Below are 459273 nucleotides of genomic sequence, written 5' to 3' on the forward strand. Positions count from 1 at the left end.
GCCTTTGACCGCCTGGTTGAGGCCCCCCTTGACCAGTACCGGCAGCAGGGCGGGCACGCGGGTGTCCGGTTGCAGGGCGATGGAGGCAGTGATGGCGATGATCTGCCCATACCCTTGCCGGGTCATGATCCGCGCCGCTTCCTGGGCCGGGTAAAAGAAGCCCTTGAGGTTGGTGCCGACCAGGGCGTCGACATTGGCCTCGCTGTACTCGACAAACGGTTTGGCAATGAAGATGCCGGCGTTGTTGATCAGGATGTCGACACCGCCAAAGGTTTGCAGGGCGGTAGCGAACAGCCGCTGCGCCGTGTCGGCCTCGGCAATGTCGCCCGCCACGCCAATGAAGCGCGAGGCGTTGCCGAGGCGTGCGGCGGCCTGCTCCAGGCGCGCCTGGCTGCGGGCATTACCGATCACGTTGTCGCCGCGTTCGAGGAAGGCCTCGGCCAGGGCGAAACCCAGGCCGCTGGAAGCTCCAGTGATAATGACGGTGCTTGGCTTGTTCATGTGCGTGTTCTCCAGTGATGTGAGCCATGGGCTCGGTGTGGCGTCACTGTAGGCCGCTACCAGTGCTTGAAAAATGAGGCGCAAAGCATTTCAATCGATACATCATGTAATCAATAAGGCTGTTATGAGCCGCCATTTCGATGACCTGCAACTGGGCAGCCTGGAGCTGTTCTGCCTTGCCGCTGACAGCGGCAGCTTCACTGCAGCAGCCACAGAGGCCGGCGTGACCCCGGCGGCGGTCAGCCGCAGCGTGGCGCGTCTGGAGGAGCGCCTGGGGGTACGCCTGTTCGTCCGGACAACGCGGCAGATGCGCCTGTCGAGCGCAGGCCAGGCGTATTACCAGCAATGCCGACAGGCGCTTGGGCAACTGGTCGAGGCCGAGCGCCAGGTGACCGGCGGGCAGGTCGAGCCGAGCGGCCGCCTGCGCATCAGCGTGCCCACGCCCTATGCCCACCACCGGCTTTTGCCACTGCTGCCGAAATTTCGCCAACGTTACCCGAAGGTGCGGGTGGACGTGCATGTCAGCAACCGCAACGTAGACTTTGCCGAGGAACCGTTCGACCTGGCCGTCCGTGGCCGCGAACCGGCCGATTCACGTTTGGTGGCACGCCGCCTGGAGGATGCCGAACTGGTGGTAGTGGCCACGCCAGGCTATCTGGCCAGGGCAGGTGTGCCTCGGGTACCGGAAGATTTGCTGCGGCACGAATGCATCCAGTTTGAAATGCCCAGCAGTGGCCGCCGCCCGCCGTGGAGCTTTCGCCAGAATGGCCGCCAGTTGGAACTCGAAACCCAGGGCGCGTTCACCTGCCAGGGCGATTTTCTCGCCACTGCCACGCTGGTGCGCCATGGCGGTGGGCTGATGCAGGCCTACCGGTTTACCGTGCAGGATGCATTGGCCAAGGGTGAACTGGTGGAGGTGCTCACCGAGTTTGGCGGGACTTCGCGGCCGTTCTTGCTGATCTACCCACAGGCGCGGCACATGCCGCAACGGGTGCGGGTTTTCATCGATTTCCTGTTTGCCGAGACCGGGCGGCCGCTCCTATGAGGGGGCGGGGCAGGCAAGGGCCTACTATGCTTTTGGCTGCGTCGAGCCAACGCGCATCGACGAACCCTATGGTTTTCCAGGAGAACGCTCCATGAAATCCACGAAATGCATACCCTTGTTGGTGATTGCGTCCGTCCTCAGCTTTGCCGTACACGCAGACCCTGCGAGCAACTGTGAGGCCAAGATCAAGGAACTTGATGATTTCCACAAGGCCAGTGGCCAGGCGATGCATGGCGGCATGGCCCATGACTTCAAAGTCCACCTGCAAAATGCCAAGGATGCTCAGAGCAAGGGTGATTTTACCCAGTGCCAGTCCTCGGCGGACCAAGCCAAGACCATCTATAACAAGGCGCGTAGCAAGTAGGCCTTGGTCGGCCCCTTCGCGGCGCTACCCGCGAAGGGGCCGGTGCAGGATGGCCCCGCTGTCAGAACCAGCGATCGTTCTTCTTCCGCCCCCGGGTCAGCGCCGGCAAGATCAGCCCCGCCAGCAAGCCCGCGCCGGCAATGCTGCCGCCATACACCATGTAGCGCATCATCACCTGCTTGTTCTCGTCACCCAGGCGCGCCTGGGTATCGCGCAGGGTCGACTGGCTCTCGTCGAACTGTTCATTCAGCGCCTTGTTGCGCGCCTCCAGTTCGTCGATCAGTTTTTTCCGTGAGTCGAGGGTTTCTTGCATGCCCTGCACGCGGCTCTTCCAGCTGTCGTCGATGGTCTTCAACTGCCCGGTCAGCTCCGCAACCTGGGCGTCGAGCTGCGGCAGGCGCTCGTTCTGGCCCGGCACCGCCTGCAAGTCGTTGCTGAGTATCCACACCACATCGCCATTCTGCCCACGCACCTGGCTGTAATTACCCTGGGTGCCGAGCAGGGTCAGCTGTTGCCCGGACTTCAAGGTACCGACAATGCGGTGGCCGTCGGTGGGGCCGCTGCGCACATAGGTGCTCAGGCTGTCGCTGACCCAGCGTGCATCGCTGGCGGGCACTTCGGCGTGCACCGGCGCGGCAAGGGCCACCAAGGCGGCAATCAGGCCGCCGCGCAGGGCAGGGAGGACGGAAGCGGTTGGGCGGGATTCGGGCATGTTGGGTCTTCGCTGAAACAGGACAAAAGTAGGCCCGGTGACTGGGCCGGTGAACCGGTCGGTGAGTTGACCGTCAGCCAAAGACCTTTTTTTTGTCAGCAGGTTCACTACCTGATATCGGAAATGTCTGCAGGATATTGCAGAACTCGCCCCAGAGCGCTTCGCCGCCGATCATCCTGTGAATTCAACGGACAGCCGTTTTTCATGCGCAAGGGTGGGGCTAGACTCAAAGGTCCATACCCTTCATGGAGCAAGGCCATGACTGCCAAAAACACCATCTGCCTCTGGTACGACAACGATGCCGAAGAAGCCGCCAACTTCTACGCCAGCCTCTTCCCGGACAGCAAGGTGGTCGCACGGCACCAGGCGCCAGCTGACTACCCATCGGGCAAGGAGGGCGATGTGATCACCGTCGAATTCACTGTCATGGGCATACCCTGTGTGGGGCTCAATGGCGGCTCGACGTTCAAGCACTGTGAGGCGTTTTCGTTCCAGGTCAGTACCGAAGACCAGGCTGAAACCGACCGCTTGTGGGATGCGATCATCGCGAATGGCGGCCAGGCCAGCGTGTGTGGCTGGTGCAAGGACAAGTGGGGGATCTCCTGGCAGATCACCCCCCGTATCCTGATCGAGGCCATCGGCCACAGCGACCGCGCGGCGGCCAAGCGGGCGTTCGAGGCCATGATGCAGATGGACAAGATCGATGTCGCCAAGATAGCAGCGGCATTGAAGGGGTGATCCCCCAAGTGTTTCATGGGCTGCGGTTATCGATTTGCCCTGGAAAATCGCTTATCGAGGGGGGCGCTGTTCCTTAACTCAAGCGGCGCCCCCTAACCAGACGCTGTACCAGCCCGCGCCTGCAAGGGACCGGGCGGGGCTGGCGTGTCAGGTTTCGGACACTTCGCCCGCTGCTGCCGCAACCTTCACCGAAGCCTTCTTCTCCTGTACCACGATGTAGAACTCCTCACCATGCTTCACCGCCCCATACAACACGGCCTTTTCGATCAGTTCGTTGCCGCGCAGGTGGCGCAGCATCATCGGGTCTTTACGCAGGTCGCGGTACAGCGCCAGGCACAGCAGCACCATCACCACCACAAAGGGCAGGGCCACCACGATGGTCAGGTTCTGCAACCCGGTCAGCGCCTGGCCCGGGTCGCGCGGGTCGCCGATTGCCAGCATGATCGCCGCCACCGTCCCGGTGAGCGCCCCCCAGAAAATCACCGTGCGCCGCGAGGGTGCAGTGGTGCCGTGTTCAGACAGCGTGCCCATCACCAGTGACGCGGCATCGGCACCGGAGACGAAGAAGATGCCCACCAGGATCATCACCAGTACCGAGGACACCGATGCCAGCGGGTAGCTGTCCAGCAGCTGGTACAGCGCGTGGTTGCTGTTCACCGCACCGTTGGCCAGCTGGAAGGCGCCTTCGCGCAGGGCATCGATGGATGCACCGCCGAAAATGGTGAACCACACCAGGCTGACCAGGCTCGGCACCAGCAGCACGCCGGTAACAAACTGGCGGATGGTGCGGCCGCGGCTGATGCGGGCGATGAACATGCCCACGAACGGTGTCCAGGAAATCCACCAGGCCCAGTAGAACACGGTCCAGCCGGCCAGCCAGCTGTTCATTTGATCGCCGCCGCTGGCGTTGGTGCGGGCCATCATTTCCGGGAGCATCTTGATGTAGATACCGATTGAGGTCGGCAGCAGGTTGAGCATGAGCAGGGTAGGGCCGACCATGAACACGAACACCGCCAGCACCAGAGCCAGCACCATGTTGGTGTTGGACAGCCACTGGATGCCCTTACCGACGCCTGACACCGCCGAGGTGACGAAGGCAATGGTTAGCAGGGTGATGATGGAAATATAGAACAGCTTGCCGGGGCTTTCGATCCAGCCGTTGTACTCCAGCCCGCCGGCAATCTGCAGCGCCCCGAGGCCCAGCGAGGCCGCCGAGCCGAACAGCGTGGCGAAGATCGCCATCATGTCGATCAGGCGACCGAGCGGGCCGTTGGCGTGCTTGCCGATCAGCGGCCGGAAGGCGGCGGATATCAGTTGCGAGCGGCCACGGCGGAAGGTGCCGTAGGCAATCACCAGGCCAACGATGGCGTACATGGCCCATGGGTGCAGCGTCCAGTGGAACAGGGTGGTGGCCATGGCCACCTGCATGGCTTCGCTGGTCTGCCCTGTGGCCGAGCCGGGGGGCGGCGTCACATAGTGCGACAGCGGCTCGGCAACGCCGAAGAACATCAGGCCGATACCCATGCCGGCGCTGAACATCATTGCCACCCAGGACACCGTGCGGAATTCTGGCTGTTCGCCATCACGGCCCAGCGGTACCCGGCCATAACGGCTGGCGGCCAGCCACAGTACGAACACCACGAAAAGCGTGGAGGTGAGCACGAAGAACCAGCCAAAGTTGAGAATGACCCAGGATTGCGCACTGGAGGCGTTGCCGGCGAGGCTGGCCTGGTTGAGGAGGCCCCACAGGACGAACGCGATGGCCAGGAGGCTGGTGAAACCAAATACGATCCAGTCGAGCTTGCCCTCAAGACGCCGGTCCTGGCGGGCTTCTGCGGTTTTCGAGGGGTCCGTCACGCCAAGGTCGAGTGTTTCGGTGATGTGTTCCTTTGCCATGAATGAGAGGCCCTTGGTGGATTACCTGCACGCGCAGGCTTGTTGTTGTGTGGGCTACCGAGTTCGATGACGGCCTCGGCGGAGAGATTGCCGGGCGATTATCCTGTGCCCTAAACCGCTGATCCTGTCCCGTAAACGTCCTGGGGCGTCCATTGCGCGACCTGCCAAATACTTTTAGTTCTGGGGGCGATGGCCCTTTCTGTCTCGCGTTCTGGTACCCTGTTGGCATTACCCTGGCCTGCACATCCGAGCACCGTAGAAGCGCTGCTGCTTGCAGGCCAGGCCGCACCAGGAAACGGAGATTCGTCAATGGCCACTGACCGTGTGAGCCTGATTCATTTCGATAAATTGAGCATGAGCCCTGCCGCTGCCGACCGGTTCCAGAAAGCCCTCGACGCGCTGGCAGCGCTCAAGCTGCAGGACCGTTACGTGTACCTCATCGCTCCTTATCTGGGTGATATCGCTGACGCCTCCGACGCTGAGCAACTGGACACCGCCCTGGGCCAGTGCATTCGTGTGGTTGATGAACTGCTGGCGGCCAGGTCGGTCACCAAAGCCAAGTCCGAAGAAGTACGCCAGGTGTTCCAGAGCGCTGCCGAACGTGCACGGGCAGAAATGCCCGGCTGAGTGGTGGCATGGCCAAAGACATCGACAACCCCTGCGTCTCGTTATGCCAGCTCAACAGCGAGCTGTGCGTGAGCTGTGGCCGTACCCGTGACGAAATTCGCAAATGGCGGGGCATGAAGCGCCCGGAAAAGATGGCCACCGTGCAGCGCGCGGCAACGCGCATGAAAGCTATCGCCAAGAAGGCAGCCAAGCGGCAGAATGCTGACTGATCCTGCGTGCCCTGCACGCGGCCTAGCCTGATTTGCCTGACGAGCCTGAAATGGATTCTCACTCGCTGTTTGCGTTTACCCTTGTCGCCGCCATCGCGATCGCCAGCCCTGGCCCCGCCACCCTGATGGCCATCAACAACAGCCTGGCCCACGGCCAACGCAGCGCGGTCTGGTCGTCGCTGGGCAATGGCTCGGGCCTGTTCTGCCTGTCGGCTGCGGCCATGCTTGGGCTGGGCGCGTTGCTGGCCAGTTCCGAAGTACTGTTCAACGCCGTGAAGATCCTGGGGGCAGGCTATCTGTTCTACCTCGGTGCGCGGCAGTTGCTGAAAAAGAGCCCGATGCTGGAGCAGGGCGCTGCTGAGGGTACTGTCAAGGTACGGCCCACACCGCTGAAGTTGTACAAATCGGCTTTCCTCACAGCGGTGACCAACCCCAAGGCGACCATGTTTTTTACTGCGCTGTTCCCGCAGTTCATCGACCAAGGGGCGGCACTGTTGCCGCAATTCCTGACCCTGACCGGGATTTTCGTGGGCTTGTCGCTTGCTTCGCTGAGCTTGTATGCCGCACTGGCTGCGCGGGCCAAGGGTGTGTTGACCCGGCCGTCGATGTCACGCTGGGTGAGCCGCGTGGTGGGCACCACCTTTATCGGCTTTGGCGCGGCGATTCTGGCAATGCGTCGGCAGGGCGCCTGAGGCATTGCTCGCCCGTTTCGTTGCTGACCGATAAAAGGCCGCGCCTCCATGCGCTCATAGTCCAGACTGTCTACAGCACGCGCAGATGAATGCTGCGGTCGAGCACAGGATGTGGCAGCCTTTGGCCGCCACGCCGGGTCGCCGGATGTTACATGTGCCGAGGGTTGTAGATGATCGAGCGTTGCTTGCGCAAAGCCTTGCTGCTGTTGCCTTGCCTGTTGCTGCCCTTGGCAGGCGCAGCCGACGAGCCATGCCGACGGCTGACGGCTACCGGTAACCCTGAATACCCCCCTTACCTTTGGCGCGACCCGCAGAACCCTCAGCAACTGATCGGTGCCAACGCCGATCTGCTCAAGTACCTGGGCAAGCAACTGGGGCTGGACATCGACTTTGTTTACGTTGGGCCGTGGTCGCGTGCGCAGGAGGAAGTGCGCACCGGGCGGATTGACTTGATGGCCGGGTATTTTCTGACCGAGGCCCGCCGGCAGCAGATGGACTTTATCGCCCCGCCATTCCTGCACACCCCTAGCGTAGTATGGGTGCGCCGGGACAATGTCTTTGCCTACCGGCAATGGCCCGACCTCAAGGGCCGCAAGGGCGGCACCTTGGTCAGCAACAGCCATGGCCAGCAGTTCGATGAATACGCCGAGGCCAACCTCACCCTCGAAGCAGTGCCCAGCGCCCGGCAGGCGTTCGAGAAGCTGATGCACAAGCGCAGTGACTACGTGGTCTACGAGCAGTACCCCGGGATGGCGCTGGCGCGTACGTTGGGTATCACCGATACCCTGCAGGTGTTGGAACCGCCTGTGTCCAGTGAAGGGCTGTACCTGGCGATGTCACATGAATCGCCCTGCAACAAGCCGCAGTTGCGTGAGGCGCTGGCGCGGGAGATGGCGAAAATCGTTAGCGGGGTGTTGCCTGAGCAACTGCTGCAGCAGAACCTGGAGCGGTGGCAGTAACAGCCCTCGTACGCGGTCCCTTGTAGGAGCGGCCTTGTGTCGCGATGGGGCGCGCAGCGGCCTCTGGATCTTTGCCTGACTTCGAGATTGCCGGGGCTGCTGCGCAGCCCATCGCGACACAAGGCCGCTCCTACAGGGACCGTGCCAGTTGTTCGGCTTCCTTGGCCTGGGACACGTTGACCGCACGGGGCAGGGTGACGTCGTTTTTTGCGGCAAGGATCTCGGCCATGACACTGACGGCGATCTCGGCCGGCGTCTTGCTGCCAATGTAGATGCCAATCGGGCCATGCAGGCGCTGCAGCGAGGTCTCGCTTTCGCCGAAATGTTCGATGAGGCGCTCGCGGCGCAGCTGGCTGTTACGCCGTGAGCCGATGGCGCCGATGTAGAACGCAGGGCTGTGCAAGGCTTCGAGCAGGGCCAGGTCGTCCAGCTTGGGGTCATGGCTGACGGCGACGATGGCGCTGCGAACGTCAGCGGCGAAGGCGCGGACCACGTCGTCCGGCATGCCGGGCAGCAGGTTGACCCCGGCGATGTTCCAGCCTGCCGTGTACTCCGGGCGGGGGTCGCACACCGAAACGTTGAAACCGTTGAACAGCGCCATGGTAGCGAGGTACTCGGCCAAGGCGCCGGCACCGATCAGCAGCAGGCGGTAGCCGGGGCCGAGGGTGCTGAGCATGCGCTGGCCGTCGAAGCTGAACAGTTCGGGTGTCCCGGTGGCACAGAGGCTGGCTTCGCCGCTGCGCAGGTTCAGCTCACGGCGCACCAGGTTTCCGCGGTCGAGGCAGGCCAGCAGTTGGTCCAGGTGCGCCAGTGAGGGGGCAAATTCCAGCACAAGTTCCAGCGTGCCGCCGCAGGGCAGGCCAAAGCGGTGGGCCTCGTCGGCGCTGACGCCATAGCGCACCACCTGGGGCTGGCCGGTGGGCATGCCGGGGCCGCCGTAGGCGCTGGTGTAACGGTGGATGAGATCGTCTTCGATGCAGCCGCCAGAGACACTGCCCACCACGCGTCCGTCGCTGCGCAAGGCCATCATCGAGCCGACCGGGCGAGGGGAGGAGCCCCAGGTGCGAGCGACCGTGGCCAGCAGGGCGCGATGGCCAGCAGCGAGCCAGTCTCGGGTGGTGCGCAAAACCAACAGATCAATGCTTTCCATGGGGTTCCATTAAACCTGATGTTCAAGGGTGGCTATGATGGCCTCTTCGCGGGTAAACCCGCTCCCACAGGTACTGCACAAATTTCCTGAGCGGCGTGTTCCTGTGGGAGCGAGCGTGCCCGCGAAGAGGCCGGTGCATGAACCACGGCAAATCAGCGCATATGCAAGATGATCGGGCTGCTGCTGGCCGGGTCGGTATGACCACGCAACTCGCCTACCGCCTGCGCATCCACCGCACCACCCTGGTTGCCCCAGGCCGTACGCACAAAGCTCAGCACCTCGGCAATGTCCTGGTCACTCAACTGCGCGCGGAAAGCCGGCATGCGATAGGCATCCGGCACACCGGCAGCCACCACCCGCTGCGAACCATTGAGGGTGATATTGATCGCCGAGGCGTCCTCCCTGGCCAGTGCCGAGGTGGCGCCTGCCAATGGCGGCATCCATTCGGCCTGGCCTTTGCCGTCCAGACCGTGGCAAGACGCGCAATGGGTCACATAGGTGTGCGCCCCAGGGCTGTCGAGCCGTGCCGCTGCCGATTCGGCCTGGTACTGCCATGGCGCGCCGTCACGCTGTGGGTCGCCGGGCAGTGATTTCAGGTAGTGGGCAATGGCGGCCAGGTCATCGTCATGCATGAACTGCGTGGAGTTGTTGAACGCCTCGGTCATCGAGCCGAATACCACGGCATGCCGGTTGCGCCCGGTTTTCAGGAACTGCGCGATTTCTGCCTCGCTCCAGCGCCCCAGCCCGGTGTTGTGGTCGGCGCGAAGGCTCGGTGCGTACCAGCCGTCGAGCAGGGCGCCGGCCAGGAACGGTTTGCCGCCTTCATCCAGGGCTTTTTCGTTGAAAGCCAGGCCGCGTGGGGTGTGGCAGCTGCCGCAGTGGCCGGGGCCCTGGACGATGTAGGCGCCCCGGTTCCACTGCGCATCCTGCCCTGGTTTGTCGGCGTATGGCGTAGTGGCGGCGAACAGGCCATTCCACACGGCAATGGGCCAGCGCAGGTTCAGCGGCCAGGGGATGTCGCTGGCCAGGTTAGCCTGCCGGGCGGGTTGCACGCCGTGCATGAAGAACGCATACAACGCCCTTACATCATCATCGCTGAGCTTGGCGTAGGACGGGTAGGGCATGGCCGGGTACAGCCGCCGGCCACCGGGCGCGACACCCTGGCGTACGGCGCGGTCGAAATCGGCCAGGCTGTAGCTGCCGATACCGCTGTCGCGGTCCGGGGTGATGTTGGTGGCGTGGATGGCCCCGAGCGGGGTGGCCATTTCCAGCCCACCCGCGAACGGTTTGCCTTCTGGCAGGCTGTGGCACGCCACGCAGTCGCTGAGGCGGGCCACGTACTCGCCGCGGCTGATCAGTGCCGGGTCAGCGGCAGTGGCCTGTGCGTCGGCAAACGGCGAGGCCGGCTCGCGGGTGACATACCAGGCCAGCAGGCCTGCCGCGACCAGGCACGGCAGCGCCAGCCAACCAGCGGTCCTTGCGAAACGATGGGTCATGGGGCGTCCCTTGTGCAGTCAGCTGAAGGTATGGCGGCTCAGTGGCAAGCTGCGTACGCGCTGGCCGGTAAGCTGCGCGACCGCGTTGGCCACTGCCGGGGCTACGGCGGGTAGCGGTGGCTCACCGATACCGCCCATCTTCGCCCCGCTTTCGACAATGCGCACATGCACCCGCGCCATGCGCGAGGGCGGCAGGATCGGGTACAGGTCGTAGTTGCGTGCGCGCGGCATGCCATCCACGTATACGGCTTCTTCCACCAGCGTCTGCGACAGGCCAAGGGCAACCGCGCCATTGACCTGGTGTTCGATGATCGCCGGGTTGACGATGCTGCCCGGGTCGATGGCCTCCCAGATGTCGTGCACCTTGACCTGGCCGTTCTCGATCGATACCTCGGCGATGACTGCCGCCTCCGAGCCGAACGGTGAGGCCATGGCCACGCCGCGTGCCCGTTTGCTGCCATCCTCGGCTGTGAACGGCCCGCGTTTCCAGCCACCAGACAGCTCGGCGACCGCGTTCAGCAGGTTGGTCAGGCGCGGGTTGTCGCGCAGCAGGTGCAGGCGCAGTTCAAACGGGTCCTTGCCGCCTTTGTCAGCCAGTTCATCAAGGAATGATTCATAGAAGAAGTCGTTCAACGAGTTGCCCACCGAGCGCCAGTAGCCGAGCATGGCCGGGCCTTTGACGTAGATCTGGGCGATGCGCTTGTTGGCGATGGCGTATGACTTGCCTGACAGCCCCTCCAGCGCAGTCGGGTCGATCTTTTCCCCTTGTTTGCCAGCAAGGGCCTCGGTCGGGCCTTCGGTGGCGCTGACCGCTTCGAGGGCCACGGGCATGCCGTCGGCGTCCAGCCCGGCGCGGAACTTCACCACCGCAACCGGGCGCAGCACATCGCGCAGGAATTCCTCTTCGCGGCTCCAGATAAGCTTCACCGGCCGGCCGACCGCTTTGGCCAGGGCAATGGCCTGCGGGTAGGGGTTGGCCGAGTCGTACAGGAAGTGGCGGCCAAAAAAGCCGCCCAGCAGGGGCGAGTGCAGGTTTATTTGCGCAGGCTCCAGGCCGGTACGCTTGGCAATGTCATCACGGAACATGTCCGGGGCCTGGTTGGGCAGCCAGACGTCCAGGCTGCCGTCGGGGTTGAAGCGGGCGAGGGCGGACGGTGGCTCGAGCTGGGCATGGTTCAGGTACTGGTTGTGGTAGCTGGCCTCGACCTTGGTTTTGGCATTGCTCAGGGCGCCGGCGATATCGCCTTGGTTTTCTTCATCGCGGGCCGGGCCCTCGACCGTGGCGAGGTGTTCACGCCAGGCATCGCTGGAAAAGTCGGCCGGCATCGGCCGCACTTTGCTGTCGGCAGCCGGCTCTTTCCAGTCCACCTGAATCGCCTCCACCGCACGCTTTGCGTGCCACCAACGCTCAGCAACCACGGCCACGGCGCCCGGCAGTTGGTGCACTGAATGCACACCTTTCATGGCCTTGACCTGCTCTTCGTTGCGCAGGCTGCCCACGGTCATGCCCAGGCGTGGCGCGTGCTGCACGGCGGCGTGGAGCATGCCGTCGACCTTTATGTCGATGCAGTACTGGGCCTTGCCGGTGGACTTGTCGTAGGCATCCAGGCGGCGCACGGGCTTGCCGATCCAGCGGAACTGGCTGGGGTCACGCAGCTTGACGGTGGCCGGGTCGGGTACCGGCAGGTCCATGGCTCGCCCGGCAAGTTCACCGTAGGGTATCGAACGCCCTGTCGTGGTATGTACTACGTTGCCTGGTGTGGTCGAGAGTTCCTCGACCGGCACGCCCAGTTGTTGGGCGCCCGCCTGTAGCAGCATGGCCCGGGCAAGGGCACCCAGGCGGCGCATGGTCGGGTAGCTCATGCGTACCGACATGCTGCCGCCGGTGATGCGCATGCCGTTTTCCATCACCACGTAGGCTTCGCCCGGTGGTGCGCTATCGACCACGAAGTTGACGGGGTCGACATCCAGCTCTTCACCCACGATCTGTGCCATGGCGGTGAAGGGGCCTTGCCCGCCTTCCATGAAGGGGCTGAGCAGGCGAACCTTGCCATCTGGGCGAATCTCCAGAAAAGCGGGCACCTGCGTACCGCGTTGCGGGGTGGCGGCAACCGCTGCCTGCACGCGGCCCGCCCCCATTGGCAGGCCGAAACCCAGCACCAGGGCGCCGACTGCGGTGCCGGCAAGAAAGCGCCGGCGCGACAGGTTGACTGTCTCGCCCAGTTGCAGCCTGAGCAGTTCGGCAGGGGTATCTACGGGCGTGTTCATCAGGCCTGCTCCCCTTCGGCCAGGTCATGCATGGCAGCATGAATGGCGTTGTAGGTGCCGCAGCGGCACAGGTTGACCATGGCCGCGTCGATCTGCGCGTCGCTGGGCTTGGGGGTGTGCTTTAACAACGCCGTGGCGGCCATTACCTGGCCGGACTGACAGTAGCCGCACTGGGCCACCTGGTGCTCGACCCAGGCCGCGACCACCCGTTTGCCGACGGCATCGGTTTCGATTGCCTCGATGGTAGTGACTTCACGGCCGACCACGCCGGCCACCGGGGTAACGCAAGCGCGCACCACGTTGCCGTCCACCAGCACCGAACAGGCGCCGCACTGCGCCAGGCCGCAGCCATACTTGGTGCCGGTAAGCCCCAGGTCATCGCGGATCACCCACAGCAAGGGCGTGTCGGCGTCCGCCTCGACCTGGTAGGTCTGCTGGTTAATGCGTAGTTCCATGGTTCACCTGCCAGTCATCGGTTGCTGTCGCTGTGTTTTTCTGTGCGGGGAATACGTTGTTCCCCCAGAGAAGAAACGCTAGCACAGCGGGGTGCCCGCTGGTCTGGTGGCGGGGGCAGGTTCAGAGGATCAGGCAAGCAATCCGGGGGAATGCGCAAGCGACGAGGTAAACAGGACTTCCGGGGTGAAAACCCGGATAATGCCGGCCAATTTCGTTTTGCACGCTTAAATCACGGTAATCCCGCATGGAAATCAAGGTTAATTTTCTCGACAATCTCCGTCTCGAAGCCAAATTCGATGACTTCACGGTGATCGCCGACCAACCGATCCGCTACAAAGGCGATGGTTCGGCCCCAGGCCCGTTCGACTATTTCCTGGCGTCTTCGGCCTTGTGCGCGGCTTACTTCGTCAAGCTGTACTGCCAGGCCCGCGACATCCCAACCGAAAACATTCGCCTGTCGCAGAACAACATCGTCGACCCGGAAAACCGCTACAACCAGATCTTCAAGATCCAGGTCGAGCTGCCCGAGGACATTTCAGACAAGGACCGCCAGGGCATCCTGCGCTCCATCGACCGCTGCACGGTCAAGAAGGTTGTGCAGACCGGCCCTGAATTCGTGATCGAAGTGGTCGACAACCTCGATGCCGATGCCCAGGGCCTGCTCATGCCGGTGGCGGACACCAGCACCTACATCCCTGGCAAGGACCTGCCGCTGGAGCAGACCATCGCCAACATGTCGGGCATCCTCGCCGGGCTGGGGATGAAAATCGAGATCGCTTCGTGGCGCAACATCGTGCCCAATGTGTGGTCGCTGCACGTGCGCGACGCGCAGTCGCCGATGTGCTTCACCAACGGCAAGGGCGCGACCAAGGAAGCGGCGCTGGCCTCGGCGCTGGGCGAATTCATCGAGCGCCTGAACTGCAACTTCTTCTACAACGACCAGTTTTGGGGCGAAGACCTGGCCAACGCGCCGTTCGTGCACTACCCGAACGAGCAGTGGTTCAAGCCTGGCCCGCGTGACGCGCTGCCGGCCGAGATCCTCGACGAGCATTGCCTGGAAATCTACAACCCGGACGGTGAACTGCGTGGTTCGCACCTTTACGACACCAACTCTGGCAACACCGCCCGGGGCATCTGCTCGCTGCCGTTCGTGCGTCAGTCCGACGGGCAGGTGGTGTACTTCCCGTCCAACCTGATCGAAAACCTGTTCCTCAGCAACGGCATGAGCGCCGGCAACACCCTGGCCGAGGCGCAGGTGCAGTGCCTGTCGGAAATCTTCGAGCGCGCGGTGAAGCGCGAAATCCTCGAAGGCGAGCTGTGCCTGCCGGACGTGCCGCAGGAGGTGCTGGCCAAGTACCCGGCGATTGTCGCCGGCATCCAGGGCCTTGAAGAGCAGGGCTTCCCGGTGCTGGTCAAGGATGCCTCGCTGGGTGGCGAGTTCCCGGTCATGTGCGTGACCTTGATGAACCCGCGCACCGGTGGCGTGTTCGCCTCGTTCGGCGCCCACCCGAGCCTTGAAGTGGCGCTGGAGCGCAGCCTCACCGAACTGCTGCAGGGCCGCAGCTTCGAAGGCCTGAATGACCTGCCGCAACCGACCTTCGAAAGCCATGCGCTGACTGAGCCAAACAACTTCGTCGAGCACTTCATCGACTCCAGCGGCGTGGTGTCGTGGCGCTTCTTCAGCGCCAAGGCCGACTTCGAATTCGTCGAGTGGGACTTCTCCGGTCATGGCGAGGACTCCAACCAGCAGGAAGCCGCAACCCTGTTCGGCATTCTCGAAGACCTGGGCAAGGAAGTGTACATGGCGGTGTACGACAACCTTGGCGCCACTGCCTGCCGCATCCTGGTGCCGGGCTACTCGGAAATTTACCCGGTCGAGGACCTGATCTGGGACAACACCAACCGCGCCTTGTCGTTCCGTGCCGACATCCTCAACCTGCACCGCCTTGACAGCCGCTCGCTGAAGTTGTTGCTCAAGCGCCTGGACAACTGCGATGTGGATGACTACACCACCATCACCACGCTGATCGGCGTGGAGTTCGACGAGAACACGGTATGGGGCCAGTTGACCATTCTCGAGCTGAAGCTGCTGATCTGCCTGGCGGTGCAGCGCTTCGAGGATGCCAAGGAGCTGGTCGAGGCATTCCTGCAGTTCAACGACAACACCGTCGAACGCGGCCTGTTCTATCAGGCACTGAACGTGGTGCTGGAAGTGCAGCTGGATGACGAGCTGGCGTTGGATGACTACGAAGCCAACTTCCGCCGCATGTTTGGCAATGCGCGCATGGACGCAGTACTGGGTTCGGTGGACGGCAGCGTGCGCTTCCATGGCCTGACCCCGACCAGCATGAAGCTCGAAGGCCTCGACCGCCACCTGCGCCTGATCGAGAGCTACAAGAAGCTGCACGCAGCCCGGGCCAAATTCGCCTGATAGCTGCTGTCCCGCTCGTTATTGTGTGCTGGCTGTACCGGCCTCATCGCCGGCAAGCCAGCTCCCACAGGTATTGCACCGTTCTTGAGCGTTTTGCTGAACTTGAGGGAGCTGGCTTGCCGGCGATTGGGCCAGCAGCCCTCATATAGCACTTTGATCTTGGCGCTATGCCCAATGCGTCCTTCCGCTTCGCCTGGCAGGCGAGTAAATTTTTTCTCCCCCAATATATGGCGCGTTAACCGCCAGAAGGACCTCGGCCGCGCACGACAAGAAGGCGCAGACCATGAGCACCCCTTTGGATACCAATGCCCTTAAGACCCGTCAGCAGGCCGCTTGGGCCAGCGGTGACTACGCGGTAATCGGCACCACCCTGCAACTGGTTGGCGAACGCCTGGCCGAGGCCTGCGACTTGCGCTGGGACGAGCAGGTGCTGGACGTTGCTGCCGGCAACGGCAACGCCACCCTGGCCGCTGCCCGGCGCGGCTGTCGCGTCACCTCCACCGACTATGTGCCCGAACTGCTCAAGCGCGGCGAAGAGCGGGCGCGGGCCGAGCACTTGAATGTGCTGTTCCAGGCGGCCGATGCCGAAGCGTTGCCGTTTGCCGACGGTACCTTCGATGCCGTGCTTTCCACATTCGGCGTGATGTTCGCCCCTGATCAGGCGCAGGCCGCACGCGAGCTGGCCCGGGTGTGCCGGCCCGGTGGCCGCATCGGCCTGGCCAACTGGACCCCGCAAGGCTTTGTCGGGCAGATGTTCAAAATTCTAGGCCGACATGTGCCGCCACCCCTCGGTGCCTTGCCGCCTTCGCGCTGGGGCGATGAGGAGCAGTTGCGCGTGATGTTCGAAGGGGCGCTCGGCGAACTGAAAGTCAACCGGCAGCACTTCAACTTCCGCTATCGCTCGGCGGCGCATTTCATCGAGGTGTTCCGCACCTGGTATGGGCCGGTGCACAAGGCGTTTGCCTCATTGGAGCCGGAGGCGGCCAGTGCGCTGGAGCGGGATCTGACCCAGTTGCTGGAGGAGAACAACGTCGCTGGCCCTTCATCGTTGGTGGTGCCGAGTGAATACGTCGAGGTGGTGGTCATTCGGGGCTAGCAGGGGCTCCTTCCAATGCCTCCGCGGGTGGGGGGGCTGCACGGACATTGAAAAGCTTGCAGACGAAGTACCAAGCGATGGCGACCGTTAGGTTGTAGGGGAACAACACGGCCCAGAACGGCAGTTGCCAGTTCTTCTTGCCCTGCATTTCACCGGGCTCGCCGGTACGCCAGGGGGCATAGTGGCGCCAGGCTTCAGCCGGGGTCAGGCAGATGGCGTGGAGTGGCTTGTGCCACCAATTGGGCTCGCCGGGAGGCGGAAGCTTGTCCGGACCGTGGTTCATGAAATGGCGGAGGTACTCCCACACCTCGGCGACGTGTCTGACCCCGGGCTCGGTGGGTTCGTTGCTGTCGACCCAGAGGCAGTCTTTTTGGTGGAGGCTGCCATCCGCTCGGCGAGGGGCGAAGGCGAGGGCGTAGCTGGTGCTGAAGGATGAACCGCTGTACTCGGTGCGTTTGAAAACGCCTCCGCCAGTGTTACTCCACTCAAAGACGAATACCTTGCTCAAGCGTTGATAGTAAATCTTCTGAGTTGATCGGTTGAAACATATGCTCGATAAGCGCTTTATGAAGTATATTCGGTAAATTAGGAACGGGAGGAAGGTGAAGGGCGTGAGTGCGAAGCTGGTCATTAAAAGTGGGTTGGATTCAAAGTACTTCATGAACTCCCCGTCAAATAGATAAGGGTAGAAGCCGATCATTGAAATGGTTATTATTGCGCAGTACAGTTTTCCCATGAAGACCGAGTCTGTTACCCATGGGTTTCTCAAACATAAAAAATTTTCGGATAAGTTTAATAGCTGCCCAGTGATAGCGGGCTTGTGTCCTGAACCTGTCTTTGCATTGAATATCCAGAGGGTTGCCATGCTCAGGGCTCCAGTCGAAAAATTGACAGGATCTCATTGCCTTCGTCCAACCCATGATTGGCGCTGTAAGCGAGATGCAGTGAGACATGACTTTGGTTGGCCAGCGTGTTCTCGAAATGCAGAACTAAGCCAGCACCTACAGAGATGCGTGCGCTGCAGGCGGAGGTGGCACTGCTGATGGAGGCGTCAGTCATGCGCGCTTCCTTTTGCCCGAACGTGCCGGGCGCTCCTCAAACGCTTCAGGCGGTGGTGACGCGATGCGAACATTGAACAGGCGACAGATGCCGTACCAGCAGATGGCGACGGTGAGGTTGTAGGGGAACAGCACGGCCCAGAACGGCAGTTGCCAGTTCTTTTTGCCCTGCATTTCACCGAGCTCGCCGGTTCGCCAGGGCGCGTAGTGTTGCCAGGCTTCTGCCGGCGTCAGGCAGATGGCGTGGAGTGGCTTGTGCCACCAATTGGGCTCGCGGGGAGGCGGAAGCTTGTCCGGACCGTGGTTCATGAAATGGCGGAGGTACTCCCACACCTCGGCGACGTGTCTGACCCCGGGCTCGGTGGGTTCGTTGCTGTCGACCCAGAGGCAGTCTTTTTGGTGGAGGCTGCCATCCGCACGGCGAGGGGCGAAGGCGAGGGCGTAGCTGGTGCTGAAGGATGACCCGCCAAACTCAACACGCTTGAAAATACCCCCGCCCAAATTATCCCAATCAAAAACCAACACCCTGTTCAGTCGTTGATAGTAAATCTTTCGTGTGGATCGGTTGAGGTAGACGTTAGATAAGCCCTTTATTAGAAATATCCGGTAGATGAGGAAGGGGAGGAATATGAAAGGGGTGAGTGCGAATCCGATAGTAAGTATTGGGTCAAATGTGTGCGGATTCCAGGCGTCACTTGAAAAGAAAGAGGAAGGATAGATGCCGATCATTACTATCAGGATCGATGCGCAGTACAATTTCCCCATGAAAACAGAATCTGTTACCCACGGGTTTCTTAAGCATAGGTTGTTTTTACATGCTTTTAATAGTTGTCCGCCAATAGCGGCTTTGTGCCCTGTATCTGACGTTGAATTGAATAACCAGATGGTTGTCATGATCAGCGTTCCAAACGAAAAACCGACAGGGTCTCATTGTCTTCGTCCAACCCCTGATTGGCGCTGTAGGCGAGATGCAGTGAGACATGATTTTGGTTGGTTAGCGTGTTCTCAAAATGTAGAACCAAACCAGCACCTACGATGTGGCCGGTTGGGGCGATTGGGAAAACGTCCATTCCTTGGCCGTCACGGAAGGCGCTCAAGCTCCCTGACCATTCGCTCACGCCTAGCCAAAAGCCAGGCAGTAGTACTGTGAACGCGACACTTGGTTGAGGTGTGGCTACTTCGTTATGTGTGATAGCGGTCCAGTTTGGCGGAGACCAGTGATGATTTTGATGCCATCGGGTATCGACTTTAGTTATACCGAGTGACAGGGCCTGCTCGGCGGAGAGTAGCTTCGGCCCGTAGTGTTCGTTGTACCAAGCTTTGATTTCGGTTTTTAGCGAAGCAAAAACAGGAAGTCTATTTTCGTAGTCCAAGTTAATTTCAGGGTGCATCTCTCCATCGTTGATGCGATTGCCGAACACGCAACGTGCTGCCCAAAGCTCGATCGGGCTGTGCTGCCGCTCATGTGCCTTGGCGTGAAGGTACAGCCCTCCTGCAATGATGGCTACTCCCACCAGGACAAGTGCAGCCGCGGCCCATCCGGCGAACGGTACAAACGAAGTAACACCTGCAATTGACAGTCCGGCTTCAAGTACGACGATTGAGCCAGCGGCCATAGTTACTCCGCCAGCCATTGTGTATCGGGCTGCAATTTGGTCGCCATTAGTGCGCTGCCGCTGCGACTTGAATATGTCAGAAGTTAATCCGCTAATTATTGCGGGGTATCCCACTAAGCGTGCGTAGAGATTACTGCTTAAAAACTTCATGATCCCATTTCCGAAGGCCATGCCTGGTGCGGTCGGACTCAATCTCAATATCACGGCCTTCTGCGTTGCTCGCACGCTGACCATCGTCGCCGCCGCTGCACCGATCACACCGAAAATCGATGAAGCAAACCCCAAGGTGTATTCCGGTGCATCGCTCTTCTGCAGGCTGTTATAGGCCGTCTTCAGCGATAAGATATTGAACCACAGCATCCCCGCGTTCAAACCTCCCCCACCGCCCGAGGTGAGCAACCCGAGAAAGTTGGGCTTCACTCGCGCAGTGGTGGTCAGTTCTATCGATATTGTCCGGCTACCCGAGATGCGCAGTTGTTTCATTTCCTCAACCTGCGCCATGCCGCTTTTCAAATACTTCTGTACCTCCTGGCTAAATGGATTGTCCGTGATGGCCTGTTCGGTGATTCGATAGCGCGCTGCCAACAGCCCCAACGCCTTCTCGGCATTCGCCTCACGCGCCGCCAACAGCACCTGCTGACGCAGGCCATGACTGGCATCCCACCGTGTCTGGCCACGCAGGCGCTTGAGCACTACGGTATTGACCGCCTGGGCGGTAAGGTCGGTGATGTCGGCCATGGCCGGGAAGCGACCCACCAATCCTTCGATCACGTTGTCGCTGGCACCGAATAAAGAGCCGGTCGAATCCGCCTTGTCCTTGAACGGATTGAACGGCGCCAAGGCGGTGTAAAGCGGGCTGTCGTGCTGGTCCAACCATTGCTCCAGGCGTTTGAAGCGTCGGTCATGATTTTCGGTGCCGGGTGTCGGCTGGCCCATCGGGTGAATCAGCAAAGCCAGCGAGATTTCCAGACCGCGGGCGGAGGTGCGTTCGTCGCGGTCGTAACACGCCAGGGCGGCCGCGAGGCTGTAGGGGTTGTCGATATGTTGCGATTCGGCAGTGGCCAGCCAGGTGTCATGATCGTTGCTGGCTTGCAAGGCCAGGTTGCGCAGGGCTGCAATACGCCGTTCCAGTTCATCGCGCTCGGCGAGGAAATGCCGGTATTTGGCGATATCGATGCGCTTTGCCAGGCGCGCGCCGTTGGGGGAGTAATCCTCATGGGTGAGGGCCTGGAAATGTGACTCGGCCGCAGACAGCGCAGGCCCACGCCGCTCCGTGCCAAGCCTGAGCGCAGCCAGTTCCGGTGAGGGCGCATCGGCCGGGTACATGCTTTCCAGCGTCTTGTTCAGCAGCATGCCCACCAGGTTGCGATGGTGAAAATCGCGGCTTTGCACGCTCAGCTGCTCGGCATCCAGGCGGTAGCACGCCGGCACGCGTTCTTGCTCGGGAGGTTGCGCGGGTTTTGTATGTGCCAGTTGCTCGGCGGGCATCAGGTCGCGCATTTGATGCTGGTAGGCCGAGACCGACAGGCTCAGGTCCAGAGCCATGCCTTCGGCGTCGGCGAGTGCTACCACCACCGGTACTTTCGGTTGGGTCCAGGGGTAGTGACGCGCAACGGCGACCAGGTTGCCGATAGGCAAGGTTTCGGTGACCGGGTCGCTGCTCCAGGTCAACGGCATGCGCCGCTCTGTGGGCTTGAAGTCTTCGACCCAGGTTTGCAGGGCACTGACCGGCAACACATGGGGCTGGGTGGACGGCGCCTGGTTGCCGGCGATCAGTTCGGCCATGTCCAGCTGGCGCATGTGCCGTTTGCGCAAGGCTGATGAACCGGTGATGCGGGCGGTCACGGCGTTGGTCCACAGGTGGGGGCTGTAAGCGATCCACACTTCCTTGGCGATATTGGGGCAGGTATCGGCCCACACCCAGCCCATGCTCCGGCTGGAGAGATAGCGATCACGCAGGTGGTAGTTCTCCAGCCCTTTGTAACGCAGTTCCTTGTAAAGACCCGCGCCAATGTACTCATGGATGACCAGCTTTTCGCCCTTCGGGCCTTTCATGAACACGTAGATATAACCCGGGCGCAAGGCGCGGAGGGTGTAGGCAGAGTGTTGCAGCGGGGCGAAGCCTTGTTCCAGGTTGAAACCGGCATTGGCATAGCGGCAGGCGGGGGATTCGCCGGTGCGTGGCACGATGGCATAGCGCACCGGCAGGATGGGGATGCGTGCGCTGCAGGCAGGGCCGGAGGTGGCGCTGCTAACGGAAGCATTGCTCATGCGAGTTCCTTGCTCAGCGAGCAGTCTTTTCAGACCAAACGCGTAGAACGGCCTGTTCCAGTGCAAATAAAGACTGGAAGGGGGTTGGCTGATGCTTATGCTGTAGGAAATATCTTTCTTGTTTTGGAGGGTGAAAAAAAGATTGGCTTGTTAAGGCTCAGGCGAAAGACAATGCCTCGATTTCTCCTTCTTGGTCGAGGCTGAAAGTGTAATATTTTATTTGAATATTTTTTGTGTTTAGTGAGTGTGGTTTTGTAAGTGGAAAGTTTGATCTTTTCTGTAGGAATTGTCTTACTTATTAAGCGGTCGATAAACTTTCAGTTCTTGCACTTGGCCATCACTACTTGGCAAGTTCGGGGTGTGCCTCCAGAGCGGCCGGCATAGCGTATGCAATTGTTCATGGATTTTTGCCGCGCAATGCTCAGGGTATTGCCCCAGGCCAGGCCGCCTTCGCCGGTCGTGGGTACGGCTTTGGCGAAGCAGTTGGAGCCGACTGCAGGCGTGGCGTAGCGCGCCTTGCTGCCTTTGCTGGAGCAACCAGCAGTGAGCGCCAGGCTGAGGGCGAGCAGAGTGGTGAGGGCCCAGGACGGGTTTGGTCTGCTCATGTGTTCCCCTTCTACGCTTGGCAGCAAATGCCTTGCAGGATATTTCATTCTAGCGAAGCGGTGAACTATCGCGTCGTGAAGGGGCTCCTTTGCTTAGCGCACCCTGCGCTCACCTGATGGCGCAAGCCCATCAGTCTCTTGGGTCACTGAATGAAAAGGAGGCACTGTGACCGCAACTGACCAAACCCTCTACCGCTGTAAGCCCAGCCCGCTGCACGCCCTGCTGCTGGCAGGCAGTGTCCCATTGTTCCTTGGCGCGCTGCTGAGCGACATCGCCTACTTCAACAGCTACCAGATCCAGTGGAACAACTTTGCCGCCTGGCTGATCGCCGGCGCCTTGGTGTTCTGCGGGCTGGCACTGCTGTTTGCGCTGGCCAACCTGGTCCGCGCCGAGCGCAAGGGTGGGCGCGCTACGCTGTACTTCGTGCTGCTGCTGGTGACCTGGGTGCTCGGGTTGATCAATGCGTTCGAGCACGCCAAGGACGCCTGGGCGGTGATGCCGTCGGGGCTGGTGTTGTCGGTGATCGTGACCGTGCTCTCGGTAGTGGCTGCGTGGACCGGCTTGAGCAACCTGCGTTCGGGAGGTGCAGCATGAAGCCTTTGCATGCATTGAGCTTGTTGAGCATGGCGGTGTTGCTGAGCGCCTGTGGTGGTGACGGCGAGCCCACCCAGGCCCATGGGCCGGACCCGAAGCTGCCCGATCCGCAGCGCGGGTTGTTGCCGAGCATGAAGATCGCGCAGCCGGTTGCCTGGGGCGAGCAGAAACCGACCGTGCCGGAGGGTTTCAGCGTCACGGCCATTGCCACTGACCTGAAAATCCCGCGGCAGAGCCTGGTGCTGCCCAATGGCGATATTCTGGTGGCCGAGGGCAGGGGTGGCAGCGCGGCCAAGCTCAAGCCCAAGGATGTGATCGCAAGCCAGATCAAGGCCAAGGGCAATACGCAGGTCAAGGGTGGCAACCGCCTGACCCTGTTGCGTGATGCCGACGGCGACGGCACCTATGAGGTGCAGACCATTTTCGCCGAAAACCTCAACGCGCCGTACGGCCTGGCCTTTGCAAACGGCAAGCTGTATGTGGCCAACCAGGATGCGCTGGTGCGCTTTGACTACAAGGAAGGCCAGACCCAAGCCGACGGCCCGCCGTCCAAGGTCACCGACCTGCCGGCCGAAATCAACCACCACTGGACCAAGGCGCTGACAATCAGCCCCGATGGCCGCTATCTGTATGTGGGCATCGGCTCGAACAGCAACATCACCGAGCGCGGCCTGGAGGTGGAGATCGATCGGGCGATGGTCTGGCAGGTCGATGCCGAAACCGGCGCGCACCGGCCCTACGCCACTGGCTTGCGCAACCCGACGGCATTGACCATTCAGCCGCAGACAGGGCAGCTGTGGACTGTGGTCAACGAGCGGGATGAGCTGGGCCCCGACCTGGTGCCGGACTACCTCACTTCGGTACGTGAGGGCGGCTTCTATGGTTGGCCTTACAGCTACTGGGGGCAGAACGTGGATGAGCGGGTGCGGCCGCAAAACCCGGACAAGGTGGCTGCCGCGATCAAGCCAGACTACAGCCTGGGTTCGCATGTGGCAGCATTGGGTGTCGACTTCTCGATCCCGGCCATGGGTGAGCGCTTTGCCGACGGTGTGTTCGTCGGCGAGCACGGCAGCTGGAACCGGCCCGACCCGGTGGGCTACAAGGTGATTTTCGTACCGTTCAGCAATGGCAGGCCGGCAGGGGAGCCAATCGACTTCGCTACAGGCTTTCGCGGCGAGGATGGCAAGACGCGTGGGCGGCCAGTGGGGGTGACGGTGGACCCGCGTGGGGCGTTGATCATTGCCGATGACCTGGCCAATACGGTATGGCGGGTGACGCGTAACCGTTGAATATTGGTGTAGCCCAAATCCACCGCCCTGTGGAGGTGGGTTCATCCGCGAAAAAGTCGGCGAGGTGATGGCTCCGGCAGGGTGGCGGGCAACGTCTATGCTTGTTGGCGCGTGAACCATTCGCGCCCTTTTTTTGGTTGATCACATGGAAGCAGGTCTATGAACCCGATTCGCTCTCTCGCTCGTGCTGTTGCCCTGGCCACGCTGGCATCCGCTGCCAGCTTCACGGTGCACGCTGCCGATATTCCGATTGCCAGCGAGGCACTGGAAAGCCATGTCACCACGCAGGTCACAGCCATCGACCTGGCCAACCGCCAGGTCACGGTAAAAGGCCCTGATAACAAGAAAGATGTGACGTTCCAGCTTACGGAAAACGCGAAGGCTCTGCCTAACCTCAAGGTTGGGGACCAGGTCGATATCTTCGTTACCCGCGCCGTGGCTTATGTGCTCAACACCGATGTGGGTGGGGCGCCGAAGGCTAGCGAGGAATCCGGTACCATTCGCGCCACTGCGCAAAACCCCAATCCGGGCGGCGAAGCATTCCGCCAGGTCCGGGTCACCTCGCAGATCAAGAAGATCGACCTCAAGACGCATGAAGTGAGCCTGCTGCCACCCGAGGGCAAGTTGCAGGTGGTCAAGGTCGAAAACCCGGAATTGCAGGCGCGCATGAACAATCTCAAGGTTGGCCAGACGGTCGATGCGATCTTTACCGAAGTGCTGCGCGTCGAAACTTCGCGCTGAACATTTACCGAGAAAGGCTACGGGGTGCCCGGAAATGAATCCGTCGTGATGCCGTGCATGACGGCGGATGCTGTACGCCAACCGAGCACGCAAAATGCTCATCGCGGGCAAACCGCAACCACTGCGAATATGCGCTTGACGAATACTGTACGTGCATACTTTCGATTTCCATCAATGGCGAGAATTTTCGATCATTGCCTGAATCTTTTTCAGCAATGAGGGCTGCCATGTCCAGTAAAACCCTGTGCCTTCTGGTGCTTCCCTTTGCCTTGGCGTTGCTTGCCGGGGCGGTATTGCCGTTCCAGGCCGCAGGTAACGCCGCCGTGGGTCGTGCCCTGGGGCATTGGTTGTGGGGGGCATTCACTTCGTTGACGGTGAGTTCGCTGGTGGTAATTGCCGCACTGTTAATGTTCAGGGTGCCCGTACCAGACCTGGGCAAGGCCCTGCAGGGCCCATGGTGGCTGTGGATTGGCGGTGTGCTGGGGGCGATGTATGTAGCGGGTGCTGCAGCGCTTACGCCCAAACTGGGCGCGGCAGGGTTCCTGGTGCTGGTAGTGGCAGGGCAGATCATCACCGCGGTACTTGCCGACCACTTCGGGGTGATGGGGCTGGGCGGCAAGCCGCTGAGCCTGGCCAGGGTGGCAGGCGTAGTGCTGATCCTGTGTGGCGTACTGTTAGTGCAAGGCACCTGGGCGACGGCGCCAGCGACCAGTGCAATCACCGCAGTGAAGCAGCCAGAAGGCTGATCAGCGCCCCGGCTGGCTGCAGGTCCACACGGTTTCGCGCAGCCAGCGGTGCCCGGGGTCGCTGTCCTTGCGGCTGTGCCAGGCCTGCTGGTAGTCGAACGAGGGAATGGCCAGTGGCGGGGTGAACTGGCGCAGTGTCTTGTGCTGGCGCAGCGATCCTACTGCGCGGCTGGCCACTGTCAGGATCAGGTCGGTGCCGGCCAGCACCTCTACTGCCGCGCTCCAGTGTGGCAAGGCCAAGGCAATACGGCGGCGCAGGCCCTGGGCGGCCAAGGCACGCTCGATCTCGTCGAAGGCATCCGGACGCATCGCCATCAGCACATGCGGGCGTGCCAACCAGTCTTCCAGGGTAAGGCCGCCGCTAGCAGGCAACACCTGGCGATCGGCAACGCTGATGAAATGGTCGGCAAACAGGGGCTGGGCGGTGATGTCCTGAGGCAACTCGGGGAACAGGCCCAGTGCCAGGTCCAGTTCCCCATCGAGCAGTTGCGCCAGCATGGTTTCGCGGCTGGCCTGGCTGATGGCCAGGTCCACCCCGGGTGCGGCCTGGCGCAGGTGGCGCAGCAGGGGTGGCAGGATGATGCGTGAGGAGTAGTCGGACAGCGACAGCCGGAAACGGCGCTGGGCTTTGGCTGGCTCGAACTGCGGGGTGGCCAGCAGGCCGTTGAGATTGCTCAGGGCATCCTGCAGCGGTTTTACCAGCGACTGGGCAAGGGCGGTGAGGGCCATGCCGCCGCCTTGGCGTACCAACAAGGGGTCGTCGAAGTGTTTACGCAGCTGCGCCAATGCGTGGCTGACCGCCGGTTGGCTGCGGTGCAGGCGCAGGGCGGCACGGGTCACGTGCTTTTCGCTGAGCAGGGCATGCAGGGCGAGTAGCAGGTTGAGGTCGATCTTGCGCAGTTCATCCATGGGGTGAATGGCCTTGGTAAATGCTGGCGACTCACATCAGCTTAACAAATGTGTGGGCCTTGCACGGTCGTTGAGCGGCCTTGTGTCGCGAAGGGCCGCAACGCGGCCCCCGACAATATTTGCTGCGGAGCCGAAGATCTGGGGCCGCTTTGCGGCTCTTCGCGACACAAGGCCGCTCCTACAGGGACCGCGTCAGTTGCCGGGGGTATACTCTTCGTCCGTTCTACTGTTATCCGAGTACTCCGATGGGTCTTTCCGCAACTGCCACACCCGAACCGCGTCGCCTGGGCGCCCCTTTGATCGCCATGGCCTTACTGCTGGCTGGCGCCTGGTTCCTCAATCTGAATGCCGGCTTCAAGCAGGTGTTGCTGCTGTTGGTGGGCGCGGCGCTGGGCCTGACCCTGTACCACGCCGCCTTCGGCTTCACCTCGGCTTGGCGGGTGTTCATCAACGAGCGCCGCGGCGCAGGCCTGCGGGCGCAGATGGTCATGCTGGCCCTGGCGGTGCTGCTGTTCTTCCCGGCATTGTCAGCTGGCAGCCTGTTCGGTAACCCGGTCACTGGCCTGGTGGCCCCGGCGGGTGTTTCGGTCGTGTTCGGTGCGTTCATCTTCGGCATCGGCATGCAATTGGGCGGCGGTTGCGCTTCGGGCACGCTGTTCACTGTGGGCGGTGGCAATGCGCGCATGCTGGTGACCCTGCTGTTCTTCATCATCGGTTCTGTAACCGCCACCCATCACGCTGACTGGTGGTTTGCCTTGCCGTCGTTCCCGGCAACCTCGATCGTGCAAGCCTGGGGTGTGGGGCCGGCCCTGCTGGTGAGCCTGGCAGTGTTCGGGCTGGTCGCCTGGGCTACCGTGCTGCTGGAAAAGCGCCGACACGGCACGCTGGAAGCGCCAGTTGCCAGCGAACACCAGGGCCTGCGGCGCTTCCTGCGTGGCCCATGGCCGCTGTTGTGGGGCGCCATTGCGCTGGCACTGCTCAACTACGCGACCCTGGCGCTGGCGGGGCGGCCATGGGGTATTACTTCGGCCTTCGCCCTATGGGGTGCCAAAACCCTCAACGGCCTGGGCGTGGATGTCGGCAGCTGGGTGTTCTGGCAGGCGCCGGCCAATGCCAAGGCGTTGGCCTCGCCGCTGTGGCAGGACATCACCACGGTGATGGACCTGGGCATCGTGCTGGGGGCGCTGCTGGCTGCTGGCCTGGCCGGGCGCTTTGCGCCAAGCCTGAAAATCCCGCTGCCGTCGCTGGTTGCCGCAGTCATCGGTGGCCTGCTGTTGGGCTACGGTTCGCGCCTGGCCTATGGCTGCAATATTGGCGCGTACTTCAGTGGCATTGCCTCGGGCAGCGTGCATGGCTGGCTGTGGCTGGTGGCGGCTTATGCGGGCAACCTGATCGGCGTTCGCCTTCGCCCGTTGTTTTTCGCCGGTGAGCGGCGCCCAGCGGTGCTGACGGGCTGCTGAGGCAGTGCGTAGATTGCTGCAAGAGGTGCAGAAATCATCTGCACCTCGCCTGATTGTTCAACTTTTACTGCCCCATTAGCCTGACCCGAACACCCTCCAACAGGATTCGATCATGGCTACCCGTATCACGCTCAATGGCACCGGCAGCGCCGATGTGATGCAACCTGAACACGTACAGGCACAATCCCCAGGGCCCGGCCAGGTCTGGCTGGAGCAGACAGCCATGGGTGTGAACCCCCTCGACCTGTTGCAGCGCAAAGGCGCTGCGCCCCTGGCTTTGCCCTCCGGCCTGGGGCTGGAAGGCGCAGGCAGGGTCACTGCCGTCGGGGATGGGGTGTACAACGTGCAGGTGGGGGACCGCGTCGCTTATGCCATGGGGCCGGTCGGGGCCTATGCCAGCGGCCGGTTGTTCCCGGCTGAGCGGCTGGTCCAGCTGCCGTCGCAGCTGGATGACGAGGCCGCCGCAGCGGTGCTGTTCAAAGGCATCACGGCGCAGTACTTGCTGAAAACCACCTACGCTGTGGGCCCGGGTACCCAAGTGCTGTTGTACGGCGCCGCCGGTGCCTTGGGCCAACTGATGGCGCCTTGGGCGCGGCATCTCGGGGCGACCGTGATTGGCGTGGTATCACGCCCGCAAAGTGTGCCCAGGGCGCAGGCGGCGGGCTGCCACCATGTGCTGGTTTTCGACGCGGCAACGCTGGCCAGCGAAGTGCGCAAGCTGACCCAGGGGCAGGGCGTGGATGTAGCCTATGACTGTGTCGGCAAGGTGTCGCTGGAAGCTTCGCTGGACAGCCTGCGGGTGCGCGGCCTGCTGGTGTCGTTCGGGGGCACTTCCGGTGCGCCGGTGGCGATCGAGGTGGCCACGCTCAATGCCAAGGGCTCGCTGTACCTGACCCGGCCGTCACTGGCGGCACATACACGCACGGTCGAGGAGTACCAGCAACGCGCAACCGATGTGCTGGCAGCCGTCGCCGAGGGTATCATCCAGCCTCGGGTCTGGCGTCGCTACCCGCTGGCCGAAGTGGCCAGGGCCCACGGGGACCTGGAGCAAGGGCTGTCGGAGGGCGCGCTGGTCCTTACTGCCTGATGCCCGAACCTGCCACCGAGCCTAGCCATGGATGCCTTCGCCAGTCGCCGCGCCGATGAACTTGCCACCTTGCTGGCCCTGCACGAGCAGGGCTCGTTTGCCGCTGCCGGGCGGCAGCTGGAGCGCCACCCCACGGTGCTGTCGAAGCGCCTGAGTGCGCTGGAGGCGCGGCTGGGCATTCGCCTCGTGGAGCGCAGCACGCGGCAGCTGCGTTTTACCGATGAAGGCGAGCGGCTGGTGGCCAAGGTACGCGAGGCCAACCGGCTGATCGCCGAGGCGGAACAGGAAGCTGCCGAGGGTGCGGCAACGGTACGCGGGCGCTTGCGCCTGGCATTGCCGGCGGCCATGGGGCGGCGCTGGTTGAGTGGGATGCTAGCGGACTTCGTGCTGGCCTATCCGCAGGTGACGGTGGAGGCAGAGTATGCCGACCGTTTCGTCGACCTGATCGGCGAGGGCTTCGATGCCGCCATCCGCATTGGCGAACTGGCGGACAATCGCCTGGTGGCCAGGCGATTGTGCGATCACGTGCGCATCCTCTGCGCATCGCCTGATTACCTTGGTCGGCATGGCACGCCTGCACAACCGGAACAATTATCTGAGCATAATTGTTTATGTTTCAGTGGCTTGCGTTCATTTCCTGAATGGCGATTGATGAGTGGTGAGCGGCAGGTGAGCGTGAAGGTGGCCGGCAGCCTGCGCAGCAATGACAATGAAGCGTTGCTGGAGGCAGCGCGGCGTGGCGTGGGCATTCTTGCCGGGGGTGACTGGCTGATGGGTGAGGACCTGGCAAGCGGCCGCCTGGTACGGGTGCTGCCGCAATGGCAGCTGGACGTGGCAGCGGGCATTTACCTGGTACGCCCGACCGCGCGGCTGAACACTGCGGCCCTCGGCGCCTTCAAGGCCTGGCTGGAAGAGCGCTTCAGGGCCGGGGCACCCTGGCGCTCTTGATACTCTTTTGCAGATTAAACGCATAACCTTCTGATAAATAATAGATTATCGCTTGGCTATCGCATGCTGAACACACTGCTCATAGTAAGTCTGCTTGATCGCTGCAGGCTTGAGCCGCGAGCGGCTGTTGTAAGTCTGCTCGGTAATGCCGAAGGCGGTCATGCGCATCCAGGGTTTGGGGAATTTGCGTACCTGCAGCTTCTTGCGCGTGGCATACAGGGTCACCCCGGAAAGCTTGGCCTGCTGGGCCTCGGCGGCTATCTGCGCACCCCAGCCGCAGGTGTGGCGATCGTTCTGGCTCAGCGCCCGGGCCTGGGCGCCGAACGCCAGCGTGGCCAGCAGGCAACCGGCCATCGTTGCTAGAATTACTCGCATGTTGCTGTCCTAAGCATCTGAAGGAGAACGGAGTTTGCCTTCGCTTTCCGATGCCGGGGGCCAGCAATTTGCCGTCAGATCACCGCCATGCGCAGCGGGCTGGCCGCTGGCGTGCGCAGGCTTGCCCAGGCCAAGCTGGCGACCCAGATCACTGACACACCATAGTTCAGGCGTTGATACAGGCCGAACAGCTGGCCGTCTTGCGCTGCCTGGCCCATCAGTGCGGCGGTAATGATCGCCAGCACTACGCAGGCCAGGGAGAACAGCGCCAGGGCCCGCGAGCCGGCAATGCGATTGCCTAGCCACGCCCACAGGGCACTGGCCAGGGTCAGCGAGAGGAACATCAGCAGGCCGGACAGGTTATGCAGTTGCTGTGAGGTGGACGGCTGCGCTGGTGCACAACCTTGGTCACAGGGGAACCAGCCGGTGCCGAGGCTACCTACACCATGCAGCAACACCAGGGCCGAACTCAGCATTGCCAGTTTCGACCCACGCCAGCGCCGCGCCAGGCCCCAGGCAAACAGGGCGAACAGGGCGGCCAATGGAAAGTTGTTGGCCAGTGGCGACCAGCTGTGGGTCGGCGCGCCCACGGCCCCGAGCTGGCTCATGGCTTGTTGCAGGTGGTCATAGCCGGGGTAAGCCTGGGCGGTGAGCCAAACACCTGCCAGCAACCAGAGGGGTATCAGCAGGCCGCTGGCGAGCAATAGGCGGTCGAGGGGTTTCATGCGGCATTTTCCTTCCATGGATGAGTGAGCGCAAAGGCGCACAGTACAGGCTTGCGCGGCCTCTGGGCCAGCACTTGCGCCGGCTTTTTCATAGGCGTGGGTTGCGAGGGAGAGCAAGAAATACCGCACCGGGTGTATGTGATCGTACAACTGCTTGCGCTATGATGAGCGCTGTCTTTCTAGGTGAAATACAGGGCAATGACAGAGCAACAGGTACAGGCAAGGACCCGGCGCAAGCCGCGTAGTCTGGCCCAGGAACTGGTCACAGTGCTGACCGAACGCATTCGCAGTGGCCAGCTCAAGCGTGGCGACAAGCTGCCGACCGAATCGCAGATCATGGTCGAAGAGGGCGTGAGCCGCACCGTGGTGCGTGAGGCGATCTCGCGGCTGCAGGCGGCCGGGCAGGTCGAGACCCGCCATGGCATCGGCACGTTCGTGCTGGACGCGCCAGCTTCGGGGGGCTTTCGCATCGACCCGGCAACTGTGGTCACCCTGCGCGAAGTGCTGGCGGTGCTGGAGTTGCGTATTGCCCTGGAGATCGAGTCGGCGGGCCTGGCGGCGCAGCGGCGCAGTGACGAAGAGCTGGCGGGCATGCGTGCGGCGCTGGACGAACTCAACGAAGGGGCGGCGCATGCCAATGATGCGGTGTCGGCGGACTTCCAGTTCCACCTGCGCATTGCCCAGGCCAGCGGCAACCACTACTTTGCCGATATCATCAACCACCTGGGGACCAGCATCATTCCGCGCACCCGGGTGAACTCGGCGCGGTTGGCCCATGATGACCAGGCGCATTACATGAGCCGGCTGATGCATGAGCACGAGGCGATCTATGAAGCAATCGCCCGGCGTGACAGCGAAGGGGCAAAGATGGCCATGCGCATGCACCTGAGCAATAGCCGGGAGCGCTTGCGTCAGGTACATGAAGAGGCTGAGGCGCAAGGAGTCTAAGGCCCTTGTGACCTATACCGGCCTCTTCGCGGGCACGCCCGCTCCCACAGAATCACCACAATGCCTGAAAATTGTGCAAACCCTGTGGGAGCGGGTTTACCCGCGAAGAGGCCGGCACAGCCAAAAGAAAAGCCCCGCAATGTGCGGGGCTTTCTTATTTCAGGCGCTCGATCAGATCGCCTGGTCACTCCATTGCCCGTTCACCAGTCGGCGCAGCCCCAGCGGGTTGCCATCGCGCAGCGCCTCAGGCAGCAGGGCCTGCGGGTAGTTCTGGTAGCACACCGGGCGCAGGAAGCGGTCGATGGCCAAGGTGCCCACCGAGGTGCCGCGGGCATCCGAGGTCGCAGGGTAAGGCCCGCCGTGGACCATGGCATCACAGACTTCGACACCGGTCGGGTAGCCATTGATCAGGATGCGCCCGACCTTCTCCTCCAGCAGCGGCACCAGCCAGGCGTAGGCCTCGAAATCTTCCGCTTCGCCGATCAGGGTAGCGGTCAGTTGGCCACGCAGGCCCAACAGGGCGGCGCGCAGTTGTTGGTCGTCCCGCACTTCTACGGCGACGGTGGTAGGGCCGAACACTTCTTCCTGCAACAGCGGGTCAGACTCGACCAGCAGGCGGGCATCGGCCTTGAACAGTTGGGCGCGGGCCTGGCTGCCTTCCTGCGCCTGGCCGGCCAGGTGCTCGATACCGGTATGGGCCTGCAGGTGCTCAAGGCCGCCAACGTAGCTGCGCAGGCCACCCGCGTTGAGCATGGTTTGCCCGGCCTGCTGGTCCAGGTGCTGGCCAAGGTCGGCCAGTAGCTGGCTGTACTGTGGCGATTGCAGGCCGATCACCAACCCCGGGTTGGTGCAGAACTGCCCGGCGCCCATGCACACCGAGCCGGCCAATTCGCGGGCGATAGCCTCGCCACGTTTGGCCAAGGCGGCTGGCAGGATGATGACCGGGTTGATGCTGGACATCTCGGCGAACACTGGGATTGGCTGTGGGCGCTCGGCGGCCATGCGGCACAGGGCGTCGCCGCCCTTGAGCGAGCCGGTGAAGCCGACGGCCTGGATGGCCGGGTGCTTGACCAGCCACTCGCCGACACCACCACCGAACACCATGTTGAACACGCCCTTGGGCATGCCGGTGCGCTCGGCGGCGCGCACGATGGCGCATCCCACCAGGTCGGCGGTGGCCATGTGGCCGCTGTGCGCCTTGAACACCACCGGGCAGCCAGCGGCCAGTGCAGCAGCGGTGTCGCCACCGGCGGTGGAGAAGGCCAGCGGGAAGTTACTGGCGCCGAACACGGCGACCGGGCCGACGCCAATGCGCATCTGACGCAGGTCCACGCGTGGCAGCGGCTGGCGCTCTGGCAAGGCCAGGTCGATACGGGCACCGAGGAAATCGCCACGGCGCAGTACTTGAGCGAACAGGCGCATCTGGCCGCTGGTGCGGCCACGCTCGCCTTGAATACGGGCGGCGGGCAGGGCGGTCTCGCGGCAGACGATGGCGACGAAGGCATCGTCCAGTTCGTCCAGTTCGGCGGCGATGGCGTCGAGGAATTCGGCGCGGCGGGCCGGGGCCAGTTGGCGGAACTCAGCGAAGGCCGCAGCGGCGGCCTTGGCGGCCTGGTCTACTTCGGCTTCGCTGGCTTGAGCAAAGCTGTAGGGCAGGGCTTCGCCAGTGCTGGCGTCCAGGCTCTGCAGGCGCTGTGGGCCAGCGGCGCTGCGCTGGCCGGCGATGAAGTTGTGGCCGAGGATTTCAGGCATTGGGGTGCTCCTGTTGGCTGAAAAAAATCTGGGGGGGTGTCGCATGACCTGTGGGTGCGGGCGTGCCCGCGAAGCAGGCAACCCGGTGTATGGCACCGGCTTTGCCGGTGTTCGCGGGCATGCCCGCTCCCACAGGGAAGTGGGGGGGTCGATGATCCAGCAAGCCCTGCGGCATCAGGTAATCGGTGCCGGGTTGAACAGGGTGATGTCGTTGTGCAGGCGGTGCTGCTCGGCCCAGGTCTGCTTGCGGCCGCTGGCCACGTCCAGGTAGTAATGGAACAGTTCCCAGCCCAGCTCTTCGATGCTCGAACGGCCTGTGGCGATGCGCCCGGCGTCGATGTCGATCAGGTCGGGCCAACGCTGGGCCAGTTCGCTGCGCGTGCACACCTTGACCACTGGCGCCATGGCCAGCCCGTAGGGGGTTCCTCGGCCAGTGGTGAACACATGCAGGTTCATGCCGGCGGCCAGTTGCAGGGTGCCGCAGACAAAGTCGCTGGCCGGGGTGGCGCAGAAGATCAGGCCCTTGCGCGTTACCCGCTCGCCTGGGCCGAGCACCCCCTGGATAGCGCCGCTGCCGGACTTGACGATCGACCCCAGCGACTTCTCGACGATATTGGACAGGCCGCCTTTCTTGTTGCCTGGCGTCGTGTTGGCGCTGCGGTCTGCAGCGCCTTGCTGCAGGTAGCGGTCGTACCAGTCCATTTCGCGTATCAAGGCACCGGCCACCTCCTGGTTTTCGGCGCGCGAGGTCAGCATGTAGATGGCGTCGCGCACCTCGGTCACTTCCGAGAACAGCACGGTAGCGCCGGCGCGTACCAGCAAGTCGGCGGCGTAGCCCAGCGCCGGGTTGGCGGTGATGCCCGAGAAGGCGTCGCTGCCACCGCACTGCATGCCAAGGATCAACTCGCTGGCCGGTACGGTTTCACGGCGGCGCTGGTCGAGCTTCTTCAAGCGGGTTTCGGCCAGTTCCATGATCTGCTCGATCATTTCCACAAAGCCCAGGCTGGCGTCCTGCAGGCGGTACAGCCATGGGTCGCTGAGGTCTACCGAAGGGTCGTTGTCGTGCATCACCTGGCCGGCTTGCAGCTTTTCACAGCCGAGGCTGATGACCAGCGCCTCGCCACCCAGGTTGGGGTTGCGCGCCAGGTTGCGCACGGTGCGGATCGGGATGTAGGCGTCGCGCGCGTTGATGGCCACGCCGCAGCCATAGCTGTGGGTGATGGCCACCACGTCATCGACGTTGGGGTACTTGGGCAGCAGTTCGCTGCGGATGCGCTTGACCGCATGCTCCAGCACGCCGGTCACGCACTGCACGGTGGTGGTGATACCGAGAATGTTGCGGGTGCCGACGGTGCCGTCGGCGTTGCGGTAGCCTTCGAACGTGAAGCCTTCGAGCGGCGGCAGCGGGTGTGGGACGGCATCGCAGCGCGGCAGGCTGTCCAGCTCCGGGGCGGCCGGCATGGCCAGCTGGCTTTCCTGCACCCAACTGCCCTGGTGCAGGTCTTCCAGCGCGTAGCCGATGATTTGCCCATAGCGGCGCACGGGCTCGCCTTTGGCGATGGCCACGGTGGCGACCTTGTGGCTTTGTGGCACGCCTTCGACCAGGGTCAGGCCGTCGGCAAAGCGGGCGCCTTCGCCCAGGCCGCCGTCGTTGACCACTACCACGACGTTATCGTCGTCGTGCAGGCGGACGTAGCGGGGCGAGTCGGAATGTTCGATCAACTGCATGTTTGGGCCCTACTTGTCAGGTTCTCAGGCTTTTTTGTACATCCGCCCGCACCGGTTGCCCCGGTGCGGGCGTGTTCACTCAGTGACGCGAGCTGGCCAGTTCGCCGTTGGCGGCAGGCTCAGCCTGTGGCTTTGGGTCATCATCGCGCAGCTCGATCCGCTTGATCGGGCCCACGATCACCAGGTAGCTGAACACCGCTACCAGGGCGTTGGCGCCCACGTACACCAGTGCCCACTTGAACGAGCCGGTGGCGCTGATGATGTAGCCGATCACGATAGGCGTGGTGATCGAGGCGATGTTGCCGAAGGTGTTGAACAGGCCACCGGACAGCCCGGCGATCTGCTTCGGCGAGGTGTCTGCCACCACCGCCCAGCCCAGCGCGCCAATGCCTTTACCGAAGAATGCCAGGGTCATGAAGCCAACCACCATCCACTCGGCATCGACATAGTTGCAGAACACCATGGTGGTCGACAGCAGCAGGCCGCACACGATCGGCAGTTTGCGCGAGAACGTCAGCGAGTTGCCCCGGCGCAGCAGCCAGTCGGAGATCACGCCACCCAGCACGCCACCAATGAAACCGCAGACCGCCGGCAGCGAAGCGATGAAGCCGGCCTTGAGGATGGTCATGCCACGTTCCTGCACCAGGTACACAGGGAACCAAGTGAGGAAGAAGTAGGTGATGGCGTTGATGCAGTACTGGCCCAGGTACACGCCCAGCAGCATACGGCTGGTCAGCAGTTGCTTGATGTAGCCCCATTTTGGGCCGGTGTTGCCGCGCTTCTGGTCCATGTCCACCAGGCCGCCGTTCTGCTCGATGTGTTCGAGCTCGCTTGGGCTGATGCGTGGGTGTTGGCGCGGGTTGTAAATGGTTTTCAGCCACACCATCGAGAAGATGATGCCCAGTACACCCATGACCACGAACACGTGCTCCCAGCCGAAGCTGAACACGATCCAGCCCATGATCGGGGCGAACAGTGCAGTGGCGAAGTACTGCGCCGAGTTGAAGATGGCTGAGGCAGTGCCGCGCTCCTGAGTCGGGAACCAGGCGGCGACGATACGTGCGTTGCCCGGGAACGACGGGGCTTCGGCGAAACCGACCAGAAAGCGCAGGGTGAAGAGGGTGACCACGGCCCAGGCAACCGGCAGGCCACCGACAAACCCCTGCAGCAGGGTGAACAGCGACCAGGTGAAGATGCTGAAGGCGTAGACGTTTTTTGAACCGAAGCGATCGAGCAGCCAGCCACCAGGAATCTGGCCAGCCACGTAAGCCCATCCAAAGGCGGAAAAGATATAACCGAGGGTTACGGCGTCAATGCCGAGGTCTTTCTGCAGGCTGGAGCCTGCGATAGCAATGGTAGCGCGGTCGGCATAGTTGATCGTGGTCACCAGGAACAGCATGAACAGGATCAGGTAGCGCACATGCGTCTTCTTTGTCGCTTGCATGCTGGCAATACTCCCACTAGTTATTTTTGTGCGGGCTCACGAATTGTAACCGGAGTGGGGCTGGCCCACTCCGGGCGCGGCATGTGGCAGGCCGCGGGCGACGCTTACTGCGGGCCCATCTTGTCCATCAGCGCGGCGAGCATCTCGTACTCTTCTGCGGTGAGGTCGGTCAGCGGGGTGCGCACCGGGCCTGCGTCGTAACCGGCGATCTTGGCGCCCGCCTTGACGATGCTCACGGCGTAGCCAGCCTTACGGTTGCGGATGTCCAGGTACGGCAGGAAGAAATCGTCGATCAGCTTGGCCACGGCGGCGTGATCGTCGCGGGCGATGGCGTGGTAGAAGTCCATGGCGGTCTTCGGCACGAAGTTGAACACGGCGGAGGAGTACACCGGCACGCCCAGGGCCTTGTAGGCGGCAGCATACACTTCGGCGGTCGGCAGGCCACCCAGGTAGCTGAAACGATCGCCCAGGCGGCGACGGATCGACACCATCAGCTCGATATCACCCAGGCCATCTTTGTAGCCGATCAGGTTCGGGCAACGCTCGGCCAGTTTTTCCAGCAGGTCGGCATTCAGGCGGCAGACGTTGCGGTTGTACACCACCACGCCAATCTTCACCGATTTGCAGACTGCTTCGACGTGGGCGGCGACGCCGTCCTGGCTGGCTTCGGTCAGGTAATGCGGCAGCAGCAGCAGGCCCTTGGCACCCAGGCGCTCGGCTTCCTGTGCGTATTCGATGGCCTGGCGGGTGGAGCCACCCACGCCAGCGAGGATAGGTACCGAGGTAGCGCAGGTGTCGACGGCAGTCTTGATCACCTGGCTGTATTCGCTGGCGGCCAGGGAGAAGAACTCACCGGTGCCACCGGCGGCGAACAGTGCGCTGGCGCCATACGGGGCCAACCATTCCAGGCGTTTGATGTAGCCAGCCTGGTGGAAATCGCCCTGGGCATTGAAGTCGGTGACCGGGAATGACAGCAGGCCGTGAGAGAGGATGGATTTAAGTTCTTGTGGATTCATTGTTGTAGGCATCCTGTGGCGCTTGGGTGAAGGGTGTTGTTTTGCGTTGGAGGTAAGTTATCGTACAACTTGTACGATGACTAGTCCTTTTTGCGAGATTTTTTGCAGTGGGCAGGGAGGAGGATCTGTTTCCTGTGCTGGCCTCTTCGCGGGTGAACCCGCTCCCACAGGCACGGCTCAGCGGTCCAGAGAGCTATGCAGATCAGTGTGGGAGCGGGTTTACCCGCGAAGAGGCCGGTGCAGGCGAAACATAACGGAAGGAAAAGACACCGATGTCAGACTAACCGCAATCAGTCATCGTATCTCTTGGCGGGGAAGGAAAAAAACGATCGCGGAGACAGGCACTAGGCCGCCGCCCGATTCCACGGGAAGTGTTCTGGGACCAGCAGAGGGTGACCGGGGAAACGGGGGCGGCCTTGCGCCGCCCCGCGATCAAAGCAGAGGAAACTGAAGGTCAGGCAGCGTGCTGGCGCTTGATCTGCGCCTTGCGTACCTGGGCACGGCAAGCATCGCCGAAGGCCTGGAACATCTTGATCGAATCCGGGTTTTTCGCAGCTTGCCACTCTGGGTGCCACTGCACCGCGAACAGGAACGGCGAAATGCTCGGGGCGTGAATGGCTTCGACCAGGCCGTCTTCGGCCAAGGCGATGGCTTCGATGCCGGCGCCGAGCGTGCGCAGGCCTTGGCCATGCAGCGAGTTGACGCGAATTTCGTCGGTACCCAGGGTGTCACGCAGCCAGCTGCCCGGCTTGATCTTTACCCCATGTACCTGGGCGTACTGCACGTCAACGGGGTCTTCCGGGTTTTCCCGGTGGTCGTTGAAGCCAGGCTCGGCGTACACCTTCTGGTAGATGTCGCCACCCAAGGCCACGTTGATTTCCTGCATGCCACGGCAGATACCGAAGATCGGCAGGCCACGCTTGATCGCCGCCTTGACCAGCGGGATGTCGAACAGGTCGCGGTTCTGGTCCTGGCCCTTGCCTGGGGTTTCATTTTCCTGGCCGTACAGGGCCGGGTCGATGTTGCTGCCAGCGCCGGTCAGGTAAACGCCGTCGGCCATGTCCAGATAGGTGTCGAGGTCTTCAGTGCCGCAGCAGGTGGGCACCAGTACCGGGACGCAATCGGAGAACTCGACCAGCGGGGTGATGTATTTGTGGGTCATGACCTGATAGTCATGGCCTTTGCGCTCTTGGCTGCCCATGGTCATCAGGACGACGGGTTTGCGCAGGGAAGGTTGCTTGTTGCCAATGTTGCTGTTGGACATATGTCACCTTGGGACAGGTTCAGCCTGTCGTTGTTGTGCAGGTGCACGGCGCGGGGCCCTGAGTGCAGCCTGAAGCTCCGAGCACTGCCGGCTCGTCAGAGGCGACGATTCCGGTCGGGGCTTGTAGATAGCTTGCCAGAGCCGTTCGATATGTCAAACGACGGAAGAGGGCTTTAACGCGGGGAATGCACCGGTTTTTGGGGGCTGAAACCGATGCGGGCCTGTGGCGGCGTGGGTTTGGCGGGGGTGTTGGTCAATAATATTTAACGACGCAGTTGGGTCTTTGCAGCGGTGCAATGAAGGGGGCTGGAGTTTGTGCTACTGGCCCTATCGCCGGCAAGCCAGCTCCCACAGGTACTGCATCGGCCCTAAAAGCTGCAGATATCCTGTGGGAGCTGGCTTGCCGGCGATAGGGGCAGCACAGGCATCAAACATTTTGCTCAGTGCAGTATCTGCGCAAGAAACGCCTTGGCGCGCTCGGTACGCGGCTGGTTGAAGAACAGCTGCGGCGGGCTGTCTTCGATGATCTGCCCACCCTCAAGGAACAGCACCCGCTCGGCTACCTGCCTGGCAAAGCCCATTTCATGGGTGACGCAGAGCATGGTCATGCCAGTGCCGGCCAGTTGCACCAGCACATCCAGCACTTCGGCGACCATTTCCGGGTCCAGTGCCGACGTAGGCTCGTCAAACAGCATGATCCGAGGCTTCATGCACAGGGCCCGGGCAATCGCCACGCGCTGCTGCTGGCCGCCCGACAGCTGGCTGGGGTATTTGTGCGCCTGACTTTCGATACCCACCTTGCTCAGGTACATGCGCGCCCGCTCTTCGGCGTCCTTGCGCGACAGCCCCCGCACGCTGGTGGGGGCCAGCAGGCAGTTGTCGAGCACGCTCATGTGCGGGAACAAGTTGAAGTGCTGGAACACCATGCCGATGTCGCTGCGCACCTGCGCCGCTTCACGGGTGGTGGCTGCCAGGTCGATGCCGTCCACCTGGATGTTGCCCTGTTGGGCCACTTCCAGGCGGTTGATGCAGCGGATCAGGGTCGACTTGCCCGAGCCGGACGGCCCGCACAGCACAATGCGTTCGCCTTCGCGCACCTGCAGGTTGATGTTGTGCAGCACGTGGAACGCGCCGTAGTGCTTGTTCAGGCCTTCGATGCGGATCAGCACCGGGCGTGGGTCGGGCTCGGGGGCAAGGCTTGCAAGGCTCAGTGGTGCGGTCATGTTGTTGTTCTCCCGCGTGGGTTCAGTCGAAACGGGTCGCGCTGTAGGGCGCGGGGTCGGTGAAAGGGTGCTCGCCGGTGATCAGCTCGGCCACCAGCCGGCCGCTGACCGGGCCCAGGGTGAGGCCGTGGTGGGCGTGGCCAAAGTTGAACCACAGCCCCGGGTGGCGCGCTGCAGGGCCGATGACCGGGCGCATGTCGGGCAGGCACGGGCGGCGGCCCAGCCAAGGGGTGTCGTCCAGGCGCTCACCCAAGGCCGGGAACAGCTTGCGCGCCAGGGCCTCGCAGCGGCCCAGCTGGATCTGGTTGCCTGGCGCGCTGCTGGCGTCGAACTCGATGCCGGTGGTCAGGCGCACGCCGCGCGCCATCGGCGCCAGCACGTAGCCGCCCTGGGTGTCGCAGATCGAATGCTCAAGCGTCGCGCCGTCACGGGTGCTGTAGTGCATGTGATAGCCGCGCTTGATCGCCAGCGGAATCTGGTAGCCCAGGCCGCTGAACAGGTCGGCCGACTGCGGGCCGAGGCAGGCCACCACCTCGTCGGCGGTAATCGGGCCACGGCGGCTCTCTACCCGCCATTGGCCGTTGGCCTGGCGCAAGCTGCGCGCATCACCATGCAGGAACTGCCCACCGCGCTGCAGAAACAGCGCCGCATAGCCGCGGGTGAGGGCGCCGGGGTTGTTCACGGTCTTGGGGTCAAGCCAGTGGATGCCGCCTACAACGGTGGCGTCCAGCTGATGCTCGCGGGCCTGCAACTGCCCGCATTCCAGGATTTCAAATTGCAGGCCATAGCGGCTCAGGCCTTTGGCGTCGGCCTTGGCCTGCTCGAACAGGGCCGGGTCGCGGAACACTTCGATCCAGCCTTTGGCCTGCACCAGCCCTTCAAGGCCGGCGGCTTTGATCAGCGCGTCGTGTTCTTCGACGCAGCGCTGTACCAGCGGCAGCATGTCGGCGGCAGCCCCGGCCAGGCGCCCGGGGGCCGACTGGCGCCAGTAGCGCCACAGCCACGGCGCGGCCTTGGGCAGGTGCGCCAGGCTGTAGCGTACGTCGGGCTGGCGGTTCAGGCCGTAGCGCAACAATGCGCCGAACTGCCGGGGGAAGGCGTAGGGGATGACGCTGGAGCGCTCGATCAGCCCGGCGTTGCCGTGGCTGGTACCGCTGCCGGGCTCATCGCGGTCGATCAGGACAACCTGACGTCCGCGGGCCTGCAAGTGCAGGGCGGTGCTGACGCCGACGATGCCGGCGCCGAGGACAAGGGTCTGGCAATGCATGGAACGTATCCTTCGGTCAGTTCAGGTGGCGGCCCAGTCGGCCTTCCAGGTGTTTCAGCAGGCGCCGCACCAGTTCGACGATTACCAGGTAGAGCACGGCGGCCCACAGGTAGATCTGGAAGTCGAAACTGCGCGAGAAGGCCAGTTTGGTCACGCCCATCAGGTCGTAGATGGTCACCAGCGAGGCAATGGCGCTGGCCTTGATCATCAGGATCAGTTCGTTGCCCAGCGGGCCGATGGCCACCAGCAACGACTGCGGCAGAATCACCTTGAAAAAGGTGGTCGAGCGCTTCAGGTTCAGCGCCCGCGCCGCTTCATGCTGCCCCGGCGCAACGGCCATCAGGCTGCCGCGGAAGATCTCCGCCTGGTAGGCAGCGGTGTTCAGGGTGAAGGCCAGCAAGGTGCAGAACCACGCCTCGCGGAAAAACCACCACAGGCCGACGTCCTGCCAGAAGCCCTTGAGCGAACCCAGGCCGTAGTACAGCAGGAACAGCTGGGCCAGCAGGGGCGAGCCGCGGAAGAAGTAAACGTAGCCGGCGGCCATGCGTTGCAGCAGCAGGCTGCGCGACATGCGTGCCAAGGCCAGTAACAGCCCAAGTACGGCGCCCAGGCTGAAGGAAATGGCCACCAGTTTGGCGGTTACCAGCAGGCCATCCAGAAAGCGTGGCCCGTAGCGGTCCAGCAGGTCGGGGTCTAGCACCAGTGCCAGCAGTTGTTCCAGGCTCATGCCCGTGCTCCTTGCAGGTGGCGGTTACTGCGCCGTTCGATAAAGGCGAACACACGCCCGGAAAGCGCTGCAAACATCAGGTAACCCAGGCAGGCGACGCCATAGAAGAACATTGGCTCCTTGGTCACGCTGACGGCCAGGTTGGTCTGGCGCATCAGGTCGACCAGCGAGATGGTCGACACCAGCGACGTGTCCTTGAGCAGCGACAGCCAGTTGTTCGACAAACCGGGCAGTGCGATGCGGGTAAGTTGTGGCAGCAGCACCTTGAAGAAGGCAGTGCGCTTGCTCAGGCCCAGGGCCGAGCAGGCCTCCAGCTGGCCCTTGGGCAGGGTCTTGAAGGCGGCCAGCCAGATCTCGCTGGAGAACGCGGCGAACACCAGGCTGAAGGCGATCATCGCGGCGAGGAAGGTGTTGATCAAAAACTCCCCCTGGTAGCCCATGGCCGCGAGGATTTTTTGCGCGGCGATCTGGCAGCCGTAATAGATGATCAGCAGTGTCAGCAGCTCGGGCAGGCCGCGGAACACCGTGGAGAAGGTGGTGGCCCAGGCCCGTGGCAGGCGCTTGCGCGAACGCGCCGCCAGCGCTACCACCAGGCCCAGTGGCAGGCCGATGGGCAGGCAGGCCAGTGCCAGTGAAACAGTCACCAGGGCGCCGGCCAGCAGCGCCTGGCCCCAGCCTCCGCTGGCGAAGGACAGCAACGACAATTGATCGAGCATGACGAACCCCTAAGGTGGGCAACGCGGTCTCTGTGTAGGAGCGGCCTTGTGTCGCGAAAGGGCTGCGGAGCAGACCCGGGATGTGTGCCACGGCAGAGATTGCTGGGGCCGCTTTGCGGCCCATCGCGACACAAGGCCGCTCCTACAGCGATTGCGCAGATTCCAGAAGGTCAGTTGTAGATATCGAAAGCAAAGTACTTGCTGGCGATCTTCTGGTACGTGCCGTTGGCCACGATCTGTTGCAGCGCGGTGTTCAGGCGCTGGCGCAGGGCTTCGTCGTCCTTGCGCACGGCGATGGCGGCATCGGCCTTGGTGTCGGCCACGTCGCCGAGGATCTTGCAGCAGTCCCCGCCGTTTTTGGTCATCCATTCGTGCAGCGGGAATTTATCGGCAATTACCCCGTCCAGGCGCCCGGCGGCCAGGTCGGCGTTGGCTTCATCCATGGTCGGGTACAGCTTCACATCGGCCCCGGCTTTGCCATACACGTCTTCGGCGTAGATAGCCTGGGTGGACGACGACTGGGCACCGACGGTGTAGCCGACGAAGTCGGTCTGGGCGCTGTCGATCTTGCTGTCCTTGGCGACTGCGACGGTCAGCGGGGTGCGGTAGTAGTGGTCGGTGAAGGCGATTTTCTTGCGCCGCTCTTCGGTATTGATCATCGACGCGACGATGGCGTCGTACTTGCGCGCCATCAGGGCGGGGATGATGCCTTCCCAGTCCTGGGCCACCAGCGTGCACTCGACTTTCATATGTTCGCACAGGGCATGGGTGATGTCGATATCGAAGCCGTGCAGCTTGTTATCGGCGTCTACATAGTTGAAGGGCGGGTAGGCGCCCTCGGTGGCGAAGCGCAGGGTTTCGGCACTGGCGGCGCCCGTCAGCAGCAGGGCACACGCACCCACCAAGGCCATGGTCTTGTTCATCTCGCACCTCATTGCACTCTTGCTATTGTTGTTTGCCCGTCGGCCACGAGGTGTAGCCGACGAACTCGTTATGTAGAGCGGCAGTCGCTTCCAAGCGTTTTTCCACATCAGGCCCGAGTTTTTTGCAAACCTCGTTGACCATCAGGTGCACCCACGACAGCATCGTCGAGGTGGATTCCCAGAACAGATTGAACTCGGTGGGTATGCGGAACACCTCGTCGGCGTTGGCATCGGCCCAGTCGCAAAAGGTGTCGGTCACCAGGGTGACCGCAATGCCTGCCTCACGTGCCTTCTGGCACAGCAGCAGGGCGTGACGCGAATAACGGCGCGCCTCGAACACCACCAGGGCGCTGTCTTCGGCGCGGCCCAGCAGCACGTCACCGAAGTGCCCGGCACTGATATCGACCAGTTGCACGCCATCGCGCAGGTACTGCAGCAGGTGGCTCATGCACATGGCGATGCCGCGCTCGGTCTGGAAACCGGCGATGAATACCCGCGGCTTGCTCGCCAGGCGTTGCGCTACGCTGTGCCAGATTGGGCTTTGGCGGTATTCGTGGACGCGCATCAAGGCCGCGATTTCCAGCTCCAGGCTGCCGGCGTTGTCACTGGCGTCCTGGTTCTGGCGGTAATCCTGCAATCGGTCGCCCACCAGCCACGGGCCGTCGCCCAGGTCGTTCTGCAGGTCTTGCTTAAGCGCCTTGAGGTGGGCATAACCCAGTGAGCGGCAGAAGCGCCCGACGCTGGATTCGCTGACGTCCAGCTTGGCGGCGATGCTGGCCGAGGTCTGGAACGGCAGTTCGTGCAGGTTGGCGAGCATGTAGGTGGCGATCTTGCGGCCCGAGGCAGCGGCCCCTTCGAGGCTGTTTTCCAGGCGTTGCTTGATCGGTTGGCTCATGCTGCGGCTCCAAGGGTAAGGCTTGGGAAGAAAATGAATGTTTTCTGTCATCAAGTCAATATTTGACAGATTGCTGTCACATGCAGGAAAGTTTTTGTCGTTGCAACGCTGTAGCCATTCCAATTCCAACAAGGAGCTTCAGATGTCCGCACCCTCCACCAGCACCGTCGTGCGTATGCCTTTTACCGAGCTGCAGGGTCTGTTGCAGGCCATTTTTCAGCGCCATGACTGCAGCGAGAGCGTGGCCCGGGTGCTGGCTTACAACTGCGCCAGTGCCCAGCGCGATGGTGCTCACAGTCACGGCGTATTCCGTATGCCTGGCTACGTCTCGACGTTGGCCAGCGGTTGGGTCGATGGCCAGGCCACGCCGAAGGTCAGCGACGTAGCGGCCGGTTATGTACGTGTCGATGCAGCGGGCGGCTTTGCCCAGCCGGCGTTGGCAGCGGCCCGTGAGCTGTTGGTAGCCAAAGCGCGCAACGCGGGTATTGCCGTGCTGGCGATCCATAACTCGCACCACTTCGCCGCGCTGTGGCCGGATGTCGAACCGTTCGCGGAAGAGGGCCTGGTGGCCCTGAGCGTGGTCAACAGCATGACCTGCGTGGTGCCGCATGGCGCACGCAAGCCCCTGTTCGGTACCAACCCCATCGCTTTTGCGGCGCCATGTGCCGAACACGATCCGATCGTCTTCGACATGGCCACCAGCGCCATGGCCCACGGTGACGTGCAGATTGCCGCGCGTGCCGGCCAGCAACTGCCGGAAGGCATGGGCGTGGACGCCAATGGCGCACCGACCACCGACCCCTTGGCCATTCTCGAAGGCGGCGCCTTGCTGCCGTTTGGCGGGCACAAGGGTTCGGCGTTGTCGATGATGGTCGAATTGCTGGCGGCGGCGCTGACCGGGGGTAATTTCTCCTGGGAATTCGACTGGTCGGGCCACCCGGGGGCGAAGACACCCTGGACCGGGCAGCTGATTATCGTCATCGACCCCGGCAAGGCAGAAGGCGAGCAATTTGCCCAGCGCAGCCGCGAACTGGTGGAGCAGATGCAAGCGGTGGGTCTGACGCGCATGCCGGGTGAGCGGCGCTATCGTGAGCGCGAGGTGGCCGAGGAGGAGGGCGTGGCATTGACCGAGCAGGAGTTGCAGGGCTTGAAAGCGCTGCTTGCCTGACCCGGCCTATCGCCGGCAAGCCAGCTCCCACAGGTACATCACCAACCTCAAGGCCTGTGGTGTACCTGTGGGAGCTGGCTTGCCGGCGATGAGGGCATCGCTGTCAGCACCAATCTCCAGCCATGCAATGTTGCATAGACAACCTTGCACAATAGTGGATGTTCCTGAGCCCACACACCGGGTATGCTCAGGTCTGCCTTTTCGAACTGTCCTGATCCAAGGAGCTGCACGCTGTGTTCAAACATGTCGATGCCTATGCCGGCGACCCGATCCTCTCGCTGATGGAAACCTTCAAGGCCGACCCGCGCGCCGACAAGGTCAACCTGAGTATCGGCCTGTATTACGATGAGGCTGGTGTAGTGCCGCAACTGGCGGCTGTGGATGCGGTGGAAAAACGCATGGCCGGCCAGGACCACGAGGCGTCTCTTTACCTGCCGATGGAAGGCCTGGCCAGCTACCGCCAGGCCATCCAGGCGCTGCTGTTCGGTGCCGATCACCCGGCCGTGACCGGCGGTCGCGTGGCCACTGTGCAGACCGTGGGTGGCTCCGGCGCCCTGAAAGTCGGTGCCGACTTCCTCAAGCGCTACTTCCCGCAGTCCGAAGTCTGGGTGAGCAACCCGACCTGGGACAACCACCGCGCCATCTTCGAAGGTGCCGGCTTCAAGGTAAACACCTACCCGTACTTCGACCAGGCCTCCCGTGGCGTGGACTTTGACGGCATGCTGGCCACCTTGCAGACCCTGCCGGCCAACAGCGTGGTACTGCTGCACCCTTGCTGCCACAACCCCACCGGTGCCGACCTTACGCAAAACCAGTGGCAACAAGTGGTCGAAGTGGTCAAGGCACGCCAGCTGATCCCGTTCCTCGACATCGCCTACCAAGGCTTCGCCGAAGGCCTGGTGGAAGACGCCTACGCCATCCGCGAAATGGCCCGCGCCGGCGTGCCGTGCCTGGTCAGCAACTCGTTCTCGAAAATCTTCTCGCTGTACGGCGAGCGGGTAGGCGGCCTGTCGGTGGTCTGCGACGACCAAGCCACTGCCCAGAGCGTGCTTGGCCAGCTGAAGGCTACCGTGCGCCGCAACTACTCCAGCCCGCCCAACTTCGGCGCCCAGCTGGTGGCAGGCGTGCTGAGCGATGCGGCCCTCAATGCCCAGTGGGCCGAAGAAGTTGAAGTGATGCGCAAGCGTATCCTCGACATGCGCCAGGCGCTGGTCGATTCCTTGGCCGTGCTGCTGCCAGGCCAGGACTTCCAGTTCTTCCTGCGCCAGCGTGGCATGTTCAGCTACACCGGCTTCAGCGTCGAGCAAGTGCGCCGCCTGCGTGACGAGTTCGGCGTGTACCTGATCGACAGTGGCCGCGTGTGCATGTCCGGCCTGCGCCCGGCCAACCTGCAACGGGTTGCCGAAGCGTTCGCTGCTGTTCAGAAATAACGCAAGATACGGGCCGTATTGCGGCCCATCCGAGGGGCGCATTGCGCCCCTTTCTCTACATGAATTGCTCCCGCCCCCCTTTGCACCTCCCCGTATAGGTAAATATCGCCGCCCTCGAACAGGTTTGCCTGATCAAGAACACCTGATATTTCTGCCAGTTGTGCCCTGAGGCTGATCTGCCAATACTGGCGCAGTGGTAAATGAATTCAGGCGCGAGGGCGAAGGGTGAAACTATTTTATTGCGCAGAAAAAGTTCACACCCTAAAGTCGGAAGGTAGTGTTCGGCAGGTCATTCGACACGATAGGGATGTGCTTATAGAACGGGGTGCTGTTACCCACATGGCGTGGGGGGATAAGCAGGCTTCAGTACTTGGGGCGATGGGGCCGGTAGGGGTTCATGGAAAAAGCTACGGCGTCTACGGCGTACATGAGGAATCTGCTGAATTGGCAAGTGTGATCGGCTTTTCAGGGTATTACTTCGATGCACTGTCTACATACTATCTGCTCGGTAACGGTTATCGTAGCTACAGCCCCGGTATGATGCGTTTTTTGTCACCCGATAGTCTTAGCCCCTTTAGCCGAGGTGGCCTGAATGCGTATGGGTACTGTGCCGGAGACCCGTTAAACCGAGTTGATCCGGATGGGAGATTCTGGGAATCGGCGTTGACGCTCAAGCGAGTAAAAATCAAGGTTAAAGATAGTTCTCCTGGTGTGCGGAGATTTATGAAAGCCAGGACAGGTAAGGAGAGGCCGAATATACAAATTGCAGATTTTACTGCAGCGTTCAAGGATACATTTGATGCTACGCTTTCACGTGAACTAGATTTTGACGAAATGACTCGCGTTGGGGGCATTCCGGAAGTTAAGCCGATGGTTTTGTATCGGTCTATGAAAAACGCTAAGCGCGCCTATATGGCGCTTGCTGTGAATGAAATGGAGATTGATTCGAGAGGGATGTTTCCGCAGCATGAAAGCCAAGTTATACGGATGGTGGAGAGGTTACGTGATGTCCGAGACGTTAGCATTTCATTCCAGGAGCATGATCGAGGATTTCAGCGCGCTCACGCAAAAAATATGACGGAAATTGATGGTTGGCTGGAGGGTATGAGAAAGGAGCGAGATGCGAGCGCCATTCAGTTAGCTGAGCGGCTTAGGCGTCAGGAGTAACTTTTAAACGTTATGAGCGCCACTGCAAATGGGACAGGCATTTCGTCCCGATGGCTCGTCGGTGCCACCCTTGTCATGACAAGTGCAACCGCCCCTCGGAAAAGGGCTTCGCAAGTGCAACCTTTCGGTGCACAATCGCGCCCCTCTTTTCCGGTTGAGTTGGGCGAAGGCACTGTTTCGCCATTCTCAGCCTGTTGCAGTCTTGCGAGTGGAGCTTCACCCGGAATGAATGAGCAGGCCCCAAGCGTTGAACAACGCTTTGCAGAATCGACCCCCGCCACCCTCGGCAGCTGGGCGCGTCACGACACCACCTGGATGCTGGGCCTGTTCGGCACAGCCATTGGCGCCGGAACCCTGTTCCTGCCGATCAACGCCGGCCTTGGCGGTTTCTGGCCGCTGCTGATCCTGGCTGTACTGGCCTTCCCAATGACCTACTTCGCCCACCGCGGGTTGACCCGCTTCGTGCTCTCCGGGCGCAATGGTGGCGACATCACCGAAGTGGTCAAAGAGCACTTCGGCAGCAACGCCGGTGCCGCGATCACCGTGCTGTACTTCTTCGCGATCTTCCCCATCCTGCTTATCTATAGCGTGGCGCTGACCAACACCGTGTCCAGCTTCATGGAGCACCAGCTGCACATGGCGCCGCCACCGCGGGCCATCCTGTCGTTTGTGCTGATCCTCGGCCTGCTGGCCATCGTGCGCTGCGGCGAGCAGGCCACGGTCAAGGTCATGAGCCTGCTGGTGTACCCGTTCATCGTCGCCCTGGCGCTGCTGGGCCTGTACCTGGTGCCACACTGGACCGGTGGCATCCTCGACAGCGCCACACAGGTGCCGCCGGCCTCGGCCTTCCTGCATACCCTGTGGCTGGCTATTCCGGTGATGGTGTTCTCGTTCAACCACTCGCCGATCATTTCGGCCTTCGCCGTCGACCAGAAGCGCCGCTACGGCGAGCATGCTGACGAGCGCAGCGGCCAGATCCTGCGCCGCGCCCACCTGCTGATGGTGGTGATGGTGCTGTTCTTCGTGTTCAGTTGCGTGCTCACCCTGAGCAGCGCCCAACTGGCCGAAGCCAAGGCACAGAACCTGTCGATCCTGTCGTACCTGGCCAACCACTTCAGCAACCCGACCATCGCGTTCGCTGCGCCGCTGATCGCCTTCGTGGCCATCGCCAAGTCGTTCCTGGGCCATTACATCGGTGCTAGCGAAGGCCTGAAAGGTATTATCGCCAAGACCGGTGCACGACCGGGTGCCAAGACCCTGGACCGCGTTGTAGCCGCGTTGATGCTGGTGGTGTGCTGGATCGTTGCCACCCTCAACCCGAGCATCCTCGGCATGATCGAATCGCTTGGCGGCCCGATCCTTGCGGTGCTGCTGTTCCTGATGCCGATGTACGCCATCCACCGTGTACCGTCGATGCGCAAGTACAGCGGTGCAGCCTCCAACGTGTTCGTTGTAGTGGTCGGCCTGGTTGCGTTGACCTCGGTGGTGTACGGCCTGCTGGGCTGATTCGCTGCCTGAAATAAAGAATGCCCGGGTCGCTTGTCGCAACCTGGGCATTTTTTTGTCCACAAAAATTGTCCGGCAATAGAACAATTTCACCTGCCCCCATAGGCACCCGGCCGCCTTCATGCTTAACTCAGTGTCCTTTTCAAACCCAGCATAAGGATTTCGTCATGGCTCAAGTGACTCTCAAAGGCGGCCCGGTTCAGGTCAACGGCGAACTGCCGAAAATCGGCGCCCAGGCTCCGGCATTCTCCCTGGTCGGTGAAGGCCTGGCTGACAAGTCGCTGAAGGACTACGCCGGCAAGCGCAAGGTGCTGAACATCTTCCCAAGCGTTGACACCCCAACCTGCGCCACCTCCGTGCGCAAGTTCAACGCCCAGGCCAACGATGTGGCCAACACCGTGGTGCTGTGCATCTCCGCCGACCTGCCGTTTGCCCAAGCACGCTTCTGCGGTGCCGAAGGCCTGGAAAACGTGAAGAACCTGTCGACCCTGCGTGGCCGCGAGTTCCTCGAAAACTACGGCGTCGCCATCGCCGACGGCCCGCTGGCCGGCCTGGCTGCCCGCGCCGTGGTGGTGCTGGATGAAAACGACAACGTGCTGCACAGCGAGCTGGTTGGCGAAATCGCTGACGAGCCGAACTACGATGCAGCGCTGGCAGTACTGAAGTAAGGGTTGTGGGGCAGGGCGGCTGAGTCCTGTGTTGGCCTCTTCGCGGGTGAACCCGCTCCCACAGGTAAAGCACAGCTTTTGAAATCTGTGCGGTACCTGTGGGAGCGGGTTCACCCGCGAAAGGGCCAGCTCAAGCAACCGAAACCTTTCAGCCCGCCACCGCTCCAAGCAACACCCTGTAACGGCCCGGAACGCTTTCCGGGCCGTTTTCATTTAAAGTTCAGCGTCTTGGCAACGTCAGCCAAAGGTAAACCTCTGGTAAAGGCCCTTTGCTAAAACGATGCCATTGCTTATCGTTCACCCTCCCCAAGCCGCCATTCCGAACAAGGTTCGTTCAACCCATGCAAGTGTCCAATTCCCGTTCCCCCCGTCGCTGGCTCGTCGGCCTGCTGATCCTGCTGCTGGTGGCTGCACTGGCCTGGTGGCTGTGGCCTGCAGCAACGCCTGCGCATAAAGAAGCCGGCGGCGGGCGCGGCGGCAAGGGCATGGGCATGATGGGCGGCCGCCCGGGCTTCGGCGGCTCCAGCGAAGCGGTGCCGGTGCGCGTCGAACCGGTACGCGTGGGCGACTTCCCCCTGTATTACAAGGCCCTGGGCACGGTCACCGCCACCAACACGGTCAATGTTCGCAGCCGCGTCGCTGGCGAACTGGTAAAGATTCACTTCAAGGAAGGCCAGCAGGTCAAGGCCGGCGACCTGCTCGCCGAAATCGACCCACGCTCGTACCGTATCGCCTTGCAGCAGGCTGAAGGTACGCTGGCGCAAAACCAGGCGCAGCTGAAAAACGCCCAGGTGGATGTAGCCCGCTATAAAGGGCTCTACGCCGAAGACAGTATTGCCAAGCAAACCCTCGATACCGCCGAAGCGCAGGTGGCGCAGTTCCAGGGTCTGGTCAAGACCAACCAGGCACAGGTCAACGACGCCCGCCTGAACCTCGACTTCACCCAGATCCGTGCGCCGATCAACGGCCGCGTGGGCCTGCGCCAGCTCGACCTGGGCAACCTCGTTGCCGCCAACGACACCACGGCACTGGTGGTGATTACCCAGACCGAGCCGATCAACGTCGCCTTCACCCTGCCGGAGACCGAACTGAGCACCGTGCTGGAACGCTACCGCAGCGGCGCCAGCCTGCCGGTCGAGGCATGGGACCGCAGTGACAGCAAGCTGCAGTCCACCGGCGTGCTGGGCAGTATCGACAACCAGATCGACACCACCACCGGTACGCTCAAGTTCAAGGGCCGCTTCGAGAACAAGGACCTGGCCCTGTTCCCCAACCAGTTTGTCAACGTGCGCCTGCTGGCCGATACCCTCAAGCAGGTGGTCATGGCCCCGGCAGCGGCCATCCAGTTTGGCAATGACGGTACCTTTGCCTATGTGGTTAACGCCGAAAACACGGTGAACGTTCGCAAGCTCAAGGTTGGCGCCAGCGATGGCGAGAACAGCGTCATCCTCGAAGGCCTGAAGGCCGGGGACCGCCTGGTGCTGGAAGGCACCGACCGCCTGCGCGAAGGCACCAAGGTGGAAGTGGTCGAAGACAGCTCGCAAGTGCCGACCACGCCTGGCCAGCACCTGCAAGGGCAGGACGCCAAGGGGGCGGCGCACACCGGTGAAGCACAACCTGGCAACGCAGCGGGCAAGGCGGGCGCATGAACCTCTCGCGCCTGTTCATCCTGCGGCCGGTCGCTACCACGCTGAGCATGCTGGCCATCGTCCTGGCCGGCCTGATCGCTTACAAGCTGCTGCCGGTCTCCGCTCTACCGCAGGTAGATTACCCAACCATCCGCGTCATGACCCTGTACCCCGGCGCTAGCCCGGAGGTCATGACCAGCGCTGTCACCGCACCCCTGGAGCGCCAGTTCGGCCAGATGCCCGGCCTGGAGCAAATGGCTTCGACCAGTTCCGGTGGTGCCTCGGTGCTGACCCTGCGCTTCAACCTCGACATGAACATGGACGTTGCCGAGCAGCAGGTGCAGGCTGCGATCAACGCTGCCAGCAACTTGCTGCCCAGCGACCTGCCTGCGCCGCCGGTGTACAACAAGGTCAACCCGGCCGACACCCCGGTGCTGACCCTGGCCATTTCGTCCAAGACCATGCCGTTGCCCAAGCTCAACGACCTGGTCGATACGCGCGTGGCGCAAAAGCTTGCACAGATTAGCGGCGTGGGCATGGTCAGCATTGCCGGCGGCCAGCGCCAGGCGGTACGCATCAAGGTCAACGTCGACGCCCTGGCGGCCAACGGCCTGAACCTGGATGACGTGCGCACGCTGATCGGCGCCTCGAACGTGAACCAGCCCAAGGGCAACTTCGATGGCCCCACCCGGGTTTCGATGCTCGATGCCAATGACCAGCTGCGTTCCCCCGAGGAATACGCCAACCTGATCCTGGCCTACAACAACGGTGCACCGCTGCGCCTGAAAGATGTGGCCGAAATCGTCGATGGCGCAGAAAACGAGCGCCTGGCCGCCTGGGCCAACGAAAACCACGCGGTGCTGCTGAACATCCAGCGCCAGCCTGGCGCCAACGTCATCGAAGTGGTCGACCGCATCAAGGAGCTGTTGCCGTCGATCACCGACAACCTGCCGGCCGGCCTCGATGTGTCGGTGCTGACCGACCGCACCCAAACCATTCGCGCCGCAGTCAAGGACGTACAGCATGAACTGCTGATCGCCATCGTCCTGGTGGTAATGGTTACCTTCGTCTTCCTGCGCCGTTTCAGCGCCACCCTCATTCCGTCGATTGCCGTGCCACTGTCACTGATCGGCACCTTCGGCGTGATGTACCTGGCCGGTTTCTCGGTGAACAACCTGACGTTGATGGCGCTGACCATTGCCACTGGTTTTGTGGTCGACGACGCCATTGTCATGCTGGAGAACATCTCCCGGCACATCGAAGAGGGCGAGACGCCCATGCAGGCGGCGCTCAAGGGCGCCCGGCAGATCGGCTTCACCCTGATTTCGCTGACCTTCTCGCTGATTGCGGTATTGATCCCGCTGCTGTTCATGGCTGACGTGGTCGGCCGCCTGTTCCGCGAGTTCGCCATCACCCTGGCGGTGGCCATCCTGATTTCCCTGGTGGTGTCGCTGACCCTGACGCCGATGATGTGTGCCCGCTTGCTCAAGCGCGAGCCCAAGGAAGAAGACCAAGGCCGCTTCTACCGCGCCAGCGGCGCCTGGATCGACTGGTTGATCAAACACTACGGCAACGCCCTGCAGTGGGTACTCAAGCACCAGCCGCTGACCCTGTTGGTGGCGGTGGCCAGCCTGGTGCTGACCGTGTTCCTGTACATGGTGGTGCCCAAGGGCTTTTTCCCGGTGCAGGACACCGGGGTTATCCAGGGCATTTCCGAAGCACCGCAGTCCACCTCGTTCGCCGCCATGAGCGAGCGTCAGCAGGCCCTTAGCAAGGTGATCCTGCAGGACCCTGCCGTGCAAAGCCTGTCGTCCTACATCGGCGTCGATGGCGACAACGCCACGCTCAACAGCGGCCGCTTGTTGATCAACCTCAAGCCTCACGGCGAGCGCGATGTCACTGCCAGCGAAGTCATCAGCCGCCTGCAGCCACAACTGGACCGGCTGGTGGGCATCCGCCTGTTCATGCAACCGGTGCAGGACCTGAGCATCGAGGACCGGGTCAGCCGTACCCAGTACCAGTTCAGCCTGTCATCGCCGGACGCCGACCTGCTGGCGCAGTGGAGCGGCAAGCTGGTGCAGGCGCTGCAGCAACGCGCAGAACTGGCTGATGTGGCCAGCGACCTCCAGGACAAGGGCCTGCAGGTGTACCTGGTGATCGACCGTGACATGGCCAGCCGCTTGGGCATCAGCGTGTCGCAAATCACCAACGCCCTGTACGACGCCTTCGGCCAGCGGCAGATTTCCACCATCTACACCCAGGCCAGCCAGTACCGCGTGGTGCTGCAGTCGAAGGACGCTTCAGTGATCGGCCCGCAGGCGCTGGAGTCGATCCACGTCAAGGCCACCGATGGCGGCCAGGTGCGGCTGTCGGCGCTGGCGCGCATCGAGCAGCGCCAGGCCCAGCTGGCCATTTCCCACATCGGCCAGTTCCCGGCGGTGACCCTGTCGTTCAACCTGGCCCATGGCGCGTCGTTGGGCGAAGCCGTGCAGGTGATCGAGCAGGTGCAGCAGGACATCGGCATGCCGCTGGGGGTACAAACCCGCTTCCAGGGCGCCGCGCAGGCCTTCCAGGCGTCGCTGTCCAGCACCTTGCTGCTGATTCTGGCAGCGGTGGTGACCATGTACATCGTGCTGGGCGTGCTGTACGAAAGCTACATCCACCCGGTGACCATCCTCTCGACCCTGCCATCGGCGGCGGTGGGTGCCTTGCTGGCCTTGCTCATCAGCGGCAACGACCTGGGCATGATCGCCATCATCGGCATCATCCTGCTGATCGGCATCGTCAAGAAGAACGCGATCATGATGATCGACTTTGCCCTTGAGGCCGAGCGCCACCAGGGCATGAGCCCGCGCGATGCGATTTACCAGGCGGCGCTGCTGCGCTTTCGGCCGATCCTGATGACCACCCTGGCCGCGCTGTTTGGTGCCGTGCCGCTGATGCTCGCCACCGGCTCCGGCGCCGAGCTGCGCCAGCCGCTGGGCCTGGTGATGGTCGGCGGGTTGCTGGTCAGCCAGGTGCTGACGCTGTTCACCACCCCGGTCATCTACCTGTATTTCGACCGCCTGGCCCGCCGCTGGCGCCCGGCCACTGACGTGAAGCAGGCCGAGGCATGAACCTGTCCGGTCCTTTCATCCGTCGCCCGGTAGCGACCATGCTGCTGAGCCTGGCGATCATGCTGCTGGGCGGCGTCAGCTTCGGCCTGTTGCCCGTGGCACCGCTGCCACAGATGGACTTCCCGGTAATCGTGGTGTCGGCCAACTTGTCCGGCGCCAGCCCGGAGGTCATGGCCTCCACCGTGGCCACGCCACTGGAGCGCAAGCTGGGCAGCATCGCTGGCGTGACCACGCTGACCAGCAGCTCCAACCAGGGCTCCACGCGGGTCATCATCGGCTTCGAAATGGGCCGCGACATCGACGGCGCGGCGCGCGAGGTGCAGGCAGCGATCAACGCCACCCGCAACCTGCTGCCCAGCGGCATGCGCAGCATGCCCACCTACAAGAAGATCAACCCGTCGCAAGCACCGATCATGGTGCTGTCGCTGACGTCGGACGTGCTGCAGAAAGGCCAGCTGTACGACTTGGCCGACACCATCCTGTCGCAGAGCCTGGCCCAGGTGTCGGGGGTAGGGGAGGTGCAGATCGGCGGCAGTTCGCTGCCGGCGGTGCGCATTGCCGTCGAGCCGCAATTGCTCAACCAGTACGGCGTGTCGCTGGATGATGTGCGGACGGCCGTGTCTAACGCCAACCAGCGCCGGCCCATGGGCTTTGTCGAGGATGCCGAGCGTAACTGGCAGGTGAGGGCCAACGACCAGCTGGAAAGCGCCAAGGATTACGAGCCGGTGGTGATTCGCCAGCAGAACGGCACCATCCTGCGCCTGTCCGACGTGGCTACCATTACCGATGGCGTGGAGAACCGCTACAACAGCGGTTTCTTCAATGACCAGAGCGCGGTGCTGCTGGTGGTCAACCGCCAGACCGGTGCCAACATCATCGAAACGGTCGACCAGATCAAGGCGCAGTTGCCAGCCCTGCAGTCGTTGCTGCCGGCCAGTGTGCAGCTGAACGTGGCGATGGACCGCTCGCCGGTGATCAAGGCCACCCTGAAGGAGGCCGAACACACCCTGCTGATCGCTGTGGTGCTGGTTATCCTGGTGGTGTACCTGTTCCTGGGCAGCCTGCGCGCCTCTCTGATCCCCAGCCTGGCAGTGCCAGTCTCGCTGGTGGGTACTTTTGCGGTCATGTACCTGTGCGGCTTCTCGCTCAACAACCTGTCGCTGATGGCGTTGATCCTCGCCACTGGCCTGGTGGTGGACGACGCCATCGTTGTGCTGGAGAACATCTCGCGGCACATCGAGGGCGGCCAGCCGCCGATGAAGGCGGCCTTCCTGGGGGCCAGGGAGGTGGGCTTCACCTTGCTGTCGATGAACGTGTCGCTGGTGGCGGTGTTCGTCTCCATCCTGTTCATGGGCGGCATCGTGCGCAACCTGTTCCAGGAGTTCTCGATCACACTGGCGGCGGCGATCATCGTGTCGCTGGTGGTATCGCTGACCCTCACGCCGATGCTGTGCGCCCGCTGGCTCAAACCACACCAGGCCGAGCAGACCCGCGTGCAGCGCTGGAGCGACAAGGTGCACCAGCGCATGGTCAACGCCTATGACCGCAGCCTGGGCTGGGTCTTGCGCCACAAGCGCCTGACCCTGCTCAGCCTGCTGGCGACCATCGGGATCAACATCGCCCTGTACGTGGTGGTGCCCAAGACGCTGATGCCCCAACAGGACACCGGCCAGCTGATGGGCTTTATCCGCGGTGACGACGGCCTGTCGTTCACCGTGATGCAACCGAAAATGGAAATCTACCGCCGCGCCTTGCTCGCGGACCCGGCCGTGCAGAGTGTTGCCGGTTTCATCGGTGGCAACAGCGGCACCAACAATGCCATGGTGCTGGTGCGCCTCAAGCCGATCAACGAGCGCAAGATCGATGCGCAGAAGGTGATCGAGCGCCTGCGCAAGGAAATGCCCAAAGTGCCAGGCGGCCGGCTGTTCCTGATGGCCGACCAGGACTTGCAACTGGGTGGTGGGGGGCGCGACCAGTCCTCGTCGCAGTACCTGTATACCCTGCAGAGCGGCGACCTGGCGGCATTGCGCCAGTGGTTCCCCAAGGTGGTCGCGGCGCTGCGTGCATTGCCGGAGTTGACCGCCATCGACGCCCGCGACGGTTCCGGTACCCAGCAGGTGACGCTGGTGGTCGACCGTGACCAGGCCAAGCGCCTGGGCATCGACATGGACATGGTGACCACGGTACTGAACAACGCCTACAGCCAGCGGCAGATCTCCACCATCTACGACAGCCTCAACCAGTACCAGGTGGAGCTGGAAATCAACCCGAAATACGCCTGGGACCCGAGCACCCTTGAGCAAGTACAGGTAATCACCGCTGACGGCGCCCGCGTGCCGCTGTCGACCATTGCCCGCTACGAGAACAGCCTGGCCAACGACCGGGTCAGCCACGAAGGCCAGTTCGCCTCGGAAGACATCGCCTTCGACGTCGCCGAAGGCTACAGCCCCGACCAGGCCATGGCGGCGGTGGAGCGCGCGGTGGCCAAGCTGGGCTTGCCCGAGGAGGTGATTGCCAAGCTCGGCGGTACTGCCGATGCCTTTGCCAAGACCCAGCAGGGCCAGCCATTCATGATCCTCGGCGCGCTGCTGCTGGTGTACCTGGTGCTGGGCATTCTTTATGAAAGCTACATCCACCCGCTGACCATTCTGTCGACACTGCCTTCGGCAGGCGTCGGTGCCTTGCTGACGTTGTACGTCACCGGTGGCGAATTCAGCCTGATCTCGCTGCTGGGGCTGTTCCTGCTGATCGGTGTGGTGAAGAAGAACGCCATCTTGATGATCGACCTGGCCTTGCAGCTGGAGCGTCACCAGGGCCTGTCGCCGGAAGAGTCGATCCGCCGGGCCTGCCTGCTGCGGCTGCGACCGATCCTGATGACCACCATTGCAGCCATCCTTGGCGCCTTGCCGCTGCTGCTAAGCCACGCCGAAGGCGCGGAAATGCGCCAGCCACTGGGCCTGACCATCATTGGTGGCCTGGTGTTCAGCCAGGTGCTCACCCTTTATACGACGCCGGTTGTCTACCTGTACCTGGACCGCCTGCGCCACCGTTTCAACCGTTGGCGCGGCGTGCGCACCGACGTCGCCCTGGAAACCCCGCTATGACTTTTGCCCAGACCCCACTTCACCGTGCGCTGCAAGCGTTGACCCGAGGGCGTGGCTCGCGCCTGCTCGGCGCCGGGTTGTGCGTGGCCTTGCTCAGTGCCTGTACCTTGAGCCCGGACTACCACCGCCCCGAGCTGAACAGCACGGCGGCGCAGTTCAAACACGCTGAAGGCTGGACCCAGGCCACGCCGTCCGATGCCATCGCCCGCGGCGACTGGTGGGAAATCTACGGCGATGCAGGGCTCAATGCGCTGGTCGAGGAGCTTAATCGCAGCAACCAGACCGTGGCGCAATCAGAAGCGCAGTACCGCCAGGCTCAGGCGCTGGTGCGCAGCAGCCGTGCGGCGCTGTTTCCCAGCCTGGACCTGAGCGCTGGCAAGAACCGCTCGGCGCAGGGTACCGGCAGCTCCAGTTCCAGCCTGTCCAACAACAGCAGTGGTATTCGCAACACCTACACCGCGCAGTTGGGCGTGAGTTGGGAAATCGACCTGTGGGGCAAGCTGCGCGAAACCATGAATGCCAACGAGGCCAGCGCTGAAGCCAGCTTCGCCGACCTTGCTTCGATCCGCTTGAGCCAGCAATCGGAGCTGGTGCAGAACTACCTGCAATTGCGTGTTATCGATGAGCAGAAACGTTTGCTGGAAGCCACCGTGGCGGCCTATGAGCGCTCGCTGCGAATGACCGAAAACCAGTACCGCGCCGGTGTCTCCGGGCCGGATGCCGTGGCCCAGGCACGCACCCAGCTCAAAAGCACCCAGGCTGACCTGATCGACCTGATCTGGCAGCGTGCGCAGTTCGAGAACGCCATCGCTGTGCTGCTGGGCAAGACCCCGGCCGACTTTGCCCTGGCTGACAGCAAGGCTATCCCGGCATTACCGGTAATTCCGGTGTCGCTGCCTTCGCAACTGCTGGAACGTCGCCCGGACATTGCTGCTGCCGAACGCAACGTGATGGCGGCCAACGCCAATATTGGCGTGTCGCGGGCTGCGTACTTCCCCGACCTCAGCCTGAGCATGAGTGGCGGTTATTCCAGCAGCAGCTTCAGCAACTGGATCGAGCTGCCCAACCGCTACTGGTCGGTAGGCCCGCAGCTGGCGCTGACCCTGTTCGACGCCGGCAAGCGCAGCGCCGAGGTGGACCGCACGGTGGCGGTGTATGACCAGACCGTGGCGCAGTATCGTCAGACTGTGCTGGACGGCTTCAAGGAAGTGGAAAACCTGCTGGTGCAGTTGAAGGTGTACGGCGATGAAGCGGTGGTGCGCCAGGAGGCGCTGGACGCCGCACGCGAGTCGCTGCGCCTGACCGAGAACCAGTACCGCGCCGGGTTGATCGGCTACCTGGACGTAGTCAACGTGCAGACCACGGCACTGAGCAACGAGCGCAGCGTGCTGAACCTGTTGCAAGGGCGCTTGGTGGCCAGTGTGCAGTTGGTGGCCGCATTGGGCGGCGGCTGGGATGCAGAACAAGCCTTTGCCGAGCAGGACTGACCTTACCCATAAACGTGTACCCCTGTAGGAGCGGCCTTGTGTCGCGATCGGGCCGCAAAGCGGCCCCAATTTTGTGTGAAAACATAGATTGCTGGGGCCGCTCTGCGGCCCGATCGCGACACAAGGCCGCTCCTACAGAGATCGCGTGCAGGTTGGGGCGTGGCGTCTATTGGATCCATTCCCATTCGCAAAAACCCCGTGCGTTTCGCCTAAGCTTGAGTACAATCGTCAGCTTTTGCCGGGCCCCCCGTCCCGTCGCTGGAACTCCCAATGCTGACCGGTAGCTACTCCTCTTCGCTGGTGTTGATTTCGCTGTGCGTGGCGATCCTGGCGTCCTACACCGCCCTTGACCTGACTGGCCGCATCGCCACGGCCAAGGGCCGCGCTGCCTACTTGTGGATGGGAGGCGGCGCGCTGGCCATGGGCATCGGCGTGTGGTCGATGCACTTCATCGGCATGCTCGCGTTCAGCCTGCCCATCGACCTGGGCTATGACCTGGCCCTTACCGCGTTCTCGCTGCTGATCGCCGTCCTGTCCTCGGGTTTTGCCCTGTGGCTGGTGAGCCAGCCGAGCTTGCCGTGCCTGCAACTGGGTTTTGGCGCGCTGATCATGGGCGCCGGCATTGCCTGCATGCACTACACCGGCATGGCCGCAATGCGCATGCTGCCGGGCATCGATTACGACCCGACGTTGTTCGGTGCCTCGCTGCTGATTGCCGTGGGCGCCTCGGCGGCGGCGTTGTGGATTGCCTTCCGCCTGCGCCGGCACACCCCGTATGTGCGGCAGATCCGTGGTCTGGCCGCGGTGGTCATGGGCATTGCCATCGTTGGCATGCATTACACCGGCATGGCGGCGGCGAATTTCCCCGCAGGCAGCTTCTGTGGTGCGCTGGGCGACGGGCTGCAGGGCGACGGCCTGGTGTATCTGGTGCTGATCACCACCCTGGCGGTGCTGGCGGTGGCCTTGCTAACCTCGGTGCTGGACGCCCGCCTGGAGGCACGCACCGCCGAGCTGGCCCGTTCGCTGACACTGGCCAACCAGGAACTGACCCAGCTGGCCCTGCACGACACCCTTACCGATCTGCCCAACCGTACCCTGCTGGCCGACCGCATCGAGCAGGCCATCGCCAAGGTGGCGGAGCAGGGCGGCTGTTTTGCCCTGATGTTCATCGATCTGGACGGCTTCAAGCCGGTCAACGATGCCTTTGGTCACCATATTGGTGATCTGCTGCTCAAGGCCGTGGCGGCGCGCCTGCGCGGCCACCTGCACAGCCAGGACACCCTGGCGCGCATCGGCGGCGACGAATTCGTGCTACTGGTAGAGCTGCAGGAACCTGATGATGCCATGGACGTGGCGGTCAAGCAGGTGAACCTGGTGTCGCGGCCATTCCGCGTGGCCGAGCACGACCTGCAGCTGTCGGCGAGCCTGGGCATCGTCCTGTACCCCGGCAACGGCCAGGACCAGCACGAGTTGTTGCGCAATGCCGATGCTGCCATGTACCACGCCAAGAGCGCGGGCAAGAACGGCTACAGCTTCTTTGATGTGTCGATGAACAGCAACGCACGTCAGCAACTGCAACTGCTGCAGGACCTGCGCCAGGCCCTGGAGCAAGGCCAGTTCCGCTTGCATTACCAGCCCAAGTTCGACGCCCAGGCCTGCCTGCCGATTGGTGCCGAGGCTTTGTTGCGCTGGGAGCACCCGCAGCACGGCCTGTTGCTGCCCGACCGCTTCATAGGCCTGGCGGAAAAGACCGGCCTGATCATACCGATCGGTGAGTGGGTACTTGACGAAGCCTGCCGGCAGATGCGGCATTGGCTGGATGAGGGGCACGAGGGCTGGCGCATGGCGGTGAACCTGTCGGCCATCCAGTTCTGTCATGCAGGGCTGGTCGAAAGTGTGGCCCGGGCCCTGCAGGAGAACGGGCTGCCGGCCAATTGCCTGACCCTGGAAATTACCGAAACCACCGCCATGCACGACGCCGATGCCAGCCTGACCGTGCTGCAACGCCTGTCCGACATGGGCGTGGACCTGTCCATCGATGATTTTGGCACCGGCTACTCCAGCCTGATGTACCTCAAGCGCCTGCCGGCCAACGAGCTGAAGATCGACCGTGGCTTCGTGCGAGACCTGGAGCAGGACAGTGACGATGCAGCGATTGTCTCGGCAATCGTCGCATTGGGCCAGGCACTGGGCCTGCGCATCGTTGCCGAAGGTGTGGAAACCGACAAGCAGCAGGACTTCCTGACCCGACTGGGCTGTGATTCGCTGCAAGGATACCTGCTGGGGCAGCCGGTACCGGCCGAGCAGTTCATGGGCAAGTTGCAGGCCTTGCGCCAGGACAAGAGCGTTGCAGGCTAAACAGCGCGGCGCAAGGAGAGGGCGGGTGTGAACGCGTCCATTTCCGCTTCGACGGCTTCGATGATGCGCTCCACATCGGCTGCGGCCATGATTGCTGAACACGGGATGCCGGCGATGGCCATGAGGGTTTCGCCGGTGGCGCGGTCGAACAGCCGCGCGACCATGCTGCGCGGCGCATCCATGTTGGCTTCGAAGCCCAATGGATGAAAGTGCCAGCGCATCACCTGGCAGGCGTTGGGGAACGTCATCTTGTTCATGCCAGCCTCCTTGTCCGTGCCTGGACGTGGTGAGCGGGTGGCTACATCGATGCAGCCGCCGGGAAGGTAAACATAGCACCTGACACGGGCGATTCTCGGCTGCAAACATGACAAATGTAGCAATCCATGACTTGGGTCACATCCGTCTGATCATGCCCATAAGCCGGCTGCCTTCAGGCAAACGTTTACCTTACGCGATAGCGCCGGTTTTCCGCTTCAATCCGAGCGTTTTAACGGGTTATCGGCGAAACATTTTTCGGACGAGCGGCAGGCTCACCCCAGCAGCCCGGCCGCGATGTTGATGGTGAACCCCAGGATTGCAGTATTGAACACGAAACCCACCAACGAATGTGCCAGCACTACCCGCCGCAGTTGCTTGCCGGCAACGCCTACGTCGGAGGTTTGCACGGCCACGCTGATGGTGAACGAGAAGTAGTGAAAGTCCCAATAGTCCGGGTTGCGCTCGCCGTCGGCGAAACGTAACGGTGGTTCATGGTTGCGTCCGGTATAGAACAGGCGGGCGTAATGCAGGCTGAAGATGCAACCGATCAGCAGCCAGGAGCCGGCCACTGTCAGGCCGGTGTAGAGATAATGCAGCGCCAGTGCCGTGCCCTGCAGGCCTTTGCTGGACACCAGTTGCAGGGTGACTGCAGCGAGGCTGGCGATGGCCGCGATGCACACGGTGAGCAGGACCATGCCGGCGTTTTCGTCTTCGACGCGGGCAACCTTGCGGACCTTTTCGGGGCTGGCGCCCCAGGTGAGGTGCAGCACCAGCAGCAGGTACAGCCATACGCCAAGGTTCCAGCCGGCGAGGATGTGCTGCATGGTGTCACTGGCGGGGATCAGCCAGGCGCCGACAAGGCCGACTGCGGCGGAGAGGCTCAGGCGGGGGTGGGTTCGGGTCAGGCGGTGGAAAGCCATGGGGCCTCATTTACTGGGGTTTGGCTACTACTCTAGACGGTTGCGGCAGGGGTACTGGTTTACACGGTCTTTGTGGGGCGCGTCGGCTGCTGTTTTCTTTGATGTCGCCCATCGCACGGCATTGCAACTCTCAGTACACTGCATGCTCAAACACCAACATCCGTTGAACTCGAGGTTTTTGCATGACGCTCAGTCCTTTGGCAGGCAAGCCGGCTCCGGCCAGCGTGCTGGTCGATATTCCCCGACTGCTCACCGCCTACTACACCGGCCGCCCCGACGCTGCCGTGGCGGCCCAGCGGGTGGCCTTCGGCACCTCGGGGCACCGGGGCACTTCGCTTGAATTGAGTTTCAACGAATACCACGTGCTGGCCATCACCCAGGCCATCTGCCTGTACCGCCAGGAAAAGGGCATCGATGGCCCGCTGTTCATCGGCGCCGATACCCACGCGCTGTCGGCACCGGCCACTGCCAGCGCGCTGGAAGTGCTGGCTGCCAATGGCGTGCAGGTGATGCTGTCCAAGGACGACGAATACACGCCCACGCCGGCCGTGTCCCACGCCATCCTCTGCCATAACCGTGGCCGCCAGCAGGGCCTGGCCGACGGCATCGTCATTACCCCTTCACACAACCCGCCGCAAAGCGGTGGCTTCAAGTACAACCCGCCCAATGGCGGCCCAGCCGACAGCGACGTGACCAAATGGGTCGAGGCCAAGGCCAACGAGTTGCTGGCAGCGAACCTGGCGGGCGTCAAGCGCATGGACCATGCCCAGGCGCTGAAGGCCCCGACCACCCAGCGCCACGACTACGTGAGCAGCTACGTGGCGGACCTGGAAAACGTCATCGACTTCGACGTGATCCGCAGCGCCAAGCTGCGCCTGGGCGTCGACCCGTTGGGCGGGGCAGGGGTGCGCTACTGGTCGGCCATTGCCGAACACTACAAGCTGGACCTGGAAGTAGTGAACACCGAGGTGGACCCGACCTTCCGCTTCATGACCGTCGACTGGGACGGCCAGATCCGCATGGACCCTTCCTCGCCATACGCCATGCAGGGCCTGATCGGCCTGCGCGATCGCTTCGACGTGGCCTTTGCCTGCGACCCGGACCACGACCGCCACGGCATCGTCACCTCGGACGGCCTGCTGGCGCCGAACAACTACCTGGCCGTCGCCATCGACTACCTGTTCCGCCACCGCCCGCAATGGCGCACCGACGCCGCCGTGGGCAAGACCGTGGTGTCCAGCGGCCTGATCGACCGCGTCACCCAGCGCCTGGGCCGTGAGCTGTACGAAGTGCCGGTGGGCTTCAAGTACTTTGCCCAGGGGTTGTTCGACGGCTCGCTTGGCTTTGGCGGCGAAGAGAGTGCCGGTGCGTCGTTCCTGCGCCGTGATGGTTCGGTCTGGGCGACCGACAAGGACGGGCTGATCCCGGCCTTGCTGGCCGCCGAAATGACCGCCCGCACCGGTCGCAACCCGAGCCAGGCCTATGCCGACCTGACTGACGCGCTGGGCAAGCCGTTCGCCACCCGCGTCGAGGCCAAGGCCGATGCGCGGCAGAAGGCGTTGCTGAGCAAGCTGGCGCCGGAGCAGGTCAAGTCGACCGAACTGGCCGGCGAGCCGATTGTGCAGATCCTCAGCCACGCACCAGGCAATGGCCAGGCGATTGGCGGGCTGAAGGTGATGACTGCCAACGGCTGGTTCGCCGCGCGGCCGTCGGGCACCGAGGACATCTACAAGATCTACGCCGAAAGCTTCATCGACGAGGCGCACTTGCAGCGCCTGGTACAGGAAGCGCAGGTGCTGGTGGATGCGGCGATTGCCTGACCGGTAACAAACCGCTTGGTGCTGCGGCGTAACGTAAATTAGAATTAATCCTATTTACGCCGCCGCAGGGCCATCCCCATGATCGACGTCGCGCCGCCACCGGAGCCTAGCCTGCCTGCCCTGTACCGGGCGCATCGCAGCTGGCTTGAAACCTGGTTACGTCGGCGCCTGGGCAATGCCTGGGATGCCGCTGACCTTAGCCAGGAAACCTTTCTGCGGGTGCTGGCCAGTGCCCAGCCGTTGGCAGACATTCGTGAGCCACGCGCCTACCTGCTGACGGTGGGCAAGCGGCTGTTGAGCAACTTCCACCAGCGGCGCAGCCTGGAACAGGCCTACCTTGATGCCTTGGCGCATTTGCCCGAGCAGCACGTACCCTCGCCAGAGCAGCGCTGGCTGTTACTGGAAACCCTGCAAGCCCTGGACGAGCTGCTCGATGGCCTCAAGGCACCGGTGCGCAAGGCCTTTCTCTGGAGCCAGCTCGAAGGTCTGGGTTATGCCGAAATAGGCAAGCGGCTGGGCGTTTGCGAGCGCTCCGTCAAGCGCTACATGGCGCAGGCTTACGAACATTGCCTGCTGGCCGAGTTGCAATGACCACGCACTCCCCCGAAGTCCGCGAAGCGGTGCGTGCTGCCGCCCGCTGGCTGGCGTTGCTGGATTCTGGCAACGCCAGCGAGGCCGACTTGCTGCGCCTGGCACAGTGGCGGGCGAGTAGCAGCCTGCATGAAGACGCCTGGCAGAAGGCATCGTTGCTGCGCGAGCGATTTTCCGGGTTGCCCGGGGCGTTGGCCATGGCCACCCTGGACCGCCCGGACGCCGGCCGCCGCGCGCTGCTCAAGCAAGCCCTGGGTGTAGCGGCGCTGCTACCGGCCGCCTGGCTGGCAAGCCGGGAGCTGCCGCTGGAGGCCTGGACGGCCGACATGCGCACAGGGATAGGGGAGCGCCGGCAGGTGCTGCTGAGCGATGGCACCTTTGTACAGCTGAACACCGACAGTGCGGTGGATATCGACCTGCGCGCGCGCCGCCTGACGCTGTTGCGCGGCGAAGTGGCGCTCAGGGTACCCGATAGCCTGAGCCTGGCCGTGCAGGTGCCTTACGGGCAGGTTGCACTCAGCGCGGGCGACTTCAATGCAGGTGAAGTGTGCTTGCGCCTGGTCGATGAGGCCTGCCGGGTTTCAGTGGTCAAGGGGCTGGCCAGCCTGCAGCCACTGCGTGGCGCGGCCCAGGTGCTGCAGGCCGGTCAGCAGGCCAGCTTGCAGGTGGCTGGCGTCGGCCCGGTTACGGCCCTGGACGAATGGCTGCTGGGCTGGCGCGAAGGCGTGCTGCGCCTGGATGACCGCCCCTTGGGCGAGCTGTTGCATGAACTGCGACGGTACCGCCCCGGCGTGCTGCACTGGTCCCAGGAACTGGAACAGCTCAGGGTCACCGGCACTTTCCGCCTTGACGATACTGATCGGGTGCTGGCCTTGCTTGCCGCCAGCCTGCCTTTGCAGGTGCAGGCACGCACGCGTTACTGGGTGAGCCTGGCTGCGCGAGAAAATCGTGCATGAGGCTGTCCCCTTTTTTTCACTCGCCGGTCATTACCGGTAGAAGAAACCAAAGGGGAGCCTTGTTCAATGCCTGCAGTAATGTCTTGCCGCTTGCGCCCACTGGTGCGCGCAGTGCGGCCGTTGTTCGCCATGAGCCTGTTGTTGTCTGCACCCGCCTGGGCCGATGAGGCGGCGCGGCGTGCCTATCAGGTGCCGGCCGCCAGCCTTGGCGCCGCACTCACCCGGTTTGCCGACCAGGCCGGCGTCAGCCTTTCGCTGGACCCGGCATTGGTCCGGGGCCGGCAGAGCAATGGCCTGTCGGGTAGCTACAGTGTCGAAGAAGGTTTCTTGCAGCTGCTGAGTGGTAGCGGCCTGCAATTGCTGCCCGTGGGTGAGGGCGCTTTCACTCTGGTGCCGGCGCCCCAGGCGGGTGGGGCGCTGGAAATTGCCCCCACTAGCATTGTCGGCGGCCTGGCGGCGGGCGGTGAAGCACAGCCTTATGCCGGTGGGCAGGTTTCGCGCCAAGGTGCACAGGGCCTGCTTGGCGCACGCGATTTCATGGAAACCCCGTTCAGCATAACCAGCTACACCAGCGAGCTGGTGAAGAACCAGCAAGCGCGAACCTTGGGCGAGCTTATCGCCACCGACCCCTCGGTGCGCGCCACCAACCCGGCGGGTGGGCGTTTCGAGCAGTTCACCATTCGCGGCTTCAGCCTGTTCAACAGTGACGTTGCGTACAACGGCCTGTACGGCATCTTGCCGACCTACTCGATCGACATGGAAATGGCCGATCGGGTCGATATCATCAAAGGCCCCAGCCAGTTGATCAACGGCATTTCGCCGCGAGGCAGCGTGGGCGGCGGCATCAATGTGCAGCCCAAGCGGGCCGGCGACAAGCCGATCACCGAGTTTACCGGCAGCTATGCGTCGGCTGGCCAGGCAGGCGGCGCGGTGGACGTGGGCCGGCGCTTTGGTGAAGGCCAGCAGTTTGGCGTGCGCTTCAACGGTGTGAAGCAGGCGGGCGATACCGAGTGGGACCACCAGCGCGTCGAGCGCGAAATGGCGGTGCTGGGCCTGGATTTTCGTGGCGAGCGCCTGCGCTTGTCGGCAGACCTCGGCCACACCGAGCGTGACACCGATGCGCCGCAAGAGCGTGTGCTGGTAGGTGCCAACGCCAAAGTGCCGGACGCCAACGATGTACGCCACAACTATGCCCAGGCCTGGAGCAAGGCGCGCACCAACGACACCTTTGGCGCACTGCATGCCGAGTACGACGTCAGCGAGTCGCTGCTGGCCTATGGCGCGGTCGGCGCGCGCAAAAGCAACCACGACTTCTTGCGGCACAACGTGTCCATCACCAACGATGCCGGTGATTTCACCGTGCAGCCGCGCGACTTTACCCGCGATGAAACGGTGCGCACCGCCATGGCGGGTGTGCGCAACTGGTTCCACACCGGGCCAGTCAGCCACGAGCTGAACCTGGCCGCCACCTACTTCTACATGGACTTCACCAACGGCGGCGCGCGCTATGCTTCGGCGCCCAGTAACCTCTACAACCCGGTAGCGACGCCTACGCCTGATACCCCTACCCGCATCGATCCAGAGGTCTACACCGAAAACCGCTTCTCTGGCGTGGCCCTGGCCGACACCCTCGGGTTTTTCGATGACCGTCTGCTGCTGACCCTGGGGGCGCGCTGGCAGCGGGTGCAGGTGGATGACTGGAGCGACGGCGTCAAAGGCGACACCGCCTACGACGAAGAAAAAGTCTCGCCTTCTGGCGGCGTGTTGCTCAAGGTTACCGACCAGCTGTCGTTGTACGCCAACTACATGGAAGGCCTGAGCCAGGGCAAGATCGCACCTTCGACCTCGGTCAACGAAGACCAGATCTTCCCGCCGTTCACCAGCCGCCAGGTTGAGGTGGGGGCCAAGTACGACCTGGGCCAGGTGGCCTTTACCGCCAGTGCCTTCCGTATTCGCCAGCCGGCCTACGAGACCAACGCCACTTCGCGGGTGTTCGGCCCCAATGGCAAACGCGACAACCGCGGTATCGAGCTGAGCGTGTTCGGTGAACCCGTCCAAGGGGTGCGGGTGCTGGGTGGGGTGATGTATATCGATAGCGAGCTGACCGATACCGTGGGTGGCGCCGTTGATGGCAACCGTGCGCCGGCCACGCCCGAGTACAACGTCAACCTCGGCGCCGAATGGGACGTGCCGGGGGTGAATGGCCTGACCCTGACGGCGCGCGGCATTCACTCCAGCTCGCAATACCTGGACCAGAACAACAGCAAGCAGATCGATGGCTGGGAGCGCTACGACCTGGGGGCGCGCTATGCCTTCAAGGTGGACGCTACCCAGGTTACCTTGCGCGCCAGTGTCGAGAACGTGCTGGATGATCGCTACTGGAGCTCGGCCGGTGCCTCGGATGACAGTGAGCCGGGGCTGACCCTTTCCACGCCGCGTACCTACCTGCTATCGGCAACCGTTGGTTTCTAGCTCAAACAGCCGGGGCCACTTTGCGGCCCATCGCCGGCAAGCCAGCTCCCACACTGTTCGCGCCAGCCGGGAACAATGCCATCCCTGTGGGAGCTGGCTTGCCGGCGATGGGCTGCGGCGCAGCCCCAAGGGCCTCATTAGCCTACAATCGCCCGCCCAAGCTTCTGCGCCTGGCCCTGCAGCACCCGCATCAAATGCATCGCCGCATGGGACGGCGGCTCGAAGCGCGAATAGACAAAGCTGATGTCGAAGTGAATTTCGTCTGCCAGCGGCACCACCGCCAGGCCGCTGTCCTGGGCCACGAACTCGTCTATCACGCTGATGCCCATGCCTTGCTTGACCAGCGCCACAGCCTCGTTGGCATTGGTGAACGACAACAGTGACGGCAACTGCGCGCCGTGGCGCTCGATGTGCTCGGCAAGCAGTTTGCCAAACGGCATGTCGGGCCTGAACAGCAGCAGCGGATGGCCTTCCAGCTGCTGCAAGGTCAGCGAGGTATGCCCGGCCAACGTGTGATCGGGTGGCATCACCACCACCATGCGCCCGCGCATGAAGGGCTGCGAATGCAGGTGATCGTGTACCACGGGCAGGGCGGCAATCGACAGGTCGACCTTTTTCGACAGGATCTGGTTGGGCATTTCGCCCATCAGCGAGGTTTGCCACTCGATGTTCAGCGAAGGCGCCTCACGCTTGAGCTGGGCCAGGGCAATCGGGATGACCACCGTTGACAGCGAAGCGCTGCACGAGATGCGCAGCTTGCGGTGGCCGCCAGCGCCCAGTGACAGGGCGCATTCGTTGACCTCCAGCGCTGCCTGATACACCCGCTCGACTTCGCGGAACAGCACCTGCGCCTCGGCCGTGGGGACCAGGCGGTTGTTGATGCGCTCGAACAGGCGGTAGCTCAAACGCCCTTCGATGTACTGGATCAGCTTGCTGACAGCCGGCTGCGACACGTACAGCAGCTTGGCCGCCGCGCTGATCGAGCCGGTCAGCATCACCGCACGGAACACTTCCATGTGCCGCAGCTTGAACACCATGGGGCTTGCGTCTGCGCCTTCGTTGCCAAGCAGCATATCTATTACCTTCGGTTATGGTCTTTGCCATCTGGGTATGAGCGCCAAACCCGGCCACGCAGTATCTTGAACCCAGCCAAATTGCCCTTGCGGCGCACAATAACAAGATCTGAAGGCATGCGCAGTGGCGCTGCCGGGAGTGCTGCGTGAACATCTTTGACGAACCGAAGATCGATTGCCATAACCATTTGTTTGATCCCGCCCGTTTCCCGTACCACCCCGACGCACCCTATGCGCCCTCCGGCCAGGAAGTCGCCACCCAGGAACAGTTCACCCGGGTGATGGACACCTATGGTGTGCAACATGCCTTGCTGGTGGGCCCCAACAGCGGGTACCACACCGACAACCGCTGCCTGCTGCATGCCTTGGCCACCGGGCAGGGGCGGTTCAAGGGCGTGGCGGTGGTCGAGGCGGATATCCACCTCGATGCGCTGGCTGCGCTGCAGGCGCAAGGGGTGGTGGGTGTCGCCTTCAATCCCGCGCTGTACGGGGTAGCGAGCCTCAAGGACGTTGACGGCCTGTTGGGCAAGCTTGCCGAGCTCGACCTGTTCGCCCAGGTGCAGGTCTGCGAAGACCAACTGCTTGAACTGCGTAGCCTGCTTCAGGGCTCGCGTGCACGCTTGCTGATCGACCATTGCGGCCGGCCGGACGTGGCGGCTGGCGTGCAGCAACCGGGCTTCCAGGCCTTGCTGCAACTGGCTGACAGTGGCCGCGCCAGCGTCAAGCTGTCAGGCATGCAGAAGTTCGCGGCGGCCGATGCGTTGCTGGAGCAAAGCCGTGCCTACGTGCACGCCCTGCTCGAAGCGTTCGGTGCGGATGCCTGCGTGTGGGGCTCGGACTGGCCGTTCATTCGCCAGCGCTCGCGGGTGGACTACGGCCCGCTGCTGAAACTGGCCGAGCGCCTGATGCCGGATGCCCGGCTGCGCCAGGCAGTGATGTGGGACACCCCACGACGTCTGTTCGGGTTCGCCTAGAACCTCGCTTTTGCCACTCCAATAACAAGAGAGCAACCGTCATGAACACTGAACAGAACGCCAGCCTCGGGGTGTTTGACACCCCGGCACGCGCGCAGCAACGCACCCGCACCCGCTTCATGATCCTCGCGCTGATTTCGGGCGGCACCATGATCAACTACCTCGACCGCAGCGTGATGGGCATTGCCGCGCCCAGCATCAGTGCCGACCTGGGCCTGAACGCGGCGATGATGGGGGTGATCTTTTCTGCCTTCTCGTGGACCTACGCTGCCGCGCAGATCCCCGGTGGCATCCTCATCGACCGGCTGGGCACCAAGCTCACCTACTGGCTGGCACTGACGTTGTGGTCGCTGTTCACCGGCCTGCAAGGGCTGGCGCAGGGCTTTTTGTCGTTGCTGGGCATGCGCTTTCTGGTGGGCATGACCGAAGCACCGTGCTTCCCTACCAACAGCCGGGTAGTGGCTACCTGGTTCCCGCAGAGTGAGCGGGCCAGGGCGACCGGCATCTACACATTTGCCGAATACACCGGGCTGGCGTTCCTGACGCCATTGCTGTTCTGGGTGCTGCATGCCTATGGCTGGCGGTTTCTGCTGCTGGCTGTGGGCCTGATGGGCATCCTCTATGGCCTGGTGTGGTGGCGCAAGTACCACGAGCCGCACGAGTCGACCACCGCCAACCAGGCCGAACTCGACTACATCGCCGCCGGTGGCGGGGTGGTCGATGGCGGGCAGAAAGCCACCCAGTTCCGTTGGTCGCAGATCCCGGCGCTGCTCAAGCACCGCAACATGCTGGGCATCTGCCTGGGGCAGTTCGCCTGCAACTCCACCAACGTGTTCTTCCTGACCTGGTTCCCCACTTACCTGGTCACCGAGCGGCATATGCCCTGGCTCAAGGTCGGTTGGGTGGCGGTGCTGCCGTTCATTGCCGCTTCGCTGGGCACCCTGGTCGGCGGCTGGCTGTCTGACGCCTTGCTGCGCCGTGGCTACTCGCTGAACGTGGCGCGCAAGCTGCCGGTAATCGCCGGGCTGCTGACCGCTTCGGTGATCGTGCTGGCCAACTACGTCGAGTCCGACGCGCTGGTCATCACCATCCTGTGCATCGCCTATTTCGCCCAGGGCATGTCGGCGCTGGCCTGGATGATCGTGTCCGATATCGCACCCAAAGGTTTGCTGGGCCTCAGTGGTGGCCTGTTCAACCTGTTTGCCAACGCGGCGGGCATCGTTACACCCCTGACCATCGGCATCATCGTTTCGCTGACCGGCTCGTTCGTCTGGGCCCTGGCGTTCGTGTCGTCGATCACCGTACTGGGGGCGCTGTGCTACCTGTTCATGGTCAGCGACCTGCGTCGCTTGCCCGAAATTCCTTCTGAAGAAAATGGAGCTAAACAATGAGCCAGTACCTGCAAGGCCAGACCGCAATCGTGACCGGTGGCATGCGTGGCATCGGCCTGGCGATCGCCCAGCGCCTGCATGCTGCCGGCGCCCAGGTGGTGATCTGGGACCTCGCTGTCGACGGCTGGGACAGCGTAGAAAACGGCTTTGAGCCGGTGCTGCGCCAGGCGGTCGATGTGTCGTCGCTGGCCTCGGTCGAGGCGGCTTTTGCCGAGACGCTGGCGCGCTTGGGCCAAGTCCAGATCCTGGTCAACAATGCCGGCATCAACGGCCCGGTGGTGGCGTCGTGGGAGTACCCGGCAGAGGCCTGGGACAAGGTCATCGCCATCGACCTGAACGGTGTGTTCTATTGCTGCCGCACCGCCATCCCGCACATGCGTGAACGTGGCTATGGGCGCATCGTCAATATCGCCTCCATGGCCGGCAAGGATGGCGTGCAGTACATCTCGGGCTATTCGGCCGCCAAGGCCGGGGTCATCGCCTTCACCAAGGCAGCGGCCAAGGAGCTGGCCCAGGACGGTGTGCTGCTCAACTGCGTGGCACCGGCCATGGTCGAGACGCCGCTGATGGCCGAGATGACAGCGGAGCATATTGCCGCGAGCAAGGCCAAGATCCCCATGGGGCGCTTTCTCAAGGCCGAGGAGATCGCCAATATGGTCAGCTGGATTGCCGGGCCCGAGTGCAGCTTTACCACCGGCTTTGTATTCGACCTCAGTGGTGGGAGGGCGACTTATTGACTGGCCTGGGCGTGGCGCACCTGACGGCGCTGCAACTGGCGCCGGCGAGGCTGGTACGCGAGGCGCGCCACGCCGGCTTCAGTGCGGTGGGGCTGCGCCTGCACCCGGTGATGGCGGGTGCACTGGCCTACCCGGTTGCGGCCGGTAGCCAGGCAATGCGTGAGCTGCGGGCGGTGCTGGCTGGGGAAGGCGTGCGGGTGACGGACATCGAGTTCGTGTCGCTGACGGCGCAAACCCGGGTGGCTGATTACCAGGCGCTGTTGGCTGCAGGTGCCGAGCTGGGCGCGTTGAGCCTGACAGTGTCCGGCGACGATGAGGATGTTGCACGGCTGACCGGCAACTTTGCAGCGCTGTGTGAAATGGCGCGTGGCCATGGCCTACGTGTGGACCTGGAATTCATGCGCTGGCGGCCGGTGGCGACTTTGCAACAGGCTTGCGCGGTGGTGACGGGCGCGGGGCAGGCCAACAGTGGCGTGCTGGTCGATGCCTTGCACCTGTTCCGCTCCGGTGGCCAGGTGGCCGACATCGGCGCAGTCGACCCGGGTTTGCTGCGTGCGGTGCAACTGTGTGATGCACCGATGCTGGCGCCCGTAGATGAGCTGATCATCAGGGAGGCGCGCGAAGGCCGATTGCTGCCGGGGCAAGGGCAACTGCCGCTGGCAGCGTTGCTGGCGGCGTTGCCGGGGGACGTGGACATCAGTGTGGAGGTGCCGTGCGCTGGCTTACCCGCCGAGCAGCGGCTGCAAGCGGCGGCACAGGTAACCCACGCCTGGCTGCACGGCAGGCGACCTATGTCACCCGCTGTGCAGGTTGCCGGTCACTGCTGATCCGGTACCACGGCAATCACGTCGATCTCCATCAGCCACTCGGCCTGGGCCAACCCGGCGACTACCAGCCCGGTGGAGATCGGGAACACGCCCTTCAGCCACTTGCCTACTTCCTTGTACACCGGCTCGCGGAAGCGCGGGTCGGTGATATAGGTGGTGGTCTTGACGATGTGCGACAGGTCGGAGCCCGCTTCTTCAAGCAGTTGCTTGACGTTCTTCATGGCCTGTTCGGCCTGCGCCTGGGGGTTACCCAGGCCCACCAGCTTGCCTTCGAAGTCGGTACCGACCTGGCCACGCACATAGATGGTGTTGCCGGCCCGCACGGCCTGGCACAGGTCGTTGTCCAGGGTCTGGTTGGGGTAGGTTTCCTTGGTGTTGAACATGCGGATGCGAGTATGGGTAGGCATCAGTGGGCTCCGAGGGTGCTGACGTTGCTGATCGTGTTGGCTTGCTGCTCATCCGCCTCGCGCTGTTCGCGGTCGCGGTAGGCCAGGTAGGTGCGTTGCGTGGCAATGTGGCCGGCGACGTGCTTGGCGTCGTGCCACACGCCCCAGATGAACGACGAACCACGGCGCGACAACCACGGCAGGCCAAGGAAGTACACGCCAGGTTCGCGGGCTACGCCGCGCTGGTGCTGGGGCTTGCCGTTGGCATCGAAGGTGTCCACCTGCAGCCAGCTGAAGTCCACGCCGTAACCGGTGGCCCAGATGATGCTGGTAACGCCGGCCTTGGCCAGGTCCAGTTCGCGCAGCGGGTTGCTCATGCAGGCCGGGTCGGCCAGGCGCGTGCGGGCTTCGGGTTCTTCCGGGAGGTCCAGGCCGTTGCTTTCGATGTAGGCATCGGCAGCATCCAGCAGGGCCAGGTAGTTTTCATCGCCGCGGTTGATGTTCTCGACCAGGTTGTCCTGGAAGCGCGCCACGCCGTGCTCGAACGACTGGGTAAGGCCGACCAGGGTCATGCCTTGATGGGCGAGGGCGCGGAAGTCCACGGTGTGGCCGCCACGGGCGCCGCTGACGGCGATGGTCACGTGCTCGCGACCGGGCTTGGCGATTTCTGCGTCCCACTCACCCAGCACACCCAGCCACCAGCAGAAGTCGCGGTTGCGGTAGGCCCGTGGCGGGCGGTCGTGGGCACCGACCGACAGGTACACCTGGCGGCCTGCGCGCATCAGTTCTTCGGCAATCTGCACGCCGGAGGAGCCTGCGCCCACCACCAGCACTGCGCCCTCAGGCAACTGCTCGGGGTTGAAGTAGGCGGCGGAGTGGATCTGGTGCAGGTTGCTGTCTTTCGGCGCGATGGCCGGGATCACCGGCTTCTGGAACGGGCCGGTGGCGGCGACCACACGGTTGGCGCGAATCACCCCTTCATTGGTTTCGATGGTGAAGCCTGGGCGGTCGCTGTTGCGCACCACGCGCTTCACTTCGATGCCGGTGCGCACTGGCAGGTTGTACTTGCGTACGTACTGCTCGAAGTAGTCGGCCACTTGGTCCTTGCCCGCGAAGGCATCGGCGTCGAGGTTGAATTCCAGGCCCGGGAAGCGGTCGTGCCAGACCGGGCCGTTGGCCACCAGCGAGTCCCAGCGGCCGGTGCGCCAGGCCTCGGCGATGCGGTTGCGCTCAAGCACCAGGTGCGGCACGCCAAGCTTGCTCAGGTGTTCGCTCATGGCCACGCCGGCCTGGCCGGCGCCGACGACGAGTGTGTCGATTTCGAGGTTGTTCAGTGTCATGTCCGAGCCCTTGTTCAGGCGGTTTTTGTAAGGTCGGTTTGGAGGACCGCCGTTGCCTGGAGCCAGACTAGGGATGCTGCACGAATGGCGAAAATAGTATTTAGCTGGAGCTTGCCGATAAAACGGCGAAGGCCTTGGATTTTGTAGCGTGTAGTGTGTGTTGGCCCAGTGCATGTCTTGGTTTATGGGGTGGTGCATAAATCGAGCGCCGCCCGCGCGGCGCTCGATCTCTGCCAGAACATATTTTTTTCCTGCCTAACCCCTCGGAAAATGTTGGTTTCGTGGGGTAGAAGGTTGCGCCCAGAATGCCCTGCATCGCACAGGACAACAGGAGCTTTACCATGACCTTCTCCATCATCGGCCGCTGCCAGGAAACCGGCCAGGTCGGCATCGCCATCAGTTCGTCGAGCATCGCCGTGGGCGCCCGTTGCCCTTGGGTACGTGCGGGTGTTGGCGCTGTTTCCACCCAGAACATCACCTTGCCGGCGCTGGGCCCGCAGATTCTCGATGCCCTGGAGCAGGGCCAGTTGCCGCCTGCGGCTGCGCTGGACCGGGTACTGAGCGCCAATGGCTGGAGCGAGTACCGCCAGGTCACAGTGATCGACAGCCAAGGCCAGGTGGCACTGTTCACCGGTCGCGAGGCATTGGGCACGCACAATGCGGTGGCCGGTGAACAATGCGCGGCGGCGGGTAACCTGTTGTCCTCGACCCAGGTGGTCGAAGCGATGGTCCTGGCCTTTGAACAGGCCGGCGGGCACCTGGCCGACCGCTTGCTGGCTGCCATGCATGCGGCGATGGCCGCAGGTGGCGAGGCCGGGCCGGTGCACTCGGCGGCGTTGAAGATCGCTGGCGAGCTGACCTGGCCATTGGTGGACCTGCGCGTGGACTGGGCCGATACCGACCCGATCGGTGTGCTCGCTGGCCTGTGGCAGGCGTACCGCCCGCAGATGCAGGATTACGTTACCCGCGCCCTGAACCCGACGGCTGCACCGAGCTACGGGGTGCCGGGCGATGAGTGATTTTGCCAGCCGCGCGCTGCTGGCCCGGCTGGTCGGCTTTGCCACGGTCAGCCGGGACTCCAACCTTGAGCTGATCGGCTTTATCCGTGATTACCTCGCCGAGCTGGGGGTGGAAAGCGAACTGTTCCATAACCCGGAGCGCACCAAAGCCAACCTGTTCGCCACCATCGGCCCCCGGGGCGTTGGCGGCGTGGTGCTGTCGGGGCACACCGATGTAGTGCCGGTGGACGGCCAGGCCTGGACCGTCGAGCCGTTTGCCCTGAGCGAACGTGACGGGCGCCTGTATGGCCGCGGCACGGCTGACATGAAAGGCTTCATCGCGTCGGTGCTGGCCGCCGTGCCCGCGTTCCTTGCCCAGCCGTTGCACCTGCCGGTGCACCTGGCATTTTCCTACGACGAGGAAGTGGGTTGCCTGGGTGTGCGCTCGATGCTGGCCGCGCTCGAACAGCGCCCGCACAAGCCACGCCTGTGCCTGATTGGCGAACCCACCGAGCTGAAGCCGGTGCTGGGGCACAAAGGCAAGCTGGCGATGCGTTGCCACGTGCATGGCGCGGCCTGTCACTCGGCGTATGCGCCGTATGGGGTGAATGCCATCGAGTATGCGGCGAAGCTGATCGGCAAGTTGGGTGACATCGGTGACGCGCTGGCATTGCCGGCGCATCACGACGTGCGCTTCGACCCACCGTTCTCCACGGTGCAGACCGGCGTGATAAAAGGGGGCAGGGCGCTGAATATCGTGCCGGCAGAGTGTGAGTTCGATTTCGAAGTGCGCGCGCTGCCAGGGTTCGAAGCGCAGGCAGTGGCCGACCAGTTGCAGACCTATGCAGAGGCCGAGCTGCTGCCGCGCATGCGCAAGGTCAATGCCGCCAGTGATATTCGCCTGCAACCGTTGAGTGCGTACCCTGGGCTGGCGACATCGGCAGACAGCGAGGCGGCGCGGCTGGTGGCGCTGCTCAGTGGCACGGATGAATTCGGTACGGTGGCGTTTGGCACCGAAGGCGGCTTGTTCGACCAGGCAGGGATCCCGACCGTGGTGTGCGGGCCTGGCAGCATGGACCAGGGGCACAAGCCGGATGAATTTGTCAGTGTCGAGCAGTTACGGGGATGTGATGCCATGCTGCTGAGGTTGGTGGATTACCTGCGGCAGGCTCCCGTCTGACAGGGTAAAGCACGTATGTAGGAGCGGCCTTGTGTCGCGATGGGCCGCGCAGCGGCCCCAAGAAATCAGCTTAAACACGGAAATTTTGGGGCCGCTGCGCGGCCCATCGCGACGCAAGGCCGCTCCTACAAGGGTCGGTGTCTGCTTCAGGTTAGAAGCTGGCCTTGACCTGCAGGCCAACCACCAACGCGTTGTCGATCTTCTTCCCCGAGAAAGCTCCCGGCTCGATGATGTACTGCACATCCGGACGCAAGTTCAGCCACGGGGTCGCCTGGTAGCCATAGCTCAGTTCGATCAACTGTTCGGCGCTGTCGATGTCGGGGAACTGCTGGCCTGCGTTGAAAGCGGCATCTTCCAGCACGTCGCGGCTACGCGGGTTGGGCACGGCACGGCCGTAACCCAGCGCCACGGTATCCTTAGGGCGGCCTTCGAACGGCTTGTACAGCACCACGCCGGCGCCATACCACTTGGTGAACGGCGAGGCGGCCTTGCTGGATGCCGAGTACTGGCCGAAGGCGTGCAGGCTGCGGCCTGGCGAGCCTTGGTCGTTCCATACGGCCTGGTCGATCAGCAGGTAGTGGCCGCCACGGCCGGATACTTCGTCATCGCTGCCGATGCGTTTCACGTCGGAGCTGTCGTAGTAGTAGCCCAGCTTGTACTCGCCGGGCAGTTCACCCTGCAGCTTGTACACCAGTTCCACCGGTACCACGGTGCCGGTGGTGTGCTTGGGCCCCAGGTGCCAGGCGCGGCTGGAGTTGCCATTGCTCTCGGGGTCGACGTTGAACGCCGCCACGCGCAATTGCCAGGCAGGCGACAGGTCGTACTTCACCCGCACGCCCAGGTGAGCGTTGGGGTAGTTGGTCCAGCCGCTGCCACCGGACATGTTCAGCGGGTGGCCGCAGAAGCCGGCGTTCATGAAGTTGCACAGGATGCCGCTGTCCAGGCCGCCCAGGTCGTTACCCATGGCCATGTAGCCCAGCTTGACGTTGAGTGCCGGGGTGAACAGGGTGCGCTCGTAGCTCAGCTCGGTCAGGCGGGTGTACAGGCCACCGAAGTTTTCCTGGATCGGCAGGCGGTTGCCTACCAGGTCTTCCGAGGCACTGTTGCCGCGGCGGTCGTTGATGGTCAGCTGGACCTTGCCGCCGTTGTCCAGGCCATACAGTTTCGACAGGTCGAACTGCACGCCCAGCTTCAGGTTCTGCGAATAGCGCGCCGAGCGGTGCAGCCCGCCGTGGGCGTTGTAGGCGGTTTCGCCGCTGTAGTCGCCGGTGAACTTGACGCCGTCGTCTTCAAGCTGGTGACGCAGGCCGCCCCAGTCACCGGTCAGGGTGCTGCGGGTCATCAGGTCGCCGTCGGCCAGGGCGGTGCTGCTGGCCAGGGCCAGCAGCAGGGTAGGGGTAATGCGAATTGCGGATGGCATTGCTGTGTCTCGGGTTGTTATTCAGGGCCATTCACGGATGAACCCGCGCCCGCATGGCCAGTGCTGACCTTGTGGGAGCGGGTTCACCCGCGAAGGGGGCGACGCGTTCTTACGGCAAGGCGTAAGAAATCACGTAGTCGCCGCGGTCAGTCGACTGGCGGGCGCCGCCAGCAGTGATGACCACGTACTGCTTGCCGGTCTTCGGCGAAACATAGGTCATCGGGCCGCCCTGGCTGCCCACTGGCAGGCGAGCCTTCCAGATTTCGTTACCGTTGCTGCTGTCGTAGGCGCGCAGGTAGAAGTCCTGGGTGCCGGCGATAAACACCAGGCCGCCTTGGGTCGACAGGGTGCCGCCCAGGGTTGGCAGGCCAATCTTGATCGGGAGGTGCATGCGGATACCGAGCGGGCCGGTGTCTTCAACGGTGCCCACCGGTACTTGCCAGGCCACCTGGCGGGTCTTCATGTCGATAGCGGTCAGGGTGCCGAACGGTGGTGCCTGGCACGGGATGCCGGCTACCGACAGGAAGCGGTTCTTGTTCACCGCATACGGGGTGCCCTTGAGCGGTACTGCGCCCATGCCGGTGTTCAGCGCTTCGCCACCGGAAGCCGCACCGCCTTTGTTCTGCGACGGAATCATCTGGATCCACAGGCCCAGACGCATGTCGTTGACGAAGATGAAGCCATGTACCGGGTCGGTAGAAATGCTGCCCCAGTTCATGCCACCCAGTGAACCCGGGAAGCTCAGCGACAGGTCGGTGCCCGGCGCGGTGTACAGGCCGTCGTAGCGCATTTTCTTGAAGTCGATGCGGCACAGCAGCTGGTCATACGGGGTGGCGCCCCACATGTCCGACTCGGTCAGGGTTTGCGCGCCGATCTGCGGCATGCCCACCGACTTCGGCTGGGTTGGGGAGTACGGCTCGTTCGGGATGTTGCTTGGCTTGACCGGTACTTCGTCGACCTGGGTCAGCGGCTTGCCGGTGGCACGGTCGAGCACGTAGATCTGCCCGGCCTTGGTGCCGATCACCACCGCAGGAACCGACTGGCCGTCGTCCTTGGTGAAGTCGATCAGGCTCGGCTGCATCGGCAGGTCGAAGTCCCAGAGGTCGTTGTGCACGGTCTGGAACACCCACTTCTGGTTGCCGGTGGTGGCATCCAGGGCCAGCACCGAAGCGCCGTAGGTGTGGTCCAGCTTGCTGCGCTCTACACCGTAGATGTCGGTGGACGACGAACCCATTGGCAGGAACACGGTGTTCATCGCCGGGTCGTAGGACATCGGTGCCCAGCTGTTCGGGGTGCTGCGCACATAGGTGCTGTCGCCCTGCGGTGCCTGGCGGTCTTCCGGGTTGCCCGGGTCGAAGGCCCAGCGCATTTCGCCGGTGATCACGTCAAAACCACGGATCACGCCGCCTGGCATGTCGGTCTGGACGTTGTCGGCAATACGGCCGCCGACCACCACGGTGGTACCGGCCATCAGCGGTGCGGAGGAGAGCTGGTAATAGGAGTCCGGTACATTGCCCAGGCCGGTCATCAGGTTGACCTGGCCGTTGTTGCCGAAGCCCTGGCAGAACTCGCCATTGTCGGCGTCGACGGCAATCAGGCGGCCATCGATGGTGTTGGTCAGCAGACGACGCTGGCAGTTGGCACCGGCCGGCACGCTACCGCCGGCGACCGGCGAGCTGTTCGGCTGGGTCGGCTGGGCGATGGCTGCAGTGGCGTCAAAGTAGGCCATGCCGCGGCAACGCTGCCAGACCTTGGACTGGGCGTTGATCTCGTTCTTCCACAGCTCTTTGCCGGTGTCGGCATCAAGGGCGATAAGGTTGTTGTGCGGGGTGCAGATGAACACCTTGTTGCCGATCTGCAACGGGGTCAACTGGTCCTCGGCACCGTTGCCGTCGCTGATGGCCACGTCACCGGTGTGGTAGGTCCAGGCCACCTTCAGCTTGTTCACGTTGTCGCGGTTGATCTGGTCCAGCGCGGCGAAGCGGCTGCCACCTTCAGTGTTGCCGTAGTGGGCCCAGTCCTTCTGCTCTTTGCCAGCTTCGACCGGGGTCATGCCCGGCCCTTTGCCGGTGGGGGCGACGCTCGGGTGGGCAACGAACATGTTGCCGGCGGCAATCACCAGTGCAACGGCCATCACCCCGGCAACGCCGTAGGCACCACGGCCGGCACTGGCGCCGTTGGCACGGGCCAGCAGCGGGTAGACCAGTGCCACCACCATGCCGATCGCGGCAAACATGAACAGGCGCGAGAACAGCGGCCAGAACACCAGGCCAGTATCGATCAGCGCCCAGATCGCGGTACCGATCAGAAACGCTGCGTACAGCCAGGCACCGGCCTTCTTGCGGCAGGCGACAAGGACACCGGCGATGGCCATGGCCAGGCCGCCGATCAGGAAGTACAAGGAGCCGCCCAGGCCGGCCAGCTTGATGCCGCCAGCAGCCAGGAGGAGGCCGAGCAGGGCGATGATCACGCCCAGGCCGATCAGGATGATGTTTGTGGCGCGGGAAGCGCGCGGTGTTTCGTTCATGCCAGGGATCTCAGCAGGTGGAATGCGCGCAGTCTAAGCCCTTAGCTTGCTAATTAACAAGTTGGTACATAATTTAATGAGGCTGATTGTCGCAGGGCTGAACGTACGATGGTGTGGCTAAAAGTGTAGATCAGGTGCTGAAAAATGCATTAAACGAGGTGTTCATGCGCGTTATGTAATATGCATTCATACTTTGGTCGAGTACAAAAGTGGCCAGGTATCACGCTGGCCACGGGGTGGAGCTGGTGTAGAACACTGCCAGCCAGATGGTGGCTGTGCCGGGGGCGGTCCACTCCACGCGGTGGCGGTAGTGGGGCGGGATGTCCAGGCAATCGCCCGGCGCCAGCAAACGGGTGTGCTGCTCGTGCTCGAAACGCAGGCCGGCGGCACCGCTGAGCAGCACGATCCACTCGCCTTCGGCCTGGTCGTACCAGAAACCGGGCGGGCTGGCCTGGCCGCTGGAGACAATACGCTCCACACGCACGCCAGGGCGGCTGAGCAGCTCGTCGACACGTTCGGCACGGGTGGGGTCGCAGGGTGGCAGGGCAGTCAGCAGGTTATTCGGTGTCATGGAAAGCCTCGCTTTGAAGGTGTGTTGCCACTATGGACGCAAATACCCTGCAGCGCGCTTCTTGACCCGCCCGGCTGTTTGTAAGACCTTTCCGAGATTTGGATGACGGGCAGCACATGGACAAACTCCTGGCGATGAAGATGTTCGTGGCCACTGTCGATGCCCAAGGTTTTTCTGCCGCTGCGCGCAGGCTTGGGCTGGCGACTTCGTCGGTAACGCGCCTGGTTGATGCGCTGGAAACGGCGCTGGGCACCACGTTGCTCAACCGCTCGACTCGCCAGGTGAGCCTGACCGAAGCCGGCGCCCGTTACTACGAGCGTGCGCGGGGCATTTTCGAGGCGCTGGATGAGGCCGATGCCAGTGTTGCCGACCGTGGCGAGGAGCCTGTCGGCGTGTTGCGTCTGTGCCTGCCGGTGGAGTTCGGCAGGCGGGTCATCGCCCCGCACCTGGGGCCGTTTCTGGCGCGGCACCCGGCGCTGGAGCTGGACATCGACCTCAGCGACCGCCTGGATGACCTGCTGGACGGGCGCTATGACCTGTCGATTCGCCTGGGCGACCCGTCGGCCAATGACGAATTGGTATGTCGCCAGCTCGGCCGCTTCGAGCGTTGGCTGGTGGCCAGCCCGGCTTACCTGGCCGGGCGAGATACGCTGCAGCACCCCCGGCAGTTGCTGGAGCACGCCTGCCTGCGCTTTCGCTACGGGCAAAAAGCGCGGCCCTGGCGCCTGGTGCGTGGCCAGGACAGCCTGGAACTGGACGTTAGCGGACCGTTGCGCAGCGCCAATGCCGATATGTTGCGCGAAACCGCACTGGCCGGCAGTGGCATCGCGCTGCTGGCGGACTGGCTGGTGCGCGAGGATGTGCTGGCCGGGCGCCTGCTGCGGGTGTTCCCTGACTGGCGGGCCAGCCCTGGCACGGCCAACGACAGCATCAACGCCCTGTACCTGCCCAACCACCGCGGTTCGCGGCGTGTGAATGCGTTTATCGATTTTTGCGAAGGTTTGTTAGGTCGGCACGGCTAGCGTTGCGCTGTGCGCAAAAGCGCGTTGCGCCAGGGCTGGATTCTCGGCATTGACGCGTCTGGTTAAGGTAGGCGGCATATTCCACCCCTTGTCGAGGAACCTCGCATGAATCCCTCCCTTGCCGCCGCGCAGCCCGCAGCCACGGGCCTGAGCCGGGCCCTGGTCGTGCTACTGGCGTTCTGCTGCGGCGCGATCGTCGCCAACATCTACTACGCCCAGCCCATCGTCGGTTTGATCGCACCGGACCTGGGGCTGTCCACCGAGCACGCCAGCCTGATCGTTTCACTCACCCAGCTGGGTTATGCCCTGGGCCTGCTGTTGCTGGTCCCGCTCGCAGACCTTTTGGAAAACCGCCGCTTGATGGTCGCCACTGCTGTGCTGGCCTGTGTCAGCCTGCTGCTGGCGGGGACCAGCAGCAGCGGCCAGGGCCAGCTGTTCCTGGGCTATGCGCTGTTGATCGGGTTCAGCTCGGTGGCGGTGCAGATGCTCATTCCGCTGGCGGCGCACCTGGCGCCTGAGCAGCAGCGTGGCCGGGTGGTCGGTAACATCATGGGCGGGTTGTTGCTGGGTATCCTGCTGGCGCGGCCGTTGTCCAGCCTGGTGGCCGACCACTTCGGCTGGCGGGCGGTGTTCATTGGCGCTGCCGGGGTGATGCTGGCGATCATCATGCTGCTGGCCCTGACCCTGCCGCAGCGGCGGCCCGAGCATAAGGCCAGCTATGCCGGCTTGATGCTTTCGTTGCTTACACTGTTGCGCCGCTATCCGCTGCTGCGCCAGCGTTCGTTGTACCAGGCACTGATGTTTGCAGCCTTCAGCCTTTACTGGACTGCGGTGCCGATGGCGTTGGCGGGTGAGCATGGCCTGTCGCAGACCCAGATCGCCGTGTTTGCCCTGGTGGGCGCGGTGGGGGCCGTTGCCGCCCCCTTGGCTGGCCGCCTGGCAGATGCGGGGCATGCGCGGGCCGGTTCGCTGCTGGCGCTGCTGCTGGCGCCAGCGGCCTTGTTGCTGGGTTTGACGGTGCCGGGCTACAGCGTGATCGGCCTGGGCCTGACCGGCGTGCTGCTGGACTTTGCGGTGCAGATGAACATGGTCATCGGCCAGCGCGAAGTGTATGCACTGGACCCGGCCAGCCGCGGGCGGCTGAACGCGGTGTACATGACCAGCATCTTCCTGGGTGGGGCGCTGGGGTCGGCAGTGGCCAGTGCGCTGTTCAGCCAGTTTGGCTGGCAAGGCGTGGCGCTGGTGGGGGCAGGGCTGCCTGGCCTGGCATTGATCGCTTTTATGGTCAAAGCTCCCCGATCCTGAACGGTATGCGGTCCCTGTAGGCGCGGCGTTGCGTCGCGATAGGGCCGCAACGCGGCCCCGGCGATTGTGCATGGTTCCGAGAATTTTGGGGGCGCTTCGCACCCCTATCGCGACGCAAGGCCGCTCAAAGACCGTGCATATCTGTCCAGGTGCTATCGGCCCAGCGGCAGCGCCACGCCAATCAGGGCAAACAGGCTGCCGCAGCAGCGGTTGAACCCTTTGCCACCCTTGGCCAGCCACGGCCGGATGCGAAACGCCAGGCGGGCCAACAGGTACTCGACCAGAAACTCGACGCTGGCAAAGGTCGCCGCCATCACCACGAACTGCAGCATCAGCCCGCGCTGCGGGTCGATGAACTGCGGCAGGAAGGCGCCATAGAACAGCAGCACCTTGGGGTTGGCCATGGCCGACAACAAGCCTTGGCGGAACAAACCTGCATTACCAAGCCGTGCGCTGCGCTCGGTCAATTCCAGGTGCAGGCCCGGGCTGCGCCACAGCTGGATACCCAGCCAGACCAGGTAGGCGCCGCCCACCCACTTGAGCACGCTTAACACCGAGGCCGAAGTTTGCAGCAACGCGCTGAGGCCAAACATGGCCAGGGCGATAAGCGCGCTGAAGCCGAACACGCCGCCAACAATGGTGAATAACGTGCGGCGGGCGCCATACAGGGCGCCATGGGTGAGGGCCAGCAGGCTGTTTGGGCCCGGTGTCAGTGACAGGCCGATGCTGGCCAGCAGGTAGATAAGCCAGGTGTCGAGTGCCATGGTGGTTGAAGCCTTGGTGATTTGGAGGGTGCCAGTGTATGGCGCGCGACCCAGTCAGGAAGGGTATGATCTGGACATTAAATAGTCTTTTCTGGACGCAATGACATGCTGCCTGATATCCGCCTGCTGATTCTGCCGTTACCGGATTTTGCCTTGCTGCCATTTGGCGGTTTCCTCGAAAAATTGCGTTTCAGCGCCGACGACGAGGACTACAGCCAGCAGCGTTATTGCAGCTGGACCGTGGCAGGGCTCACCCTCGACCCGGTACCTTCGAGCAGCGGTGCGGTGGTGCAAGTCGAGGCTGTGGCCGGCGAGCTCGAGTTGGCCGGTTTCGACTACCTGGTGGTGTTCGGCGGGCGCAACGCCATGGCTACAGCTGCGTTGGCGCCGCGCTACCAACCCTTGCTCAGACAGGCCGGCAAAGCCGGAGTCAAGCTGGTAGGGGTCGACAATGGCGCCTTCCTGTTGGCGGCGTGTGAGTTGTTACGGGGGCACAAGGTGGTGGTGCACTGGCGTCACGAAGCCGAGTTTCGTGCAGCGTTCCCACAGTTGCAGGTGCTGCGCGATCAACTGTATTGCATCGACGCAAACCGTATCACCTGTGCTGGCGGCACGGCGGCCATCGACCTGGCAGTGGCGCTGTTGTCACAAGCCTGTGGGCGAACCCGGGCGCTCAAAGGGCTGGCCGACATGCTGGTGGACGAAACCCGCGACAGCCGCCATGCCTTGCGCTCGCTGGAGCTGGGCGTGGGCCAGGGGCGCCAGGTGCAGCGGGCACAGGCCCTGATGCGTCACCACTTGGGCACCCCGCTGGCGGTAGAGCAACTGGCCGCTGAACTGGGCATCAGCCGGCGCCAGTTGGACCGGCAGTTCCAGGCCAGCCACGGCATGAGTGCCAAGGCCTGGTGGCTGGAAATGCGCCTGCAGCAGGCGCGCTGGCGCTTGCTCAACTCCAGCCACAGCTTGGCGCAGATTGCCGATGAAGTGGGTCTGGGCGATGCCAGTTACCTGGGTAAATGTGTACGGCGGCGGTTTGGCTGCACGGCCCTGGCACTGCGGGCAGCCAATCACCCAAGCTGAAACTTGGCGCAGACCCTTGTGGGAGCGCTTACTGCGGTGTGCCGAACAAGCCGGTCCAGTAGATCCCGGCATCGCTTTTCGGGTCCACGGCATAGGCGGCACCCAGTTCGCGGAAGTCCGGGTTCATCAGCGTGGCACAATGCCCCGGGCTCTCCAGCCAGCCATCAACTACCTTGTGCGCGGTGTCACGCCCGGCGGCGATATTTTCGCCGACTTGCTGGTACAGGTAGCCGGCCAGCTCCGCCCGGTCACCGGGGGTGCGGCCATCCTTGTCGATGTGGTCGAAGAAGTTCTGGTTGGCCATGGCCCGCGTGTGGTTGGCGGCGACCCCGGCCAGTACCGTGCTCCAGCTCAGTGCGGGGGCTGCGGCGAACGGCTGGCCGCCGCACTGGCGCGGCACCTTGCGCGCAGCGTTGATCTCTTGCAATACCTTCTGCCCCTCGGCCTGCCAATCGCCCAGGCGACCGCTGAGCAGCGGTCGGGCCAGCACGATGCGCCAGTCGCGGCCCTCCTGGCTTACGCCGATATCGACAAACTGCGGGTCGAGCACCACTTGGCAGAAGCTTTCTTCGATGGCATGCATGGCCGCGCGCGCATCGCGTGGCCCCGACAGGCTGATGGCCTGGACGTTGACCATGGGGTAGGCAGCGCGGGTCATGGCCTGCTGCAGGTCACGGGTGCCCTCTGGCGACAGCGCCAGGCGGGTGTCGCTGTTGAGCGGCGGCAGCTCCAGCGACGCCTCGCCACCGCAGGGCTGGGCCTTGCTGCGGTAGACATTGATCGAGTCGATCAGTTGCGCCTCTTCGCCGGTGACAGCCAGTGCCCCGGTCGAGACAACCAGGCCCAGCGAGAAGGCGGCAACGGATGGCAGGACGCGCATGTTGATCTCCCTATGACTGGCAGCGTCGTGGTATGCGCTGCTCATCCTACACAAGCCCGGGGCTTTTGGCCCTAGCTGGTGCAAAGCAATGAAAACGCCGGCAATGGTTGCGGGCGGCAAAAGAGGGAGTAGACCAGTGGTCGCCGGAAAAGTGCGATGGGTTGCTAATCATTCGTATCAAGCTAAAGCTTTCAACGTTTTGGCATCAACGGGCCAACGCCTGGTTGGGCTTGTAAAACAGGAAGTGCGTGGTCTGCGCAGTCTTGCGGTAGGCCTTTGCCCAATCGGGGTGCACCGTGCGGTCGTGGAAGTACAGTGCACCGCCGGTGGGGTCTTTCAATTGCTGGTTGAGCGCCTTGCGTGCAATTTCCTTGGCCACATCGTAGCGTTGCGCTTCCTCGACCTGGTCCGGGCGCCCGTCGCACCACCAGGAAAACTGGCAAGCCTTGGTCTCCACGCCCTGCTTGACCACGCCGCAGATGGTATCGGGGAAACCATCATGGCCCAGGCGGTTGAGGACCACGCTGGCTACGGCTGACATATCTTCGGCATCGGCGCCCTTGGCTTCCCAATAGATGGTGCGGGCCAGGCAGGTAATGCTGTCGTCCAGTGGCGCCTGGCCGGCCGGGTCGACTGCCTGGGCTTCGCTTGAGGTCAGTTTTTCTGTTTTTTTCGGCGGTGGGGCATCGTGGGCCACCTTTTCTTCCAGTACTTCGGCCTTGTCTTCAGCCGCCGCGGCCTTGGCCGTACCGGCAGCATGCAAGGGGCCTGCAAGCAGGGCCGAGGTCAAGCCAATCACTATCCAGGCAGCGCGCATGGCAAAGCTTCCGAATGGGGGCTAATTGCCAGTCTAGCCAAGCGTAAGCATTAATACCAAAGGCAGGGTGGCAGCGGCGGCTACGGTCTGCAGGGCAATGATGGTGGCCATCAGGGGGGCATTGCCACCCATTTGCCTGGCCATCACATAGGAGGACGAAGCGGTGGGCAGGGCCTGGAACAGCACTGCCACCACAGCTGCCTGGCCACTCAGGCCCAGCACGCGGCACAGGCCCCAGGTGGTCAAGGGCATGACCAGGAACTTGAACGCCGACGCCGCCATCAGCGGGCGCACCTGCTGGCCCAGGCTGGCCCCACCCAGCGCTGCGCCCACACACAGCAGGCCCAGCGGCAGGGCGGCCTGGCCTAGCGCCTTGACCGTGGGTTCGATGCCCGGCGGCAAGCCCAGCCCCGTCACCCGCAGCAGCAGGCCACCAGCACAGCCGACGATCAACGGGTTGGCGAAGATTGCCCGCAGCACCGTGGCCGGTGAGCTGTGGCGGGCGCTGAAACGGGCGAACACCAGTACGCAGAGCAGGTTGACCAAGGGCACAATGGCGGCATTGGCCACTGCTGCAAGGGCAATGCCGGCGCTGCCGTAGATGCCGGCGGCCAGGGTGGCGCCGATGTAGTTGTTGAAGCGGATGCCGCCTTGAAAGACCGAGGTGAAGTCAGCGCCGTCGTGGTTGATCGCGCCTTGGTACGTCAGCAGCAGCACGGCGCCGGCCAGGGTCGAGAGCATCAGTACCCCGACCATGCCCATCACCGGTACGCCATCGAGGTTGGCGGTGGCCAGGCCATGCAGGAACAGCGAAGGTAGCAGTACGTAGTAGCTCAGGCGCTCGGCACCGGGCCAGAAACTCTCGGCCAGAAAGCCGCGCAGGCGCAGGAAAGTACCCAGGGTAATCAGCAGGATGATCGGTAGCAGGGTGGTTAGCAGCAAGTGGAGCATGGTCGACGTTCCGTGGTCGGGTACGGGCACAGACTACGGGTGCGCAATGGTTTGTAAAAACGTTGTTTTCTGCACTGACTGTTGAGAAAAAATGCATGGTTTAGGCATTACACGGCCTCTGTGGGAGCGGGCGTGCCCGCGAAGAATCCAATGCGATGGATGGCACCGGCTGCGCCGGTGTTCGCGGGCGCGCCCGCTCCCACAGAGACCCCGCTAGGACAGTCAGTAATTGCAACTACGCTTCAAGCGCAGTCTTCAACACCGCACTCAAATGCCGCCGTTGGCTTTTCTCATGCTCCAGCAACACCACACGCCGGGTCAGTTGCGGTTCGCCAAACGGCAGGCAGGTGGCCGGCGCCAGGCGTTTCAGGTCGTCGTCTGCCATTGGGATGATCGCCACACCCAGGCCCATGACGGCCATGCTTGCCAAGGCTTCCTGGCTGTCCAGCTCCATCTGCTCGCTCACCTGCAAATGCTGGCGGCGCAGTTCCTGCTCGATCTGCCGCCCGGCCCAGGCGCGCTTGTCGAAACGCAAGAACGGTTGACTGGCGAGCAGCTCCGGTACCGTGTGCCCGGCCAGTTCGGGGCTGGCGATGGCCCAGAAGCGGTCCTCGAACAGCGGCGTGAAATCCAGACTCTGTGGGTACGGGCTGACCGGCTCAGTGGTGATCGCCGCGTCCAGCTCACCGTCTTCCACCCGGCGGGCCAGCTCCGCCGACATGCCCGAGGCTACGCTGATGTGCAACTGCGGGTAGTGGGCCTTGATCCACACCAGCGCCTTGGGCAGGCGCCGCGCCAGTACGGTATGGATCGCCCCCAGGCGCAGGCGGCCGCGCAGGCTAGGGCCGCTGGCCACAGCGTCGGCCAGTTCGTCGTAGGCAGCCAGGATGCTCTCCGCGCGGGCCACCGCCAACTGGCCTGCTTCGGTCAGCACCACCTGCCTGCGGCTGCGGTCGAACAGGGGTGCCTGCAACTCGTCTTCAAGGGTCTTGATGTGCAGGCTCACCGCCGAAGGGGTGAGGCTGAGCAGATCGGCGGCGCGGGCAAAGGTGCCGTGGCGGGCGATGGTTACCAGGGTGCGCAAGGCTTTGAGAGACATGCGGAGGAGGTCCGGTTACAAGCTGACAGGGCAGTATTGTCAGGCCCGGCCCTATCGCCGGCAAGCCAGCTCCCACAGGTACTCCACAGGCAGCGGCCATTGTGCTGACCCTGTGGGAGCTGGCTTGCCGGCGATAGGGCCGGTACAGGCAACACTGTTCACCGCTCAACACGCCCATACGCCTGGCTGATCCGGTCGATCACCATGGCCAGGGCGACGATCGCCAGGCCGGCCTCCACACCCTGGCCTACGTTCAGGGTCTGGATGCCCGCCAGCACATCCTCACCTAACCCGCGGGCGCCGATCATCGACGCCACCACCACCATCGACAAGGCCATCATTACCGACTGGTTGAGCCCGGCCATGATGCTTGGCAGCGCCAGCGGCAGGGCAATGCGCCGCAATCGCTGCCAGCGGCTGGCCCCGAGGCCGTGTGCGGCCTGCAGCAGCGAAGGGTCGATCTGGCTCAGGCCCAGTTCGGTCAACCGCACCAGTGGCGGCAGGGCGTAGATCAGCGTGGCGAAAACGGCGGGGACCTTGCCCAGGCCGAACAGCATCAGCACCGGGATCAGGTAAACGAAGGCCGGCAGCGTCTGCATCACATCCAGTACCGGTAACAGTAGCCGTCTGGCCAGTGGCCGGGAAGCGAGCAGTATGCCCAGCGGCACGCCCACCAGCACGCACAAACCGGTACTCACCAGTACCAGGGCCAGGGTTTGCAGCAGCTTGTCCCACAGCCCGAGCATCCCGATCAAGGCAAGCAGCGCCACCAGCACCGCGCTGCGCAGCAGGCTGCGGCTGGCGTGCCAGGCAAGCAGGCCAACCAGTAGCAACAGCAACCACCAGGGCAGCAGGCGCAGCAGGTTCTCCAGGCCGACCAGCAGTTGCAGCAGCTGGTCAGAGACCGCGCGCAAGTGATCGCCGTAATTCAGCACCAGCCAGTCGACCAGACTGTTTACGCTGTCAGCGAAAGAAAACTGCAGGGCTTGGGGAAAGCCGTTGCTCACAGGCTGCCCTCGACCTTGGTGGCAACCTCGGCAGGCAGCCAGGCTTTCCACACCTCTGGGTTGTCACGCAGGAAGGTGAGGGCGGCCTCGCGCGGTGGCGTGCGCTTTTGGCTCATGACGGCCAGCGCCTTGTTGAGCCGATCGATCGGCAGGTCGACCTGCTCGAATACCGCCACCAGGTCCGGGTAGCCATCACGGAACGCCTTGGATACACCGATCGAAAGCTTCGCCGGCAGTGAGCGGCTGCCCTTCGGGCTGGGGTTGCCGGCATCCGTCAGGGTGGCCCATGCCTGGGCATCGAACGGTGGCTCTTGCAGGCGGATGAGTTTGTATCGCCCCATCAGCGGGGTCGGGTTCCAGTAGTAGAACAGCACTGGCTGGCCACGGCGGATAGCCGAGCCGATTTCGGCATCCATCGCCGCACCGGAGCCGCTGCGGAAGTTGGTATACAGCTCATCCAGGCCATACGCCTTGAGTTTCTGGCTGTTCACCGTTTCCGATGTCCAGCCGCTGGGGCTGTTCAGAAAACGGCCCTTGTCGGGTGACTCGGGGTCACGAAAGACCTGCGGGTAGCGCTTGAGGTCGTCGACGCTGCGCAGTTCGGGCGCCAAAGGCTTCAACTTGCGAGCAGCGTCGCCTTCGATCACGTACGCGGGTACCCACCAGCCTTCTTCTGCGTGCTTGACGGTGTCGCCCAGTGCGAACACCTGGCCTGCCTGCTCGGCCTTGACCCACGCTGGGCTGCGCCCAGCCCACTCTTCGGCGATCACCTGGAGGTCGTTGCGGGCCAGGGCCACTTCCATGCTGACGGTGCTGCCGGGGAGGGTATCGGTGGAGTAGCCATACCCGCGCTCCACGATCAGCCGCAGGATTTCGGTGGTGAGGGCACCGCTTTCCCAGCCGATGGCACCGAAGTGGATCGGTGGGCGTTGCTCTGCCGATACAGCGTTGTCGGTGCTGGCCAGGCCTAAGGCAAGCAGGAGGCCGGCCAGCAGCGTTGAAAATGTGTTCATCCAGACCTCGTCGTTTGCCGTGCCTTGGGGGTGGGGCAAGTGTAGACGACGAGGTGGTGGCGGGGCTCGGGGCCGCGCGGGGCGGCCCCGTTTGCCTCAGACGCGGAACTGGTCCATCAGCGCCTGCTGCTGGTTGGCCAGGCTGTTCAAGGACTGGCTGACACGCGCCGACTCGTTGGCCTGCCCCGACAGCGATTCGGTGACGTCGCGGATGGTTGCCACGTTGCTGTTGATCTCTTCGGCCACAGCGCTTTGCTCTTCGGCGGCCGAGGCGATCTGCAGGTTCATGTCGGTGATTACCGTCACTGCCTGGCCGATACGCTGCAGCGCAGTCACGGCCTGGCCAACCTGTTCGACACCGCCCTGGGCCTGACGGTGGCTGTTGTCCATGGCGCCGACCACTTCCCGGGTGCCGTCCTGCAAGGCCTCGATCACCTGGCGGGTTTCTTCCACCGACTCCTGGGTGCGTCGGGCCAGGTTGCGTACTTCATCGGCAACCACGGCAAAGCCACGGCCGGCTTCACCCGCGCGGGCTGCCTCGATGGCCGCGTTGAGCGCCAGCAGGTTGGTCTGCTCGGCAATCGAGCGGATCACTTCCAGCACCGAACCGATCTTTTCGCTGTTCTGCGCCAGGCCTTCGACTTCGGCCATGGCGTTGCTCATGTCGGCGGCCAGGGCATCGATGCTTTGGGTGGTGCGGTCGATGACTGCCAGGCCTTCGCGGGTGGCCTGGTCGGCATCACGAGCGGCCTGGGCAGCCTGCGAAGCACTGCGCGCCACGTCCTGGGCCGTAGCGCTCATTTCGTGCGAGGCCGTGGCCACCTGGTCGACCTGGCGGTATTGCTGCTCCATGCCGGCGCTGGTTTGCGTAGCAATTGCCGAAGACTGGTCGGCGGTGCCCCGGGCAGCCTGTACCGAGCGTTTGACCTCGGCGATGGTCGGCTGCAACTTGTCGAGGAAGCGGTTGAACCAGCCGGCCAGTTCACCCAGCTCGTCCTGCTTCTGGTAGGTCAGGCGGCGGGTCAGGTCGCCTTCGCCGCTGGCAATGTCCTTGAGCATGGCGGCCACGCCGAGGATCGGCCGGGTAACGCCGCGGGCCATCAGCCACACCATCAGCAGGCCGGCAATGGCGGCCGCCAGGCCCAGGCCCAGTTCCAGCAGGGTACCGCTGGTGTTCAACGCGTCCAGTTCCTGCTTGAGTTTTTCGGCAGGCCCGGTCAGGGCATTTTCCGGCACATCCAGCAGCACGCCCCAGGGTTGTGCGTCGGGGATTGGCCGGAACGCGGCCAGCACCTTCAGGCGCTGCTGGTCGTGCAGGATGGTCAGCTTGCCATCAGCCAGCTTGCGTACCAGTTCTGCGCCCTTGGCCGTGTCAACCTGGTCGAAGCGCTGGGCCAGCTTGCTGGCATCGGCGCTATAGCCGGCCAGCAGGCCGACCGGGCTGAGGATACCGACCGTGGTGCGGCCCTCGTACAGGCTGCGGCTGGCCTCTTGGCTCAGGGCCTGCAAGCTGTTGAGGTTGATGTCGATGGACAGCGTTGCAATGGTCTTGCCGTTGACGGCCAGCGGGAAAACGATGCTGGTCATCAGTACCTGCTGGCCATCGATATCATAGAAGTAGGGTTCTACCACGCACACCTTGCCGGTGGTACGCGGGCACACCCACCAAGTGTTGGCCGGCTGGCCGCTGGGGCCGATTTCGGTGTTGGCCATGTCGTGTTCAGGCAGCGCCATGGCGGTGAGTTGGCCGGCACGCGGCTGCGACCAGTACAGGGCAAAGCGCCCGGTTTCATTGCTGCCCAGCTCCGGCTTGCCGGCGAACAGGCTGTCCTTGTTGTCCAGCGCGTTGGGCTCGAACACCAGCGACAGGCCGAGCAGGTCGGGGTTGGCCTGCAGGGCGGTGCGCACCTGGCGGGTCATGTCCTCACGCAGGTCAAACGCGTCGAGGTAGCGCTTTTCTGCCTGTTCGCGCAGGAACAGCACCTGGCGGGCGAAGCCGGCGCCGTACTGGTAGGCGTCCATGAACTGACGACGGATGTTCAGCGCCTGCACTTCACCCTGCGACTCGATGCGCGATTGCGCCGCCTCGGTCAGCATCTGCATGCTGCTGGCCTTGACCAGGTCCGAGCTGTGGTCCATGCGGTACAACGACAGGCCGACGAGCAAGGTGACGATGCCGGCCAGGCAGAGGCCGGCGAGCAGGGTGATCTTCCACTGGATGGAAAGTTGGCGCAAAGGCATGGGGGCGGATCCCTTTTTTTGGGCACTAAGGGTTATGGCTTTGGGGCTGGGTGGGGCGGGGAGCCCAACACCTTATCGGCCCTTTCATTTTTTTCTTTATTCAAACATTCAATTTAAATCCGACCTTCTGTGAAATCCGCCGCAACATGGCGCTTTTGACATCTGCCGCCCACTGCTTCAGAGTGCGCGCTTTTTTCTGTCGTAATGAGGTAAGCCAACCATGAATGCAGTGATCGCCGCGGTCGGCATCATGCTGATACTCAGCCTGTCCCGCGTGCACGTGGTCATCGCCCTGATCATCGGGGCGCTGGTCGGTGGGCTGGTGGGTGGCCTGGGCATCGAAGGCACGCTAAAGGCCTTCAATGGCGGCCTGGGCGGTGGCGCCACGGTTGCCTTGTCCTACGCACTGCTGGGCGCTTTTGCCGTGGCCATCGCCAAGTCAGGTCTGGCCCATGCCTTGGCTGACCGGGCACTGGCCATGATCGATCGCCAGGGCCACGCCAATGGCGGCAAGGTCAAATGGCTGATGATCGGCCTGATGCTGGTGGTGGCTGTGTCGTCGCAGAACATCCTGCCGATCCACATTGCCTTCATTCCGCTTCTGGTTCCGCCGTTGCTGTATGTACTGACCCGCCTGCGCATCGACCGCCGGCTGATCGCCTGCGTGATCACCTTCGGCCTGATCACCCCGTACATGTTCCTGCCGGTGGGCTTCGGCAATATATTCCTCAACGAAATCCTGCTGGCCAACGTCGCCCGTGCCGGTGTGGACGTGAGCGGTGTCAACGTCACCCACGCCATGGCCATCCCGGCAGCAGGTATGTTGGCTGGCCTGCTGCTGGCGGTGTTCATCAGCTACCGCAAGAAGCGTGACTACGACCTGGCGCGCATCGAGCAGGTGGAGCAGGTGAGCGTGCAGTACAACCCGCTGACGCTGTTGGTGGCTGGGCTGGCAATTGCCGCAGCGTTCATCGTCCAGTTGTTGCTGGATTCGATGATCATCGGTGCCATGGTCGGTTTCCTGATTTTCTCGCTGTCAGGCATCGTCAAGTGGAAGGACACCGACGATCTGTTCACCGAAGGCATGAAGATGATGGCCATGATCGGCTTCATCATGATTGCCGCCTCGGGTTTTGCCGACGTGATGAAGGCCACCGGTGAGGTGAAAAGCCTGGTGGAAACCTCGGCGCAGTGGATCGACCACAGCAAGGGGATCGGTGCCTTGCTGATGCTGTTGGTGGGGCTGCTGGTGACCATGGGCATCGGCTCGTCGTTCTCCACCGTGCCGATCCTGGCCGCGATCTTTGTGCCATTGTGCGTGCAGCTGGGCTTCGACCCGCTGGCCACAGTGTGCATCGTCGGTACTGCCGGTGCATTGGGTGACGCAGGCTCGCCGGCCTCTGACTCGACCTTGGGCCCGACCTCGGGCCTGAACGTGGATGGCCAGCACCACCATATCTGGGACACTGTGGTACCGACCTTCATCCACTACAACCTGCCATTGCTGGCGTTTGGGTGGGTGGCGGCGATGACGTTGTAAGGGGCGAGGGCGTCAGCCCTTGTCGGGCGGCGGCGAGATGCTGTTGAGCACGGTGCTGCCGTCCTTGCTACGGGTCAGGTAGATGGGCAGCACCTTGGGCAAGTTGTTGACCAGGCGTGCTACCTCACGGGTGTTGTAGATACCGCTGATGCGGATGCGGCCGGTGCTGGCATCGGCCAGTTGCAGCGGCGCGTCGAGGTAGCGGTTGATCACTGGCAGCGCCTGCTCCAGGCTCAGGTTGTCGAGCACCAGCTTGCCACTGCGCCAGGCCAGGCTGTTGCCGTAGTCATTGCTCTGCTCCAGCTGCGGCTCGAAATCGCCCTTGTGATAGCTGGCCTGCATCCCCGGGCCCAGGCGATAGCCACCGGCGCTGCCGTCGCTGGATACCAGTACCGAGCCTTCCACCAAGGTGACCTTGACTTGGTCCTGGTACTTCCACACGTTGAACTGGGTGCCGGTGACGCGGGTCTGGCCATGGCCTGCATGCACGATGAACGGGTGGCTGCTGTCGTGCTGTACCTTGAAGAACGCCTCGCCGCGCTTGAGCGTGACCTGGCGCTGGTCCTTGAAGTTGAGGTAGGTCAGCTCGGTGTGGAGGTTGAGCTGTACCGTGCTGCCGTCGTCCAACTCCACGGTCTGCATGCGGTCGGCGGCTTCGAAGTGCTGGTAGTGGTTGGGCAGCAAGCCCTGTTCCCACCCCACCCAGCCGGCCAGCGGCAGCACGGCCAAGGCGATAGCGGCGGCAGATGCTAGCGGACGCCAGTTGCGCGGGCGTGCAGGTTGACGGGTGGGCGTGTTGAAGTCGACGACGGTGGCGTTGTGTGGCAACAGGTCGGCGGTTTGCCAGATTTCCAGCATTGCCTGGTATTCCTCGGCATGCCGCGGGTCCGCCGCCAGCCAGCGGGCGAACGCCTCGCGCTCGGACGCCGTGCAATCATCGGCGTGCAGGCGCATGCACCAATGCGCGGCGGCGTCGGTGATGGCATCGTCAGGGCTGGGGTTGAGGCGGTCGTGATTCATTGCGGCTCCGGGTTTTGCGTATTCTACCCTTGCTAGAGGGCTCCCGAGAACCAACGTAATGGCGAATGACTATCAGTTGTGACGGTTTTTCGTCGGATTTGCAACGGTTTTTCAGCGTCTGAGAACCCTTCGCGTAAAGGTAGGCAGGCTGAAAACCTGCGGCTGATTTGCAGCCCATCGCGACACAAGGCCGCTCCCGCAGGGGATCGCGTACCTCTTGTGGGGCAGCTGCCTTGTACAAAATCACAAAGCTTGCGCGATCACAGTGGGAGCGGGCTTGCCCCGCGAACACGGGCGAAGCCCGTGCCACCCACCGCGTGGTCTGCTTCGCGGGCTTGCCCGCCCCCACACGTAATGCGCAGGCTTCAGAACTGCGCCGCCTCCAGCCCATAAAGGCTGCCGCTGCCCGCCCTGATACTGGCTTCCAGCCCCAGGCCACGCGGCAGCACTCGCTGGAAGAAGAACGCCGCACACGCAAGCTTGGCCCCGTGAAACGCTTCATCTTCATCACGCCTGGCCAAGGCCACCGCCGCCATCCGCGCCCACATGTAGGCATACGCCGTCAGCCCGAACAGTTGCAGGTATTCCACCGCTACCGCACTGACCAGGTTTGCATCCTCGCCTGCCCGTACACGCAGCCAGGCGCTGGTGGCCTCCAGCCGCGCCAGGCTCGCTTGCAAGGCCTCACGGTGCAGCGGTGCATCAACGCTGAAGGCACGTACTTCGGCGGCAAAGCTGGCCAGCGCCTGGCCGCCGTCGCCCAGCACCTTGCGGCCCAGCAGGTCGAGCGCCTGGATACCGTTGGTACCTTCATAGATCTGTGCGATGCGCACATCACGCACCCGCTGCTCCTGCCCCCATTCGCGGATGTAGCCATGACCACCATATACCTGTTGGCCGAGTACGCAGCTTTCCAGGCCGTTGTCGGTAAAGAAGGCCTTGGCCACGGGCGTCAACAGCGCCACCAGGCGCTGGGCGTGCTCACGTTCACCGGCGTCTTCGGCGTAACGCGCCAGGTCCAGTTGCTGGCCGACGTAGGTCGCAAACGCCCGGCCACCTTCGGTGAGGGTGCGCATGGTCAACAACATGCGCCGTACATCGGCGTGGTGGATGATCGGGTCGGCAGCCTTGTCCTGCGCCTGAGGGCCGGTGGCGGCACGGCTTTGCAGGCGCTCGTTGGCATAACGCGCGGCGCTCTGGTAGGACGCTTCGGCACAACCGATGCCCTGGATGCCGATGGACAGGCGCTCGTAGTTCATCATGGTGAACATCGCCGCCAGGCCCTTGTTCGGCTCGCCCACCAGGTAACCCTGGGCATCATCGAAGTTCATCACGCAGGTGGCCGAAGCCTTGATGCCCATCTTGTGTTCGATCGAGCCGCAGTGGGCGGCGTTGCGCGCGCCCAGGCGGCCATCGGCCTCGACCAGGTATTTGGGCACAAGGAACAGCGAGATGCCTTTGGCGCCGGCGGGCGCATCCGGCAGCTTGGCCAGTACCAGGTGGATGATGTTCTCGGTCAAGTCCTGCTCGCCGCCGGTGATGAAAATCTTGCTGCCGCTGATGCGATAGCTACCGTCGGCCTGGGGTTCGGCCCGGCTGCGGATCAGGCCCAGGTCGGTGCCGGCGTGGGGCTCTGTCAGGCACATGGTGCCGGCCCAGCGGCCTTCGTAAAGTGGCGGCAGGTAAGTCGCCTTGAGCGTCTCGCTGGCGTGGGCATCGATTGCCAGGCAGCTACCGGCGCTCAACGCCGAATACAGGCTGAAGCTGCAATCGGCGGCGTAGAGCATTTCTTCGAACAGTACCCCGAGCATTTTCGGCATGCCCATGCCGCCAAATGCCGGGTTGCCGCCCAGGCCGACCCAGCCGCCTTCGCGGTAGGTTTGCCAGGCTTCGCGAAAACCGTCTGGCGTGGTGACCTGGCCGGCGTCGAAGCGCACACCTTGCTCGTCGCCGTTACGGCTGAGCGGGGCGATAAGCTGGCCAGTGACTTTGGCTGCTTCTTCCAGGATGGCGTCGGCGGTGTCGGCGTCGATGCGTTCGGCCAGGGCGGGCAGGCGGGCCCAAAGGGCCGGGGCATTGAACACGTCATGCAGGACGAAGCGCATGTCGCGCAGGGGGGCGGTATAGGTTGTCATCGTGTGCTCTTGGAAGAGTGAGAGTGGCTGGGCGGGCCTCATCGCCGGCAAGCCAGCTCCCACAGGTACTTCACAGGGCTTGAGGCTTGCTGGGTCCCTGTGGGAGCTGGCTTGCCGGCGATGAGGCCGTTACGGCTTCAGAGGGCTTTGGCCCGGTCGCGCAGGACGTACTTCTGGATCTTGCCGGTGGAGGTCTTGGGCAACTCGCCAAACACCACGGTCTTCGGCACCTTGAAACCGGCCAGATGCTCGCGGCACCAGCCGGTGATGTCGGCTTCGCGGGTGTCCTCCCGGCCTGGCTTCAGGGCAATGAACGCGCAGGGGGTTTCTCCCCATTTTTCATCCGGGCGTGCCACCACGGCGGCTTCAAGCACTGCCGGGTGTTTGTACAGGGCGTCCTCGACTTCAATGGTGGAGATGTTCTCGCCACCGGAAATGATGATGTCCTTGAGCCGGTCCTTGATCTCGACATAGCCGTCGGCGTGCCACACGGCCAGGTCACCGGTGTGGAACCAGCCGCCACGGAAGGCTTCGGCAGTGGCCTCGGGGTTTTTCAGGTAGCCCTTCATCACGGTGTTGCCGCGCATGAATATCTCGCCCAGCGTGTTGCCATCGCGTGCCACTGGCTCAAGTGTTTGCGGGTCGGCCACCATCAGCCCGTCCAGGGTCGGGTAGCGCACGCCCTGGCGTGACTTGATCCGCGCACGTTCCTCCAGCGAAAGTTCGTCCCATTCGTCATGCCAGGCGCACACGGTGACTGGGCCGTACACTTCGGTCAGGCCATAAGTATGGGTGACGTGGATGCCCATCTCTTCCACGGCGCCAATGACCTTGGCCGGTGGCGCGGCGCCGGCGACCATGGCCTGCACCGGGTGCTCGATGGCTGCCTTGGCCGCCTCAGGCATGTTGACCAGGGCGTTGAGCACAATCGGGGCGCCGCACAGGTGGGTGACCCGGTGTTCGCGGATCAGGTTCAGGATCTTTTGCGGGTCGACCCGGCGCAGGAACACGTGGGTGCCGGCCAGGGCGGTGATGGTCCAGGGGTAGCACCAGCCGTTGCAGTGGAACATGGGCAAGGTCCACAGGTACACCGGGCGGTGGCCCATGGCCCAGGTCATCTGGTTGCCCAGGGCGTTCAGGTAGGCGCCGCGGTGGTGATAGACCACGCCCTTGGGGTTACCGGTGGTGCCAGAGGTGTAGTTGAGCGAAATGGCCTGCCACTCGTCATCCGGCCATTCCCAGGCAAATTCCGGGTCGCCTTCGGCCAGCAGGGCTTCATAGTCCAGCTCGCTCACCGCACGGCCTTCGCCGTACTCCGGGTCATCCACATCTACCACCAGGGGCGGGTGCTCCAGCAGTGCCAGGGCGGCTTCGATCACGGCATGGAACTCGCGGTCTGTAATCAGCACCTTGGCTTCGCCGTGCCGCAGCATGAAGGCGATGGCCTCGGCGTCCAGGCGCACGTTCAGGGTATTGAGCACGGCACCGGTCATGGGCACGCCGAAGTGCGCTTCGAGCATCGCCGGGGTGTTGGGCAGCATCACAGCCACCGTGTCGCCACGGCCTATGCCACGGCCTGCAAGGGCGCTGGCCAGGCGTCGGCAGCGTTGATAGGTTTCTTGCCAGTTGCGGCGGATGGCGCCGTGGATCACCGCCGGGTAGTTGCCGTACACGGCAGCGGTGCGTTCGATGAAACTCAGCGGGGTGAGGGCGACATGATTGACGGCAGCGGGCATCAGGCCCTGGGCATAGATCGACATGCGGTAATCCTGTAAGGAGGCAAGCGCAGCTTGTACGCTTGGCCCCCGATGGCTGATTGTTAGCTCTGTTCAGGGTGCAGGGAAGCGGACGGTGGGCCGCTCCCTCTGTCGCAGTTTTACGCGAGCCGCTATGGTAGTAGGAATATCGACTATAGCAATATAGTAAAACTACTATAACAACGAGCCGCCTACCGTGGACCAGACTGCTTACCCCTTGCTTGCCAAGGATCCACAACCCAGCCTTTTGCTGGCAGCCGACGCCAAGCCACTGGCGATCAACCCGGCGTTTCAAGCGTGGGTTGATGAAGGCCCGGCGCTGAGCCGCTGGCTGCCGGCCAATTGCGCCGCCCTGGTGCGTGCGTGCCTGCGCCAGCATCGAGCGATTGCCGATGTCGAGGTGCAGGTAGGGGAGCGCACCGTGCTGTGGTCTTTCATTCCCGACGACCAGGGCCAGCAGGTGCTCGGGCGCTGTCGCGACGCCAGCGAAGAGCGCCATGGCGCACGCGAGGCCAGCCGCGCCCGGCGCCTGTACCGGCTGATCATTGAAAACACCACCGACCTGATCTCCCGGCACAGCCCGGATGGCCGTTTCCTGGATGCTTCGCCGGCAGCGTTTCGTCTGCTCGGCCTGTGGCCCGAGCAACTGCGTGGCATGGCCGTGTACGCCTTGCTGCACCCGCGTGAGCGCCGCCAGGTGCTGCGTCAGGCGGCCGCTGCCTTGGACCAGGATGGCTATCACACCATGACCTGCCGGGTACGCCAGGCCTCTGGCAGCTACCGCTGGTTCGAAATCGCCAGCCGGGCTATCCGCGAAACCTACACCGGCGCGGTGGTGGAGGTGGTCAGCGTGTCACGCGATATCACCTTGCGCATCGAAGCCCAGGAAAGCCTGGCGCACAGTGCCCGGTTGGCCACCTTGGGTGAGCTGGCTTCGGGCATTGCCCACGAAATCAATCAACCGCTGGCTGCGGTGGTCAACTACGCCAACGCCAGTCAGCGTTACCTGCAGGGCCTGGAGCGTGATCCACAGGCCCGCGAGCGGGTAGGGCAGGGCCTGCAGCGCATCAGTGAGCAGGCCACCCATGCCGCCGAAGTGATTCGCCGCCTGCGCGCGTTCCTGCGCAAAGGGCCACGGCGCCTGCAGGCGCTGGACGTGGCCGAAGTGGCCGGTGAAGCCATGCGACTGTGCGCTTGGGAGGCCGCGCGCGACCAGGTGCTGGTGGAACTGCGCATGAGCGCGCAACTGCCCTCGGTGTATGCCGACCGGGTGTTGCTGGAGCAAGTGCTGCTCAACCTGTTGCGCAATGCCATCGATGCCAACCGCGAGCTGCACGGGGAACAGCCATCACGTATTCTGCTCGGCGCCGCGCGGGACGGCGATGGTGTACTGGTCGAGGTAGCCGACCAGGGCGCGGGTGTAGCGCCCGAGCGCCTGGATGAAATCTTCACGCCGTTCATCACCAGCAAGGCCGATGGCCTGGGCTTGGGCTTGAGCATGAGCCGCAGCCTGATCGAAGGCTTTGGTGGCAGCCTGTGGGCTCGGGCGGGTGATAACGGCGGTCTGGTACTGTGCTGCCGGCTGGCAGTCAGCAGGGGGTGAAGGGGGCAATGGTGCAAGCGAAAGTGTATGTGGTCGATGACGACCAAGGTATGCGCGACTCGACGGTCTGGCTGCTGCAGTCGGTGGGCCTGCAAGCCCTGCCGTTCGCCAGCGGGCAAGCGTTTCTCGACGCCTGCGTGGACGATGGGCCTGCCTGCGTGCTGCTGGATGTGCGTATGCCGGGGTTGGGCGGTTTGGCGGTGCAGCAGGCGATGCGCGAGCGCGGCCTGGCGTTGCCGGTGATCTTCGTCAGCGGCCATGCCGATGTGCCGATCGTGGTGCGGGCATTCAAGGCCGGTGCCTGTGATTTCATCGAAAAACCTTACAACGACCAGTTGCTGCTCGACAGCGTGCAGGCTGCGCTGGAGCACGCCGGGCGGGCGCGGCAGGGCAACCAGGCACTGGCCATGGTGCAGGCGCGCATCGACGGCCTCACGCCGCGAGAGCGTGACGTTTTCGTGCCGTTGGCCCAAGGGTTGAGCAATCGTGAGATTGCCGAGCGGCTGGGGGTGAGCGTGAAGACCGTGGATTTGTACCGGGGGCGGGTGATGAAGCGGTTGCAAGCAGCCAGCCTGGCGGAGTTGGTGGGCATGGCAGTTGCCTGCGGCGCGGTGGAGGCGCTGGGCCTGCGGGCGCGCTAACCGCCTTTACGCAGACCCTTGTAGGAGCGGCCTTGTGTCGCGATGGGCCGCAAAGCGGCCCCAAAATGTCTGCCCTGTCACAAAACTGGGGGCCGCTTCGCGCCCCATCGCGACACAAGGCCGCTCCTACAAAGGGCCGCATTTCAGGCAGAAAGTATGAAATTTTCCATAGCTAGCTAATCAAAGCTTTGACATTCACTGCCTAGGCAGTAATATTTTCACACAATTGCCCGAGCAGTTTCCGATGGCCCACTTCTCCCCCGAAAACTTCCAGACCTGCGCCATCGGCATGCTCCTTGGCCGTGCGGCGATCCTGAAGGACCGCATTCTCGACTGGCACCTTGAGTCAGAGGGCGTCACTGCCGCGCAGTTCAAGGTGCTGATCATCGTCACCCAGTACCAGGTAGATACCCCGGCCGAGCTGTGCCGCTACCTGGGCCTGGACAGTGGTTCGATGACCCGCATGCTCGACCGGCTCGAGCAGAAGGAGCTGATTGTGCGCAACCGCTGCGCCGACGACCGCCGCCTGGTGCGCCTGGCGCTCACCGCCGATGGCCAGCGGCTGGCCGATCGCCTCCCGGAAATTGGCGCTGCCGCCATGAACGAGTTGTGCGGCGTGCTGGCACCCGAAGAGCTCAAGGCCCTGGAAGGCTTGCTGGCCAAAGTGCTGCTCGGTGCCGGCGACCCGTTGACGGTACGCCGCTTTGGCGACCGTTGAACCCTGTCACGAATTATCCAAGGTATTGTCATGGCCACTCCCGCAGATACCCCGACTCCCTCCGCCGCGCCCGAGCCGTCGCGCAAGCGCAAGGCCTGGCTGCTTGGCCTGCTGCTGTTGCTGATACTTGCCGGTGCATGCACCTGGGCCTGGTACAGCCTGGTCGGCCGCTGGCACGAAAGCACCGACGATGCCTACGTCAACGGCAACGTGGTGGAGATCACTCCGCTGGTCACCGGCACCGTCACCAGCATCGGTGCCGATGACGGCGACCTGGTTCATGCCGGCCAGGTATTGCTGCAATTCGACCCGGCCGACAGCGAGGTGGCCCTGCAGTCTGCCGAAGCCAAGCTGGCACGCAGCGTGCGGCAGGTGCGTGGGCTGTACAGCAATGTCGACTCGCTCAAGGCCCAGCTGGAAACCCGCCAGGCGGAACTGCGCAAAGCCCAGCAGGACTTCAACCGGCGCAAGGTGCTGGCCGATAGCGGTGCCATTGCTGCGGAAGAACTGTCCCACGCCCGCGATGACCTCAGTGTGGCGCTGGCCGCTGTAAACAGTGCACGTCAGCAGCTCAGCACCAGCAGCGCGCTGGTCGACGACACCGTGGTTTCCTCGCACCCCGAGGTAATGGCCGCCGCTGCCGACCTGCGCCAGGCCTACCTCGACCACGCCCGCACCACACTGGTGGCACCGGTTACCGGTTACGTTGCCAAGCGCACCGTGCAGCTGGGCCAGCGCCTGCAGCCGGGCACCGCGACCATGGCGGTGATCCCGCTGGACCAGGTATGGATCGACGCCAACTTCAAGGAAACCCAACTGCGTGAGATGCGCATCGGCCAGCCGGTGCAGATCAGCGCCGACCTGTACGGCAGCGAGGTCAAGTACAGCGGCACGGTCGACAGCCTTGGCGCCGGTACGGGCAGTGCCTTCGCCCTGCTGCCGGCACAGAACGCCACCGGCAACTGGATCAAGATCGTCCAGCGCGTTCCCGTGCGTATTCACCTGAGCCCCGATCAGCTCAAGGACCACCCACTGCGTATCGGCCTGTCCACCGTGGTGGAAGTCGACCTGCATGACCAGAGCGGCCCGGCCCTGGCCCAGCAGCCCCCGCAGCAGGCCAGCTACACCACCCAGGTGTATGACCGTCAGCTGGTCGAAGCCGACAACCTGATCGCCCGGTTGATCCACGAAAACAGCGCACCCGGCAAGACGGCCCAGCGATGAGCAACAACGCCGCTGCCCAGTTCACGCCGCCCAGCCTGCTGCTGACCACCATCGGGCTGTCGCTGGCGACGTTCATGCAGGTGCTCGACACCACCATTGCCAACGTGGCGTTGCCGACCATTTCCGGCAACCTGGGGGTGAGTTACGAGCAGGGCACCTGGGTCATTACCTCGTTCGCGGTGAGTAACGCCATCGCCTTGCCATTGACGGGCTGGCTCAGCCGGCGGTTTGGCGAAGTAAAACTGTTCATCTGGGCCACGCTGTTGTTCGTGCTGGCCTCGTTCCTGTGCGGTATCGCCCAGTCGATGCCGGAGCTGGTCGGTTTCCGCATATTGCAGGGCGTGGTCGCCGGGCCGTTATACCCGATGACCCAGACCTTGCTGATTGCCGTCTACCCCCCCGCAAAACGGGGCATGGCCCTGGCGCTGCTGGCGATGGTCACGGTGGTGGCGCCGATTGCCGGGCCAATCCTGGGGGGCTGGATTACCGACAGTTACAGCTGGCCGTGGATCTTCTTCATCAACGTGCCCATTGGCCTGTTCGCCGCCGCCGTGGTGCGCCAGCAGATGCGCGCCCGGCCAGTGGTCACTAGCCGACAGCCCATGGACTATATCGGCTTGCTGACGCTGATCATCGGCGTCGGGGCGCTGCAAGTGGTGCTCGACAAAGGCAACGATCTGGACTGGTTCGAATCGTCGTTCATCATTATCGGCAGCTTGATTTCGGTGGTGTTCCTGGCGGTTTTCGTGATCTGGGAACTGACCGACCGCCACCCGGTGGTCAACCTGCGCCTGTTCGTGCACCGCAACTTCCGCGTCGGCACCATTGTGCTGGTCGGGGGCTATGCAGGGTTCTTCGGTATCAACCTGATCCTGCCGCAGTGGTTGCAGACGCAGATGGGCTACACCGCCACCTGGGCGGGCCTGGCGGTGGCACCGATCGGCTTGCTGCCGGTGATCATGTCGCCGTTCGTGGGCAAATACGCGCACCGGTTCGACCTGCGTCTGCTGGCGGGGCTGGCGTTTCTGGCGATTGGTACCAGTTGCTACATGCGTGCCGGGTTCACCAGTGAGGTGGACTTCCAGCATGTGGCCTTGGTGCAGCTGTTCATGGGCATTGGCGTGGCGTTGTTCTTCATGCCGACCTTGAGCATTCTGCTGTCTGACCTGCCCCCGCACCAGATTGCCGATGGTTCGGGCCTGGCGACCTTCCTGCGAACCTTGGGCGGGAGTTTTGCCGCGTCGTTGACAACCTGGATCTGGATTCGCCGGGCGGACCAGCATCATGCCTACCTTAGCGAGAACATCAGCCAGTTCGACCCGGCGACGCGGCATACGCTGGAGCAGTTGGGCGGGGCCAGCCCGCAGAGTTATGCGCAGCTGGAGCAGATACTCAATGGGCAGGCTTACATGATGTCCACAGTGGACTACTTCACCTTGATGACCTGGGTGTTTGCCGGGTTGATCCTGCTGGTGTGGTTCGCCAAGCCACCGTTCACTGCCAAAGCCGGACCGGCGTCGGCGGGGCATTGAGCTAAACCATACGACCAGGTTTCTGCATTGTTGCTCCTGCTCCTGCTCCTGCTCCTGCTCTTGCTCCTGCACTTGTTGTTGCTTCTAAGCGCGCGATAGTTCAGGCGACGCAGATTGCGACTTCAGGAGGCCGAGCGCAGGGCTTGCGGAGGGAGGTGACGGGCATGGATGCCCGTCAAGCGCTGGGCCCCAGGATGGGGCCTGCAGCGCGGTCCTCCCGGGAGCAAGCCCGGAGCGAGGGGACCCCGGAGCGCAGCGTAGGGGCCGGATGATGGGAGCGGACGGCTTTGGTTACTTTGGCCAAGACCAAAGTAACCCGCCGGAAGGGCGGAAGGTGACTTGGCGCCACCTGCGCGAACGAATGTCTACACGGTGTTGAGGCCCACATCGCAAGCAGCGAAAAGCGTATCTGGCTGTTTTGGTTCAGCGAACAGTCCGTTTGCGATGGCATCCATGCCCGTCACCTCCCTCCGCAAGCCCTGCGTTCGGCCTCCTGAAGTCGCGAAGATCAAGAGCAAGAGCAACAGAGGGTAGGCCCACGGTTGTGTGAGCTGACCTCGGTCATTCCCATCTGTAGCCTTTTCGCCTATTGTCGATCCTCCCTTCCCCAAGCGATTGGCAAATTCATGGAGAACGTCATCGTCATCACCGGCGGCAGCCGCGGTATCGGCGCCGCCACAGCACTGCTTGCCGCCCGCCACGGCTACCGCATCTGCATCAACTACCACGCCGACGACCAGGCCGCCGAAACCACCCTCAGCCAGGTCCGCGCCCTGGGCGCCGAGGCCATCGCCGTGCGCGCCGACGTCAGCGTCGAGGATGAGATCATCCAGCTGTTCCAGCGCGTCGACGAAGCGCTCGGCCCGGTCACCGCGCTGGTGAACAACGCCGGCACCATCGGTCAGCAGAGTGGCGTTGAGGACATGTCCGAATTCCGCCTGCTGAAGATCATGAAAACCAACGTCGTCGGCCCCATGCTCTGTGCCAAGCACGCCTTGCTGCGCATGGCGCACCGGCATGGAGGGCAGGGCGGGGCCATTGTCAACGTGTCATCGATGGCTGCGCGCCTGGGCTCGCCCAACGAATACGTCGACTATGCCGCCTCCAAGGGCGCGCTCGACACCTTTACCATCGGTCTGGCCAAAGAAGTGGCAGGCGAGGGCGTGCGGGTCAACGGCGTACGCCCAGGCTACATCCACACAGGGTTCCATGCCCTGTCCGGCGACCCCGACCGGGTCAGCAAGCTTGAGCCCGGTTTGCCCATGGGCCGCGGCGGGCGCCCCGAGGAAGTGGCCGAAGCCATCCTCTGGTTGCTCTCGGACAAAGCGTCCTACTCCACCGGCAGTTTCATCGACCTGAGCGGCGGGCGCTGAGCGCGCTCGTCAATCTCCCAGCAGCTCGCGTACCCGCTCGGCGAGTGCTTCCAGCTCAAACGGCTTGGTCAGCACCGAGGTACCCTGCAACAGCTGGCCGTCGCTGAGCGCCGCGCTCTCATCGTAACCGGTGATGAACAGCACCTTGAGGTCTGGGTAGCGCACTCGGCAGCGCTCGGCCACCTGGCGGCCATTAAGGCCACCCGGCAGCCCGATATCGCTCAGCAGCAGGTCTGGCCGTTCGCCGCTTTGCAGGTGGGCGAGGGCGGTCGGGCCATTCTCGAAGGCGTCCACCCGATAGCCCAGCTCTTCCAGCACTTCGCCCACTACCAGGCGCAAGGCGGTCTGGTCCTCGATCAACAGAATGCGCTTCGCAGCCGCGCTGCTTCTTTGCAAAGGCGTGCGCTGCGGTTTGCCGGCAGGAACCCTGGGCTGCTCGTCGTGGCGGGGTAGCAGCAGCTCGATGCGGGTACCTTCGCCAAGCACCGACAGCACGCGTAATTGCCCACCCGACTGACGCACGAAGCCGTAGGTCATGGACAGACCCAGCCCGGTCCCCTGGCCCATCGGTTTGGTGGTGAAGAACGGGTCGACTGCACGCTCCGCCACTTCAGCCGACATGCCCTTGCCGTTGTCGACGATACTCAGCCGCACATACTCGCCGCCTGGCAGCTCCACTGCCAGGGCCTGCTCGTCGTCAAGCATCAGGTTATCGCCAATGATCTCGATCACACCACCCGCAGGCATGGCATCGCGGGCGTTGATGCAGATGTTGAGCAGGGCGCTTTCCAGTTGAGGCGGGTCGATGAAGGTCGGCCACAGCTGGCTGGCGAAGCGGCTGCTCAGGCTAATGGCCGGGCCGATGGTGCGCCGCAGAAGGTCCTCCATGCCGGCCACCAGCGTGGCCACTTGTGTGGAGCAGGGTTGCAGGGTCTGCTGGCGAGAGAATGCCAGCAGCCGGTGCACCAGCGAAGAGGCCCGCTGCGCCGAGCCGCTGGACAGCTCCAGCAAGGGTTCCAGGGCGTCGAAGCGTGACTGGTCCAGGCGTTGACGCATCAGTTCCTGGGCGCCAAGAATGCCGCCCAGCAGATTGTTGAAGTCGTGGGCAATGCCGCCACTGAGCTGGCCTACGGCCTCCATCTTCTGTGCCTGACGCAGCGCTTCTTCGGCCTTGGCCAGGCGTTCCTGCTCTTGCACCCGTTCACTGATGTCATAAGCGAACAGAAACGCGCCTTGTATCTCGCCTTTTGGGTCGCGCAAGGCGTTGAAGCGCAATTCGTAATGGCGCAGCATGGGAGGCTTGCCGAAGGTGCCAATTTCGATGAACTGCTCGCCTGCCAGGGCGCGCTGCCACAGTGGCAAGACAGGCGTCTGGCCAGCGCCTCCATCTTCGAACAGCCCGGGCAGGTATTCGCCGATTTCCGGGGTCCTTCCGTACAGCTGGTGGAAGTCATGCTTGGCCTGGCGGTTGACAGCCAGCCAGCGCAAGCCCTTGTCCACCACATGCACATTGACCACGCTGTGATCCACCAATTCGGCAAACAAGCGTCGCTCCGCCAGTGCGGCATTCACCCGTTGTTCCAGTTCTTCGTTGAGGCGCTGCAGGGCCTGCTCTGCACGCCGGCGTTCGGTGACATCCTTGAACAGCACGGCTACCTGACGTTTCTCTGCAGGTTCTACGCGAAAAGTGGTCACCGACAGTACATGGCCGGTGGCGACCAGCTCCTGCTCGAAGTGCAGCGGTTCCCCTGTGCGAAGCACAGCGCCATAGCGGGCCACCCAGTCATCGGCCTCATCAGGCACCATCTCGCGCAGTTTCTGCCCGACCACGTCGGGGATGCCGGCGTGTTTGGCGTAGGCCGCATTGGCCAGCACATGCACATAGTCACTCAGCGGGCCATGTGGGCCGTCAAAGAACTCGATGATGCAAAAGCCTTCGTCCATGGTGTCGAACAACGACCGGTAAAAGTCCTGATCCTGGTCTTTAAAGCTGGCGAGCTGTGCTTCCAACAGCGCGTTGCGCCGTTGCAGGGCTTCGACTTGTTGACGCAGTGTGAGCAGGTCGCGGGATGGCATGCCGACGTCCGACGAAAAAGGATGCGCAGACTTTAACGTGTTCACCCGCAGGCGGATAGGCGGTCAACGTTGCGGCGGGGCAATCCCCAGCAAGCGGTCAATTCGCTGGCCAAGGCTCTGCAGGTTGAACGGTTTGCACAGCACCTCGGTGCGCCTGCCCGGGCGGCTACTGATCGGGATGTCGGCAGTGTCATAGCCGGTAATCAGCAATACGGGGGCTTTGGCCACAAGCGTTTGAAACGCCTCTGCCAGCTGATAACCGTCGACTCCACCGGGCAGGCCGACATCAGTGATCAGCAAGTCCGGTGGAACACCCGCATGCATAGCCTCAAGCGCCGGGCGGCCACGGTCGAAAGCCTGCACTTCATGGCCCAGTTCAGTCAGTACTTCGACAAGTATCAGGCGCATGGCTGGCTGGTCTTCCACCAGCATGATTCGCTGCACACGGGGGGCAGAACGCTCGACGCAGGTGGTGACTGGCACAGGCTGGCTGCAGGCAGCGATGCTTTCCTCCAGGGGAAAGTACAGGTGAACGCAGGTGCCTTGCCCGGCCACGCTTTCGATCTGCAACTGCCCGCCGGACTGGCGGACAAAGCCATAGACCATGGACAACCCCAACCCGGTACCTTGACCGAGTGGCTTGGTGGTGAAGAAAGGGTCCAGGGCGCGCTGGCGCACCGTGCTGGACATACCCATGCCGGTATCGGCAACGCGAATGTGCAAGTACCGCCCCGCAGGCAGGTCCAGCTGACTGCCCTCAGCCACCGCGAGGTCGCTGTTTGCACAAGCGATGCTGAGCGTACCGCCCAGGGGCATGGCATCGCGGGCATTGATGCACAGGTTCAGCAGGGCATTTTCCAGCTGCTGCGGGTCGATGTGAATTGACCATTGCCCGGCCAGTGTCTGGTCGTGAAAATCAATGTGCTGGCCAATAGAGCTGACGATCAGGTCTTGCATGCCCGCTACCAGGCACTGCACATCAACCGGTCGCGGCACCAGCGTCTGCTGGCGCGAGAAGGCCAGCAGGCGCTTTACCAGCGCAGCGGCGCGCAAGGTAGTACTGCGGCAGAGTTCGAGCATGCGGGCGGTGTCGGCATGGCGTTGTTGGCCCAGGCGCTGTTCGGCCATTTCCACTGCGCCGAGCAGGCTGCCCAGCAGGTTGTTGAAGTCGTGAGCGATGCCGCCGGTCAACTGACCCACCGCTTCCATTTTCTGCGACTGGCGCAGAGCCTCCTCGGCCTGGTGCAGGCGTTGCTGTTCGGCGATGCGTTCGGTGATGTCATAGGCAAACATGTATCCGCCCTGGATCCGCTGCTGCGCGTCACGCAACGGGTGGTAGCGGATTTCGTAATGGCGCGGCGCATCAGGCGGACCGAAGGTGACGGTATCGACGAACGCTTCGCCGGCCAGCACACGCGGCCAAACCGGGCCCAACCGGTTCATGATGTCGGGCTGATTGGCCAGGAACTGCGGCACGTAATCGCCGATCTGCGGCACGAAGCCGCGGTAGCGTTCGAAGGTTTCGCGAGCCATTCGGTTGATGGCTACCAGACGCATCTTGCGGTCGGCGGCAAACACGTTGGCCAGGTTGTTGTCGAGCAGTTCACCGAGCAGCTTGTTGTGTGACAGGGCGCTGTCTTCGCGTTCTGCCAGGCATGCTTCCAGTTCTGCGACACGCGCCTGCAGCTGGGTGATCGATGGAAGCGAATCTGGCTGCATGACCCAACGCCCGATGAACGGATCGGGCAACTATAGTCGCCCTTCAGGCTTGTAGCTATCAGAACGAGCGAATGATCCGCCCGAGCGTCTCCATGGCCCGTTCGGCGCCATCATGCCAGGGGCTGCCGTAGTTGAGGCGGATGCAGTTGCCAAAGCGGCGGGTAGGCGAAAATATCGGCCCAGGGGCGATGCTGATGCCTTGCGCCAGGGCCATGTGGAACAGCTTGAGGGCGTCCATCTGCTCGGGCAGTTCCAGCCACAGGAAGTAGCCACCCGAGGGCTGGCTGACCCGCGTCTGCGCCGGGAAGTGCCGGGCGATGGCCGCCAGCATGTTGGCCTGCTGGCCTTCCAGGGCGTAGCGTAGTTTGCGCAGGTGGCGGTCGTAGCCACCGTGCTGCAGGTAGTCTGCTATCGCTGCCTGGGCCGGCATCGAAGCACACAGCGAAGTCATCAGTTTCAGCCGCTCGATCTTTTGCGCAAAGCGCCCGGCCGCTACCCAGCCGATACGGTAACCGGGCGCCAGGCTTTTGGCGAACGAGCCGCAGTGCATGACCAGGCCTTGGGTATCGAAGGCCTTGGCCGGCTTGGGCGCCTGCGTCGAGTAGTACAGCTCGGCGTACACGTCGTCTTCGATCAATGGCACCTGATGACGCGCCAGCAGTTCCACCAGCGCCTGCTTCTTCGCCTCCGGCATGCTGGCGCCTACCGGGTTCTGGAAGTTGGTCATGCACCACACGGCCTTTACCGGGTGCTTTTCCAGCGTCTGTGCCAGTACCCCCAGGTCCATGCCTTCGCGCGGGTGCACGGGGATTTCCACAGCCTTGAGTTTGAGCCGCTCCAGCACTTGCAGGCAGGCATAAAAGGCGGGGGCCTCGATGGCCACCAGGTCGCCCGGCTGGGTAACCGCCTGCAGGCACAGGTTCAAGGCTTCCAGTGCACCGTTTGTAATCAGTAGCTCTTCCATCGGCAGCATCAGCCCACCGACCATGTAGCGCAGGGCAATCTGCCGGCGCAACTGCGGGTTGCCGGGCGACAGGTCGGTGACCACCATGCGCGGGTCCATGCTGCGGCTGGCGCTGGCCAGCGAGCGCGACAGGCGCTGCAGCGGGAACAGTTCGGGGCTGGGGAAGGCTGAACCGAACGGTATGGTGTTGGGGTCCTTGATTGAGTCGAGGATCGAGAACACCAATGCGCTGACGTCCACGTCGGTGGACTCGCTGACCGGCTGCAACGCCTGCGGCTCGCTGAACTGGCGCGGGGCGTGGGCGTTGACGAAATAACCCGAGCGCGGCCGGGCACGGATCAGCCCGCGCCGCTCCAGCAGGTAATAGGCCTGGAACACGGTGGAAGGGCTGACCCCGTGGGTCTGGCTGGCGTAGCGTACCGAAGGCACCCGTTGGCCGGGGCCCAATACCCCGGAGCGGATCAGTTCGGCAATGTCGTCGGCGAAGCGTTCGTAGCGTTTCATTCGGGCCTTCTGTCGAAGCCTGGCAGGCAAGGTGGCGTCAGTGTAAGGGATCAGCGGTTCATCGGTGCGACGAAGCGGCTTTGGGCCACGCTGCGAATGGCGGGGTCGTCGCGCTCGCTGATTTCAAAGCTCAGTGTTTGCGAGCTGCTGGTCGGGCGCTCGGCCAGCATCGCCACGGACACCGGCAGTTCGCTCATTTCGCCGGCCGGGATCACCAATACGGTATTGCCCTGCAAGGTGAAACCGTCGGCGTCCAGCAGGCGCAGTGCATAGTGCTGGGTGCGCTCGGTCTTGTTGATGACCTTGAGCAGGTAGATGTTCTCGATCTGGCCCTGGGCATTTTCACGGAACAGGCCGCGGTCCTTGATGACGTCCAGCGAAACCATCGGGCGCATCTGCAAGGCCACCACCAGCGCTGCAATCATCACCCCGAGTGCAGCGACGTAGCCCAGCAGGCGCGGGCGCAGCCAATGGGTGGTGCCGCCCTGCAAACTGTGTTCGGACTTGTAACCGATCAACCCGCGGGCGTAACCCATCTTGTCCATCACCCCGTCACAGGCGTCGATGCACGCCGCGCACCCGATGCAGGCCATTTGCAAACCATCGCGAATATCGATGCCGGTGGGGCACACTTGCACGCACAGCGTGCAGTCGATGCAGTCGCCCAGGCCTTGGGCGCCTACGTCACTGCCTTTCTTGCGCGGGCCACGAGTTTCGCCACGGCGTGGGTCGTAGGCAACCGCCAGGGTGTCCTTGTCGAACATCACAGCCTGGAAGCGCGCATACGGGCACATGTGCAGGCATACCGCTTCGCGCAGCAGGCCTGCGTTGATGTAGGTGGCAGCGGTAAAGAACAGCACCCAGAACAGCGCCACTCCGCCCAGTTGCAAAGTGAACAGTTCTGCGGCCAGTGGGCGGATTGGCGTGAAATAGCCGACGAAGGTCAGCCCGGTGACCACACCAATGGCCAGCCACAGGCTGTGCTTCAACGTGCGGCGCGCCAGTTTGTTCAGGCTCCAGGGCGCGGTGGCAAGCTTGATGCGCTGGTTGCGGTCACCCTCGGTGACCTTTTCGCACCACATGAACAGCCAGGTCCAGGTGCTCTGCGGACAGCTGTAGCCGCACCACACGCGACCGGCGTACACGGTGATGGCGAACAGGCCGAAGGCGCAGATGATCAGCAGCGCTGACAGCAGGATAAAGTCCTGTGGCCAGAAGGTGGCGCCAAAGATGTGGAATTTGCTCTCGCTCAAGTCCCACAGCACCGCTTGGCGGCCGTTCCAGTTGAGCCAGGCAGTGCCAAAGAACAGCACAAAAAGGGCACCTGCAAAGCCGATGCGCAGGTTGCGGTACAGCCCGGTAAAGCTGCGGGTGTGGATACCGCTGTCGGCGTGTCGCGGTCGGGAAGTGGCTGGGGCGGTGGCGATCTCTGTAAAAGGGATTCTATTGTTCATGGCTCGGTGCTCATCAGGCCTCGATCAGGCATGAGCACTATGGCCCCGAGGCTGTTATCAGCACAGGCTCAGGTTTTGCGATAAAAACCGTATCAGATTGCCCCTTGGCCCCGCCAGGCCTTAGATCACCGAGCCTGGTACGCTGGTCTTCAGATGCCTGCGGCTATCCACCGCACCCGCCACGGTCAGCGCATCGGCCTCGGATTCGGTGATGGGCACCCGTTGGCCTGCGAGCAAGGCCACTGACATGCGCAGTTGTTCGTCGGTGATGATTTCGACATCAGGGCCATCACCCTCGATGCGCAGGTCTTCGCCGATCAAGGTGCAGCGTTGGGTGGTTTCGTCAATTTCAATGGGCATGGTGTGGTGCTCCTGCTGGTGGTTACAGGGTGGACCACAGTGGGGGGCTGGTTGCTGCATCAACAGGCTGAGCGGCACTTTCCCCGGTGTACAGAGGTCAACCCTTGCATAGTGCAGGCCGGCCTATTCGCGGGCATGCCCGCGAGTAGGCCGGCGATGGCCACACAATGCTCAGCATGGGGACAACTGTGATGGACGTCATCTGGCAAGCAATCCAGGCCGAGTTCGCCGATGTCACCGATGAGCGTGAGGTGACGCGCATTCTCGTGCGCCTGCTGATGGCAGCAGTGCTTGGCGCTGTGTTGGGCTTTGAACGTGAACACAAAGGCAAGTCTGCCGGGGTGCGCACCCACATGCTGGTCTCGCTGGGTGCGGCCCTGTTCGTGTTGGCGCCTAGCACGGCCGGGGCTGACGAACAGGCGCTAAGCAGGGTAATTCAGGGTATCGTCGCCGGTATTGGCTTTCTGGGTGCGGGTACCATCCTTAAAGGTAACGGGAAGGACCCCAGCCATGTGAAAGGGCTGACTACCGCTGCAGGGCTGTGGATGACTGCTGCTATTGGTACGGCTGCCGGCATGGGTCGCGAAGCCACGGCGTTGATCAGCACGGTACTGGCCCTGCTGGTACTGGCGACAATGCCGTTGTTGGTAGAGAAGGTCGAAGGGCAGAATGAGGAAAAGCAGGAAGAGGAGGAGGGCAGGAAGCACTAAGGGGAGCCGAAGCTCCCCCCAAAGCGTTGCTGCTTGCTCTTTTTTTATTATTGAGGCTGGCTTTTTGTTGTTTTTGTAAGCCTGCCTTGGTGTTGCGTGCGACCCCCATGCGGGGTCAAGAGCAAACGTATTTTTTTGAGCGCTGACCTGCTTTCATCATGGCTGATCCGAACCTGACTGTAGCTACCTTGAGGTAGTTTTATTGTTCTGTGCCAGACCGCGGGGCGTACCCCTGAAAAGCGTGTCGACTCCAAAAAGATCTGCTTGCTACGCCTCTGCCGTATTGTTCTTGTTATGTCAGAGCCGTTACCTGTTGTTTTTATTGGGTGTCACATTTTTTTTGTTCTTGTACGAAAGATATAGCAGGGTGCGTGCCAACTTTTTAAAATCCTTTAAAAACAGTGACTTAACGATTTTTGTCCAACCCGGCCAGCCTGAAATTTTGTCGATTTGTTTCCCTGTTACCCGATTTTTTGCTGTGAAGCGTGGGGCCGGTAACACTTCACCCACACGTATGTGACACCCGTATGACTTACTGCGCGTTGCGCGCCCGCGCTACCCGCGACCCATTGCCGCGGCCGAGCACGCTGCTGATGCGTTGCCCGGCGGCAATCAGCCGGTCCAGGTCGATACCGGTAGCAATGCCCAGCCCCTGTAGCAGGTACACCACGTCTTCCGTGGCGATGTTGCCGGTAGCGCCTTTGGCGTAAGGGCAGCCACCCAGCCCGGCCACCGAGCTGTCGAATACGCTGATACCTTCGAGCAGGCTGGCATAGACGTTGGCCAATGCCTGGCCATAGGTATCATGGAAGTGCCCGGCCAGTTGCTCGCGCGGTACCTGGGCCGATACCACCTCGAACAGGCGCCGGGTATCGCCGGCGGTTCCTGTGCCAATGGTGTCGCCCAGCGACACCTCGTAACAGCCCATGTCATGCAGGGCACGGGCCACCGGCGCCACTTGTTCGGCACTGACCTTGCCTTCATAGGGGCAACCGAGTACGCACGACACATAGCCGCGCACGCGCACACCGTGGCTGCGCGCAGCTTCCATGATCGGTTCGAAGCGCTTGAGGCTTTCGCTGATCGAGCAGTTGATGTTGCGCTGCGAGAACGCTTCGGAGGCGGCTGCGAACACCGCCACTTCTTTCACCCCAGCAGCCAGCGCGTCCTCGAAGCCGCGCAGGTTTGGCGCCAACGCCGCATAGGTAACGCCGGGGCGCTGCTGGATACCGGCGAACACCTCGGCGGAACCGGCCATCTGTGGCACCCACTTGGGCGAGACGAAGCTGCCCACCTCGATATAGGCCAGGCCCGCCTCGGTGAGGTCGTCCACCAGGCGCACCTTGTCGGCAACGCTGATGGGCTGGGCTTCGTTCTGCAAACCGTCGCGGGGGCCTACTTCGACCAGACGGACTTCTTTTGGCAAGGGCATGGCGGGTTTCCTGTGGCGTTCAGCGGTTGTCTTTGTTGTTCAGGGTGGCGGCCAGGGCTTGTTCACAGCGCTCCTGGGCGGTGTCCAGCTCCAGTTGCATCTGGTGGATGTCGAGCATCTGCTGTTCCAGCTGGGCGCGCCGTTCGGCGATTTTCGCCAGCATGCTGTTGAGCTGCTTGAGGTTGCCGCTGGTGGGGTCGTACAGCTCGATCAGCTCGCGGCACTCGGCCAGCGAAAAGCCGATGCGCTTGCCGCGCAGGATGAGCTTCAGGCTGACCTTGTCGCGCGCCGTGTAGATGCGCTCCAGGCCTCGGCGTTCGGGGCTCAGCAGGCCCTGCTCCTCGTAGAAACGGATGGCGCGGGTGGTGATGTCCAGCTCGCGGGACAGGTCGGAGATGCTGTAGGTCTGGGTGCTCATGCTGGGGCTCGGCGTGGGGTATGCGGTTATCCTGACTGCAGGTTGACGTATACGTCAAGCAGGGCTGAAGATGCGTGTTGTCTGCACCGGCCTCTTCGCGGCCTTCCCCGCTCCCACAGGTATTGCGTCAGGCCCGCAAGCGGCGCACTTCTGTGGGAGCGGGCAAGCCCGCGAAGAGGCCGGTACAGACAACCACAATTCATTCTGGCTGCACCGACCGGCGATACCCATTGGGCGTCTGCCCACTCAAGCGCTTGAACCATCGGGCAAAGTACGTCGGGTCCGTGAACCCCAGGCTATCTGATAGCTGCCCGATACTCATCCGCGTGTAAATCAGGTTACGCCGCGCCTCCAGCAACAAACGCTGGTGCAGCACCTGCAGCGCAGTCTGCCCACTCAGCGCCCGGCACAACTGGTTCAGTTGCAGGCTCGGAACATTCAGTCGCGCGGCGAAGTCCTCCATCGACAGGTGCTCGCGGTAATGCGCTTCGACCAGTCGCAGGTACTGCCCCAACAACTGGCGGTCACGCTCATCCCGATTTCGCGGCGCTTGCCCCAACTGCTGGCGGCGGCTGATCCACACCATCAACGCGGTCACCAGCGCTTCGAGCATGGCCGCCCGCGCGGGGGCATTGCCCTGGTATTCCTGCTGCAAGGTGCTTATCAGGCTGCGCAGGTGCACGCGGTCCTGCCCCAGCGGGTAACACGCCGATTTCGCAAGCACCGTCAGCGGCGCGCCCAGGCGCTGTTCCAGGTTCGCCACCAGCGCGGTACCAAAGGTCAGCACATACCCCTGGATATCGGCACTGAAGCGAAAGCCATGCACGGTCATCGGCGGCACCACCTGGATCGCCGCCTCGCCGATGGCACTGCGCACGCCTTCGACCTCAACCTGGGCCTGGCCGCGCTGTACGTAAAGGAGCTGGAACAGTTCGGCATGCTGATGCAGCTTGATTTCCCAGTGGTGCAAACGGCTACGCGCCGGGATGGACTCGCAGTGCAGCAGGTCGGTGCCGGGCCAGGCCGTGTTTTCGCCATACAGCTTGAACAACGGGACGCCGGGGAGGGTGGATTTCATGCGGGCAGGCCTGTCCGTTAATCGAACGATTTTTGTAAAAGTGCAGGTTATTCATGGAATAGCACACCTAATGGGCATTTTTTGCCAGTAAAAATGCAAGGGCAAACCCTAACAGCAGATGCCGCCCCACTGCCAGTCCAGGGCCGGCATCGTCCGAACAGAGACAACAACAATGAAAACTCAGGTTGCAATTATTGGTGCAGGCCCGTCTGGCCTGCTGCTGGGCCAACTGCTGCACAAGGCCGGTATCGATAACGTTATCGTAGAGCGCCAGACGCCCGAATATGTGCTTGGCCGCATCCGCGCCGGCGTGCTGGAGCAAGGCACAGTCGACCTGCTGCGCGAAGCCGGCGTAGCCGAGCGCATGGACCGTGAAGGCCTGGTGCACGAAGGTGTCGAACTGCTGGTTGCTGGGCGCCGTCAACGCCTGGATCTGAAGGCCCTGACCGGTGGCAAAACAGTGATGGTATACGGTCAGACCGAAGTGACCCGTGACCTGATGCAGGCCCGTGAAGCCAGTGGCGCGCCGATCATCTATTCAGCCAGCAATGTCCAGCCGCATGAACTGAAGGGCGAGAAGCCGTACCTGACGTACGAAAAAGATGGCCGCGTGTACCGGGTGGACTGCGACTATATCGCCGGCTGTGACGGCTTCCATGGTGTTTCGCGGCAAAGCATCCCTGAGGGTGTGTTGAAGCAGTACGAGCGGGTTTACCCGTTTGGCTGGCTGGGCCTGCTGTCGGACACACCGCCGGTCAATCACGAGCTGATCTACGCCCACCACGAACGTGGCTTCGCATTGTGCAGCCAACGCTCGCAGACACGCAGCCGCTACTACCTGCAGGTTCCTTTGCAGGACCGGGTCGAGGAGTGGTCTGACGAGCGTTTCTGGGACGAACTCAAAGCCCGTTTGCCCGCTGACGTAGCGGCTGATCTGGTGACTGGCCCAGCCTTGGAAAAAAGCATCGCGCCGCTGCGCAGCCTGGTGGTCGAACCCATGCAGTACGGCCACCTGTTCCTGGTGGGTGACGCTGCGCACATCGTCCCACCCACCGGCGCCAAAGGCCTGAACCTGGCAGCTTCGGACGTCAACTACCTCTACCGTATTCTGGTCAAGGTGTACCGCGAAGGGCGTATTGACCTGCTTCAGCAGTATTCGCCGCTGGCCCTGCGCCGGGTATGGAAAGGTGAGCGTTTCAGCTGGTTCATGACCCAGTTGCTGCATGACTTCGGCAGCCACAAGGATGCCTGGGACCAGAAGATGCAGGAGGCCGACCGCGAGTACTTCCTGACCTCGCCGGCGGGGCTGATGAACATTGCCGAGAACTATGTGGGGCTGCCGTACGAAGAAGTTGTCTGAGGTTCTGTGCTGCCTGTCCTGGCCTCATCGCCGGCAAGCCAGCTCCCACAGGTACTGCGCATGACGTGAATACGATGCGGTCCACGTGGGAGCTGGCTTGCCGGCGATCACGGGAGAAGCCCGTGCCATGCAAACCTTCTACTGGGCGAGCAGCGCCTCCATCTCCCGATACCCTCGCTGGCGCGCATGCTCCAGCGCAGTGACCCTATCGTTGTATGTGGGGCTGCCGTACGAAGAAGTTATCTGAGGTTCTGTGCTGCCTGTCCTGGCCTCATCGCCGGCAAGCCAGCTCCCACAGGTACTGCGCATGACGTGAATACGATGCGGTCCACGTGGGAGCTGGCTTGCCGGCGATCACGGGCAAAGCCCGTGCCATGCAAACCTTCTACTGGGCGAGCAGCGCCTCCATCTCCCGATACCCCCGCTGGCGCGCATGTTCCAGCGCGGTGACCCTATCGTTGTATGTGGGGCTGCCGTACGAAGAAGTTATCTGAGGTTCTGTGCTGCCTGTCCTGGCCTCATCGCCGGCAAGCCAGCTCCCCCAGGTACTGCGCATGACGTGAATACGATGCGGTCCACGTGGGAGCTGGCTTGCCGGCGATCACGGGCAAAGCCCGTGCCATGCAAACCTTCTACTGGGCGAGCAGCGCCTCCATCTCCCGATACCCCCGCTGGCGCGCATGTTCCAGCGCGGTGACCCCATCCTTGTCGGCAATCTGCCGGTCCGCCCCCGCCGCCAGCAGCTGGCGCACAATCTCCACATGCCGCGGCCCGCCATCCCCCAGAATCACTGCTTCCATAAGCGCGGTCCAGTGCAGCCGGTTCAGGTGGTTCACGTCCACCCCGGCATCGATCAGCATCTGCACGGTCTCGACATGCCCACGCTCGGCCGCCGGGATCAACGCAGTTCCCCCGTATCGGTTGGTGCTCTTGAGGTCGGCACCGTGGCTTAGCGTCAGCCGCAGGATGTCGTTCAGGCCGCGGGCACCGGCGTACAAATAAGGGCTGTCAGCAATATTGTCCTTGGCGTTCACATCGGCACCGGCCTCGATCAGCGCTTGCGCCGCCGCCACGTGGTTGCCGTGGGTGGCCACCAGCAGTGCAGTGCGCCCTTGCTCATCACGGTTTTCCAGTTGGGCACTTTGAGTCAACAACTGTTGCAAGGTGCGCACGTCGTCGTGGCGGGCGGCGTTGTGCAGGCGGTTGTCCATGGTGGTGTTCTCGGCGTGGGCAGCAAGGCTGGTGAACAGGGCGAACAGCATGGCTGCGACGGGTGTACGCATAGGGTGGGCTCCTGAATGACCTGCCTGCATCCTGGAAAAATCCACATCAGGTCTTGAACTCAAGTTTACGCATGACTGACAGTGGCGTGCTGAACAGACAAGGCAGGAAACAAAACGATGAATTTCTCCACACCGCTGATGAGCGCGCTATGCCTGGCGATTGCCAGTGGGTGGGCCTGCGCCGACCAGCTATTGCCCGCGCCACCCGAACTGGCCTCCGGCTACCGCACCGGCCTGCAGCCGGTGCACGCCAACCGGCATATGGCCGCCGCCGCCAACCCGCTGGCCAGCGAAGCGGGGCGGACGATGCTGCGTGCCGGTGGCAGCGCCATTGATGCGGCCATCGCCATGCAGATGGTGCTGACCTTGGTGGAGCCGCAATCCAGTGGCATTGGCGGTGGGGCCTTTATCCTCTATTGGGACGGCAAACGCGTGCAGGCTTTTGACGGCCGCGAGGCAGCCCCGTCGCAAGTCACGGAAAAGCTGTTCTTGCAAGCCGATGGTTCGCCGATGCCGTTCAGGTTGGCACAGATCGGCGGGCGTTCAGTGGGTGTGCCCGGGGTTCTGCGCGCGCTGAAGCTGGTTCACGAGCAGCACGGCAAGCTGCCTTGGCAGCAACTCTTTGCTCCGGCCATTGCATTGGCACGTAACGGTTTCCCGGTTTCAGCACGCCTTCACACCCTGGTGGCGGGCGACCCGTATATTGCCCGTTCACCGGCCATGGCTCGCTACTTCCTGGATAAAAACGGCAAGCCGCTGGCGGTGGGCACGACGTTGCGCAACCCCGCACTTGCGCAAACGTTCGAGCAGATTGCCGCGCACGGTCCGCAGGCGTTCTACACGGGTGAGATCGCCCAGGCCATCGTGGCCAAGGTGCGCAGCCATGCCAATGCCGGTTACCTGTCGCTGCAGGACCTTGAGCAGTACACCGCCAAGGAGCGCGAGCCGGTGTGCGGCCCCTACAAGGCCTGGCGCATCTGTGGCATGCCGCCGCCATCATCGGGTGGGGTGACGGTGTTGCAGACGCTGGGTGTGCTTGAAGCCGTGCAGCGCGCCATGCCAGAACGCGATCTGGCGGATTTGCGGCCGCGGGCGAACACGTCCCCGGCAGGCCTGGAGGCACCGCCGCTGGCCGTGCACCTGATCGCCGAGGCCGAGCGCCTGGCCTACGCCGACCGCGCTCAGTACCTGGCCGACAGTGATTACGTGCCGGTCCCGGTCAAGGCCCTGACCGACGCCACCTACCTGGCCAGCCGAGCAGCGCAGATCGGCGAGCACAGCATGAAGCGCGCCCGGCCGGGCCAGCCGCCAGGCGCCGACCTGGCCCTGGCACCTGATCGCTCGCCTTTGCGCATTTCCACTTCGCACCTCAGCGCAGTGGATGACAGCGGCCAGGCGCTGGCCATGACCACCTCGGTGGAGGCCGCGTTCGGCTCGCACCTGATGGTCAAGGGCTTCCTGCTCAACAACCATCTGACGGACTTCTCGTTCATCCCCCGGGAGCACGGCAAGCCCGTGGCCAATCGGGTGCAGCCGGGCAAGCGGCCACTGTCGGCGATGGCACCGACGTTGGTGTTTTCGCGGGCCTCTGGCGAACTTGTGGCCAGCCTCGGCTCTCCGGGCGGCTCGCAGATCATTGGTTACGTGAACAAGGCGCTGATCGGCCTGCTGGATTGGCAGCTCGACCCGCAGCAGGCGGCCGGCCTGCCCAACTTCGGCAGCCGCAATGCCGGCACCGAAGTGGAAGCCGGGCTGGCCAGCCCGGCGCTGATCCGCCAATTGGCAACCTGGGGCCATGAGGTAACGCCGATGACCATGACCAGCGGCATGCAGATCATCCAGCGCAACGGCGATGGCTGGTCCGGTGGCGCCGACCCTCGGCGTGAAGGTGTGGCCCTCGGCGACTAGCCGTGATAGAACGCAGTCTTGCCATTCAGCAGTTGAATACCAAGATGTCTATCAGCGTGAAATCGAATAGAGCCCTGTTCGACCTCGACCTGCTACGCGCCATTGTGGTGGTGGCCGATTGCGGCAGCTTCACCACGGCGGCGGCGCGCCTGCACTCGACCCAGTCGACCATCAGCCAGAAGGTACGTCGCCTGGAGGACATGGTCGGCCACCGCTTGCTGGTGCGTGGCAACCGCGATGTGCTCCCGACCGATGCCGGGCAGACCTTGCTCGGCTACGCCCGGCACATGCTGGCGCTGAATGACCAGATGCTCGAAGCCCTGGCCGGGGCGATGGTGGGCACCACCGTACGCCTTGGTGTGCCCGAGGACTTCGTTGGCGGGCGCACGACCAATGCACTGTCGGCGTTCAGCCGGCTGCACCCGCAAGTGAAACTGGAAGTGACCAGCGGCCTGTGCCGCGACCTCAGCCAGGCCTACGACAACGGTGAACTCGACCTGGTGCTGCTCAAGCAGCGGCGCAACACCCGAGAGGGCGTGGCCTGTTGGCCAGAGCGCCTGCAATGGATCGACAGCGCGCGCACGCCTGCCTTCGAGCTCGACCCTATCCCGCTGGTGACCTTCCCCCCTCGCGGCTTGTACCGTGAAGACATGATCAATGCGATCGAAAGCATGGGCCGGCGCTGGCGCATCAGTTTCACCAGCTCAAGCCTCAGCGGCATTCAGGCGGCAGTTGCGGATGGCATGGGCATCAGCCTGCTGCCGCCAAGGGCGGCAACGGCTGAGCATCGGGTGCTGGGCGCAGGGCAAGGGCTGCCGGAGGTCGACAGCTATGAAATCGTCATCGTCCACCGGCCGACGGCAGATGTGATGGTCAAGGCGTTGGCCGAGGTCATGACACAACTGCTGGCGGGTGGTGGGATCTGACACGGCCTGACGCGGTCGGTGTAGGAGCGTTAACCCGTACCAACGGCGTGCGTCGGCCGACTGAGATGATCAGGTCAGGCGCAAGCCGCCGCCAGGCGTGGCGATAGGTGAATGCCGGCAATCATGCAGCGCACCGAGCCCCCAGCCATTTCGATGGTCGGCACGTCCAGCGGCACCAGCCGCGCCGAGCGCTCGATACGCTGGCGCTGTTCGGCGTTCAGGCTGTCGAAAGCCTTGCGTGACAGCGCCAGGATTCGCCCGTCACGCCCGGACAGCTCGATGGCATTGCCGGCAAACTGGCTGATCTGCTGGTTGCTCAGGTCAATCACGTCGCGGCCCGACTCGATCAGGCGCATGCGCACTTCCTTTGCCCGCGCCTTGTTGGTGAACGTGTCAAAGCCCACCAGGGCAAACTCGGTGGCCACGCACATCAGTACATTGGTGTGGTAGATCGGCGCGCCCTGTTCATCGGCAGTGTCGAACACCATCGGCTCGAAATTGAAGTGCGTGCTGAAGCGCTCCAGGGCAATCGGGTCGGCGCGGTTGGAGCGCGCGGTGTAAGCCACCCGCGACAGGTGGTCGAATACCATGGCGCCGGTGCCTTCGAGGAACAGTTCGTCCTGCTCCAGCCCTGAATAATCGATTACATCCTGCACGCGGTACTCATGCTTGAGCATCTCGATCACATCGGCGCGCCGTTCGCGGCGGCGGTTGCGCGAGTACATCGAGTAGATCGCGATGTGCCCACCGGGGTGGGTAGAAAACCAGTTATTGGGGAACACCGAGTCCGGGGTGTTGTGCTCGCCAAAATCGTCGAACAGGTGTACGCGCACGCCTTCGGCCTCGAGGCGGCCGGCGGCCTGGGTGACTTCATCGCGGGCAACCTCGGCGAGCGCCTGTGCGGCGAGGCCGGGGCTGCTGTGCTGGAACGAGTTGTCGGCTGCGGTTTCCGGGTTGGGGGTGAATGCATGTGGCCTGACCATGACCACTGCTGCAGGTGCTTGAATCGAACGCGTTGGAAATGCCATGTGGAGTACCGGGTTGAGAACAGGGTTAGGCAACGCGTCGGATGCGGCTTTTGGCAGCGCGTCCGCGGGTGTGGCTGAACAGGTCTTTCGGGTCGTCTTCCACCCATGGTACCAGGTCGATCTTCGTGCCCATGCCGCGCTTTTCTGCTTGCTGTAGTACGTACCGTAGTACGGTGTAATCCTCCAGGGCGAAGCCCACCGAGTCGAATACGGTGACCTGGCTGTCGCTCTGGCGCCCCTCGGTTTCGCCGCGCAGTACGCGCCATAGGTCAACCACCGGGAAGTCGGCCGGCAGCTGCTGGATGTCACCTTCGATGCGGGTTTGCGGCTCGTACTCGACGAACACGCGGGCGTTGCACAGCACATCGGCGTGCAGCTCGGTCTTGCCCGGGCAGTCACCCCCCACGGCATTCAGGTGCATGCCGGGTTCGAGCATGTCGGGGGTGATGATGGTGGCGTAGGCCTTGTCGGCCGTTACCGTTGTGATGATGTCCACACCTTTCACCGCTTCGGCCACCGAGCCGGCCCGGCGGATGGTGAGGCCGCTGTATTCCTTGAGGTTGGCAATCAGCTTGGCGGTGGCCAGCGGGTCGGTGTCGTAGGCGACGATTTCTTCGATGCCCAGGTGCTTGTGGAAGGCCAGTGCCTGGAACTCGCTTTGCGCGCCGTTGCCGATAAGCGCCATCTTGCGCGAGTTCGGTCGGGCCAGTGCCTGGGCGGCCATCAGCGAGGTGGCCGCAGTGCGCAGGGCGGTGGCAATGGTGAGTTCGGACAGCAACACCGGGTAGCCGGTTTCGACATCGGCCAATACGCCGAAGGCCATTACGGTATGCAGGTCACGCGCGGTGTTGGCCGGGTGGCCGTTGACGTATTTGAAAGCGTAGCGGCTGTTGTCGGCGACCGGCATCAGTTCGATCACACCCACTTCCGAATGGCTGGCAACCCGTGCGGATTTATCAAACTCCTGCCAGCGTTTGAAGTCTTCACGAATGGCCGCAGCCAGTTCACCTATGAACGGCGCCACGCCGATGTCGTGCACCAAGTCCGACATGGTTGGAACATCAATGAAATACGTCATGCTCTTGCACCTTGTTATTGTGCGCTGCCCTCTGGATATTGCAGGGTGAGCGCTTAGGGTTATCGAAGTGTCGCCGGCTCGAACATTTTGATGAAAGGTTGCGTCAACAGGAAGAATGCAGGTTGCCAGTTTCGCCAACTTTCTAGACAATCTGCCACCCCAAAGTAGCAATCTGATTATTTGGCAGGCATATGGACACTATCGATCGGGAACTGATTGCGCTGTTGCGGGACAATGCACGTACCCCCGTGCTGACCTTGGCAAAAAAACTCAAGGTGGCCAGGGCAACGGTGCAAAACCGCATCACCCGGCTCGAAGAGCAGGGCGTGATCATCGGCTACACGGTACGCTTGCGCTCCGATGCGCTGGACCAGGGCGTGCGGGCGATCACCAGCATCGGCATCAGCGGCCATCACGCCGCAGAGGTCAAACACGCGCTGCGTGGGCACCCCAACGTGGTGGCCATTCACACCACCAATGGCCGCTGGGACCTGATGGCAGAGCTGCGCGCAGACACCCTTGAAGCGTTCGACCGGGCGCTGAACACCATTCGCTCCATCCCGCACATCGAGAATACCGAGACCAGCATCCTGCTCTCCACCTACAAGATGTGACCGCTGGGTCAGGCCTTTTGACAGGCGCATTGCGCAAACTGTCACCCAGGCTTTCCACAGTGCAAAAAATCCCTTTGGCTGTGCGCATTCTGTAGCGTTCCGCTTGGCCCGGGCCACTGGCAGAATGAAACTGTATTCGTGCAACGGTACAAGGCGCGCCACCCAGGGTGCGATTCAAACAATAAAAAAGCCCGCAGCGAAGTTGCGTCGGGTGTGAGTTTCCATTTTCGTTATTACCTGCGCTTTTATCATTTTCAATAACAGGGAACCTGCACCTTAGTGCCAATCAAATGGTGCGGCGCGGGGCGCTGAAGTTTTACCAAAAAAGAATAAGAGGTTGACTATGCATCAAACGTGCAATGCGCAAAGTGCTGATCCGCAAGAGGGCCGAGTGCTCAAGCGACGGCTGGAAAACCGGCACATACAGCTGATTTCGATCAGTGGCGCCATTGGCACCGGGTTGTTCATGGGCTCGGGCAAGATCATTGCGTTGTCTGGCACTTCGATCATCCTCGTCTACGCCATCATCGGTTTTTTTGTGTTTTGCATCATGCGCGCCATGGGCGAGATGCTGCTGGCCAACCTGCAGATGGAATCGTTCGCCGACCTGGTGCACAACTACCTGGGGCCACGGGCCGGTTACATTCTCAGCTGGTCGTACTGGCTCAGTTGGGTGGTGGCGGCGGTGGGCGACGTGGTGGTGGTCGCAGGGTTCGTGCAGTACTGGTACCCCGATGTGCCCACCTGGCTACCGGCTTTCGCCACCATGTTCCTGTTGCTGGGCCTGAACATGCTGGCGGTGAAGGCCTTTGGTGAAGTGGAGTTCTGGTTCGGCCTGATCAAGATCGTCGCCATCGTCCTGCTGGTGGTAACCGGCCTGGTGATGGTCGCCACCTCCTATACCTCGCCGGGCGGGGTGACGGCGTCGTTCAGCCACTTGGTGGCCCCTGGCGTGGTCATGCCGCATGGCATCCTTGGCTTCCTCGCCGGGTTCCAGATCGCTATCTTCTCCTTCGTCGGCACCGAGCTGATCGGCACCGCAGCGGCGGAGGCCAAAGACCCCGAGAAGACCCTGCCCAAGGCAATCAATACCATCCCCGTGCGTATCCTGCTTTTCTACATCTGTTCGCTGGTGTGCATCATCAGTGTGGTGTCCTGGGCCAATGTGCCGGCCAACCGCAGCCCATTCGTTGAATTGTTCTTGCTTGGCGGGTTGCCCGCTGCTGCTGGCATCATCAACTTCGTGGTCCTGACCTCTGCGGCCTCGTCGGCCAACAGTGGTGTTTACTCGGGCTCGCGCATGCTCTACGGCCTGTCGCACCAACAACAGGCGCCGACGGCGTTCGGGCGGCTATCCGGGTCGGGTACGCCAGTGCGGGCGCTGGTATTCTCTGGGGTGTGCATGGCAATTGCGTTGACGCTGCTGTTCGTGATCCCGGAAGTAATGACCGTGTTCACCCTGGTGTCGACCATTTCCGCGGTGATGATCATCGTTACCTGGTCGCTGATCTTGCTGTCCTACTTTGCTTACCGTCGACAGAATCCGCAGGCGCATGAGCAGTCCAGGTTCAAGCTGCCTGGCGGCAAGGTCACCGCCGCGCTGGCGCAGCTGTTCCTGATTTTCGTGCTGTGCCTGCTGGCGCTGGAACCGGACACCCGCACGGCGTTGTACGTGATGCCGTTGTGGTATGCGGGCCTGTTGCTGGCCTATCGACGCAGGACCAAGGCTTCTGCGCAACCGCAGACAGCGACTGCTACATAGGACCCTGGGGCTGCTGCGCAGCCCATCGCCGGCAAGCCAGCTCCCACTTGGACCGCGCAACGCTCAAGATCTGCGCAGTACCAGTGGGAGCTGGATTGCCGGCGAGTCACCTCAAGGCTGGCGTTCAGCAACTGCCCGCAACGTACGCAACGTCACCACCGGCGCATCCACCACAAACCGGTTGGCCAGCCAGCCGGGCACATCGCCAGCAGGGTCGGCCTGCAACTGGTAGGTCACCTCCGTCTCGCGCTCGCCCAGTGGTTTCATCCGCCACTCACCGCTCAGATGCTGCACCCGGATCAGGCCTTCAACCTTGGGGATCCTGTCGGGCTCGGCGCTCAGGCGCCGCAGCAATGTGCCGTCGTCCAGGCGTTCGCTGGTTACTTTCAGCACAATGTCCCGCGGCATCGTTGGCCACGGCAGGTTGGTGGTCAGGTACACCCAGGTATTGGCGCCATCCACCTCCAGTAGGCGCATCTGGTCGCAGGCGTACAGCCATTTGCAGGCTACGCGCAGGTTCTCTTGCAGGTCGGTGAGGGTGCGTACGCTCGCTTTCATGGTGCTCACACCACGAAATTGCTGGTAGGACGAGTCATCCGCGCCGCGCAGGTACACGCGTATGCCTTCGCGGTCATAAGCCAGGTTCCAGTCATCGGCAGCCAGGGCAGGGGCGCACAGCAGCAGGGCGGCGAGCAGCAGGCAGCGGTTCATGGCTGGTACCGCGCGGGGATGGATGTTCAAGTATGCGCGGCAAACAGAAAGCCCGCCAGGTTGGCGGGCTTGCGGGCATCAGCCTGAGCTTAGCGCTTAGGGTTCAGCGTCAGGTGCACGTGACGGTTCACGTCCTTGTACAGCAGGTAGCTGAAGTTGCCTGGGCCGCCGGCGTAGCAGGCTTGCGGGCAGAAGGCGCGCAGCCACATGAAGTCGCCGGCTTCCACTTCGACCCAGTCCTGGTTCAGGCGGTACACCGCCTTGCCTTCCAGCACGTACAGGCCGTGTTCCATCACGTGGGTTTCAGCGAACGGGATCACGCCGCCCGGCTGGAAGGTGACGATGTTCACGTGCATGTCGTGGCGCATGTCGGCCATGTCGACGAAACGGGTGGTTTTCCAGCGGCCTTCGGTGCCCGGCATCTCGATGACGGTGGCGTTGTCGCGGTGGGTGACGAACGACTCCGGTACGTCCAGGCCTTCAACTTTCTGGTAGTGCTTGCGCAGCCAGTGGAAGGTGACGTTGGACTTGCTGTTGTTGCGCAGGCTCCACTCGGCGCCCGGGGCCAGGAAGGCGTAGCCGCCTGGTACCAGGGTGTGATGCTTGCCTTCAACGGTGATGTCCAATTCGCCTTCGACGATGAACACCACGGCTTCGGCGTTAGGGTCCAGCTCAGGGCGCTCGCTGCCGCCTTCCGGGGCCAGCTCGACGATGTACTGGGAGAAGGTTTCGGCAAAACCGGTCAGCGGGCGGGCGATGACCCACATGCGCATCTTGTCCCAGAACGGCAGGTGGCTGGTGACGATGTCACGCATCACGCCCTTGGGGATGACGGCATAGGCTTCGGTGAACATGGCACGGTCAGTCAGCAGCTCGGTTTGAGCTGGGTGCCCACCGTGGGGGGCGAAGTACGAATGGTTCGACATGGACAATCTCGACTTGTTGTTCTCTCCCCGTGCCGTGAACCGCACCGGCCGGTGCGGCGCAGGGGATGTGGCAACAGAATAGGGTCGAGCGCGCGCCATCCACAAATTAAATGTTGGAATACCCGGTATTTGATCGCTGAATGTCTACTTGGCGTCCGGCATGCTGTTCCGGCAGTCGATCGCCTTGGCCGAACAGTTTGTGGCGCAGGGTGCCTTCGGAGTAGCCCGACGGGTAGCGGCCGCGGCGTTGCAGCTCGGGCACCAGCAACTCGACCACATTGGCCAGGTCGTCCGGCTGCACCGCGTAGGTGAGGTTGAAACCGTCGATGCCGGTCTGGTCCAGCCAGCTTTCCAGCTGGTCGGCGACCTCGCTGGCGGCGCCTACCAGCACCGGGCAGCGACCCCCCAGGCCAACGAACTCGGCGGCCTCGCGTACGGTCCAGCGGCGGTTCGGGTCGGCGGCGGTAAACGCGGCCAGGGCGGCGCGGCCGGCGTCATTTTCAACGTATTCGATCGGCGCATCGGGGTCGAGGCCGGCAAAGTCGATGCCGGTCCAGCCCGACAGCAGCGCCAGGGCAGCATCCAGGTCGACGTAGCGACGGTATTCGGCGAAGCGGGACTCGGCCTCTTCCCGGGTGGGGGCGACGATCAACAAAGCCTGGGCATAGATCAGCACTTCATCACGACCTCGCCCGGCGGCTTCGCTGGCCTCGCGAATGCCGTCGGCGTAGCGGCGCAATACGGTGGGGGTCGGGCCGCTGATGAACACGCATTCGGCGTGGCGTGCGGCAAACTGCTGGCCGCGTGACGAAGCGCCGGCCTGGAACAGCACCGGGGTGCGCTGCGGCGACGGCTGGCACAGGTGCATGCCGGGCACCTGGAAGTGCTCGCCCACATGATTGATAGGGTGCACCCGGGTTGGCTCGATGTAGCGCCCGCTGTCGCGCTCCAGCAGCACTGCGTCATCGTCCCAGCTCTTCTCCCACAGCTTGTACAGCACCTGCAGGTATTCCTCGGCCAGGTCGTAGCGCTGGTCGTGGCCGAGCTGGCGCGCCAGGCCGAGGTTGCGCGCGGCGCTGTCGAGGTAGCCGGTGACGATGTTCCAGCCCACCCGGCCATTGCTCAGGTGGTCGAGTGTGGACATGCGCCGGGCGAACGGGTAGGGGTGCTCGTAGGTGAGCGAAAAGGTGACGCCAAACCCCAGGTGCTCAGTGACGCCGGCCATGGCCGGCACCAGCAGCAGCGGGTCGTTGACCGGTACCTGCACGCCACCGCGCAGGGCGGCTTCAGGGCCGCCCTGGTAGACGTCGTAGATGCCCAGCACATCGGCAATGAACAGGGCGTCAAACAGGCCGCGCTCCAGCAGGCGGGCCAGGTCGGTCCAGTAGCTCAGGCGGTTGAAGGTGACGCTGGTATTGCGTGGGTGGCGCCACAGGCCGGGGGACTGGTGGCTGGCGGCGTTCATGCTGAACGCGTTGAAGCGGATCGGGCGGGGCATGTCAGGTGCGCTCCGCTCAAGGCAACACGGAAGCCGGGTAGACCGCGTCGGCCACCTGCAGCTTGTGTGGAATCAGGCCCAGGCCCTGGAAGGTGTCAGCCAGTTTTTGTTGTTCGGCGACGATCTGCGGGGTGATGGCCACGGCGTTGTAGTTACGGCGCTCGCTGGCCACTTCAAGCACGTTGGCGTTGATGCCCAGCTGCGGGGCCAGCAGTGCGGCGACCTCTGCAGGCTTGGCGTTGGCCCACTGGCTGACTTTGCCCAGTTCGGTAAAGAAGGTTTTCAGCAGCGCACGGTGCTGGTCGGCGTAGCTGGCGGTGGACAGGTAGAAGGTGCGGTTGTTGGACAGGCCGCTGCCGTCACGCAGGTTCTTCAGGCCTGGCTGGCTTTCTGCTGCGGCGAGGAACGGGTCCCACAGGGTCACGGCCTGCACGCTACCCGACTGCAAGGCGGCCACGGCATCGGCGGCATTGTTGACGTAGGCGGGGGTAATGTCCTGGTAACTCAGGCCAGCCTGTTCCAGTGCGACGGCCAGCAGGTACTGGGCGTTCCAGCCACGGCCTGTGGCCACGCGTTTGCCTTTCAGGTCCTGCACGCCGGTCACATGGTCCTGCTCGCGTACCACCAGGCCGATGCCGCGTGGGTACGGTTGTTCGGCGGCCAGGTACACCACGGGTTTTCCGGCGGCTTGGGCGAACACCGACGGGGCGTCGGCGGCGTGGCCGAGGTCGATGGCGCCGGTGCTCAGGGCCTCGAGCAACTGCGGGCCGGCAGCAAATTCGTGCCAGCTGACCTTGACGCCTTGCGGGGCCAGGGCCTTTTCCAGGGCGCCGCTGCCTTTGAGGATGTTGATGCTGTTGAACTTCTGGTAGCCGATGCGAAGGGTCTTGGCGTCATCGGCCAAGGCTTGGGACCAGGGCAGCAGGGCGCTGGCGACACTGGCCAGCAGGCCGCCAATCAACAGGCGGCGCAGGGGGGAGAAGGCACGGATTGGCACGGGTATGCTCCTTGAAACCGGGTGGAAAGCGATGGGCCCAGACTAAGGAGATGGCGTTCGGCTTTCAATTTTTATATTCCGTTTCGTTAGAATGTTTAGTTATTTTTATATCCTTTTGTTTTGTAACGGTTTGCATTCTTTCGACATTTTTTTCACATTCGCTTGCTAGCATCCCCCGGCAATCCGAGGAGCCCTTCATGCCGCAATTTCTGCGCAAGCGCAGCACCCGCATCGCCCTGACCGCCACTTCCGGCCTGCTGGCCGCCACCCTGGGTTTCTTCGCCTGGCAGAGCTTCTACCCGGTCCAGGCCGCTTCTGGCTGGGATGTCGAGGTGCTGCATCGTGATGTGGCCAAGGCCGCATCGCTGTTGCCGCAAGCGGATGGCAGCCTGTTGGTCAGCCGCGAACTGGATGATGGTCATGGCAGCATCCTCAAGATCACCGCGACCGGCGACCGCGTAGTGGTGGTCGACAACCTGTCCAAGCCCGATGGCATGGTCGCGGCACAAGGCGGCTGGGTGTTCAGCCAGGAAGGCGGCCAGGCGCCGGTAAGCCTGGCCCGCGATGGCCAGGTTAGCCACCTGTTCGACGGTGAAAGCGTGCAGGGGCTGTGGAACGACGGCGACCACCTGTATGCCATCGAAGACCGCAAGGGCAATGGCCGCCTGATGCGTTATGACTGGGCCAGCGGCCAGCTTGATGTGCTGCGTTCCGGCCTGACCGAAACCGAAGGCCTCACCCGCTGCAACGACGGCCGCTTGCTGTACACCGAAAAAGCCAATGGCAAGGTTCGCGCCCTGTCTGACGATGGCAAGGACCCGGTGGTGGTCGATGGGCTGCGCAACCCCACCTTCCTGTTCTGTGACCAGCGTGGCCTGTGGGTCAGCGAAGACAACACTCACCGCGCACGCTTGTTGCTGATCGACGCTGACGGCGTCCAGCACACCATGCTGACCTTCCTCAAGGCGCCGCAGTCGATCGTGGCGGACGGCAAGGGCGGCTACCTGTTGGCCGAAGGCGGGCGTAACCGCGTGCTGCACCTGACGCCGCCACCGACGCACGACACCGCCCAGCGCGACTGAGCCGGCGCTAGCTGGGCAGGCGCCGCACGCGCCCTGGCAGCAGGCCCAGCACCAGCATGCAGCCGAGCAGAATTACCAGGCCTCCCGCCGCCTGCAACAGGCTCAGGGCTTCATCGAGGAACAGCGCGCCGACCAGCACTGCCACTAGCGTGACCACGAACTCCACGCTGATGGCGCGGGTGGCGCCGATCCGAGCCACCAGGCCAAAGTACAGTACGTAGGTGGTAGCGCTCATCACTGCGCCGCTAATAAGCAGGTAAAGCCAGTCGCCTGCGTGTGGCACGCTGGGTACCGGTACTAGCAGCAACAGCGGCAGGGTCATCAGCCCGCCAGCCAGGAACGCGCCGCAGGTGACCGTCCACGGGTCCTGGCCGCGCAGGTGCAGGCTGGCATAGTTGCTGCCGTAGGCGGCGCTGATGGCGCCAAGCAGCGAGGCGATGCAGCCGTGGATGAAGTCGTCATCGACCGCGCGGGCCGGAAAACCGACCAACATGGCAATGCCGGCAATGCCCAGCAGCAGCCCGGCCAGGCCTTGCGGGGTGATTTTCTCCAGCCCCCAGACCCGCCCGATCAGCATCGAGAACAGCGGAATGGTGGCGACAAAAATGGCTGCCATCGCTGTGCCGATACGTGGGGTGGCGTACGACATGCCGATCAATTGCCCGGCCACGGTGGTTGCACCCACCACCAGCAAGGGTACCAGCAGCGGCCGCAGGCGCAGCGAGCGGCGCAGCAGGGTTGCAAGGATCGCCAGGGTGCCGCTGGCAATCAGTGCCCGCAGGCTGACCGCACCCACCCAGCCAAAGGCATGCACCACCTTGAGCAGCACCAGGAACGAAAAGCCCCAGGCTATGGCCAGGAAGAGGTAGGCGGCGAGGTCGCGCGGTTGCATGAGGCAGGGTCCATCCAGGGCAGGGGCAGGCAGGCTAGCGGGTTGCGGGGCGTGATATCAAGGCCGGACAGGCGCAATGCATCATGGCTACTCGACCAACAGCGTGCTTCCCTGCATGGCCGCGCTCGCGGATAATCCCCGGTATTCCAATAAATAGCCTGTGAGTGGGTATGAGTGATTCCGTAGTGAGCCTTGGCCAGCCTGAAACCGAGGGGGGGCGCAAAACGCGCAAGAACAACCCCGAGAAAACGCGCGAGGACATCCTCCAGGCGGCCATCAACGAGTTCGTCCAGCAAGGGCTGGCCGGCGCACGCGTCGACGCTATCGCCGAGCGCACGGCAACCTCCAAGCGCATGATCTACTACTACTTCGGCAGCAAAGAGCAGCTGTACTGCGAATGCCTGGTGAAGTTGTACGGCGATATCCGCAAGACCGAGCAAAGCCTGGACCTGGAGTCGTTGCCGGCTGAGCAGGCGATCCGTCGGCTGGTGGAATTCACCTTCGATCACCACGACCGCAATGTCGATTTCGTGCGGATCATCTGCACCGAAAACATCCATTACGGCGAGTACGTCAAGCAGTCGCCGGCGATCCGCGAAATGAGCAGCCTGGTGCTCGAAGCCCTGGGCAACACCCTGCACCGTGGCGTGCAGGAAGGTGTGTTCCGCACCGGCATCGAGGTGATCGACCTGCACATGCTGATGAGCTCGTTCTGCTTCTACCGGGTGTCGAACCGCCACACCTTTGGCGAGATCTTCCAGATCGACCTGTCTGACGACCAGGTCAAGCTGCGTCACAAAGCCATGATCTGTGACGCCGTATTGCGCTATATCTGCGCCTGAACGCCGCTTACTCGCCCAGCCGTTGCTCGCGTGACGGCGGGTAGCCGAAGTACGCCGCATAGCACTTGCTGAAGTGCGACACCGAAACAAACCCGCAGGCCACTGCCACTTCCATCACCGACAGGTCCGAATACTGCAGCAGCCGGCGGCTTTTGGTAATGCGCAGTTCCATGTAGTAGCGCCGTGGCGAGGTGCCCAACTGTGCCTGGAACAGGCGGTCGATCTGCCGGCGCGAGCGCCCGCTATAGGCGGCCAGCTGATCGAGGCTGAGGGTTTCCTCCAGGTTGTTCTCCATCAGCTCGACGATGGTGCGCAGGTGCAGGCTCATGGATTTTTTCGCTCCCGGGCCGACCTGGCGGTAGCGGGCCCCGGAGAACGACAGGATTTCCTCCACGCCTTCGGCCAGCCCGTCACCATAAAGCCGGCGCACCAGGCCCAGCATCAGTTCCATGGCACCATTGGGGCTGGCGGCGCTGAGGCGGTCGCGGTCGAGGGTGAAACTGGCCGGCGTGATGCGTGTTTGCGGGCTGCGCTCGGACAGGCTGGCGCGCTGCTCGGGGTGGATACTGCAGCCATAGTCGTCCAGCACCCCGGCGCGGCCAAGAAACCAGGCGCCGTTCCACAAGCCGCCCAGGGCCATGCCGTGGGCTGCGCAGTCGTCCAGCAGGCGGTCGAGTTCAGGGTACTTCAGTGGGGTGCGCAAGCCGCCGCAGATCACCAGCAGGTCCAGCGCTTTCAGCGCCCCGGCGGACAGCTCGGTGGCCACCAGTTCCAACCCCAGGTCGCTGGTCACCCGGTCGCCATCCATCGACAGCGGGGTGAACTGGAAACTGTCGGCGCGTAGCAGGTTGGCCGTGACCAGCACGTCCATGGCAACGGTGAAGCTGGCCATCGAGAAATGTTCGAGCAGGACGAAATCAACCCGGTAGGGGGCCTGGGCATTGGCGCTGCTGGTTTTGAGCCGCAGCATGTTGCTGGTGCTGGTCTTCTTGCTGAACTGTCGTGGCGTGGGCACTCTGGACTCCGCTTCCTGGCTGGCCCGCTGAGTGTGGCGGGTGGCCGGGGGAAAGACAATGTCCTGGGTGGGTGTGTCGTATTTCAGGTCGTGTTCAGGCAACCTGTCTGGCTTGGCCTATTGCCGCCATGTTGCCCCCTGTCACTGAGGACGCCCTTGATGAAGTACGCCGTTGCCCTGTTGTTCAGCCTGTTGCCGCTGCTGGCCAATGCCCTGGAACTGGGCGAGAAGCTGGCCCCGTGGACGCTGCTCGACCAGCACGATCAGGCCTACAGCCTCGATACCGGCACGCACATCCTGCTGGTAGCGCATGACATGGACGGCGCCAAGCTGGTCAAGGCGGCGCTGGCCGAGCAACCCAAGGGGTACCTTGAGGCGCGTGATGCAGTGTTCGTTGCCGACATCCAGCGCATGCCTGCGCTGATCAGCAAGCTGTTCGCCATCCCTGCCATGCGCGATTACAACTACCGGGTGCTGCTCGACCGAGAAGGGCGGGTGGCCAGCCGTTATTCCGGGCAGGATGGCCAGGTGCAGTGGATGCAGCTGCAGCAGGGCGTGCTTGTGAGCCAGCGGGCGTTTACCGATGCGGCGGCGTTGAAGGCGGCGCTGGAGAGCGCCGTGCAGCATTGAGGCCATACCACCATCGTCTGCAGGAGAGCGCCCGGCCCTTTGGGCTGCGCTTTCACGCAGATAACCAAGGCAACAAGTGAACTGTTTACCCGCCGCCTGGCGGCGCCAGCCTTTACTTGGCCAGCCCCGCAAGCGGGCAGTGCAATACCAGCTTCGCACCACCCAGCTCGCTGTCCCCAATCTCCAGCCCGAACCCATGCAGGTCGACGATCGCCGCAACGATCGACAATCCCAGCCCGAACCCGGCATGGCGATGGCCTTCATCGCTGCGATAAAACCGCTTCAGCACCGCAGTACGCTCTTCTTCGGGAATACCCGGCCCGCTGTCCTCGATAGCCAGGTGCACGCCGTTATCGTCCTGCGTTGCGCAAATCCGCACTTGCCCACCCTCGGGCGTGAACTTGATACCGTTGCCCACCAGGTTGGCCAGTGCCTCGAACAGCAGTTCTCGGTCACCGTACAGTGCCGGCAGCAGCGCGGGCTGGTGCAATTGCAGATGGATGCCGCCATCCTCGGCCAAAGGCAAATAGAAGTCGTGCAGTTCGACCAGCAGTTCATGCGGGTCAAGCTGGACGAAGCCGGCCCGGCGCTGGCGGTCTTCCAGTTCGCTGATGCGTAGCAACCCGCGAAAACGCGCCATCAGGGTGTCGGTTTCGCCGATGGCCTGGTCCAGCGCCTCGGCTTGCGCGGAGTCGACGTCGCTCTGCTGGCGAATGCGGTACAGCTGGGCGCGCAGGCGGGTGAGCGGGGTACGCAGGTCATGGGCAATGTTGTCGCACACCCCCTTGACCTCATGCATCAGCCGCTCGATGCGGTCCAGCATGGCGTTGACGATGGCTGCCAGCATGTCCAGCTCGTCGCGCCGGGCCGACAACGGCAGGCGGTGGGTCAGGTCGCCGGCGACGATCAGCTCGGCCTGGGCCTGGATTGCACGGATACGCTTCAGCGGCCGGCGGCGCAACAAATACCAGCCGGCAAAGCCTGGGATCAGCGTCAAGGAGATACCCCAGAGCAGGGCATCGAGAATGATCCGGGTAACCACGAACAGTGAGCCGTTATCGCGGAACAGTACCAGCCAGCGGCCATCTTGCACTTTGATCGCCACCGCATCGCAGCTGTCGCGGGGCAGGTGTGGGTCGTCGGCATCCAGGCAGCGTTTCAACTCATGGATCTTGCCGTCCAGCCTGAGCTCCGGGGGCAGGGTACGCACACTGCCGCCAATCGGGTTGAGCTGGGTGTCGAACAGGCCATAGGCGTCGAAGCTTCGCTCCTCGAAGGCCTGGCTGGCGATCAGTGCGTCGTCCAGTTGTTTGCCGCTCATGTGCGCGAACAGATGCTGGCGCTGCAGCATCGAATGGCGGGTGAGCTTGTTCAGGTAGCTGGACACCTCGAAGTACAGCACACCCATGAGGATGCTGCTCCAGGCCACGAACAGAAAGCTGTACAGCGCCAGCAGGCGGCTGGTGGAGGAGCTCCAGCCCTTAGACGGGTTCAGCAATGGCATAGCCGGAGCCCCGTACCGTACGGATCAGCGGCGACTGGCCGGGGGAGTCGATTTTCTTGCGCAGGCGGCCGATATGCACGTCGATCAGGTTTGTGCCGGGGTCGAAATGGTAGCCCCAGACTTCTTCGAAAATCATCATCCGTGTGATCACCTGGCCGCTGTGGCGCATCAGGTACTCCAGCAGTTTGTATTCGGTGGGCAGCAGGTTGAGCGTATTGTCACCGCGGCGCGCCTCGTGGCTGATCAGGTCCAGTTGCAGGTCGGCGACCTGCAGGCGTGTCTGGGTCATGGGCACACTGTTGCGGCGCAGCAATACCTCGACCCGTGCGGCCATTTCGTCGGAGGCAAATGGCTTGGTCAGGTAGTCGTCACCGCCGGCACGCAGGCCGCGTACCCGTTCGTCGACGTCGGAGAGGGCGCTGATCATCAGGATCGGCGTGGCGATCTTGAGGCTGCGCAAGGTAGTGACGATGGTCAGGCCATCAACCTCGGGCAGCATGCGGTCCAGGGTGATCAGGTCGTAGCCACCGGCAATGGCCTTGGCCAGGCCTTCACGGCCATTGTCGGCCCAATCCACCTCCAGGCCGTGGCTGGTAAGTTCGGCGACGATTTCCTGGCCGGTGACGGCGTCGTCTTCGATGGTCAGTACGCGAGGCATGCTGGTTCCTGGGCATCTAATAGAGATTTGATTGTGCCAAAGAATAGACAACCGGCGATTTAAGAAAAATTCATCTAGCGTCTTTTACCTGCACTGGCCTCTTCGCGGGTGAACCCGCTCCCACAAGTACAGCGGCGCTCCCCAAGATCGGTGAGGGCCCTGTGGGAGCGGGTTTACCCGCGAAGCAAGCGGCGCGGTGTTTCAGCGGGCGCCGATACCTTCGGCATGCATGATCTGCGCGATGATCGGCACCGGGGTCATCAGGTGCGAGCGCATCATGGCGCTGGCACGCTTGGCGTCACGGGCGAGAATCACCTCGACCAGCGCTGCATGTTCCTGGCGCTTGAGCGCCAGGGCCTGTTCGGAGAACACCGTCTGCGTCAGCCACAGGTGGCGGTAGCGCTCGGCCTGGTCGAACAGGTAGGTGCGTGCCTGAAGCAGGTGCTTGGAGCCGCAGCCCGAGGCAATGGCGGTATGAAACGCCTTGTGCCGCTCGTCCCACACATCCAGGCGCTGCTCGCGGGTTTTTACTTCAACCACCTTGGCCAGGGTATGCGAGTGGGCCAGCACTGACGCCTCCCAGGCGTCGTCGCCGCGCTCGATGGCCAGGGCGATGATCATTGCCTCCAGGTTGGCGCGGGCATCGTAGATGTCGTTCATCTCGTCCAGCGACATGGGCGCCACCCGGTAGCCTTTCTGGCTGATCGCGTTGACCAGGTGCTCGGCCACCAGTTGCGACAGTGCCTCGCGCAGCGGGCCCACGCCCAGGTCGTAGCGTTCCTTCAGCGCGCTCATCAACAGTTTTTCACCGGGCTTGAACACGCCACGGATGATGTCCTTCTTGAGCCTCTCATACCCGCTGAATGCTGAGTTTTGTCGGGGGGCGAGCGCTTCCAAGATCCTGTTCCTCAAAACGTTTTGGCGATCATACCGAAACCGTCTGCTGACGAAAAACAGTGGATAAACGGCAATACTGTAGTCGAAATATAAAAATGTAGACATTTTGCTTTAGTGGCGATACTTTGGCTTCGCCCGCACTGATCCAGGTCACGACCGGACGGCGCTCTTCACTTTATTTGCCAGGAAACTGCCATGAACGCTTTTACGCAGATCGACGAACTTGTGATGCCACTGCCGCTCGAGCCGCGTGGTTACACCATCGCCCCTTCGAAACAGTCGCCGCGCCTGCTTGAACTGACCTTCGCCCGAGAAACCGTCGAAGCGTTTGTCCAGGCTGTTGCCGAGTGGCCGGTGCAGGCGCTGGAGTACAAGTCGTTCCTGCGTTTCCGGCTGGGTGAAATCCTTGACGAACTGTGCCAGGGCACCCTGCGCCCGGTGCTGCTCAACACAATCCTTGATCGCGCCACCGGCGGCATGCTGATTACCCCGTTGGGCCTGGATGACGTAAGCCAGGCAGAGGACATGGTCAAGTTCACTACCGCTTGCGCGCATCTGATCGGCCGTTCCAACTACGACGCCATGAGCGGCCAGTTCTATGCACGCTTTGTGGTGGTCAATTCCGACAACTCCGACAGCTACCTGCGCCAGCCGCATCGGGTGATGGAGCTGCACAACGACGGCACTTTCGTGAACCAGATCACCGATTACGTGCTGATGCTGAAGATCGACGAAAAGAACATGGAAGGCGGGAATTCGCTGCTGCTGCACCTGGACGACTGGGAGCAGTGCGAGGAATTCTTCCGCCACCCTATGGCCCGCCGCGAAATGCGCTGGACCGCACCGCCGAGCAAGAAGGTGGCCGAAGATGTGTTCCACTCTGTGTTCGACACCGACGGCGAAGGTCGCCCGACCATGCGCTACATTGACCAGTTCGTGCAGCCGGAAAACTACGAGGAAGGCATCTGGCTGAACGCTCTGTCCGATTCGCTGGAAGGCAGCGCGAAGAAGGTTTCGGTGCCGGTGGCGGTTGGCAGCTTCCTGCTGATCAACAACCTGTTCTGGCTGCACGGTCGCGACCGCTTCACCCCGCATGAGGGCCTGCGCCGTGAGCTGATGCGCCAGCGTGGTTACGTCGCCTTCCCCAAACCGCTGTACCAGCGCGGGCAATAATGACAGGGCGCAGGGCGGGCGCCCGCCCATGCGTCGTTGCACAAAAAATGATGCCACCAGGGCCCGCGCGGGCCTTGGTGAGCGAGCCAGGCAATGCCTGCGTGTGAGGTAAGGCTGTGTACGATTTCATCATTATTGGCGGTGGCATTGTGGGCATGTCCACGGCCATGCACCTGATCAAGGTCTACCCGGACGCAAAGATTCTCCTGCTGGAGAAGGAGTCCGGCCCGGCCCGCCACCAGACCGGTCACAACAGCGGCGTGATCCACGCTGGCGTGTACTACACCCCCGGCAGCCTCAAGGCGCGCTTCTGCCTGGAAGGTAACAAGGCCACCAAGGCCTTCTGCACCCAGCACGGCATCCGCTTCGATGAGTGCGGCAAGCTGCTGGTGGCTACCAACGAGCTGGAAATGCAGCGCATGAAGGCGCTGTGGGAGCGTACCGCGGCCAACGGCCTGGAGCGCCATTGGCTGTCGGCCGACGAACTGCGCGAGCGCGAGCCCAATATCGTGGGAATGGGGGGCATCTTCGTGCCGTCCAGCGGCATCGTCAATTACGCCCAAGTGACTGCTGCGATGGGCGCTGAATTCCAGCGTGCCGGCGGCGAGATCCGCTATGGGGCAGAGGTGGTCGGCCTGCAGGAACAAGCCAGCGAAGTGATCGTGCGCACGCAGCGCGACGAGTTCCGTAGCCGTTTCCTGGTGACCTGCTCGGGCCTGATGGCCGACCGCGTGGTCAGCATGCTGGGCCTGCGCACCGAGTTTGTCATCTGCCCGTTCCGGGGCGAGTACTACTTGCTGCCCAAGCAGCACAACCAGATCGTCAACCACCTGATCTACCCGATCCCCGACCCGTCGATGCCGTTTTTGGGCGTGCACCTGACCCGCATGATCGACGGCACGGTCACGGTTGGCCCCAACGCCGTACTGGCGATGAAGCGCGAGGGCTACCGCAAGACCGACGTCAGCCCCAGCGACCTGTTCCAGACCCTGACCACCCCCGGCATTCTCAAGGTGCTGGCGAGGAACTTCCGCCCGGGCCTGATCGAGATGAAAAACTCGCTGTTCAAGGGCGGCTACCTCAAGCAGGTGCAGAAGTACTGCCCGAGCATCACCAAGGCCGACCTCACGCCTTACCCGGCCGGTGTGCGCGCCCAGGCGGTTTCGCGCGACGGCAAGCTGATCGACGACTTCCTGTTCGTCAACACCGCACGCAGCGTCAACGTGTGCAATGCACCGTCGCCGGCCGCCACCTCGGCCATCCCGATCGGCGCCTATATCGTCGAGAAGGTGTGTGAGCAGGTCACCCGTGCAGGTGGCAGCGTCCCCAAGGCGGACCTGACGGCCAGCCAGCGGGCGGCCAGCTGACAACGCGGTAACAGGTTCCGCGGTTTCCTTTTACTCAACCCGAACTGCCCTGCTCACCAGTCAGGGCAGAGCGGGCTTTTTCGCGCCTGCGTCGGCGACCGTGCAGCCGGCGGCCCCAGCGTGGGCATGACAAAAACAACAAGGTAGTGCCATGCAAACCCACAAGAACAATTTGAGTCATGGATTGAAATCACGGCATGTCACCATGCTGTCCATTGCCGGTGTGATCGGCGCCGGCCTGTTCGTTGGCTCTGGTCGTGCCATTGCTGAAGCAGGGCCGGCCACCATTCTGGCCTATATACTGGCCGGTGGCCTGGTGGTGCTGGTGATGCGCATGCTGGCCGAAATGGCGGTGGCTTCGCCGGATACCGGTTCGTTTTCCACCTATGCTGATCTCGCCATCGGCAAGTGGGCGGGCTACACCATCGGTTGGCTGTACTGGTGGTTCTGGGTGCTGATCATTCCCATCGAAGCCAACATTGCCGCCACCATCATCAATTCCTGGGTCCCGCAGATGGAGATCTGGGTATTGTCGTTGGTGATTACCTTGTTGCTGACCGCCACCAACCTGTTCAGCGTGAAGAACTATGGCGAGTTCGAGTTCTGGCTGGCACTGGTAAAAGTGGTGGCGATCGTCGCGTTCATTGCACTTGGCGTGTGCGCCATTTTCGGCCTGCTGCCCGGTTCCGGTGTCAGCGGTGTCTCGCGCCTCTGGGATACCGGTGGTTTCATGCCCAATGGTTTCGGTGCGGTGCTGAGCGCCATGCTGATCACCATGTTCTCGTTCCTCGGCGCCGAGGTGGTGACCATTGCCGCAGCCGAATCCTCTGATGCGGGCAAGCATATTTCCAAGGCCACCAATTCGGTGATCTGGCGGATCACCTTGTTCTACATCCTGTCGATTTTCATCGTCATCGCGCTGGTGCCCTGGACTGATCCGCGCCTGGCGACCGAAGGTTCCTATGTCACGGTGCTGGATACCCTGGGCGTGGCGAATGCCAAGGCCATCATCGATTTTGTGGTGTTGACTTCGGTGACCAGTTGCCTGAACTCGTCGCTGTATACCGCTTCGCGCATGGTCTACTCGCTGAGCCGCCGCGGAGATGCACCGGCCTGCGCCCAGGTGACCAGCCGCAGTGGCACGCCTGTGGTAGCGGTACTGCTATCCACTGGCGCGGCATTTTTGGCCGTGATCGCCAATTACCTGGTGCCGGCCAAGGTGTTCGGCTTCCTCATGGCCAGCTCGGGGGCCATTGCCTTGCTGGTGTACCTGGTCATCGCGATTTCCCAGTTGCGCCTGCGCCAGCGCCTGACCGCACAGGGCAAGACCCTGGGTTACCGCATGTGGCTGTTCCCGTGGCTCACTTGGGGTGTGATCGTATTCATCTGCAGCGTGCTGGTCGTGATGCTGCTGCGTCCGGACCATCGCCTGGAAGTGGTGTCGACCATGGTGTTGGCTGTGTTGGTGGTGTGTTCCGGCTTGCTGGTCACGCGCCGGCGGGCGCGCGGGGTGCCGATCAACAGCTTAGGGCAGGGCGCCTGATCAGCCTGGGCTGAAGACAGACGAGCAAGTCGTCCCCGGCTGTGAGAGGATGTCCACCATCACAGCCAGGACCCCGAACACAGCCTGATGAAGACACCCAAAAGAATCGAACCCCTGATCGAAGACGGCCTGGTCGACGAAGTACTGCGGCCGTTGATGAGTGGCAAGGAGGCCGCCGTGTACGTGGTGCGCTGCGGCAACCAGGTGCGCTGCGCCAAGGTCTATAAAGAGGCCAACAAGCGCAGTTTCCGCCAGGCCGCCGAGTACCAGGAAGGCCGCAAGGTACGTAACAGTCGCCAGGCCCGGGCCATGGCCAAAGGCAGCAAGTTCGGCCGTAAAGAAGCCGAAGATGCCTGGCAGAACGCCGAAGTTGCGGCATTGTTCCGCCTGGCCAGTGCGGGTGTGAGGGTGCCCAAGCCCTACGACTTCCAGGACGGCGTGCTGTTGATGGAGCTGGTGACCGATGCCGATGGCGACGCTGCCCCGCGCCTGAACGACGTGCACCTGGAAGCCGAGGAAGCCCGCACGTTCCACGCCTTTGTCATTCGTCAGATCGTACTGATGCTTTGTGCGGGGCTGGTGCACGGTGACCTGTCCGAGTTCAACGTGCTGCTCGGCCCGGACGGGCCGGTGATCATCGACTTGCCGCAGGCCGTGGATGCAGCCGCCAACAACCACGCCTTCAGCATGCTGCAGCGCGACGTGGACAACATGGCCCATTATTTCGGGCGCTTTGCCCCGGAGCTGAAAAGCACCCGGTATGCGCAGGAGATGTGGGCGCTGTTCGAGGCCGGTGATTTGCTGCCCGACAGCCCGTTGACTGGGGTGTTCGCAGATGACGAACATGAAGCTGACGTGTCCGGGGTAATGCGCGAAATCGACGCCGCCCGGCTGGATGATGCACGCCGCCGTGCAGCGCGTGACGAGGCTGAGCATGGCGCGGTCAAGGCAGAGGAGCCCACGCCGCCCTGGTTGCAATAAGGCGTTGCAGGCGCCTCACATCTTTGTGGGGCTTTCCCGAAGCTGTGCTGTCTCTGCGTGAGCGGGTTCACCCGCGAAGGGGCCGGCACAGGCAAACCCGGCCGTTACCATTGACGCAAGACACAATCTCGTCATTTAGCCTTTTCACTGGCGCGCGACAGGCATAAGGTATACGCCGTTCAAAATGCCCTGGAGCTGTCATGTCCAACCAATTTCCGTCCGTTCGTCCACGCCGCCTGCGCCAGAACGAGTCCCTGCGCACGATCTTCCAGGAAACCGAATTCCGCCTGGAAGACCTGATCCTGCCGATCTTCGTCGAAGAGGGCATCGATGACTTCGTGCCGATCTCCAGCATGCCTGGGGTCAACCGCATCCCCGAGAAGCTGCTGGCCCAGGAAATCGAGCGTTATGCCCGTGCCGGTATCAAGTCGGTGATGACCTTTGGCGTGTCGCACAACCTGGACGCCACCGGCAGCGACACCTGGAACGAAAACGGCCTGGTCGCGCGCATGTCGCGCATCTGCAAGGACACCGTGCCGGAAATGGTGGTGATGTCCGACACCTGCTTCTGCGAATACACCAGCCACGGCCACTGCGGCGTGCTGCATGACCATGGTGTGGACAACGACGCCACCTTGGCCAACCTGGGCAAGCAGGCGGTCATCGCCGCCGCTGCCGGTGCCGACTTCATCGCTCCGTCGGCAGCAATGGACGGCCAGGTACAGGCCATCCGTAGCGCGCTGGATGGTGCCGGTTTCCACGACACCGCGATCATGGCCTACTCCACCAAGTTCGCCTCGTCGCTGTATGGCCCGTTCCGTGAAGCCGGCGGTACCACGCTGAAGGGCGACCGCAAGAGCTACCAGATGAACCCGATGAACCGCCGCGAAGCAGTGCGCGAATCGCTGCTGGACGAGCAAGAGGGTGCGGATGTGCTGATGGTCAAGCCAGCTGGCGCCTACCTTGACGTGATCGCCGACATCCGCGCTGCCTCGCGCCTGCCGTTGGCGGCGTACCAGGTGAGTGGCGAGTACGCGATGATCAAGTTCGGCGGCCTTGCGGGCGCCATCGATGAAGGCCGGGTGGTGCGTGAAAGCATCGGCGCGATCAAGCGTGCCGGTGCCGACCTGATCCTGACCTACTTCGCCATGGACCTGGCGCGCGAAGGTATCTGAGGCCTGGCCTTCGGTAAAACAAGCCGCTGCAGTTGCAGCGGCTTTTCTTTGTGCGCGGTGGGTGAGGCGGCGCAAACGCACAAAAAATCAGTAAGCGCTGAATTATTTAGTGTCCCGTTGTATCTGATCCCTTAGAGCATTCATCGACAGGGATACGGGTATGAAACCTCGCAAGAAAAAAGTCCAGCCAATCGGCCTGAAGGACATCACCATCGTCGACGACGCCAAGATGAAGAAGGCGATTACCGCTGCCGCACTGGGCAATGCGATGGAGTGGTTCGACTTTGGCGTATACGGCTTCGTGGCTTATGCCCTGGGCAAGGTGTTTTTCCCCAACGCCGACCCCAGCGTGCAGATGATCGCGGCGCTGGCCACCTTCTCGGTGCCGTTCCTGATTCGGCCATTGGGCGGGCTGTTCTTCGGCGCCTTGGGCGACAAGTTCGGGCGGCAGAAAATCCTCGCGGCGACCATCGTCATCATGTCGCTCAGCACCTTTGCCATCGGCCTGATACCGTCTTATGCCAGCATCGGCATCTGGGCACCGATCCTGTTGTTGCTGGCCAAGATGGCCCAGGGCTTTTCGGTGGGCGGCGAGTACACCGGCGCCTCGATCTTCGTGGCCGAATACGCCCCCGACCGCAAACGCGGTTTTCTCGGGAGCTGGCTGGACTTCGGCTCGATTGCCGGCTTTGTGCTAGGCGCGGGCGTAGTGGTGTTGATTTCCACCATTCTGGGCGAAGAAAAGTTCCTTGAATGGGGCTGGCGCCTGCCGTTCTTCCTGGCCCTGCCGTTGGGCATCATCGGCCTTTACCTGCGCCATGCGCTGGAAGAAACACCCGCGTTTCAGCAGCATGTCGACAAGCTGGAGCAGGGCGACCGCGAAGGCCTGGCCTCCGGGCCCAAGGTGTCGTTCAAGGAAGTGGCCACACAGCACTGGCGCAGCCTGGTGACCTGCATCGGCGTGGTGATTGCCACCAACGTCACCTACTACATGCTGCTCACCTACATGCCCAGCTACCTGTCGCACAACCTGCATTACAGCGAAGACCATGGCGTGCTGATCATTATTGCGATCATGGTCGGCATGCTGTTCGTGCAGCCGGTGATCGGCCTGCTCAGCGACAAGTTCGGCCGCCGGCCGTTCATCATCGTCGGCAGTGTCGGCCTGTTCGCCCTGGCCATTCCGGCGTTCATGCTGATCAACAGCGGCGTGCTGGGGGTGATTTTTGCCGGGCTGCTGATCATTGCCGTGCTGCTGAACTTCTTCATCGGTGTAATGGCCTCGACGCTGCCCGCGATGTTCCCTACGCACATCCGCTACAGCGCGCTGGCGGCCGCTTTCAACATTTCGGTGCTGATCGCCGGGCTTACCCCCACCATCACAGCCTGGCTGGTGGAAAGCACTGGCGACCTGTACATGCCGGCCTACTACCTGATGGTGATCGCCGCTATTGGCCTGCTGACTGGGTTGACCATGAAGGAAACCGCCAACAAGCCGCTGCGCGGCGCGGCACCGGCGGCGTCGGACATCGAGGAAGCGCGTGAGCTGTTGCAGGAGCACCACGACAACATCGAGCAGAAGATCGAGGACATCGATGCGCAGATTGCCGAGCTGGAAGCCAAGCGCCAGACCCTGGCACAGCAGCACCCGCGCATCGATTGATCAGCGCGGCATGTAGCCACGCTGCCAGCCGCGTGGGATGAACCGCGACACCAGGGCCAGCACACCGGCCAGCGCGCAGCTGCCAGCCAGTGCCTGCAGGCCCAGGCGCTGCTGCAACCAGGCGCCCAACGCGGCCCCCAGCAGCATGCCGGCCCAGGGCACCAGCTGCACCCGCCAGCCGTTGCGCCGCTCGCCCAGCAGCCAACGGCCCAGGCCACGGCCAAAGCGGGACAGGGCCCCGGTGACGTAAGTCAGGCCGATGGGCAGGCCGTTCACCTGTTCAACCACGGCATTGATCATGCCCATGGCCAGCGTGGCGGCCAATAAAGCCGGAAAGGTGGCTGCAAATGGCCAGGCGGCCGCAAACGCCAGCAGCACGGCGACCATCAGCAACACAGGCCAGGCCCGGCGGCGCAAGCCACGGGCCAGCAGCACGCCCAGCGCATTGCCAGCGACAAAGCCCAGTATCGCGCCACTCAGGCGCAGCACCAGGGCCAGGTCTGCCTCACTGATGGCCACGGCCAGGCGTGTGGTATTGCCACTCATGAACGACACGAAGTCGCCCAGCGCCAGCAGGCCGATGGCGTCGGTCATGCCGGCCAGCACTGACAAACCGGCGACCAGGCCAAGGCCGACACGGCCACGCAACACTTGCAGGCGTAGCCGCCTGGCCGTGCGCGCGGGGAGGGCGTTGGGCAACATGGGCAGGCCTCAGGGCAGCAGTTTTTCGCGGGCCAGAGTGCCTTGGATGGTGCGCTCCACCACATCGACCAGCACCATGGTCTGGTGATCGACCTCGATATTGAGCTGTTCGCCGGCCTTGTAGCTGGCAAAAGTGGTCTGGCGCAGGGTTTCCGGGATCAGGTTGATGGTGATGACGTTGTCGTCGACATCGGCGACGGTCAGGCTGCAGCCATTGACCCCGATGAAACCGCGCGGGAACACGTACTTGCCCCATTCCGGCGGCATGCGGAACTTGATGAAGGCGCCGGTTTCCTTGATCGACAGTTCGACGATTTCGGCGGTGGTGGCGATGTGGCCGGCCATCAAGTGGCCACCGACTTCGGCGTTCATCTTCGCCGAACGTTCGATGTTGACCCCCTGGCCCGCCTTGAAGAAGCGCAGGTTGGTACGTTCGAGGGTGGCTGTCATGGCGTCGAATTTGACTTGCGTGCCGGCGATTTCGGTGACCGACAGGCAGGTGCCTTCGACACTCACGCTGGCGCCGATCTTCAGTTCGTCGAGCAGTTCCGGGGTGAGGTCGATGGTGAATTGGTTGTGGCCCGGGTAGGTGGTCACATCAAGCAGAGGGCGGACGGCCTGGACGATGCCGGTGTACATGGAGTTGCTCCTGGGCACGGAAAAGAAACTTTCCGAACGCTATGCCCCTGGAGCGGTAAATGCAAGACCGGCCTCTCCCACGGCTACTGCACCGCCTTAGCTGCGGCGCCCGTTACACATGAGCGCTGCTGTTAACGATGCGCAGGCACAGCGCCTCGTAAGGGTCCAGGTTCACCAGCAATCGCCCATCCTCGGTCAGGTCCCCTTCGACCGTTTCATTGATCATGTCCACTACCGTCCCGGGCGTGAACCCGGTCAGCTGCAACTCCTCGGCAATCGCTGCCTGGCCAAAGTTCAGTGCGCTGATCTGGATACCGCGCCCGGCTGGCAGTTCGTGCACCATCACCAGCAACCCTGGGCTGCTGACCTCAGGCACCAGCACCTGGCGGCTGGTGGCAATGCCGTAGGCCTGCCGCACAGCCAGCAGCTTCTTCACCTTGCAGGCAAATGAATCAGCGTTTTCCAGCTGGCTGTCGAGGCTGCCATACAGTGCCCTGGCCCGTGGCATGCCACGCACCGATACCTCCGCCTGTGGGTCGAGACCGGCCAGGTCATAACCGCCCCGGTGAATCCAGCGGGTATCGCCATCCAGCATCCGCTGCGCGACCGCTTCGGCGGGCAAGGGCAGGGCACCGACAAGGTCCCAGCCAGACAGCGCGACCACCCCTGGCTGCATGGCGTTGTACATGACCAGCAGCAGATGCACTTTCTGGATCAGCTCGATGTCTGCTGCACCGATTTGCTCAAGGTCGCGGATGCCCAGCGCTGCGGTGATCAGGCTGGCCGTGGTACAGGCGATGCCATTGGTCACGAAGCGCAGGTTGTAGGGCGCGTGCTCGCCCGAGAGGCGTTCGTAGATCTCTTCGCGGACATGCTCACGCAGGATGCTGCCGGGCAAGGTCTGGCCCTTGTACAGGTACATGTCGTGGGCGTGCAGGGTCCAGAAGTGCACCAGTTCCACGGTCAGCTCGTCGTGGTTTTGAAGGGCATGGATCAGCGAGGCCGGGTCGATGCCGAAGGCGTGCATTTCCTTGAGCATCAGGCGCAGGAACTCAGTGTCACCGGTCAGCAGCGCATGCTGATAGGCCGGCCGGGTGATGAAGTCGTAGGACAGGTCGGCCCCGCCCTTGGACATCTGCGCGATGTCGTCCAGGGTCAGGTTCAGTTCCTGGAAGCTGAAGCCGCCCGCCTTGCGGATCATGCCGCCGATCAACTGGTTGCCGACGATCGACAGGGGGTGGCTTTCCGACCAGGCGGTGCCGCTGGCCCGCGTTTCCACGCCCAGAAAACCGTTGGCGTCCAGGCGCAGGCCGCGTGCGCCCAGGCAGTCCAGGGCGTGCAGGGCATCGCCAATGATCATTTGCTGGGCGGCGAAGGTTGGGTCCAGCCAGTTCAGCGAGGGTTGGCCGTCCTTGAAGTAGTGCAGGTATACCCAGCGACGGGTTTTGCCGTCGACACCGGTGATGGGCGGCGTGACGCTCCAGTCGGTTTCCTTTACACCGGGCTCGAAGAAGATCACCCGTTGCAATTGGCCGACGATGTAATGGCGGGCTTTGAGCTCGTCGCACTGGGCCGGCAGCAGGTTGAGCGAATCGCGGCCGGTGGGCACCTCAGGCAGTAGCGGCCAGTCTTCTTCGCGGATTTCGACCATGTGATACAGCCCCGGGTAAGGCCCGTGGGCCATCTCGGCCAAGCGGAAGTCGGCACCTTTGCCGGTGTGCGAGGGGATCAGGTCGTCGATGGTCACGGCATTGTGCGCGGCGGCCATGCGGCTCATCTGCACCAGTTCCTGTTCGCTGCCGTACAGCGGGTCGATATCGAAGCTGATGCGGTCGAAGTTACCGTCCACGCTGGGCGTGAGTTCGCGGCCACGGATGCCGCCGGACAACTTGATGGGGCCTGTGTGCAGGCCTTGGATGCCGATCTCTGACAGGCGTTTCCACAGGGCTTCGTGGGCAAGCGCACCGAGCACGGAACAGTCTTGCGGGGCGATGATGGCGTCGGGGTAGACGGTCAACCAGACCGAGGCAATTTCGGTGGCGCGGCGGGGCTGGGCTTCGGCGTAGGGCTGCTGCCACAGGCGTGACTGCCCTGAATACAGGCTGGCGCGCTCCTGGGAAGCCTTGAGCATGGCGCGCTCTTCGAGCCATTTGACGTATGACGGGTCGGGCTGGGTCATTTCGCGTCCTCTTTGCGTGTCGGCACCGGCTCAGGTTATGACGGCATTGCAGCCTGATCGTTCGGCTGAAACCTGTGATGGCCTCTTCGAAGGTAAACCCGCTCTCACATTGACCGCGTCGCACCAGGGGGCGGTGGCTTATTCAGGTAGCCACTGCCCTGAAGGCCGGTGCAGTAGCTGTGGGAGCGGGTTTACCCGCGAAGAGGCCGGCCCTGCCAGTACACCCTCAGCGCCGGGCGGACAACTGCTGCGGCGCCAGAAACGCATCATGGAAGTAATCGCGCACGGCCTGCATCGCCGGGCTGAATGCCCGCTCACGGTGCCAGGCCACCCCTACACTCATGGGTGTGACCGGGTCGCTGATGGTCACCGTCTCGATGCGCTTGCCCTCCAGCGACCAAGGCCTGTGCACCAGATCTGACAGGATCGCCACACCACTGCCATTGGCAACCATGCTGCGCACGGCTTCCACCGAACTGGTCCGCACCCGCACGCTCGGGCGCTGCCCGGCCAGTTCCCAATAACGCATGGCGCTTTGCTCGGCCTCGTCTACGGTCAGCAGGATGAACGGTTCGCAGGCCACTTCGGCCAGGCTTACCGCCGAGCGCTCGCACAGCGGGTGGTGGCCGGGCAGCCACAGCCGGCGCTCGGAGTTGAACAGTGTTTCCGAGACGATGTCGGGGTGGGTGAGGTTGGCCGTGAGCACAACCGCCATGTCGAACCGCCCCTCCAGCAAACCTTGCTCGATGGCGCTGCGCTCCTGCTCGTACAGCTCCAGGGTCACATCCGGGTGCCAGTGTTCCAGGCGCTGCAGGTGGTGTGGCAGGAAGTAGCCGATCACTGTGTAGCTTGCCGCCAGGCGCAGCAGGCCGCTGGCGCGCACGTTCGGCAGCGGGCTGTTCAGCGCGTCGTCAACACTGCGCAGAATCACGTAGGCGCGGTTCAGGAAGTGCCGGCCGGCCTCGGTCAGGCTCATGCCTTGGGCCGAGCGCTGGAACAGCAGCACGCCAAGCATGGCTTCCAGTTCCTTGATTGCCGTGGTCACCGCCGACTGGGAGATGTTCAGGTGGATGGCTGCCTGGGAAATCTGGCCGATCTCGGCGGTGGCAACGAAGTAGCGGACCTGCCGCAGGGTCAGTGACACGGTTGGCTCCTGGGGTATCTGATTTTCAGAAGACACCCTATCTGTTTATAGATCTTCCCAAGGGGGTAAGGAGAATCTAACGTGGCTTGCATGCAGTCACAAGCACCAGGAGAGACAGTCATGCAGGTGGTGGATTTCAACTCGGACATGGGTGAGGGATTTGGCCCGTGGACCATTGGCGACGGCGTCGACAATGAGCTGATGGGCTACATAAGCACGGCCAACATCGCCACGGGCTTTCATGCTGGCGACCCCGGTACCATGCGCCGCACCGTTGAGCGGGCCAAGGCCCTGGGCGTGGCGGTGGGTGCGCACCCGGGTTTTCGTGACCTTGTCGGCTTTGGTCGCCGGCACATCAACGCGCCAGCCCAGGAACTGGTCGACGACATGCTCTACCAACTGGGCGCACTGCGCGAAATTGCCCGTGCCCAAGGGGTGCGCCTGCAGCACATAAAGCCGCACGGTGCCCTGTACATGCACCTGGCGCGTGACGAAGAAGCTGCCCGCCTGCTGGTGGAAAACCTGCGGGTGATCGAGCCGGAGCTGCTGTTGTACTGCATGCCGGGCTCGGTGATCTGCCGTATTGCCCAGGCACTGGGCCAGCCGGTGGTTCGCGAGTTCTACGCCGACCGTGAGTACGACCTGAGCGGCTCGATCGTGTTCACCCGCAATGTGCGCGGCCATGAGCCCAAAGCGGTCGCCGAGCGCGTGTTGCGGGCATGCCAGCAAGGCGTGGTGCGTACGGTCGAGGGGCAGGACCTGGCCATCGAATTCGATTCCATCTGCCTGCACAGTGATACCCCGGGTGCACTCGACCTGGTCGAGGCCACGCGAAGGGCACTGGACGCGGCCGGTATTATGGTTCGCGCGCCACGCTGAGCCATTGAGGCATCCGGCAGGTACAAGCCGGAGCCCGTGCATTTTGTTTTCGCCTGCCTTTCTATAAAGATTCCAAGAAAAGGAACAGTCATGGCCGAACCGCTTGCTACAACCCCGATCCGCTACAGCTTCGGCGCAGACGAGCACTTGTTTGCCGAAGTCAGCGACAGCATGTCGCTGGAAGCCTTCTTCAAGGGCATGGCCGTCACCCGCGCAGTGGAGCGGCTGGCTCTGGATGGCGTGCTGGACGTGTGCCTGGCCAATGCCTCGTTCCAGATCCGCTTTGACCCCGACCGCATCGCGCCGCAGGCGCTGCTTGAAGCGGTGCAAGGTGCCGAGGCCCAGGCTGTGGCCGAGCGCTCGTTGCAGACGCGGATCATCGAGATACCGGTGCTGTACAACGACCCCTGGACCCATGAAACCCTGATGCGTTTCCGCGACCGCCACCAGGACCCGGCCAGCACCGACCTGGAATACGCGGCGCGCATCAACGGGTTGGCCGATGTCGACGCGTTCATCGCCGCCCACAGTGGTGCGCCTTGGTTCGTGTCGATGGTCGGTTTCGTGGCCGGCTTGCCGTTCATGTTCCAGATGGTCGAGCGCGAGCGGCAGCTGCAGGTGCCTAAATACCTGCGCCCGCGTACCGACACGCCCAAGCTCACCCTGGGCCATGGCGGTTGCTTCGGTTGCATCTACTCAGTGCGCGGTGCAGGGGGCTACCAGATGTTCGGCGTCACCCCGGCACCGATCTACGACCCTCAGCAAACACTGAACTACCTGAAGGCGCACATGGTGTTTTTCCGCCCGGGTGACATCGTGCAGTTCAAGCCCATTGATCGCCGGGCCTACGACCAGGCAGTGGCAGATGTGGAGGAGGGCCGCTTCGACCTGCGTATTCGCCCGGTCGAGTTCTCCCTGGATGCCTTCCTTGCCGACCCGGTCGGTTACCCCAAGTCGCTGCAGGAGGTGCTGGCATGATCAAGGTACTCAAACCCGGCCTGGCCACCTCGGTGCAGGACCTGGGCCGTGAAGGCTACTACCACCTGGGCATTCCGCCGTCCGGTGCGCTCGACCAGTACGCCCTGCGCGCGGCCAACCACCTGGTGGGCAACCCGGCGGGCGCAGCAGCCCTTGAGTGTGCGCTGGTGGGGCCGGAGCTGGAGTTCCAGCAGGATGCGCTGGTGGCGGTCTGCGGTGCACAGATGCCCGCTTTGCTGGATGGCCGCGAGCAGCGCCCCGACACGGCATTTACCGTGCGCCCAGGGCAGGTGTTGCGCTTCGGCTTCCCCACGGCGGGCGCCCGTGCCTACCTGGCCGTTGCTGGTGGCATTGATGTACCTGAGGTGCTCGGCAGCCGTTCCACCTACGCGCTGGGGGCATTGGGCGGGTTCCAGGGGCGCAAGCTGATGGCAGGCGACGTGCTGCCGGTCGGTGTGCCCAGCGGCAAGACCCGCGCCGGTGCAAGCCTGCCCATGGCCCTGCGCCAGGCCCTGGGCGGCGAGGTGGTGGTGCGGGTGGTGCCGGGGCTGTACTTCCATCGGCTGACCGAGGCCGCAGCGCAAAGCTTCTTCACCCAGGCCTGGACAGTTGGCTCCGAAGCGGACCGTATCGGCTATCGCTACAAAGGCGGCAACGCCTTGAGCTTCCAGCCGCGGGAGCAACCGTTCGGTGCCGGCTCGGACCCGTCCAACATCGTCGACAGCTGCTACCCGATCGGTTCTATCCAGGTGCCTGCGGGGCTGGAACCGATCATCCTGCACCGTGATGCGGTGTCGGGTGGCGGCTACGCCATGATCGGCACGGTGATCAGCGCCGACCTCGACCTGATCGGCCAGATGCAGCCCAACCAACAGGCACGGTTCCTGGCGGTGAGCCTGGAGCAGGCGCTGGAGGCGCGGCGGTCGTACAAGAAGAAGCTGGCCTGCCTGGCCAGGCTCTTTGGCTGAGCGCGACGCGCTTGTGCAGGGGGTGTGCGATTCCTGCAGGAGCGGAAAACCCGCTCCTTCAGGGCGCTATTCTCTAGCAGGATGTTGCCAGGGAAACGTTTGGAAACTTGATGTAGAGAAGGATCCTACAAGCATTTGGGAAGCCCCAGACTCCTTGGAGAATTGATTCCCCGATAGTGTTCATGTCTTCAGTTTCTCGAAGACAAGGACCACTTCATGCCCGGCCCATCCGATCTGCCTCCGGTAAAACCCGACGGCGCTGTCGATGCCCATGACGCTTCAGAACACAGCGTCTACGCGATGCTCGAAGTGCCGGAGGTTAGCGATTCACCCTATCCGGCTGACCAGGGGCAGCGGGCAGGTGACCTGGATTTTGAAGGTTACCCCGGCGACCCGGAGTTCCAGCTGCGCGGCGGCTTCGAAAACCTGATGCTCGACGCGGCAAGCCCGCTGTTTGGCCTGGTCATTCGCCTGCGTACACTGGATGACCTGCCCAACATCGCCTACGTGCACAAATCCGTGCAAAACCAGGTCAGCAACATCCGCGAAGAAATGCAGCAGCACGGCTACCCCATCGCGCACCAGGAAGTCTATTCCTATGCCCTGTGCCTGTACCTGGACGAGGCCGTGATGAGCCGCCCGTGGGGCAACAATTCGTGCTGGAGCCACGAGCCGCTGCTCAGCATCTTCCACGACGAAACCCAGGGCGGCGAAAAAATATTTGTGCTGCTCGAGCGGGTCATGCAGGCGCCCAGGGAATTCCAGGATGTACTGGAGTTCCTGTACTTCTGCTTCTGCCTGGGCCTCAGGGGCAAGCATGCGCTGGACCCCAAGTGCGAAGACATCATCAACGCCTTGATCTCGCGCATGCACACGGTCATCCGCGAACTGCGTGGCCCCACGCCGCAAGAGCTGTGCGACCCCTACAGCAACGTCGTTCATTGCCCCCACCGCCCGCGACGCTGGGAGTGGCCCTGGTGGAGCCCGCTGGTGATCTCCGCCGTCGCCATGGTCTGCGCCTACAGCTACTACAGCTACCGCCTCGACCTTCTCACCGCCGAAGTCCTGGAATCGCTCGACGCGATTTTGCAGCAGTAGCGGGGGACGCCACATGCCTAGCCAATCCGATTTGCGCTTTACCTTCCAGCCGCTGGTGGGCCGGAGTGAATTCGAAGTGGTGTCGTTCGAACTGGACGAAGCCATCAGCACGCCGTTCCAGCTGAAGCTGGAACTGGTCAGTTTTGAAGACGATGTCGACTTCGGCCAGTTGCTCGACAAGCCGGTGCTGTTCACGATCTGGCGTGGCGAGCGCCCGTTGCGCTACGTGCACGGCCTGGTCAGCACCTTCAGCCAGGGTGAGACGGGCTTCCATCGCACCCGTTACCGCGCCCTGGTCGAACCCGTGCTGGCCCGCGCCGGGCTGCGCTCGAACTGGCGCATCTTCCAGCAGAAAACTGTGCCGCAGATTCTCGAGATCATGCTTAAGCGCCAGGGCATCACTGGCTACGAGCTGAAGAGCATCGACAAGCATGAGGTGCGCGAATTCTGCGTGCAGGCCGGTGAAACCGACCTCGACTTCATCGCCCGCCTGGCCGCCGAAGAGGGTTTCGTCTACCGCTTCGAGCACACGCCGAAACTGCACAAGCTGCTGATCACCGACCGGCTGCTGGGGCTGGGGCAGATCAGCCAGGGCGCCATCAAGGGCGAGGACGAGGATGAAGGTTTCTTCGACGACGAGACCGACCCCAACCAGGTGCTGTACCACGCCAACAGCGGCGGCGATCAGGCCAGGCCTTGCCTGCGCCATCTGCGTTACAGCGAGCAGGTGCGTACCGCGCGCCAGGTGCAGCGCGACTACACCTTCACCCACCCCGCCTACCGCCAGGAGCAGCGTGCCGAGGGCAGCGACCATAAGCACCAGTCCACTACGTACGAGCGCTTCGACTACCCTGGCCGCTACAAGCGCGGTGTCGTCGGCGCCCCCTTCACCGCCACCCGCATCACAGCCTTGCGCCATGACGCCCGTCTGGCCGAGGTGGAAGGCGACGATGTGCGCCTGCAGCCGGGGCTGAGCTTCACCTTGACCGAGCACCCGCGCAAAGACCTGAACATGCATTGGCGGGTAACCCGCGTGCACCACGAAGGCACCCAGTTCACCAGCCTGCAGGAAGAGGCCGCAGGTGCGCAGCAAGGCACCCGCTACAAGCAGGAAGCCGTGCTGGTGCCCGGCAGAACCGAATGGCGCCCGGCGCCGTTACCCAAGCCGCGCATCGACGGGCCGCAGATGGCAACGGTGGTGGGGCCCAAGGGCGAGGAGATCTACTGCGACCCATGGGGCCGGGTGAAGGTCAGCTTCCCCTGGGACCGTGAAAGCCAGGACAACGAGTTCAGCTCCTGCTGGGTACGTGTGTCACAAGGCTGGGCCGGCGGTAGCTGGGGTTCGATGGCCATTCCGCGCATCGGCCAGGACGTGATCATCCAGTACGTCAATGCCGACCCCGACCAGCCGATGATCACCGGGCGTACCTACTGTGGTAATCAGCTGCCGCCTTATGACCTGCCCAAGCACAAGACGCGCATGACCATCAAGAGCCAGACCCACAAGGGCGATGGCTTCAACGAGCTGCGCTTCGAGGATGAACTGGGCAAAGAGGAAGTGTTCATCCATGCCCAGCGGGACCAGAACAACATTGTCGGCAATGATGAGACCACGCGTGTCGGGCGTAACCGTGTCGAGCAAGTCGGCCAGGATGAGCAACTGACCATCGGCAACAACTTCCGCCAGGAAACGGCGCATGACCATTCACAGTTTATCGGGCAAAACAGCCGTGTTGACATCAAGCAAGATCTGACTGAACAAGTGGGCAACAACCGCAGCGAGACAACGGGTGCCAACCAGCGTGTCGTCGTTGGTAACAACAGCGAGCTTGTGATCAAAGGGGCTCAATCGATCAGCGTCGGGCAGGGGGTGCAAACACGCACGACGGTCTACCAGTTGCTGGCCAGTGAACGCATCGAGTTCAGAAGCCCTGGCGGCAGCATCGTGCTGGATGCCCAGGGCATTAGCATCAACGGCTTGATACTCGATCTGCAGGGGCAGACCAAGGCGGTAGCGAAGGGGGATGGCAATAGCCAGTCACTTGAGTTTACGGCTGATGGCAGTAACAAGTGCGAGGTCAAGGCATGAAGATCGAGAACCTGGCCCGCAGCCTTGAAGGGCACCATGCGGCGCATTTGCATTGCCATGTGCTGATAGACCCACTAGCGGTCACGGCTAGAAGCGACCATAACTTGCTTGCTCGACTGCGCGAAACGTTGGGCGAAGCAGCGTTGACGCGTGTGCACAGGGCCGATCTCGCCCATGCGCCCCACCTGCACCCGGTATTGGCCTGCCTGGCGTCGCCCGGATCTTTTCCCCGCAGTGACTTGCTCGAGCTGACGGCTCGTGCAGCGTACAGAGGGCTGCACCAGCACCGACGCTACTTGAGTGGCTGGCTTTTCAGCGAGGCAACACCGGCCACGGTAGCCGCCCACCTCACGGCCATGTGCCAAATACCCGATGCCAAACGCCACTTCAACTTTTACCCAGTCTATGAACCCGTTCGCCTGGAGCTGCTCGCGGCAACGTTCAAGCAGGTCGAGCATGGCCCGTGGTGGCCGGTCAACAGCTGGTTGTTCCTGAGTAGCGGTGGAAGGTTGGCCCACCTCAAAGGGCAGAGCGGACCGCGGCACTCTTTGCCGGAGCCTGCCCAGCGGATTCAGCGGGATGTGGCGTTGGTCGAGCGCGTGCTGGCTGTCTGGAGAGTGCTGCGTGCGGGCTCGAAGGACGCGAGCCAGTGCCAGGTACCGCCATTAGCCGCCGTGCGTGTATCCAACCATATTGACGACGCACGAGCGTTGGGCCTGAGCGAAGAGGAGGACATCACGGTTTTCGCTCTTCATCACCTGTGCATCCATCCCAAGCTGAATACCGTTGCTGCAGTGCACAGCATGGTTGAGGCAGCCGTAAACGACCGCCGTCCTCTTGCCCCAATGCTCGCTCGTTATTCCGAGGCGCAATGGTGTCGCCTGATCGATCCCCTCCCAGTAAACGAGAGGCGCTTATGACCCTCAGTCAACGTATCGCCATTGCGGCAGCCGAAGCCGGGCTCCCTTCTGGCCAGTGCATGGCTTGCGAGCGGCAAGGTTTGCCGATACTACCGCTGCGCCGCGCCCTGGTGCCGGATGCGCGCCCAGGTTGCGTCACCACCGTCGCCGGTAGCCTGCACGTTACAGCCAAGATGGGCCTACGTACCTTGCGCATGGGTTACCTGTATGTGCTGCTGGACCAGCAGGTCTGGCATGCCTACGAAGCCAGCGAACAGGGCCACCTGCGCCGCTTCAACCCCTACGAACCGTCAGACGGCCTACCCGCGTCGCTGCCCGAAAAATGCGTTAATGAAAACCACGACATTCCTTCATCCTTCCTGAACATCGATACCGACCGGTATGGCAGCGCTTGGTTGGCTTTCTCCAGCGACCCTTGGCCGGCGAGCGTTTTGAACGCCTACAAGAAGGGCCAGGCACCTGCGCATCGCTTCGAGGGGGTTGACCTGACCCAGGCGCGTAACAACCCAGAATTACTGGGCATTGCCATGACGCCGGATGACCTGCAGGTCGACAAGGATGTGTTCGAGTACGCCCAGCATGGGTGCTCGCCGTTTGACAGTGCGCATGGCTTTCACACTCGCAAGCTGCGTAGGTTTGCCTTGAAGGGGTACCTGGTCAACGCGATGAACCGGCACACGCTGAAGAACGGCGTGCTGGCGGTGGTGCTGGACGATACCGTTGGGCTGATTCAGGAATTCAATCACCAGCGGTTGAACTGGGTGGTGAAGCGCCAGGTCTGGCGTGAGGACCCCATGCGTGCCTACCAACTGCAGACCTCGCAAATCCTGCAGATCATTCGGGCCACCCATCGCGAGTGGGCAGCGCAGAAGGTGCCTTCACTGGAGCCGATGGCGGGTAGAGGACCGTTTGTACCGATTGACCCTACGGTAGAGCGGCCGCGTATGGTCGAGCAAGCGATGAAGGACAGCGACGATAAACTCGAGCAGCGCTACCACGAACCACAACGGGCGGCGTTCCAGGCCGAGTATGACCAGCAGGAAGCCGAGTTCCAGCGCTTCATCGACAAGGACGCCCGTGCTTACGCCGCGCTGTTCGACACGCCCATGTTCAAGGTGGCCGAGCAGTACGACTACGACGGTGATCACCGTGAGTCTGGCGTAGCGTATGCCAAGACCATGGCGCTGTGCCTGGGTGGCGGCATTACCGAGGCGATTGTGCCTGGCGCGGCTCCCGCGGCCGGCACCAGCGAAACGCTCTGGCTGAAATGGCTAGTAGATCCAGACAGCCCACCCTACCGCGCAGTGCTGATGCGCGACCGTACGTTGTTGGCTGGCCTGCTTCCCAGCTTTTCTGCTGCCGAAACCATCAACTGGAATGACAGCGACAAGCTTTACTCGATGCTGAGCAAAATCATCGCCAGCGACGATGCCGGCTTGCGCATGCGCAATACCCTCAAGCAAGCCATTGCCGAAACCCAGGGCGCGCTCAACGCCGCCAGCCAACGGTTGTCGCCCAATTTGCCACTTGGCATTCAGACCGCCGTGCGGCACCTGAACAGTACAACCCAGTTCCTGTACAACGGCGTGCACCTGATCGAGCTGGAAGTGAAGATGAAGCTGGGCGAGTACTACGCCTTGCAGAGTGCCCACCTGCGCGAGTTGCAGCACAAGGCCAATGCGTCGATTGCCGAGGCACGGGATCGGATGCATCGCAACATTGATGACATCGACATCCATTCAACCAAGGCCTGGAACAAGGTGCGGCCGATCATCCAGCACGGGCTGATGAGCCTGGCCGTGCTGGATCCGCGGTTTACCAACACCATGATCAGTGTGTCGGTGTGGGTCGAGGGTACCGCGGCGGACGTGCATGGTCGGTTGTTTGAGGGAGCCAACATGAAGCTAACTCAGGCAAGCAGCTTGGCGCAGCGTACCTTGGTGGATGTCTCGGTAGCGGCGGGGACGCTCGAGTCGAATGCGCGAAAAGTGTTGCAGGGCATGCGTATTACTTCGCAGCAGGCGGCGCAGTTGGTGCGAACCGGGTTTCGCGGCTTGCGTGGAGTGGCAGGCAGTTGGGAGTTGCTGCTGGCGATAGGTGGGTTGTACTTGCAGCACGACAGCTTGACCAGGAATCAGCAAAAGGCGGAGGCGGAGATTGGGCCGAAGGCTTACGAAGCAAAATTGGCATTGCAAGGTTCGCAATTGGGACTGTTGGGAGGGCAACTTGAGGTGGTGGGACTTGTATTGAGGTCAACTGCTGGCCGAATGGGGGGGACGTTGACCAAAGCCACCGTATCCACTGGAGGGACCTTAATAAGGCTGGGGGCGGTAGTAAGCTCTGTTGCTGGGCTTATCGAAGCCGCTCAGGCTTTTTCAGCTGCTAAACGCGCTTCGGCAGCAGGCGACAGTGTAGCGATGGCGTATTTCTATTCCTCTGCAGCAACTTTTGGTACCGGAGCCATGTTCTTTGCAGGAGCGGTATTCAATTCTTCTCTTCTTGGCCCATTAGGTATTGCTGTGATACTGGTGCTGTTAGCATATACGGCGAGCAAGCAAGCTGAAAGAAATGAATCAGACCTGCTGGAACGTTGGGCAAGGCGATGCTGCTTTGGAAAAGCAGATGAAATGCCTGTTATTCATTGGGATACTCCAGAATATGCGGATATAGCTTTTGCCGAACTCAATGCTGCAACGCTGGGCATGCAAGCTAGGCTGCACTTTGAGTCAAACCTCATAACCGATCCGACTGTTCCTCGGATAGGTGGATTGGTCGGGTTAGAAGTAGAGCATAAGCTGAAATTTCAGATCGTCTTGCCTAGGTATAGGAAAAAAGACTCTGCGTATAGCTGGAATTTGATAGTGCATCGTCATGGTGATGGAGATTTTCCAGAGTTTTCCGGTGGGGAAATCCTTGTTGGTGAAGATCGCCATGCTTCTTTTAGTGCTGTTTCCAAATCGGCTAACTATTCTGAATTTTCTTCACCGCGCCTTCCTGACTACAAAAGTGATATCGCTTTTGATAAAAAACTGCATATCGCGGCAGCGGGTGATGAAGAGTTGGCGAGTCTAGAGATTTCTGGAGTTATTGAGCTTCTGCCGACGATAGGAAGTCACTCCGTAGTGGCAGCGACATTACTAGTAATGTTTTGGCCAGATCGTAATATAGACAGTGCGTATGCCGAGGTATGTAACCGGAGGCAAAATGATTGAGCGTGAGTCAAGAGTTTTATGGAGGCGCGAATTGGGCTGGAGCCGCGATTTGCCACATGTGGATGAAGGAATAGGCACCCGTTTAAATCTGGAGGATATCAAACCGTCGCCGAACCATATTGACGATGTCTATCTGGAATTGTCCAGGTCCACTCTAATATTGCGTGGCGTTCTGGCCTTGCTTGGCATTCCCACATTGCTGTTCTTTTTTGGTTTGACGCTGTGGTTGTACTGGACTGTTTTGAGTTATGGCTGGACGCGTGAATGGATGATGTACGTTATACTAATTATTGGGCCTATTGTTTGGTTTGGCGGTGTGTTTTCGGTTGTGAAGTTAGATTTTATGCTTCCAAGAGACGAGCCCATTCGCTTTAATCGTCTGCGACGGAAGGTCTATTTCTATCAGTTCCGTTACCACTACTTTTACTTGTTCAGCCGTAAGCACTGGGGTGTAAAACCTGTCGCCTACAACTGGGCCGACGTAACCGCCGAAGTTTACCGCGTCTACGCTCCCGGCCACGGCGGCCTTATCGAAAACGTCAAGTTGTCTGTCCGCAACCCGGAAACCAACGAAGTCATCGATCGCGTGGAGTTCGCCTCCAACCTATACAAAGGTGAAGCCTACTGGGCCATCGCCCGGCTGTTCATGCTGCAAGGCCCCGAAGCTTTGCCAAAGTTCGTGCACCCACCCCGCGACTGGAACGACGACGATGGCCTGAGCCACATGCATTGCCTGGCGCCAAAGGTTGAATGGCCAGCGGACATTGACCGCGAATCCCGTACTGCACCGTCTGAAGGAGAAGCCCCATGAACCCGGTTGTACTTGTAGGCCACCAGCACAACTGCCCGCTGCATGGGGTTAACCAGGTAGAGAGCGGCAGTGCTGCTTATACATTCAATGGTAGGCCGGTTGCCAGGGTGGGGGACCGGACAACCTGTGGCGCGGTGATAGAGAGTGGGGCTGGGCATTTCCTGATCGAAGGTGCGGCGGTGGCCCGCAAAGGCGACCGGACGGATCATGGTGGTGTGCTTGAGGAGGGCGATGCTGGGTGGCTGCTGTAAGACGGGCTGTAGAACAGGCATTGAAGTGGATGGCACCGGCTAAAGCCGCTCCCACAGAAACCGGTTGTGACCAAGGACTTACGCTGTACCTGTGGGAGCGGGCATGCCCGCGAAGCAGGCAACGCGGTGGATGGCACGGGCTTCGCCCGGGTTCGCGGGCGCGCCCGCTCCCACAGCGATCCTGCATGCTTCAAGACGCCATCTAAGACAGCGTGAGACAGTTATTTTTTCAGCTACCTGCGGGTGTGTTGATCTGTTTGCCGGGTTTAGCGGCAACTTCGACGGCTTGACCGTCCCGCTGTTTGCCTTGGCGGGCCAGGCCTTCGAGCTGCGGTATCAGCATGCCTTCCGGCAAATGCCGCCAGAACCGCCCGGGCATGTGCAGGCGCAGGGCATCGGGGTTGAGGCGGGCGGGGTTGAAGGTGTGGCGGTAGTAGGTGCGCCATAGTTCGGCGCCTGGGTCTTCAGCATTGCGTGCCCATTGCTGCCAGCGCTCCGGGCACCGGCGTTGGTAATCGAATGCCTGGCCGTCGAACCGAATGCCATCCTGTGGTGTGGCGATCAACCAGCGTAAACGCCCCAGGCGGTCGGCAAAATGTGGGCTGGCACTCTCCAGAATGTCATGCACTGGTTCGTGGTAGGCCACCAGATCAAGTTGCAGGCGTTCTGCCAACGCTTCTGGCAACGGCACGAAGCGCACAAACGCATGAAGGTGATGTGCCTCTCGGGTAACTTGCTTGATGCGCCGTTGCAACTCACTGCCCAATCGGTCGCCGGCCAGCATGGCCGTGCGGTCACCATGGGCCACCCGCCAGAGCACTTCGTACAACAGGTTCCAGCGTTGCTCGCCACAGTAACGGGCCGCCTGTTCCAACTGGCTCAGCAGCGCGGCAGGCACCTTGGCGCGAAAGGGGCCAGGGCCCTCCGGGAGCGGCGCAGGCACCGCCAGCAGGTCTGCCATCGGGCCTTGTGACCAGGTGACTTGCGACGGGTCGATGCCATGCCCCAGCAACACGCGGGCCTGGTCCCGCCAGGTGGCGAACCGGTCATCGCAGTTGAGCGCAATCATCCCCACAACCCCATCTGCACCGGTGCCTGCGGTTCACGCAAACGTGCTCGCAGCAAGCCGCTGCGCAGCTCGCCCTGGGCTGGGCGGTAATCGCTGGTGACGATGAACGGCCGCGCCTTGTCCAGCACGCAGCGCAACTGGATCAGGTCGTCATAGCGGATTCGCCGTTCCCGGCGTAGCGCAACCAGCCGCTGCACGCTGCGCAGGCCGATACCGGGAATGCGCGCCAGCAGGGCAGGCTCGGCGCGGTTTACATCCAGCGGAAAAACGTCACGGTTGGCCAGCGCCCAGGCCAGCTTGGGGTCGATGTCCAACGCCAGGTTACCGCTTTGGCCAAGCAGTTCACCTGCCTTGTAGCCATAGCCACGCAGCAGGAAGTCGGCCTGGTACAGGCGGTGCTCGCGCAGTAGCGGCGGTGCAGCCAGGGGCACGCTGCCCGGGCTGTCGGGGATCGGGCTGAAGGCTGAGTAGTACACGCGCTTCAGGCCGTAACCCTGGTACAGCGACTCGGCATTGCGCAGCAGGGTACTGTCGTCGGTGCTGTCGGCGCCGACGATGACCTGGGTACTTTGCCCGGCAGGGGTGAAGCGCGGGGCCTTGGGTTCGTTGGCCACGGCTTGCTGGCCCTGGTGAATCACGCCCATGGCCTGACGGATGGTATGCGCGTGTTTTTCCGGCGCCAGGCGCTTGAGGCTGGCTTCGGTGGGCAGTTCGATGTTGACGCTGAGGCGGTCGGCCAGGCGGCCGGCCTCTTCGATCAGCAGCGGGTCGGCATCGGGGATGGTCTTGAGGTGTATGTAGCCGCGGAAGTTGTGCTCTTCGCGTAACAAGCGGGCTACGCGGATCAGTTGCTCCATGGTGTAGTCCGCCGAACGGATGATGCCAGAGCTGAGGAACAGGCCGCTGATGCAATTGCGTCGGTAGAAATCCAGCGTCAGGCGTACCACTTCCTCAGGGCTGAAGCGCGCGCGGGGGACGTTGCTGGAGCGGCGGTTCACGCAGTATTGGCAGTCGTACAGGCAAAAGTTGGTCAACAGTACCTTGAGCAGCGATACGCAGCGGCCGTCGGGGGTGTAGCTGTGACAGATACCCATGCCGTTGGTAGCGCCCAGGCCGTCGCCGCCGCGCGAATTGCGCTTGGGCGCACCGCTGCTGGCGCAGGATGCGTCGTACTTGGCGGCGTCGGCAAGGATGCCGAGTTTGGCGATGAGTTGCATGGGGCTGTCTCTGCGTACTGAATATTCATACAGTATTTTGAGACGTGACTGATTGCAAGTGGTTGTGCGTAAGCCATGCCCGACTAAATCCGTCAGCTAAGCTTGAGGCTGGACTTTCGGATAGCAACGAGGCGCGGAAAAGGTTATGAAAATCACCCTGAAGCCGGAGCTGGCGTTGGCCGGGCTGGCCTTGGCCTTTGGCATGCTCAACGCCCAGGCCGCGGAAACCAGAAAGGTCGATGTCATGCTGGTGGGCGGCGGCATCATGAGTTCCACCCTGGCGGTCTGGCTCAACGAGCTGGAGCCAGGCTGGTCCATGGAGATGGTCGAACGCCTGGACAAGGTGGCTGAAGAAAGCTCCAACGGCTGGAACAACGCAGGCACCGGCCACTCGGCCCTTGCCGAACTCAACTACACCCCGGAAAAAGACGGCAAGATCGACATCAGCAAGGCGGTGGAGATCAACGAGTCGTTTCAGGTCACCCGCCAGTTCCTGGCCTGGCAGGTGAAGCAGGGGGTGTTGAAGAACCCGCATTCATTTATCAACACCACGCCCCACATGAGTTTCGTCTGGGGTGACGACAACATCCGCTTCCTGAAAAAGCGCTACGAGGCGCTGCAGGCCAGCCCGTTGTTCAAGCCCATGCAGTACTCCGAGGACCATGAGCAGATCCGCAAATGGGTACCGTTGATGATGGAGGGGCGCGACCCCAACCAGAAACTGGCAGTAACCTGGACGCCGATTGGCACCGATGTCAACTTTGGCGAGATTACCCGGCAATATGTGGGCTACTTGCAAACCCGGCCCAACTTCGACCTCAAGCTGTCTAGCGAAGTGCAGGAAATCACCCGCAACGACGACGGTTCCTGGCATGTCGAGTACAAAAACCTCAAAGATGGCAGCAAGGCAGCCACCGACGCCAAGTTCCTGTTCATTGGTGCCGGCGGTGCGGCGTTACCCCTGCTGCAGAAGTCGGGCATCGACGAAGCCAAGGACTATGCCGGTTTCCCGGTCGGCGGTTCGTTCCTGGTCACCGACAACCCCGCCATCGCCCAGCGGCACATGGCCAAGGCCTATGGCATCGCCGCCACCGGTGCGCCGCCCATGTCGGTGCCGCACCTGGACACCCGGGTGCTCGATGGCAAGCGCATGATCCTGTTCGGGCCGTTCGCCACCTTCTCGACCAAGTTCCTCAAGCAAGGCTCGCTGCTCGACCTGCTTGCCAGTACCAGCGTGCACAACGCCTGGCCGATGGTGCGGGTCGGGGTACGCGAGTTTGACCTGGTGCAGTACCTGATCGGTCAGGTGCTGCAATCTGACAATGACCGCTTCGAAGCGCTGCGCACCTACTTCCCCGAGGCCAAGAAGGAAGACTGGCGGTTGTGGCAGGCGGGGCAGCGTGTACAGATCATCAAGAAGGACGAGGCACTCGGTGGCGTGCTCAAGCTCGGTACCGAAGTGGTGACGTCCAGGGACGGCAGCATTGCCGGCTTGTTGGGGGCCTCGCCCGGCGCCTCGACTGCGGCGCCAATCATGCTCGATGTGCTGAACAAGGTGTTCAAGGACAAGGTGGCCTCGCCCGAGTGGCAGGCGAAGATCAAGCAGATCATCCCGTCCTATGGCACCCGCCTGAATGACCACCCGGACCAGGTACAGAAGGAGTGGGCGTATACCAACGAGGTGCTGCAGCTGGAACCTCCTGCGCCTTAGCGTCCGGCTGGCCACGGCCGATCTGGCTGCACCTGGCCGCGGCCGATACCGTAGTAAGTCAGGCCGGCGGCGGCCATGTGTTTGGGCTCGAACAGGTTGCGCCCGTCGAACACCACCCGGTCGGCCAACTGTTGCGGTACCTTGTCCAGGTTGAGCACGCGGTAATCCTGCCATTCGGTGACGATTACCAGCGCATCGGCGCCCTCCAGTGCATCGTCCTTGCAGGGCACCAGTTGCAGGTCGGCGCGCCGGCCGTAGTGCCGCTGGATTTCTTCCATCGCCTGCGGGTCGTGGGCCTGTACTCGCGCGCCAGCAGCCCACAGCGCTTCCAGCAAGACCCGGCTGGAGGCTTCACGGATGTCATTGGTGTTGGGCTTGAACGACAACCCCCACAAGGCAAACACCTTGCCCCGCAGGCCATCGGGATAATGCCGCTGGATCTTGCTGAACAGCCGGCCCTTCTGATGTTCGTTGACCGACTCCACCGCACGCAGCAACTGCGGCTCGAAGCCTTCAGCCTCGGCGCTGCGGCGCAGGGCTTGCAGGTCTTTGGGGAAGCACGAGCCGCCAAAGCCGCACCCGGCGTAGATGAAGTCGTAACCGATGCGCGGGTCGGAGCCGATGCCACGGCGGACCATTTCGATATCGGCCCCCAGGTGCTCGGCCAGGTTGGCGATTTCGTTGATGAAGGAGATCTTGGTCGCCAGCATGCAGTTGGCCGCGTATTTGGTCAGCTCGGCGCTGCGTGCATCCATGACCATGAGTTTTTCGCGGTTGCGGCTGAACGGCAGGTACAGTTCGCGCAGCAACTCCACTTCGGCCTGTTCGGCGCCGCCGATGATGATGCGATCCGGACGCATGCAATCGTCCACGGCAGAGCCTTCCTTGAGAAACTCCGGGTTGCTGATTACCTGGAAACGACTGGTGTCGGCGACAGCCTGGGCTATTCGCAACTTGATGCGGTGCACCGTGCCGACCGGCGCGGTGGATTTGTTGACGATCACCCTGGCGCCATCAGCATGTTCGAGGATGCTGTCGACCACGGCAAAAACGTGCTTCAGGTCGGCGCTGCCATCGGCTTGTGGCGGTGTGCCGACTGCGATGAACTGCAGCTTGGCGTAGTGGACTGCTGCCCGGGCATCGGTGGTGAAACGCAGGCGGCCGCAGGCCAGGTTTTTCTCCAGCAGCGGCGCAAGGCCCGGCTCGAAGAACGGGCAATGACCGTCATTGAGGGTGGCGACCCGCTCGGCGTCGACATCCATGCACAACACCGAATGCCCCACCTGGGCCAGGCACACTGCCTGGGTGAGGCCAACGTAGCCGGTACCGAAGACCGTGACTTTCATCTTTCCGCTCCTTGATAAGACAGCTGAAAAAAAATGTCACAGTGTTGTTTAGGAATTGTTACCTGAAGGAGTGATTCAGCCGCTATGAGGACGGTATCTCGTCGCGTATGTGCAGAAGATCTAGACTTATCGAGTGCTCGCGGTAACGCGCTGTAGGGCGAGCGCAAACCCTTGAACCGACCACCGCCTCCCCGGAGCAGTGTTCCCTCGCTGGCGATGGCCTTCTTGCAGAGGAGGGCAGGTCATGGACGAGGCAAGGCTTCACGATTTCATGGGCAAGTTGGTGGGCGACATGGGCGCAGCGGCGACCCTGGCCAATGTTATCCTGGGCGACGAACTGGGGCTGTACCGAGCCATGGCCGACAGCCAGCCGACTACCCCCGAAGCGCTGGCGGAAAAAACCGGCTGCCATCCACGCCTGGTGCGCGAATGGCTGAACGCCCAGGCCGCTGCGGGTTACATGGAGCACGACAAAGGCTTTTTTGTGCTACCCGAAGCGCAGGCCATGGCCTTGGCGCTGGAGGACTCCCCGGCTTACATGGCCGGTGGTGCAGCAGTGATTGCCGCGCTGTTTCATGACAAAGACAAGCTGATCGCGGCCATGCGCGGTAATGGCGGGTTGGCCTGGGGGGACCACCACCCGTGCATGTTCAGCGGTACCGAGCGGTTTTTCCGGCCGGGCTACCGTACGTTTCTGGTAGCTGAATGGTTGCCGGCGCTCGAGGGTGTGGTGGCCAAGCTACAGGCGGGCGCCAAGGTCGCGGATGTAGGCTGCGGGCATGGTGCTTCGACGCTGGTCATGGCCCAGGCATTTCCAGCGTCGACCTTCGTCGGCTACGACTACCACGGACCTTCCATTACCACCGCCAACGCGCGCGCGCGTGAGGCGGGGCTGGCAGAGCGGGTAAGCTTCAAGCAGGCCAGCGCAAAGGATTACCCAGGGCATGACCATGACCTGGTGTGCTTCTTCGATTGCCTGCACGACATGGGCGACCCGGTGGGGGCTGCCAAGCATGCCTATCGTGCGTTGAAGGCTGACGGCACGGTGATGCTGGTAGAGCCTTATGCCGAGGATTCGCTGGACGGCAACCTGACGCCGGTCGGGCGCTTGTTCTATGCCGCGTCTACCTTCATCTGCACGCCGAATTCGCTGTCGCAGGAGGTGGGCCTGGGGCTGGGGGCACAAGCTGGAGAGGCGCGCTTGCGGGCGGTGTTCGAGGAAGCGGGGTTCAGCCGCTTCCGGCGGGCGACGCAGACGCCGTTCAACCTGATTCTGGAGGCGCGGAAGTAGGGTCTAGTCCTGCACTGGCCTCTTCGCGGGCTTGCCCGCTCCCACAGGATCGCTACAGGCCTGAAGAAGCACGTTACCTGTCGGAGCGGGCGAGCCCGCGAAAAGGCCGGGCCTGCAAAAGCAGAAGGGGCGCCATGTGGCGCCCCTTCTGTTTGTTGCTTAGGCTTCAGCGTCCCAAGGACGATCGCCTTTTTCATCTTTGACGCGGGTCGGCAGGCCCATCACGTCCAGCGCCTTGAGGAACGGCTCGGCTGGCAGCTCCTCGACGTTGACCATGCGCTTGGCATCCCATTCGCCACGGGCAACCAGCAGGGCGGCGGCCACTGGCGGTACACCGGCGGTGTAGGAAATGCCTTGGCTGTCGGTCTCGGCGTAGGCTTCTTCGTGGTCTGCCACGTTGTAGATGAACACTTCGCGCGGCTGGCCATCCTTGGTGCCTTTGACCAGGTCACCGATGCAGGTCTTGCCGGTGTAGCCAGGGGCCAGCGAGGCTGGGTCTGGCAGCACGGCCTTGACCACTTTCAGCGGTACCACTTCCAGGCCTTCGGCGGTTTTTACCGGTTGCTCGCTGAGCAGGCCCAGGTTTTTCAGCACGGTGAACACATTGATGTAGTGCTCGCCAAAGCTCATCCAGAAACGCACGTTCGGCACGTTGAGGTTCTTCGAAATCGAGTGAACTTCGTCGTGGCCGGTCAGGTAAAGGTTCTGCGAGCCTACTACTGGCAGGTCGTCAGTACGCTTGACCTCGAACATGGTGTTGCTGGTCCACTGGCTGTTCTGCCAGCTCCACACTTGACCGGTGAACTCGCGGAAGTTGATTTCCGGGTCGAAGTTGGTGGCAAAGTACTTGCCATGCGAACCGGCATTGACGTCGAGAATGTCGATCGAATCAATGCTGTCGAAATACTGCTGCTGCGCCAGCTTGGCGTAGCTGTTCACCACACCCGGGTCGAAACCGACGCCGAGAATGGCGGTAATGTTCTTTGCCTGGCACTCTTCGAGGTGTTTCCACTCGTAGTTGCCGTACCACGGCGGGGTCTCGCAAATCTTGCCCGGCTCTTCGTGGATGGCGGTGTCCAGATAGGCGACACCCGTATCGATGCAGGCACGCAGCACCGACATGTTGAGGAAGGCGGAACCTACGTTGATCACGATCTGCGATTCGGTCTCGCGGATCAGCGCCTTGGTTGCCTCGACATCGAGGGCATTGAGCGAGAAGGCCTGGATGTCGGCGGGTACCTTGAGGCTACCCTTGGCCTTGACGCTGTCGATGATGGCCTGGCATTTGGAGATGTTCCGTGACGCGATAGCGATACGACCCAGTTCGTCGTTATGCTGCGCGCACTTGTGGGCCACCACCTTGGCGACACCTCCTGCACCAATGATAAGAACGTTCTTCTTCAATTTACCTTTTGCTCCTTACTTGGAAAGCCGGCCTTACGACAGGCTGGAAACGTAGTCTTCGAAACCGAACTCGCGGACGACTTCGACGCTGCCGTCGAGTTGCTTGACCACGATGGATGGCATCTTCAGACCGTTGAACCAGTTTTTCTTGACCATGGTGTAACCCGCCGTGTCGATGAACGACAGGCGATCGCCAATGGCCAACGGGCGATCGAATTGGTACTCGCCGAAGATGTCACCGGCCAGGCACGACTTGCCGCAGACCATGTAGGTGTGCTCGCCGTCGTTGGGGGCCATCTTGGCGTTGAGGCGGTAGATCAGCAGGTCGAGCAGGTGCGCTTCGATCGAGCTGTCGACCACGGCCAGGTGCTTGCCGTTGTACAGGGTGTCGAGCACGGTCACTTCCAGCGAGGCGCTGTTGGTGATGGCTGCTTCGCCCGGCTCCAGGTACACCTGCACGCCGTATTTCTCCGAGAAGGCTTTGAGGCGCGCGCAGAAGGCGTCTACCGCATAGTCTTCACCGGTGAAGTGGATGCCGCCACCGAGGCTGACCCACTCGACCTTGTGCAGCAGGTGACCGAAGCGCTCTTCGATGTGCGTGAGCATCTTGTCGAACAGGCCGAAGTCGCCGTTCTCGCAGTTGTTGTGGAACATGAAACCGGAGATCTGTTCGATCACCTGCTCGATCTTGGCAGGGTCCCATTCGCCCAGGCGGCTGAACGGACGTGCCGGGTCGGCGAGCAGGTAGTCGGAGCTGCTGACCTGCGGGTTGACGCGCAGGCCGCGTACCTTGCCTTCGGACTGTTCGGCAAAGCGCTGCAGCTGGCCGATCGAGTTGAAGATGATCTTGTCGCAGTTCTCGAGCATTTCCTCGACCTCGTCGTCGGCCCAGGCCACGCTGTAGGCGTGGGTTTCGCCGGCGAACTTCTGGCGGCCGAGCTTGAGCTCGAAAAGCGAGGACGAGGTGGTGCCGTCCATGTACTGCTGCATCAGGTCGAACACCGACCAGGTAGCGAAGCACTTGAGGGCAAGCAGCGCCTTGGCACCGGAGTGTTCACGCACGTAGGCGATCTTCTGCATGTTGCTGAGCAGCTTGGTTTTGTCGATGAGGTAATACGGCGTCTTGATCATTTAAAGGCCCCCGGCCAGGCCGGCCAAAAAAAGGACACGCATTGTGCCTTCACTTGCCGCAGACCGAAAGGGTGCGATACGCATTTCGTCAGGGTTGACGCCGTTGCGAGGGCATTTTTCCGGTTGCGGCGGGCTCAGTAGAACAGGCGCATGTGACTGTCGTAATCACCACCGACGGGCGGCAGCCTCAATCAGCTTGCTGCAACCACGCGTGAATCTGCTCCAGCGTTGCAGTAGCCCCACCACAAACCACCACCAGCACATTCTGGTATTGCGCCAGGGCGCCCGGCGCATACGCCAATGCCAACGCCGCTCCACACGCCGGTTCGACCAGCACGCGGTGGTCCAGCAGGAACCGCTCGCAGGCCTCCAGCGCCGCGCGATCGCTGACCAGGTGGCTGTGCACCGGGTGTTGCTGAGCGCAGGCCAGCGCCTGATCGGCTACCCGCTTTGCCCCCAGCGACGTCGCCACCGAAGCGATGCGCTCCAGCTCGACCGAATGCCCCGCCTGCATGGCCGCATGCAGCGACGCGGCGCCGTGGGTTTCCACCGCCAGCACCGGGACATCCCCCCAACCATTGCGCTGCAGCCCCTGGACCACGCCGCTGAGCAACCCGCCACCGCCCACCGACAGCACCACGGCGTCCGGTTTCACGCCTGCTTCGGCGACCTCATCGATCAGGCTGGCATGCCCGGCCCACAGCAGCGGGTCGTCAAACGGGTGGATGAACGCATCATTCGGCCCCACCAAGGTCTGCGCCAGGGCGTTGGCCTCTTGCCAGGAGCTGCCATGCACCACCACGTTGGCGTCTTCCAGGCGCAGCAACTCCTTGGCCCGCTCGGTGGTGGTCTCGGGAACTACAACGGTCACCGGCACACCCAGCTTGCGCCCCGCATACGCTACTGCCAGGCCGGCGTTGCCGCCCGAGGAAGAAATGAACTGCTGGGCGCCACGGGCCTGATGCACTTCGCAGGCGTGGCCGACGCCGCGCAGCTTGAACGAGCCGCAAGGTTGCAGGGCATCGAGCTTGAGCCAGATGTTTCGGCCCGCGGCCAACGATATGGAACGAGATTCGATCAGGGGGGTGTGGATATGCAAGGTCATTGGGTGGTTCCGCGTAATTGTTCAAGGTAGTTGTAAATGGTGTAGCGGGTTACGCCGAGGGCACTTGCGGCCTTTTCCACGCCGCCTTTGACGATGAACAGGCCGCGCTCCTGCATGACCCGCACGGCTTCGACCTTGGCCTGTTTGTTCATTCGGCCTTGGCCGCTACGTTGCAGGGAAGCCTGGATGATCTCGCTCATCAGCAGTTCCATGTCGGCGGGTTCGCTGACGGCAGGCGTGGCCCCCAGCGGTTGGAACTGCTGGAGAAAGCTCATGGCGGCGTCCAGGCCGGTGACGTCGGTGTTGACGCAGAGGCTGGCGAAGGGGTGGCCGGTGCTGTCGCGAAAGATCGCGGTGGCGCTGCGCAGGGTGCGGCCCTTGAGTGTGGTGGGGTAGTCGGGCAGTACCACCGGCTCGCTGCCGTGCTGGTCGGCTGAGGCCTGCATCAGTGCCTTGAAGCCTTGGTCCTGCTCTGGGGCGGCGAGGATCGGGCTGCCGACGCTGCGGCCGGAGAGGTGACCGTTGACGATCGCTACCACGGAATGTTCCGGGTGGTCAAGGTCGTGCAGGAGAATTTCCATGTTGCGTGCGGCAACGCTGCCCAGGGCCTGGATGGCAGCCTTGAGCACTGTGAGGGTGAGGTGGCGTTCTTCGCCGGGGGTGATAGGCATGGCAGATCGCAATATCAACGTTTTGTGTATTTTTACACATAAAGTTGAATTGTGCGATCTGTGGTGGTTCTACCGGCCCATCGCCGGCAAGCCAGCTCCCACAGGTACTGCACAACCCTTGAGATTTGCAGCTTCCTGTAGGAGCTGGCTTGCCGGCGATGGGCCGCAAAGCGGCCCTTGTAAAAGTCAGCCCAGAGCCGGGGTGCGCGGCGGAATCATCCGGCGCGAGCCAGTCGCCTCGAAGGCTGCACCAAAGCTCAACAATGCATTGTCACTGTAAGCCCGCCCGGCAAAGGTCAGCCCCACCGGCATGCCGATATCGGCCATCACGCCCATTGGCACGGTGACGGTCGGTACACCCAGGTGACGGATCGCCAGGTTGCCGTTGGCCACCCAGATACCGTTGCTCCAGGCGATGTCTGCCGATGCCGGGTTGACGTCGGCATCGGCCGGGCCCACATCGGCCACTGTCGGGAACAACACCGCGTCCAGGCCCAGGTTGTCCATCCAGTCTTCCAGGTCCAGCTTGCGGGTGTGCTCCAGGCCGCGCAGGCCATCAGGCACGGTCTCGATCTGGTCCCAGGTCTTCAGGCCGCGCTTGGCCATGTTGACGTACTCGTCCATGCCGGCGGCCAGGTCGTCCTCACGGTTGGGCAGGGTGCCCGGGTCGTGGGGGAAGATCTGTGGGCCATCAACATCGGCCAGGCGGTTAAGCTTTGGGTCGCCGTTGGCACGCAGGAAGTCGTCAAAGGCCCAGCCCGACAGCTCCCACAGCTCGTCATGGAGGAACTCTTTGCTGACGATGCCGCGGTTGTAAACGGTCGGTGCGCCCGGGCGGTCGCCCTCGCAGTTGGACACCAGCGGAAAGTCCACTTCCAGCACTTCGGCGCCGGCCGCTTCCAGGGCCTGACGTGCTTCTTGCCACAAGTCGATCACAGTGGCGCGGGTGTTGATGCGTTGGCCAGTCGGGCCGCCGATGCCTGGTTTTTCGGAGGTGCCCGCTTCGGTATCGGCATTGATGTACATGCGCGGTACGCCAAAGCGTTTGCCCTTGAGTGCGCTGGCATCCACTGCCAGGTCCAGGTAAGAGGCAGGGCGCACAGTCGATGCCGCCGGGATCGGTACCCAGGGCTGCAGGCGCCACAGGTCGCCGCGCTTGTCAGCGTCATCGGCCACCACCACATCGAGGATTTCCAGCAGGTCGGCCATGGTGCGCGCGTAAGGGACAACCACGTCCATGGTCGGGGTCAGCGGCCAGTTTCCACGTACCGAAATCACGCCGCGCGATGGGGTGTAGGCGCACAAGCCATTGTTGGACGCCGGCCCACGGCCGCTGGACCAGGTTTCCTCGGCCAGGCCGAAGGCACTGAAGCTGGCGGCGGTGGCGGTGCCGGCACCGTTGGACGAGCCCGAGGCGAAGGGCGCAGTCAGGAAGTTGGGGTTGTACGGGCTTTCGGCGCGGCCATACACGCCGCGCTGCATGCCACCGTTGGCCATGGGCGGCATGTTGGTCTTGCCAAGGCACACGGCACCCGCGGCGCGCAAGCGCTCGATGGTGAAAGCGTCGCGTTGGGCGACCAGGTCCTTGAAGGCAGGGCTGCCCGAAGCGGCGGTCAGGCCTTTGACCAGGTAGCTGTCCTTGGCGGTGTAGGGGATGCCATCCAGCGGGCTCAGGACCTGGCCTTGGGCGCGGCGGGCGTCGGAGGCCTCGGCTTCTTTGAGCGCCTCGGGGTTGCGTACCACGACAGCGTTCAGGGCGGTGGCGGTGTCGGCGCCATCATAGGCGTCGATGCGCGCCAGGTAGGCCTTGACCAGCTCGACCGCCGTCGTGCGGCCCGACTCGAGCGCGTCGCGCAGCTCGGCAATGGAAACCTCGGTTACCTCGATCATGCGTTCACCAAAAAAATTGTGCAGGTGGGGGCTAGTGCGAGGAGTGTACAAGAAGGGCTTGGCGGACGCAGGTTTGCGCGGGGGCAAATGGTTTTATGCAGGGGGGCATTGTCAGGCACCAGGCGCCCCCTTGTGGGAGCGGCCTTGTGTCGCGAAAGGGCACTCCCACACGGTCCGCGCTAATCGGCCAGGTCTGTGGCTGAATGGCGCTCCGGCACCTGGCTGTCTTCATCTCCCCAGGTACGGTTGACCCTGGTGCCACGCTGCACTGCAGGGCGCTGGGCAATTTCCTCTGCCCAGCGCTGCACGTTGGGGTACTCGTCCACTGCCAGGAACTGCGCCGCGTCATACAGGTTGCCGCGCACCAACTGGCCATACCACGGCCACACGGCGATATCGGCAATGCTGTACTCATCCCCGCCCAGATAACGGCTCTCGGCCAGCCGGCGGTCGAGCACATCCAGTTGGCGCTTGGCCTCCATGGTGAAGCGGTTGATGGCGTACTCGAATTTTTCCGGGGCGTACACGTAGAAGTGACCAAAGCCACCACCCAGGTAAGGTGCTGCGCCCATTTGCCAGAACAGCCAGTTCAGGCTCTCGGTCCGTGCTGCTGGTGATTTTGGCAGCAGTGCGCCGAACTTGTCCGCAAGGTACAGCAGGATCGACCCCGATTCGAATACCCGCACAGGCGGTTCGACGCTGCGGTCGAGCAGGGCAGGGATCTTCGAGTTGGGGTTGACCTGGACAAAACCGCTAGAAAACTGGTCGCCCTCGCCAATGCGGATCAGCCAGGCATCGTACTCGGCGGCGGTATGGCCCAGGGCAAGCAGCTCTTCAAGGGCAATGGTGACCTTGACGCCATTGGGTGTGGCCAAGGAATACAGCTGCAGCGGGTGCTTGCCCAGCGGCAGGTCCTTGTCGTGCGTCGGGCCGGCAACCGGGCGGTTGATGCTGGCGAACTGGCCGCCGGACGCTGCTTCGTTGCGCCACACCTTGGGTGGCACGTAGGCGGGCTTGCTCATGCATGAATCTCCTTCATTGGCGCGAAACGGTCACATAAGACGTGGACCTGTATCTATGCCACGGGTTCGACGCCATGCGCAAATGCAGAGAATGCGCGCGCAACGTGCATAACGATGGTTTCATCCAGTTTTCATCCGGCGCAGGCCAGGCCGGCTCTATGCTGGGCTTTCTCTTCGCCCTGCAAGGTACCGCCGGCCGATGACTGTTCCCCGCTGCTTGTTGGCGATGGTCCTGCTCGGCGGCCTGCTGGCCCATGCCGAAGCTGCGCCGTGGGTTGCCGGCCTGCACCACATGACCTTGGCCGACCCAGTCGATAGCCGGCCGATGCAAGCGCTGGCGTTCTACCCGGCTACTGGTAAAACCCGTAGCAGCCGTATAGACGGCTATCCAGTCGACGTGGCAGAAGAGGCGCCCGTCGCCAGGGGCCGGTATCCATTACTGGTGTTGTCCCACGGCAATACCGGTAGCCCGTTGGCGCTGCATTACCTGGCCACCTCGTTGGCGCGGCGAGGGTTCGTGGTGGTGGCGGTAGTGCACCCGGGGGACAACGCCCGCGACCACAGTCGGCTGGGCACTCTGAGCAATCTGTATGGCCGGCCGCTGCAAGTCAGTGCCGCGATCACCGCAGCCCGCGATGATGCATTGGTCGGGCCTTACCTGGACGAAGGCAGGGTGGGCGTGATCGGTTATTCGGCGGGTGGCGAAACCGCATTGATCCTTTCCGGCGCACGCCCGGATTTGGACCGCCTGCGCCAGTATTGCCTGGAGCGCCCGAACGACGCAGACGCCTGCAAGACCCACGGTATATTGATTGCCGACCGCAGCGAACTCGCGGCGCAGGCCGATCAGCGGGTAGGGGCGGTGATGTTGATGGCGCCGCTGAGCCTGCTGTTCGGGCGCCACGCCTTGGCCGGGGTTCAAGTGCCAGCCCTGATCTACAGCGGTGATAGCGACCAACTGGTGGCGGTGGACCGCAATGCCGAGGCCCTGGCCCGCAAGCTGCCGGTCACACCCGATTACCGCCTGTTGGCCGGTGCCGGCCACTTTGTGTTCATGGCCCACTGCGACGCCGACCAGTACGCGCGGATGCCGGCATTGTGCAAAGACGCCGAGGGCGTGGATCGCCGCCATATCCATCATTCGCTGGAACGTGAAACGGCAGCGTTCTTCCGGCAGGCACTGGGCGCGCCGCAACTGGCCGAGCGGTCAGCCGCTGCGAGCGCGCCGGGACAGCAACAGCGTTAGACCCACCCCGGCCAGGGCGAGCAGGGCCGCCACGCAGAAGATCGAGGCGTACCCCAGGTGCACGGCTACTGCGCCCATTACTGGCCCGGCGATAGCCAGGGCCATATCGAAGAACACCGCATAGGCCCCCAGCCCCGCACCGCGGCTGTTGCTGGGGACCTGCTTGATGGCCTCCACGCCCAGCGCCGGGTATACCAGCGACAGCCCGAAACCGGTAAGCCCTGCGCCGACCAATGCCCAGGCCGGCGAAGGCGCCAGCCACAGCAAGCTCAGGCCGAGTACTTCAGTGGCCATGCAGGCGACCGCTACGTTGTAACCACCAAAGCGGTTGACCGCATTGACGAACAGCAGACGCGAAAGGATGAAGCACACACCAAACGCACTCAGGCACCAGGCTGCGCCTAGCCAACCGCGCTCCAGGTAGTACAAGGTGACGAAGGTGGTCAGCGTGCCGTAGCCGATCGAGGCCAGGGTCAGCCCAAGACCGCATGGCGCGACCCGGGCAAACGCCGACCAGAACGGCAGGCGCTCGCCACGCACCACCATCACGTCGGCACGCTTGCGCAACACCAGCAGGGCAAGGGTTGCCAGCACCAGCAAAGCAGGGCCCAACACGCTGAAGTCCAGCCCATCCACGGCCAACACACCCAGTGGCGCGCCAATCGCAATCGCGCCGTAGGAGGCGATGCCGTTCCATGAGATCACCCTGGCGGTGTGTTCGGGGCCGACCTGGCTGATGCCCCAGCTCAAGGTGGCCACACCAATCAGCCCTTGGGCGATGCCGAGCAGCAAACGGCCCACAAGTAGCAGCGCCAGGCTCAGCAGCGGCAGCGTCAGCGTCCAGGCCGATAGCAGGGTCAATACCCCGCAGCCGGCAATTCCCATCAGGCCGAAACGGATGGCTTGCTTGCCCCCGCGGGTATCTGCAACGCGCCCGGCAAACGGGCGGCTGAGCAGGGTGGCCAGGTATTGCAGGCCAATGGTTACTCCGGCGATCACTGCACCAAAGCCCAGTTGGTCGTGCACGTAGCTGGGTAGCACCGCAATCGGCAGGCCGATGCAGAGGAAGGCAATGAAGGTGTAGAAAACGATCGACAGGATCTGCTGAGTGATGTGCAGCGTGTTGCTGGCGGGGGCAGGTTGTTGCGCGGTCATGGGCTCTTTCGCGGGCGGCCGGTTGGGCGTGGTCCCATGATGGCTGTTACATGAAGGAAATGAAAGCAGGCTAACGAATTATTCGTCGGGTTGTGTCAGCTGTGGGGCTGGCGGTGGGATCTTCGCGGGCAAGCCCGCGAAGAGGCGGGCCCAGCCATACACAATGGCCAGGCCTTACCCATCAATCAGACCAGTACGCCTTGGCTGCGCAGGTAATCGTCGTAGGTGCCGCTGAAGTCCACCACGCCATCGGGCGACAGCTCGATGATGCGCGTGGCCAACGACGACACGAACTCACGGTCGTGGCTGACGAACAACAAGGTGCCCGGATAGTTTTCCAGCGCCAGGTTCAGCGCCTCGATCGATTCCATGTCCAGGTGGTTGGTTGGCTCGTCCATCACCAGCACGTTCGGCTTTTGCAGGATCAGCTTGCCGAACAGCATCCGGCCTTGCTCACCACCGGAGATCACCTTCACCGACTTGAGGATCTCGTCGTTGGAGAACAGCATGCGCCCCAGGGTGCCGCGAATCACCTGCTCGCCGGAGGTCCACTGGCCCATCCAGTCGAACAGGCTCAGGTCGTCTTCAAAGTCGTGAGCGTGGTCCTGGGCGTAGTAGCCCACTTCGGCACTGTCGGTCCATTTCACCGATCCGGCATCCGGGGTCATTTCGCCGACCAGGGTACGCAGCAGGGTAGTCTTGCCAATACCGTTGGGGCCGATGATCGCAACGCGCTCGCCCGCTTCGACGGTAATGTCGAAGTTCTTGAACAGCACCTTGTCGTCGAAGGCTTTCGCCATCTTCTCGACCACTACCGCCTGGCGGTGCAGCTTTTTGGTCTGCTCGAAGCGGATGAACGGGCTGACACGGCTGGAAGGCTTCACCTCGGCCAGCTGGATCTTGTCGATCTGCTTGGCGCGCGAAGTCGCCTGCTTGGCCTTGGAGGCGTTGGCCGAGAAGCGGCTGACGAAGGTCTGCAGTTCGGCGATCTGGGCCTTTTTCTTGGCGTTGTCCGACAGCAACTGCTCACGCGACTGGGTGGCCGCAGTCATGTACTCGTCATAGTTGCCCGGGAACAGGCGCAGCTCGCCGTAGTCCAGGTCGGCCATGTGGGTGCAGACGCTGTTGAGGAAGTGGCGGTCGTGGGAAATGATGATCATGGTGCTGTTACGCGCCGTGAGGATCGTTTCCAGCCAGCGGATGGTGTTGATATCCAGGTGGTTGGTCGGTTCGTCGAGCAGCAGCACGTCCGGGTCCGAGAACAGTGCCTGGGCCAACAGCACACGCAGCTTCCAGCCTGGCGCCACTTCGCTCATCGGGCCGAAGTGTTGCTCCAGGGGGATACCCAGGCCCAGCAGCAGTTCGCCGGCGCGGGATTCGGCAGTGTAGCCGTCCATTTCGGCGAATTCGGTTTCCAGTTCGGCGACGGCCATGCCGTCTTCCTCGGTCATTTCTGGCAGCGAATAGATACGGTCGCGCTCGGCCTTGACCTTCCACAGCTGGCCGTGGCCCATGATCACGGTGTCGATCACGGTGAATTCTTCATAGGCGAACTGGTCCTGGCGCAGCTTGCCCAGGCGCGTGTTCGGCTCGAGCATGACCTGGCCGCCGGATGGCTCCAGGTCGCCGCCAAGGATCTTCATGAAGGTCGACTTGCCGCAACCGTTGGCGCCGATCAGGCCGTAGCGGTTGCCGTTGTTGAATTTTACGGAAACGTTTTCGAACAGCGGCTTGGAGCCGAACTGCATGGTGATGTTAGCGGTAGAAATCAAGTGCTTGTCCTGCGGGGGTTCCAGAGGTGTATTTAGGCCCTCTCGTCAGTTTTGGGCCAATTTTGGGCCAATTCGACTCGGGGCGGCAGCTTCTCCAGCTCCCTCCAGTCCGAGGAGGAGCTGATCCATTTCGCGTAGGTAGAGAGCAACATCTCGACGCTGTGGCCGAGCTGGCTCGCGATGAACGCGGGGTTCATCCCAGACATCAGGCACATGGTTGCGTAGGTGTGGCGGGTGTCGTACTGACGGCGTTCACGGATGTTCAGCGCCTTCAGCGCCGATTTGAAGTGGCGGATTGTAACACTTGGCTCGTTAATCCACAGCCCACCTTTGCTAGGTTGGAACACGAAGGGGCTAGTAGGGTGGGCCGACTTGGACGCCATGCGACGAAGAGTAGCCATTCGCTGGGCCTGGTTGATGGCGTTTAGTGCTCGCTCGTTTAACAGGACCACCCGATGATGCTTGGTTTTCGTGCGTTCCTGGGGGGCACGGTTAACGATGATCCGGCGAACCGTCGCGGAGCGCTGATCAAGGTCGATGTCCTCCCACTTCAGGCCCATTGCTTCGCCAGGGCGGACTCCAGTAAAGAAGCAAAACTCGAAGAACGCTGCGTAGATCTGCGAGTATTTCTGAAGCGTCGCATACAGGTGGGAGATTATCGCCTCTGCTTCCGCCCTGGTGTAAGGGTCTACGACCTTCTTGACGGCCCTTGGCTTATCGAGCGAGTTGGTGGGGTTCTTGGCGATCAAACCATCGAGGACCGCTGTCTTGAAAACGCTGGACAGCTTGATGATCGCATTCCGCTTGACGCCAACTGACGTCCACTGGATCTGCGAAATGACCCCGCGAAGCATGGTCGGCGTGATCATGTCTATCCGGCGTAGGCCGAGGTACGGCATCCAGTAGATGTTGAACACGCTCTTGTAGTTGTTGCGGGTGCCTTCGACGATGTGGCGACTATCCAGCCACATCTGGGTGTAGGCGCCCAGGCTCGGGATGGACTCCGCCGTCCGGCGGGCCACCTCCGAGCCCGGGAATAGCTCGGCATACTTCTCGTCGTCCAGCAGGTCGTGGCGGATCAGGTTTACTACTTGATCACGTACACGGCTGGCTGCGCGGATGCCCTGCGCCGTCGGGGGATGGGCGAGGGTTTCCCCGCGACGCTCACCGTTCCAAGTGAAACGGATTCGGAGCGAGTCTCCTCGGATTTCAATTCCAGGGGGCAGACCCACAGGCTTTCGAGCCATTCCTCATATCTCCATCTGCTGTACATGATGTTGCGGCCGTTCTTATTCCAGACGCCTTCAGGGATTTTCCCGCGCTGGCGCCGGGTCTGAAGCGCTCGCAGCGTGATTCCCAGCAGTTCGGCCATCTTTTCCTCCGTTACCTTGTCCATTTCCTGGGCAACGGCCTCTTCCACCCCGGCGCGTTCATCGCCTGGCTTCTTCCTTTTTGAATGCATGTTGGTCTCCACGCCGCCGGTGGCGGCAGGTTGGGGTCAGGCGGGCATTTTCTCGAGCACCGTGTCGGCGACCTTGAGCGCCGCCTGGGCATCGTCGACGTAAGCTGGATCGAAGCCGCCGGCGTAGTGGATCGCCCGCTGGCAGGCGTCCAGTTCTTTGCGGGCCAGGCGGAGCGCCTGAATCAGCTCTTCCTGCAGTGCGCCCTCGGCCCGGCCGATATTCCAAAACTCCTGACCCCAGTGATCAGCAGGCGGCGGGTTGCTGTTTTGCTTGCCGCAAGCCATGGCCCCGATGATCGCGTCGCAGAGCAGGCGCTTGTAGATGTTCTCGCCATCCAGGCCCAGGCCACCGCGACGGCGCAGGGTGCTCACGACCTCGTCAACGTTGAGGCCGCTGTCCTTGAGCACGATGTCGAGTTCAGGCTTTTCAGGGGTGTAGATGACCAGAGCCAGCTTGGCTTCCGGCCAGAGATCGGCCGCCAGGCGCTCCAGGCAGTCGTTCGCGGTGTGGTGGAATCGTTCTGTTGCGGACATAGGTCATCCTCGCCCGCGCATGTCGGCGGGCTTGAGTGATAGGGGGAGGGGTTAACGCTTTTCGAGGTCGGTGGTTACGGCTTCGACGACGATTGGGCCAAGAATGCGGGTGGTATCAAGGTGGTCCTTGAATACCTTGTTCAGGCGACCGATCGCCGCCTCTCGGGCCTGCCGGTAGACCTGGTCTAGAGTGCAGTCCGGCCCCCAAGATCCTAGGTTCGTCAGTTCGACGGTGAGGGTAACCTTCGCACCGGTGCGGGTTCGCGCATGCGGCTTGCTCATCGCGGCGCCTTCCATACTAGGTAGGCCATGTAGGCGAGGGCGATCATGGCAGTAGCTCCTTTGGTACCCGCACGATCGGCCCAAGTTTTGCGTGAACCAGGGAACGGCAGAAGGCGATAAGGGGTGTAGGTCCGGAAAGCCAGGTCGAGTTGAGCGGGCCTGCGCTCCAGCCACATGGCCCGCCTGACAAATACCGGTCATGGCTCAACCCTGCCTGGTGCTTTTCGAGCAGCGGGCCGCCGTGCTCCCAGTTGTTGGAAGGGCGATAGCCGAAGCCATCAGTCGCGCCGCGGATGCTGGCGCTGGTAGGGTCAGTCCGGCTGCGCCAGATTGTGGTCCTGCACTCAGGGTCTGTGCCGAAGCCTTCGGCCATGGCCACCGCCCAGTCCAGCGGCGCGCCGATCAGGTTGGATACCCTCACTTCGATCAGGTCGGTCATCATCGGCACTCCTTTTTCCGCTCGACCTCGATCTGGTCGTAGAGTGCATCCACTCGCTTTTGCTTGCGGTTGATCGCCTCGGAGCGGTTCAGGTGGTCTCTCAGGGCCTTGTCATAAGGCTCTATCTTCTCGACCAGTCGAAGCCGCTCACTTGGATCTATTGACGCGTTGAACTGCCGAGCCAGTCGATCCCGCTCGCTGAAGTCCAGATGGTCAAGCGCGCGGTTCTCCTTCTCCATTTCGGTCAGAACGTCTGCCGATTGCCGCTTCCAGCGCAGATACAGCACATCGCTCTTCTTGGGCTTTATGAAAAAGTGCTGAGACCTGATCCACTCCACCAGGTCTTCCTTGGTCATCTCGTCGAGCACATCTTTCCGGGCGGCTTTGCTCACAGCTGATACCTCTCATCAATCCAGCGCCCAGGCGCCAGTGCGGGTGTAGGTTCAGGTTGTGTTTCGTGCGGGGAGAGCTGGCGCTGGTTGCCGGCCTGCAGCTGGCTGTCGGGGATGCAGCTGATGCCGACCCCGTTGAGCAGGTAGCAGGTGACGCCGCGCTGGCTGTCGTGCTGCACGTCGATAACGTTCTCGGTTGCGCTGGCGCCGGTGGCCAGCAGAAGGAGGCAGAGGGCGAGGCGGGTCATGGCTCCACCTCAGCGCCGTCTTTGATTTCCTCAAACCGGTACATCTTGATGACCCGTTCCTCGACGCCGGCGACCTTGATGAACTTGGCCTCATTCACCCACGGGTAGGCATTCGGCTCGCCGTGCTTTCCGCCGCCGCTCATCTCGCAGAAAGCCAGGGCGCGGCCGTCAGGCAGGATGAATGCTTTCACGTCGATGTCGTAGTTCCTTCCCCAGCTGTAGTGGCACCACTCGCGGATGCCGCTGACCTGTTCAGCTTCGTATCGCACTTCGTTGATGGCGTCGTCATGCTCGTTTTCTTCGAAAAGAACCTCGAGCAGCTCGCCAGGTGCCGCAGCCAGGAAGGCCAGATCGACGTCGGTAGACTGCCCATCATCGTCGGTGAACGTGTAGCCGTAGCCGAACTGGAGGCCCTTGCGCATGACAAGCAGCTTGGCCAGCTGGCTTGCGGTGAGGGTGCTCAGGTGCTGGTTGATGTTTGCTTCGAGCATACGACTTCCTTGGCCGCCATATCGCGGCAGTGAATAGAAGGGGGAGGGGTTAGGAGCATTGGTGATGGCCAATAGTCTGATTCAGATCACGAAACAGGCAGGTGCGGTTGCGAACCGCTTCGGTTTGGCTATGGTGGGTTGATGCATACAACTGAAGTCGAAGGAGGACGGCATGAGAATTCGCGGTGATGTTTTTTGGTCTTGGGCTGACCCGACGCTTCACCATAGGACTCATGACGAAACACTCGACGATGGAACGTTCATAGATGTCCAGGTGCGACTGTCGCGAACGGGTAACACGCAGATGTTCATCGGTGTATACGCCCCGAGCGGCTCTGCGCTTCATGAGGAGGCTTTCGAGTCGCGCCCGGGTGAGTCGATGACTAGAGCGCTGGCATGGGGCGTCGGCCGGGCCCGCCGGATTGCTATTGACGGTGCTCCAACTGCCAATCGTCTCGCCGCCTCAAAGTAGAGGGGAGAGGGGTTACAGCCGGGTGGAGTACTTATGTACTCCGAATGTCATGATGGCTTGCAGGTCACGTTCCGCTGGAAAGCAAGACCCTTCACGGCCTCGCTGTAGATGAACTTGATCATGTCCCACGGGATCGTGTGGCGCTGTGCGTACTCACCCTCGCCATCGCAGATCTCGCAGCCATCTGCTGGCTCGTCCAGTTCCAGGCATTCTGGGCACTCGCGCGTGACCTCCAGCTTGAACTCGCCGAGCAGCAGTGCTTTGGCACCGTTCTCGGCAGTGAGCCGCCTTGGCATGAGACAGTAGCCCTCCGGGATCGTCGGCTTGTTCGACTCAGACATCGGCCCCAGGCCAACAAGCGGCAGCCCAGTCTCTGCCGCATCCCGCTCAGCCTCTTCTTTGGTCCACCAGATGGCAGTACCAACCATCCAGGCTATCGGCTCGGGGTGGGGCTGCGGGGCTGGCCGGGCTGTAACGCGCGCTTCAATGGATGCCCAGGCTGGCGCGAACTCCGGCCAATCGCTTTCAATCACCAGGCACTCCCGCGCTGGGCAGTTCCACTCGGCCATCAGTGACATCACGCCTTCGAGAAAGGAGTGCGCGAGATCTGAGTCGACAGGTGACAGTAGCGCCAGGTCGCTGCGCTTGATGACTATGTACCGGTCTTCGTGCTGGAAGGGGGCGCTGACCATATCGATGATCCCCTCGATATGGTCATGCTGCTCGATGGTGCTGGATCGGTTTTCTGTGGGCATGGGGATACCTCAGAGGCCGGCTAAAAGACCGGCTACGCTGAATGTGTTGTGGGTTAGGAGCACCGGAGATGAGTAGAAAATTCATCTGCCAGAAATGTGAGAAAGAAACTGACGCCGACTTGGACCACGATGAAGTGCTGGACAGTCAGGTCTTCTACTGCCAGCAGTGCGGGGCCAAACATGTTGCAGTTATGGAATCGCGTGCACCTGGCGGCCCGGTGGAGATGCAGTTCCGACTTGTCGAAGACTAGGCTGCAACAGCCTGGGCAGTGGCTGATCGCCAAGGGTCATTTGCGCGGGCGAGGGCAGCCATAGGCGGCGGGCTAACGCTATTGCCGCACATGTGCACCTGCTCGGTCTTGGTGAACGGCTTGCCGTCGGCTCCCTTGTCGATGATGTAGCTGGCCGGGAAGCCCTGGGCGCGGTAGAGCTCGTGCGGCTGCAACATGCGAAGGTAGATATCTACGATCACATAGGGCGTTCCCTTCACGAAGACGGTGACCAGGCCCAGGCGGTCCTTGGTGGTAACCGTCGGCGCTGGGGCATCACACGTGCTGATGTTTTCCGTGCCGTAGTAGCTGATCAGGAATGCCGCGACGCGCAGGGCGCCTTCCTCATGTTCTGGTGACAACCTGTATTCGACCAGGGCGTGATGCTCGGCGCCGGCGGTCATTGTCGGCACCAGGTCATCTACTGCACGCCCTACGCAGTTGCGGCGCAGAGTAGCCAGACTGGCGGTCACGAGGCGCTGCTGGCTGCCGGTGTTGGTGACCGTGGTCAGCGGGTCGTCTGCGCCCTTCGCTGGCGTGGTGTTAAATCCTCCGTTGGCCTGTTCGATGAAGGCTGTCACCAGCGCCCGGTGACTCTGGGTCATAAGGGTGCCCATCGGCTGGTCGGCTGGCACTGGCTTTCCCGCATAGACCGGGCCGCCGGCCCCAATCATTACTGGGCTAGCCACAGCGAATGACCCGCCGCGCGGCCAGGAGGTCACAGTTCGCAGCGGCTCATTTGCCGACTGGGCCAGCTCGCCAGACCAGTTGGCGATCGGCACGATGAAAGGCTGCGGGTTGTCCAGTACGAATTTCTTCATGCCCTTGGCCACACGGCGCAGCGTTGCTGCTGCCAGCTCCTTCTTGCGACCGAAGATGCTTTTGCTCGGGACTCTCCAGTCAATGCACACCGCGGCGGTGCGCCACTTCTGCTGTCCCTTGACCGGGCTCTTGGCGTGGGTAGGCTTCGGCCACACGATTGGCTGGCCGTCGCAGCGGGCGATCATGAACAGGCGCTCGCGGCTTGTCGGAGCGCCGAAGTCGCACGCCTTGATAATGCGCCATTCCACCTGGTAGCCCATGCCTTCCAGCAACTGGACGAAGCGGCGCCAGGTGATGCCACGGCGCTTGGGGTTCGGTACCAGGAACTGATTGGATACCGGTACCTGCTCGCCCGGCTCGGCCACGCGGTTTACGGCCTTCTTCGGATTGGACGGATGCGGTACTAGGTCAAGGGTAACCACGCGCCCGGTCGCCTTGTCGCGTTTCGCGATCAATGGGCCCCACTGCAAAATCTGCTTAACGTTCTCCAGGCTGATCACCCGTGGCTTCTTCTTGCCGGCCCACTTGAGGCCGATCCAAGACAGGTTGCGTATTTCACGCTTGCGCGGCTGTCCGCCGGCGGCCTGGCTGTGGTGAGTGCAGTCGGGGCTCATGTGGAACCAGCCCACTGAGCGCCCTTGGCATTCCGTGTCAGGATCACCCTCGAATACGTCAGTGGGGAAGTGGCGGGCGTGCGGGTGGTTGACGGTGTGCATGCTGATCGCTGCCGGGCTGTGGTTCTTTGCGACATTCACCGGGCGGCCCAGGCCCATCTCCAGCCCGGTACCGGCGCCGCCGCCACCGCAGAAGAAGTCCACCACGATCTCATCGTCTTGCGGATCGAAGCCAAGGCCGTACTGGGTTTTGAAGTCGAGCGGGTTCTTTTTCTGAAATGCAGACATGGGCGGTCCTCGCCAGGGTGGCGTGAGTCGTTATCGTTGAATAGGGGAAGGCGCTGGCTGATGGCACGGCGCCACGTTTTGCGGAGGGGTGGGGATGTTTGATATAACGCCCGGCCATTTCACAGGAAGGAACCTCATGAAACGCACCATCATTGGCTCAGCCATCATCGCCATTGCTGCCCTGTCCCTCAGCGGATGCTGGGAGTCCGAGGAGGAGAAGAAGGCGCAGGCACAGCAGGAGGCCAGCGAGAATCTCTGGAACATCACTCCGCCTGATGAGAGCCAGGACAAGGGGTTCAAGCCGTGAAGTCATACCTTGCCCCAATCCTCGCTGCGGCACTCGTTATGAGCTTGGCTGGCTGCAAAGAAGACACCGTCGACACCGCTGCCTATGAACCGACATCCGAGCACTGCCAGCCCGACTACCTGAAAACACTTCCAGACAACAAGGCCCGCGAAGACCTGGTCGAGAAGTGCATGACCGGTGGCTCGTATAAAAAGTCAGAGCCGAAGACCTGGTGACGTCCGGTCTTCGTCAGTCAGCGCCGCCTCATCAGGCGGCGTTTTCGATTAGGGCTGGCGGGCAGCGCCGCGTAGTGAATGAACTTTTGCGAACGGTGATGGCTCTGAGCCAATCCCGCACTGCACAGGGCAATGCGGCCTCTCAGAGATCCAGGCATGTTTTCGGATGAGTTCTTCGTTGCTTACGTTGTGGCAGAGGTAGTCCTAGTCATGGCGGCTTTTGCTATTGGCGTTCATCTGACGGAGCGCTAGCGGGGGATGCGAGGCGCTGGCGGGTCAGTTGGCGGCGTGAATCTTACGCATGTGCGGCCTCGCGCGGCAGTTACGCGATAGTGGCAATTTGGTTTCAGTGGGAGTATTTGTTGTCTTCCAGCACACGGAGATGAATCCCCGATGGACCGCGAGCCAACAAACCAAGAAGTCGCAGCAGTTCTCGGAATTGATGAGGATCAGGTTGCTAAGTACCGTCGGGAGGCTGTGCTATTGGGCGACGGTTCCTGGCTGATCCACTTTTCCTACGACATGCCGCGAGAGCTTCGGCACAGCTTCACCGGTAGTTTTACGGCCATAGTCACGTGCGGTAGATCTTGTGGTGATAGTCGCGCAGGTGATTGAGCCTGAACGCTCTCCGTGGCCGAATACGGCGTGGCCTAGTTGAACTTGCGCGGAAGCTAGGATTACAAAAAAAATTGATACATAGGTGGTCCGCTGTGAGCAAAACTCCCTGGCATAGCAGCTTTCTCATTGTTTGCCCAAGGTGCGGGATGATGCCATTTAGTCTTTTCAATACCAGGCCTCAAACCTTCGAAGAGATCGTAGGTAGTAGCTGCGAGGGCTGTGATCATTCATTTACAGGAGATGATATTCGGGCTGCCTTGAAGGCTGCAGTGCGTGCTCTCCCTAAGGGGCGAAGCGGCGAGTTTGAGAGTCTGTAGGGGCTAACAGTTCATCCCCCGGATCCTGCTGATTCATCAGCATGCTCTTGCGCTTGAACTCCAGCGCCACACACCGGGAGATCGTGATCTGTGGCGCTGAGCGAGGTCACTTCGCGTCGAATGTTCCCAGCGAGAGCTTCGCGGCAGTGCCCACCTTGGCGTCGAGAACAGCCTTGAACTCTTGAGCGATTGCCTCGCGCTGGGCTTCTTCGCCGATCCAGCGCAGCTTCAGTACTGGTTGCGAGCCTCCGGTGATGACCGACACGCGCAGGCGGATTACTTGCTCGCCCAAGCCTTCGAACGGAATGACCTTGAAGTCCAGCCATGCCGGCAGGGTATCTTTGCTGCTTGCTTCGATCTGGTCCATGGTGCTGCGGCTGGCGCGAGTTTCACCTACTGCGTGGTCGCTCTCGGACGATGCCTTCACGGTGATGGTGCGAACCGCAGCAATCGCTTTGGCGATGGTCATGGTCTGGCCATTTTCATCGGTGGCCGCGAGGTGCTGGTTCCAGTCTTCGATCCAGTCGCTCATGGCCTTCTGCACCAGGCTCTGGCCGCATACTGCCTGAACGGCGGCGAACGCAGCGGAAGCCTTGAGGCGCAGCACGGCGCGGTCATCGGCATGGCCTGGCTCTTCGGCGGTGCCGATGTTGAACAGCACGATGCAGCTCATGTTGTCCTGGTCTATGAAGCCGCGTGCTGCTGGCGCGGCGCGCTCGACGACATAGGCGCTGTAATCAGCCAGCGAGTGGGTGGAGTAGGTGCCACGGAAGCGGTTGCGGCCTTCCTGATAACGCTCGAGATCAACCACGTTGAAGTTTTGCGGGACAACGACCACCGGGCCCAAGGCCGGCAGATCGCGGCCAACTGCCGCAATGGTGTTTTCCTGGATCAGTTCGAGAGCTTCTTTGCTGAGGGACATGCGCTATTCCTTGTAGATGCTGTGAGTTAGGAGCGTGGGTGTACCGGTGCTTCGTCACGGTTGAAGAGCTGGTCATGCTTTTCGGGGAAGAGGGAGATGTTGCCGCCGGTGCCAACGTACATCGGCGTGTCGAGGCTGGTGTTCTCGCTGCGCGTGCCGCGCTTGGTGGGCACTTTGTAGTCAAGCTTGTGCTTGATCTTTACCTGGTGGGAGTCGCCGATCTGGCTGAAGTCCAGGGTGATGGTGATTTTCCCTGCCTTGCCGTGATCGACAACGCCTGCGGCTACTTCCGAAAGGGCGTGACCGATTTGGCTGGCGAAGGCGCCGCCGTTGAGCTCCTGCAGGAACTCTGTGGTGTCAGTGGGCTTGGACATTGCTGCGTCTCCTGATGGGCGATGCCGCTGGGCGGCAGATTGATGTGCTGCTGGCGCCGGCCGTGCCGGACGCGCGAGGTGATGCGTTTCATGCTTTTCTCGTCGCTCGCTTCTCGGCAGTGGTCGGGAAGTCGATTTCAAGCTCTCGGAGCAGTCGGCCCAGCTGCTTGAAGGAGATCTTCAGCTCGCGCACAACGTCTGCCCTGGACATCCCGACATTGCGGTAAGCAATGATTTTTTCTGCCTTCGCCAGGTCTTCGACGGGGTCGCTTAGTTTCTTGCCCAGGTTGCTCATGCCGTAGTTCGGATCGCGCTGGAACTTGAACTTGCCTTGTGCGGCAGCCCGCCCGAGCGTTGCTTGGGCGAGGCCGGTGTGAGCCATTGCCTCTTTGTAAGTCATGGTCTTCGCCAGCTCGCGAAGCTCATCAAGCTGCTTCAGCCGAGCAGCCACCCGCTTGTTGACTGGGGCGGCGACGGATGCGCGCATTGGCTCAAGGTCGCGATGAGGTCGGTGTGGCACGTACTCGAACCCGGGCAGGGTTTCGACGGAACCACCGTCGCCAAAGAAGCTGTCGATGCTGGCGGTGAGCTGGGCCAGAATTTGGTCGCGGCTGTTCGATTGCCCAATCATTGCAGGCCGCCTTGTTTGCTGGCTGCGCCTGCCTCCATCGCATCCACAAACCGCATGGCTGTCCGGTAGCTGTACGCGAAGCCCTGCTTGGCCCCGGTTGCGATCTCAATCACATCCCACGTCGCGCCCTTGCCAGATGCCTGGTAGCGGGGTGCGGTCTGGCCGATCTTGGCATGGGCCTCGGCCCTCACTGACTTGCTGCGCTCGAGCAGGGCCGCGAGCACGGCAAGCTTCTGCTCGAAAGCAGGGTGCATTGCTGTCTGCATGGGGTGATCCTCGGGTTTGTCAGGCGTGGTATGCGAAGGCTTCGGCCTTGCGAACGATTCGAACTTGGGCGGTGCGGCGCTCCGGCGCACGGCGGTCGCGGCGTATTGGGTCGCTGTCGTCGATCACCGCGTGCATGGCGATGAGGCCGGCAAGGGCGATGCAGAGAGGACTGATGATCTGCTGCCGCATGGCCTTGGTGACCGCCTCGATGCGGCGTCCGGCTTCGAGCTTAAACAGTGCGGCTTCGATACGGTTGGCCACGGTGCCCGGGCTTACCGCCATCTCTCGGGCGATTTCCTTGGTGGTAAGGCCTTGGGCCACCCACAACAGCGCTTCCAGCTCCCGTGGTGCCAGCGCCTTGCCGAGCTGGCCTATCCATGAGCCGCAAGTGATCGTTTCCATGAAAGGTCCTCGGTAGGCTGCATTGGTCGTGACGCTCGCTGCCGTGTACCTCCCGGACCAGGGGAGGGCGAACGTCACGACCAATGCAGTCGTGTAAGGTTGATGTTGGTGAGTGTTACGGGCTGTAAAGCGCACGGTCGTGTGCCTTACGGGCTGCAGCGGTGTGTGATCTGGCCGGCTCGGCGCCGGGCTCATTTTTTCGACTCAGCTTTACCTGGCCGCCGCTGGTGCTACCCCGACATACGTCAGACGGGCTGATCACTTCCAGTTGTGCGCAAGCCTGCGCATCCAGATCACACACCGATGCAGCCTGGTGATGGGAAACCAGGTAGATCGGGCAGTCAAAGTCAGGCTGACTTGGAGCAGGCTTCGAAGGCTGCTCGTTCCAGATCGAGACATTGCTCGTAATGAGCCATCGCGATTGGCATGTGATAGCTATCCAGCGGCCATTTACTCACCTTGCAGCCCTGACCTGCCGGGCAGTGGAATACGAAGAGCTCGCCTTCGTTCTTGTCCATCTCCAGGCTGACCTGGGCACCGCTATCGAAGCTGTCTTGGATAATCGTGGTCATTCGAATTGCTCCAGTGGATTCCCCCTGATGCACCCCACTTGAGGTGCACCGGGGAATCGTCTGGCGTCACCGCCCCAGATGGCAGCTCTGCACTCAATGCGTTGGCCTTGGGCTTCCCTCGCATCGCCTTCAATCTGAATACGGCGATGGTCGTTGGGGATCATGTTGCTCCGCGCTTGAGTGCAGCCCTTGGGCCGGCTGTGTAGGGCACGTATGCGCGGTTTGCCGACCCGTTTCGTCGGCTGGGCTTAATGCTTCATTGGCAGGTTCCTCCTATGGTTTTTGATCCTCGCCATGCTCGTCGCCGGGTTTCCCCACCACTGCCTGCTGCAGCTACTGGCTACGCATCAGGTGGCTCGCATGGTCTGGCGTCCTCCATGTGGGAGTCCGGCAGCTATCCAGAGGCTGCGTGGTCGACGACTTAGCTTGTCCCGACCCAGGTGATGGCCTGGGTGCGTCGAGGTGGTCACGTCTGGTTGTGTAAAGAGCGGTGGCTTGTCAGGCCTGCCGAGGCTGTGTTGCGCCCCGATGGATAAAGTTAACCATCGGTATGCTTTTAACGTCAATACCGATGGTTAATTTATTTTTCAAAGGCGTGCGCTATGATCCGGTTTACTGGATGCATATACAGTTAATAAGGAGGTGTCATGGCCAAGCAAAACAAGACGGCGCCGACGCAGCAGCATCAAGGAATGACTGCGCTAGAGCGGCTGGGATTGAGGGTATCCAACATGATCAATCACCCAAAAGCGCAGGAGCAGCGCTGGGTGGCCATTCATCGACTGGACACAGATGGTGATGCTGAGTGGGGCGAGATCATGCGCATTCTTAGTGAAACGGATGGCCTGGAGATCACGCAGCTGGAAGAGGGCGGAATAAAAATCGAATGGGAGATGCAGAGCGTCGACGACCGGGAGGCGCCGATCGAAGAGCTGGAGGCGCTTGAAGAGGAGGCGCCGTTCTAACGGAATAGCCCGCTTGCGGCGGGCTTCATCAGGCTTTCTTGGCGTTCCAGATCAATAGGACCTTCGCATGGATCGTGACGTCGTCGATCCTGGCTTGTTGATCCTTGTGTTTCTCGTTGTCAGAGATCAGCCAGAAGTGGTCCTCGTCGAAGAACTGCAGGCGCTTGATGTACAGGTGGCCGTGCCAAGTCAGGACGTAGATACCGTCTCCGACGAACTCATTCACTCCACGGTCAACGATCAGCGGATCCTTGTCGTTGATCGTGCCCTCCATGCTCTGTCCCCAGCCGAAGATCATGGCCAGCGCAGACTGAGAGGTATAAGTAACCCCTTTTTCGTGTAGCACCGACTCCTTCACGATCACGTTCCGCATGACTTCGGTGTAGTCAGGGGGTACCTGGCCGTGCCCCATCGAGGCGCGTATGTCGTATTGCGGGATGAAGATCTCGTCTTTCTTCACCTTCAGGCCGGAGAAATCAGCGGACACGACATTGCTTGGGCGATCTTCAACCAGAGACTCTGCAACCGCAGCCGCGATCTTCTGCTGCGCATCCTCATCCAGCTTCTTTCCGGCGTGCTGCTTCAGCATCGCCATTACCTTTTCTGCCGCGCCTTTCTTGTGTTCCTGGTCGCCAGCTGGAAGCGACCGCAGCGATCGGATCTCGTCCGCTAGCCGTGGGCTGAACTGTTCAACCGGCACTTCCAAAAGCCTGGCCAACACCGCAGCGAACTTAGCGTTTAGCGGGTTGAGGCCTTTGAAATAGAGGTTCACCGCTGCCGGCGTCATGCCCGCTTCGTCGGCGATTTTCTTCTGACTGAGCTTCAACTCATTTTTGCGGGCGAGGAACAGCGCGTGCGCAGCCTCGCATTCAGCCAGGCGGTCAGGAGGGAGGATTCGTTTCTTGGTCATGGCGCGAACATATACCAATGGTTAAAGAATTGGGAGAAACCATCGGTATGGACAGATAATCAACCGATGGTTAATATCCGAAGCATGAACAACCGAGGCCCGATCATGAGCGAGACCCCCCTCGACAAATTCGTTGCTGAAAAAGGGCAGTCCGAGGCTGCCAGGCTTCTCCGCGTGACGGCGCCTGCCATCCACAAGGCGCTGGTCGCAAAGCGGGATATCAGCGTTTTCGAGCTCCCAGATGGCGGTTATGCCGCTGTCGAGCGCCGGCCTTTTCCATCCCAGAGATCCGCTGCCTGACGCCGTAGGCCGTCTGACGGTGGGAATTATGAGAGATCTGGCATTGCGCCAGTAGATGACGGATATACCTGCGAATCCATCCAGTACAGGAATCGCAGGCGAAAAAAAACCGCCTGGCAGGGCGGCTTTCTCTACAACTTTCCAACGAGTTGAAGCATGACAAACATAGTCCCACTTGACAAGTCCAGGGGGTTCACCCGAATGGACAACCAGCTCATGGATGGCCTGCTGGCTATCGATCTCCCAGCTCGGGAGATGAAGATTGTGCTGTACGTGGCCAAGGCCACAATCAACTTCGGTGCTGGAGCTCAGCGCATCCCGGCAACGGACATCGCGAAAGCCATCCACGCCCACCCTGACACCGTGTCCAAGGCGGTTTCCAGTCTGCTGCGTCGCCGCGTTCTGTTCCGTGAGGGCGGTGCACGGGGTGACATCGGCGTAAATGACCCGAAAGACTGGGTCTATGTGACTGAGCCGAAACAGACCAAAACAGCCGACTCGGCTGAAGTGGTCCGAATCGGCGAAGAGTCGAAACAGACCAAAACCGCCGAGTCCCTTCTTTATTCTAAGAAAGAAACCCCCTATGTAAATCTTCCTTCGGAAGATGTTACATGCCCCCCCAGCGATTCGGAGCCTACTCCGGCCAAGGACGAGCGCAAGGCGCCCTTCGGCAAAGCCGCCATGCTGGCCGACAATCCGCATGGGCTCGATGAGTCACTGATCGCTGATTACTTGGCGGTCCGCAAGTCCAAGGGCGCCCCAATGAGCTCCCGGGTTTGGACGCGCTTGAACGACAAGCTTCGCCAGTGCCTGACCTTCGGTATCCAGCCTGCCCAGGTCATGGAAATCGTCATCGAGAGCGGGTGGCGCAGCTTCGAGGTGGAATGGATCACCAAGCGATTCGCCGCCAAATCGCCCGCACAGGGCAAACCAAACAGCCGTCATCACGGCTTCAACGACCGCGACTACCACGACGGCCTCATTCCACGGGAGGATGGCACGTATGCGTTCTGAAAAAGTTGTCCACCTGTCGAGCATTGCCGGCCCGCAGGTCACCTCCATGGCCATGTGCGAAGAACATGGCCCGTATGAAGCAACCACTCACCAAGTCCTCAGCCACACCTTCCGCTCGCCGTGCCCAGGCTGCAAGGCGGCGCAGGTTGCCAAAAGCCAGGCCGAAGACGTCAAGCGTCAGCGCGTTGACCTCGCCTACAAGCTGGGTGACTCGCTGATTCCAAAGCGGTTCAAGGACAAGACCTTCGATAGCTACGCAGTGAGCTGCGACGGCCAGCACAAGGCTAAAGCGCGTTGCGAGCGCTATGCCGCAGAGTTCGAAGCCAACCTGGCCTCGGGCCGCTGCTTGATCCTGGTGGGCAACCCTGGCACCGGCAAAACTCATCTGGGGGTGTCGATCGCCCAGGCAGTCATGGCCAACTCCACCCATACCGCTGCCTATCGGACCCTCGGCGGCATTCTGCAAGCCATCCGCGCAACGTTCGATGGAAGTTTGGGCCAGACAGAGGGAAGCATCCTTGACGCGCTGATTCGCCCGTCGCTGTTGGTGCTCGATGAAGTTGGGGCGAGCAAGGAGGCCCCGAGCGATTTCGAACTGAGCCGGCTGTTCTCGATCATCAACGGCCGCTACGAGCGGATGCTACCGACCATTGTGATTTCCAACCTCGGCGCGAAAGAGCTCCCTGCGGCAATGGGTGAGCGTTCGGCTGATCGCTTGCGGGAGGGCGGCGGCATCGTCCTTCCGTTCGACTGGTCGTCCCACCGTGGTCGCGAGGGAATCTGATGCGCCAGACCAAGCTGACCAAGGCCGCGCGCGGTCGGGAGTGCCAGGTGCGCATTCCAGGCGTGTGCAATGGCGACCCCGAGACCACCGTCCTTGCGCACTACCGCCTGGCTGGCACCTGCGGCGTCGGCAAGAAGCCGCACGATCTGCAAGGCGCCTGGTCCTGCAGCGCCTGCCACGACGCATGCGATGGGCGCAGCCGTGCCGTGGACCGTGATACCGCCCGCCAGTATCACGCCGAGGGGGTCATGCGCACCCAGGCGCTGCTGCTGAAAGAGGGGGTGCTGGTCGCATGAAGCCCCCAGCCCTGCGCCAGTACAAGCCCAAGAAGACCATCGCCAAGCGCGTTGATCGCGAGGGGCCCGAGCAGGCCGCTCTCATGCGGGAGATTGAGCTGCGCTACCCCGAGGTTTTCGAACTGATCTACCACGTTCCGAATGGAGGTCACCGACTCAAAGAGGTCGCGGCGAAACTCAAGGCGCAGGGCGTTAAGGCCGGGATTCCCGATCTGGTGTTGGCCATGGCCCGAGGCGGCTATTTCGGCCTGTACATCGAGTTCAAGGCGACGGTCGATCCGGCGCCCGTATCACCCAGCCAACAAGCGTGCATTCGCCGGCTGAACGAACAAGGCTACCTGGCCGTTGTGTGTCAGGGGCATTTCGACGCCATGGAGTGCCTGAGGGCGTACCTGGCCCTGCCAAAAACGGAGGTTGCAGCATGACCAACACCGCCGCTGTAAAAATCAGCGATGCAGAGATTCGCCGGCAGGCCGCCGGCCAGGTGCGTGACCTTCGCGCCCTGGGCAACCATGGCCTGTACTTCCGGTTTCACCGTTCCCGCGAGCGCGGGTCCTGGTACCTGATCCACAAGGGCAAGTGGAACCTGATCGGCTCGTACCCTGAGCTGAGCGCTGCCAAGGTGGCCGCTGCGCTGCCCGACATCCGCCTGCGGCTGGAAGCCGGCGAAGGATCGAGCCTGTCGAGCTGGGTGCTCACCGGTGAGCTGCTGGCCTGGTTCGCTGAGCGCATGTCCCGCGACCGCAACCTGTCGACCAAGCGCAAGAGCACGGCGGCGTCGGCGATCAAGCAGCATCTGGTGCCGCGCCTCAGCCAGATCCCGCTGGCCCAGATCGACAAGGCGCTGCTCGACCGCGAGCTGATGTGGCCCCTACAAGAGTCGCTGTCGATCGACTATGTGCGACTGGTGTTCCAATTGCTGGCCTTGTCTTTCCGGCAGGCTCGCAAGCTCGGCAAGATCAGCTCGAACCCCATGGCCGGCATCCGTTTTGGTGATTTCTCCAAGGCCAAGGTCAAGGTCAAGCCGTCGCGACTGCGTGGTGTGCACATCGAAGACCTGATGGCCCGGATGAAGAGCACCCTGGCCAACCGGCCGCAGCATGGCGTGCTGGCCCTGATGATGCTGTGCCACGGCACCCGACTGGGCGAAACCCGCCTGGCCCGCTGGAGCCATATCAGCCTGGCCGAGCGAGAGTGGTTTATTCCCGCCGAGCACACCAAGACCAGCGTGCAGCACCGCCTGCCACTGACCGACCAGGTGCGTTTCCTGCTGATGGCCTACCGCGAGATCCAGCGCAACGAAGGCTACGACGGCGAGTTTCTGTTCCCGGGGCGCCAGGGCAAGCCCATGAGCGAGGCCAAGGCATCCGCCGTGTTCACCGTCATGGGGCAGGGCGAGTGGACTAGCCACGACCTGCGCAAGCTGGCCCGCACCGGTTGGGCTGACCTGGGCGTCGACCACCTGGTGGGTGAGCTGCTGATCAACCATGCCATGGGCCACAACGTGAAGGTGTACATCCAGTCCGACGTCATGGCGCGTAAGCGTGAGGCGCTGGAGAAGTGGCACGCCCACCTTGATCAGAAGGGTTTCGCCTCGGTTCACGGCTTGACCGGTGATAGATCAACGGATTCATGGATCCTCTGCAAGGCCGCAGAGCGCGCGGGTTTCGACGGCCTTCCGATATCCACCATAAGCGAGGATTCAAAGTGACAGGGAAGAGCCATGGCCCTGCCTTCAAGAAGGCTGTGATCAGTTTGGCTCAGTGCCCTTTGTGCCGTGGGAGAGCGGTCACTCAGGGTGTGTTTCACGAATTGTCATGCGACCGCTGCAACGCCTCGGGCTTTGTAGCGGCAGCAACTGGAGAAGCCCTGCCCCTGGATGAGCTGGTGACCCAGCTCAGCATGAGGCTACGGGCAGCGCTCCGGCAGATCGAGCAGTTGAAGAACCCTCAGGCATCCGGGCCTGAGGCTACATATCAGGGAGGCAACCAGCGCGGCGCTGGAGGCACCAACTACACCGGGGATTAAGGGGGAAGGACATGAAAAAACGAACCTACGTAGACAAGGCCCTGGGTGATACCGCGTACATGCTCGAGCAATGGGGCTGGTGGCGCATGGATGGCATGGGCGTGCCTCAGTACGTGTGCCCGCTCTATGCGCTTATGAAGGAGCACGCACCAGCGGAAGGAGGGCTCAAGCAATACGTGATCACGGACGACCTAGCACTTGCGGTGGACGGCGCCGTAGCCAGGCTGAACAAGCGCAACCCGCAGATGGGCGGCTTCGTCTGGCTGTACTTCGGCGCTAAGTGGCCTGCGTTGCGCATCGCCCGTGAGCACAAGATGGGTGAAGCCAAGGCGCGCGAACTGATCAACACCGGAGTGGCATGGATCGACTGTGCTCTGGAGCAATTGCGCGAGGCTGCATAAAAAGCTTTCCGCGCGGATAAACACCTGTTTTCATAGCAGCGTGTCCAGCTTGCAAGAAACGCGACACAGACAAACCCCAGACATCGCGCTCTGGGGTTTTTCGTTTATGCGGATGACGCGCCCTGGCAGCAGGGCTAAGTCGGTAGTGGCGTTCAGTCAAACCCGTGCGGTCACTGATGGACAACGCGATGAGAGTCTGGGGTACGTGACCCAGCGATCCAGACCACCAAGCCGGGTAAGTGCCGGCCCTCCGCACCCATTCAAGGGCTCGCCATAACAGCGGGCCTTTTTCTTTTTCCGCTCCCCGCAACGGGAGGAATCGAGATGGCCCATATGCCGCCAGAGAAAGACCCATCCTTCTGGGTGCTTGTACTAACAGCCCTAAGAGAGAACGGCCTGGCTATGGGCCTGACATTCGCCCTGACCTGGTTGCGTATTCAATACGATGGCCAGGAAACCCGCCCAGTCCGACAGCTGATTGAGGCTACTCTTGGCGCGTTGATCGTGATGGTGGTTGGCCTGACCGTGAAAGAGTTCGGCCTGAGCATCGCCTGGTCGTTCGCCACTGCTGGCTTTGTCGGCGTGCTGGGCGTCGAGCAGGCGCGCCAGCTCGGTAGACGCTGGGCAGAGCGCAAGGTCGATGGCCCATAACCTGCGCCACAAAATCTAGGGGCGCGGTTTCGTGGTGTCTCATTCTGTGCGCAGTAATGGGAATCGCTCTTCAGGGTTGCGTGAACCAGCGTTCAGTTTCTCGCATTCTGCAGCCGCCGCCGTCCTATTGGTGAAGCCGCGCTTCAGCCTTTCCTTTTCTTGATTGTCGTAGATGTCGAAGCCGCCCGAAGTGGTGGCGGCATAGAACCGGTTACCGATTTGGAAGGACTCACCTTCGATAGGCACAGCCGGAACGATAACGAATCGTGGTTGCATGACTTAGGCCTCCCCAGGCAGATACCCAAGTATTAGTTCGATTGCAGAAAGCCAGCAATATGACTCATCGAGACGAATTGATGGCATTCCGTGTCACTAGCGTCAGTGGTCATCTGGCTCGTTCAATTAGGCCAAGAGTTGCTCCGCGCCACAAAACAGACATGCGCCGTTTCGTGGCGCGCCCACATGAGGATTCACCATGGACAACCAGCACAAGAAGATCACCGGCTACCGCGACCTCTCCCAGAGCGAGATCGACGGCATGAACTCGATCAAGGCCCTGGAAGCGGATGCCGGCGAGCTGTTCAAGCAGATCGGCCAGATTGACGGGGTTGATCAGCGCACCTTGGCTCTGGCCAAAACCAACCTGCAGCAGGGTTTCATGTGGCTCGTGCGTTCGATCGCTAAGCCCGCTGATCCTTTCAACTGATGGCCAAGGCGCCCTACACGCCTTGCAAGCTGTACGTGGACGGCGCCGATGGCATCGCGGTCGGCGATTTCATCACCACTGCAGCCGGTTCGGCCTACCTGGTGCAGACGCTTCGGGTGAGCCGCACTCGCCCTGAGCGAAAGCACATGGACTGCCTGCGCTGGCCGATCGCCGAGGTGCCGCCTGATGCGCGGTGCTATGAGATGACTTGGTACAAGAGGTGAGGAGCGTCGGCATGGCTAGGGTGTATGCAACGATCGTTTGCCGCCATCGCTGGTGGTTGAAGTACTACCTGGCTGGCGTGCTGGCCATGGCGCAGGTCACAGGATGTGAGCCGAACCCCGGTCGGGTTGCCTACTGGGGCGGTCGCGGCCTGAAGGTTGAGGTGCACTGATGGCCAGGCTCAAGACGCTCGGTTCTCGCATCAAAGAGAGCGCAGGATCACGGGTCAAGGTGGTGAGCCCTGGCAGTTGGCGAAGCGGCATGACCAGCTCCCAGCGCGGCTATGGCTACAAGTGGCAGCAAGCCCGAGAGCGGTACCTACGCGACAACCCGCTTTGCGTCTATTGCGAGCGGAACGGCCGCACAACTGCCGCCAGAATTGTCGACCACATCGTTGCTCACCGTGGAGACATGGTTCTCTTCTGGGATGAGACCAACTGGCAGAGCCTCTGTAAGCCGTGCCATGACTCCGTCAAGCAGGCCGAGGAGGCGGCGGGACTGGGTGGCTGACACGGCAGCGGATCGCCGAAAGCCAGCGCGGCGGCACAGAAGCACGCCAGTGACGTGCTGCGAAAGGGGTAGGGGGGTCAAAAGCTAGGGATTCTCATCTAGCTAGACCGCCTCCGACCCCACGTACACATTTTTTCCCGTTTCAGGAAAAGTTAACCATGGCTTTAACCGACAAGAAGCGGCGGTTTGTTGACGCTTTGCTGTCGGGTGCCACAAATCGCGAGGCGGCGATCGCCGCAGGATATTCGGAGAAGACCGCGTCGCAAGCGGGCTCCAAGCTTGCGAAGGACCCCGATGTCCTTGCCGAAGTCGGGCGCCGCTTGAAGCAAAAGCAGGCCTCCAGTTCTGAGGTTAAACGCTCTCGAAAAGTTAAAGCCGAACAACCTCAGGAGCAGCACGCCAATGAGCTGTCGTTAACCGAGACCGACGACCCGCGAGCCTTCCTCACTGAACTGATGAACGCAGAAGGCGCCGACATGCGCATGCGGCTGGAAGCGGCCAAGACGTTAATGCCTTATGTGCACGGCAAGGTCGCCGACCAGGGCAAGAAAGAGCAGAAGGCCGAGGCCGCCAAGCAGGTCGGTAAAGGCAAGTACTCCCAGGGCAAGCCGCCTCTCTCCGTAGTGAAGAACTGACCTATGCAATGGACAACAGCCTGCCCGGATTGGTGGAGGTGCCTGGCTGCGGGCGAATCAATCATCCCCGAGCCGCTGTTTCCAGACGAAGCTGAAGCCGGCCTCGATGTGTTCAAGGGGCTGAAGATCGTCGATGCCCCGGGCAGCCCCACCATTGAGGCTGCCTGCGCACCCTGGGTCTTGGCATTCGCCGGGGCCATCTTCGGCAGCTACAACAGCGAGACTGGCGAGCGTCTGATCCGCGAAGTGATGCTCTGCATCCCGAAGAAAAACAGTAAATCTACGATCGCTGCAGGGATCATGCTGACCGCACTGATCCGCAACTGGCGTCTTTCGGCTGAGTTCATCATCCTGGCGCCGACCAAGGAGATTGCCGACAACTCGTTCATCCCGGCCAAAGACATGGTCAACAATGACGACGAGCTGAAAGCGTTGCTGCATGTTCAGCCTCACCTGCGGTTGATCACCCATCGCGAGACCGGTGCCACCTTGAAGGTGGTGGCTGCGGATAGCGATGTGGTGGGCGGCAAGAAAGCCGTCGGTGTCCTCATCGACGAAGCTTGGCTATTCGGCAAAAACCCGAAAGCCGCTGACATGATCCGTGAGGCCACTGGCGGTCTGCTGTCGCGACCCGAAGGCTTCATCATCTGGCTCACGACCCAGTCGAATGAGCCGCCGGCGGGTGTGTTCCGCTCCAAGCTCAACTATGCACGCGGCGTGCGTGATGGCCGGATCGACGACAACCGCTTCCTGCCGATCATCTATGAGTTCTCTCAAGAGATGATCAAGAGCGGCGAGGCGCGGAAGCCTGAGAACTTCCACCTGGTCAATCCGAACATCGACTACTCCGTTGACCGGCCTACGCTTGAGCGCCTGTTTATGCAGGCTGAGTTGGACGGTGAGGCTGAATTACGTGGGTTCCTGGCCAAGCACCTCAACATCGAGATCGGCCTGGCGCTGATGTCCGACGCGTGGGTCGGGGCGGAATTTTGGGAGGCTCAAGCTGCTACTTGGCTGAACCTTGATGAAATCCTCACCAGGTGCGAGGTGGTCGATGTTGGTGGTGATGGAGGGGGTCTTGATGACCTGCTCGGGCTAGCCGTGATCGGGCGGGAGGCTGGTACCCGCAGGTGGTTCCACTGGGCTCACGCCTGGGCACATCCTTCTGTTCTTGAACGGCGCAAATCTGAGGCGCCGCGCCTCAGAGACCTGGAGAAAGCAGGTGATCTCACCATCGTCGAGCGTATCGGTGACGACGTAGCGCAGTTCGCGGCTATTGTGGCCCGGGTCAATGCCACAGGTCTTCTGGATAAGGTGGGTCTCGACCCTGCAGGGATTGGCTCTGTTCTTGATGCCTTGGCGGATGCTGAGGTCGAGGAAGACAAGATCGTCGGCATCTCCCAGGGCTGGAAGCTCACCGGCGCAATCAAGACGACAGAGCGCAAGCTTGCCGAAGGCACGCTCCTGCACTGCGGCCAACCGTTGATGGCCTGGTCTTGCGGTAACGCCAAAGGGGTGCCATCGGCCAATGCGTTCTTGATCACCAAGCAGGCTTCGGGCACAGCAAAGATCGACCCGCTGATGGCTACTTTCAACGCCGTTTCTCTGATCAGCCTCAATCCTGAAGGCCGAGGGGGAATGGACAACTTCATGGCTGGCATTCGGGACCCACTGATCGCATGAACGCATTTCATATTTTCATCGCCTGCGCAGTGGTCGCTTTCTGCTTGGCGTGCAGCGGGGTCTGGATGCTGGCTGGTACCGGCTGGGCTTTGCTGGCCGGATCGCTGAGCTTCTTCTGCATCGCTGGCTTCATCCGCAGAGGGCTTGTCAGTGATTAAAACCCTATCCCAGGCATTGGGGGCTGCTGCCACCAAGCCTTCAGCCAGTATGAGTGAATGGCTGGGCAAGACCATCAAGCTGTCGGATGGAGGTTTCTGGAGTGCCTTCAACGGCGCCCAGTCCAGTAGTGGTAAGTCAGTCAGCGTTGATAAGGCCATGCGATTGTCCACTGTGTGGGCATGCGTTCGAATTATCTCGACTTCGGTAGCTGGCTTGCCGTTGAGCATCTACCGGCGGATGCCCGATGGTAGTCGAGAGAGCGCCCGTGATTTCCCGCTGTACGACGTTGTGCACAACAGCCCCAACGAAGACATGGCTGCCTTCCATTTCTGGCAGGCAGTCGTCGCCTCGATGCTCTTGTGGGGCAACGCCTACTGCGAGATCCATCGCTCTGCTGGGCGCGTCATCGCCTTGGACTTCCTGTTGCCGTCGAGAGTCGATCTTGAGTTCGACGACGATGGACGGCTCAGGTATTTCTTCAGGCCCCGAAAGGGAGCCCGTCGAGAGATCCAGCGGCAGGACATGCTGCACATTCCGGCCTTCACCCTTGATGGCCGAGTCGGTCTTTCCGCTATTCGGTACGGAGCAGATGTGTTCGGTTCGGCGATGTCTGCTGACGATGCCGCCAACAGCACCTTCCGCAACGGCATGATGCCCACAGTCGCTTTTTCGGTCGACAAGACGCTTAACCCGGCTCAGCGCGTCGAGTTTCGTGAGTACGTTAAGACAATCTCCGGGGCATTGAATGCTGGCAAGAGCCCAGTGCTTGAGCAGGGCGTGAAGCCGGAGATGATCGGGATCAACCCTGCCGATGCGCAATTGCTGGAGTCGAGGGGACATAGCATCGAGGAAATTTGCCGATGGTTCGGCGTACCGCCCTGGATGGTGATGAAGACCGACAAGGGCAGTAACTGGGGGACCGGCCTGGAACAACAACAGATCGCGTTCCTCACCTACTGCATCATGTCCTTCACGGCGCCGATCGAGCAGTGCGTGAACAAGTGGTGCATGACGGCTGTTGACCGGATCAAGTTCTACGCAGAGTACTCACTTGAAGCGTTCCTGCGTGCAGACAGCGCCGGTCGCGCGGCCTATCTCAGCACGATGGCCCAGAACGGCTTCATTACTCGAAATGAGGGGCGCCGAAAAGAGAATCAGCCCAGCATGCCCGGTGGAGACGTTCTTACGGTTCAGTCGAACCTGGTACCACTGGATCAGCTGGGCAAGCAAAACGATAGCCAGGCCGCAAGGGCCGCGCTGATGAACTGGCTCCAACAGCCGGAAAAGTAAATCACGGGAGCAATCCATGAAGCACAAGATCCAGTCTCGCGGCCTGCGCAGCGAGATGTCCCCGCGCGCGCTCGAAAAATGGAATCCCGCGATCCAGGCGGCAGTCGAGAACACCTCGGACACCATCACTGTTTACGGAGTGATCGGCGAAGACTGGTATGGCGAAGGCGTCACGCTGAAACGAATCGATGCTGCTCTGCGGGCCATCGGCGAGCGAGATGTCACTGTCTATATCAACTCGCCAGGCGGCGACATGTTCGAAGGCATTGCCATCTACAACCGCCTGCAGGAGCACAGCCACCAGGTCACCACCAAGGTGCTCGGCATGGCGGCTAGCGCTGCTTCGATTGTCTTCCTGGCCGGCAAAAAACGTGAGGTGGCCAGCAGCGCCTTCCTCATGATCCACAACTGCTGGACCTGGCTCGCCGGCAATCGCAATTACCTGCGCGATATCGCTGACGACATGGAGGAGTTCGACGCCGCGATGGCAGACCTCTATGCCGAGACCAGCGGCCAGTCGGCAGAAGACATGGCCGAGCTGATGGACGACGAAACCTACATCCGTGGCAAGCGTGCAGTTGAGCTTGGTCTGGCCACTGGGATGTTGTCGCCCACTGAGGTAACCGAGCGCGAAACCGAAGACGCGGCCCAATCCAATGCACTCAAAGCCATGGATGTAGCCCTGGCCAAGGGCGGCATGCCTCGCTCCGAGCGTCGCGAACTGTTCGCCAGTTTCAAGTCCGGCATGCCTCGCGCTGCCGGCGGGGGTACGCATAACGCTGCCCCGCCCGATAAGCCCCGCGCTGTCGCGCCAGACCTTTCCGCCTCTCTGAGCGCGGCAACCAATCTCCTCAATTCTCTGAAAGGAAAGTGACCATGGACTTTGAAGCCCAAGTCAAGGAACTCAACGCCAGCCTCAAGGGCATTGGCGATCAGATCAAAAGCCAAGCCGAGGCGACCGAGAAGCAGATCAAGGCCTCCGGTGAAATGAATACCGAAACGCGCGCCAAGGTCGATGAGTTGCTGACCAAGCAGGGCGAGCTTCAGGCGCGACTGGGCGAGGCCGAGCAGAAGCTCGTGAACGCAAGCCGGGATCGCAACCATCAGGAGGAGCCGCAGAAATCGGTAGGCGCCCTCGTGATCGAAAGCGAAGAAATGAAGGACATGACCTCGTCCTTCCGCGGCTCTCGTCGTGTCTCCGTGCCGCGTGCGGCCATCACCACCGCAACCGGCGGTGACCTAGTGCAGACTCAGCGCCTGCCGGGGATCATTGCCCCGGCTCAACGCCGGCTGACCGTTCGCGACCTGGTCGCGCCGGGTACCACCGAATCGAACTCCATCGAGTACGTCCGTGAGACTGGCTTCACCAACAACGCCCGTACCGTGGCGGAGACCACTGCCAAGCCTTACTCCGATCTGACCTTCGGCCTGACCACTGCGAACGTGCGGACCATCGCCCATTTGTTCAAAGCCAGCCGGCAGATGCTGGACGATGCCAAGGCCCTGCAGAGCTACATCGACGGTCGTGCACGGTACGGCCTCAACATGGCTGAAGAGGCTCAGTTGCTTTACGGCAACGGCACCGGTGTGAACCTGCAGGGCCTCATGACCGTTGCTCAACTGTACGCCGCCCCGGCTGGCGTTGCTGTAGTGGGCGAGCAGCGCATTGACCGCCTGCGCCTGGCACTGCTGCAGGCCGAACTGGCCGAGTTTCCATCGGACGGCATCGTGCTCAACCCGATCGACTGGGCGGCCATTGAACTGACCAAGGACGGGGAAGGCCGCTACATCATCGGTCAACCGCAGGAAGGCACCAACGCGAAGCTGTGGAATCGTCCGGTGGTTTCCACCCAGGCCATGACCCAGAACGACTTCCTGGTTGGTGCCTTCAAGCTCGGCGCTCAGATCTTCGACCGCATGGAAATCGAAGTGTTGATCTCGACCGAGAACAGTGATGACTTCGAGAAAAACATGGCAACGATTCGTGCTGAAGAGCGCCTGGCCTTTGCCATCTATCGCGACGAAGCATTTGTTACTGGCCCGCTAGTCACGCCTTAACCATCCCGCAGATCGGCGCCAGAAATGGCGCCGCAATGGAGTAATCCAATGGCACGTAAACAGGAAACACCAGCCTCCACCGCTGATGCGAAGGATTCGGTATCGACCGTTGATTCCAGCAGCGGGCCGTCTGAAGCTGTCGGGTTGCCTCTTTCGCCTGGCCGAGCGATCGTTCCAGACGCTAGCGACTCCGCTGATTCGGGCGTCCCTGCAACTGCTCCAGGCTCGGCGGAGGACTCGGGTCTGTTGACGGCAGAAGGGCAGGCAGCCGCTGGCACTGGGTCGGATGGCGTCACAGGCGAGCAGGGTGCCGCTATCTCCACGATGGACGCTGCCGATGCCGCATCCGAAGCCGTCGCTCAAACTGCCTCAGTCTTGGCAGATGGCGGCGCCGGCGCTGATGAGTTGGCACTAGATGATCGGGCCAACCCCAACCCTGCGACTCTTCAGATCTATCCGCTGCGTTCGTACATGGACGAGGGTGAGCTTCGTCGCCGCGGCGGTCCGGCATATACGGTGCCGCGCCGGCATGCGGAGGAACTGCTGCAGCGGAATCTGGCATCACTCGAACCCCTGAAGGAGTAGATGATGCCGGTTATCAGTATGTCCACTGCCCGGCATCACCTTCGAGATCCCGATGATGATGACGAGTACCTGGAGCTGCTGGTCGAGGCGGCGGAAGGGCAGGCGATGGACTATCTGAACCGCCGTTTTTACGCCAACCAGCAGGCGCTGGATGAGGCTGTCGCCGCCGGGGATGCCGGTGACTCACCCATGGTCAGCAATAAGCAGATCCAGGCGGCTTGCTTGCTGATCCTCGGCCATCTTTACGCCAACCGCGAGGACATTGTGATCGGGACCATCGCCACCGAACTGCCGCAAGGTTCGAAGGCGCTCCTGACGCCGCATCGTATCGGGTGGGGCATATGAGGGCCGGGCCGCTGCGTCATCGGCTGCAGGTGGCTCATCGACACGAGGAGAGGAATAAATCCGGGGGCGCCACAGTGACGTGGCTGCCAGCTGCTCGCCCTGAAATGTGGGGTGAGGTTCGGACGCCTAGTGGTCGTGTGACCGCAGTGGCAGAAAAACTCACTGCTGTAGTAACAGCCGAAATCATCGGCAGGCCGCGGGCCGACATTGTGGCCGGCTCGCGACTTACTCGCCGTGGAGTTACTTACCAGGTCGAGGCTGTCCTTCCTGACAACGAAAATTCACTGATGAGGCTTCTGTGCTCATCGGTACCTAACCCATGAGGTGAACCATGAAAATCCGAGCACTGGGTCCGCTGACGGGCGCTTCTGGCGAGCGTGAGAAAGGCGAAGAGTTCGAGGTGACCAAAGAGCAGGGCGAAGGCTTGATTGCCCGAGGCTACGCTGAAGCGGTCACCGACAAGGCCGCGAAGCCCGCAAAGGCTGATCCAGCCAAGGAGTAGGGTATGGCGCGCCGGTCGAGCCTCCGCGGCGACATCCGGCTGCGCCGGACGCTGCGCAATATCCACAAGACGATGGACAACGAGTTGCAGCCTGCCATGGCCAAAGCAGCCGCGCGGGTACTCGAAACCCAGCGACAGCTGATCCCCAAGGATACCGGCGCTGCTGCGGCCGCCCTGCGTGTCTACGTCACCCCCAGCGGGCTGGATGCTCAGGTGGGCATACGGGGCAAGCGAGACAATCGCCGATTCTTTTACCTGCGGTTCCTTGAGTACGGGACCAAGGGCTATTCCGGCAGCATGTACCAGCGAGCTGACCGGAACGCGATCGGCGGCATGCACACCAACAACCGCGACAAGTCGCAACTGAAAGGGCGGCGCAACTCTATACGCCAGCGCGACACGAAGAACAAGTCCGATGGGCAGCACTTCTTCGGCAAGTACCCGGACATACCAGCGAGGCCGGCACATCCGTGGTTGCGCCCGTCTCTGGACGTCAACCGCGAGTTTGTCATGGCCGATCTTGAAGAGGCAGTCCGCCGCACGCTGCGCAAGGCAAGTCAGGGGGTAGGCAATGGCTGATCCATCACTGGCGCTGCAGGAGGCCATCTTCGCCAGGCTTCAGGCCGAGGTCAGCTGCCCGATATACGATGGCGCGCCGTTGAACGCTGACATGCCGTACGTCTCGATCGACCGGGAAGTCTCGGTCAACAGAAGACCGATCTCGGGCCGAAAGCGCGAAACGCGCCTGCTTTACCTGTCGGTCTGGTCCGATGCCGTAGGCCAGGCCGAGGTGAAGCGCATCAACGGCGAAGTCATCGCGGCCCTGGACGAGCGCCGGCTTCCGCTGGAGGTGGGCCGAGCGGTTTCCGTCCGGGTCGAACAGTCCGACGCGCAGCGCGACGCCGACGGCATCACCTATCAAGGGTCGATCACCGTCCGCGTCATCACCACCCACTGATTCACCTACCGGCCGCCCAGCGGCTTTATCCAATGTGCCTTTGGAGGACCCCCCATGGCCGAAGACAACCTCAACACAGCTGCCGGCTGCCGCCTCTCCATTGGTGGCAAGACCGGCGCGAGCACCCTCACGGAATACGAAGCTGACACCTATGTGGACGTTGGCGAAATCGAAGATCTGGGCGAATTCGGCGACACGTTCAACCCGGTGAACTTCACTTCCCTGGCCAATGGCCGGGTGCGCAAGTACAAGGGCACCGCTGATGCGGGCAACATGACCATGACCGTTGGCCTGGACAATGGCGATGCCGGCCAGAAGGCCGTGGGTGTCGCTCACAAAGACCGCACCAAGGGCAATTACAACATCAAGGTCACGCTCAACGATGGCGACCCAGGCGCAACCCCTGCGATCCTGCCGACCACGTTCTACTACGGCGTCAAGGTGATGAACAACACCGTGGCCCCGGGCGCCGCCGACAACGTCGTCCGCCGCAACGTGACCCTGGCTATCAACACCGACATCATCGAAATCCCAGCCGGTCCGGCTGTCCCGTGATCGATGGGGCGCAAGCCCCATCCTCTCCTGCGAGAAACCCAATGAGCGAAGCCTTGCACGGCACCGTCACGCTGGTGATTGGCGGTCGCAGCTACACCCTCAAGCCGACGCTGGATGCAGCGCTGCGCATCGAGGCCCGTTTCGGCGGGCTGCGCGGCGCGCTGGAGTCCATGCGCCTCATGAGTATCGCCGCCTGTGCCGACGTTGTTGTCGCTGGCGCCGACCTGAAGCCGGATCAGCACCCAGTCATCGCCGGTGAAGTGTTTCACACCGGTGTGGCCCAGGTGTCCGGCAAGCTGACTGAGTTCATCACCGTCCTGCTTAACCCGGTGCCACCGAGCGTGGCCGCCCGGGGAAAGGACGAGGCGGTCAGCACAGCGCAGTGAAGAACGGCAGCTACGTCGACTACTTGTTCGGCGTGGCCACCGGCTGGCTTGGCTGGCCGCCTGACACCGCGTGGCACACCCCCATTCCGCAAATCATGCTCGCTCTGGATGCTCGGCTTGATTGGACCGGACGAGGGCAGGGCCAAGGCCAGGGGCAAGCCCCGGCGTCCCCGCAGAAGCGTGAAAGCGTTGCGGACAAGTTGAAGAGCTTCCTGCGAGGGCGGCCCAAACAGTAGACAGCGTGCCGCCTCCGTGCGGTTTTTTGTGCTTGGAGATTTGCATGGCCGACCAACAAGTCCAGGGGATGCTGGTCCAGATCGAGGCCACCACGGCACAGCTGCGCCGCGAGCTGGCCAGCGCGGACCAGGTGGTGGCACGCACCGCCCAGTCGATCGACCGCAACCTTGAGCAGGTTGACTCTGCGTTCGACACCGCTGGTGTTGCTGCTCAGAGGGCTGGGGGGCTGATGCGTGGCGCCTTTGCCGCCGTCGCAGGTGCCGGCCTGATTGGCAGCATCATTCAGCAGGTTGACGCCTACGGTCAGATGTCCGACCGCATGAAGGCCGCAGCCGGCAGCGCTGGTGAGTACCAGGCGGTGCAGGAGCACCTGCTGCAAACTGCTCAGGAAACCTACCGGCCACTGGCTGAGGCCCAAGAGCTGTACATCCGCACCGCAGATGTGATGCGCAGTCTGGGATTCAACACCCAGCAGACGCTGGATATCACCGACAGCTTCAGCTTCCTGCTCGTGACCAACGCTGCCGCTGCCGACAAGGCCGGCTCCGCACTGGATGCCTACTCCAAGGCATTGCAGACCGGAAAAGTTGAAGCGGATGGCTGGGTGTCCATTCAGGACGCCATGCCCACCATCGTCACTGCCATCGCCACTGCCACAGGCAAGAGCGCGGAGGAGATCAGAAAGCTCGGCGTCCAGGGCAAGCTGTCGCTCGATGATATCAATACCGGCCTGCTGCGCACCGTGGAGGCCAACCGCAAGGCTGCGGCCGACATGTCCACCAGCGTTCAGGACGCGATGGTGAACATCAGCAACGCCATTCAGACATTCCTGGGTGAGATGGAGGAGCAAACCGGCATAGTCGCAGGCTTGGCAAACGTGCTAATTGCGCTGGCGGACAACGTGGATCTGGTGGCCGTGGCCATGGGCGGCGTCGGTGCTGCGGCCCTGACCAACTATGTGGCCAAGTCTGGGATGGCAATCCAGGCGGCACGGGCTGACCGTGCGGCGCGTATTGCCCAGGCCGAGGCAGTTTTGCAGGCGGCCATCGCCGATCAGCGCAAGGCCCAAACCGCAACCATCCTGGCCGCTCGCGAGGCTGCGGCAGCGCAAGGCACTGCGATTCAGACGCAGATGTCGATCCAACTGGCTCAGGCGCGGCAGAGAGAAGCCGCTGCTACTGCAGCGGTAGCAACTGCCCAGAGTGGCCTTCGATCTGTCAGCGCCGGCTTGCTTGGTGTACTGGGCGGACCGATGGGCCTGGCCCTGCTAGCAGGTACCGCAGCGGCCAGCTTCCTGTTGTTGCGCGATAACGCAGATCGGGCGGGCATCAGCCTCGAAGAGATGCATAAGCCGGTCTCGCAGTTGCGGGAAGAGTTCGCGAAGCTCAACAAGGACCAGCGCGAAGCGTCGTTGGTCAAGTGGCAGCAGGAACAGATAACTTCTGCAGACAAGGTCAAGGATGCATACGGCGACCTGGCCCAGTCCATCCGATCTGCTGTAGTCACTGCGCCGGCGCGTGACTCCGGTGGCCAATACAACCGCCAGCTTGCCGAATACCAAGGCCTGATTGACCGTTTAAACGAAGCACGCTCCGCCGGTCAGGGGTTGTCGCCAATCCTGCAGGAGGTCGGCGCTCGACTACAGCTTCCGGCCGGAACCCTGCAGCAGTGGATCACCCAGGCTGGCGCTGTCAGCGATGCCGATCAGCGTTCAGGCCTGATTGCCGAAACCCTGCGGGTGCTCACCGGGGTCACCGAAGAAAACACCTCGGCCACCCAGGCGAACAATGCCGCGAAGGTCGGCATGAGCTCGGCAGGGCAGACCTACCTGGAAACGCTCCAGAAGCAGCTGGCAGGCCTGCAGGATAATGGCGACGCGACGAGAATCGCCAACCGCTACATCGAGGAAAACGCCGACCTCACCGAAACAGATCGCCAGGCGATCCTCTCGGCTGCCAGCGCGATCGAGTCGCAGAAGAAGGCCAACAAGGATGCCACCGAGGGCAGCAAGGACCGCGCGAAGGCGCTAAAGGATGAGATCAAGGCCCTCGACGCGATCATCGACCGTGCGTTGCCCGAGAAAAAGCGGCTGGAGGATCTGGCGGAGGGCGTGCAGGGGCTTCGTAAGGCGCAAGCCGCAGGCAAGATCACCGCCGCCGAGATGGAGCTCGGCATCAAGAACCTCAACACGGCCTATGCCGATCCCGTCCTGCAGAAGCGAGCCGAGGAAGAGCGGAAGCTTGCCGAGGTGCGGCGTAACAGTGCCGAGGCCTATCGCAAGGCGATGGAAGTGGTCCTGCAGACCCGTCAGGACGCAATCAATGCGGATGTGGCCGGCGTAAGTATGGGCGATGACCAGCGTGAAGAGGCCGACCGGTTAAACACCGTCCGGCAGAAATATGCGGAGGCGCGTCGACAACTGGAGGAGCAGCAAGAGGACGTGTCGCGCCGGCTCAGCCAGGACGCCTACCAGCAGCGGCTGGCAGACCTCGCCGACTACCAGGCGCGTGAGTTGCAGATGGAGGTCGACGGCTTCGAAGCCAGATTGCAGGCGCAGCGCGACTACCGAAACGGCGCTAAGCGGGCTTGGGCCAACATCCAGGCTGACGCAGCGAACGTGGCTGGCGCAACTGACGACATGCTCACCACCGGTTTCAATACGGCACGTGACGCTGTGGCCGACTTTGCCATGACGGGGAAGGCCAACTTCAAGAGCTTCACCGTTAGCGTGCTCTCGGATATGGCCAGGATCGCCAGTCAACAAGCAGCAAGCTCATTACTGAGTGGGCTTGTGGGGCTGGGGGTATCGGCAGTCGGCAGCTACTTCGGCGGCGGGTCAGGCAACGGCATGACTCCGGGCTCTGCCGGAGCGATCTCCTCTAACCTGGGCGCATCCCAGGCTGGCTATGGAAGCACGTATTTTCCGCAGGCCTTGGGTGGCGCCTGGTCGAACGGTGTGCAGATGTTCGCCAAAGGCGCCGGGTTCGCCACCAACAATATTTTGAACACGCCGACCATGTTCGGCATGGGCAATGGCGGGCTGGGAGTCGCTGGTGAGGATGGGCCTGAGGCGATCATGCCTTTGGCACGCGGGCCTGACGGATCGCTGGGCGTACAGATGGTCGGCGGCTCCGCGAGCGGAGGCACATTGGTGCAGATTGATGCTCCTATGTATTTAACCGTTCCGGATAGGAGCGACGAGGGTATGGAGCTTGATAGCACTGCGCTTCAGCAGAATTTGCAGAAGCAGATGCAGGGTGTAGCTGAGCGAGCCATTACCGACTCTTGGCGCGCCGGTGGCGTGAGCTATCGAAACAGCAACGGGAGACGCTGATGGCGATCGAAACATTTACCTGGACTCCTGACGACGAGGCCGGCGGTGACAGCACCCTGCGGACTCGGACATCACAGTTCGGTGACAACTATGCCCAAGTGTCCACCGATGGCTTGAACGCCGAAACAGACAGCTGGTCGCTTTCGTTCGGCGGCTTGGCGGACGAGGTCGCGCCCATCCTGGTCTTCATTAGACGGCACCGGGGCGCTACCGCGTTCTTGTGGACCAATCCCGAGGGTGTACTCGGCATGTACCGCTGCAAGGCCTTTCGGCAGCAGCGCAAGCCGGGTGGGGTGGTGGTGCTGACGGCAACCTTTGAGAGAGCGTTTCATCCATGAGCTTGATCACTCAGCTGCAGAAGCTGGAACCGGGCGCGGAAATCCTGCTGTTCGAACTGGACGGCTCCGATTTCGGAGCGGACACGCTGCGATTTCATGGGCATGCGATACCGCACACGCCTCAGGAGCTTGCAGCGGCTGGCGCGAACGCCGATCAGCTGCCGGCCAAGTCGATCTGGTGGCAGGGGAGCGAGTACGGGGCCTGGCCGATGCAAATCGATGGCATTGAAGCCAATTCGGACGGCACCGCCGTGCGGCCCACGCTGACCGTAGGCAACGTCAACGGCAGGATCACAGCGCTATGCCTGGCCTTCGACAACCTGCTCGAGTTCAAGCTGACCATGCGTCACACCATGGCGCGCTACTTAGACGCGGCAAACTTCCCCGCCGGCAACCTGGAGGCAGACCCTACCGAAGAAGCGATCGAGGTCTGGTACATCGATCAAAAGGTGTCGGAGAGCGGTACCACGGTCGCCTGGGAGCTCGCTAGCCCTGGCGATGTCGGCGGCGAGACCATTGGCCGGCAGATGACCCAGCTGTGCCACTGGGCGATGACCGCCGGCTACCGCGGCCCCAACTGCGGATACACCGGCCCCTACTTCGACCTCGATGGAAACGCCACGGGCGACCCGGCCAAGGACCAGTGCAATGGCTGTCTGGACTCAGGCTGCACAGTTCGCTTTGGCCAGGGCAACCAGCTGCCCTTCGGCGGGTTCCCGGCCGTTTCCCTGATCGCACGGAGCTGACCATGCGCAAACACATCCTCGCCGCCGTGCAAGCGCACGCCGCGGCGGAATACCCGCGCGAGTGCTGCGGCCTGATCATCACCGTCGGCCGCTCCCACAGGTACATCCCATGTGACAACACCGCGACCGATCCCGCCGACGAGTTCCGCATCGCGCCGGAGCAGTACGCGGCAATTGAAGACCAAGGCGAAGTGCTCGGCATCGTGCACTCGCACCCGGATGCTACCAGCAGGCCCTCGCCGCGTGACCTGGCCATGTGTGAGGCCACAGGCTTGCCCTGGCACATCCTGTCGTGGCCTGAAGGTGATTTGCGCAGCATTACCCCTACCGGCCACACGCCGTTGTTGGGTAGGCCATTCGTGCACGGCGCCTGGGACTGCTGGCAGGTGTGTGCGGATTGGTACAAGCGCGTATGGGGTCTGGAGTTCCCAGCTTATGCTCGGGAGGATGGCTGGTGGGAGAAGGCTGACGGCCCGAGCTTGTACGAGCAGGCCTTCGAGGAAGCCGGCTTTTATCAGGTAAGCCAGCCGCAACGCGGTGACATGATCGTCATGGCGGTTGGTCGTACCGTTCACCCGAATCACGCTGGCATCTACCTAGGTGCCGATGCGAAGCTACCTGAGGAGCATGGGCAGGTATTCGGCCCGGGCCCATTCATTCTGCACCACCTGCTCGGCAGACCATCAGAAATCATCGTGTTCGGCGGGCCTTGGCTCGACCGGACGCGCCTTGTGTTGCGTCATCTGGACTCGAAGTGAAGCGGCTAGGCCGCATGGAGGAGGGCATGAGCAACCAGAAGGCTGATGCTGTGGCGGTGAGCCGACTCGAAACGAGAATCGACCCTAGAGCCATAGTTGCTCCTGTGAAGCCTCCGGTGCCCTGCAATTGGGACGACTGCGAAGTCATCCCCTTGAAGCAGGACGGGCCTTGGGACGCCAGAGAGCTGCTATTTGTCGGGCTTAGTAGTGAACTCAAACCTGAAGGTGTTTGAGTCGAAGTCCATGACAAGCACACCGTTGCTCAGAAACTGCATACCTAGGATTGCATCATAGTGACGGCCGTTTTTACGCAGCGGGACAGACGTAAACTCGGCCGCTTGCTTGTAGTGCGTCGATGATCCTTGGAGGATGAAAAGAGCTGGGTAAACTGGCTCAATTGTTGTTGCTGATGCAGAGTGGACGGTCATGGTCCGCTCACTAAGAAAACCATTCTGATGCGCAAAATCTTCGTCGATGTAAACTCCCTCAGCCCCTGTGTCGATCAGCGCAGTTATTTCATGAAGGGGCGTGCCCGCTATCGGATCGAATGGGCTCGAGGGCAGTGCGGGCTGTAACAATAATTTAACCACGGGAGTGATCGGATTTCGCTCAGCGATATCAGACAGCCGATCCCCCTGTTGAAGAAAGTAAATTGGGGCCCCTTTTCCTTGGGCATTGGCGCTGCTCACATCATCCTCCTAAGTGTTTCCATGGGCTTTCCGGCAACGGACCGGGGCGTTTCGTTGGAGGTGCAACGCTACTATGGCGAAATGATGGCGCGGTACTGGTATTCCATCCACACTGGATGGGTGGACAGGGTGATGATGACGTGGCACGCTGCGCGACTCTGTGGAGCATGCTTGGAGTATCGTTAGTGGTCAGCGCGCAAGAAAGCCGGAATCAGTGCATCAAGAGTATGGGCGCGGATCTTGGGGCGATGTACTACGACCTCAACGATCAACTGCTTGAGACCCTTTTGCTGTGGAAGCAATACGAGCAGCTTTTTTGTGTGGACCAAGCAACTGTGCAGGTTTTGAATGATTCAGCGCCTACGTTCTTCGGCGTTGTACAGGCACAGTTCTGGGATGCGGTGATGCTGGGGATTTCCAGGCTTACTGATCCCGCTATGACGGGAAAGAAGCCAAACCTTTCAATCAGTGCCATCCCACCGATCATCAGTGATACGCAAGTCCGAGCCCAGGTGGAAAGCGCAGTCGCTACCGCCTTGATTGACGCGGAGTTTGCGCGTGAGCATCGCAACAAGCGTATTGCACACAATGACCTAGTCCACATTCAAGGGCTTGCGGCAAGCCCGCTGTCCCCTGCAAGTCGTCTGAAGATCAAGGCTGCATTGAGCTCGGTGTGTGCAGTTCTTGAGATCCTGAACGGTCACTACCGACAGTCCGTAATGCTCTATGACGATCTCATTTACGATGGAGGGGCCGGGAGCGTGGTTCACCTCTTGGAGGACGGCCTCAGGCATCAGGATTGTGATTCGGCAGAATAGTTGATCAGCCCAGCCTCGCGCTGGGCTTTTTGCATCTGCTGTCGCGAATTTCGATTTCCCGTAAACTGCCCGGCCTATCCACCATTCAAGGAATGAGACCGTGGCATCCAATCACACCGTTACCTGCCCTCACTGCATTACCGAAGTGCCGTGGGGCGCTCGTGTATGCCGAGGTTGCCAAGCCGAGATCGAGTACGGCACGCCTCGTGGCATTACTGCCTTCCTAGGGATCCTCTGCCTGATCGCGGGCTGGTATGCCGCCAAGGTCTTTCACCTCTACATCACCGACAACTCGACAGTCCTCTGGGCGGTGTTCGGGATCGTCTTCGGAGGGCTGGCCTTGGCTTGCACGAGGTTCTGTAGGCGCCGGTATGCCCACAAGACCATGTTCAAGCGTTTCTACCGGAAATAGGGGATCACATGCGAATTCTGATCGGTGCTGTGGGGCTAGCGTTGCTGGCGGGGTGCGTGACGACCGCAGACTTGGAAGGCAACGAGCCCTCGATTAGCGCGATAACGAAGAAAGAACCAAAGCAGTATGCTCTGTGTGTATTTCCTAAGTGGCAGGCCGCCAGGACGGAATCCTCCATGGTCGAGACCGAAAACGGTTATCGCTTATGGGTGGCGAATAGCAGCATGGTAGACGAGCTGCTTGATATCACTAGAACAGCGACTGGCAGCTCTATAGCTCTGCGACAGCGTATGCCGTGGTCAGCCATGCCTGGTCGTTCAGCTGTGGAGCGAGCTGTCAGAACATGTCTTTGAGTCACTCATCACAAACCGCCTTAGGGCGGTTTTTTTATGCCTGGAGGAATCATGGCAACCGCAGCGGCCGACTATCAACCAATGACCATCATCAAACTGTCCGGCTCGCTGGCACAGAAGTTCGGGCGCACGCATCGTCGTCAGATTGACAGCGGCGAGACCTGGGAAGTCTTCAAAGCCTTGAAAGCCACGGTCCAAGGCTTCGAAGAGGAGATCAGACGGCTCGATGGACTAGGGTTACGCTTCGCTATCTTCCGTAATCGAAAGAACATTGGCATGGATGAGTTGAGCCGTCGAGGCACTCACGAGGTACGCATCGTGCCTGTTGTTCATGGCAGCAAACGCGGAGGGATTCTTCAAACCATCATTGGCATAGCCTTGATGGTGTCGTCCATATGGCTAGGCCCGTCCGCATTCTATGCTGGTCTTTCTATGACGCTGGGCGGAGTCGTCCAGATGCTCAGCCCCCAGGCTAAGGGACTATCCCAGAGTGCCGCCCCTGAAAACTTGCCGTCCTACGCCTTCGGCAATGCCAAGAATACAACGGCAAGCGGAAACCCCGTCCCGATCTGCATCGGGGACCGCCGTTGGGGGGGAGCAATCATCTCGGCATCTACCTACCCCGAAGACAAGATCTGAAGAAACCACCGAATTCCAGCCGCCTCCGGGCGGTTTTTTATTGCCTGGAGGAAAGCATGGGTGCTACAGCTCATATGGACATTGCCGGCGCCAAAGGCGGTGAGAGTAAGCCTAAGACGCCGGTCGAAGCCCCTGACAGCCTGCAGTCCACGATCATCGCCAAGATGCTGATCGCTGTAGGTGAGGGCGAGTTTGACGGAACCCCGACCGATCGTGACATCTATCTCGATAACACCCCGATCATGGATGCTAGTGGTAGCGTGAACTTCCCCGGCGTGAAGTGGGAGTGGCGACGTGGCACGGTGGAGCAGGACTACATCCAGGGCCTGCCCGCGATCGAGAACGAGACTACGGTCAATGTCGAACTGCGCAGCGACAACCCTTTCGTCCGTGCGCTCAGCAACGCTCAGCTATCTGCCGTGCGCGTGCGCATGTCCTGGGATCGACTCGCCAGTCAAGATAGCAACGGCAACACAAACGGCTATCGGATTGATTATGCAATTGATGTGTCCACGGATGGCGGCGCTTATGTGGAGGCCCACCGCGGCGCCGTGGACGGGAAAACCACTAACGGATACCAGCGGTCTGTACGCGTCGACCTGCCAGCTGCGACATCGGGATGGCAGTTCCGCGTCCGACGCCTCACGCCGAACGCCAACAGCGGAACCGTGGCCGACAAGATGATGATTGCGGGCTATACCGAGATCATCGACGAAAAGCTGCGCTACCCGAACACTGCTCTGCTGTACATCGAATTTGATGCTCAGCAATTCACCAACATTCCAACGGTAACAGTTAAGTGCCGGGCGCGCCGCTGGCCAGTGCCAACAAATTATGACCCAGACACCCGCACCTATACTGGCGTTTGGGATGGCACCTTCAAGCAGGCATGGACCAATAACCCTGCGTTCGTCAGCTATGGCCTGTGCGTCGAGGACCGTTTCGGCCTGGGCAAGCGCATCAAATCCTGGATGGTCGACAAGTGGGAGATGTACCGCATCGCTCAGTACTGCGACCAGCAGGTGCCGAACGGGCAGGGCGGGCAAGAGCCTCGCTTCCTGTGTGATATGAATCTGCAGGGCCGCGCCGAGGCCTGGACCCTGCTGCGCGACCTGTCGGCAATCTACCGTGGCATGGTGTATTGGGCCCACGGCTCGCTGTTCATGCAGGCAGACATGCCGCGCGCCCAGGACATCGACTACGTGTTCACCCGGGCCAACGTCATCGACGGAGAGTTCGTCTATGGTGGCGCCGAGCGTAACACCCATTACAGTCGGGCCCTGGTCAGCTACGACAACCCGGCGAACAACTACGACACTGACGTCATCCCGGTGACCGACAACGCGCTTCAACGCCGGTACCGTGATCGTCCGGTTGAGATATCGGCCATCGGCTGCACCCGCGCCTCCGAAGCGCAGCGCCGCGGAAAGTGGGCTCTGCTGAGCAATAGTCAAGACCGTACTGTCACCTTCAAGACCGGCATGGAGGGCCGCATCCCGCTCCCTGGCTATGTCATTCCTGTGGCGGATGAGCTGGTGGCTGGCCGCCCGAACGGTGGCCGGATTTCGTCGGCAGCCGGGCGCGTCGTGACGCTGGACCGTGATACGCCGATCAAGGCCGGCGACCGTCTGATCCTGAACCTGCCGAACGGCACCGCGCAGGCGCGAACTGTACAGTCGGTTGCCGGGCGCGCAGTGACGGTGACTACCGCATACAGCGTGCAGCCAGAGCCAGAACTGCAGTGGGCGATTGATTACGACGACCTGGCTGTCCAGCTGTTCCGGGTGCTGAAGACTACGCGCACCCAGGAAGGTGACTACGAGATCACCGCGCTCGAGTTCAATCCGAGCAAGTTTGCGGCCATCGACACCGGCGCCAAGCTGGACGAGCGCCCGATCAGTGTCATCCCGGTGACGACCGTGCAGCCACCGGCCAGCGTTACCCTGACTTCGGCCTACGCCGTGGATCAAGGTATTGGCGTGAACACCATGACCATTTCCTGGCCAGCAGTGCAGGGGGCCGTCGCCTATGACGTGGAATGGCGCAAGGACAATGGCAATTGGGTTCGAGTACAACGCACCGGCGCGGCTTCTGTCGATGTGGTGGGTATCTATGCGGGGGCCTACCTGGCGCGTGTGCGCGCTGTGAGCTCGTTCGATATCACGTCGACCTGGCGCGACTCCATGCTGACCCAGTTAAAGGGTAAGGAAGTTCTACCGCCAGCAGTTGCATTCCTCACTACCACGCCGCTGGTATTCGGCACCCGACTGAACTGGGGCTTCCCGGCTGGCGCAGAGGACACTGAGCGCACCGAGATTTGGCAGGGCACAACTGCCAAGCGCGAAGAGGCGAGCAAGCTGGGGGACTTTGCTTTTCCGCAAGCTGAGCACGAAGTTCACGGTCTCGCGGCTGGTGTCTCGTTCTTCTACTGGGCGCGCCTGATCGACCGCAGCGGGAACGTTGGACCATGGTACCCAACCGGCGTTGGCGTGAACGGCCAGGCCAGCAGCAACCAGTCCGAGTATGAGGAATACTTCAAGGACAAAATCAGTAACGGTTCCCTGTACCCGGCACTGCGCGACGAGATCGCCCTCATCTCTGGTCCACCCGATCTCCCGGGGTCGGTCAACAACCGTCTGGAAGAACTGGACGAGCAGGTCACCGAGATCACCGACCAACTGGGCGAGGCGGTCACGCAGGTTCAATCCAACCTCGACACCGCGACTCAACAGGCTCAGCAAGCGATCGACCAGGTGGCCGAGGCCGCCCGGCAGGTGCAACAGGACCTCGACGAAGCCACGCAAGACCTGCAGGGCCAAATCGACAGCGTCAGCCAGATCGCCAAGTCGCTGCCGTACAACGCCGACAAAACCTACACGTCTGGCCAGACTGTGCTGGGGACCGATGGCAAGCTGTACCAGGCGTCGAAGGCGGTACCGAAAAACACCGCGCCGCCGAATACCAGCTATTGGACTGATGTCGGCCAGGTTGTGCAGTCGGCGAACGGGCTTGCCGCCCGCGTGCAGACCGTGGAGACCAAGGTTACCAACCTGGAGGGCACCACCACTTCGCAAGCCACCCAGCTCACCGGCTTGCAGTCCAGCCTGACCACCACCAACCAGAACGTCACGGCGGCTCAGCAAGCGGCGCAGGATGCGGCGACCCTCGCGGGCGGCAAGGGCAAGGTCATTGTCCAGGCTGCAGCGCCTGCTGTTGCTGACCGCCTGGCGCAGAATCTCTGGATCGATACCACCAGCAACGCCAACACGCCGAAACGCTGGAGTGGCAGCGCTTGGGTGGCGGTCACCGACAAGGTCGCGACGGATGCAGCCTCTGCAGCAGCAAATGCACTGACTGTGGCGCAGACCAAAGCCGATGCTTCGGTGGTCAACCACCTGTCGACCCGGGTCACTGATGCTGAGGGGGTAATTACGTCGCAGGGCCAGGCTATGACCGGCCTGCAGAACAGCTTGGTCACGACCAACCAGAACGTGTCGGCCGCCCAGCAGGCTGCGCAGGATGCGTCCACCCTGGCGGGCGGGAAGGGCAAAGTGATCGTGCAATCTGCTGCCCCGGCTGCCGCTGATCGACTGGCGCAGAACCTCTGGATCGATACCACAGGCAACGCCAACACACCCAAGCGGTGGAGCGGCAGCGCCTGGGTGGCGGTGACGGACAAGGTGGCGACCGATGCTGCAGCCGCCGCGGCCAATGCATTGTCGGTCGCGCAGACCAAAGCCGATGCCTCGGCTGTTGATTCGTTGTCCACGACCGTGACTCAGCAGGGCAACACCATTACGTCGCAGGGCCAGGCACTCACTGGACTCAACAACAGCTTGACCACCACCAACCAGAACGTTACTGCGGCGCAGCAGGCAGCCCAATCTGCTTCCGACCTGGCCGGCGGTAAGGGCAAGGTTCTGTTCCAAGCAACAACACCGGCGGTTGCTGATCGGGCGGCCCAGAACCTCTGGATCGACACCACCGGCAACGCCAACACTCCGAAACGCTGGAACGGTAGTGCCTGGGTAGCTGTGACCGATAAAGTGGCCACTGATGCGGCGGCTGCCGCTGCTGCAGCAAGCGCGCTGGCGCAGACCAAGGCCGACGCCTCGACAGTGACCGCGTTGTCCAATACGGTGACCCAGCAGGGCAGCACGATCACCGCCCAAGGCCAGGCCCTCACGAACATCCAGGCCAGCATCGGGAACATCTCCGGTGAGAACCTGCTGCTGGACCCATCTTTCTCCAGCAGTAACGGCGTCAACGCCCAGCCCGGCATCCTGGTGCTGAACCGAAGCGATGCCAGCGTGCCGGCAGGTGCGCCCACGGCGCGCGTGGTGAAGTGGGACGTGCCCGCCAGTACGGGGAACACCTATGTTGGATTTACGTCTGCCCTCAACGTCAGGCCTCCTGAGAACTCCAATGCGACACAGATCGCGGTGGCGGCCGGAGAGGTCTTTGATTTTGAGCTGGTGCTGCACAGTGAGAAGGCCAGGCAGTTCGGCCTATGGGCGCAGTACTACGCATTGGACGGATCTTCTGTTACCCATGGCTGGGTCCAGCAGGGCGGGGATGGCTTCAACATTGCCACCACCGCAGGTCAGTGGGTGAAGCTGACGGGTATGGTGACGGTCCCGGCAGGCGCCGTGCGCCTGGCGATGACGGTTCGCATGTCTACCGGCGACGCCTTGGTTGCTTACATGGCCGCCCCGGCCGTACGCAAGCGTGCCGCCCAGACCAATGCGCTGGCGTCTGCTACGCAGTCTCTGGATGCGCGGGTCGCGCAGACCGAGGCCGGCCTGACCTCGCAGAGCTCGTCGATCATCTCCCTGCAGAGCAGCCTGACGACTACGAACCAAAACGTCACCGCCGCGCAGCAGGCTGCCCAGGCAGCATCCGACCTGGCGGGCAGCAAGGGCAAGGTGATCGTGCAAACGGCTACCCCTCCGGTGCCTGACCGCCTCGCGCAAAACCTGTGGATCGACACCACAGGCGGCGCCAACACGCCTAAGCGGTGGAGTGGGTCTGCCTGGGTAGCGGTAACGGACAAAGTTGCCACGGATGCGGCAGCTGCGGCCGCTAACGCTCTGGCCCTGGCTCAGACCAAGGCCGATGCAACTGCGGTGAACAACTTGGGTACCCGGGTAACCAGCGCTGAAGGCAAGATCGAAGCGCAGGGATCCGCGCTAACTAATGTGCAGGCAGCGGTGGGCGATATCGCGGGCAACGGGGCCAACCTGGTGCCAGCCGAATACGCTGTGTTTGGCCCGGCAGTACCCGCTCTGGTGATGGGCGGGGGCCAGGCTGCCACGGTTGAAGCTGATCCGCACGGTTTCAACGGCTATGTGCTGCGCTTGCTTCAAACCTCCGGTACCGGCACCACGTACTTTGCGCCGAGCAACATCTACTCGGGGGCAAACATCGCCCTCAAAAACAAGAAGTACATCCTGGCTTGGGACGCCAAAAGTACTTCTGGGGCCAAGCAGATGCAGGTCAGCCTGCGGACTATTGCTGCCGACGGTGCCGTGAGGTTCGCACCTGGTCAGGATGTCGCCATTACCGATCAGTGGGGCCGGTACAGCGCCGTGTTTGACCTGACCAGCACTGCTTTCGTAGCTGATCGGATGGTGGTGTGCATATCTGCGTCGCCCAACCCGAAGGATGGAATCGCGGTACTGGTAGACCGCATCATGCTCGAGGAGCAGGTCGGGGCCGGCACAACCCCGTCGACCTTCAACATTGGCAACAGTGCTGGTCAGGTCGGCGCCTTGGCCAACTCGGTCAACCAGCTCGATGCCCGGGTGGTGCAGACGGAAACGGGGCTGACCTCGCAAGGGATCGCGCTGACCGGCCTGCAAAACAGCCTGACCACGACCAATCAGAACGTCACTGCTGCCCAACAAGCAGCACAGGCGGCGTCCGATCTAGCGGGTGGGAAGGGTAAGGTCATGTATCAGTCCACGGCCCCGGCAGTAGCGGATCGCCTGCCGCAGAACCTCTGGATTGATACAACCGGCAGCGCGAACACGCCGAAACGCTGGAGCGGGACTGCATGGGTGGCGGTTACCGACAAGGTGGCCACGGATGCAGCTTCGGCGGCAGCCAGTGCGCTGTCCCAAGTGGCGACGAAAGCCGATGCCTCGACTGTGCAACAACTAAGCAACACAGTTTCGCAGCAGGGGCAGACGGTGACCGCCCAGGGGCAGGCGATTACCAACATCCAGACATCGGTTGGCAACTCATCGCAGGACAATCTGCTGCGCAACCCCGACTTCAATGTCGCCGGCGATTTGGTCAACAACAGTACCGCTGACTTCAAGATGGAGTACTTCAGCAAGACGGATGCGGGTGTACCAGCTGCTGCACCTGCAAATCGACTGCTTTGTATGTCCAAGTTGCGGGATGTATCTGGATGGGGCGGTCAGGCGCTGGTGTTCACCAACGGCAGCGTGCGCACCGCCGCGACGCCGGGGGAAGTCCTTAACGTGGAATGCCAGATGTTCTGCGAACATGCGACGACCAACGCGGGCAAGATCGCTATCACGTACTGGATCGACAGTGCTACCAGCGTCAGCGGCAACGTTCGAATCCTCGGCTACAGGGCTGCTGATGGGGGGTGGCAGAAGCTTGGCGTTCAAGTGACCGTGCCAGCTCAGACAACCGAAATTTCGTTGTACGTGGTACCTGACGGTCCTGCCGTCGTCGGCTTCAAGATGTGGGTCGCGAACTTGAAAATCGCCAGACAGGGGGCTGGCGAAGCGGCGCTTGCATCGGCCACGCAGCAGCTTGATTCCCGGGTGAGCCAGACCGAGCTGGGGTTGACCTCCCAGGGCTCTGCAATCACGGGACTGACCAACAGCCTCTCCACCACCAACCAGAACGTCACTGCAGCGCAGCAGGCCGCGCAGGCAGCTTCGGACTTGGCCGGCGGCAAGGGTAAAGTGATCATCCAGAGTGCGACGCCGGCCACGGCTGACCGCTTGGCGCAGAACCTCTGGATCGATACCACGGGCAACGCCAACACACCCAAGCGGTGGAGCGGCAGCGCCTGGGTGGCGGTGACGGACAAGGTGGCAACGGACGCCGCCACTGCTGCAGCAAGCGCTTTGAGCCAGGTTGCCGCCAAGGCTGACGCATCAACGGTCCAGGCACTGACCAACACGGTCACCCAGCAGGGATCGACAATCACGGCGCAAGGAAGCGAGATCACCAACATCAAGGCATCGGTTGGCGTTCTGTCGGCTGAAAACCTGCTGTTCAACCCGGCATTCGCAGATGGCCCGGTGTTCTCTGGTTCTCCAGCGTTCGCCGTGCTGGCGCGCAATGACGCCTCAGTGCCATCTGGGGCGCCGTCGCCCCGGGTGGTGAAGTGGCCCGTGGCAACGTCCACCGGCAACAACTACCTGGGCTTTCAAAGTGCCCTCAACGTCCGGCCTCCCGAGAATGCGGTGACTTCGCAAATCTCTGTTGCGGGCGGCGAGGTCTATGATTTCGAGCTGTATGCCTACAGCTCAGTGGCGCGTCAGCATGGGTTGTGGATTCAGTTCTATGATCTCGAAGGCACGAGCGTCGGTCACAACTGGGTGGTTGCAGCGGGCGATGGGGTTCGTCTCACAAACGTTGCGCAAACCTGGACGAAGCTGACTGGGCAGGCCACCGTGCCGGCTGGATGCGTGCGTATGGCGATGACCTTCCGCGTGTCGGTGGGTGATGCCACCGATGTGTTCCTGTCCTCGCCAATTGCACGTAAGCGCGCCGGTCAGGACAATGCCCAGGCCAGCGCACTGCAATCGGTTGACGCCCGTGTTTCGGTGACGGAGGGGACGGTCTCCAGCCAAGGATCTGCCATCACCCAGCTGAACAACGCTGTGGCGGGCAAGGCGGACAACACTGCGCTGCAGAGCCTGCAGGGTACCGTGACACAGCAGGGCAATACGCTGAGCTCGCAGGGTCAGGCCGTTACTCAACTGCAAAGCTCCATAAGCGGGATCGGGGGAAGTGGCTCCAACCTGCTGGCGGATGACTACAGCTGGCTGACTTCTACCACGCTTCCGGCTACGGCCGTCGGCAGTGGTGTGACGCGAGAAGGCGTGGCAGTGCCGGACGCTGACTCCGGCTTCGGCTACCTGGCTGGGAGCAGCACCAATAGCTTCCTCATGCTGAGCACGACCAACACCCTGGCTGGCTGGAACGTGCGGATCGAGCCTGGCGTGTACCTGGTGTCTATGTACATCCAGTGCAGCGCGGCCACCAACGGGCGCGTCTCGTTATACAACGGCACGCATCGGTATGGGCCCACGCTTGCCCTGCCGACGACGCGGACACGCGTCACCTTCCCGGTCACCGTCACGGATAGCGCCAACGTCGGCATCACCATCTACTTCAACATGAGCGCTGTTTCCGGGCTCACGGCCATCATCGATTCGGTGATGATCGAGAAGCGGGTGGGGGAGAGCAACACGCCTTCTCCGTTCGTACCGGGCCCTTCCGCGCGGGCGGTGAGCGGTCAGGCCACGGCCATCAGCCAACTGAACACCACGGTGAACCAGCAAGGGACGGCGATCACCGCGCAGGCCAGCCGCTTGGATGGGCTGTATGTTCAGGTGAACCCGGAAATGGAGGGCGACAGCACCGGCTTGGCTGGTGCCACCGGCGGCCTGGTTGGTGTCTGGACCGAGCAGTCGGCCCGGATCGAGGATGGCGTTGCCATGGGCAAGCGGGTGGACACGGTCCAGTCGCAAGTCGGCGGCGTAGAAGGCTCGGTACAGGCCGTGAGCGCCTCGGTGCAGCAGGTCTCCGAGACTATTGCCGGCGTAGATGGGCGCGTTTCCGCCATGACCACGATCAAGGCTGAAACGATTGCCGACGGGCGCCGCGTGATGGCGGGGCTTGCGCTGGGCAGTAATGGAGAAACTGCTGAGATCCTGGCCTACGCGCAGCGCTTTGCGATTGTGGATGAGTCGTCTGGACAGGTGACCCTGCCGTTTGTTGTTTCGAACGGTCAGGTGTTCATCAACCAGGCGGTGATCAATCAGGCGTTCATCCAGAACATCGTGGCCGGCATGACGATTCGCTCGCAAGCAGTCAACTCACAAGGACTTCCCCTTCTGGAGCTGAACTTTGTGACGGGTGCTGTGAGTATCAGGGGGCAGGATGCCAATGGATCGACGCTGCTGAACAACGCCGGGCTGTACGTTTACGACGCCAATGGCATCGAGCGTACGGCGGTAGGGAGGCTTACCTAATGGCTGATCTATATGGGCTCCGGACGCGGGATGCGTCTGGGGGCATCACCCTCGACACCACGATCACCTCGGTGCGATCTCTGAAAATGATGCAGGTGACCGGCAACGGCGAATTCGACCAGTACATCTCGATTCCCGAGATCCAGGCGCAATCCTTCGTGGTCGTGGACGCGTTGTATGACGGAGGAGAGAACACCACCAGTCCTCAGGCCTGGTTCTCCGCGGGGCAGTTGCAGCTGCGGCAGCCCTACACCCGCACCTGGCAAGTGATGATTCTCTCGTTGGGCGGCGAGCCATTCCCAGCACCAGGCTCCTACGGCATGCGCGCTTCGAACAACAACATTCGAACGCAGATTGACTCGGTCAACCAGGTGCTGACAGTTCGCTATAACGGGAGATTCAACATTGGTTTCCAAGGACCGGGGAGCGGAAGCCAGATCCAGTGGGCTGATGTGAACTTCGCTGCGCCCATCACCACGTACGAGAGGCCTTTAGTCTTCCTGAACGCTGACAACTACATGATGGTGGGTAATTTTTCGGTGAAGGGTAGCCCTGGGAACTGGACAGGTTTCAGGTTGAAAGCCTGGAACAACCAAGTGGCGCACGGCGAAACTGCACTCTATCCGATGATGATCAACTGGTATTGCGCGAGCTACCTGACGCCATCCACGCCACCGGGAGAGTTTGGGGCATCGGTCCGAAACAGTGCAGGTAGCAGGACCTTTGTCACCACCGCCAACCTCGCTCTGCTAAATGGGCAGCCAGCCTCAAGCTCATTTGTTCAAGCGGGCGATCCGATTGTAGGTGGACCCTATTACTCGCCAAGTCAGCAGATGCCCTGGACAGGGAGCTATCAGGACTACGTCTTGGCCAATGCGCTGTTTTCAATGACCAACATCGGGCAAACCTCACAGCCGCTACGCACTAACTATGGCGGTTTCCTGCCCGGTAACCGGTCGATCTTGCAGATGTATTGCGATAACGGATCGGGTATCAACCCGCTTACGGCCAATGGGCGGACGCTGTTTGCCTCCAGGCCAATGAAACCTTTTTAAGGAGTCGACATGGCGAAACAAACAATCAATCTCGGCAACGCGCCTAGCGGTGCCGGCGGCGATGACCGCCGAAGCGCCTGGGTTAAGGCCATTGCAAACTTCGATGAGATCTATGCAGCGCTTGGAGGCAACTCCATCCCTGCAGCGCTGCCGATTGCAAAGGGTGGTACAGGCGGCACTACGGCGGCCACAGCCAAAGCGTCCCTCGGTATCGGTGATCTAGGGGTCGGGCAAAGCTGGCAAGACAGAACACCACAGCGCTCCTTGGGCACTACCTATACGAATACCACAGGCAAGCCGATTCAAGTTTCTGTCTTCGGTGGGCCCGCGAGTGGTGGCGGAGTTGGTTATCAGGTTGCGGTTGGCGGGGCAGTGGCAGGGATCGGATGTTACTCATACGCATCAGGACAATATATTGCGTCTCAGACCATTATCGTTCCTCCCGCTGCAACTTATAACGTGTCGGTTCTGAACGGTACTGCCCCCGTTCTTTACTGGCGAGAACTCACAAGCTGAGGGTCGAAGCATGGGCCATAAATATCTAGTCAATGATCTTACGGGGCAGGTCTTTGCGTTCGAGGAAGACGGCAGCCAAGACGAATTCATTCCTCCAGGTTTGAGGCTGATGGGGCCTCGGGAGATTGATCGCCATCTCAATCCGGAGCCGTCCTACTGGACGAACGGCAGCGACTTAATACTTTCATCTGGTGTCGTCCCCGGATGGCGCTTTGCGACTTCAGCCGAGGTGGAGGCGTTACGGCCGAGCATGCAACTGCGCGAGGCAACAGAGAAAATTGCAGTTCTGCGCCAGGCCGCTGATTACGCCATAGCCCCGCTGCAAGATGCGGTGGATCTTGAGGAGGCCATGCCGGGCGAGGTTGACGCCCTGAAGGCTTGGAGGCGCTACCGTGTCGCGCTAAATCGCTTGGTTGATCAGCCAGGTTATCCCGACGAGATCGACTGGCCCGAAGTGCCGGCCTGACTCACCGCAACACCCAAACCCAACCGCCATCCGGCGGTATTTTTTTGCCCGGAGAAAACTCATGCCTTTCATCGTCATCGACACCACAAACGACTACAACCCAATCAACAAGCGCCAGTTCGCTACTGAGGGCGAGGCCGAAACAGCTGCAACCCAAGAGTTGCAGAGCAACCCGAGGGTGGTTCTGTCCACCGCCAAGGTGATCAAGGTCTTCAAGGCGGAGGTGACGGTCACCGCTCAGGCGCCGGACGAGGTCGAGCCGGAAGCTTCGCCAGAGGAGGCTACTGAATGAGTACTCCTCGCGGCGTCCGGAATCACAACCCCGGCAATATCGATTTCAACCCCCGCAACGCCTGGCAGGGCCAGCTCGGCGTAGAGGTGGGTGTTCCCAAGCCCCGATTCGCGCGCTTCGATCATCCTGAAAACGGCATCCGTGCCTTGGCCAAGCTTCTGCTTAACTACCGCGGCAAAGACGGCATGCCAGGTGTGGGCCGCCTTGGTATCGATACCCCCCTGGAGTTCATCAGCCGATGGGCGCCGGCCAGCGAGAACAACACCCTGGCCTATGCGCAGGCCATCGCCAAGCGGCTCGGGGTCGGGGTGCGCGACTCCATCGACATTTCCAAGCGCGCCGTTCTGCGTGAGGCCGTCCTAGGCATCATCATCCATGAGAACGGCGGCAACCCATACAAGGCCGAAGTGATCGACGAGGGCGTGCGGAGGGCCCTGGCTTCATGAACCCGTGGGCTGGAGTTGCCGCAGTCCTGGTGCTTTTAGCTTCCCACTGGGCGGCCTATGAGCACGGTCGCTCAGTGGAGCTTGCCCAGGCCGGCAAGCAATCAGCGAAGCGGGACAGCGGCGACCGGCTCGCCGAAGTGATTGGTGAGCGATCGGCGCGCCAGGAAGAACATCGGAGCGCAGATGCGCAGCAAGAGGCGAGGCTAAAGGCCCATGAAGAAAGAACGATTGCTAATGCTGGCGCTGCTGACGCCGATGCTGCTGGCCAGCGGCTGCGCAGTGACGCCACCCAGCTCGCTGCCGCCATCAGTTGCACCGGCGCGGATACCGCCGCTGTCGCCCGAGGCCAGGCAGCCACCCGCGCCGCCATGGTGCTCTCCAACCTGCTCGCACGGGCTGACGCTCGAGCGGGAGAACTGGCGAAAGCTTATGACCGAGCCCAAATAGCAGGTCAGCAGTGCGAGCGAGAGTACGACTCGTTGGTAAGGCGGACACCGCGGTCATAGCTTTGCTTGGAGGAGCGTGACCGTACGGTCAAAAAGAAGTGAATTTTTCGCCCGCTTTGTAGCTCCATTGACGGTGATTCTAAGGAGGAGAGTCCAATGGCAGAGAATAAGCTTTTCATAATTGAGTATGAGCTTCACGGTGATTACCGGACCTTCATCCTCCGGCAGGAACGAATGGACAACGCTGAGGCTTGGCATTGGGCGAGTTGCGATGCTGGAGTTGGCGTGATTCCCAGGTTCGGTCAACACAACATCAAGAAGGTCAGTCGCCCAATGGCTGAGCGCTATGGGATCTCCAAGGTGCGGTGGCGCCCTACTGGGCAAGGCCCTGAGTTTGTGGCGCCTGCAGTTGATATGAAGAAGTTTTCCGCCGCTCCTTGAAGTCCACACTCCTGAGAGGGTGTGCCAGGGCGGCATCCGCCCTGGTGCTTCCAATTGATGTGGCCAAATGCCGCCATCGACTGATGATTCTGAAGCTGAAACACTCATAGCCTCATCGTAGCTGGAGAACCAGATGAAACTTGACCAGGATCAGCTGTCTTTGTCAGGACTGACTGTAGTAATTGTCGAAGATGATGAGATTCTTCGAGCATTGCTGGTAGCAATCTTGGCTGAGATGGGAGCCACATGTGTGGCGTTCGGCAATGCCGAGGACGCCCTTATTCATCTCCTTGCATCTCAGGGTGCCTGCTCCCTGATGATTGTCGATCACTTTATTCCAGGTTGCATCAAGGGAATGGAATTTATCTCTATGGTTCATCAAAAATGGCCAGGGGTCCCAGCGATTTTGACCTCCGGTTCGCCATTGGATGTGTCGACTATCACACCACCCGTCAGCTATCTTTTTAAGCCTTGGTCCATCGAGGAGCTTATTACGGCTACCAGCCGCGCGCTAGCACCGGCTACGCGTACCAGCTCAGCCCAGTAAGCTCCGTGATCAACCTATCGCTGATGACCGTCTTTCGTGAGTCCATCCGAGGTTGCGAGCGGAGATGGCTCGTGCTCGCATTCACTTCCCATGGCTCGATATTCCTTTCGAAGCTCGTGAATTTGTCGATTGTCGAGCGCTTCTAGATCTAGTACTGACCTTTCAGCAGACTTGGTTGCTCTTATGAGCTCGTCAAGCTTAACGTGAATGATGTCATTATCTCGGTTCTGCGTATTTTGAATCAGGAATACCATCAAAAAGGTAATGATCGTCGTTGAGGTATTGATGATCAGCTGCCAGGTATCGTTGTAGTGGAACCACGGCCCTGACACTGCCCAGAAAATGATGAGGGAAACGGCGATCAGAAAGGTCCGCGGTCGGCCAGAGTTTTTCGCCAGCCATTGGCAGAACTGTGCAAATTTCATAACGTAGCTCCAAGCAGACTCAGTGTGTATGACCCCTGCGATTCTTGGAAATCTTTTCTTACACCTTGATGAGACGACGATTGGTCATTCGTGTTGAAAGCTAGCCCTGCGGCGTCACGCAGGGCAGCCCTGTTTTACTTCTCTAGAGTGGCCGCTTGGTTACCACCTTCTTCGGCAATCGCCGAAAGCTTTTCGTCTGCAGCTTTTTCTTCGGCAAGCGTATCGACAAGTAGATCAACAGCTTCCTTGATTCCCAGATGCTTTGCCATAGCGATCAGCGTCCCATAAGCTGCAATCTCATAGTGCTCCACCTTCTGACTGGCGCCAATCAGCGCAGCATCCAGAACTGGGCCCTTTTCAATCTCGTCCAGTAGTTCTTTGCCCTCCTCGAGCAAGCCCTCCATTGCGACGCACTTCATCCGCTTGAGCTTCAATCCTGCCTTTTCGACCAATTGGTCGATGCGTTCGATCTGCCCGTGGGTCTCTTCGAGATGGGAAGTAAAGGCCTCCGCAAGCAGCGGATTGGTGGCAGCGCGAGCCAACCTTGGCAACGCTTTGGTGATTTGTTTCTCGGCGCTGTAGACATCAGAGAGCTCATGGATGAACAGGTCTTCAACAGTCTTACGTGCAGGCATGTCTTATCTCCTTGTATCAACGGGCTTCAATGTGGGCGCTGACGGGAACACCCGATTTATTGGAGAGCAGCGTCTGGAAAAAGTGCGGATCATTTCTGCCATCCATACAACCCGCTAGTGCGCCCATGATCCGCAAGTAAGGTCAGATAGGGTACGTCCTAGCGCGGCCCGGGGTTGCGAGAACGCCGGGATGGGGTGGTAACCCTGTCTAAAAACTGCCTCAAGCTTCTCGCTGTTACCGAACCAAGCTGCCGTGACTGGCTGCTATCAGAAACTGATGTCAGTTTCGGGGAATAATCGAGATCTTGCCGTTTCGCTCGACGATAGCAAATTTGATCTGCTCGACGCGTTCGATGCCTTGGCTGTCCCTGGCCGACTCAAGGATATCGTCCTCTGTTAGCCTTGCCCGGCGCATGCGCTGGTGTAGAAAGCGTCCCTGTTCCACCACCAATGTGGCATGGCCGTCGAGCAGGCGTGCCAAAGGTCTGGAATTAAGCTTGGCCAACGACAGACCGACATCCAGCACAATCAGCGTAGCAATCACCAAGATAGCGTTGGTAAAGGAAAAGTCTTCCCCGAGCAACGCCTGCTGAGTTGCTTCGCCAATGATCAGTAGCAGCACGAAGTCAAATGTGGTTAGGTCGGCCAGCGAGCGCCTGCCAGCCACGCGAAAAAGCAACATCAGCGCAACATACATGCCTGCCGCACGAAGGATGGAGTCCATATCACGCTCCTAGGGGTACAGGAAGGTTGAAAAGTTTACCGCGCTGGCCTGGCCTGCCCTGACAATGCCTTCAAGGATGCCAACATGCTCGCTGCGCAGGGTCAGATAGAGTGTGGCGATACCGTCTTTGCCGGTTCCAAGTTCCAGCAGAAGCGCCTCTCCATGAGACCGCGACATCTGCGGCTGGGGCTGCATGGTCTCGATGCTGGCGGTCTGCAGCAATGTTCCGCCCAGCAGCACTATCACCTGCTCCCCCGGGGCGCCGCGAACTGTGATTCGCAAATTATCGATGCTGCCTGTACGGCTGAGCCGCTGATAGTCGACCTCTATACGGCCGTCGGTACTCACGGCTTGGGCGTCGCTGAGCGGACCGTTGCCAAATAACCCGGCAAGCGCAAGCATCACGAGCAGCACCAGCGTGTACCATCCAACCCGTTCGAAGCGCCATACACGGTGCTGCATGGGCATGTCTTCATCGACCGGATGGTGCCTTGAGATCAGCTCGTCTTCGTTCATGGCCGTTGCCCTCAGGCGCGCTCACCACGCAGCCAGCGCTGATGGTAGTGCGCTAGATGTGACAACCAGTCAAGCGCCTCGAATGCTAGGTCTTTAGGCATAGTGGCTCATCCGACTGCTGTTTTGCGATGGACGTGTTGCAGCCGAAGTTGGTTCAGTGTGCGTGGCGTCCATTCATCTGCGCCGGACCAAGCTGCCTGAACTTTGAGCGGCCCGCAGGCTTCCCTGTTATACGAGGCCACGGGTTTTCGTGGCCTGCTCACTTGAATATGAGAGGCGGTTATGACCGAGCCTGTGACGTATTTCTGGATCGCCGTAGCGGTGATCATTCTGCTTGTCGATTTGTGGGCCATCGTCAGTGTCTTTCGGAGTGACAAGACCGAGTCGACCAAAGCGATGTGGGCACTGCTACTCCTAGCACTGCCTATCGTCGGCTTAGCTATGTGGGGGATCATGGGGCCACGCGGCATCAAGCGGGGGACGGGGCCATCTTCCCCAGAGCACAGTAAGGGCTGATGCCAAGCGTTCGGCTTGACCATCAGCTCTAATTCCGCGAAGGAGGCTACTATTTGTAGAGAAACTAGTCAGGTATGGTTATGGACAAGCGTACTTTTGTAGGAATGGTTCAGGCCGGCGAGTCGCTGATTCAGCAGGCGGTGGACGCATTGCGTGTCTACCACGAGGCCCAAGATCGTGGCGAACCAGCTGAAGAGGTCGAGCGCCTGCACTTGCATGCCGAGTCTCTGTTCCAGGCAGTGTCCGATTATCAGCTTCGCGTCATAGCCAAGGCCCGGGGCACGGATCTGCCGCCTCTTCATTGATCCGCCGATCGGCAGTTGTCCGGCGCCGGGATCAATCGCTACGATACTGTATCTTTATACAGTATCGGTGCCCCATGTATTTCCTCCTCGTCCGCCGCCGAGTGAATGGCGTGGCCATCCCCACCGGGCAGCTCAGTAAGATTCAGCCGCTGCGCGCCGACGTTCACATCGGCGACCACCATAGCGAGCCTCTGGGCCGTGTGTCCACCCAGGCTTGGATCTTCAACCCTACGCCGGGGCCGGACGTGATACCCCGGTTGCACGACGCCAAGGTCAACGGTATGGCCCAGCTCGGGATCAATATCAACGGGGTAGAGGAGGTCGAGGGCGTGCTGTATGCGCAGTCTTGGTGGTGCAGGGCAGAATGATGGCCGGGATACCGCAGGCATGGCTGGATGAATTGAACGACCAGTTCGCCCTGATCACAGACCCGGACGGGCGCGCTGCCGTGCTCGATGAGATGGCTTATGCCGCCCATCGTCGGCGTGAGGTCAGCGCCGAGAACCTGGTCGACATGCTGGAGCTGTCCGAGGCGGCGAGGGCTTGGGGGTTGATGGAGTTTGAAGAGGCCTATCACATCGGCCTGTTCAAGTACGAATCGTGGGAGGGGATGGGGAGTGATGAGCCTGGCCGGATCATCGTTGGCAGAACGCCAGGGTGGGGGTGCTGAAGCTGTCTAAAACTGCTCGAAAGCTTCTCGGTTTTAGTGGGGCAAAGTCGCTGAAACTGGCAGAACTGTATTAGACAGGGCCAATGCACAGGCCGCTTACGGCGCGGCCTGAGGCTCGATTCTCACGCTACTGCTGCAGTACTAGAAGGTGGCAGAGGTAGGGGATTTGATTGGATCGGACGGCACTTTACCAGCCGGTATCGCCTTCGAGCTTGTAATGGTTCGGCTCCTTTCTTGAATCCGTGTTCTTGTCTATGACGACATCTTCTCGCCTTATCGCCGATTGGTTGGGCACTGAAGGCATCATGCTATACAGCTCTTCTTCGGGTTTGGCTTTCTTGAGCTTCAGCTTTCCGCTCCGCATTAGCGCAACCGTTTTCTTTCGCTGTGCATCCGCCCGCTCTCTCTCAAGAGCGCGCCGTCTATCTGCTTTTTGGAGGTCCTTTTCCTTCTCCTTTTCCCTTTTTTGAGTTCCTGCAGATCGTGCCTTTTTGCTCATAAGGTTCCATCCGGATGGCAGTGAAAGGTGTGGGCGATGGGCCGAAAATCGGTTCCAAAACTGAAACGGCGACCCTTGTAGTATACGGCCTGTGGCAGTGTCGTTTTGCGTTTGTTTTGGAATCGATTTCTCCGCTTAGCCCGCGTGGATAGGGCGTTTGTATTACGGTCTTGAAAACCGCCGAGCCCAACACCTATCTGAGGCTATTGGGCAGGACACATCCAGCTAAGCATCAGTCTCACCATCTATGGGGCACAAGCTCACACAGTCTAACCGAAACATCTCGGGGGTCGTCACGGCGAGTGCTCGCACCTACTAAATACTTTACAGCTCCATCTTCGACTTCAACAGCTTTTACTACATGCGGATAGTCCCACCCTTGCAAGGTTACTATCTGTCCTAATAGAGGTGGCCAGACTAAGTTATCTTTATCAGGGCGCTCCACCACTTCCAAAATATGATTTGAGACTAAGGAAATCGAATCTAGTGACTTGGTTACGGTATCTAACTCGAGACTGCTAGTTTTTGGCTCTGGCTTTTCGCTAAGATGGTCTGACAAAACTTGTTGAAGATCAAAGAGTTCCCCTTTTCCAATTGCATCAATTTTATCAATTTGACTAGTTAAGGATTCAATGTTGGATTTTATGTCGTCTATTTTGCGGGCTAAATTTAAATTTTCCAACAGCCAATAGACGTCATCCGCATCGTAAGCCATGAGTGCACCTCCCCAAAAACGGCTACTCTATCTGAGAATCCAGCATTTGATCCATAGTGAGGAGGACGATCATCGCCGTGATCGTTCTTCTTCCAATGGGCCTTGGGGCGGAGTGAAATCCGTCTACGACATGCATGCGGGTAGTGCCAGGTGCTGGTGCGAGAATCCTCAAGGCGATAGCAATGGTGATACCACTCATGAGGCAGCGAGGGGTGCTGGAGGGGCAGGGTCAAGCCAGTGCTGAGGTTGTCTTAGGCGCTTCGGTGCAGCGCTGCACGGCGGATAAAAATGGGGCCAAAATCAGTTCCAAAACTGAAACGGCGACCCTTGTAGAATGCGGGTTACAGCCCGGCAAATCCCAGTTTGTTTTGGAACTTGTTTTCACACCAACGCCGCATGAGAGGGCAATTCTTGTATCGGATTGCAAATCCGGGAAACGGCTCGGCCTGGGCCCCGGAACTGGGAGCCATTCTTGGGCCAATTCTTGGGCCAATGCATGCGTTTTTATGCGTTCTTGAGAGGCTGAAACCCCCGGAAACACTGCACTCTACACCGCTCAAAACCGCGAAAATAATCGCATGGTGATGTTAGCGGTGGAGATCAAGGAGCTTACCTATCAATAACTTACGTGGCTTCTTCGCAGCTACGGACCAATTTCGGACCAATCTGGAGCTTTTCCGGCTCCGCCAGTCGTTGGACGAGTTAATCCAGCGCGCATAAGTCGATAAGAGCATCTGCACGCTATGCCCGAGCTGTTGGGCGATAAATGCGGGGTTGAGGCCGGACATTGAGCGTATTGTCGCATAGGTGTGACGGCAGTTGTATGGGGGGCGACGCCTGATCCCAATTCATTCGGCACAGGCACCCGCTGTTCAGGGTAACCGCAGGCCTGTTTCACGCACCCGGCGTTCGTCGAAGGAGGGAACAGGAACGGTGTTTCGGTCACCGCCCCCCTTGCCTGGCTTCGCCTTTGCCGCCATGTCGCGGCAGTGGGTCGAGGGCGAGGGGTAAAAAAATGGAGCTTTTGCTCGCGCCTGGTGGTCAAGCTAGTTGGATAGGCCTAATCACAAATGAAGGGGTCTGCCCATCCTGGTTGCACCAATCACCCACTGGCGGTGAAGGAGAGCTTATGCGAATGAGGGGCCACGTTTACTGGGCTTGGGCTGACCCGACACTGCACCACCAAAGTCATGAAGAAACACTGAGTGACGGCACCCGCATCGATGTGCGGGTCAGGCTGTCCCGAACGGGTGGAGCGCAGATGTTCCTGGGGGTTTATGCTCGGTCAGGGATGGCGTTATTTGAGGAGGCATTCAACTCTCGGCCAGGCGAGTCGATGACCAGGGCGCTTGCCTGGGGAGTGGCTCGGGCGCGCCACATCGCTGCCGAAGGCGCTCCTGCCGCCGACCTTTTCGCCGCTTCGAAATAGAGAAAGAGGGGCTATAGAGCCGGTTCAGTGGTCGCCGGAGGCTATGCTGGCTGTCAAACCACTCGAGGAGCGTGAGATGAAACGACTATTGCTGGCTGCTTTGCTGGTAGCTTCGGGCGCTGCCCACGCCGGTATTCCGCTGGTGAACGCAACGTGCCCCGGAAATATCGAGGTGCATGCCGACAAGGGCGGGCCGATCTACATCAATGGCAAAGAAGGCAAGCTGAAGAAGTTCAACGACAACTACTTTGAAGCCAAGGGCAGCGGGGTGACTGTGTCACTGTCGATCAACCCCGACGGTTCGCCCGATGTCTCGTACACCGGCAAGAACAAAGCCAACGGGGTGTGCCAGGTCAAGGCGTCGTAGAGGGCCGCCATGCATGAGCGTAGCGGCAGCCATTGGAGGGGCTTCGGTGATGGAACGATAATTGCTGTGACCCTGAGACATTGACCCGCGGAGAGCGCCGAAATGACTCAGGATGACCGTTATTACATGGTTTTCGTTGTGACTGCTGTGCTGGTCCTGGACCTGGTGGCAACCTTGGTGTTTCTGAACGCCATCGCCTGACCCCGATAGTGGGCTTGGGAATACTCGGAGTTGGGGCCACTTGCGGTTGCTTATGCTCATCAGAAGAGAACGTTCACTGCGCCCTGAATGCAGCCTTGACCCATATAGCAAACAAACATAGGGCACGGTTGTTGTTGAGCAGTAACATGGGCTCACGAAAACTAAAAAATGGCGTGCTACTGGCAACACTTTCCTACGTTCTAGATGGGGCAGCAGGAGCGTGTCGCGTGAAGAGCTCAATATCGTTAGCAGGCGCCTTACTCGTGTCCGCCTTCGCCACATTGTTCACGGCAGGTTGCGCACAAACCCCTGACGTGCGTGACGGCCATGACTATACCTCTGGCACCACCGCGAAAAGCGCACCCGTGTATCTGGGATGCGTGAAGGGCGAACTGCCAGGGCATGTGAAAACCTACGAGGTCGATGGCGATAACTCGGTCAGACTGTTCATCGAAAGCACCGACCCCAGCAAGGCAGAGGGCCTTGTGGAGTTGCGCAGCACAGCCGGCCAGCACCAGTTCACAGCCTATCAACGCGATGCCTGGTACGACCATGGCCGGTTGCTGGATGCCGCGTTGATGTGTTCAAAAGCATGATGCACTGACCTCCCTACACTAAAAGCCCGCCATCGAAAGCGGGTTTTTTGTGTTTGGGAACGTCAGCATGATATCCGCCCAACGCGCTGTATGCAGGTTCACCGGCAAATTTCAAGAACTGGCTTGAGCAGCGCTTTTTTTGCATTCGCCTGCCTTGCCCGTGATAATTCACGCATTTGGATGGAGGACAGTGGGTGGAAGCAAGAAGCGTTGTCGCCGAAATGTTCATTGGGATCCCGACGCATTTCTGGGTGTTGCCCGTTGCCGGCCTGGTTGCGTTCTACGGGCTGAAATGGTCGGCCAGCTTCGGCAGTCGGCGCACCCTTGTGCAAGCCTCGACTTACCTGTTATTGCTGGCCCTGGCGGTGCTGCCTAGCGGCTTTTATGCCCTGTTTCCACCGGCGCCTGACCCGGATGTGCTGTTGAATCACTCGCCACTGCCCAACTATGCGGGGCGCTTCTACCTGGACGCGTTCTACGTCTTCAGTGGTTGGGCGCTGAGCAAAGTGGTGAAGCTCAAGTTCAGCTGAAGAGCTGGCCGGGCACCTGACGTGCCGATTCGCTTATCAGCAAGCACCGTCAATGTCGTCGTCGATTTTCGCGGCGACAGAGCGCAACTCGTCCGCAACCACATTGATGGACCTGATGTGCGCCGTCACGTCGAGCGCACTCTGCAAAGTGGCTCTTGCCTCCATGAACCTGGCGTGGCCACTCATGGCCTGGCTGAGCTTTTCCAGATGATCGGCTGTTCTGACCAGATCTGACTTGATGCTGTGAAGCGTTTCCATGGTGCTAAAGGCCTTCCTGGTCTGTGGCGTCAACGGTGCCATGAGCATCGCCTCAGGACAACAGATTTGTGGAAGGCGGCGATCCTTGCGGTGGCACCGATGCGGCCCGAGGGCCTCAGCTTTTTTCCTGCACCTGTAGTACCGAACCCTTGTCGTCGGTCACCAGCAATCCGCTGAGGTGGGTGCCGTCTGATTGTTGCTCGGCAAGCGGCACATCCGAGGAGCGGAAGATGCTACGGCCCTGTTCATTGGTTTTGACAGTGACGAGTTTGCCATTCTGATAGAAGAAGCGCGTGGTGTTGGCGTGCTTTTGCATGGTGTGTATTTCCTGGCCGGGTTGCGGTGTGATGCCACATTGGCAGTTTCACTTTCTCAACGTTCAGCCGCCAATGCTACTGGCAGAAATATCAGGTGCTCTCCATGGGTCCCGCTCAGGCTTCGTCCTGCAACCGCCCGGGGCTGAAGAAAAACGAGGCCACCACCACCGCTGTGATTACGCCTGTTGCATCTGCGATAAACAGCAGCAGCGCACTGGTATCTCCATGCGCCAAGTGTTTGCCCAGTGCAAAGTCCACACCGTGCGGGCATGCGGCGATCATTAGCAGCATGGCGGCCAGCAGGCCCGAGAGGAGCTTCATGTAGGCCCTGCCGAATGCCAGGCCATACGCCCAGAACACGAAAATACAAAGCACGGCCAGGCCGGTGGAAGTTGCATATTGAGCGAGTATTTCCAGCCACCAGAGCATAGGGTTCTCCTGAGCAAAGCCGGCTGGTGATGCCGTTGCCTGATGTTGATCAGAAGCGGGGCAGAATGAATTCGTTCCCTGGGTGCAAACAATTAATTGCCGTTCCGGGCTCCCGTAAACAAGCCGTGATGTGGTTGTGTTGTCACGGGCGCGTTGTTGCTGTGGCACTTGCACGAAAATTCAGCAGCAAGACCTTGGTTGATTAGAAACCCGAGGCTACCCTCGTTAGAATGCAGCGTATTCCTGACGGCCAATTGCAAATGTCTACTTTTCGTATCTTCATCGCGTCTGCGTTAGTTGCCAGTCTTGCCGGCTGCGCAACGCCTGGCAAACCCACTGCCAGCAAGCTGACCCAAAAAACGCCGCAGGCGTACGCCGCCTGTGTGTTGCCTAAGTGGCAGGTTTTGGCCCCCCAGGCTACCCAGAAGTCGATAGCCCACGGCTACCGGCTGACGGCATCCAGTGCAGTGGCAAGTGACGATGTGCTGGACGTGGTTGACTCTCGCGATGGCAGCCGCGCGACCTTCTACAAGGGCAGCTTCCTGTCTGGGGACAAATTGCGCCAGGCTGCCAGGGAATGCCTGGACTGAGTCAATAGCCTGCGGTCTTGGGGCCGCGTTGCGCCCCAGTCGCGACGCAAAGGCCGCTCCTGCAGCGGAGCACGTACTGTCCGGTTTCTAGCGCTCACGCATGAAAAAACCGGCAACGAACTTGCGGAAAGTTTCCAGGCTTTTGAAGTCGGCGTAGCGCTTGAAGTTTTCGGCGTCCGGCTCTGGCCCGATGGGCTGTTCCAGTAGCGACACTGACAATACCCGGTCTTGGTCCGAAGTCATCACCAGTTCATCCATCACCTGGCCGCCTATCACCGGCCGGCGCATCTGCACCTTGACGCCCTTGCTGGCCATCCAGTCGATCAGCGAGACCAGGGCCTTGAGCGGCTCGCGTTCTTCATCGCGGTACACCGGGAACAGATGCGCGCGCGATAGCACCGGCACGCTGGCCACATGGATCAGCTCATAGAAATGGCTACCGGCGCTGGTCGGCGAGTAGATCATCAGCGCCAGCAACGGCCCGGTGGTGCGGCTACCGCCCCAGTACAGATGGTGCCCCTGGAAGTCGAAGCCGTCTGCGCTGCGGTTGTTGAACAGCTTGCGCCCTTTGATCTGGTCAACGCAGTCCAGCATCAGCCCATGGCGGCGATGGTTGCCGAACACGCTGGCCTCACGCAGGCGGGACTTGAGCATCATCATGTGCTTCATGTCCAGCCGGGTTTCCAGGTAGTTGCTGGCAGGTACCCGCTCCAGCAGCGGGTAGCGACTGGCCACGCTGCGCAATTCGGCAAACTGCGTGGTCAGGTCCTTTTTCAGGTGGGTGGCGTAGAGATTGAGGCCACTGGTTTCGAGCCAGGTCAGCAACAGCGACAGCAGACGCTGCTGTTCGCGCCGGTCGTTACCTTCACTGGTGGCACTGGCGGTACCGGCGCGAAAGTCACCAATCAGGCGCAATGGCGTGTCGGGCGGTAGCCAGGCGGCTGGTGGCGCAGGGTCGTCTTCGCGCTCGATGGCCTCCCGCTCGTCCTTGGTGAACGGGCAGCCAGGCGCGTGCTCGGCGGTGCCTGGGTTGTTCTTGAGGAACAGGGTGCCGGTGCTGCCGTTAAGGGTGACATTGAGCACCGGCAAGGCGTCGTTGCGGCAGTCGCAGGCCAGCCACTGGTTGGCGTTGCGTACCTTCATCAGTAGCTGGTTGGCCTGCAGCAGGCGTGGGCCGACGAGGCTGCCGGTGGCAAAGCCGACCAGCAGATCCTCTTCGGCGGCGGTCAGGCTGCGCACCTGCGCAGCGGTTTTGTCGATGATTCGCATGAAGCAGCTCCAGGCCACGAGCCTCAAGCTTCAAGCAAAGTCGCGCGGCTTTCAACTTGCCTCTGGGTTACCGCCAAACATCTTCGCGGCGCGGGCACGAATTTCGTCAGGGCTCAGGTCCTCCTTGTGGGTAGAGACGAACCAGATATTTCCGAACGGGTCTTTCAGGGTGCCGCTGCGGTCGCCGTAGAACTGGTCGGTCAAGGGGTGCAACTGCGTGCCACCAGCTGCCAGGGCCTGGGCGTAAACCTTGTCGCAATCCTCAACATACAGGTGCAGGCCCACGCCTGCGCCGCTGAGCTTCTGGCTGGCGGTAAGGCCACCTTCCATGTCGCAGGGGTCGCCCAGCATCAGCGAAGAATCACCGATCTTCAGTTCGGCATGGCCCACACGGCCACCAGGGGCATCGAGGCGGAACATCTCGACCGCACCAAAGGCTTTCTTGTAGAACTCGATGGCCTTGGCGGCGTCGTTGATGGCCAGGTAGGGGGTAATGCTGTGCTGGCCTTCGGGGATGGGTTTGACTGCCATGTTCGACTCTCCTTTGCAGTGGGCGCCGAAGGGCGCCCTGTTGCATAGAGTCGTTTGCGCCTATGGAAAATCGACAATGGCGCTAGATCGATTTTCTATAAGCGCGGCCGTCAGAAGATGTAGTCGGTGGTCAGGAAGCTCGACTGGCGGTTGCGGATGATTTCGCTGATCAGTTCCTTGTTGGCCTCCTGGAAGCGGGTGGCGACCAGGGTGCGGATGGAGAACACGCGCAAGGCGTCATGCACCGACAGGGTGCCTTCGGCGCTGTTCTTGCGGCCGTTGAACGGATAGGTGTCGGGCCCGCGTTGGCATTGTGCGTTGATGTTGATGCGCCCGACCTGGTTGGCGAAGATGTCGACCAGGCTGCCGATGGTCGCCGGATCATTGCCGAACAGGCTCAGCTGCTGACCGTAATCGGAGTCCAGCACGTAGTCGATGACGGTCTGCAGGTCGCGGTAGGGCACTACCGGTACCAGGGGGCCGAACTGCTCCTCGTGGTACACGCGCATGTCGTGGTTCACCGGGTACAGCAAGGCCGGGTAGAAGAACGACCCGCGGCTTTCCCCGCCACCCTCGTTGAGCACGCGGGCGCCCTTGGCTGTGGCATCGGCGACCAGGCCGTCGAGGTAGTCGACCTTGCCGGGCTCCGGCAACGGCGTCAGTGCGACGCCCGGCTCCCAGGGCATGCCGGGCTTGAGGGCGGCCAATTTGTGCTGGAACTTGTCGAGGAAGGCGTCGATCACGTCCTCGTGGACGAACAGGATCTTCAGCGCCGTGCAGCGCTGGCCGTTGAACGACAGCGCGCCGGTAACCGCCTCATCGACAGCATTGTCGAGGTCGACCTGCGGCAGCACGATGCCCGGGTTCTTGGCATCCAGGCCCAGCGCGGCGCGCAGGCGATGCGGGCGCGGGTGCAGCTTTTTCAAGTCGCTGGCGGCCTTGTGGGTGCCGATGAAGGCGAATACATCGACCTTGCCGCTGGCCATCAGTGCGCTCACCGTTTCCCGGCCGCGGCCATAGATCACGTTGATCACCCCCGGTGGGAAACTGTCGCGGAAGGCTTCGAGCAACGGGCGAATCAGTAGCACACCGAACTTGGCCGGCTTGAACACCACGGTGTTGCCCATGATCAGCGCCGGGATCAGCGTGGTGAAGGTTTCGTTCAGCGGATAATTGTAGGGCCCCATGCACAATGCCACGCCCAGTGGCGCGCGGCGGATCTGGCCGAGGGTGCCTTGTTCCAGCTCGAAGCGGCTGGAGCGGCGGTCGAGGTCCTTGAGGGCGTTGATGGTGTCGACGATGTAGTCGCAGGTGCGGTCGAATTCTTTCTCCGAATCCTTGAGGTTCTTGCCGATCTCCCACATCAGCAACTTGACCACGGCCTGGCGCTGCTCGCGCATGCGTGCCAGGAAGGTTTCGACATGCTGGATGCGTTCGGCCACACGCATGTTCGGCCAGGCGCCGCGGCCCTTGTCGTAGGCGTGTACGGCGGCGTCGAGTGCGGTAAGCGCGGTTTCGGCATCGAGCAGCGGGGCACTGCCCAGTACCACCTGGCGTTCTTCAGCGCCTTCCTTCAGCCATACCGGGCTGCGCACCGTGGCCAAAGGCCCGTCCCAGCGCCTGAGCTCGCCGTTCACCAGGTAGTCGCGTTGTTCCAGTGGGGCTCCCAGGCGCCAGGTTTCCGGGATGTTCTCGGCGCTGGGGAAGAGTGAATCGAGCAGACGGTCCATAGGTACTGCACCTCACATTGCGGGGCTGGTTTCAAGCCGGGTGAATCGCTTCAGCTGCGAGCATGCACCGGCCGCCGGAAAAACACCAGTCTGGCTCAAACTGGCCGCCAGTGCCTACCGATGGGCCGGCAGGCACCGCGGACATGATCAAAGCGGCAGATTGAAAAGGTTGGATGGCGGGTGCGTGAGCCACGCCTGGCGCAGGACAGGGTCTGCGTCGATCATTGACAGCCTTCGCCAGAATTCCCGGCGGGCTTGGTTCGGGTGTGACAGGAAGGGTTCGCGGTCGAGCAATGGCCGAAGGTCACGGCGAAACTGCAGTGGCAAGCGTTGCCACAATGCGGCTTCTGCGGGGCCTGCGTTGTCGAAGAATCCCTGGTAGTCAAGTTCGCATACCAACAGATCGACACCGTGGGCGGTGTTATAGGCCTCGATTTGTGCCAGTGCAGCTGGGGCAAGCCACTTGCTTTCAAGGCTTAGGGTTTCAGCTACCGGGCGTGGAACATTGAAGGCAGCAGGCAATTGCTGAATCTGGTTGGACGTCAGATCCAGTACCAATGGCTCGCTGACAAGGTCCAGGCCGCGAGGCAACTCGGTAAGCGCACAACCGGACAGGAACACGGTCCTGAGCTCGCCAAGCCAGCGCAGGTCTGGTGCTTGAATGAGCGGGTTACCGCTCAGATCGAGCGCGGCAAGCTGGCTGAACTGGTTGAGCGTTCGCTGGGCCTCGCCATCCCATGTGATGCGATTGCGGTCGAGGTCCAGCCAGCGCAGTTGCTGAGGGTTGGCCACGCGGGGCAGGCGCTGGAAACGGCATCTGATGAGCAGCAGGCGCTTGAGGCTGGGGAAGCGCTCGTAAAATTCAGCCGGCAGTTGGCTGAGCAGTCGGTTGTTGCTGAGCGAGACGTGCTCTATGTGGGTGAAGTCGTCGGGCAGGGCGAGGCTGGCCAGGTCCTCGTTGCGTAGGTCCAGGCTGGACAGGTCGAGGCTGAACAGGCGTCCGCTGCGTCCGTATGGCAGCCAGGAAAGGCGGCGCCAGGCGTTGATGATCGGGCGGATTGCCCGATGCCGCTGGTGTGGGCTTGAGGGGTCAGGCGTTGCCCATTGCTGCAGGTCTCGCCGCAGGGCGTCCAGGCGCTGTTGCAGGTCTCGCAGTCGCTCGGTGGCCGAGCGTATGTCATACGGGTTGTGGTCTTCCTGTTCGTCGCCCAGCCAGTCTGCAAACTCTGCATCGGTGGCATCGGGGAAGACGCGGCGGTAGGCCGCCGCCAGCGAGCCGGTCTGGCCCGCAGGAGCGGGCAGCGGCGCCAGGGGGCGGCCGCCGCGCAGCCAGCCTTGGGGTTTGCGCCGCACGGCGCCCACTCCCCAGAGCCGTTGCGCCAGCACTGGCCGATGTTCATCGGCCCATGCCAGTACCCACTCCCGCAGGACGTTGCCGTCACTTTGCACAATGCCCAGCGCTTTGCGCTGCAAACGTGGCAGCGCCTGCTCCAACGCACGGCACAGGTCGGGATCACGCTGCGCGGATGCCGGGCGCTCTCCCAGGTCGGCCTCGTAACCTTCGGTCGATTTGAGCACCCGGCACACGGTAGTGGCCTGTTCACTGCCGACATGCTCCAGCCTTGGGCCTTGAGGGCTGCCGACTCGCAGCTCCAGGCGCAGCTCAGCAGGCCATTCGGGCATGGCATCGAGCGCACTGAACAGCAGGCGCTCAGCGTCGGCGTTACCCGACGCAGGTTGCAACACGTCTTCCAGCGCACGGACCAGCGGCAACTCACTGTGGACTTGTTCGATCTGTTGACCAAGCGCTGTAGGCAACCGACCGTGCGCTTGCCAGGCGAGTGTGTCGGCAGTGTCCATTGTTGTCAGCAAACGCCTGGCCAGGGCAGGAGACAAGCGCGGGTACGCTGCAAGCAGCTGCTGCGTTGCGGGGGCGATGGGCGTGCTGCCGTTGTACAGCTGGTCGAACAGGTGCGGCGTTGCGTGTGGCCCCATGGCTTGTACCTGGGCCTTTGCCGCCATGCGTTGCAGGGTGTCGAGCAACAGTGGCGGGGATGGCTGGCCTTGCAGGTGCACCTGTCGCAGGCGTGCGGCGTCGATGCCGCAGATACGCCCGGCCCGTTCCAGCTGCAGGGTGGTGAACGCGGCGAACGGCTCACCCAGGCGCCGCGCGAGTTTTGCGTAAGGCCACTGGGAGGGTTGCTCATGCTGGGCGCGCCAGGCGCCTTGCCCGTTGTGTTCCAGCGGTGGTTGCCAGGCGTCCCGCGTGTGCGGGTGGACGATGCGCCATTGCTGCAGCATGTTGTCGAAGTGTTGCTGGTAGAGATGCCCGTCCATGCGGATGAACTGCCGCCCCTCGTGCAGGTACTGGCCTTGCGCATTGGGTTGCAGGCTCTCTGGCAGCTCCATGCGGCTGCGGTAAGGGGCCAGGTCCTGGTTCCAGAGCCTGTAGCCCCCGTTGTTGACCGGCACTTCGTGCAGGTTTTCCATCAGCGGGCTGTTGAACAGTTTGGGAACTGCGTGGCCTGCCACGACAAAACCGCCAATCAGCGCCATATTCAGGCCGACTGCTTCCAGGTGACGCAAGGCAAGGTGGCGATCGCCTTCCTCCCAGGCTTCGTAGCCCTCATAGACCTCGCCCAGCAGTTGGCAGGCCGTGACGCCCAGCATCAAGGCGCCAACGCCCGGTATGAAGAACCCGGCGACGTTGAGCACATCCCAGCCAAGGCTCTCCCATTCAGCCAGGCGCCTGGCCCTTGCACTGGCATCGGCCAGCGCTGTCGGTACCGCCAGCAGGCTGGCCTCATGCTTGAGGCGCGTCAGGTGCAGGTCCTGAAAGTAGCCGAAAGGCTCTGCCGTGATGGCTTGGCGCGTCGGGCGCAAGTCGGCCTGTGCTGCGCGTTGCCACGGGCGGTCATTGGCAGTGTTGCCTGAGGCATCGAGGTTTTGTTGCAACAGATCCAGAAAGTGCGCGCGCTCGTCCTGCATGATGTACCCCGTGAATGCCTGGCGGGCATCGGGCTGCAGCAGGAGGGTTGCCAGTGCATCGTGCACCCCTTCAAGGTCATTGCATTGACGCAGGGCTGGATCATGCCCTGGCAAGTACAGGGCCAATCCCGCACGGCCCGCATCGATCAGCATGGCTTCCTGCAGGTTGATGCCGAACAGTGCAAGCTGCCAGCAATCCACGTTGCCGCCTTGCAGCAATTGTTGCACTTGATCGTGTGTGTTGCCGTTGATGTGGTGGCGCAGGTAGGCCAGGTCGGACACCAGGCGCAGACGGGCTTTTTGCACCGTGATGGCTTGCTCACGGACAGTCGGCTGAGCAAAGTGCTGCTCCAGGTGGGCTTGGTAGGCGCCACCCAGGTCCAACTCACGGCAGTGTATGGCGAACGTGGCGGGTGCGAGGGGGAGCGGCTCGACCTGGAAGCGCTCCGAGGTGAGTGGAAAGTGCGCCACAGGTGCTTGCATGCCGATGACTGCGGAGCCTTGTACTTGAATACGGGTGACTTGAATGTTGCTGCTCAGGGCAATGGCACTTTGAGAGGTAAATGCCTCGTCATCGGCGAAATTCTGCAGCGCAGCCTGTAACAGGTTGTCGCTACGATGGCTGTAGAGATAGCGCAGGCCGTTCCAGTGCCAAGTGCGTTCAACACGCAGCAGCCGTGAGTCTTGCACGGGAGCGTTAAAGCCTCGTTCGGCCAGAAAATTTTGCAGTAAAGGCTCGGCGAACTCGGTGATCTGTTTGAGGCCCCTGAGTGAGCGGGCCAAGGCTGCTTGTGAGCGTACCAGGCGTGCCTGGCTGGCGCATACCGCCTGGCGCAAGTCAGGGGCGGCGTTGGCAAACCAGTCCTGCTCATGCCAAGGGCTGGCCTGGCTTTGCTGCAACGCCGCCCACTGCTTGGGCGTTGCCTGGCGGGCCCAGTGTGGCAGCTGGGCCTCAAGCAGGGATCGATGAGGATTGTTCGCAGGCATGCCGATGCTCCTTATATGCAAAGAGGGCATCAAACGCTTAATTATCAATAGCCAAGTGGTAATCAAATACCGTTTGGTTGGCATGCTTATAGAGAACTTCTAGTGGGAGTGGCCTTTCACGCAGGATATTTGACGCCATGAAACTTGATCTACAGTCAGCTAGAAGCCGCTTGCCAAAGCGTTTGCAGGTATCTTAAATTGTTACTGAATGTGATAGGAAGGTTTTAGGGCTAACTATATAAATCAAAGCGTTAAGTGTTTTTGCTGATTTTTCTCTTTTTCAGATTGACCATAGAGCACTTCAAAGGACGTCGAAGAAGAAATGAAAGAGACCTTGACGGCTGTGGCGCGAAAGCTCCTGTCACCCTCCCTGCGTTACGAAATGCGGCTGCTGGCCAGCAAAGCCCGAGAAATGGCGGCGCGTGCCTGTTTCTGGCGTTGGGAAGTAGCCAGGTTTCGGCTACAGCAGGAAAGCCCTTACGAAATTCTCTACATCGGCCGCAAGCAACAGCGGGAAATGGCCAAGCTGCTGATCGGCGGCAAGGGCCAGGGCAGCGCTTCGATCGTAGACAGTGCCAGTGCCACGGCGGCCGCCCATCATGTAGTGGTCATCAGCGAAATGCCCTCATCGGGGGCGCTTTCAGTGCCGCATTACCTGAGCGCAGTAGTGCCGTTGGGCCGTTCGCTGGAGGACATTACGGCGCGCTACGACAGCGAACTGCGGCGCAGCATCCGCAAGAACCGCCCGCTATACCAGATGCGTCAGGCCCTCGCGGACGACGAGATCGCCATGGCAGACCGTGAGCTGCTGCGCCCGTATGCCACCGCCAGACAGGGTATCCATGCTGCGCAGTTCCCCACGGAAGAAGTGTTCCGCATTGCCAAAAGTGTCGGCCGTCTCGACCTGATCACGTTGGGTGATGAAGTGATCGGCTGCCACTTGGGGTGTGAAGTGGTACGCGGCGGCAAGCGGTACTGGAGCACGTTGCGTTTCGGCTACTGCCAGGCGGTGTTCAGTGATGCCAAGAGGTTGCGTGAGGTTAATTCCATCACCACCTTCATGGCGCTTGAATGGGCACTGGAGCAGGGCTTCGATTATTACGACATCGGCCTGTGCCTCGCGCGCCCGGACGATGGCCTGCTGAAATGGAAGCGCCGTCGTGGGGGGGACATCGACTCGTTGGGCAACCATGCCTATCTGTTTGTCCGCTTGCCCAAGACCGGTACGGCGAAGTTCCTCTGGGATACGCCGATGTTCGCGGTGGAGGGCGACAAACTCACGCTGCACCTGGGGTTGCCGGATGGCCCGAGCGATGAGGAGGTTGCCAGCCGTTACCACGAAATGGTGTTTGGGGGCCTGCACAAGATTTATCTCTATGGTGGCAACGGTGCGGGTGAGCCCTTCGTGGAAACCCTGCGCAGCCGTTACGCCAGCTTGCAGTCACCGCCCACCATGCAGAGAGTCACGTGCAACTGAGTGGCTGCCAGGGATGCATTGATCTGGCGCTTTACGCCAGGGTTTAGACTTCGTCATCAGGGGAGGACGCTTCATGGGAAGCGACATCTCGCAGTTCAGTGCATCGTTCGCATCCAAGCAGCACACCTGGACCTTGGCTGCCTATCGTTACATGGCGCGCAAGCGGCTGGGCAAGAACACGGCCATCGACCTCAAGAGCATCGCCACCAAAAGCTGGGACATTGCTCCGGGTGAAACCACGGTGTCGCCGGCGGCCATCTTTCTGCCAGGCCAGTTGGAGCGGGTAACGGGTTGGGAGGGCAAGCGTTTTTACCCCTACGTGCATCCTGCTCGCACCATGGAGGGCGGCATCAGCACGCTGCAAGGGCCAACCCGCGGCTACCTGATCAAGAATGTATGGCTGGTCGATGGCGCGTTGTACAAGGGCAAGGCCAGCCACTGGCTGTCGCAGAAGCCCAATACCTTCCCGACAATCATCGTGGACAACGAAATAGACCGCGCCGCCATTTACTGCACGCAAAACGGCAATTCGTGGTTCGGCACCTGGCTGATGGAGGATTGCCCAACCTATGCGCTGGCCTGTAACGAGGGCATACCAGTGACCACTGCGCCATCGGCCAGGTACCCGCTGTTCACCCAGGCGCCGGCCTATGAAGACTGGCTGGGCATGAAGCCGCTGCGGCTGCGCAGTGCGTTTTTACGTGAGCTGGTGCTGTTCGACGACCACGGCAACAACCGCAGCCGGCATGCCCGCTACCAAGCCATGGGCGACAGACTGCTGTCGCACGTGGCGCATGCCCCACACCCTGGAGTATTCCTGCTGCGTGGCGGTGACGGCGACCTGCGCCTGTTGCGCAATGAGCTGGAGCTCGCCGAGCACCTGCGTGTCACTCGCGGTTTCCGTGTGGTCAACCCGCTCAAGTCCGATGTGCCGAGTATTGTGGCAGCCTGCGCCGGAGCAAAAGTAGTCATTGGCGTGGAGGGTAGCCAACTGGTGCATGGGGTAAATGTGCTTCAGCCCGGCTGTAGCCTGTTGACCTTGCAGCCGCCTGACCGGTTTGTCAGCTACTACAAATACCTGACCGATCGCGACCATCAGCATTTCGCCTTTGTGGTCGGGATACCGGAGGGCGATGGTTTCCGGATCGATATCGGTGAGGTGGAGCGCACGCTGGATCTGCTTCCACGGTAAACGTGTAGTATCGGTGCATGTCAGCAGCGAGTGGGCAAGGGATGATCGAGGTATCGCGGTTCTGGCGTGACCCTGCATTGCCGTTTGTCGAAGCCCGGCGGGTCGGGGACGGGCGGCAGGTGTGCTACGCCGCGCACTCCCATGAGAGCTTTTCAATCGGTGTGATCACCGGTGGGCGAAGCACCTACTTGAACGGTGACCTGCGCATTCAGGTAGGGGCCGGTACCACGGTGCTGATGAACCCGGGCGTTGTGCATACCTGCAACCCTATCGACGGTGAGCCCTGGTCTTACCTGATGCTCTTTGTCGACCTGCCTTGGTTACAGGCGCAAGGCTTTGAGTTGCCGACACAGACCTGGAGTGCTTCGCCTGCGTTGTACCAACGGTTGTTGCAGGCGTTTGCCGACCTGTTCGATGCGGGCGTGCCTGATCGGGAAGGCCGCCTGGCAGCCTTTTTCGGCACATTGCCGGACTTTCTCGGGGCCAACGCCCGTGCGAGGGTCGAAGGCAACCCGCGGCTGGCCGCAGCGGCTGCGTTCATACGTGCTCATCGCAGCGATCCGCTGAGCCTGGAAGACATCTGCACCGCGTGCGGCCTGTCGCGCGCCTACCTGATTCGTGCCTTTCGCCAACATTATGGGCTGACACCGCATGGCTACCTGCTTGACCAGCGTGTTCAGCTGGCCAGGGCGCAGTTGCGTCAGGGGCGGGCGATTGCCGAGGTTGCGCAGGAGGCCGGGTTTGCCGACCAGGCGCACCTGCAGCGGGCTTTCAAAAAGCATCTGGCTGCGACGCCGGGGCATTACCGTAGTGCCGCTGGAGTCAGATAACCAGGTAGACAGCACTGCCCACCAGCAGCACCGCCAACCCTCGATTGAGCAGGCGCAGGTGTCTTGGGTTGCTCAGGTACTGGCGAATCACGCTGCCGGCCCATGCCCAACTGGCCACCGAAAGGAAACAGATCGGGCCGTAGATCCAAGTGAACAACCACAGCAAGTGTTGTTCACCGCCGGTATAAGCGCCGACCCCGGCCACTGCCGCCAGCCAGGCCTTGGGGTTCAGCCATTGCATCGCCGCGCCTTGCCAGGCCGATGGGGCGGGTGTTGCGTGCGCGTCAGTCAGCCGGCCATCGTCGCGGGCAAGCTTCCACGCCATGTACAGCAAAAACGCAACCCCACCCCAGTGCAGCAGCAGGCCCAGCAGCGGCCAGCGCAGCAGCAGCTGGTGCAGGCCCAGCCCGACCAGCACCAGCAACACACAGAAGCCCAGCGTAGCGCCCGCCACATGTGCCAGGCTGGCGCGTAAGCCATGGCTGGCGCCGCTGCTCAGGGCGATGATGTTGACCGGGCCGGGGGAGATTGACGCCGCCAGTGCGAAGGCGGCCATGGACAGGGACAGGCTCATGAGAAAGATCCGGTGGTTGGAAGGAGCCATGATTTTCAGTTGTTGGCTGCCCAGGGTATTGAAGAAAAGTACCCACAAAAATTCATACCTAAACTGGTTAAAGGTTTTGTAATAGTTTTGCGCTATCAGAGAAACCTGCTGAGCTTGTAGGATTATTCTCCCAATTTGCTATCAGGGTCTATATGAGCACCTTCGCGGAGCCCCCCAGTCTCTGGCCTCTCAGGCCGTCCCCCCTTCGTCCTCGTGACGCTTCCCTCGTGAGTACTCGTTAATGGAATGGCTAGCCGACCCCACGGCCTGGCTGGGCCTGTTGACGCTTATCGTCCTCGAACTGGTGCTGGGTATCGACAACCTGGTGTTTATCGCCATCCTGGCAGACAAGCTGCCACCGCATCAGCGCGACCGCGCACGGGTGATCGGCTTGAGCCTGGCGTTGATCATGCGTCTGGGCCTGCTGGCCAGTATTTCGTGGATGGTCACCCTGACTGCGCCACTGTTCGAGGTGTTCGACAAGAGCTTCTCGGGCCGTGACCTGATCATGCTGTTCGGCGGTGTGTTCCTGCTGTTCAAGGCCACCATGGAGCTGCATGAACGCCTGGAGGGGCACGTGACCCAGGCAAGTGGCACGCTGCGCCATGCCGCATTCTGGCCTATCGTGGCGCAGATCGTGGTGCTGGACGCTGTGTTCTCGCTGGATGCGGTGATCACGGCGGTGGGCATGGTCGAAGAGCTGTCGGTGATGATGATCGCGGTGATTTTCTCGATCGGTATCATGATCGTTGCCAGCAAGCCGCTGACCCGCTTCGTCAACGCCCATCCCACGGTGATCATGCTGTGCCTGGGCTTTTTGATGATGATCGGCTTCAGCCTCACCGCTGAGGGCCTGGGCTTCCATATCCCGAAAGGCTACCTGTACGCAGCGATCGGCTTCTCGATCCTGATCGAGCTGTTCAACCAGCTGGCGCGTGCCCGTCGCAAGCGCAGCTTGCAGCAGCACAGGCCGCTGCGTGAGCGCACCGCACATGCCGTGCTGCGCATGCTGGGCGGGCGCCGGGTCGAGGCTGACGAGGTGGGCGAAGAAATCGCTGACCTGGTCGCAGGTGGCGAGGAACAGGTGCTGTTCGACCGCCGTGAGCGCGTAATGATCAGTGGCGTACTTAACCTCGCCGAGCGGCCGATCCGTACGGTGATGACCGCACGTGCCGAAGTCGATGTGATCGACCTGGCGCAGCCGGCCGAAGCCATTACGCAGGCCCTGGCCAACTCGCCGTACTCGCGCCTGCCGTTGATACGTGATGGTCGCGTCGACGAACCACTGGGCTTCGTGCACAAGAAAGAGCTGCTCAAGGAGTTGTTGTCGGGTGGCCAGCCGGACCTGGAAAGCATGGCACGGGCACCGTTGAACCTGCTGGAGAGCTTCAGCATCCTCAACGCCCTGGAGCAGATGCGGGGGCAGTCGACCCACATCGCCTTCGTTGTCAACGAGTTCGGTGATTTCACCGGCCTGCTGACCATGACTGACATTCTTGAGTCGATTGCCGGTGAGCTGCCGGATGCGAGCGAGGTAGAAGGCCCCGGCATCATCCAGGAGGGTGAAGGCTTTGTGGTCAGCGGTGCGCTGAACCTGAGCCAGGTACACGCACGCACCGGCTTCAGTGCCCGTGCCACCGACGATTACCAGACCCTCGCAGGCCTGGTAATGAGCCTGCTCGACCGCCTGCCGATAGTGGGTGACCGCCTGGCCTGGAATGGCTGGACGCTGACCGTGGAGGCGGTCGAAGAGCGCCGGGTGCGCCAGGTTCGGCTTATACCGAACGGCGACGCTGACGCAGCAGGTGCTTGACGCCTTCGAGGACCAGTACCAGCACCGCGGCCCAGATTGGCAGGTAAGTCAGCCACTGATCCGGGCCGATGGTCTCGCCCAGCAGCAGCGCCACCCCCACCAGCAGCACCGGCTCGACGTAGCTGAGCAGGCCGAACAGACTGAATGGCAGCAAGCGACTGGCCAGTACGTAGGCGATCAGAGCTGAGGCGCTGATGGCGCCAAGGACGGGGATCAAGGCATAAAGGCCTGGGTGAGCCTGCAGGTCGCCAGCCGAAAGCGGGCCCTGGATAACGAAGTACAGCGCCCATGGCAGCAGCAGGCACATGTCGCACCACAGGCCACCCAGGTGGTCAGTGCGGCAACGTCGACGCAGTACGAAGTAGATCGGGTAGCCGATCGTCACCAGCAGGGTTTCCCAGGCAAAACTGCCGTTCTGATACAGCTCGTGGCCTACGCCCAGTGCAGCGCAGGCCACGGCTACCTTCTGCAGGCGGGACAGGCGCTCGCCATACACCAGTCGCCCGGTCAGGACCATGGTCAGCGGCAGCAGAAAGTAGCCCATCGACACTTCAAGGCTGCGCCCGTGCAGGGGCGCCCAGAGGAACAGCCACAACTGCACGCCCATCAGCCACGACGTTCCGACCATGCCCAGCAACAGCACTGGCGTGCGCTTTACCCGGCCCAGCAGTTCGCCAACCCGTTTCCAGTCTTTCGAGACAAGCATGAACAAGGTGAGGCAGGGCAGCGTCAGCAGGGTGCGCCAGCCAAAGATCTCTTCGCCATCAAGTGGGGTGAGCAGCGAGGTATAGAAGTACATCACAGCGAACAGGCAGGACGCCATGACCGATGAAACAATGCCTTTTGACAAGAGTGCCTCGAATAGGGAGTTGAGCGGTTGGATCAGCCGCGCATGATCTCAGGGGGCGCGCCTTGCGGCAACCGTGACGCACCCGTATGTGCGGCCAGTGCCTCAAGGAACTGCGCCGCCGGCATGGGCCTGGCGAACAGGTAGCCTTGTTGGAAGTCCACGCCATGGCGGGCCAGGTAGTCGCGTTGGGTGTCGGTTTCAACACCCTCGGCAACGATGCCAAGGCCAAGTTTGGCTGACAGCTCGATGATGGTTTCGAGAATGTGTAACGACAGTGCATCGCCGCCGATCATGGCGACGAAGCTCTGGTCGATTTTCAGGTAATCGACCTTGAACTGGCGCAGGTAATTGAGGCTGGACTGCCCGGTGCCGAAGTCGTCGAGTGCAATCATCACCCCCATGGCATGCAGTTTCTCGAACAGTTCCAGGGTTACCGGGGTGGGCTCGATCAGCTTGCGCTCGGTCAGCTCCAGGGTCAGCACCACACGGCCGGGCGGGAAGTGCTGCAGGAAGGTGCGGCAGTCGTCCAGCAGGCGCAAGTCGCGGCAGTGGTCAGCGGTGATGTTGACCCCGATGTGGAAACCGTCCTCCAGGAGCCCGGCGTAGGGCGCCAAGCTCTGCGCTGTATGCATCATCAGCGCACGGGTCATGGCGACGATCTGCCCGCTGTGCTCGGCATAGGGAATGAACAGGTCAGGGCGAACCAGGCCTTCCCGTGGGTGGTTCCAGCGCATCAGCACTTCGGCACCGGCCCAGCGGAAATCGCCCTTGCGCACCACCGGCTGGAAGTACGGCAGGAATTCATCGGCCTGCAGGGCCCGATCCAGCTCGGCGCGGGGCGAGGAGGCGCGGCGAATCTGCCAGCGACAAACCAGCGCTGCCACGCCGCCCAGCACCAGCAGCAGGCTGAGCAGGGCAGGGTAGTGGCTGCGCAGCAGCTGGCCTTGTTTGTCGGCGCTGTAGCCGCCCTGCACGCTGAACGGGTAACGCGTCGAGCCCATTAGCACGTTGGCGCTGGCTGCGGCAGGCGGCACGCCTTTGTGTACCGCGCCGTCCTTGCCCATCCAGGCGTTGCCCACGCGTATGTGCAGGTCTTCATCGGGGCCGATCAGGCGCAATGCGGTCAGCAGGTGGTCGCCATCCACCGTGGTGATTGCGCCGTGGTCGCCGTCGCTGGCACGGTACACCAATAGCGGATGCCCCGGGGTGACCGAGTTGCCGTCCATCAGCCACAGCTTGCCGTCGGTATAGTCGCTGGCGTTGACCGGCTCGTCGAACTCGCCGAACAGCGAGGTGCAAAATAGATTGTTGTGCCTGAACAGGTTGGTGGAGCGCACGAAGGCATTGCGGGTGACCTGGGCACGCAGTGCAAGCTGGGCCTGGTTGCAAGGGCTGGCAGTCAGGGGCAGTAGTGCATTGGCGGCACCAGACAGGTTGTCGAGGATGCGCTCGATGTGCTCTACCGCTTGGCGGGTGGTTGCCTGGCTGTTGGCCTGCATCTCACGCTCGACCTGCCAGTTCATGATGCCCAGGCCGCACAATACCGGCAGCACGCCGACGACCCAGGGCAGCAGGTTGCGCCAGCCAAGGCTGGCGCGGCGTTTAGCGGTAAGGGGCATGCTGGAATGATCTGTGGGGAGGGTAACGAGAGGATAGCCGCTTGTCGGAACATGGGGCCAACTAAAACGCGACAAACGATTTTACGCAATGTAGAATCCATTTACGAATAAAACAATAAGGTCCTTCAATTCCGAGGGATCAAGCCCGCCGAGAATGGGTCCATATGACATACCATGGGTTCAAGCTGATCATAGGTGACTTCCTCGCCCGCAGCGTGCGAGGTATCCCGTGCGCCCCGCCGTTTCTGTACCACATCCTACGCAATCAATAATATTTCGCTGCAGATGAGGACACGAACATGGCTGATATCTTCGACAATCCAATGGGCCTGATGGGCTTCGAATTCATCGAACTGGCTTCGCCTACTCCTGGCGTACTTGAGCCGGTATTCCAGATACTGGGCTTCACCAAGGTGGCTAGCCACCGTTCCAAGGATGTGCACCTTTACCGCCAAGGTGGCATCAACCTGATTCTGAACAACGAACCCAAGAGCATCGCCTCGTACTTCGCCGCCGAACACGGTCCGTCGGTATGCGGCATGGCGTTCCGCGTGCGCAATGCCCATGAGGCCTATGCCCGGGCCCTGGAGCTGGGCGCCCAGCCGGTGGAAATCGAAACCGGCCCGATGGAGCTGCGCTTGCCGGCAATCAAAGGCATCGGTGGTGCGCCGCTGTACTTGATCGACCGCTTCGAGGAGGGCAGCTCGATCTACGACATCGACTTCAACTTCATTGAAGGGGTGGACCGTAATCCGGTGGGCGCCGGCCTGAAAATCATCGACCACCTCACCCACAACGTGTACCGCGGGCGCATGGCCTACTGGGCTGGCTTCTACGAGAAGCTGTTCAACTTCCGCGAAATCCGCTACTTCGATATCAAGGGTGAATACACCGGCCTGACGTCCAAGGCCATGACCGCGCCCGATGGCATGATCCGTATACCGCTAAACGAAGAATCGTCCAAGGGTGCCGGGCAGATCGAAGAGTTTCTGATGCAGTTCAACGGCGAAGGTATCCAGCACGTGGCCTTCCTGACCGACGACCTGCTCAAGACCTGGGACGCCCTGAAGGGCTTTGGCATGCGCTTCATGACTGCGCCGCCGCAAACCTACTACGAAATGCTCGAAGAGCGGCTGCCTGGGCATGGCGAGCCGGTCGACCAGTTGCAAGCACGCGGCATCCTCCTCGATGGTGCCTCGCAGCCCGAAGACAAGCGCCTGCTGTTGCAAATTTTCTCGGAAACCCTGCTCGGCCCTGTGTTCTTCGAGTTCATTCAGCGCAAAGGGGATGATGGCTTTGGCGAAGGCAACTTCAAGGCGTTGTTCGAATCCATCGAGCGCGACCAGGTGCGCCGCGGCGTGCTGAGCACCGACTGAACCTGCTGCAGGGGCGCCGCCATCATGCATGCTCGGCGGCTGCCCCACGCCTGTAGGTGCGTGCCCTGTACAAGCCCAGGTATACCATCGAGCCGGTCACGATCCCTACCAGCATCAACGAGGGAACGATCTGCAGCATCGACTGGCGGATTTCCTGTGCGGTGAAGCCCTCGGCATAACCGCCCTTTACCCTGTATCCGTACCGGGAAGACACTGCGCTTGCTGAAAACTCGGACTGCGAGGGGCGCTGTGCGTCACGGCTGTCGCCTTGGCTCCAGATATAGCGGTCGTCGAACTCCAGGAGCAGTATCAGCCGATCCTGGAAACCGTCCAGTTCGTTGCGTAGTTGTATGGCGTAGGCGGTCACGATCACGCCACCGTTCTTGCCCTGCAAGTAATAGTTGACCAGTAGCTTGCGGCGGTTGTCGGGTTGCCCGTAGGACAATTCGACCTGCCGTCCGGACAAGGCAAAGGCCGACAAGTCTTCCAGAGAATCTGACGTACTGCTGCAGTAGGCCTTGTCGCTATCGACCAGGGTCAGCGACCTGAGCATGGAGCGGCTCACCACCTGGTCCTGCAAAACGCTTTTCACGCTGTCGCATGGCTGGCCGGCAAGCGGTAGGGCACGCAGGGCAGCCTCATACAACCGGTCCAATGCCTGGTCAACGCTAAATACCGCTTCCTGAACCGAGAGGGTCGCGTTTTCCGCCAGCTTCATTTCAAGCTGGACGATCATTACCAGCAAACCGGTAACCACAGGCACCAGGCCAACCGAGATGAGCAGCAGCAGCTCCCGCAGGCGGCGCCCGGCGTGCATGATTTTCAACATAGGGCAATCGCTCTCCGGCCTAAGCTGTTCGTGGGGTACAGCTGAGCCCCGAGCCTAAGCGTTCATTGACCGGCCGGCTGTAGTCCGCGAGCAGTCTGCGCGAGAGGAAAACCAAAAGATTGATGTAAGGCTTTACCTAACGCCGAGTCTTACCAGTACTTTCTCTGCGAGCAGTGCAGTGGAGTCCGGGTTCTGCCCAGTGATCAACCGGCCATCCTCGATGACGTATGGCTTCCACGGCTCATCATGTTTGCTGTACTCGCCGCCGCGGCCGCCTAGCTCGTTTTCGGTCAAGAAAGGAACCACGTTATCCAGCTCAACCAGCTTTTCCTCGATATTGGAAAAGCCGGTCACCTTACGCCCTTTCAGCAGCAGGCTGTTGTCGCTGAGCTTGATGTTGAGCAGGCCGACCACGCCGTGGCAGACCGCTGCAACGATGCCGCCTTTTTCGTAGATCTTGCGTGCGAGCTCTTGCAGCGGCTGGTTATCTGCGAAGTCGTACATCACGCCGTGCCCGCCGGTGTAGTAGATGACGCTGTATTCGTCGGCCTTTACCTGGCCAGGGCTCAAGCTGGTGCCCAGTCGCGTCATGAAGCGTTTGTCGTCATACCATTGCCAGTCCAGATCGGGAGCCATCTGCAGGCTGTGTGGGTCGACAGGGACATAGCCACCTTGTGGGCTGACATAATCGACCGTGTAGCCGGCCTTTTCGACTTTCTCGACAAAGTGCACTGCTTCACCCAGCCATAGCCCCGTCGCCCGTTTCAGGGTCGGATACTTGGCTGTATTGGTCAGCACTACCAGCATTTTCTTGCTCATGACCACGCTCCCGTCGGCAACCTGAATGGGCCGTTGCTCCCTGGCCCAAGGGAAAACCTAATCAGCATAGCTGTCAGTTGCAAGTACGCCATGGTGCGCAGCTTGTGCTGTACTAACTTCAACTAAACCCTCAGGCCAATCTTGGCACCGGGGGGTAATTCTTCGCATTGCTGGAGTAACGCTATTGGCCGTACACGGTACCCCGCGCAAATCTGCACGGCAGCTCACCTTGAAAGCGCCTGGATCGGCACCGCTCGACCTCATGAGCGAAAGAATTGCGCAATTTGACTGGGGGCGTACCTCACTTGGACCGCTGCCGCGCTGGCCGGCCTCGTTGCGCATTGCCGTCGACATGATGCACTTGTCACCGTTTCCCTGTGCGGTGGTTTGGGGGACAGATCTCTGCGTGGTGCACAACGATGGCTATCGGGCGCTGCGGACCGCCAGGCCGGATGCGCTGGGCAATGCATTCGATGCGCTCTGGCTTGATACCTGGCCGGCAATGGGGCCCTGGGTATTCAAGGCGCTTGAAGGGCGTTCGAACTTTGTCGAGGACCCGCCCCTGCGCATCGTCTGCGGCGAAGGCAGCGAGCCGCTGTGGTGCGCATTCGGTTATGCTCCCCTGCACGATGAACTTGGAAACGTGGCGGGGTTTCTGCACACGGTAATCGAGACCACGGCCAGCGTTGAGGCGCACCACCATTGGCGTGAGCAGGCGCAGGGCTTTGAACGACAGATCGAGCGACATGTGGCCGAGCGCGAGCAGATCTGGCAGTTGTCGCGTGATGCAATGATGACAGTTACCCCTGAGTTCAAGATGTACGCTGCCAACCCTGCCTGGTACCGCATCCTGGGTTGGGCTGAGGAGCAGGTTCGCAACCTGCCGATACTGGAACTGGTACATCCGGCGGATCGCGCCCAGGTACAGGTGGCAGTCTCCGGATTCCTGCAGTACCGCAATACCGAGCAACTGGAGACCCGCTTGCGTCACAGCGATGGCCACTACCACTGGTTTCGCTGGAGTGCCCGGTTCGATGGCAGCCTGCTGACGGCAGTCGGTCGCGATATCACCGGAGAACGCGAAGAGGCAGCGCGTCAGTCCAAAGCGCTGATGCGCAACAGTGAACGCATGGAGGTTGTGGGCCAGTTGGCCGGGGGCATGGGCCATGAGATGAACAACCTGCTGTCTGGTATCGGCGGCAGTCTGGAGCTGTTGCAGCGGCGGATTCAGGATGGGCGGCTGGAGCGGATCGACGCCTATCTGGAGGTCGCTCGCGACTCGGTGATGCGCGCCATGGAACTGACCCACCGCCTGCTGGCATTCTCTCGGCACCAACCACTTGCACCCAAGCCGCTGGACTTCAATCGGCAGTTGCGTCTAAGCGAGCCGTTGCTACTGAAGGCGCTGGGCGCAGAAATGCGCTTGCACTGGCAACTGGATGTTGCGCCGTGGGCCGTATGCCTTGACGTTACCCAACTTGAAAATGCCTTGGTCAACCTTTGCGCCAATGCCCGGGAAGCTTGCCTGGAGCGTGGCAATGTCACTGTTCGCAGCGTCAACGAGCGGTTGACGGCCAGCTTCCCGGATGAGAATGGACTGCCGCCAGGCGACTATGTAGCCTTGCACGTCGAGGACGATGGCCATGGCATTTCGGCGCAGGACATTGCCAAGGCTTTTGAGCCGTTCTTCACCACCAAGCGCATCGGACGGGGTTCCGGGCTTGGGCTATCGATGGTGTATGGCTTTGTCGGCCAATCGGGGGGATACGCGTGGATCGAGTCGAACCCGAATCAGGGCACTCGGGTTTCCATGCTTTTCCCAAGGTGCTTTGACCCGGCACCCGAAGAGCCCAAGCCCGCGCAGCGTTCCCAGCGCATGGCCCAGGGCGAACGCCTGCTACTGATCGATGACGAGCTGAACTTACGTGCCGTGATGGGCGAATACCTGACCGAACGCGGTTTTGTGGTGACTGATGCGGGTGACGCCAATACCGCGCTGGAGCGCTTTCGCCTTGACGATCCCTTTGATCTGGTGATTACCGACATCGGTTTACCAGGCGGTTTCAGTGGCCGGCAAGTGGCCAAGGCCATACGCATGCAGGTTCCTGCGCAAAAGATCCTGTTCATTACCGGCTATGCTGAACATTCTGTTGAAGCGCAGTTGCTTGATCAGCCGGGCACGGCACTGATGAACAAGCCGTTTTTGTTGGCGGACCTCGCCGATCAGGCGCTAAACATGCTCGAACAGTGATGGGTTCAGGGGCGGCCCAGAATCTGCGTTACCTGCGTCTGCAGCTCTTTCAGTTCGAACGGCTTGCAGATCAGGTGCATGCCCGCGCCCAGAAAGCCCTCGCGGGCCATGGCCGTTTCCGCGTAGCCAGTAATGAACAGCACTGGCAAATGCGGATGCAGGCTGCGTGCAATTTCGGCCAGTTGTCGGCCATTCATGCCGGGTAGGCCGATATCGCTGACCAGTAGATCCACGGGTTGTGCCGAGCGCAGTACCTGGAGCCCTTGGGTGGCATTTGCCGCGCTGCGGCAGGGGAAGCCGCTCTCGCGCAAGGCCTGGCACAGCAATTGGCGAACATGGGGGTCGTCCTCCACTACCAGCACGTGACGGCCCCGACTTCCTTGCACAGGCACCGGCTTGCTTGGTGCCTTTGCCCGGCCGATATGGCGCGGTAGGTACAGGTCTACCCGGGTCCCCTGGCCGACCTGGCTGTGCAGGGCGACATGCCCGTGAGACTGCTTACTGAAGCCATATACCATTGACAGGCCCAGGCCAATGCCCTGGCCGATCGCCTTGGTACTGAAAAATGGCTCGAAAGCGCGCTCCAGTGTGCTCTGCGCCATGCCCTGGCCGTCATCGGTGATGCTCAACCGCAGGTAGTCACCCGCACATAGAGATCCGCTGGTGAACTGATTGTTGCCGATGTGCTGATTGCTCGCCTCGATTCGTAGCTGGCCACCACTGGGCATGGCCTCGCAGGCATTGAGCAGCAGGTTATCAAGGGCTTCCTGCAACTGTTTGTCATCAGCTTCTACCGGCCACAGCCCTTTGGCTATGTGGACGTGCAAGGTTACGGCAGGGTTCAGGCAAGCCTTCAGGCGTTTCACGTTGAGCAGGCCGTGCAGGTCCACACGCTGGCTGTTCAACGATTGGCGGGAAGAGAAGGCCAGCAAGCGGTGAGTCACGCGGGCAGCGCGTGCTACAGCTTCACGGCCCATATCCAGCACGCTGTCCAGGCCATCGCTGCGGCCTTGATGCAAGCGCCGTTCAATTAGCTCGAAGCTGCCGCCAATGCTGGTGAGCAAGTTGTTGAAGTCATGCGCAACCCCCCCGGCCAGTTGGCCAATGGCTTCCATCTTGCGTGCTTGGTAGCGGGCGAAATCGTCGCGTTCCTGTTCCTTCTCTGCCAACGCAATCTGGGTGTTCAGGCGCTGCTGCAGGTCCTGCAACTGATCGCGGGCAGCGTACTGCCGGCGCCGGTTGCGCAGGGCGGATTGTGTCATGTGCAACAGTTGGGCGTTATCGAACGGGGCGAACAGCAGTAAAAGATTGCCCACTGGGTGGTTACCCGCGCCTGCGGCCGACCAGGCGCCTTGAATGAGCAGCACGATAGGCAGGTCCGACCAGCTCTGTTGCTGGTCAATAAATGCTTGCAGCAACGCGCTTGGGCCCTGGCTGAACACTTGCTCGGCAATGATTGCCAGGCCTGCGCCTTCTGCCAGGCAAGACTTCAGGTTGGGCAGGTCGACGGCGCACAGGCTATTGATGCCGGCTGAGGCGAGCAGGCGCGAGGTGTCCGCTGCTAATGGCGGGGGTGCCAGAATCAAGGCACGTTCATCCAGCGCCAATGAATGGGCCAAAACGGCTCTCCTGTAGGGTGGCCTGATATCCACTGGACTCTGGGCACACGCCCAGGGTTCAACAATATTCAGGTGTTACCTACAGGCCCTGTTGCAGTATGGGGTCGTCCGGGTTCTGCCGCTCAAGCTCGGCCAGCAGCACTTGTACGTTCTGCAATTGCCCGGTCTCTTTCCAGTACTGAATCAGTAACACGCGCGCCCGGCGGTTGGCCGGCTGGCGGTTGAGTACGGTTTCCAGCTGCTTTTGCGCGGCGTCGAGTTGTTCCAGGTCGTGCAGGGTGACTGCCAGCGTATAGCGGTAGTCGGCGTTGTCCGGGTCCAGCTCGACGGCGCGGGACAGGGCCAGCAAAGCGTATTCGCGCTGCTCGTGACGGTTCAGCCACAGCCCGAGCTCGTATTGCAGGAAGGCTGAGTCGGGGCTTAGCGCCAAGGCTTTGCCCAACACCTGACGCGAGGCATCGTGGTGGCCCTGACGCTCCAGCAGACGCACCTGGGTGGCCAAGGCGTCGAGGTTGCCGGGTGCCACCTCCAGCGCCCGCTGCAGGGCCGTAGCCGCCTGTGTGTAGTCGTTTTCGTGCAGGTACAGGCGTGCCAGGTGCACTTGGGCGTCGGCATCCTCGGGTTGTTGCTCGAGCGCCTGCTGGTAGTGTTCAAGGGCTGCCTGCAACGGGCCGAAGTACAGGCCGATGGCATCGGGGTCGAGGCCTACCAGGGCATCCACGGCAGCAAAGCGCACGCTTTGGTCGTCGTCGTCCAGCAGCGGGCCGAGTACCAGGCTGCGCTGCGCCGCCGGCAGCAGGCGGCGGATACCGGCGATGGCCGCACGGCGCACCAGCGGGTCGGCATGCTCCAGGTCCTGGCGGGCGAGTTTCAATGCCTGGGGGGACGGGTAGTTGGGTAGCTCGGCATACAGTGCAGCGCGGCGGATAGGGGGCAGGTCATTGCGTTGCAATTGCTGGTAAAGCACGCGCGCTGCACCGGGTTGGCCGTCATGGGCCTGGCGCAGGGCCTTGGCATAGCTGTGTGCAGGCAAGGTCGGCGGTGCTGGCTGATCGTCGCGCCACAGGTAACCGAACAGGGCCGATACCAGGATCAACAGCAGCAGGGCGATCAGGTAGCGGTTGCGTCTGTGCATCGGACGGTCCGTGGTGGCGGGAAGGGCAGAGCTTGGGCCAGCCGGGGGGCAAATGCAACCGAGTGCGGGCACCAAGGCGGTCGCGCGCAAATCCCACAGGCATAATTGGCCCGAAACAAACGTAGGAGCGAGCTTCGCTCGCGATGCGCCGCGCGGGCGGCGCTCGATCTCGCAGGCGCTGAAGCTTCAAAGGCATAAAAAAGCCCCGCAGACCAAGGCCTGCGGGGCAAACGGTTGGGGGAGGAGCCAACCAAAGGAGTCGTTGAAACGGGTGTATCAGCGTGCGCTGGCCACGGTCTCCGGTTGCCAGCCGCCGCCCAGGGCCTTGTAGATGGAGACGATACCGCGGTACAGATCGACCTCACCCTGGGCCTGCGCATCCTCAGCGCTCAGCCGCTCGCGCTCGGCGTCGAGCAGTACCAGGTAGTCCACCGTACCTTCGCGATATCGAATCGAGGCCAGCTCCGCTGCCTTGCGGCTGGCGTCGCTCTGGCGCATCAGCGACAGCAGCCGCTGCTGGGTCTTGTCGTAATCGCTGAAGGCGTTGGCCGATTCTTCCAGGGCCAGCAATACCTGCTGCTCGTAGTTGGCCAGCGCCCCTTCGGCATCGGCCTTGGCGCCGCGCAGGCGGGCCCGTACGCTGCCCAGGTCGAAGGCTGCCCAGGTAATGCTTGGTCCCAGCGCCCAGGCATTGGCTGCCGAGGAGCCGATCTGCGAGCCGCGTGCGGCGGTAAAGCCAAGGAAGCCGCTGAGGCTGACGCGGGGGAACAGGTCTGCGGTGGCCACGCCGACGTTGGCGGTGGCGGCAGCCAGCTGGCGCTCGGCACTGCGGATGTCCGGGCGACGGCGCAACAGTTCACCGGGGTCACCCACCGGCAACGCCTTGGCGATGGCCGGCAGGTCCTTGGGTGACAGGTCTACGCTGAGCGCGTCCGGGCGCTGGCCGAGCAGGGCGGCGATGCGGTGCCGCGCCCGTGCCTGTTCGGCCTGCAGTTGCGGCACGGTGGCTTCGACCCCGGCCAGGCGTGCATCGGCACGTACCACGTCGAGGTCGTTGCCCACGCCGGCATCGCGCAGTGTTTCGGTAATGGTCCGCGATTCCTGCTGGGTCTTGAGGTTGGCCAAGGCGATTTTCTCGCGCAATTGCGCACCGCGCAGTTGCCCATAGGCATCGACCAGTTCGGCGATCAGGCTGACCTGCAACTGTTGCAGGTCGGCGGCGGCTACCGCTTCCTGGGCTTCGCTGGCCTCGATCTGGCGCTGGATGCGCCCGAACAGGTCAAGCTCCCAGGCCATGTCCAGGCCCAGGTCATAGCGCTCGCTGTTCACCCGCTGCGTGGTCTGGCCGGGGATCTGGCCCTTGCCGATCTCGCTGCTGGCGCCGCTGGTGACCACCGGGAACTGGTCGTTTTCGGCGTCTTCGCGGATGGAACGGGCGGATTTCAGGCGGGCGAAGGCCACGCGCAAGTCACGGTTGCCGTCCAGCGAAGCCTGCACCAGCTGGTTCAACACCGGGTCGTCGAACTGCTTCCACCACAGGCTTTCGAAGCGGCTACGGTCGTAGGCCTTGGCCTGCACATCGCTGCTCAGTTGTGCAGGTTCGGTTGCCGGGGCCTGGTAGTCCGGGCCTACCGCACAGGCTGCCAGGGCCAGTGCCAGCAGGCTTGGGGTGAGGGGTTTGAGCAGGTTCATGCATGGTTCTCCAGCACTTGAACGCGCTCGGCCTTGCGGGCCTGGCGACGCTCGACGAAACGGCGGATCAGGAAGAAGAACACCGGGGTCAGGAACAGGCCGAACACGGTCACGCCGATCATCCCCGAGAACACCGCCACACCCATGGCATGGCGCATTTCCGAACCTGCACCAGAGCTGAACACCAGCGGCACCACACCCATGATGAAGGCAATCGAAGTCATCAGGATCGGCCGCAGGCGCAGGCGGCAGGCTTCCAGTACAGCAGCCAGCGGATCCAGGCCTTTGGCCTGTTCATCCTTGGCGAATTCCACGATCAGGATCGCGTTCTTGCACGCCAGGCCCACCAGCACGATCAGGCCGATCTGGGTGAAGATGTTGTTGTCGCCACCCGACACGATCACACCGGTAATGGCCGACAGCAGGGTCATCGGTACGATCAGGATCACCGCCAACGGCAGGCTCCAGCTTTCGTACTGGGCGGCCAGCACCAGGAACGCCAGCAGCACGCACAGCGGGAAGACCAGCAGTGCGGTGTTGCCCGAGAGGATCTGCTGGTAGGTCAGGTCGGTCCACTCGAAGGTCATGCCGTTGGGCAGTTCTTCTTTCAGCAGCTTCTCGATGGCAGCTTCGGCCTGGCCAGAGCTGTAGCCCGGGGCTGCTGCACCGTTGATTTCTGCGGTGATAAAGCCGTTGTAGTGCATCACGCGGTCCGGCCCGGAGGTGTCGCTGACCTTGAGGAAGGTCGCCAGCGGGATCATCTCGCCCAGGTTGTTGCGCACCTTCAACTGGCCGATCTGCTCGGCATCGAGGCGGAACTGCTGCTCAGCCTGGACGTTGACCTGGTAGGTGCGGCCAAAGCGGTTGAAGTCGTTGGTGTACAGCGAGCCCAGGTAAACCTGCAAGGTGTCGAAGATATCGTTGATCGCCACGCCGTGGGTCTTGGCCTTTTCCCGGTCGATGGCGGCATCGACCTGCGGCACATTGACCTGGTAGCTGGTGAACAGGCCTGCCAGCTCCGGCACGTTGTGGCTCTTGGCGATGATGTTCTGGGTTTCCTTGTACAGCGCTTCGTAACCCAGGTTGCCACGGTCTTCGATTTGCAGGCGGAAGCCGCCGATTGTGCCCAGGCCCTGTACGGGCGGCGGGGGGAAGATTGCGATGTAGGCTTCCTGGATGTCGGCGAACTGGGCATTCAGCGTGGCGGCAATAGCGGCCGCCGACTGGCTTGGGTCCTTGCGCTCATCGAACGATTTGAGCGAGACGAACACAATGCCGCTGTTCGGGCTGTTTGTGAAACCGTTGATCGACAGGCCAGGGAAGGCGATGGAGTCGGCAACACCTGGTTGCTTGAGGGCCGCCTCGCTCATTCTTTTGATCACCGCCTCGGTACGGTCGAGGCTGGCCGCGTCCGGCAGTTGGGCGAAGGCCACCAGGTACTGCTTGTCCTGGGCTGGCACGAAGCCGGTCGGCGTGGACGAGAAGCCCAGGTAGGTCAGGCCCATCAGGCCGGCATAGACGAACAGGGCGATGCCGCTGGAGCGGATGACCCGGCGCACGCCACCGACGTAGCTGTGGCTGGCGCGGTCGAAGAAACGGTTGAACGGCGAGAACAGCCAGCTGCCCAGCAGCTTGTCGAGCAACCGCGAGAAACGGTCCTTGGGCGCATGGTGTTCCTTCAGCAGCACGGCAGCCAGGGCCGGCGACAGGGTCAGCGAGTTGAACGCCGAGATCACGGTGGAAATGGCGATGGTCAGGGCGAACTGCTTGTAGAACTGCCCGGTAAGGCCGGAAATGAACGCCGCAGGTACGAACACGGCGCACAGCACCAGGGCGGTGGCAATGATCGGCCCGGTCACTTCGCTCATGGCCTTTTGCGTGGCTTCCAGCGGTTTCAGGCCCAGCCCTATATTGCGCTCGACGTTTTCCACCACGACGATGGCGTCGTCCACCACAATGCCGATGGCCAGCACCAAGCCGAACAGCGACAAGGCGTTGAGCGAGAAGCCGAACAGGTGCATCACTGCAAAGGTACCGATCAACGATACCGGCACGGCCAGCAGCGGGATGATCGAGGCACGCCAGGTCTGCAGGAACAGGATGACCACCAGCACGACCAGCACCAGGGCTTCGAACAGGGTGTGCACCACTGCTTCGATGGAGCCGCGCACGAAGATGGTCGGGTCATAGACGATGCTGTAGTCCATCCCTTCAGGGAAGTCCTTCTTCAGCTCGGCCATTTTCGCCCGCACTTCGTCGGAGATTTCGATGGCGTTGGAGCCTGGGCGCTGGAAGATCGGGATGGCCACCGCTGGCTGGTTGTTCAGCAGCGAGCGCAAGGCGTACTGGCTGGAGCCGAGTTCGACCCGGGCGATGTCCTTCAGGCGCGTGATTTCGCCATCGGCACCGGCACGGATGATGATGTTCTCGAACTCTTCCTCGTTGACCAGACGGCCCTGGGTGTTGATCGACAGCTGGAAGCTGGTGGAGCCCGGGGCGGGCGGGGCGCCCAGCTGGCCGGCGGCCACCTGGCGGTTCTGCTCGCGGATGGCCGCAACCACATCACTGGCGGTGAGGTTGCGCGAAGCGGTCTTGTTCGGGTCCAGCCACACGCGCAGCGAGTAGTCGCCCATACCGAACAGTTGAACATCGCCGATGCCGCCCAGGCGCGCCAGCTCGTCCTTGATGTTGAGGATGGCGTAGTTGGACAGGTAGAGCATGTCGTAGCGGTTGTCCGGCGAGGTCAGGTGCACGACCATGGTCAGGTCGGGCGAGGCCTTGTCGACGGTAATACCGATACGCGTCACTTCCTCGGGCAGCTTGGGCTGGGTACGGGTAACGCGGTTCTGCACCTGCACCTGGGCGTTGTCCAGGTCAGTGCCCAGGGCGAACGTGATGGTCAGCGTCAGCTTGCCGTCAGCGGTGGACTGGGAAGACATGTACAGCATGTTCTCCACACCGGTAATGGCCTGCTCCAGCGGCGCGGCGACGGTTTCGCCGATAACCTTGGGGTTGGCGCCGGGGAAGTTGGCACGCACCACCACGGTGGGTGGCACCACTTCGGGGTATTCGCTGATCGGCAGCTGGAACAGCGAGATCGAACCCGCAATCAGCAGCACCAGCGACAGCACCGCGGCGAAAATCGGCCGGGTAATGAAGAATTTCGAGAAGTTCATCGGTATGTTCCCTTAACCGCGTGGCGCCTGGGCGCTGGCGACTTTCACATTGTTGCCCGCCACCTTGGGCGCCGGATTGCTGGCCTCCAGTGCCTGGCGTTGCTGGGCGAGGGCGGCGAGGGTCTGTTCGCTGGCCATTGGGGTTTCTTCCGGGGTGACCGGCGAGCCAGGGCGCACGCGCTGCAGGCCCTTGACCACGATGCGGTCGTCCTTGCCCAGGCCGCTGCGCACGATGCGCAGGCCTTCCAGCTTCGGCCCCAGCTCCACGGCGCGGTAGGCGGCCTTGTTGTCCTTGTCCATGACCAGCACGAACTTCTTGCCAAGGTCGGTGCCCACAGCTTCGTCGTTGATCAGCACGGCGTCGTACTGGGCGCTGCCGACCAGCTTCAGGCGTGCGTACAGGCCTGGGGTGAACTGGCCGTCGCGGTTGTCGAACACCGCACGACCACGGATGGTGCCGGTGCGCGGGTTGACCTGGTTGTCGACGAAGTTCATCTGGCCCAGGTGCGGGTTGCCGGTTTCGTTGGTCAGGCCCAGGTACACCGGGGTGCTCTGGCCACGCTGGCCTTCGCGCGCCAGCTGGGTGTACTTGAGGTACACGCGCTCGTCGGCGTCAAAGTAGGCGTACACCTTGTCGGTGGACACCACGCTGGTCAGCGGGGTGACATCGGCCGTGACGATGTTGCCGGCAGTGAACTGGGCACGGCTGACGCGGCCACTGATGGGTGCGGTGACGCGGGTAAAGCTGAGGTTCAGGCGCGCCAGGTCGAGTTGGGCCTGGATAGCGTCGACCCCGGCGCGGGCTTCGGCGGCAGCGCTGCTGCGCGATTCTGCGAGCTCGGCAGAAATGGCGTTACTGTCGCGCAGGCGTTCGCCACGGCGGGCTTCGTTGGCGCTGCGAATGGCGGTGGCCTTGGCCTGTTGCAGTTGGGCTTCAAGGCGGCGGACTTCAGCCTGGAACGGGCGTGGATCTATCTGGAACAGCAGGTCGCCTTTTTTCACCTGGGCGCCTTCGGTGAAGGCGACCTGGTCGATCTGGCCGGCAACCCGCGGGCGAACTTCGACAGTTTCCGGGGCTTCAAGGCGGCCAGTGAACTCGTCCCATTCGTTGATCGGTTGCTCGATCACCTTGGCCACGGTGACCTTCGGCGCGGCGGGAGCCTGCACGGCGTCTGGGGTTCGACCGCAAGCGCTGATCACCACCACTGCCAGGGCAGCGAGGGGAAAGCGCAAGGGTTTGAGAGATTGTTCCATGGAGAACTCCGCCAATGTATTAGTAGTGGGCGGAGTGTGAGTGTCTTGCGCGTGAGGCACGAATCGAACGGGACGAAGGTTAATATCACGCTGAATGATATGTGTGGATCATTCATCGATGGCGGGCATGATGGGGCTGCCTGGCAGCCCCGGCAACCTCAGCTCAATACCTTGAACCCGTGGGTGCCATCCCGCTCCAGCTGGGCAATCAGCCCGAACTCCCAGTCCAGGTACCCCTGCATGGCCTCACGCGGGTTATCAGTGCCTTCATAAGGCCGGCGATAACGGTCGGTACGCGCCACCGCCAGGTGCGTTTCGCCACTTTCCAGCGGCTTGCCTGCCGCAATCCACCGCGCCGTGCCGCCGTCCAGTACGTACACCGGGGTTTGCGTAAGCGCCTGCAAGTCTACCGCCGCAAAGCGTGCCAGCAGGCTGCTGCCGCAGGTCAGTACATAGCGCTCGGCTACTGGCAGCAGTTCCAGCACCTGCGGCAACTGCGCGCGAATTGCCCAGTGGGCACCTGGAATGTGGCGTTTCACGTAGTTGGCACTGGTGGTGAAGTCCAGCAGCACGGTGCCTGGCGTTTGCAGCCAGTCGTCCAACTGCTCGACGCCGATTTCGGTGACAGCGGGCAGTGGAGGTTGGGGGGCCTGCCAATCACCGGACTCGTTGAAATCTTGCGCCGACACGCCATCGAGCACGGCTACCTGCCAGCCCATTTGCGCCAGCCAGGAAGCGCTCATGTTGGCCCGCACGCCGTCATCATCCACCAGCACGATGCGCGCCCCGCGCACGCTGGCGACGTGGTCGGTTTCCTGCACCAGTTGCCCGCCCGGTACACTGCGGCTGGCCGGCAGGTGGCCGTGGGCATATTCCTCGGGGGTGCGCACATCGAACAGGTAGGTGGTGCGCTGGGTATCGGCCTGCCAGGCGGCCAGGGCTTCGCGCTCCAGGCGCAGCACACCGGCACGGTCGGCCACAGTGCGTGCGCGTTGGGCGGCGTTGCCGCGGGTGTTGTCGCTCACCTCGGCGAAGCGGCGCTCCTGGCCGTGCGCCAGCGTTTGCCCGGCCAGGGTCCAGCCGATGGTACCGTTGCGCAGGGCAGCCACGGGGTTGGGGATGCCGGCGTTGACCAGCGACTGGGTGCCGATGATGCTGCGGGTGCGCCCTGCGCAGTTGACGATGACCTGCGTAGCGGGGCTGGGCGCCAGTTCGGCAACCCGCAGTACCAGTTCGGCACCCGGCACACTGATGCCCCCCGGGATGCTCATGGTCTGGTATTCGTCGAAGCGGCGGGCGTCAAGCACCACCACATCGGCCTTGTCGTCCAGCAGCGCCTGCACCTGTTCGGCCGCCAGCGACGGGGTATGGCGCACGCTTTCAACCAGCTCGCCAAACGCCTTGCTCGGCACGTTCACGTCACGGAACAGCTCGCCACCGGCGGCGCGCCAGCCGGCCAGCCCGCCTTCGAGCAATGCGACATCGCTGTACCCCAAGGCCAGCAGGCGTTCGGCGGCCTGCTGTGCCAGGCCTTCGCCGTCGTCATACACCGTAATGGCGGTGTCACGGCGCGGCACACGGGCGTAAATTTCCAGCTCCAGCTTGGACAAGGGGATGTTGGCGGTGAACAGGGGGTGTGCCTGGGCGAACGGGTCTTCCTCGCGCACATCGATCAGCGCCAGTTCTTCATGGGCCAGCAAGGCCTGGCGAATGTCTTGGTAGGAGCGGGTGGCAACGGTACTCATGGGGCAGGGTTCTCTTTGGACAGGTCCCAGATGTTGGGCAGAAGGCTGTTGGAATAGCCGGAAATAAACGGTTTTTCGCTGCCGTCGGGCAGGTACACCGCGCGGCTGACGGCGCCGATGTTGGCGCCATACACGTGGATGCTGATCGACACCCGGTCGTCGAACGCGTTGCTGACCTGATGGATATCGCCGATGCGCGGCGAGACGGCCTCTACATGGCCGGGGTCAAGGCGTACGGGCTCGCCCGCTGGCAGCAAGGCGCCATGTTCGCTACGGGCAAAGCCTTGCGAGTACTCGGCGCCGCGTAGCATGCCGATCAGGCCCCAGACCCGGTGGTCGTGGATTGGTGTCTGCTGGCCTGGCCCCCAGACGAAGCTGACGATGGAAAAGCGCTGGCGCGAATCGCAATGCAGCAAATATTGCTGATAACGCGCCGGGTCTGGCTGCGCCAGTGCTTCGGGCAACCAGTCATCATGGGCGACCAGGCTGCGCAGCAGGCCCTGGCCGTGGTCGAGGAGGGTGGCTTCGTCGGTTTCTTGGTCCACCAGTTGCGCAAGCGCGTCGATGAAGTGGCGCAGGCGCTCAAGGCGCAGAGGTTGGCTCATAGTTCAGGCTCGGCTGACGGTTTGGGTTAACCCTAGCAAACGCACTGAATATTCTCAAAAGTAAAAATATGAATAAGCTAATATGCAAATAACGCATTTACAGATTGGCTAATCTGTTTTGAAATGGGTACATGGGCAAAGCATTAGGTTATGCCCAAAACGAATTTCACGGCGCTGTGCTTAATCGATAACTTATAAGCAATTCGCTTGTTATATTCAAAGTGAATATGCGAGCCCCATGCCTCACGAGACCGCACGCGCGGATCGGCCTGATGTACCTGACGGTACCTGGAGACGAACGTGCGATACCTCAAACAATTGGCCGCTGGTGTGCTGGCCAGCTCCCTCAGCCTGGCCGCTGCCGCGCAAACCCTGGTGGTCGGTGACCAGAGCTTCAATGCTCGAGCGGTGATGGAAGCGGCCGGCGTGCTCGACGACCTGCCGTATACATTGGAGTGGAAGCAGTTCACGGCCGGCTCGCCGGTAGCCGAGGCGTTGAACGTGGGCAGCCTGGACATCGGCCTGCTGGGTGATGCGCCACCGTTGTTCCTTGGCGCCCTGGGCGCGCCGATCAAGGTGATTGCGGTCAGCCGGCAGAACCTGGATGGCGTGGCGATCCTGGCGCGCAAGGACTCGAACATTCACAGCCTCGAAGACCTGCGCGGCAAACGTGCGGCGATCTGGAAGGGCTCCTGGAGCCAGCAGTTGCTGTTCAGCGCGCTGGACAAGGCCGCCGTGCCGCGTGATGCCCTGGAGCTGCGCTACCTCAGCGCCCTGGATGCCTCGCATGCCCTGGATGGCGGTTCGGTGGATGTGATCGCGACCTGGGAGCCTTATGTCACCCAGCAGGAGCGCCAAGGGGCGCGGGTACTGGCCACGGCCGAGGGGTTGATACCGGCGCAGAGTTTCGTGGTGGCCAATGCCAAGGCGGTGGAGGCCAAGCGGGCGCAGATCAGTGATTTTCTGCAGCGCCTGAAAAAGGCCCGTGACTGGACGCTGAGCGATCCGGCCCATACCGAGGCTTATGCCGATGCCTGGGCCAAACGTACCCGTGCCGATCGCGACATTGCTCGCGTCTGGTTTGCCCGCGCCCGTACCGATGTGGCGCCGCTGAGCCCGCAGGTGATCGTGGATGCGCAGAAGACCGTGGACTTCTTTGCCGGGCTGGGGCTGATCAAGCGCTACCCGGCGTCGAGCCTGTTCGATACCTCGTTCGCGGCAGCGTTCGACCACTGAGTTTTCCTGCCGTGGCCCAATCGCCGGCAAGCCAGCTCCCACAGGATCACCACAGCCCTGGGTACAGTGGGAAACCTGTGGGAGCTGGCTTGCCGGCGATTGGGCCGGTACAGGCAACAACTGTTATGAGGAGCTGTACATGACTACCCGCAAAATCAAGCTCGGCGCCCTGACCATGGGTTGTGGCGGCCCTGGCCGGCATAACCTGTGGCTCGACCCGGAACTGCCCGCCGATGCCAGCGTAAACATCGACTGGTACATCGATATCGCCCGCCAGGCCGAGGCGGCGCTGTTCGACCTCATGTTCATCGTCGACAGCCAGTACATCACCCCCGGCTCGCCGTCGCACTATCTCAACCGCCTCGAGCCGCTGACCCTGCTCTCGGCACTGGCCGTGACTACCCGCAACATCGGCCTGGTCGGTACTCTGACCACCTCTTACAACGAACCCTTCAACGTCGCCCGCCGCCTGGCCTCGCTGGACCTGATCAGCAAGGGCCGCGCTGGCTGGAATGTGGTCACCAGTGGTGATGCTGGCACCGCGGGCAACTATGGCCGTGACGAACACTACGATTACGACACCCGTTACGCCCGCGCACAGGAGCACGTGGCGGTGGTGCAGGGCCTCTGGCAGTCCTATGAAGACGGCGCGTTCCCACGCAACCGCGCCACCGGGCAGTTCCTCGATCCGAGCCGGATGCATGCCCTGCACCACAAGGGCGAGCACTTCTCGGTCGTAGGGCCATTGAATATCCAGCGCTCCCCCCAGGGCCAGCCGGTGATTTTCCAGGCCGGAGACTCGCAGCAAGGGCGCGAGCTTGGGGCAGCCACGGCAGATGTCATCTTTACCCATGCCGCCAGCATCGAGCAGGGTCAGGCGTTCTACCGCGATGTGAAAGACCGCGCTGTGCGGCTGGGGCGCGACCCCGAGCAGCTGCTGGTACTGCCTGGTGCCGAGATCTATGTGGGCGACACCGACGAACACGCCCGCGAGATCGAACGCCATTACCACAAGCAGGACCATAGTTTCGAGCTGGCCCTCAAGGAATTCGGGCGCAATTTCGGCTGGCACGACTTCAGCCAGTACGACCTTGATGCGCCGTTCCCGCAGGAAAGCCTGGAGCACGCACGCAGCAGCTTCTTCACCAACGCCAAGCGCATCGCCGACCAGGCACGGGAGCAGGGGTTCAGCTTGCGCCAGGCGGTGGAGTTCGGCCGTAAGCTGCGCCCAGGGGCTTTCGTTGGCTCGGCCGAAACAGTAGCGGCAAAAATGACCGAGTGGTTCGAGGCGCGGGCCCTGGATGGCTACAACATCTACATCGGCCACCCAGGGCAGTTCCGCCGGTTTACCCAGGAGGTGGTGCCGCTGTTGCAGGAGCGCGGGGTGTACCGTACAGCTTACGAGGGCAGCACGCTGCGCGAGAGCCTGGGCCTGACCATTCAGTGAATGCTTGAGGCCAGTTCGAAGATCGGCATGTACATCAGGATCACGATCAGGCCGATCAGCAGGCCGATGAAGGTCATCAGCAGCGGTTCGAACAGTTTCACGAACCATTCCACCCAGCGGCCGATTTCCTGGTCATGGAAGTCGGCGCAGCGTTCCAGCATCTCGCCCAGGTTGCCGGACTGCTCGCCCGCCCGTAGCAGGCGCAGCGACACCGGCGTAACCAGGTGCCCGGCTTCCAGCGCATCGGACAGTGGCAGCCCTTCGCCCACCCGTTGGCTGGCCTGTCCCAGGCCCTGGGCTGCTGCACTACCGAGCAGGCCGCGGGCCATGCCCATGGCGGTAAGGATGGGAATGCCGCCTTGCAGCAGGATGCCCAGCGAGCGATAGAAGCGCGCAAGCTCGTACATCATCAAGCGTTGGTGCAGCGCCGGCAGGCGGCGCAACTGGCAGGATGCCCAGCGCCGCACCCGTGGGTGGCGGCGTAGCAGCCACAGCGCCGTGACCCCACCGACCGTGCCCAGCGCCAGCGGCAGTTGCTGGGCATGCAAGAACAGCCCGATCTGCATCAATACCCGTGACAGCCACGGCAATTCGGTGCCCATGCCCTCGAACACCTGGCTGAAACGCGGCACCACGTAGCCGAGCAGGAACAGCACCACGCCGCCACCCACCAGCAACAGCAGCAACGGGTAGACCGAGGCCCCCACCAGCTTTTGCCGTACCAGGTCCAGGCGCTGGCGGTAGCTGATGTAGCGCGTAAGGGCATCGCCCAGCGCACCGGTGCGTTCGCTGGACTGCACCAGCGCCACATACAGCGGCGGAAATATCCGCGGTTGCTGGCCCAGGGCCTGGGACAGCGAACGGCCTTCGTACAGCTGGCGTACCAGCTCGGCCAGCACCTTGCGTGTGGCAGATGCAGGGGCCTTTTCTGCCAGGCTCTCCAGTGCGTCGATCAGCGGCAGGCCGGCATTGAGCAGGGTCGACAGTTCCTGGCTGAACAGCACCAGGTCGAATGCCGCTTCGCGTCGCCAGGCCATGCCGCGCAAGGCGCCGCCGTTGCTGCGCAGGCTGAGCACGCGCAGGCCTTGGTCCTCGGCCTGGCGGCGGGCCTGGTCGGCGTCCTCGGCGTCGATCTGCAACTGCACCACGCCCTGTCTGCCCAGGGCCTTGAGGCTGTAGCGCATGGCCACTCTCCTTACTGCCAGCTGGTAATTTCGGCGTTTTCCCCGTCACCGCCGGGCTGGCCGTCCTTGCCCATCGACAGCAGGTCGTATTCACCGCCGTTTTCGCCCGGTTGCCGGTAGATGTAAGGGCGGCCCCACGGGTCCTGCGGCACGGCCTTCTGCAGGTACGGGCCGGTCCAGCGGGCTTCGCCACTGGGTGCGATTACCAGGGCCTGCAGGCCTTGCTCACTGTTGGGGTAGTGGCCGACCTCCAGGCGATACAAATCCAGCGCCTTGCTCAGCCCCTCTATCTGCGCCCGCGCCACCTTGGCTTCGGAGCGACCGAGCTGGCTGAAGTACTTGGGGGCGACGATGCCGGCCAACAGGCCGAGCACCACCAGCACCACCAGGAGTTCGAGCAGGGTGAAGCCACGTTGCGGGTTGGTTCTGCGCTGCATGGTGAAGCCCTCCACTGCATGGGGACACAGGTTGACAGGCACCATGCAACAGCCGTGCACGTCTGCCTCGGCGCCTTGCGCCATGCGGTACAGGAAGCGGCACAGTGCTTGCGTCGTGGTCATCGACCTCGGGTTTCCGGGGCATTTCCCCCACTTCGGGGGCCACGACGAAGAGGCGACCGTCATGCGTGGACTCATCCTCGGTTTGATCTGGCTGGCGGCAGGTGCCGCCCAGGCCGATGTGTACATCTCCATCGATGCCAAGGGCGGCTACGTACTGACCAACGTCCATCGACCCGGGCGCCACTATGAAAAGGTGATCAACGAGCCGCTGGCCCAGGCTGGCCCGGCCAATGCGCAGATGATCACTGGCCGCCCTTACGCCGAGGTGGTCGCCACGGCAGCGCGCATCCACAACGTGCCACCGGCGTTGCTGCATGCGCTGATCAAGGCCGAGTCCGGCTACAACCCGAAGGCCCGGTCGTCTGCCGGCGCGGTAGGGCTGATGCAATTGATGCCGGATACCGCACGTGAGATGGGCGTGGAAGATCGCCTGGACCCCGAAGACAACGTGCAGGGCGGGGCACGCTACCTCAAGCAGATGCTCACACTGTTCGACAACGACATCACCCTGGCCGTGGCGGCTTACAACGCCGGCCCGGATGCCGTAATGCGGCGCGGCGCTGTGCCGCCGTTTGCCGAGACCCGGCGCTATGTGCCCACGGTGCTGCGCGAATACCGCAAGCTGCAGGGGTTGGCGAATGATTCGCCACTGTAATAGCTTGTCAGAGGTTACGCGGTCCCTGTAGGAGCGGCCTTGTGCCGCGAAAGGGCCGCAAAGCGGCCTCGGCAATTGTGCATTGTTGCCAAGACACCGGGGGCGCTTCGCACCCCTTTCGCGACACAAGGCCGCTCCTACAGACAGCGTGAACAAAGTGAAAAAAACGTTACCCTTCGGCGGTTGCCATCAATTTAGCACTACGGTTTCCCCAGGTCTGGGCTATAACCTTCTGAAGGTGCCCAGCTGTGGAGCCCGCCATGGACATCGCCCCTCGTTCCGACGCCATCGAAGTGCCTGCCGGTAACGAGCTGGCAGCCGTACGCAAGCCGTTCAACCTGCTGCGTTGGTATGCCTGGGTCAGCCTGGCCATCATTCTTTCGGTGGCTGCCGGACTGGGGCTGATTTCCAGCCGTTTCATCATTGATGAGAGCGTTGAGCGCGATGCCTTGCTCACGGCACAGTTCATCACCTCCATCGCCGACGCCGAAGTACGCCATGTGTCGATCCCCAACGTGCGTACCATGGGCGAGCTGCTTGACCCGCGCACCGACCGCAGCAACCTGCCGGACGTCGACCCGGATGCCCGGCGCAAGGCCCGCGGCGAGTTCCTCGACCATATCGCCCACCTGCCAGACATGCTGCTGGCCAATATCTATGCCCCGGACCGTACGGTGATCTGGTCCACCAACCCGGCGCTGATCGGCAAGCTGATTGACAGCGACGACGACCTGGAGCGGGCTTTCGAGTACAAGATGCGAGTCTCGGCCAGCTATCACAACTTCGAACAGGCCCGTGCCGAGCAAAAGTTTGTCACCCTGCCCAAGCAGCTGTTCATCGAGAACTATATTCCGCTGTTCGATGCCGACGGCGAGCACGTAACGGCGATGGTCGAGATCTATAAAGAGCCCCGTGACCTGATTGTGCGCATCGAGCATGGCCTGATACTGATCTGGCTGGCGATCACCATCGGCGCCGCGCTCGTCTACGTCGGCCTGTACGGCATCATGCACCGCGCTGCACGGTTGCTGGCGGTGCAGCAGAAGCGGCTGATCAACAACGAAACCTATGTGGCACTGGGCGAGGTGTCCTCGGCGGTGGCCCACAGCCTGCGAAACCCGCTGGCCAGTATCCGCTCCAGTGCCGAGCTCGCCCAGGCGTTCGACGAAGGCCCGGCGCAGCGCAATATCAACGACATCATCAGCCAGGTTGATCGGATGTCGCAGTGGATTCGCCAGATGCTGCAGTCACTGCGTCCGCTGAACGATGAGGCGGTTGCGGTGGACTTGGCGCTGGCCTTGCAAGAAAGCCTCCAGGCCTACGCCGTGCCGCTGGCGCGGGGCGGGGTGAGCCTGGACCTGCAACCGTTACCGGCGGTACAGGTATTGGGGCATCCGGCGTTACTGCGGCAGATTTTTAGTAGCGTGATCGCCAATGCCCTGGAATCGATGGAGCAGGGCGGCCGGTTGCGTGTCGAGGTGGTACGCCATGACCGCCGTAGCCTGACCCTGCGCCTGTCTGACAATGGCAGGGGCATGAATGAGATGCAGCAGCGCATGGCTTTCCGGCCGTTTTTTACCACCAAGCAGGGTGGGCTGGGGGTGGGGCTGGTGCTGGTGAAGCGCATCATGGAACGCTTTGGCGGCACAGTGAGGCTTAGCAGCAGTGAGGGCCATGGCACGCGGGTGTCGTTGAATTTCCGCTTGGCAAGAATTTGATGTTTAGCGGTAAGAATAGGATTTAACCCGTTGATATGCTTGTGATTATTTTTTTGGGTAATTAACACCCAAATGTGGGGCCGCTTCTTTGGGTCGGATTTGACAATGTCACTTAAGGTCTTGAAAAGTTTAGCTTTAGGTTTTTCGAGTGGCGGCTGGCCGACTTCTTGCTACGTCATTCACGCAGCGCAATACACAATAAATGGCAGCCATGGCTGCCCAGGCGGGGTGCTATCAACGGGCTGCCGTGATTGTTGGCCTTGATGCATTTCTGAACGGACGCCCTGTGCGGGAACCACGCGATGCAGATGCTGGAAAACGAAGTTCGCGACAAGGCCAGTGCGACTGCCAGCGGTCTGGCCGTGCCATTGCGTGAGTTCAACCTGCTGCGCTGGTTTTCGGTCATCAGCCTGTTGATCATCACTGCGGTGGCGGGCGGGCTGGGTTATGTGTCCACGCGCTTCGTGGTACGCGATAGCGTGCAGCGTGATGCAATGCTGACCGCCCAGTTTATCCAGGCCATGGCCCAGGCCGAGGTGCGCCATTCGCAGTTGCCACCGGGCACCACCATGGGCGAACTGCTTGACCCGCGCCTGGACCAGCAGCACCTTCAGTTCACCCCGGCACTGGCCGAATCGACCCGGGTCGAATTCCTCGACCATGTCGAGCACCTGCCTGATACCTTGCTGGCCAATGTCTACGCTCGCGACCGCACCATCGTCTGGTCCACCAACGTCGAGCTGATCGGCAAGCGGATAGAGGCCGATGGCGATCTGGATCGTGCTTTCCGTTCGCGCAAGGCGGTGTCGGCCAGTTACCACAAGGCTGAGGATGATCGCGAAGAGCAGAAGTTCCTGCGCGAACCGCGCTACCTGTTCATCGAAAACTACATACCCCTGTTCGATAGCCAGGGTGAACAGGTGATGGCCATGGTGGAAATCTACAAGGAGCCGCAGGACCTGATACGGCGCATCCAGCGCGGCTACGTGCTGATCTGGGCGTCGACGCTGGTGGGCGGGGCGCTGATCTACTTCGGGCTGTTCTGGATCGTACGCCGGGCGGCGCAGATGCTGCATCTGCAACAGGACCGGCTGGTGGCCAGTGAAACCTACGTGGCCTTGGGCGAGATGTCGTCTGCAGTGGCGCACAGCCTGCGCAACCCGCTGGCCAATATTCGTTCCAGCGCCGAACTGGCCCAGGAAATCGCCAACCCCGCGGCGCAGAAGAACATTACCGACATCATCAGCCAAGTGGACCGCATGTCGCGCTGGGTGCGCGACCTGCTGGTGTCGTTGCGCCCGCTCAGCGACGAGGCCGAGGCGGTGGACCTGGTGGCGGCCATCGAGGATACCCACCTGGCGTTCGTCCAGCAGATCGAGCGCAACGGGGTGCGCTTTCATTTCGAAGGGCCTGATGAGCAGTGGGTGGCCAGCCAGCCGCTGCAGCTCACGCAGATTCTCAACAGCTTGTTCTCCAATGCCCTGGAGGCCATGCCGGCAGGAGGCATGCTCACCGCCCAGGTCAATGTACAGGAAGGCCAGCGTGCCGAGTTTGTGCTCACCGACACCGGCAAAGGCATGAGCCAACAGCAGGAGCGGATGGTATTCAAGCCGTTCTTCACTACCAAGCAGGGGGGGCTCGGTGTGGGCCTGGCCCTGGTCAAGCGCATCATGGAACGTTTTGGCGGCTCGGTCAGCCTGAGCAGCCGCGAAGAGGAAGGAACCCGCGTCAGCCTTACATTCAATATCGCAGCGGGAGGGGACCATGGAGCACAGCATCCTGGTAGTCGAGGATGATGAAATCCTCGCTGACAACATTCGCACCTACCTCAGCCTCAAGGGCTTTGAGGTCACCGTGTGCCACAGCGCCGAGCTTGCGCTGGAGCAGATCAAGCGGGCCCAGCCCGACGCGGTGCTGACCGACAACTCGTTGCCGGGCATGAGCGGGCACGACCTGCTGCGCAGCCTTGTGGCGCAGGTGCCGGGCCTGAAAGTGATCATGATGACCGGCTACGGCAATGTCGAAGATGCTGTGCAGGCGATGAAGGAGGGTGCCTTCCATTACCTGACCAAGCCGGTAGTACTTGCCGAGCTCAAATTGACCCTGGACAAGGCTCTGGCTGCCGAACGCATGGAGCGCACGCTGTCGTTCTACCAGGAGCGCGAGGCGCAGAAGTCCGGGTTGCAGGCCTTGATCGGCGAGTCGCCAGTAATGCTCACCCTCAAGCACACCCTGCGCCAGGTGCTGGATGCCGAACGGCGCATGACCAGCGACGACTTGCCACCGGTGCTGGTCGAAGGCGAGACCGGGACCGGCAAGGAGCTGGTGGCGCGCGCCCTGCATTTTGACGGCTCCCGCAGCAAAGGGCCGTTCATCGAGTTCAACTGCGCCTCAATCCCGGCCAACCTGCTGGAGGCCGAGCTGTTCGGTCACGAGAAGGGCGCATTCACCGATGCCAAGGAGCGACGGTTGGGCCTGGTGGAGGCGGCCGACGGCGGCACCCTGTTTCTCGACGAGATCGGCGAGATGGACCTGGTGTTGCAGGCCAAGCTGCTCAAGCTGCTGGAAGATCGCAGCATCCGCCGGATTGGCGCGGTGAAGGAGCGCAAGGTCGACCTGCGGGTTATCAGCGCCACCAACTGCAACCTGGAGCAGATGGTGCAGCAGGGCAAGTTCCGCCGCGACCTGTTCTTCCGCCTGCGCATTATCGCCCTGAAGGTGCCGCGCCTGTATGCCCGAGGCCAGGACATTCTGGTACTGGCAAGGCATTTCCTCGCCCATCATGGCAGGCGTTATGGCAAGCCGAACCTGCGATTCTCTGCCGAGGCCGAGAGCCTGATGCTGGGCTACAGCTGGCCAGGCAATGTGCGCGAATTGCGCAACATGCTGGAGCAGACCGTGCTACTGGCACCGAACGAGGTGGTGCAGGCGCATCAGTTGAACCTGTGCATGACCTTGATTGACGAGCCATTGATGCAGCAGCCGGCGCCAGCGATGTTCGAAATGCCGCGGCACGAGCCGGAGCCAGGCACCAGCCTGCCGGACATGGAACGCGACCTGGTGTGCAAGACGCTGGACCGTACGGACTGGAATGTGACCAAGTCGGCGCGGATGCTCGGGTTGTCGCGGGACATGCTGCGTTACCGGATCGAGAAGCTGGGGCTGACCCGCCCCGACAAACGCCAGTGGTAATTCATCAATCTTTACTGCCCATGCCGGCCTTTTTGCGGGCATGCCCGCTCCCACAGGGACCGCACGGCTACCCGGGACGGTGCAGTACCTGTGGGAGCGGGCATGCCCGCGAAGAGGCCAGTACAGGCATACACCAACCCCTGCGATTTTTTAAGGTGGACCACAGTTTAGCGTGCTCAGGGGTTACCTGTACTGGTACCGCTGTTTCCCTGATATCCGCTACCCTCCGAACCACTCCCATCCATCCCCGGCAGGTCGCGGTTGTCATTCTGCTTGGCCGGTGGGCTTTCTGGGTCGTTACCTTGAATGCGCGGGTCAGTGTCCCGCGGCATGGGCTTTTCAATCGGGTTGAGGGTGCTGTCCACGCCCGGCCGTGGTGCCGGGTTGTGCGGGTCGTCAGGGTAGGTGGGCCCGGTACCGGCCGCCAGGGCCAGTGGCGAGGCGAGCAGGGCAATCAGCAGAATGCTTGAGCGGGGCATGGCAGGCTCCTTGGCTTCGGGTAGGTCTGATACTTTCCTTCGGCCCTACCCAAAGCATCAAGGTGCCATTACCCCGATCAACGGTTACACCACCTGCGCCAACAACATGATGAAGATGATGCCAACCACCGAGAGGATGGTCTCCATCATGCTCCAGGTCTTGAAGGTTTCCGCTACGGTCATGTTGAAATACTGCTTCACCAGCCAGAAGCCGGCGTCGTTCACATGCGACAGGATCAACGAGCCAGCACCGGTGGCCAGTACCAGCAACTCACGGTTCACACCCGGTACCAGGTCGATTACCGGTGCGACAATGCCCGCACCGGTAATGGTGGCGACCGTGGCGGAGCCGGTTGCGATGCGGATCACCGCTGCTACCAACCAGGCCAGCATGATCGGCGAAATCTCCGCCTGTACGGCCATCTGCCCGATGACGTTGCCCACGCCGGTGTCCACCAGCATCTGCTTGAAGCCGCCGCCAGCACCCACGATCAGCACGATGGCCGCCGTGGGGGCCAGGCTCTGGTCAAGCATCTTCATGATCTGCTGGCGGTTGAAGCCGCGGGCCGAACCAAAGGTATAGAAGGCCAGCAGCAGTGCCGCGAGCAGGGCGGTAATGGGGTGGCCGATCAGGTCCATCCACTGGCGCACGATGTGCTCGGCCGGCAGTACCACGTCGGCGAAGGTTTTCAGCAGCATCAACGCTACCGGCAGCAGCACCGTGATCAGGGTAATGCTGAAGCTTGGCAGGTTGCCCTGGTCGGACTCCTTGGCGATCTGGTCCATCAGTTCCTGGGACGGGTTGCCCGGGATGTAGCGGGAAATGAAGTTGCCGAACAGCGGGCCGGCGATGATCGCGGTGGGCAGTGCGACGATCAGGCCGTAGAAGATAGTCTTGCCGATATCAGCGTGGAAAATACCGATCGCCAGCAATGGGCCCGGGTGTGGCGGCACCAGGCCGTGCACCACCGACAGGCCGGCCAGCAGCGGAATGCCGATTTTAACCAGCGACACCCCGGAGCGCCGCGCAACGATGAACACCAGCGGAATCAGCAGTACGAAGCCGATTTCGAAGAACAGTGGAATACCCACCAGGAAGGCGGCGAACATCATCGCCCAATGCACGTTCTTCTTGCCGAAGGCGCGGATGAGGGTTTGTGCAATCTGGTCGGCACCCCCAGAGTCGGCCATCAGCTTGCCCAGCATGGTGCCCAGGGCGAGCACGATGCCGACGAAGCCGAGCACACCGCCAAAACCATCCTGGAACGACTTCATTACCTTGGCCACCGGCATGCCGGAGGTAAGGCCAAGGAAGCCGGCCGCGAGGGTGAGGGCGACGAAGGGGTGCACTTTGAAGTGGGTGATCAGCAGGATCAGCCCAATGATGGTAACCAGCGCGTCGAGCAGCAGGAAGGTGTCAGTAGCCAGTCCGAACATGGTTTGAAGGCCTCGATCTTATCGTTGTTTTTGGCGTAGCGTTTTGAAACTTTACCCGCGATCACGGGTCGAGGTAGCGCTGTCTTTGGTGAGCCGGGAAAGCCGCCGGGATCAGGCGGTTTGCGCCAGGCCCTGCTCACCGCAACGCTTTAGCCAGCGGTCCACCGCTTCGGCAAGTGCTTCGATGGGCTGGGTGGCGTCCAGTGCCAGCGTCAGTGGCTCGCCGCGTGGTGATTCCAGGGCAGCAAACTGGCTGTCGATCAGGCTGGCTGGCATGAAGTGCCCAGGGCGGGCCAGCACGCGTTTTTCCGCCTCGGCGGGCGACAGTTCGAGGAACACGAACACCAGCCCGGGCATGGCATCGCGCAAGCTGTCGCGGTAGCGGCGCTTGAGTGCCGAGCAGGTCAGGATCGGGCGCTCCCCAGCTTGGGTAGTGGCCTGCAATTCTTGGCCAAGGCGTACCAGCCAGCCGGCACGGTCGCTGTCGTCCAGCGGGATGCCATCGCTCATCTTGCGGATGTTTTCGGCAGGGTGGAAAGCGTCGCCTTCAATCAGGCGGCCGCCGCTTCTGGCAGCGATGGCGGCGCCGATGCAGCTTTTGCCGCAACCGGCCACGCCCATCACCACGATGGCGGACAGGGGAGAATTCATCAGTACCTCCTGCGGGGTGAGATAGCGCTGTCTCGTCGCCGACGAACAGCCACCTCCCCGGTGTTATTGGTCTTGTCCTTACGCAGTATGGACGCCTGGTAGCGAGCGCGTGCTGGCTGCTGCCAAAGATTACATTGCCTGCGTCCTGAGACAGCGCTACCTTAGTGGCCGTTCCCTATCCTTGCAAGTAGTAAAATTACAACATCCATGTCCCGCATCGGCTCCCGCACTACAGGTCGTCCCACCTTGGCAGAAGTTGCCAGGCTTTCCGGGGTTTCCCCGATTACCGCCTCGCGCGCCTTGCGCGGGGTCAGCACGGTTGCGCCTGAACTGGTCGAAAAGGTCGTCGCTGCAGCGGCGAGCCTGGGCTACGTGGCCAACCCGGCGGCCCGTGCCCTGGCCTCGGCCCGCAGCCAGTCGGTGGTGGTGCTGATTCCGTCGCTGTCCAACCAATTGTTCATCGACACCCTGGAAGCCATTCACGAGGTCATGCGCCCGCGTGGGCTCGAGGTACTGATCGGCAACTATCACTACGACCTTGCCGAAGAAGAAAACCTGATCCGCAATTACCTGGCCTACCAGCCCTGCGGCATGCTGTTGACCGGTTTCGAGCGCAGCGATGCGGCGCGGCAGATGTTGGCCGCCAGCGGTGTGCCGTGTGTGCACATGATGGAACTCAATGGCGAGCCAGGGGCATTGTCGGTCGGTTTTTCGCAGCAGCAGGCCGGGCGCGCCGCGGCCCGGCACTTGATCGAGCGCGGGTGCAAACGCCTGGCGTTCATTGCCGCGCAGCTCGACCCTCGGGTGATGCAGCGGGCCGAGGGTTTCCGCCAGGCGTTGGCCGAGGCTGGTTTGCAGGCGGCGGAGCTGGAGGTACTGGCACCGGAACCTTCGTCGATTGCCTTGGGCAGCGTGTTGTTCAGCCAGTTGCTGCAGCAGGCGCCGGACGTCGACGGTATCTTCTTCTGCAACGACGACCTGGCCCAAGGGGCGGTGCTGCAGGCATTGCGCCAAGGGGTGGAAGTGCCACGTCAGGTGGCCATGGTGGGGTTCAACGACTTGCCGGCTTCGGCACACATGGTGCCGCGCCTGACCTCGATTCGCACGCCCCGGGCCGCCGTTGGGCGCGGCGCGGCGCAGGCGCTGCTGGCGTTGCTCGATGGCAAGCGGGTGGCGGATACGCAGCAGGATCTGGGCTTTGAGCTGATGGTGCGCGAGAGTTCCTGAGTACGCCTTGAGTAGAGTGTTGGGTTTGACATCGAGCGCCGCGCGGGCGGCGATCGATCTATCAGGCGACACATTAACCACGACTTGCCAACGGCGATCTATGCTCAGGACACCGCGCATAAAGGAGCCCGGCGTCATGTTCGATTTCCATCGCAAATCCGATTTGGTTGAGATCCAGCGTAGTCACCAGGCTTTGGCCGGCGCACAAGCCAAGCTGGCGGCAATCAGCCGTTCGATGGCGATGATCGAGTTCGCCCCCGATGGCACTATCCTCGATGCCAACGAGCGTTTCTGCCAGGCCATGGGCTACAGCGCCGACGAATTGCGTGGCAAGCACCACCGGCTGTTCTGCGAGCCGGGCTACGCGCAAAGCGCCGAGTACCAACAACTGTGGCGCGAACTGGGCCAGGGCAAGGCCATCAGCGGTACCTTCGAACGCCTCGACAAGGCCGGCCGCGAGGTCTGGCTGGAGGCCAGCTACATGCCGGTGCTGGACGAGCAGCGTCAGGTCATCAGCGTGATAAAGGTAGCAGCCGACATCAGTCAGCGGGTGGTGCAGGAGCACGAGAGCGAGAGCCTGCTGAAGGCGATCGGGCGCTCCATGGCGGTGATTGAGTTCACCCCGCAAGGCCGGGTGATCAAGGCTAACCAGAACTTCCTCGACACCATGGGCTATCGCCTGGACGAAGTGGTCGGCCGCCATCATGGGCTGTTTTGCCTGCCGCATGAGCGCGAGTCGGCCGCGTATCGCGAGTTCTGGGCATCGCTCAACCGCGGCGAATACCATTCGCACCGCTTCGAACGCATCAACAAGCAGGGCCAGATGGTCTATCTGGAGGCCTCATACAACCCGATATTCGACAGCAAGGGCCGCTTGTACAAAGTGGTGAAGTTCGCCAGTGACATCACCCGCCAGGTCTGCACGCAGCAAACCGCTGCCGATGCCGCCCATGCCAGTTCCATGCAGACCGATGCCTGCGCACGCAAGGGCACCGAGGTGGTGCAGCAGACGGTGCAGGTGATCGAACAGATTTCCCATGAGCTGAACGAGGCTGCGCGCAGCATCGATGCCGTGAGCAAGCAGTCGGATGTGATCGGGCAGATCGTGCTGACCATACGTGGCATTGCCGACCAGACCAACCTTTTAGCCTTGAACGCGGCCATCGAGGCGGCCCGCGCCGGTGATCATGGGCGTGGTTTTGCCGTAGTGGCCGACGAGGTGCGCAACCTGGCGGCGCGAACCAGCAAGGCCACCCTGGAAATCGTCGACGTCGTACGGCAGAACCACGACCTGTCACTGCTGGCCGTGGCCAGCATGCAGTCAAGTCTTACCCGGACTGGTCATGGGGTTGCGCTGGCCAACGAGGCAGGTACGGTGATCATGGAAATCCAGCAGGGTTCACGGCACGTCGTGGATGCGATCAGCCAGATCAGCTCGACGCTGCAATTGCATTGAGCGCATCCTTCAGTTCGTTCAGCAGGGCTTGCAGGTTGATTTGCAGTCGTTCACGTTGCACAACCGTTGGCAGGCCCTGCGCATGAGCGTTCTCGATGGCTTCGCAATCCTTTACCACACCGCGCACTCTGATCATCTTTGCGCCGCCCTTGATGCGATGGGCCAGGGTACGGACCGCCTCAGCGGAGGCCTCGGGCGCCAGCGCACGCAAGGTGGCCAGATCTTCGCCGACGCTGATTGACAGCTGTTCCAACAGATGCCGCGTCAGTTGCTTGTCGTCCTGTGTCAAGTGGCGCAGCTCTGCCAGGTTGAAGCCGCTACTGGGCAGTGGCGTCTCTTGAGCGGCGCGGGCTTGGGGCAGGTGGGCCTTGAGCGTGTGCAGGCCGATTGGCTTGAACAGGCATTCGTCCATGCCGCTGGCCAGGCAACGGTCACGCTCTTCGGCCTGGGCATTGGCAGTCACACCGAGGATCTGGCAGGCCGGCAGGCTGCGTTCGGCTTCAAGGCTGCGAATGCGACGGGCGAGTTCGTGGCCGTCCATGACTGGCATGCTGCAATCGGTGATCACCAGGTCGAAACGCGCGGCCTGCCAGCGCTCCAGCGCAACCTGGCCGTTGTCTGCCAAAGTCACGTGATGACCGAGGGTGTGCAGTTGCCGTTCCAGCAACAGCAGGTTGGCAGGGTAGTCGTCGACCACCAGAATTTTCAAAGGGTCGGTGCTGGGTTCGGCTGCCGGGGTCAGTTGCTGCACAGGCTTCGGTGCAGGGCAGGCTGGCAACTGCAAGCTGACCTGCACCTTGGTGCCGACGCCTTCGACGCTTTGCAGGCCCAAGCTGCCGCCCATCAGTTCGGCAAAGGTACGGCTGATGACCAACCCCAGGCCTGCCCCTTGGCGGGTTCGCGGGCCGTCAGCCTGAACGAAGGCGTTGAACAGCCTGGCCTGATCAACGGGGCTGATGCCGATGCCGGTGTCACGCACAGACAATTCGATTGGCAGGCTGCTGTGCCCATCGGCTGGAGGTATCAGCAAGCTGGCCTGCACCTCACCGCGGTCGGTGAACTTGATGGCGTTGCTGATCAAATTGGACAGTATCTGCTTGACCCGCAACGGGTCTGCCAGCACCCAGACCGGCCCGGCGGGAAGTTCTGCGTGCAGATGCAAGCCTTTGGCCCGAGCGTTGCCCTCGAAAACCCGTACCGTAGCGCGTACCAGCTCGACCAGGTTAGTGGGTATCGGTTGCAGGGTAATGTGCCCGGATTCGATGCGGGAAATGTCGAGAATATCGCCAATCAGTTCAAGCAGGTCGATGGCCGAGCCATGGGCAGTCTGCAGGGTCTGGGCGTCGCAGCGGCCCTCGCGGCTGTCTTCCAGCGCCAACTCCAGCAGGCCGATCACGGCATTCATCGGGGTGCGGATTTCATGGCTCATGGTGGCCAGGAAGGTGCTTTTGGTCTGGCTGGCTTGCTCTGCGTCGTCCTTGGCTTGGCGAAGCTGTTCGAGCAGGCCACGGCTCAAGGCCAACTGCGCTTGCAGCGCGTGCTGGGCCTCGGTGCGCTGGTTGATCAGCTTGCGCAGGTAGCTGTTCCAGAACACCACGCCCGCCAGCAGCAGGGCCGACAAGACCAGCACCTGCAAGGCCAGTGTACGGTAGTCGCGCCAGGGGCTGTCGCTGACCAAGGTTCTGGTGCGCCAGCGATTGGCCAGTTGGTCGAGCTCTTCGGGTGGAATGCTCAGCAGCGCCTTGTCGAGAATGGCCTGTAGCTGCGGCTGGTCCGCAGCCACGGCGAAGGCGGCAATGGCAGGGGCGTCGTCCAGCACGCTGGCGATGCGCAAGCGGCCTTTGAAGACATGGCTGATGTAGTAGGCTGCATTGATCTGGCTACTGAGGGCAACGTCGGCAGCCCCGCCGGCCACGGCCTCCATCAGGCCGAGCGGGTTGTCCACCTCCACCAGCCGGGCCTGCGGATAGCGTTGTTGCAGCAGCACCCGCTGCGGCGAGCCACGTACCACGGCGATACGCTGGCCATCCAGTGCCTTGGCTTGTGTGGGGTACGTGCTGTCGCTGCGGGTAACCAGCACGCGAGGGCTGACCAGGTAGGGCCGGGTATAGCGCAGTTGTTTCGAGCGATCCGCGCCGTAGCCCAAGGCACCGATCATTTGTGCATCGCCGCGGGCCAGGCGCTCGATCATCGTCTGCGCCGAATCGCTTTCGACCGGCCGGAACTGTAGCCCGGTGCGCAGCGAGATCTGTTTCAGCAGGTCAAGGGTGATGCCGGTTGGGCGGTGTTCGGCGTCGTTGAACATCAATGGCGCCAGCGAGGTGTTGAGCAATACGTCGATGTAGGGGTGGGCAGCGATCCAGGCTTTTTCTTCGTTGCTCAAGACGGTGAGATGGCGCTGCAGCAGCAGGCTGGTGTTGCCACTGCTCCAGCGGCGCAGGATGTTCAGGCGCTCGCTTTCGTTGATGCGGGCCAGTGCCTTGTCAACCAACCTGTGCAAGCGAGGGTTTTCTTTGGCCAGGGCAAAGGCAAATGCACCAGCAGGGACCTGGCAGAAGTGATCGATTCTCAGTATGCCCTGGTAACTCTTGCCAATCGTGAAGTCGGTGCTGATGGCATCGCCCAGATAGGCATCGGCCTCACCCAGATAAACGGCGGCCAACCCGGCAAGGGTAGAGCGGTACAGGCTTAACTGTGCTTTGGGGTAGAGGTTGCGTACGGTGCTGGCCGGCAGGTAGTGATCGACCATGGCCAGGCGCAGGCCGGCGAGGTCGGGTGTGTTCTTCAGGCTGCTCCCCTCACGGGCGACGATGACCGGCAGGTCGTCGGCATACGGGGTGCTCAGGTTAAGCTGGGCGTCTGCCGCTTCGAAGGCATTGGAGCTGCCCAGCAGGTCGATACTGCCCGCTCGCAACGCGGCGATGGCCTCGTGGCGGCTGTCGAATCGGCGCACCTCGATGCTCACGCCCAGCTGCTCGGCGATGATGCCCGCGTAGTCTGCGCTAATGCCTTCGTAGTCCTGTTGGCTGGCATTCATTTCGAACGGCGGATAGTCGGGCCGCGAACTGCCTAGCACCAGGTGTTGACGTCGTTGCAGCCAGTCCCGATCTTCGCTGGACAATTGCAGTGGGGCTGCGGCGCTGACCGAGCGCGCCAGCAGTTGGCGAGGTTCGCTGCTCGCCAGCAGCGCGGTGGGGCCGGCCAGGCCGATGGCCAGGAGCATGCACGCCAGCAGGCGCTTCATGGCGGCCGAACGCTCAGTAGACGCTGTTGCGTTTGGCCAGGTCGACCATTTCAACCAGCGATTCGGTCTTGAGCTTTTCCATGATACGGCCCCGGTAGGTGCTGATGGTCTTGGCACTCAGGTTCATGCAGGTGCCGATATTTTTGTTGTTTTCGCCGCGCGCCAGGCGCCGCAGCACTTCCATTTCACGGTTCGACAGGCTGGCCAGGCGTACCGGTTCGCTCTCCAGCGAGTTGCTGTTGACCGACATTTGCGGGAAGGTCGAATAGCCCTTGACCAAGGCCTTGAGGGCAAACAGCAGTGCTTCGTGATCTTCTTCCTTGGTGACGAATGCGCCGATGCCAGCATCCAGGCAACGCCGTACATACAGGTCGGTGGCCTGGCCGGTCAGCACCATGATCTTGGGCACAGGCTCGAGGCATTGCAGGCGTTTGATCACTTCCATGCCATCCAGGCCGGGCAGGCCGATGTCGAGCACTACCACGTCCGGGCGCAGTTCGCGGGCTACCTGCGCCACTTCGCTGCCGTTACCAACTTCACCCACAACATGAAAGCGTTCACGTTCGAGCAGTAGACGCAGGGATAGTCGGACAATGGGGTGGTCGTCGACGATCAGCACGGTTGTCATGTAGAAAACTCCTGTCAAGATGTGGTCCGCTTCCTGGAACACTCAGGAATACGTCTGCAAGTGGGTTAATCGGAAGCGCTGCAAGATACGACCAATCCCGAGGTTTGGTAATGCCGAGTATAGAAGTGTTGATAATCCGCGCGCTTGTTGTTGAAAAGTCCTACAAGCATTGGGAAAGACATCACCCTATCAAAGCGGCAATGCCTGGTTTGAGGTGTGCAGTCAGGCGCAAGCAGCGTGTGCTTTGTTCACACGTTGGGTGGCAGCGGGGTTATTGACCAGCGCCTGGCCGACCCGCGTGGGGCGGGCCACCAGCTGGCCGGCACAGTTCGGGCAGCGGCCGTTGAAGCGGGTATCGGCGCAGGCGCGGCAGAAGGTGCATTCGAAGGAGCAGATCAGCGCATCGGGGCTGTCGCCCGGCAGGTCGGTATCGCAGCACTCGCAGTTGGGGCGTAATTCCAGCATGGGTGTGACTCCTGTTCGCAGGCGGGAACCCGGAGTCTGCTACGCCCGTGGCAATGCTGGCAATGCTCAGTCGCCAGGGCGGTACAGGTGGGCGTGCCCGGCACGGTACAAGGCCGACTCGGCGAATGGCGCATCCCCGAGCACGTGACCTACCAGGATCAGCGCCGTGCGGCGAAAGTCCTTGGCTGCAACCCGTTCGACGATATCGCCAAGGGTGCCGCGCACCCAGTCCTGGTCCGGCCATGTGGCACGATGTACCACCGCCACCGGGCAGTGCGCGCCGTAGTGCGGGAGCAGTTCTTCGACGATCCGCGACAGGTGCTTGACCCCCAGGTGAATCGCCAAGGTGCTGCCATGGCGCGCCAGGTCGCCCAGTTGTTCGCCGGGTGGCATTGGCGAACTGTCGCCATAGCGGGTGAGGATCACCGTCTGCGCTACCTGGGGCAGGGTCAGCTCGCAGCCGAGCAGCGCAGCGCTGGCCGCCGTGGCGGTGACCCCGGGGATGATCTGGTAATCGATGCCCAGCGCCTGCAAGTGGCGGATCTGCTCACCGATGGCGCCGTACAGGCTGGGGTCGCCGCTGTGCACCCGGGCCACGTCCTGGCCTTGTTCGTGCGCGCTGCGAATGGCGGCGATGATCTGCTCCAGGTGCAACTCGGCACTGTTGATCACGGTCTCGGCCTGGTGGTCTTCGAGCACGGCAGCAGGTACCAGTGAGCCGGCATAGATGATCACCGGGCACTGGCGGATCAGCCGTTGGCCCTTGACCGTGATCAGTTCCGGGTCGCCGGGGCCGGCACCGATGAAGTACACCGTCATGGAAAGTCCTTGCAGGAAAGAGAAGCGAAATGGTCAACAGGCCAGGGCGAGGGTCGCCGTGCCCAGTACTTGGCGGGTCAGCAGCAACCGGGCTGTGCTCCCGGGCTGCTGGCTGGCCAGGGCCAGCGCCGCGCTCTCGGCCACGCCCCAGCAGCCGCTGTGGGCATGGGCTGTGGCAGAGCGGTGGCTGAGCAGCGGCTCAAAGGCCTGCAGTTGCGCGCTATGGTACAGCACCAACGGCAAGCCAAGGCGTTCGGCCAGTTGCTGCAAGCCGGCTTCGTCGCCCTTGAAGCTGATAGTGGCAATGCCGTGCAGGTCGGCAAGCGCCAGGCCCTGGCTAGCCAGGGCGTGGAGCAGCAGGGTCTGCAGGGTATCCGCCGGGCAGCCCCGGCGGCAGCCGAAGCCGGCGTAGAACGCCGGCATCAGGCCTTGCTGGAGCGGCGGAACAGCCACGCACTGAGCAGGCCCAAGGCTACCCAGAAGGCAGCGTTGGTCAGCCAGGAGGCCATCTTGAACTGGGTCTCCAGTGCTTCGGGGGCCAGGCTCTCATGCACTTCGGGCTGTGGGGCGCCAATCACATGGGGGATGACCAGCAACACGGCGCCCAGCGCCTTCAACAACCAGTGCCGGGCGAACACCAGCAAGGCCAGGCCAAGGGCGGTGGCGCTGGCCGTGCCAACCCACCATGCCTGGCGTTGTCCCAGGTCGGCGGCGGCAGTGCCGGGCAGCTCCGGCGGCAACCCCAACGTTGGGGCCAGGCAGAACACGGCAAAACCGGCCAGGCCCCACAGCGCACCGGTGCCGGCACGCTGCGGTTCGCGCAGGCTGTACAGGGCGGCGAGAATCAGGGCGAAGCCGACTGCGACCACCAGGTTGCCCCCGGTGGTGGACAGCACCCGCTGCCAACCGTCTTCCGGCGACCAGGCTTCGGCGCTGTGCTCATGGGCGGCCACTTCGCCACCATGTTCGTGCTGTGCGGCCGGGGCCGATGATTCGTAGGTTTCCGCCTCAAGAATCAGCGGGGCGACCCAGAAGCTTTGCAGCAGGGTCAGCAGCAGGGCCGCAAGCAGCCCGCTGAAGCCCGCGGTACGGGCAATGCGCGTGATCATCAGGCGTACTCAGTGGCAGGGGAAGGCGGCGCTGTGGCGGGTGTCGTGGGCGGCGTTGTGCACGGCCTCGATGTGCGAGAAACCGGCGAAGTACACCAGGCACAGACCCAGCAGGCTGGCGCCGACGGCGATGACGATGCGCTGGCTGAGGGTGACGGGTGTGGCAAGGCTGTGTTGCTTGGTGCTGGTGACGGGCATGACGCGTTCCTCTGCTTTTTGTGGGCAACGGGCAAGCGCGGCATCCCCGATGCGTGGCCGCCCAGGGGAATGCAACAGCGCCCGCCCACCGCGGGGTGTTCATGAACGTCAGGCCGGTCTCCGGGCTTGCGAGGAGGAGCAGGGCTCCTGGAAAGCGTCACCTTCCCATGCCGGACTACATGGCACAGTGGTACAGACGCTTCACTCGCTTACCGTTGCGGGGGCAGCACCGGCCTTGTCCGGCCCTGCTGGAGGGCCTGGGACGCACCGGTTTCCCGTTTCACCCCCTGTGGGGGCACCTGAACGTGAGGCATAAGGAGAGCATGGGGCGGGCTTTGCGTCAATTGCCAAGTACCGGGTTGGATTCTTCGCGGGTGAACCCGCTCCCACAGGCCAGGAGCAAATGTGCAGATGCTTCAGAAGTCATAGGCCAGCTTGGTGTACCAATAGCCGCCACCTGGGTGGAACGGCGGGTTGCCGTACGCCGCCTGGTTGCCGTTGGCGTTGTACACCCCGTTCTTGTCGGGCCGCACATTGAAGATGTTGGTGCCACCCACACTGACGGTCAGGCTGTCGAACAGCAGGTACGACAGGTCCAGGTCGGTGATCCACTTGGCGCCAAAGGTGCGGTCCTGGGCCTGGTTCTGCTGCCAGGTTTCGACCTTGCCGTAGCGGGTGGTCTGCAAGGTGCCGGTGAAGTTGCCCAGCAACCACTGGCTGCCCAATACCCATTTGGTCTTCGGCGAAGCTGCCACCAGGTCACCTTCACGGCCATGGCCGACCACGTCGATGCCGGCAGCGGCCAGCGCGGCGGGCGTACCCCGGGTGCCGCGAACGGTAGTCTTGTTCCAGTTGAAGCCCAAGGTCCAGCGCACATCGCCCCAGGCACCGAACTCGCTGGTGTGGTCACCCACCAGGTCGAGGCCGCGGGTGCGGGTGTCGAAGGCATTGGTGTAGTAGTTGATCCAGGTGGTGCGCGCCAGGCCCAGCGATTCGAGGATGTCGCCAATGGCACCGGCACCGTTCTGCCGGTCGTAGAGGTTTTCGGTCAACAGGATGCGGTCGTCGATGTCGATCAGGTAGGCGTCCAGGGTGACACTGGTGCGGCGCGCCGGTTGCCAGGTCAGGCCAAGGCCGGCGTTGCGCGATTTCTCCGGGTCGAGCTTGTCGCCGCCGAATGCCAGCGCGGCGGCACTGCCGGGCGCCACGGTGCGGCGCAAGGCCGGCACCACATTGCCGTCGGCGTCCAGCGCGGTACGGTTGTCGCTGACCGTGTAGCCACTCTGGGTCAGCGACGGTGCACGGAAACCACTACCCAGGGTGCCACGCAGCGCCACGGTTTCGCTCAGTTCATAGCGCGAATTGAGCTTGAAGCTGGCGGTGTTGCCCGAGTCGTCGTCGTAGTGCTCGACGCGCGCGGCGGCGCCCAGGTACCAGCGCGGGGTCAGGTCCAGGCCGAGGTCGATGTAAGCGGCATAGTTGTTGCGCTTCACATCGGCCTCGTCTTCCGGGCGGATGGTCAGCGCAGCCTGGGCGCCCACGGCGGTCTGGCCGTTGGCCAGCGCATAAAGCGGGTTGGGGCGCCCGTCGGCCAGGGTGGCCGGGTAGGTGTAGGGCCCGACGCTGTAGGCGATGGGGTCGCCGGCGAACGTCTGGAAGCGCTCCCAGCGGTGCTCCAGGCCTGCCGAGACGCGGGTCGGTACCGCCAAGCCGAACAGGCCATCGAAGGCGCGGGTGATGTCCAGGTTGTTCACCCACTGGTCGAACTGCAACGTCGCCAGGTCATCGAACGAGGTTGGCGAGGCCGGGCCATAGGTGGGGTTGATGGTCAGGTCGCTGGACTGTTGGTTCTTGTTGCGCCCGTAGGTGGTGGACAGGTCCCAGTCCCAGGCACCGGCAGCGCCTCGGGCGCCGAGCAGCCACTGGTAGTCGGTGTCCTTGATATTGTTGAGCGGGAAGTATCCGTCGGGGAACAACTCGGGAATCGAGGCATTGCTGTTGGGCAGGCGGTAATTGTTGAAGGCCTCGAGCTTGCGCTCGGCATAGGTGGCGAACGAATACAGCTTCAGGTCGTCGCTGATGGGGAGCTCGGCGTTGTAACCGAGGTTGAAGGCGCGCAGGTCGGGGTCGCCATTCTTCACAGCCCGATGGTCCCAGCCGGCCTGGCGGTCGTCTTCGAAGTAGGCGCGGTAATCGGGGGCGGCCTTGTCGATCCAGTTGGCGGTGCCGCGCTTGCGTGCCTCACCCGACAGGTGCAGGAAACCGCCATCACCCAGGCTGAAACCTTGGTCGCCAGCCAGCTTGATGGTTTCCCCCTGGCCGCTGTACAGCTGGCCGTAGCTGCTTTCGTAATGGCCGCCGCTGCTGGCGCTCTTGAGGATGATGTTGATCACCCCGGCCACCGCATCAGAGCCGTACTGGGCGGCGGCGCTGTCTTTCAGCACTTCGATGTGTGACACGGCGCTGACAGGGATCATGTCGATATCAACGGCGTTGGCACCGCTGTTGTCGGTCGAGCCGCTGGCCGGCACGCTGCTGTTGTGGCGGCGTTTGCCATTGACCAGCACCAGGGTGTAGGCCGGGCCCAGGCTGCGGTTGCTCAGCGGCCGCACGCCAGACTGAAAGCCGGCGATGTTGGTGCCGAAGTTGAACGAGGGCAGCAGTTTGGAAATGGCCTCGGACAGCTCGGCGCGGCCGGTGCGCAACAGCTGTTCGCTGCTGATCACGTCGATGGGTGCCGGGCTGTCGGCCACGGTGCGCTGGTTGCCCCGCAGGCCGGTGGAGATCACCGTGACGGTGTCCAGGCGTTGGTCTTCGGTAGTTGAAGCAGCATCGGCGAACGGGGTGAGCAGACAGGCCAGGGGCAGGGCGAAAAACGGTGTTCTAGACATCATGTCCTCGGAGTACGGTGGAGCACGCAGGCGACTAGGCGCCAGGCCCTGACAGGGCTGGCGTAGGGTGTTTGGGAAAGTGTTTGCCTGCACCGCCTCTTCGCGGCGGTTCGACGCCTCGACATGCCCGCTCACACAGGAATTGCACAGGCCATGAGGTCAGTGATTTTCCTGTGGGAGCGGGCTCGTCGAGGCGTCGAACCGCCGCGAAGAGGCCGGTGCAGCGAATGGAGATCTAGGCTGTGCGGGTGCTGCGTCCAGCCTCATGCTGTTCTACCAACGCCCGAATACGGGGAATGAGGTCCTGCCCGTATTCCACCGCATCCCGCAGTTGGTCGAACCCACGGAACAGGAAGGTAGTAACCCCCAGCTCGTAGTAGGCCAGTGCGGCCTCGGCCACCTGGTCTGCAGTGCCTACCAGCGAGGTGGAGTTACCGGCACCGCCGCCCAAAGCAGCAATCTCGGTCCACAGTCGGGTGTCATGCACCTTGCGCTGGCTGGCCAGCTGCACCAGGCGTTCGGAGCCGGCGTTGCTCTTGCCGAAGTTTTTCTCGCGGCGGTTGCCCTGGCGGATGCCGATGCGGGTCTGGGCGTCGGCCAGAATACGCTCGGCGCGGGCCCAGGCTTCGGCCTCGGTGCCGCCCAGGATCGGTCGCAACGACAGGCTGAAGCGGATGTGTTTCTCGCGCCCGTAGCGGGCGGCGGCCTTGCGCACCTTGGCGATGCGCTCGCGTACCTGCTCCAGCGGTTCGCCCCACATCATGTAGACGTCGGCGTGCTTGGCGGCGACTTCAACCGCGGCGTCTGACGCACCGGAGAAGTAGATGGGCAAATGCTGCACCGGTTTGACCAAGGTCAGGTTGTCTTCAACGCGGTAGTGAGTGCCCTGGTGGTCGAAGGGCTCCTGGCGGGTCCAGGTGTTGCGCAGTACCTGCAGGTATTCATCGGTGCGGGCATAACGGGCATCCTTGTCGAGGAAGTCGCCATCGCGCTGCAGGTCGCCGCTGTCGCCGCCGGTGATGACGTTGATCGAGGCCCGGCCCCGGCTCAGTTGGTCGAGGGTGGCGAACTGGCGGGCGGCGAAAGTTGGCGCCTGGAAGCCCGGGCGGTGGGCGACCAGCAGGCCGATACGCTCGGTAAGCGCTGCCACGTAGCTGGCCAGGATCATCGAGTCCGGTGCACTGGTGTTGACTGCCAGCAATGCCTTGTCGAAACCGCCATATTCCTGGGCCTGGGAAAAGGCCTTGATGAACTCCAGATCAACCAGCGGGCCACGTGGCGCCTGGGATTCGCTGCTTTCCTGCGGGCCGATGAGGCCGATGAATTCGAGGCTCATGAAACAGAACTCCTTGTCTGGGTGGGCTCAGGCAACCGCTGCCTGGCTGCGGCGCAGGGTGTTGCGGTTTTCTGGCACGCTGAGGCCGAAATTGTCGCGCAGGGTTTTACCGGTGTACTCACTGCGCACCAGGCCACGGGCTTGCAGCAGCGGAGCCACGTGTTCGGTGAAGTACTGCAGGCCATCCGGTAGCAACGAGTTGATGATGAAACCGTCGGCAGCGTCGTTTTCGAACCAGTGCTGCAAGGCATCGGCAACCTGCTCCGGGGTGCCGACGAAGTCTCTGCGCGGGCGCGAGAAGCGCAGTGCCAGTTCGCGCAGGCTCAGGCCTTCATCACGGGCCAGTTGCTTGAGCTGGTCCGAGGTGCCCTTGTGGCTGTCGTTGCCCAGGGTGCCGAGGTCGGGGAAGGGCGCATCCAGGTCATGTTGGCTGAAGTCGTAGTCGTTGAAGGGGCGACCCAGGGCAACCAGGGCATCCTCGATGCTCACCAGGTTGACGGCCTGCTGGTAGCGCTGTTCAACCTCCTCGGCGTTGCGGCCGACGATGGGGCGGATGCCGGGCAGGATGAACAGTGCGTCCGGGGCGCGGCCATGGCGCGCGGCACGCTGCTTGAGGTCCTGGTAATAGGCGTGGGCATCGTCGAACGATTCGGGGCTGACAAAGATGGCGTCGGCGTTTTGCGCCGCGAAGTTGCGGCCGTCTTCCGACACGCCAGCCTGGAAAATCAGCGGCTGGCCCTGGGGTGAGCGCTGGATGTTCAGCGGGCCCTTGACCTTGAAGTACTCGCCCTGGTGGCCGAGGGTGTGCAGTTTGGCCGGGTCGAAGAACTGCCCGCTTTGCTTGTCGCGGGTAAAGGCGTCGTCCTCCCACGAGTCCCACAGCCCCTTGACCACATCCACGTGCTCACGGGCAATCCGGTAACGCACGGCATGCGGCGGGTGTTCAGCCTTGCCGAAGTTGTCAGCGGTGCCGGAAAGCCAGGAGGTCACCACGTTCCAGCCTGCGCGCCCGCCGCTGATCAGGTCCAGCGAAGCGAATTGGCGTGCTACCTGGAACGGTTCGGTGTAGCTGACCGTGACCGTGGCTACCAGGCCGATGTGCTCTGTCAGCGCCGCCAGCGCCGAAAGAATGGTCAACGGCTCGAAACGGTTGAGGTAGTGCGGGCTGGAGCGGGCGTGGATGTGCAGGCTGTCGGCGATGAAGGCGAAGTCGAACTTTGCCGCCTCGGCCAGCTTTGCCTGCTGTTTGTAGAAGCCGAAATTGACACTGGCATCGGCCAGCGCCTCTGGGTGGCGCCATTCGCCCCAGCCGTGGCCGACGCCATGGATCATGGCGCCCAGGCGGATTTGTCGTTTGCTCATCGGAATACCTGTGGGTTGTGCTGCAAATGGAATGGGGACAGCCATGCGTCACCTGGCCCGTGGGCGAAGATGAAGCAGGGGTGCGGGTGAGAGAGGTGGCATGCGTGCAAGGCTCCTGGGATGGTCGTGGTGGACGGCCTCCGCCAGGAAAGGGGTCGGTCTGGAGTGACCTTAGCGGGTGTGGGGTGGGGTTGTGAAAGGCTTTGTTGTTCTATGCTAATTATGAAATACGAAAATAACAGTGGTGTTTCATAATGCTTTTTGTGCATTTTTAGTTTGAGGCTGATCTGAGATTTCTGGGGGCGCTTTGCGCCCCTTTCGCGGCACGAGGCCGCTCCTGCAAGTGACCGCGTGCCTTGAGGAAACGCGGTCCCTTGTAGGAGCGGCCTTGTGCCGCGAATGGGCTGCAAAGCAGCCCCCGAGGCCTTCAAACTCAAGCCGCGACAGTGACCAACCGCCCAGGCACGGCAGCAATCAACTCTCGCGTGTAATCATTCGTCGGCCTGTCGAACACCTGCGCCACCGTCCCGCGCTCTACCACTTGCCCCTGGCGCAGCACCAGCACGTGGTCAGCCATGCTCGCTACCACCGCCAGGTCATGCGATACCAACACATAAGCCATGCCCAGCTCCCGTTGCAGCTCATCCAGCAGTGCCAGAATCTGTGCCTGCACCGACACATCCAGCGCACTCACCGGCTCGTCGAGCAGTAACAGTTCTGGCTGTAGCGCCAGCGCCCGGGCGATGGCCACCCGCTGGCGCTGGCCGCCAGACAGTTCGCAGGGCAGGCGGTCAAGGTAGTTCAGTGGCAGGTGCACCCGCTCGATCAGTTCCCGCGCCCGCTGCTCCAGTGCTGCACCTTTGAGCAGGCCAAACGACACCAGCGGCTCGACGATGCTGTCGAACACCGTGAAACGCGGGTCGAGGGCGGCGAAGGGGTTTTGCTGGACCAGTTGCATGCGCCGGCGCAAGGGGCGGAACTGGCGCCAGCCATGGCCCGTGACATCCTCCTGGTCGAACAGCACTCGGCCTTGGCTGGGCGTTTCCAGGCCCAGGGCAATACGCAGGGTGGTGCTCTTGCCCGAACCGGATTCACCGACGATGGCCAGCGTTTGTCCCGGGTGAACCTGCAAGTCCAGGCCCTGCAACGCGATAAAGCGGTTGTCCTGGCCTTTCACCTTGGGCAACTCGAACGTTTTGCCAACCCCCTGCAGGCTGAGGATCGGTTTTGAGCCGGGCGCCAGTTGCCGCGGCTGGCGACGGGCGCTGAATGCTGGCGCGGCATTGAGCAGGGCGCGGGTATAAGGGTGCTGCGTTGCCTGCAGGATCTGCGCAGGTGTGCCTTGTTCCACTAGCTCGCCCTGCTTCATCACCAGCAGGCGGTCGGCGCGGTCGGTGGCCATGCCCAGGTCGTGGGTGATGATCAGCAACGAGATGCCACGCTCGGCCACCAGCCGCTGCAAGTGATCGAGGATCTTGCGTTGCACGGTCACGTCCAGCGCGCTGGTGGGTTCGTCGGCGATGATCAGGCGTGGGTTACCGGCCAGGGCGATGGCGATCAGCACCCGCTGGCGCATGCCGCCAGACAGCTCGTGCGGGTACTGGCGGGCGCGCAGGCTCGGGTTGTCCAGGCCAACCTGGGCGAGTAGTGCAAGCACATCGGCATCGACGCTGCGCGAGCGGCCGCCTTGGGCCAGCACCAGCGCCTCGCCGATCTGCTGGCCAATGCGCAGGGTGGGGTTGAGGCTGACCATCGGGTCTTGCGGCACCAGGCCGACGGTACGCCCACGTAGCTGGCGTTTCTGTCGTTCGCTGGCGCGCACCACATCCAGCCCGTCGACCCACAACTGGCCACTGTCGATGCGCGCCGTGCCCGGTAACAAGCCGAGCAGGGCGTTGGCCAAAGTCGACTTGCCCGAGCCTGACTCGCCGACAATGGCCACGGTCTCGCCCTGGGCCAGGCTGAAGGCAAGGTGCTTGACGGCCTGCGTAGCCTGGCCGGAGGCGTGATAACTGATGCTGAGGTCGCGTACCACAAGCAAAGGCTGGTCGTTCATCGTGGGTGCTCCTCGAAGGTGCGGGCAAGGTGGTTGAGGCTGAACACCACGGCCACCACGAACAGGCCGGGCAGCAGCGACACCCAGGGTGCGGTGATCAGGAAGTGCCGGCCGTTGGCAATCAAGGTGCCCCATTCGGCCGCTGGCGGTGCTGCGCCAAAACCGAGGAAACTCAGGCCGGCCGTGGCCAGGATGGCGGCGCCGAAGTCCAGCGTGGCCAGCACGGCCACCGGCCCCCAGGCATTGGGCAGCACATGCCGCAGCAAGGTGCGGCGCCAGCTGGCGCCACCCAGGCGTGCGGCCTCGACATAGGGCAGGGTCTTGACCCGCAGCACTTCGCCGCGGGTGGTGCGGGCAAAGCCTGGGATGATGCCGACGCCGACGGCGATCGCCACCGGCACCGTGCCAAAACCGATGGCGGTGACAATGGCCAGGGCCAGCAGCAGGCCGGGCAGGGCCAGCAGCACGTCGACCAAGCGCATGAGGGCGGCATCCAGGCGCCCGCCGGCAAACCCGGCGAGTACGCCCAGGCTCAACCCGCCCGCCAGGGCAATGCCAACCGCCAACAATGCGGCCTGCACCGACAGGCTGGCGCCATACACCACGCGGGTGTACAGGTCGCGGCCCAGCTCGTCGGTGCCGAACCAGTGGACGGCGTCAGGGGCCCGCAGCTTGTCGACGGGCGACGTGGCGTATGGGTCGAAGCTGGTCAGCCAGTGCGGCGCCAATGCCGCCAGCAGGGCGAACAGCACCACCACTAGCGCCAGGCTGAAGCCCGGGCGCGCCAGCAAAGGGGCGAGCGCCTGGCCGAGGCGCTGCAGGCGAGTGCGGCGCTTCCAGGTGGCTGGCGGGGCGGCGGCACGCAGGGGGTGAGTATCGGCGGTCATGGTCAGGTCACCTTCGTGGCGTGGGCGATGCGGGGGTCAAGGTACGGGTACAGCAGGTCGACGATCAGGTTCACCAACACGAAGGCCGCCGCCGACACCGCGACAATCGCCAGCACTACCGGGATGTCCTGGCGCAGCACGGCTTCCTGGGCCAACCGGCCGACGCCATTGCGCGAAAAGATGGTCTCGACCAGTACCGCCCCGGACACTGTGTTGCCCACCTGCAAACCGACCAGGGTAAGAATGGGCAGGGCCGCATTGCGCAGGCCGTGCCGCGCCTGCACCTGCGCACGGCTCAGGCCTTTGGCGAACGCGGTGGCGATGTAGGGCTCCTGCCACACGCCCTGGAACCCGCGCTGCAACACCTGCGCGTACACCGCAGCACTGGGGATGGCCAGCGTCACCGCCGGCAGTACCAGGCTGGCAAAACCCTGGCTGCCAGTGGCCGGGAACCAGCCCAGGCCAAAGGCGAACACCTGTATCAGTAGCAGCCCCATCCAGAACACCGGTACCGAAAAACCCAGCGATGGCAAACGCGATAGCGCCACCTTCAGCGGTTGCCATCGCAGGTAGGCGGTGAGGTAGGCCAGGCCGATGCCGCCAAGCAACGACAGTACGATGGCAAAGCCGGCCAGGGCGAGGGTTTGCGGCAGGCGCTCGGCCAGCAGCGCGGTCACCGGCCGGTTCAGTGACAGCGACTGGCCCAGGTCACCGTGCAGGGCCCGCCACAGCAGGTCGATGTACTGCTCGAAAATGCCCTTGTCCAGCCCGTAGTAGGCGCGCGCCTTGGCCAGGTCCTCGGGCGACAGGCCATCGGCTTCCATGCCCGATGCACTGAGCATGATCGCCAGGGTGTCACCGGGCAGCAGATAGAGGATGAAGTAGGTGATGGTGTAGGCGCCCCACAGCACCAGCAGCGCCTGGCCGATGCGGCCGATCAGGTAGCGGTTCATGGCTGCGCGACCTGGATGTCACTGAGGAACGCAAAGCCTTCGGCGGTCCAGCGAAAGTCCTTGACCCTAGGTGCTGTGGCGGCTTGCCACACGCGTTCGTACAGCGGGAACGCCGAGGCTTCGTCAACCAGCAGGTCTTGGAGCTGGCCATAGGCCTGGGCGCGTTGGTCGTCGCGGGTGGCGGTAATGCCGTTGTCGAACAAGGTCTGCGCCTTGGCCAAGGTGTGTGGCTCGTAAGTATTGGTGGCCAAGGTGGCACTACTGGCGGCGCGTGGGTCGAGGATGGTCTGCAGGATGATCGGATCGGCGCGCGTCATGTAGGTGGAGGTGAGGTCGTAGTTGCCCGAGGCGTTGCCGGCCACCCATTCGGCACGGGTCAGCACGTTCAGCTTGAGGTCGATGCCGACCTTGCGCAGTTGGTCTTGCACCAGCACATCGCCGGCGCTTTCGGCGGGGGAGATGTTGTAGCGCAGGGTCAGGCGTTTGCCGTCCTTGTGCCGGTAGCCGTCGTCCCCCTTGCTCCAGCCGGCGGCATCCAGCAGGCGCTCGGCGCCCTGCGGGTCGTAGGCCAGCTTGTCGGCTTGGGGCTTGAAGTACGGCGTGGTCACGTCATACACCCCGGTCACCACCGGGAACTCGGCGTTGTATACGGTGTGGGCGTAGCTGGTGCGGTCGATTGCTTTCTGCAGGGCCAGGCGCACCTGGCGGTCGCCCAGCAGGCGGTCGTTGCGGGTGTTGGGGTAGAGGTTGAGCGCCGGGCCTGGCAACGAGCGGCTCTGGATGGTCGCGCCTTTTGCCTGGAACAGCTTCAGGTCAACTTCGGAAAACGGGTTGCGTGGCCAAAGGATGTCCGCCTTGCCTTGCAGGAACAGGCCGTTGCGCACGCTTTCTTCGGGGATGTAGCTGATTTCCACGCGGTCCAGGTGGGCGGCGCCTGGGTTTTTGACGTTGGCGGAGGCCCAGGCATAGTCCGCCCGCTTGACCAGGCGTGCGCCTACTTCCGGGGTGTAGTGTTCGAGGATGAACGGGCCGGTGCCGATGATCTTGCCCAGCGAACGCTCCTGGGCGGTTAGCGCGTAGGAGGCCGGGGCGAGGATGGCCAGGTTGGTGGTGGAGGTGGCCTGCAGGAAGCCGGCGTTGGGCCGCGACAGCACCAGGCGCACGGTGAACGGGTCGACCACTTCGGCATGGTCAAAACCGGCCAGGTAGGTGGCGCCGAACGTGGCAGGCAGTTGTGCCGCGAAAGCCTTGTTGCTGTCGAAGGCGGTTTTCACGGCTTGAGCGTCGAAGCGCTCGCCGTTGCTGAAGGAGACGTCCTGGCGCAGGTGGAAGGTGTACTGCAGCGCGTCGTCACTGACCTCCCAGCTGCTGGCCAGCCAAGGGATGATGCGGCCTGTGGCCGGGTCCTGGTCGGTGAGCGATTCGGCGACGTTGCGCAGCAGTACGCGGTGTTCCAGCCAGTAGACCTGGAACGGGTCGACGCTGACCAGCGTGGTGTTGTCGCCCCAGAAGGCGATGTTCAGGGTTTTGCTGGTGGCATCTTCGCCGGAGGGGGAGCAGGCGGCGAGCGTGAAGCCCAGGGTGGTGCAGGCCAGCAGGCTTCGGGCCAGGTGAAGTGGAGGCATTGGGTGATCCTTCAATGGGATATGAGGTGTTTGTTCGGGCCCTATCGCCGGCAAGCCAGCTCCCACAGGATCACCACAGGCCTGAGTCCGGTGGAGTTCCTGTGGAAGCGGGTTTACCTGCGAAGAGGCCCGCACAGGCCACAGAAAACCTGTCAGTCCTGGTAATCCAGCCCCTCCCGGTCCAGCTGCCGGATCAGCGCATCCCAGTGCCGCTGGATCCCTTCACCCAACCCGTCGGAAAACCGCTTGGACTGCTCATGCACCTTGGCAATCGCCGCCGGCGCAGCATGCAGCAACTGGTCGTTGCCCCCGGCCTGCGCTGCGACCTGGATGTTGCAGGCCCGCTCCAGCCCGTGCAGTTCACGGAAGGCATGCTCCACGCTGACACCCCCGGTCAGCAGGCCATGGTTGCGCAGGATGAGGATGTTGCTGTCGCCCAGGTTGGCCACCAGCCGCTGCTGCTCGTCCAGGTCCAGGGCGACGCCTTCGTAGTCGTGGTAGGCCACCCGGCTGTAATACGCCAGGGCGTGCTGCGAGATCGGCAGCAGGCCGTCGCGCTGGGCCGACACCGCCGCGCCATCGCGGGTGTGGGTGTGCAGCACGGCCTTGAGGTCATGCCGGGCGCGGTGGATCGCGCTGTGAATCACATAGCCCGCCTGGTTGATGCCCAGGCCCAGCGGGTCGTCGATGATGGTGCCATCCACGTCCACCTTCACCAGGTTGGACGCGGTGATCTCGTCGAACAGCAGGCCAAAGGCATTGATCAGAAAGTGCTCGTCAGGCCCCGGCACGCGTGCCGAGAAGTGTGTGTAGATGTGGTCGGTCCAGCGGAACAGCGCGGCCAGGCGGTAGGCGGCGGCCAGTTTGACCCGCACCTCCCATTCTTCGGCGCTGACCCGTTGGCGTACGGTGTTTTCCTGGGCGATGACGACAGACAGTGCAGTCATGGTGTTCTCCAATAGGTGTGGGTTCAGTAGCCGCGCTGGGTGTCGACCAGGTTGTGCAGCGGCGCCTGTTCGCGGTAACGGGCAAAGTTGTCGAGGAATGCCTCGAGCAGCGCGGGGTAGCCGTCCTCGGAAATCGCCGAAGTGTGCGGCGACAGGAATACCCGAGGGTGGTGATAAAGCGGGTGGCCTGCTGGCAACGGTTCGGGTTCGGTGACATCGAGGCTGGCGCGGCCGATCAGCCCGTTGTCCAGGGCTTCGAGCAGGGCGCCCTGGTCCAGCAGCCCGCCACGGGCGATGTTGATCAGGTGCAGCCCGGGTTTGGCGTTGGCCAGCACCTGGCGGTCGATCAGGCCACGGGTGGCGGGGGTGAGCGGGGCGGCGATGACCAGGTGGTCGCTGCCGGCAAACAGCTGCTGCAGGTTGTCGACGCGCTGCACGCCCGGCACCTCGGCAATGGGTTGGCCTGGGCGGTTCAGCGCCAGTACCGGCATGCCCAGGGCGTTTGCCTTGCGTGCCAGGCTCTGGCCGATGCTGCCGAACCCGAAGATGCCCAAGGTGCGGCCACGTACCGGGGCCAGCGGGGTCAGTCGCCAGTCGGCGTCCTTGACCCACAGGCCCGGCAGCTGCTTGGCCGCGGCAAACACCAGGGCCAGTGCGAATTCGGCCACCTGCTCAGCATTGGCGCCGCGGCCACTGGTGACCGGCGGGCCCTGAAACACCCAGTCGGGGTAGAAGTCGATGCCCGAGGACACTACCTGCACCCAGCGCAACGACCACGGCCAGCCGGCTGGCGGGTTGTCCACGCGGTTACCGCGCACATTGATCGGGCGCACGATGAACACGTCGGCGGGCACGTCCAGCTGCAACTGGCCCGGGGCGATATCGATCACCTCGTGGTCGGGCAAGCGGTCGCGCAGGTATTGGTTGGCCGGTGCGTCCAGCTGGCTGGCGATGATCGAGTGGCTCATGCCGCCACCTCCGCCAGGGCGGCACGGCCGACATGGCCGAGCACAACGTCGTCCTGAGGCGTGTGGATGCGGCTGCACAGCACATCACGGTAGTGCCGCTCCAGCGGGTTGCGCCGCGACAGGCCAGGATTGCCCGCGGCCTCGATGGCCAGTTCCACGGCCTGGATGGCGTTGCGGCTGACCAGGTGCTTGAGCTGCCCGGCGTGGCGCGGATCGACCTGCCCGGTCACGGCCGCGTTCAACAGGCTCTGGTTGGCGAACAGCAAGGTGTCGATACGCCCAACCACGTCCTGGAAACGTGGCAGGCTGGCCAGCGGTGCACCGAGGTTGGATGGCGCGCGCTGGTTCAGGAACTGCACCAGCCAGTCGCGTGCGGCCTGGGCCACCCCGTCGTACAGCGCAGGCAGCAACACTGCCATCCACAGCAGGCCGGTGCTGTCGAGCTCGGCGCGCGGTGCGCTGGCCGGGCTGACGCTGACGGCATGATCGAGCGGGATCAGCACCTCGTCGAACTGCACTTCATGGCTGCAGGTGGCGCGCATGCCCAGGTGGTCCCAGTCTTCGACGATACGGATGCCCGGGGTGTCCTTGTGCACAAGGAAGCCGCCCACCAGTGGGTCTTGGTCGTCGCTGCGGGCCCATACCAGGTACCAGGTCAGGCCATGGCTGCCGGTGGAGTAGATCTTGCGCCCGGACAACCGCCAGCCCTCGGCGGTGCGCCGGGCGACGGTGGCCGGCAGGCCGCCGCGGGCGGGTGTGCCCAGTTCGGGTTCGACGCGAAACGCGTTGATCAGCGCGCCGTCGGCCACCGCGTCGCGGGCCACCTGTAGGCGCAGGTGCTCGGGCCAGCGGTCTTCGTCCTGCAGGCGAAAGTGCTGCAGGTACTGCATTACGAGGATCAGTGCGGTGGACGGGCAACCTTTGCCGACCGCGGCGATGACCTGGCGCGCACTGGCCAGGTCGGCGCCACCGCCACCCAAGTCGCGGGGCACGGTGAAACCCAGCAGGCCGTGGCGGTGCAGCAGGTCGAAGTTGTCGGCGGGGAACCGGCCGCTGCGGTCGTAGCGTTCGGCGTTGGCGGCCAGGGCCTGGGTGAGTTCGGCAAGGGCGCTGGCGGAAGGGGGGTGACTCATGGGTATTCATCCCTGGAACACGGTGGGTTTCTAAGACCGTATTCGTATGGATGATCGCTGTAAAAGTCTTTTTGGTTCTATGCTAAGTATTAACAGTAAGAATTACATGAGTATTTAGTTATGCGAGTTGGTTATTTTATTGCCAGTGAAATCCTTGGGCTGCCACGCAGCCCAATCGCGACGCAAGGCCGCTCCCACAGTGATCGCCCAATCTTTTAGATTTTGCTCAAGACAGTTGCTCTCACAAGGGATTGCGATTTCAGCTCACCCGCACAGTTGCTGCCCGGCCACCCGGCCAAACTGCTCAACCGGCTCCTGCAGGTTGCCCAGGTAGCGTGGGTGGAACAGCCACAAATCCACCTGCGGCTTGAAGTCCGTCACATTGACCACGTCCAGCGCATCGCGGTGGCGGCTGTTCTGCAACAAGGGCTCAGGCACCAGCCCAAGCCCCTGCCCATTGGCCACCAGCCCCAGTTGCAGCTCGGTGCCAAAGGTCTCCAGGTTGATCGACAGCCTCAGCCCCTGTTCGCTCAGGGCGCGCTGCAACCCGGCGCGAAAGCCGCAACCATCGGGGTTGAGCACCCAGCCACGGGTGTAGCAGTCCTTGAGCTTGAGGCTGCGCTTGCCGGTACTGCCCTTGGCCGCTACCACCCGCAGCGGCATGCGGGCGATCGACTGGCTGGCAATGCCCTCGGGGAAGATCTTGCCGGGCGGGAACAGTGCCGCGGCGCCATCCAGCTCGCCGTTTTCCATGCGCGCGATCAGGCTGCTGCCCCAGCCACTGGTGACCTGGGTGCGCAGGTCAGGGTAGGTTTCCCGAATTTGTGCCAAGGCATCGAGCAGCACCACATCGCCAAGGGTTTGTGGCACGCCCAGGCGCAGGGTACCGGACGGGGCCCCGTCGTTGGCCACCAGCTCGCGCAGCGAGTCGATCTCACGCAAGATCGCCTTGCACTGCTCGTACACCCGCAGGCCCATGGGGGTGGGCTTGAGCGGCTTGGTGTTGCGGTCGAGCAGGGTGGCGCCCAAGTCTTCCTCGAAGTTCTGCACGCGGCGGGTGATGGCCGGCTGGGTCAGTTGCAGGGCCTCGGCGGCAAGGTTGGTCGACTGGCAACGGATGACCGCCACAAAGGCGTCCATGTCATCGATTTTCATATTCGGCGCTCACATATTGGGGCGGTGGGACATACCGTAGGAGAATAATCCTCAATGGCCGGATTGTCACAGCGCCTGTGCAGCTCAAGCGCTCTCGCGGGCAATCAACTCACACGCCAACAGGTTGAGCCGTTGTACCTCACCCTCACATGCCACCCCCCCCAAATGCTGCAGCACCCGCAACGCCGCTAGTTCGCCAATTTCCCGCGAGGGCGGGCGCAGGGTGGTCAGGCTGGGCAGCAGCATGTCGGCAAAGGGGTAGTCGCCAAAACCAACGATGGCCATGTCTTCGGGCAGGCGCAAACCGGCGCGCTGGCCCGCCAACAGGGCGCCGGCAGCCAGGTTGTCGTTGGCGAAGATGATCGCCTCGGGCCTTGGGTTGCGGCGGATCAAAGCCTCCATGGCCTGCTTGCCGGCCTCGAACGGTGCGGTGTCGGCGGAGGGCACGAACACCCAGGGTTCCAGCCCGGCTTCATGCAACGCTTCGACATAGCCATCGCGCCGCTCCAGCGCACTCAAGTCGCCGGCCGCGCTGTTTTGCACGAAAGCGATACGCCGGTGGCCCTTGCCCAGCAGGTAGCGGCAGGCCTGGACACCCACCTGGTGATGAAGGAAACCCACTTGCAAGGGCGACCGCTCAGGGCGGTAGTCCCAGATTTCCACGACCGGTACGTCTGCGTCGGCCAGCATCTTTTCCGTGGCCGGGCTGTGGAAATGGCTGGTGACCACCAACGCTGCCGGCGACCAGCCGAGAAACGCCCGTACGGCACTTTCTTCCTGCGCTTCGCTGAAATAACTGGAGGCCAGCAACAGTTGGTAGCCATGGCTGCTGAGGGTGTCGCTGAAGGCCTGAATAGTCTGGGCGAAAATCGGCCCGGAGATATTCGGGATCACCATACCGACAATGCGCCCACGGGCCGAGGCCAGCCCCCCGGCCACCAGGTTGGGCACATAGCCCAGCGCCTGCACGGCGGCTTCGATACGCTCGCGCAAAGGCGGCGACACCTGGTCTGGCTGGTTGAAGTAGCGCGACACGCTGATGGCCGAAACCTCAGCGGCGCGTGCTACCTCGGCGAGGGTGACACGGCCTGCGCCGCGGCGCTTGCGGGGGGGATCCTTGGCCTGGCTCACCGGGCTGCCTCCTGGGGAAATGGCGCGATGGTAGCGCTAACGGGAAGGCGGTTGGCAAATAGCTTTATTGCATATCAATCTGACTTTTAAGTATTTGACGTGCTAAGCGAAGGCCTCTGATACTTGCTCATGTTAGCGCTAACAAGCGCAGCTGTTGGCAAGCGCCTGCCACTCGCACGAGCGAGACCAGACAACCACAGCAACTTTGTGTCGGCCCCGTCAGAAGGGGCCTGGTCTGGTTTCCCGAGGCAGTGAGCACCATGCAGAAAAGCCGTACACCATTCCCCGCTACGCAACGTCGGCCGCTGGCCGCAGCCATCCTGCTGGCCGCTTTTGGCCAAGGTGCCCAGGCAGCCGAGCCGGCCGAAGCAGCGGCTGCGCAGGCCACTGCATTGGGCGCCGTCACCGTGACCGCCACGCGCCGCGAAGCCACGCTGCAGGAAGTGCCGGTGGCAGTGTCGGTGATCGACGGTGAACAGCTCGAACGAGACAACCGCAACAACGTTGCCAGCATTGTCCAGCAGGTGCCTACTCTCAATTACCGCGCCGGCGCCTCGAACAAGGACACCTCGCTGTTCATCCGTGGCGTGGGCACCATTTCGACCTCGCCGGGTGTCGAGCCCACCGTGGCGACGGTGGTCGACGGCGTGGTGTTCGGCCGCCCCGGTCAGTCGACCCTCGACCTGCTCGACCTCGAACGCATCGAGGTATTGCGCGGGCCGCAGGGCACCCTGTTTGGCAAGAACGCCTCTGCAGGGGTACTCAACGTGGTCAGCAAGGCCATCCCAGAGCAGACCCAGGGCTACGTGGACTATTCGCACTTTGGCGGTGGCGATGAGAACCGCCTGCGCTTTGGTATTGGCGGGCGCCTGAGCGAGCAGCTCAAGGGCTCTTTGAGCACCTTGTGGGGCGACTACGATGGCAATGTCGAAAACGTTGCCAATGGCCATGACGTCAATGGCTACGAACGCAAAGGCGCCCGCGGCAAGCTGGAGTTCGAGCCCAACGAAGACCTGCGCCTGACCCTGATCGCCGACTACATGAAGGGCGAGGACACCTTGCCCAGCGGTGTCATCACCACCGCTAGCGCCGCATTCGCCAGTCAGTTGCGCCCGGTGACGCCAAGCGCCCACAACCGCGACATCAACAGCGACTTCAAGACTCACGTCGAAGATGAGAACCAGGGGCTTTCGGCGCAACTGGACTGGCAGCTGGGCGACTACACCCTGACTTCGATCAGCGCCTGGCGGGGCTGGGACAACACCCAGTACCAGGACGGCGACCGCCTTGCCTTGCTGCCGGTGACAGCGTCGCATGACAAGGGCACAGTGGACTATGACCAGTACAGCCAGGAGTTTCGCCTGACTTCGCCCAAAGGGCAGTTCAACGAATACGTGCTGGGCGCTTTCTACATGCATGGCACATCCAACGAGACCTACCAGCGCCTGTCGGTCAATGGCGGCGTGGCCAACAATGGCCGCGCCGACTATTCCACCACCAACGACAGTGTCGCGCTGTTCGGTGAGAACACCTTCAACTTCACCGACGACCTGCGCGCCATTTTCGGCCTGCGCTGGACCCACGACGACCTTGAGTACGACCATCGCCGGGTCTCTACCTCGGCCACCGCAGTGACCGGTATCCAGCCCTCGACTGCAAGTTCCGGCTCGGTGGACGAGGACGGCTGGAGCGGGCGCACCGGCTTGCAATACGACTTCAACGACAACCTGACGGGTTACGTAACCTACTCGCGCGGCTATAAAGGGCCCGCCTACAACGTGTTCTTCAACATGCAGCCGCGCGACACCGGGGCACTCAAGCCCGAAACCTCGGATGCCTACGAAATCGGCTTGAAAAGCACGGCGCTGGACAATCGCCTGACCGCCAACCTGGCCGTGTTCCACACCGACTACGACAACTACCAGGCCAACTTCTTCGACACCGTGGCCAACCAGGTGGTGACCCGCCTGGTCAACGCCGGCAAGGTCAAGACCCAGGGTGTGGAGCTGGATGCCAGCTTCCAGGCCACCTCGCGGCTGAAGCTGTCGACAGCCGTGGCCTACACCAAGGCCCGTGTCGATCACTTCAACTGCCCGGCGGGTGCGGCGGCCAGCTGCAATATCGATGGCGGCCGCCTGCCGTTCACGCCGGACTGGAAGACCTACCTGCGCGCCGATTACGCGATACCGCTGGACAACGGCCTGGATGTGGAACTGAGCAGCGATTACAGCTGGCAGGACGCCGTGCAGTTCAGCCTCGACCAGAACCCGGACACCGTGCAGGGCGCCTACGGCATCTGGAACGCCAGCATCGCCCTTGCCGACTACAACGACGGCTGGCGCGTAGCCCTGTTGGGCAAGAACCTGGGCGACAAGTCGTATGCGCAGATGCTGGCCAGCGGCGGCGACTACATCTACCGCTCTGTACCGCGGGATGACGGGCGCTACTTCGGCGTGCAACTGCGCAAGGATTTCTAAGCCTGCGCACGATCCCTGTAGGAGCGGCCTTGTGTCGCGATCGGGCCGCACAGCGGCCCCAGATTTCAGCTTCGCCACTTAAATCGCCGGGGCCGCTTTGCGGCCCGATCGCGACACAAGGCCGCTCCTACAAAAAGCGACCTGGTTTTAAAGGAGATCTCAATGCCCCGCCAAATGAATCTGGGCGCCTTCCTCATGGCGACCGGTCACCACGTGGCCGCCTGGCGCCACCCGGACGTACCGGCCGACCCGCTGGATTTCGCCACCTACAAGCGCACCGCACAAATCGCCGAAGCCGCGTGTTTCGATGCCTTGTTCGTCGCTGACAGCGTCGCCGCGCCCAGTGACCCGCTGGCCAGCCACAGTGCGCGCTCGGTGTACTTCGAGCCACTGACCCTGTTGTCGGCGCTGAGTGCAGTTACCGAACGCATCGGCCTGATCGCCACGGCCACCACCAGTTACAACGAGCCGTACCATGTGGCACGCAAGTTCGCCTCGCTGGATCACCTGTCCGCAGGCCGTGCCGGCTGGAACCTGGTCACCTCCGACGCTGCCGCCGAGGCCGGCAACTTTGGCCGCCAGGCACACATCCCGCATGCCGAGCGCTATGCCCGCGCCCGTGAATTCCAGCAGGTGGTGCAAGGGCTTTGGGACAGTTGGGCCGATGACGCGTTCTTGCGCGACAAGGCCAGTGGCCTGTTCCACCAACCGCAGGCCGTGCGTGCCCTTGACCATGTGGGCGAGCACTTTCGCGTCAAAGGCCCGCTCAATGTTGCCCGCTCGCCACAGGGGCGACCGGTGCTGGTGCAGGCCGGCTCGTCCGAAACCGGCCGCGAGCTGGCCGCACAAAGCGCCGAGGTGGTGTTCACCGCCCAGCCGAGCCTGGCTCGCGCACAGGCTTTTTACGCCGACCTGAAGGGTCGCCTGGCCCGCCATGGGCGATATGAGCATTCGCTGAAGATCATGCCCGGCGTGTTCGTGGTGGTGGGGCAAAGCCAGGCGCAGGCCGAGGACAAGTACGAACAGTTCCAGGCGCTGGTCGACCCGCGTGTCGGCGTTGGCTTGCTCGGGCGCATGCTTGGCAACTTCGACCTTTCCGGCTACCCGCTGGACGGCCCGCTGCCAGAGTTGCCGCCCACCGAGGATGGCCAGCGCAGCCGCCAGCAACTGCTGACCGAACTGGCCGGCAACGAACAGCTGACCCTGGCCCAGCTTGGGCGGCGCATCGCCGGTGGGCGAGGGCACTACAGCCTGGTCGGTACCCCAACGCAGATCGCCGATGAGCTGCAAGCCTGGTTCGAAGGCGGCGCCGCCGATGGCTTCAACGTGCTGGTGCCGCACCTGCCCCTGGGCCTGGAAGACTTCGCTGTGCACGTGGTGCCCGAGCTGCAGCGTCGCGGCCTGTTCCGCCGTCAGTACCAGGGCCACACCCTGCGCGAGCATCTGGGCCTGCAACGCCCAGCCAACCCATACTTTGCCGAACGAGGCCAACCATGAGCTACACCGCCAACCCCGAGCGCTATGCGCGCATGCCTTACCGTCGTGTCGGTCGCAGCGGCCTGGTGCTGCCGGCCCTGTCCCTGGGCCTGTGGCACAACTTTGGCGATGCCACGCCCATCACCACCCAGCGCGCCTTGGTGCACACGGCGTTCGATGCCGGTATCAACCATTTTGACCTGGCCAACAACTACGGCCCGCCCTATGGCAGTGCCGAGACCAACTTCGGCCGGCTGCTGCGCGAGGACCTGCGCAGCTACCGCGACGAGTTGATCATTTCCAGCAAGGCCGGCTGGGACATGTGGCCGGGACCGTACGGGCAGGGCGGCAGCTCGCGCAAGTACCTCATCGCCAGCCTGGACCAGAGCCTGGCGCGCCTGGGTCTGGATTACGTCGACATCTTCTATTCGCACCGTTTCGATGCCGACACCCCGCTGGAAGAAACGGCCATCGCGCTGGCCGACATCGTGCGCCAGGGCAAGGCGCTGTACATCGGCATCTCGTCCTATTCGGCCGGCAAGACCGCGGAAATCGCGGCGTTGCTGCAAGCATTGAAGGTGCCGCTGCTGATCCACCAGCCGTCGTACAACCTGTTCAACCGGTGGATCGAACGGGACCTGCTCGACACCACCGATGCCTTGGGCGCCGGGGTGATCGTGTTCACTGCGCTGGCCCAGGGCCTGCTCAGCGATAAATACCTGAATGGCGTCCCGGCTGATGCCCGTGTGAACCGTGCGGGTGGCGGCTCGCTGCTACCCCAGCATTTGTCGCAAGCCAACATCGCCCGCGCACGCGCCTTGAATGAGATTGCCCGTCAGCGTGGCCAGAGCCTGGCCCAACTGGCGCTGGCCTGGACCCTGCGCGACCCACGGGTGAGCTCTGCGCTGATCGGCGCCAGCCGGCCCGAGCAGATCACCGAGAATGTGGCCGCGCTCGACAACCTGGCCTTTACCGCCGAAGAGCTGGCCGCCATCGACCAGTACGCCGTGGAAGGGGGGATCAACCTGTGGGAAAAACCCTCGACCGACTGGAAGGAGTGACCCATGCGCATGCTACGCCTTGCCATGCTGCTGTTGCTGGCCCTGGCCAGCGCGGCCCAGGCCGCAGACCCGGCTACCTTGCGTATTGGCTACCAGAAGGGCTCGATCAGCCTGGTGCTGGCCAAGCAGCATCAGCTGCTGGAGCAACGTTTTGCCAACACCCGCGTGCAATGGATCGAGTTCCCCGCCGGCCCGCAGATGCTTGAGGCGTTGAACATCGGCAGCCTCGATATCGGCTCGACCGGTGATATTCCGCCGATCTTCGCCCAGGCCGCCGGCGCCGACCTGTTGTACATCGGTGCCGAGCCGCCCAAGCCCCAGGCTGAAGTGATCCTGGTGCCGAAAGACAGCCCGATCAGCGCTGTGGGTGAACTCAAGGGCAAACGCATTGCCCTGCAGAAGGGCTCCAGCGCGCACAACCTGCTGTTGCGTGCCCTGGCCAAGGCCGGGCTGAGTATTCGCGATGTTCAGCCGGTGTACCTGGCACCTGCCGATGCCCGGGCGGCGTTCGAGCGTGGCAGCGTGGACGCCTGGGCAATCTGGGATCCGTTCTACTCGGCTATTGACCTGGAGGGTAAGGCGCGGCTGTTGGCCGACGGCCAAGGGCTGGGGCTGATCGGGCCGTTCATGCTGGGTTCACGCACCTATGTCGAAGCCCATGGCGCCTTTGTCGGGCAATTGCTGGACGAAATCAGCCGGGCCGAAGCGCTTACCCGCAGCGACGAGGCCGGCAGCATCCGCTTGCTGGCGCAGTTCATGGGCTTGCCAGAAGAAGTGGTAAAGCGCAGTTTCAGCCACCGGCCGGCGTCACCGGTGCTGCCGGTGAGTGATGAGATCGTGGCGGCGCAGCAGCGTACGGCGCAGTTGTTCTTCGACAACAAGGTACTGCCCAAGCGGGTCGATATTGCCGGGGCAGTGTGGCGGCGGCAGTAACTTTACCTGTCCGGGCCCTATCGCCGGCAAGCCAGCTCCCACAGGATTAGCAGTGCCCTTAGGGGGCATACAGTACCTGTGGGAGCTGGCTTGCCGGCGATAGGGCCGCATCAGCAAGCGTGTCACCCGCGGGCGAATGCCGCCAGCTTCTCGCCATCCAGCCGGTAGCGCACCCACTCGTCCTGCGCCTCGGCCCCCAGCTTCTGATAGAAGCCGATCGCCGGCTCGTTCCAGTCCAGCACGCTCCATTCCAGGCGCCCGCAGTTGTTCGCCACCGCCTCGCGGGCAATGTGCCGCAGCAATTGCCGGCCAGCGCCGTCGCCACGTTGTTCAGGCGTGACGTACAGGTCCTCCAGATAAATACCGTTGCGCCCGAGCCAGGTCGAGTAGCTGTAGAAGTACACGGCAAAACCGACTGCCCGGCCATCGCGTTCGCACATCAGACTACGCACAGTGCTGCCCTCGTCGAACAGGCTGTGCTCGATGTCGGCCAGGGTGGCGACCACCTCATGGCGGGCACGTTCGTACTCGGCCAGCTCGGTGATGAAGGCCAGGATCTGCTCGGCATCGGTGCGAACGGCTGGGCGAATGGTGAGGCTCATGGTGACGGCTTCCTTGATCCGGGTTAACGGTACAGTGATGTGTATCTGAATAATTTAATATAACTGTATCGGTCGCTGGAGTGGGCGACTCCGTTAGTGTGACAGCACCTATAACGAAAGTGGAATGCCCGCCATGCTTGCCTCTGCCGACCTGCTGACCGCTTTCGTGCTGTTTGCCTTCGTATCCTCCATCACCCCCGGCCCCAATAACACCATGCTGCTGGCTTCGGGGGTGAACTTCGGCGTGCGTCGCTCCATCCCACACGCCCTGGGCATCAGTGTCGGTTTCATGGTCATGGTGCTGGCCGTCGGCCTGGGCCTGGGTGAGGTGTTCAAGGCCTGGCCGCCGCTGTACACGGTACTGCGCTACACCGGTGCGGCCTACCTGTTGTACCTGGCCTGGAAAATCGCCACGTCCGGGCCGGTCGGCACGGCCTCGTCAAGCGCCCGCAAACCGCTGGGTTTCTGGGGGGCGGCGGCGTTCCAGTGGGTCAACCCCAAGGCCTGGGTGATGGCGGTGGGTGCGATCACCACCTACACCCCGGCGCAAGGCTATGTGACCAACGTGATCGTCATCGCCGCCGTGTTCGCCTTGGTCAACCTGCCTAGCGTCGGTGTGTGGGTCATGTTTGGCAGCGCCCTGCGCAACGTATTGCAAAACCCGCGCTGGCTGATGCTGTTCAATGTCCTGATGGCCTTGTTGCTGGTGATTTCACTCTACCCGCTGCTGTTTGTAGAATCGGCGTTTTCCTAGCCTCGCGAGTACAGCAAACCCATGCAGTTGATCCCCTGGTCCCACGAATGCGCCGAAGGTTTCACCCTGCGTGGCTGGCGAACCCCGGCCAGTGGCAAGCCGTTGCTGCATTTTTTGCACGGCAACGGCTTCTGTTGCCTGGCCTACCAACCGTTGCTGATGCGTCTGGGCGACCATTTCGACCTGTGGCTGTGCGACGTTCAGGGGCATGGCGACAGTGACCATGGTGGGGTTTTTCGGGGGTGGAACCGTACTGCCGAGCTCGCAGTGCAAGCTTTCCAGGCCGGGCGTGGCGAGTACGGCGATGTGCCGCGGGTTGCCATGGGGCACAGCTTTGGCGGTGTGCTTACAGGCCTGATCCTGGCCGCTGAACCTGAGCTGTTCGAGCGTGCGGTGTTGCTTGACCCCGTGTTGTTCAGCCGTCGCATGTTGGGTGTAATGGGGGCGGCAGCACTGGTTGGCCTGCACCAGCGTCATGCACTGGCCCGCAAGGCCGCCAGCCGCCGCAGCCACTGGCCTGATCGCGCGGCAGCGCTGGCCGCGCTGCAAGGGCGGGGCATCTTCAAGGGCTGGACCGATGCGGCGCTGCAGGCCTATGTCGAACATGCCCTTGGCGATTGCGGTGACGCAGTGGTGCTCAAGTGCCGGCCCAGTCGGGAAGTGGAAATCTTCAGTTCATTCCCCAAACGCATGTGGGCGCGCCTTGCAGCCATCAGCACACCAACGCGAATTTTGTATGGCGAGCACACTTATCCCTTCGTGCCGCAATCGGTGAACCGCCTGGCGGGGCTCAACCCGCATGTGAGCGCCCGGCAAGTTGCCGGTGGGCATTGTTTCATGCAGGAAGACCCAGCCATGGCGGCGGAGCAGGTACTTGGTTTCTTGCAGGGGTGACTGTTCCATAGGTGGGACGATGCATGCCATATCAACCGCCTACCGCGTGATTGGCGTCATTGATAAGGTTGTCTCAGCCAAGAGAGGAGCCTTCTCATGAAAAAGATTCTGGGTATCCACCGCAGCCCTCACGCCCATTGGGTAGGTGATGGCTTTCCCGTGCGTAGCCTGTTCACCTACGACAATCTGGCCAGCCGGATCAGCCCGTTCCTGCTGCTGGACTACGCGGGCCCCCATGACTTCACCCCGACCACGGCGCGGCGCGGCGTTGGCCAGCACCCGCACCGCGGCTTCGAGACCGTGACCATCGTCTATCAGGGCGAGCTGGAACACCGTGACTCCACGGGCGCTGGCGGCCTGATCGGGCCAGGTGATGTGCAGTGGATGACCGCCGCCAACGGCATCATCCATGAAGAGTTACATTCCCCGGGCTTTGCCCGCAGTGGCGGTATGCTGGAAATGGTGCAGTTGTGGGTCAACCTGCCTGCGCGTGACAAACGTGCAGCGGCCGGTTACCAGACACTGTTGGCCAGCGACATCCCGGTGGTAGCGCTGGACGGTGATGCCGGTAGCTTGCGGGTGATTGCCGGTGACTACCAGGGGCACCCAGGGCCGGCCCGGACCTTTACCGCGATGGATGTGTGGGACCTGCGGCTCAATGCCGGCAAGGCCTTGCAGCTGCCGGTTGCTGTCGGTCGCAACGCGGCGCTGGTGGTGTTGCGCGGTAATGTGCGCATCAACGGCGAGCGCGAAGCTGGCCCGTCCAGCCTGGTCCTGCTGGACCGGCAGGGTGAGGATGTCACCGTCGAGGCGTTGGAAGGTGCCAGTGTGCTGCTGCTCAGTGGCGAGCCGATCGATGAACCGATTGTCGGCTATGGCCCGTTCGTGATGAACAGCCAGGCGGAGATTGCCGAGTCGTTCGACGATTTCCAGGCCGGGCGGTTCGGGCAGATGCAGGATGAGCGGGAAGGGGCCCAGCACTGAGTCTTGCCTGAAAAGCTGGGGGGTGCGAAGCGCCCCCGGCTTTCTTGAGCATGGATTGGCCCCCAGGGTTTTGGCATGATCAGCCCATGCCCAAGCCCACACTCCAGCACGCCGTCCGCCGCTCATTGCCCACCCCCGGCCAACACACCTTGTGGCTGCGCTACCGTGCCCCTTATCACTGGCCCTCGACCCTGGGCTTCCTGACCGCCCGCTGCATCCCTGGTATTGAAACCTGCCTCGACGGCACCTATCGCCGCACCCTGGCTATTGCCGGTCACCACGCTGTCTTGCACGCCACCCCCTTGCGCAACCAGGTGCGCGTGCACCTCGAAGGCGTTCCCTCAACTGCATTGCCTGGCCTGATCGCCAGACTGCGGCGCTTCTTCGACCTCGACGCCGACCCTGTGCGCATCGCGGCCGAATTGTCCCGCGACCCCTTGATGGCCCGTTTGGCCCGCGAGCGCCCAGGCCTGCGTGTGCCCCAAGGCTGGGATGCCTGCGAACAAGCCATGCGTACCGTGCTGGGCCAGCAAATCAGCGTGGCCGGCGCCATGACCTTGGCCGGCCGGCTGGTACAACGTCATGGCACAGCGCTGCGTCTGCCGGTAGCGGGCCTGAGCCATGTGTTCCCGGCTTTGCCGGCGCTGGCCAATGCACAGTTCGAAAACATGGGCATGCCGCGAGCGCGCGCCGCCACCCTCGGCAACCTGGCCAACGCCTTGTTGGCCGAGCCGAGGCTGCTGCGTCGCGGGCAAGTGCTGGAAGAGTTGCTGAGTACCCTGTGCCGGATCAAGGGCATCGGGCCGTGGAGCGCGCAGTATCTGGCGCTACGCCAGGCCGGCGCCGCGGATGCATTGCCCTTGGGCGATGTGGCGCTGATCAAGGCATTGCGCCTGCTTGAGGGCAATGACGCGCAACTGGCCGAACGGGCTTTGGCGTGGCGCCCGTGGCGTGCCTATGCGGCGCAGCACCTGTGGGCATCGCTGGCGCCCGCAGGCACCGCTCGTCGTTAAGTCTGGCTTTGCATTCGAACGCTCGGCCAGCGGGCGCAATCTTCCACTAAGGTGCTAAGGGATTCCCCGTATCATCATTGCCCAGGCGCATGGACGCCTGCTCGGGCATGCGCAATATCAATTGGCGCCCCGCCCGATAAAGGCGTACTCACTCACAACAGGCCATCGCACAGAGAGGGTCGTACCATGTCGTTGATAGGAGTTTCGATGCTGGAGATGCGGCAGATGATCGAGCAGGCATGCCTGCCCGACCGCTGTGAAGTCAGCTGCCCGGACGGCGCCAACCTGACCATCCGCCTGGGTCAGGGCCAGAGTCTCGAAAAGAGCGTGACCCTCAGTGGGGTTCCGCTGCACAACCTCAACAGTTGCCGTGACCTGGTCCACCTGGTGGGGCAGTTGCATGCGCTGCGCGACAGCCACCCGACGCCATTCAGGTCGCTTGCCTGAGTGCGCCTGTCGTGCCCCGGTCAGCCCAGGCTGGCCGGGCGCACGTATTCCGGCATCAGGCCGTTGAACCAGAACAGGATCATCGACACCAGCATGGTCACCAACAGTAAAAGCCCGACGCCCCATACACACGTTGCAAACAACATTGCCTGTTCCTTCTTCAGCCGCAGGAAGGTCTGCAACCCGCCATAGAGCAACACGCTGGCATAAGCAGAGGCAGCCACCAGCGCGACTAAGGCCAGCCAGCGAATCGGCACCAGGCCGACCACTCCGGCGAAAAACCACGGCGAGGCGCAGTAGGCGGCAAAACCGATGCACTGGTTCAGGCTCGGCTGTGCATCGAACCCTCGTGACATCCAGCGGATCATCACCCCCATCAGCATCACACCCACAACGGTAGTGGCATACAGCAGCCCTGCCAGTTGCGCGGCGCTGCCCATGCTCAGACGTACCCGCTCCTCATCCGCCAGGCTCCAGCCGAAGGTGGTCGTGCCGATGAACAGGCACACTGCCGGTATCAGTGCCAAGGCCAGCAGGCGCGGCAGATATTGCTGTGGGTGGTCTTCTTCGGCCCGGCGGATATCCAGCCAGGCGTCGGCGGGGTGAGTGAAAAGCTTGAGCAACGGACTGTTCATGGCGTTCTCCAGCAGGCAGGGCCCTTTTGCTATGGAGACACGCTGCGCCCAGCCGGTTCAGCCGGGTTGGCCGCCGTTGATCGGCTTATTGCAGCTCCAGCAGCAGGTTCAGGCCGCCATCGCCGCACTTGCCCTTGTCGCGAACCACGCCATGATAACTGCGCCCATCCCAGACAAAGGCCACGCTGTGAGCACGATCAACCTTGTCCGGCAGTGGCGGGCAGATGTGCAGGCGCAGCCCCGGGCGCCCTTGCAGGTTGAGGGCGGCGAGCTGGCATTGGCATTCCACGCTTTGCGCCACCGGGCCGAACAGGGTGTCGCGTACGTAATCGAGCTGCAGCGAGGCATTGGGTGCGCGGCCAGGCATCTTCATCGGTACGTGGCTCCGTGGCAACGGCTTGAAGGGCTAGGCGGGTTTGGCATGGCAGGCTCCAGGCAAAAAAAGGCGGCTTAATATTTGAAGCTTGCCTGGCCAAGATGTTCAACGTGTTTCATGTGCATTCATCTTGTTTTGCGCCGGGTGGCAGAAGGCAGGCCTGTTCAGGGACCGGCCTTGCGCAAGGTCAGGTTGATCCGCCGCTCGCCCATGCGCGGATGCACGCCGGGCTTGATGGGCAGCACGCCATGAAAGCGCAAGCGGTCCTCACCACCCCAGACCAACACGTCGCCGTGGCTCAGCGGGATGCGACGGGTCTTGTCGGTACGCTGCAGGCCCCCGAACAGGAACACCGCCGGCAGGCCCAGCGACACCGATACGATCGGCTGGCCGAAGTCCTGCTCGTCGCGGTCCTGGTGCAGGCTCAGGCGTGTGCCAGGCAGGTAATGGTTGACCAGGCAGGCATCCGGCACGAAACCCTCGAAGCCGGCCAAGGCCGCAGCGCGGGCGGCGAGGGCGAGCAGAACCGGGGGCAGGGCGGGCCAAGGCTTGCCGTTAACCGGGTCGCTGGAGCTATAGCGGTAACCGTGTTCGTCACTCACCCAACCCAGCGTGCCGCAGTTGGTCAGGCCTACTGCCATGCGCAGGCCACCCGGCGTGTGCATGTGCCGGAAGGGCGCTGCGCGCAGCACCGGGCGCAGGGCATCAAGCAGCGCCTCGGTTTCGGCCAGGGCGAAGCCGGGCAGCAGCAGGGTGTGGCTGGCCAGGCGTTGTGGCTGAGAACCGAACAGGTCTAGGTCGGACTGGATCATGGCACCGCACATGTTCGAGGGATTGGATATTGTATCCCTGCAATTGCGATCCCTGTAGCAGCAGCCTTGTGCTGCGAAGAGGCCGGTATGCCCCCCAAAGATGTGCCGGTCCTGCAGGCCCTTTCGCAGCACAAGGCTGCTCCTACAGGGAATGCATATACCGGGCAGAATGAGAAGTTGCATAGGGTGTGAGCGAAAAAGGAACCGCGGCACCAGGGAGAGGAGCACCGCGGTTCAAGGGGGAGCGGCTTACTTCTGGGTTACAGTGGCCAGGTTTGCGCTGCCCAGCTGGGTGATGGTGGCGGTTTGGGCGATACCGCTCTGGTCGACGAACGCCTTGTTACCCTGGCCTCCCTGGGTCACGTAGGCGACGTTGATGCTGTCTGTCTGTTTGATGGTGGCTTCGTTGCCGCTACCGTACAGCTGGTTGGTGTAGCTCTGGTTGCTGTAGCCGGACTGGTCCAGGGTGATGGAGTTGCCGGTGCCTTGGCTGTTGCCGTAGGCATAGTTGTCGGTACCGCGCTGGTCGGCGATCAGGATGTTGTCAGTGCCGTTCTGTTCGAAATACAGCTCGTTGTTGACGTCGTCCTGCTTGGTCTGCATCTGGTTGCCTTTACCCGCCTGGGTCAGCGTGGCCACCTGGTCCGCGCCCTTCTGGGTCAGGTTGACGCCGTTGCCATTGCCGGTCTGGTTGATGGTGGCGTTCTGATTGGTGCCGAACTGGCCACCCATCTTGGCGCCTTTCCAGTTGCTGGCGGTGATGCTGTTGCCATTGCCTTTGGTGTTGATGGTCAGGTTGAGGTTTTCACCATTTTGATAGGTGAAATGCAGGTTGTTGTTGCCGGTCTGGGTGATGGTGGCGGTCGCGTTGTTGGTCTCGAACTGGTCCGACCAACTGGCGTTGGCATTGCCTTGCTGGGTCAGGCTGACCTTGTTGCCGGCGCCGAAGCTCTGGTCGATATAGCCCTCGTTCGTCTGGCCGGTCTGGACCACGGAGGCTTGGCTACCGATCTGGGTGTCCTGCCACACTTCCACCGAGTTGCCGCCACCGTACTGGCCAATGCCAATGGTGCCACCGGTGCCCTCACGCTGGTCGCCGTAGGCCCAGTTGTCGTGGCCATCCTGGAAGACCTGAATGTCGCCATCGAGGTGGTTCAGGTGCTCGGCGGCGGCGTAGTTGTCCTGGCCGGTCTGGTTTACGGTGCTGCGGTTGTTGCTGCCGCCGAACGTTTGCTCGATGAAGGCTTCGTTGCGCTGACCGGATTGCCAGGTGGTGGCTTTGCTGGCTTCCTGGGTGTCCTGCCACACGGTGGATTTGTTACCGACGCCTTGCTGGGTTTGCAGCGATTCGTTGTTCAGCCCTACCGACTGGCTGGCAAAGGCATCGTTGTAGCTGCCCCCGGCACCCTGGGTGATCTGGCTACCGTTCTCGAACAGTTGCTCGGCGTAGCCAGCGTTGTACTGGCCGGTGGCGCTCTGCTGGATATCGCTGGTGCTCTCGGTTTGCACCGCCAGGTGGTTGTGGCCCTTGCCGGTCTGGTTCTGCGTGGCCGAGGCGAAGGATGCTTGGGTCTGGGCGACTTCGGCGATGTTTTCCTTGCCGTCCTGGGTCTGGGACGAGGTGCTGTCAGCAGCCATTGCCTGACCTGCGAGGGCCAGGACGATAGCGGCACTTAAAGGAGCGAGCTTGTACATGGTGGTGCCTCCAGGTCTATCGATATTGGGTGATCTGAACATGCTGGCCATTACCGGTCTGGGTCACGGAGCTGTTGAGGCCCGAACCGGACTGCACGATGCTGGCGCTGTTGTCATTGCCGATCTGCTCGATGGCTGCGCTGTTGCTGCTGCCGCTCTGGCGAATCGACGCGCTGTTGCCATTTCCCTGTTGGCTGATGATGGCCATCAGGTCACTGCCTTCCTGCAAGATGTACGCTTCCTGGGCACCGCCGGCCTGGACGATACGGCCCAGCAGGGCCTGACCGTTCTGGTCGAGGGCGGCGCGGTTGCCTGACCCTTGCTGCTCGATCACCGCAGCCTGACCGGCGCCGACCGGTAGCAGGCGGATGATCACCGGGTCGCCGAGGTCATTGCCGGGCGCAAGGTCGGCGTTGTCCATCAGGTCGTCGGCCCAGCTGGCCTGGCCCGCCAGGGCCAGGCTGAACAGCAGTGGATACAGGCGTTTCATGGCGTTTTCCCGCCTTTACTGCACAACCACGTTGACGGTGCGGGTGGTACCCGGGCTGCTGGTAATGGTCGCCGTCGGCGCGGCGGTCGGGATTACCGTGGTGCTGTTGCTGACTGCCAGACGCCAGCGGCCGTTAATTGGTACGGTTGCGGTGCCCAGCGTCTGGACCCCGGTGGTGGTGGTGACCCGGACGGTGACAACGTTGCCCGTGGTTACCGACGAGGTACCGCTGATGTCCCAGTTGTAACGGTTGTTGGAGCGCGCCGTGACGGTGGCTGCCGTGACTGCAAAGGTTTCGGCGGCAGGCCGGGGCGACACGTTGACGGTGACCGTACCTGGAGTAGACAGCGCGCCCAGTGAGTCCCGTGCCTGGTAGGTGAAGGTGGTGGTAAAGGCCGCAGTCACCGTGGCCGGTGGGGTATAGGTCACCGATGCGCCGTCGGTGCTGACCGTACCCCGGCCAGCAGCCGGTTGGGTGACGGCAGCAACGACCAGCGGTACGTTGCCTTCGGGGTCGGTGTCGTTGGCCAGTACGTTGATGGTCAATGGCACACCCAGGGTGGCGACGGTTTCGGGGTTGGCTGTCGGTACCTGGTTAGGCGCAACGTTGATGGTGACCGTGGCCGGTTCCGACTTCAGGCCTTTGGAATCCACCGCCCGGTAGCTGAAGGTGGCCACCAGCGGTTGCGTAGCCCCGGCTGGCGGGGTGTAGGTGACCGAGGTGGTACCGTTGAGCACGACGCCGCCAAGGCCGGTACCCGGTTGGGTGAGGTCACTGAGGGTCAGCGGCACATTGCCGTCAGGGTCGCTGTCGTTTTGCAGCAAGTTGAGGGTGATCGGCACGCCAACACTCGTGCTGCCGACATCTGCCTGGGCCAGCGGTGGCTGGTTGGCCGCCTCGACGGGTGCGTTGCCGACCACGATGACCGGTTCCACGTCAGTACCACCATGGGCAGATTTGACCGTGACGGTGGCTGGCGGTTGTGCCACGTCGTTGACCGTAATGCTTTGCAGCGTGCCGGATTTCGACAGGCGGCCGTAGCCCTGGGCGAGCATGTCGGGGATAGCCACTTCGTCACTGGACCTGGCCTCGATCAGCAGGCGCTTGTTGGCCCAGTCGTAGCGCGCGGTGCTGACCTTGACCACGTCGGTCAGCTTGCTCGACAGCGCGGTCGGCTGGGTGCCGCCGGCACTGTTGCTGGCCGTGACCACCACCACCGCAGGTGGTGCTGTCTGGCCAAGCTGATGGTGGAAGAACAGGCCGTTGTTGTCTGCCGTCAGGTTGAACTGGCAGGGCGAAGGGGGCGTGCCGATCAGTGCCAGGCCATTGCGCATGCACAGGCTGGCCTCTTTCGGCGCTTTGGCGAACACCTCCACCCGGGTGCCGCTGCCGTTGCGCGAGTAGGTGGCACGCTCCAGGGTGACAGGGGTTTGCGCGCGTTGGTCCAGCACCTTGCCCGAGACCGTGAACAGCGCGGTTTCGATGCGACCGGGCGGGCCGTCGATGCGGATGAAGTTGGTGTTGAACGGGCTGCCGACCACGGCTTCCGGGCGGTTAGGGTCACCGATGAAGGTTTCGGTGGCGCCGGTGTCCGGATTGACTTCGGTGTAAGGCCCGCCAACCCCACGCAGCCATGGCCCGAGTGCGCCATTGAGCGCCCCCGTGAAGTTACCGGGTGCGCCGATACCGATGTCGCGGGTGATGTTGATCGCCCGCCGGCCGGGGGTGGTGACGTTGACCGTCTCGACCCCGAAGGGGTGGGTGATGGTGTAGACACCTGCACGCGGGACCGATACGCGAAGGCGGATGCGGGCGAAGCTCTGCTGGTCGCCGTCTACCGGGTTTTCGGCGGCAAAGGCCGCTTCCAGGCCCGCGACGTAGGCATCCAGTTCATAGCCGCTGTTACCCACGGCAGGGATGGTGGCTTCGGCCAGGAACCAGAACATTTCTGGCGGCCAGTTGTCTGGGAACACCAGCGGCAGGGCGTCGTCGTAGATACCCGGCTCAGGTAGCAGGGTGCACATGTAGGACGGTGCAGCCGGTGTGCCGGGCACCCGGGTACTGGTGGCACGTGACTGGCACAATTCCAGGGACTGGTTGAGGCTGTCCTTGTACCACATCGGGTAACCGCCCGTGGCGAAGGTGTAGGGCCCCGGGTCGACATCAGACAACGCGGCAAAGGCGGCGCTGGTAACGGTGAGGGAAAAACCGGCGGCGAACAGCGCACGGCGCGACCAAGTGTTCATGCGGCCTCCTTGAAGGCTGAGCCTTTGTCTGTTCATGGCACCAGCACCACGTCTTCAGTGTCGCTACCGCCATTGGCGCTGGTGACCTGCACCTTGGCCGGCGGAATGGGCGAGAGGGTCATGCTCAACGTCTTCACGGCGCCGCTACCGCCCAGGTTGCCGATCAACGTGCCGTTGCCGGAATGTGCGGTGAGCACGGGGGGGGTGGTTTCGTCGCTGGTGCTGGCAACCAAGGTCAGCTCGCCGGTGGACAGGCGGTACTGGGCCTGGGTGATGGTGACCAGGTCGGTCAGCGGCATGTTGCGGGTGGCCAGGCTACTGGTCGGGATCGCCACGCTGTTGTCGGCGGTCAGGGTCACGATGGTACCGGCCGCCGGGTTGAGGGCCGACTGGGCGTACCAGGCGCCAGTGCCGTTGGCCTCGGTCAGGCTCAGGTTGGGCGTCTGGCTGGTCAGGGTGACGCTGGCCGGTGGCGGCGGGGCCATCACGAAAATGTCTTGTTGGGCTCGCAAGTCGCCATTCTCGGTGTGCCGTGAGTAGGTGCTGCGCTGTGGCATCAGCGGGGTTGGCAGGGCCACTTCGGAAAGCTTGCCCGAGATCGCGAACAGTTCGGTGCGCAGGTCGATGCCGCCAGGGCCTTCGATGCGCACAAAGTTGGTGTTGAACGGGCTGCCGGTCACCCGCTCTTCAAGGTTCGGGTCGCCGACGAAGCGTTCGTTGCCTTCGGTATAAGGGCCGTTGACACTGCGCAGGAACGGCCCGACATCGCCCTTGAGTGCGCCGGTGAAATCGCCTGCGCCGGCGATGCCGATGTCGCGGGTCATGTTGATCGCCCGACGCCCGGCGGCAGGAACATCGAACACGTCTACGCCGTAGGGGTGGGTGACCACGTAGGTGCCGGCGGTGGGTACATCGACCCGGATACGCACCCGGGCGAAGCTGACCTGGTCACCCTCGACCGGTTCTTCGGCGGCGAACGCCGCTTCGATCGCCGTGCCGTAGCTGAGGTCGATGCCGCGGGTGGCGTCGACGATAGCGGCGTCGGCGGTGAACCAGAACGCTTCGTCAGGGAAGTTGGTGGGGAAGACAATAGGTTGGGTATCGTCGAACACACCGGGCGTGGGCAGCAGCGTGCACATGTACGACGGTGCGCCGGGCGCGCCGGCGACCCTGGAGCTGACCGCCTTGGTCAGGCACAGGTCGAGGGTACGACCGTGACTGTCCTGGTACCAGGCGGGGAAGCCGCCGTTGGCGGGGATGTAAGCGCCTGGATCGACTGCGTTCAAGGCAGCCTGCGCCGGGAGCTGGAGCATACCGGCGAAAATCGCCACTGCCAGCGGGTGGGGTATCGGTCGGTGCATGAGTCAATTCCTCCTGCAAACGGGCCCATGGACTTGGGGCGTCTGGGAAGAGATCGGCAAGAGCTGTGCCAGAATCTGCAAATGGCCTTGCACGCCTTGTGGGGCAAGGGGCGGGGCCTTTCAGTCCAGTATTTTGCGAGCGGCGGGCAGTGGGCTGCGTTGCCCCAAGGTTGGGGATTGGGGGCAGGTAATTCAAACCCAGTTTTCGAAGCAAATGCGGTTTTTGCTACATTGCACCGGCGGTCCCATTCCCCTGCCGAGCCAAGCGATGCAACCCCTCGACCAGCTTTCCCTGAACCTGTTCATCGTCGTCTGCGAAGAAGGCACCATCGCCCGCGCTGGCGAGCGCGCGTTCATGGCGCCCTCGGCCGTGAGCAAACGTATTTCAGACATCGAGGCGCGTTTTGGCACCGCCTTGCTCAAACGCAGCAAGCGCGGCGTGGAGCCCACCCCTGCGGGGTTGGCGCTGCTGCGTCATGCGCGGGAAATGACCCGCGCCATGGAACGCCTGGACAGCGAGCTGAGCGAATACGCCGAAGGCGCGCGGGGCCATGTGCGGGTGCTGGCCAATGTCTCGTCGATCATGGAGTTCCTGCCCGAGGAACTGTCGGCGTTCATGCTGGAGAATCCACTGATTCAGGCCGATATCGAGGAGCGCTTCAGCACCGATGTCGTTCGTGGTGTGGCCGAGGGCAATGCAGACCTTGGCATCTGCCGCAAATCCATGGCGGTGGGTGACCTGGAATTCGTACCGTACCGGCAGGATCACCTGGCCGTGGTCGTTGCGGCTGATCACCCTTTGGCTGGCCGTAGCCAGATTGCCTTCGCGCAAACCCTGGGTTACGACCACCTGGGCCTCTCTGCCTTCGCCACATTGAATGCTTTCATGCGTAGAAGCGCCGAACAGGCAGGCAAAGAGCTGCGTTTTCGTTCGTATGTATCGTCGTTCGACGCGGCATACCGCCTGGTGCAATTCGGCCTTGGCCTGGCGGTGTTCCCGCAAGAGGCCGTGGCCCGCTATGCGGCGTTGTTCGACCTGCGGGTCATCCCGCTGACGGATGACTGGGCGCTTGGCGAATTCGTCATCTGCATGCGCGACCGGCACACGCTGTCGCTGTCGGCACGGCGCCTGCTTGACCACCTGTTGCTGCGTGCACCGGCTTGGCAGGTCGCGGGCTGATCCATCGTGGCTGACGATGGATCAGCCCGTGAAACACGTCTTTTCTGCCCGTCATCCAGCTCTTAGTCTGGCGCAACGCTTCAGACAGAGAGACCGTGATGACAACAATAACAATCAACGAAGTCGGCATGCGCGATGGTCTGCAGAGCCTGCAGACCATCATGCCAACGGCCGCCAAACGCCGCTGGATCGACGCCGCTTACGCCGCCGGCGTGCGTCACATGGAAGTCGCTTCCTTCGTACCGGCACGTTTGCTGCCGCAAATGGCCGATGCCCGCGAGGTGGTGGCCCACGCCCTCACATACCCGGGCCTGCAGGTAACCGTGTTGGCCCCGAACCTGCGCGGCGCCAGGGACGCACTTGAGTCTGGCGCCCATCGCATCGTCGCCCCGGTATCGGTCAGCATGGCGCACAGCCTGGCCAACGTGCGCCGCACGCCCATGGAAATGGTCGAGGAACTGGGGCGCATGTGCCAAGTGCGTACTGAAATGGGCCTGCAGGATGTACAGGTCATTGCCGGCATGTCGGTCGCTTTTGGCTGCACCCGTCAGGGCGAGGTACCGCTGGCCGACCTGTGTGCACTGACCCGCCACGTGATCGAAGCCGGTTGCGACCTTGTCTCGCTGGGTGACACCACTGGCTACGCCAACCCGGGCCAGGTGGCAACGGTGCTCCAGGCTGTGCGGGCGATTGCCGGTGACCGCCTCAAGGCCGCGCACTTCCATGACACCCGTGGCCTGGCCCTGGCCAACAGCCTGGTCGCGGTGCAGCAGGGCATCCGCGAGCTGGACGCCTCTCTGGCTGGCTTGGGAGGCTGCCCGTTCGCCCCTGGCGCGTCGGGCAACACTGTCACCGAAGACCTGGTGTTCATGTTGCAGAGCATGGGTTACGACACCGGTATCAACTTGCCCGCACTGATCGAGTCGCGCCAGGTGCTGAGCGAAGCGCTACCGGGCGAGCCCCTGTATGGCTGCATCGCCCGCGCCGGGCTACCGCTCAACTTCGCTGACGCTGCCGGCCGCGCCTGACCCGCCTGAACGAGGAATATCACGATGTCCAGACTTCCCTTGGACGGCATCCGTGTCGTCGAAATTTCGCATATGGTCATGGGCCCGACCTGCGGCATGATCCTCGGTGACCTTGGCGCCGAAGTGATCAAGATCGAACCCGTGCGCGGCGACGGCACGCGCCGTCTGCTGGGCGCGGGGCGGGTTTTTTTCGCACCTTCAACCGCAACAAGCAATGCATCGCCGTGGATGTCGAAACGCCCGAGGGGCGCGAGGCCGTGCTGCAATTGATCGATACGGCCGACGTGTTCATCGAAAATTTCAAACCTGGGCGCATGCGCACGCTGGGCCTGGATTACGCCGCGCTGCGCCAGCGCAACCCACGGCTGATCTACGCCTCGCACAAAGGCTTTCTCAGCGGGCCCTATGACAACCGCCTGGCGCTGGACGAGGTGGTGCAGATGATGGCCGGCCTGGCCTACATGACGGGGCCGGTAGGCCGGCCGTTGCGCGCGGGCAGCTCGGTAAACGACATCATGGGCGGCATGTTCGGCGCCATTGGCGTGCTGGCAGCGCTCAACGAGCGCCACACCAGCGGCAGCGGCCGCGAGGTGCAAAGTGCCCTGTACGAGAACTGCGTGCTGCTGGCCGCCCAGCATATGCAGCAGTACGTGGTCACCGGCGAGGCAGCCGCGCCGATGCCCAATCGCATCAGTGCCTGGGCCATCTACGACGTGTTCACCTTCGCCGGTGGCGAGCAGATGTTTGTCGCCGCCACCGGCGAAGGGCAGTGGCATGCGCTGTGCCAGGTGCTGGGGCAGACCGCGTTGCTCGATGACCCGACACTGGCCAGCAACAACGACCGTGTGTTGCAACGGCCACGGCTGCTGGCGCACCTGGCCGAGGTGTTCGCGCCACTGGACGCCGGGCAACTGGCGCTGCAACTGGAGGCCAACGGCATCCCGTTTGCGCCGATCCGCCGCCCGGAAGAATTGTTCAATGACCCGCACTTGCAGCAGAGCGGCGGTATGGCCGACCTGCAACTGGAAGACGGCAGCCACACACCCATGCCGTTGCTGCCGCTGTCGCTGGACGGCCAGCGCCTGCAGCCACGCCGGGCGATAGCGCGGATTGGCGAGCACACCCGCCAGGTGATGCGCGAACTGGGTTACAGCGATGCGCACATTGCCGAGCTGTGCGCGGCCGGCGTGCTAAAAACCGACGACGCAGCTTGAGGAGGGTTTGAGATGGCGATTTACCAATACGACACCCTTGCGCCCAACCTGCACCCGGAAGCTTTCATTGCCGAGGATGCCACCGTGATCGGCGACGTAACCCTCGAACAAGGGGCCAGCGTATGGCCGCAGGCCGTGCTACGGGGCGACAACGAACCGATACGTATCGGCCAGCACAGCAATGTGCAGGAAGGCGCAGTGTTGCATACCGACCCCGGCTTTGCGTTGACGGTGGGGCAGGGCGTCACCATCGGCCACCAGGCCATGCTGCACGGCTGCACCATCGGTGATGGCGCGCTGATCGGCATCCAGGCAGTGGTGCTCAATGGCGCGGTCATCGGCAACAACTGCCTGGTCGGTGCCGGTGCCATCGTCACCGAGGGCAAGGTGTTCCCCGCTAACTCGCTGATTCTTGGTGCGCCTGCCAAGGTGGTGCGCGAGTTGACGGCCGAAGCCATCGCCAGCATGCAGCGCAACGCCGCCGAGTACGTCGCAAAAGGCCAGAGCTTCAAGGAAAAACTGATCCGCATCCGCTGAAAACCCGCTGGCGACGCCCATGAAGGCGTCGCTGCTCTCCAATAATTACAAGAATGGAGATCCACCATGGTTGCCATGACCGGCGAACTGGCGCGTGAGCGCAACGACAGCCACATCAATGAATTGCTGCTGTACCGCCGCGTGGCCTGGCGCATCATGCCGCTGGCCATCATCTGCTTCCTGTTCTCGTACTTCGACCGCATCAACATCAGTTTCGCCAAGGCGCAGATGCAGCAGGAACTGGGCCTCAGCGACGCCGCCTATGGCCTGGCCGCGAGCATGTTCTTCGTGGGGTATGTGCTGTTCGAAGTGCCCAGCAGCCTGGGCCTGAAGCGCTATGGCGCACCGGCCTGGATCTGCCGGATCATGGTGTCGTGGGGCCTGGCGACGGCGGCGCTGGTGTTTGCCTATACCCAGTACACCCTGTATTTCCTGCGCTTTCTGATCGGGGTGATGGAGGCCGGGTTCGGCCCGGCGATCCTGTTCTACCTGGCATGCTGGTTCCCCCGCAAGCACCTGGCGAAGATGAATGGCCTGTGGTTTTTGGCGGTGCCGCTGGCCGGCGCGGTGGGTGGCCCGGCAGCAGGTGTCTTGCTGGGGACCATGGATGGCGTGCTGGGCCTGGCCGGTTGGCACTGGTTGTTCCTGATGTCCGGCCTGCCGTGTGTGCTGCTGGGCCTGCTGGTGCTGTGGAAGCTGGACCGCGACATCGAAGCGGCGAAATGGTTGAGCCGTGAAGAGAAGGACCTGCTGGTGGAAAACCTGGCCCAGGACAAACGCGCTGCAAAGCCAGTCCTCGGCTCGATCTGGCGGGTATTGCTGACCCGCGAAGTGGCGATCATGGCGTTCATCTACTACGTGATCAAGACTGCGTCCTATGGCCTCAACTTCTGGATGCCGCACCTGATCAAGTCATCAGGTGTGCAGGACATGCTCTGGGTCGGTGTGCTGTCGGCTTTGCCTTACGCGGTGGCCTGCATTGGCATGGTGTTGCTGACCCGGCTCTCCGACCGTACCGGCGAGCGCAAGCGCTATCTGGTGTACTGCCTGCTGGCGGCAGCTGTCGGCTACCTGCTGGCATGCCTGTATTCCGACTCGTCGCTGGCGATGATGGCCGCGCTGGTGCTGGCCACCGCAGGTACGTTCATCGCCATCCCGATCTTCTGGACCATTCCACAGTCGACCTTCTCGGGCCTGGCAATTGCCACCGGTACTGCGGCGATCAACTCGGTCGGGCAGCTCAGCGGCATCGTCGCACCGGTGATGGTGGGCAAGATCAATGACCTCACCGGCAGCAACTCCATGGGCATGCTGTCCATCGCCCCGCTTATCCTGATCGCCTGCCTGGTGGTGATGCGCTTCGTGCGCAACCCCCGTACCTGATTGGCGCTGAGTCTTCTAACAACAAGAACAAGGCACACCCATGATCACTCTTTCCCGGCGAGCATCGCTGATGCTCGGGGCGCTTTGCTGCGCCTGTCAAAACGCGCAGGCCGGCGTCATCGATGACGCCAGCGGCAGCCTGGAACTGCGCAATTTCTATTTCGACCGCGACTTTCACGGTGACAGCGCCACGCAATCGCGGCGTGGTGAATGGGCCCAGGGCTTCATGCTGCGCCTGCAGTCTGGCTACACCGACGGTGTGGTCGGCTTTGGCCTGGACGCAGCCGGCATGCTTGGGCTCAAGCTGGACTCCTCGCCTGACCGCAGCGGCACCGGCCTGTTGCCGCGAAACAGCGACAAACGCGCTGCAGACGACTACACAAAGGCCGTGGCTACCTTCAAGGCCAGGCTCGCACAAAGCGAGTTGAAAGTGGGTGGCCTGAGCCCACAACTGCCCTTGCTGGCCTCCAACAACAGCCGCTTGTTCCCCCAGTGGTTCAACGGTGCGCAACTGGTGAGCAAGGACCTCGACCGGCTCACGCTCACCCTGCTGCAGGTGGATGCCACCAAATTGCGTGACTCCACCGACTATGAGGACCTGACCGCCATGGCGCAGCAAGGGGCCTACTCGGCGACGGTAACCAGTGACCGGCTGTACTACGGCGGTGTCGATTACCAGCCGCTGAACAACCTGACCCTCAGCCTTCACACCAGCGCGCTCGAAGATCTGTTCCGGCGTGATTTTGCCGGGTTCAAGTTCAAGACCCGCCTGGGGCCCGGGGATGTGTTCACCGAGTGGCGCTGGTTCAACGCACGCGAGCAGGGCCGGGCATTGCTGGGCGAAGTCGACAACCAGACCCTCAGTACCAACTTCGGGTACAGCGTGCAGGGCCACACGTTCAGTGGTGGCTACCAGAAAGTGCGCGGCGATACGGCATATGCCTACGTGGGTGGCACCGATACCTACCTGTTCAGCGAACAGCAGGTCAGCACCTTTGCCTTGGCCAACGAACGGGCGTGGATGCTGCGCTATGACTACAACTTTGCTGCTGTGGGTATCCCGGGGCTGACGTTCAATGTGCGCTACGTAAAGGGCGACCAGGTGGACCCGCAGCGCATCGCCAGCGCCAAGGGCCGGGCGCTGGCGGCTGGCGACGGAGAAGGGCGGGAGTGGGAGCGGACCACGGATGTCACTTACGTGGTGCAGTCGGGGGCGCTCAGGAATGTGTCGCTGCGTTGGCGCAATGCGAGCATGCGCTCGAATTTTGCCGATGCAGCGGATGAGAACCGGGTGATTGTGGGGTACACGTTCGAGTTCTGAGCTCTGACACAATCACTCTGTGGGTGCGGCCGGTTTCTCGTGGTTGCGATTTGGATCTGCGCGGATTGCGTGGTTTTCTCTCAGGCCGTTTGCCGGGTTTGAGCTGCCAGCGATCGGTGTTGGCAAGTAGACGCTCCTGGTTTGCAGGTGGATATCCGCAGAGAGTGAAGCAGATGTGAAAAGGCCTTGACCCGCTGGCAGTGTCGCGGCGGCTCAGCGGGTCATATGTCCAGGTATGAAACCGGTTTCAAAACATTTCTGAACGCGCTAGATTATTCGGCTGTCTTCTTGATGGCCTATCAAGATCACCTCCCACAGAAAATCAGATGGCGCTTATCAAGGCCGCCGCACAGCCGATGAGGATTCGCAATGCCTGAGCATGCTCCAGACAACCCGCGCAGGGATTTTCTGCGCAAGACCTTGACCCTGATCCCAGTCGTTACCGTGGCCAGCACAGGGCTTGGCGTGGGCGCCAGCCAGCTGCTTGCTGCCCCGCAACCGCATCAGCAACCGAAAGTGCCGGCCACACCGCCTGCAGGCAACTATCAACCGACGTTCTTCAGCGCCGAAGAGTGGGCTTTTGTACAAGCTGCAGTGTCGCGCATCATCCCGGCCGATGAGCTTGGCCCCGGCGCACTCGAAGCCGGCGCCGCCGAGTTCATCGACCGCCAGATGAACACCCCCTACGCGACTGGCGCGCAGTGGTACATGCAAGGCCCATTCAACGCCGACGCCGCGCCCGAGCTGGGCTACCAGTTGCAGCTCAGCCCGCAACAAATCTATCGCCTGGGCATCGCTGCCGTGGACGGCTGGTGCAAAGCCAACGGCGGGCAAGTTTTTGCCGCGCAAGATAGCGCTACCCGAGACCGTATTCTCAGCAAGGTCGAGGCAGGAGAGCTGGTGTTCGACACCGTCCCGGCGAAGGTGTTCTTCAGCCTGTTGGTGCAGAACACCCGTGAAGGGTTCTTCTGCGACCCTATTCATGGCGGCAACAAAGGCATGGTCGGCTGGACCCAGATTGGCTTCCCCGGTGCCCGCGCCGACTTCATGGACTGGGTCGAGCGCAACGAGCCTTACCCGTTCCCGGCTGTATCGATCCGCGGCGAGAGGGCCTGAGGCATGGCGACTGTGTTGAACAAAGTGGATGCGGTCATCGTCGGCTTCGGTTGGGCTGGCGCGATCATGGCCAAGGAACTGACCGAGGCCGGGCTGCATGTGGTGGCTCTGGAGCGGGGGCCGATGCAGGATACCTACCCGGAAGGCAGCTACCCGCAAGTGATTGATGAGCTGACCTACAGCGTGCGCAAGAAGCTGTTCGTGGATGTGTCGAAAGAAACCGTCACTGTCCGCCACAGCGTGAATGACGTGGCACTGCCCAATCGCCAGCTCGGAGCCTTCCTGCCGGGCAAGGGCGTGGGCGGCGCGGGCCTGCACTGGTCGGGCGTGCACTTCCGGGTCGACCCGGTCGAGCTGCGCCTGCGTAGCCACTACGAAGAGCGCTACGGGCGCAAGTTCATCCCCGAAGGCATGACCATCCAGGACTTTGGCGTCAGTTACGAAGAACTGGAACCGTATTTCGACTTTGCCGAAAAGGTCTTTGGCACCTCTGGCCAGGCGTGGACTGTCAACGGCCAGGTGGTCGGTGAAGGGAAGGGCGGCAACCCCTATGCGCCGGACCGTTCCAACCCGTTCCCATTGCCCGCGCAGAAGAACGTGGTGTCGGCCAGGCTGTTCGAAAAAGCTGCCACCAGCCTGGGCTACAAGCCCTACAACCTGCCATCGGCAAACACCTCCGGGCCTTACACCAACCCCTACGGGGCACAGATGGGGCCGTGCAACTTCTGTGGTTTCTGTAGCGGTTACGTGTGCTACATGTACTCCAAGGCCTCGCCCAACGTGAACATCCTGCCGGCGCTGCGCCAGGTGCCCAACTTCGAGTTGCGGCCCAATGCCCACGTGCTGCGGGTGAACCTGGACGACAGCAAGCGCAAGGCCACCGGGGTGACCTACATCGATGCCCAGGGGCGCGAGGTGGAGCAGCCGGCGGAGCTGGTGATCCTGTCGGCGTTCCAGTTCAACAACGTGCGCCTGATGCTGCTTTCCGGGATCGGCAAGCCTTACGACCCTGTGAAGAACGAAGGTGTGGTCGGGCGTAACTTCGCCTACCAGAACATGGGCACGGTCAAGGCGTTCTTCGACAAAAACACCTACACCAACAACTTCATTGGCGCGGGTGGCAACGGCATTGCCATCGACGATTTCAATGCCGACAACTTCGACCATGGCCCCCACGGCTTTGTCGGTGGCTCGCCGATGTGGGTGAACCAGGCCGGCAGCCGGCCGATTGCCGGCACCTCCAACCCGCCCGGCACGCCGGCCTGGGGCAGTGCCTGGAAGAAAGCCACAGCCGACTACTACACCCACCAGGTGTCGATGGACGCCCACGGTGCGCACCAGTCCTACCGTGCCAATTACCTGGACCTGGACCCCACCTACCGCGACGCCTACGGCCAGCCGCTGTTGCGCATGACCTTCGACTGGCAGGAAAACGACATCAAGATGAACCAGTTCATGGTCGACAAGCTGAGCAAGGTCGCTCAGGCGATGAACCCCAAGGCCATTGCGGTGCTGGGCAAGCAGGTCAAGGATCACTTCAACACCGCCAGTTACCAGACCACTCACCTGAACGGCGGTGCGATCATGGGTACCGACCCCAAGACCAGTGCGCTGAACCGCTACCTGCAAAGCTGGGACGTGCATAACGTGTTCGTGCCGGGGGCTTCGGCGTTCCCGCAGGGCCTGGGTTACAACCCGACCGGGCTGGTGGCCGCGCTGACCTATTGGTCTGCACGTGCCATTCGCGAGCAGTATCTGAAAAACCCCGGCCCGCTGGTCCAGGCCTGAGGAGCGATGAGCATGAAGACAATGTTGATCGCAACCCTGCTGCTGGGTGCCACTACGGCCTTACAGGCCGTGGCGGATGACGATGCACAGGTGCGCCAGGGCGAGTATCTGGCCCGCGCCGGTGACTGCGTGGCCTGCCATACCGCCAAGGGCGGCAAGCCCTTTGCCGGCGGCCTGCCAATGGAAACCCCTATCGGCACGGTGTACTCCACCAACATCACCCCGGCGGCCAGCGGCATTGGCCAGTACAGCTTCGAAGACTTCGACCAGGCTGTGCGCAAGGGTATCGGCAAGGATGGCAGCACCTTGTACCCGGCCATGCCATACCCGTCCTATGCACGGGTCAGCGAGCAGGACATGCAGGCGCTGTACGCCTACTTCATGAAAGGCGTGGTGCCGGTGGAGCAGGCGAACAAGGCCACTGACATTCCCTGGCCGCTGAGCATGCGTTGGCCGCTGGCAATCTGGCGCGGCCTGTTCGCACCAGAGCCCAAGCCCTGGCAGGCATCGGCGGCAGCCGACCCGGTGGTGAAGCGTGGTGCTTACCTGGTCGAAGGCCTTGGGCATTGTGGCGCCTGCCATACACCGCGTGCGCTGACCATGCAGGAAAAGGCGCTGAGCCCTGCAGATGGCGAGCAGTTCCTGGCCGGCAGCGCACCGCTGGAAGGCTGGATTGCGAAAAACCTGCGTGGCGATCACAAGGACGGCCTGGGCAGCTGGAGCGAAGCGCAGCTGGTGCAGTTTCTGAAGACCGGGCGCAGCGATCGCAGCGCGGTGTTCGGCGGCATGAGCGATGTGGTCGAACACAGCATGCAGCACATGAGTGACGCCGACCTTACCGCAATCGCCCGTTACCTGAAGACCCTGCCACCGAGCGACCCGAATGACCAGCCGCACGTCTACGACAAGCAGGTGGCGGATGCGCTGTGGAAGGGCGACGACAGTAAGCCCGGGGCGGCGGTGTACATCGACAATTGCGCAGCCTGCCACCGCACCGATGGCCAGGGCTACACCCGCGTGTTCCCGGCCTTGGCTGGCAACCCGGTGGTACAGACTGCAGATGCCACGTCGCTGATCCACGTGGTGCTGGCGGGGGGTACGGTGCCGGCGACGCACACCGCGCCGTCGAACTTCACCATGCCGGCGTTCGGTTGGCGCCTGAGCGATCAGGAGGTAGCCGAGGTGGTGAACTTCATTCGCAGCAGTTGGGGTAACCAGGGCAGCGCCGTTACGGCCGGTGATGTGAAGTCGCTTCGCTGACCTCTGTAGCTGCACCCTGATCCACTGTGGGAGCGGGTTTACCCGCGAATGCGATGTCGAAGCTACCGACGCATTCGCGGGTGAACCCGCTTCCACATTTTTTTTGGTTGAAATTGTATTTGAATCAATAATTTAATTTGCTTATCTAATCTTTAATATCATCTTTGTTTCATCATTGCCGACCAACGGAAGGTTGACGAACTGCCGTAGTTTTGCTGTATTGAAACCGGTTTCATCGTTATCACAATAATCATAAGGACTGCCCATGACCGACGTGCCTGCCCATGCCCGCGAACGGGTCACCATCAGCGAAGTAGCGCGTGTCGCTGGTGTTTCCAAGGCCACCGTCTCCCGGTACATCGGTGGCGATCGCCAATTGCTGGCCGAAGCCACGGCCAAGCGCCTGGAAGAGGTCATCGAACGTCTCGGCTACCGCCCCAACCAGATGGCCCGCGGCCTCAAGCGCGGCCAGACGCGACTGATCGGCATGCTGGTGGCCGATATCCTCAACCCCTATTCAGTGGCCGTGATGCATGGCGTGGAAACCGCCTGCCGTCAGCACGGTTACAGCCTGGTGGTGTGCAACACCAACCGCGACGACGAGCAGGAGCGCCACCACCTGGTGGCGCTGCAGAGCTACAACGTCGAAGGTTTGATCGTGAACACGCTCGGCCATCACCCCGGCGAACTGCTCAACCTGCAGCGTGACATCCCCATGGTGCTGGTCGACCGCCAATTGCCCGAGCTGAATGTCGACCTGGTCGGCCTGGACAATGCCGACGCCGTCGAGCAGGCCCTCGACCACCTGCAAGCCCAGGGTTACCGCGATATTCTGGCGGTCAGCGAACCCCTCGATGGCACCAGCTCACGGCTGGAGCGGGTGCAGGCATTCGGCGCGTCGGTCAGCCGTCGGCCCGGCATGCGTCAGCAGGTACTGGAAATCAGCGCCGGGCTGCAGGGCCAACTGGCTTCGTTTCTTGCCAGCCGCGGCCATGGCCCGCAAGCCATCTTCACCTTCAACGGTATTGCCACCTTGGCGGTGACCCGAGCACTGCACGAGGCCGGGTGCAACCTGTTTGCCGACGTCGGGCTGATCGCCCTCGACGACCTCGACTGGTACCCCTTGGTCGGCAAAGGCATCACGGCACTGGCCCAGCCCACCGAGCGTATCGGTGTGGCGGCATTCGAAAGCCTGCTCGGTCGCCTGCGCGGCGACAGCGGGGCAGCCCGACGCATCGACTTCAAGGCCAACCTGATCATCCGTGGTTCAACCCAACCCCAGTAAGCAACGGCAGGCCTGCGCCTGCTACTGCCGATTAAAAATGAAACCGGTTTCATAAGGATAAAAACAATGCACCCGAACCCCGTTTCCATCAGCCTCTCAAGCTACGGCGCCGAATTTGTGCGGCAACGTGGCCAGGAGCAGTTCCTGGACATGCTGGCAGCTGCTGGCGTCAGCCGAGTGGAATTGCGCGAAGAATTGTTTGCCAGTGCACCGGACGCGGCTGCACTCGGTGCGGTCATAGCCGCACTGCGTCTGGAATGCCTGTACTCGACCCCCCTTGAATTGTGGACCGCGCAAGGCGTGCCCGACCCGTTACTGGTGCAGAAGCTGGAAACCGCTCGGGCGCTTGGCGCGGTGGCGCTGAAGGTATCGCTGGGGCATTTCGATGAGCACTGCGATGTGATGGCTCTGGCGGCGCTGCTGCCTGCCCAGGGGCCGCTGTTGCTGGTGGAGAACGATCAGACCGCACAGGGTGGCAGGATCGAACCGCTGCTGCAGTTCTTCAAGCGGGCCGACACGCTTGGGCTGCGCCTGGGCATGACCTTCGACATCGGCAACTGGCAGTGGCAGGGCGAGCCTGCGCGGCAAGCTGCACGGCAACTCGGCCGTTGGGTGCGCTATGTGCATTGCAAGGCTGTGCAGCGCCGGGCCGATGGCCGCCTGGTTGCCATACCGCCCGAAGCGACGGACCTGCAGGCATGGGCCGCGCTGATGGCCGAGTTCGCGCCCGGCGTGGTGCGCGCCGTCGAGTACCCGTTGGTTGGCGAAGACCTGCTGGCGCTGACCCGAGCCCAGGTGCGTAGCCTGGCTGCACTGGGCGCGGGGGAGGAGGTGGCCCATGCATGAGCATGACGTGCTGTGCTTTGGCGAAACCATGGCCATGTTCGTTGCCGAGCAGACCGGCGACCTGGCCAGTGTCGGCCAGTTCGGCAAACGCATCGCTGGCGCGGACAGCAACGTGGCCATCGGCTTGGCTCGCCTGGGTTTCAAGGTGCGCTGGCTGAGCCGTGTTGGTGACGATTCGCTGGGCCGTTTTGTGCTCGACAGCTTGCGCCACGAAGGCCTGGACTGTTCCGGTGTCGAGGTGGATGCCAGCTACCCGACTGGTTTTCAGCTCAAGGCCCGTTGCGATGATGGTAGCGACCCGGCAGTGGAGTACTACCGGCGCGGTTCGGCAGCCAGCAGGCTGTCGCCCGCGCTGCTTGGCCCAGCCTGCCTGCAGGCTCGCCACCTGCACGCCACCGGCATCCCGCCGGCGCTGTCCGACAGCTGCCGTGCGCTGTCTCACGCACTGATGGACGCCATGCGTGCAGCCGGGCGCAGCATCTCGTTCGACCCCAACCTGCGCCCCTCGCTGTGGCCGGATCAAGGCAGTATGGTGCGCGAAATCAATGCCCTGGCGGCCAAGGCCGATTGGGTTTTACCGGGCCTGGAGGAGGGGCGGTTGCTGACCGGCCAGCACACCCCGGCGGACATCGCTGGGTTCTACCTCGACCAAGGGGTGGAGCTGGTGGTGATCAAGCTGGGCGACGCCGGCGCCTATTTCCGCAGCGCCAAGGGCGAAGGGCAGGTGGCACCGGTGCCGGTCAGCCGTGTGGTGGACACCGTCGGTGCGGGTGATGCCTTTGCCGTCGGTGTGCTCAGCGCGTTGCTGGGGGGCAGTGCGGTGGAAGAGGCGGTGGCGCGTGGCAACTGGTGCGGCAGCCGTGCCGTGCAGTCGCGCGGCGACGTGGAAGGGCTGCCGCTGCGCCATGAACTGGAGGCCCACGACCTGCGCAGAAGCGCGTGAGCCGCCCCGAAATACCTGTTGCGACAAAAACAACAAGCTCAGGAGAAACAAACCATGCAAAGCCAAAGCCTGGCACCTCGCCGCTGGTGGTACATCATCCCGATTGTGTTCGTCACGTACAGCCTGGCGTACCTGGACCGCGCCAATTACGGCTTCGCCGCCGCCTCCGGCATGGCCGAAGACCTGCACATCACCCCGGTGCTGTCTTCGCTGTTGGGTGCGCTGTTCTTTCTCGGTTACTTCTTCTTCCAGGTGCCCGGCGCCATCTACGCCGAAAAGCGCAGCGTGAAGAAGCTGATCTTCGTCTGCCTGATCCTGTGGGGCGGCCTTGCCACGCTCACCGGCATGGTCAGCAACGTCTACATGCTGATCGGTATCCGCTTTCTGCTCGGGGTGGTAGAGGCCGCCGTCATGCCGGCCATGCTGGTGTACCTGTGCCACTGGTTCACCCGTGCCGAGCGCTCGCGTGCCAATACCTTCCTGATGCTCGGCAACCCGGTGACCATCCTGTGGATGTCGGTGGTGTCGGGTTACCTGATCAAGCATTACGACTGGCGCTGGATGTTCATTATCGAAGGCCTGCCTGCCGTGATCTGGGCATTCTTCTGGTGGCGCCTGGTGGATGACCGCCCTGCGCAGGTGAAGTGGCTGAGCGCGCAGGAAAAGGCCGCCCTGGCGCAGGCACTTGCTGACGAGCAGCAGGGCATCAAGCCTGTAAAGAACTACCGCGAGGCGTTTCGTTCGCCGCAGGTGATCATCCTGGCGCTGCAGTACTTCTGCTGGAGCATTGGCGTGTATGGCTTTGTGCTGTGGCTGCCGTCGATTCTCAAGCAGGCGGCCAACGTCGATATCGTGCAGGCCGGCTGGCTGGCCTCGGTGCCTTACCTGGCGGCGGTGCTGGCGATGGTGGGCGTGTCCTGGGCGTCCGATCGCCTGCAAAAGCGCAAGCGCTTCGTCTGGCCGCCGCTGCTGATTGCCGCCGTGGCGTTCTATGGCTCGTACGCCCTGGGCAGCGAGCATTTCTGGCTGTCGTACGCGTTGCTGGTGGTCGCCGGCGCGTGCATGTACGCACCCTATGGCCCGTTCTTCGCGATCGTGCCCGAGATCCTGCCGGCCAACGTTGCAGGCGGGGCCATGGCGCTGATCAACAGCATGGGCGCGCTGGGCTCGTTCGGCGGCTCGTGGCTGGTGGGCTACCTCAACGGCGCTACCGGCGGGCCCGGCGCCTCTTATCTGTTCATGTGCGGCGCGCTGCTGACCGCAGTGGCGCTGACCGCTGCACTCAATACTTCCCAGACATCTGGCCGGGCGAAGCGCAACAGCTCGCGGCTGGCCATGAACCCTTAGGAAACCTGCAATGAAGAAGCGAATCGTCCTGTACAAACGCCTGTCCGACGACTTGATGGCACGCCTGCAAGATCGCGTTGAGGTGACCTGGGTGGATACCTCCGAGCCCGATGGCCTGGCCCGCCTGCGCGATGCGTTGCCGGGTGCTCACGGGTTGCTGGGGGCCAGCCTGCGCCTGGATGCCAGCCTGCTGGATCTGGCGCCACAGCTGGAAGTGGTGTCCAGCGTTTCGGTGGGCGTGGACAACTACGATGTTGCCGAACTCAGCCGGCGTGGCGTGATGCTGACCAACACACCCGACGTGCTCACCGAAACCACTGCCGACACCGGCTTTGCCTTGATTCTGGCTACCGCCAGGCGGGTGGTGGAGCTGGCGAACTGGGTGCGTGACGGCCATTGGCAGGCTAACCTGGGGCCGGCGCACTTTGGCAGTGATGTGCACGGCAAGACACTGGGCATCGTCGGCATGGGCCGCATCGGCGAGGCCTTGGCCCGGCGCGCGGCAGCCGGCTTTGGCATGCGCGTGCTGTACCACAGCCAACGCCCAAAATCGCAGGTGGAGGCACGCCATGCAGCACGTCAGTGCAGCCTTGATGAGTTGTTGCAGCAGGCAGATTTCGTGTGCCTGACCGTGCCGCTGAGCGCCAGCACCGAAGGCCTGATCGGCGCACGGGAACTGGCGTTGATGAAGCCTGAGGGGATACTGGTGAACATCTCACGCGGGCGCGTGGTGGATGAGCAAGCGCTGATCGAAGCGCTGCGGGCCAGGCGCATACGTGGCGCGGGGCTGGATGTGTTCGTGCAGGAGCCGCTGCCGGCGGACTCGCCGCTATTGCAGCTCGACAACGTGGTAGCGACCCCGCATATCGGCTCGGCGACCGAGGAAACCCGCCAGGCCATGGCGCGTTGCGCGGTAGACAACCTGCTCAGCGCGCTGGCCGGTGAGCGGCCGGCGAATTTGGTGAATGAGGCGTGCAGGACGTGAGAACAAGGGGCCGCTATGCGGCCCATCGCCGGCAAGCCAGCTCCCACAGGGTTCCACAGGCCTGAGCCTTGGGCAGTCCCTGTGGGAGCTGGCTTGCCGGCGATGGGCTGCACAGCAGCCCCAGTACGATACAGGTCTATCGGCAGTTACCTGCCTTGCGATAGCCCGCTGCCTGCGCCTCACCCTCGTTAGCGAAGGTAACCTGGTTCTTGGCTGCAACCTGGTTATAGCCCGGGCAACCAGCAGACAGGTGGTAGACGTGGCTGTTGCGGTTGCCAAGCACGGCCCCGACTGACTGGACGCTGGCCAGGCTCGGCTTGGCCTCTGCCTTGGCGGCTTTCACCGGCACCGCTTGCACCACGCCACTGCCAACCGGCTTGTAGCCAGCCGTCCACTTGCGTTCCCCGCTCACGAACGGGTTGGCATGCCCCATGATCGCGGCAATGCGCCGGTCGCGCTCTTTCTCCCAGGCCGACACCGGGTGCTGTTTGTCCCAGGCCATCAGCAGCTGTTGCTGCTGGCGCGACATGCTCAGTTGGTAACGGTCGAACATGTAGAACGTGGTACGGGCCACCAGGCCTTTGACTTCATCGCGCGGTTCGGCGGCGCGCTGGACGAAATCGACCTTGGTGGTGCACTGGCCATACTCGCCGGCATTGCCAGCGACCATGCCGTAGTTGAAGTTGCTGCGGTCGCCGTTGACCTCGCCCACGGCCGGGTAGAGGTTGAACAAGTCGGCTTCCATGGCGCGGAACACCGGGTCGTTGTCCACGCAATGCTCGCGGCCGCCGTTCTTCCAGCACTGGCGCTGGTTGCCAAAGGTGTAGGCGGGCACGATGTGTTCCCATTCGGTACGCTCGGCGCGGTTCTGTTGCTTGCGCGTCTGGTAGCCACACGAAGCAGCATCGATACGCCCGCCAGACTTGCCCACCCAGGTCCACTTGCAACCGCAGTACAGGTCGCCCATGGCGCTGCTGGCCTGGTCCAGGTACACCTTCTGCTTGGCCACCACCTTGGCCTCGGTGAACGTTGCCGGTGGGTTGGCCAACGCAGGGAGGGTGAAGGAAAACACTAAGGTTACAGCGTAAAGCAGTGATTTCATGGGAAAAACATATTTCAGATTGGGGCGCGCATTGTAATGCTTTCCCCGTAGCTGGCCAGCTCGCTGAGCCATACCAGCGGTCGGCCTGGGTCGTCGCTGGCCATACGGTCGAACGTGGCTGAGTCGAGCATATCCCTGACCTGGGCGCTCATGCGCAGCAGGCGTTCGATGAAGCCGGCGCCGACGTCGCCGTAGTCCTCAAGCGAAACACCGCTCTGGTTGTGGTGTATCGCCAGGTGGTAATGACTGACCCCGGCGCCATCGCCACTGCCGCCCAGCACCACGGTAAAGCGTGGACCGAGCAGGCTGGCCAGGCGCTGCTGGACCAGGTCGAGCAGTGCGATCGGTACTTCATCGTGGCGCAGTGATGTGGGGAAACAGGCTGTGAACGGAGGCATGAGGGTGTCCTGCTGGGCGGGTTCGGGTGTTGGCCAGCTTAGGCAAGGTGACTGTCAACTTGGGTTAAGCGGGGGTAAAAGCGGGTAATACTCAAACAGGCCCGACGCGGTCCCTGTAGGAGCGGCCTTGTGTCGCGATGGGCTGCGCAGCAGCCCTTGGATTTCAGCGTCACGGCAACAACTTATGGGGCTGCTGCGCAGCCCATCGCGACACAAGGCCGCTCCTACAGGTGCCGTGCATGGCTGGTGTATCAGAAGGTTTGCCCCAGCGAGAACTGGAAGATTTGGGTCTCGGCGTTATCCGGCTTTTTCAATGGCGCCGCCAGGCTGAAGCTCAGTGGCCCCATCGGGCTGTACCAGGTCACACCAACCCCCAGCGACACGGCCATCTGCGCCAGGTCGACGCTGCCGCAGCCCTGGGTGGTCGAGAGGTAGCAGGTGTCGGCATAAACGTTGCCGGCGTCGACGAACACAGAGCTGCGCAGCTGGCTCTGGTCCTTCACGAACGGCAACGGGAAGATGTATTCGGCGCCGCCGGTAATCAGGATGTTGCCCCCCAGCACGTCGGTGTCGCGGTCAGAATAGTAAGCCTGACCGGCGCTGGCGTAGGTACCAGTGGCCGGGGTGTTGCGCGGGCCGAGGGTGCCGTCCTTGAACCCGCGCACCGAACCCTGGCCCCCTGCGGTGTAGCTTTCATAGAACGGCAAGCCGTCGGTGGACCCGTAGCCATTGCCATAGCCCAGCTCGGTGTGCAGGCGCAGCGAGGTGTTGTTGGTCACCGGCAGGAAGGCCTGGCCGTTGTAGTCCAGTTTGTAGAACGACAGGTCGCTGCCAGGGGTTGTGGCCATCAGCGTGAGGCTTTGCGAGTGGCCACGGGTGGCCAACACGCCTTTGTTGAGGGTGGATTCCGACCAACCGATCGACGCCTTGAGGTTGTTGAAACTCTTACCCTCACGGGAGATGAAGTCGTAGATCTCGTCGGCGCTATAGGTACCCGGCGAGATATCGTCATGCTGCAGGGTCAGGCCGTAGGTCAGGCGCGAGGTTTCGTTGATCGGGTAGCCAAAGCTGACACCGGCGCCGTAGCTGTTGATCGCATAGTACGAAACGCCATCGTCGTAGTAGTCGCTGTAGTCGGTACTGTTGTAGAACAGGTTGTAGCCCAGGCTGACACCGTCGGCGGTGAAGTAGGGGTCCACGAAACCGAAGTTGTACTTGGTCTGGTATTCACTGCGGGTCAGGCCGATGGACACCTTGTTACCGGTACCGAGGAAGTTGCTCTGGCTGATCGAACCACCGAGGATCAGGCCGGCGCTCTGGGCGAAACCGACGCTGGCGGTGATCGAGCCGGAGGCTTGCTCTTCGACGCTGTAGTTGACGTCGACCTGGTCGTCAGTGCCGGCTACCTGCGGGGTCTCGACGTTGACTTCCTTGAAGAAGCCCAGGCGCTCCAGACGGGTCTTGGACTGGTCGATCAGGTAGGTTGAAGCCCAACCGCCTTCCATCTGGCGCATTTCGCGACGCAGCACTTCGTCTTCGGTCTTGGTGTTGCCGCGGTAGTTGATGCGGTTGACGTAGGCACGCTTGCCCGGGTCGACCACGAACATGATGTCGACCGTGTGGTCTTCATCGTTGGGCTGCGGCACACCGTTGACGTTGGCGAAGGTGTAGCCTTCGTTACCCAGGCGACGGGTGATCAGCTCGGAGCTGGTGGTCATCACCTTGCGCGAGAACACCTGGCCCGGCTGCACCAGCAGCAGCGACTTGACCTGGTCTTCCGGCACTTTCAGGTCACCGGACAACTTCACGTCGCGAACGGTGTACTTCTCGCCTTCGTTGATGTTGACAGTGATGTAGACGTGTTTCTTGTCTGGCGTGATGGACACCTGGGTGGACGCAATGTCCATGTTGATGTAGCCGCGGTCCAGGTAGTAGGAGCGCAGGCGCTCCAGGTCACCGGACAGTTTTTCGCGGGCATACTTGTCGTCGTTCTTGAAGAACGACAGCCAGTTGGTGGTCTTCAGCTCGAACAGCTGCCCCAGGGTTTCATCGTCGAACACGTTGTTGCCAACGATGTTGATGTGCTGGATGGCAGCGACGGTGCCTTCGTTGATCTTGATCTTCAGCGCCACACGGTTGCGCGGCTGCGGTACCACTTCGGCGTCAACCTCGGCCGAGTAGCGGCCCTGGGCCACGTACTGGCGCTGCAGCTCGTTACGCACGCCTTCAAGGGTGGCACGCTGGAAGATTTCGCCTTCGGCCAGGCCCGATTGCTTGAGGCCCTTCATCAGGTCTTCGGTGCTGATCGCCTTGTTGCCTTCGATCTCGATGCTCGACACCGACGGGCGCTCGACCACGTTGATGATCAGCACATTGCCATCGCGGTTCAGCTGGATGTCCTGGAAGAACCCGGTCTTGAACAGGGAACGGGTCGAGTCCACCAGGCGGCGGTCATCGGCCTGGTCACCGACGTTCAGCGGCAAGGCACCGAAGACACTGCCGGCGGAAACCCGCTGCAGGCCGTTGACGCGGATGTCGGCGATCCTGAAAGGGGAGGCCTGGGCCAACGTGGCTTTCAGCAACAGGATGGAGAGCAACAGGCGCGGGTAGTTCATCGGGGGTTCCAGACAAGCGGATTCGTAGGGGAGCAAGCGCGGGCAACCCGCTGGCAGCGGGCGATGAGGATACGGGCGGGCTGTGTACGGCGCGGTTAGCCGAGGGTAAAGATGTGTAAAGTCCGACCGGCCGGCGGTGACAGCCCCGGCCGCCGGGGCGATCATTACAGCCCCTGCAATTGCGATATCTGGCCCCGATGATCCCTGTGCTGCTGGTCGACGACGACCGCGAACTGACTGAAATGCTTTCTTTGTACCTGGCGCGCGAAGGCTTCCAGGCCATGGCGGTGGCTACCGGTGAAGAAGGCGAGACCCAGGCGTTGTCCGGTCACTTCCAGGTGGTGGTGCTGGACGTGATGCTGCCGGGTATCTCTGGCATCGAAGTGCTGCGGCGCGTGCGTGCGCGCAGCCAGGTGCCGGTGCTGCTGCTGACTGCCCGTGGCGACAATATCGACCGTATTGCCGGCCTTGAGCTGGGGGCCGATGACTATGTACCCAAGCCCAGCTCCCCGGGTGAACTGGTCGCACGCCTGCGGGCGATCCTGCGCCGGGTGCAGCCGCACCCCACGGGTGAGGGCAGTGCGCCCGAACACGTGCGCACGGGCGCATTGAAAATGTGGCCGGGCCGCCGTGAAGCGCACTGGGGCGAAGCCACGCTGGAGTTGACCGGCTCGGAGTTCAGCCTGCTCGAAGCGTTGGCCCGCCAGGCTGGCCAGCTGGTCAGCAAGCAGGACCTGTCACTCAATGCCTTGGGCCGGCCGTTGACCCGTTATGACCGGCGTATCGACGTGCACGTCAGCAGCATCCGGCAAAAGCTCGGCCCGCGTGCCGACGGCAGCAGCTGGATCCAGAGCGTGCGTGGCATGGGCTACATGCTGATAGTCGAATGATGCGCCGGCGCCTGTTCTGGAAGCTGTTCCTGGCGTTCTGGCTGGCCAACTGCCTGACTTTCCTGGTGGGTGCGGGTGCCTTCATGCTCAATGACTGGCGCGGCGATACCCCGGCGCTGCGTTCGCTGCTGGCCACCGAACTACAGCTACTGCAGCGTTACGGTGAGCAGGCAGGCCGGCAACTGCTGGAGGTGTCACCGCAGCCGCCGGATGTGCAAGTGGGCCTTTATGACAGTAAAGGCCAGCTGCTGGCGGGCAGGGCGGTGCCGGTGTCGCGTTTCGAGCAGGCGTTGAGCGACCGCGAGGGTCGCCCGCTGGTGCTGCGTGCGTCGGTGGCCACGGTGCTTGGCGAACCGCCGCGCCCGCGGGGCATGGGCCCGCTGTTCACCGGCACGCTGATGAGTGCGCTGTTTGCCTTCCTGTGCAGCCTTTACCTGACTCGCCCGTTGGCCTGGCTGCGCGAAGCCATGGCCCAGGTGGCCCAGGGTAGGTTCGATGTGCGCGTGAAGCCCAGGCTGGGCAAGCGGCGCGACGAGATTGTCGAACTGGCCGAGGACTGCGACCGCATGGCCGGCCAGCTAAAGGCCCTGGTGCAGGCGCAGCAGAACCTGCTGCACGATATTTCCCACGAACTGCGTTCACCGCTGACCCGCATGCATGCCGCCATCGGCCTGATGCGTCAGCAACCCGACCGACATGACATGCTGGAGCGGGTGGAGCGCGAGTCACGGCGCATGGACGACCTGATCGAGCAGCTACTGACCTTGGCCCGCGCCCAGGCTCGGCAGGGCGACAGCGACTTTGCCAGTGTGGATGTGGTAGAGCTGCTGGCGCAGATTGTTGAAGACGCCCGTTTCGAGGCGGGCATGAAACAGTGCCAGGTGTCCCTGCAAGCCCAAGGCGCGTTTCTTATCCATGGGCATGAAGAGTTGCTGTACCGGGCGTTCGAGAACATCATCCGCAACGCCGTGCGCTACACCGCCGCCGGCACAGAAGTGTTGGTGCAGGCTGCGCTGGCACCGGGCGGGCAATGGTTCCAGGTCAGTGTCAGCGACCACGGTCCGGGCGTAGGCCCGGCGCGGCTGAAGCGCATCTTCGAGCCGTTCGACCGAGGTACCGACAGCAGCGACGATGGCTTTGGCCTGGGCCTGGCGATTGCCCAGCGGGCCATCGCCCTGCATGGCGGCTGCATCACCGCGCTGGCCGCAACCAGCGGCGGGCTGCGGGTGCGCATCGAGCTGCCGCAAGCCCGCCCTACTTGAAGCCGGTTACCGCATGGGGGACGTAAGGGGCCTGCAAGCGCGCCACCTCGGCCTCGCTCAGCTGCAGTGACAACGCGCCCAGTGCATCGTCCAGGTGGGCGGGCTTCGAGGCGCCGACGATAGGGGCGCTGACGCCGGCCTTGCCCAGTACCCAGGCCAGCGCAACCTGGGCCATCGGCACGCCCCGTTCGCCAGCGATCTGCTCGACCACATCGATCACCCGGCCGTCTTCCACCTCGGTCTTTTCATAGAACGACTGGCCGGATACATCGCTGCGGGTGCGTGCGGTCTGCTGCCCGTGCGGCCGGGTCAGGCGCCCGCGGGCCATCGGGCTCCAGGGCATCAGGCCGACCCCCTGGTCCAGGCACAGCGGGATCATTTCGCGTTCTTCTTCGCGGTAAATCAGGTTGAGGTAATTCTGCATCGACACGAAACGGCTCCAACCGTTGCTGGCCGCCACCTGCTGTGCCTTGGCGAACTGCCAGGCGTACATCGACGATGCACCGATGTAACGGGCCTTGCCGGCCTTGACCACGTCGTGCAGGGCCTCCATGGTCTCCTCGATGGGGGTGTGGTAGTCCCAGCGGTGGATCTGGTACAGGTCGACGTAATCGGTACCCAGGCGGCTGAGGCTGGCGTCGATGTTGGCCATGATCGCCTTGCGCGACAGGCCTTGCTCGTTGGGCCGGCTGGCGCCTTCCCACATGTTGGCCGGGAAGAACACCTTGGTGGCGATCACGGTTTCTTCGCGGCGGGTGAATTCCTTCAGCAGTTTGCCGAGGATGATTTCCGAAGTGCCGGCCGAATAGCTGTTGGCGGTGTCGAAGAAGTTGATGCCTTGCTCGACGGCATGGCGAATGATAGGTCGGCTGGCGTCTTCGCCCAACGTCCAGGGATGAGTGCCGGCGTCGGGTTCGCCGAAGGTCATGCAGCCCAGGCACAGCCTGGAGATGTCCAGCCCGGTGTTACCCAGCTTTACGTATTGCATTGTCGTCTCCTTCAAGGGCGTTAGTGATGGTGTCAGCCTAACGCGGGCAGCCTTGCGCGAAAATTCCGTATTGATGCAGGTCCCATCCGCAAAAATTCACAAGCGCAGCAATGGCCGCACCTGTTGCTGGAGGAAGTCGGTAACCGCCTTGATCCGTGGGGTGGCGCGCACGTCCTCATGCACTGCCAGCCAGATTTCGATGCTCATGGTCTGCTCGGCGCTGCCGGCTTCCTTCAGGCCGTGCTCCTGCGCCATGAACGCGGGCAGGCAGGCGATTCCGATGCCGCCGGCACAGGCTTGAGCCTGGATGCGCAGGTCATTGCTGTGCAGCACGAACGGCTGCTGGCCGGCCTGACGGTTCAGCCATTGCTGTTGAGGGGAACTGGCCTGCGACTCGTCGTAACCGATGTAGCGCCGGGCCGCCGCGCTGGCCAAGTAGCCGGGCGAGGCGTACAGCCGGTAGGCCAGGTGGCCCAGAAGGCTGGCAACCAGGGTCGGTTCTGTGGGCCGGGCCAGGGCGATGCTGATGTCGGCTTCGCGGCGGGCCAAGGATGCCTTTGATTTGCTGCCCACCAGCTTCAGGCGCAACTGTGGGTAGCGCTGGTACAGTTCGCCCAGGCGCCGGGCCACGATGCTCCCGAGCAGTGCCGGTGGTGCCGACAGCACCACTTCGCCTTCCACCGCGTGTTGGCCGGCGCTGGCGAAATGTTCAAGGGCGAAGGAGGACAGCGTCATCTGCTCGGCAAGTTCGGCAACGCGTCGGCCTTCGTCGGTGAGCGCATAAGCGCGGGGGCGCCGGTCGACCAGCTTGAGCTTGAGCGAGGCTTCGAGCGAAGCAATGCGCCGGGCCACGGTGGCGTGGTCGACGCCCAGCGTCTTGGCCGCGGCGGACAGCGAGCCGGCCGAGGTAAAGGCGCAGAAATGACGCAGGTCTTCCCAATCGAACATGGAGGGCTCGGCAGTAGCGTGTGCAGAAGGGGGTAGGGTAGCGTTTTCTGCGGGTCCACTGTGGATTGGGTGGATTTGAGATTTTTGGGGCTGCTTTGCAGCCCATCGCGACACAAGGCCGCTCCTACAGGATTTGCATTTGCCTCGAAGGCCGTCATGTACCTGTGGGAGCGGCCTTGTGTCGCGAAAGGGCTGCGCAGCAGCCCCACATGGCTGGCCTCAGTGGCCGCCTTTCATCCGTCGTGCCACCAGATAGATACCCAGGCCAACCAGCGCAGTCGCCGCGCCGATATACCCGGTGCTGGTCCAGCCCATGCCCGCTGTAATCGCCATGCCACCCAACCATGGCCCCAGCGCATTGGCCAGGTTGAACGCTGCATGGTTCGACGCAGCTGCCAGGCTCGGCGCTTCATGGGCAATGTCCATCAGGCGGATCTGCAGCGGCGCGGCCAGGGCAATCATGGTGCCCACCAGGCCGATACCCAACAGCAGGCTCCACAGCGCATGGGCGGCGAAGGTGAAGAACAGCAGCACGGCGATCGACCACACCAGCACCAGCCCCACGGCGCGGAACTGCAGGCGGTCGAACAGTTTGCCGCCGGCAATGTTGCCGACGATGCCGCCCACCCCGAACGCCGCCAGGCCGAACGGAATCCACTGTGGTGACACCTGGGTCACCTGCAGCATGGTCGGCGCCAGGTAGCTGAATACCGTGAACATGCCGGCAAAGCCGATCGAGGCGATGGCCAGCGCCATCCACACCTGCGGCAGGGTAAATGCTTGCAGTTCCTTGCGCGGGTCGCTGCGCACTTCGTCGTGGCGCTGGGGCACAAAGCGCCACACCAGGGCGATGGTGCACAGCGCGATGGCGCCAACCAGCACGAACGCCGAACGCCAGCCAAAGTACTGGCCCAGGTACGTGGCCACCGGGTTACCGAGCAACATGGCCAAGGTCAGGCCCATCATCACCCGGGCAACCGCACCCGCGCGCTGGTCTTTGGCCACCATGCTCGATGCCACCACTGCGGCAATGCCGAAGTAGGCGCCGTGGGGCAGACCGCTGATGAAGCGGAAGGCAACCAGGCTGCTGAACGAGGGGGCGAAGGCGGTCGCCAGGTTGCCAACGGCGTACAGTGCCATCAGCAGCAACAGCATGTGCTTGCGCAGCAGCCGGGCGCCCAGGATCGCTAGCGTCGGGGCGCCAACCATCACCCCCAGTGCGTAGGCACTGATGGCATGGCCCACCTGGGGCTCGCTCAATTGCAGGTTGCTGGCGATGTCGGGCATCAGGCCCATGATGGCGAATTCGCCGGTGCCGATGGCAAAGCTGCCCAGCGCCATGGCGGCCTCCATCTTCGCGACGGTGCCTTTAGTGGGGAGAGGGGGTATTTCCTGGACTGACATCTGTATCCCTTTTGAAACATGCTGAAACGTTCAAGGCGGGATCATAGTCAATATTTGCCGGCAACGTCGAGGAAGCTGACCGGCTTGGGGCTTTTGGCCCTTTCTGCGTGCGGTCTTGAATGGCCGCTCGACGGTTTCATCACTGGGTTACCGGGCGGAGTACAAAAGTACTCTTCTTGGATTTCCGGCACACTACAGCGAGCGCATAACTGAAATGCCGGGATGTTATGGCAAGCCGTACGCCTGCTCTTTTAGACTGCCACCTGCGTGCGCCGACATCCGGCCCGCTTGGTCGATAAGGTTGCTTTAGTGAATGCTGGCGTACGTTTTCCCGGGCCCTTGGGCATTTTCTGGCTGGGGCTGCTGCAAATCCTGGTGTGGGGTGGTTCGTTCTTCCTGCTGGCGGTGATGGGCAAGCCAATCCTGCGCGAGACTGGCTGGGACAGCGGCTGGGTGTATGGGGCGCTGTCGCTGGGCCTGATGGTTTCGGCGCTGCTGGCGCCGCTGTCCAGCCGCCTGGTGGCGCGTTATGGCGGCCGCTCACAACTGGCCGCCAGCGGTGTGGTAGTAGGGCTGGGCTTGCTGGTGGTTGCCAACTGCCACAGCCTGCTGGTGTTCCTGCTGGCCTGGGTGATCATTGGCGCGGGGATGGCAATGGGGCTGTATGAAGCGCTGTTTGCCACCCTCGGGGCCTTGTATGCGGAACGGGCAGGGCGGGCGATTACCGGTATCACCCTGATTTCGGGGTTTGCCACCACCATCACCTGGCCGGTGGTGGCCCTGGCCATCGAGCAACTGGGCTGGCGCACGGCGTGTACGGCTTATGCGCTGGTGCTGATCGTTGCCGTGGCGCCGTTGTACCTCTGGGTGTTGCCGGCAGGCCAGCCCGCACACAAGGCCCAGGGCGCGACGGCGACGAGCGATCTGCCTGTGGACCGCCGCCTGTACTGGCTGCTGACCGCAATCTTCGCCATTGGCGCGATCATCATGACTGCTGTTTCGGTGCAACTGGTGGCGGTACTGCAGGGCCAGGGCCATTCGCTTGCGACTGCCATTGGCCTGAGTGCCTTGCTCGGGCCGAGCCAGGTGGCATCGCGGGTACTGCAGATCATCGCCGGCAAGCGCCACCCGATCTGGACTGCACTGGTATCATCGGTGCTGGTCGCCGTCGGCCTGACGCTGGTGGCCGTGGCGCCGGGCGTGACCGCGCTGGGCCTGCTGCTGTATGGCTGTGGCAATGGCCTGCGCGCGATTGTCAGGGGGCTGCTGCCGCTGGCCTTGATGCCGCCAGCCCAGTATGTTGCGCTGATGGGCAAGATGTCGCGCCCATCGTTGGTTGGCCAGGCGCTGACGCCCTTGGCGGGTGGCTACCTGTTCCAGCACTTCGGCGCGATGGGGGTGCTGGCAACGCTGTCGGCACTGGCATTGACCAGTGTCGTGCTGGTGTTGCTGGTGATGCGCAGCCTCCCGCGGCAAACGGCGTGATCAGGCGCCACTCATTTGGCTGGCAAGGACGAACACGATGTCGGATGCACCACGTAACCCGTTGCTTATCGATGGGCCGGCCGGCCAGATCGAGCTGCTGATCGACTACCCCGCCGGGCCGCCCAAGGGGGTGGTGCTGGTCAGTCACCCACAACCGCTGCTGGGCGGTAGCCCGCGCCATATCGTACCGCTGACCCTGGCGCGGCAGCTGTGCGCAGCCGGTTGGCTGGTGGTGCGGCCGAGTTTCCGTGGGGTAGGGCAGACACAAGGTGTGCACGACGAGGGTATCGGCGAAGCGCAAGACTGCATCGCGGTCATCCGTCACTTCAGACGGGAGTTGCCTGAGCTACCGGTAGGCCTGGTCGGGTTTTCTTTTGGTGCCTATGTGTTCGCCCGTGTGGCCTGTGCGCTTAAAGGGCAGTTGCAGGCAGTGGCGTTGCTGGGGCTGCCGGTGGGTGATGTACCGGGCGGGCGATATTACGAGCCATTGCCGGTGCCTGCGGATTGCCTGCTGCTGCATGGCGAACAGGATGAAATGGCGCCGCTGGCCAACCTGCTGCAATGGGCCGGCCCAGAGCAACGGGCGGTGTCGGTGTACGCGGGTGCAAACCACTTTTTCAAGGGTTGCCTGGGGCGGGCGGCTGAGCAGGTGATCGCCCATCTGGCGTTGAAAACTGCGGTACCCTAGAACGGCTGCGGTGGTCTGGCACCGGCGTTGCCGGTGTTCGCGGCTGAAGCCGCTCCCACATGGATCGCACTGGCTTCAAGGCATGCGCCGTACCTGTGGGAGCGGCTTTAGCCGCGAAAGGGCCGGAACAGGCTAGCCTCACCGCTCCAGGTAATGCGTCTGCGCAGCAAAGTCGATGAACCGCTTGCTGGCCAGCGACAGGTATTCCCCGGAGCGCCAGCACAATCTGAAGCTCATCTGCTGCGCGGGCCGGAACGGCACCCCGACGATGCCCGGCGTGCGTTGCTGGACCGAGCGCAGCAGGGTCGCCACGCCCATGTTGTCCAGCGCGGCCTGCACCACCAGCGAGACGAAGTTGCTCTGCAACGCCACCTGGTAAGTAATGCCATGCTCGGCGAAGAACGCGTCCAGAAGGTGACGTTGAACGAACGTGCGGTCGAACACGACCATGTCGGTATTGCGCAGGTCTTGCGCCGTGAGAAAGGCTTTGCCGGCATAAGGGTGGTCAGGGTGCATGCACGCCAGCATCTCGTCACTGCCCAGCAGGATCGATTCCTTGTCGGGCGGCACTCGCCTGGACTCCAGCAGTGCCAGGTCGATTTCCCGTTGTTCCAGGCGATGGCCAATGTCCTCGGCACTGCCTTCGAACACGGTCATGGCAATGCCTGGATACAGCTGGCGGAAGGCGTTCATCAACCCCGGTACATAGTGCAGGCCGAACATGGGCGGGATGCCCAGGCGCACTTCGCCGCGTTTCAGGTCGGCCATGTCGCGCAGCTCTTGCCGGGCAACATCCATCTCGCGCAGCGCCGACGCAATGCGTGGCAGGAACTGTTCGCCCTCGGCGGTAAGGATGACTTTGCGCGTGGTGCGGTTGAACAGGGTCACGCCCAGTTCTTCTTCCAGGCGGGTGACGGCCATGCTCAGCGCAGGCTGGGCGATGTGCAAATGCTGCGCAGCCTTGGTGAAGCTGCCTTGGCGCACAATCTCGACGCAGCAGCGCAATGCCTTGAGGTTCATTGAGGCGTTCTACCATTCATAACGAACTGTGATGCTAAGCATCATAACAATATATTTATTATTATTAACCAGAGGGCCTACGATGCGCGCCACTGAGACATCCTGCAATAACTCAGTCACGCAGCGTCATAAAGCTGCAATCCCACAAAGATTTTGAGGTAGTACCCCAAATGGCCAAGGCCGCCGATGTCGTTGTGCAATGTCTGGAAAACGAAGGTGTCGAGTATGTGTTCGGCATTCCTGGTGAGGAAAACCTCGACCTGCTCGAATCCCTGCGCAAGTCGAAGATCAAGCTGGTACTGACCCGTCACGAGCAATCTGCAGGCTTCATGGCTGCCACTTACGGCCGCCTGACCGGCAAGACCGGCGTCAGCCTGTCCACCCTCGGCCCTGGTGCCACCAACCTGGTCACCGCCAGCGCCTACGCCTACCTGGGCGGCATGCCGATGATGATGATCACCGGGCAGAAGCCGATCAAGAAGTCCAAGCAGGGCCGCTTCCAGATCATTGACGTGTGCGGCATGATGGACCCCATCACCAAGTACACCCACCAGTTCGCCTCGGCCGACAACATCCCGGCCCGCATGCGCGAAGCCTTCCGCCTGGCTGAAGAAGAAAAGCCGGGTGCGGTACACCTGGAACTGCCGGAAGACATCGCCGCCGAGCAGACCGACGCCCTGCCGATCCCGCGCAGCTTGCACCGCCGCCCGCTGGCCGAGCACGTCGCCATCGAAGCTGCCGTCGAGAAATTGCAGAACGCGCGCAACCCGATCCTGGTGATCGGCGCCGGCGCCAACCGCAAGATGACCGCCAAGGTCCTCAAGCAGCTGATCGACAAGACCGGTATCCCGTTCATCACCACCCAGATGGGTAAAGGTGTGGTCGACGAGCGCCACCCGCGCTTCCTGGGTAACGCTGCGCTGTCGTCGGGTGACTTCGTTCACCGCGCCGTAGAAGCCGCCGACCTGATCATCAACATCGGCCACGACGTGATCGAGAAGCCACCGTTCTTCATGGTCCGTGGTGGCACCGAGGTCATTCACATCAACTTCCGCTCTGCCGAAGTCGATGCTGTTTACTTCCCACAGGTTGAAGTGATTGGCGACATCGCCAACGCCGTGTGGCAGATCAGCGAAGCGCTGAACGACACCTCGCACTGGGACTTCACCCGCCTGATGGCGATTCGTGAAGCCAACGAAGCCCAGATCGCCGAAGGCGCTGACGACAACCGCTTCCCGGTCTACCCGCAGCGCCTGGTTGCCGACATCCGTCGCGTTCTGCCGTCCGAAGGTATCGTTGCCCTGGACAACGGCATCTACAAGATCTGGTTCGCCCGTAACTACAAGGCGCACAAGCCAAACACCGTGCTGCTGGACAACGCCCTGGCCACCATGGGCGCCGGCCTGCCATCGGCCATGGCGGCGCACCTGGTGCACCCGGACCGCCCGGTGATCTCGGTGTGCGGCGACGGCGGCTTCATGATGAACAGCCAGGAGCTGGAAACCGCAGTACGCCTGGGCATGCACATCACCGTGGTGATCCTGCGTGACGATGGCTACGGCATGATCCGCTGGAAGCAGGCCAACATGGGCTTCACCGATTTCGGCCTGGACTACGGCAACCCGGACTTCGTCAAATACGCCGAAGCCTACGGTGCCAATGGTCATCGCGTGGAAAGCGCCGAAGGCCTGCTGCCACTGCTGGAACACTGCATCAAGACCCCAGGCGTGCACGTGATCGACTGCCCGGTCGATTACAGCGAGAACGACCGCATCCTCAACAGCGAGCTGCGTGAGCGCGCGCTGGCGGTGTAAGCCCTGAGGTACGGCGCCAGCGCAAGGCTGGCGCCTTTCCCTGAGGAGCGGCCTGGTATCGCCTTTCAGCGATCCAACAGGCCCCGCAGGCTGGCCAGGATGCTGTTGGCGTCGTAAGGCTTGCGCGCTACGGGGACGCCCTTCAAGTGCTCGGGAATGCTGATGCCATCGCCGTAGCCTGTGGCAAACAGGAATGGAACCTGACGGCGTACCAGTTCATCGGCCACGGAAATGGATGTGCCGGTGCCCAGGTTGACATCCAGTATCGCAACGTCCGGTGTGCGGCGGGCGAGCAGTTGCATTGCCTCATCTTCGGAATTGGCGGTGATCACGTCCTTGATGTGAGCATCGTTGAGAATCTGCTCCAAGCCGACTGCAATCACCAACTGATCTTCGAGGATCAGCACGCACAAGCCCGCCCGTGTTGCAAAAGTATCATCTACACGAGCCATGGTCATGGCCGCGGCCGGTATGGCGGGTTCGAACGTTTCGGCGACGGTCAGGTGCTTGGCCGGGATTCTGAATAGTCCTTGCAGGCCTTCGGGGTAATATTCCACCGTGCTGGTGCCGCCCAGGTCGAACGGGATGCTGCGGTCGATCAGTACCGAGCCAAAGCCAGTGCGGCTGGGCGGGCGTACCGTGGGCCCGCCACTTTCACGCCAGCAGATGGCACAGGCGTTGGCGGCGTCGATTGCCCAGCTCACCGACAGCTTGCCGCCGGCCTGCGACAGCGCACCATACTTGGCCGCATTGGTGGCCAGCTCGTGCAGCACCAGGGCCATCACCGAGTAGGCGCGCGCGTCGAGGATGACGTTCGGGCCTTGCAGCTCGATCACCCCGGCAGCCGTGCGATAGGGTGAAAGCTCGGCCTCCAGCAGCATTGCCAGGCGGCCGCCACCATCACCGCGCACCACTTGGTCGTGGGCCAGTGACAATGCCTGGATACGCCCTTTGAGAGTGGCCACATAGTCCTGGAGGGTCTGGCTCTCGGAGGTCGGGTGGGCAACCAGCGCACCAATCAGTGACAGGATGTTCTTGACCCTGTGATTGAGCTCCTCGTTAAGGATGCGCTGGCGCACTTCAGCCTTCGAGCGCTCGCTGGCCAGCAGCTCGCTGTTGTGCAGCACCACTTCGACGATGGCGGTGCGGATGGCATCGCCAAATTGGCGGTCCTGTTCGGTCCAGGGCAGCGACTGCTGGTGAACGGTTTCTTTCCAGATGGCAAAGCTTTTGCGCGGCGTCAGGCGATCGCCCAGCGCGCCGCTGTCGTAAGTTTTGTTCGGGTCCCCGGCCCAGTCGAGCGTCTCGATGACCTCCTTGCGAAAGAAGATCAGGTAATCCCTCGGCTGCTGCGACATCGGGATGATCAGCACGCCGGATACGTCGCTGAAGTACGCCTGGGCAGAGGGAAGCACCATCGACAGGCGGTTGGACGCCCAGGTACGGCCATCGGTGACCATATCCGCCAGACGCAACAGGTCGGGCACGGCAGCTTTGGGCACTGCCAGCCCGGCCGTTGCCCAGCGGCCTTGCAGCGACATGCCGATGCCATCGCAGGGGATCAGCGACATCAGCCGCGGCAGGCGTGAGTGGAAGAACCCATCCAGGTCCGCTGACTGGTTGGCATTGCGCACGATGGTGTCCAGTGCTTTGTGAACCCGTACGGCGGCTTCGAGTTTTTGCCGGCTGCGCAGGGTCTCGATATGCAACGCGAAGAACTCGCCGAACATTTCGGCGGCCACCCGCTGCCCCATGGCCAGAGTACGCGGTGCGTAGTGGTGGCAGGCGATCAACCCCCATAGCTCGCCGTTGACGATGACCGATATCGACATGGAGGCACCCACGCCCATGTTGCACAGGTACTCGCAATGCACCGGCGATACGCTGCGCAGGTGCGCGTAGGACAGGTCGAGCGGTTCGCCTGACGGGTCAAGGACCGGCTCGATGGCGACCGTTTTGAACTGGGCGTCGGAAATCACCCGGATCGGGTTGCGCAGGTAAAGCGCTCGGGCCTGCTGCGGGATGTCGGAGGCGGGGAAGTACTGGCCCATGAAGCTTTCAAGATCGCCACGTTTGGCTTCTGCGACCACCTTGCCGGCACCGTCTGCGCCGAGCTGGTAGATCATCACCCGGTCGTAGCCCAGTACGGCCCGGATAAAGCGGGCAGCGTCGCGGAACAATTTGCTGGTCTGGTCGATTTCGCGCAGCTGGGCAATCAGGGTACGGGCCAGCTCGATGGGCTCGGCGATGCTGGCACCGGCCGGTTCAAACTCCAGGATTGCCGTACCTTTGAACAGGTGGGCGGCGATATCGAAGGCCTGGCCGTTGGGCAGCATCACGCTGAAGCTGAGTGCAGGGCGCGAGGCTTCGCGGGTACGGGCCAGGGCATTGCGCAGGGTATGGGCTACCTCGTCCCCTAGCACCGTGTGCAGCTTCTGGCCGTTGATATCGCCTGCCAGGCCCAGCAGATGCGGGGCGTTGACCGAATGGCGCAGCACCACTGTCGCGGACGCATCACAGGCCAGCAGGCAGCCGTGGGGCTGGATGCTGCCAGGGATCTGGATGGGTTCGCGGTCGCAGTTGGTCAGGTTTACTTGTGGGTCGAAGGTCATTTGGCCCGTGCCTAAGGGTAAAGAGTAGGCTGCCAGGACGGCCGCCATCGTCAGCCTAGCAGGCATTGTCCGCCTTGGGCATTGCCGGGTGGTTGCCTTTTCAGGCTGATGGGGTCTCCCCCCGTTCATCTGCGAACCCCAGCTCCCGTATGAACATCGAAAACAATTCGGGGTGAGACGAGATGTTCAGCTTCGCGTACAGGTGGCGCCGGTGCACCTTTATGGTTTCTGGCGAGATCCCCAGCCGTTGCGCCATCGCTTTCGACGAGTAGCCGCGCAGGATAAGGCGGGCGATTTCAAGTTCTCGCTCGGACAACAGGCCTTGGGCAAACCTGGCCAACGCATCGCCAACCGGTGCCTGCACGTGCACCGGCACGCCACTACGCGCCCAGTGCTGCCCAAGCAGCGCCAGCACCCAGGCACTGATCAGGTTGAGCTTGCCCAGCTCTGTTGCGTCGAAAGCGCGGCGCATGCCCAGTGACAGCGACAATACCCCATCGGGCAGCTGCAACAGGAACTGGACTTCGTCGACCAGCACATGGTCCTGAAAGTAGTTCTGGTAATAATCCGTTTGCCAGAAATGGTCTGGCGCCACTTCTTCCAGGTGGTAGCAACCACTGGCCAAGCCTTCGCGGGCGGCCTGGTAGAAGGGGTCGAGCAGATACAACCCGTCGAGGTACAGCTCACCCGCTGCGGGCGCTGGCGCTGCATCGTATTCCTCCAGCACTTGTGGGGCGCCCTGGGGAGGGAAGTGCATCGCCAGCGCGTTGTCGAACGGCACCCAATGCCTCAGCACCAGGATCAGCTGACGCCAGAAGCGCGGGCTGCCAATCTGCTCGATCGTTCTGGCCAGCGCGGTGTGGCCGGCAACCTCATGAAAGAGAATTTCCACGACAGCGTCCTTGAAAGAAGTAGCGCATTGGCACCCGCTTTGCCTCAGCTGTCAACCGGGGGTACCCCTTAGTGGGAATTGTCCTGGCGGGTGGCGCCGCATAGATTTCATACCTATCAAGCGGGCCGTCGAGCCCGCCACGTTTCTCTTCCTGGTTCTGCCTCTGACACTAACAACAACGTGAGGATGAACAAATGACGTCCTGTAGTGCACCCACCCCAAAACTTAAACCGACGCTGAGCGTCGCAGATGTAGTCGCCATCACCGTGTCTTCGGTCACACCCGCAAGCTCCGTCTTCGTCATTGCGCCCTTTGCTATCGCCCAGGCAGGTACAGGTGTGATCTGGGCCTTCGTGCTGGGGGGTGTGCTGGCGTTGATGTTTGCGCTTTGCTATGCCGAACTGGGCCGCGCGCACGGTGCGGCAGGGGGTGAATACGTGTTTGCCAAGCGGGTATTTGGCGGGATGGCCGGTTACGCCACTTTCCTAACCGTGCTGGCGATGCTGGTGTTCATTCCACCGGTCTTGGCCACGGGGGCAGCCACTTACCTGAATGCAGCGCTCGGCACCCAGCTTGACGGGCAGACGGTGGCCTTGGTGATTGTGGCACTGGGCTATTTGCTTGGCATTCTCAACATCAAGCTCAACGCGTGGGTCACCGGCATTTGCCTGTTCCTTGAGGTGGCGGCACTGATGGTGATCGTGGTGTTGGGCTTTGGCCACGCCCAGCAACCGGTCAGCAGCCTTCTCAGCCCGCTGGTACTCGATAACGGGATACTGCACGCGGCGCCCTGGGCGCTGGTGATTGGTGCGGTGGGCACTGCGCTGTTCTCTTTCAACGGTTATGGCGGCGCCGTGTTGCTGGCCGAAGACATGAAATGTGGCGGGCGTGGTATTGCCAAGGCAGTTTTGTGGTCACTGGTGCTGGTGGTGGCCATCGAAGTGATCCCCCTGGTTGCGCTGCTGGTGGGTGCACCCTCGCTTGAGGCAATGCTGGCCAGCCCGGACCCTATCGGTTACCTGCTGACGGCCCATGGCAACGAAACGCTGTCGCGCCTGGTCAGCGCCGGGATTTTCCTATCGGTGTTCAATGCCATCATTGCCCTGGTCATCCAGAGTGGGCGGGTGATCTACAGCAGCGGGCGGGATGCGTTGTGGATGCCGACCCTGAACCGCGCCTTCATCCGCATTCACCCCAAGTGGGAATCGCCCTGGCTGGCCACGCTGTTCCTCGCCGTGCCTTCCGCTGCCTTGACGTTCAGTTCCAACCTGTCGGAGCTCACGTCCTTCACCGTGCTGCTGATCCTGTGCGTGTACCTGGTAGTCGGGCTGTGCGCGCTGTTCAGCCGCGTACTGCGCCGCGACCGTGAGCACCCTTACCGGATGCCGCTGTGGCCACTGCCGGCCTTGGCTGCGGTGACCGGGGCCGGGTACCTGTTGACGACCCTGTTGAGTACGGCTTCAGCCCGGGACATTTTCATCATTCTTGGCATTCTGCTTACCTCCGTGTTGCTGTACGGCACGTATGGCAAGTTGAGCCCGGCCTTCCAGAAACTTTGAGCGAGAGACAAGATGCGAGCACGCGATTTCGGTATCACGCTGGGCCTTGGTCGGCCTGGCCCCCACAATGCCATTACCGATGTGCCGGGTGTGCGCGTTGGCCACGCCACCTTGGACAAGCACCACAATGGCAAGCCTGTACGCACCGGTGTCAGTGTCATCGAGCCCCGCGAAGGCCCGGCGCGCTACCAACCGTGCTTTGCCGGCTGCCATGTGCTCAATGGCAATGGCGACGCCACAGGCCTGGAGTGGATTCGTGAGGCGGGCCTGTTGACGACAGCCATTGCCACCACCAACACGCACAGCGTCGGCGTGGTGCGCGATGCACTCATCGCCCATGAGCATGCAACCCTGGCGGACGCGTCGACCTACTGGTGCATGCCGGTGGTGATGGAGACCTACGACGGCGTGCTGAACGACATCTGGGGCCAGCATGTAAATGCGGACCTGGTGCAGCATGCACTGGGGGCTGCCTGTGGCGGGCCGGTGACCGAGGGTGCGGTAGGCGGCGGTACCGGCATGATCTGTCATGAATTCAAAGGCGGCATCGGTACCGCGTCGCGGGTATTGCCGGCAGAGCAGGGTAGCTGGACGGTGGGGGCCTTTGTCCAGGCCAACCATGGCCAGCGCCGCGATCTGCGGGTGGATGGCTATCCCGTCGGCCGGGTGTTGCTTGACCTGCCCACGCCATTTGACCAGCAGGATACCCCCGGCATGGGCTCGATCGTGGTGGTACTGGCCACCGATGCACCGCTGCTGCCGCATCAGTGCCAACGCCTGGCGCAACGTGCTGCGCTGGGTATTGCCCGCACGGGCGGCGGCACCGATGACTCCAGTGGCGATATCTTCCTGGCATTCTCGACGGGGAATACCGGGCTGGCGCCTGCCGACTACAATCGCCGCGATCTGCCGAGGACAGCGCAAGTGGCGATGGTCAACAACGACCATATATCGCCGCTGTTCGCGGCGGCAGCCGAGGCGGTAGAAGAGGCTATTGTCAACGCGATCCTGGCAGGCAGGACCATGCAGGCAGAGGATGGGCGAGAGGTGCCGGGCCTGGACGGTAAGCGGTTGCTGGCGGCCCTTGAGCAAGTGGGTTGGAAGGCTCAGGGTTGACGTAGAAAGAGAATCGCTTGAAGACGAGCCACGATCAATGGTCTTATCCCGCGCCTTAGCCTATTGGTATTGAACGATGAACCGCCCGCTGTTTGTTTCCATTGATGGGCCCAAGGGTACCGGCAAGACCACGCTGCTGGAGGCCGTCACTCAAGCCTTGCGGCTGGACGGGAACAAGGTGATCCGCCTTTGTGAAAGAAAGAACGACCCTTGCCGGGGCGAGACCATGGCCCTGGTCAACCAGCTTGCCAGAAGCCCATGCCGGGACCTGGAGTTCAAGGTGTGCGAGCGCTTTGCAGAGAGCCGCGCCTGGATTTCCCGGCATGTGCTGCCCAGGCAGCCAGCTGACAGCATCATCCTGATTGATCGCTGGTACCCCTCTGACGCTGCGTTCCGCCGCACGGTACCGTTTGACCAGATCTTGCGCCTGAACCTCGAACGAAAGGTGCAAGTACCGGATTTGCATGTCGGGGTTGTCACAGCCCCTGAAACCTCATGGGCACGGGCCGCGGCGCGTACGCGTGGGCTGGGCAGTACGGTGATCCACAACCTGGATGAACAGGTGGCCTGTACCGAGGCGTTCGAGCGTGCCGTTGCAGCGCACGGCTGGGTGCTGTGCCGCAATGAAGGGACGATCGACGAGGCAACCCGGCAGGTGGTTGGGGAGATTCAGGGCGTGCTTGCACGCATGCGAGCTGTGCCAGCAACGTGATATGGCTGTTACAGCCCGGTGTCCTCAAGGGCCCATCGGGCTGCCAGCTGGTCAATGAAAACGCGTATTGCAGCAGGTACATACATGCTGTTGCGGTACAACGCATGAATGGGTTGCCGTGCAAAGTGTTGTGGGTCAAGGACGGCGCTGAGCTTACCCTTCGCGATGGCGTCGTCTACCAACCAGCTTGGCAGAAGCGCAACCCCGAGCCCGCGCAAGGCCATGTCCAGCAACGACTCTGCGCTATCTGCCTGAAAGCGGGACGGGCGCACGAACTGGCAGCTTTCGGTCATGGACTGTGAGTTGAAGAAGCGCCAGGGCGCATCGCTCAGGTGCGTATGAGCCAGCCAGTGCACGTTGACCAGCGCCTCCGTTGAGCCAACCGGGTGCCGTAGCAGATACGCCGGGCTGGCGACCAGCTGCAAGGCATAGTCGCCAATCCTGGCGGCCTTGTAATCGGAGTCCGCCAACTCGCCTAGCCGGATTGCGACGTCGAAGCGTTCAGCAACCAGGTCACAGAGGTGCGATGACGCTACGTGCTCGATCGACAGATCGGGATGAGCTTCTGCCATGTCTGCCAGCACCGGCAGCACTGCACGCTGTGCAAAGGCTGAGGTACTGGTGATGCGTAACCGCCCGCCAAGCCCCGCGGATGACTGTTGCACGCTGGCTGTCGCGCGCTCCACCTGGTCAAGCAGCTGACGCGCTTCAAGCAGAAACCGTTCACCGCAATCGGTCAGCACGGTGCGGCGGGTGTTACGGGCCAGCAGGCTGGCGCCCAGTTCAGCTTCCAGACGCCGTACATTGAAGCTGATCCGCGCCTTGGACTGGCCCAGCAATTGGGCAGCCTTGGTAAAGCTGCCGCTATCTGCAACGGCGACAAAGCTGGCAACGCGATTGAGGTCGAGCATGATTGTCAAAAATCAGTTAACAGTCTGGGCGATATTACAGCACTTATGCCGCAGTCAGTGCAGGGTTACAGTCACGCTCGCTGACTGGAGTTCACCGTGGCCTTACTCAACCTGCGTCGTCGTATCACGCTGTTCTACTTGCTGGGTTTCTTCGTAGACCTGATCAATACCTTCATCACCGCCGTGGTTTCACCGAAGATAGGTGAAGTCCTGCACGCTGATGTCGCCACGCTGGCTTGGGTGAGTACAGCCTATCTACTCGGGCTGATGCTGGGGATGTTGCCCAGCCGATGGCTGGGGCAGCGCATGGGCGAGCGCTCAGTACTGCTCGGCTCACTGGTGTTTTTCTCAGGCACCACACTGTTGATCGCCTGGTCGGGCCAGATGGCAACGCTGTTACCTTTACGCGGCCTGCAGGGTTTTGCAGCCGGGCTGTTCATTCCTCTGGGCCAGGCACTGGTCTACCGCCTGTATTCGGCGCATGAGCGGCCGAGGGTGACCATGGCGATCATGGCCATAGGCTTGCTAGCGCCAGCCGTATCACCCCTGGCAGGCGGTTGGTTGTCGCAACGGATGCCCTGGCAGTGGGTGCTGCTCGCCAGTCTTCCCATGGCACTGCTGGCCTTGATCCTGGGTGCTTGCTGGTTACCACGCCCGCCGCCAGCCGCGCGCAATGAACCCTTTGATGGCAAAGGCTTGCTACTGGCTGGGGGAGGGGTGGCCAGCGGCTTGCTGGGTATGACTGATGCGGGTGGTGGCCAGGGTGGCATGGCTATGGCCTGGGCCGCACTGGCTGCAATCTTGCTCGGCAGCTACCTGCGTCACTCACGGCGTATCGCTGCACCCCTGTTGGACTTTTCGGTAATGCGCGAGCCCGTTTTCGCCGGATCGATCATGTTGTACCTGGCTGTGCCGGGCCTGTTCATCGGGGTAAACCTGTTGGCCATGCTTTACCTTCAGGCCGAGCTTGGATGGACCGCAAGCGCAGCGGGCAGCCTGATGTTGCCATGGACCTTGGGGGCAGCGCTGGCGATCGCTTGCACCACCTGGCGTTACAGATCATCCGGGCCCACCCCATTACTGCTGCTGGGGCTGGCGCTGCAGATACCGGGTTATGCGCTGCTGGCGATGGCTTCCAGCACGTCTTCTCTCATGGTTGCCTACGCGCTGCTCGGTGTCGGGGGGAGCTTATGCACCAGCGTCGCGCAAAGCGCTGCCTTTGCAGCATTGGCCTCATCCGAACTTGGCCAGGCCAGTACCCTGTGGGCCCTGAACCGGCAGTTGAGTTTCTGCCTGGGCGTCACAGCCGTCAGCCTGGTATTCAGCTTGCTGACCATGCTCTTGGGGGCACGTCAAGCCTACCAAGCCACATTCATGCTGGCAGGAGGGGTGCAGGCAACCTGCCTGGCAGTCCTCATCTGTCTGCGGATACGCTCACTTGTCAAACGAAAGGAACGCCATGAATCGGTATCTGAAAGAAGTCATTGATCTGCACGTATTGATCGAGGCGCTCTTCGCCAGGGGGGAGGGTTCTGTTGCAGCCATGGTCGAGCGGTTTCACGCGGATTTTGCGATGGTGACACCTGCCGGTGCTCAGGTAGGCCTGGGCGATGTTTCATCCCTGTTTGCTCAGCGTGCAGGGTCTCAGCCAGGGTTGAGCATTGAGGTCGCCGAACTGGAAACCATCGCACAATGGCCGGAGGGTGCAGTGGTGTGCTATCGCGAGACGCACCATTTGCCCGGCCAGAACGCGAAGACACGGATATCGACCGCACTGTTCAGTGCTGTAGGGGGACGCGTGTTATGGCGCCATCTTCAGGAAACCTGGGCGGCTTGAGGCTGCGCGATGATGGGTTGGAAGAGCCGCTTTCCCTGGACCGAAAGCGGCTTTTTCTTACTTGGCAGTAAAACCTGCAAACCGCTTGTTGAACCCCGCCACCCGGCCCTCGGCCTTCGCCTTGCGTTCCTGGCCGGTGTAGATCGGGTGCGAGGCACTGGAAACGTCGAGGGTGACGTAGGGGTAGCTGACGCCATCGGTGTGCACGTGGGTCTTGTCTGTTTCGATGGTCGAGCGGATCAGCCAGAAGGCACTGGCAGCCACATCGTGAAACAGAACGGGGCGGTAGTCGGGGTGAATGCCTGGTTTCATTGTAGAACTCCTTAGCGAATGTTATAAAGTAACAACTTAAGCCAAGTGACGAGTCATTTGCAACCTGGGCCGACCTTCGAATGCTGCCGCGAGCGTAATAGACATGACCGAACAAGACCTGCTTTGCATGCCTGCAGAGGCCTATATGGATGCTCGGCAGCAGGGGTTCTTCCGCGACCTGTTGTTGGCGCAGCGCAATGAGCTGCAAGCCCGAATATCCAGCGAGTTCGAACTCATGCGCGCATTCGAGCCAAGCAGCGACCCATCTGACCTGGGCACTATGGAAGAGCAACGGCAATGGCAGCTGCGCCTGCTTGAGCGGGAAAAGAAACTGCTGGACAAGATCGACGAAGCCCTGGAGCGCATTGCAAGGGGTGAGTACGGGTGGTGCAAGGACACCGGCGAGCCCATCGGCCTCAAGCGCTTGCTGCTGCGGCCAACGGCGACACTGAGCATTGAGGCCAAGGAGCGGCAGGAACGCCAGGAGCGGCATATACGCGAAACTTGATACACCCGGCGTGGATGGCACCGGTGAAGCCCGTGCCATCTTGCAGGTCGTCAGGCACCCTGGCGGTCGATATCACGGCGCAGGACGACCGACGTGGTAATGTCATCCACGGATTCGTGGCGTGCGACATTGTCGCGAACCTGGTTGAGGTCGTCGATGGTCCGGGTCTCCACTTCAACCACCAGATCAAGCTGACCGCTCACCGAGGAAACCCGCCGCACGCGTGCGTCAGTAGCCAGCTGGTCAAGCAACCCCATGGCAGGCGTGCGCTGTAACGTCACCAGCAAGATCGCGCGTATCACATTGGCGTCTATCTCGCCGATATCCGCCCGATAACCACGAATGATCCCGCTGCGTTCAAGGTTGGCAACGCGTTCGGTCGTGGCGCTTCTGGAAAGGCCTATGCGGCCGGCTAATGCCTTGAGCGCAATGCGCGCGTCCTTCGAAAGTACTTCAAGAATCTCACGATCTTTTGCATCCAGCTCACGCATTGCAGCACCTGATTAGCTCGCCGTCTTTATGCCGGTCAGAACCGGCATAATGCCTGTTGATCCCGACCGTATGCAGGGTGTCGGTTTCGGTGGTGCATGACAAGCTATTGAAAAAACAATTTGCTCGCTCGGAACGTGATGATATGACAGACCTTTCCCACCCGGCACCTCGGTTTTCGGCAAGCGATGCAGAGGGCCTCGCAAAAGATTTCTTCAATGTCTCTGGCACTGCAACGCCCCTGGACGGGGAGCGTGATCGCAATTACCGGCTGCAGACTGGCCTGGATGCAGGCTGGATACTGAAAATCGTCAATGCCAGCGAGCCCAGGGTAGAAAGCGAGTTTCAAACCGCGCTGCTCGGTCACCTGGCCGTGCACGGCGGGCATCTGGGCGTGCCTCACTTGCGGGCCAGCGTGGCTGGCGACTACCTGCCGTCGGTGACCGGTGCCACAGGTGAAAAGCACGCAGTGCGCCTGGTCAGCTGGTTGGCCGGCACGCCACTTGCCGAGGCCAGGCGCTCATTCGCACTGATGAGCAACTTCGGCCAGGCACTCGGCGAACTCGATCGCGCGCTGCAGGGCTTCATGCACCCGGGCGCCGTCCGCGACCTTGACTGGGATCTGCGCCATGCTGCGCGCTCCCGTTCGCGCCTGCACTTCATCAAGAGCCCTGAACGCCGGGCCATTGCCGAGCGCTTCATCACACAGTTCGAACAGTCTGTACAGCCCAGGCTGGCCTCCCTGCGGGCCCAGGTGATTCACAACGATGCCAACGACTGGAACATTCTGGTCGATGCCGAAACTACCAGTAGCGTGACTGGCTTCATCGACTTTGGCGATGCCGTGCATACCGTGCTGATAGCCGAGGTCGCGATCGCCAGTGCCTACGCCATTCTCGACATGGATGACCCGATCGGCGCCGCTGCTGCGCTGGTGGCCGGTTTCCATGAGAAGTACCCGCTGCAAGCGCAAGAGCTTGATGTGTTGTTCAACCTGATCGCCATGCGCCTGGTCATCAGCGTCACCTTCTCCGCTTCGCGGCAGGACCAGACAGACGACAACCCCTACCTGGCGATCAGTGAAGCACCTGCCTGGCGCCTGCTGGAACAGCTTGATGCGATGAACCCACGGCTGGCCACCGGCATCCTGCGCAAGGCTTGTGGTTTTGATGCCATCGAAGGCGCGGGCGATGTCCGCCGCTGGATTGCGGGCAACCACAAATCCTTCGCCGACCTGGTGCGCCCGTCCGCCGCCATCCTGAACAAGGTGATTGCGCCGTTTGGCGACGCCACCCACGAGATGACCATCGCCTCGGCTGAGCAGCGCCCGGCAGATGCAACCCGTTGGTGGGAGCAGTACTCTGCCGCTCACCAGGTGCCGCTGGCCATCGGGCCATGGGGTGAGTTGCGCAGCATCTACACCGACAGCGCGTTCGAGTCCCGCTTCATCAAGGGGCAACGCCGCACACTGCATATCGGTGTCGACCTGGTGATGCCGGCGGGTACGGCGTTGTACGCGCCGGTCGCTGGCACTGTCAGAAGTGTGGAGGTTGAACCGGACCCGCTGGGGTATGGTGGCCTGGTGATGATCGAGCACACGCCACCCGGTTGCCCGCCATTTCTGACCCTGTGGGGGCATATGGCCCATGAAGCGCTCAGCCGCTTGAAAGCCGGTGACAAGCTCGAAGCTGGCGACCTGGTCGGCTACATGGGCACCGATCATGAAAACGGCGGCTGGATTCCCCACCTGCACCTGCAGATGACCACCGATACCCAGCTGAGCGCGAGCGAGGTCATTGGCGTGGGTGAGCCAGAGTACCGCGAAGTGTGGGCCGACCTGTTCCCCGATGCCTCGACCTTGGCGGGTATCCCGCCAGAGACCTACACCCAGCAAGGGATGACCAAGGCCCAGATCATTGCCAGGCGCAAGGAACTGCTGCTACCGAACCTGTCGATTTCGTACAGCGACCCGATCAAGTTCGTGCGCGGTGATGGCGTATGGCTGATCGACAATTTCGGGCGCGCCTACCTGGACTGCTTCAACAACGTGTGCCACCTGGGCCATAGCCACCCCGACGTGGTCGAGGCCTTGACCCGCCAGGCTGCGCTACTCAACACCAACACCCGCTACCTGCACGACAACATCGTCGAATACGCCGAACGCCTGACGGGTACGCTGCCAGAGGGACTTTGCGTAGCCTCCTTTGGTTGTTCGGGCAGTGAAGCCAACAGCCTGATGCTGCGCATGGCGCGCAACTACACAGGCAGTGACCAGGCGATCGTGCTGGACTGGGCCTACCACGGCACCACGCAAGAACTCATCGACCTTAGCCCTTACAAGTACAAACGCAAGGCCGGCAAGGGCAGGGCAGCGCATGTATACGAGGCGGTGGTCCCGGACAGCTACTACGCGCCTGAGCACTGGCCAGTGGAACAGCACGGCAAGCGCTTTGCCGAGTCGGTAGCAGAGCAGCTGGATGCCATCCGCAAGGCAGGCAAGGGCCCCGGGTTCTTCCTTGCCGAGTCGATCCCCAGCGTGGCAGGCCAGGTGTTCCTGCCTGACAACTACCTCAAGGAGGTCTACGCCATGGTCCGCGCCGAGGGTGGGCTGTGCCTGGCCGATGAGGTGCAGGTCGGGTTTGGCCGCGTCGGTAGCCACTGGTGGGCATTCGAGACCCAGGGCGTGGTGCCGGATGCCGTCACCATGGGCAAACCGATTGGCAACGGCCACCCGATGTCGGCGGTTGTGACCACCCGTGAGGTTGCCGATGCCTTCAATAACGGCATGGAGTATTTCAATACCTTCGCCGGCAACCCCGTGTCTTGCGCGGTAGGCCTGGCGGTGCTCAATGCAATCGAGCGCGACCAGTTGAAAGCAAACGCCTTGAACGTCGGCAATTACCTGCTCGAGGGTTTCCGCAAGCTTCAGCAGCAATTTGACGCGATTGGTGATGTGCGCGGGCTGGGGCTGTTTCTCGGCATCGTCCTGGTCACCGACCGCAAGTCGAAGGCGCCGGCCACGGCCCTGGCCCGGAAGGTGGCTGATGGCGCCAGGGAACGCGGCGTGTTGATCGGCACCGAAGGCCCGCATGACAACGTGCTGAAAATGCGGCCATCGATGATTTTCAGCCGGGCCAATGCCGACTTCCTCCTCGACGTGCTGAAAGACAGCTTTACCGCAGCACTGAAGTAGCTTTTGCAGACTACGCGGTCTTTGTAGGAGCGGCCTTGTGTCGCGACAGGGCTGCGCAGCAGCCCCGGCAATCGGTGCATCTGCGCTGAAACCCTGGGGCTGCTTCGCAGCCCTGTCGCGACACAAGGCCGCTCCTGCATCACGCCTTCTGCCGGTCTATGTCACGCCGCAGCACTACCGCCGTGGTGATGTCGTCTACAGAGTCGTGGCACGCCACGGCGTCGCGTACACGGTTCAAATCATCAATCGTCCTTGCTTCGACCTCGACTATCAGGTCGAGCTGCCCGCTGACCGATGAAACCCGTTTCACTTGGGCGTTCTGTGCCAGAAGGTCCAGCAACCCAAGCGCCGGTGTACGTTTCAGCGCTACCAGGATGATTGCCCGTATGACATTGGCATCGATTTCACCGATGTCGGCGCGATATCCGCGAATGACCCCACTACGCTCCAGTTGCAAAACCCGCTCGCTGGTGGCACTTCTTGACAGGCCAACTCTTGCAGCCAGCGCTTTGAGTGCCACACGTGCTTCCTTGGAGAGTATTTCGAGGATTTCCCGATCTTTGACGTCTAATTCGCGCAATGCTGACACTCCCGCCTGATCACCGGTAAATGACCGGCTGCCCCGGTAAAGTGCAGGGGGCAAACCAGCCGAGTACTCGCTTGTTTTTAGTGCATCGCCAGACACTACTCCAGTTATTCCAAAGCCCGAAGTAGCGCCGACACTATGTCGGCCGATTCCGGCAATGTGCCACCCGAACACGCACATTGCAGGGTGATTTCAAGGTTTCAGTGTGCAAAGCTCTCAGTGAAGGTTGGGACTTCAGCGCCCAGGACAATAAGAAATAGAAACTTTCAAGGAGTGCCTCGATGCTGGCAAGAAAAACCAGGATGCTACTGGCTTCCACCGCTGTTGCAGCGGCTGCATTATTTTCTCACGGCATGGCCCACGCCGATGATCTGCAGGCCGTTCAACATTCAAAAGTACTGCGCGTGGCAATGAGTGGCCAGTACTCCCCCTTCAGCTTTGCCAATGAAAAGAATGAAATTGTCGGTTTCGACGCCTCCATTGGTGAAGCACTCGCTCAGCGTTTGGGCGTGAATATAAAAATCATTACCACACCGTTTGACGGCATTATCGCCGGGCTGTTGGCCAAGAAATATGACGCGGTCATCGCCTCGATGACCATTACGCCTGAGCGGCTGAAAGCCGTTGACTTTGTAGGCCCCTATTACCACGCAGGCCGTACCATCGGCGTCAAGGAAGACTCTCCGATCAAGGGGCTTGATGACCTCAAGGATGTCACCGTCGGCGTCACGCTGGGCGACTCGCATGACAAATGGGCGCGTAATCGCGGCAATCTTAAAGTGCGCACCTATAAAGGCTTACCGGAAATGCTGGTGGACCTGGAAGCCGGTCGTATCGACGCGGTAGTGATGGACAGCATTCCGGTCATGGTTGCGGTAAAGGAAACCGGGCAGAAAGTACGCATCATCAGCTTGCCGGACGTGCAGGGTGGCCGTGAAGGCCTGGGCATTGCCATTCGCAGAAACAACCCTGAACTCAAGGCCCAGTTGCAGAAGGCCCTGGACGAGATCCTGGCCGATGGCACCTATAAAGAAATCTCCATGAAATGGGTGGGTAGCGACATTCGCTGATGCACACCTGAAGTGGCCCGGCCGACAGGCTGGGCCGGGTTGGCTGAATTTTGTGAGTGGTTTTTATGGACCTGTCATTGATCCATCGCACCTACCCGTTCTTTCTGGAAGCCGCCTGGGTAACTGTGCAGATCTCGTTGCTGTCACTCTTACTGGGTTTACTCCTTGCAATCGTTCTGGTGGCGTGCCGGTTATCGCCATTTATTATCTTGCGGTGGGCAGCCAAGATTTACGTCAGCGTATTTCGCGGTACACCCTGCCTGGTGCAGTTGTTCATTATCTATTTTGGTGGGCCACAAATAGGTATTGAGCTTGAGCCGTTTGCTGCTGCGGTGATCGGTTTAGGCATGAATATAGCGGCGTATATGTCGGAGTCCATTCGAGGGGCTATCGATAATGTCGACCCAGGCCAGGAGGAGGGCGCACGGTCGATTGGCTTCAGCCGCAGCCAGACGCTGTTGTTCATCATCATTCCCCAGGCAATGAAGCTGATGATCAGGCCGCTTGGCGTAAATGCTATCGGCCTGATCAAGGGTTCTGCCCTGGTGTCGGCCATTTCGGTGGTCGAACTGACTTACACCGCGCAGCGCTTCATCAGTTCAACCTACAAACCGTTCGAGATATTCATGGTGTCGGCGCTGCTTTATATCGTCATGGTCTACGCGGTCAAGTACCTGGTGGAAGTGCTGGACCGGCGCTACGCAACCCAGTGAGGAGTGCCAGTGGAAGGGTTCAACCTGAGTGTCATCACGCCTTACTATGAAATGCTGGCAACCGGTCTGTGGTGGACGGTTGTCATGTTTCTCTGTTCCAGCGTCATCAGCCTGATGGTGGGTGTGTTATTCGCCTTGATCGACCTGTATGCGCCGAAAGCCATGGCACTGCCTGTGCGTTTCGTGACCTGGCTGTTGATGGGCACGCCATTGTTGCTGCAACTGTATCTGATCTATTACGGGCTGGTTCAGGTGGGTATCGATATTCCGGCGCTGGCTGCGGGGATAATCGGGCTAAGCCTGCATTTTGCGGTGTACAACGCCGAGGTGATCAAGTCCGGGATCGAGGCGGTCGACCCAGGCCAGATAGAGGGCGCGCGCTCGATTGGCCTTAGCAAAGCCATGACCCAGCGCTACATCATTGTTCCGCAGGCGCTCAGAAAAACCATTGCGCCACTGGGGAACAACCTCATTGTGTTGCTGAAGGACACTTCACTGGTGTCGATCATCGGTATCGCCGAACTCGTCTACAGCGCCCAGTTGGCCGTCAGCGAAACGTACAGCCCTTTTGAATTCTATATCGCCGTCGCAGTGATCTACTACGTGGCCAACCTGGTGCTCGAGGCCGGGTTGCATCTTATTGAAGCCAAGGTCGAGATGTCACGATGAACAACAACGCTATGGTAGAAGTGAAGGGCGCTCGCAAAGCCTACGGCACACTTGAGGTGCTCAAGGGCATCGACCTGTCGGTGTCGCGTGGGCAGATCTACGCCATCATCGGCCCGAGTGGCTCTGGCAAAAGCACCTTGCTGCGGTCGATCAACCATCTCGAAGTGCTCAATGGCGGTGAAATCTGGCTGGATGGTGATCAGGTCAACCGGCCCTTGAAAGGCCGCGCCTTCGAGCAGCACATCAACCGGGTGCGCCAGCAGATGGGCATGGTGTTTCAACACTTCAATCTGTTCCCGCACCTCACCGTCTGTGAAAACGTCGCGATAGGGCCTGTGAAGCTCAAAGGCTACTCGAAAAGTGCGGCCAGAGCGCTGGCCCTGGAGTACCTGCAAAAGGTCGGGCTGGAAAACAAGATTGACGAATATCCGTCGCGCTTGTCCGGTGGGCAGAAGCAGCGCGTTGCCATTGCCCGGGCGTTGGCCATGCAACCCAAGGTGATGTTGTTCGATGAAGCGACCTCAGCCCTGGACCCGGAGCTTGTGGAAGAGGTGAACCTGGTAATGAAGCAACTGGCGGCCGAGCACATGACCATGTTGATCGTCACGCATGAGATGCGCTTTGCCGGCGAGGTTGCTGACCAGATCGTATTCATGGATGGCGGGGTTGTTGTGGAACAAGGGGCTCCGGGGGACATCCTGAGGAACCCGGTGCAGGATCGTACCCGGGCTTTTTTGAAGAAGCATTTGCAAGCCGACCCTTTGTAAGAGGGCCGGGCTTCTTCAAAAACCACGCAGGCGGGTCAGGCCAGCTTTTCCAGCTCTGGCACCGCTTCGAACAGGTCAGCGACCAGGCCGTAGTCGGCCACCTGGAAGATCGGCGCTTCTTCGTCCTTGTTGATCGCAACGATCACTTTGGAGTCTTTCATGCCGGCCAGGTGCTGGATCGCGCCGGAGATACCGACGGCGATATACAGCTGTGGCGCAACGATCTTGCCGGTCTGGCCGACCTGCATGTCGTTCGGCACGAAGCCTGCGTCGACCGCAGCACGCGAAGCGCCGACGGCCGCGCCAAGCTTGTCGGCCAGGCTGTACAGGTGCTTGAAGTTGTCACCGTTACCCATGCCGCGGCCGCCGGAAACGACGATCTTGGCAGCGGTCAGCTCTGGGCGGTCGGACTTGGCCAGCTCTTCACCGACAAAGGCCGAGATACCGGCGTTGTGCGCGGCACTCACCGCTTCGACAGCAGCCGAGCCACCTTCGGCAGCGACTGGGTCGAAGCCGGTGGTACGCACGGTGATGACCTTGATCGAAGCGCTCGATTGCACGGTGGCAATGGCGTTACCGGCATAGATCGGGCGCTTGAAGGTGTCGGCGGACTCGACCGAGATGATCTCGGAGATCTGGTCCACGTCCAGCAGCGCGGCAACGCGCGGCAGGATGTTCTTGCCATTGGTGGTGGCCGGGGCCAGCACGTGGCTGTAGCCCTTGGCCCCGCCTTGTTCAACAAGAGCAACGATCAGCGGCGCGACGTTTTCCGGCAGCGCGTGGGCGTAGGCGGCGTTATCGGCAACCAGCACCTTGGCCACACCCGCGATCTTGGCAGCGGATTCTGCAACGCCGCCGACGTTCTGGCCTGCGACCAGCACGTGCACATCACCACCGATCTTGGCGGCAGCAGCGACAGTGTTCAGGGTGGCCGGGGCAACGGCGCCGGCTTCCGGACCTTCTAGAAGGTCAGCGACAACCAGGATAGTCATTTAGATTACCTTCGCTTCGTTCTTCAGCTTATCGACCAGTTCGGCCACCGACTTGGCCTTGATGCCCGCGCTGCGGGCAGCCGGCGCTTCGACTTTCAGGGTCTTGTTGGTGGAGGCGAGGGAAACGCCCAGATCGTCAGGCTTGACGGTCTCCAGCGGCTTCTTCTTGGCCTTCATGATGTTCGGCAGCGACGCATAGCGTGGCTCGTTCAGGCGCAGGTCGGTGGTGACGATGGCTGGCAGGTTCAGCGACACGGTCTGCAGGCCGCCATCGATTTCACGGGTGACGTTCAGCTTGTCGCCAGCCACTTCGACTTTGGAGGCGAAGGTGCCCTGGGCGTAGCCGGTCAGCGCAGCCAGCATCTGGCCGGTCTGGTTGTTGTCGCTGTCGATGGCCTGCTTGCCAAGGATGACCAGCTGCGGCTGCTCCTTGTCGACAACGGCTTTCAGGGCCTTGGCTACAGCCAGGGAGTTCAGCTCGTCAGCGGCTTCTACCAGGATGGCACGGTCGGCACCCAGGGCCAGGGCGGTACGCAGTTGCTCCTGGGCGACGGGCGGGCCCACGGAAACGACGACGATCTCGGTCGCAACGCCTTTTTCCTTCAGGCGTACGGCCTCTTCCACGGCGATTTCGCAGAAAGGGTTCATGGCCATCTTGACGTTAGCCAGATCGACGCCGGAGTTGTCCGCCTTGACGCGAACCTTGACGTTATAGTCGACCACTCGTTTGACGCTTACCAGTATCCTCATAAGCTCTCCAGTCATTGATATTGCGAACGCGGGGCAGCGGGTGTCTGACAAGGACGGTAACGTAGGGAATGTGCGGGTGGATCGTCCGTTTCAACTAGTTGATCGGCGATTCTGCGCCAATTCTCAGGTTTCAGGCATAGGCAGAAAGCCGCGAGGGCGCGGCCAGGTGTTGATAGGTCCGCCAGAGCAGCACGATCGGTATGACAATGGTAAGACTGACCAGCAGCAGGGCGTAGCGCAGCGACTCGTCCGCCAGCAATGGCATCAGTACATCGCTCAGTAGCCCGGTTGCCAATGGGCCGATACCGACCCCGCACAAGGTCGAGATGATGGTCTGCAGGGCGACGGCGGTCGCCCGGCGGTGGGCGGGCACCAACTGGGTCAACAACGAGAAGCAGGGGCCGACCCACCATACCGAGAAAAAGCTGCCCAGCGCGCACCAGAGCATCGCGCTGGGTACCGGAACCGCACCCGCATGCAGCAGGATGTCACGTGGCCAAAGCAGGTAAATGATCAACGCGCAATTGCCGAGCACATGGCCGATGAGCGGAATGCCGATTTGCCACTGCTGGCTCCTGATCACCAAGCGGTCAGTCAGCCACCCACTGAACAACGCCCCGAGCCCGGCAAAGGTGCCGCCGACCAAGCCGGCCAGGAGGCCGGCGTAGTGCAGGGGCAGGTCATGCGATCGCACCAGGAAGCTGGCATTCCACATGGCAAAGGCGTAGGCGCTGAAGGTGGTGATGCCGCAAGCCAGTACCAGGCAACGGTAGGCCGGTTGTGCCATGAGTGCACGAGCACTGCCCAGCAGGCTTTGAATGGGCGGTGCAGCCTGGCTGGCGTGGCTATGGGGGAGGTCGAAGCGACCACGTACCGGGTCGCGCATCACAAAGGCAAACACCGCACTGATCAGCAGGGAGGGCAGGGCGACAGCAAAAAAAGCGCTGCGCCAGCCATATTGGTCGACCACCCAGGCGCCGGCACTAAGGGCAACGATGGTCGAAAACGTCGGCGCGGCGGTGTAGCAACTGATGGCAAAAGAACGCCGGTGCGGTGGGTAGATATCGGCAATGATCGACATCGAGGTCGAGGTGCTTGGTGACTCGAAGACTGCTACCGCCATGCGCGCGATCACCAGCATCGCAAAGCTGGTCGACAGCCCGCAGGCCACCGTTGCCAGCGCCCACAACGAGCAGGTGATGGCCAGCAGGCGTGTGCGTGACAGGCGGTCGGCCAGGCGCCCGGCAGGCAGGCCCAGCAGCACATAGACGGCAGCGAAGGCCAGGCCTGAAACCAGCCCCATGGCGGTGTCGCTGGCACCGAACTCTTGTTTGAGCGGTTCGATCATCACGGCAATGATCTGCCGCCCGACAAAGTTATCGGCGTACATCATCGCGAGCACAAACAGCAGACCATGGCTGCGCCAGCCGATGGGTTGAGGGTGCGTACTGCTCATGGATGACTCCCGGTCAAACCGCAGAGATGGGCAATGGCCCAAGCTGTGCCTGGGCCCCGTGAAGCGGTCAGGCGCTGGCTTGGCGTTGCCTGGCCAGGGTCATGGCGGTGTCTTCGATCATGTCTTCCTGCCCGCCGACCATGCCGCGCCGGCCCATTTCGACAAGAATTTCCCGCGCCGGGACGCCGTACTTTTTTTCAGCACGCTTGGCAAACAGCAGGAACGAGCCGTAGACACCGGCATAGCCCATGGTCAGGGCATCGCGGTCGCTGCGGATCGGGAAGTCCATGATCGGCACCACCAGGTCCTCGGCAACGTCCTGGATACCAAACACACTCACGCCGGTTTCAATGCCCATGCGGTCGCAGACGGCCACCAGCACTTCCATGGGGGTATTGCCGGCACCCGCGCCCAAGCCTGCGCACGCGGCATCGATACGGGTGGCGCCAGCGGCAATGGCCGCGATCGAGTTGGACACGCCCATCGACAGGTTGTGATGGCCATGGAAGCCGATTTCAGTCTCGGGCTTGAGCGCTGCACGCAGCGCCGCGACCCGCGCGCTGACGTCATGGGGCAGCAGGTAGCCGGCCGAGTCGGTGATGTAGATGCAATTGGCGCCGTAGCTTTCCATCAGCTGGCCTTGGGTGACCAGGCCTTGCGGGCTGTTCATATGCGCCATCATCAGGAACCCGACGCTGTCCATGCCCAGCTTGCGGGCCGCGCCAAGGTGCTGTTCGGACACGTCTGCTTCCGTGCAGTGAGTGGCGACGCGAATCGTGCTGACGCCCAGTTCGTAGGCCATCTGCAGGTGATCGACCGTGCCGATGCCCGGTAGCAGCAGGGCGGAGACCTTGGCATTTTTCATCAGTGGGATGACCGCCGACAAATACGCCTCGTCGCTGTGCGCCGGAAAACCATAGTTCAACGAACTGCCACCCAGGCCATCGCCATGGGTCACCTCGATCAACGGCACACCGGCGGCGTCGAGGCCACAGGCAATGTCTTTCATTTGCTGCAGGGTGATCTGGTGGCGTTTGGGGTGCATGCCGTCACGCAGGCACATGTCGTGGACGGTGATGGATTTGCCGTGAAGGTCCATGGTGCGCTCCTTAGGCGATGGCAGGTTGTGGGGTGCTGGCACGCAGGGTCAAATCGCCTTTGAGCATTGCTTCGGCAAACATCTCGGCGGTGCGCGCGGCGGCGGCGGTCATGATGTCGAGGTTGCCGGCATATTTGGGCAGGTAGTCGCCCAGGCCTTCGACTTCCATGAAAATCGACACCCGGTTGCCGTCGAACACCGGGCCGTTGACCAGCTTGTAGCCGGGCACATAGCGCTGGACTTGCTCGATCATGTCGGCAATCGCGGCGGTGATGGCTGCCTGGTCAGGCTCGGTTTCGGTCAGGCAGTGCACGGTGTCGCGCATGATCAGCGGCGGCTCGGCGGGGTTGACGATAATGATTGCCTTGCCCTTTTTTGCGCCGCCAACCTGTTCCACGGCCGCCGCGGTGGTGCGGGTGAATTCATCGATGTTCTTGCGCGTGCCCGGGCCGACCGATTTCGAGGCCGCCGTGGCAATGATCTCGGCGTAGGCCACCGGCTGCACGCTGGACACCGCGGCCACCAGCGGGATGGTCGCCTGGCCGCCACAGGTCACCATGTTGACGTTCATCGCGCCCAGGCCAAGGTTGTGTTTCAGGTTGACCGGTGGCACGCAGTAGGGGCCGATGGCTGCCGGAGTCAGGTCGATCATCAGCACACCCAGGGCATTGAGCTTGCGGCTGTTTTCGGCATGCACATACGCGGAGGTAGCATCGAAGGCGATCTGGATGCCGTCTTCCAGTACATGCGTTAGCAGGCCGTCGACGCCCTCGCTGGTGGTTTTCAGGCCCAGCGCGGCGGCGCGGGCCAGGCCTTCGGAGGTGGCGTCGATACCCACCATCCAGACGGGCTCCAGTACTTCACTGCGCTTGAGCTTGTACAGCAGGTCGGTACCGATGTTGCCCGGCCCGATGAGGGCGCATTTTATCTTTTTACTCATGGCATTGTTCTCGATCGGAAGAAGGGAGGGCCGCAGGCTCAGGGCACGAAGTTCAGGTGCATCTCGCCCATGCCGCTCAGCGACAGGCTGACGAAGTCACCCGGTGCGACCGGTACCAGTGGCGCGAGGGCGCCGGACAGAATGATTTCGCCCTTGCGAAACGGGATGCCCAGTCGGCCCAGGGTGTTGGCCAGCCAGGCCACGGCGGCGCAGGGGTGGCCTTGCACCGCCGAGCCCAGGCCGCTGCCCACCGGCAGGCCGTTCTTGAACAGGTGCAACTGGACCCCGGCCAGGTCCAGTTCACGCGGATCGACGCGCTGCTGGCCCAGGGCGAAAACACCGCATGAAGCGTTGTCGGCAACGGTGTCCTGAATGCGGATCTGCCAGTTCTCGATACGCGAGTCGACAATTTCGAAGCACGGCATAACCCACTCGCTCGCCGCCAGCACATCGTTGGCGCTGATATCGCTACCTTGCAGGTCTTTGCCCAGGACAAAGGCAATCTCGCCTTCGGCCCGTGGCTGCACCAGACGGTGGGCAGCAAAGCTGATGTCGCTGCCATCGGCAACCTGCATACGGTCGGTTAGAAAACCAAAATCGGGCTGATGCACATCGAGCATTTCTTGCACGGCGCGGCTGGTGACACCGATTTTCTTGCCGATCACCTGCTCGCCCACCGCTTGGCGCCGCGCCAGAAATCGCCGGGAAATCCGGTAGGCGTCGTCAAGGCTGATAGCCGGGTAACGCTGGGTCAGCGGGGGCAGGCTCTGGCGTGCGTTCAGGGCGTGGAACAGCTCGTCGCCCAGTGTTTCAATCAGTTGCGCATCCATAGGGAGGTCGCTCTGTGGCAAGTGGATAACAGGCCGGGCCATCTGCAGGCACGCCCGGCAAACAGGCCTCAACCCGGCCATACACTGGAATCGGCGCCGCCATCGACATCGATGATCTTGCCGGTGACCCAGGCCGAGGCGGGGCTTGCCAGGTAAAGGGCCGCGGCGGCGATGTCCTCTGGTTGGCCCAGGCATTTGAGCGGGGTGTTGCTTTCCATCGTTTTGCGCATGGCATCGGGCATGACCCCGGCCAGGGCGTCGGTCAGGATTGGCCCCGGCGCCACCGCATTGACCCGGATCTGCGGCGCGAACTCTTGTGCCAGCAGGCGTGTCAGGTGAGTCAGCGCAGCCTTGGCGGTGCCATAGGCGCTGAAGTGGCGCTGGGCGTAACGGGCGGCGACCGAGGTGATGTTGATGATGTTGCCGCCCCCGGCGTCGCGCATCAGGGGTACGCACAGCTGTGAAAGGGCATAGGCGGCGCTGACGTTGAAGCTCAACACCTGCTCGAAGTCTTGCGGGCTCATCTTAAGTGGGTCGTTGGGGCCGCCGCCCCCGGCATTGTTGACCAGATGGGTAATGGCCCCCAGCTGTTCGGCGGCGTTGGCGACCAAGGCGCAGCGCTGTTCGCTGTCGGTGACATCGCAGCTCAAGGCCAGGGCGCGCCGCCCTCGGCTGCGCACCTCTTCGGCGACGGCCTCGACATCTGCCAGCGAACGGGCGCTGCAGACCACATCAGCGCCGGCATCGGCGTAGGCCAGGGCAATGGCACGACCGATGCCGCGGCCGCTGCCGGTGACAATGGCGACACTGCCAGTGAGGTTGAAGCGTTGCAGAATGCTCATGGCTGTCCTTGTTGTTCTAATGGTTCAGGGAATTCACAGTGCTTAGCGCGGCGCCCACAGGTCCGGCAAGCCCGGGTCGGAGGTGGCGATCAGGCGCTTGAGCAACACCTTGAGTGCCTGGCTGTCACCGGCGCCGAGACGGGCAGCGATGTCCTCCTCGACGGCTTTGGCCAGGGCTACCTCTTGCAGCGAAGCCTCCCGCCCGTCGGCTGTGAGTACATAGCGGACCTGCTCATTATCAAGCTCACGGGCGACCAGGTTCTGGCGTTCCAGGAAGCGCATGCTGGTGGCGCTGACCACATGACCGGTGTAGCCGACGAAGGCGTTGATCTCGTCCAGGGTCAGGTTGTCCCGAATGCACAGGGTGGAGAGGATGAAGAACGCGTGTTCATCGAGCTGCTGGTTCTTCAGCAGACGGCGCAGTGCAAACAGCATCTGGTAGTGCGAGCGCCCGAGCAGGTAGCCGAGCAAGTCTTCGGTGTAACTGCACTCGGGCGGTGGCGGGGTGGTTGCCAGGCGCAGCTCGTTGCGCGGCTTGCGCATTGCCAGGGCGTACTGGCCACTCTGGAAGGCCAGCGGCGCGCGGTCGCTATGGTCGAAGGCCAGCACCTCGCCGACGAAGATGACATGGTCGCCGCCTTCATACTGGAAGGCCGTACGGCATTGGAAGCGCGCCGTACAGTCTTGCAGCAGCGGTGCCTCGCTGATGCCGGTGTCGAGCTGGATTTCGGAGAACTTGTCTTCACCCTGGCGGGCAAAACGGCCGGACAGGGTTTCCTGCTCTGTCGACAAAACGTGCACGTTCCAGTGGCGACCACCGCTGAACACCGGCAGACTGCGGGCGTTCTTGGACAGACTCCAGAGCACCAGAGGTGGGTTGAGCGATACCGAGTTGAAGCTGTTGGCGGTGATGCCAACCGGCGAGCCGTCTTCGGCCTGGGTAGTGATGATGGTCACTCCCGTGGTAAAGGTGCCGAGCGCGGCGCGAAACGCTTGAGGGTCGAAACAGGCGGGCGTTGCCATGATGGGCCTCATGGAATGAGTGTGCGTGCTGGCAGTATTCCCAGCGCCACGGGGCTTTGCATCGTCTCAACGGACTAACGTTTTTGGCTCGATCGTCCACTTGGACGAGGCGGTCTCCGGGGCCTGGGGCTAGTTTGCGGGGCAGGGGTCGTGCAACGACGGCCATGGTGGGCACAGCGGCGACATGCTGGCCCTTGTTCAGTTGAGGAGGCACCAATGAGTTGTGCAAATTCTTCCGTCGACACGCTGTCGGCCTTGCTGCGTGAACAAAAGGCCGCGTTCAACGCTCAAGGGGCTGTCACTGCCGTGGCGCGCCGCGCGCGGATCCAGCGGGTGATCGACATGCTGGTGGCGCACCACGAAGCGCTGGCCGAGGCGATGGATGCCGACTTTGGCGGCCGCCCCCAGGGTTTCTCGTTGATGAATGATGTGCTGGGTTCGCTGGGTTCGCTCAAGCATGCGCGCGACCACCTCGAGGGATGGATGCAGGATGAGCCGCGGCCCGTCTTCAGCCCCTACGATCAGCTGGGCGCCGAGGCCTGGGTGATGTATCAGCCCAAGGGTACGGTGGGCATTCTGGGCACCTGGAACGCCCCGCTGTATACCTTGCTCAGCCCCCTGGGTTCGGCGTTGGCGGCGGGTAACCGGGCGATTCTCAAACCTTCGGAGGTAGTGCCACGCACTGCTGCGCTGGTGGCGAAGCTGTTTGCCGAGGTGTTTGATCCGCTCGAGGTGGCTGTGGTCACCGGTGGCGCCGACCTGGCCCAGGCATTTACCGCACAGCCGTTCGACCACCTGGTGTTTACCGGCAGTACCGCGGTGGCCAAGTCCGTGATGCGTAACGCGGCCGAGCACCTGGTGCCGTTGACGCTGGAACTGGGCGGGAAGTCGCCGGTCATCGTCGCCCGCAGCGCCGACCTGGGCACCGCAGCGTTTCGTATTGCGCTTTCCAAGACCACCAACAGTGGCCAGGTCTGCATCAACCCTGACCTGGTCTACGTGCCACGCGAGCAGCTGGAAACCTTTCTTGAGGCCTTTGCCAGCGCTTACCGCCAGTTCATCCCAGAGGTGAGCGACAACCCGGACGTGGTCGCGGTGGTCAATGCCCAGCACCTGGCCCGTGTTGAAAACCTGGTTCAGCAGGCGCTGCAAGCCGGTGCCCGGGTAGTGAGCCTGCCCTACGCGCAAGCGCCTGATGAGCAAAACCGGCGCCGACCGCTGCAACTGGTGATCGACCCGCCCCAAGGCAGCCTGATTCTGCATGAAGAAATCTTCGGCCCGGCAATGGTGGTGCTGCCCTTTGATGAGGTTGACCAGGTCATCGCCCAGATCAACGGCCGCCCGCGGCCTCTGGCCCTTTACTACTTTGGCAGCGACGCCAAGGAGCAGCGCCAGGTGCTGGAGCACACACTGTCCGGCGGGGTCACCCTCAATGATGTGATGATGCATGCCGCCTTGCATGATGCCCCGTTCGGTGGTGTTGGCGGGTCAGGCATGGGCCACTACCACGGTCGCGAAGGCTTTATCGAGTTCAGCCACCTGCGCACCGTACTCAAGGCGCCCGAGCATGACCCGCGCGGTGAGTGGGGCCTGCTGCCGCCGTACAGCGAACACTTCCTGGCCGCGATGAAAGCGCAGATCACCCCGGACTGATCGGGGAAACCGGCGCGCGCTGAGCGCATCGAACAGACACAATAAAAAACGGAATTCTGCACATGGAAAAAAACGCATTGCCACTGGCCGACACGCTTGCCCCAGCGGGTGCCGACGCCGCTGACGGATGGCCGCGCCGCCAGGTGCTCAAGGCCGGCGCGGTGGCGCTGGGCGTCGGGCTACTGGGGCGCTTCGCCGATGCCCGGGCCGCTGGCGGCTTGTCGGCCAGCGATTACCTGGGCCTGGATGCCTGGGCCATGGCCAAGGGCTTGCAGGCCGGTCACTTCAGTGCCGAAGACTTGCTCGGCGCAGCATTTGCCCGTTGTGACCTGGTCAACCCGAAGATCAACGCAGTCAACATGCGCCATGACGATTACGCCCGCGCGTTGCTGGCGGCCAGGCAGAAGGCCGGCACCCTGACCCAGGGCTCGCTGGCGGGCGTGCCGATCCTGCTCAAGGACCTCAACACCTACTTGCAGGGCACAACCACCAGCAACGGCAGCCGGCTGTTCAAGGATGCGCCACCGTCGAGCGTTACCAGCACCTTGATCCGCCGTTATGAAGCCGCCGGGGCAGTGCCTTTTGGTAAAGCCACCAGCCCGGAGTTCGGCCTGACCACCACCACCGAGTCGTTGGCATGGGGGCAGACCCGCAACCCCTGGAATCTGGCGTTGAGCACGGGTGGCTCGTCCGGTGGTTCCGCCGCGGCGGTGGCCGCTGGTATCGTCCCGGTCGCCCATGCCACCGACGGTGGCGGCTCGATCCGGATCCCGGCGTCCTACTGCGGGCTGGTCGGCCTCAAGCCATCACGCTACCGCACGCCGAGCGGGCCGGCACGCCTGGAAGGCTCGTTTGGCGCCAGTGTCGCCAACATGGTCTCGCACAGCGTGCGCGATACCGCGTTGTTTCTTGATGCCGGTCAGGGTCACGAACCAGGGAGCCCGTACTGGAGCTCACCGCTGGTACGTCCCTACGTTGAGGAGCTGGGCCGTGACCCGGGCCGCTTACGGGTTGCGCTGGTGCGGGAATCGCTGACCGGGGCACCGCTGGACCCGGCGATTGCCAAGGTTCTGGAGGACACCATCAAGCAACTGCTGGGCCTTGGCCACGAAGTGGAAGAACTGCGCTTGCCAATTCAGGCCCAGCAGCTGTTCGGCGCCCACGGCGTGGCCATCGGCAACTCGTTGCTGGTCACGGTCAACGACCGGGAGGAAGCCCTGGGCCGCGCGTTGGGGCCACAGGACCTGGAAAGCATCACCTTTGGTGTGCTGGAGCGTGCAGCGAAGGCCACGGGTGAGGGCGTAGTGCGTGCCCGGCATGCGTTCGAAGACATCAGCATGGCCATGGAACAGCAGTTCGAGCGCTTTGATGTGATCCTCTCGCCGGTCACCGCCAGCCTGACACCGGCCTTGGGCGAGCTCTCGCTCAACCAGCCTTACGAAAGCTACGCCCGCAAGGCCATGGGCAGTGCCGCGTTCACCGTGCTGGCCAACGTCAGCGGCCAGCCGGCTATTTCCTTGCCGTTGGGCATGAGTGACAGCGGCCTGCCAGTGGGCATGATGTTCACCGCTCGCCTGGGCGGGGAAGACGTGCTGCTGCGCCTGGCCTCGCAGCTGGAGCAGGACCGCCCGTGGGCCGCCAGGCGCGCCGCGATCTGAGCTTGAAAAGGCGCCAGGGACGGCGCCGTACCGTGTTTCCCTAGTCCGCTTTGACGATGAATATTCGCCTGCTGCATTCGATCATCAACCAAGACTCGCGCAACCGCGCAACGAGATTGGGAGAACGAACGGATGGACAGCATGCGAGTAAAAACGCCGGAAGAAATCGAACTGCTTGAACACGCCCGGCGCCTGGTGCCCGCGCTCAAAAGCCGCACCGCGCGCGCTGACCGCGAGTTCCGGGTACCGGACGAAACCATCTTCGAATTGCAACAGGCCGGCTTGTTGCGGGCCTTGCAACCACGTGCGTTTGGCGGCTACGAAGTCGATCCGCGGACGTTTTTCGAAATCCAGATGATCCTCGCCGAGGGCTGCATGTCCACGGCTTGGATTTATGGCGTGATGGGCGTACACCCCTGGCAGCTGGCGCGTTACCCGATCGAGGCCCAGCGCGATGTATGGGGCCAGGACCATACCACCCTGATCTCGTCCACCTACATGCCCGTGGCCAAGGTAACCGTGGTTGAAGGCGGTTATCGCATCAGTGGTCGCTGGGGCTTTTCCAGCGGCAGCGAACACTGCCAATGGTGCTTCCTTGGTGGGGTGCTGCCCGCCGATGGCGACCAGCCGGCGGAGCACGGCACCTTCCTGATCCCGCGCAGCGACTACCGTATCGAGCACAACTGGGACGTGCTGGGCCTGCGCGGCACCGGCAGTCACGACATTGTGGTCGAAGATGCCTTCGTGCCGGCACACCGCGTGCAACGCACCAATAACTGCACGCTGGAAGCGACGCCAGGACGCCTGGTGAACACCAATGCGATTTATGCCATTCCTTTCGCCCAGGTGTTCACGCGCGCGGTGTCCTCATCGGCCATCGGTGCCTTGCAGGGGGCGATCAACGAATTTCGCGCCAATGCGGCTGCGCACATCGGCAAGCACGGCATGAAAACCGCCGATGACCCGGTGGCGCAAACCACCGTTGCCGAGGCGACGATCATCGTCGACAGCCTGAGGCTGGTGCTGGAGCGCAACTACGCGCACCTGATGACGCTGGCTGAAGCGGGTGAGTACCCGGACGTGGAAACCCGCCTGCTGTACCGCTACCAATCCTCGTATGTGACCAATATCTGCGCCGAGAAGGTCAACGAACTGCTGCGCTGCATGGCCGCTTCCGGGCTGTACAACACCAACCCTGTGGCGCGCCTGTTCCGCGACCTGCACCAGGCACGTGGGCATATCGCCAACAACTACATGGCCTTCAGCCGCAGCCTTGGCGCCGTGCAACTGGGCCTGCCCAACCCTGATCCTTACGTATGAGCCGTGCCCGGGCCTGGCTGCAGGCCCGGGTATGCGCACCCCTGGCCGGCACGCCGGGATATTTCCGATCACAGCCAAGGCACAACAACAATGACAGCTAAAGCTCAGCCTGTTTCACACTACGACGTGATCGTCGTCGGCTCCGGTGCCGGTGCGATGACCTCGGCGCTGTTTGCTGCCGAGCAGGGTCTATCGGTACTGGTTGTCGAGAAAAGCGACAAGTTTGGCGGTACGTCGGCGATCTCCGGCGGCGGCATCTGGATTCCCAATAACCACTACTTTGCCGCCAAAGGCGGTGGCGACAGTGTGGAGCTGGCACTGCAGTACCTCAAAGCTGCCACCGGTGACCATGGCGATGACAAGCGCTTGCGTGCCTACGTCAAGCACGCGCCGCAGATGATCCGGGCCCTGGTGGACAACAGCCATGTGCGTTACGCCGTGGCGGCAAAGTACCCGGACTACTATCCGCAACTGCCAGGCTCGCTGGCCGGGGGGCGCACCCTCGACCCGGAACTGTTCGATACCAGCCTGCTCGGCGATGAACTGGCCAACCTGCGCACACCGTCACCCTCGACACTGCTGATGGGGCGCATCGCCTGGACCGCACGGCATGCGCACAAGGCCATGTCGCGCTCCTTTGGCTGGCGCCTGCTGATTCTCGGCCTGATGCTGCGCTACAAGCTCGACTTCAAATGGCGCCGCAAGAGCCGGCGCGACCGCCGCGCCGCCTTGGGCAGTGCGCTGGTTGCATCACTGCGCCGCTCGTTGATGGACCGTAACATTCCACTGTGGTTGAACACCGACTTCCAGAACCTGATCACCGAGAACGGCCGGGTCATTGGCATGCAGGTTTGTCGTGACGGGCAGACGCTGCAGCTGCATGCCCGCCATGCGGTGATCTTCGGCTCCGGGGGGTTTGAACAGAACCAGGCTTTGCGCGAGCGCTATCTACCGCAGCCGACCCTGCGTGACTGGAGCGCCACGCCACCGGGCAACAACACCGGTGCTGCGTTGCAAGCCGGTATCGAACTGGGTGCGGCGACCGCCCTGATGGATTGGGCCTGGTGGGCGCCGACCATTACCGTGCCCGGCGAAGAAAAACCCCGTGGGGTATTTGCCGAGCGGGCGTTCCCTGGTGCCATCGTGGTCAACAGCCTGGGCCGGCGCTTTGTCAATGAGGCAGCGCCGTACCTGGAATTTGTCGACGCCATGTACCGCGACAACCAGCACACCGGCGGCAAGTCGATCCCATCCTGGGTGATCTTCGACGGCCATTTTCGCTTCAACTACGCCATGGGGCCGTTGATGCCGGCCCAGGTCATGCCCGACAGCCGGCTGCGCAAGGAATGGCTCAATACCTTGTATTTCAAGGCTGACAGCCTGGCGGCGCTGGCGGCGCAGATCGGCGTCGACCGCGCAGGGCTCGAGCAGACCGTGCAGAAGATGAACGCCTACGCCCGCAGCGGCGTGGATGCCGACTTCGGCCGTGGCGGCAACGTGTTCGACCGTTACTACGGCGACAGCAACGTCAAACCCAACCCGTGCCTGGCGCCCCTGAGCAAGGGGCCGTACTACGCGATGCGCCTGGACGCTGGCGATATCGGCACCAAAGGTGGGCTATTGACCAACGAACACGCCCAGGTTGTGAGCCAGGACGGCGAGGTCATTCCTGGCCTGTATGCCATTGGCAACTGCTCGGCGTCGGTCATGGGCACCAGCTATCCCGGCGCGGGCGGCACCCTGGGGCCGGCCATGACGTTCGGCTATATCGCGGCCCATCACATTGCTGCCAACCGTTGAGGAATTGCCATGCCAGCCGCTGTCAAATCGACATGTACCGATATCCAGCCGGCGTTGCAGGTGGCAGATGCCGACGCCATGCTCTGGGATGACCACTGTGATGTGCTGGTGATCGGCTGGGGGGCGGCCGGCGCCTGCGCCGCCCTTGAGGCCCGCGCCCAGGGTGCTGACGTGCTGGTCGCCGACCGTTTTACCGGCGGCGGTGCCAGTGCCAAGAGCGGTGGCGTGGTTTACGCCGGCGGTGGCACCCGCCAGCAGCAGGCCGCAGGCTTTAGCGACACGCCCGAGGCGATGTTCGCCTACCTCAAGCACGAAACCCAAGGTGTGGTCGCCGATGCCACCTTGCGGCGTTTTTGCCAGGACAGTGCCACCAACCTGGCCTGGCTGGAGGGCCATGGCGTGCCTTATGCCCACAGTATGCCGCCCGGCGGCAAAACCTCGTATCCAGCCGATGGCCAGTTTCTGTATTACTCCGGCAATGAGCTGGTGCCGTCGCACCGTAGCGAGTTGCCGCCGGCGCCGCGTGGCCATCGCACGGTAGGCAAGGGCCAATGTGGCGCGGTGCTGTACGCGCACCTCAAGGCGGCTTGCCTGCGCAATGGTGTGCGGCCGCAACTTCAGTCCGCTGCCCGTCGTCTGGTGAGCGATCACACGGGCAGGGTCGTCGGCGTGGAACTGTGGTGCCTGCCGGCCGGCAGTGCCCAGGCGCGGTTGCATGCCAAATTGGCCGCGCGCGCCGAACGGCTGCAGAACTTTGCCCCGCGCTACTGCGATACCTTGCGCAAACGCGTGCGCCAGCTGGAACTCGACTTTGCCCGGCCGCGGCTGGTACGCGCCAGGCGAGGGGTGGTGTTGAGCACCGGTGGCTTCATCTTCAACCGCGAGATGGTCAGCGAGCATGCCCCCAAGTTTCGCCGCAACTTCAAAGTCGGCGCGACCGGCTGCGATGGCAGTGGCTTACGCCTGGGCGTGAGTGTCGGTGGGGTCAGCGACCGACTGCAGCGGGTGTCGGCCTGGCGGTTTATCAACCCACCGTTGTGCTGGCCCAAGGGCATTGTGGTCAACACCCTCGGGCAGCGCTTCGTCAACGAAGAAGTCTACGGCGCCACCTTGGGCCAGCCCCTGTGTGAAGAGCAGGGCGGCAAGGCCTGGCTGGTGCTGGACGCACGCCTGCGCAAGCAGTCGATCAAGCAAGCGCTGTTCGACGGTTACTGGTGGTTCCAGAGCTTGCCGGCATTGCTGCTGATGCTGCGCGGTGTGCGCAAGGGCCAGAGCATCGAGCAGTTGGCCCAGGCCACGGGCATGCGTGCGGATGTATTGCGCAGCGCATTGCAAGCCTACAACACAGCCGCCCGGGGGGACGCCGAGGATGCCTTCGGCAAGTCGCAAAGCAGCCGTCAGGTACTCGATCAGGGCCCTTACTATGCCTGTGACATTTCTGTCAGCAACCCCCTGTTCCCCCTCGGGGCGTTGACCCTGGGCGGCCTCAAGGTCAATGAAGACAGCGGCGCGGTGCTGGGCCCTCAAGGCCTGACAATACCCGGTTTGTACGCCGCCGGCCGTACCGCCATCGGCATTCCTTGCCATTTGTACGTCAGCGGCCTGTCGCTGGCCGATTGTGTGTTTTCCGGGCGACGTGCCGGGTGGTCGTTGACGGCGGCCACGGCTGACATCGAAATCGAACCCAGCGAGCAATTGATATGAGCCTGGATTACCTGTCAGTACGTGTAACCCGCGTGATTGAAGAGACCGCCGACAGCCGCTCCCTGGAGTTCGAGGTGCCAGAAGCGCTTGCCGAGCGCTTGCGCTATCGACCTGGGCAGTTCCTGACCCTGCGCGTGCCTTACCAGGGGGGGTGGTTGCCGCGCTGTTACTCACTGTCGAGCACGCCGCTGCTCGACGAGCCATTGCGGGTCACGATCAAGCGGGTGCGCGACGGGCGCGCCTCGAACTGGCTCTGTGACGCCGTGCAGGCGGGCGATACCTTGCAGGTGCTGGCGCCGGCCGGGGTGTTTGTGCCGCGCCAGCTGGACACCGACCTGCTGCTGTTCGGCGGCGGCAGTGGCATAACCCCGGTGCTGTCCATCCTGCGCTCGGCGCTGTTGGCGGGCACTGGGCGCATTCTGCTGATTTACGCCAACCGCGACGAAGCGTCGGTGATTTTCCGTGACTCGCTCAAGGCCCTGGCCAGGGCGCACCCACAGCGCCTGCAAGTGATCCACTGGCTCGACTCGGTGCAGGGCATTGCGTCGGTGAGCCAGTTGGCTGAACTGGCGCGCCCGTTCGCGAGTGCCGAGGCGTTCATCTGCGGCCCCGGACCGTTCATGGATGCTGCCGTCGCTGCCTTGCAGACGTTAGGCATGCCGAGTGCGCAGGTCCATGTCGAGCGCTTTGTCTCGCTGCCCGAAGAGGGCGAAGTCGCAGGGCCGGCAGCTGTCGATACCCGCCGCCCGAGCAGCCAGCTTTCGGTGCGCCTGGACGGTGAAGAGTTCGAGGTGCCCTGCGCCGAAGGTGAAACCCTGCTTAACGCCATGCGCCGGGCCGGCCTGAGCCCGCCAAGTTCTTGTCTGGTCGGCTCCTGTGCCACCTGCATGTGCACGGTCGAACGGGGTGAGGTGCAGATGTTGCGCAACGATGCCCTTGACCAGCAGGAGATAGACCAGGGCTGGACGCTGGCTTGCCAGTCCCTGGCCCGCAGCGAGCACCTGCGGGTGCTCTTTCCCGAATAACCCGATGGCGAGTTTGTCACTATGACTGCATGTTCAGCATTACCGGGCAGCGTGCATGCCTGGAACCTGTTGCCTTTGTCGATTCCTGCCTTGTTGTTCGCCAGTGCCGAACGCTTTACCGGTCGGGCAGCGATCGAGGAAGACGGCATTGCCACCGACTACCGGGATTTGCCCGGGTTGGCACTGGGTGTCTGCCGCAGCCTGATGGCACTGGGGATCGAGGCGGGCGACCGCGTGGCGATCTGGGCACCCAATTGCCGCGACTGGGTGATCGCCGCCTTGGGCGTGCATTGCGCGGGGGCTGTGCTGGTACCGATCAATACCCGCATGAAAGGCGCCGAGGCGGCCGATATCCTGGCGCGCAGCCAGGCGCGGGTGCTGTTGACGCAAGGGGTATTTCTGGGGCTGGACTACCCGGCCATGCTGGCGCCGCTACGTCCGGCCAGCCTGGAACAGCTGGTGGTGTTCGGTACACACCCGCCGCAGTTGGCCAGCGACCTGGATTGGGTCGGTTTTCTCGCCAGGGGCGAGTCTGTCAGTGAGCTGCAAGCCCGCCAGCGTGCGGTGGCGGTGGGCCCGCGGGACTTGTCCGACTTGCTGTTCACCTCCGGCACCACCGGCAAACCCAAGGGTGTGATGAGTGCCCATGGGCAGAACCTGCGGGCGTACAACGAATATGTGCGGGTCATTGGCCTGCAGCCAGGTGACCGTTACCTGATCATCAACCCGTTTTTTCATGCCTTTGGCTACAAGGCCGGATGGCTGACCTGCCTGCTGGCTGGCGCGACTATCCTGCCGCATGCGGTGTTCGATGCCGAAGCGGTGTTCCAGCGCATCGCCGCCGAGCGCATCAGCGTGCTGCCAGGGCCGCCCACGCTGTACTTGTCGATGCTGGCCCACCCGCACCTGGCCCAGACTGATCTGTCGAGCTTGCGCATCGCTGTGACCGGTTCATCGACGATCCCGCCGGTGCTGATCGAGCGCATGCGGCGGGAGCTCGGGGTAGATGTGGTGACCACCGCCTATGGGCTGACTGAGTGTGGGGGGCTGGCGACCATCTGCAACCCGGATGACCCCGCCGACATTGTTGCCGGCACCAGTGGCCGGGCCATCGAAGGCACTGAAGTGTGCATTCGTTCGGCGGATAACCAACCGGTCGCCACGGGCGTGTCGGGGGAAATCTGCCTGCGCGGTTTTCATGTGATGCGGGGTTATTTCAATGACCCGCAAGCGACCGCGCAGGCCATTGATGCCCAGGGTTGGCTCCACACGGGCGATATCGGCAATCTGGATGTACATGGCAACCTGCAAATTACCGACCGCCTCAAGGATATGTTCATTGTCGGTGGCTTCAACTGCTATCCGGCAGAGATAGAGGCTGGTTTGATCCAGCATCCGGCCATCGCGCAGGTAGCGGTGATCGGGGTTGCGGATGAGCGCATGGGGGAGGTGGGGTGCGCCTGCGTGGTATTGCGTGCAGGCCAGCAGCTGGATGAGCCGTCTCTGATCGCCTGGGCCAGAGAGCGGATGGCCAACTACAAAGTGCCGCGACAGGTTCGGTTCTTCGAATCATTGCCGGTGAATGCCTCGAACAAGGTGGTCAAACCTGAGCTGCGTCAGGCGGTTCTGCAGGCTGAGGGCGGGCGGGCCTCGCGATGAGGCCCTCATTGAACAACCGCGCAAGGTGTAGCGATATCGCGTAGCGCCGCAGCAGCGAGGGGGCCCGAAGCTAATCGCAGGGCCCCTGGAGCGTTGCTTGGCGCTGGTCCGCCACCCCCATCAGTGCCCTTCAAACCGGGCAGGCCGCTTATCAATAAACGCCTGCATGCCTTCCTTCTGGTCACGTGAGGCAAACAACAAGGCATTGGCCTTGCGCTCCAGCGCCAAACCCGCTTCCAGCGGCGCATCCATCCCCGCAAGAATCACCTCTTTGATCTGCTCGGCAGCCAACGGCGGCATTGCCGCAACCACCTGGGCCAACTTCAGGCCGTGCGCGAGCACCTGATAGTCGGCCACCACCTCACTGACCAGCCCCGCAATCCAGGCCTCCTCAGCCGTGATCGGCTGACCGGCCAGCGCCATCCGCATCGCCTTGGCCTTGCCGACCGCCCTCACCAAACGCTGGGTGCCGCCAATCCCGGGCATGATCCCGATCTTGATCTCCGGCTGGCAGAAGCGTGCACTTTGCCCGGCAACAATGATATCGGCGAGCATCGCCAGCTCGCAGCCACCGCCATAGGCGTAACCGCATACCGCCGCGATCACAGGTTTAGGGCAGTGCTGGATCGGCGCCCAGACCCGCTCGGTGTGGCGCTGATAGATATCAATCGGACCCACACCGGCCAGGCTGTTGATATCGCCCCCGGCGGCGAACACCTTGTCGCCGCCGGTCAGCAGAATGCAGCGCACATCAGCATTGCTCCCCAGCTCAATGAAGTAGTGCGACAGCAGCGCCTGCAGCTCCAGGCTCAGGGCATTGGTGGCGTGCGGGCGGTTGAGCCGCACCAGGGCAACACCTGGGGCCGGGTACTCCAGCAGCACCGGCGCGGTAAGTGAATCGGACATGATCAACCTCTGGCAGTAGGCACCGCAGAGCGGGCGCCATTGCGCGGATTGTTGCCAGCGCCGCGCCACGCTTCATCGTCCGTTCAGACGACGTGGCCGAGCAGTTTTGCCCCTAGAGTGGCCCTCAACACAAGCATGAGGAGCGTGCCATGAGTGGTCACTCGGGGCTGGATTACAACGGCAAGGTGGTACTGGTCACCGGCGGAACCAAAGGCATTGGCGCTGGCATTGCCCGCAGCTTTCTGGCCGCCGGGGCCAAGGTGATCGTGTGTGGGCGCAACCTGCCCGAGCAATTGCCGAGCGTGGCTCAGGGCCAGGCGGACTTCATCGCCGCCGACGTGCGCGACCAGGCCTCCTTGCAAGGCCTGTTTGACAGCATCCGCAGCAAATACGGCCGCCTCGATGTGCTGGTCAACAACGCCGGCGGCAGCCCCTCGGCCGACGCCGCTAGGGCCTCGCCGCGTTTTCATGAGGGGATTATCCGCCTCAACCTGATTGCACCGCTCAATGTCGCCCAGCAAGCCAACCTGCTGATGCAGGCCCAGGCCGACGGCGGTTGCATCGTGTTTATTGGCAGCATCAGCGGCCTGCGTGCCTCGCCAGGCACAGCAGCGTACGGCGCAGCCAAGGCCGGCGTGTTGGCCCTGGTGCAGTCGCTAGCAGCGGAGTGGGCGCCAAAGGTGCGGGTGGTGGCGATAAGCCCAGGCCTGGTGCGCACCGAGCTTGCCCATCTGCACTATGGCGACGAGCAAGGTATCGCTGCGGTCAGCGCCGGTATCCCGGCCGGGCGCATGGCGGTGCCCGAGGACATCGGCAACGCCTGCCTCTATATCGCTTCACCGCTGGCCATTTACGCCAGCGGTTGCAACCTGTTGCTGCATGGCGGTGGTGAACGCCCGGCTTATCTCGGTGCGGCGCAGGCTACCCCGCACTGATCGACCCACGTCGGCGTTGCGTTGCGGGCGCCGCTTTGAACACGCAGGAGACGAACTTGGCTGATCCAGAATTGCTATCCAAAGTGCGCGCCCTGGTTGGGCGCCAATACGGTCGTGTGAACGCCTGGGACGACGTCAATGCGCCAATGATTCGCCAGTGGTGCGAAGTCATCGGCCTTGAAAACCCGCTCTACACCGACCCCGTAGCAGCTGCCAACAGCAGCAATGACGGCATCATCGCGCCGCCACCCATGCTGCAGATCTGGTGCATGGAAGGCTTTCACATCAATAACTACGCACCAGGCTCGACCACCGAAAACCCCTATGAAGTGCTCGGTGTGATCGAAAGCTATGGCTACCCGTCGGTGGTGGCGGTGAATTCTGAGCTGACCTTCGAGCGCAACCTGCGCCTGGGCGAAAAGCTCTACTACACCACGCGCCTGGACTCGGTCGGCGAGGAAAAGACCACCGGCCTTGGCACTGGCTTTTTTGTCACCCTGGTCATGAGCTACTTCTCGCAGCAGGCCACGGGCGACGAAAAAGTCGGCGAGCTGTTGTTCCGGGTGTTCAAGTTCCGCCCGGCCAACGCGCACAAGGTCCAGGCGCAGCCCCAGGCCGTGGCCGAGCCGGCGCAGGCGAAGCGTCCGGCGCCCGGTGTCAGCGACGACACACGGTTTTTCTGGGACGGCTGCAAGGAAGGCAAGCTGTTGATCCAGCGGTGTACGCAGTGCAGCACCTTGCGCCATCCGCCGGCACCGGTGTGCATCGAGTGCCATTGCTTCGACTGGGATACCCAGCAGGCCAGCGGCAAGGGCCGGTTGTACTCCTTCGTGGTGATGCACTACCCGCAGGTGGCCCCGTTCGATCACCCCAACCCGATCGGTCTGATCGAACTGGACGAGGGCGTACGCCTGATCGCCGGCCTGGTTGGCGTCAAACGTGAAGACATCAGCATTGGCCAGCGTGTGGAGGTCGAGTTTCAGACCTTCGATGACGACCTGGCGCTGCCGATGTTCCGTCCAGCGGCAGAGTAGGGGGTACCATGGATTTTGAACTCAGCGAAGACCAGCGTGCCATTGCCGAAATGGCGGGCAGCCTGATGAGCGACTACTGCACCGACGAGCGCCTGCGGGACTGGGACCTCTGCGGGCAACCCTATATGCAAGACCTGTGGCACAGCTGCGTCCAAACCGGCCTGCATGCCCTGGCTATCCCCGAAGCTGCTGGTGGCAGCGGGCTGGGCATGACCGAGCTGGTGCAGATCCTCGATGCTCAGGGCGGTGCCCTGGCGCAAGTGCCGTTGTGGCGTCACCAATTGGCCGCGACCGCCCTCGCCGAGTTCGGCGACAAGGCCCTGGCACCGTGGGTGGAACAGGCTGTGGCGGGCTCAGGCTTGCTGACCCTGAGCCTCGATGGCCTGAACACGGTGCGCGGCATCGAGCTCGAGGCCAGCGCCGAAGAGGGCGGGTGGCGCCTCGAGGGCCGGGTTGCGGCGCTCGCCTTGGCCGAGCAGTCGGTGGCAGCGCTGGTACTGGCCCGGGTGATGGGGCAGCCCCGGCTGGTCCTGGTAGACCTCAGCCAGTCGGGCATCAGCCGTGTAGCGGGCGTCATGACCCACGGCGAAGCCATTGCCGACCTGGACTTGCGCGGCGTCACCCTGAGCAATCAGCAAGTGCTGCCCGCCGCGGCCCTGGATTGGCTGGCACCGCGTGCAATTGCCTCCCTGGCGGCCTTGCAGTTGGGCGTCAGCGCCGAGCAGGTGCACCGCACTGTGGCCTACGTCAGTGAGCGTCAACAGTTCGGCCGCTGCATCGGCAGTTTCCAGGCCGTGCAAATGAGCATGGCCGACACTCATGTGCACCTGGAGGTGTTGCGCAGTGCCCTGTGGCAATTGTGCTACCGCCTCGACGCCGGTCTGCCGGCCCCTTCGCAAGCCTTGGCCACCGCGTACCTGGCGTGCGAAGCCGGGCACCGCATCGGCCACACCGCACAGCATGTGCATGGCGGCATCGGGGTCGACCTGACGTATCCGATCCATCGCTTTCTCTATTGGAGCCGCGCCCTGAGCAGCGCATTGGGAGGGTCGTCGATGATCCTGGAGCGTCTGGGCGACTGGTTGAGCGATAACACTACCTTGGGATGGAAATATGACCTCGATGAACACCAAGCGCTTTGAAGACGTGCGCCCTGGCGAGCAACTGCCCGAGCTGACGATCCCGATCACGGTTGGCCTGATTGCCGGTGGGGCGATAGCCACACGCGACTACTTTCCCGGTCACCATGACCTGGACGCGGCGCGCGAGCTGGGTTCGCCCCATATCTTCATGAACATCCTGACCACCAACGGCCTGGTGCAACGCTTCATCGAACAGTGGAGCGGCCCGCAGGTGCAGTTCCGTACGCTGAAAATCAAACTGGGCGCGCCGAACTACCCCGGCGACAGCATGACCTTCAGCGGCGAAGTGACCCATCAGGATGCCGCTACGCGCAGCCTGGAAGTGACCCTCAAGGGCAAAAACTCCATGGGCAATCACGTGACCGGCACGGTCGCGCTGGTTCTGCCTTGATCCGCGGGAGATGACACAGATGACGAATTCGTCGATTTCCGGGCGCGCCGCCATTGCAGGGCTGGGCGCAACCGAGTTTTCCAAGAATTCCGGGCGCACCGAACTGCGCCTGGCCATGGAAGCGACCCTGGCAGCGCTCGAGGACGCCGGAATTGACCCTGGCGAAGTCGAGGGTTTCAGTTCCTATTCGGTCGATAAGGTACCGGAGTACGAAATTGCCCGCCTGCTGGGCTGCAAAGATGTCAAGTTCTTCTCCCAGGTGCCCCACGGTGGCGGCGCGGCCTGCGGGCCGGTGATGCATGCGGCGATGGCGGTGGCCACCGGGGTGGCCAAGGTGGTGGTGGTCTATCGGGCGATGAACGAACGCTCCTGGTACCGCTTTGGTACCGGCAGCTATGGCTTTGCCTCGACGCCGACCTTCGAGAACGTCAACTACGGCTGGTACATGCCGCACGGCTTTCACACCCCGGCGGCCTGGGTCGGCATGTTTGCCCAGCGTTACATGCACACCTACGGTGCTACCTCCGAGGACTTTGGCCGGGTGGCGGTGGCAGTGCGCGATTTTGCCGCCACCAACCCCCAGGCATTTTTCTACGGCAAGCCCATCACCCTTGAAGAACACCAGGCCTCGCGCTGGATCTGCGAGCCCCTGCACCTGCTGGACTGCTGCCAGGAGTCCGATGGCGCGGTGGCCATGGTGATCACCTCGGCCGAACGGGCCAGAGACCTCAAGCAAAAGCCCGTGATCATCAAGGCCGGCTCCCAGGGCATCAGCGCCGGGCAGCAAGTGATGACTTCCTACTACCGCGACGACATCACCGGGCTGCCGGAAATGGGTGTGGTCGCCAAAGCGCTTTACAGCCAGTCGGGCTTGGGCCCGGAGGCGTTGCAGACTGCCGTGATCTACGACCACTTCACGCCATTCGTACTGCCGCAACTGGAAGAATTCGGCTTTGCAAGGCGCGGTGAAGCCAAGGAATTCATCCGTGCCGGGCACCACGCCCGTGGCGGCAAACTGCCAATCAACACCCACGGCGGGCAGTTGGGCGAAGCCTACATCCACGGCATGAACGGCATCGCCGAAGCGGTGCGCCAAGTTCGGGGTACGGCCGCCAACCAGGTGGACAGTGTCGAAAACGTGTTGGTGACCGCCGGAACCGGCGTGCCTACCAGCGGCCTGATTCTCGGCGCGGTATAAGGAGCGTCCCATGTTCGTCGATCTCACCCCCGAACAGCATGCCCTGAGGCTGAAGGTCCGGGACTATTTCCAGAATCTGATGACCCCCGAGCTTCGCCAGCAGATGCGTGGCACCGAAGGCGGCGAGCTGTTTCGCCGCACCATCGCCCAGATCGGCCGTGACGGCTGGCTGGCGGTTGGCTGGCCGAAGGCCTATGGCGGCCAGGGCTACGCGGCCACCGAGCAATTGATCTTCTTCGAAGAAGCCAACATTGCTGGCGCACCGCTGCCGTTCGTGACCATCAGCACGGTTGGCCCGGCTCTCATGGCCCACGGCTCGGCGCTGCAAAAGGAAAAATTCCTGCCCGGTATCGCCGCCGGCGAGATCAACTTTGCCATCGGCTACTCCGAAGCCAGTGCCGGCAGCGACCTGGCCGTGCTGAAAACCACCGCGCGCGAAGACGCCGACGGCTTTTTGGTCAGCGGCAGCAAACTATGGACCTCGGGCGCCGACTCGGCCGACTACATCTGGCTGGCGGCACGTACTGATCCTGAGCAGGCGCGGCACAAGGGCATCTCGATCCTGATTCTCGATACCCAGGCCGAAGGCTTCTCCAGTACGCTGATTCCGACCTCCGGAAACCCCACGGCCGCCACGTATTACGATAACGTGCGGGTGCCGAGGGATATGCTGGTGGGCGAACTGCACGGTGGCTGGAAACTCATCACCGCACAGCTCAACCACGAGCGCCTGGGCCTGGGGGCCTGGTCAGACAAGGTCGTCAGCCTGTTCAGCCGGGTGTACCTGTGGGCTCGGTGTGCTGATGAGCAGGGCCAGCGTGCTACCGACCATGCCTGGGTGCGGCGCGATCTGGCCGAGTGTTATGCCCGGCTCGAAGCCATGCGCCTGATCAACTTCCGTATTGCCGCCGACCTTGAGCGTGATCGCGTCGATGTCGCGCTGGCCTCGACCACCAAGGTCTACGGCTCGGAATCGGCGATCGAGATCCTGCGCAAGCTGTCGGCCATCGTCGGTGCCAGCGGCCTGACGCGGGCGGGTTCTGCGGCGGCTTATCTGCTCGGCGAGCTGGAGTATGAAGTGCGCGCCTCGGTGAACCTGACCTTCGGCGGTGGTACCAATGAAATCCAGCGCGAGTTGATTGCCCAGTTCGGCCTGGGCATGCCGCGCACGCAACGCTGAGTCACCGTTGTACCCTTGAAGCGAATAACAATAACGTCCCTTTCAGGTGAACGAATGAGCGCAATCGAGCAGTTCAGGCAAGCGACGCGCCAATGGCTGGAGGCCAATTGCCCGCCATCGCTGCGCACGCCCACCCCCGACGGCGAAATCGTCTGGGGTGGCCGTCAAGTAGACTTTCCCAGCGAAGACGCCCGGCTCTGGTTCGAGCGTATGCGTGACAAAGGCTGGTTCTGCCCGCAATGGCCCAGCGAATACGGCGGTGGCGGGTTGAGCGCCGAGTACAACGCGGTGCTGGAAAGCGAGCTGCGCCGGCTAAAGTGTCGGCCCGCGCAGATCAACCTGGGCATCTGGATGCTCGGCCCGGTGCTGCTGGAGTTCGGTAGCGAAGCGCAGAAGCAGGCGCTGCTGCCACCGATGTGTCGTGGTGAGGTGCGCTGGTGCCAAGGCTTCTCCGAACCCAATGCTGGTTCCGACCTCGCCAGCCTGAAAACCTCGGCGGTGGCCGATGGCGATGACTTCGTGATCAACGGCACCAAGATCTGGACCTCCTATGGCGACAAGTCCGACTGGATGTACGCCCTGGTGCGCACTGATCCGAAAGCGCCCAAGCACCAGGGGATCAGCCTGATCGTGCTGGACATGAAAAGCCCCGGGGTGAGTGTTTCACCGATTGACCTGATCAGCGGCAAATCGGCTTTCTGCCAAGTGTTCTTCGATAACGTGCGCGTTCCGCAAAGCCAGTTGATCGGGCCGCTCAACGGTGGCTGGAACCTGGGCAAGAGCCTGCTGCAGCACGAGCGCAAGGCCATGTCCAAGTTCGGCGAGTTCAGCCTGCCCACGCACTTTCACCTGCTGCCGTTGATCGAACGCTACCTGCCCGACAGCCAGGCGCCTGCTGACCAGGCCCTGCGTGCTCGGGCCCAGGCCTGCGCGATGAATGAACATGCCTACAACCTCACCGTGCAGCGCATGGGCGAGGAGGCCCGGGCTGGCCTGGATATCAGCGCGATCATGGCCATCATGAAACTGGTGCATACCGAGCAGGAGCGCGACAAGTTCGAGATCCTCCTCGATGCCCTTGGCTACCGCGCGCTGGGCCTTGAAGGCGAGCCGTTCAGCAGCCAGGAACTGGCGATTACCCGTGGCTGGCTCAACAGCTTTGCCCTGACCATTTCCGGCGGTTCGTCGGAGGTGCAGTTGAATGTCATCGCCAAGCGGGTCTTGAACCTGCCCAGTGCTTGAGGGGAGTTTGAACATGAGTCTGGTGTATAGCGAAGAGCAACGCCTGTTGGCCGACAGCGCCCGCGAATTCCTCGCGGCGCGCAGCCCGGTGGCGGCGCAGCGGCGCCTGCGCGACGAGGCAAGCGTGCCAGGGTATGACCCGCAGCTGTGGCAAGAAGCCGTGGGCCTGGGCTGGAGTGGCATTCCATTTCCCGAGGCGCTGGGCGGGCTTGAATTCGGCTGCATGGGCCTGGGGCCGATTTTCGAGGCCATGGGCAGAAACCTCTCGGCTTCACCCTTGTTGTCCAGTGTGGTACTCGGTGGCTCGCTGATCCATCTGGCTGGCGGCGCTGCGCAACAGGACCAGTGGCTGACGGCGGTGATCAGTGGCGAGCGGCGCCTGGCCCTGGCACTGGATGAAAAACCGCGCCATGCCCCTGAGCACACGGCACTGACGGCGACGGCCGAGGCTGGTGGTTATCGTCTGGATGGCGAGAAATTCTTCGTCATCGATGGCCTGGGCGCCGATGCCTACCTGGTTGCGGCGCGCACCAGTGGCCGCGCGGGTGAGAAGCAGGGCATCAGTGTATTCCTGATCCCGGCGAACACCCCGGGCTTGCAGGTCAGCGCATTGACGCTGATCGACTCGCGCAATTGCGCGCGGCTACGTCTGAGTGCCGTGCAAGTGGGCAGCGAAGCTTTGCTTGGTACGCTCGGTGGGGCTTGGTCGGTGCTGGACGAGGCGCTGGACCGGGGACGTGCTTGCCTGGCCGCCGAGTTGCTCGGCGCTGCCGAGCAACTGTTTGCCATGACCCTGGAATACCTCAAGACCCGCGTGCAGTTCGATGTCCCCATCGGTTCGTTCCAGGCCCTGCAACATCGGGCCGCGCGCTTGCATGTGGAGTTGCAGCTGGCCCGCAGCGCGGTGATGGCGGCATTGGCCGCACTCGATGACAACGCGTTGAGCGCGGCCGAGCGCGGGCGGCTGGTGAGCCTGGGCAAATGGAAGGCCGGCGAGGTGGCCGCCCAGGTCAGCAATGAGGCGGTACAGATGCACGGTGGCATCGGTGTCACCGATGAGCTGGACGTCGGCCTTTACCTCAAGCGGATTCGCGTAGCCCAGGCGGGCCTGGGTGACAGTGACTTCCAGTGCGCGCGCTACGCCGCTTTTGCGTCTTTGGAGAACTAAGAACATGAAGCTGGAACAGTGGCGCAACGCCTGGCAGCAATTGATTGGCCCTGGTTCGCCGTTCGAGGTGGTGTCTTCGCCCAACGACGGCCTGCGGTATTTTCGCCATGCACCTGCGAACTTGCTCGAAGCCATCGATGCAGGCCGTGCGCACGGTGAGCGTGAGTTTCTGGTGTGGGAGCAGCAACGGCTGACGTTCGCCGGGTTTTTCGATCAGGTCGACCGCCTGGCTGCGCAACTGGCGCAGCGCTTCGGGGTAAAGCAGGGTGATCGAGTGGCCATTGCCATGCGCAATCAGCCTGCCTGGCTGGTGGCCTTTGTCGCGGTGCAGCGTTGTGGCGCGGTGTGCGTGCCGTTGAACAGCTGGGGCCTGCGTGACGAATTGTTCCATGGCCTGCAAGACAGCGGTGCGCAGGTGCTGGTCTGTGACGAACAACGCCTGCAATTGCTGACCAGCGACCTGCTCGCACAGCGACTGGTCAGCATTGTGGTTGGCGTGCCGGCGGGGCAAGCATTAGCGGCCAACTGCCAGCGTTTCGAAGAGCTGATCCAGGGGCCGCTGCTGGCGCTGCCGGCCATCCAGATCAATCCGGCTGACCCGGCGCTTATCCTCTATACCTCTGGCACCACCAGCCGGGCCAAGGGCGTGCTGTCCAGCCATCGGGCCATTTGCCAGGCACTGGCAGCGCTGGAGTTCCAGTCGGCGTTCTGCGCCGTGAGTTCGCCCGAGCGTATCCAGGCGGTAATCGCCAGCGGCCTGGCGCCGACCAACCTGATGGCGGTGCCGCTGTTCCATGTCAGTGGCCTGCACGCGCAGTTTTTGCTGGGGCTGCGCAGCGGCCGGCGCTTGTTGCTGATGTATAAATGGGACGTGGACAAAGCCTTCGACCTGATTCGCGATGAGCGCTGTACCCAGTTCAATGGTGCACCGGTGATGATGCAGCAATTGCTTGGCTCGCCGCGGTTTGCCAGCACCGACAGCGACAGCCTGTACGGCCTCGGCCTGGGCGGGGCGGTGGCTTCCAGCCGGCTGCTGGCGCACATCAGCAAGCGCAAGCCCCATGCGATTGGCGGCAGTGGCTATGGCTTGACCGAAAGCAACGGCATCGGTGCCGCGGTGGGCGGCGATCAGTTCGTCTACAAGCCCGACTCGGTGGGCTGGCCGCTGCCGATCGTAGATGTATGCATCGGCCCGGACCCGTACTCACCGCTACCCGCGGGGCGCAGCGGTTTGATCTGGCTACGTTCGCCGACCCTGATGAACGCCTACTGGCAGTTGCCCGAAGCCAGTGCCGAGACCTTGCGCGACGGTTGGCTCGACACCGGTGATATTGGCCATCTGGACGACGAGGGCTTTCTGTACATCACCGACCGTGCCAAGGACCTGATCAACCGGGCGGGCGAGAAGATATCCGCCAGTGAAGTGGAGTCGTGTATCTGCGAAATGCCTGGGGTGACCGAGGCGGCCGCCTTTGCCCTGGACGATGAGGAACTGGGCGAGCGCCTGGCCCTGGTGTTGCGCAGCGACCTGCAGCCAGCGCCGACCCACGAGCAGGTGTGCGCCTTTATCGGCCAGCGCCTGGCGGCCTACAAGGTGCCAGCTGAGGTACACCTGCGCCGCGATCCGCTGCCGCGTAATGCGTCGGGCAAGGTGATCAAGGCGCAACTGAAGGAATCATTGGTCGGCGCCTGACTGATTAGTCTTTCCGGACGATGTACTCCCCCGCAGATCAGGAACAATGGAGGTACCCCAGTAGTCCTGGTCTGCGAAGGAGCCAACCGATGAAAATAACAACAAAAGGCGTGATGTTCGTAGCTGCAGTGGCCGCCAATGTCGGCCTGCAAGGCAACGCACTTGCGCAAGTGTCGCCTGAAGAGGCTGCCAAACTCGGCAAGGAACTGACCTGTGTCGGTGCCGAGAAAGCCGGTAATGCCGAGGGCACCATTCCGCCCTACACCGGCAAGTACCTTGGCGAAGTGCCGGGCTGGAACCATGTGAAGTTTTCCGGCGGTCAACCGGTCGATCCCTACGCCAACGAGAAGCCCATCCTGGTGATCACCGCGCAGAACATGGGCCAGTACGAGAGCCATTTGACCGAAGGCCAGAAGGCCCTGCTCAAGCGCTATCCCACCACCTACAAAATGAACATCTACCCGGGCCATCGGGACTTCCGTTACCCGGACTATGTCTGTGAGCGGGCGATGAAGAACGCCTTGAGCGCCAAGCTGGTCGACGACGGCATGGGCATCGAAGGGATTGGCCAAGTACCGTTCCCGATTCCGAAAAACGGCATGGAGCTGCTGTGGAACCACCAGTTGCCGGCACGGGCCTACACCGAAGAAAAGGTCAGCGACCTGGCTTCGGTGTTGCCAAACGGCAGCATCGGCTGGGGCCGCGCCTATGCACGCAACCTCTCTCAAGCCAACTCACCGACCGTCGAGCCAAAAACCGAAGGCCAGATACAAGCCATGAGCTGGAACACCACCTTGAAGCCGGTGCGCGACAACGGTGTGGTGAGTATTTCGCAAGAGCCCTATAACTTCCTCGCCAACCCACGCCAGGCCTGGAGCTACAGCCCGTCCACCCGGCGTGTGCGGCAACTGCCGGGCTACGGGTACGATCAGCCGATGATCGGCACCAACGGCACCATGACGGTTGACGAAGACCGTCTTTACAACGGTTCGCCCGAGCGCTTCAACTGGACGCTGATCGGCAAGCGCGAAGTCTACGTGCCGGCCAACGCCTTCAAACCCAATACCGGTGACATCAAGTACGCCGACATGCTTACCCCCAACCACCCCAACCCCGATTACATGCGCTACGAGCTGCGCCGTGTGTGGGTGCTTGAGGCCAAGCTGAAAGAAGGCTACCGCCATGTATACGGCAAGCGTGTGCTGTTTATTGACGAAGACACCTGGAACGCGGTGGTTTCGGACAACTATGACAGCCGTGGTGCGTTGTGGAAGCACGCGATGATCAACTACTACTACCACCCGGACATGAGCGCCTGGCAGGCCGGTTCGCAGTTCTTCATGGACCTGAACTCGGGCCAGTACACCGGCTACGCCATGACCAACGAATCGAAGAAAGGACCGATTCTCAACGAAGCCAAATTCACCCCGGACATGTACACCGCCGATGCGGCGAGGGCGATGGGGCGGTAACGACAAAGCCAAAAAAACCCCAGGTAGAACCTGGGGTTTTTTTTGGCTTCAGGCTTCTCGCCCAGCGCGATTGCCGGCGGCGATGGCGCCTTCGATGTAACCCAGGCTCTGACAGTCACCAATGCTGACGACCTTCAACCCGGCACTGCTCAGTGCACTGCTCAGGCGGGTATCAGGCGTCGCACCACTGGCCAGCACCACCGAATCACCGCGCACCTCGGCAGCTTCACCTTCGCCTGTCTGATAGCGCACGCGGTTACCGTCGATGGCGGTAACGCTCACCCCGGTCAGCAGCTGCCCACCGTGCACTCGGATGCCATGCAGCACGCGCCAACGCCGCACAATCGCCAATTCCCGGCCCAGGTGGCCGCTGCTTTCCAGCACACACACCTGACGCCCACGTGCAATCAGGAACTCTGCCAGCTCCAGCCCCACCAGCCCACCGCCGACAATGATCACGCGTTTGCCCAGGGGCATCCACACGCGTGACAGCTTTTGCATGGCGTCGGTGCTGTCGGTGACGCCGATCAGGTTGCCGGCCTTCATCAGGGTGCGTTGCGTCAGCGACAGCTTGCGCCGGGCGATCTCTTCGGCACGGTCGCCGGTCATCAGCCGGCGCAGTTCATCACCACTCCAGACATGATCCTGCTCGGCGCCTGGGATGCCCGGTGCGGCGCGCTGTGCGCCGGTCGCCACAATCACTTGATCGACGCCCAGGTCGCGCAGCAAGGCTGCATCCACCGTACTGCCCATGCGAACATCGATGGGCAGTTGCCGCACCTGGTACAGCAGGTTGTCGAGCAGGCGTCCGTTTTCGGGGTAGGCGAGGGCAGCAAAGAACAGGGTGCCGCCCAGGCGGTCACTGCGCTCGAGCAGCGTCACGCGATGGCCGCGCAAGGCCGCCACGCGCGCGGCTTCCAGGCCCGCCGGGCCACCGCCGATCACCGCAACATGTTGCGCGGCTGTCACCGGCGTGATGACGCGCTCGCTTTCATGCCCGGTTTGCGGGTTGACCGCGCATTTGACCCGCTCGTTGATAAAGATCTGGCTGACACACACGTAGCAGTAAATGCACGGTCGAATGGCCTGCAGCTCACCGGCCTGCAGTTTGTTGGGCAATTGTGGGTCGGCCAGCAACTTGCGGCCCATGGCGATGAAATCACACTGGCCGGCGGCAATCGCGGCGTCGCCGGTTTCTGGTTCGATACGCCCGACGGCAATCACCGGAATGCTTACGCATTGCTTGATGGCCGCTGTCCATTGGAGAAAAGCCCCGGGCTTTTGCACCAGCGGCGCTTCGGTAAAGGCCACGCCGCTACTGGTCATGGCGTAGGCCGAGACACTGACTGCATCGGCGCCGGCACCCTCAGCCAGGCGAGCAACCGCCTTGGCATCGTCGAGGGTGATGCCACCGGGGGTGAGCAGTTCTTCGGCATCCAGCCGCAGCCAGACGCCAAAGCCGGTGCCAACCCGCGCGCGTATGGCGGCCAGGACCTCAAGCAGCAAGCGTGCACGGTTTTCCACTGTGCCACCGTATGCGTCTTCACGGCGGTTGTAATACGGCGATAAAAAGCCGGCGATGATGTAGTTGTGCGCGGCATGGATTTCCACACCGTCGAACCCGGCGCGCTGTGCACGCTCGGCAGCGGCTGCGAACCACTCGACCATCTGTGCGATGTCGTCCTGGTCCATCACCCGCATCTCGATCCCGCCTTTGCGACCGCGTACGGCGCTGACAAAGGAGGCGAGCTCTTCCGGGGTCAAGGCCTGCATCATGTCGGAGGTACTGGCCGGGGGCAACGACGGCACCCACAGCGGCCGGCCCGCAGCCATGTCCCGTATGGCGTTCTTGCCGGCGTGCTGCAACTGCATGGCGATCTTTGCGCCGTGCCTGTGCACGCGTTCAGCCAGTTGCGCAAGGCCCGGGATGAACTCATCAGAAGAGACACCGACCTGGTACGGCTCGGCGGTACCGGCCGGGAAGGCGACGGCGCACACGCCCATGATCAACAGCCCGGCACCGCCTTCGGCACGTGCTTCGTAGTAGGCCTGGATACGTTCGCCGCAGTGCCCGTCGGCTTCGGCGAAGTTGGAGCCCATGGGCGCCATGATGATGCGATTACGCAGTTGAAGGGGGCCGATGCGGCCAGGCGCAAGCAAGTGGGAGAGTTTTGTCATTGTTATATCAGCCCTTGGTAGAAGCCAGTCGATACGACAGCGGCCAGGTTGCTGCTGTCGCAAGGTACGTTGCGTACGACGACTAGGCTTGGCGCAGGAACTCGAGGCAGGAACGGTTGAACAACTCACGGTGCTCCACCTGAACCCAATGTCCACAGCGGTTGAGCAGAATAAAGCGGGCGTCAGGGGCGTTGTCGAGCACTTTCATCGCGCCACCGACCGGGTTGAAGTTGTCGTTGGTGCCCCAGAACCCCAGAATCGGTACGCGCAGCTCCTCCAGGCGCTCGGTCATGTTCGGCACCATCATGGTCGAGAACAGGCAGTGCGGCTGGTATTTGGCCACGGCAACGCGTTCGGCCAGCAGGCTGTCGGGCAGTTGCGAAGCATCGAACAGCTGCAGGCTCATGATCTGGCGCATTTTGTCGATGTCGAGCGGGCCGGCATTGAACAGCTCGACCATGCGCTGAATACCGATCTTCTTGAAGTAGGTTTCGCGCTCTTCGACACCGCCCGGGGCCATCAGGATCAGCTTGTCGAGCAATTGCGGTTCGGCCAGCCCCAGGCCAATGGCGATGGCGCCACCCAGGGAGTTGCCGAGTAGCGTGCAACGTTGCACTTCAAGGGCCTTGAGCAAGCCGGACACGGCGTTGACGAAGAAATCCAGGTTGTACTGGACGTTGTCGGGCTTGTCCGAACGGCCGAAGCCGGGCAGGTCGATCACCAGGTTACGAAAGCCGGCCGCAACGAAGTCGGGGTAGTTGCCCTTGAAGTTGCTGTAGCCACTGGCGCCCGGGCCACTGCCATGCAACCACACCACGACGGGGCCGCTGCCTTCGTCGAGGTAATGCAGGCGCAGGCCGTTGTCGAGGGTGACGAAGTGGCCGATAGGCAACGGTAGGTCTTGTTCTGACATCTTCAAATCTCCATTGATCAGGCAGTTACGGCATTTTCAGGGGTGGCAGTCGGTGCAGCCGATCGCTGCAGTTGGGCGCGGTAGCGGGGCAGGGCCATGCCCAGGAATACGGTCGAGAGCATCAGCATCGAAATGGAGGCGGCCAGCGCATAGCGCAGTGCCTCGGTGCCGAGGGCCGGGGTGAACAGATCGCTGAGTACCCCGATCAGCAGCGGGCCAACGCCGACACCCAGCAGGGTCATGGCCATGACGAAGATTGAAGTTGCCTGGGCCAGGCGCGCTGCCGGGAACAAATGCGTGACGGCGCCCAGGCAAGGGGTCGCCCACCAGGTACCAAAGAAGGCAAAACCTGCATAGAAGAGAAACGCGGTCGGTACCGGGGTGTTACCCAGGTGGAACAGAACGCCGGTTGGCCAGAGGAAGTACGCCAACGCGAACGGGATACTGACCAGCGTGGCAAGCAGCGGTACGCCAATCTGCCAGCCGGCATCACGGCGGGCCATGCGGTCGGAAATGATGCCGCAGGCCAGGGTGCCGAAGGTGGCACCGCTGCCGCCAACCACGCCGACCAGAAAGCCTGCGTCCTGCAGGTTCAAACCGTGGGAGCGGATCAGGAAACTCGGGCTCCAGGTGCCAATCGCATAGCCGGCGATGGCGCTGGACGCGCCGGTCAGCACCAGCCAAAGGAACGATGGGGTCTCCATCAGCTTGGCCACTGTCTTTGCCCAGCCTTCCTGAACGACCTGGACCTTGGTCTGCACTTCGCTGGCAATTTTCGGCGCACGGACCGTAAGCCACAGCAGCAGCCCCAGCAGGATGCCCGGTACGCCAATGATCAGGAACGCCGAGCGCCAGCCGTAATGCTGGGCGATCCAGCCACCGAATCCGAGGCCGAATATGGCGCCGAAGCTTGAGCCGAGCATCAGGATGGACAGTGCAGTGGAGCGATTTTTTGCTGGGTAAAGCTGCGAAATCATCGCCACCGAAGGTGCCGTGCCGCCCGCTTCACCAACGGCTACGCCGATCCGCGCCAACACCAGCAGCCAGAAGCTGGTGGCCAGGCCGCAGGCCATGGTCATCACACTCCAGGCAATGCAGCAGGCGGCAATCACCGGTTTCGGCCCGATACGGTCGGAAAGCCGGCCCAGGGGGAAGCCGAACAGGGTATAGAACACCGCAAATGTGACCCCCGAGAGCAGGCCGATGCCCGTGTCGGAAATGCCGAACTCCGCCTTGACCGGCTCGATCAGGATCGCCATCAGCTGCCGGTCGATGTAGTTGAAGATGTAAATCACGGCCAGCACGAACAGTGCGTAGTGGCTACGCCAGGTAACGCGGTTGGAAGAGTTCACGACGGGTGCTCCCGGTTTTGTTCTAGTGAGCAGGAGCGTGGCGCCGATCACGCTCGGGCACATCGTCCATTCAGACCACTTGCTTGCGGCACATCGGGCAAGCGCGGCTGCGTAGTCTTATCGGACGATGTTGCGGTTTTGTACAGGGTTAATGATTTGTCCCGTGCTCGATCATCCAGCGCGTTGTGCAGCTGATCGGGGAAGCCAAGGCTTGCGGGAGATCAACGATGAAGTTAGCGAACAAAGTGGCCCTGATCACGGGCGCCGGGCAAGGCATGGGGCGGGCGATTGCCCAGCGCTTTGCCGAGGCCGGCGCACGGGTGGTGGCGGCCGACATCAACCTGCAGGCTGCCGAGCAGACGATCGAAGGGCTCGGTGAGCATGCCCTGGCGCTGGCGTGCAACGTCGCCGACAGCGACTCGGTGGCGGCGGCGATGCACAGGCTGGAAGCCCGTTTCGGCGCCCTCGACATCCTGGTGAATAACGCCGGTGTCGGTTCAGTCGACAGCTTTGTCGACACCCCGGACGCGCACTGGCAGCGGGTCATTGGGGTCAACCTCACGGGCACCTTCCTGTGCAGCCGTGAAGCGGTGCGGCTGATGCAAAAGCACGCCATTCAGGGCGTGGTGATCAATATTTCCAGCACCGCCGCGATGACTGGCGAAGGCCCAAGCCATTACTGCGCAGCCAAAGCCGGCGTCATGGGGCTGACCCGCAGCATGGCGCGGGAGCTGGCCGCCAGCGGCATCCGCGTCAACACCTTGGTGCCCGGCCCGACCAACACCCCGATGATGGCCGACATCCCCGATGAGTGGCTGCAGGGCATGCTCAAGGCAATCCCCCTGGGCCGTATGGGCGAGGTCGATGAGATCGCCCGCGCCGCCGTGTTTCTGGCCAGTTCCGACGCCAGCTTCATCACCGGCCAGAACCTCGCCGTCAACGGCGGCATGGCCTTCATTTGAACCGGGAGCAGGCAATGAGCACACGACTTCAAGGCAAGATCGCATTCATTACCGGTGCCAGCTCCGGGATTGGTGCGGCCACCGCCCGACGCTTTGCCCAGGAGGGCGCCACCGTGGTGCTCTGCGGGCGTAATCAGGCGCCATTGGAAACTGTGGCCAGCGCCATTCGCGAAGCCGGTGGCAACGCCCATTGGCAGGTCGCCGATGTCAGCGACGAGCAAGCCTTTGTCGGCGCAATCGAGGCCGCGGCGCAGCAGCATGGCCGCCTGGACATCCTGGTCAACAACGCCATGGCCTACACCTGGGGTGCCATCGACAGCACCAGCACGGGCGACTGGCACGCCAACTTCCGCACCACCGTGGACGGCACGTTCTGGGGCACGCGCACGGCCATGGCGCTGATGAAAGCCCAAGGCGGCGGCGCAATCGTCAACATCGCCTCGATCTGCGGGTTGTTCGGTACGCCCTGGATGGCCGGCTACTCGGCAGCCAAGGCCGCAGTGATCAACTTCAGCCGCGCTGCAGCCAGCGAAGGGGCGGCCAACAGGATTCGCTGCAACGTGGTGGTCCCGGGCGTCATCGAAACCCCGGCAACCGCGGGCATGCTGGCCGACGCCAAGGCCCGTGGCAACACCGAGAAACTGATCCCGCTGCGCCGTATCGGCCAGGCGCAGGAGGTAGCCAACGCGATTCTGTTCCTGGCCAGCGACGAAGCGTCCTATATCACCGGCGCGTGTGTGCCGGTGGATGGCGGGCGCAGCTCGGAACTCTACACGGTGCTGGAGTGATGAGCATGGAACCGAACATGTTGTTGGCACGCATCGACCGGCTTGAGTCGATTGAGGAAATTCGTCAATTGGCGGCCAAGTACTCGCTGTCGCTGGACATGCGCGACCTCGATGCCCACGTCAATCTGTTTGCCGAAGACATCCGAGTTGGCCGCGAAAAGACCGGCCGCGCGCACCTGAAAGCATGGGTCGATGCGACCTTGCGCGATCAGTTCAGCGGCACCTCGCATCACCTGGGCCAGCACATCATCGAACTGCTTGACGCCGACAATGCCGTTGGCGTGGTGTATTCCAAGAACGAGCATGAGACCGGCCCCGAGTGGGTGACCATGCAAATGCTTTATTGGGATGACTACCAGCGCATCGATGGCCGTTGGTACTTCCGTCGCCGCCTGCCGTGCTACTGGTACGCCAGCGACCTCAACAAGCCGCCGATCGGCGAGCGAAAGATGCGCTGGCCAGGGCGTGAACCCTATGCCGGCAGCTTCCACGACCTGTTCCCGTCGTGGGCCGAGTTCTGGGCGCAGCGCCCGGACAAGGACCAACTGCCCGATGTCGCCCCGGCCGCGCCCCTGGAACACTTTCTAGCCACCCTGCGACGCGGTGCTGCGGCACCGAAGATTCGTGTGCGCTGAGGAATCGCGATGAGCATTTTGTTTGAGCCCCTGCGCCTGGGCGAGCTGGAGCTGAGTAACCGCATTGTCATGGCGCCGATGACCCGCAGCCGCGCCACCGCACAGGCGGTGCCGACGGCTGAAATGGTCGACTACTACCGCCAGCGCGCCAGTGCCGGGCTGATCATTGCCGAAGGCACTGCACCGTCCGCCGACGGACTGGGCTATTGCCGCACGCCGGCCATCTACGACAGCGCGCAGATCGAGGGTTGGCGCCAGGTCACCCGGGCGGTGAGGAATGCCGGCGGGCGCATGGTGTTGCAGTTGATGCACGTGGGCCGCGCCGCCAGTTGGCAAAACAAACCGGTCGGGGCACGGACCGTCGCCCCATCGGCGATACGTGCCCGCACCCAGGTGTTCTGCGACGGGGTTGGCCTGGTCGATACCGATGAGCCTCAGGCGTTGAGCCTGGAGGACATTGACCGCGTGATCGAGCAATACCGGCGCGCGGCCCTGAACGCTCGCGAAGCCGGCTTCGAAGGGGTCGAGCTGCATTGCACCAGTGGTTACCTGCCAATGCAGTTCATGGCGTCCGGCAGCAACCAGCGCAGTGATGGCTATGGCGGCGCGGTAGCCAACCGCGTGCGGTTTCCGGCCCAGGTGCTGGCCGCGATGGCAGCTGCAATCGGCTCGGGGCGTGTGGGTTTCCGCCTGTGCCCGGGTAACCCTTACAACGACATCAGCGATGCCGACCCGGCCGCCACCGCACAAGCCTTGTGTGAGCAGGTCGAGCCGCTTGGCCTGGCTTACCTGCACATCATGCGCTCGCCGCTGGCCGCACTGGATGCCTTTGCCTTGGCCCGCAGCCATAGCAGCAGCGGGTTGATCCTCAATGACGGTTTCGACGGGCCTTCGGCCGCCGCGGCAATAGAAGCCGGGCAGGGCGCCGCAGTGTCGTTTGCCCGCCACTTTATCGGCAACCCCGACCTGGTCGAGCGCCTGCGCGCCGGCCTGCCGCTGGCCGGCTTCGACCGCAAGACACTTTATACGAAAGGCTCGCCTGGCTATTCGGACTATCCGACCCACGCCCAGACGACTGCATGAACAGCCGGTTTTATCGGAGGTAGGGATGAACAATTTCAATAACAACGCAAGCCTGCTGTCCAGTGTTGATCGCGGGGTCGTGCCACGCGAACAAACCCAGGCCATCCTTGATCGCCGGGCCGAAGCCGCCGCGCGGATCAAACCTGCGGATCGCTATACCCTGGCTGATCGCCTCGAAGAACAGGCGCAACGCCACGGCCAGCGGCCTTTCGTCATTTATGGCGATCAGCGTTTGAGCTACGCCCAGGTCAACGCCCGAGCCGACCAGCTGGCCCACGTTTTCCATGCCCGAGGCCTGCGCCCCGGCGATGTCTGCGCGCTGGCCATGGAGAACCGGCCGGCGTTTTTCTGCTGCTGGTTTGGCCTGGTCAAGCTCGGTGTGGTGGTGGGCTTCGTCAATACCCAGGTCAGTGGCCGGCCGCTGGTGCACGCGCTGGAGGCCATCGAGGCCAAGGCAATGCTCGTCGGCGAAGAGGTGCTGGGCAACGTTCTGGCAACCGAAGGCCTGCCGCCGCTGCCGCTGTGGCTGGTCGAAGATACCGAGCAAAGGTGGACCGGGGCAATGCCTGCACAGGTTGACACCGGCCTGGCCGAAGCATTGGCCGATGCCCCGTGCACGCCATTCCCGCGTGACCTGCGTGCCGACCTGCGCGCCGAGTCGCCGAGCCTGCTGATCTTTACTTCGGGCACCACCGGTTTGCCGAAAGCCGCGCGTTACAGCCACATGCGCTGGATGTCGACGGGCGACATCATGGAAGTCACCCTGCAGACCACGCCCGGCGACGTGTTTTATTGCTGCCTGCCGCTGTACCACGGTGCCGCAGCCACTTCAGTGACGTCAACCGCGCTGAAAACCGGTGCGGCGATCGTGGTACGGCGCAAGTTCAGTGTCCGCGAATTCTGGAAAGACGTGCGTGAGCACCGCATCAGCGTGTTCCAGTACATCGGCGAGATCTGCCGCTACCTGCTCAACCAGCCCGAGGCGGCCGGCGAACGCGACCATGGCCTGCGCTGCATGCTCGGCGCCGGGTTGACGCGTGAAACCTGGCAGAACTGGGTGCAGCGTTTCGGGCCGATCCAGGTGTTCGAGGGCTGGGGCTCCACCGAGTCCAATACCAATGTGGTCAACGTCGACAACTATGTGGGCGCCTGCGGGCGTGTGCCGTTCTGGGACAAGAGCAACCTGCGCCTGGTGCGCTATGACGTTGAAACCGACAGCCACCCACGCGACGAGCAGGGCTTTTACCAGCTTTGCGAAGTGGGTGAAGTGGGTGAAGCCCTGGGCTTGATCATCGACCACCCGCAGATCGGCGGCGGCCGCTTCGAGGGTTACACCTCGGCCGAGGCAACCAACAGCAAGATCCGCCGCAATGTCTTGCGCCCAGGGGATGCCTATTGGAGTTCGGGCGACCTGCTGCGTTATGACGAAGACGGCTACCTGTACTTCATCGACCGCATCGGTGACACCTTCCGCTGGAAAAGCGAGAACGTCTCTACCCTGGAGGTGGCAGCTGCGCTGGGCGATTTTGCCGGGCTCGAGCTGATCAACATCTACGGCGTGCAGGTGCCCGGACAAGAGGGCCGCGCCGGCATGGCGGCGGTACTGATGCAGCCAGGGCAGCCTTTTGACCCTGAAGCGTTCTACGCGCTGACCGAGGCGCGTTTGCCACGCTATGCGGCGCCTGTATTCGTGCGGGTGTCGGCGGCGGCCGACCTGACCAGCACCTTCAAGCTGCGCAAGGTCGACCTGCAGCGCCAGGGCTACGCGCCGACGGCGTTCAGCGACCCGCTGTTCATCCGTGACGAAAGCAGCCGCAGCTATGTGCCGTACAGCACCCACGTGCTGGGGCGCATTGGCCTGGCCGCTTTTGCGGGTGACGTCAGTGAGTAACCTGGATGCCCAGGGGCACGAATGGCGCGCAGGCCTGCGCTTCCCCTGGCCGCAGCCACCAGCCAATGGCGAGGTTCAGCAGGTCGCCGAAGGGCTGTTGTGGCTGCGCATGCCGCTGCCGTTCGGGCTTGACCACATCAACCTGTACCTGCTGCGCCACGGCGAGGGCTGGGTGGCGGTCGATACCGGGCTCAACAACACGCAGACCCGCGACATCTGGGAAGCGCTGTTTGCCACGGTGTTGGGTGGTTTGCCGCTGGTGGCGGTGATCTGCACGCACTTTCACTCGGACCATGTCGGGGTGCTCGGCTGGTTGACCGAGCGCTTCCGCTGCCCGGTGTTCATGAGCGCCAGTGAATATCAGGCGATGCACCAGCTGCGCGCGCCAGGTGACACCAGCACTAGCTGGGCGTTTTACCAGCATTACCAGCGCGCAGGCTTCAACCAGGAGCAGACCACAGCATTGTTCCCGTTGCTGGGCTCCGCGCACTTTCGGCCAGAGGTACCCACCAGCTTCCGGCGCCTGAGTGAAGGCACCCAACTGATGATTGGCGGGCGCCGTTGGCAGGTCCTGATCGGCCGCGGCCATTCGCCGGAGCATGCCTGCCTGTACTGCGCCGAGGACGGCCTGTTGATTTCCGGTGACCAGGTGCTGCCGCGCATCACCTCCAGTGTCTGCGTGCAGGTCACCGAGCCCGATGCCGACCCATTGCGCGACTGGCTGGATTCGGTCGAGCGCTTGCGGGAGGTGCCCGACAGCGTGCTGGTGCTACCGGCGCATGAACGGCCGTTTTACAACCTGCATCTACGCCTTGATCAACTGCGCGCGCACCACCAGGGGCACTTGCAGCAACTGTTGGCCGCCTGCACCGCACCGCGCAGTGCGGTGGAGCTGATGGCCGAGCTGTTTCCGAAGGTAAAAGGGCGCTTCGATGAGTTGATGGCGATTGGCGAGACCCTGGCGCATGTCAATTACCTGATTGCGCAAGGGCTACTGGTGCGTGAAGAAACAGCCGGCGTGTTCCGTTACGGGCGCACGCCCGAGGGTGTCAACGTTCAGTCGGTGCTAGGGCAGCTGTGAGCGGGCTGAGGGTAACGAGTGGTGTTCTTGCACTTTTGCGCGACCGTCAGGTCGTTAATCGGAGAGGCAGTGTGACTAATAAAAACAACAAATATGGTGCTGGCCCAGCTGTATCGGGTTTCGAATTATCGGGTCTGGTGGTGGCAACCGCTCTGGTTTGCGCACCCGCATGGTCCGGTGAAACCATCGAGTTCGACAACGGCACGACGATCGACTGGACGGTGACCACCAGCTACGGCCTGGGGGTTCGCCTGTCGAACCCGTCAAGCAAACTGTTGACACCCAACGCCGATGATGGCGACCGCAACTTCGACAAGGGCAGCCTGGTGACCAACCGCATCGGCGCCCTGGCCGAGATGATCGTGCGCAAGGACAACTACGGCGGGGTGCTGCGCGCCAGTACCTTCTACGATGATGTTTACCATCGTTCCAACGACAACGACTCACCGGGCACGGTCAACAAGGCTGGCGACCATAACGAGTTCACCAGCGACACCAAGTATTACAGCGGCGGGCGCAGCAAGTTCCTCGATGCTTATGTGTTCAGCGGCTGGCGCTTTGACAATGGTTCGATGCTCGATGTGAAGGCCGGTCGGCATATCGAGTCGTGGGGCGAAAGCTTGTTCTACCCCGGCGTCAGTGGTGTACAGAACCCGTCCGACGCGGTCAAGGCCGCGCAGCCCGGGGTCGAGGTCAAGGAAGTGCTGTTGCCGGTCGGCCAGGTGTCGGCGTCGTATCGCTTGAACCCGCAGTGGACCTTGGGCGCTTACGTGCAATACGAGTGGATGGGCACGGAACTGCCGCCGGTGGGCAGCTACCTGTCCACCAGCGATGTGGTTGGGCCAGGGCGAGAATTTCTCATCGGCGCCAATGGGTCGCGTATCAACTACCAGGGCACCGATGAGCCGCGTGACAGTGGTCAGTGGGGGGCACAGGTACGCTTTCGGCCCGTGCCCGCCCTGGAACTGTCACTGTTTCATGTCAATTATCATGACAAGAACCCAGCCACTGCCCTGGTGGGTTACCGGGCCGTCCCGGCCGGGCCAGGCGTGTTCTTCGGCGCGCCGGATGGCTACCGCATTACCTACTTTGAAGACATCAAGCTGACCGGGATCAGTGCCTCGACCAAAATCGGCGAGACCCAGATCGGTGGCGAGTGGTCGTATCGCGACGGTGCTCCGGTGATGGTCAACACCGGCCTTGGCCCCACGCCTGCGCGTGGCAAGGGCCAGCAAATGCAGTTGTCGGCGATCCGTATTCTGGGTGACCGGCCTTGGGCGAGCCAGACCTCGCTCACCGCCGAGATCGTGCATGTGCGTGTCGACAGTGTTGACGAAGCCTCGGCCGCGCCGAACCTGTTGGGCCTGGGCAACAGCCTGATCCCGTCCATGCGCCCGCTGGTGCAACCGTCCGACGACTACACCTACAAGACCTCGACTGGCTGGCGCAGCAAGACCGCCAGTGCCTACACCCTGGGTGCGTCCTTCAGCTACCCGGGCGTGTTCGAAGGCTGGGACCTGGAAGTGCCGGTGAACTTCTCCAACGTGTTCAGTGGTGCCACGCCGATGGCCGGGACCATTTCCGGGTTGCAGGGTGATCGCCGGTTGAGCCTGGGCGCCACCTTCAAGTACCTAGGCAACCTGGAAGTCGCCCTGCGGGTTACCGGTTACCTGGGCGACGCTGACCCGGTCAAGCGCCTGCTGGCAGACCGCGACTACGGGACATTCTCGGTCAAATACAGCTTCTGACTGGCGCGCCGGCGTCAGGGTTGAGTCAACCCTGGCGCCGGCTGCTGTTCTAGTCAAAATGGACGATCACTCGCCACGGCACCTGTGGCATGGTCGCAAGACAAAAACCTCAAGCACACAGCCTTCGAGTGGGGGATACATGGGTCTTAAAGGTCATGCGGCGATTGTCGGCGCCGCGCAATACAAACCCGAGAAGTACGCCACAGCGCCGCGAATGTTCCATCTTGAGCAAGTGGCCGACCTGGCGGCGCAGGCGCTGCGCGACGCCGGCTTGCGTGCCGAAGACCTGGACGGTCTGGTGATCAATGGCCCGCACTTCCACGAAGCTTCGGTGTTCGTGCCGGCCATGGCCGCCGAATACCTGGGTTTGTCTGTTAATTTCGCCGAAGTGGTCGACCTTGGTGGTTGTACCGCGGTGGGCATGGTCTGGCGCGCGGCTGCGGCGATCGAACTGGGCCTGTGCCAGGCGGTGCTGTGTGTAATGCCGGCGCGCCTGGCGCCGATGGGGCCCGACGAAGATCCCGGGGCAATGGCCCGCGCCATGCGTTACGGCGGCCACAGTACCGCCTTTGGTGCGCCAGAGGCGGAGTTCGATCTGCCTTACGGCCACATGGGCCAGAACACCGGCTACGCCATGATCGCCCAACGCTACGCCGCGCAGTACGGTTATGACCCGGTGGCGATGGCCAAGATTGCCGTTGATCAACGTACCAATGCCTTGGCCAACCCCCAGGCGATGTTCCATGGCCAGCCGTTGACGATCGAGCAGGTGCTGGCGAGCAAGCGCGTGGCTGATCCTTTGCACGTACTGGAGATTGTCATGCCGGTGGCCGGTGGCGCGGCATTGATCATTGCCTCCAAAGAAGTGGCCGCACGTACACGCAAGCGCCCGGCATTCATCACAGGCTTCGGTGAGCACCTGGCGTTCAAGTCGCCTTCGTATGCCCAGGACATGCTCAACACCCCGATTGGGCCTGCTTCGCGCCGTGCCTTCGAGATGGCCAGGCTCAAACCGGGCGATGTCGATGCGGCGCAGATCTATGACTGTTACACCATTACCGCGTTGCTGACCCTGGAGGACGCCGGGTTCTGTGCCAAGGGTGAGGGCATGCAGTTTGTTCGCGAGCATGACCTGACCTGGCGCGGCGATTTCCCGATGAACACCCACGGTGGCCAGCTCAGTTTCGGCCAGGCCGGCGCTGCCGGGGGCATGTCACAGGTGATCGAGGCTGTCACGCAGATCAGCGGTGAGGCGGGGGAGCGTCAGCTTGAACGCTGCGACGCTGTCTACGTGTCCGGCACCGGTGGCGTGATGAGTGAGCAGGCCGCGTTGATACTTCAGGGAGCATGACCCGCATGTCGAACAATAAGCCAATGCCGGTGCCGACTGAAATTTCCGCGCCGTTCTGGGAAGGTTTGAAGGCACAGCGCCTGTTGATCCAGCAGTGCAACGCCTGTGAACACTGGGTGTTCTACCCGCGCAGGCATTGCCCGCGGTGCCTGGCCCATGACCTGAGCTGGCGCGAAGTCAGTGGCGGCGCCACCCTGTACAGCTTCACCGTGGCACGCATTGCCACATTGCCGGATTTTGCCGATGAGATGCCACAGAAACTGGCCGTCATCGAGCTGGACGAAGGCGTGCGAATCAACACCACCCTGGTGGGGCTTGAAGAGGATCAGATCCGCATCGGCATGCGGCTCAAACCGGTGTTTGCCGAAGTCGACGCCAGGGGTACGCGTTTACTGCGCTTTACCGGTCCGGACCAGGACAGCACGGCGCTACAGCGCTACAACGGCGCGCCTCAGGCGCAAGCGCCGGAGCAGGTTGAAGCCGCATCTGTGCGCTTGGTCGCCATGGATGATGAGGTGGCGCTGCAGAGCCTGGTCAGTGAAACCTTCAGCCCCTGGAGCAACCAGATTGTCATCGATCAAGCCCTGATCGATGCCTTCGCCGCGCTGTCGGGTGATGACTACTGGATTCACACCGATCCGCAGCGTGCACGCAAGGACAGCCCGTTTGGCGGCACCATTGCCCACGGCGCGCTGGTACAGGTGTTGCAGTCCCGGCTCAAGCTGGCGCTGGGTTATGAAATCACCGGTTTCAGCACCATGGTCAACTACGGCTCCGACCGCCTGCGCTTCCCGGCGCCGGTGCCGGCCGGCTCGCGGGTTCATGCGCGCGCCAGGGTCAAGCAGGTGGCGCGGGTCAAGCGCGGCACCCAGTTGACCCTGGAGGTGAATACCCACGTCGTCGGCAGTGATCGCCCCTCGGTCATCAATGACCTGGTGATCCTGTACATGTAACCCCTCCGATGGCGCGAGATTGCCCTGCGATGCGATGTGCCTGGCGCATCACTATCGCGGGGCAAGCCTGTTTCCACCGCCTGCATTTCAGTATTGCCGATAGATCAACTGCTTAGTCTCAACGGACGATGAGCAACAGGCCTGCCCTCAGCACAATGAAGACCAACAAAGGTCCGGTCATTGAGGAGCAGGGCATGATGGATATCCGGGGGCTGAGCTACTTCGTCGCTCAAATCGAAAACCTCAGTCAGTGGCAACGTTATGCCGAAGACGTGCTGGGCATGATGGTGGTACCCGCGCCCGGTGGCGGACTGTACGTGAAGATGGACGAGCGGCCGTTTCGCATGCTCATCGTCGAAGGCGCCGAGGCAGGGTACCTGGCCTCTGGCTGGGAACTGGCCAGCGAGCGGGCATTCAACGCCGCATTGCAGGCACTGGAGCAAAACGGTGTGCGCTGGCAAGCAGGCACTGCCGCCGAGATCGAGCAGCGTGGCGTACAGGCACTGGTCAGTGTCCTGGACCCCTCCGGCAACCGCCACGAGTTGAGCTGGGGGCACCGTTCCGACTGCCTGCCATTCGTTTCGCCGCAAGGCGTGCCGGGGTTTGTTACCGGCGACATGGGCCTGGGCCACACCGTGCTGCCGGCCCCGGACTTTGACGCGACCCTGGCCTTCGTCAAGGACGTGCTGGGCTTCGAGCTGTCGGACATCTTCAACTTTCGCCCCGACCCGGCAGCACCGCCAATCCGCATTCACTTCCTGCATTGCCGCAACAGCCGCCATCACTCGCTGGCGCTGGCGGAGTACGCGGTGCCTTCAGGCTGCGTGCACGTGATGGTTGAAGTGGGCTCGATGACTGAAGTAGGCCGCGCCCATGACCGGCGCCTGGCCCATCAGGTGCCGCTGTCGGCGACCCTCGGCCAGCACCTCAATGACCGGATGACCTCGTTTTACATGAAGACCCCGTCCGGCTTCGACCTGGAGTACGGCTACGGCGGCCTGCAAGTGGACTGGGCTGAGCACTCGGCCTTCGAATTTACCCGGGTAAGCCTGTGGGGGCATGACTTTTCCGTCGGCCAACAGCAAGGAGATGTGCAATGAACAAGCAAATGACGGCGGCCGATGCCGTTGCGCACCTGCGCGATGGCATGACCATCGGCTTCGGCGGCTGGGGGCCACGGCGCAAGCCGATGGCGGTTGTGCGCGAGATTCTGCGTTCCCCTGTCAAAGACCTGGCTGTGGTCGCCTACGGTGGCCCGGAAGTGGGCATGCTGTGTGCGGCGGGCAAGGTCAAGAAGTTGGTGTTCGGCTTTGCCACCCTCGACGCCATTCCGCTGGAACCCTATTACCGCAAAGCCCGCGAGGCCGGTGGGCTGGAGTTGCTAGAGGTGGATGAAGGCATGTTCCAGTGGGGCCTGCGTGCAGCGGCCATGCGTTTGCCGTTTCTACCGACCCGCTGCGGCCTGGCCACCGATGTCACACGGTTGAACCCTGAACTTAAGACCATCCAGTCGCCGTATGACGACGGCGAAGTGCTGCTGGCCATGCCCGCCCTGAACCTGGACGTGGCGTTTGTCCACGTCAACGTCGCCGACCGCCTGGGCAACACCCTGGTGACCGGCCCAGACCCGTATTTCGACCACCTGTTCGCTCGCGCGGCCCAGCAGTGCTTCGTGTCTTGCGAGCAATTGCACGAACGACTGGAACTGACCACCGAACAGGCACGCTACAACACCTTTGAGCGGTACCTGGTCAGTGGCGTGATCCATGCACCTTTCGGCGCCCACCCGACCGCCTGCCAGCCCGAGTATGGCTGGGACCTGAGCCACCTCAAACGCTATGCCGCCAGTGCCGGTGAAGAGGGCGGCTGGCAAGCCTATGTGGCGCAGTACGTGGCGGCCGGTGAGCGGGCTTATCAAGAGCAGAACGGCGGTGCCGAACGCATGGGCTCCCTGGCCCTGCCAGTGTTCTGAGGAGGATGAAAATGTCGACTACCTGTGAATTTACCCTCGCGGAACTGATGATTGTCGCAGCCAGCGAAGCCTGGCGTGACAACGGCGAGCTGATCGCCTCGGGCCTGGGCGTGATCCCGCGCCTGGGCGCTAGCCTGGCCAAACTCAGCCACAGTCCGCAACTGCTGATGACCGACAGCGAGGCGTACCTGGTCGAAGAGCCGATCCCGCTAGGGCCGCGTGGCGATCATGTGCCGAAATATTCAGGTTCGCTCAACTTCGAGCGGGTGTTCGAGTGCGTCTGGGGTGGCCGCCGTCACGCCATGATCGGCCCGACGCAGATCGACCGCTGGGGCCAGAGCAACCTCTCCTGCGTGGGCGATTACCACAAGCCCAAGGCCGCAATGCTCGGTGTGCGCGGCTTGCCCGGCAACAGCATCAATCACATCAACTCGTTCTTTGTACCCAGCCATAACACCCGCGTGTTCGTTAGCGGCGAAGTGGACATGGTCTCCGGTGTCGGTTTCAAGGCCGACCGCTGGCCAAAAGGGGTACGCCGCGACCTGATGGACATTCGCCTGATCGTCACCGACTTGTGTGTGATGGATTTCGACGGCCCGGACCGCGCCGTGCAGGTGCGCAGCCTGCACCCGGGGGTGAGCTTTGAGCAGGTGCAGGAAAACACCGGTTTCCCGTTGCTCAAGTCAGCGTCGCTGAAAGAAACCGTACACCCGACGCCTGAGCAACTGGCGCTGATCCGTCGGCTCGACCCCCATGATCTGCGCAGTTCGGCGATCAAGGGCAACCCGGCTGGCATTCACGTGGCGTAAGGCGAGGGACATGAGCATGAACAGCCCTGACAGTGAATTCGTCGAGCGTGCAGACCACTCGGTCTATGAAACGCAGGAACCGGTGTTGTACAGCGTGGCAGAGGGTATCGCCACGCTGACCATGAACCGGCCAGGCTTCAACAATGCGCAGAACTCGCAGATGACGTATGCGCTGGATGCGGCGCTGCGCCAGGCTGTCAACGATGACGCGGTCAAGGTCATTGTACTGCGCGGGGCAGGCAGGCATTTTTCGGCCGGCCATGACATTGGCACGCCCGGGCGCGATATCAACAAACCGTTCGAGCGTGCACACCTCTGGTGGGATCACACCAACAAGCCCGGCGGCGAGCAGCTGTATGCCCGTGAGCAGGAGGTGTACCTGGGCATGTGCCGGCGCTGGCGTGAGCTGCCCAAGCCGACCATTGCCATGGTCCAGGGTGCGTGTGTGGCCGGTGGGCTGATGCTGGCCTGGGTGTGCGACCTGATCGTGGCCAGCGATGATGCGTTTTTCCAGGACCCCGTGGTACGTATGGGCATTCCCGGGGTGGAGTATTTTGCCCACCCGTATGAGCTGAACCCGCGCATCGCCAAGGAGTTTCTGTTCACCGGCGATCGCATGAGTGCCGAGCGTGCCTACCAGATGGGCATGGTCAACAGGGTAGTGCCCCGTGAGGAACTGGAGCAGGGCACCTATGCGCTGGCGGCCGGTATTGCCCGGCAGCCGCGAATGGGCCTTGCGCTGACCAAGCAGGCCATTAACCACGTCGAGGATCTGCAGGGTAAACGCACGGCGATGGACGCCGCCTTTGCCTGGCACCACTTCGCCCATGCCCACAACGAACTGCTGTCGGGTGACAAGCTGGGCGGCTTCGATGCCAAGGCCATGGCCCAGGCCAACAAGGCTGCCGCCAGTGGAGAGCAGGCATGAGCCGCTGGTTGTGTACGCCACTGACCCAAGCCTTGGGCTGCCGCTACCCGATCGTGCAGACCGCCATGGGTTGGGTTGCAGACGCCAACCTGGTGATTGCCACAACCCGCGCCGGTGGTTTCGGCTTTCTGGCCGGGGCCACGATTGCGGCCGATGCCCTGGAAGGCGAGATCAACAAGGTAATTGCCGCCACCGGTGGCAGCAATTTCGGCCTGAACTTTCATATGTTCCAGGAAAACGCGGCCCAATGCGTTGACCTGGCGATTCGCTACCGCTTGCGTGCGGTCAGCTATGGGCGTGGCCCGGACAAACAGACCATCGCCCGTTTCAAGGCCGCCGGGGTGTTGTGTATCCCGACGGTGGGCGCACTCAAACACGCCCTGAAGGCGGTGGAGCTGGGCGCGGACATGATCACTATCCAGGGCGGCGAGGGCGGCGGGCATACCGGTGGTGTGCCCAGTTCGATCCTCTTGCCCCAGGTGCTCGCCGCGGTGTCGGTGCCGGTAATCGCCGCAGGCGGTTACTCCACCGGCAGAGGCCTTGCCGGCGCGCTGGCGGCCGGCGCCGTGGGTATTGCCATGGGCACGCGCTTTTTGATGACCCGGGAGTCGCCTACGCCGTCGAGTACCTTGGTGCATTACCTCGAGGTCAACGACCCGCAACGGGTGCGGGTGACCACGGCGGTAGATGGCATGCGCCACCGCATGATCGAGAACCCGTTTATCAACCGCCTGGAGCAGGCCGGGTCTTTTGGGCGCCTGCGCATCGCGTTGCGCAGCGCCTGGAAATGGAAGCAGCAAACCGGAATGAGCCTGAGCCATCTGTTCGGTGTGCTGCGCCAGGCACTCAAGGAAGACCCTGGCGCGCTGTCGCAAACGGTGATGGCCGCCAACCAGCCGGTGCTGCTGCAGCGTTCGATGATCGACGGTGTTCCGGACGAAGGCATTCTGCCCAGCGGCCAGGTAGCCGCCGCCATTGGCGAACTCAAGAGTTGCCAGCAAGTGATCGAAGAAATTGCCCAGGAAGCCGAAGGCTGCCTGGAAGCCCTGTTGGCTTGCCGTAGCGAGCATCAGCCTGCCGAACTTTGGAGAACACCCTCATGAGTCAAGCATTTACCACACAGATCGAGGCGGGCATTGCTGAGCTGGTGCTGGCCAAACCGCCGGTCAATGCCCTGGGCAGCCAGGAGTGGATGGACCTGGCCCATCAGGTCGAAGCCCTGGGCGCCAACCCCGACGTCCGGGTGATCGTCATCCGTGCCGAAGGCCGCGGCTTCTGCGCCGGTGTCGACATCAAGGAGCTGGACGCCCACCCCGAACGCATCGTAGCGGTCAACGCCGGTAATTATGCGGCATTCAAGGCGGTACATCGCAACCCTGTGCCGGTCATCGTCGCCGTGCACGGTTTCGTCCTCGGTGGCGGCGTCGGCATTACCGGTGCAGCCGACATTGTCGTGGCCTCCGAGTGCGCCACCTTTGCCTTGCCTGAAGTAGACCGTGGGGCCATGGGCGGCGGCGCGCACCTGCAGCGTTTGTTCCCGGTGCAGAAGGTTCGTTATCTGTTCTTCACCGGCGACAAGATCGGCGCCGCAGAGGCAGCGCAGTATGGCTTCATCGAGCGCGTGGTGCCCAAAGAGCAGCTGCGCGAAACCGCGCTGGAGATTGCCGCCAAGATCGCCGCCAAGAGCCCGGTGATGATCCGTATCGCCAAGGAAGCCCTCAACGGCATCGAGGACGGCAACCTGGAAGACAAGTACCGCTGGGAGCAGGGGCTGACCCTGCAGGCCTACACCAGTCCGGATTCTGCGCAAACCCGCCGCGCCTTCGTCGAAAAACGCGACGCCAAGTTCTGAGAGAGTGCCATGGAACTAGCTTATACCCCCAAGCAGAAGGCCTTCCGTGAGGAAGTGCGCGAATGGCTGGCGGCCAATCAGCCGACTACGCCCCTGGCCAACTATGACACCCGGGAAGGGTTCGAGCAGCACCGGGCCTGGGAGGCGAAGCTGTTCGAGCAACGCCTGTCGATGGTCATGTGGCCCAAGGCTTACGGCGGGCGCGGTTGCGACCTGATCGAGTGGCTGATTTTCGAGGAAGAGTACTACGGCGCCGACGCACCGATGCGTATCAACCAGAACGGTCAGCTGCTGCTCGGCCCAACGTTGATGGAGTTCGGTACCGAGGCGCAGAAGCAGCGCTTCCTGCCGCGCATGGCCTCCAGTGTCGACATGTGGGCCCAGGGCTGGTCCGAGCCCAATGCCGGCTCCGACATGGCCGCGATCACCAGCAAGGCCATTCGCGATGGCGATCACTATGTGCTCAACGGGCAGAAAACCTGGTCCAGCCGCGCACTGTTTGCCGACTGGCTGTTTGGCCTGTTCCGCAGCGACCCGGCCTCGACCCGGCACAACGGCTTGTCGTTCGTGATGGTGCCGCTCGATGCCCCAGGCGTGACCATCCGGCCGATCAAGGCGTTGAACGGCAAGAACACCTTCGCCGAAGTGTTTTTCGACGATGTGCGCGTGCCGGTTGAAAACTGCATTGGTGCCGAAGGCCAGGGCTGGCATGTGGCGATGGCCACTGCGGGTTTTGAGCGAGGTTTGCTGCTGCGTTCGCCGGCACGTTTCCAGGCCACGGCGCGCAAGTTGATACAACTGTACAACGCCAACCGCCAGAGCGCTGACCGCGACCCGAGCATCCGCGAAGCGGTTGTCGAGGCCTGGCTGGGCGCTGAAGGCTACGCGCTGTCGTCCTATCACACCGTCGGGCGCTTGAGCCGTGGCGCGCAGATCGGCGCCGAGTCGAGCATCAACAAGATCATCTGGTCGGAGCTTGACTTGAAGATGCACGAAACCGCCATGCGCATCCTGGGTGCGCACGGCGAGTTGTTGAGCAGCGCTGCGCAAGCGGTCGAAGGCGGCTGGCTTGATGGCTTCCTGTTCGCTCAGGCCGGGCCGATCTACGCCGGCACCAACGAAATCCAGCGCAACATCATCGCCGAGCGCATGCTCGGCCTGCCGAAATAGGAGCCGGCCATGGACTTTACCTTTACCGATGATCAGCTCACGTTTCGCGAAGCCATCAGCCGTTTCCTGATGACCGAGGCGGCACCCGAAATGCTGCGCGAGATCTGGGAAACCGATACAGGCCGCTCCGCTGACTTGCGCAACAAGATAGCTGAACAGGGCCTGACGGCATTGTCGGTGCCCGAACAGTTCGGCGGCCTGGGCATGGACGATGTGGCCTGGGCACTGATGACCCAGGAGTTGGGCTACTACGCCATCCCGGACTCGCTGGCCGACACGGCTTATGTGGTCACCGGGCTGCTGAATGGCCTGCCAGGCGACAACCCGGTCAAAGCCCGGCTGTTGCCGCGCATCGCCGATGGCAGCGTGCGCCTGGCTATCGGCCACCCGATCAACCCGTTGGTGCCTGACGCACCGCTGGCAGAGTGGCTGATCCTTGCCCACGGCGATGAAGTGCATGCGGTGCCGCGCGCGCAGGTCGATGTGCAGGCCAACGCCAGTATCGATGCCTCCAGGCGCCTGGGCCTGGTGAGCTGGCAGCCAACCCGCGACACCCTGCTGATCGGCGGCGAACAGGGGCGGGCCTTGTGGGCCGATACCTTGAACCGCGGCGCCTTGTCGGTTGCTGGGCAACTGCTCGGGCTGGCCCAGCGAATCCTCGACCTGTCGGTGGACTACGTGGCCCAGCGCAAGCAATTTGGCAAGCCTATCGGCAGCTTTCAGGCGGTCAAGCATCACCTGGCCGATATCGCCAGCAAGATCGAATTCGCCAAACCTGTGCTGTATCGCGCGGCCTATGCCCTGGCGCAGGGTGATCGCCGCGCCGATGTCTATGTATCGCAGGCCAGGCTGGCCTGTTGCGACGCCAGCTGGCTGGCGGCGCGCCATGGCATCCAGGTGCACGGTGCGATGGGTTACACCTGGGAAGTCGACCTGCAGATGTTCATGAAGCGCGTGTGGTCGCTGGACCCGTCCTGGGGCGACCGTGCCACCCATAAAACCCGCGTCGCCGCCTATGTGCTCAGCGATGAAGCCCGGCTTGGGCCGGGCGCTACCTTCGAGGACTGAGCCATGCCCCAAGCGTATATCGTCGATGCCCTGCGCAGCCCCACGGGCAAACGCAAAGGCAGCCTGGCCCATGTGCATGCCATTGACCTGGGCGCGCATGTGTTGAAAGCGCTGGTCGAACGCAATGCCATTCCTGCCCACGCGTATGACGACGTGATTTTCGGATGTGTCGACGCCATCGGCTCGCAGGCGGGTGACATCGCCCGCACCAGCTGGCTGGCTGCCGGCTTGCCGCTGAACGTGCCGGGCACCACGGTGGACCGGCAGTGCGGTTCGTCGCAACAGGCGCTGCATTTTGCCGCACAAGCGGTGATGAGTGGCATGCAGGAGGTGGTGGCTGTCGGTGGTGTGCAGACCATGACCCAGATCCCGATCTCGTCGGCGATGCTCGCTGGCCAACCGCTGGGCTTCAGCGACCCGTTTTCCGGCAGCAAAGGCTGGCAGGCGCGCTTTGGGCAGCAGCCGGTCAATCAGTTTTACGCCGCCCAGCGCATCGCCGATCACTGGCAGATCAGCCGCGAAGACATGGAAGTGTTTGCCCTGGAAAGCCATCGTCGTGCCTTGGCGGCCGCAGACGCCGGCTATTTCGCCCGCGAGATCGTTGCCTGCGAAGGCCTGGCCTTTGATGAAACGCCGCGGGTCAGCAGCCTGGAGAAAATGGCCAGCCTGGAGCCTGTGAGCGCTGAGTTCCCGTCGATCACGGCCGCTGTATCGAGCCAGACCTGCGATGCCTCGGCGGCGTTACTGGTGGTCTCGGAGGCGGCGCTCAAGCGCTACAACCTGACCCCCAGGGCGCGTATTCATCACCTGTCGGTACTCGGCGACGACCCGATCTGGCACCTCACGGCACCGATTGCAGCCACCCGTGCGGCGCTCAAGAAGGCAGGCCTGCGCATGGCTGATATCGACCTTGTGGAAATCAACGAAGCGTTTGCCTCGGTGGTCATGGCCTGGGCCAAGGAGCTCGATTACGACCCGGCTCGCACCAACGTCAATGGCGGCGCCATCGCCCTTGGCCACCCACTGGGCGCTACCGGTGCGCGCTTGATGACCACCTTGCTGCATTCGCTTGAACGCACCGGCGGGCGCTATGGCCTGCAAACCATGTGCGAGGGCGGCGGCCAGGCCAACGTCAGCATCATCGAACGGCTTTGAAGCCACCCACACTCAACAACAGGAAAACATCCTATGGGAATCTGTGCAGGTCGTACCGCGATCATCACCGGTGCCGGTGGCGGGCTGGGCCGCGCGTATGCGTTGGCATTTGCCGCTGAAGGCGCCAATGTGGTGGTCAATGACATTCGTCGCGAGGCCGCCGAGGCGGTGGTCGACGAGATTTGTTCCAGTGGTGGCCGAGCAATCGCCAACGATGGCGACATCACCACCCTGAGCAGCGCTCAAGGCATCGTCGAGGCTGCATTGGCGGCGTTCGACGAAGTGCATGTTTTGGTCAACAACGCCGGGGTCTTGCGTGATCGCATGTTCATCAGCCTGTCAGAAGAGGACTGGGACATGGTGATGCGTGTGCACCTGAAAGGGCACTACTGCCTGGCCAATATCCTCGGCCGGCGCTGGCGCGATCAGGCCAAGGCCGGTACGCCGGTGGCGGCGCGCATCATTAATACCAGTTCCGGCGCCGGCTTGCAGGGCTCGATTGGGCAGTCCAACTATGCGGCGGCCAAAGGCGGTATTGCTTCCCTGACCCTGGTGCAGGCGGCGGAACTGGCCCGCTATGGCGTCACCGCCAACGCCCTGGCCCCGGCGGCGCGTACGGCGATGACCGAAAGCGCAATGCCGGACATGGTCAAAAAGCCCGATGACGACAGCTTCGACGCCTGGGCGGCAGAGAACGTCGCGCCTTTGGTGGTGTGGCTGGGCAGTGAGGCTTCCGGGCATGTCAGCGGCCAGCTGTTCGAGAGCCAGGGTGGCCGGATCTCCCTCGGTGATGGCTGGCGTACCGGCGTCACCCGCGACAAGGGCGCGCGCTGGCAGGTCGCTGAAGTAGGGGCGGCGGTCGATGCGATCCTCAGCGAAGCACCCAAGGCGCAAAAGGTCTGGGGCACGTGAGCGCGGCTTGATGCACAGGCGTCGGCGTTGCCGGCGCCTGCCTCTTGTTGCCTTGCCACAACCGACCCCGTCCGTTTTGACGATGTGCCTGCCCCCTGCGGCCTTTATACCTGTCGACAACCTGTTTTCTGTCAGAGGTATACCGCGTGAAACAAGCCCCTCCTTATGTGCCAGGCCACCAGTTGCTGGCTGGCAAATCCGTGCTCATCACTGCCGCCGCCGGCGCTGGCATCGGCTATGCCGCGGCCAGGCGCTGCGCCGAAGAAGGCTGCCGCGCCCTGATGATTTCCGATGTTCATCCCCGGCGCCTGGAGCAGGCGGTGGAACAGCTCAAGGCCGACACCGGCTTGCAGGCCGTGTACGGCCAGCTGTGCAACGTCACCGTCGAGACCGAGGTGCAAGCCCTGGTCGCCGCCGCCGAACAGGCCCTTGGCGGCGTCGATGTGCTGATCAACAACGCAGGCCTTGGTGGCTCCAGGCGGGTTACCGAGATGACCGATGAGGAGTGGCTACGGGTCATCGACGTGACCCTCACCGGCACCTTCCGCATGACCCGCGCGATGCTGCCGCACATGGAGCGCCGAGGGACCGGGGCGATCGTCAACAACGCTTCAGTACTCGGCTGGCGTGCGCAAAAAGAGCAGGCGCACTACGCCGCCGCCAAGGCCGGGGTCATGGCGCTGACCCGCTGCAGTGCGCTGGAAGCCGCCGAAAGCGGGGTGCGCATCAACGCCGTGTCGCCGTCGATTGCCTTGCACGAATTTCTCAAGAAGGCCAGCAGCGAAGAACTGCTGGCCAAACTGGCCGACCGTGAAGCCTTTGGCCGCGCCGCTGAAGTGTGGGAAGTCGCCAACGTCATGATCTTCCTGGCCAGCGATTACGCCTCCTACATGGTCGGCGAAGTGCTGTCGGTCAGTTCACAACAAGCTTGAGGGCACCCCATGAGCACCCGATTCAGTAGCGCCGAGCAAATGCTCAAGGCCCAGGGCCTGGACCTGGGCGTCACCGACTGGCTGCAGCTGACCCAGGCGCGGGTCAATCTGTTTGCCGAAGCCACAGGCGATCAGCAGTGGATACATGTCGACCCCGAGCGCGCCGCCAATGGCCCGTTCGGGGCGTGCATCGCCCATGGCTACCTGACCCTGGCGCTGGCCAACCTGTTCATGCCGCAGTTGATGAGCATCGACAACATGGCCATGGGGGTGAACTACGGCACCGACCGCGTGCGTTTCCCCGCCGTGGTGAAAGTCGGCGCGCGGGTACGCGGCAGAGGCCAGGTTGTCAGTGCCGAGCTGATCGGCAGCGCGGTACAGCTGGTGGTGCGCATCAGCGTCGAGATCGAGGGCGCCGAACGCCCTGGCTGCGTGGTCGACACCATCAGCCGTTACACCTTCAACCCCATCACCGAGTGAGCCTGTTCATGGACAAGCAAGACGTTGTAATCGTAGCGACTGCCCGTACCGCGCTGAGCAAATCTTTTCGCGGCTCTTTCAACGACACCGAAGCCCCGGTGCTTGGCGGCCATGTGGTGCGCGCGGTGGTCGAGCGTGCCGGTATCGAGCCTGGCGCGGTGGATGACGTGATCATGGGCGCGGCGGTACAGCAGGGCACCCAGGGCTACAACATTGGCAGGCTGTGTGCCTACACCGGCGGTTTGCCCGACAGCGTGCCGGGCATGGCCCTGGACCGTATGTGCGCTTCCGGCCTGATCAGTATCGGCATGGCGGCGAAGAACATTCTGGCCGGTGAAATGAGCATTGTCATTGGCGGGGGGTCGAGTCGCTGTCGCTGACCCAGAACAAGCACAAGAACACCTACCGCAATCAGTCGGAGGCGGTGCTGGCGTGCATGCCAAGCGCCTATATCCCGATGATCGAAACCGCCGAGATCGTTGCCCGGCGCTATGGCATCAGCCGCGCGGCTCAGGACGACTACTCGCTGCAAAGCCAGCAGCGCACGGCGGCTGCCCAGCGCGATGGCCTGTTCGACGAAGAAATCGTACCGCTGCAAGTGCGCAAGCTGCGCTTTGACAAGGAAGGCCAGCCCGATGGCCATGAACAGGTGGTGGCCGAGCGCGACGAGTGCAACCGTCCTTCGACCCGCTTCGAAGACCTGGCGGCGTTGAAACCCGTGTGGAAGAACGGCCAATGGGTCGAGCAGGGCGAGTTCATTACCGCCGGCAACGCCTCGCAGTTCTCCGACGGCGCCTCGGCCAGCCTGCTGATGAGCCGCGCCGAGGCCGCCCGGCGTGGCCTGAAGCCGCTGGGGACGTATCGCGGCATCGCCGTGGCCGGCTGCGCGCCGGAAGAAATGGGCATCGGCCCGGTGCTGGCGGTGCCCAAACTGCTCAAACGCTTCGGTTTGAGCGTGGCCGACATCGGGTTATGGGAAATCAACGAAGCCTTTGCCTGCCAGGTCCTGCATTGCCGCGACGCCATGGGCATCCCGGCGGAGCGCCTGAACGTCAACGGTGGGGCTATTTCGATTGGTCACCCGTTCGGCATGTCGGGTGCGCGCATGGTCGGTCATGGCCTGCTGGAAGGGCGCCGCCGCGGCGTGCGCTATGTGGTCGTGGCCATGTGCATTGGGGGTGGCATGGGCGCGGCGGGCCTGTTCGAGCTGGACTGACCCGCGGTTCTGTCTATCGGCAGCGGGGTAGGCCATTTGGACGATGTCCCGCAGGTCGAGCAGACGGACTATCTACACACCTCAGACACCGCGCCCTGGTGGCGCGGTGATTCACGACTACAAGAACAAGAGGGTGGACCGTATGTCTATTGTCGAGCGCCTGGATGTCGCTGCACGCAGTCGCCCATGCGCCAAGCTTATTGCCTATTTCGTGTGCATTACGGTTGCCGCAATCGTTGCGCTGGCATTTACCCCACGCGGCGCGCTGAACATCGCCCAGACCACGCTGAATACCGAGCGCATGCAGATAAACGGCCTGCTCAATCTGGGCACTCGTCAGGTGGCGGTGGGTGAGCGCGGCACCATCCTGATCAGCGACGACCGCGGCCGCAGCTGGCAGCAAGCCACGGTCGAGCCGCAACGTCAGATTTCCCTGACGGCTTTGACCGCGTTGAATTCCGAGCAGTTGGTAGCCGTTGGCCAGGACAGCCTGATTCTGCGCTCCAATGACGCTGGCAGCAGCTGGCAAGAGGTTCATTTTGATCCCGCAGCAGGCGAGCCATTGCTCGGTGCCTGGGCGGCCGGTGGCAAGCAGGTTGTCGTGTTCGGCAGCTACGGCAAGTTCTACCAGTCCGACGATGCCGGGCGCAGCTGGCGCGCGGTGGCGCTGGAGGTCGACCGTGCTCATCTCAATGCGCTGGATGGCGGCAGCGATGGCCGGCGCATGCTGGCCGGCGAACAGGGCCTGGTCATGCGCAGCGCCGATAACGGGCAGCATTGGCAACAGTTGCCGGCGTTCTACAACGGCTCACTGTTTGGCGTGGTTCGCCTGAGCGCCCAGCGTTGGGTGACCTATGGCATGCGCGGCCATGTGTTTGTCACCGACAACTTCGGTGAGCAGTGGCAGGCGATCAAGGTTGGCAATACCCAGCCGCTTTATGGCCATGTTGTGCTGCCAGACCACAGCGGCGTACTGATTGTCGGCGGCGGCAGTTCAATGGTGCGCCTCGACGCAGAAGGCCGCTTGATCGGCACCACCCGCCAACCGGGGTTGGGCACCTTGACATCAGCCATAGTGGTGGGCACCGATCAGTTGCTGGTAGCCGGCGAACGGGGCGTTTTCCAGGGGAACGGTAACAGCGTTGCCGCTCTGGGCAAAGGAGAGCAAGTGCATGAAGTACGCTAAAGCCCGAGCCGGGCGCCTGGTCGAGCGGTGCGCCGACCTGCTGTTGGCACGACGCAAACTGCTGTTGACGGTGTTCCTGCTGCTGACCCTGGGCCTGGGCTACAGCGCCACGCATACCCAGCTCGACCCTGGCTTCAACAAGCAGATCCCGGTGCGACATGAGTACATGCTCAACTTCCTCGAATTCAGCCAGTACTTCACCGGCGCCAACCGCTTTCTGGTCAGCGTCAGGTGGAAGGGCGAGGGTGACATCTACAACCCCGAGTTCCTCGACACGCTGCGCAAGGTGACTGACGATGTGTTCTTTATCAACGGGGTCAGCCGCGCCAGCGTAACCTCGCTGTTCACCGCCAACGTGCGTTACATCGAGATCACCGAAGAAGGCTTTTTTGGTGATGTGGTGGTACCGCCACGCTTTACCGCCAGCGCCGAAGACCTGGCCCAGGTGCGCAGTAACGCCGCGCGCTCGGGGCAGGTCGGGCGGCTGGTGGCCAATGACCTGAAGTCGGCCATGGTTCGGGCCGACTTGCAGGACGTTGACCCACAAACAGGCAAATCGGTCAGTTACGTTGAAGTCGCCAAGCGTCTGGAGGGCATTCGCGACAAATACAGCAGCGATCAGATCGAGATCAACATCGTCGGTTTCGCCAAACTGGTGGGTGATGTTGTCGAAGGGCTGATGACCGTGATCGGCTTTTTTGTCGTCGCCTTCCTGATCACCGGCCTATTGCTGTGGCTGTATTCACGCTCGTTGCGCCTGACCGTAGTCGCGCTGCTGGTGGCGTTGCTGCCGGTGGTGTGGCTGTTGGGCTTGTTGCCGCTGATGGGCCTGGGTATCGACCCGATGTCGATCCTGGTGCCGTTCCTGATTTTTTCCATTGGCGTTTCGCACGCCGTGCAGATGACCAATGCCTGGAAACAGGAAGTGCTGGCCGGCAAGGATTCGCTACAGGCGGCGCACCTGGCCTTTTGCAAGATCTTCATTCCTGGCTCCCTGGCGTTGCTGATGAATGCCTTGGGCTTTGGCGTGATCATGCTGATCGACATCCCTATCGTGCATGAACTGGGGGTGACGGCCTGCATCGGCGTGATGCTGATGATCATCACCAACAAGCTGATGTTGCCGATCATTATTTCCTACCTGCGCCTGGAGCGTAGTGTGCTGAGCAAGGAACGCGCCCAGCAGCAGGGCAGGCACCCGCTGTGGTGGCGCTTGTCGGCGCTGGCCGAACCGCGCCCGGCCCTGGCGGTGCTGGTGCTCAGCGTAATGTTGCTGAGCGTGGCGGTGCTCAAGGCCCGGCAGCTGGAAGTCGGTGACATCGGTGCTGGCGCACCGGAACTGCGCGCCGAGTCACGTTACAACCAGGACAACAGCAAAATTGTCAGCAGCTACTCCATAGGCCTTGATGTGCTGGCGGTGTTCGTCCAGGCCCAGGGATTGGAAGAGGCGTGCCTGTCACCGTCGGTGATGCGTGCGGTGGAAGCCTTCGACTTCCAGATGCGCAGCGTCACCGGCGTGCAGTCGGTGCAGTCGGTGGCCGGTTTTGGCAAGACGGTAATTGCCGGCAACAACGAAGGCAACCCACGTTGGGCGGCCATTCCCGGGTCGGCCCGAGGCTTGAGTCAAGGTGCCCGTGCCTACATGCCCGAGGACGGCCTGGTGACCGATGGCTGCCAGCAGATGCAGATTCTGGTGTTTCTCACCGACCACGATGGCGCCACGGTCTCGCATGTGGTCCAGGAGGCCAAGCGGATCATTGCCCAGGTCCAGGTGCCGGAAATCAGGTTTTTCCTCGGCGGTGGCAACGTCGGGGTAATGGCGGCATCCAACGACGCGGTCAAGCGCGCCGAGGTGCTGATGCTGGTGGCATTGTTTGGCTCGGTGCTGTTGTTCTGCTGGTTGACCTTCAAGTCGTTGCGCGCGGTGTTGTGCATCCTGGTGCCGCTGGCCATCGTGGCGGTACTGTGCAATGCACTGATGGCCATGCTTGGCATCGGGTTGAAGGTGGCGACCCTGCCGGTGATGGCGCTTGGGGTTGGCGTCGGGGTTGACTACGGCATTTACCTGTATGAGCGGATCCAGCACGAAATGGCCGAGGGCGCCAACCTGCGCCACGCGTTCTACCAGGCCATGTGCCAACGCGGAACAGCGGCCGTTTTCACTGCTTTGACGATGTCGATCGGGGTGTGCACCTGGGCCTTTGCACCGCTGAAGTTCCAGGCCGATATGGGGGTCTTGCTATCGTTCATGTTTCTGGTCAATGTACTTGGGGCAATTTTCCTGCTGCCGGCCTTGGCCGCCTGGTTCAACCTCGGCAAACCCCTGGTTGCGGTCAAAGCGAACCGTGCAGCGCGCGCACACGTGTTTGAATCATAACAATAAAAGCGGGCACGGCCTGGGCTGTGCCCCGCGAGGAGACGGGCGATGGGAAATTCCACCGTGGGGTTTGAAGCGCTGGCAGAAATGGGTATGGAGCTGGCGGAATATGACACGCTCATCGGCGAGTTTTATGACGGGTCGCTGAACCACAAGTTGATGGCCAAGACCCTGCGCCACGTACGCAGCCTGTACCAGGCCAATTACGTCACCTTGATCTTGAGAGTGCCAGAGCAACCGGACCTGGGCCTGATGATTGTCGTCGGTGACATCGAAGGCGAAGGGGAGGTGAGTTACTGGGCCTACCCACAAACTGTCACCCCCTTCAGCAACCCGCCGATGGACCAGGTGTTCACCGTCGAAGACCTGATGACCGAAGCGGAGTGGGCCAATTCGGTCTACTACAAGACCTACGGAACCGTGCACGACACTTACCACATCATGGGTGCCGACGTTTCCACACCCGATGGCGGCAAGCTGCGCTTTCGCATTACCCGGCCCAAAGCCGCGCCGAAATTCACCGCCTCCGAGCGCACGCTGTGCGAAATGATCCTGCCGCATTTGCGCCGTGCGATGCACGTGCACAACCTGCTCGACCGCAGCGAGTCGATTAGCGAACTGTATGCCCAGGCCATCAGCCGCTTGTCAGTGGCCACCATCGTGCTTGACCAGAATGGCAGCGTGCTGCGCCTCAACCCGGTGGCCAGCGAACTGCTGGAACAGGCGGACGGCCTGAAACTGGTGGGTGGGCGTCTTGAAGCCACCTATCCCAGCGACAACCGCGAACTGCAACGCCTGGTACGCAATGCCTTCGCGCGTGACGTCAACAGCGAAAAGGTCAGCACGGCGGCCGAAGCGATGTCGGTGGCCAGGCCATCGGGCCAGGTCAACCTGGGGGTAGTGATCGAGGCCATTCCCACCCAGGACTGGGCCGAGGGCAAGAGCAAACCTGCGGTGGTGGTATACATCCGCGACGCGGTTGGCCGCTCCATGGCTAGCGAAACGGTAACCAAGCAACTGTTCAACCTGACCCGGGCCGAAACCGCACTGGCCATGGAGCTGGCTAACGGCCTGTCGCTTGAAGAGGCCGCCGAAGTATTGAATGTGCGCCGCAACACCGCACGGGCGCATTTGCGCTCGATCTTTTCAAAGACGGGTGTGCGCCGCCAGACGGAGTTGGTGCGCATCATTCTCAACAGTGTGGTTGCCCTGGGAAAGCCCAAACTGGCAGCACTGCCAAACGATAAGCCGGAAAAACCGGTGTTGAAGCTGGCCACCCCGGCGCGCAATAGCGCCTGAACTTCGCCCGGCTTACCCGAACGCCCCGGTCCTGCTTGCAAGGCCGGGGCGTTTTAGTCCGTGCGGACGATGTTGTGGGGTTTGCGCGGCACCAATACTAGCCAGCACCACCATTCAACAAGGAGCAACGTTATGCCAGTTACAGCGGTCAGCGGTTCTGCATCCGGGATCGGCGCGGCAGTCTGCCAGGCGCTACGTGCCGCCGGGCACCGCATCATCGGCATCGACCGGGCAAATGCCGAGGTGATTGCCGACCTGTCCAGCGCAAGCGGGCGCCAGGCCGCCATCAGTGCGGTGCTCGAGCACAGCGGCGGGGTGCTCGACGGCCTGGTGTGCTGCGCCGGGGTAGGCTCCAGCGCGGTGTCCGATACCATCGTGTCGGTCAACTACTTTGGCGTCTGTGAGCTGCTTGACGGCCTGGCCGATGCGTTGGCCAAGGGCGAGCGGCCAGCCGCTGTAGTGATCGGATCGATTGCGGCCACCCACGTCAGCCCCGATCAGCAGCCGATGATTGCGGCCATGCTCGCCGGCAACGAAGCGCTGGCACTGGAACACGCCAATACCTTGGGGCAGTCCCATGTGGCCTATGCCAGCTCCAAATACGCCGTGACCTGCAATGCCCGTAGCAAGGCGGTTGCCTGGGCAAAACAAGGCATACGCCTGAATGTGGTGGCGCCTGGGGCAGTCGAGACGCCGCTGCACCAGGCGTCGCTGAACGATCCACGCTTTGCCAAGGCGGTCCGTGAGTTTGTCGCACCGCTGGGGCGCGCCGGCAACCCTGAGGAGATCGCCCAGGTCGTGGCATTCTTGCAGTCGGCTCAAGCCAGTTTTGTCCACGGCACTGTGATGTTTGTAGATGGCGGTATGGATGCCATGGTTCGTCCGGCACGTTTCTAGCCTATGTCCACGTGAGAACAACAATGACCAAAGTGGCATTCATTACCGGGGCAAGCCGCGGTATCGGGCGCGAGACGGCATTGGCCTTTGCCCGGGCCGGGTTCGATGTGGCGATCAGTGCCCGCACTGTAGAGGAGGGCGAAAGCACCGCGCATCGGCTGTGCGACGCCCAGGGCGTGCCCCTGGCGGGCAGCCTCAACAGTACGGCAGCCGCGATCCGCGCCATGGGGCGCAAGGCGTTGGTGGTGCCTATGGATCTGCTCGACAGCGCCTCGGTACTGGCCGCCGGCCAGGCAGTACTGGCGGCGCTCGGGCGCATCGATGTGCTGATCAACAACGCCATCTACCAGGGCCGCGATCTCAACAGCGCATTCATGTCGCTGCAGCCGCAGACCATGCAGCGGGTATTCCAGGGTTATGTGCTGGCGCCGCTGTTACTGACCCAGACCGTGTTGCCCGGCATGCTCGAACGGGGCGCCGGGGTGGTGATCAACGTCACCTCCGGTGCCGGTGAAGGCGACCCGCCCGTGGCTGCCGTCGACGGTGGCTGGGGCTACGCCTACGGTGCGGGCAAGGCTGCAGTCTCCAGGGTTTCGGGGGTGCTTGCAGCCGAACTGGGCGAGCAGGGAATTCGCGCCTTTACGCTTAACCCGGGGGTGGTCACCACCGACGCGCTGAAGGCTACCATCGGCGAAAATGGCCTGCTGGCGCTGCGCATCGGCACTGCGCCTCCCCAGGTGCCGGCACAGGTGATGGTGTGGCTGGCCACCCACGATCAGGCCGCGCGCTTTCAACGGCGCACCATCGCCGCGCAGGCGTTTGCGCTGGAGCACGGCATCGTCGCCAACTGGCGATGAGCACTGGCTGAAGAAGTACTCGTGGTGCTCACCTAGTCCATGCGGAGGATGAGCACCGGCGGCTGCTCGGTGAAGATTGACCGGGCAAGTTACCGGGGATTTTCACACGAGGAACAATAACAATGACCAAGCTCGCAGCAATCAATGTCGAAACTGCTCTGGCCCCGCGCTTCGGCCGAGGCTGGCACTGCCTGGGTGAAGCGGCCGACTACCGTAATGGCCAGTTGCACACCCTGAATATCTTCGGCACGCGCTTGCTGGCATTTGCGACTTCCAGCGGCCAGATCAGCGTCATTGACGCGCATTGCCCGCACATGGGCGCCGACCTCTCGCGCGGCACCCTGGAAAATGACCGGGTGGTATGCCCCTTTCATCACTGGCAGTACGACGCCAGCGGCAAGTGCGTGGAGATCCCGTACTGCAAGCGTATCCCCCCGAAAGCCAAGACCCGCAGCTGGCTGACCTGTGAAGAAAACAACCTGCTGTTTGTCTGGAACAACCCGGAAGGCAAAGCGCCGGCAGACGGCGTGGTGATTCCTCATCTGGCGGAACAGGACAGTGACGAATGGCTGCACGACTGGCACATGGACAAGCTGATTATCGAAACCAACCCACGCGAACTGGTCGATAACCTGGCAGATGCCCAGCACTTCGGGCCGGTTCATGGTACGCCAACCAAGTATTTCGCCAACGTCTTCGAAGGGCACATTGCCCAGCAGATTTTCCATGGCGACTCCGAGCGCCTGGGCGGTGATCTGGTGGCCGAGTCGGCGTACTACGGACCAGCCACGCACTTTACCCGCATGCGCGCGGTGTTCGAGGGCATGGAAATCCACTCGATCCTGCTCAACTGCCATGTGCCGATCACCGCCAACAGTTTTGAGCTGCGTTTTGGCTGCATGGTGAAGAAGGTGCCGGGCTGGAGCGAAGAACAGAACCGGGAAATGGCCAAGGACTATGTGATGCGCAACCGCGAATCCTTTTACCAGGACGTGGATATCTGGGCGCACAAGATTCGGGTGAACAACCCGGTTCTGGCCGAAGGCGATGGCCCGGTCTATCAACTGCGCGAGTGGTACGAGCAGTTTTTCATGGACGAAGCCAGCGTGCCGGACGCCATGGCTGAGCGCCGCGAAGTCATTACCGTCGGCCAGCGCTGAAAGCCACCCGAGCAGGAGAGAGCAATGAACATGAGTGGCCGTAATACCCTGGCGATCATGCTGGCCGCCAGCTTCGCTTCGACGATTGGCGGCTTGCCGTTCAATACCTTGCCTATCCTGCTCGGGTCGATGGTCGAAAGCCTGGGCTTTACTGTCGAACAGATCGGCCTGCTGGGCTCGGTGTGTTTTGCCGGCTACCTGCTCGGCACGCTGCTGGCAGTGGTGCTGATCGACCGCATGAACTGGCGCTGGTTGACCCTGGGTTGTGCGCTTGGCGCTGCGGCGGCATATGGGATGTCGTCCTGGCTGCCGGCCACGGCCCAGCTGCCGCTGTGGGCGGTGATCGGTTTTTTTGCTGCGCTCATGACCTGCCTGGGCATGCGCATCATGGGTGAAATGGCCAACAAGGAACGCGCCCTGGGCATGCGCCTGGGTATTGAACTGGGGGTGGTGGCCGCCGTGCTGTTCGCCTTGCCGTCGCTAGTGATTGCCTATTTCCACTATGCCGGCGCGGCCTTGATGCTGGCCGCGATCATTCTGCTGTTGAGCCTAAGTGCGCTGGCATTGCCCAGGCGTCAGGACTTCATTCACGAAGCGCAGCAGGCGCAAACCGACTCGTTACTAGCACGCTTCAGGTTTCCGCCAGCGGCTTATGCAGCGCTGGCATTTTTCTTCCTGTTCGGCGCCGGGCAGATTGGCCTCTGGGCGTTCCTTGAGCGCTTGGGCCATGGCCTGGCGTTGCAGCCAGCGGAACTGGGTGTCGTCTTCGCCGTGCTGAAACTGCTGGGCGGCGCAGCGGCGCTGGCCTTGGCGGTGGTGGGTGACCGTCTGGGCGTACGCGTACCCCATCTTATTGTGCTCGCGGTGCTGGGTACCGGGCTGTTGTTACTGGGCAACGCCGAAGGCTTTTTGATGTATGCCGCCGGCGCCTGGATCTGGGAAGTCGGCTTTACCTGGGGCTGCGTCTACCAGACCGCAGCGATTGCGCGGCTGGACCGCAGCGGCCGCTCGATCATGCTGATTCCAGGGGCCTTTGCCCTGAGCTCCATGGCAGGTCCGGCCTTGGCCGGGCAACTGGTCGGTGAGGGCTTCGGCATGCTGCTGTGGCTGGCGGCTGGCTGTGCGCTGATCCCGGTGCTGGCGTTTACCTGGCTGCTGGCGCAACGTTTACAGGGCGCGGGCACTGGCTGTGCAGTGGGTGTGCAGGCGTGATGGCTGACACGCAGCGAAGTGGTGAGGCTGGTCGAGACGCAGGCGGCAGGGGCGGATAATGAAAAATTTCGGGGTAGCTGTGTGGTAAACGGCGAACTTTGATAGCCTCCTATCATTTTGGAGGCTTCTCATGACAACCAACGCTCAGGCAAAACTCGCTGCACGCTATGGCGCACCGAACATTTCTGCGCTGCAACAATGGAATGACACCATCGACCAACTGCTCGAACACCGCAGCGTCAGGGCGTTCACTGATCAACCTCTGCCCGAGGGTACGCTCGAGACTTTGATTGCCGCCGCTCAGTCCGCGTCCACATCATCCAACCTCCAGGTCTGGAGTGTGGTTGCGGTGCAAGAGGGGGAGCGAAAAGGCCGCCTCTCGGCGCTGGCCGGCAACCAACCCTACATCCATCAAGCGCCACTGTTCCTGGTCTGGCTTGCCGATTTGTCCCGGGTCTCGCGCATCGCAGACCAGCATGGGGTAGCACTGGAGGCATTGCCCTACCTGGAAAGCCTGTTGCTCGGCACCATCGACGCGGCGCTTGCGGCCCAGAATGCGGTCGTTGCGTTGGAGTCGCTTGGGCTCGGAAGCGTGTACATCGGCGGTATCCGTAACGACATCGAAGCCGTTGCCAAGGAACTGCAACTGCCGCCTCAGGTCTATCCGGTGTTCGGCCTATGCGTTGGCTATCCGTCGCCGGATCGGCCAGCCAAGGTGAAGCCGAGGCTGCCACAGGCAGCAGTGCTTCATCACGAAACGTACTCGGCTGCCGACGAGCAGGGCGTTCTAGCGGAATACGACAAGCGCCTGGGTGCTTTCTATCAACGCGAAGGCATGAAGGCTTCAGGCTGGTCGGAGCAAGTGGTTAGCAGGCTGCGGAACGTTTCTAGCCTGCATGGGCGCGAGGAGCTGCTGGGGGAATTGAGCCGGATGGGCTTTGGCCTGCGCTAAAGCGACAGACGAACGCACAGGGTGCATCAGATCAGGTGAAGGGCTGTGCTCGCCATAGCTTGGCATCACGCTCTAGAATCTCATCCATTGGCTTGTCGTTCATGTGCGTAAGGAAAGAGGCAATATATGGATCGCGAAGGCGCCGGCTTTTCAGGAGAGCTGGATGCTCCCGCATTACCCAGTCAGGAGTCCGCGTTTCCGACGAGCGCTTTGGAGCGTCTGCAGTTGGCGCTCGATGCTGGCGCGATCATTGGAACGTGGGTGTGGGATATTCGGCACAACCAAGTGACCGCGGATGAACGGTTCTCGCGATCTTTCGGGCTTCCTGCAGATAAATGCATGGCGGGTATTCCGATCGAGGAAGCTTTTGCCTCGATTCACCCTGACGACCGTGACCGTGTCTCTGCCGATATCCAGGAGGCGATGAGCCGTGGGGGCGCCTACCGGTGTGAATACCGCGTCAGACAGGATGATGGCAGCTACCGCTGGATTGAGGCCAATGGCAGAGCTGAGCTTGACGAGGAAGGCCAGGCTGTTCGCTTCCCTGGCATTCTCATGGACATTGAGTCACGCCGGTCTGCGGAGGCTGAACGCGACAGGATATCAGCGTTGCTGCGTACCTTCACGGCTGCTGTTCCGGGAGTTGTCTACGCAAAGGATCTCGAGGGGCGGCTGATTGTTGCAAATGATGGTGTCACCCAGCTGGTTGGCAAGCCACCAGAGCTCTATCTGGGCAAAACCGACCTGGAGTTTCTGGAAGACAAGGCCCAGGCACGCCAGATCATGGAAACCGATCGTCATATCATGCATGGCGGGAAAGGCGCGCTGCAGATCGAAGAGCGTGTCGACATGCCGGATGGCACGGCTACCTACTGGCTTTCTGTCAAAGCCCCCCTGTGCGACGAAGCAGGCGAGGTCATCGGGCTGATCGGCTCGTCCATCGATGTCACCGCGCGAAGAAATGCCGAGGCGGAGTTGCTTGAGCTTAACCGCACCCTGGAAGCGAAGATTGAACAAGCCGTGGCCGAGCGGGAAGCGGCGCAGGCAGCGCTACGTCAATCGCAGAAAATGGAGGCGGTCGGTCAGCTGACCGGAGGTATCGCTCACGATTTCAACAACCTTCTCGCGGGCATCACCGGAAGCCTTGAACTGATCAAGCTTCGCTTGAAGCAGGGGCGCACTACTGACGTAGAACGTTACCTGACGGTGGCACAGGGTGCAGCACAAAGGGCGGCATCGCTGACCCACCGACTCCTGGCGTTCTCTCGCCGCCAGACGCTGATGCCTGTTCATACCGATGTGAACACCCTGATCAGCGACATGGAGGAGCTGATACGTCGGACGGTAGGGCCAGCAATCCAGCTCAAGGTCGAGCTCCATGCAACCTCAAGTACTTGCCTGGTGGATCCGGCTCAAGTAGAGAACTCACTGCTAAACCTGTGTATCAACGCTCGCGACGCGTTGGAAGGTGGAGGATCGATCTCCATCAGGACGTACAACGAGCAGCTGGTACCAGGGGCAGATCTCGACCCTGAACTGGCACCCGGCACGTACTTCACGATCTGTGTTGCCGATGACGGGGTAGGCATGAGCGCTGAGACGTTAGCGCGTGCATTCGAGCCTTTCTTCACCACCAAGCCTGTGGGGGCGGGTACAGGGCTCGGCCTGTCCATGATCTATGGTTTCGCCAAGCAGTCTGGCGGGCAGGTTCGGATCGAGTCAGAAGTGGGCCAAGGCGCCCGCGTATGTCTGCAGCTGCCCAGCCATAAGGTTGAGGTCGATGCTGCAGGTCGTGCCGAGCCATTGCCTGAGTCAGAACTGGCCTGCTCAGGCGAAACGGTGTTGGTCGTCGATGATGAACCCTCCGTCCGCATGTTTGTGAGTGAGTCGCTGGGCAGCTGCGGATACATCGTGATTGAGGCGACCGATAGCCTTGCCGGCCTGCAGTTACTCCGCTCGGATACCCGCATCGATCTGCTTGTCACAGACATCGGTCTGCCAGGGGGAACCGACGGCAGGCAGATGGCCGATACTGGGCGCAGCATCAGGCCTGGTCTTCCGGTCTTGTTCATGACCGGGTATGCGCAACCCACTGTATTGGACAACGCCCAGCTGGAGCCCGACACGGCTGTGCTGACGAAACCCTTCACACTCGAAGCGTTGACGCTGAACGTGAATACTTTACTCAGGGATTGTAAGCGTCCGGCGAACTCACCCTCTGACTCCAGGATCAACGGCGGTGCCCATCGAGAACAATCAGGATCACAACCTGATACGGCCATTTGAAGGACGTGCTCACGCGCCTGCCGTTGCAGCAGGCGAGTAAGAGTGTCGGTCTGCGGCCACCTAATTGGGTGGCCATCTGACTGCGCCTATTTCACTGCGCAAGTAGGCAGCGCCACGCCAAGTGGTTCAATCCTGCGCGATTTTGATTACCACCTTGCCAAACGCGCCTCTGGCCAAATGTTCGTACGCTTCGCGTGCTTGATCGAATGGATACACGTGGTCGATTACCGGGCGAATACCATGCGCATTCAGAAATTCGTTCATTCGATCGAATGATGAGCGCGGCGCCACTGCTATGCCGCGAATCGTTGTTTGTCGGAAAATCATGGGCATCAGGTTCAGGGCAGAGGTTTGGCCTGTCAGAAAGCCGATCTGTGCGATATGTCCACCTGCCTTTGTTGCAGCAATCGATTGGTTGATGCCATCACCGCCTGCCACATCCAACAGGAGATCTACACCTTTGCCGTCAGTGAGCTTCAGTACTTCCTTTGCCCACTCAGGGGTAGTGCGATAGTTCACACCCGCAACAGCGCCCAGCTTTTTTACAGCTTCCAGATTGGCATCACGGCTGGAGGTGACGATAACCTTGGCCCCCAAGGCTGTGGCAATTTGTGCTGCAAAAACAGAAACACCTCCAGACCCCTGAACCAAAACAGTCTGGCCGGCCTGGATCTGGCCATAATCGACGAGCGCATACCACGCCGTCAGCGCAGCAATCGGAAGGGTCGCGGCCTCCTCATCGGACATGTTGTCGGGTGCACGAACCGCGCTGTCTTCATGGATGATCATGTATTGCGCCAGACCACCAGGCAATGGCGAGCCGAAGCAGTAGTCGGGTTCATCTGGCCCGGGCATGCCGTCCAACCAACGTGAGTAGAGATGTGAGTTGACCCGATCTCCAACAGCGAAGCGGCTGACACCATCACCGACTGCCACGACAGTGCCAGCCGCATCGCTCACGGGGATCAGCGGCTTGGGCACCATGTGAGGTTCGTAGATACCGTCAACAATGGCCTTGTCCCGGAAATTGAGGGATACAGCGCCTACTTTGACCAGCAGTTCGCCCGCTTGGGGTACGGGGGTTGGCGTTTCGCCCTGTACCAGGTTCTCCAGGCCAAAATCCTTCAGAAGCCACGCTTTCATTTTCTGTCTCCAGCAGTTTTGAGGTGCAGAGGAGGAAAGGCTCCCCCTTTACGCTGAGGACATTGTTCCGCGTTGGCACTGCTGGATAAATGTGCAGAAACCAACAGGATTGTTATCCTGAAAAGCAACAATCATCGCAGTCACATGCTTCTCGAGGGGAGACTTATGGAGCTTCTACAGGCGATGCAGGTATTCGCCAAGCTAGCGGAGCTGGAGAGCTTCACCAAAGTTGCAGAAGCCATGCAGACAGGACGCCCGCACGTCACACGCACCATTCAGGACCTGGAAGCTTCGCTCGGTGTCCGTCTATTCCAGCGCACGACTCGCAGGGTAAAACTGACTGCTGAGGGGGAGCGATTTTACGAACGCGTCAAAGAGGTCCTGGCGACCATCGCAGAGACCACTTCCATGTTCGACCGCAGTGGGTCGACCTTGCGTGGACGGCTTCGAATTGACATCCCCACTGCGTTCTCCCAGCACAGCTTCATGGACAGCCTCAGGAGATTTACGGAGGCATTCCCCGAAATCGAACTTGCGCTGGGTGTGACCGACCGGACAGTAGATCTCGTAGCCGAAGGCGTCGACTGTGTACTGAGAATTGGTGACCTCCCAGATTCAAGTATGGTGGCCAGAGAAATTGGCACCGCCATCATGGTGACCTGTGCGTCCCCTGGTTATCTCCAAGCCTTCGGGGCACCCACAACCCTGCAAGACCTGATAGACCACCGATGTGTCAGCTTCCTGTCCGGCCAAAGCAACAGGCCGCTGCCTTGGCACTTTTCGCTGCACGGCAAGGATCATCCTCACACCCCCCGTGGGGGTATCACTGTGAACGAGTCAAATGCCTACGTGCAATGTGGTGTTGCAGGCTTCGGCATTGTTCAAGCGCCGGGCATTACCGTTGAGACGTTCCTGGCCAGTGGAGAACTGGTCGAGGTACTCAGGGCTCATCGTCCACAGCCGCGCTTGGTTTCCGTACTCTACCCAAGCAGAACGCACCTTGCTCCTCAGGTCGACGCATTTGTGGATTGGCTGAAGGAACAGTTTCCTGTGCTACACCCCACCTGGTTCACCGCGCGCTAATTTCGCTCCAGCGAGGGTCAGTGTTCAGCAGCAGGCGGCCAGCAGATCAAGCCTCACGCTGCGGGCATCAGAGCGTTACCCGATCTTCGGCCACTATACGGTTACGTCCATTCTGTTTGGCCAGGTACAAGCGCTCGTCGGCGCGCTTGAGGATGGCTGGGGCACTGGGGGTGTCTGCGTCCCGACAGGCCACACCGATGGAGATGGTCAAGGTGCCGATCTGCGCCACGGCTGTAGCGCACAGGGTGGCGCGGATCCGCTCGGCGACCTCGCAGGCCGTGCTCAGCGCGGTGTTCGGCAGCAGCAGGCAGAACTCTTCGCCACCGGCCCGGCACGGCAGGTCCCCGGCCCGCGTGCAGTCGCGGATCACTTGCGCGACCCTTTGCAACGCCAGGTCACCCACATCGTGACCAAAGTTGTCGTTCACCCGCTTGAAGTGGTCGACGTCCAACGCCAGTGCCGAATACGTCTGTTGGCTTGCATCAAGCGCCTGGAGTGCCGCGTTCATCGCACGCCGGTTGGCCAGGCCGGTCAACGGGTCGGTGTCGGCGGCGGCGTTCAAGCTGCCGATCTTCTGTTGCAGTTGCTGCGACTGCACTACCAGCGCCTGGCGGATCGCCGCCGCCTCGGCGTACCAGGCGTTGATCGCGGACAGTTCAGCGGTGGCATTCGGCGTCGAAAGGTCGATGGCATGGCCGGCCAGCGCGCGCAGGGGGCGAGTGATCAGCATGACGCCCAGCAGTATCAGGGCCAGACCGATTACCCCAGCCGGGATGATCCTGACCAGCATGTCGCGCATCAGCTTGCCCAGTGGCGCCAGTGCTTGTTCCCGGGGTTGTTGGACGACCACGGCCCAGTTGGAGCCCTGTACGTGTGCGAACCCGGCGAGCATCGGCACCTTATGGTAGTTGACCGTCTCCAGCGTGCCGCTGTCACCGAGCAGGGCCTTGTCCACCGTCTCGCTCCAGCCGAGCACTTCACCGATTCGCTGCTGATCGGGGTGGTAAAGCAACCGGCGGTTGCCATCGGCGACGAAGGCGAAGGCACCATCGAGGTGGTGTTCACCAATCAACGAATGCATCACGCCACGCTGTTGCAAGAACACGGAGCCGCCGACCAGCCCGAGATACTCGCCTGTGGGGCTGAAGACAGGCTGGGAGACGAAGACGATCAGCTTGTCGCTGGTTGAGGTAAAAGCCTGGCTGACCATGGGCCGACGCACCTTGAGCGCCTGGTGTAGTTCGTCGGAGCTGACCGTCGAACCGATCGGCACCGCAGGCGGGTAAGCCTGCAATACCTTGCCCGCAGGGTCGGTGATCAGCACGGTGTTCAACTCCGAGTCCTGGGCCTGCAGGCGGCGTGCTTCTTCCTCGAGCAACGCTCGATTGGCAAAGTCGCTGCCCAGGCGTTGGCTGCTGTACTTCAGGCGTTCATTGACCGAGTACAGAAACTGATCGATGCTCGAGGCGACCTTGAAGGCATAGGCACGGTTGGCCTCCAGTGCCGAATGCACCAGCGCGTCGCGTTGCACACTGTAGGCCGTGATCAGGCTGTTGCAGAGGGTACTCAGCACGGCGAGCAGGACAAAGCCAAGAACCAGGCCACGCAGGCCAATACGCGATGACAGCACCTTGCTCATGAGTACGCCTCGTCCCTCGATAGCTGGAAAGTTCGGCACAAGCTTAGACGGCTGTGGCGGCAAAGGTGCGGCTGCGCAAGGAGTGACCGGTCAGGCCAGAAACTCCGAATCTGCAGGGCAAGCCGGCTGCTTGTCCTGCTGGATGTTGCTGTACACGGCAACCCCGCACACGCAAGCCAGGCCGACACTGGCAAGCAGGATATCGCCCAGCAACATGCCTGCGACCAACACCAGCACGCTGATGCGAAAGAGGGTTGTCATGACTGCCTCCGATGCAGTTCGATATCAGAACCCTGACCATACCGGCGCAGCCGAAATTGTGCAGCCCACTTGCGCGCCTGCGGCCGTGTTTACCTGTGAAATGGCAGAACGGACCTATTAGGCAGGGTATGGAATGCTGGTTGGCGGTATCCTGAAAGCCCCAGCCCCAGGTGCACCAATCATGCGCACAATGATGCTTTTATTGGCAATCACGGCAGTTACCGGTTGCCAGTCGCCGCTGCCAAGCGCCAATCCGCAGATGGCCTGGGTCGATTTCTCGGTGCCATTTCCCAATGACAGGTTACTGATGGCCGAACGTCTGGATAAGCAACGGTTGAGCGACGGGCGCTTCTTTCAAGTGAGCCCGGGCAGCCATGAGCTGATCGTCAGGTTCGATTATGAGGTGGGCGGTGGCGGGGGGCTGAGCCTGATGGGCGGCACTACTGTGCGCGAATGCTACCTGACGGTCCCTTACGCCAACTTCCAGGCAGGCCAGCGCTATGTGCTGGAGGGGCGGTCGATGGCGCTGACACCTGAGGCGCGGTTGTACGATGCCAAGGGCGAGGTGGTTGCAGAGGTCAGCGAGTTCTATTGCCTGTAAGGGGCAGGGAGCCTGAGCCTCTGCGGCTGTGTGGTCAGTGGCAAGCTCAGGGCTCAGTTAGCCAGCCCCGCCTTTTCAAGCACTTTGTCCAGCCAGGACTGATCGATCGCACCCGTGGCGATTTCAGCTTTGACCCGCTCTTCATGGGCTTCATGAGCCCGGGCCTGGGCCAGCACCTGTTGGGCGACTGCCTGGGGGAAGGCAACTACTCCATCCTCGTCTCCCACGATGATATCCCCAGGATTCACCACCATGCCCCCAACCGATACCGGCACGTTGATCTCGCCAGGGCCAGTTTTATAAGGGCCGCAATGCACGACGGCACGCGCATAACAGGGGCTCGAAGCAAATGAGTCAACGTCGCGGATAGCCCCATCAACCACAAACCCCACGCAGCCGCGCTGTTGCGCGTAGAGCTTGATGAGCTCGCCGATGACCGCATTGTTGGTATCACCCTGAGCGTCGATAACCAGTACGTGACCGGGCTCAAGCAATGTCAGGGCTTTGTAGATATAAAGGTTGTCACCGGGCCGGGTCTTGATGGTCAGCGCTGTGCCCACCAGCTTGCCGGTGGTGTTGTAGCGAGTCAGGCCTCTGGCGCCGATGTGGCGGCCAAGGTTGTCGCTGATGTGTGGGGTTACGACTGAGGCGAACGCTTCGATAAGCGAAGCGGGGGCCAGAGCGGGTGATGCAAGGATGCGAGACCCGGGTAACGACATGCTCAATCTCCTGAATGAAGTGAAAACCATCGGCTGGTTCGGCGATGGTAGGAGAGAAAAGCGTTTGCTTTTAGCGATATTTATTGATCGAAAATGATCGCTTCAGGTGATGATTAGTTTGTCGAAATCGCAGGTTTGCTGCGCCAGCCGCGCAACTTCGACCGTTAGGCCCTGATAGCGATCGGCTCTGTGTACGCAGACATAGTTGATGGTTGGTAGCGGTTGCTCGGTGTGAATCACCTTGAGACGGCCTTGGGCGATCAACGTCCCCATGCAAGCGAGCGGCAGGTAGCTGACACCCACCCCTGAAATGGCCAAGCCCACTTGCGCAACGAGGTAGTTGCTGGTGAGGGTCTTGCCTAGCCGTATGTCATGTTCGGCCAGCCAGCGCTCGTAAGTTTGGCCTGTGCCCGAGCTGCCGCCCTGCGTCAACACGGTGAAGGACGAAAGCTTCTGAAGGCTGATTGCCTCGTCGCCCTGGTGCAAAGCCGGGGCGCACATCCAGGCGTTCTCCACTGCCTTCAACGGCGTACTGATGAAGCGTGGGTCCTTGAAAATATCGGGCACGATAATCAGGTCCAGCTCATCGCTCTCCAGCCGGCGCAACAGGTCGGTGCTCAGTTCGATGGAGGGTTCCAGGTCGACCCTTGGGTAGGTCTGATGAATGCGATCCACCAGGGCAGGCAGCCAAGTGAGTGCGGTAAGTTCCGTAACGCCAAGGCGGAATCTTCTGATCAGGGTTTCCTTGGAGCTGATGCGTTCAAGCAGATCGTCACGCTGGCGCAGCATATCGACGGCGCACCCGTGCAATTCGACCCCCTTTTGCGTGAGCCGTGCACTGCGTTTCGAACGATCGAAAATAGACACCCCGAACGCGTCCTCCAATTCCTGAACCCGTTTCGAGATCGCAGACTGCGACATGTTCAGTTTGGCTGCGGCGGCCTCGAAACTGCCCAGCTCGACAATCCAGTAAATGGCTTCGATCTGCTTGAGGGTGATCACTTGTTTTCCTTGGCGTGGGTGCCGGACGCGGATGTTGAAGTGGAGATTGTCCACTAAAAGTGATGATTTGAGTTGAGTATTTGTCGCTTTTTTTCTTGTTTTTCCCTGCCTAGATTACCCACGAATTACAACAACAAGGGTACGCATAGTATGTCGACCGCTGAAATTGCCCATGCCAAAGGGCGCAGCAGTTACCGCTGGATCGTTGCGGGGATGATCTTTTCAATCTACACAATTGCAGCAGCGGACAGGGCAAATCTCGGGGTAGCGCTGCCTTTCATTCGGCAAGAGTTCGAGATGAGCAACGCCCAGGCAGGTGGGCTCATGAGCCTGTTCCTGCTGGCTTACGCACTGGCCCAAATCCCTGCCGGGCTTGCGTTCAGCAAGTTCGGCGTCAGCCGCATCCTGCCAGGTGCAATGATAATGACCTCCGTGTTG

The 459273-nt window shown here is 62.4% G+C and carries 416 protein-coding genes, 6 pseudogenes and 1 riboswitch (2 of these 423 cut by a window edge); of the genes and pseudogenes, 235 read left to right on the top strand and 187 right to left on the bottom strand.

Annotated features, from left to right (window positions below):
• Positions 1-501 carry the 5' portion of an SDR family NAD(P)-dependent oxidoreductase gene (locus N805_RS05390; protein WP_028613121.1) on the bottom strand. Its footprint begins 234 nt before the window's first position, so the window shows 501 of its 735 coding nt (coding positions 1-501); it begins with the start codon at positions 499-501; its stop codon lies off the left edge, out of view.
• 124 nt (positions 502-625) lie between these two features.
• On the opposite strand from N805_RS05390, the gene N805_RS05395 reads away from it, so the two are divergent.
• Positions 626-1546: a LysR family transcriptional regulator gene (locus N805_RS05395; RefSeq protein WP_028613120.1), complete on the top strand. Its 921-nt coding sequence runs from the start codon at positions 626-628 to the stop codon at positions 1544-1546.
• Positions 1547-1637: 91 nt separating this feature from the next.
• Positions 1638-1910: a hypothetical protein gene (locus tag N805_RS05400; protein ID WP_028613119.1), complete on the top strand. Its 273-nt coding sequence runs from the start codon at positions 1638-1640 to the stop codon at positions 1908-1910.
• A 61-nt stretch (positions 1911-1971) separates the two neighbouring features.
• Here N805_RS05400 and N805_RS05405 read toward each other — a convergent pair whose 3' ends face one another.
• Positions 1972-2622: a TIGR04211 family SH3 domain-containing protein gene (locus tag N805_RS05405; protein ID WP_028613118.1), complete on the bottom strand. Its 651-nt coding sequence runs from the start codon at positions 2620-2622 to the stop codon at positions 1972-1974.
• Between the two features lie 258 nt (positions 2623-2880).
• Here N805_RS05405 and N805_RS05410 point away from each other — a divergent pair, with 258 nt between their 5' ends.
• On the top strand, positions 2881-3360 hold the full coding sequence (locus tag N805_RS05410) for a VOC family protein (protein WP_028613117.1): 480 nt from the start codon (positions 2881-2883) through the stop codon (positions 3358-3360).
• A 147-nt stretch (positions 3361-3507) separates the two neighbouring features.
• Here N805_RS05410 and N805_RS05415 read toward each other — a convergent pair whose 3' ends face one another.
• On the bottom strand, positions 3508-5256 hold the full coding sequence (locus tag N805_RS05415) for a BCCT family transporter (protein WP_046811299.1): 1749 nt from the start codon (positions 5254-5256) through the stop codon (positions 3508-3510).
• A gap of 309 nt (positions 5257-5565) precedes the next feature.
• On the opposite strand from N805_RS05415, the gene N805_RS05420 reads away from it, so the two are divergent.
• The 4 genes from N805_RS05420 to N805_RS05435 all read left to right on the top strand — a co-directional run bounded on the left by N805_RS05420 (position 5566) and on the right by N805_RS05435 (position 7743).
• Complete coding sequence (locus tag N805_RS05420) at positions 5566-5883, top strand: hypothetical protein (RefSeq protein WP_028613116.1); 318 nt, start codon at positions 5566-5568, stop codon at positions 5881-5883.
• Between the two features lie 8 nt (positions 5884-5891).
• Positions 5892-6092 (top strand): DUF1289 domain-containing protein, encoded by a 201-nt coding sequence (locus N805_RS05425; RefSeq protein WP_012271937.1) that lies wholly within the window; start codon positions 5892-5894, stop codon positions 6090-6092.
• Between the two features lie 50 nt (positions 6093-6142).
• A complete protein-coding gene (locus N805_RS05430) occupies positions 6143-6784 on the top strand; it encodes a LysE family translocator (protein WP_028613115.1) in 642 nt (213 codons plus the stop codon).
• A gap of 170 nt (positions 6785-6954) precedes the next feature.
• Entirely contained in the window at positions 6955-7743 is a 789-nt protein-coding gene (locus tag N805_RS05435; protein WP_028613114.1) for a substrate-binding periplasmic protein, read from the top strand.
• A gap of 130 nt (positions 7744-7873) precedes the next feature.
• Here the strand turns inward: N805_RS05435 and N805_RS05440 are convergent, their stop codons facing one another.
• The 4 genes from N805_RS05440 to N805_RS05455 all read right to left on the bottom strand — a co-directional run bounded on the left by N805_RS05440 (position 7874) and on the right by N805_RS05455 (position 13112).
• Positions 7874-8893 carry an XdhC family protein gene (locus N805_RS05440; RefSeq protein ID WP_028613113.1) on the bottom strand — a complete coding sequence of 340 codons (1020 nt, stop codon included), beginning with the start codon at positions 8891-8893 and terminating at the stop codon, positions 7874-7876.
• A gap of 152 nt (positions 8894-9045) precedes the next feature.
• Complete coding sequence (locus tag N805_RS05445; RefSeq protein WP_028613112.1) at positions 9046-10389, bottom strand: c-type cytochrome; 1344 nt, start codon at positions 10387-10389, stop codon at positions 9046-9048.
• Positions 10390-10407: 18 nt separating this feature from the next.
• The gene (locus N805_RS05450) at positions 10408-12657 is read right to left on the bottom strand and encodes a xanthine dehydrogenase family protein molybdopterin-binding subunit (RefSeq protein ID WP_028613111.1); all 2250 of its coding nucleotides are present in this window, start codon (positions 12655-12657) and stop codon (positions 10408-10410) included.
• Positions 12657-13112 carry a (2Fe-2S)-binding protein gene (locus N805_RS05455; protein ID WP_028613110.1) on the bottom strand — a complete coding sequence of 152 codons (456 nt, stop codon included), beginning with the start codon at positions 13110-13112 and terminating at the stop codon, positions 12657-12659. The genes N805_RS05450 and N805_RS05455 overlap by 1 nt, the downstream gene beginning before the upstream one ends.
• Positions 13113-13357: 245 nt before the next feature.
• Here N805_RS05455 and N805_RS05460 point away from each other — a divergent pair, with 245 nt between their 5' ends.
• A complete protein-coding gene (locus N805_RS05460) occupies positions 13358-15544 on the top strand; it encodes an OsmC domain/YcaO domain-containing protein (protein ID WP_028613109.1) in 2187 nt (728 codons plus the stop codon).
• Positions 15545-15827: 283 nt separating this feature from the next.
• Positions 15828-16640, top strand: a complete 813-nt coding sequence (locus N805_RS05465; RefSeq protein WP_028613108.1) for a class I SAM-dependent methyltransferase — start codon at positions 15828-15830, stop codon at positions 16638-16640.
• On the opposite strand, the gene N805_RS05470 is transcribed toward N805_RS05465, so the two are convergent.
• The 5 genes from N805_RS05470 to N805_RS05490 form a co-directional block, all read right to left on the bottom strand.
• A complete protein-coding gene (locus N805_RS05470) occupies positions 16627-17505 on the bottom strand; it encodes a DUF6708 domain-containing protein (RefSeq protein WP_028613107.1) in 879 nt (292 codons plus the stop codon). The two genes, N805_RS05465 and N805_RS05470, sit on opposite strands and share 14 nt — an antisense overlap.
• Positions 17506-17507: 2 nt before the next feature.
• Complete coding sequence (locus tag N805_RS05475) at positions 17508-17699, bottom strand: hypothetical protein (RefSeq protein WP_019472929.1); 192 nt, start codon at positions 17697-17699, stop codon at positions 17508-17510.
• A complete protein-coding gene (locus N805_RS05480; RefSeq protein ID WP_028613106.1) occupies positions 17696-18592 on the bottom strand; it encodes a DUF6708 domain-containing protein in 897 nt (298 codons plus the stop codon). The genes N805_RS05475 and N805_RS05480 overlap by 4 nt, the downstream gene beginning before the upstream one ends.
• A gap of 2 nt (positions 18593-18594) precedes the next feature.
• Positions 18595-21585, bottom strand: coding sequence for a T6SS effector BTH_I2691 family protein (locus tag N805_RS05485; protein WP_028613105.1), 2991 nt, complete (start codon positions 21583-21585; stop codon positions 18595-18597).
• Between the two features lie 317 nt (positions 21586-21902).
• Positions 21903-22190, bottom strand: a complete 288-nt coding sequence (locus tag N805_RS05490) for a DUF4189 domain-containing protein (protein ID WP_019473991.1) — start codon at positions 22188-22190, stop codon at positions 21903-21905.
• Between the two features lie 166 nt (positions 22191-22356).
• Between N805_RS05490 and N805_RS05495 the strand changes: the two genes are divergently transcribed.
• The 4 genes from N805_RS05495 (at position 22357) to N805_RS05510 (ending at position 25561) form a co-directional block, all read left to right on the top strand.
• Positions 22357-22785 (top strand): DUF2231 domain-containing protein, encoded by a 429-nt coding sequence (locus N805_RS05495; protein WP_019473992.1) that lies wholly within the window; start codon positions 22357-22359, stop codon positions 22783-22785.
• A complete protein-coding gene (locus N805_RS05500; protein WP_019473993.1) occupies positions 22782-24074 on the top strand; it encodes a PQQ-dependent sugar dehydrogenase in 1293 nt (430 codons plus the stop codon). The genes N805_RS05495 and N805_RS05500 overlap by 4 nt, the downstream gene beginning before the upstream one ends.
• Positions 24075-24233: 159 nt before the next feature.
• On the top strand, positions 24234-24815 hold the full coding sequence (locus N805_RS05505) for a hypothetical protein (RefSeq protein ID WP_019473994.1): 582 nt from the start codon (positions 24234-24236) through the stop codon (positions 24813-24815).
• Positions 24816-25042: 227 nt separating this feature from the next.
• Positions 25043-25561: a DMT family transporter gene (locus N805_RS05510; RefSeq protein ID WP_019473995.1), complete on the top strand. Its 519-nt coding sequence runs from the start codon at positions 25043-25045 to the stop codon at positions 25559-25561.
• On the opposite strand, the gene N805_RS05515 is transcribed toward N805_RS05510, so the two are convergent.
• The gene (locus N805_RS05515; protein ID WP_019473996.1) at positions 25562-26470 is read right to left on the bottom strand and encodes a LysR family transcriptional regulator; all 909 of its coding nucleotides are present in this window, start codon (positions 26468-26470) and stop codon (positions 25562-25564) included.
• 245 nt (positions 26471-26715) lie between these two features.
• On the opposite strand from N805_RS05515, the gene N805_RS05520 reads away from it, so the two are divergent.
• From N805_RS05520 to N805_RS05530, 3 genes are all read left to right on the top strand, one after another.
• Positions 26716-27930, top strand: coding sequence for a YeeE/YedE family protein (locus N805_RS05520; protein ID WP_028613104.1), 1215 nt, complete (start codon positions 26716-26718; stop codon positions 27928-27930).
• A gap of 112 nt (positions 27931-28042) precedes the next feature.
• Positions 28043-29017: a quinone oxidoreductase family protein gene (locus N805_RS05525; RefSeq protein WP_028613103.1), complete on the top strand. Its 975-nt coding sequence runs from the start codon at positions 28043-28045 to the stop codon at positions 29015-29017.
• A gap of 27 nt (positions 29018-29044) precedes the next feature.
• Positions 29045-29965 carry a LysR family transcriptional regulator gene (locus N805_RS05530; protein WP_028613102.1) on the top strand — a complete coding sequence of 307 codons (921 nt, stop codon included), beginning with the start codon at positions 29045-29047 and terminating at the stop codon, positions 29963-29965.
• A gap of 45 nt (positions 29966-30010) precedes the next feature.
• Here the strand turns inward: N805_RS05530 and N805_RS05535 are convergent, their stop codons facing one another.
• Positions 30011-30340, bottom strand: a complete 330-nt coding sequence (locus tag N805_RS05535; RefSeq protein ID WP_028613101.1) for a hypothetical protein — start codon at positions 30338-30340, stop codon at positions 30011-30013.
• 74 nt (positions 30341-30414) lie between these two features.
• Positions 30415-31065 carry a DUF998 domain-containing protein gene (locus N805_RS05540; RefSeq protein ID WP_028613100.1) on the bottom strand — a complete coding sequence of 217 codons (651 nt, stop codon included), beginning with the start codon at positions 31063-31065 and terminating at the stop codon, positions 30415-30417.
• A 198-nt stretch (positions 31066-31263) separates the two neighbouring features.
• On the opposite strand from N805_RS05540, the gene N805_RS05545 reads away from it, so the two are divergent.
• Positions 31264-32013: a FadR/GntR family transcriptional regulator gene (locus N805_RS05545; RefSeq protein ID WP_016487470.1), complete on the top strand. Its 750-nt coding sequence runs from the start codon at positions 31264-31266 to the stop codon at positions 32011-32013.
• Positions 32014-32184: 171 nt separating this feature from the next.
• Here the strand turns inward: N805_RS05545 and N805_RS05550 are convergent, their stop codons facing one another.
• The 11 genes from N805_RS05550 to N805_RS05600 form a co-directional block, all read right to left on the bottom strand.
• On the bottom strand, positions 32185-33765 hold the full coding sequence (locus N805_RS05550; RefSeq protein ID WP_028613099.1) for an aldehyde dehydrogenase (NADP(+)): 1581 nt from the start codon (positions 33763-33765) through the stop codon (positions 32185-32187).
• Between the two features lie 174 nt (positions 33766-33939).
• Entirely contained in the window at positions 33940-35493 is a 1554-nt protein-coding gene (gene garD, locus N805_RS05555; protein WP_028613098.1) for a galactarate dehydratase, read from the bottom strand.
• A gap of 79 nt (positions 35494-35572) precedes the next feature.
• Positions 35573-36937 (bottom strand): MFS transporter, encoded by a 1365-nt coding sequence (locus tag N805_RS05560; RefSeq protein ID WP_028613097.1) that lies wholly within the window; start codon positions 36935-36937, stop codon positions 35573-35575.
• 104 nt (positions 36938-37041) lie between these two features.
• Positions 37042-37953, bottom strand: a complete 912-nt coding sequence (kdgD, locus tag N805_RS05565) for a 5-dehydro-4-deoxyglucarate dehydratase (protein WP_028613096.1) — start codon at positions 37951-37953, stop codon at positions 37042-37044.
• Between the two features lie 454 nt (positions 37954-38407).
• Entirely contained in the window at positions 38408-39217 is an 810-nt protein-coding gene (locus tag N805_RS05570; protein ID WP_028613095.1) for a gamma-glutamyl-gamma-aminobutyrate hydrolase family protein, read from the bottom strand.
• A gap of 440 nt (positions 39218-39657) precedes the next feature.
• A complete protein-coding gene (locus N805_RS05575) occupies positions 39658-40440 on the bottom strand; it encodes an amino acid ABC transporter ATP-binding protein (protein ID WP_028613094.1) in 783 nt (260 codons plus the stop codon).
• A gap of 22 nt (positions 40441-40462) precedes the next feature.
• Complete coding sequence (locus tag N805_RS05580) at positions 40463-41707, bottom strand: NAD(P)/FAD-dependent oxidoreductase (protein ID WP_028613093.1); 1245 nt, start codon at positions 41705-41707, stop codon at positions 40463-40465.
• Positions 41708-41723: 16 nt separating this feature from the next.
• Positions 41724-42434, bottom strand: coding sequence for an ABC transporter permease (locus tag N805_RS05585; protein WP_019473816.1), 711 nt, complete (start codon positions 42432-42434; stop codon positions 41724-41726).
• On the bottom strand, positions 42431-43150 hold the full coding sequence (locus N805_RS05590; RefSeq protein ID WP_019473817.1) for an ABC transporter permease: 720 nt from the start codon (positions 43148-43150) through the stop codon (positions 42431-42433). The genes N805_RS05585 and N805_RS05590 overlap by 4 nt, the downstream gene beginning before the upstream one ends.
• 170 nt (positions 43151-43320) lie before the next feature.
• Positions 43321-44073 (bottom strand): transporter substrate-binding domain-containing protein, encoded by a 753-nt coding sequence (locus N805_RS05595; RefSeq protein WP_019473818.1) that lies wholly within the window; start codon positions 44071-44073, stop codon positions 43321-43323.
• A gap of 22 nt (positions 44074-44095) precedes the next feature.
• A complete protein-coding gene (locus N805_RS05600) occupies positions 44096-44968 on the bottom strand; it encodes a MurR/RpiR family transcriptional regulator (RefSeq protein WP_019473819.1) in 873 nt (290 codons plus the stop codon).
• Between the two features lie 142 nt (positions 44969-45110).
• Here N805_RS05600 and N805_RS05605 point away from each other — a divergent pair, with 142 nt between their 5' ends.
• The 10 genes from N805_RS05605 (at position 45111) to N805_RS05650 (ending at position 62600) form a co-directional block, all read left to right on the top strand.
• On the top strand, positions 45111-46136 hold the full coding sequence (locus N805_RS05605; RefSeq protein ID WP_019473820.1) for an Ldh family oxidoreductase: 1026 nt from the start codon (positions 45111-45113) through the stop codon (positions 46134-46136).
• Between the two features lie 233 nt (positions 46137-46369).
• The gene (locus N805_RS05610; RefSeq protein WP_019473821.1) at positions 46370-47566 is read left to right on the top strand and encodes an aromatic amino acid transaminase; all 1197 of its coding nucleotides are present in this window, start codon (positions 46370-46372) and stop codon (positions 47564-47566) included.
• A 225-nt stretch (positions 47567-47791) separates the two neighbouring features.
• Entirely contained in the window at positions 47792-48733 is a 942-nt protein-coding gene (locus N805_RS29660; protein WP_230685707.1) for an RHS repeat-associated core domain-containing protein, read from the top strand.
• A 225-nt stretch (positions 48734-48958) separates the two neighbouring features.
• Positions 48959-50239 (top strand): serine/threonine transporter, encoded by a 1281-nt coding sequence (locus tag N805_RS05620; RefSeq protein WP_019473823.1) that lies wholly within the window; start codon positions 48959-48961, stop codon positions 50237-50239.
• Between the two features lie 167 nt (positions 50240-50406).
• Positions 50407-50907 (top strand): thiol peroxidase, encoded by a 501-nt coding sequence (gene tpx / locus N805_RS05625; protein ID WP_016487454.1) that lies wholly within the window; start codon positions 50407-50409, stop codon positions 50905-50907.
• A 341-nt stretch (positions 50908-51248) separates the two neighbouring features.
• The gene (locus N805_RS05630; protein ID WP_028613092.1) at positions 51249-52556 is read left to right on the top strand and encodes an MdtA/MuxA family multidrug efflux RND transporter periplasmic adaptor subunit; all 1308 of its coding nucleotides are present in this window, start codon (positions 51249-51251) and stop codon (positions 52554-52556) included.
• Positions 52553-55651 (top strand): MdtB/MuxB family multidrug efflux RND transporter permease subunit, encoded by a 3099-nt coding sequence (locus N805_RS05635; RefSeq protein WP_028613091.1) that lies wholly within the window; start codon positions 52553-52555, stop codon positions 55649-55651. Before N805_RS05630 ends, N805_RS05635 begins: the two co-directional genes overlap by 4 nt.
• Positions 55648-58755: an efflux RND transporter permease subunit gene (locus tag N805_RS05640; RefSeq protein ID WP_028613090.1), complete on the top strand. Its 3108-nt coding sequence runs from the start codon at positions 55648-55650 to the stop codon at positions 58753-58755. Before N805_RS05635 ends, N805_RS05640 begins: the two co-directional genes overlap by 4 nt.
• A complete protein-coding gene (locus N805_RS05645; protein ID WP_028613089.1) occupies positions 58752-60242 on the top strand; it encodes an efflux transporter outer membrane subunit in 1491 nt (496 codons plus the stop codon). The genes N805_RS05640 and N805_RS05645 overlap by 4 nt, the downstream gene beginning before the upstream one ends.
• Positions 60243-60512: 270 nt before the next feature.
• Positions 60513-62600, top strand: coding sequence for a putative bifunctional diguanylate cyclase/phosphodiesterase (locus N805_RS05650; RefSeq protein ID WP_028613088.1), 2088 nt, complete (start codon positions 60513-60515; stop codon positions 62598-62600).
• Here the strand turns inward: N805_RS05650 and N805_RS05655 are convergent.
• Positions 62597-62857, bottom strand: coding sequence for a DUF1652 domain-containing protein (locus N805_RS05655; RefSeq protein ID WP_028613087.1), 261 nt, complete (start codon positions 62855-62857; stop codon positions 62597-62599). The two genes, N805_RS05650 and N805_RS05655, sit on opposite strands and share 4 nt — an antisense overlap.
• Before the next feature lie 273 nt (positions 62858-63130).
• Positions 63131-63778, bottom strand: a complete 648-nt coding sequence (locus N805_RS05660; protein ID WP_028613086.1) for a DUF1345 domain-containing protein — start codon at positions 63776-63778, stop codon at positions 63131-63133.
• 182 nt (positions 63779-63960) lie between these two features.
• Between N805_RS05660 and pgm the strand changes: the two genes are divergently transcribed.
• The 4 genes from pgm to N805_RS05680 all read left to right on the top strand — a co-directional run bounded on the left by pgm (position 63961) and on the right by N805_RS05680 (position 69617).
• On the top strand, positions 63961-65598 hold the full coding sequence (pgm, locus tag N805_RS05665) for a phosphoglucomutase (alpha-D-glucose-1,6-bisphosphate-dependent) (RefSeq protein ID WP_028613085.1): 1638 nt from the start codon (positions 63961-63963) through the stop codon (positions 65596-65598).
• Between the two features lie 78 nt (positions 65599-65676).
• Positions 65677-66189, top strand: a complete 513-nt coding sequence (locus N805_RS05670; protein WP_028613084.1) for a sigma-70 family RNA polymerase sigma factor — start codon at positions 65677-65679, stop codon at positions 66187-66189.
• A complete protein-coding gene (locus N805_RS05675; protein WP_028613083.1) occupies positions 66186-67145 on the top strand; it encodes a FecR domain-containing protein in 960 nt (319 codons plus the stop codon). Before N805_RS05670 ends, N805_RS05675 begins: the two co-directional genes overlap by 4 nt.
• Before the next feature lie 66 nt (positions 67146-67211).
• Complete coding sequence (locus tag N805_RS05680; RefSeq protein WP_028613082.1) at positions 67212-69617, top strand: TonB-dependent receptor; 2406 nt, start codon at positions 67212-67214, stop codon at positions 69615-69617.
• Between the two features lie 137 nt (positions 69618-69754).
• Here N805_RS05680 and N805_RS05685 read toward each other — a convergent pair whose 3' ends face one another.
• Entirely contained in the window at positions 69755-70690 is a 936-nt protein-coding gene (locus tag N805_RS05685) for a LysR family transcriptional regulator (RefSeq protein WP_028613081.1), read from the bottom strand.
• 146 nt (positions 70691-70836) lie between these two features.
• Between N805_RS05685 and N805_RS05690 the strand changes: the two genes are divergently transcribed.
• Genes N805_RS05690 through N805_RS05705 form a run of 4 tightly spaced genes read left to right on the top strand, consistent with a single transcriptional unit; the run spans position 70837 to position 74619 of the window.
• Complete coding sequence (locus N805_RS05690) at positions 70837-71664, top strand: amidohydrolase family protein (RefSeq protein WP_028613080.1); 828 nt, start codon at positions 70837-70839, stop codon at positions 71662-71664.
• A gap of 41 nt (positions 71665-71705) precedes the next feature.
• Positions 71706-73055 carry an MFS transporter gene (locus N805_RS05695; protein ID WP_028613079.1) on the top strand — a complete coding sequence of 450 codons (1350 nt, stop codon included), beginning with the start codon at positions 71706-71708 and terminating at the stop codon, positions 73053-73055.
• Positions 73052-73792: an SDR family NAD(P)-dependent oxidoreductase gene (locus tag N805_RS05700; protein ID WP_028613078.1), complete on the top strand. Its 741-nt coding sequence runs from the start codon at positions 73052-73054 to the stop codon at positions 73790-73792. Before N805_RS05695 ends, N805_RS05700 begins: the two co-directional genes overlap by 4 nt.
• Positions 73789-74619: a sugar phosphate isomerase/epimerase family protein gene (locus N805_RS05705; protein ID WP_028613077.1), complete on the top strand. Its 831-nt coding sequence runs from the start codon at positions 73789-73791 to the stop codon at positions 74617-74619. Before N805_RS05700 ends, N805_RS05705 begins: the two co-directional genes overlap by 4 nt.
• Here the strand turns inward: N805_RS05705 and N805_RS05710 are convergent.
• On the bottom strand, positions 74610-75026 hold the full coding sequence (locus N805_RS05710) for a RidA family protein (protein ID WP_028613076.1): 417 nt from the start codon (positions 75024-75026) through the stop codon (positions 74610-74612). The genes N805_RS05705 and N805_RS05710 overlap by 10 nt on opposite strands.
• On the bottom strand, positions 75026-76345 hold the full coding sequence (locus N805_RS05715; RefSeq protein ID WP_028613075.1) for a flavin-containing monooxygenase: 1320 nt from the start codon (positions 76343-76345) through the stop codon (positions 75026-75028). Before N805_RS05715 ends, N805_RS05710 begins: the two co-directional genes overlap by 1 nt.
• A gap of 341 nt (positions 76346-76686) precedes the next feature.
• On the opposite strand from N805_RS05715, the gene N805_RS05720 reads away from it, so the two are divergent.
• A complete protein-coding gene (locus N805_RS05720) occupies positions 76687-77364 on the top strand; it encodes a DUF1028 domain-containing protein (RefSeq protein ID WP_028613074.1) in 678 nt (225 codons plus the stop codon).
• Positions 77357-78523, top strand: a complete 1167-nt coding sequence (gene argE / locus N805_RS05725) for an acetylornithine deacetylase (RefSeq protein WP_028613073.1) — start codon at positions 77357-77359, stop codon at positions 78521-78523. Before N805_RS05720 ends, argE begins: the two co-directional genes overlap by 8 nt.
• A 151-nt stretch (positions 78524-78674) precedes the next feature.
• Here the strand turns inward: argE and N805_RS05730 are convergent, their stop codons facing one another.
• The 3 genes from N805_RS05730 to N805_RS05740 all read right to left on the bottom strand — a co-directional run bounded on the left by N805_RS05730 (position 78675) and on the right by N805_RS05740 (position 83041).
• A complete protein-coding gene (locus tag N805_RS05730; protein ID WP_028613072.1) occupies positions 78675-79943 on the bottom strand; it encodes a carbohydrate porin in 1269 nt (422 codons plus the stop codon).
• A gap of 109 nt (positions 79944-80052) precedes the next feature.
• Positions 80053-82470, bottom strand: coding sequence for a glucose/quinate/shikimate family membrane-bound PQQ-dependent dehydrogenase (locus N805_RS05735; protein ID WP_028613071.1), 2418 nt, complete (start codon positions 82468-82470; stop codon positions 80053-80055).
• A 220-nt stretch (positions 82471-82690) separates the two neighbouring features.
• Complete coding sequence (locus tag N805_RS05740) at positions 82691-83041, bottom strand: cupin (protein WP_028613070.1); 351 nt, start codon at positions 83039-83041, stop codon at positions 82691-82693.
• A gap of 116 nt (positions 83042-83157) precedes the next feature.
• On the opposite strand from N805_RS05740, the gene N805_RS05745 reads away from it, so the two are divergent.
• Together N805_RS05745 and N805_RS05750 are read left to right on the top strand one after the other, a co-directional pair.
• Complete coding sequence (locus tag N805_RS05745) at positions 83158-84063, top strand: LysR family transcriptional regulator (protein WP_028613069.1); 906 nt, start codon at positions 83158-83160, stop codon at positions 84061-84063.
• 105 nt (positions 84064-84168) lie between these two features.
• The gene (locus N805_RS05750; protein ID WP_028613068.1) at positions 84169-85368 is read left to right on the top strand and encodes an MFS transporter; all 1200 of its coding nucleotides are present in this window, start codon (positions 84169-84171) and stop codon (positions 85366-85368) included.
• Between the two features lie 152 nt (positions 85369-85520).
• Here the strand turns inward: N805_RS05750 and N805_RS05755 are convergent, their stop codons facing one another.
• The gene (locus N805_RS05755; RefSeq protein WP_028613067.1) at positions 85521-86132 is read right to left on the bottom strand and encodes a LysE family translocator; all 612 of its coding nucleotides are present in this window, start codon (positions 86130-86132) and stop codon (positions 85521-85523) included.
• A gap of 105 nt (positions 86133-86237) precedes the next feature.
• On the opposite strand from N805_RS05755, the gene N805_RS05760 reads away from it, so the two are divergent.
• Positions 86238-87212 (top strand): GlxA family transcriptional regulator, encoded by a 975-nt coding sequence (locus tag N805_RS05760; protein ID WP_028613066.1) that lies wholly within the window; start codon positions 86238-86240, stop codon positions 87210-87212.
• 28 nt (positions 87213-87240) lie between these two features.
• Here the strand turns inward: N805_RS05760 and N805_RS05765 are convergent, their stop codons facing one another.
• From N805_RS05765 to N805_RS31230, 8 genes and pseudogenes are all read right to left on the bottom strand, one after another.
• Complete coding sequence (locus tag N805_RS05765; protein ID WP_028613065.1) at positions 87241-88092, bottom strand: CAP domain-containing protein; 852 nt, start codon at positions 88090-88092, stop codon at positions 87241-87243.
• Positions 88093-88297: 205 nt separating this feature from the next.
• Positions 88298-88909, bottom strand: a complete 612-nt coding sequence (locus tag N805_RS05770) for a cell wall hydrolase (protein WP_028613064.1) — start codon at positions 88907-88909, stop codon at positions 88298-88300.
• A gap of 33 nt (positions 88910-88942) precedes the next feature.
• On the bottom strand, positions 88943-89860 hold the full coding sequence (locus N805_RS05775; protein WP_028613063.1) for an AEC family transporter: 918 nt from the start codon (positions 89858-89860) through the stop codon (positions 88943-88945).
• Between the two features lie 235 nt (positions 89861-90095).
• Positions 90096-90959, bottom strand: a complete 864-nt coding sequence (locus N805_RS05780; protein WP_028613062.1) for a LysR family transcriptional regulator — start codon at positions 90957-90959, stop codon at positions 90096-90098.
• 158 nt (positions 90960-91117) lie between these two features.
• Positions 91118-91966, bottom strand: a complete 849-nt coding sequence (locus N805_RS05785) for an ABC transporter permease (protein WP_019473292.1) — start codon at positions 91964-91966, stop codon at positions 91118-91120.
• The gene (locus N805_RS05790) at positions 91963-92979 is read right to left on the bottom strand and encodes an ABC transporter substrate-binding protein (RefSeq protein ID WP_019473293.1); all 1017 of its coding nucleotides are present in this window, start codon (positions 92977-92979) and stop codon (positions 91963-91965) included. The genes N805_RS05785 and N805_RS05790 overlap by 4 nt, the downstream gene beginning before the upstream one ends.
• Positions 92980-93075: 96 nt before the next feature.
• The gene (locus tag N805_RS31225) at positions 93076-93831 is read right to left on the bottom strand and encodes a methyl-accepting chemotaxis protein (RefSeq protein ID WP_370453613.1); all 756 of its coding nucleotides are present in this window, start codon (positions 93829-93831) and stop codon (positions 93076-93078) included.
• 150 nt (positions 93832-93981) lie between these two features.
• A pseudogene (locus N805_RS31230) lies at positions 93982-95220 on the bottom strand (chemotaxis protein); the annotation flags it as partial.
• A gap of 220 nt (positions 95221-95440) precedes the next feature.
• Between N805_RS31230 and N805_RS05800 the strand changes: the two are divergent.
• Positions 95441-96760 carry a Na+/H+ antiporter family protein gene (locus N805_RS05800; protein ID WP_019473295.1) on the top strand — a complete coding sequence of 440 codons (1320 nt, stop codon included), beginning with the start codon at positions 95441-95443 and terminating at the stop codon, positions 96758-96760.
• Between the two features lie 12 nt (positions 96761-96772).
• On the opposite strand, the gene N805_RS05805 is transcribed toward N805_RS05800, so the two are convergent.
• The 3 genes from N805_RS05805 to N805_RS05815 form a co-directional block, all read right to left on the bottom strand.
• Positions 96773-97780, bottom strand: coding sequence for a FecR family protein (locus N805_RS05805; RefSeq protein WP_019473296.1), 1008 nt, complete (start codon positions 97778-97780; stop codon positions 96773-96775).
• Between the two features lie 365 nt (positions 97781-98145).
• Positions 98146-99915, bottom strand: coding sequence for an acyl-CoA dehydrogenase C-terminal domain-containing protein (locus N805_RS05810; protein WP_028613061.1), 1770 nt, complete (start codon positions 99913-99915; stop codon positions 98146-98148).
• A gap of 137 nt (positions 99916-100052) precedes the next feature.
• The gene (locus N805_RS05815) at positions 100053-101675 is read right to left on the bottom strand and encodes an acyl-CoA synthetase (protein ID WP_028613060.1); all 1623 of its coding nucleotides are present in this window, start codon (positions 101673-101675) and stop codon (positions 100053-100055) included.
• A gap of 193 nt (positions 101676-101868) precedes the next feature.
• On the opposite strand from N805_RS05815, the gene N805_RS05820 reads away from it, so the two are divergent.
• From N805_RS05820 to N805_RS05845, 6 genes are all read left to right on the top strand, one after another.
• The gene (locus tag N805_RS05820; RefSeq protein ID WP_028613059.1) at positions 101869-103275 is read left to right on the top strand and encodes a sensor histidine kinase; all 1407 of its coding nucleotides are present in this window, start codon (positions 101869-101871) and stop codon (positions 103273-103275) included.
• A gap of 8 nt (positions 103276-103283) precedes the next feature.
• Positions 103284-103916, top strand: a complete 633-nt coding sequence (locus N805_RS05825) for a response regulator transcription factor (RefSeq protein ID WP_028613058.1) — start codon at positions 103284-103286, stop codon at positions 103914-103916.
• Between the two features lie 244 nt (positions 103917-104160).
• Entirely contained in the window at positions 104161-104634 is a 474-nt protein-coding gene (locus N805_RS05830) for a MarR family winged helix-turn-helix transcriptional regulator (RefSeq protein ID WP_028613057.1), read from the top strand.
• Positions 104635-104664: 30 nt separating this feature from the next.
• On the top strand, positions 104665-105858 hold the full coding sequence (locus N805_RS05835; RefSeq protein ID WP_028613056.1) for an HlyD family efflux transporter periplasmic adaptor subunit: 1194 nt from the start codon (positions 104665-104667) through the stop codon (positions 105856-105858).
• Positions 105855-107390, top strand: a complete 1536-nt coding sequence (locus N805_RS05840; protein WP_028613055.1) for a DHA2 family efflux MFS transporter permease subunit — start codon at positions 105855-105857, stop codon at positions 107388-107390. The genes N805_RS05835 and N805_RS05840 overlap by 4 nt, the downstream gene beginning before the upstream one ends.
• Before the next feature lie 626 nt (positions 107391-108016).
• Positions 108017-108763 (top strand): SDR family oxidoreductase, encoded by a 747-nt coding sequence (locus tag N805_RS05845; protein WP_019472740.1) that lies wholly within the window; start codon positions 108017-108019, stop codon positions 108761-108763.
• A 9-nt stretch (positions 108764-108772) separates the two neighbouring features.
• Here the strand turns inward: N805_RS05845 and N805_RS05850 are convergent, their stop codons facing one another.
• From N805_RS05850 to N805_RS05870, 5 genes are all read right to left on the bottom strand, one after another.
• Entirely contained in the window at positions 108773-110839 is a 2067-nt protein-coding gene (locus N805_RS05850) for a PAS domain-containing protein (RefSeq protein WP_019472741.1), read from the bottom strand.
• Positions 110840-110902: 63 nt separating this feature from the next.
• The gene (locus N805_RS05855; protein WP_019472742.1) at positions 110903-112558 is read right to left on the bottom strand and encodes a PAS domain-containing sensor histidine kinase; all 1656 of its coding nucleotides are present in this window, start codon (positions 112556-112558) and stop codon (positions 110903-110905) included.
• Between the two features lie 58 nt (positions 112559-112616).
• Positions 112617-114026, bottom strand: a complete 1410-nt coding sequence (gene mapR / locus N805_RS05860; RefSeq protein ID WP_019472743.1) for a GntR family transcriptional regulator MpaR — start codon at positions 114024-114026, stop codon at positions 112617-112619.
• Between the two features lie 50 nt (positions 114027-114076).
• Positions 114077-115480: a cytochrome c oxidase accessory protein CcoG gene (ccoG, locus tag N805_RS05865; protein ID WP_019472744.1), complete on the bottom strand. Its 1404-nt coding sequence runs from the start codon at positions 115478-115480 to the stop codon at positions 114077-114079.
• A 120-nt stretch (positions 115481-115600) separates the two neighbouring features.
• A complete protein-coding gene (locus N805_RS05870) occupies positions 115601-115840 on the bottom strand; it encodes a DUF3203 family protein (RefSeq protein WP_019472745.1) in 240 nt (79 codons plus the stop codon).
• A 191-nt stretch (positions 115841-116031) separates the two neighbouring features.
• On the opposite strand from N805_RS05870, the gene N805_RS05875 reads away from it, so the two are divergent.
• Positions 116032-116550: an MgtC/SapB family protein gene (locus N805_RS05875; RefSeq protein ID WP_019472746.1), complete on the top strand. Its 519-nt coding sequence runs from the start codon at positions 116032-116034 to the stop codon at positions 116548-116550.
• A 532-nt stretch (positions 116551-117082) separates the two neighbouring features.
• Here N805_RS05875 and N805_RS05880 read toward each other — a convergent pair.
• The 3 genes from N805_RS05880 to N805_RS05890 all read right to left on the bottom strand — a co-directional run bounded on the left by N805_RS05880 (position 117083) and on the right by N805_RS05890 (position 119478).
• Complete coding sequence (locus N805_RS05880; RefSeq protein WP_019472747.1) at positions 117083-117982, bottom strand: hydroxymethylglutaryl-CoA lyase; 900 nt, start codon at positions 117980-117982, stop codon at positions 117083-117085.
• Positions 117983-118001: 19 nt separating this feature from the next.
• Positions 118002-118400, bottom strand: a complete 399-nt coding sequence (locus tag N805_RS05885) for a MerR family transcriptional regulator (protein WP_016487404.1) — start codon at positions 118398-118400, stop codon at positions 118002-118004.
• A gap of 199 nt (positions 118401-118599) precedes the next feature.
• Positions 118600-119478, bottom strand: coding sequence for a helix-turn-helix domain-containing protein (locus tag N805_RS05890; RefSeq protein WP_028613054.1), 879 nt, complete (start codon positions 119476-119478; stop codon positions 118600-118602).
• Between the two features lie 172 nt (positions 119479-119650).
• On the opposite strand from N805_RS05890, the gene pobA reads away from it, so the two are divergent.
• On the top strand, positions 119651-120838 hold the full coding sequence (pobA, locus tag N805_RS05895; RefSeq protein WP_028613053.1) for a 4-hydroxybenzoate 3-monooxygenase: 1188 nt from the start codon (positions 119651-119653) through the stop codon (positions 120836-120838).
• A 632-nt stretch (positions 120839-121470) separates the two neighbouring features.
• On the opposite strand, the gene N805_RS05900 is transcribed toward pobA, so the two are convergent.
• Positions 121471-122121 carry an ankyrin repeat domain-containing protein gene (locus tag N805_RS05900; protein WP_028613052.1) on the bottom strand — a complete coding sequence of 217 codons (651 nt, stop codon included), beginning with the start codon at positions 122119-122121 and terminating at the stop codon, positions 121471-121473.
• A 117-nt stretch (positions 122122-122238) separates the two neighbouring features.
• On the opposite strand from N805_RS05900, the gene ggt reads away from it, so the two are divergent.
• Both ggt and N805_RS05910 read left to right on the top strand, forming a co-directional pair.
• Positions 122239-124029 carry a gamma-glutamyltransferase gene (ggt, locus tag N805_RS05905; RefSeq protein WP_028613051.1) on the top strand — a complete coding sequence of 597 codons (1791 nt, stop codon included), beginning with the start codon at positions 122239-122241 and terminating at the stop codon, positions 124027-124029.
• A 44-nt stretch (positions 124030-124073) separates the two neighbouring features.
• Complete coding sequence (locus N805_RS05910) at positions 124074-124955, top strand: LysR substrate-binding domain-containing protein (protein WP_028613050.1); 882 nt, start codon at positions 124074-124076, stop codon at positions 124953-124955.
• 74 nt (positions 124956-125029) lie between these two features.
• On the opposite strand, the gene ctlX is transcribed toward N805_RS05910, so the two are convergent.
• Positions 125030-125983: a citrulline utilization hydrolase CtlX gene (gene ctlX / locus N805_RS05915; protein WP_196305296.1), complete on the bottom strand. Its 954-nt coding sequence runs from the start codon at positions 125981-125983 to the stop codon at positions 125030-125032.
• A 25-nt stretch (positions 125984-126008) separates the two neighbouring features.
• Positions 126009-127061: an ornithine cyclodeaminase gene (locus tag N805_RS05920; protein WP_028613048.1), complete on the bottom strand. Its 1053-nt coding sequence runs from the start codon at positions 127059-127061 to the stop codon at positions 126009-126011.
• Between the two features lie 191 nt (positions 127062-127252).
• On the opposite strand from N805_RS05920, the gene N805_RS05925 reads away from it, so the two are divergent.
• Positions 127253-127675: an Lrp/AsnC family transcriptional regulator gene (locus tag N805_RS05925; protein WP_016499380.1), complete on the top strand. Its 423-nt coding sequence runs from the start codon at positions 127253-127255 to the stop codon at positions 127673-127675.
• Positions 127676-128018: 343 nt separating this feature from the next.
• Positions 128019-129437 carry an amino acid permease gene (locus N805_RS05930; protein ID WP_028613047.1) on the top strand — a complete coding sequence of 473 codons (1419 nt, stop codon included), beginning with the start codon at positions 128019-128021 and terminating at the stop codon, positions 129435-129437.
• A gap of 111 nt (positions 129438-129548) precedes the next feature.
• On the opposite strand, the gene N805_RS05935 is transcribed toward N805_RS05930, so the two are convergent.
• The 4 genes from N805_RS05935 to N805_RS05950 all read right to left on the bottom strand — a co-directional run bounded on the left by N805_RS05935 (position 129549) and on the right by N805_RS05950 (position 133569).
• On the bottom strand, positions 129549-130148 hold the full coding sequence (locus tag N805_RS05935; RefSeq protein WP_028613046.1) for an START domain-containing protein: 600 nt from the start codon (positions 130146-130148) through the stop codon (positions 129549-129551).
• A gap of 89 nt (positions 130149-130237) precedes the next feature.
• Positions 130238-131074 (bottom strand): bifunctional allantoicase/(S)-ureidoglycine aminohydrolase, encoded by an 837-nt coding sequence (locus N805_RS05940; RefSeq protein ID WP_016499386.1) that lies wholly within the window; start codon positions 131072-131074, stop codon positions 130238-130240.
• A gap of 106 nt (positions 131075-131180) precedes the next feature.
• Positions 131181-132572 carry an LLM class flavin-dependent oxidoreductase gene (locus N805_RS05945; RefSeq protein WP_028613045.1) on the bottom strand — a complete coding sequence of 464 codons (1392 nt, stop codon included), beginning with the start codon at positions 132570-132572 and terminating at the stop codon, positions 131181-131183.
• 16 nt (positions 132573-132588) lie between these two features.
• Positions 132589-133569 carry an aliphatic sulfonate ABC transporter substrate-binding protein gene (locus tag N805_RS05950; RefSeq protein ID WP_028613044.1) on the bottom strand — a complete coding sequence of 327 codons (981 nt, stop codon included), beginning with the start codon at positions 133567-133569 and terminating at the stop codon, positions 132589-132591.
• A 197-nt stretch (positions 133570-133766) separates the two neighbouring features.
• Here N805_RS05950 and N805_RS05955 point away from each other — a divergent pair, with 197 nt between their 5' ends.
• Positions 133767-134651, top strand: a complete 885-nt coding sequence (locus tag N805_RS05955; protein ID WP_028613043.1) for a hypothetical protein — start codon at positions 133767-133769, stop codon at positions 134649-134651.
• A gap of 7 nt (positions 134652-134658) precedes the next feature.
• Here N805_RS05955 and N805_RS05960 read toward each other — a convergent pair whose 3' ends face one another.
• Entirely contained in the window at positions 134659-135543 is an 885-nt protein-coding gene (locus N805_RS05960) for a DMT family transporter (RefSeq protein ID WP_028613042.1), read from the bottom strand.
• 170 nt (positions 135544-135713) lie between these two features.
• Here N805_RS05960 and N805_RS05965 point away from each other — a divergent pair, with 170 nt between their 5' ends.
• Positions 135714-136385 (top strand): TetR/AcrR family transcriptional regulator, encoded by a 672-nt coding sequence (locus tag N805_RS05965; protein WP_028613041.1) that lies wholly within the window; start codon positions 135714-135716, stop codon positions 136383-136385.
• A 7-nt stretch (positions 136386-136392) separates the two neighbouring features.
• Here N805_RS05965 and N805_RS05970 read toward each other — a convergent pair whose 3' ends face one another.
• Positions 136393-137400: a GlxA family transcriptional regulator gene (locus N805_RS05970; protein WP_028613040.1), complete on the bottom strand. Its 1008-nt coding sequence runs from the start codon at positions 137398-137400 to the stop codon at positions 136393-136395.
• A gap of 159 nt (positions 137401-137559) precedes the next feature.
• On the opposite strand from N805_RS05970, the gene N805_RS05975 reads away from it, so the two are divergent.
• The gene (locus tag N805_RS05975; protein ID WP_028613039.1) at positions 137560-138030 is read left to right on the top strand and encodes a hypothetical protein; all 471 of its coding nucleotides are present in this window, start codon (positions 137560-137562) and stop codon (positions 138028-138030) included.
• A gap of 112 nt (positions 138031-138142) precedes the next feature.
• Here the strand turns inward: N805_RS05975 and N805_RS05980 are convergent, their stop codons facing one another.
• From N805_RS05980 to csiR, 3 genes are all read right to left on the bottom strand, one after another.
• A complete protein-coding gene (locus tag N805_RS05980) occupies positions 138143-139534 on the bottom strand; it encodes a sensor histidine kinase (protein WP_028613038.1) in 1392 nt (463 codons plus the stop codon).
• Positions 139512-140192, bottom strand: a complete 681-nt coding sequence (locus tag N805_RS05985) for a response regulator transcription factor (protein WP_012272507.1) — start codon at positions 140190-140192, stop codon at positions 139512-139514. The genes N805_RS05980 and N805_RS05985 overlap by 23 nt, the downstream gene beginning before the upstream one ends.
• Before the next feature lie 201 nt (positions 140193-140393).
• The gene (csiR, locus tag N805_RS05990) at positions 140394-141089 is read right to left on the bottom strand and encodes a DNA-binding transcriptional regulator CsiR (RefSeq protein WP_028613037.1); all 696 of its coding nucleotides are present in this window, start codon (positions 141087-141089) and stop codon (positions 140394-140396) included.
• 195 nt (positions 141090-141284) lie between these two features.
• On the opposite strand from csiR, the gene glaH reads away from it, so the two are divergent.
• The 6 genes from glaH to proP all read left to right on the top strand — a co-directional run bounded on the left by glaH (position 141285) and on the right by proP (position 148991).
• Positions 141285-142262 carry a glutarate dioxygenase GlaH gene (gene glaH / locus N805_RS05995; RefSeq protein WP_046811300.1) on the top strand — a complete coding sequence of 326 codons (978 nt, stop codon included), beginning with the start codon at positions 141285-141287 and terminating at the stop codon, positions 142260-142262.
• A 116-nt stretch (positions 142263-142378) separates the two neighbouring features.
• A complete protein-coding gene (gene lhgO, locus N805_RS06000; RefSeq protein WP_028613035.1) occupies positions 142379-143629 on the top strand; it encodes an L-2-hydroxyglutarate oxidase in 1251 nt (416 codons plus the stop codon).
• Positions 143630-143780: 151 nt separating this feature from the next.
• Positions 143781-145172 (top strand): GABA permease, encoded by a 1392-nt coding sequence (gene gabP / locus N805_RS06005; protein ID WP_028613034.1) that lies wholly within the window; start codon positions 143781-143783, stop codon positions 145170-145172.
• Positions 145173-145259: 87 nt separating this feature from the next.
• The gene (locus N805_RS06010; RefSeq protein WP_028613033.1) at positions 145260-146153 is read left to right on the top strand and encodes a PA4780 family RIO1-like protein kinase; all 894 of its coding nucleotides are present in this window, start codon (positions 145260-145262) and stop codon (positions 146151-146153) included.
• A gap of 200 nt (positions 146154-146353) precedes the next feature.
• Positions 146354-147328, top strand: a complete 975-nt coding sequence (hemB, locus tag N805_RS06015; RefSeq protein ID WP_028613032.1) for a porphobilinogen synthase — start codon at positions 146354-146356, stop codon at positions 147326-147328.
• A 160-nt stretch (positions 147329-147488) separates the two neighbouring features.
• Positions 147489-148991 carry a glycine betaine/L-proline transporter ProP gene (gene proP, locus N805_RS06020; RefSeq protein WP_028613031.1) on the top strand — a complete coding sequence of 501 codons (1503 nt, stop codon included), beginning with the start codon at positions 147489-147491 and terminating at the stop codon, positions 148989-148991.
• Here the strand turns inward: proP and N805_RS06025 are convergent, their stop codons facing one another.
• The 4 genes from N805_RS06025 to N805_RS06040 form a co-directional block, all read right to left on the bottom strand.
• Positions 148992-149693 carry a YoaK family protein gene (locus tag N805_RS06025; RefSeq protein WP_028613030.1) on the bottom strand — a complete coding sequence of 234 codons (702 nt, stop codon included), beginning with the start codon at positions 149691-149693 and terminating at the stop codon, positions 148992-148994. It abuts the gene before it with no gap.
• Between the two features lie 9 nt (positions 149694-149702).
• Positions 149703-150332, bottom strand: coding sequence for a riboflavin synthase (locus N805_RS06030; RefSeq protein ID WP_028613029.1), 630 nt, complete (start codon positions 150330-150332; stop codon positions 149703-149705).
• A gap of 112 nt (positions 150333-150444) precedes the next feature.
• Positions 150445-152511, bottom strand: a complete 2067-nt coding sequence (treS, locus tag N805_RS06035) for a maltose alpha-D-glucosyltransferase (protein WP_028613028.1) — start codon at positions 152509-152511, stop codon at positions 150445-150447.
• Positions 152512-152737: 226 nt separating this feature from the next.
• Positions 152738-153655 carry a LysR family transcriptional regulator gene (locus tag N805_RS06040; protein WP_028613027.1) on the bottom strand — a complete coding sequence of 306 codons (918 nt, stop codon included), beginning with the start codon at positions 153653-153655 and terminating at the stop codon, positions 152738-152740.
• 120 nt (positions 153656-153775) lie between these two features.
• Here N805_RS06040 and N805_RS06045 point away from each other — a divergent pair, with 120 nt between their 5' ends.
• The 9 genes from N805_RS06045 (at position 153776) to N805_RS06085 (ending at position 164861) form a co-directional block, all read left to right on the top strand.
• Positions 153776-154534: a 5-oxoprolinase subunit PxpA gene (locus N805_RS06045; RefSeq protein ID WP_028613026.1), complete on the top strand. Its 759-nt coding sequence runs from the start codon at positions 153776-153778 to the stop codon at positions 154532-154534.
• A 90-nt stretch (positions 154535-154624) separates the two neighbouring features.
• On the top strand, positions 154625-155512 hold the full coding sequence (locus N805_RS06050; RefSeq protein WP_028613025.1) for a 5-oxoprolinase subunit B family protein: 888 nt from the start codon (positions 154625-154627) through the stop codon (positions 155510-155512).
• Positions 155509-156480, top strand: coding sequence for a biotin-dependent carboxyltransferase family protein (locus N805_RS06055; protein WP_028613024.1), 972 nt, complete (start codon positions 155509-155511; stop codon positions 156478-156480). The genes N805_RS06050 and N805_RS06055 overlap by 4 nt, the downstream gene beginning before the upstream one ends.
• Positions 156481-156696: 216 nt before the next feature.
• A complete protein-coding gene (gene icmH, locus N805_RS06060) occupies positions 156697-157578 on the top strand; it encodes a type IVB secretion system protein IcmH/DotU (protein WP_028613023.1) in 882 nt (293 codons plus the stop codon).
• Between the two features lie 13 nt (positions 157579-157591).
• Complete coding sequence (locus N805_RS06065; RefSeq protein ID WP_028613022.1) at positions 157592-159667, top strand: type VI secretion system Vgr family protein; 2076 nt, start codon at positions 157592-157594, stop codon at positions 159665-159667.
• A complete protein-coding gene (locus N805_RS06070) occupies positions 159664-160587 on the top strand; it encodes a hypothetical protein (protein WP_028613021.1) in 924 nt (307 codons plus the stop codon). Before N805_RS06065 ends, N805_RS06070 begins: the two co-directional genes overlap by 4 nt.
• Complete coding sequence (locus N805_RS06075) at positions 160584-163799, top strand: T6SS effector BTH_I2691 family protein (RefSeq protein ID WP_028613020.1); 3216 nt, start codon at positions 160584-160586, stop codon at positions 163797-163799. Before N805_RS06070 ends, N805_RS06075 begins: the two co-directional genes overlap by 4 nt.
• The gene (locus N805_RS30920) at positions 163792-164610 is read left to right on the top strand and encodes a DUF6708 domain-containing protein (RefSeq protein WP_230685708.1); all 819 of its coding nucleotides are present in this window, start codon (positions 163792-163794) and stop codon (positions 164608-164610) included. Before N805_RS06075 ends, N805_RS30920 begins: the two co-directional genes overlap by 8 nt.
• Positions 164607-164861, top strand: coding sequence for a PAAR domain-containing protein (locus N805_RS06085; protein WP_019473874.1), 255 nt, complete (start codon positions 164607-164609; stop codon positions 164859-164861). The genes N805_RS30920 and N805_RS06085 overlap by 4 nt, the downstream gene beginning before the upstream one ends.
• A 229-nt stretch (positions 164862-165090) precedes the next feature.
• On the opposite strand, the gene N805_RS06090 is transcribed toward N805_RS06085, so the two are convergent.
• Positions 165091-165936 (bottom strand): TIGR03915 family putative DNA repair protein, encoded by an 846-nt coding sequence (locus N805_RS06090; protein ID WP_019471571.1) that lies wholly within the window; start codon positions 165934-165936, stop codon positions 165091-165093.
• Entirely contained in the window at positions 165927-167147 is a 1221-nt protein-coding gene (locus tag N805_RS06095; RefSeq protein ID WP_016486573.1) for a putative DNA modification/repair radical SAM protein, read from the bottom strand. The genes N805_RS06090 and N805_RS06095 overlap by 10 nt, the downstream gene beginning before the upstream one ends.
• 145 nt (positions 167148-167292) lie before the next feature.
• Between N805_RS06095 and mqo the strand changes: the two genes are divergently transcribed.
• Positions 167293-168858 (top strand): malate dehydrogenase (quinone), encoded by a 1566-nt coding sequence (gene mqo, locus N805_RS06100; RefSeq protein WP_019471572.1) that lies wholly within the window; start codon positions 167293-167295, stop codon positions 168856-168858.
• Here the strand turns inward: mqo and N805_RS06105 are convergent.
• On the bottom strand, positions 168855-170204 hold the full coding sequence (locus N805_RS06105) for a UDP-glucose dehydrogenase family protein (RefSeq protein WP_019471573.1): 1350 nt from the start codon (positions 170202-170204) through the stop codon (positions 168855-168857). The two genes, mqo and N805_RS06105, sit on opposite strands and share 4 nt — an antisense overlap.
• Positions 170205-170448: 244 nt before the next feature.
• Between N805_RS06105 and N805_RS06110 the strand changes: the two genes are divergently transcribed.
• Positions 170449-171495: a class I SAM-dependent methyltransferase gene (locus tag N805_RS06110; RefSeq protein ID WP_019471574.1), complete on the top strand. Its 1047-nt coding sequence runs from the start codon at positions 170449-170451 to the stop codon at positions 171493-171495.
• A gap of 159 nt (positions 171496-171654) precedes the next feature.
• Here the strand turns inward: N805_RS06110 and N805_RS06115 are convergent, their stop codons facing one another.
• The 6 genes from N805_RS06115 to yghU form a co-directional block, all read right to left on the bottom strand.
• Entirely contained in the window at positions 171655-172899 is a 1245-nt protein-coding gene (locus tag N805_RS06115; protein WP_003248123.1) for a saccharopine dehydrogenase family protein, read from the bottom strand.
• A 33-nt stretch (positions 172900-172932) separates the two neighbouring features.
• Complete coding sequence (locus tag N805_RS06120; protein WP_019471575.1) at positions 172933-174030, bottom strand: carboxynorspermidine decarboxylase; 1098 nt, start codon at positions 174028-174030, stop codon at positions 172933-172935.
• Between the two features lie 187 nt (positions 174031-174217).
• Complete coding sequence (locus tag N805_RS06125) at positions 174218-175135, bottom strand: pyridoxal-phosphate dependent enzyme (RefSeq protein WP_019471576.1); 918 nt, start codon at positions 175133-175135, stop codon at positions 174218-174220.
• On the bottom strand, positions 175132-175806 hold the full coding sequence (locus N805_RS06130; RefSeq protein WP_019471577.1) for a helix-turn-helix transcriptional regulator: 675 nt from the start codon (positions 175804-175806) through the stop codon (positions 175132-175134). The genes N805_RS06125 and N805_RS06130 overlap by 4 nt, the downstream gene beginning before the upstream one ends.
• 186 nt (positions 175807-175992) lie before the next feature.
• On the bottom strand, positions 175993-177696 hold the full coding sequence (locus tag N805_RS06135) for an amidase (protein WP_019471578.1): 1704 nt from the start codon (positions 177694-177696) through the stop codon (positions 175993-175995).
• Positions 177697-177875: 179 nt separating this feature from the next.
• Positions 177876-178718, bottom strand: a complete 843-nt coding sequence (yghU, locus tag N805_RS06140; RefSeq protein ID WP_019471579.1) for a glutathione-dependent disulfide-bond oxidoreductase — start codon at positions 178716-178718, stop codon at positions 177876-177878.
• A gap of 199 nt (positions 178719-178917) precedes the next feature.
• Here yghU and N805_RS06145 point away from each other — a divergent pair, with 199 nt between their 5' ends.
• Entirely contained in the window at positions 178918-179964 is a 1047-nt protein-coding gene (locus N805_RS06145; RefSeq protein WP_019471580.1) for an alpha/beta hydrolase family protein, read from the top strand.
• On the opposite strand, the gene N805_RS06150 is transcribed toward N805_RS06145, so the two are convergent.
• The 9 genes from N805_RS06150 to N805_RS06190 form a co-directional block, all read right to left on the bottom strand.
• A complete protein-coding gene (locus tag N805_RS06150) occupies positions 179926-181119 on the bottom strand; it encodes an MFS transporter (RefSeq protein ID WP_019471581.1) in 1194 nt (397 codons plus the stop codon). The two genes, N805_RS06145 and N805_RS06150, sit on opposite strands and share 39 nt — an antisense overlap.
• A 185-nt stretch (positions 181120-181304) precedes the next feature.
• Positions 181305-182891 carry an ABC-F family ATPase gene (locus N805_RS06155; protein ID WP_012272468.1) on the bottom strand — a complete coding sequence of 529 codons (1587 nt, stop codon included), beginning with the start codon at positions 182889-182891 and terminating at the stop codon, positions 181305-181307.
• Between the two features lie 32 nt (positions 182892-182923).
• The gene (locus N805_RS06160; RefSeq protein WP_019471582.1) at positions 182924-184138 is read right to left on the bottom strand and encodes a site-specific integrase; all 1215 of its coding nucleotides are present in this window, start codon (positions 184136-184138) and stop codon (positions 182924-182926) included.
• Positions 184139-184389: 251 nt separating this feature from the next.
• Entirely contained in the window at positions 184390-184887 is a 498-nt protein-coding gene (locus tag N805_RS06165; RefSeq protein WP_019471583.1) for a hypothetical protein, read from the bottom strand.
• A 51-nt stretch (positions 184888-184938) separates the two neighbouring features.
• Positions 184939-185169: a hypothetical protein gene (locus N805_RS06170; protein ID WP_019471584.1), complete on the bottom strand. Its 231-nt coding sequence runs from the start codon at positions 185167-185169 to the stop codon at positions 184939-184941.
• A 43-nt stretch (positions 185170-185212) separates the two neighbouring features.
• Entirely contained in the window at positions 185213-185608 is a 396-nt protein-coding gene (locus tag N805_RS06175) for a phage protein NinX family protein (RefSeq protein ID WP_019471585.1), read from the bottom strand.
• A complete protein-coding gene (locus N805_RS06180; RefSeq protein WP_019471586.1) occupies positions 185608-186000 on the bottom strand; it encodes a hypothetical protein in 393 nt (130 codons plus the stop codon). The genes N805_RS06175 and N805_RS06180 overlap by 1 nt, the downstream gene beginning before the upstream one ends.
• Positions 185997-186248, bottom strand: a complete 252-nt coding sequence (locus tag N805_RS06185; RefSeq protein ID WP_014591205.1) for a hypothetical protein — start codon at positions 186246-186248, stop codon at positions 185997-185999. Before N805_RS06185 ends, N805_RS06180 begins: the two co-directional genes overlap by 4 nt.
• A complete protein-coding gene (locus tag N805_RS06190) occupies positions 186245-186739 on the bottom strand; it encodes a hypothetical protein (RefSeq protein WP_019471587.1) in 495 nt (164 codons plus the stop codon). Before N805_RS06190 ends, N805_RS06185 begins: the two co-directional genes overlap by 4 nt.
• 172 nt (positions 186740-186911) lie before the next feature.
• Between N805_RS06190 and N805_RS30925 the strand changes: the two genes are divergently transcribed.
• Positions 186912-187211, top strand: a complete 300-nt coding sequence (locus tag N805_RS30925) for a hypothetical protein (protein ID WP_019471588.1) — start codon at positions 186912-186914, stop codon at positions 187209-187211.
• A gap of 47 nt (positions 187212-187258) precedes the next feature.
• Here the strand turns inward: N805_RS30925 and N805_RS30455 are convergent, their stop codons facing one another.
• Both N805_RS30455 and N805_RS06210 read right to left on the bottom strand, forming a co-directional pair.
• The gene (locus N805_RS30455) at positions 187259-187966 is read right to left on the bottom strand and encodes a hypothetical protein (protein WP_019471589.1); all 708 of its coding nucleotides are present in this window, start codon (positions 187964-187966) and stop codon (positions 187259-187261) included.
• Positions 187967-188213: 247 nt separating this feature from the next.
• The gene (locus N805_RS06210) at positions 188214-189959 is read right to left on the bottom strand and encodes a DNA cytosine methyltransferase (RefSeq protein ID WP_019471591.1); all 1746 of its coding nucleotides are present in this window, start codon (positions 189957-189959) and stop codon (positions 188214-188216) included.
• A gap of 136 nt (positions 189960-190095) precedes the next feature.
• On the opposite strand from N805_RS06210, the gene N805_RS30460 reads away from it, so the two are divergent.
• Together N805_RS30460 and trbK are read left to right on the top strand one after the other, a co-directional pair.
• On the top strand, positions 190096-190266 hold the full coding sequence (locus N805_RS30460; protein ID WP_019471592.1) for a hypothetical protein: 171 nt from the start codon (positions 190096-190098) through the stop codon (positions 190264-190266).
• Positions 190263-190481 carry an entry exclusion lipoprotein TrbK gene (gene trbK, locus N805_RS29675; RefSeq protein WP_033692269.1) on the top strand — a complete coding sequence of 73 codons (219 nt, stop codon included), beginning with the start codon at positions 190263-190265 and terminating at the stop codon, positions 190479-190481. The genes N805_RS30460 and trbK overlap by 4 nt, the downstream gene beginning before the upstream one ends.
• A 1041-nt stretch (positions 190482-191522) precedes the next feature.
• On the opposite strand, the gene N805_RS06220 is transcribed toward trbK, so the two are convergent.
• From N805_RS06220 to N805_RS06245, 6 genes are all read right to left on the bottom strand, one after another.
• Positions 191523-192338: a DUF2303 family protein gene (locus N805_RS06220; protein WP_019471594.1), complete on the bottom strand. Its 816-nt coding sequence runs from the start codon at positions 192336-192338 to the stop codon at positions 191523-191525.
• A gap of 26 nt (positions 192339-192364) precedes the next feature.
• Positions 192365-192712 carry a hypothetical protein gene (locus N805_RS06225; protein WP_016485684.1) on the bottom strand — a complete coding sequence of 116 codons (348 nt, stop codon included), beginning with the start codon at positions 192710-192712 and terminating at the stop codon, positions 192365-192367.
• An 88-nt stretch (positions 192713-192800) separates the two neighbouring features.
• Positions 192801-193343, bottom strand: a complete 543-nt coding sequence (locus tag N805_RS06230) for a hypothetical protein (RefSeq protein WP_019471595.1) — start codon at positions 193341-193343, stop codon at positions 192801-192803.
• The gene (locus N805_RS06235; RefSeq protein ID WP_019471596.1) at positions 193340-193609 is read right to left on the bottom strand and encodes a hypothetical protein; all 270 of its coding nucleotides are present in this window, start codon (positions 193607-193609) and stop codon (positions 193340-193342) included. The genes N805_RS06230 and N805_RS06235 overlap by 4 nt, the downstream gene beginning before the upstream one ends.
• A 19-nt stretch (positions 193610-193628) precedes the next feature.
• A complete protein-coding gene (locus N805_RS06240; protein ID WP_019471597.1) occupies positions 193629-194012 on the bottom strand; it encodes a response regulator transcription factor in 384 nt (127 codons plus the stop codon).
• 347 nt (positions 194013-194359) lie between these two features.
• On the bottom strand, positions 194360-194584 hold the full coding sequence (locus N805_RS06245) for a hypothetical protein (RefSeq protein WP_019471598.1): 225 nt from the start codon (positions 194582-194584) through the stop codon (positions 194360-194362).
• Positions 194585-195231: 647 nt separating this feature from the next.
• Between N805_RS06245 and N805_RS06250 the strand changes: the two genes are divergently transcribed.
• Positions 195232-195549, top strand: coding sequence for a DUF1654 domain-containing protein (locus N805_RS06250; RefSeq protein ID WP_014591195.1), 318 nt, complete (start codon positions 195232-195234; stop codon positions 195547-195549).
• Between the two features lie 28 nt (positions 195550-195577).
• Here the strand turns inward: N805_RS06250 and N805_RS06255 are convergent, their stop codons facing one another.
• A complete protein-coding gene (locus N805_RS06255) occupies positions 195578-196459 on the bottom strand; it encodes a LexA family transcriptional regulator (RefSeq protein ID WP_014591194.1) in 882 nt (293 codons plus the stop codon).
• Positions 196460-196564: 105 nt separating this feature from the next.
• Between N805_RS06255 and N805_RS06260 the strand changes: the two genes are divergently transcribed.
• The 9 genes from N805_RS06260 (at position 196565) to N805_RS06300 (ending at position 201933) form a co-directional block, all read left to right on the top strand.
• Positions 196565-196759 carry a Cro/CI family transcriptional regulator gene (locus N805_RS06260; protein WP_026034465.1) on the top strand — a complete coding sequence of 65 codons (195 nt, stop codon included), beginning with the start codon at positions 196565-196567 and terminating at the stop codon, positions 196757-196759.
• A gap of 156 nt (positions 196760-196915) precedes the next feature.
• Positions 196916-197773 carry a replication protein gene (locus N805_RS06265; RefSeq protein ID WP_019471600.1) on the top strand — a complete coding sequence of 286 codons (858 nt, stop codon included), beginning with the start codon at positions 196916-196918 and terminating at the stop codon, positions 197771-197773.
• Positions 197763-198557, top strand: coding sequence for an ATP-binding protein (locus N805_RS06270; RefSeq protein WP_019471601.1), 795 nt, complete (start codon positions 197763-197765; stop codon positions 198555-198557). The genes N805_RS06265 and N805_RS06270 overlap by 11 nt, the downstream gene beginning before the upstream one ends.
• Positions 198557-198853, top strand: coding sequence for a DUF1364 domain-containing protein (locus N805_RS06275; RefSeq protein WP_019471602.1), 297 nt, complete (start codon positions 198557-198559; stop codon positions 198851-198853). The genes N805_RS06270 and N805_RS06275 overlap by 1 nt, the downstream gene beginning before the upstream one ends.
• Positions 198850-199278, top strand: a complete 429-nt coding sequence (locus tag N805_RS06280; protein WP_019471603.1) for a VRR-NUC domain-containing protein — start codon at positions 198850-198852, stop codon at positions 199276-199278. Before N805_RS06275 ends, N805_RS06280 begins: the two co-directional genes overlap by 4 nt.
• On the top strand, positions 199275-200564 hold the full coding sequence (locus tag N805_RS06285; RefSeq protein WP_019471604.1) for a tyrosine-type recombinase/integrase: 1290 nt from the start codon (positions 199275-199277) through the stop codon (positions 200562-200564). The genes N805_RS06280 and N805_RS06285 overlap by 4 nt, the downstream gene beginning before the upstream one ends.
• A complete protein-coding gene (locus tag N805_RS30930) occupies positions 200561-200881 on the top strand; it encodes a hypothetical protein (RefSeq protein WP_019471605.1) in 321 nt (106 codons plus the stop codon). The genes N805_RS06285 and N805_RS30930 overlap by 4 nt, the downstream gene beginning before the upstream one ends.
• An 11-nt stretch (positions 200882-200892) precedes the next feature.
• Positions 200893-201282: an antiterminator Q family protein gene (locus N805_RS06295; protein WP_019471606.1), complete on the top strand. Its 390-nt coding sequence runs from the start codon at positions 200893-200895 to the stop codon at positions 201280-201282.
• Positions 201283-201684: 402 nt separating this feature from the next.
• Entirely contained in the window at positions 201685-201933 is a 249-nt protein-coding gene (locus tag N805_RS06300) for a phage holin family protein (RefSeq protein WP_019471607.1), read from the top strand.
• A 39-nt stretch (positions 201934-201972) separates the two neighbouring features.
• On the opposite strand, the gene N805_RS06305 is transcribed toward N805_RS06300, so the two are convergent.
• Positions 201973-202209: a hypothetical protein gene (locus N805_RS06305; protein ID WP_019471608.1), complete on the bottom strand. Its 237-nt coding sequence runs from the start codon at positions 202207-202209 to the stop codon at positions 201973-201975.
• A 199-nt stretch (positions 202210-202408) separates the two neighbouring features.
• Here N805_RS06305 and N805_RS06310 point away from each other — a divergent pair, with 199 nt between their 5' ends.
• From N805_RS06310 to N805_RS06400, 22 genes are all read left to right on the top strand, one after another.
• Positions 202409-202639, top strand: coding sequence for a DUF7681 family protein (locus N805_RS06310; RefSeq protein WP_019471609.1), 231 nt, complete (start codon positions 202409-202411; stop codon positions 202637-202639).
• The gene (locus tag N805_RS06315) at positions 202639-202863 is read left to right on the top strand and encodes a hypothetical protein (protein WP_019471610.1); all 225 of its coding nucleotides are present in this window, start codon (positions 202639-202641) and stop codon (positions 202861-202863) included. The genes N805_RS06310 and N805_RS06315 overlap by 1 nt, the downstream gene beginning before the upstream one ends.
• An 11-nt stretch (positions 202864-202874) precedes the next feature.
• Positions 202875-203033 carry a hypothetical protein gene (locus N805_RS30715; protein ID WP_019471611.1) on the top strand — a complete coding sequence of 53 codons (159 nt, stop codon included), beginning with the start codon at positions 202875-202877 and terminating at the stop codon, positions 203031-203033.
• Positions 203033-203371: an HNH endonuclease gene (locus N805_RS06320; RefSeq protein ID WP_019471612.1), complete on the top strand. Its 339-nt coding sequence runs from the start codon at positions 203033-203035 to the stop codon at positions 203369-203371. The genes N805_RS30715 and N805_RS06320 overlap by 1 nt, the downstream gene beginning before the upstream one ends.
• Before the next feature lie 158 nt (positions 203372-203529).
• Positions 203530-204006, top strand: a complete 477-nt coding sequence (locus tag N805_RS06325) for a terminase small subunit (protein WP_019471613.1) — start codon at positions 203530-203532, stop codon at positions 204004-204006.
• 3 nt (positions 204007-204009) lie between these two features.
• The gene (locus tag N805_RS06330; RefSeq protein WP_019471614.1) at positions 204010-205689 is read left to right on the top strand and encodes a terminase large subunit; all 1680 of its coding nucleotides are present in this window, start codon (positions 204010-204012) and stop codon (positions 205687-205689) included.
• A gap of 150 nt (positions 205690-205839) precedes the next feature.
• Positions 205840-207138 (top strand): phage portal protein, encoded by a 1299-nt coding sequence (locus N805_RS06335; protein ID WP_019471616.1) that lies wholly within the window; start codon positions 205840-205842, stop codon positions 207136-207138.
• 16 nt (positions 207139-207154) lie between these two features.
• Positions 207155-208012: a head maturation protease, ClpP-related gene (locus tag N805_RS06340; RefSeq protein WP_019471617.1), complete on the top strand. Its 858-nt coding sequence runs from the start codon at positions 207155-207157 to the stop codon at positions 208010-208012.
• A gap of 2 nt (positions 208013-208014) precedes the next feature.
• Positions 208015-209196: a phage major capsid protein gene (locus tag N805_RS06345; RefSeq protein WP_019471618.1), complete on the top strand. Its 1182-nt coding sequence runs from the start codon at positions 208015-208017 to the stop codon at positions 209194-209196.
• A gap of 48 nt (positions 209197-209244) precedes the next feature.
• A complete protein-coding gene (locus N805_RS30465) occupies positions 209245-209781 on the top strand; it encodes a hypothetical protein (protein ID WP_019471619.1) in 537 nt (178 codons plus the stop codon).
• Positions 209782-209784: 3 nt separating this feature from the next.
• The gene (locus N805_RS06355; protein ID WP_026034467.1) at positions 209785-210126 is read left to right on the top strand and encodes a head-tail connector protein; all 342 of its coding nucleotides are present in this window, start codon (positions 209785-209787) and stop codon (positions 210124-210126) included.
• Positions 210123-210449 (top strand): phage head closure protein, encoded by a 327-nt coding sequence (locus N805_RS29690; RefSeq protein ID WP_080956783.1) that lies wholly within the window; start codon positions 210123-210125, stop codon positions 210447-210449. The genes N805_RS06355 and N805_RS29690 overlap by 4 nt, the downstream gene beginning before the upstream one ends.
• An 8-nt stretch (positions 210450-210457) precedes the next feature.
• Positions 210458-210628, top strand: a complete 171-nt coding sequence (locus N805_RS30720) for a hypothetical protein (RefSeq protein ID WP_019471621.1) — start codon at positions 210458-210460, stop codon at positions 210626-210628.
• 3 nt (positions 210629-210631) lie between these two features.
• The gene (locus N805_RS06360; RefSeq protein ID WP_019471622.1) at positions 210632-211207 is read left to right on the top strand and encodes an HK97-gp10 family putative phage morphogenesis protein; all 576 of its coding nucleotides are present in this window, start codon (positions 210632-210634) and stop codon (positions 211205-211207) included.
• The gene (locus N805_RS06365; protein WP_019471623.1) at positions 211200-211586 is read left to right on the top strand and encodes a DUF3168 domain-containing protein; all 387 of its coding nucleotides are present in this window, start codon (positions 211200-211202) and stop codon (positions 211584-211586) included. The genes N805_RS06360 and N805_RS06365 overlap by 8 nt, the downstream gene beginning before the upstream one ends.
• A 54-nt stretch (positions 211587-211640) precedes the next feature.
• On the top strand, positions 211641-212141 hold the full coding sequence (locus N805_RS06370; RefSeq protein WP_019471624.1) for a hypothetical protein: 501 nt from the start codon (positions 211641-211643) through the stop codon (positions 212139-212141).
• Between the two features lie 41 nt (positions 212142-212182).
• Complete coding sequence (locus N805_RS06375) at positions 212183-212527, top strand: hypothetical protein (RefSeq protein ID WP_019471625.1); 345 nt, start codon at positions 212183-212185, stop codon at positions 212525-212527.
• Complete coding sequence (locus N805_RS30935) at positions 212524-212763, top strand: hypothetical protein (RefSeq protein ID WP_019471626.1); 240 nt, start codon at positions 212524-212526, stop codon at positions 212761-212763. The genes N805_RS06375 and N805_RS30935 overlap by 4 nt, the downstream gene beginning before the upstream one ends.
• 44 nt (positions 212764-212807) lie before the next feature.
• Positions 212808-216098, top strand: coding sequence for a phage tail tape measure protein (locus tag N805_RS06385; RefSeq protein WP_019471627.1), 3291 nt, complete (start codon positions 212808-212810; stop codon positions 216096-216098).
• A complete protein-coding gene (locus N805_RS06390) occupies positions 216098-216436 on the top strand; it encodes a phage tail protein (protein WP_019471628.1) in 339 nt (112 codons plus the stop codon). Before N805_RS06385 ends, N805_RS06390 begins: the two co-directional genes overlap by 1 nt.
• Positions 216433-217182, top strand: a complete 750-nt coding sequence (locus N805_RS06395; protein WP_019471629.1) for a phage minor tail protein L — start codon at positions 216433-216435, stop codon at positions 217180-217182. Before N805_RS06390 ends, N805_RS06395 begins: the two co-directional genes overlap by 4 nt.
• Positions 217183-217184: 2 nt before the next feature.
• Positions 217185-217940 (top strand): C40 family peptidase, encoded by a 756-nt coding sequence (locus N805_RS06400; RefSeq protein WP_019471630.1) that lies wholly within the window; start codon positions 217185-217187, stop codon positions 217938-217940.
• A gap of 188 nt (positions 217941-218128) precedes the next feature.
• On the opposite strand, the gene N805_RS06405 is transcribed toward N805_RS06400, so the two are convergent.
• On the bottom strand, positions 218129-218629 hold the full coding sequence (locus N805_RS06405) for a retropepsin-like aspartic protease (protein WP_019471631.1): 501 nt from the start codon (positions 218627-218629) through the stop codon (positions 218129-218131).
• Positions 218630-218877: 248 nt separating this feature from the next.
• Here N805_RS06405 and N805_RS06410 point away from each other — a divergent pair, with 248 nt between their 5' ends.
• From N805_RS06410 to N805_RS06460, 12 genes are all read left to right on the top strand, one after another.
• The gene (locus N805_RS06410) at positions 218878-219447 is read left to right on the top strand and encodes a hypothetical protein (RefSeq protein WP_230685709.1); all 570 of its coding nucleotides are present in this window, start codon (positions 218878-218880) and stop codon (positions 219445-219447) included.
• Positions 219448-219547: 100 nt separating this feature from the next.
• A complete protein-coding gene (locus N805_RS06415) occupies positions 219548-219859 on the top strand; it encodes a hypothetical protein (protein WP_019471633.1) in 312 nt (103 codons plus the stop codon).
• A 404-nt stretch (positions 219860-220263) separates the two neighbouring features.
• Positions 220264-220851 carry a tail assembly protein gene (locus tag N805_RS06420; RefSeq protein WP_019471634.1) on the top strand — a complete coding sequence of 196 codons (588 nt, stop codon included), beginning with the start codon at positions 220264-220266 and terminating at the stop codon, positions 220849-220851.
• Positions 220852-220907: 56 nt separating this feature from the next.
• Positions 220908-230099 (top strand): TipJ family phage tail tip protein, encoded by a 9192-nt coding sequence (gene gpJ, locus N805_RS30940; RefSeq protein WP_033692274.1) that lies wholly within the window; start codon positions 220908-220910, stop codon positions 230097-230099.
• The gene (locus N805_RS06430) at positions 230099-231154 is read left to right on the top strand and encodes a hypothetical protein (RefSeq protein ID WP_019471636.1); all 1056 of its coding nucleotides are present in this window, start codon (positions 230099-230101) and stop codon (positions 231152-231154) included. Before gpJ ends, N805_RS06430 begins: the two co-directional genes overlap by 1 nt.
• A gap of 9 nt (positions 231155-231163) precedes the next feature.
• On the top strand, positions 231164-231670 hold the full coding sequence (locus N805_RS30470) for a hypothetical protein (protein ID WP_155412674.1): 507 nt from the start codon (positions 231164-231166) through the stop codon (positions 231668-231670).
• A 10-nt stretch (positions 231671-231680) separates the two neighbouring features.
• Positions 231681-232136 (top strand): tail fiber assembly protein, encoded by a 456-nt coding sequence (locus N805_RS29380; protein WP_019471637.1) that lies wholly within the window; start codon positions 231681-231683, stop codon positions 232134-232136.
• A 61-nt stretch (positions 232137-232197) separates the two neighbouring features.
• Positions 232198-232428 carry a hypothetical protein gene (locus N805_RS06440; RefSeq protein WP_019471638.1) on the top strand — a complete coding sequence of 77 codons (231 nt, stop codon included), beginning with the start codon at positions 232198-232200 and terminating at the stop codon, positions 232426-232428.
• Entirely contained in the window at positions 232425-232874 is a 450-nt protein-coding gene (locus tag N805_RS06445; protein ID WP_019471639.1) for a structural protein, read from the top strand. The genes N805_RS06440 and N805_RS06445 overlap by 4 nt, the downstream gene beginning before the upstream one ends.
• Positions 232871-233380 carry a DUF2514 domain-containing protein gene (locus tag N805_RS06450; RefSeq protein ID WP_026034468.1) on the top strand — a complete coding sequence of 170 codons (510 nt, stop codon included), beginning with the start codon at positions 232871-232873 and terminating at the stop codon, positions 233378-233380. Before N805_RS06445 ends, N805_RS06450 begins: the two co-directional genes overlap by 4 nt.
• A gap of 96 nt (positions 233381-233476) precedes the next feature.
• Positions 233477-233761 carry a DUF6555 family protein gene (locus N805_RS06455; protein ID WP_019471641.1) on the top strand — a complete coding sequence of 95 codons (285 nt, stop codon included), beginning with the start codon at positions 233477-233479 and terminating at the stop codon, positions 233759-233761.
• A gap of 133 nt (positions 233762-233894) precedes the next feature.
• Complete coding sequence (locus N805_RS06460; RefSeq protein ID WP_019471642.1) at positions 233895-234308, top strand: response regulator; 414 nt, start codon at positions 233895-233897, stop codon at positions 234306-234308.
• 14 nt (positions 234309-234322) lie between these two features.
• Here N805_RS06460 and N805_RS06465 read toward each other — a convergent pair whose 3' ends face one another.
• From N805_RS06465 to N805_RS06480, 4 genes are all read right to left on the bottom strand, one after another.
• Positions 234323-234733: a low affinity iron permease family protein gene (locus tag N805_RS06465; protein WP_019471643.1), complete on the bottom strand. Its 411-nt coding sequence runs from the start codon at positions 234731-234733 to the stop codon at positions 234323-234325.
• Positions 234734-234867: 134 nt separating this feature from the next.
• A complete protein-coding gene (locus tag N805_RS06470) occupies positions 234868-235368 on the bottom strand; it encodes a ferritin-like domain-containing protein (protein ID WP_019471644.1) in 501 nt (166 codons plus the stop codon).
• 280 nt (positions 235369-235648) lie between these two features.
• Entirely contained in the window at positions 235649-236092 is a 444-nt protein-coding gene (locus tag N805_RS06475) for a DUF421 domain-containing protein (RefSeq protein ID WP_019471645.1), read from the bottom strand.
• Positions 236093-236101: 9 nt separating this feature from the next.
• Positions 236102-236608, bottom strand: a complete 507-nt coding sequence (locus N805_RS06480) for a hypothetical protein (RefSeq protein WP_019471646.1) — start codon at positions 236606-236608, stop codon at positions 236102-236104.
• A gap of 282 nt (positions 236609-236890) precedes the next feature.
• On the opposite strand from N805_RS06480, the gene N805_RS06485 reads away from it, so the two are divergent.
• From N805_RS06485 to N805_RS06500, 4 genes are all read left to right on the top strand, one after another.
• A complete protein-coding gene (locus tag N805_RS06485) occupies positions 236891-237124 on the top strand; it encodes a PLDc N-terminal domain-containing protein (RefSeq protein WP_019471647.1) in 234 nt (77 codons plus the stop codon).
• A gap of 80 nt (positions 237125-237204) precedes the next feature.
• Positions 237205-237429, top strand: a complete 225-nt coding sequence (locus tag N805_RS06490; RefSeq protein ID WP_026034469.1) for a hypothetical protein — start codon at positions 237205-237207, stop codon at positions 237427-237429.
• A 74-nt stretch (positions 237430-237503) separates the two neighbouring features.
• Positions 237504-237797 (top strand): hypothetical protein, encoded by a 294-nt coding sequence (locus N805_RS06495; RefSeq protein ID WP_019471649.1) that lies wholly within the window; start codon positions 237504-237506, stop codon positions 237795-237797.
• Positions 237794-238099, top strand: coding sequence for a hypothetical protein (locus tag N805_RS06500; protein WP_019471650.1), 306 nt, complete (start codon positions 237794-237796; stop codon positions 238097-238099). Before N805_RS06495 ends, N805_RS06500 begins: the two co-directional genes overlap by 4 nt.
• A gap of 187 nt (positions 238100-238286) precedes the next feature.
• On the opposite strand, the gene N805_RS06505 is transcribed toward N805_RS06500, so the two are convergent.
• The 3 genes and pseudogenes from N805_RS06505 to N805_RS30945 all read right to left on the bottom strand — a co-directional run.
• Positions 238287-238598: a hypothetical protein gene (locus N805_RS06505; protein ID WP_019471651.1), complete on the bottom strand. Its 312-nt coding sequence runs from the start codon at positions 238596-238598 to the stop codon at positions 238287-238289.
• 238 nt (positions 238599-238836) lie between these two features.
• Positions 238837-239313, bottom strand: a complete 477-nt coding sequence (locus tag N805_RS30475; RefSeq protein ID WP_155412675.1) for a hypothetical protein — start codon at positions 239311-239313, stop codon at positions 238837-238839.
• A gap of 624 nt (positions 239314-239937) precedes the next feature.
• Positions 239938-240301: pseudogene (locus tag N805_RS30945) on the bottom strand (site-specific integrase); the annotation flags it as partial.
• A gap of 141 nt (positions 240302-240442) precedes the next feature.
• Here N805_RS30945 and N805_RS30950 point away from each other — a divergent pair.
• The 4 genes from N805_RS30950 (at position 240443) to N805_RS06525 (ending at position 242436) form a co-directional block, all read left to right on the top strand.
• A complete protein-coding gene (locus N805_RS30950) occupies positions 240443-240742 on the top strand; it encodes a hypothetical protein (protein WP_019471652.1) in 300 nt (99 codons plus the stop codon).
• A gap of 76 nt (positions 240743-240818) precedes the next feature.
• Positions 240819-241109, top strand: coding sequence for a hypothetical protein (locus N805_RS06515; RefSeq protein WP_026034470.1), 291 nt, complete (start codon positions 240819-240821; stop codon positions 241107-241109).
• Between the two features lie 428 nt (positions 241110-241537).
• Positions 241538-241906: a hypothetical protein gene (locus tag N805_RS06520; RefSeq protein WP_026034471.1), complete on the top strand. Its 369-nt coding sequence runs from the start codon at positions 241538-241540 to the stop codon at positions 241904-241906.
• 221 nt (positions 241907-242127) lie between these two features.
• Complete coding sequence (locus N805_RS06525; protein ID WP_019471656.1) at positions 242128-242436, top strand: hypothetical protein; 309 nt, start codon at positions 242128-242130, stop codon at positions 242434-242436.
• 36 nt (positions 242437-242472) lie between these two features.
• Here N805_RS06525 and N805_RS06530 read toward each other — a convergent pair whose 3' ends face one another.
• The 3 genes from N805_RS06530 to N805_RS06540 all read right to left on the bottom strand — a co-directional run bounded on the left by N805_RS06530 (position 242473) and on the right by N805_RS06540 (position 243440).
• Positions 242473-242694, bottom strand: a complete 222-nt coding sequence (locus N805_RS06530; protein WP_026034473.1) for a hypothetical protein — start codon at positions 242692-242694, stop codon at positions 242473-242475.
• 115 nt (positions 242695-242809) lie between these two features.
• Positions 242810-243010 (bottom strand): hypothetical protein, encoded by a 201-nt coding sequence (locus N805_RS06535; protein WP_019471658.1) that lies wholly within the window; start codon positions 243008-243010, stop codon positions 242810-242812.
• A 115-nt stretch (positions 243011-243125) separates the two neighbouring features.
• A complete protein-coding gene (locus tag N805_RS06540; protein ID WP_019471659.1) occupies positions 243126-243440 on the bottom strand; it encodes a hypothetical protein in 315 nt (104 codons plus the stop codon).
• Positions 243441-243670: 230 nt separating this feature from the next.
• Between N805_RS06540 and N805_RS06545 the strand changes: the two genes are divergently transcribed.
• A complete protein-coding gene (locus N805_RS06545) occupies positions 243671-244030 on the top strand; it encodes a hypothetical protein (RefSeq protein WP_019471660.1) in 360 nt (119 codons plus the stop codon).
• 87 nt (positions 244031-244117) lie between these two features.
• Here the strand turns inward: N805_RS06545 and N805_RS06550 are convergent, their stop codons facing one another.
• From N805_RS06550 to N805_RS06565, 4 genes are all read right to left on the bottom strand, one after another.
• Entirely contained in the window at positions 244118-245299 is a 1182-nt protein-coding gene (locus N805_RS06550) for a hypothetical protein (protein ID WP_019471661.1), read from the bottom strand.
• 51 nt (positions 245300-245350) lie between these two features.
• Positions 245351-245830 carry a VOC family protein gene (locus tag N805_RS06555; RefSeq protein WP_019471662.1) on the bottom strand — a complete coding sequence of 160 codons (480 nt, stop codon included), beginning with the start codon at positions 245828-245830 and terminating at the stop codon, positions 245351-245353.
• A gap of 110 nt (positions 245831-245940) precedes the next feature.
• On the bottom strand, positions 245941-247560 hold the full coding sequence (locus tag N805_RS06560) for an NADP-dependent glyceraldehyde-3-phosphate dehydrogenase (RefSeq protein WP_019471663.1): 1620 nt from the start codon (positions 247558-247560) through the stop codon (positions 245941-245943).
• 147 nt (positions 247561-247707) lie between these two features.
• Complete coding sequence (locus N805_RS06565; RefSeq protein WP_019471664.1) at positions 247708-251535, bottom strand: dermonecrotic toxin domain-containing protein; 3828 nt, start codon at positions 251533-251535, stop codon at positions 247708-247710.
• A 322-nt stretch (positions 251536-251857) separates the two neighbouring features.
• On the opposite strand from N805_RS06565, the gene N805_RS06570 reads away from it, so the two are divergent.
• From N805_RS06570 to N805_RS06580, 3 genes are all read left to right on the top strand, one after another.
• The gene (locus tag N805_RS06570) at positions 251858-253012 is read left to right on the top strand and encodes a hypothetical protein (protein ID WP_019471666.1); all 1155 of its coding nucleotides are present in this window, start codon (positions 251858-251860) and stop codon (positions 253010-253012) included.
• 73 nt (positions 253013-253085) lie between these two features.
• The gene (locus N805_RS06575; RefSeq protein ID WP_019471667.1) at positions 253086-254204 is read left to right on the top strand and encodes a glycosyltransferase 61 family protein; all 1119 of its coding nucleotides are present in this window, start codon (positions 253086-253088) and stop codon (positions 254202-254204) included.
• Positions 254205-254245: 41 nt separating this feature from the next.
• Positions 254246-255034 (top strand): AraC family transcriptional regulator, encoded by a 789-nt coding sequence (locus tag N805_RS06580; protein WP_019471668.1) that lies wholly within the window; start codon positions 254246-254248, stop codon positions 255032-255034.
• Here the strand turns inward: N805_RS06580 and N805_RS06585 are convergent.
• On the bottom strand, positions 255027-255608 hold the full coding sequence (locus N805_RS06585) for a LysE family translocator (protein ID WP_028613018.1): 582 nt from the start codon (positions 255606-255608) through the stop codon (positions 255027-255029). The two genes, N805_RS06580 and N805_RS06585, sit on opposite strands and share 8 nt — an antisense overlap.
• A gap of 271 nt (positions 255609-255879) precedes the next feature.
• Here N805_RS06585 and N805_RS06590 point away from each other — a divergent pair, with 271 nt between their 5' ends.
• Positions 255880-257451, top strand: coding sequence for a TerC family protein (locus tag N805_RS06590; protein WP_028613017.1), 1572 nt, complete (start codon positions 255880-255882; stop codon positions 257449-257451).
• Here the strand turns inward: N805_RS06590 and rarD are convergent.
• Together rarD and N805_RS06600 are read right to left on the bottom strand one after the other, a co-directional pair.
• Entirely contained in the window at positions 257414-258301 is an 888-nt protein-coding gene (rarD, locus tag N805_RS06595) for an EamA family transporter RarD (RefSeq protein ID WP_046811301.1), read from the bottom strand. The two genes, N805_RS06590 and rarD, sit on opposite strands and share 38 nt — an antisense overlap.
• 32 nt (positions 258302-258333) lie before the next feature.
• Positions 258334-259920: an EAL domain-containing protein gene (locus N805_RS06600; protein ID WP_028613016.1), complete on the bottom strand. Its 1587-nt coding sequence runs from the start codon at positions 259918-259920 to the stop codon at positions 258334-258336.
• Between the two features lie 299 nt (positions 259921-260219).
• On the opposite strand from N805_RS06600, the gene hppD reads away from it, so the two are divergent.
• Entirely contained in the window at positions 260220-261296 is a 1077-nt protein-coding gene (gene hppD / locus N805_RS06605) for a 4-hydroxyphenylpyruvate dioxygenase (RefSeq protein WP_028613015.1), read from the top strand.
• Between the two features lie 22 nt (positions 261297-261318).
• On the opposite strand, the gene N805_RS06610 is transcribed toward hppD, so the two are convergent.
• Positions 261319-262125 carry a CSS-motif domain-containing protein gene (locus N805_RS06610; RefSeq protein WP_028613014.1) on the bottom strand — a complete coding sequence of 269 codons (807 nt, stop codon included), beginning with the start codon at positions 262123-262125 and terminating at the stop codon, positions 261319-261321.
• A gap of 132 nt (positions 262126-262257) precedes the next feature.
• Entirely contained in the window at positions 262258-262944 is a 687-nt protein-coding gene (locus N805_RS06615) for a type 1 glutamine amidotransferase domain-containing protein (RefSeq protein WP_028613013.1), read from the bottom strand.
• Positions 262945-263206: 262 nt separating this feature from the next.
• Here N805_RS06615 and N805_RS06620 point away from each other — a divergent pair, with 262 nt between their 5' ends.
• Positions 263207-265195 carry an ATP-binding protein gene (locus tag N805_RS06620; RefSeq protein WP_419198328.1) on the top strand — a complete coding sequence of 663 codons (1989 nt, stop codon included), beginning with the start codon at positions 263207-263209 and terminating at the stop codon, positions 265193-265195.
• Between the two features lie 5 nt (positions 265196-265200).
• On the opposite strand, the gene N805_RS06625 is transcribed toward N805_RS06620, so the two are convergent.
• The 7 genes from N805_RS06625 to N805_RS06655 all read right to left on the bottom strand — a co-directional run bounded on the left by N805_RS06625 (position 265201) and on the right by N805_RS06655 (position 276421).
• Positions 265201-266814, bottom strand: coding sequence for a response regulator (locus tag N805_RS06625; protein ID WP_028613011.1), 1614 nt, complete (start codon positions 266812-266814; stop codon positions 265201-265203).
• Positions 266815-266893: 79 nt separating this feature from the next.
• Positions 266894-267949, bottom strand: a complete 1056-nt coding sequence (locus N805_RS06630; RefSeq protein ID WP_028613010.1) for a tetratricopeptide repeat protein — start codon at positions 267947-267949, stop codon at positions 266894-266896.
• A gap of 276 nt (positions 267950-268225) precedes the next feature.
• Positions 268226-269641, bottom strand: coding sequence for an efflux transporter outer membrane subunit (locus N805_RS06635; protein ID WP_028613009.1), 1416 nt, complete (start codon positions 269639-269641; stop codon positions 268226-268228).
• Positions 269638-272817, bottom strand: a complete 3180-nt coding sequence (locus N805_RS06640) for an efflux RND transporter permease subunit (RefSeq protein WP_028613008.1) — start codon at positions 272815-272817, stop codon at positions 269638-269640. The genes N805_RS06635 and N805_RS06640 overlap by 4 nt, the downstream gene beginning before the upstream one ends.
• A gap of 12 nt (positions 272818-272829) precedes the next feature.
• Positions 272830-274071, bottom strand: a complete 1242-nt coding sequence (mexE, locus tag N805_RS06645; protein WP_028613007.1) for a multidrug efflux RND transporter periplasmic adaptor subunit MexE — start codon at positions 274069-274071, stop codon at positions 272830-272832.
• 158 nt (positions 274072-274229) lie between these two features.
• Positions 274230-275816: a rhodanese-related sulfurtransferase gene (locus tag N805_RS06650; RefSeq protein WP_028613006.1), complete on the bottom strand. Its 1587-nt coding sequence runs from the start codon at positions 275814-275816 to the stop codon at positions 274230-274232.
• A complete protein-coding gene (locus N805_RS06655) occupies positions 275813-276421 on the bottom strand; it encodes a cysteine dioxygenase (protein WP_028613005.1) in 609 nt (202 codons plus the stop codon). The genes N805_RS06650 and N805_RS06655 overlap by 4 nt, the downstream gene beginning before the upstream one ends.
• A gap of 300 nt (positions 276422-276721) precedes the next feature.
• Here N805_RS06655 and N805_RS06660 point away from each other — a divergent pair, with 300 nt between their 5' ends.
• The gene (locus N805_RS06660) at positions 276722-277657 is read left to right on the top strand and encodes an ABC transporter substrate-binding protein (protein WP_028613004.1); all 936 of its coding nucleotides are present in this window, start codon (positions 276722-276724) and stop codon (positions 277655-277657) included.
• A 139-nt stretch (positions 277658-277796) separates the two neighbouring features.
• Positions 277797-279104 (top strand): LLM class flavin-dependent oxidoreductase, encoded by a 1308-nt coding sequence (locus N805_RS06665; protein WP_028613003.1) that lies wholly within the window; start codon positions 277797-277799, stop codon positions 279102-279104.
• Here N805_RS06665 and N805_RS06670 read toward each other — a convergent pair.
• The gene (locus N805_RS06670; RefSeq protein ID WP_028613002.1) at positions 279098-280288 is read right to left on the bottom strand and encodes a type II secretion system F family protein; all 1191 of its coding nucleotides are present in this window, start codon (positions 280286-280288) and stop codon (positions 279098-279100) included. The genes N805_RS06665 and N805_RS06670 overlap by 7 nt on opposite strands.
• Before the next feature lie 11 nt (positions 280289-280299).
• On the bottom strand, positions 280300-280725 hold the full coding sequence (gspG, locus tag N805_RS06675) for a type II secretion system major pseudopilin GspG (protein WP_028613001.1): 426 nt from the start codon (positions 280723-280725) through the stop codon (positions 280300-280302).
• Between the two features lie 184 nt (positions 280726-280909).
• On the opposite strand from gspG, the gene N805_RS06680 reads away from it, so the two are divergent.
• From N805_RS06680 to N805_RS06695, 4 genes are all read left to right on the top strand, one after another.
• The gene (locus N805_RS06680) at positions 280910-281503 is read left to right on the top strand and encodes a lytic transglycosylase domain-containing protein (RefSeq protein ID WP_028613000.1); all 594 of its coding nucleotides are present in this window, start codon (positions 280910-280912) and stop codon (positions 281501-281503) included.
• A 260-nt stretch (positions 281504-281763) separates the two neighbouring features.
• On the top strand, positions 281764-283221 hold the full coding sequence (locus N805_RS06685; RefSeq protein WP_028612999.1) for a sensor histidine kinase: 1458 nt from the start codon (positions 281764-281766) through the stop codon (positions 283219-283221).
• A gap of 302 nt (positions 283222-283523) precedes the next feature.
• On the top strand, positions 283524-285017 hold the full coding sequence (locus N805_RS06690; RefSeq protein ID WP_028612998.1) for a sensor histidine kinase: 1494 nt from the start codon (positions 283524-283526) through the stop codon (positions 285015-285017).
• Positions 284986-286413, top strand: a complete 1428-nt coding sequence (locus N805_RS06695; RefSeq protein WP_028612997.1) for a sigma-54-dependent transcriptional regulator — start codon at positions 284986-284988, stop codon at positions 286411-286413. Before N805_RS06690 ends, N805_RS06695 begins: the two co-directional genes overlap by 32 nt.
• 176 nt (positions 286414-286589) lie before the next feature.
• Here the strand turns inward: N805_RS06695 and N805_RS06700 are convergent, their stop codons facing one another.
• The 3 genes from N805_RS06700 to N805_RS06710 all read right to left on the bottom strand — a co-directional run bounded on the left by N805_RS06700 (position 286590) and on the right by N805_RS06710 (position 288980).
• A complete protein-coding gene (locus tag N805_RS06700) occupies positions 286590-286892 on the bottom strand; it encodes a hypothetical protein (RefSeq protein ID WP_028612996.1) in 303 nt (100 codons plus the stop codon).
• Between the two features lie 84 nt (positions 286893-286976).
• The gene (locus tag N805_RS06705; protein WP_028612995.1) at positions 286977-288329 is read right to left on the bottom strand and encodes a GntP family permease; all 1353 of its coding nucleotides are present in this window, start codon (positions 288327-288329) and stop codon (positions 286977-286979) included.
• A gap of 111 nt (positions 288330-288440) precedes the next feature.
• Positions 288441-288980 carry a gluconokinase gene (locus tag N805_RS06710; protein ID WP_028612994.1) on the bottom strand — a complete coding sequence of 180 codons (540 nt, stop codon included), beginning with the start codon at positions 288978-288980 and terminating at the stop codon, positions 288441-288443.
• 207 nt (positions 288981-289187) lie between these two features.
• Between N805_RS06710 and N805_RS06715 the strand changes: the two genes are divergently transcribed.
• The 3 genes and pseudogenes from N805_RS06715 to N805_RS31240 form a co-directional block, all read left to right on the top strand.
• Positions 289188-290207 carry a LacI family DNA-binding transcriptional regulator gene (locus N805_RS06715; RefSeq protein ID WP_028612993.1) on the top strand — a complete coding sequence of 340 codons (1020 nt, stop codon included), beginning with the start codon at positions 289188-289190 and terminating at the stop codon, positions 290205-290207.
• Between the two features lie 241 nt (positions 290208-290448).
• A pseudogene (locus N805_RS31235) lies at positions 290449-291078 on the top strand (PAS domain-containing protein); the annotation flags it as partial.
• A 153-nt stretch (positions 291079-291231) separates the two neighbouring features.
• Positions 291232-291663: pseudogene (locus tag N805_RS31240) on the top strand (methyl-accepting chemotaxis protein); the annotation flags it as partial.
• On the opposite strand, the gene N805_RS06725 reads toward N805_RS31240, so the two are convergent.
• The 19 genes from N805_RS06725 to N805_RS06815 form a co-directional block, all read right to left on the bottom strand.
• A complete protein-coding gene (locus N805_RS06725; protein ID WP_028612991.1) occupies positions 291638-294907 on the bottom strand; it encodes a transporter substrate-binding domain-containing protein in 3270 nt (1089 codons plus the stop codon). The pseudogene N805_RS31240 and the gene N805_RS06725 overlap by 26 nt on opposite strands.
• A 13-nt stretch (positions 294908-294920) precedes the next feature.
• Positions 294921-295535, bottom strand: coding sequence for a response regulator transcription factor (locus tag N805_RS06730; RefSeq protein ID WP_028612990.1), 615 nt, complete (start codon positions 295533-295535; stop codon positions 294921-294923).
• 222 nt (positions 295536-295757) lie between these two features.
• Positions 295758-296000 (bottom strand): DUF1272 domain-containing protein, encoded by a 243-nt coding sequence (locus N805_RS06735; protein WP_028612989.1) that lies wholly within the window; start codon positions 295998-296000, stop codon positions 295758-295760.
• A 66-nt stretch (positions 296001-296066) separates the two neighbouring features.
• The gene (gene cobM / locus N805_RS06740) at positions 296067-296819 is read right to left on the bottom strand and encodes a precorrin-4 C(11)-methyltransferase (RefSeq protein ID WP_028612988.1); all 753 of its coding nucleotides are present in this window, start codon (positions 296817-296819) and stop codon (positions 296067-296069) included.
• A gap of 33 nt (positions 296820-296852) precedes the next feature.
• Positions 296853-297242 carry a cobalamin biosynthesis protein gene (locus N805_RS06745; protein ID WP_028612987.1) on the bottom strand — a complete coding sequence of 130 codons (390 nt, stop codon included), beginning with the start codon at positions 297240-297242 and terminating at the stop codon, positions 296853-296855.
• Positions 297242-297928 (bottom strand): CbtA family protein, encoded by a 687-nt coding sequence (locus N805_RS06750; RefSeq protein WP_028612986.1) that lies wholly within the window; start codon positions 297926-297928, stop codon positions 297242-297244. Before N805_RS06750 ends, N805_RS06745 begins: the two co-directional genes overlap by 1 nt.
• Positions 297929-297937: 9 nt before the next feature.
• Positions 297938-298126, bottom strand: coding sequence for a CbtB domain-containing protein (locus N805_RS06755; RefSeq protein WP_028612985.1), 189 nt, complete (start codon positions 298124-298126; stop codon positions 297938-297940).
• Positions 298127-298219: 93 nt separating this feature from the next.
• Positions 298220-298444: riboswitch (cobalamin riboswitch) on the bottom strand.
• A 98-nt stretch (positions 298445-298542) separates the two neighbouring features.
• Positions 298543-301017, bottom strand: coding sequence for a TonB-dependent receptor plug domain-containing protein (locus N805_RS06760; RefSeq protein WP_028612984.1), 2475 nt, complete (start codon positions 301015-301017; stop codon positions 298543-298545).
• A 235-nt stretch (positions 301018-301252) separates the two neighbouring features.
• Complete coding sequence (locus N805_RS06765; protein ID WP_028612983.1) at positions 301253-302353, bottom strand: LLM class flavin-dependent oxidoreductase; 1101 nt, start codon at positions 302351-302353, stop codon at positions 301253-301255.
• 27 nt (positions 302354-302380) lie between these two features.
• Positions 302381-303715 carry an LLM class flavin-dependent oxidoreductase gene (locus tag N805_RS06770; RefSeq protein WP_028612982.1) on the bottom strand — a complete coding sequence of 445 codons (1335 nt, stop codon included), beginning with the start codon at positions 303713-303715 and terminating at the stop codon, positions 302381-302383.
• A 433-nt stretch (positions 303716-304148) separates the two neighbouring features.
• Complete coding sequence (locus N805_RS06775; protein ID WP_028612981.1) at positions 304149-305771, bottom strand: dipeptide ABC transporter ATP-binding protein; 1623 nt, start codon at positions 305769-305771, stop codon at positions 304149-304151.
• Positions 305768-306658 (bottom strand): ABC transporter permease, encoded by an 891-nt coding sequence (locus tag N805_RS06780; RefSeq protein ID WP_028612980.1) that lies wholly within the window; start codon positions 306656-306658, stop codon positions 305768-305770. The genes N805_RS06775 and N805_RS06780 overlap by 4 nt, the downstream gene beginning before the upstream one ends.
• 2 nt (positions 306659-306660) lie before the next feature.
• Positions 306661-307611 (bottom strand): ABC transporter permease, encoded by a 951-nt coding sequence (locus tag N805_RS06785; protein WP_028612979.1) that lies wholly within the window; start codon positions 307609-307611, stop codon positions 306661-306663.
• Positions 307608-309236, bottom strand: coding sequence for an ABC transporter substrate-binding protein (locus N805_RS06790; RefSeq protein ID WP_028612978.1), 1629 nt, complete (start codon positions 309234-309236; stop codon positions 307608-307610). The genes N805_RS06785 and N805_RS06790 overlap by 4 nt, the downstream gene beginning before the upstream one ends.
• A gap of 152 nt (positions 309237-309388) precedes the next feature.
• A complete protein-coding gene (locus N805_RS06795; protein WP_028612977.1) occupies positions 309389-310183 on the bottom strand; it encodes a class II aldolase/adducin family protein in 795 nt (264 codons plus the stop codon).
• A 23-nt stretch (positions 310184-310206) separates the two neighbouring features.
• Entirely contained in the window at positions 310207-311151 is a 945-nt protein-coding gene (locus N805_RS06800) for a D-isomer specific 2-hydroxyacid dehydrogenase family protein (RefSeq protein WP_028612976.1), read from the bottom strand.
• Positions 311148-312284, bottom strand: coding sequence for an acyl-CoA dehydrogenase family protein (locus N805_RS06805; RefSeq protein WP_028612975.1), 1137 nt, complete (start codon positions 312282-312284; stop codon positions 311148-311150). The genes N805_RS06800 and N805_RS06805 overlap by 4 nt, the downstream gene beginning before the upstream one ends.
• Before the next feature lie 264 nt (positions 312285-312548).
• Entirely contained in the window at positions 312549-313439 is an 891-nt protein-coding gene (locus tag N805_RS06810; RefSeq protein ID WP_028612974.1) for a LysR family transcriptional regulator, read from the bottom strand.
• 84 nt (positions 313440-313523) lie between these two features.
• Entirely contained in the window at positions 313524-314570 is a 1047-nt protein-coding gene (locus tag N805_RS06815) for a LacI family DNA-binding transcriptional regulator (protein WP_028612973.1), read from the bottom strand.
• Positions 314571-314830: 260 nt separating this feature from the next.
• Here N805_RS06815 and N805_RS06820 point away from each other — a divergent pair, with 260 nt between their 5' ends.
• The 4 genes from N805_RS06820 to N805_RS06835 all read left to right on the top strand — a co-directional run bounded on the left by N805_RS06820 (position 314831) and on the right by N805_RS06835 (position 320517).
• The gene (locus N805_RS06820; RefSeq protein WP_028612972.1) at positions 314831-317047 is read left to right on the top strand and encodes a TonB-dependent receptor; all 2217 of its coding nucleotides are present in this window, start codon (positions 314831-314833) and stop codon (positions 317045-317047) included.
• A gap of 162 nt (positions 317048-317209) precedes the next feature.
• Positions 317210-318544, top strand: coding sequence for an LLM class flavin-dependent oxidoreductase (locus N805_RS06825; RefSeq protein WP_028612971.1), 1335 nt, complete (start codon positions 317210-317212; stop codon positions 318542-318544).
• Complete coding sequence (gene mgrA, locus N805_RS06830) at positions 318541-319584, top strand: L-glyceraldehyde 3-phosphate reductase (protein ID WP_028612970.1); 1044 nt, start codon at positions 318541-318543, stop codon at positions 319582-319584. Before N805_RS06825 ends, mgrA begins: the two co-directional genes overlap by 4 nt.
• A 3-nt stretch (positions 319585-319587) precedes the next feature.
• Positions 319588-320517, top strand: a complete 930-nt coding sequence (locus N805_RS06835) for an aliphatic sulfonate ABC transporter substrate-binding protein (RefSeq protein ID WP_028612969.1) — start codon at positions 319588-319590, stop codon at positions 320515-320517.
• 122 nt (positions 320518-320639) lie between these two features.
• On the opposite strand, the gene N805_RS06840 is transcribed toward N805_RS06835, so the two are convergent.
• The gene (locus tag N805_RS06840) at positions 320640-321119 is read right to left on the bottom strand and encodes a GNAT family N-acetyltransferase (RefSeq protein ID WP_016486745.1); all 480 of its coding nucleotides are present in this window, start codon (positions 321117-321119) and stop codon (positions 320640-320642) included.
• A 124-nt stretch (positions 321120-321243) separates the two neighbouring features.
• Here N805_RS06840 and N805_RS06845 point away from each other — a divergent pair, with 124 nt between their 5' ends.
• The 5 genes from N805_RS06845 (at position 321244) to N805_RS06865 (ending at position 325211) form a co-directional block, all read left to right on the top strand.
• Complete coding sequence (locus N805_RS06845; RefSeq protein WP_028612968.1) at positions 321244-321873, top strand: LysE family translocator; 630 nt, start codon at positions 321244-321246, stop codon at positions 321871-321873.
• Between the two features lie 21 nt (positions 321874-321894).
• On the top strand, positions 321895-322767 hold the full coding sequence (locus N805_RS06850; RefSeq protein ID WP_028612967.1) for an alpha/beta fold hydrolase: 873 nt from the start codon (positions 321895-321897) through the stop codon (positions 322765-322767).
• Between the two features lie 96 nt (positions 322768-322863).
• A complete protein-coding gene (locus tag N805_RS06855; RefSeq protein ID WP_028612966.1) occupies positions 322864-323751 on the top strand; it encodes a pirin family protein in 888 nt (295 codons plus the stop codon).
• An 86-nt stretch (positions 323752-323837) separates the two neighbouring features.
• The gene (locus N805_RS06860; RefSeq protein WP_028612965.1) at positions 323838-324764 is read left to right on the top strand and encodes a DNA-3-methyladenine glycosylase family protein; all 927 of its coding nucleotides are present in this window, start codon (positions 323838-323840) and stop codon (positions 324762-324764) included.
• 186 nt (positions 324765-324950) lie between these two features.
• Positions 324951-325211, top strand: a complete 261-nt coding sequence (locus N805_RS06865; RefSeq protein WP_028612964.1) for a DUF1652 domain-containing protein — start codon at positions 324951-324953, stop codon at positions 325209-325211.
• A 20-nt stretch (positions 325212-325231) separates the two neighbouring features.
• Here N805_RS06865 and N805_RS06870 read toward each other — a convergent pair whose 3' ends face one another.
• From N805_RS06870 to N805_RS06900, 7 genes are all read right to left on the bottom strand, one after another.
• Positions 325232-325846, bottom strand: a complete 615-nt coding sequence (locus tag N805_RS06870) for a Yip1 family protein (RefSeq protein WP_028612963.1) — start codon at positions 325844-325846, stop codon at positions 325232-325234.
• Between the two features lie 85 nt (positions 325847-325931).
• A complete protein-coding gene (locus tag N805_RS06875) occupies positions 325932-326219 on the bottom strand; it encodes a hypothetical protein (protein ID WP_028612962.1) in 288 nt (95 codons plus the stop codon).
• Positions 326220-326386: 167 nt separating this feature from the next.
• Positions 326387-327046: a DNA oxidative demethylase AlkB gene (gene alkB, locus N805_RS06880; protein WP_033741831.1), complete on the bottom strand. Its 660-nt coding sequence runs from the start codon at positions 327044-327046 to the stop codon at positions 326387-326389.
• 237 nt (positions 327047-327283) lie between these two features.
• Positions 327284-328729 (bottom strand): curlin, encoded by a 1446-nt coding sequence (locus N805_RS06885; RefSeq protein WP_028612960.1) that lies wholly within the window; start codon positions 328727-328729, stop codon positions 327284-327286.
• Between the two features lie 16 nt (positions 328730-328745).
• Positions 328746-329219, bottom strand: a complete 474-nt coding sequence (locus tag N805_RS06890; RefSeq protein ID WP_028612959.1) for a curlin — start codon at positions 329217-329219, stop codon at positions 328746-328748.
• 15 nt (positions 329220-329234) lie between these two features.
• The gene (locus N805_RS06895) at positions 329235-331466 is read right to left on the bottom strand and encodes an Ig-like domain-containing protein (RefSeq protein ID WP_028612958.1); all 2232 of its coding nucleotides are present in this window, start codon (positions 331464-331466) and stop codon (positions 329235-329237) included.
• Positions 331467-331498: 32 nt separating this feature from the next.
• A complete protein-coding gene (locus N805_RS06900; protein ID WP_028612957.1) occupies positions 331499-332827 on the bottom strand; it encodes a hypothetical protein in 1329 nt (442 codons plus the stop codon).
• Positions 332828-333095: 268 nt separating this feature from the next.
• Here N805_RS06900 and N805_RS06905 point away from each other — a divergent pair, with 268 nt between their 5' ends.
• The 14 genes and pseudogenes from N805_RS06905 (at position 333096) to N805_RS06970 (ending at position 349060) form a co-directional block, all read left to right on the top strand.
• Positions 333096-334007, top strand: a complete 912-nt coding sequence (locus N805_RS06905) for a LysR family transcriptional regulator (RefSeq protein WP_028612956.1) — start codon at positions 333096-333098, stop codon at positions 334005-334007.
• 98 nt (positions 334008-334105) lie between these two features.
• Positions 334106-335035, top strand: coding sequence for a hydroxymethylglutaryl-CoA lyase (locus tag N805_RS06910; protein WP_028612955.1), 930 nt, complete (start codon positions 334106-334108; stop codon positions 335033-335035).
• A gap of 96 nt (positions 335036-335131) precedes the next feature.
• Positions 335132-336249, top strand: a pseudogene (locus N805_RS06915) (CaiB/BaiF CoA transferase family protein).
• A 12-nt stretch (positions 336250-336261) separates the two neighbouring features.
• Positions 336262-336786 (top strand): gamma carbonic anhydrase family protein, encoded by a 525-nt coding sequence (locus tag N805_RS06920; protein ID WP_028612953.1) that lies wholly within the window; start codon positions 336262-336264, stop codon positions 336784-336786.
• 66 nt (positions 336787-336852) lie between these two features.
• Positions 336853-338169: an MFS transporter gene (locus N805_RS06925; RefSeq protein ID WP_028612952.1), complete on the top strand. Its 1317-nt coding sequence runs from the start codon at positions 336853-336855 to the stop codon at positions 338167-338169.
• A gap of 40 nt (positions 338170-338209) precedes the next feature.
• Complete coding sequence (locus N805_RS06930; protein ID WP_028612951.1) at positions 338210-339490, top strand: OprD family porin; 1281 nt, start codon at positions 338210-338212, stop codon at positions 339488-339490.
• A gap of 369 nt (positions 339491-339859) precedes the next feature.
• Positions 339860-340606: a gluconate 2-dehydrogenase subunit 3 family protein gene (locus N805_RS06935; RefSeq protein WP_028612950.1), complete on the top strand. Its 747-nt coding sequence runs from the start codon at positions 339860-339862 to the stop codon at positions 340604-340606.
• A gap of 3 nt (positions 340607-340609) precedes the next feature.
• Positions 340610-342394 carry a GMC family oxidoreductase gene (locus tag N805_RS06940; RefSeq protein WP_028612949.1) on the top strand — a complete coding sequence of 595 codons (1785 nt, stop codon included), beginning with the start codon at positions 340610-340612 and terminating at the stop codon, positions 342392-342394.
• A gap of 12 nt (positions 342395-342406) precedes the next feature.
• Positions 342407-343654 carry a cytochrome c gene (locus N805_RS06945; RefSeq protein ID WP_028612948.1) on the top strand — a complete coding sequence of 416 codons (1248 nt, stop codon included), beginning with the start codon at positions 342407-342409 and terminating at the stop codon, positions 343652-343654.
• Positions 343655-343919: 265 nt separating this feature from the next.
• Positions 343920-344939: a transcriptional regulator PtxS gene (gene ptxS / locus N805_RS06950; RefSeq protein ID WP_028612947.1), complete on the top strand. Its 1020-nt coding sequence runs from the start codon at positions 343920-343922 to the stop codon at positions 344937-344939.
• Positions 344940-345005: 66 nt separating this feature from the next.
• Positions 345006-345785: an AP endonuclease gene (locus N805_RS06955; RefSeq protein ID WP_046811303.1), complete on the top strand. Its 780-nt coding sequence runs from the start codon at positions 345006-345008 to the stop codon at positions 345783-345785.
• Positions 345778-346728, top strand: coding sequence for a sugar kinase (locus N805_RS06960; protein WP_028612946.1), 951 nt, complete (start codon positions 345778-345780; stop codon positions 346726-346728). The genes N805_RS06955 and N805_RS06960 overlap by 8 nt, the downstream gene beginning before the upstream one ends.
• Before the next feature lie 54 nt (positions 346729-346782).
• A complete protein-coding gene (locus tag N805_RS06965; RefSeq protein ID WP_028612945.1) occupies positions 346783-348075 on the top strand; it encodes an MFS transporter in 1293 nt (430 codons plus the stop codon).
• Positions 348076-348085: 10 nt separating this feature from the next.
• On the top strand, positions 348086-349060 hold the full coding sequence (locus N805_RS06970; RefSeq protein ID WP_028612944.1) for a 2-hydroxyacid dehydrogenase: 975 nt from the start codon (positions 348086-348088) through the stop codon (positions 349058-349060).
• A 136-nt stretch (positions 349061-349196) separates the two neighbouring features.
• Here N805_RS06970 and N805_RS06975 read toward each other — a convergent pair whose 3' ends face one another.
• The 3 genes from N805_RS06975 to bamA form a co-directional block, all read right to left on the bottom strand.
• Positions 349197-350162 carry an endonuclease gene (locus N805_RS06975; protein WP_028612943.1) on the bottom strand — a complete coding sequence of 322 codons (966 nt, stop codon included), beginning with the start codon at positions 350160-350162 and terminating at the stop codon, positions 349197-349199.
• A 14-nt stretch (positions 350163-350176) separates the two neighbouring features.
• Positions 350177-350560, bottom strand: a complete 384-nt coding sequence (locus N805_RS06980; protein ID WP_028612942.1) for a hypothetical protein — start codon at positions 350558-350560, stop codon at positions 350177-350179.
• Between the two features lie 251 nt (positions 350561-350811).
• Positions 350812-353175 (bottom strand): outer membrane protein assembly factor BamA, encoded by a 2364-nt coding sequence (bamA, locus tag N805_RS06985; RefSeq protein ID WP_028612941.1) that lies wholly within the window; start codon positions 353173-353175, stop codon positions 350812-350814.
• A 197-nt stretch (positions 353176-353372) separates the two neighbouring features.
• Between bamA and N805_RS06990 the strand changes: the two genes are divergently transcribed.
• Entirely contained in the window at positions 353373-354065 is a 693-nt protein-coding gene (locus N805_RS06990; RefSeq protein WP_028612940.1) for a response regulator transcription factor, read from the top strand.
• Positions 354062-355327, top strand: coding sequence for a HAMP domain-containing sensor histidine kinase (locus N805_RS06995; protein WP_028612939.1), 1266 nt, complete (start codon positions 354062-354064; stop codon positions 355325-355327). The genes N805_RS06990 and N805_RS06995 overlap by 4 nt, the downstream gene beginning before the upstream one ends.
• On the opposite strand, the gene N805_RS07000 is transcribed toward N805_RS06995, so the two are convergent.
• The 3 genes from N805_RS07000 to N805_RS07010 all read right to left on the bottom strand — a co-directional run bounded on the left by N805_RS07000 (position 355320) and on the right by N805_RS07010 (position 358667).
• Positions 355320-356315 (bottom strand): aldo/keto reductase, encoded by a 996-nt coding sequence (locus N805_RS07000; protein WP_028612938.1) that lies wholly within the window; start codon positions 356313-356315, stop codon positions 355320-355322. The genes N805_RS06995 and N805_RS07000 overlap by 8 nt on opposite strands.
• Positions 356316-356411: 96 nt before the next feature.
• Positions 356412-357263 carry a LysR family transcriptional regulator gene (locus tag N805_RS07005; RefSeq protein ID WP_028612937.1) on the bottom strand — a complete coding sequence of 284 codons (852 nt, stop codon included), beginning with the start codon at positions 357261-357263 and terminating at the stop codon, positions 356412-356414.
• Between the two features lie 219 nt (positions 357264-357482).
• Positions 357483-358667: an MFS transporter gene (locus N805_RS07010; protein WP_028612936.1), complete on the bottom strand. Its 1185-nt coding sequence runs from the start codon at positions 358665-358667 to the stop codon at positions 357483-357485.
• Positions 358668-359027: 360 nt separating this feature from the next.
• Here N805_RS07010 and N805_RS07015 point away from each other — a divergent pair, with 360 nt between their 5' ends.
• Positions 359028-360152, top strand: coding sequence for an MFS transporter (locus N805_RS07015; protein WP_028612935.1), 1125 nt, complete (start codon positions 359028-359030; stop codon positions 360150-360152).
• Between the two features lie 37 nt (positions 360153-360189).
• Positions 360190-360840, top strand: coding sequence for an alpha/beta hydrolase (locus tag N805_RS07020; protein WP_028612934.1), 651 nt, complete (start codon positions 360190-360192; stop codon positions 360838-360840).
• Positions 360841-360978: 138 nt separating this feature from the next.
• Here N805_RS07020 and N805_RS07025 read toward each other — a convergent pair whose 3' ends face one another.
• Positions 360979-361860: a LysR family transcriptional regulator gene (locus tag N805_RS07025; protein ID WP_019473596.1), complete on the bottom strand. Its 882-nt coding sequence runs from the start codon at positions 361858-361860 to the stop codon at positions 360979-360981.
• 170 nt (positions 361861-362030) lie between these two features.
• Between N805_RS07025 and N805_RS07030 the strand changes: the two genes are divergently transcribed.
• Positions 362031-363674: an acetolactate synthase large subunit gene (locus tag N805_RS07030; RefSeq protein ID WP_028612933.1), complete on the top strand. Its 1644-nt coding sequence runs from the start codon at positions 362031-362033 to the stop codon at positions 363672-363674.
• A gap of 65 nt (positions 363675-363739) precedes the next feature.
• Here the strand turns inward: N805_RS07030 and N805_RS07035 are convergent, their stop codons facing one another.
• Complete coding sequence (locus N805_RS07035) at positions 363740-366286, bottom strand: HWE histidine kinase domain-containing protein (RefSeq protein WP_019473571.1); 2547 nt, start codon at positions 366284-366286, stop codon at positions 363740-363742.
• A gap of 100 nt (positions 366287-366386) precedes the next feature.
• Positions 366387-367178 carry a helix-turn-helix transcriptional regulator gene (locus N805_RS07040; protein WP_019473570.1) on the bottom strand — a complete coding sequence of 264 codons (792 nt, stop codon included), beginning with the start codon at positions 367176-367178 and terminating at the stop codon, positions 366387-366389.
• Positions 367179-367372: 194 nt separating this feature from the next.
• Here N805_RS07040 and N805_RS07045 point away from each other — a divergent pair, with 194 nt between their 5' ends.
• The 3 genes from N805_RS07045 to N805_RS07055 all read left to right on the top strand — a co-directional run bounded on the left by N805_RS07045 (position 367373) and on the right by N805_RS07055 (position 370565).
• A complete protein-coding gene (locus N805_RS07045; RefSeq protein WP_026034673.1) occupies positions 367373-368737 on the top strand; it encodes an APC family permease in 1365 nt (454 codons plus the stop codon).
• A 12-nt stretch (positions 368738-368749) separates the two neighbouring features.
• Complete coding sequence (locus N805_RS07050) at positions 368750-369853, top strand: P1 family peptidase (RefSeq protein WP_019473568.1); 1104 nt, start codon at positions 368750-368752, stop codon at positions 369851-369853.
• Positions 369854-369929: 76 nt separating this feature from the next.
• Complete coding sequence (locus tag N805_RS07055; RefSeq protein ID WP_019473567.1) at positions 369930-370565, top strand: dTMP kinase; 636 nt, start codon at positions 369930-369932, stop codon at positions 370563-370565.
• Positions 370566-370573: 8 nt separating this feature from the next.
• Here N805_RS07055 and N805_RS07060 read toward each other — a convergent pair whose 3' ends face one another.
• Positions 370574-371476, bottom strand: coding sequence for a LysR family transcriptional regulator (locus tag N805_RS07060; protein ID WP_019473566.1), 903 nt, complete (start codon positions 371474-371476; stop codon positions 370574-370576).
• Positions 371477-371572: 96 nt separating this feature from the next.
• Between N805_RS07060 and N805_RS07065 the strand changes: the two genes are divergently transcribed.
• The gene (locus N805_RS07065; protein ID WP_019473565.1) at positions 371573-372964 is read left to right on the top strand and encodes an MFS transporter; all 1392 of its coding nucleotides are present in this window, start codon (positions 371573-371575) and stop codon (positions 372962-372964) included.
• On the top strand, positions 372936-373313 hold the full coding sequence (locus N805_RS07070) for a hypothetical protein (protein ID WP_019473564.1): 378 nt from the start codon (positions 372936-372938) through the stop codon (positions 373311-373313). Before N805_RS07065 ends, N805_RS07070 begins: the two co-directional genes overlap by 29 nt.
• A 57-nt stretch (positions 373314-373370) precedes the next feature.
• Here N805_RS07070 and N805_RS07075 read toward each other — a convergent pair whose 3' ends face one another.
• Complete coding sequence (locus N805_RS07075) at positions 373371-373625, bottom strand: type B 50S ribosomal protein L31 (protein ID WP_019473563.1); 255 nt, start codon at positions 373623-373625, stop codon at positions 373371-373373.
• A 103-nt stretch (positions 373626-373728) separates the two neighbouring features.
• Between N805_RS07075 and dksA the strand changes: the two genes are divergently transcribed.
• Positions 373729-374133, top strand: coding sequence for an RNA polymerase-binding protein DksA (gene dksA / locus N805_RS07080; RefSeq protein WP_019473562.1), 405 nt, complete (start codon positions 373729-373731; stop codon positions 374131-374133).
• 50 nt (positions 374134-374183) lie between these two features.
• On the opposite strand, the gene N805_RS07085 is transcribed toward dksA, so the two are convergent.
• Positions 374184-374624, bottom strand: a complete 441-nt coding sequence (locus N805_RS07085; RefSeq protein WP_016714074.1) for an Lrp/AsnC family transcriptional regulator — start codon at positions 374622-374624, stop codon at positions 374184-374186.
• A gap of 143 nt (positions 374625-374767) precedes the next feature.
• Here N805_RS07085 and N805_RS07090 point away from each other — a divergent pair, with 143 nt between their 5' ends.
• The gene (locus N805_RS07090; RefSeq protein WP_019473561.1) at positions 374768-377815 is read left to right on the top strand and encodes an aminotransferase class III-fold pyridoxal phosphate-dependent enzyme; all 3048 of its coding nucleotides are present in this window, start codon (positions 374768-374770) and stop codon (positions 377813-377815) included.
• 139 nt (positions 377816-377954) lie between these two features.
• Here N805_RS07090 and N805_RS07095 read toward each other — a convergent pair whose 3' ends face one another.
• On the bottom strand, positions 377955-378395 hold the full coding sequence (locus tag N805_RS07095; RefSeq protein WP_024717903.1) for an Lrp/AsnC family transcriptional regulator: 441 nt from the start codon (positions 378393-378395) through the stop codon (positions 377955-377957).
• Positions 378396-378682: 287 nt separating this feature from the next.
• Between N805_RS07095 and N805_RS07100 the strand changes: the two genes are divergently transcribed.
• The 4 genes from N805_RS07100 to N805_RS07115 all read left to right on the top strand — a co-directional run bounded on the left by N805_RS07100 (position 378683) and on the right by N805_RS07115 (position 381620).
• A complete protein-coding gene (locus N805_RS07100; protein ID WP_026034672.1) occupies positions 378683-379471 on the top strand; it encodes an ABC transporter substrate-binding protein in 789 nt (262 codons plus the stop codon).
• A gap of 65 nt (positions 379472-379536) precedes the next feature.
• Positions 379537-380184 carry an amino acid ABC transporter permease gene (locus tag N805_RS07105; RefSeq protein ID WP_019473559.1) on the top strand — a complete coding sequence of 216 codons (648 nt, stop codon included), beginning with the start codon at positions 379537-379539 and terminating at the stop codon, positions 380182-380184.
• A 51-nt stretch (positions 380185-380235) separates the two neighbouring features.
• Positions 380236-380853 (top strand): amino acid ABC transporter permease, encoded by a 618-nt coding sequence (locus tag N805_RS07110; RefSeq protein ID WP_054833407.1) that lies wholly within the window; start codon positions 380236-380238, stop codon positions 380851-380853.
• A gap of 11 nt (positions 380854-380864) precedes the next feature.
• Positions 380865-381620, top strand: a complete 756-nt coding sequence (locus N805_RS07115) for an amino acid ABC transporter ATP-binding protein (RefSeq protein ID WP_019473558.1) — start codon at positions 380865-380867, stop codon at positions 381618-381620.
• A 35-nt stretch (positions 381621-381655) separates the two neighbouring features.
• On the opposite strand, the gene N805_RS07120 is transcribed toward N805_RS07115, so the two are convergent.
• The 8 genes from N805_RS07120 to N805_RS07155 all read right to left on the bottom strand — a co-directional run bounded on the left by N805_RS07120 (position 381656) and on the right by N805_RS07155 (position 389552).
• On the bottom strand, positions 381656-382612 hold the full coding sequence (locus N805_RS07120) for an electron transfer flavoprotein subunit alpha/FixB family protein (protein ID WP_028612932.1): 957 nt from the start codon (positions 382610-382612) through the stop codon (positions 381656-381658).
• Entirely contained in the window at positions 382613-383362 is a 750-nt protein-coding gene (locus N805_RS07125) for an electron transfer flavoprotein subunit beta/FixA family protein (protein ID WP_028612931.1), read from the bottom strand. It abuts the gene before it with no gap.
• 130 nt (positions 383363-383492) lie between these two features.
• Positions 383493-384818: a spinster family MFS transporter gene (locus N805_RS07130; protein WP_046811304.1), complete on the bottom strand. Its 1326-nt coding sequence runs from the start codon at positions 384816-384818 to the stop codon at positions 383493-383495.
• Between the two features lie 67 nt (positions 384819-384885).
• Positions 384886-385917, bottom strand: a complete 1032-nt coding sequence (gene dmpG / locus N805_RS07135) for a 4-hydroxy-2-oxovalerate aldolase (RefSeq protein WP_028612930.1) — start codon at positions 385915-385917, stop codon at positions 384886-384888.
• A 10-nt stretch (positions 385918-385927) separates the two neighbouring features.
• Entirely contained in the window at positions 385928-386857 is a 930-nt protein-coding gene (locus tag N805_RS07140; RefSeq protein WP_028612929.1) for an acetaldehyde dehydrogenase (acetylating), read from the bottom strand.
• A 38-nt stretch (positions 386858-386895) separates the two neighbouring features.
• On the bottom strand, positions 386896-387687 hold the full coding sequence (locus N805_RS07145) for a fumarylacetoacetate hydrolase family protein (protein WP_028612928.1): 792 nt from the start codon (positions 387685-387687) through the stop codon (positions 386896-386898).
• Positions 387688-387755: 68 nt separating this feature from the next.
• Positions 387756-388529, bottom strand: coding sequence for a glucose 1-dehydrogenase (locus N805_RS07150; RefSeq protein WP_028612927.1), 774 nt, complete (start codon positions 388527-388529; stop codon positions 387756-387758).
• A gap of 42 nt (positions 388530-388571) precedes the next feature.
• Positions 388572-389552: a flavin reductase gene (locus N805_RS07155; protein ID WP_016499795.1), complete on the bottom strand. Its 981-nt coding sequence runs from the start codon at positions 389550-389552 to the stop codon at positions 388572-388574.
• Between the two features lie 216 nt (positions 389553-389768).
• Here N805_RS07155 and N805_RS07160 point away from each other — a divergent pair, with 216 nt between their 5' ends.
• The 7 genes from N805_RS07160 to N805_RS07190 all read left to right on the top strand — a co-directional run bounded on the left by N805_RS07160 (position 389769) and on the right by N805_RS07190 (position 400371).
• Positions 389769-391205, top strand: a complete 1437-nt coding sequence (locus N805_RS07160) for an aldehyde dehydrogenase family protein (protein ID WP_028612926.1) — start codon at positions 389769-389771, stop codon at positions 391203-391205.
• A gap of 62 nt (positions 391206-391267) precedes the next feature.
• On the top strand, positions 391268-392863 hold the full coding sequence (locus N805_RS07165) for an amidase (protein ID WP_028612925.1): 1596 nt from the start codon (positions 391268-391270) through the stop codon (positions 392861-392863).
• A 132-nt stretch (positions 392864-392995) separates the two neighbouring features.
• Entirely contained in the window at positions 392996-394183 is a 1188-nt protein-coding gene (locus tag N805_RS07170; protein WP_028612924.1) for an acyl-CoA dehydrogenase family protein, read from the top strand.
• Between the two features lie 90 nt (positions 394184-394273).
• Positions 394274-395983 carry an FAD-dependent oxidoreductase gene (locus tag N805_RS07175; RefSeq protein WP_028612923.1) on the top strand — a complete coding sequence of 570 codons (1710 nt, stop codon included), beginning with the start codon at positions 394274-394276 and terminating at the stop codon, positions 395981-395983.
• 9 nt (positions 395984-395992) lie between these two features.
• Positions 395993-397687, top strand: a complete 1695-nt coding sequence (locus N805_RS07180) for an FAD-binding protein (RefSeq protein WP_028612922.1) — start codon at positions 395993-395995, stop codon at positions 397685-397687.
• Positions 397684-398712, top strand: coding sequence for a ferredoxin--NADP reductase (locus tag N805_RS07185; RefSeq protein ID WP_028612921.1), 1029 nt, complete (start codon positions 397684-397686; stop codon positions 398710-398712). Before N805_RS07180 ends, N805_RS07185 begins: the two co-directional genes overlap by 4 nt.
• Before the next feature lie 21 nt (positions 398713-398733).
• Positions 398734-400371 carry a FadD3 family acyl-CoA ligase gene (locus N805_RS07190; RefSeq protein WP_046811305.1) on the top strand — a complete coding sequence of 546 codons (1638 nt, stop codon included), beginning with the start codon at positions 398734-398736 and terminating at the stop codon, positions 400369-400371.
• Positions 400372-400491: 120 nt separating this feature from the next.
• Here the strand turns inward: N805_RS07190 and N805_RS07195 are convergent, their stop codons facing one another.
• Positions 400492-401277, bottom strand: coding sequence for an enoyl-CoA hydratase (locus N805_RS07195; protein ID WP_028612919.1), 786 nt, complete (start codon positions 401275-401277; stop codon positions 400492-400494).
• Positions 401278-401426: 149 nt separating this feature from the next.
• On the opposite strand from N805_RS07195, the gene N805_RS07200 reads away from it, so the two are divergent.
• The 10 genes from N805_RS07200 to N805_RS07245 all read left to right on the top strand — a co-directional run bounded on the left by N805_RS07200 (position 401427) and on the right by N805_RS07245 (position 412732).
• The gene (locus N805_RS07200) at positions 401427-402212 is read left to right on the top strand and encodes an SDR family oxidoreductase (protein ID WP_028612918.1); all 786 of its coding nucleotides are present in this window, start codon (positions 401427-401429) and stop codon (positions 402210-402212) included.
• Between the two features lie 56 nt (positions 402213-402268).
• A complete protein-coding gene (locus N805_RS07205) occupies positions 402269-403246 on the top strand; it encodes a bifunctional MaoC family dehydratase N-terminal/OB-fold nucleic acid binding domain-containing protein (RefSeq protein WP_028612917.1) in 978 nt (325 codons plus the stop codon).
• Between the two features lie 8 nt (positions 403247-403254).
• Positions 403255-404388, top strand: coding sequence for an acyl-CoA dehydrogenase family protein (locus tag N805_RS07210; protein WP_028612916.1), 1134 nt, complete (start codon positions 403255-403257; stop codon positions 404386-404388).
• Positions 404360-404779 carry a MaoC family dehydratase gene (locus N805_RS07215; protein WP_016499783.1) on the top strand — a complete coding sequence of 140 codons (420 nt, stop codon included), beginning with the start codon at positions 404360-404362 and terminating at the stop codon, positions 404777-404779. The genes N805_RS07210 and N805_RS07215 overlap by 29 nt, the downstream gene beginning before the upstream one ends.
• 19 nt (positions 404780-404798) lie before the next feature.
• Positions 404799-405977, top strand: a complete 1179-nt coding sequence (locus tag N805_RS07220; protein ID WP_028612915.1) for a lipid-transfer protein — start codon at positions 404799-404801, stop codon at positions 405975-405977.
• A 10-nt stretch (positions 405978-405987) separates the two neighbouring features.
• Positions 405988-407157, top strand: coding sequence for an acyl-CoA dehydrogenase family protein (locus tag N805_RS07225; protein ID WP_028612914.1), 1170 nt, complete (start codon positions 405988-405990; stop codon positions 407155-407157).
• Between the two features lie 54 nt (positions 407158-407211).
• Entirely contained in the window at positions 407212-408399 is a 1188-nt protein-coding gene (locus N805_RS07230; protein WP_028612913.1) for an acyl-CoA dehydrogenase family protein, read from the top strand.
• 13 nt (positions 408400-408412) lie between these two features.
• Positions 408413-409567, top strand: coding sequence for an acyl-CoA dehydrogenase family protein (locus tag N805_RS07235; RefSeq protein ID WP_028612912.1), 1155 nt, complete (start codon positions 408413-408415; stop codon positions 409565-409567).
• Between the two features lie 4 nt (positions 409568-409571).
• On the top strand, positions 409572-411260 hold the full coding sequence (locus N805_RS07240; protein ID WP_028612911.1) for a class I adenylate-forming enzyme family protein: 1689 nt from the start codon (positions 409572-409574) through the stop codon (positions 411258-411260).
• A gap of 89 nt (positions 411261-411349) precedes the next feature.
• Positions 411350-412732, top strand: coding sequence for a DUF1329 domain-containing protein (locus N805_RS07245; protein ID WP_028612910.1), 1383 nt, complete (start codon positions 411350-411352; stop codon positions 412730-412732).
• Positions 412733-412780: 48 nt separating this feature from the next.
• On the opposite strand, the gene N805_RS07250 is transcribed toward N805_RS07245, so the two are convergent.
• The 3 genes from N805_RS07250 to N805_RS07260 all read right to left on the bottom strand — a co-directional run bounded on the left by N805_RS07250 (position 412781) and on the right by N805_RS07260 (position 417175).
• Positions 412781-414910 (bottom strand): FAD-dependent oxidoreductase, encoded by a 2130-nt coding sequence (locus tag N805_RS07250; protein WP_028612909.1) that lies wholly within the window; start codon positions 414908-414910, stop codon positions 412781-412783.
• An 82-nt stretch (positions 414911-414992) separates the two neighbouring features.
• Entirely contained in the window at positions 414993-415823 is an 831-nt protein-coding gene (locus N805_RS07255; RefSeq protein WP_016486835.1) for an alpha/beta fold hydrolase, read from the bottom strand.
• Between the two features lie 17 nt (positions 415824-415840).
• Positions 415841-417175: a spinster family MFS transporter gene (locus N805_RS07260; RefSeq protein WP_028612908.1), complete on the bottom strand. Its 1335-nt coding sequence runs from the start codon at positions 417173-417175 to the stop codon at positions 415841-415843.
• Between the two features lie 227 nt (positions 417176-417402).
• Here N805_RS07260 and N805_RS07265 point away from each other — a divergent pair, with 227 nt between their 5' ends.
• From N805_RS07265 to N805_RS07415, 31 genes and pseudogenes are all read left to right on the top strand, one after another.
• Complete coding sequence (locus N805_RS07265) at positions 417403-418137, top strand: SDR family NAD(P)-dependent oxidoreductase (protein WP_028612907.1); 735 nt, start codon at positions 417403-417405, stop codon at positions 418135-418137.
• 14 nt (positions 418138-418151) lie between these two features.
• Positions 418152-418925 (top strand): SDR family NAD(P)-dependent oxidoreductase, encoded by a 774-nt coding sequence (locus tag N805_RS07270; protein WP_028612906.1) that lies wholly within the window; start codon positions 418152-418154, stop codon positions 418923-418925.
• A 5-nt stretch (positions 418926-418930) separates the two neighbouring features.
• On the top strand, positions 418931-419560 hold the full coding sequence (locus N805_RS07275) for a nuclear transport factor 2 family protein (protein ID WP_028612905.1): 630 nt from the start codon (positions 418931-418933) through the stop codon (positions 419558-419560).
• 9 nt (positions 419561-419569) lie between these two features.
• Complete coding sequence (locus tag N805_RS07280; RefSeq protein ID WP_028612904.1) at positions 419570-420643, top strand: alkene reductase; 1074 nt, start codon at positions 419570-419572, stop codon at positions 420641-420643.
• A gap of 25 nt (positions 420644-420668) precedes the next feature.
• Positions 420669-422534 (top strand): long-chain-acyl-CoA synthetase, encoded by a 1866-nt coding sequence (locus tag N805_RS07285; protein ID WP_028612903.1) that lies wholly within the window; start codon positions 420669-420671, stop codon positions 422532-422534.
• On the top strand, positions 422527-423615 hold the full coding sequence (locus tag N805_RS07290) for an MBL fold metallo-hydrolase (protein WP_028612902.1): 1089 nt from the start codon (positions 422527-422529) through the stop codon (positions 423613-423615). Before N805_RS07285 ends, N805_RS07290 begins: the two co-directional genes overlap by 8 nt.
• A 71-nt stretch (positions 423616-423686) precedes the next feature.
• Positions 423687-425363 (top strand): DUF1302 domain-containing protein, encoded by a 1677-nt coding sequence (locus N805_RS07295; protein WP_028612901.1) that lies wholly within the window; start codon positions 423687-423689, stop codon positions 425361-425363.
• A 139-nt stretch (positions 425364-425502) separates the two neighbouring features.
• On the top strand, positions 425503-426714 hold the full coding sequence (locus N805_RS07300; RefSeq protein WP_028612900.1) for a thiolase family protein: 1212 nt from the start codon (positions 425503-425505) through the stop codon (positions 426712-426714).
• 5 nt (positions 426715-426719) lie between these two features.
• Positions 426720-427667, top strand: coding sequence for an OB-fold domain-containing protein (locus N805_RS07305; RefSeq protein ID WP_028612899.1), 948 nt, complete (start codon positions 426720-426722; stop codon positions 427665-427667).
• A gap of 194 nt (positions 427668-427861) precedes the next feature.
• The gene (locus tag N805_RS07310) at positions 427862-428767 is read left to right on the top strand and encodes a VOC family protein (protein WP_028612898.1); all 906 of its coding nucleotides are present in this window, start codon (positions 427862-427864) and stop codon (positions 428765-428767) included.
• Positions 428764-429639 (top strand): CoA transferase subunit A, encoded by an 876-nt coding sequence (locus tag N805_RS07315; protein WP_028612897.1) that lies wholly within the window; start codon positions 428764-428766, stop codon positions 429637-429639. The genes N805_RS07310 and N805_RS07315 overlap by 4 nt, the downstream gene beginning before the upstream one ends.
• Positions 429640-429650: 11 nt before the next feature.
• Positions 429651-430448, top strand: a complete 798-nt coding sequence (locus N805_RS07320; protein WP_028612896.1) for a CoA-transferase subunit beta — start codon at positions 429651-429653, stop codon at positions 430446-430448.
• A gap of 16 nt (positions 430449-430464) precedes the next feature.
• Positions 430465-431376, top strand: coding sequence for an enoyl-CoA hydratase (locus tag N805_RS07325; RefSeq protein ID WP_028612895.1), 912 nt, complete (start codon positions 430465-430467; stop codon positions 431374-431376).
• Positions 431373-432479 carry an NAD(P)H-dependent flavin oxidoreductase gene (locus N805_RS07330; protein ID WP_028612894.1) on the top strand — a complete coding sequence of 369 codons (1107 nt, stop codon included), beginning with the start codon at positions 431373-431375 and terminating at the stop codon, positions 432477-432479. Before N805_RS07325 ends, N805_RS07330 begins: the two co-directional genes overlap by 4 nt.
• On the top strand, positions 432476-433228 hold the full coding sequence (locus N805_RS07335) for an enoyl-CoA hydratase family protein (protein WP_016499760.1): 753 nt from the start codon (positions 432476-432478) through the stop codon (positions 433226-433228). The genes N805_RS07330 and N805_RS07335 overlap by 4 nt, the downstream gene beginning before the upstream one ends.
• Positions 433229-433237: 9 nt before the next feature.
• On the top strand, positions 433238-434398 hold the full coding sequence (locus tag N805_RS07340; protein WP_016486852.1) for an acyl-CoA dehydrogenase family protein: 1161 nt from the start codon (positions 433238-433240) through the stop codon (positions 434396-434398).
• Between the two features lie 9 nt (positions 434399-434407).
• A complete protein-coding gene (locus N805_RS07345) occupies positions 434408-435466 on the top strand; it encodes an acyl-CoA dehydrogenase family protein (protein WP_028612893.1) in 1059 nt (352 codons plus the stop codon).
• Between the two features lie 3 nt (positions 435467-435469).
• A complete protein-coding gene (locus N805_RS07350; RefSeq protein ID WP_028612892.1) occupies positions 435470-436621 on the top strand; it encodes an acetyl-CoA C-acetyltransferase in 1152 nt (383 codons plus the stop codon).
• Between the two features lie 33 nt (positions 436622-436654).
• A complete protein-coding gene (locus N805_RS07355) occupies positions 436655-437533 on the top strand; it encodes an SDR family oxidoreductase (protein WP_028612891.1) in 879 nt (292 codons plus the stop codon).
• Positions 437534-437679: 146 nt separating this feature from the next.
• On the top strand, positions 437680-438465 hold the full coding sequence (locus N805_RS07360; protein WP_028612890.1) for an SDR family oxidoreductase: 786 nt from the start codon (positions 437680-437682) through the stop codon (positions 438463-438465).
• A gap of 9 nt (positions 438466-438474) precedes the next feature.
• Positions 438475-438945: a MaoC family dehydratase gene (locus N805_RS07365; RefSeq protein ID WP_028612889.1), complete on the top strand. Its 471-nt coding sequence runs from the start codon at positions 438475-438477 to the stop codon at positions 438943-438945.
• 8 nt (positions 438946-438953) lie between these two features.
• Positions 438954-440161, top strand: a pseudogene (locus tag N805_RS07370) (acetyl-CoA C-acyltransferase).
• Positions 440162-440303: 142 nt separating this feature from the next.
• Positions 440304-441347: a WD40/YVTN/BNR-like repeat-containing protein gene (locus tag N805_RS07375; protein WP_046811306.1), complete on the top strand. Its 1044-nt coding sequence runs from the start codon at positions 440304-440306 to the stop codon at positions 441345-441347.
• The gene (locus N805_RS07380; protein WP_028612887.1) at positions 441334-443724 is read left to right on the top strand and encodes an efflux RND transporter permease subunit; all 2391 of its coding nucleotides are present in this window, start codon (positions 441334-441336) and stop codon (positions 443722-443724) included. The genes N805_RS07375 and N805_RS07380 overlap by 14 nt, the downstream gene beginning before the upstream one ends.
• 48 nt (positions 443725-443772) lie before the next feature.
• Positions 443773-445023: a helix-turn-helix transcriptional regulator gene (locus N805_RS07385; protein ID WP_028612886.1), complete on the top strand. Its 1251-nt coding sequence runs from the start codon at positions 443773-443775 to the stop codon at positions 445021-445023.
• A gap of 132 nt (positions 445024-445155) precedes the next feature.
• Positions 445156-445920, top strand: coding sequence for an SDR family oxidoreductase (locus N805_RS07390; protein ID WP_028612885.1), 765 nt, complete (start codon positions 445156-445158; stop codon positions 445918-445920).
• Positions 445921-445943: 23 nt separating this feature from the next.
• Positions 445944-446777 carry an SDR family NAD(P)-dependent oxidoreductase gene (locus N805_RS07395; protein WP_028612884.1) on the top strand — a complete coding sequence of 278 codons (834 nt, stop codon included), beginning with the start codon at positions 445944-445946 and terminating at the stop codon, positions 446775-446777.
• 122 nt (positions 446778-446899) lie between these two features.
• Positions 446900-447937: a Rieske 2Fe-2S domain-containing protein gene (locus N805_RS07400; RefSeq protein WP_028612883.1), complete on the top strand. Its 1038-nt coding sequence runs from the start codon at positions 446900-446902 to the stop codon at positions 447935-447937.
• A 24-nt stretch (positions 447938-447961) separates the two neighbouring features.
• On the top strand, positions 447962-449149 hold the full coding sequence (locus tag N805_RS07405; RefSeq protein ID WP_028612882.1) for an MFS transporter: 1188 nt from the start codon (positions 447962-447964) through the stop codon (positions 449147-449149).
• A gap of 130 nt (positions 449150-449279) precedes the next feature.
• The gene (gene nfsA / locus N805_RS07410; RefSeq protein ID WP_028612881.1) at positions 449280-450101 is read left to right on the top strand and encodes an oxygen-insensitive NADPH nitroreductase; all 822 of its coding nucleotides are present in this window, start codon (positions 449280-449282) and stop codon (positions 450099-450101) included.
• A gap of 126 nt (positions 450102-450227) precedes the next feature.
• On the top strand, positions 450228-452387 hold the full coding sequence (locus N805_RS07415; RefSeq protein WP_080956785.1) for a hybrid sensor histidine kinase/response regulator: 2160 nt from the start codon (positions 450228-450230) through the stop codon (positions 452385-452387).
• A gap of 126 nt (positions 452388-452513) precedes the next feature.
• Here the strand turns inward: N805_RS07415 and N805_RS07420 are convergent, their stop codons facing one another.
• Positions 452514-453530: a zinc-dependent alcohol dehydrogenase family protein gene (locus tag N805_RS07420; protein ID WP_028612880.1), complete on the bottom strand. Its 1017-nt coding sequence runs from the start codon at positions 453528-453530 to the stop codon at positions 452514-452516.
• A gap of 183 nt (positions 453531-453713) precedes the next feature.
• On the opposite strand from N805_RS07420, the gene N805_RS07425 reads away from it, so the two are divergent.
• A complete protein-coding gene (locus N805_RS07425) occupies positions 453714-454613 on the top strand; it encodes a LysR family transcriptional regulator (RefSeq protein ID WP_028612879.1) in 900 nt (299 codons plus the stop codon).
• A 67-nt stretch (positions 454614-454680) separates the two neighbouring features.
• Here N805_RS07425 and N805_RS07430 read toward each other — a convergent pair whose 3' ends face one another.
• Together N805_RS07430 and N805_RS30725 are read right to left on the bottom strand one after the other, a co-directional pair.
• Positions 454681-456252: a sensor domain-containing diguanylate cyclase gene (locus tag N805_RS07430; RefSeq protein WP_028612878.1), complete on the bottom strand. Its 1572-nt coding sequence runs from the start codon at positions 456250-456252 to the stop codon at positions 454681-454683.
• Positions 456253-456342: 90 nt separating this feature from the next.
• Positions 456343-456513: a hypothetical protein gene (locus N805_RS30725; RefSeq protein ID WP_019470887.1), complete on the bottom strand. Its 171-nt coding sequence runs from the start codon at positions 456511-456513 to the stop codon at positions 456343-456345.
• A gap of 181 nt (positions 456514-456694) precedes the next feature.
• Here N805_RS30725 and N805_RS07435 point away from each other — a divergent pair, with 181 nt between their 5' ends.
• Complete coding sequence (locus N805_RS07435; protein WP_026034397.1) at positions 456695-457114, top strand: hypothetical protein; 420 nt, start codon at positions 456695-456697, stop codon at positions 457112-457114.
• A gap of 53 nt (positions 457115-457167) precedes the next feature.
• Here the strand turns inward: N805_RS07435 and N805_RS07440 are convergent, their stop codons facing one another.
• Together N805_RS07440 and N805_RS07445 are read right to left on the bottom strand one after the other, a co-directional pair.
• Positions 457168-457833 carry an RraA family protein gene (locus N805_RS07440; protein WP_019470885.1) on the bottom strand — a complete coding sequence of 222 codons (666 nt, stop codon included), beginning with the start codon at positions 457831-457833 and terminating at the stop codon, positions 457168-457170.
• Between the two features lie 102 nt (positions 457834-457935).
• Positions 457936-458835, bottom strand: coding sequence for a LysR family transcriptional regulator (locus N805_RS07445; protein WP_019470884.1), 900 nt, complete (start codon positions 458833-458835; stop codon positions 457936-457938).
• Positions 458836-458985: 150 nt separating this feature from the next.
• Here N805_RS07445 and N805_RS07450 point away from each other — a divergent pair, with 150 nt between their 5' ends.
• Positions 458986-459273: the 5' end (the start) of an MFS transporter gene (locus tag N805_RS07450; protein ID WP_026034396.1), read on the top strand. Its footprint extends 1056 nt past the window's final position; only the first 288 of its 1344 coding nucleotides appear in the window; the start codon lies at positions 458986-458988; its stop codon lies off the right edge, out of view.

The organism is Pseudomonas putida S13.1.2 (genome assembly GCF_000498395.2).
GTDB classification, from domain to species: domain Bacteria; phylum Pseudomonadota; class Gammaproteobacteria; order Pseudomonadales; family Pseudomonadaceae; genus Aquipseudomonas; species Aquipseudomonas putida_Q.

Coding starts and splice junctions, on each gene's coding strand:
- N805_RS05395 (WP_028613120.1), top strand. CDS start 626: ATGAGCCGCCATTTCGATGACCTGCAACTGGGCAGCCTGGAGCTGTTC.
- N805_RS05400 (WP_028613119.1), top strand. CDS start 1,638: ATGAAATCCACGAAATGCATACCCTTGTTGGTGATTGCGTCCGTCCTC.
- N805_RS05405 (WP_028613118.1), bottom strand. CDS start 2,622: ATGCCCGAATCCCGCCCAACCGCTTCCGTCCTCCCTGCCCTGCGCGGC.
- N805_RS05410 (WP_028613117.1), top strand. CDS start 2,881: ATGACTGCCAAAAACACCATCTGCCTCTGGTACGACAACGATGCCGAA.
- N805_RS05415 (WP_046811299.1), bottom strand. CDS start 5,256: ATGGCAAAGGAACACATCACCGAAACACTCGACCTTGGCGTGACGGAC.
- N805_RS05420 (WP_028613116.1), top strand. CDS start 5,566: ATGGCCACTGACCGTGTGAGCCTGATTCATTTCGATAAATTGAGCATG.
- N805_RS05425 (WP_012271937.1), top strand. CDS start 5,892: ATGGCCAAAGACATCGACAACCCCTGCGTCTCGTTATGCCAGCTCAAC.
- N805_RS05430 (WP_028613115.1), top strand. CDS start 6,143: ATGGATTCTCACTCGCTGTTTGCGTTTACCCTTGTCGCCGCCATCGCG.
- N805_RS05435 (WP_028613114.1), top strand. CDS start 6,955: ATGATCGAGCGTTGCTTGCGCAAAGCCTTGCTGCTGTTGCCTTGCCTG.
- N805_RS05440 (WP_028613113.1), bottom strand. CDS start 8,893: ATGGAAAGCATTGATCTGTTGGTTTTGCGCACCACCCGAGACTGGCTC.
- N805_RS05445 (WP_028613112.1), bottom strand. CDS start 10,389: ATGACCCATCGTTTCGCAAGGACCGCTGGTTGGCTGGCGCTGCCGTGC.
- N805_RS05450 (WP_028613111.1), bottom strand. CDS start 12,657: ATGAACACGCCCGTAGATACCCCTGCCGAACTGCTCAGGCTGCAACTG.
- N805_RS05455 (WP_028613110.1), bottom strand. CDS start 13,112: ATGGAACTACGCATTAACCAGCAGACCTACCAGGTCGAGGCGGACGCC.
- N805_RS05460 (WP_028613109.1), top strand. CDS start 13,358: ATGGAAATCAAGGTTAATTTTCTCGACAATCTCCGTCTCGAAGCCAAA.
- N805_RS05465 (WP_028613108.1), top strand. CDS start 15,828: ATGAGCACCCCTTTGGATACCAATGCCCTTAAGACCCGTCAGCAGGCC.
- N805_RS05470 (WP_028613107.1), bottom strand. CDS start 17,505: ATGGCAACCCTCTGGATATTCAATGCAAAGACAGGTTCAGGACACAAG.
- N805_RS05475 (WP_019472929.1), bottom strand. CDS start 17,699: ATGACTGACGCCTCCATCAGCAGTGCCACCTCCGCCTGCAGCGCACGC.
- N805_RS05480 (WP_028613106.1), bottom strand. CDS start 18,592: ATGACAACCATCTGGTTATTCAATTCAACGTCAGATACAGGGCACAAA.
- N805_RS05485 (WP_028613105.1), bottom strand. CDS start 21,585: ATGAGCAATGCTTCCGTTAGCAGCGCCACCTCCGGCCCTGCCTGCAGC.
- N805_RS05490 (WP_019473991.1), bottom strand. CDS start 22,190: ATGAGCAGACCAAACCCGTCCTGGGCCCTCACCACTCTGCTCGCCCTC.
- N805_RS05500 (WP_019473993.1), top strand. CDS start 22,782: ATGAAGCCTTTGCATGCATTGAGCTTGTTGAGCATGGCGGTGTTGCTG.
- N805_RS05505 (WP_019473994.1), top strand. CDS start 24,234: ATGAACCCGATTCGCTCTCTCGCTCGTGCTGTTGCCCTGGCCACGCTG.
- N805_RS05510 (WP_019473995.1), top strand. CDS start 25,043: ATGTCCAGTAAAACCCTGTGCCTTCTGGTGCTTCCCTTTGCCTTGGCG.
- N805_RS05515 (WP_019473996.1), bottom strand. CDS start 26,470: ATGGATGAACTGCGCAAGATCGACCTCAACCTGCTACTCGCCCTGCAT.
- N805_RS05520 (WP_028613104.1), top strand. CDS start 26,716: ATGGGTCTTTCCGCAACTGCCACACCCGAACCGCGTCGCCTGGGCGCC.
- N805_RS05525 (WP_028613103.1), top strand. CDS start 28,043: ATGGCTACCCGTATCACGCTCAATGGCACCGGCAGCGCCGATGTGATG.
- N805_RS05530 (WP_028613102.1), top strand. CDS start 29,045: ATGGATGCCTTCGCCAGTCGCCGCGCCGATGAACTTGCCACCTTGCTG.
- N805_RS05535 (WP_028613101.1), bottom strand. CDS start 30,340: ATGCGAGTAATTCTAGCAACGATGGCCGGTTGCCTGCTGGCCACGCTG.
- N805_RS05540 (WP_028613100.1), bottom strand. CDS start 31,065: ATGAAACCCCTCGACCGCCTATTGCTCGCCAGCGGCCTGCTGATACCC.
- N805_RS05545 (WP_016487470.1), top strand. CDS start 31,264: ATGACAGAGCAACAGGTACAGGCAAGGACCCGGCGCAAGCCGCGTAGT.
- N805_RS05550 (WP_028613099.1), bottom strand. CDS start 33,765: ATGCCTGAAATCCTCGGCCACAACTTCATCGCCGGCCAGCGCAGCGCC.
- garD (WP_028613098.1), bottom strand. CDS start 35,493: ATGCAGTTGATCGAACATTCCGACTCGCCCCGCTACGTCCGCCTGCAC.
- N805_RS05560 (WP_028613097.1), bottom strand. CDS start 36,937: ATGCAAGCGACAAAGAAGACGCATGTGCGCTACCTGATCCTGTTCATG.
- kdgD (WP_028613096.1), bottom strand. CDS start 37,953: ATGAATCCACAAGAACTTAAATCCATCCTCTCTCACGGCCTGCTGTCA.
- N805_RS05570 (WP_028613095.1), bottom strand. CDS start 39,217: ATGTCCAACAGCAACATTGGCAACAAGCAACCTTCCCTGCGCAAACCC.
- N805_RS05575 (WP_028613094.1), bottom strand. CDS start 40,440: ATGACCGCACCACTGAGCCTTGCAAGCCTTGCCCCCGAGCCCGACCCA.
- N805_RS05580 (WP_028613093.1), bottom strand. CDS start 41,707: ATGCATTGCCAGACCCTTGTCCTCGGCGCCGGCATCGTCGGCGTCAGC.
- N805_RS05585 (WP_019473816.1), bottom strand. CDS start 42,434: ATGAGCCTGGAACAACTGCTGGCACTGGTGCTAGACCCCGACCTGCTG.
- N805_RS05590 (WP_019473817.1), bottom strand. CDS start 43,150: ATGCTCGATCAATTGTCGTTGCTGTCCTTCGCCAGCGGAGGCTGGGGC.
- N805_RS05595 (WP_019473818.1), bottom strand. CDS start 44,073: ATGAACAAGACCATGGCCTTGGTGGGTGCGTGTGCCCTGCTGCTGACG.
- N805_RS05600 (WP_019473819.1), bottom strand. CDS start 44,968: ATGAGCCAACCGATCAAGCAACGCCTGGAAAACAGCCTCGAAGGGGCC.
- N805_RS05605 (WP_019473820.1), top strand. CDS start 45,111: ATGTCCGCACCCTCCACCAGCACCGTCGTGCGTATGCCTTTTACCGAG.
- N805_RS05620 (WP_019473823.1), top strand. CDS start 48,959: ATGAATGAGCAGGCCCCAAGCGTTGAACAACGCTTTGCAGAATCGACC.
- tpx (WP_016487454.1), top strand. CDS start 50,407: ATGGCTCAAGTGACTCTCAAAGGCGGCCCGGTTCAGGTCAACGGCGAA.
- N805_RS05630 (WP_028613092.1), top strand. CDS start 51,249: ATGCAAGTGTCCAATTCCCGTTCCCCCCGTCGCTGGCTCGTCGGCCTG.
- N805_RS05635 (WP_028613091.1), top strand. CDS start 52,553: ATGAACCTCTCGCGCCTGTTCATCCTGCGGCCGGTCGCTACCACGCTG.
- N805_RS05640 (WP_028613090.1), top strand. CDS start 55,648: ATGAACCTGTCCGGTCCTTTCATCCGTCGCCCGGTAGCGACCATGCTG.
- N805_RS05645 (WP_028613089.1), top strand. CDS start 58,752: ATGACTTTTGCCCAGACCCCACTTCACCGTGCGCTGCAAGCGTTGACC.
- N805_RS05650 (WP_028613088.1), top strand. CDS start 60,513: ATGCTGACCGGTAGCTACTCCTCTTCGCTGGTGTTGATTTCGCTGTGC.
- N805_RS05655 (WP_028613087.1), bottom strand. CDS start 62,857: ATGAACAAGATGACGTTCCCCAACGCCTGCCAGGTGATGCGCTGGCAC.
- N805_RS05660 (WP_028613086.1), bottom strand. CDS start 63,778: ATGGCTTTCCACCGCCTGACCCGAACCCACCCCCGCCTGAGCCTCTCC.
- pgm (WP_028613085.1), top strand. CDS start 63,961: ATGACGCTCAGTCCTTTGGCAGGCAAGCCGGCTCCGGCCAGCGTGCTG.
- N805_RS05670 (WP_028613084.1), top strand. CDS start 65,677: ATGATCGACGTCGCGCCGCCACCGGAGCCTAGCCTGCCTGCCCTGTAC.
- N805_RS05675 (WP_028613083.1), top strand. CDS start 66,186: ATGACCACGCACTCCCCCGAAGTCCGCGAAGCGGTGCGTGCTGCCGCC.
- N805_RS05680 (WP_028613082.1), top strand. CDS start 67,212: ATGCCTGCAGTAATGTCTTGCCGCTTGCGCCCACTGGTGCGCGCAGTG.
- N805_RS05685 (WP_028613081.1), bottom strand. CDS start 70,690: ATGCTGCTTGGCAACGAAGGCGCAGACGCAAGCCCCATGGTGTTCAAG.
- N805_RS05695 (WP_028613079.1), top strand. CDS start 71,706: ATGAACACTGAACAGAACGCCAGCCTCGGGGTGTTTGACACCCCGGCA.
- N805_RS05700 (WP_028613078.1), top strand. CDS start 73,052: ATGAGCCAGTACCTGCAAGGCCAGACCGCAATCGTGACCGGTGGCATG.
- N805_RS05710 (WP_028613076.1), bottom strand. CDS start 75,026: ATGCCTACCCATACTCGCATCCGCATGTTCAACACCAAGGAAACCTAC.
- N805_RS05715 (WP_028613075.1), bottom strand. CDS start 76,345: ATGACACTGAACAACCTCGAAATCGACACACTCGTCGTCGGCGCCGGC.
- N805_RS05720 (WP_028613074.1), top strand. CDS start 76,687: ATGACCTTCTCCATCATCGGCCGCTGCCAGGAAACCGGCCAGGTCGGC.
- argE (WP_028613073.1), top strand. CDS start 77,357: ATGAGTGATTTTGCCAGCCGCGCGCTGCTGGCCCGGCTGGTCGGCTTT.
- N805_RS05730 (WP_028613072.1), bottom strand. CDS start 79,943: ATGCCATCCGCAATTCGCATTACCCCTACCCTGCTGCTGGCCCTGGCC.
- N805_RS05735 (WP_028613071.1), bottom strand. CDS start 82,470: ATGAACGAAACACCGCGCGCTTCCCGCGCCACAAACATCATCCTGATC.
- N805_RS05740 (WP_028613070.1), bottom strand. CDS start 83,041: ATGACACCGAATAACCTGCTGACTGCCCTGCCACCCTGCGACCCCACC.
- N805_RS05745 (WP_028613069.1), top strand. CDS start 83,158: ATGGACAAACTCCTGGCGATGAAGATGTTCGTGGCCACTGTCGATGCC.
- N805_RS05750 (WP_028613068.1), top strand. CDS start 84,169: ATGAATCCCTCCCTTGCCGCCGCGCAGCCCGCAGCCACGGGCCTGAGC.
- N805_RS05755 (WP_028613067.1), bottom strand. CDS start 86,132: ATGGCACTCGACACCTGGCTTATCTACCTGCTGGCCAGCATCGGCCTG.
- N805_RS05760 (WP_028613066.1), top strand. CDS start 86,238: ATGCTGCCTGATATCCGCCTGCTGATTCTGCCGTTACCGGATTTTGCC.
- N805_RS05765 (WP_028613065.1), bottom strand. CDS start 88,092: ATGCGCGTCCTGCCATCCGTTGCCGCCTTCTCGCTGGGCCTGGTTGTC.
- N805_RS05770 (WP_028613064.1), bottom strand. CDS start 88,909: ATGCGCGCTGCCTGGATAGTGATTGGCTTGACCTCGGCCCTGCTTGCA.
- N805_RS05775 (WP_028613063.1), bottom strand. CDS start 89,860: ATGCTCCACTTGCTGCTAACCACCCTGCTACCGATCATCCTGCTGATT.
- N805_RS05780 (WP_028613062.1), bottom strand. CDS start 90,959: ATGTCTCTCAAAGCCTTGCGCACCCTGGTAACCATCGCCCGCCACGGC.
- N805_RS05790 (WP_019473293.1), bottom strand. CDS start 92,979: ATGAACACATTTTCAACGCTGCTGGCCGGCCTCCTGCTTGCCTTAGGC.
- N805_RS31225 (WP_370453613.1), bottom strand. CDS start 93,831: ATGGAGCAGCAATACCGCCAGGTCGACCAGGTGGCCACGGCCTCGCAC.
- N805_RS05800 (WP_019473295.1), top strand. CDS start 95,441: ATGAATGCAGTGATCGCCGCGGTCGGCATCATGCTGATACTCAGCCTG.
- N805_RS05805 (WP_019473296.1), bottom strand. CDS start 97,780: ATGAATCACGACCGCCTCAACCCCAGCCCTGACGATGCCATCACCGAC.
- N805_RS05810 (WP_028613061.1), bottom strand. CDS start 99,915: ATGACAACCTATACCGCCCCCCTGCGCGACATGCGCTTCGTCCTGCAT.
- N805_RS05815 (WP_028613060.1), bottom strand. CDS start 101,675: ATGTCGATCTATGCCCAGGGCCTGATGCCCGCTGCCGTCAATCATGTC.
- N805_RS05825 (WP_028613058.1), top strand. CDS start 103,284: ATGGTGCAAGCGAAAGTGTATGTGGTCGATGACGACCAAGGTATGCGC.
- N805_RS05830 (WP_028613057.1), top strand. CDS start 104,161: ATGGCCCACTTCTCCCCCGAAAACTTCCAGACCTGCGCCATCGGCATG.
- N805_RS05835 (WP_028613056.1), top strand. CDS start 104,665: ATGGCCACTCCCGCAGATACCCCGACTCCCTCCGCCGCGCCCGAGCCG.
- N805_RS05840 (WP_028613055.1), top strand. CDS start 105,855: ATGAGCAACAACGCCGCTGCCCAGTTCACGCCGCCCAGCCTGCTGCTG.
- N805_RS05845 (WP_019472740.1), top strand. CDS start 108,017: ATGGAGAACGTCATCGTCATCACCGGCGGCAGCCGCGGTATCGGCGCC.
- N805_RS05850 (WP_019472741.1), bottom strand. CDS start 110,839: ATGCCATCCCGCGACCTGCTCACACTGCGTCAACAAGTCGAAGCCCTG.
- N805_RS05855 (WP_019472742.1), bottom strand. CDS start 112,558: ATGCAGCCAGATTCGCTTCCATCGATCACCCAGCTGCAGGCGCGTGTC.
- mapR (WP_019472743.1), bottom strand. CDS start 114,026: ATGAAACGCTACGAACGCTTCGCCGACGACATTGCCGAACTGATCCGC.
- ccoG (WP_019472744.1), bottom strand. CDS start 115,480: ATGAACAATAGAATCCCTTTTACAGAGATCGCCACCGCCCCAGCCACT.
- N805_RS05870 (WP_019472745.1), bottom strand. CDS start 115,840: ATGCCCATTGAAATTGACGAAACCACCCAACGCTGCACCTTGATCGGC.
- N805_RS05875 (WP_019472746.1), top strand. CDS start 116,032: ATGGACGTCATCTGGCAAGCAATCCAGGCCGAGTTCGCCGATGTCACC.
- N805_RS05880 (WP_019472747.1), bottom strand. CDS start 117,982: ATGCCCTTGCCAAAAGAAGTCCGTCTGGTCGAAGTAGGCCCCCGCGAC.
- N805_RS05885 (WP_016487404.1), bottom strand. CDS start 118,400: ATGAGCACCCAGACCTACAGCATCTCCGACCTGTCCCGCGAGCTGGAC.
- N805_RS05890 (WP_028613054.1), bottom strand. CDS start 119,478: ATGAAATCCACCCTCCCCGGCGTCCCGTTGTTCAAGCTGTATGGCGAA.
- pobA (WP_028613053.1), top strand. CDS start 119,651: ATGAAAACTCAGGTTGCAATTATTGGTGCAGGCCCGTCTGGCCTGCTG.
- N805_RS05900 (WP_028613052.1), bottom strand. CDS start 122,121: ATGCGTACACCCGTCGCAGCCATGCTGTTCGCCCTGTTCACCAGCCTT.
- ggt (WP_028613051.1), top strand. CDS start 122,239: ATGAATTTCTCCACACCGCTGATGAGCGCGCTATGCCTGGCGATTGCC.
- N805_RS05910 (WP_028613050.1), top strand. CDS start 124,074: ATGTCTATCAGCGTGAAATCGAATAGAGCCCTGTTCGACCTCGACCTG.
- ctlX (WP_196305296.1), bottom strand. CDS start 125,983: ATGGCATTTCCAACGCGTTCGATTCAAGCACCTGCAGCAGTGGTCATG.
- N805_RS05920 (WP_028613048.1), bottom strand. CDS start 127,061: ATGACGTATTTCATTGATGTTCCAACCATGTCGGACTTGGTGCACGAC.
- N805_RS05925 (WP_016499380.1), top strand. CDS start 127,253: ATGGACACTATCGATCGGGAACTGATTGCGCTGTTGCGGGACAATGCA.
- N805_RS05930 (WP_028613047.1), top strand. CDS start 128,019: ATGCATCAAACGTGCAATGCGCAAAGTGCTGATCCGCAAGAGGGCCGA.
- N805_RS05935 (WP_028613046.1), bottom strand. CDS start 130,148: ATGAACCGCTGCCTGCTGCTCGCCGCCCTGCTGCTGTGCGCCCCTGCC.
- N805_RS05940 (WP_016499386.1), bottom strand. CDS start 131,074: ATGTCGAACCATTCGTACTTCGCCCCCCACGGTGGGCACCCAGCTCAA.
- N805_RS05945 (WP_028613045.1), bottom strand. CDS start 132,572: ATGCCCCGCCCGATCCGCTTCAACGCGTTCAGCATGAACGCCGCCAGC.
- N805_RS05955 (WP_028613043.1), top strand. CDS start 133,767: ATGCCGCAATTTCTGCGCAAGCGCAGCACCCGCATCGCCCTGACCGCC.
- N805_RS05960 (WP_028613042.1), bottom strand. CDS start 135,543: ATGCAACCGCGCGACCTCGCCGCCTACCTCTTCCTGGCCATAGCCTGG.
- N805_RS05965 (WP_028613041.1), top strand. CDS start 135,714: ATGAGTGATTCCGTAGTGAGCCTTGGCCAGCCTGAAACCGAGGGGGGG.
- N805_RS05975 (WP_028613039.1), top strand. CDS start 137,560: ATGAAGTACGCCGTTGCCCTGTTGTTCAGCCTGTTGCCGCTGCTGGCC.
- N805_RS05980 (WP_028613038.1), bottom strand. CDS start 139,534: ATGCCATTGCTGAACCCGTCTAAGGGCTGGAGCTCCTCCACCAGCCGC.
- N805_RS05985 (WP_012272507.1), bottom strand. CDS start 140,192: ATGCCTCGCGTACTGACCATCGAAGACGACGCCGTCACCGGCCAGGAA.
- glaH (WP_046811300.1), top strand. CDS start 141,285: ATGAACGCTTTTACGCAGATCGACGAACTTGTGATGCCACTGCCGCTC.
- gabP (WP_028613034.1), top strand. CDS start 143,781: ATGCAAACCCACAAGAACAATTTGAGTCATGGATTGAAATCACGGCAT.
- N805_RS06010 (WP_028613033.1), top strand. CDS start 145,260: ATGAAGACACCCAAAAGAATCGAACCCCTGATCGAAGACGGCCTGGTC.
- hemB (WP_028613032.1), top strand. CDS start 146,354: ATGTCCAACCAATTTCCGTCCGTTCGTCCACGCCGCCTGCGCCAGAAC.
- proP (WP_028613031.1), top strand. CDS start 147,489: ATGAAACCTCGCAAGAAAAAAGTCCAGCCAATCGGCCTGAAGGACATC.
- N805_RS06025 (WP_028613030.1), bottom strand. CDS start 149,693: ATGTTGCCCAACGCCCTCCCCGCGCGCACGGCCAGGCGGCTACGCCTG.
- N805_RS06030 (WP_028613029.1), bottom strand. CDS start 150,332: ATGTACACCGGCATCGTCCAGGCCGTCCGCCCTCTGCTTGATGTGACC.
- treS (WP_028613028.1), bottom strand. CDS start 152,511: ATGACCCAGCCCGACCCGTCATACGTCAAATGGCTCGAAGAGCGCGCC.
- N805_RS06045 (WP_028613026.1), top strand. CDS start 153,776: ATGCAGGTGGTGGATTTCAACTCGGACATGGGTGAGGGATTTGGCCCG.
- N805_RS06050 (WP_028613025.1), top strand. CDS start 154,625: ATGGCCGAACCGCTTGCTACAACCCCGATCCGCTACAGCTTCGGCGCA.
- N805_RS06055 (WP_028613024.1), top strand. CDS start 155,509: ATGATCAAGGTACTCAAACCCGGCCTGGCCACCTCGGTGCAGGACCTG.
- icmH (WP_028613023.1), top strand. CDS start 156,697: ATGCCCGGCCCATCCGATCTGCCTCCGGTAAAACCCGACGGCGCTGTC.
- N805_RS06065 (WP_028613022.1), top strand. CDS start 157,592: ATGCCTAGCCAATCCGATTTGCGCTTTACCTTCCAGCCGCTGGTGGGC.
- N805_RS06070 (WP_028613021.1), top strand. CDS start 159,664: ATGAAGATCGAGAACCTGGCCCGCAGCCTTGAAGGGCACCATGCGGCG.
- N805_RS06075 (WP_028613020.1), top strand. CDS start 160,584: ATGACCCTCAGTCAACGTATCGCCATTGCGGCAGCCGAAGCCGGGCTC.
- N805_RS30920 (WP_230685708.1), top strand. CDS start 163,792: ATGATTGAGCGTGAGTCAAGAGTTTTATGGAGGCGCGAATTGGGCTGG.
- N805_RS06085 (WP_019473874.1), top strand. CDS start 164,607: ATGAACCCGGTTGTACTTGTAGGCCACCAGCACAACTGCCCGCTGCAT.
- N805_RS06095 (WP_016486573.1), bottom strand. CDS start 167,147: ATGCAACTCATCGCCAAACTCGGCATCCTTGCCGACGCCGCCAAGTAC.
- mqo (WP_019471572.1), top strand. CDS start 167,293: ATGAAAATCACCCTGAAGCCGGAGCTGGCGTTGGCCGGGCTGGCCTTG.
- N805_RS06105 (WP_019471573.1), bottom strand. CDS start 170,204: ATGAAAGTCACGGTCTTCGGTACCGGCTACGTTGGCCTCACCCAGGCA.
- N805_RS06110 (WP_019471574.1), top strand. CDS start 170,449: ATGGACGAGGCAAGGCTTCACGATTTCATGGGCAAGTTGGTGGGCGAC.
- N805_RS06120 (WP_019471575.1), bottom strand. CDS start 174,030: ATGATCAAGACGCCGTATTACCTCATCGACAAAACCAAGCTGCTCAGC.
- N805_RS06125 (WP_019471576.1), bottom strand. CDS start 175,135: ATGACCTTGCATATCCACACCCCCCTGATCGAATCTCGTTCCATATCG.
- N805_RS06130 (WP_019471577.1), bottom strand. CDS start 175,806: ATGCCTATCACCCCCGGCGAAGAACGCCACCTCACCCTCACAGTGCTC.
- N805_RS06135 (WP_019471578.1), bottom strand. CDS start 177,696: ATGATCGAGGTAACCGAGGTTTCCATTGCCGAGCTGCGCGACGCGCTC.
- yghU (WP_019471579.1), bottom strand. CDS start 178,718: ATGAGCAAGCCCGCCTACGTGCCACCCAAGGTGTGGCGCAACGAAGCA.
- N805_RS06145 (WP_019471580.1), top strand. CDS start 178,918: ATGACTGTTCCCCGCTGCTTGTTGGCGATGGTCCTGCTCGGCGGCCTG.
- N805_RS06150 (WP_019471581.1), bottom strand. CDS start 181,119: ATGACCGCGCAACAACCTGCCCCCGCCAGCAACACGCTGCACATCACT.
- N805_RS06160 (WP_019471582.1), bottom strand. CDS start 184,138: ATGGCTCGAAAGCCTGTGGGTCTGCCCCCTGGAATTGAAATCCGAGGA.
- N805_RS06165 (WP_019471583.1), bottom strand. CDS start 184,887: ATGTCCGCAACAGAACGATTCCACCACACCGCGAACGACTGCCTGGAG.
- N805_RS06170 (WP_019471584.1), bottom strand. CDS start 185,169: ATGAGCAAGCCGCATGCGCGAACCCGCACCGGTGCGAAGGTTACCCTC.
- N805_RS06175 (WP_019471585.1), bottom strand. CDS start 185,608: ATGACCGACCTGATCGAAGTGAGGGTATCCAACCTGATCGGCGCGCCG.
- N805_RS06185 (WP_014591205.1), bottom strand. CDS start 186,248: ATGACCCGCCTCGCCCTCTGCCTCCTTCTGCTGGCCACCGGCGCCAGC.
- N805_RS06190 (WP_019471587.1), bottom strand. CDS start 186,739: ATGCTCGAAGCAAACATCAACCAGCACCTGAGCACCCTCACCGCAAGC.
- N805_RS30925 (WP_019471588.1), top strand. CDS start 186,912: ATGAGAATTCGCGGTGATGTTTTTTGGTCTTGGGCTGACCCGACGCTT.
- N805_RS30455 (WP_019471589.1), bottom strand. CDS start 187,966: ATGCCCACAGAAAACCGATCCAGCACCATCGAGCAGCATGACCATATC.
- N805_RS06210 (WP_019471591.1), bottom strand. CDS start 189,959: ATGTCTGCATTTCAGAAAAAGAACCCGCTCGACTTCAAAACCCAGTAC.
- N805_RS30460 (WP_019471592.1), top strand. CDS start 190,096: ATGAAACGCACCATCATTGGCTCAGCCATCATCGCCATTGCTGCCCTG.
- N805_RS06220 (WP_019471594.1), bottom strand. CDS start 192,338: ATGTCCCTCAGCAAAGAAGCTCTCGAACTGATCCAGGAAAACACCATT.
- N805_RS06225 (WP_016485684.1), bottom strand. CDS start 192,712: ATGTCCAAGCCCACTGACACCACAGAGTTCCTGCAGGAGCTCAACGGC.
- N805_RS06230 (WP_019471595.1), bottom strand. CDS start 193,343: ATGATTGGGCAATCGAACAGCCGCGACCAAATTCTGGCCCAGCTCACC.
- N805_RS06235 (WP_019471596.1), bottom strand. CDS start 193,609: ATGCAGACAGCAATGCACCCTGCTTTCGAGCAGAAGCTTGCCGTGCTC.
- N805_RS06240 (WP_019471597.1), bottom strand. CDS start 194,012: ATGGAAACGATCACTTGCGGCTCATGGATAGGCCAGCTCGGCAAGGCG.
- N805_RS06245 (WP_019471598.1), bottom strand. CDS start 194,584: ATGACCACGATTATCCAAGACAGCTTCGATAGCGGTGCCCAGGTCAGC.
- N805_RS06250 (WP_014591195.1), top strand. CDS start 195,232: ATGGCCAAGCAAAACAAGACGGCGCCGACGCAGCAGCATCAAGGAATG.
- N805_RS06255 (WP_014591194.1), bottom strand. CDS start 196,459: ATGACCAAGAAACGAATCCTCCCTCCTGACCGCCTGGCTGAATGCGAG.
- N805_RS06260 (WP_026034465.1), top strand. CDS start 196,565: ATGAGCGAGACCCCCCTCGACAAATTCGTTGCTGAAAAAGGGCAGTCC.
- N805_RS06265 (WP_019471600.1), top strand. CDS start 196,916: ATGACAAACATAGTCCCACTTGACAAGTCCAGGGGGTTCACCCGAATG.
- N805_RS06270 (WP_019471601.1), top strand. CDS start 197,763: ATGCGTTCTGAAAAAGTTGTCCACCTGTCGAGCATTGCCGGCCCGCAG.
- N805_RS06275 (WP_019471602.1), top strand. CDS start 198,557: ATGCGCCAGACCAAGCTGACCAAGGCCGCGCGCGGTCGGGAGTGCCAG.
- N805_RS06280 (WP_019471603.1), top strand. CDS start 198,850: ATGAAGCCCCCAGCCCTGCGCCAGTACAAGCCCAAGAAGACCATCGCC.
- N805_RS06285 (WP_019471604.1), top strand. CDS start 199,275: ATGACCAACACCGCCGCTGTAAAAATCAGCGATGCAGAGATTCGCCGG.
- N805_RS06295 (WP_019471606.1), top strand. CDS start 200,893: ATGAAAAAACGAACCTACGTAGACAAGGCCCTGGGTGATACCGCGTAC.
- N805_RS06300 (WP_019471607.1), top strand. CDS start 201,685: ATGGGCCTGACATTCGCCCTGACCTGGTTGCGTATTCAATACGATGGC.
- N805_RS06305 (WP_019471608.1), bottom strand. CDS start 202,209: ATGCAACCACGATTCGTTATCGTTCCGGCTGTGCCTATCGAAGGTGAG.
- N805_RS06310 (WP_019471609.1), top strand. CDS start 202,409: ATGGACAACCAGCACAAGAAGATCACCGGCTACCGCGACCTCTCCCAG.
- N805_RS06315 (WP_019471610.1), top strand. CDS start 202,639: ATGGCCAAGGCGCCCTACACGCCTTGCAAGCTGTACGTGGACGGCGCC.
- N805_RS30715 (WP_019471611.1), top strand. CDS start 202,875: ATGGCTAGGGTGTATGCAACGATCGTTTGCCGCCATCGCTGGTGGTTG.
- N805_RS06320 (WP_019471612.1), top strand. CDS start 203,033: ATGGCCAGGCTCAAGACGCTCGGTTCTCGCATCAAAGAGAGCGCAGGA.
- N805_RS06325 (WP_019471613.1), top strand. CDS start 203,530: ATGGCTTTAACCGACAAGAAGCGGCGGTTTGTTGACGCTTTGCTGTCG.
- N805_RS06330 (WP_019471614.1), top strand. CDS start 204,010: ATGCAATGGACAACAGCCTGCCCGGATTGGTGGAGGTGCCTGGCTGCG.
- N805_RS06340 (WP_019471617.1), top strand. CDS start 207,155: ATGAAGCACAAGATCCAGTCTCGCGGCCTGCGCAGCGAGATGTCCCCG.
- N805_RS06345 (WP_019471618.1), top strand. CDS start 208,015: ATGGACTTTGAAGCCCAAGTCAAGGAACTCAACGCCAGCCTCAAGGGC.
- N805_RS30465 (WP_019471619.1), top strand. CDS start 209,245: ATGGCACGTAAACAGGAAACACCAGCCTCCACCGCTGATGCGAAGGAT.
- N805_RS06355 (WP_026034467.1), top strand. CDS start 209,785: ATGCCGGTTATCAGTATGTCCACTGCCCGGCATCACCTTCGAGATCCC.
- N805_RS29690 (WP_080956783.1), top strand. CDS start 210,123: ATGAGGGCCGGGCCGCTGCGTCATCGGCTGCAGGTGGCTCATCGACAC.
- N805_RS30720 (WP_019471621.1), top strand. CDS start 210,458: ATGAAAATCCGAGCACTGGGTCCGCTGACGGGCGCTTCTGGCGAGCGT.
- N805_RS06360 (WP_019471622.1), top strand. CDS start 210,632: ATGGCGCGCCGGTCGAGCCTCCGCGGCGACATCCGGCTGCGCCGGACG.
- N805_RS06365 (WP_019471623.1), top strand. CDS start 211,200: ATGGCTGATCCATCACTGGCGCTGCAGGAGGCCATCTTCGCCAGGCTT.
- N805_RS06370 (WP_019471624.1), top strand. CDS start 211,641: ATGGCCGAAGACAACCTCAACACAGCTGCCGGCTGCCGCCTCTCCATT.
- N805_RS06375 (WP_019471625.1), top strand. CDS start 212,183: ATGAGCGAAGCCTTGCACGGCACCGTCACGCTGGTGATTGGCGGTCGC.
- N805_RS06385 (WP_019471627.1), top strand. CDS start 212,808: ATGGCCGACCAACAAGTCCAGGGGATGCTGGTCCAGATCGAGGCCACC.
- N805_RS06390 (WP_019471628.1), top strand. CDS start 216,098: ATGGCGATCGAAACATTTACCTGGACTCCTGACGACGAGGCCGGCGGT.
- N805_RS06395 (WP_019471629.1), top strand. CDS start 216,433: ATGAGCTTGATCACTCAGCTGCAGAAGCTGGAACCGGGCGCGGAAATC.
- N805_RS06400 (WP_019471630.1), top strand. CDS start 217,185: ATGCGCAAACACATCCTCGCCGCCGTGCAAGCGCACGCCGCGGCGGAA.
- N805_RS06410 (WP_230685709.1), top strand. CDS start 218,878: ATGTACTACGACCTCAACGATCAACTGCTTGAGACCCTTTTGCTGTGG.
- N805_RS06420 (WP_019471634.1), top strand. CDS start 220,264: ATGGCAACCGCAGCGGCCGACTATCAACCAATGACCATCATCAAACTG.
- gpJ (WP_033692274.1), top strand. CDS start 220,908: ATGGGTGCTACAGCTCATATGGACATTGCCGGCGCCAAAGGCGGTGAG.
- N805_RS06430 (WP_019471636.1), top strand. CDS start 230,099: ATGGCTGATCTATATGGGCTCCGGACGCGGGATGCGTCTGGGGGCATC.
- N805_RS30470 (WP_155412674.1), top strand. CDS start 231,164: ATGGCGAAACAAACAATCAATCTCGGCAACGCGCCTAGCGGTGCCGGC.
- N805_RS29380 (WP_019471637.1), top strand. CDS start 231,681: ATGGGCCATAAATATCTAGTCAATGATCTTACGGGGCAGGTCTTTGCG.
- N805_RS06440 (WP_019471638.1), top strand. CDS start 232,198: ATGCCTTTCATCGTCATCGACACCACAAACGACTACAACCCAATCAAC.
- N805_RS06445 (WP_019471639.1), top strand. CDS start 232,425: ATGAGTACTCCTCGCGGCGTCCGGAATCACAACCCCGGCAATATCGAT.
- N805_RS06450 (WP_026034468.1), top strand. CDS start 232,871: ATGAACCCGTGGGCTGGAGTTGCCGCAGTCCTGGTGCTTTTAGCTTCC.
- N805_RS06455 (WP_019471641.1), top strand. CDS start 233,477: ATGGCAGAGAATAAGCTTTTCATAATTGAGTATGAGCTTCACGGTGAT.
- N805_RS06460 (WP_019471642.1), top strand. CDS start 233,895: ATGAAACTTGACCAGGATCAGCTGTCTTTGTCAGGACTGACTGTAGTA.
- N805_RS06465 (WP_019471643.1), bottom strand. CDS start 234,733: ATGAAATTTGCACAGTTCTGCCAATGGCTGGCGAAAAACTCTGGCCGA.
- N805_RS06470 (WP_019471644.1), bottom strand. CDS start 235,368: ATGCCTGCACGTAAGACTGTTGAAGACCTGTTCATCCATGAGCTCTCT.
- N805_RS06475 (WP_019471645.1), bottom strand. CDS start 236,092: ATGGACTCCATCCTTCGTGCGGCAGGCATGTATGTTGCGCTGATGTTG.
- N805_RS06480 (WP_019471646.1), bottom strand. CDS start 236,608: ATGAACGAAGACGAGCTGATCTCAAGGCACCATCCGGTCGATGAAGAC.
- N805_RS06485 (WP_019471647.1), top strand. CDS start 236,891: ATGACCGAGCCTGTGACGTATTTCTGGATCGCCGTAGCGGTGATCATT.
- N805_RS06490 (WP_026034469.1), top strand. CDS start 237,205: ATGGACAAGCGTACTTTTGTAGGAATGGTTCAGGCCGGCGAGTCGCTG.
- N805_RS06495 (WP_019471649.1), top strand. CDS start 237,504: ATGTATTTCCTCCTCGTCCGCCGCCGAGTGAATGGCGTGGCCATCCCC.
- N805_RS06500 (WP_019471650.1), top strand. CDS start 237,794: ATGATGGCCGGGATACCGCAGGCATGGCTGGATGAATTGAACGACCAG.
- N805_RS06505 (WP_019471651.1), bottom strand. CDS start 238,598: ATGAGCAAAAAGGCACGATCTGCAGGAACTCAAAAAAGGGAAAAGGAG.
- N805_RS30475 (WP_155412675.1), bottom strand. CDS start 239,313: ATGGCTTACGATGCGGATGACGTCTATTGGCTGTTGGAAAATTTAAAT.
- N805_RS30950 (WP_019471652.1), top strand. CDS start 240,443: ATGCGAATGAGGGGCCACGTTTACTGGGCTTGGGCTGACCCGACACTG.
- N805_RS06515 (WP_026034470.1), top strand. CDS start 240,819: ATGAAACGACTATTGCTGGCTGCTTTGCTGGTAGCTTCGGGCGCTGCC.
- N805_RS06525 (WP_019471656.1), top strand. CDS start 242,128: ATGTTCATTGGGATCCCGACGCATTTCTGGGTGTTGCCCGTTGCCGGC.
- N805_RS06530 (WP_026034473.1), bottom strand. CDS start 242,694: ATGGAAACGCTTCACAGCATCAAGTCAGATCTGGTCAGAACAGCCGAT.
- N805_RS06535 (WP_019471658.1), bottom strand. CDS start 243,010: ATGCAAAAGCACGCCAACACCACGCGCTTCTTCTATCAGAATGGCAAA.
- N805_RS06540 (WP_019471659.1), bottom strand. CDS start 243,440: ATGCTCTGGTGGCTGGAAATACTCGCTCAATATGCAACTTCCACCGGC.
- N805_RS06545 (WP_019471660.1), top strand. CDS start 243,671: ATGCAGCGTATTCCTGACGGCCAATTGCAAATGTCTACTTTTCGTATC.
- N805_RS06550 (WP_019471661.1), bottom strand. CDS start 245,299: ATGCGAATCATCGACAAAACCGCTGCGCAGGTGCGCAGCCTGACCGCC.
- N805_RS06555 (WP_019471662.1), bottom strand. CDS start 245,830: ATGGCAGTCAAACCCATCCCCGAAGGCCAGCACAGCATTACCCCCTAC.
- N805_RS06560 (WP_019471663.1), bottom strand. CDS start 247,560: ATGGACCGTCTGCTCGATTCACTCTTCCCCAGCGCCGAGAACATCCCG.
- N805_RS06565 (WP_019471664.1), bottom strand. CDS start 251,535: ATGCCTGCGAACAATCCTCATCGATCCCTGCTTGAGGCCCAGCTGCCA.
- N805_RS06570 (WP_019471666.1), top strand. CDS start 251,858: ATGAAAGAGACCTTGACGGCTGTGGCGCGAAAGCTCCTGTCACCCTCC.
- N805_RS06575 (WP_019471667.1), top strand. CDS start 253,086: ATGGGAAGCGACATCTCGCAGTTCAGTGCATCGTTCGCATCCAAGCAG.
- N805_RS06580 (WP_019471668.1), top strand. CDS start 254,246: ATGATCGAGGTATCGCGGTTCTGGCGTGACCCTGCATTGCCGTTTGTC.
- N805_RS06585 (WP_028613018.1), bottom strand. CDS start 255,608: ATGAGCCTGTCCCTGTCCATGGCCGCCTTCGCACTGGCGGCGTCAATC.
- N805_RS06590 (WP_028613017.1), top strand. CDS start 255,880: ATGGAATGGCTAGCCGACCCCACGGCCTGGCTGGGCCTGTTGACGCTT.
- N805_RS06600 (WP_028613016.1), bottom strand. CDS start 259,920: ATGCCCCTTACCGCTAAACGCCGCGCCAGCCTTGGCTGGCGCAACCTG.
- hppD (WP_028613015.1), top strand. CDS start 260,220: ATGGCTGATATCTTCGACAATCCAATGGGCCTGATGGGCTTCGAATTC.
- N805_RS06610 (WP_028613014.1), bottom strand. CDS start 262,125: ATGTTGAAAATCATGCACGCCGGGCGCCGCCTGCGGGAGCTGCTGCTG.
- N805_RS06615 (WP_028613013.1), bottom strand. CDS start 262,944: ATGAGCAAGAAAATGCTGGTAGTGCTGACCAATACAGCCAAGTATCCG.
- N805_RS06620 (WP_419198328.1), top strand. CDS start 263,207: ATGAGCGAAAGAATTGCGCAATTTGACTGGGGGCGTACCTCACTTGGA.
- N805_RS06630 (WP_028613010.1), bottom strand. CDS start 267,949: ATGCACAGACGCAACCGCTACCTGATCGCCCTGCTGCTGTTGATCCTG.
- N805_RS06635 (WP_028613009.1), bottom strand. CDS start 269,641: ATGAACCTGCTCAAACCCCTCACCCCAAGCCTGCTGGCACTGGCCCTG.
- N805_RS06640 (WP_028613008.1), bottom strand. CDS start 272,817: ATGAACTTCTCGAAATTCTTCATTACCCGGCCGATTTTCGCCGCGGTG.
- mexE (WP_028613007.1), bottom strand. CDS start 274,071: ATGGAACAATCTCTCAAACCCTTGCGCTTTCCCCTCGCTGCCCTGGCA.
- N805_RS06650 (WP_028613006.1), bottom strand. CDS start 275,816: ATGAGTACCGTTGCCACCCGCTCCTACCAAGACATTCGCCAGGCCTTG.
- N805_RS06655 (WP_028613005.1), bottom strand. CDS start 276,421: ATGAGCCAACCTCTGCGCCTTGAGCGCCTGCGCCACTTCATCGACGCG.
- N805_RS06665 (WP_028613003.1), top strand. CDS start 277,797: ATGACTACCCGCAAAATCAAGCTCGGCGCCCTGACCATGGGTTGTGGC.
- N805_RS06670 (WP_028613002.1), bottom strand. CDS start 280,288: ATGCGCTACAGCCTCAAGGCCCTGGGCAGACAGGGCGTGGTGCAGTTG.
- gspG (WP_028613001.1), bottom strand. CDS start 280,725: ATGCAGCGCAGAACCAACCCGCAACGTGGCTTCACCCTGCTCGAACTC.
- N805_RS06680 (WP_028613000.1), top strand. CDS start 280,910: ATGCGTGGACTCATCCTCGGTTTGATCTGGCTGGCGGCAGGTGCCGCC.
- N805_RS06685 (WP_028612999.1), top strand. CDS start 281,764: ATGGACATCGCCCCTCGTTCCGACGCCATCGAAGTGCCTGCCGGTAAC.
- N805_RS06690 (WP_028612998.1), top strand. CDS start 283,524: ATGCAGATGCTGGAAAACGAAGTTCGCGACAAGGCCAGTGCGACTGCC.
- N805_RS06695 (WP_028612997.1), top strand. CDS start 284,986: ATGGAGCACAGCATCCTGGTAGTCGAGGATGATGAAATCCTCGCTGAC.
- N805_RS06700 (WP_028612996.1), bottom strand. CDS start 286,892: ATGCCCCGCTCAAGCATTCTGCTGATTGCCCTGCTCGCCTCGCCACTG.
- N805_RS06705 (WP_028612995.1), bottom strand. CDS start 288,329: ATGTTCGGACTGGCTACTGACACCTTCCTGCTGCTCGACGCGCTGGTT.
- N805_RS06710 (WP_028612994.1), bottom strand. CDS start 288,980: ATGAATTCTCCCCTGTCCGCCATCGTGGTGATGGGCGTGGCCGGTTGC.
- N805_RS06715 (WP_028612993.1), top strand. CDS start 289,188: ATGTCCCGCATCGGCTCCCGCACTACAGGTCGTCCCACCTTGGCAGAA.
- N805_RS06725 (WP_028612991.1), bottom strand. CDS start 294,907: ATGAAGCGCCTGCTGGCGTGCATGCTCCTGGCCATCGGCCTGGCCGGC.
- N805_RS06730 (WP_028612990.1), bottom strand. CDS start 295,535: ATGACAACCGTGCTGATCGTCGACGACCACCCCATTGTCCGACTATCC.
- N805_RS06735 (WP_028612989.1), bottom strand. CDS start 296,000: ATGCTGGAATTACGCCCCAACTGCGAGTGCTGCGATACCGACCTGCCG.
- cobM (WP_028612988.1), bottom strand. CDS start 296,819: ATGACGGTGTACTTCATCGGTGCCGGCCCCGGCGACCCGGAACTGATC.
- N805_RS06745 (WP_028612987.1), bottom strand. CDS start 297,242: ATGCCGGCGTTCTACGCCGGCTTCGGCTGCCGCCGGGGCTGCCCGGCG.
- N805_RS06750 (WP_028612986.1), bottom strand. CDS start 297,928: ATGATCACGCGCATTGCCCGTACCGCGGGCTTCAGCGGGCTGCTTGCG.
- N805_RS06755 (WP_028612985.1), bottom strand. CDS start 298,126: ATGCCCGTCACCAGCACCAAGCAACACAGCCTTGCCACACCCGTCACC.
- N805_RS06760 (WP_028612984.1), bottom strand. CDS start 301,017: ATGTCTAGAACACCGTTTTTCGCCCTGCCCCTGGCCTGTCTGCTCACC.
- N805_RS06765 (WP_028612983.1), bottom strand. CDS start 302,353: ATGAGCCTCGAATTCATCGGCCTCATCGGCCCGCAGGAAAGCAGCGAA.
- N805_RS06770 (WP_028612982.1), bottom strand. CDS start 303,715: ATGAGCAAACGACAAATCCGCCTGGGCGCCATGATCCATGGCGTCGGC.
- N805_RS06775 (WP_028612981.1), bottom strand. CDS start 305,771: ATGAACGACCAGCCTTTGCTTGTGGTACGCGACCTCAGCATCAGTTAT.
- N805_RS06780 (WP_028612980.1), bottom strand. CDS start 306,658: ATGACCGCCGATACTCACCCCCTGCGTGCCGCCGCCCCGCCAGCCACC.
- N805_RS06785 (WP_028612979.1), bottom strand. CDS start 307,611: ATGAACCGCTACCTGATCGGCCGCATCGGCCAGGCGCTGCTGGTGCTG.
- N805_RS06790 (WP_028612978.1), bottom strand. CDS start 309,236: ATGCCTCCACTTCACCTGGCCCGAAGCCTGCTGGCCTGCACCACCCTG.
- N805_RS06795 (WP_028612977.1), bottom strand. CDS start 310,183: ATGACTGCACTGTCTGTCGTCATCGCCCAGGAAAACACCGTACGCCAA.
- N805_RS06800 (WP_028612976.1), bottom strand. CDS start 311,151: ATGAGCCACTCGATCATCGCCAGCCAGCTGGACGCACCGGCCAACCAA.
- N805_RS06805 (WP_028612975.1), bottom strand. CDS start 312,284: ATGAGTCACCCCCCTTCCGCCAGCGCCCTTGCCGAACTCACCCAGGCC.
- N805_RS06810 (WP_028612974.1), bottom strand. CDS start 313,439: ATGAAAATCGATGACATGGACGCCTTTGTGGCGGTCATCCGTTGCCAG.
- N805_RS06820 (WP_028612972.1), top strand. CDS start 314,831: ATGCAGAAAAGCCGTACACCATTCCCCGCTACGCAACGTCGGCCGCTG.
- N805_RS06825 (WP_028612971.1), top strand. CDS start 317,210: ATGCCCCGCCAAATGAATCTGGGCGCCTTCCTCATGGCGACCGGTCAC.
- mgrA (WP_028612970.1), top strand. CDS start 318,541: ATGAGCTACACCGCCAACCCCGAGCGCTATGCGCGCATGCCTTACCGT.
- N805_RS06835 (WP_028612969.1), top strand. CDS start 319,588: ATGCGCATGCTACGCCTTGCCATGCTGCTGTTGCTGGCCCTGGCCAGC.
- N805_RS06840 (WP_016486745.1), bottom strand. CDS start 321,119: ATGAGCCTCACCATTCGCCCAGCCGTTCGCACCGATGCCGAGCAGATC.
- N805_RS06845 (WP_028612968.1), top strand. CDS start 321,244: ATGCCCGCCATGCTTGCCTCTGCCGACCTGCTGACCGCTTTCGTGCTG.
- N805_RS06850 (WP_028612967.1), top strand. CDS start 321,895: ATGCAGTTGATCCCCTGGTCCCACGAATGCGCCGAAGGTTTCACCCTG.
- N805_RS06855 (WP_028612966.1), top strand. CDS start 322,864: ATGAAAAAGATTCTGGGTATCCACCGCAGCCCTCACGCCCATTGGGTA.
- N805_RS06860 (WP_028612965.1), top strand. CDS start 323,838: ATGCCCAAGCCCACACTCCAGCACGCCGTCCGCCGCTCATTGCCCACC.
- N805_RS06865 (WP_028612964.1), top strand. CDS start 324,951: ATGTCGTTGATAGGAGTTTCGATGCTGGAGATGCGGCAGATGATCGAG.
- N805_RS06870 (WP_028612963.1), bottom strand. CDS start 325,846: ATGAACAGTCCGTTGCTCAAGCTTTTCACTCACCCCGCCGACGCCTGG.
- N805_RS06875 (WP_028612962.1), bottom strand. CDS start 326,219: ATGAAGATGCCTGGCCGCGCACCCAATGCCTCGCTGCAGCTCGATTAC.
- alkB (WP_033741831.1), bottom strand. CDS start 327,046: ATGTGCGGTGCCATGATCCAGTCCGACCTAGACCTGTTCGGTTCTCAG.
- N805_RS06885 (WP_028612960.1), bottom strand. CDS start 328,729: ATGTACAAGCTCGCTCCTTTAAGTGCCGCTATCGTCCTGGCCCTCGCA.
- N805_RS06890 (WP_028612959.1), bottom strand. CDS start 329,219: ATGAAACGCCTGTATCCACTGCTGTTCAGCCTGGCCCTGGCGGGCCAG.
- N805_RS06895 (WP_028612958.1), bottom strand. CDS start 331,466: ATGAACACTTGGTCGCGCCGTGCGCTGTTCGCCGCCGGTTTTTCCCTC.
- N805_RS06900 (WP_028612957.1), bottom strand. CDS start 332,827: ATGCACCGACCGATACCCCACCCGCTGGCAGTGGCGATTTTCGCCGGT.
- N805_RS06905 (WP_028612956.1), top strand. CDS start 333,096: ATGCAACCCCTCGACCAGCTTTCCCTGAACCTGTTCATCGTCGTCTGC.
- N805_RS06910 (WP_028612955.1), top strand. CDS start 334,106: ATGACAACAATAACAATCAACGAAGTCGGCATGCGCGATGGTCTGCAG.
- N805_RS06920 (WP_028612953.1), top strand. CDS start 336,262: ATGGCGATTTACCAATACGACACCCTTGCGCCCAACCTGCACCCGGAA.
- N805_RS06925 (WP_028612952.1), top strand. CDS start 336,853: ATGGTTGCCATGACCGGCGAACTGGCGCGTGAGCGCAACGACAGCCAC.
- N805_RS06930 (WP_028612951.1), top strand. CDS start 338,210: ATGATCACTCTTTCCCGGCGAGCATCGCTGATGCTCGGGGCGCTTTGC.
- N805_RS06935 (WP_028612950.1), top strand. CDS start 339,860: ATGCCTGAGCATGCTCCAGACAACCCGCGCAGGGATTTTCTGCGCAAG.
- N805_RS06940 (WP_028612949.1), top strand. CDS start 340,610: ATGGCGACTGTGTTGAACAAAGTGGATGCGGTCATCGTCGGCTTCGGT.
- N805_RS06945 (WP_028612948.1), top strand. CDS start 342,407: ATGAAGACAATGTTGATCGCAACCCTGCTGCTGGGTGCCACTACGGCC.
- ptxS (WP_028612947.1), top strand. CDS start 343,920: ATGACCGACGTGCCTGCCCATGCCCGCGAACGGGTCACCATCAGCGAA.
- N805_RS06955 (WP_046811303.1), top strand. CDS start 345,006: ATGCACCCGAACCCCGTTTCCATCAGCCTCTCAAGCTACGGCGCCGAA.
- N805_RS06960 (WP_028612946.1), top strand. CDS start 345,778: ATGCATGAGCATGACGTGCTGTGCTTTGGCGAAACCATGGCCATGTTC.
- N805_RS06965 (WP_028612945.1), top strand. CDS start 346,783: ATGCAAAGCCAAAGCCTGGCACCTCGCCGCTGGTGGTACATCATCCCG.
- N805_RS06970 (WP_028612944.1), top strand. CDS start 348,086: ATGAAGAAGCGAATCGTCCTGTACAAACGCCTGTCCGACGACTTGATG.
- N805_RS06975 (WP_028612943.1), bottom strand. CDS start 350,162: ATGAAATCACTGCTTTACGCTGTAACCTTAGTGTTTTCCTTCACCCTC.
- N805_RS06980 (WP_028612942.1), bottom strand. CDS start 350,560: ATGCCTCCGTTCACAGCCTGTTTCCCCACATCACTGCGCCACGATGAA.
- bamA (WP_028612941.1), bottom strand. CDS start 353,175: ATGAACTACCCGCGCCTGTTGCTCTCCATCCTGTTGCTGAAAGCCACG.
- N805_RS06990 (WP_028612940.1), top strand. CDS start 353,373: ATGATCCCTGTGCTGCTGGTCGACGACGACCGCGAACTGACTGAAATG.
- N805_RS06995 (WP_028612939.1), top strand. CDS start 354,062: ATGATGCGCCGGCGCCTGTTCTGGAAGCTGTTCCTGGCGTTCTGGCTG.
- N805_RS07000 (WP_028612938.1), bottom strand. CDS start 356,315: ATGCAATACGTAAAGCTGGGTAACACCGGGCTGGACATCTCCAGGCTG.
- N805_RS07005 (WP_028612937.1), bottom strand. CDS start 357,263: ATGTTCGATTGGGAAGACCTGCGTCATTTCTGCGCCTTTACCTCGGCC.
- N805_RS07010 (WP_028612936.1), bottom strand. CDS start 358,667: ATGTCAGTCCAGGAAATACCCCCTCTCCCCACTAAAGGCACCGTCGCG.
- N805_RS07020 (WP_028612934.1), top strand. CDS start 360,190: ATGTCGGATGCACCACGTAACCCGTTGCTTATCGATGGGCCGGCCGGC.
- N805_RS07025 (WP_019473596.1), bottom strand. CDS start 361,860: ATGAACCTCAAGGCATTGCGCTGCTGCGTCGAGATTGTGCGCCAAGGC.
- N805_RS07030 (WP_028612933.1), top strand. CDS start 362,031: ATGGCCAAGGCCGCCGATGTCGTTGTGCAATGTCTGGAAAACGAAGGT.
- N805_RS07035 (WP_019473571.1), bottom strand. CDS start 366,286: ATGACCTTCGACCCACAAGTAAACCTGACCAACTGCGACCGCGAACCC.
- N805_RS07045 (WP_026034673.1), top strand. CDS start 367,373: ATGACGTCCTGTAGTGCACCCACCCCAAAACTTAAACCGACGCTGAGC.
- N805_RS07050 (WP_019473568.1), top strand. CDS start 368,750: ATGCGAGCACGCGATTTCGGTATCACGCTGGGCCTTGGTCGGCCTGGC.
- N805_RS07055 (WP_019473567.1), top strand. CDS start 369,930: ATGAACCGCCCGCTGTTTGTTTCCATTGATGGGCCCAAGGGTACCGGC.
- N805_RS07060 (WP_019473566.1), bottom strand. CDS start 371,476: ATGCTCGACCTCAATCGCGTTGCCAGCTTTGTCGCCGTTGCAGATAGC.
- N805_RS07070 (WP_019473564.1), top strand. CDS start 372,936: ATGAATCGGTATCTGAAAGAAGTCATTGATCTGCACGTATTGATCGAG.
- N805_RS07075 (WP_019473563.1), bottom strand. CDS start 373,625: ATGAAACCAGGCATTCACCCCGACTACCGCCCCGTTCTGTTTCACGAT.
- dksA (WP_019473562.1), top strand. CDS start 373,729: ATGACCGAACAAGACCTGCTTTGCATGCCTGCAGAGGCCTATATGGAT.
- N805_RS07085 (WP_016714074.1), bottom strand. CDS start 374,624: ATGCGTGAGCTGGATGCAAAAGATCGTGAGATTCTTGAAGTACTTTCG.
- N805_RS07090 (WP_019473561.1), top strand. CDS start 374,768: ATGACAGACCTTTCCCACCCGGCACCTCGGTTTTCGGCAAGCGATGCA.
- N805_RS07100 (WP_026034672.1), top strand. CDS start 378,683: ATGCTGGCAAGAAAAACCAGGATGCTACTGGCTTCCACCGCTGTTGCA.
- N805_RS07105 (WP_019473559.1), top strand. CDS start 379,537: ATGGACCTGTCATTGATCCATCGCACCTACCCGTTCTTTCTGGAAGCC.
- N805_RS07110 (WP_054833407.1), top strand. CDS start 380,236: ATGCTGGCAACCGGTCTGTGGTGGACGGTTGTCATGTTTCTCTGTTCC.
- N805_RS07115 (WP_019473558.1), top strand. CDS start 380,865: ATGGTAGAAGTGAAGGGCGCTCGCAAAGCCTACGGCACACTTGAGGTG.
- N805_RS07120 (WP_028612932.1), bottom strand. CDS start 382,612: ATGACTATCCTGGTTGTCGCTGACCTTCTAGAAGGTCCGGAAGCCGGC.
- N805_RS07125 (WP_028612931.1), bottom strand. CDS start 383,362: ATGAGGATACTGGTAAGCGTCAAACGAGTGGTCGACTATAACGTCAAG.
- N805_RS07130 (WP_046811304.1), bottom strand. CDS start 384,818: ATGAGCAGTACGCACCCTCAACCCATCGGCTGGCGCAGCCATGGTCTG.
- dmpG (WP_028612930.1), bottom strand. CDS start 385,917: ATGGACCTTCACGGCAAATCCATCACCGTCCACGACATGTGCCTGCGT.
- N805_RS07140 (WP_028612929.1), bottom strand. CDS start 386,857: ATGAGTAAAAAGATAAAATGCGCCCTCATCGGGCCGGGCAACATCGGT.
- N805_RS07145 (WP_028612928.1), bottom strand. CDS start 387,687: ATGGATGCGCAACTGATTGAAACACTGGGCGACGAGCTGTTCCACGCC.
- N805_RS07150 (WP_028612927.1), bottom strand. CDS start 388,529: ATGAGCATTCTGCAACGCTTCAACCTCACTGGCAGTGTCGCCATTGTC.
- N805_RS07155 (WP_016499795.1), bottom strand. CDS start 389,552: ATGGCAACGCCCGCCTGTTTCGACCCTCAAGCGTTTCGCGCCGCGCTC.
- N805_RS07160 (WP_028612926.1), top strand. CDS start 389,769: ATGAGTTGTGCAAATTCTTCCGTCGACACGCTGTCGGCCTTGCTGCGT.
- N805_RS07165 (WP_028612925.1), top strand. CDS start 391,268: ATGGAAAAAAACGCATTGCCACTGGCCGACACGCTTGCCCCAGCGGGT.
- N805_RS07170 (WP_028612924.1), top strand. CDS start 392,996: ATGGACAGCATGCGAGTAAAAACGCCGGAAGAAATCGAACTGCTTGAA.
- N805_RS07175 (WP_028612923.1), top strand. CDS start 394,274: ATGACAGCTAAAGCTCAGCCTGTTTCACACTACGACGTGATCGTCGTC.
- N805_RS07180 (WP_028612922.1), top strand. CDS start 395,993: ATGCCAGCCGCTGTCAAATCGACATGTACCGATATCCAGCCGGCGTTG.
- N805_RS07185 (WP_028612921.1), top strand. CDS start 397,684: ATGAGCCTGGATTACCTGTCAGTACGTGTAACCCGCGTGATTGAAGAG.
- N805_RS07190 (WP_046811305.1), top strand. CDS start 398,734: ATGACTGCATGTTCAGCATTACCGGGCAGCGTGCATGCCTGGAACCTG.
- N805_RS07195 (WP_028612919.1), bottom strand. CDS start 401,277: ATGTCCGATTCACTTACCGCGCCGGTGCTGCTGGAGTACCCGGCCCCA.
- N805_RS07200 (WP_028612918.1), top strand. CDS start 401,427: ATGAGTGGTCACTCGGGGCTGGATTACAACGGCAAGGTGGTACTGGTC.
- N805_RS07210 (WP_028612916.1), top strand. CDS start 403,255: ATGGATTTTGAACTCAGCGAAGACCAGCGTGCCATTGCCGAAATGGCG.
- N805_RS07215 (WP_016499783.1), top strand. CDS start 404,360: ATGACCTCGATGAACACCAAGCGCTTTGAAGACGTGCGCCCTGGCGAG.
- N805_RS07220 (WP_028612915.1), top strand. CDS start 404,799: ATGACGAATTCGTCGATTTCCGGGCGCGCCGCCATTGCAGGGCTGGGC.
- N805_RS07225 (WP_028612914.1), top strand. CDS start 405,988: ATGTTCGTCGATCTCACCCCCGAACAGCATGCCCTGAGGCTGAAGGTC.
- N805_RS07230 (WP_028612913.1), top strand. CDS start 407,212: ATGAGCGCAATCGAGCAGTTCAGGCAAGCGACGCGCCAATGGCTGGAG.
- N805_RS07235 (WP_028612912.1), top strand. CDS start 408,413: ATGAGTCTGGTGTATAGCGAAGAGCAACGCCTGTTGGCCGACAGCGCC.
- N805_RS07240 (WP_028612911.1), top strand. CDS start 409,572: ATGAAGCTGGAACAGTGGCGCAACGCCTGGCAGCAATTGATTGGCCCT.
- N805_RS07245 (WP_028612910.1), top strand. CDS start 411,350: ATGAAAATAACAACAAAAGGCGTGATGTTCGTAGCTGCAGTGGCCGCC.
- N805_RS07250 (WP_028612909.1), bottom strand. CDS start 414,910: ATGACAAAACTCTCCCACTTGCTTGCGCCTGGCCGCATCGGCCCCCTT.
- N805_RS07255 (WP_016486835.1), bottom strand. CDS start 415,823: ATGTCAGAACAAGACCTACCGTTGCCTATCGGCCACTTCGTCACCCTC.
- N805_RS07265 (WP_028612907.1), top strand. CDS start 417,403: ATGAAGTTAGCGAACAAAGTGGCCCTGATCACGGGCGCCGGGCAAGGC.
- N805_RS07270 (WP_028612906.1), top strand. CDS start 418,152: ATGAGCACACGACTTCAAGGCAAGATCGCATTCATTACCGGTGCCAGC.
- N805_RS07275 (WP_028612905.1), top strand. CDS start 418,931: ATGGAACCGAACATGTTGTTGGCACGCATCGACCGGCTTGAGTCGATT.
- N805_RS07280 (WP_028612904.1), top strand. CDS start 419,570: ATGAGCATTTTGTTTGAGCCCCTGCGCCTGGGCGAGCTGGAGCTGAGT.
- N805_RS07285 (WP_028612903.1), top strand. CDS start 420,669: ATGAACAATTTCAATAACAACGCAAGCCTGCTGTCCAGTGTTGATCGC.
- N805_RS07300 (WP_028612900.1), top strand. CDS start 425,503: ATGGGTCTTAAAGGTCATGCGGCGATTGTCGGCGCCGCGCAATACAAA.
- N805_RS07305 (WP_028612899.1), top strand. CDS start 426,720: ATGTCGAACAATAAGCCAATGCCGGTGCCGACTGAAATTTCCGCGCCG.
- N805_RS07310 (WP_028612898.1), top strand. CDS start 427,862: ATGATGGATATCCGGGGGCTGAGCTACTTCGTCGCTCAAATCGAAAAC.
- N805_RS07315 (WP_028612897.1), top strand. CDS start 428,764: ATGAACAAGCAAATGACGGCGGCCGATGCCGTTGCGCACCTGCGCGAT.
- N805_RS07320 (WP_028612896.1), top strand. CDS start 429,651: ATGTCGACTACCTGTGAATTTACCCTCGCGGAACTGATGATTGTCGCA.
- N805_RS07325 (WP_028612895.1), top strand. CDS start 430,465: ATGAACAGCCCTGACAGTGAATTCGTCGAGCGTGCAGACCACTCGGTC.
- N805_RS07330 (WP_028612894.1), top strand. CDS start 431,373: ATGAGCCGCTGGTTGTGTACGCCACTGACCCAAGCCTTGGGCTGCCGC.
- N805_RS07335 (WP_016499760.1), top strand. CDS start 432,476: ATGAGTCAAGCATTTACCACACAGATCGAGGCGGGCATTGCTGAGCTG.
- N805_RS07340 (WP_016486852.1), top strand. CDS start 433,238: ATGGAACTAGCTTATACCCCCAAGCAGAAGGCCTTCCGTGAGGAAGTG.
- N805_RS07345 (WP_028612893.1), top strand. CDS start 434,408: ATGGACTTTACCTTTACCGATGATCAGCTCACGTTTCGCGAAGCCATC.
- N805_RS07350 (WP_028612892.1), top strand. CDS start 435,470: ATGCCCCAAGCGTATATCGTCGATGCCCTGCGCAGCCCCACGGGCAAA.
- N805_RS07355 (WP_028612891.1), top strand. CDS start 436,655: ATGGGAATCTGTGCAGGTCGTACCGCGATCATCACCGGTGCCGGTGGC.
- N805_RS07365 (WP_028612889.1), top strand. CDS start 438,475: ATGAGCACCCGATTCAGTAGCGCCGAGCAAATGCTCAAGGCCCAGGGC.
- N805_RS07375 (WP_046811306.1), top strand. CDS start 440,304: ATGTCTATTGTCGAGCGCCTGGATGTCGCTGCACGCAGTCGCCCATGC.
- N805_RS07380 (WP_028612887.1), top strand. CDS start 441,334: ATGAAGTACGCTAAAGCCCGAGCCGGGCGCCTGGTCGAGCGGTGCGCC.
- N805_RS07385 (WP_028612886.1), top strand. CDS start 443,773: ATGGGAAATTCCACCGTGGGGTTTGAAGCGCTGGCAGAAATGGGTATG.
- N805_RS07390 (WP_028612885.1), top strand. CDS start 445,156: ATGCCAGTTACAGCGGTCAGCGGTTCTGCATCCGGGATCGGCGCGGCA.
- N805_RS07395 (WP_028612884.1), top strand. CDS start 445,944: ATGACCAAAGTGGCATTCATTACCGGGGCAAGCCGCGGTATCGGGCGC.
- N805_RS07400 (WP_028612883.1), top strand. CDS start 446,900: ATGACCAAGCTCGCAGCAATCAATGTCGAAACTGCTCTGGCCCCGCGC.
- N805_RS07405 (WP_028612882.1), top strand. CDS start 447,962: ATGAACATGAGTGGCCGTAATACCCTGGCGATCATGCTGGCCGCCAGC.
- nfsA (WP_028612881.1), top strand. CDS start 449,280: ATGACAACCAACGCTCAGGCAAAACTCGCTGCACGCTATGGCGCACCG.
- N805_RS07415 (WP_080956785.1), top strand. CDS start 450,228: ATGGATCGCGAAGGCGCCGGCTTTTCAGGAGAGCTGGATGCTCCCGCA.
- N805_RS07420 (WP_028612880.1), bottom strand. CDS start 453,530: ATGAAAGCGTGGCTTCTGAAGGATTTTGGCCTGGAGAACCTGGTACAG.
- N805_RS07425 (WP_028612879.1), top strand. CDS start 453,714: ATGCAGGTATTCGCCAAGCTAGCGGAGCTGGAGAGCTTCACCAAAGTT.
- N805_RS07430 (WP_028612878.1), bottom strand. CDS start 456,252: ATGAGCAAGGTGCTGTCATCGCGTATTGGCCTGCGTGGCCTGGTTCTT.
- N805_RS30725 (WP_019470887.1), bottom strand. CDS start 456,513: ATGACAACCCTCTTTCGCATCAGCGTGCTGGTGTTGGTCGCAGGCATG.
- N805_RS07435 (WP_026034397.1), top strand. CDS start 456,695: ATGCGCACAATGATGCTTTTATTGGCAATCACGGCAGTTACCGGTTGC.
- N805_RS07440 (WP_019470885.1), bottom strand. CDS start 457,833: ATGTCGTTACCCGGGTCTCGCATCCTTGCATCACCCGCTCTGGCCCCC.